Source organism: Streptantibioticus cattleyicolor NRRL 8057 = DSM 46488 (assembly GCF_000240165.1).
Lineage (GTDB): Bacteria > Actinomycetota > Actinomycetes > Streptomycetales > Streptomycetaceae > Streptantibioticus > Streptantibioticus cattleyicolor.
Window position 1 is genome coordinate 2,216,361 of sequence record NC_017586.1, and the last position, 452,871, is coordinate 2,669,231.

Annotated in this window: 424 protein-coding genes, 7 tRNA genes, 6 pseudogenes and 2 riboswitches (1 of these 439 cut by a window edge); of the genes and pseudogenes, 163 read left to right on the forward strand and 274 right to left on the reverse strand. The window is 72.9% G+C overall.

Annotated features, from left to right (window positions below; translation table 11 throughout):
- Both SCATT_RS09740 and SCATT_RS09745 read right to left on the reverse strand, forming a co-directional pair.
- Window positions 1–387, reverse strand: partial view of a hypothetical protein gene (locus SCATT_RS09740; protein WP_014142837.1) — the 5' portion only. The gene continues 198 nt to the left of window position 1, outside the view; 387 of the gene's 585 nt are visible here — the first part of the coding sequence; the start codon lies at window positions 385–387; its stop codon lies beyond the left edge, outside the window.
- Window positions 388–502: 115 nt separating this feature from the next.
- Window positions 503–1,348, reverse strand: a complete 846-nt coding sequence (locus SCATT_RS09745) for a MurR/RpiR family transcriptional regulator (RefSeq protein ID WP_041825054.1) — start codon at window positions 1,346–1,348, stop codon at window positions 503–505.
- Between the two features lie 282 nt (window positions 1,349–1,630).
- Here SCATT_RS09745 and SCATT_RS09750 point away from each other — a divergent pair, with 282 nt between their 5' ends.
- Both SCATT_RS09750 and SCATT_RS09755 read left to right on the forward strand, forming a co-directional pair.
- Window positions 1,631–3,052, forward strand: coding sequence for a purine-cytosine permease family protein (locus tag SCATT_RS09750; protein WP_014142839.1), 1,422 nt, complete (start codon window positions 1,631–1,633; stop codon window positions 3,050–3,052).
- Between the two features lie 94 nt (window positions 3,053–3,146).
- On the forward strand, window positions 3,147–3,536 hold the full coding sequence (locus SCATT_RS09755) for a hypothetical protein (protein WP_014142840.1): 390 nt from the start codon (window positions 3,147–3,149) through the stop codon (window positions 3,534–3,536).
- A gap of 73 nt (window positions 3,537–3,609) precedes the next feature.
- On the opposite strand, the gene SCATT_RS09760 is transcribed toward SCATT_RS09755, so the two are convergent.
- The 3 genes from SCATT_RS09760 to SCATT_RS09770 all read right to left on the reverse strand — a co-directional run bounded on the left by SCATT_RS09760 (window position 3,610) and on the right by SCATT_RS09770 (window position 9,104).
- Entirely contained in the window at window positions 3,610–5,772 is a 2,163-nt protein-coding gene (locus SCATT_RS09760) for an MMPL family transporter (protein ID WP_014142841.1), read from the reverse strand.
- 201 nt (window positions 5,773–5,973) lie between these two features.
- On the reverse strand, window positions 5,974–7,386 hold the full coding sequence (locus tag SCATT_RS09765; RefSeq protein WP_014142842.1) for an acyl-CoA synthetase: 1,413 nt from the start codon (window positions 7,384–7,386) through the stop codon (window positions 5,974–5,976).
- 332 nt (window positions 7,387–7,718) lie between these two features.
- Window positions 7,719–9,104, reverse strand: a complete 1,386-nt coding sequence (locus SCATT_RS09770; RefSeq protein ID WP_014142843.1) for a cystathionine beta-synthase — start codon at window positions 9,102–9,104, stop codon at window positions 7,719–7,721.
- Between the two features lie 182 nt (window positions 9,105–9,286).
- On the opposite strand from SCATT_RS09770, the gene SCATT_RS09775 reads away from it, so the two are divergent.
- The 3 genes from SCATT_RS09775 to SCATT_RS09785 all read left to right on the forward strand — a co-directional run bounded on the left by SCATT_RS09775 (window position 9,287) and on the right by SCATT_RS09785 (window position 12,770).
- A complete protein-coding gene (locus SCATT_RS09775; RefSeq protein WP_014142844.1) occupies window positions 9,287–10,333 on the forward strand; it encodes an SGNH/GDSL hydrolase family protein in 1,047 nt (348 codons plus the stop codon).
- 151 nt (window positions 10,334–10,484) lie between these two features.
- Window positions 10,485–11,705 carry an acetyl-CoA C-acetyltransferase gene (locus SCATT_RS09780; RefSeq protein ID WP_014142845.1) on the forward strand — a complete coding sequence of 407 codons (1,221 nt, stop codon included), beginning with the start codon at window positions 10,485–10,487 and terminating at the stop codon, window positions 11,703–11,705.
- 303 nt (window positions 11,706–12,008) lie between these two features.
- The gene (locus SCATT_RS09785) at window positions 12,009–12,770 is read left to right on the forward strand and encodes a hypothetical protein (protein ID WP_014142846.1); all 762 of its coding nucleotides are present in this window, start codon (window positions 12,009–12,011) and stop codon (window positions 12,768–12,770) included.
- Window positions 12,771–12,786: 16 nt separating this feature from the next.
- Here SCATT_RS09785 and SCATT_RS09790 read toward each other — a convergent pair whose 3' ends face one another.
- The gene (locus tag SCATT_RS09790; RefSeq protein ID WP_014142847.1) at window positions 12,787–13,110 is read right to left on the reverse strand and encodes a hypothetical protein; all 324 of its coding nucleotides are present in this window, start codon (window positions 13,108–13,110) and stop codon (window positions 12,787–12,789) included.
- A 109-nt stretch (window positions 13,111–13,219) separates the two neighbouring features.
- On the opposite strand from SCATT_RS09790, the gene SCATT_RS09795 reads away from it, so the two are divergent.
- Window positions 13,220–13,450, forward strand: a complete 231-nt coding sequence (locus SCATT_RS09795) for a DUF4287 domain-containing protein (protein ID WP_014142848.1) — start codon at window positions 13,220–13,222, stop codon at window positions 13,448–13,450.
- Window positions 13,451–13,610: 160 nt separating this feature from the next.
- Here SCATT_RS09795 and SCATT_RS09800 read toward each other — a convergent pair whose 3' ends face one another.
- Both SCATT_RS09800 and SCATT_RS09805 read right to left on the reverse strand, forming a co-directional pair.
- Complete coding sequence (locus tag SCATT_RS09800) at window positions 13,611–14,513, reverse strand: Bax inhibitor-1/YccA family protein (protein ID WP_014142849.1); 903 nt, start codon at window positions 14,511–14,513, stop codon at window positions 13,611–13,613.
- A 190-nt stretch (window positions 14,514–14,703) separates the two neighbouring features.
- A tRNA-Leu gene (locus SCATT_RS09805) sits at window positions 14,704–14,785 on the reverse strand.
- Window positions 14,786–15,193: 408 nt separating this feature from the next.
- Here SCATT_RS09805 and SCATT_RS09810 point away from each other — a divergent pair.
- Together SCATT_RS09810 and SCATT_RS09815 are read left to right on the forward strand one after the other, a co-directional pair.
- A complete protein-coding gene (locus SCATT_RS09810; RefSeq protein ID WP_014142851.1) occupies window positions 15,194–16,063 on the forward strand; it encodes an ABC transporter ATP-binding protein in 870 nt (289 codons plus the stop codon).
- Between the two features lie 53 nt (window positions 16,064–16,116).
- Window positions 16,117–18,666, forward strand: a complete 2,550-nt coding sequence (locus tag SCATT_RS09815; protein ID WP_014142852.1) for an ABC transporter permease — start codon at window positions 16,117–16,119, stop codon at window positions 18,664–18,666.
- Window positions 18,667–18,738: 72 nt separating this feature from the next.
- On the opposite strand, the gene SCATT_RS09820 is transcribed toward SCATT_RS09815, so the two are convergent.
- Both SCATT_RS09820 and SCATT_RS09825 read right to left on the reverse strand, forming a co-directional pair.
- On the reverse strand, window positions 18,739–20,064 hold the full coding sequence (locus tag SCATT_RS09820; protein ID WP_014142853.1) for an SAM-dependent methyltransferase: 1,326 nt from the start codon (window positions 20,062–20,064) through the stop codon (window positions 18,739–18,741).
- Between the two features lie 191 nt (window positions 20,065–20,255).
- Window positions 20,256–21,632 (reverse strand): NAD(P)/FAD-dependent oxidoreductase, encoded by a 1,377-nt coding sequence (locus tag SCATT_RS09825; RefSeq protein ID WP_014142854.1) that lies wholly within the window; start codon window positions 21,630–21,632, stop codon window positions 20,256–20,258.
- A gap of 406 nt (window positions 21,633–22,038) precedes the next feature.
- Between SCATT_RS09825 and SCATT_RS09830 the strand changes: the two genes are divergently transcribed.
- Together SCATT_RS09830 and SCATT_RS09835 are read left to right on the forward strand one after the other, a co-directional pair.
- The gene (locus tag SCATT_RS09830) at window positions 22,039–22,311 is read left to right on the forward strand and encodes a type II toxin-antitoxin system Phd/YefM family antitoxin (protein WP_014142855.1); all 273 of its coding nucleotides are present in this window, start codon (window positions 22,039–22,041) and stop codon (window positions 22,309–22,311) included.
- A 47-nt stretch (window positions 22,312–22,358) separates the two neighbouring features.
- Entirely contained in the window at window positions 22,359–22,577 is a 219-nt protein-coding gene (locus SCATT_RS09835; protein WP_042507563.1) for a type II toxin-antitoxin system RelE family toxin, read from the forward strand.
- A gap of 28 nt (window positions 22,578–22,605) precedes the next feature.
- On the opposite strand, the gene SCATT_RS09840 is transcribed toward SCATT_RS09835, so the two are convergent.
- The 15 genes from SCATT_RS09840 to SCATT_RS09910 form a co-directional block, all read right to left on the reverse strand.
- Complete coding sequence (locus tag SCATT_RS09840; RefSeq protein WP_014142857.1) at window positions 22,606–23,559, reverse strand: Ppx/GppA phosphatase family protein; 954 nt, start codon at window positions 23,557–23,559, stop codon at window positions 22,606–22,608.
- A complete protein-coding gene (locus SCATT_RS09845) occupies window positions 23,556–24,095 on the reverse strand; it encodes a DUF501 domain-containing protein (RefSeq protein WP_014142858.1) in 540 nt (179 codons plus the stop codon). Before SCATT_RS09845 ends, SCATT_RS09840 begins: the two co-directional genes overlap by 4 nt.
- Window positions 24,096–24,146: 51 nt before the next feature.
- Entirely contained in the window at window positions 24,147–24,617 is a 471-nt protein-coding gene (locus SCATT_RS09850; RefSeq protein WP_014142859.1) for an FtsB family cell division protein, read from the reverse strand.
- 118 nt (window positions 24,618–24,735) lie between these two features.
- Window positions 24,736–26,019: a phosphopyruvate hydratase gene (eno, locus tag SCATT_RS09855; RefSeq protein ID WP_014142860.1), complete on the reverse strand. Its 1,284-nt coding sequence runs from the start codon at window positions 26,017–26,019 to the stop codon at window positions 24,736–24,738.
- 218 nt (window positions 26,020–26,237) lie between these two features.
- A complete protein-coding gene (locus tag SCATT_RS09860; RefSeq protein WP_014142861.1) occupies window positions 26,238–26,912 on the reverse strand; it encodes a LysM peptidoglycan-binding domain-containing protein in 675 nt (224 codons plus the stop codon).
- Between the two features lie 5 nt (window positions 26,913–26,917).
- A riboswitch (cyclic di-AMP (ydaO/yuaA leader) is annotated at window positions 26,918–27,100 on the reverse strand.
- A 254-nt stretch (window positions 27,101–27,354) separates the two neighbouring features.
- Window positions 27,355–28,362 carry a LysM peptidoglycan-binding domain-containing protein gene (locus SCATT_RS09865; RefSeq protein WP_014142863.1) on the reverse strand — a complete coding sequence of 336 codons (1,008 nt, stop codon included), beginning with the start codon at window positions 28,360–28,362 and terminating at the stop codon, window positions 27,355–27,357.
- Window positions 28,363–28,472: 110 nt separating this feature from the next.
- The gene (locus SCATT_RS09870; RefSeq protein ID WP_014142864.1) at window positions 28,473–29,759 is read right to left on the reverse strand and encodes a cytochrome P450 family protein; all 1,287 of its coding nucleotides are present in this window, start codon (window positions 29,757–29,759) and stop codon (window positions 28,473–28,475) included.
- Window positions 29,760–29,801: 42 nt separating this feature from the next.
- A complete protein-coding gene (locus SCATT_RS09875) occupies window positions 29,802–30,497 on the reverse strand; it encodes an endonuclease V (protein ID WP_014142865.1) in 696 nt (231 codons plus the stop codon).
- A gap of 708 nt (window positions 30,498–31,205) precedes the next feature.
- Window positions 31,206–31,550 (reverse strand): DUF6479 family protein, encoded by a 345-nt coding sequence (locus SCATT_RS09880; protein ID WP_014142867.1) that lies wholly within the window; start codon window positions 31,548–31,550, stop codon window positions 31,206–31,208.
- A gap of 54 nt (window positions 31,551–31,604) precedes the next feature.
- Window positions 31,605–32,597, reverse strand: a complete 993-nt coding sequence (locus tag SCATT_RS09885; protein WP_014142868.1) for a nucleoside triphosphate pyrophosphohydrolase — start codon at window positions 32,595–32,597, stop codon at window positions 31,605–31,607.
- Between the two features lie 57 nt (window positions 32,598–32,654).
- Window positions 32,655–33,311: a SurA N-terminal domain-containing protein gene (locus SCATT_RS09890; RefSeq protein ID WP_014142869.1), complete on the reverse strand. Its 657-nt coding sequence runs from the start codon at window positions 33,309–33,311 to the stop codon at window positions 32,655–32,657.
- Window positions 33,312–33,476: 165 nt separating this feature from the next.
- Entirely contained in the window at window positions 33,477–37,079 is a 3,603-nt protein-coding gene (gene mfd, locus SCATT_RS09895) for a transcription-repair coupling factor (RefSeq protein WP_014142870.1), read from the reverse strand.
- A 270-nt stretch (window positions 37,080–37,349) separates the two neighbouring features.
- Complete coding sequence (locus tag SCATT_RS09900; RefSeq protein WP_014627782.1) at window positions 37,350–38,252, reverse strand: coiled-coil domain-containing protein; 903 nt, start codon at window positions 38,250–38,252, stop codon at window positions 37,350–37,352.
- An 85-nt stretch (window positions 38,253–38,337) separates the two neighbouring features.
- Window positions 38,338–40,482 (reverse strand): SUKH-4 family immunity protein, encoded by a 2,145-nt coding sequence (locus tag SCATT_RS09905; protein ID WP_014627783.1) that lies wholly within the window; start codon window positions 40,480–40,482, stop codon window positions 38,338–38,340.
- Between the two features lie 7 nt (window positions 40,483–40,489).
- Window positions 40,490–41,482: an SMI1/KNR4 family protein gene (locus tag SCATT_RS09910; protein ID WP_014142873.1), complete on the reverse strand. Its 993-nt coding sequence runs from the start codon at window positions 41,480–41,482 to the stop codon at window positions 40,490–40,492.
- A gap of 426 nt (window positions 41,483–41,908) precedes the next feature.
- Here SCATT_RS09910 and SCATT_RS09915 point away from each other — a divergent pair, with 426 nt between their 5' ends.
- Together SCATT_RS09915 and SCATT_RS09920 are read left to right on the forward strand one after the other, a co-directional pair.
- Window positions 41,909–42,445, forward strand: coding sequence for a YwqJ-related putative deaminase (locus SCATT_RS09915; protein ID WP_014142874.1), 537 nt, complete (start codon window positions 41,909–41,911; stop codon window positions 42,443–42,445).
- A gap of 7 nt (window positions 42,446–42,452) precedes the next feature.
- The gene (locus tag SCATT_RS09920; protein ID WP_014142875.1) at window positions 42,453–42,947 is read left to right on the forward strand and encodes an SUKH-3 domain-containing protein; all 495 of its coding nucleotides are present in this window, start codon (window positions 42,453–42,455) and stop codon (window positions 42,945–42,947) included.
- Between the two features lie 43 nt (window positions 42,948–42,990).
- Here the strand turns inward: SCATT_RS09920 and SCATT_RS09925 are convergent, their stop codons facing one another.
- The gene (locus tag SCATT_RS09925) at window positions 42,991–44,301 is read right to left on the reverse strand and encodes a sensor histidine kinase (protein ID WP_014142876.1); all 1,311 of its coding nucleotides are present in this window, start codon (window positions 44,299–44,301) and stop codon (window positions 42,991–42,993) included.
- Between the two features lie 764 nt (window positions 44,302–45,065).
- Between SCATT_RS09925 and ppc the strand changes: the two genes are divergently transcribed.
- Entirely contained in the window at window positions 45,066–47,897 is a 2,832-nt protein-coding gene (gene ppc / locus SCATT_RS09930) for a phosphoenolpyruvate carboxylase (RefSeq protein ID WP_014142877.1), read from the forward strand.
- Window positions 47,898–47,956: 59 nt separating this feature from the next.
- Here the strand turns inward: ppc and pth are convergent, their stop codons facing one another.
- The 6 genes from pth to SCATT_RS09960 all read right to left on the reverse strand — a co-directional run bounded on the left by pth (window position 47,957) and on the right by SCATT_RS09960 (window position 52,875).
- Window positions 47,957–48,544 carry an aminoacyl-tRNA hydrolase gene (gene pth / locus SCATT_RS09935; protein ID WP_014142878.1) on the reverse strand — a complete coding sequence of 196 codons (588 nt, stop codon included), beginning with the start codon at window positions 48,542–48,544 and terminating at the stop codon, window positions 47,957–47,959.
- Between the two features lie 77 nt (window positions 48,545–48,621).
- Window positions 48,622–49,209 carry a 50S ribosomal protein L25/general stress protein Ctc gene (locus SCATT_RS09940; RefSeq protein WP_014142879.1) on the reverse strand — a complete coding sequence of 196 codons (588 nt, stop codon included), beginning with the start codon at window positions 49,207–49,209 and terminating at the stop codon, window positions 48,622–48,624.
- Between the two features lie 193 nt (window positions 49,210–49,402).
- Window positions 49,403–50,383: a ribose-phosphate diphosphokinase gene (locus tag SCATT_RS09945; protein ID WP_014142880.1), complete on the reverse strand. Its 981-nt coding sequence runs from the start codon at window positions 50,381–50,383 to the stop codon at window positions 49,403–49,405.
- Between the two features lie 143 nt (window positions 50,384–50,526).
- The gene (gene glmU, locus SCATT_RS09950; protein ID WP_014627786.1) at window positions 50,527–51,969 is read right to left on the reverse strand and encodes a bifunctional UDP-N-acetylglucosamine diphosphorylase/glucosamine-1-phosphate N-acetyltransferase GlmU; all 1,443 of its coding nucleotides are present in this window, start codon (window positions 51,967–51,969) and stop codon (window positions 50,527–50,529) included.
- Window positions 51,970–52,093: 124 nt separating this feature from the next.
- Window positions 52,094–52,165 (reverse strand) — tRNA-Gln (locus SCATT_RS09955).
- Window positions 52,166–52,194: 29 nt separating this feature from the next.
- Window positions 52,195–52,875: a hypothetical protein gene (locus SCATT_RS09960; RefSeq protein WP_014627787.1), complete on the reverse strand. Its 681-nt coding sequence runs from the start codon at window positions 52,873–52,875 to the stop codon at window positions 52,195–52,197.
- Between the two features lie 274 nt (window positions 52,876–53,149).
- Between SCATT_RS09960 and SCATT_RS09965 the strand changes: the two genes are divergently transcribed.
- A complete protein-coding gene (locus SCATT_RS09965) occupies window positions 53,150–54,148 on the forward strand; it encodes an acyl-CoA desaturase (RefSeq protein WP_014142883.1) in 999 nt (332 codons plus the stop codon).
- Window positions 54,148–54,876, forward strand: coding sequence for a TetR/AcrR family transcriptional regulator (locus tag SCATT_RS09970; protein ID WP_078590872.1), 729 nt, complete (start codon window positions 54,148–54,150; stop codon window positions 54,874–54,876). Before SCATT_RS09965 ends, SCATT_RS09970 begins: the two co-directional genes overlap by 1 nt.
- A 70-nt stretch (window positions 54,877–54,946) precedes the next feature.
- On the opposite strand, the gene SCATT_RS09975 is transcribed toward SCATT_RS09970, so the two are convergent.
- Window positions 54,947–55,756: a trans-aconitate 2-methyltransferase gene (locus tag SCATT_RS09975; protein ID WP_014142885.1), complete on the reverse strand. Its 810-nt coding sequence runs from the start codon at window positions 55,754–55,756 to the stop codon at window positions 54,947–54,949.
- A gap of 180 nt (window positions 55,757–55,936) precedes the next feature.
- On the opposite strand from SCATT_RS09975, the gene SCATT_RS09980 reads away from it, so the two are divergent.
- Entirely contained in the window at window positions 55,937–56,434 is a 498-nt protein-coding gene (locus SCATT_RS09980; RefSeq protein WP_014142886.1) for a MarR family winged helix-turn-helix transcriptional regulator, read from the forward strand.
- A 21-nt stretch (window positions 56,435–56,455) separates the two neighbouring features.
- Here the strand turns inward: SCATT_RS09980 and SCATT_RS09985 are convergent, their stop codons facing one another.
- The 4 genes from SCATT_RS09985 to galT all read right to left on the reverse strand — a co-directional run bounded on the left by SCATT_RS09985 (window position 56,456) and on the right by galT (window position 61,076).
- A complete protein-coding gene (locus SCATT_RS09985; protein ID WP_014142887.1) occupies window positions 56,456–57,262 on the reverse strand; it encodes a response regulator transcription factor in 807 nt (268 codons plus the stop codon).
- A 448-nt stretch (window positions 57,263–57,710) separates the two neighbouring features.
- Window positions 57,711–58,853 (reverse strand): galactokinase, encoded by a 1,143-nt coding sequence (gene galK / locus SCATT_RS09990; RefSeq protein ID WP_014627789.1) that lies wholly within the window; start codon window positions 58,851–58,853, stop codon window positions 57,711–57,713.
- Entirely contained in the window at window positions 58,850–59,881 is a 1,032-nt protein-coding gene (gene galE / locus SCATT_RS09995) for a UDP-glucose 4-epimerase GalE (RefSeq protein WP_014142889.1), read from the reverse strand. The genes galK and galE overlap by 4 nt, the downstream gene beginning before the upstream one ends.
- Window positions 59,882–59,936: 55 nt before the next feature.
- Window positions 59,937–61,076, reverse strand: coding sequence for a galactose-1-phosphate uridylyltransferase (gene galT / locus SCATT_RS10000; protein ID WP_014142890.1), 1,140 nt, complete (start codon window positions 61,074–61,076; stop codon window positions 59,937–59,939).
- 243 nt (window positions 61,077–61,319) lie between these two features.
- Between galT and SCATT_RS10005 the strand changes: the two genes are divergently transcribed.
- Both SCATT_RS10005 and SCATT_RS10010 read left to right on the forward strand, forming a co-directional pair.
- A complete protein-coding gene (locus SCATT_RS10005) occupies window positions 61,320–63,011 on the forward strand; it encodes a sodium:solute symporter family protein (protein ID WP_014142891.1) in 1,692 nt (563 codons plus the stop codon).
- 25 nt (window positions 63,012–63,036) lie between these two features.
- A complete protein-coding gene (locus SCATT_RS10010) occupies window positions 63,037–63,342 on the forward strand; it encodes a hypothetical protein (RefSeq protein ID WP_014142892.1) in 306 nt (101 codons plus the stop codon).
- A gap of 37 nt (window positions 63,343–63,379) precedes the next feature.
- Here SCATT_RS10010 and SCATT_RS10015 read toward each other — a convergent pair whose 3' ends face one another.
- From SCATT_RS10015 to rsmI, 9 genes are all read right to left on the reverse strand, one after another.
- Complete coding sequence (locus SCATT_RS10015; protein WP_014142893.1) at window positions 63,380–64,069, reverse strand: helix-turn-helix transcriptional regulator; 690 nt, start codon at window positions 64,067–64,069, stop codon at window positions 63,380–63,382.
- 238 nt (window positions 64,070–64,307) lie between these two features.
- On the reverse strand, window positions 64,308–65,858 hold the full coding sequence (locus SCATT_RS10020) for an outer membrane protein assembly factor BamB family protein (RefSeq protein WP_106433115.1): 1,551 nt from the start codon (window positions 65,856–65,858) through the stop codon (window positions 64,308–64,310).
- A gap of 142 nt (window positions 65,859–66,000) precedes the next feature.
- Window positions 66,001–67,836, reverse strand: a complete 1,836-nt coding sequence (locus tag SCATT_RS10025) for an ABC-F family ATP-binding cassette domain-containing protein (protein ID WP_014142895.1) — start codon at window positions 67,834–67,836, stop codon at window positions 66,001–66,003.
- A gap of 201 nt (window positions 67,837–68,037) precedes the next feature.
- Complete coding sequence (locus tag SCATT_RS10030) at window positions 68,038–68,967, reverse strand: 4-(cytidine 5'-diphospho)-2-C-methyl-D-erythritol kinase (protein ID WP_014142896.1); 930 nt, start codon at window positions 68,965–68,967, stop codon at window positions 68,038–68,040.
- A 53-nt stretch (window positions 68,968–69,020) separates the two neighbouring features.
- Window positions 69,021–69,902: a 16S rRNA (adenine(1518)-N(6)/adenine(1519)-N(6))-dimethyltransferase RsmA gene (gene rsmA / locus SCATT_RS10035; protein ID WP_014142897.1), complete on the reverse strand. Its 882-nt coding sequence runs from the start codon at window positions 69,900–69,902 to the stop codon at window positions 69,021–69,023.
- Window positions 69,903–69,950: 48 nt separating this feature from the next.
- The gene (locus SCATT_RS10040; protein ID WP_014142898.1) at window positions 69,951–71,261 is read right to left on the reverse strand and encodes a resuscitation-promoting factor; all 1,311 of its coding nucleotides are present in this window, start codon (window positions 71,259–71,261) and stop codon (window positions 69,951–69,953) included.
- A gap of 157 nt (window positions 71,262–71,418) precedes the next feature.
- Window positions 71,419–72,282, reverse strand: a complete 864-nt coding sequence (locus SCATT_RS10045; protein ID WP_041824602.1) for a TatD family hydrolase — start codon at window positions 72,280–72,282, stop codon at window positions 71,419–71,421.
- Between the two features lie 281 nt (window positions 72,283–72,563).
- A complete protein-coding gene (locus SCATT_RS10050; protein WP_014142900.1) occupies window positions 72,564–73,040 on the reverse strand; it encodes a hypothetical protein in 477 nt (158 codons plus the stop codon).
- 235 nt (window positions 73,041–73,275) lie between these two features.
- Window positions 73,276–74,115, reverse strand: a complete 840-nt coding sequence (gene rsmI / locus SCATT_RS10055; RefSeq protein ID WP_014142901.1) for a 16S rRNA (cytidine(1402)-2'-O)-methyltransferase — start codon at window positions 74,113–74,115, stop codon at window positions 73,276–73,278.
- An 89-nt stretch (window positions 74,116–74,204) separates the two neighbouring features.
- On the opposite strand from rsmI, the gene SCATT_RS10060 reads away from it, so the two are divergent.
- Window positions 74,205–75,944 (forward strand): dolichyl-phosphate-mannose--protein mannosyltransferase, encoded by a 1,740-nt coding sequence (locus SCATT_RS10060; protein ID WP_014142902.1) that lies wholly within the window; start codon window positions 74,205–74,207, stop codon window positions 75,942–75,944.
- A 614-nt stretch (window positions 75,945–76,558) separates the two neighbouring features.
- Here the strand turns inward: SCATT_RS10060 and SCATT_RS10065 are convergent.
- Window positions 76,559–77,740 (reverse strand): serine hydrolase domain-containing protein, encoded by a 1,182-nt coding sequence (locus tag SCATT_RS10065; RefSeq protein WP_014142904.1) that lies wholly within the window; start codon window positions 77,738–77,740, stop codon window positions 76,559–76,561.
- 125 nt (window positions 77,741–77,865) lie between these two features.
- Between SCATT_RS10065 and SCATT_RS10070 the strand changes: the two genes are divergently transcribed.
- On the forward strand, window positions 77,866–81,375 hold the full coding sequence (locus SCATT_RS10070) for a S41 family peptidase (RefSeq protein WP_202446641.1): 3,510 nt from the start codon (window positions 77,866–77,868) through the stop codon (window positions 81,373–81,375).
- 9 nt (window positions 81,376–81,384) lie between these two features.
- Here SCATT_RS10070 and SCATT_RS10075 read toward each other — a convergent pair whose 3' ends face one another.
- The 6 genes from SCATT_RS10075 to SCATT_RS10100 all read right to left on the reverse strand — a co-directional run bounded on the left by SCATT_RS10075 (window position 81,385) and on the right by SCATT_RS10100 (window position 90,365).
- Entirely contained in the window at window positions 81,385–83,439 is a 2,055-nt protein-coding gene (locus tag SCATT_RS10075; RefSeq protein ID WP_014142906.1) for an AfsR/SARP family transcriptional regulator, read from the reverse strand.
- An 827-nt stretch (window positions 83,440–84,266) separates the two neighbouring features.
- On the reverse strand, window positions 84,267–84,470 hold the full coding sequence (locus SCATT_RS10080; RefSeq protein WP_014142907.1) for a hypothetical protein: 204 nt from the start codon (window positions 84,468–84,470) through the stop codon (window positions 84,267–84,269).
- A gap of 110 nt (window positions 84,471–84,580) precedes the next feature.
- Entirely contained in the window at window positions 84,581–85,480 is a 900-nt protein-coding gene (locus SCATT_RS10085; RefSeq protein ID WP_014142908.1) for an SDR family oxidoreductase, read from the reverse strand.
- On the reverse strand, window positions 85,477–86,418 hold the full coding sequence (locus SCATT_RS10090; protein ID WP_014142909.1) for an alpha/beta fold hydrolase: 942 nt from the start codon (window positions 86,416–86,418) through the stop codon (window positions 85,477–85,479). Before SCATT_RS10090 ends, SCATT_RS10085 begins: the two co-directional genes overlap by 4 nt.
- On the reverse strand, window positions 86,415–87,929 hold the full coding sequence (locus tag SCATT_RS10095; RefSeq protein ID WP_014142910.1) for a flavin-containing monooxygenase: 1,515 nt from the start codon (window positions 87,927–87,929) through the stop codon (window positions 86,415–86,417). Before SCATT_RS10095 ends, SCATT_RS10090 begins: the two co-directional genes overlap by 4 nt.
- Window positions 87,930–89,270: 1,341 nt before the next feature.
- On the reverse strand, window positions 89,271–90,365 hold the full coding sequence (locus SCATT_RS10100) for a hypothetical protein (RefSeq protein WP_014627795.1): 1,095 nt from the start codon (window positions 90,363–90,365) through the stop codon (window positions 89,271–89,273).
- 75 nt (window positions 90,366–90,440) lie between these two features.
- On the opposite strand from SCATT_RS10100, the gene SCATT_RS10105 reads away from it, so the two are divergent.
- The 3 genes from SCATT_RS10105 to SCATT_RS10115 all read left to right on the forward strand — a co-directional run bounded on the left by SCATT_RS10105 (window position 90,441) and on the right by SCATT_RS10115 (window position 93,008).
- A complete protein-coding gene (locus tag SCATT_RS10105) occupies window positions 90,441–90,992 on the forward strand; it encodes a flavoprotein (RefSeq protein ID WP_014142914.1) in 552 nt (183 codons plus the stop codon).
- A 364-nt stretch (window positions 90,993–91,356) separates the two neighbouring features.
- Window positions 91,357–91,914, forward strand: coding sequence for a class IV adenylate cyclase (cyaB, locus tag SCATT_RS10110; RefSeq protein WP_014142915.1), 558 nt, complete (start codon window positions 91,357–91,359; stop codon window positions 91,912–91,914).
- A 287-nt stretch (window positions 91,915–92,201) separates the two neighbouring features.
- A complete protein-coding gene (locus SCATT_RS10115) occupies window positions 92,202–93,008 on the forward strand; it encodes an SDR family oxidoreductase (protein WP_202446642.1) in 807 nt (268 codons plus the stop codon).
- A gap of 106 nt (window positions 93,009–93,114) precedes the next feature.
- Here SCATT_RS10115 and SCATT_RS10120 read toward each other — a convergent pair whose 3' ends face one another.
- Window positions 93,115–94,038 carry an NADP-dependent oxidoreductase gene (locus tag SCATT_RS10120; protein ID WP_173405630.1) on the reverse strand — a complete coding sequence of 308 codons (924 nt, stop codon included), beginning with the start codon at window positions 94,036–94,038 and terminating at the stop codon, window positions 93,115–93,117.
- A gap of 82 nt (window positions 94,039–94,120) precedes the next feature.
- Here SCATT_RS10120 and SCATT_RS10125 point away from each other — a divergent pair, with 82 nt between their 5' ends.
- Together SCATT_RS10125 and SCATT_RS10130 are read left to right on the forward strand one after the other, a co-directional pair.
- Complete coding sequence (locus tag SCATT_RS10125; protein WP_014142918.1) at window positions 94,121–94,690, forward strand: TetR/AcrR family transcriptional regulator; 570 nt, start codon at window positions 94,121–94,123, stop codon at window positions 94,688–94,690.
- Window positions 94,691–94,915: 225 nt separating this feature from the next.
- Window positions 94,916–95,668: a MerR family transcriptional regulator gene (locus tag SCATT_RS10130; protein ID WP_014142919.1), complete on the forward strand. Its 753-nt coding sequence runs from the start codon at window positions 94,916–94,918 to the stop codon at window positions 95,666–95,668.
- A 19-nt stretch (window positions 95,669–95,687) separates the two neighbouring features.
- Here SCATT_RS10130 and SCATT_RS10135 read toward each other — a convergent pair whose 3' ends face one another.
- Together SCATT_RS10135 and SCATT_RS10140 are read right to left on the reverse strand one after the other, a co-directional pair.
- Window positions 95,688–96,395 (reverse strand): GNAT family N-acetyltransferase, encoded by a 708-nt coding sequence (locus SCATT_RS10135; protein WP_042507632.1) that lies wholly within the window; start codon window positions 96,393–96,395, stop codon window positions 95,688–95,690.
- A 64-nt stretch (window positions 96,396–96,459) separates the two neighbouring features.
- On the reverse strand, window positions 96,460–97,656 hold the full coding sequence (locus SCATT_RS10140) for a MarP family serine protease (protein WP_014142921.1): 1,197 nt from the start codon (window positions 97,654–97,656) through the stop codon (window positions 96,460–96,462).
- Window positions 97,657–97,810: 154 nt separating this feature from the next.
- Between SCATT_RS10140 and SCATT_RS10145 the strand changes: the two genes are divergently transcribed.
- From SCATT_RS10145 to SCATT_RS10155, 3 genes are read left to right on the forward strand one after another with little or no spacing between them, the layout of a single operon-like run.
- The gene (locus SCATT_RS10145) at window positions 97,811–98,077 is read left to right on the forward strand and encodes a DUF2630 family protein (RefSeq protein WP_014142922.1); all 267 of its coding nucleotides are present in this window, start codon (window positions 97,811–97,813) and stop codon (window positions 98,075–98,077) included.
- A complete protein-coding gene (locus SCATT_RS10150; protein ID WP_014142923.1) occupies window positions 98,074–98,376 on the forward strand; it encodes a GNAT family N-acetyltransferase in 303 nt (100 codons plus the stop codon). Before SCATT_RS10145 ends, SCATT_RS10150 begins: the two co-directional genes overlap by 4 nt.
- Window positions 98,377–98,416: 40 nt before the next feature.
- Complete coding sequence (locus SCATT_RS10155; RefSeq protein ID WP_014142924.1) at window positions 98,417–98,932, forward strand: cupin domain-containing protein; 516 nt, start codon at window positions 98,417–98,419, stop codon at window positions 98,930–98,932.
- Here SCATT_RS10155 and SCATT_RS10160 read toward each other — a convergent pair.
- Window positions 98,910–99,767, reverse strand: coding sequence for an isocitrate lyase/PEP mutase family protein (locus tag SCATT_RS10160; RefSeq protein ID WP_014142925.1), 858 nt, complete (start codon window positions 99,765–99,767; stop codon window positions 98,910–98,912). The genes SCATT_RS10155 and SCATT_RS10160 overlap by 23 nt on opposite strands.
- Before the next feature lie 183 nt (window positions 99,768–99,950).
- Between SCATT_RS10160 and trxA the strand changes: the two genes are divergently transcribed.
- Complete coding sequence (gene trxA, locus SCATT_RS10165) at window positions 99,951–100,313, forward strand: thioredoxin (RefSeq protein WP_014142926.1); 363 nt, start codon at window positions 99,951–99,953, stop codon at window positions 100,311–100,313.
- A gap of 132 nt (window positions 100,314–100,445) precedes the next feature.
- Here trxA and SCATT_RS10170 read toward each other — a convergent pair whose 3' ends face one another.
- Window positions 100,446–101,039, reverse strand: a complete 594-nt coding sequence (locus tag SCATT_RS10170) for a TetR/AcrR family transcriptional regulator (RefSeq protein ID WP_014142927.1) — start codon at window positions 101,037–101,039, stop codon at window positions 100,446–100,448.
- Between the two features lie 523 nt (window positions 101,040–101,562).
- Between SCATT_RS10170 and SCATT_RS10175 the strand changes: the two genes are divergently transcribed.
- The gene (locus SCATT_RS10175) at window positions 101,563–102,465 is read left to right on the forward strand and encodes a TetR/AcrR family transcriptional regulator (RefSeq protein ID WP_014142929.1); all 903 of its coding nucleotides are present in this window, start codon (window positions 101,563–101,565) and stop codon (window positions 102,463–102,465) included.
- A 277-nt stretch (window positions 102,466–102,742) separates the two neighbouring features.
- Here the strand turns inward: SCATT_RS10175 and SCATT_RS10180 are convergent, their stop codons facing one another.
- Entirely contained in the window at window positions 102,743–103,540 is a 798-nt protein-coding gene (locus SCATT_RS10180) for a ScbR family autoregulator-binding transcription factor (RefSeq protein WP_014142931.1), read from the reverse strand.
- 291 nt (window positions 103,541–103,831) lie between these two features.
- Between SCATT_RS10180 and SCATT_RS10185 the strand changes: the two genes are divergently transcribed.
- From SCATT_RS10185 to SCATT_RS10195, 3 genes are all read left to right on the forward strand, one after another.
- Window positions 103,832–104,731 (forward strand): ScbA/BarX family gamma-butyrolactone biosynthesis protein, encoded by a 900-nt coding sequence (locus SCATT_RS10185; protein ID WP_231905231.1) that lies wholly within the window; start codon window positions 103,832–103,834, stop codon window positions 104,729–104,731.
- Between the two features lie 62 nt (window positions 104,732–104,793).
- Window positions 104,794–105,693 carry an NAD-dependent epimerase/dehydratase family protein gene (locus SCATT_RS10190; protein WP_014142933.1) on the forward strand — a complete coding sequence of 300 codons (900 nt, stop codon included), beginning with the start codon at window positions 104,794–104,796 and terminating at the stop codon, window positions 105,691–105,693.
- Between the two features lie 549 nt (window positions 105,694–106,242).
- Window positions 106,243–107,931, forward strand: coding sequence for a hypothetical protein (locus SCATT_RS10195; RefSeq protein WP_014142934.1), 1,689 nt, complete (start codon window positions 106,243–106,245; stop codon window positions 107,929–107,931).
- Here SCATT_RS10195 and SCATT_RS10200 read toward each other — a convergent pair.
- From SCATT_RS10200 to galU, 9 genes are all read right to left on the reverse strand, one after another.
- Entirely contained in the window at window positions 107,916–110,093 is a 2,178-nt protein-coding gene (locus SCATT_RS10200; RefSeq protein WP_014142935.1) for an NB-ARC domain-containing protein, read from the reverse strand. The genes SCATT_RS10195 and SCATT_RS10200 overlap by 16 nt on opposite strands.
- Window positions 110,090–110,533 (reverse strand): hypothetical protein, encoded by a 444-nt coding sequence (locus SCATT_RS10205; protein WP_014142936.1) that lies wholly within the window; start codon window positions 110,531–110,533, stop codon window positions 110,090–110,092. The genes SCATT_RS10200 and SCATT_RS10205 overlap by 4 nt, the downstream gene beginning before the upstream one ends.
- A gap of 193 nt (window positions 110,534–110,726) precedes the next feature.
- Window positions 110,727–110,800, reverse strand: a tRNA-Ala gene (locus SCATT_RS10210).
- Between the two features lie 75 nt (window positions 110,801–110,875).
- A complete protein-coding gene (gene sepX / locus SCATT_RS10215; protein ID WP_014142937.1) occupies window positions 110,876–111,952 on the reverse strand; it encodes a divisome protein SepX/GlpR in 1,077 nt (358 codons plus the stop codon).
- Between the two features lie 153 nt (window positions 111,953–112,105).
- Entirely contained in the window at window positions 112,106–112,672 is a 567-nt protein-coding gene (locus tag SCATT_RS10220) for a GNAT family N-acetyltransferase (protein ID WP_231905060.1), read from the reverse strand.
- 56 nt (window positions 112,673–112,728) lie between these two features.
- Entirely contained in the window at window positions 112,729–113,244 is a 516-nt protein-coding gene (locus SCATT_RS10225; protein WP_014142939.1) for a MogA/MoaB family molybdenum cofactor biosynthesis protein, read from the reverse strand.
- Complete coding sequence (moaC, locus tag SCATT_RS10230) at window positions 113,241–113,723, reverse strand: cyclic pyranopterin monophosphate synthase MoaC (RefSeq protein ID WP_014142940.1); 483 nt, start codon at window positions 113,721–113,723, stop codon at window positions 113,241–113,243. The genes SCATT_RS10225 and moaC overlap by 4 nt, the downstream gene beginning before the upstream one ends.
- A gap of 88 nt (window positions 113,724–113,811) precedes the next feature.
- The gene (locus tag SCATT_RS10235) at window positions 113,812–115,233 is read right to left on the reverse strand and encodes a molybdopterin molybdotransferase MoeA (RefSeq protein ID WP_014142941.1); all 1,422 of its coding nucleotides are present in this window, start codon (window positions 115,231–115,233) and stop codon (window positions 113,812–113,814) included.
- The gene (gene galU / locus SCATT_RS10240; protein ID WP_014142942.1) at window positions 115,230–116,141 is read right to left on the reverse strand and encodes a UTP--glucose-1-phosphate uridylyltransferase GalU; all 912 of its coding nucleotides are present in this window, start codon (window positions 116,139–116,141) and stop codon (window positions 115,230–115,232) included. Before galU ends, SCATT_RS10235 begins: the two co-directional genes overlap by 4 nt.
- A 93-nt stretch (window positions 116,142–116,234) precedes the next feature.
- On the opposite strand from galU, the gene SCATT_RS10245 reads away from it, so the two are divergent.
- Window positions 116,235–116,864, forward strand: a complete 630-nt coding sequence (locus SCATT_RS10245) for a 5-formyltetrahydrofolate cyclo-ligase (protein WP_014142943.1) — start codon at window positions 116,235–116,237, stop codon at window positions 116,862–116,864.
- A gap of 31 nt (window positions 116,865–116,895) precedes the next feature.
- On the opposite strand, the gene SCATT_RS10250 is transcribed toward SCATT_RS10245, so the two are convergent.
- A complete protein-coding gene (locus SCATT_RS10250; protein ID WP_014142944.1) occupies window positions 116,896–119,625 on the reverse strand; it encodes a penicillin acylase family protein in 2,730 nt (909 codons plus the stop codon).
- Between the two features lie 164 nt (window positions 119,626–119,789).
- On the opposite strand from SCATT_RS10250, the gene SCATT_RS10255 reads away from it, so the two are divergent.
- The 6 genes from SCATT_RS10255 (at window position 119,790) to mscL (ending at window position 125,493) form a co-directional block, all read left to right on the forward strand.
- Window positions 119,790–121,295 (forward strand): potassium/proton antiporter, encoded by a 1,506-nt coding sequence (locus tag SCATT_RS10255; protein ID WP_086010092.1) that lies wholly within the window; start codon window positions 119,790–119,792, stop codon window positions 121,293–121,295.
- 433 nt (window positions 121,296–121,728) lie between these two features.
- Window positions 121,729–122,910: an MFS transporter gene (locus SCATT_RS10260; RefSeq protein ID WP_042507634.1), complete on the forward strand. Its 1,182-nt coding sequence runs from the start codon at window positions 121,729–121,731 to the stop codon at window positions 122,908–122,910.
- A gap of 109 nt (window positions 122,911–123,019) precedes the next feature.
- The gene (locus SCATT_RS10265) at window positions 123,020–123,334 is read left to right on the forward strand and encodes an FmdB family zinc ribbon protein (protein WP_014142947.1); all 315 of its coding nucleotides are present in this window, start codon (window positions 123,020–123,022) and stop codon (window positions 123,332–123,334) included.
- Between the two features lie 61 nt (window positions 123,335–123,395).
- Entirely contained in the window at window positions 123,396–124,328 is a 933-nt protein-coding gene (locus SCATT_RS10270) for an S-methyl-5'-thioadenosine phosphorylase (RefSeq protein WP_014142948.1), read from the forward strand.
- Between the two features lie 214 nt (window positions 124,329–124,542).
- Complete coding sequence (locus tag SCATT_RS10275; protein ID WP_014142949.1) at window positions 124,543–124,830, forward strand: hypothetical protein; 288 nt, start codon at window positions 124,543–124,545, stop codon at window positions 124,828–124,830.
- A 96-nt stretch (window positions 124,831–124,926) separates the two neighbouring features.
- Window positions 124,927–125,493 (forward strand): large conductance mechanosensitive channel protein MscL, encoded by a 567-nt coding sequence (mscL, locus tag SCATT_RS10280; RefSeq protein WP_065762368.1) that lies wholly within the window; start codon window positions 124,927–124,929, stop codon window positions 125,491–125,493.
- A 13-nt stretch (window positions 125,494–125,506) separates the two neighbouring features.
- On the opposite strand, the gene SCATT_RS38950 is transcribed toward mscL, so the two are convergent.
- The 7 genes from SCATT_RS38950 to SCATT_RS10310 form a co-directional block, all read right to left on the reverse strand.
- On the reverse strand, window positions 125,507–125,668 hold the full coding sequence (locus SCATT_RS38950) for a hypothetical protein (protein WP_014142951.1): 162 nt from the start codon (window positions 125,666–125,668) through the stop codon (window positions 125,507–125,509).
- Between the two features lie 155 nt (window positions 125,669–125,823).
- On the reverse strand, window positions 125,824–126,804 hold the full coding sequence (locus tag SCATT_RS10285; protein WP_014142952.1) for a sigma-70 family RNA polymerase sigma factor: 981 nt from the start codon (window positions 126,802–126,804) through the stop codon (window positions 125,824–125,826).
- A 345-nt stretch (window positions 126,805–127,149) separates the two neighbouring features.
- Window positions 127,150–127,641, reverse strand: a complete 492-nt coding sequence (locus tag SCATT_RS10290) for a MarR family winged helix-turn-helix transcriptional regulator (RefSeq protein WP_014142953.1) — start codon at window positions 127,639–127,641, stop codon at window positions 127,150–127,152.
- Window positions 127,642–127,753: 112 nt separating this feature from the next.
- Window positions 127,754–129,298, reverse strand: coding sequence for an MFS transporter (locus tag SCATT_RS10295; protein ID WP_014142954.1), 1,545 nt, complete (start codon window positions 129,296–129,298; stop codon window positions 127,754–127,756).
- 227 nt (window positions 129,299–129,525) lie between these two features.
- On the reverse strand, window positions 129,526–130,200 hold the full coding sequence (locus SCATT_RS10300) for a TetR/AcrR family transcriptional regulator (RefSeq protein ID WP_014142955.1): 675 nt from the start codon (window positions 130,198–130,200) through the stop codon (window positions 129,526–129,528).
- A gap of 126 nt (window positions 130,201–130,326) precedes the next feature.
- On the reverse strand, window positions 130,327–131,502 hold the full coding sequence (locus tag SCATT_RS10305; protein ID WP_014142956.1) for an ABC transporter permease: 1,176 nt from the start codon (window positions 131,500–131,502) through the stop codon (window positions 130,327–130,329).
- A gap of 28 nt (window positions 131,503–131,530) precedes the next feature.
- A complete protein-coding gene (locus tag SCATT_RS10310; protein WP_014142957.1) occupies window positions 131,531–132,082 on the reverse strand; it encodes a DoxX family protein in 552 nt (183 codons plus the stop codon).
- Between the two features lie 216 nt (window positions 132,083–132,298).
- On the opposite strand from SCATT_RS10310, the gene SCATT_RS10315 reads away from it, so the two are divergent.
- The 8 genes from SCATT_RS10315 to SCATT_RS10350 all read left to right on the forward strand — a co-directional run bounded on the left by SCATT_RS10315 (window position 132,299) and on the right by SCATT_RS10350 (window position 140,153).
- Window positions 132,299–134,092, forward strand: a complete 1,794-nt coding sequence (locus SCATT_RS10315; protein WP_014142958.1) for an acyclic terpene utilization AtuA family protein — start codon at window positions 132,299–132,301, stop codon at window positions 134,090–134,092.
- A 139-nt stretch (window positions 134,093–134,231) separates the two neighbouring features.
- Window positions 134,232–134,405, forward strand: coding sequence for a hypothetical protein (locus SCATT_RS38955; RefSeq protein WP_014142959.1), 174 nt, complete (start codon window positions 134,232–134,234; stop codon window positions 134,403–134,405).
- Window positions 134,406–134,617: 212 nt separating this feature from the next.
- Window positions 134,618–135,979 carry an NAD(P)/FAD-dependent oxidoreductase gene (locus SCATT_RS10320; RefSeq protein WP_041824611.1) on the forward strand — a complete coding sequence of 454 codons (1,362 nt, stop codon included), beginning with the start codon at window positions 134,618–134,620 and terminating at the stop codon, window positions 135,977–135,979.
- A 136-nt stretch (window positions 135,980–136,115) separates the two neighbouring features.
- A tRNA-Arg gene (locus tag SCATT_RS10325) sits at window positions 136,116–136,188 on the forward strand.
- 490 nt (window positions 136,189–136,678) lie between these two features.
- Complete coding sequence (locus SCATT_RS10330; protein WP_014627808.1) at window positions 136,679–137,488, forward strand: MmyB family transcriptional regulator; 810 nt, start codon at window positions 136,679–136,681, stop codon at window positions 137,486–137,488.
- Between the two features lie 19 nt (window positions 137,489–137,507).
- Window positions 137,508–138,539 carry a beta-ketoacyl-[acyl-carrier-protein] synthase family protein gene (locus SCATT_RS10335; RefSeq protein WP_014142962.1) on the forward strand — a complete coding sequence of 344 codons (1,032 nt, stop codon included), beginning with the start codon at window positions 137,508–137,510 and terminating at the stop codon, window positions 138,537–138,539.
- A gap of 597 nt (window positions 138,540–139,136) precedes the next feature.
- Window positions 139,137–139,607, forward strand: coding sequence for a hypothetical protein (locus tag SCATT_RS10345; protein ID WP_014142964.1), 471 nt, complete (start codon window positions 139,137–139,139; stop codon window positions 139,605–139,607).
- A 99-nt stretch (window positions 139,608–139,706) separates the two neighbouring features.
- On the forward strand, window positions 139,707–140,153 hold the full coding sequence (locus SCATT_RS10350; RefSeq protein WP_014142965.1) for a hypothetical protein: 447 nt from the start codon (window positions 139,707–139,709) through the stop codon (window positions 140,151–140,153).
- Between the two features lie 215 nt (window positions 140,154–140,368).
- Here the strand turns inward: SCATT_RS10350 and SCATT_RS10355 are convergent, their stop codons facing one another.
- From SCATT_RS10355 to SCATT_RS10385, 7 genes are all read right to left on the reverse strand, one after another.
- A complete protein-coding gene (locus SCATT_RS10355) occupies window positions 140,369–141,097 on the reverse strand; it encodes a phytanoyl-CoA dioxygenase family protein (protein ID WP_014142966.1) in 729 nt (242 codons plus the stop codon).
- A complete protein-coding gene (locus SCATT_RS10360; RefSeq protein ID WP_014142967.1) occupies window positions 141,073–141,978 on the reverse strand; it encodes a nucleotidyltransferase family protein in 906 nt (301 codons plus the stop codon). The genes SCATT_RS10355 and SCATT_RS10360 overlap by 25 nt, the downstream gene beginning before the upstream one ends.
- A 63-nt stretch (window positions 141,979–142,041) precedes the next feature.
- Window positions 142,042–142,578, reverse strand: a complete 537-nt coding sequence (locus SCATT_RS10365; RefSeq protein WP_014142968.1) for an NUDIX hydrolase — start codon at window positions 142,576–142,578, stop codon at window positions 142,042–142,044.
- 63 nt (window positions 142,579–142,641) lie between these two features.
- Window positions 142,642–142,941: a hypothetical protein gene (locus SCATT_RS10370; protein ID WP_014142969.1), complete on the reverse strand. Its 300-nt coding sequence runs from the start codon at window positions 142,939–142,941 to the stop codon at window positions 142,642–142,644.
- Between the two features lie 169 nt (window positions 142,942–143,110).
- Window positions 143,111–144,025: an exonuclease/endonuclease/phosphatase family protein gene (locus SCATT_RS10375; RefSeq protein WP_014142970.1), complete on the reverse strand. Its 915-nt coding sequence runs from the start codon at window positions 144,023–144,025 to the stop codon at window positions 143,111–143,113.
- A gap of 29 nt (window positions 144,026–144,054) precedes the next feature.
- The gene (locus tag SCATT_RS10380; RefSeq protein ID WP_041824614.1) at window positions 144,055–144,546 is read right to left on the reverse strand and encodes a GntR family transcriptional regulator; all 492 of its coding nucleotides are present in this window, start codon (window positions 144,544–144,546) and stop codon (window positions 144,055–144,057) included.
- A 200-nt stretch (window positions 144,547–144,746) separates the two neighbouring features.
- Entirely contained in the window at window positions 144,747–144,986 is a 240-nt protein-coding gene (locus tag SCATT_RS10385) for a hypothetical protein (RefSeq protein ID WP_014142972.1), read from the reverse strand.
- A gap of 108 nt (window positions 144,987–145,094) precedes the next feature.
- On the opposite strand from SCATT_RS10385, the gene SCATT_RS10390 reads away from it, so the two are divergent.
- Window positions 145,095–145,859 (forward strand): GntR family transcriptional regulator, encoded by a 765-nt coding sequence (locus tag SCATT_RS10390; RefSeq protein WP_014142973.1) that lies wholly within the window; start codon window positions 145,095–145,097, stop codon window positions 145,857–145,859.
- Window positions 145,860–146,086: 227 nt separating this feature from the next.
- On the opposite strand, the gene SCATT_RS10395 is transcribed toward SCATT_RS10390, so the two are convergent.
- Both SCATT_RS10395 and SCATT_RS38520 read right to left on the reverse strand, forming a co-directional pair.
- Window positions 146,087–146,305 (reverse strand): hypothetical protein, encoded by a 219-nt coding sequence (locus SCATT_RS10395; protein WP_014142974.1) that lies wholly within the window; start codon window positions 146,303–146,305, stop codon window positions 146,087–146,089.
- Window positions 146,302–146,454, reverse strand: coding sequence for a hypothetical protein (locus SCATT_RS38520; RefSeq protein ID WP_157894823.1), 153 nt, complete (start codon window positions 146,452–146,454; stop codon window positions 146,302–146,304). Before SCATT_RS38520 ends, SCATT_RS10395 begins: the two co-directional genes overlap by 4 nt.
- Before the next feature lie 149 nt (window positions 146,455–146,603).
- Between SCATT_RS38520 and SCATT_RS40725 the strand changes: the two are divergent.
- From SCATT_RS40725 to SCATT_RS36250, 3 genes and pseudogenes are all read left to right on the forward strand, one after another.
- Window positions 146,604–146,777: pseudogene (locus SCATT_RS40725) on the forward strand (helix-turn-helix domain-containing protein); the annotation flags it as partial.
- A gap of 108 nt (window positions 146,778–146,885) precedes the next feature.
- Window positions 146,886–147,875: an XRE family transcriptional regulator gene (locus SCATT_RS10400; protein ID WP_231905062.1), complete on the forward strand. Its 990-nt coding sequence runs from the start codon at window positions 146,886–146,888 to the stop codon at window positions 147,873–147,875.
- A gap of 191 nt (window positions 147,876–148,066) precedes the next feature.
- Window positions 148,067–148,813, forward strand: a complete 747-nt coding sequence (locus SCATT_RS36250) for a GIY-YIG nuclease family protein (protein ID WP_014142976.1) — start codon at window positions 148,067–148,069, stop codon at window positions 148,811–148,813.
- Window positions 148,814–148,891: 78 nt separating this feature from the next.
- Here SCATT_RS36250 and SCATT_RS10410 read toward each other — a convergent pair whose 3' ends face one another.
- From SCATT_RS10410 to SCATT_RS10530, 26 genes are all read right to left on the reverse strand, one after another.
- Entirely contained in the window at window positions 148,892–149,230 is a 339-nt protein-coding gene (locus SCATT_RS10410; RefSeq protein WP_014142977.1) for a hypothetical protein, read from the reverse strand.
- Complete coding sequence (locus SCATT_RS10415; protein WP_014142978.1) at window positions 149,227–149,514, reverse strand: holin; 288 nt, start codon at window positions 149,512–149,514, stop codon at window positions 149,227–149,229. Before SCATT_RS10415 ends, SCATT_RS10410 begins: the two co-directional genes overlap by 4 nt.
- Window positions 149,514–150,395: a glycoside hydrolase domain-containing protein gene (locus SCATT_RS10420; protein WP_014627628.1), complete on the reverse strand. Its 882-nt coding sequence runs from the start codon at window positions 150,393–150,395 to the stop codon at window positions 149,514–149,516. The genes SCATT_RS10415 and SCATT_RS10420 overlap by 1 nt, the downstream gene beginning before the upstream one ends.
- On the reverse strand, window positions 150,392–150,553 hold the full coding sequence (locus SCATT_RS38525; RefSeq protein ID WP_014627627.1) for a hypothetical protein: 162 nt from the start codon (window positions 150,551–150,553) through the stop codon (window positions 150,392–150,394). The genes SCATT_RS10420 and SCATT_RS38525 overlap by 4 nt, the downstream gene beginning before the upstream one ends.
- Window positions 150,553–150,999: a hypothetical protein gene (locus SCATT_RS10425; protein ID WP_014142979.1), complete on the reverse strand. Its 447-nt coding sequence runs from the start codon at window positions 150,997–150,999 to the stop codon at window positions 150,553–150,555. The genes SCATT_RS38525 and SCATT_RS10425 overlap by 1 nt, the downstream gene beginning before the upstream one ends.
- Before the next feature lie 61 nt (window positions 151,000–151,060).
- The gene (locus SCATT_RS10430) at window positions 151,061–151,309 is read right to left on the reverse strand and encodes a hypothetical protein (protein ID WP_014142980.1); all 249 of its coding nucleotides are present in this window, start codon (window positions 151,307–151,309) and stop codon (window positions 151,061–151,063) included.
- 12 nt (window positions 151,310–151,321) lie between these two features.
- A complete protein-coding gene (locus SCATT_RS10435; protein WP_014142981.1) occupies window positions 151,322–151,855 on the reverse strand; it encodes a hypothetical protein in 534 nt (177 codons plus the stop codon).
- Between the two features lie 15 nt (window positions 151,856–151,870).
- Window positions 151,871–154,801, reverse strand: a complete 2,931-nt coding sequence (locus tag SCATT_RS10440; RefSeq protein ID WP_014142982.1) for a LamG domain-containing protein — start codon at window positions 154,799–154,801, stop codon at window positions 151,871–151,873.
- An 18-nt stretch (window positions 154,802–154,819) separates the two neighbouring features.
- Window positions 154,820–157,405 carry a phage tail tape measure protein gene (locus SCATT_RS10445; RefSeq protein WP_014142983.1) on the reverse strand — a complete coding sequence of 862 codons (2,586 nt, stop codon included), beginning with the start codon at window positions 157,403–157,405 and terminating at the stop codon, window positions 154,820–154,822.
- A gap of 25 nt (window positions 157,406–157,430) precedes the next feature.
- Entirely contained in the window at window positions 157,431–157,901 is a 471-nt protein-coding gene (locus tag SCATT_RS10450) for a hypothetical protein (protein WP_014142984.1), read from the reverse strand.
- Entirely contained in the window at window positions 157,894–158,094 is a 201-nt protein-coding gene (locus SCATT_RS10455; protein WP_014142985.1) for a hypothetical protein, read from the reverse strand. Before SCATT_RS10455 ends, SCATT_RS10450 begins: the two co-directional genes overlap by 8 nt.
- A gap of 2 nt (window positions 158,095–158,096) precedes the next feature.
- The gene (locus SCATT_RS10460) at window positions 158,097–158,543 is read right to left on the reverse strand and encodes a hypothetical protein (protein ID WP_014142986.1); all 447 of its coding nucleotides are present in this window, start codon (window positions 158,541–158,543) and stop codon (window positions 158,097–158,099) included.
- Entirely contained in the window at window positions 158,540–159,502 is a 963-nt protein-coding gene (locus SCATT_RS10465) for a phage tail tube protein (protein ID WP_014142987.1), read from the reverse strand. The genes SCATT_RS10460 and SCATT_RS10465 overlap by 4 nt, the downstream gene beginning before the upstream one ends.
- Window positions 159,489–159,677 carry a hypothetical protein gene (locus SCATT_RS10470; protein ID WP_014142988.1) on the reverse strand — a complete coding sequence of 63 codons (189 nt, stop codon included), beginning with the start codon at window positions 159,675–159,677 and terminating at the stop codon, window positions 159,489–159,491. The genes SCATT_RS10465 and SCATT_RS10470 overlap by 14 nt, the downstream gene beginning before the upstream one ends.
- A gap of 10 nt (window positions 159,678–159,687) precedes the next feature.
- On the reverse strand, window positions 159,688–160,170 hold the full coding sequence (locus SCATT_RS10475) for a hypothetical protein (protein WP_014142989.1): 483 nt from the start codon (window positions 160,168–160,170) through the stop codon (window positions 159,688–159,690).
- A complete protein-coding gene (locus SCATT_RS10480) occupies window positions 160,170–161,069 on the reverse strand; it encodes a hypothetical protein (protein WP_014142990.1) in 900 nt (299 codons plus the stop codon). Before SCATT_RS10480 ends, SCATT_RS10475 begins: the two co-directional genes overlap by 1 nt.
- 9 nt (window positions 161,070–161,078) lie before the next feature.
- Window positions 161,079–161,495, reverse strand: a complete 417-nt coding sequence (locus SCATT_RS10485; protein ID WP_231905063.1) for a hypothetical protein — start codon at window positions 161,493–161,495, stop codon at window positions 161,079–161,081.
- A 186-nt stretch (window positions 161,496–161,681) separates the two neighbouring features.
- Window positions 161,682–161,999: a hypothetical protein gene (locus SCATT_RS10490; protein ID WP_014142992.1), complete on the reverse strand. Its 318-nt coding sequence runs from the start codon at window positions 161,997–161,999 to the stop codon at window positions 161,682–161,684.
- 16 nt (window positions 162,000–162,015) lie between these two features.
- On the reverse strand, window positions 162,016–162,351 hold the full coding sequence (locus tag SCATT_RS10495; protein WP_014142993.1) for a hypothetical protein: 336 nt from the start codon (window positions 162,349–162,351) through the stop codon (window positions 162,016–162,018).
- Window positions 162,352–162,412: 61 nt separating this feature from the next.
- Complete coding sequence (locus SCATT_RS10500) at window positions 162,413–163,783, reverse strand: phage major capsid protein (RefSeq protein WP_014142994.1); 1,371 nt, start codon at window positions 163,781–163,783, stop codon at window positions 162,413–162,415.
- A gap of 166 nt (window positions 163,784–163,949) precedes the next feature.
- Window positions 163,950–164,849 carry an HK97 family phage prohead protease gene (locus tag SCATT_RS10505; protein ID WP_014142995.1) on the reverse strand — a complete coding sequence of 300 codons (900 nt, stop codon included), beginning with the start codon at window positions 164,847–164,849 and terminating at the stop codon, window positions 163,950–163,952.
- Entirely contained in the window at window positions 164,850–166,130 is a 1,281-nt protein-coding gene (locus SCATT_RS10510) for a phage portal protein (protein ID WP_014142996.1), read from the reverse strand. It abuts the gene before it with no gap.
- Entirely contained in the window at window positions 166,090–166,308 is a 219-nt protein-coding gene (locus SCATT_RS10515; protein ID WP_014142997.1) for a hypothetical protein, read from the reverse strand. The genes SCATT_RS10510 and SCATT_RS10515 overlap by 41 nt, the downstream gene beginning before the upstream one ends.
- Window positions 166,309–166,319: 11 nt before the next feature.
- Window positions 166,320–167,843, reverse strand: a complete 1,524-nt coding sequence (locus SCATT_RS10520; RefSeq protein WP_014142998.1) for a terminase large subunit domain-containing protein — start codon at window positions 167,841–167,843, stop codon at window positions 166,320–166,322.
- Window positions 167,828–168,148, reverse strand: a complete 321-nt coding sequence (locus tag SCATT_RS10525; protein WP_014142999.1) for a DUF6527 family protein — start codon at window positions 168,146–168,148, stop codon at window positions 167,828–167,830. The genes SCATT_RS10520 and SCATT_RS10525 overlap by 16 nt, the downstream gene beginning before the upstream one ends.
- Window positions 168,145–168,627, reverse strand: coding sequence for a phage terminase small subunit P27 family (locus SCATT_RS10530; protein ID WP_014143000.1), 483 nt, complete (start codon window positions 168,625–168,627; stop codon window positions 168,145–168,147). The genes SCATT_RS10525 and SCATT_RS10530 overlap by 4 nt, the downstream gene beginning before the upstream one ends.
- Window positions 168,628–168,896: 269 nt before the next feature.
- On the opposite strand from SCATT_RS10530, the gene SCATT_RS10535 reads away from it, so the two are divergent.
- Window positions 168,897–169,097, forward strand: a complete 201-nt coding sequence (locus SCATT_RS10535; RefSeq protein ID WP_014143001.1) for a hypothetical protein — start codon at window positions 168,897–168,899, stop codon at window positions 169,095–169,097.
- Here the strand turns inward: SCATT_RS10535 and SCATT_RS10540 are convergent.
- The 6 genes from SCATT_RS10540 to SCATT_RS10565 all read right to left on the reverse strand — a co-directional run bounded on the left by SCATT_RS10540 (window position 169,067) and on the right by SCATT_RS10565 (window position 171,799).
- Window positions 169,067–169,444, reverse strand: a complete 378-nt coding sequence (locus SCATT_RS10540; RefSeq protein WP_014143002.1) for an HNH endonuclease — start codon at window positions 169,442–169,444, stop codon at window positions 169,067–169,069. The genes SCATT_RS10535 and SCATT_RS10540 overlap by 31 nt on opposite strands.
- Entirely contained in the window at window positions 169,441–169,662 is a 222-nt protein-coding gene (locus SCATT_RS10545) for a helix-turn-helix domain-containing protein (RefSeq protein WP_014143003.1), read from the reverse strand. The genes SCATT_RS10540 and SCATT_RS10545 overlap by 4 nt, the downstream gene beginning before the upstream one ends.
- A 114-nt stretch (window positions 169,663–169,776) precedes the next feature.
- Window positions 169,777–170,169 (reverse strand): hypothetical protein, encoded by a 393-nt coding sequence (locus tag SCATT_RS10550; RefSeq protein WP_014143004.1) that lies wholly within the window; start codon window positions 170,167–170,169, stop codon window positions 169,777–169,779.
- A gap of 157 nt (window positions 170,170–170,326) precedes the next feature.
- The gene (locus tag SCATT_RS10555; RefSeq protein ID WP_014143005.1) at window positions 170,327–170,710 is read right to left on the reverse strand and encodes a hypothetical protein; all 384 of its coding nucleotides are present in this window, start codon (window positions 170,708–170,710) and stop codon (window positions 170,327–170,329) included.
- Window positions 170,711–170,886: 176 nt separating this feature from the next.
- On the reverse strand, window positions 170,887–171,273 hold the full coding sequence (locus SCATT_RS10560; protein ID WP_014143006.1) for a hypothetical protein: 387 nt from the start codon (window positions 171,271–171,273) through the stop codon (window positions 170,887–170,889).
- Window positions 171,274–171,433: 160 nt separating this feature from the next.
- On the reverse strand, window positions 171,434–171,799 hold the full coding sequence (locus SCATT_RS10565; RefSeq protein ID WP_014143007.1) for a hypothetical protein: 366 nt from the start codon (window positions 171,797–171,799) through the stop codon (window positions 171,434–171,436).
- A 220-nt stretch (window positions 171,800–172,019) separates the two neighbouring features.
- On the opposite strand from SCATT_RS10565, the gene SCATT_RS10570 reads away from it, so the two are divergent.
- Both SCATT_RS10570 and SCATT_RS10575 read left to right on the forward strand, forming a co-directional pair.
- Window positions 172,020–172,427, forward strand: a complete 408-nt coding sequence (locus tag SCATT_RS10570) for a hypothetical protein (protein WP_014627818.1) — start codon at window positions 172,020–172,022, stop codon at window positions 172,425–172,427.
- 154 nt (window positions 172,428–172,581) lie between these two features.
- Entirely contained in the window at window positions 172,582–172,971 is a 390-nt protein-coding gene (locus tag SCATT_RS10575; RefSeq protein WP_014143009.1) for a hypothetical protein, read from the forward strand.
- Between the two features lie 82 nt (window positions 172,972–173,053).
- Here the strand turns inward: SCATT_RS10575 and SCATT_RS10580 are convergent, their stop codons facing one another.
- The 8 genes from SCATT_RS10580 to SCATT_RS10615 form a co-directional block, all read right to left on the reverse strand.
- Window positions 173,054–173,248: a hypothetical protein gene (locus tag SCATT_RS10580; RefSeq protein ID WP_231905064.1), complete on the reverse strand. Its 195-nt coding sequence runs from the start codon at window positions 173,246–173,248 to the stop codon at window positions 173,054–173,056.
- 235 nt (window positions 173,249–173,483) lie between these two features.
- A complete protein-coding gene (locus tag SCATT_RS10585) occupies window positions 173,484–174,224 on the reverse strand; it encodes a hypothetical protein (RefSeq protein WP_014143011.1) in 741 nt (246 codons plus the stop codon).
- Entirely contained in the window at window positions 174,224–174,733 is a 510-nt protein-coding gene (locus SCATT_RS10590) for a hypothetical protein (protein ID WP_014143012.1), read from the reverse strand. The genes SCATT_RS10585 and SCATT_RS10590 overlap by 1 nt, the downstream gene beginning before the upstream one ends.
- On the reverse strand, window positions 174,730–175,218 hold the full coding sequence (locus SCATT_RS10595) for a hypothetical protein (protein WP_014143013.1): 489 nt from the start codon (window positions 175,216–175,218) through the stop codon (window positions 174,730–174,732). The genes SCATT_RS10590 and SCATT_RS10595 overlap by 4 nt, the downstream gene beginning before the upstream one ends.
- Window positions 175,211–175,420 carry a hypothetical protein gene (locus SCATT_RS10600; RefSeq protein WP_014143014.1) on the reverse strand — a complete coding sequence of 70 codons (210 nt, stop codon included), beginning with the start codon at window positions 175,418–175,420 and terminating at the stop codon, window positions 175,211–175,213. Before SCATT_RS10600 ends, SCATT_RS10595 begins: the two co-directional genes overlap by 8 nt.
- Window positions 175,417–176,430, reverse strand: a complete 1,014-nt coding sequence (locus SCATT_RS10605; protein ID WP_014143015.1) for a hypothetical protein — start codon at window positions 176,428–176,430, stop codon at window positions 175,417–175,419. The genes SCATT_RS10600 and SCATT_RS10605 overlap by 4 nt, the downstream gene beginning before the upstream one ends.
- Window positions 176,427–176,675, reverse strand: coding sequence for a type 2 periplasmic-binding domain-containing protein (locus tag SCATT_RS10610; RefSeq protein ID WP_014143016.1), 249 nt, complete (start codon window positions 176,673–176,675; stop codon window positions 176,427–176,429). The genes SCATT_RS10605 and SCATT_RS10610 overlap by 4 nt, the downstream gene beginning before the upstream one ends.
- A complete protein-coding gene (locus SCATT_RS10615; RefSeq protein ID WP_014143017.1) occupies window positions 176,672–177,007 on the reverse strand; it encodes a hypothetical protein in 336 nt (111 codons plus the stop codon). Before SCATT_RS10615 ends, SCATT_RS10610 begins: the two co-directional genes overlap by 4 nt.
- A 183-nt stretch (window positions 177,008–177,190) precedes the next feature.
- Between SCATT_RS10615 and SCATT_RS10620 the strand changes: the two genes are divergently transcribed.
- Window positions 177,191–177,430, forward strand: coding sequence for a hypothetical protein (locus SCATT_RS10620; RefSeq protein WP_014143018.1), 240 nt, complete (start codon window positions 177,191–177,193; stop codon window positions 177,428–177,430).
- Window positions 177,431–177,564: 134 nt separating this feature from the next.
- Window positions 177,565–177,816 (forward strand): helix-turn-helix transcriptional regulator, encoded by a 252-nt coding sequence (locus tag SCATT_RS10625; RefSeq protein WP_014143019.1) that lies wholly within the window; start codon window positions 177,565–177,567, stop codon window positions 177,814–177,816.
- Here SCATT_RS10625 and SCATT_RS10630 read toward each other — a convergent pair.
- From SCATT_RS10630 to SCATT_RS10750, 27 genes are all read right to left on the reverse strand, one after another.
- On the reverse strand, window positions 177,783–178,403 hold the full coding sequence (locus tag SCATT_RS10630; RefSeq protein WP_014143020.1) for a hypothetical protein: 621 nt from the start codon (window positions 178,401–178,403) through the stop codon (window positions 177,783–177,785). The genes SCATT_RS10625 and SCATT_RS10630 overlap by 34 nt on opposite strands.
- Entirely contained in the window at window positions 178,396–179,034 is a 639-nt protein-coding gene (locus tag SCATT_RS40585; protein ID WP_014627821.1) for a response regulator transcription factor, read from the reverse strand. Before SCATT_RS40585 ends, SCATT_RS10630 begins: the two co-directional genes overlap by 8 nt.
- Entirely contained in the window at window positions 179,031–179,618 is a 588-nt protein-coding gene (locus SCATT_RS37950; protein WP_014143022.1) for a zinc finger domain-containing protein, read from the reverse strand. Before SCATT_RS37950 ends, SCATT_RS40585 begins: the two co-directional genes overlap by 4 nt.
- Entirely contained in the window at window positions 179,615–180,499 is an 885-nt protein-coding gene (locus tag SCATT_RS10645) for a hypothetical protein (protein WP_014143023.1), read from the reverse strand. Before SCATT_RS10645 ends, SCATT_RS37950 begins: the two co-directional genes overlap by 4 nt.
- Window positions 180,500–180,511: 12 nt before the next feature.
- Complete coding sequence (locus SCATT_RS10650) at window positions 180,512–180,871, reverse strand: hypothetical protein (RefSeq protein WP_014143024.1); 360 nt, start codon at window positions 180,869–180,871, stop codon at window positions 180,512–180,514.
- On the reverse strand, window positions 180,868–181,047 hold the full coding sequence (locus SCATT_RS10655) for a hypothetical protein (protein WP_014143025.1): 180 nt from the start codon (window positions 181,045–181,047) through the stop codon (window positions 180,868–180,870). The genes SCATT_RS10650 and SCATT_RS10655 overlap by 4 nt, the downstream gene beginning before the upstream one ends.
- On the reverse strand, window positions 181,044–181,349 hold the full coding sequence (locus SCATT_RS10660; protein WP_014143026.1) for an Acb2/Tad1 domain-containing protein: 306 nt from the start codon (window positions 181,347–181,349) through the stop codon (window positions 181,044–181,046). Before SCATT_RS10660 ends, SCATT_RS10655 begins: the two co-directional genes overlap by 4 nt.
- A 9-nt stretch (window positions 181,350–181,358) precedes the next feature.
- Window positions 181,359–181,535 carry a helix-turn-helix domain-containing protein gene (locus tag SCATT_RS36255; RefSeq protein ID WP_014143027.1) on the reverse strand — a complete coding sequence of 59 codons (177 nt, stop codon included), beginning with the start codon at window positions 181,533–181,535 and terminating at the stop codon, window positions 181,359–181,361.
- Window positions 181,535–181,726: a hypothetical protein gene (locus SCATT_RS10665; RefSeq protein ID WP_014627822.1), complete on the reverse strand. Its 192-nt coding sequence runs from the start codon at window positions 181,724–181,726 to the stop codon at window positions 181,535–181,537. Before SCATT_RS10665 ends, SCATT_RS36255 begins: the two co-directional genes overlap by 1 nt.
- Window positions 181,726–181,953, reverse strand: coding sequence for a hypothetical protein (locus SCATT_RS10670; RefSeq protein ID WP_014143029.1), 228 nt, complete (start codon window positions 181,951–181,953; stop codon window positions 181,726–181,728). Before SCATT_RS10670 ends, SCATT_RS10665 begins: the two co-directional genes overlap by 1 nt.
- The gene (locus tag SCATT_RS10675; RefSeq protein ID WP_014143030.1) at window positions 181,950–182,489 is read right to left on the reverse strand and encodes a hypothetical protein; all 540 of its coding nucleotides are present in this window, start codon (window positions 182,487–182,489) and stop codon (window positions 181,950–181,952) included. Before SCATT_RS10675 ends, SCATT_RS10670 begins: the two co-directional genes overlap by 4 nt.
- On the reverse strand, window positions 182,486–182,842 hold the full coding sequence (locus SCATT_RS10680) for a restriction endonuclease (RefSeq protein ID WP_014627823.1): 357 nt from the start codon (window positions 182,840–182,842) through the stop codon (window positions 182,486–182,488). The genes SCATT_RS10675 and SCATT_RS10680 overlap by 4 nt, the downstream gene beginning before the upstream one ends.
- Window positions 182,839–183,255 (reverse strand): hypothetical protein, encoded by a 417-nt coding sequence (locus SCATT_RS10685; RefSeq protein ID WP_014143032.1) that lies wholly within the window; start codon window positions 183,253–183,255, stop codon window positions 182,839–182,841. The genes SCATT_RS10680 and SCATT_RS10685 overlap by 4 nt, the downstream gene beginning before the upstream one ends.
- Entirely contained in the window at window positions 183,252–183,455 is a 204-nt protein-coding gene (locus SCATT_RS10690; protein WP_014143033.1) for a hypothetical protein, read from the reverse strand. Before SCATT_RS10690 ends, SCATT_RS10685 begins: the two co-directional genes overlap by 4 nt.
- Before the next feature lie 70 nt (window positions 183,456–183,525).
- Entirely contained in the window at window positions 183,526–183,915 is a 390-nt protein-coding gene (locus tag SCATT_RS10695; protein WP_014143034.1) for a hypothetical protein, read from the reverse strand.
- Window positions 183,912–184,811 carry a hypothetical protein gene (locus tag SCATT_RS10700; RefSeq protein ID WP_014143035.1) on the reverse strand — a complete coding sequence of 300 codons (900 nt, stop codon included), beginning with the start codon at window positions 184,809–184,811 and terminating at the stop codon, window positions 183,912–183,914. Before SCATT_RS10700 ends, SCATT_RS10695 begins: the two co-directional genes overlap by 4 nt.
- Window positions 184,808–185,704 (reverse strand): PD-(D/E)XK nuclease-like domain-containing protein, encoded by an 897-nt coding sequence (locus SCATT_RS10705; RefSeq protein WP_014143036.1) that lies wholly within the window; start codon window positions 185,702–185,704, stop codon window positions 184,808–184,810. Before SCATT_RS10705 ends, SCATT_RS10700 begins: the two co-directional genes overlap by 4 nt.
- A complete protein-coding gene (locus tag SCATT_RS10710) occupies window positions 185,697–186,074 on the reverse strand; it encodes a Rossmann-fold NAD(P)-binding domain-containing protein (protein ID WP_014143037.1) in 378 nt (125 codons plus the stop codon). Before SCATT_RS10710 ends, SCATT_RS10705 begins: the two co-directional genes overlap by 8 nt.
- Entirely contained in the window at window positions 186,074–186,334 is a 261-nt protein-coding gene (locus tag SCATT_RS10715; protein ID WP_014143038.1) for a hypothetical protein, read from the reverse strand. The genes SCATT_RS10710 and SCATT_RS10715 overlap by 1 nt, the downstream gene beginning before the upstream one ends.
- Window positions 186,334–186,798 (reverse strand): hypothetical protein, encoded by a 465-nt coding sequence (locus SCATT_RS10720; RefSeq protein ID WP_014627826.1) that lies wholly within the window; start codon window positions 186,796–186,798, stop codon window positions 186,334–186,336. Before SCATT_RS10720 ends, SCATT_RS10715 begins: the two co-directional genes overlap by 1 nt.
- A complete protein-coding gene (locus tag SCATT_RS10725) occupies window positions 186,795–187,538 on the reverse strand; it encodes a hypothetical protein (RefSeq protein ID WP_014627827.1) in 744 nt (247 codons plus the stop codon). The genes SCATT_RS10720 and SCATT_RS10725 overlap by 4 nt, the downstream gene beginning before the upstream one ends.
- Window positions 187,531–187,944 (reverse strand): hypothetical protein, encoded by a 414-nt coding sequence (locus SCATT_RS10730; protein WP_014143041.1) that lies wholly within the window; start codon window positions 187,942–187,944, stop codon window positions 187,531–187,533. Before SCATT_RS10730 ends, SCATT_RS10725 begins: the two co-directional genes overlap by 8 nt.
- Entirely contained in the window at window positions 187,941–188,084 is a 144-nt protein-coding gene (locus SCATT_RS38530; RefSeq protein ID WP_157894825.1) for a hypothetical protein, read from the reverse strand. The genes SCATT_RS10730 and SCATT_RS38530 overlap by 4 nt, the downstream gene beginning before the upstream one ends.
- Window positions 188,084–188,506 (reverse strand): hypothetical protein, encoded by a 423-nt coding sequence (locus tag SCATT_RS10735; protein ID WP_014143042.1) that lies wholly within the window; start codon window positions 188,504–188,506, stop codon window positions 188,084–188,086. Before SCATT_RS10735 ends, SCATT_RS38530 begins: the two co-directional genes overlap by 1 nt.
- Window positions 188,503–188,841: a hypothetical protein gene (locus tag SCATT_RS10740; RefSeq protein ID WP_014143043.1), complete on the reverse strand. Its 339-nt coding sequence runs from the start codon at window positions 188,839–188,841 to the stop codon at window positions 188,503–188,505. The genes SCATT_RS10735 and SCATT_RS10740 overlap by 4 nt, the downstream gene beginning before the upstream one ends.
- An 89-nt stretch (window positions 188,842–188,930) precedes the next feature.
- Complete coding sequence (locus SCATT_RS10745) at window positions 188,931–189,185, reverse strand: hypothetical protein (RefSeq protein ID WP_014143044.1); 255 nt, start codon at window positions 189,183–189,185, stop codon at window positions 188,931–188,933.
- Window positions 189,182–189,397, reverse strand: a complete 216-nt coding sequence (locus SCATT_RS10750) for a helix-turn-helix domain-containing protein (protein WP_014143045.1) — start codon at window positions 189,395–189,397, stop codon at window positions 189,182–189,184. The genes SCATT_RS10745 and SCATT_RS10750 overlap by 4 nt, the downstream gene beginning before the upstream one ends.
- Before the next feature lie 207 nt (window positions 189,398–189,604).
- On the opposite strand from SCATT_RS10750, the gene SCATT_RS10755 reads away from it, so the two are divergent.
- The 4 genes from SCATT_RS10755 to SCATT_RS10765 all read left to right on the forward strand — a co-directional run bounded on the left by SCATT_RS10755 (window position 189,605) and on the right by SCATT_RS10765 (window position 191,904).
- Entirely contained in the window at window positions 189,605–190,111 is a 507-nt protein-coding gene (locus SCATT_RS10755) for a helix-turn-helix domain-containing protein (RefSeq protein WP_014143046.1), read from the forward strand.
- 152 nt (window positions 190,112–190,263) lie between these two features.
- Window positions 190,264–190,473, forward strand: coding sequence for a hypothetical protein (locus SCATT_RS38535; RefSeq protein WP_157894826.1), 210 nt, complete (start codon window positions 190,264–190,266; stop codon window positions 190,471–190,473).
- Between the two features lie 7 nt (window positions 190,474–190,480).
- Window positions 190,481–191,767, forward strand: coding sequence for a hypothetical protein (locus SCATT_RS10760; protein ID WP_014627829.1), 1,287 nt, complete (start codon window positions 190,481–190,483; stop codon window positions 191,765–191,767).
- A gap of 54 nt (window positions 191,768–191,821) precedes the next feature.
- Window positions 191,822–191,904 (forward strand) — tRNA-Arg (locus SCATT_RS10765).
- A 59-nt stretch (window positions 191,905–191,963) separates the two neighbouring features.
- Here SCATT_RS10765 and SCATT_RS10770 read toward each other — a convergent pair.
- Together SCATT_RS10770 and SCATT_RS10775 are read right to left on the reverse strand one after the other, a co-directional pair.
- Window positions 191,964–193,178: a helix-turn-helix domain-containing protein gene (locus tag SCATT_RS10770; protein WP_014627830.1), complete on the reverse strand. Its 1,215-nt coding sequence runs from the start codon at window positions 193,176–193,178 to the stop codon at window positions 191,964–191,966.
- A complete protein-coding gene (locus SCATT_RS10775) occupies window positions 193,168–193,482 on the reverse strand; it encodes a putative quinol monooxygenase (protein WP_014143049.1) in 315 nt (104 codons plus the stop codon). Before SCATT_RS10775 ends, SCATT_RS10770 begins: the two co-directional genes overlap by 11 nt.
- Before the next feature lie 212 nt (window positions 193,483–193,694).
- On the opposite strand from SCATT_RS10775, the gene SCATT_RS10780 reads away from it, so the two are divergent.
- The 4 genes from SCATT_RS10780 to SCATT_RS10785 all read left to right on the forward strand — a co-directional run bounded on the left by SCATT_RS10780 (window position 193,695) and on the right by SCATT_RS10785 (window position 197,742).
- Window positions 193,695–194,096, forward strand: a complete 402-nt coding sequence (locus SCATT_RS10780; RefSeq protein WP_014143050.1) for an ATP-binding protein — start codon at window positions 193,695–193,697, stop codon at window positions 194,094–194,096.
- 219 nt (window positions 194,097–194,315) lie between these two features.
- Window positions 194,316–194,486 carry a hypothetical protein gene (locus tag SCATT_RS38960; protein ID WP_014143051.1) on the forward strand — a complete coding sequence of 57 codons (171 nt, stop codon included), beginning with the start codon at window positions 194,316–194,318 and terminating at the stop codon, window positions 194,484–194,486.
- A gap of 1,099 nt (window positions 194,487–195,585) precedes the next feature.
- Window positions 195,586–195,663, forward strand: a tRNA-OTHER gene (locus SCATT_RS38540).
- Between the two features lie 717 nt (window positions 195,664–196,380).
- Window positions 196,381–197,742: a hypothetical protein gene (locus SCATT_RS10785; RefSeq protein ID WP_014143055.1), complete on the forward strand. Its 1,362-nt coding sequence runs from the start codon at window positions 196,381–196,383 to the stop codon at window positions 197,740–197,742.
- A gap of 182 nt (window positions 197,743–197,924) precedes the next feature.
- Here the strand turns inward: SCATT_RS10785 and SCATT_RS10790 are convergent, their stop codons facing one another.
- Window positions 197,925–198,695 carry an IS5/IS1182 family transposase gene (locus SCATT_RS10790; RefSeq protein ID WP_014626964.1) on the reverse strand — a complete coding sequence of 257 codons (771 nt, stop codon included), beginning with the start codon at window positions 198,693–198,695 and terminating at the stop codon, window positions 197,925–197,927.
- A 62-nt stretch (window positions 198,696–198,757) separates the two neighbouring features.
- On the opposite strand from SCATT_RS10790, the gene SCATT_RS10795 reads away from it, so the two are divergent.
- The gene (locus tag SCATT_RS10795; protein WP_014143057.1) at window positions 198,758–199,234 is read left to right on the forward strand and encodes a GNAT family N-acetyltransferase; all 477 of its coding nucleotides are present in this window, start codon (window positions 198,758–198,760) and stop codon (window positions 199,232–199,234) included.
- A gap of 284 nt (window positions 199,235–199,518) precedes the next feature.
- Window positions 199,519–201,231 (forward strand): DUF4041 domain-containing protein, encoded by a 1,713-nt coding sequence (locus tag SCATT_RS10800; protein ID WP_231905065.1) that lies wholly within the window; start codon window positions 199,519–199,521, stop codon window positions 201,229–201,231.
- A gap of 32 nt (window positions 201,232–201,263) precedes the next feature.
- Here the strand turns inward: SCATT_RS10800 and SCATT_RS10805 are convergent, their stop codons facing one another.
- From SCATT_RS10805 to SCATT_RS10830, 6 genes are all read right to left on the reverse strand, one after another.
- Window positions 201,264–201,698 (reverse strand): hypothetical protein, encoded by a 435-nt coding sequence (locus SCATT_RS10805; RefSeq protein WP_014143059.1) that lies wholly within the window; start codon window positions 201,696–201,698, stop codon window positions 201,264–201,266.
- 216 nt (window positions 201,699–201,914) lie between these two features.
- Entirely contained in the window at window positions 201,915–205,952 is a 4,038-nt protein-coding gene (locus SCATT_RS10810) for a type VII secretion protein EccC (RefSeq protein ID WP_014143060.1), read from the reverse strand.
- Window positions 205,953–206,339, reverse strand: a complete 387-nt coding sequence (locus SCATT_RS10815) for a YbaB/EbfC family nucleoid-associated protein (RefSeq protein WP_014143061.1) — start codon at window positions 206,337–206,339, stop codon at window positions 205,953–205,955.
- A gap of 112 nt (window positions 206,340–206,451) precedes the next feature.
- On the reverse strand, window positions 206,452–224,886 hold the full coding sequence (locus SCATT_RS10820) for a hypothetical protein (RefSeq protein WP_014143062.1): 18,435 nt from the start codon (window positions 224,884–224,886) through the stop codon (window positions 206,452–206,454).
- Between the two features lie 30 nt (window positions 224,887–224,916).
- The gene (locus SCATT_RS10825) at window positions 224,917–225,405 is read right to left on the reverse strand and encodes a WXG100 family type VII secretion target (RefSeq protein ID WP_014143063.1); all 489 of its coding nucleotides are present in this window, start codon (window positions 225,403–225,405) and stop codon (window positions 224,917–224,919) included.
- Window positions 225,402–225,764 carry a WXG100 family type VII secretion target gene (locus tag SCATT_RS10830; protein ID WP_014143064.1) on the reverse strand — a complete coding sequence of 121 codons (363 nt, stop codon included), beginning with the start codon at window positions 225,762–225,764 and terminating at the stop codon, window positions 225,402–225,404. Before SCATT_RS10830 ends, SCATT_RS10825 begins: the two co-directional genes overlap by 4 nt.
- 201 nt (window positions 225,765–225,965) lie before the next feature.
- Between SCATT_RS10830 and SCATT_RS10835 the strand changes: the two genes are divergently transcribed.
- Window positions 225,966–226,628 (forward strand): hypothetical protein, encoded by a 663-nt coding sequence (locus SCATT_RS10835; protein WP_014627835.1) that lies wholly within the window; start codon window positions 225,966–225,968, stop codon window positions 226,626–226,628.
- A gap of 56 nt (window positions 226,629–226,684) precedes the next feature.
- Here the strand turns inward: SCATT_RS10835 and SCATT_RS10840 are convergent, their stop codons facing one another.
- Window positions 226,685–227,383, reverse strand: coding sequence for an LbetaH domain-containing protein (locus SCATT_RS10840; RefSeq protein ID WP_014143066.1), 699 nt, complete (start codon window positions 227,381–227,383; stop codon window positions 226,685–226,687).
- Between the two features lie 86 nt (window positions 227,384–227,469).
- Between SCATT_RS10840 and SCATT_RS10845 the strand changes: the two genes are divergently transcribed.
- A complete protein-coding gene (locus SCATT_RS10845; RefSeq protein WP_014143067.1) occupies window positions 227,470–228,345 on the forward strand; it encodes a glycosyltransferase family 2 protein in 876 nt (291 codons plus the stop codon).
- On the opposite strand, the gene SCATT_RS40290 is transcribed toward SCATT_RS10845, so the two are convergent.
- Window positions 228,346–228,480 (reverse strand): hypothetical protein, encoded by a 135-nt coding sequence (locus SCATT_RS40290; protein WP_265736683.1) that lies wholly within the window; start codon window positions 228,478–228,480, stop codon window positions 228,346–228,348.
- A 7-nt stretch (window positions 228,481–228,487) separates the two neighbouring features.
- Between SCATT_RS40290 and SCATT_RS10850 the strand changes: the two genes are divergently transcribed.
- Complete coding sequence (locus tag SCATT_RS10850; RefSeq protein WP_231905066.1) at window positions 228,488–228,697, forward strand: hypothetical protein; 210 nt, start codon at window positions 228,488–228,490, stop codon at window positions 228,695–228,697.
- Window positions 228,698–228,714: 17 nt separating this feature from the next.
- Here the strand turns inward: SCATT_RS10850 and SCATT_RS10855 are convergent, their stop codons facing one another.
- Both SCATT_RS10855 and SCATT_RS40295 read right to left on the reverse strand, forming a co-directional pair.
- Complete coding sequence (locus tag SCATT_RS10855) at window positions 228,715–231,357, reverse strand: right-handed parallel beta-helix repeat-containing protein (RefSeq protein WP_014143069.1); 2,643 nt, start codon at window positions 231,355–231,357, stop codon at window positions 228,715–228,717.
- Window positions 231,354–232,370 (reverse strand): hypothetical protein, encoded by a 1,017-nt coding sequence (locus SCATT_RS40295; RefSeq protein ID WP_157894827.1) that lies wholly within the window; start codon window positions 232,368–232,370, stop codon window positions 231,354–231,356. The genes SCATT_RS10855 and SCATT_RS40295 overlap by 4 nt, the downstream gene beginning before the upstream one ends.
- A gap of 911 nt (window positions 232,371–233,281) precedes the next feature.
- Between SCATT_RS40295 and SCATT_RS10865 the strand changes: the two genes are divergently transcribed.
- Window positions 233,282–233,962: a response regulator transcription factor gene (locus tag SCATT_RS10865; protein WP_014143071.1), complete on the forward strand. Its 681-nt coding sequence runs from the start codon at window positions 233,282–233,284 to the stop codon at window positions 233,960–233,962.
- A gap of 23 nt (window positions 233,963–233,985) precedes the next feature.
- On the opposite strand, the gene SCATT_RS10870 is transcribed toward SCATT_RS10865, so the two are convergent.
- From SCATT_RS10870 to SCATT_RS10880, 3 genes are read right to left on the reverse strand one after another with little or no spacing between them, the layout of a single operon-like run.
- Window positions 233,986–235,374 (reverse strand): EsaB/YukD family protein, encoded by a 1,389-nt coding sequence (locus tag SCATT_RS10870; RefSeq protein WP_014143072.1) that lies wholly within the window; start codon window positions 235,372–235,374, stop codon window positions 233,986–233,988.
- A gap of 59 nt (window positions 235,375–235,433) precedes the next feature.
- The gene (locus SCATT_RS10875; protein WP_014143073.1) at window positions 235,434–235,775 is read right to left on the reverse strand and encodes a WXG100 family type VII secretion target; all 342 of its coding nucleotides are present in this window, start codon (window positions 235,773–235,775) and stop codon (window positions 235,434–235,436) included.
- Window positions 235,776–235,785: 10 nt separating this feature from the next.
- Window positions 235,786–236,142: a WXG100 family type VII secretion target gene (locus tag SCATT_RS10880; protein WP_014143074.1), complete on the reverse strand. Its 357-nt coding sequence runs from the start codon at window positions 236,140–236,142 to the stop codon at window positions 235,786–235,788.
- A gap of 126 nt (window positions 236,143–236,268) precedes the next feature.
- On the opposite strand from SCATT_RS10880, the gene recQ reads away from it, so the two are divergent.
- From recQ to SCATT_RS10895, 3 genes are all read left to right on the forward strand, one after another.
- On the forward strand, window positions 236,269–238,251 hold the full coding sequence (recQ, locus tag SCATT_RS10885; protein WP_078590689.1) for a DNA helicase RecQ: 1,983 nt from the start codon (window positions 236,269–236,271) through the stop codon (window positions 238,249–238,251).
- Between the two features lie 207 nt (window positions 238,252–238,458).
- Window positions 238,459–240,114, forward strand: coding sequence for a glucose-6-phosphate isomerase (pgi, locus tag SCATT_RS10890; RefSeq protein ID WP_014143076.1), 1,656 nt, complete (start codon window positions 238,459–238,461; stop codon window positions 240,112–240,114).
- Between the two features lie 60 nt (window positions 240,115–240,174).
- Entirely contained in the window at window positions 240,175–240,846 is a 672-nt protein-coding gene (locus SCATT_RS10895; RefSeq protein ID WP_014143077.1) for a rhomboid-like protein, read from the forward strand.
- Between the two features lie 37 nt (window positions 240,847–240,883).
- Here the strand turns inward: SCATT_RS10895 and SCATT_RS10900 are convergent, their stop codons facing one another.
- Window positions 240,884–243,031: a D-alanyl-D-alanine carboxypeptidase gene (locus tag SCATT_RS10900; protein ID WP_014143078.1), complete on the reverse strand. Its 2,148-nt coding sequence runs from the start codon at window positions 243,029–243,031 to the stop codon at window positions 240,884–240,886.
- A 277-nt stretch (window positions 243,032–243,308) separates the two neighbouring features.
- Here SCATT_RS10900 and SCATT_RS10905 point away from each other — a divergent pair, with 277 nt between their 5' ends.
- The 4 genes from SCATT_RS10905 to SCATT_RS10920 all read left to right on the forward strand — a co-directional run bounded on the left by SCATT_RS10905 (window position 243,309) and on the right by SCATT_RS10920 (window position 246,598).
- Window positions 243,309–244,004, forward strand: coding sequence for a GOLPH3/VPS74 family protein (locus tag SCATT_RS10905; RefSeq protein ID WP_014143079.1), 696 nt, complete (start codon window positions 243,309–243,311; stop codon window positions 244,002–244,004).
- A 201-nt stretch (window positions 244,005–244,205) separates the two neighbouring features.
- Entirely contained in the window at window positions 244,206–245,063 is an 858-nt protein-coding gene (locus SCATT_RS10910; RefSeq protein ID WP_014627841.1) for a helix-turn-helix domain-containing protein, read from the forward strand.
- A gap of 208 nt (window positions 245,064–245,271) precedes the next feature.
- A complete protein-coding gene (locus tag SCATT_RS10915) occupies window positions 245,272–245,481 on the forward strand; it encodes a DUF397 domain-containing protein (RefSeq protein ID WP_014143081.1) in 210 nt (69 codons plus the stop codon).
- A gap of 190 nt (window positions 245,482–245,671) precedes the next feature.
- Entirely contained in the window at window positions 245,672–246,598 is a 927-nt protein-coding gene (locus tag SCATT_RS10920; RefSeq protein WP_014143082.1) for a DUF72 domain-containing protein, read from the forward strand.
- Window positions 246,599–246,600: 2 nt separating this feature from the next.
- Here the strand turns inward: SCATT_RS10920 and SCATT_RS10925 are convergent, their stop codons facing one another.
- The 10 genes from SCATT_RS10925 to SCATT_RS10970 all read right to left on the reverse strand — a co-directional run bounded on the left by SCATT_RS10925 (window position 246,601) and on the right by SCATT_RS10970 (window position 259,721).
- A complete protein-coding gene (locus SCATT_RS10925) occupies window positions 246,601–247,704 on the reverse strand; it encodes an ADP-ribosylglycohydrolase family protein (protein WP_014143083.1) in 1,104 nt (367 codons plus the stop codon).
- Between the two features lie 62 nt (window positions 247,705–247,766).
- A complete protein-coding gene (locus SCATT_RS10930; RefSeq protein WP_014143084.1) occupies window positions 247,767–250,373 on the reverse strand; it encodes a bifunctional FO biosynthesis protein CofGH in 2,607 nt (868 codons plus the stop codon).
- A 160-nt stretch (window positions 250,374–250,533) separates the two neighbouring features.
- The gene (locus SCATT_RS10935; RefSeq protein ID WP_231905067.1) at window positions 250,534–251,235 is read right to left on the reverse strand and encodes a contact-dependent growth inhibition system immunity protein; all 702 of its coding nucleotides are present in this window, start codon (window positions 251,233–251,235) and stop codon (window positions 250,534–250,536) included.
- A gap of 8 nt (window positions 251,236–251,243) precedes the next feature.
- Window positions 251,244–252,077 carry a hypothetical protein gene (locus SCATT_RS10940; RefSeq protein ID WP_014143086.1) on the reverse strand — a complete coding sequence of 278 codons (834 nt, stop codon included), beginning with the start codon at window positions 252,075–252,077 and terminating at the stop codon, window positions 251,244–251,246.
- A 19-nt stretch (window positions 252,078–252,096) separates the two neighbouring features.
- A complete protein-coding gene (locus SCATT_RS10945) occupies window positions 252,097–253,437 on the reverse strand; it encodes a WXG100 family type VII secretion target (RefSeq protein WP_014143087.1) in 1,341 nt (446 codons plus the stop codon).
- A gap of 129 nt (window positions 253,438–253,566) precedes the next feature.
- A complete protein-coding gene (locus tag SCATT_RS10950; protein WP_014143088.1) occupies window positions 253,567–255,285 on the reverse strand; it encodes an N-acyl-D-amino-acid deacylase family protein in 1,719 nt (572 codons plus the stop codon).
- A gap of 121 nt (window positions 255,286–255,406) precedes the next feature.
- On the reverse strand, window positions 255,407–256,537 hold the full coding sequence (locus SCATT_RS10955) for an LLM class flavin-dependent oxidoreductase (RefSeq protein ID WP_173405707.1): 1,131 nt from the start codon (window positions 256,535–256,537) through the stop codon (window positions 255,407–255,409).
- Between the two features lie 107 nt (window positions 256,538–256,644).
- Entirely contained in the window at window positions 256,645–257,601 is a 957-nt protein-coding gene (locus SCATT_RS10960; RefSeq protein WP_014143090.1) for a TIGR03619 family F420-dependent LLM class oxidoreductase, read from the reverse strand.
- 75 nt (window positions 257,602–257,676) lie between these two features.
- The gene (locus SCATT_RS10965) at window positions 257,677–258,894 is read right to left on the reverse strand and encodes an amidohydrolase family protein (protein WP_014143091.1); all 1,218 of its coding nucleotides are present in this window, start codon (window positions 258,892–258,894) and stop codon (window positions 257,677–257,679) included.
- Between the two features lie 32 nt (window positions 258,895–258,926).
- Window positions 258,927–259,721: an AMP-binding protein gene (locus SCATT_RS10970; RefSeq protein WP_231905068.1), complete on the reverse strand. Its 795-nt coding sequence runs from the start codon at window positions 259,719–259,721 to the stop codon at window positions 258,927–258,929.
- A gap of 319 nt (window positions 259,722–260,040) precedes the next feature.
- Here SCATT_RS10970 and SCATT_RS10975 point away from each other — a divergent pair, with 319 nt between their 5' ends.
- The 3 genes from SCATT_RS10975 to SCATT_RS38965 all read left to right on the forward strand — a co-directional run bounded on the left by SCATT_RS10975 (window position 260,041) and on the right by SCATT_RS38965 (window position 263,734).
- The gene (locus SCATT_RS10975) at window positions 260,041–262,980 is read left to right on the forward strand and encodes an AfsR/SARP family transcriptional regulator (protein WP_014143094.1); all 2,940 of its coding nucleotides are present in this window, start codon (window positions 260,041–260,043) and stop codon (window positions 262,978–262,980) included.
- 173 nt (window positions 262,981–263,153) lie between these two features.
- Complete coding sequence (locus SCATT_RS10980) at window positions 263,154–263,348, forward strand: hypothetical protein (RefSeq protein WP_014143095.1); 195 nt, start codon at window positions 263,154–263,156, stop codon at window positions 263,346–263,348.
- A gap of 233 nt (window positions 263,349–263,581) precedes the next feature.
- A complete protein-coding gene (locus SCATT_RS38965) occupies window positions 263,582–263,734 on the forward strand; it encodes a hypothetical protein (RefSeq protein ID WP_014143096.1) in 153 nt (50 codons plus the stop codon).
- 74 nt (window positions 263,735–263,808) lie between these two features.
- On the opposite strand, the gene SCATT_RS10985 is transcribed toward SCATT_RS38965, so the two are convergent.
- Complete coding sequence (locus tag SCATT_RS10985; RefSeq protein ID WP_014143097.1) at window positions 263,809–265,398, reverse strand: FadD3 family acyl-CoA ligase; 1,590 nt, start codon at window positions 265,396–265,398, stop codon at window positions 263,809–263,811.
- A 131-nt stretch (window positions 265,399–265,529) separates the two neighbouring features.
- Between SCATT_RS10985 and SCATT_RS10990 the strand changes: the two genes are divergently transcribed.
- The 3 genes from SCATT_RS10990 to SCATT_RS11000 are packed head-to-tail and all read left to right on the forward strand — an operon-like array spanning window position 265,530 to window position 267,912.
- Entirely contained in the window at window positions 265,530–266,678 is a 1,149-nt protein-coding gene (locus tag SCATT_RS10990) for a lipid-transfer protein (protein WP_014143098.1), read from the forward strand.
- A gap of 11 nt (window positions 266,679–266,689) precedes the next feature.
- Window positions 266,690–267,145: a Zn-ribbon domain-containing OB-fold protein gene (locus SCATT_RS10995; protein ID WP_014627846.1), complete on the forward strand. Its 456-nt coding sequence runs from the start codon at window positions 266,690–266,692 to the stop codon at window positions 267,143–267,145.
- The gene (locus SCATT_RS11000) at window positions 267,142–267,912 is read left to right on the forward strand and encodes an enoyl-CoA hydratase/isomerase family protein (RefSeq protein ID WP_014143100.1); all 771 of its coding nucleotides are present in this window, start codon (window positions 267,142–267,144) and stop codon (window positions 267,910–267,912) included. The genes SCATT_RS10995 and SCATT_RS11000 overlap by 4 nt, the downstream gene beginning before the upstream one ends.
- Before the next feature lie 845 nt (window positions 267,913–268,757).
- On the opposite strand, the gene SCATT_RS11005 is transcribed toward SCATT_RS11000, so the two are convergent.
- Window positions 268,758–271,214, reverse strand: a complete 2,457-nt coding sequence (locus SCATT_RS11005; protein WP_014143102.1) for an outer membrane protein assembly factor BamB family protein — start codon at window positions 271,212–271,214, stop codon at window positions 268,758–268,760.
- 249 nt (window positions 271,215–271,463) lie between these two features.
- Window positions 271,464–272,258, reverse strand: a complete 795-nt coding sequence (locus SCATT_RS11010; RefSeq protein ID WP_014143103.1) for a VOC family protein — start codon at window positions 272,256–272,258, stop codon at window positions 271,464–271,466.
- Window positions 272,259–272,570: 312 nt separating this feature from the next.
- On the opposite strand from SCATT_RS11010, the gene SCATT_RS11015 reads away from it, so the two are divergent.
- Window positions 272,571–273,218 (forward strand): TetR family transcriptional regulator, encoded by a 648-nt coding sequence (locus SCATT_RS11015; protein WP_041824632.1) that lies wholly within the window; start codon window positions 272,571–272,573, stop codon window positions 273,216–273,218.
- 369 nt (window positions 273,219–273,587) lie between these two features.
- Here SCATT_RS11015 and SCATT_RS11020 read toward each other — a convergent pair whose 3' ends face one another.
- Both SCATT_RS11020 and SCATT_RS11025 read right to left on the reverse strand, forming a co-directional pair.
- Window positions 273,588–274,094, reverse strand: coding sequence for a nitroreductase family deazaflavin-dependent oxidoreductase (locus tag SCATT_RS11020; RefSeq protein WP_014143105.1), 507 nt, complete (start codon window positions 274,092–274,094; stop codon window positions 273,588–273,590).
- Window positions 274,091–275,407 (reverse strand): acyl-CoA dehydrogenase family protein, encoded by a 1,317-nt coding sequence (locus SCATT_RS11025; protein ID WP_014143106.1) that lies wholly within the window; start codon window positions 275,405–275,407, stop codon window positions 274,091–274,093. The genes SCATT_RS11020 and SCATT_RS11025 overlap by 4 nt, the downstream gene beginning before the upstream one ends.
- Window positions 275,408–275,522: 115 nt before the next feature.
- Between SCATT_RS11025 and SCATT_RS11030 the strand changes: the two genes are divergently transcribed.
- Window positions 275,523–276,737 carry a thiolase C-terminal domain-containing protein gene (locus SCATT_RS11030; protein ID WP_014143107.1) on the forward strand — a complete coding sequence of 405 codons (1,215 nt, stop codon included), beginning with the start codon at window positions 275,523–275,525 and terminating at the stop codon, window positions 276,735–276,737.
- A gap of 47 nt (window positions 276,738–276,784) precedes the next feature.
- Here SCATT_RS11030 and SCATT_RS11035 read toward each other — a convergent pair whose 3' ends face one another.
- The gene (locus SCATT_RS11035; protein WP_041825066.1) at window positions 276,785–277,396 is read right to left on the reverse strand and encodes a GNAT family N-acetyltransferase; all 612 of its coding nucleotides are present in this window, start codon (window positions 277,394–277,396) and stop codon (window positions 276,785–276,787) included.
- A gap of 619 nt (window positions 277,397–278,015) precedes the next feature.
- On the opposite strand from SCATT_RS11035, the gene SCATT_RS11040 reads away from it, so the two are divergent.
- Complete coding sequence (locus tag SCATT_RS11040) at window positions 278,016–278,660, forward strand: GntR family transcriptional regulator (protein WP_014143109.1); 645 nt, start codon at window positions 278,016–278,018, stop codon at window positions 278,658–278,660.
- A 1-nt stretch (window position 278,661) separates the two neighbouring features.
- Entirely contained in the window at window positions 278,662–279,168 is a 507-nt protein-coding gene (locus tag SCATT_RS11045; protein WP_014143110.1) for an OsmC family protein, read from the forward strand.
- Window positions 279,169–279,240: 72 nt separating this feature from the next.
- Here SCATT_RS11045 and SCATT_RS11050 read toward each other — a convergent pair whose 3' ends face one another.
- Window positions 279,241–279,669 carry a Zn-ribbon domain-containing OB-fold protein gene (locus SCATT_RS11050; protein WP_014143111.1) on the reverse strand — a complete coding sequence of 143 codons (429 nt, stop codon included), beginning with the start codon at window positions 279,667–279,669 and terminating at the stop codon, window positions 279,241–279,243.
- Between the two features lie 371 nt (window positions 279,670–280,040).
- Between SCATT_RS11050 and SCATT_RS11055 the strand changes: the two genes are divergently transcribed.
- From SCATT_RS11055 to SCATT_RS11065, 3 genes are all read left to right on the forward strand, one after another.
- Window positions 280,041–282,254 (forward strand): acetate--CoA ligase family protein, encoded by a 2,214-nt coding sequence (locus SCATT_RS11055; protein ID WP_014143112.1) that lies wholly within the window; start codon window positions 280,041–280,043, stop codon window positions 282,252–282,254.
- Between the two features lie 145 nt (window positions 282,255–282,399).
- A complete protein-coding gene (locus tag SCATT_RS11060) occupies window positions 282,400–283,221 on the forward strand; it encodes an enoyl-CoA hydratase/isomerase family protein (protein WP_014143113.1) in 822 nt (273 codons plus the stop codon).
- Window positions 283,222–283,313: 92 nt separating this feature from the next.
- The gene (locus SCATT_RS11065; protein ID WP_014627849.1) at window positions 283,314–283,949 is read left to right on the forward strand and encodes a flavin reductase family protein; all 636 of its coding nucleotides are present in this window, start codon (window positions 283,314–283,316) and stop codon (window positions 283,947–283,949) included.
- 19 nt (window positions 283,950–283,968) lie between these two features.
- On the opposite strand, the gene SCATT_RS11070 is transcribed toward SCATT_RS11065, so the two are convergent.
- Window positions 283,969–285,354 carry an MFS transporter gene (locus SCATT_RS11070; RefSeq protein WP_014143115.1) on the reverse strand — a complete coding sequence of 462 codons (1,386 nt, stop codon included), beginning with the start codon at window positions 285,352–285,354 and terminating at the stop codon, window positions 283,969–283,971.
- 71 nt (window positions 285,355–285,425) lie between these two features.
- On the opposite strand from SCATT_RS11070, the gene SCATT_RS11075 reads away from it, so the two are divergent.
- A complete protein-coding gene (locus SCATT_RS11075) occupies window positions 285,426–286,535 on the forward strand; it encodes a GlxA family transcriptional regulator (protein WP_014143116.1) in 1,110 nt (369 codons plus the stop codon).
- Window positions 286,536–286,551: 16 nt separating this feature from the next.
- Here the strand turns inward: SCATT_RS11075 and SCATT_RS11080 are convergent, their stop codons facing one another.
- The 4 genes from SCATT_RS11080 to SCATT_RS11095 are packed head-to-tail and all read right to left on the reverse strand — an operon-like array spanning window position 286,552 to window position 291,212.
- Entirely contained in the window at window positions 286,552–287,625 is a 1,074-nt protein-coding gene (locus tag SCATT_RS11080; RefSeq protein ID WP_014143117.1) for a Zn-dependent alcohol dehydrogenase, read from the reverse strand.
- 13 nt (window positions 287,626–287,638) lie between these two features.
- Complete coding sequence (locus SCATT_RS11085; protein ID WP_014143118.1) at window positions 287,639–289,150, reverse strand: aldehyde dehydrogenase family protein; 1,512 nt, start codon at window positions 289,148–289,150, stop codon at window positions 287,639–287,641.
- A complete protein-coding gene (locus tag SCATT_RS11090; protein WP_014143119.1) occupies window positions 289,147–290,298 on the reverse strand; it encodes an acyl-CoA dehydrogenase family protein in 1,152 nt (383 codons plus the stop codon). Before SCATT_RS11090 ends, SCATT_RS11085 begins: the two co-directional genes overlap by 4 nt.
- A gap of 11 nt (window positions 290,299–290,309) precedes the next feature.
- Window positions 290,310–291,212 carry an SDR family oxidoreductase gene (locus SCATT_RS11095; RefSeq protein WP_042507637.1) on the reverse strand — a complete coding sequence of 301 codons (903 nt, stop codon included), beginning with the start codon at window positions 291,210–291,212 and terminating at the stop codon, window positions 290,310–290,312.
- A 288-nt stretch (window positions 291,213–291,500) separates the two neighbouring features.
- On the opposite strand from SCATT_RS11095, the gene SCATT_RS11100 reads away from it, so the two are divergent.
- Window positions 291,501–292,427: a cyclase family protein gene (locus tag SCATT_RS11100; protein ID WP_014143121.1), complete on the forward strand. Its 927-nt coding sequence runs from the start codon at window positions 291,501–291,503 to the stop codon at window positions 292,425–292,427.
- A gap of 290 nt (window positions 292,428–292,717) precedes the next feature.
- On the opposite strand, the pseudogene SCATT_RS11105 reads toward SCATT_RS11100, so the two are convergent.
- The 4 genes and pseudogenes from SCATT_RS11105 to SCATT_RS11120 form a co-directional block, all read right to left on the reverse strand.
- A pseudogene (locus SCATT_RS11105) lies at window positions 292,718–293,119 on the reverse strand (ATP-binding protein); the annotation flags it as partial.
- 417 nt (window positions 293,120–293,536) lie between these two features.
- Window positions 293,537–294,559: an acyl-CoA dehydrogenase gene (locus tag SCATT_RS11110; protein WP_014143123.1), complete on the reverse strand. Its 1,023-nt coding sequence runs from the start codon at window positions 294,557–294,559 to the stop codon at window positions 293,537–293,539.
- Between the two features lie 4 nt (window positions 294,560–294,563).
- Complete coding sequence (locus tag SCATT_RS11115) at window positions 294,564–295,715, reverse strand: acyl-CoA dehydrogenase family protein (RefSeq protein ID WP_014143124.1); 1,152 nt, start codon at window positions 295,713–295,715, stop codon at window positions 294,564–294,566.
- A gap of 12 nt (window positions 295,716–295,727) precedes the next feature.
- On the reverse strand, window positions 295,728–297,110 hold the full coding sequence (locus SCATT_RS11120; protein ID WP_014143125.1) for an amidohydrolase family protein: 1,383 nt from the start codon (window positions 297,108–297,110) through the stop codon (window positions 295,728–295,730).
- Between the two features lie 116 nt (window positions 297,111–297,226).
- Here SCATT_RS11120 and SCATT_RS11125 point away from each other — a divergent pair, with 116 nt between their 5' ends.
- Entirely contained in the window at window positions 297,227–298,777 is a 1,551-nt protein-coding gene (locus SCATT_RS11125) for a class I adenylate-forming enzyme family protein (protein ID WP_014143126.1), read from the forward strand.
- 107 nt (window positions 298,778–298,884) lie between these two features.
- Here SCATT_RS11125 and mca read toward each other — a convergent pair whose 3' ends face one another.
- Together mca and SCATT_RS11135 are read right to left on the reverse strand one after the other, a co-directional pair.
- Window positions 298,885–299,724, reverse strand: coding sequence for a mycothiol conjugate amidase Mca (mca, locus tag SCATT_RS11130; RefSeq protein ID WP_014143127.1), 840 nt, complete (start codon window positions 299,722–299,724; stop codon window positions 298,885–298,887).
- A gap of 206 nt (window positions 299,725–299,930) precedes the next feature.
- Window positions 299,931–301,343: an MDR family MFS transporter gene (locus SCATT_RS11135; RefSeq protein WP_014143128.1), complete on the reverse strand. Its 1,413-nt coding sequence runs from the start codon at window positions 301,341–301,343 to the stop codon at window positions 299,931–299,933.
- A gap of 234 nt (window positions 301,344–301,577) precedes the next feature.
- Here SCATT_RS11135 and SCATT_RS11140 point away from each other — a divergent pair, with 234 nt between their 5' ends.
- On the forward strand, window positions 301,578–302,201 hold the full coding sequence (locus tag SCATT_RS11140) for a TetR/AcrR family transcriptional regulator (RefSeq protein ID WP_014143129.1): 624 nt from the start codon (window positions 301,578–301,580) through the stop codon (window positions 302,199–302,201).
- Window positions 302,202–302,432: 231 nt separating this feature from the next.
- Here the strand turns inward: SCATT_RS11140 and SCATT_RS11145 are convergent, their stop codons facing one another.
- Complete coding sequence (locus SCATT_RS11145; protein WP_014143130.1) at window positions 302,433–302,807, reverse strand: STAS domain-containing protein; 375 nt, start codon at window positions 302,805–302,807, stop codon at window positions 302,433–302,435.
- A gap of 287 nt (window positions 302,808–303,094) precedes the next feature.
- On the opposite strand from SCATT_RS11145, the gene SCATT_RS11150 reads away from it, so the two are divergent.
- Together SCATT_RS11150 and SCATT_RS11155 are read left to right on the forward strand one after the other, a co-directional pair.
- The gene (locus SCATT_RS11150) at window positions 303,095–303,676 is read left to right on the forward strand and encodes an RNA polymerase sigma factor (protein WP_014143131.1); all 582 of its coding nucleotides are present in this window, start codon (window positions 303,095–303,097) and stop codon (window positions 303,674–303,676) included.
- Complete coding sequence (locus tag SCATT_RS11155; RefSeq protein ID WP_014143132.1) at window positions 303,673–305,064, forward strand: maleylpyruvate isomerase family mycothiol-dependent enzyme; 1,392 nt, start codon at window positions 303,673–303,675, stop codon at window positions 305,062–305,064. The genes SCATT_RS11150 and SCATT_RS11155 overlap by 4 nt, the downstream gene beginning before the upstream one ends.
- A 299-nt stretch (window positions 305,065–305,363) precedes the next feature.
- Here SCATT_RS11155 and purU read toward each other — a convergent pair whose 3' ends face one another.
- Together purU and SCATT_RS11165 are read right to left on the reverse strand one after the other, a co-directional pair.
- A complete protein-coding gene (gene purU / locus SCATT_RS11160; protein ID WP_014143133.1) occupies window positions 305,364–306,233 on the reverse strand; it encodes a formyltetrahydrofolate deformylase in 870 nt (289 codons plus the stop codon).
- Between the two features lie 84 nt (window positions 306,234–306,317).
- The gene (locus tag SCATT_RS11165) at window positions 306,318–306,818 is read right to left on the reverse strand and encodes an SCO4402 family protein (protein WP_014627854.1); all 501 of its coding nucleotides are present in this window, start codon (window positions 306,816–306,818) and stop codon (window positions 306,318–306,320) included.
- A 148-nt stretch (window positions 306,819–306,966) separates the two neighbouring features.
- Here SCATT_RS11165 and SCATT_RS11170 point away from each other — a divergent pair, with 148 nt between their 5' ends.
- Window positions 306,967–308,208 (forward strand): ABC transporter substrate-binding protein, encoded by a 1,242-nt coding sequence (locus tag SCATT_RS11170; RefSeq protein ID WP_014143135.1) that lies wholly within the window; start codon window positions 306,967–306,969, stop codon window positions 308,206–308,208.
- Between the two features lie 73 nt (window positions 308,209–308,281).
- On the opposite strand, the gene SCATT_RS11175 is transcribed toward SCATT_RS11170, so the two are convergent.
- Together SCATT_RS11175 and SCATT_RS11180 are read right to left on the reverse strand one after the other, a co-directional pair.
- A complete protein-coding gene (locus tag SCATT_RS11175; protein WP_014143136.1) occupies window positions 308,282–309,865 on the reverse strand; it encodes a hypothetical protein in 1,584 nt (527 codons plus the stop codon).
- Window positions 309,866–310,172: 307 nt separating this feature from the next.
- Window positions 310,173–311,555: a hypothetical protein gene (locus SCATT_RS11180; protein WP_014143138.1), complete on the reverse strand. Its 1,383-nt coding sequence runs from the start codon at window positions 311,553–311,555 to the stop codon at window positions 310,173–310,175.
- Window positions 311,556–311,819: 264 nt separating this feature from the next.
- On the opposite strand from SCATT_RS11180, the gene SCATT_RS11185 reads away from it, so the two are divergent.
- From SCATT_RS11185 to SCATT_RS11195, 3 genes are all read left to right on the forward strand, one after another.
- Window positions 311,820–312,500, forward strand: coding sequence for a bifunctional DNA primase/polymerase (locus SCATT_RS11185; protein WP_014143139.1), 681 nt, complete (start codon window positions 311,820–311,822; stop codon window positions 312,498–312,500).
- 147 nt (window positions 312,501–312,647) lie between these two features.
- Window positions 312,648–313,454 (forward strand): ABC transporter ATP-binding protein, encoded by an 807-nt coding sequence (locus SCATT_RS11190; protein WP_014143140.1) that lies wholly within the window; start codon window positions 312,648–312,650, stop codon window positions 313,452–313,454.
- Window positions 313,451–315,109, forward strand: coding sequence for a hypothetical protein (locus SCATT_RS11195; protein ID WP_014143141.1), 1,659 nt, complete (start codon window positions 313,451–313,453; stop codon window positions 315,107–315,109). The genes SCATT_RS11190 and SCATT_RS11195 overlap by 4 nt, the downstream gene beginning before the upstream one ends.
- Window positions 315,110–315,375: 266 nt before the next feature.
- Here SCATT_RS11195 and SCATT_RS11200 read toward each other — a convergent pair whose 3' ends face one another.
- Window positions 315,376–316,068: a metal-dependent transcriptional regulator gene (locus tag SCATT_RS11200; protein ID WP_014143142.1), complete on the reverse strand. Its 693-nt coding sequence runs from the start codon at window positions 316,066–316,068 to the stop codon at window positions 315,376–315,378.
- Between the two features lie 139 nt (window positions 316,069–316,207).
- On the opposite strand from SCATT_RS11200, the gene SCATT_RS11205 reads away from it, so the two are divergent.
- Complete coding sequence (locus SCATT_RS11205) at window positions 316,208–316,999, forward strand: SIS domain-containing protein (protein WP_014143143.1); 792 nt, start codon at window positions 316,208–316,210, stop codon at window positions 316,997–316,999.
- 12 nt (window positions 317,000–317,011) lie between these two features.
- On the opposite strand, the gene SCATT_RS11210 is transcribed toward SCATT_RS11205, so the two are convergent.
- Entirely contained in the window at window positions 317,012–318,337 is a 1,326-nt protein-coding gene (locus SCATT_RS11210) for a PAS domain-containing protein (RefSeq protein WP_014627857.1), read from the reverse strand.
- A gap of 356 nt (window positions 318,338–318,693) precedes the next feature.
- Window positions 318,694–319,320, reverse strand: a complete 627-nt coding sequence (gene pdxH / locus SCATT_RS11215) for a pyridoxamine 5'-phosphate oxidase (protein WP_014143145.1) — start codon at window positions 319,318–319,320, stop codon at window positions 318,694–318,696.
- 439 nt (window positions 319,321–319,759) lie between these two features.
- On the opposite strand from pdxH, the gene SCATT_RS11220 reads away from it, so the two are divergent.
- On the forward strand, window positions 319,760–320,860 hold the full coding sequence (locus SCATT_RS11220) for a citrate synthase 2 (protein WP_014143146.1): 1,101 nt from the start codon (window positions 319,760–319,762) through the stop codon (window positions 320,858–320,860).
- A 55-nt stretch (window positions 320,861–320,915) separates the two neighbouring features.
- On the opposite strand, the gene SCATT_RS11225 is transcribed toward SCATT_RS11220, so the two are convergent.
- On the reverse strand, window positions 320,916–323,738 hold the full coding sequence (locus tag SCATT_RS11225; protein WP_014143147.1) for an FAD-binding and (Fe-S)-binding domain-containing protein: 2,823 nt from the start codon (window positions 323,736–323,738) through the stop codon (window positions 320,916–320,918).
- A gap of 85 nt (window positions 323,739–323,823) precedes the next feature.
- Here SCATT_RS11225 and serC point away from each other — a divergent pair, with 85 nt between their 5' ends.
- The gene (gene serC / locus SCATT_RS11230) at window positions 323,824–324,942 is read left to right on the forward strand and encodes a phosphoserine transaminase (protein WP_014143148.1); all 1,119 of its coding nucleotides are present in this window, start codon (window positions 323,824–323,826) and stop codon (window positions 324,940–324,942) included.
- Between the two features lie 59 nt (window positions 324,943–325,001).
- On the opposite strand, the gene SCATT_RS11235 is transcribed toward serC, so the two are convergent.
- Window positions 325,002–325,583, reverse strand: a complete 582-nt coding sequence (locus SCATT_RS11235; protein WP_231905069.1) for an ATP-binding protein — start codon at window positions 325,581–325,583, stop codon at window positions 325,002–325,004.
- A 241-nt stretch (window positions 325,584–325,824) separates the two neighbouring features.
- On the opposite strand from SCATT_RS11235, the gene SCATT_RS11240 reads away from it, so the two are divergent.
- The 5 genes from SCATT_RS11240 (at window position 325,825) to SCATT_RS11260 (ending at window position 329,709) form a co-directional block, all read left to right on the forward strand.
- Window positions 325,825–326,655: a helix-turn-helix domain-containing protein gene (locus tag SCATT_RS11240; protein ID WP_173405631.1), complete on the forward strand. Its 831-nt coding sequence runs from the start codon at window positions 325,825–325,827 to the stop codon at window positions 326,653–326,655.
- Window positions 326,656–326,657: 2 nt separating this feature from the next.
- Window positions 326,658–326,888 carry a DUF397 domain-containing protein gene (locus tag SCATT_RS11245; protein ID WP_014143151.1) on the forward strand — a complete coding sequence of 77 codons (231 nt, stop codon included), beginning with the start codon at window positions 326,658–326,660 and terminating at the stop codon, window positions 326,886–326,888.
- Between the two features lie 66 nt (window positions 326,889–326,954).
- Complete coding sequence (locus SCATT_RS11250; protein ID WP_014627862.1) at window positions 326,955–327,962, forward strand: tetratricopeptide repeat protein; 1,008 nt, start codon at window positions 326,955–326,957, stop codon at window positions 327,960–327,962.
- Between the two features lie 190 nt (window positions 327,963–328,152).
- Window positions 328,153–328,656, forward strand: coding sequence for an ATP-binding protein (locus tag SCATT_RS11255; RefSeq protein WP_322972952.1), 504 nt, complete (start codon window positions 328,153–328,155; stop codon window positions 328,654–328,656).
- A gap of 69 nt (window positions 328,657–328,725) precedes the next feature.
- Window positions 328,726–329,709 carry an aldo/keto reductase gene (locus SCATT_RS11260; RefSeq protein WP_041824640.1) on the forward strand — a complete coding sequence of 328 codons (984 nt, stop codon included), beginning with the start codon at window positions 328,726–328,728 and terminating at the stop codon, window positions 329,707–329,709.
- Window positions 329,710–329,844: 135 nt separating this feature from the next.
- Here SCATT_RS11260 and thpR read toward each other — a convergent pair whose 3' ends face one another.
- The 3 genes from thpR to SCATT_RS11275 form a co-directional block, all read right to left on the reverse strand.
- Entirely contained in the window at window positions 329,845–330,423 is a 579-nt protein-coding gene (gene thpR, locus SCATT_RS11265; protein WP_041825071.1) for an RNA 2',3'-cyclic phosphodiesterase, read from the reverse strand.
- Window positions 330,424–330,461: 38 nt separating this feature from the next.
- Window positions 330,462–331,820 (reverse strand): MFS transporter, encoded by a 1,359-nt coding sequence (locus SCATT_RS11270; protein ID WP_014143157.1) that lies wholly within the window; start codon window positions 331,818–331,820, stop codon window positions 330,462–330,464.
- Window positions 331,821–331,884: 64 nt separating this feature from the next.
- Entirely contained in the window at window positions 331,885–332,343 is a 459-nt protein-coding gene (locus SCATT_RS11275; protein WP_014143159.1) for a MarR family winged helix-turn-helix transcriptional regulator, read from the reverse strand.
- Between the two features lie 140 nt (window positions 332,344–332,483).
- Here SCATT_RS11275 and SCATT_RS11280 point away from each other — a divergent pair, with 140 nt between their 5' ends.
- The gene (locus SCATT_RS11280) at window positions 332,484–332,678 is read left to right on the forward strand and encodes a hypothetical protein (protein ID WP_014143160.1); all 195 of its coding nucleotides are present in this window, start codon (window positions 332,484–332,486) and stop codon (window positions 332,676–332,678) included.
- A 35-nt stretch (window positions 332,679–332,713) separates the two neighbouring features.
- Here SCATT_RS11280 and SCATT_RS11285 read toward each other — a convergent pair whose 3' ends face one another.
- A complete protein-coding gene (locus SCATT_RS11285) occupies window positions 332,714–334,171 on the reverse strand; it encodes an NCS2 family permease (protein WP_014143161.1) in 1,458 nt (485 codons plus the stop codon).
- Window positions 334,172–334,419: 248 nt separating this feature from the next.
- Here SCATT_RS11285 and SCATT_RS11290 point away from each other — a divergent pair, with 248 nt between their 5' ends.
- Window positions 334,420–334,674, forward strand: a complete 255-nt coding sequence (locus SCATT_RS11290; protein ID WP_014143162.1) for a DUF2530 domain-containing protein — start codon at window positions 334,420–334,422, stop codon at window positions 334,672–334,674.
- A gap of 727 nt (window positions 334,675–335,401) precedes the next feature.
- On the forward strand, window positions 335,402–337,705 hold the full coding sequence (locus SCATT_RS11295; protein ID WP_014143163.1) for an HAD-IC family P-type ATPase: 2,304 nt from the start codon (window positions 335,402–335,404) through the stop codon (window positions 337,703–337,705).
- Window positions 337,706–337,728: 23 nt separating this feature from the next.
- On the opposite strand, the gene SCATT_RS11300 is transcribed toward SCATT_RS11295, so the two are convergent.
- Both SCATT_RS11300 and SCATT_RS11305 read right to left on the reverse strand, forming a co-directional pair.
- Window positions 337,729–340,845 (reverse strand): sacsin N-terminal ATP-binding-like domain-containing protein, encoded by a 3,117-nt coding sequence (locus tag SCATT_RS11300; RefSeq protein ID WP_014143164.1) that lies wholly within the window; start codon window positions 340,843–340,845, stop codon window positions 337,729–337,731.
- 752 nt (window positions 340,846–341,597) lie between these two features.
- Complete coding sequence (locus SCATT_RS11305; RefSeq protein WP_014143166.1) at window positions 341,598–342,485, reverse strand: DUF3027 domain-containing protein; 888 nt, start codon at window positions 342,483–342,485, stop codon at window positions 341,598–341,600.
- Window positions 342,486–342,881: 396 nt separating this feature from the next.
- Between SCATT_RS11305 and SCATT_RS11310 the strand changes: the two genes are divergently transcribed.
- From SCATT_RS11310 to SCATT_RS11325, 4 genes are all read left to right on the forward strand, one after another.
- Window positions 342,882–344,255: an MFS transporter gene (locus tag SCATT_RS11310; RefSeq protein WP_202446650.1), complete on the forward strand. Its 1,374-nt coding sequence runs from the start codon at window positions 342,882–342,884 to the stop codon at window positions 344,253–344,255.
- Between the two features lie 164 nt (window positions 344,256–344,419).
- Window positions 344,420–344,887 carry a hypothetical protein gene (locus SCATT_RS11315; protein ID WP_014627869.1) on the forward strand — a complete coding sequence of 156 codons (468 nt, stop codon included), beginning with the start codon at window positions 344,420–344,422 and terminating at the stop codon, window positions 344,885–344,887.
- 14 nt (window positions 344,888–344,901) lie between these two features.
- Complete coding sequence (locus SCATT_RS11320; protein WP_014143169.1) at window positions 344,902–345,693, forward strand: futalosine hydrolase; 792 nt, start codon at window positions 344,902–344,904, stop codon at window positions 345,691–345,693.
- Entirely contained in the window at window positions 345,686–346,570 is an 885-nt protein-coding gene (locus SCATT_RS11325) for a 1,4-dihydroxy-6-naphthoate synthase (protein ID WP_014143170.1), read from the forward strand. Before SCATT_RS11320 ends, SCATT_RS11325 begins: the two co-directional genes overlap by 8 nt.
- A gap of 41 nt (window positions 346,571–346,611) precedes the next feature.
- Here the strand turns inward: SCATT_RS11325 and SCATT_RS40590 are convergent, their stop codons facing one another.
- On the reverse strand, window positions 346,612–346,995 hold the full coding sequence (locus SCATT_RS40590) for a cold-shock protein (protein WP_014143171.1): 384 nt from the start codon (window positions 346,993–346,995) through the stop codon (window positions 346,612–346,614).
- Window positions 346,996–347,202: 207 nt separating this feature from the next.
- Here SCATT_RS40590 and SCATT_RS11335 point away from each other — a divergent pair, with 207 nt between their 5' ends.
- Window positions 347,203–347,448 (forward strand): hypothetical protein, encoded by a 246-nt coding sequence (locus SCATT_RS11335; protein ID WP_014143172.1) that lies wholly within the window; start codon window positions 347,203–347,205, stop codon window positions 347,446–347,448.
- A 14-nt stretch (window positions 347,449–347,462) separates the two neighbouring features.
- On the opposite strand, the gene SCATT_RS11340 is transcribed toward SCATT_RS11335, so the two are convergent.
- Both SCATT_RS11340 and SCATT_RS11345 read right to left on the reverse strand, forming a co-directional pair.
- On the reverse strand, window positions 347,463–348,098 hold the full coding sequence (locus SCATT_RS11340; RefSeq protein WP_014627872.1) for an HAD family hydrolase: 636 nt from the start codon (window positions 348,096–348,098) through the stop codon (window positions 347,463–347,465).
- 70 nt (window positions 348,099–348,168) lie between these two features.
- Window positions 348,169–349,128, reverse strand: coding sequence for an HAAS signaling domain-containing protein (locus SCATT_RS11345; protein ID WP_014143174.1), 960 nt, complete (start codon window positions 349,126–349,128; stop codon window positions 348,169–348,171).
- A gap of 154 nt (window positions 349,129–349,282) precedes the next feature.
- Here SCATT_RS11345 and SCATT_RS11350 point away from each other — a divergent pair, with 154 nt between their 5' ends.
- Entirely contained in the window at window positions 349,283–351,826 is a 2,544-nt protein-coding gene (locus tag SCATT_RS11350; protein WP_014143175.1) for a helicase-associated domain-containing protein, read from the forward strand.
- Window positions 351,827–351,832: 6 nt separating this feature from the next.
- Here the strand turns inward: SCATT_RS11350 and SCATT_RS11355 are convergent, their stop codons facing one another.
- Entirely contained in the window at window positions 351,833–352,414 is a 582-nt protein-coding gene (locus SCATT_RS11355; RefSeq protein WP_014143176.1) for a Uma2 family endonuclease, read from the reverse strand.
- 123 nt (window positions 352,415–352,537) lie between these two features.
- Here SCATT_RS11355 and SCATT_RS11360 point away from each other — a divergent pair, with 123 nt between their 5' ends.
- Window positions 352,538–354,190, forward strand: coding sequence for a DNA repair helicase XPB (locus SCATT_RS11360; protein WP_014143177.1), 1,653 nt, complete (start codon window positions 352,538–352,540; stop codon window positions 354,188–354,190).
- Here SCATT_RS11360 and SCATT_RS11365 read toward each other — a convergent pair.
- Window positions 354,139–355,428 (reverse strand): glycosyltransferase 87 family protein, encoded by a 1,290-nt coding sequence (locus tag SCATT_RS11365; protein WP_014143178.1) that lies wholly within the window; start codon window positions 355,426–355,428, stop codon window positions 354,139–354,141. The two genes, SCATT_RS11360 and SCATT_RS11365, sit on opposite strands and share 52 nt — an antisense overlap.
- A gap of 115 nt (window positions 355,429–355,543) precedes the next feature.
- Window positions 355,544–355,795, reverse strand: a complete 252-nt coding sequence (locus SCATT_RS11370; RefSeq protein ID WP_014143179.1) for a hypothetical protein — start codon at window positions 355,793–355,795, stop codon at window positions 355,544–355,546.
- A 393-nt stretch (window positions 355,796–356,188) separates the two neighbouring features.
- Here SCATT_RS11370 and SCATT_RS11375 point away from each other — a divergent pair, with 393 nt between their 5' ends.
- On the forward strand, window positions 356,189–358,306 hold the full coding sequence (locus SCATT_RS11375) for a HelD family protein (protein WP_014143181.1): 2,118 nt from the start codon (window positions 356,189–356,191) through the stop codon (window positions 358,304–358,306).
- 60 nt (window positions 358,307–358,366) lie between these two features.
- On the opposite strand, the gene SCATT_RS11380 is transcribed toward SCATT_RS11375, so the two are convergent.
- A complete protein-coding gene (locus SCATT_RS11380) occupies window positions 358,367–359,089 on the reverse strand; it encodes a copper homeostasis protein CutC (RefSeq protein ID WP_041824644.1) in 723 nt (240 codons plus the stop codon).
- A gap of 69 nt (window positions 359,090–359,158) precedes the next feature.
- On the opposite strand from SCATT_RS11380, the gene SCATT_RS11385 reads away from it, so the two are divergent.
- Both SCATT_RS11385 and SCATT_RS35655 read left to right on the forward strand, forming a co-directional pair.
- Window positions 359,159–359,824 (forward strand): HD domain-containing protein, encoded by a 666-nt coding sequence (locus tag SCATT_RS11385; protein WP_014143183.1) that lies wholly within the window; start codon window positions 359,159–359,161, stop codon window positions 359,822–359,824.
- Window positions 359,825–360,471: 647 nt separating this feature from the next.
- The gene (locus tag SCATT_RS35655; protein ID WP_014143184.1) at window positions 360,472–361,647 is read left to right on the forward strand and encodes an alpha/beta hydrolase family protein; all 1,176 of its coding nucleotides are present in this window, start codon (window positions 360,472–360,474) and stop codon (window positions 361,645–361,647) included.
- 347 nt (window positions 361,648–361,994) lie between these two features.
- Here SCATT_RS35655 and SCATT_RS11395 read toward each other — a convergent pair whose 3' ends face one another.
- The 5 genes and pseudogenes from SCATT_RS11395 to SCATT_RS11405 all read right to left on the reverse strand — a co-directional run bounded on the left by SCATT_RS11395 (window position 361,995) and on the right by SCATT_RS11405 (window position 365,219).
- The gene (locus tag SCATT_RS11395) at window positions 361,995–362,468 is read right to left on the reverse strand and encodes a hypothetical protein (protein ID WP_014143185.1); all 474 of its coding nucleotides are present in this window, start codon (window positions 362,466–362,468) and stop codon (window positions 361,995–361,997) included.
- A gap of 18 nt (window positions 362,469–362,486) precedes the next feature.
- Window positions 362,487–363,563, reverse strand: coding sequence for a DNA-binding protein (locus SCATT_RS11400; protein ID WP_237694905.1), 1,077 nt, complete (start codon window positions 363,561–363,563; stop codon window positions 362,487–362,489).
- Window positions 363,564–363,572: 9 nt separating this feature from the next.
- A pseudogene (locus SCATT_RS40730) lies at window positions 363,573–363,710 on the reverse strand (helix-turn-helix domain-containing protein); the annotation flags it as partial.
- Between the two features lie 408 nt (window positions 363,711–364,118).
- Window positions 364,119–364,274 carry a hypothetical protein gene (locus SCATT_RS38545; protein ID WP_014627880.1) on the reverse strand — a complete coding sequence of 52 codons (156 nt, stop codon included), beginning with the start codon at window positions 364,272–364,274 and terminating at the stop codon, window positions 364,119–364,121.
- 612 nt (window positions 364,275–364,886) lie between these two features.
- Complete coding sequence (locus tag SCATT_RS11405; protein WP_014143188.1) at window positions 364,887–365,219, reverse strand: hypothetical protein; 333 nt, start codon at window positions 365,217–365,219, stop codon at window positions 364,887–364,889.
- A 59-nt stretch (window positions 365,220–365,278) separates the two neighbouring features.
- On the opposite strand from SCATT_RS11405, the gene SCATT_RS11410 reads away from it, so the two are divergent.
- Both SCATT_RS11410 and murQ read left to right on the forward strand, forming a co-directional pair.
- Complete coding sequence (locus tag SCATT_RS11410; protein WP_014627881.1) at window positions 365,279–366,199, forward strand: MurR/RpiR family transcriptional regulator; 921 nt, start codon at window positions 365,279–365,281, stop codon at window positions 366,197–366,199.
- 35 nt (window positions 366,200–366,234) lie between these two features.
- Window positions 366,235–367,200, forward strand: a complete 966-nt coding sequence (gene murQ, locus SCATT_RS11415) for an N-acetylmuramic acid 6-phosphate etherase (protein ID WP_014143190.1) — start codon at window positions 366,235–366,237, stop codon at window positions 367,198–367,200.
- 85 nt (window positions 367,201–367,285) lie between these two features.
- Here the strand turns inward: murQ and groL are convergent, their stop codons facing one another.
- From groL to thrC, 4 genes are all read right to left on the reverse strand, one after another.
- Window positions 367,286–368,920 carry a chaperonin GroEL gene (gene groL / locus SCATT_RS11420; protein ID WP_014143191.1) on the reverse strand — a complete coding sequence of 545 codons (1,635 nt, stop codon included), beginning with the start codon at window positions 368,918–368,920 and terminating at the stop codon, window positions 367,286–367,288.
- A 330-nt stretch (window positions 368,921–369,250) separates the two neighbouring features.
- Window positions 369,251–369,454, reverse strand: coding sequence for a cold-shock protein (locus SCATT_RS11425; protein WP_010035953.1), 204 nt, complete (start codon window positions 369,452–369,454; stop codon window positions 369,251–369,253).
- Between the two features lie 657 nt (window positions 369,455–370,111).
- A complete protein-coding gene (locus SCATT_RS11430) occupies window positions 370,112–370,390 on the reverse strand; it encodes a MoaD/ThiS family protein (protein WP_014143193.1) in 279 nt (92 codons plus the stop codon).
- Complete coding sequence (gene thrC / locus SCATT_RS11435) at window positions 370,387–371,667, reverse strand: threonine synthase (protein WP_014143194.1); 1,281 nt, start codon at window positions 371,665–371,667, stop codon at window positions 370,387–370,389. Before thrC ends, SCATT_RS11430 begins: the two co-directional genes overlap by 4 nt.
- A gap of 16 nt (window positions 371,668–371,683) precedes the next feature.
- Window positions 371,684–371,846, reverse strand: a riboswitch (SAM riboswitch).
- 213 nt (window positions 371,847–372,059) lie between these two features.
- Between thrC and SCATT_RS11440 the strand changes: the two genes are divergently transcribed.
- Together SCATT_RS11440 and SCATT_RS11445 are read left to right on the forward strand one after the other, a co-directional pair.
- Window positions 372,060–373,028: a glucosyl-3-phosphoglycerate synthase gene (locus SCATT_RS11440; protein ID WP_014143196.1), complete on the forward strand. Its 969-nt coding sequence runs from the start codon at window positions 372,060–372,062 to the stop codon at window positions 373,026–373,028.
- A gap of 131 nt (window positions 373,029–373,159) precedes the next feature.
- Window positions 373,160–374,611: an alpha,alpha-trehalose-phosphate synthase (UDP-forming) gene (locus tag SCATT_RS11445; protein ID WP_014143197.1), complete on the forward strand. Its 1,452-nt coding sequence runs from the start codon at window positions 373,160–373,162 to the stop codon at window positions 374,609–374,611.
- Window positions 374,612–374,617: 6 nt separating this feature from the next.
- Here SCATT_RS11445 and otsB read toward each other — a convergent pair whose 3' ends face one another.
- Genes otsB through SCATT_RS11460 form a run of 3 tightly spaced genes read right to left on the reverse strand, consistent with a single transcriptional unit; the run spans window position 374,618 to window position 377,144 of the window.
- Entirely contained in the window at window positions 374,618–375,478 is an 861-nt protein-coding gene (otsB, locus tag SCATT_RS11450) for a trehalose-phosphatase (protein ID WP_014143198.1), read from the reverse strand.
- A gap of 53 nt (window positions 375,479–375,531) precedes the next feature.
- On the reverse strand, window positions 375,532–375,840 hold the full coding sequence (locus SCATT_RS11455; protein WP_014143199.1) for a DUF3263 domain-containing protein: 309 nt from the start codon (window positions 375,838–375,840) through the stop codon (window positions 375,532–375,534).
- Between the two features lie 14 nt (window positions 375,841–375,854).
- Window positions 375,855–377,144 carry an ABC transporter substrate-binding protein gene (locus SCATT_RS11460; protein ID WP_014143200.1) on the reverse strand — a complete coding sequence of 430 codons (1,290 nt, stop codon included), beginning with the start codon at window positions 377,142–377,144 and terminating at the stop codon, window positions 375,855–375,857.
- An 864-nt stretch (window positions 377,145–378,008) separates the two neighbouring features.
- On the opposite strand from SCATT_RS11460, the gene SCATT_RS11465 reads away from it, so the two are divergent.
- The 4 genes from SCATT_RS11465 (at window position 378,009) to SCATT_RS11480 (ending at window position 382,045) form a co-directional block, all read left to right on the forward strand.
- A complete protein-coding gene (locus tag SCATT_RS11465) occupies window positions 378,009–378,941 on the forward strand; it encodes an ROK family protein (RefSeq protein ID WP_078590697.1) in 933 nt (310 codons plus the stop codon).
- On the forward strand, window positions 378,941–380,104 hold the full coding sequence (gene nagA / locus SCATT_RS11470; RefSeq protein ID WP_014143202.1) for an N-acetylglucosamine-6-phosphate deacetylase: 1,164 nt from the start codon (window positions 378,941–378,943) through the stop codon (window positions 380,102–380,104). Before SCATT_RS11465 ends, nagA begins: the two co-directional genes overlap by 1 nt.
- Window positions 380,105–380,231: 127 nt before the next feature.
- On the forward strand, window positions 380,232–381,164 hold the full coding sequence (locus SCATT_RS11475) for a 1-phosphofructokinase family hexose kinase (protein ID WP_014143203.1): 933 nt from the start codon (window positions 380,232–380,234) through the stop codon (window positions 381,162–381,164).
- Window positions 381,165–381,193: 29 nt separating this feature from the next.
- Window positions 381,194–382,045: a class II fructose-bisphosphate aldolase gene (locus SCATT_RS11480; RefSeq protein WP_014143204.1), complete on the forward strand. Its 852-nt coding sequence runs from the start codon at window positions 381,194–381,196 to the stop codon at window positions 382,043–382,045.
- 9 nt (window positions 382,046–382,054) lie between these two features.
- Here the strand turns inward: SCATT_RS11480 and SCATT_RS11485 are convergent, their stop codons facing one another.
- A complete protein-coding gene (locus SCATT_RS11485; protein WP_014143205.1) occupies window positions 382,055–382,930 on the reverse strand; it encodes a carbohydrate-binding protein in 876 nt (291 codons plus the stop codon).
- A gap of 123 nt (window positions 382,931–383,053) precedes the next feature.
- Window positions 383,054–384,691 carry a diguanylate cyclase CdgB gene (gene cdgB, locus SCATT_RS11490; RefSeq protein WP_014143206.1) on the reverse strand — a complete coding sequence of 546 codons (1,638 nt, stop codon included), beginning with the start codon at window positions 384,689–384,691 and terminating at the stop codon, window positions 383,054–383,056.
- Window positions 384,692–385,019: 328 nt separating this feature from the next.
- On the opposite strand from cdgB, the gene SCATT_RS11495 reads away from it, so the two are divergent.
- Complete coding sequence (locus tag SCATT_RS11495) at window positions 385,020–385,610, forward strand: flavin reductase family protein (protein WP_014143208.1); 591 nt, start codon at window positions 385,020–385,022, stop codon at window positions 385,608–385,610.
- A gap of 13 nt (window positions 385,611–385,623) precedes the next feature.
- Here the strand turns inward: SCATT_RS11495 and arfB are convergent, their stop codons facing one another.
- Window positions 385,624–386,052: an alternative ribosome rescue aminoacyl-tRNA hydrolase ArfB gene (arfB, locus tag SCATT_RS11500; RefSeq protein ID WP_014143209.1), complete on the reverse strand. Its 429-nt coding sequence runs from the start codon at window positions 386,050–386,052 to the stop codon at window positions 385,624–385,626.
- A gap of 153 nt (window positions 386,053–386,205) precedes the next feature.
- Between arfB and SCATT_RS11505 the strand changes: the two genes are divergently transcribed.
- From SCATT_RS11505 to SCATT_RS11520, 4 genes are all read left to right on the forward strand, one after another.
- Complete coding sequence (locus SCATT_RS11505; RefSeq protein WP_014143210.1) at window positions 386,206–386,781, forward strand: TerD family protein; 576 nt, start codon at window positions 386,206–386,208, stop codon at window positions 386,779–386,781.
- Window positions 386,782–386,883: 102 nt separating this feature from the next.
- Window positions 386,884–387,852: a zinc-binding dehydrogenase gene (locus tag SCATT_RS11510; RefSeq protein WP_014143211.1), complete on the forward strand. Its 969-nt coding sequence runs from the start codon at window positions 386,884–386,886 to the stop codon at window positions 387,850–387,852.
- Window positions 387,853–387,890: 38 nt separating this feature from the next.
- Window positions 387,891–388,379, forward strand: coding sequence for a hypothetical protein (locus SCATT_RS11515; RefSeq protein ID WP_014143212.1), 489 nt, complete (start codon window positions 387,891–387,893; stop codon window positions 388,377–388,379).
- A gap of 58 nt (window positions 388,380–388,437) precedes the next feature.
- Complete coding sequence (locus SCATT_RS11520; protein ID WP_014143213.1) at window positions 388,438–389,043, forward strand: lytic transglycosylase domain-containing protein; 606 nt, start codon at window positions 388,438–388,440, stop codon at window positions 389,041–389,043.
- A gap of 84 nt (window positions 389,044–389,127) precedes the next feature.
- Here SCATT_RS11520 and SCATT_RS11525 read toward each other — a convergent pair whose 3' ends face one another.
- Window positions 389,128–390,123: an alpha/beta hydrolase gene (locus SCATT_RS11525; RefSeq protein ID WP_014627887.1), complete on the reverse strand. Its 996-nt coding sequence runs from the start codon at window positions 390,121–390,123 to the stop codon at window positions 389,128–389,130.
- A gap of 218 nt (window positions 390,124–390,341) precedes the next feature.
- Entirely contained in the window at window positions 390,342–393,164 is a 2,823-nt protein-coding gene (locus tag SCATT_RS11530; protein WP_014143215.1) for a helix-turn-helix transcriptional regulator, read from the reverse strand.
- A gap of 139 nt (window positions 393,165–393,303) precedes the next feature.
- On the opposite strand from SCATT_RS11530, the gene SCATT_RS11535 reads away from it, so the two are divergent.
- The 6 genes from SCATT_RS11535 (at window position 393,304) to SCATT_RS11560 (ending at window position 399,233) form a co-directional block, all read left to right on the forward strand.
- A complete protein-coding gene (locus tag SCATT_RS11535; RefSeq protein ID WP_014143216.1) occupies window positions 393,304–393,669 on the forward strand; it encodes a nuclear transport factor 2 family protein in 366 nt (121 codons plus the stop codon).
- A 373-nt stretch (window positions 393,670–394,042) separates the two neighbouring features.
- Window positions 394,043–395,527 carry an MFS transporter gene (locus SCATT_RS11540; RefSeq protein WP_014143217.1) on the forward strand — a complete coding sequence of 495 codons (1,485 nt, stop codon included), beginning with the start codon at window positions 394,043–394,045 and terminating at the stop codon, window positions 395,525–395,527.
- A gap of 150 nt (window positions 395,528–395,677) precedes the next feature.
- Window positions 395,678–396,703, forward strand: a complete 1,026-nt coding sequence (gene mreB, locus SCATT_RS11545) for a rod shape-determining protein (RefSeq protein ID WP_014143218.1) — start codon at window positions 395,678–395,680, stop codon at window positions 396,701–396,703.
- Window positions 396,704–396,807: 104 nt separating this feature from the next.
- The gene (locus tag SCATT_RS11550; RefSeq protein ID WP_014143219.1) at window positions 396,808–397,302 is read left to right on the forward strand and encodes a hypothetical protein; all 495 of its coding nucleotides are present in this window, start codon (window positions 396,808–396,810) and stop codon (window positions 397,300–397,302) included.
- A 253-nt stretch (window positions 397,303–397,555) separates the two neighbouring features.
- Window positions 397,556–398,902 (forward strand): alpha/beta hydrolase, encoded by a 1,347-nt coding sequence (locus SCATT_RS11555; protein WP_014143220.1) that lies wholly within the window; start codon window positions 397,556–397,558, stop codon window positions 398,900–398,902.
- Window positions 398,903–398,990: 88 nt separating this feature from the next.
- On the forward strand, window positions 398,991–399,233 hold the full coding sequence (locus SCATT_RS11560) for a hypothetical protein (protein WP_014627889.1): 243 nt from the start codon (window positions 398,991–398,993) through the stop codon (window positions 399,231–399,233).
- 129 nt (window positions 399,234–399,362) lie between these two features.
- Here the strand turns inward: SCATT_RS11560 and SCATT_RS11565 are convergent, their stop codons facing one another.
- Window positions 399,363–399,671, reverse strand: coding sequence for a hypothetical protein (locus tag SCATT_RS11565; protein ID WP_014143222.1), 309 nt, complete (start codon window positions 399,669–399,671; stop codon window positions 399,363–399,365).
- Window positions 399,672–399,903: 232 nt separating this feature from the next.
- On the opposite strand from SCATT_RS11565, the gene rfbB reads away from it, so the two are divergent.
- Window positions 399,904–400,890 carry a dTDP-glucose 4,6-dehydratase gene (gene rfbB / locus SCATT_RS11570; RefSeq protein ID WP_014143223.1) on the forward strand — a complete coding sequence of 329 codons (987 nt, stop codon included), beginning with the start codon at window positions 399,904–399,906 and terminating at the stop codon, window positions 400,888–400,890.
- A gap of 80 nt (window positions 400,891–400,970) precedes the next feature.
- Here rfbB and SCATT_RS11575 read toward each other — a convergent pair.
- A tRNA-Thr gene (locus SCATT_RS11575) sits at window positions 400,971–401,044 on the reverse strand.
- Window positions 401,045–401,273: 229 nt separating this feature from the next.
- On the opposite strand from SCATT_RS11575, the gene SCATT_RS11580 reads away from it, so the two are divergent.
- From SCATT_RS11580 to SCATT_RS11590, 3 genes are all read left to right on the forward strand, one after another.
- Entirely contained in the window at window positions 401,274–402,389 is a 1,116-nt protein-coding gene (locus SCATT_RS11580) for an ABC transporter ATP-binding protein (protein ID WP_014143224.1), read from the forward strand.
- A 188-nt stretch (window positions 402,390–402,577) separates the two neighbouring features.
- Window positions 402,578–403,009 carry a hypothetical protein gene (locus SCATT_RS11585; RefSeq protein WP_014627891.1) on the forward strand — a complete coding sequence of 144 codons (432 nt, stop codon included), beginning with the start codon at window positions 402,578–402,580 and terminating at the stop codon, window positions 403,007–403,009.
- Window positions 403,010–403,142: 133 nt separating this feature from the next.
- The gene (locus tag SCATT_RS11590) at window positions 403,143–403,910 is read left to right on the forward strand and encodes a nucleotidyltransferase family protein (RefSeq protein WP_014143226.1); all 768 of its coding nucleotides are present in this window, start codon (window positions 403,143–403,145) and stop codon (window positions 403,908–403,910) included.
- A gap of 77 nt (window positions 403,911–403,987) precedes the next feature.
- On the opposite strand, the gene SCATT_RS11595 is transcribed toward SCATT_RS11590, so the two are convergent.
- From SCATT_RS11595 to SCATT_RS11625, 7 genes are all read right to left on the reverse strand, one after another.
- Window positions 403,988–405,748: a DoxX family protein gene (locus SCATT_RS11595; RefSeq protein WP_078590699.1), complete on the reverse strand. Its 1,761-nt coding sequence runs from the start codon at window positions 405,746–405,748 to the stop codon at window positions 403,988–403,990.
- 156 nt (window positions 405,749–405,904) lie between these two features.
- Entirely contained in the window at window positions 405,905–406,867 is a 963-nt protein-coding gene (rlmB, locus tag SCATT_RS11600; protein WP_014143228.1) for a 23S rRNA (guanosine(2251)-2'-O)-methyltransferase RlmB, read from the reverse strand.
- Window positions 406,868–406,948: 81 nt separating this feature from the next.
- The gene (gene cysS / locus SCATT_RS11605) at window positions 406,949–408,349 is read right to left on the reverse strand and encodes a cysteine--tRNA ligase (protein ID WP_014143229.1); all 1,401 of its coding nucleotides are present in this window, start codon (window positions 408,347–408,349) and stop codon (window positions 406,949–406,951) included.
- A gap of 125 nt (window positions 408,350–408,474) precedes the next feature.
- A complete protein-coding gene (locus tag SCATT_RS11610) occupies window positions 408,475–408,882 on the reverse strand; it encodes a PPOX class F420-dependent oxidoreductase (RefSeq protein ID WP_014143230.1) in 408 nt (135 codons plus the stop codon).
- Window positions 408,883–408,999: 117 nt separating this feature from the next.
- Entirely contained in the window at window positions 409,000–409,518 is a 519-nt protein-coding gene (ispF, locus tag SCATT_RS11615) for a 2-C-methyl-D-erythritol 2,4-cyclodiphosphate synthase (protein WP_014143231.1), read from the reverse strand.
- The gene (gene ispD / locus SCATT_RS11620) at window positions 409,508–410,260 is read right to left on the reverse strand and encodes a 2-C-methyl-D-erythritol 4-phosphate cytidylyltransferase (protein WP_042507639.1); all 753 of its coding nucleotides are present in this window, start codon (window positions 410,258–410,260) and stop codon (window positions 409,508–409,510) included. The genes ispF and ispD overlap by 11 nt, the downstream gene beginning before the upstream one ends.
- 404 nt (window positions 410,261–410,664) lie before the next feature.
- Window positions 410,665–411,147, reverse strand: coding sequence for a CarD family transcriptional regulator (locus SCATT_RS11625; RefSeq protein ID WP_014143233.1), 483 nt, complete (start codon window positions 411,145–411,147; stop codon window positions 410,665–410,667).
- 779 nt (window positions 411,148–411,926) lie between these two features.
- On the opposite strand from SCATT_RS11625, the gene SCATT_RS11630 reads away from it, so the two are divergent.
- On the forward strand, window positions 411,927–412,583 hold the full coding sequence (locus SCATT_RS11630; protein WP_014143234.1) for a hypothetical protein: 657 nt from the start codon (window positions 411,927–411,929) through the stop codon (window positions 412,581–412,583).
- 78 nt (window positions 412,584–412,661) lie between these two features.
- Here SCATT_RS11630 and SCATT_RS11635 read toward each other — a convergent pair whose 3' ends face one another.
- Both SCATT_RS11635 and SCATT_RS11640 read right to left on the reverse strand, forming a co-directional pair.
- Window positions 412,662–413,342, reverse strand: coding sequence for a response regulator transcription factor (locus tag SCATT_RS11635; RefSeq protein ID WP_014143235.1), 681 nt, complete (start codon window positions 413,340–413,342; stop codon window positions 412,662–412,664).
- Window positions 413,339–414,700: a sensor histidine kinase gene (locus SCATT_RS11640; protein ID WP_014143236.1), complete on the reverse strand. Its 1,362-nt coding sequence runs from the start codon at window positions 414,698–414,700 to the stop codon at window positions 413,339–413,341. Before SCATT_RS11640 ends, SCATT_RS11635 begins: the two co-directional genes overlap by 4 nt.
- A 236-nt stretch (window positions 414,701–414,936) precedes the next feature.
- On the opposite strand from SCATT_RS11640, the gene phoU reads away from it, so the two are divergent.
- The 5 genes from phoU to SCATT_RS35660 all read left to right on the forward strand — a co-directional run bounded on the left by phoU (window position 414,937) and on the right by SCATT_RS35660 (window position 418,279).
- Entirely contained in the window at window positions 414,937–415,620 is a 684-nt protein-coding gene (phoU, locus tag SCATT_RS11645; RefSeq protein ID WP_014143237.1) for a phosphate signaling complex protein PhoU, read from the forward strand.
- 350 nt (window positions 415,621–415,970) lie between these two features.
- Window positions 415,971–416,141, forward strand: coding sequence for a hypothetical protein (locus SCATT_RS38550; RefSeq protein ID WP_014143238.1), 171 nt, complete (start codon window positions 415,971–415,973; stop codon window positions 416,139–416,141).
- Window positions 416,142–416,404: 263 nt separating this feature from the next.
- Window positions 416,405–417,076: a hypothetical protein gene (locus tag SCATT_RS11650; RefSeq protein WP_014143239.1), complete on the forward strand. Its 672-nt coding sequence runs from the start codon at window positions 416,405–416,407 to the stop codon at window positions 417,074–417,076.
- Window positions 417,077–417,164: 88 nt separating this feature from the next.
- Window positions 417,165–417,686 (forward strand): DUF4760 domain-containing protein, encoded by a 522-nt coding sequence (locus SCATT_RS11655; protein ID WP_014143240.1) that lies wholly within the window; start codon window positions 417,165–417,167, stop codon window positions 417,684–417,686.
- A gap of 107 nt (window positions 417,687–417,793) precedes the next feature.
- Entirely contained in the window at window positions 417,794–418,279 is a 486-nt protein-coding gene (locus tag SCATT_RS35660) for a hypothetical protein (protein WP_014627899.1), read from the forward strand.
- Window positions 418,280–418,472: 193 nt separating this feature from the next.
- On the opposite strand, the gene SCATT_RS11665 is transcribed toward SCATT_RS35660, so the two are convergent.
- Window positions 418,473–419,237 carry a phosphoglyceromutase gene (locus tag SCATT_RS11665; protein WP_014143242.1) on the reverse strand — a complete coding sequence of 255 codons (765 nt, stop codon included), beginning with the start codon at window positions 419,235–419,237 and terminating at the stop codon, window positions 418,473–418,475.
- Window positions 419,238–419,350: 113 nt separating this feature from the next.
- Here SCATT_RS11665 and SCATT_RS11670 point away from each other — a divergent pair, with 113 nt between their 5' ends.
- Window positions 419,351–420,628, forward strand: coding sequence for an MDR family MFS transporter (locus SCATT_RS11670; RefSeq protein ID WP_014143243.1), 1,278 nt, complete (start codon window positions 419,351–419,353; stop codon window positions 420,626–420,628).
- A gap of 21 nt (window positions 420,629–420,649) precedes the next feature.
- Here SCATT_RS11670 and SCATT_RS11675 read toward each other — a convergent pair whose 3' ends face one another.
- Both SCATT_RS11675 and mshA read right to left on the reverse strand, forming a co-directional pair.
- Complete coding sequence (locus tag SCATT_RS11675; RefSeq protein ID WP_014143244.1) at window positions 420,650–421,132, reverse strand: type III secretion system chaperone family protein; 483 nt, start codon at window positions 421,130–421,132, stop codon at window positions 420,650–420,652.
- A gap of 46 nt (window positions 421,133–421,178) precedes the next feature.
- On the reverse strand, window positions 421,179–422,513 hold the full coding sequence (mshA, locus tag SCATT_RS11680) for a D-inositol-3-phosphate glycosyltransferase (RefSeq protein WP_014143245.1): 1,335 nt from the start codon (window positions 422,511–422,513) through the stop codon (window positions 421,179–421,181).
- Between the two features lie 488 nt (window positions 422,514–423,001).
- Here mshA and SCATT_RS11685 point away from each other — a divergent pair, with 488 nt between their 5' ends.
- The 3 genes from SCATT_RS11685 (at window position 423,002) to SCATT_RS11695 (ending at window position 426,703) form a co-directional block, all read left to right on the forward strand.
- Window positions 423,002–423,856 carry a hypothetical protein gene (locus SCATT_RS11685; protein WP_042507568.1) on the forward strand — a complete coding sequence of 285 codons (855 nt, stop codon included), beginning with the start codon at window positions 423,002–423,004 and terminating at the stop codon, window positions 423,854–423,856.
- A gap of 28 nt (window positions 423,857–423,884) precedes the next feature.
- Entirely contained in the window at window positions 423,885–424,931 is a 1,047-nt protein-coding gene (locus SCATT_RS40300; RefSeq protein WP_014627901.1) for a C40 family peptidase, read from the forward strand.
- A gap of 353 nt (window positions 424,932–425,284) precedes the next feature.
- A complete protein-coding gene (locus SCATT_RS11695; RefSeq protein WP_014143248.1) occupies window positions 425,285–426,703 on the forward strand; it encodes a PP2C family protein-serine/threonine phosphatase in 1,419 nt (472 codons plus the stop codon).
- A gap of 97 nt (window positions 426,704–426,800) precedes the next feature.
- Here SCATT_RS11695 and SCATT_RS11700 read toward each other — a convergent pair whose 3' ends face one another.
- The 3 genes from SCATT_RS11700 to SCATT_RS39465 all read right to left on the reverse strand — a co-directional run bounded on the left by SCATT_RS11700 (window position 426,801) and on the right by SCATT_RS39465 (window position 428,479).
- Window positions 426,801–427,157 carry a DUF2516 family protein gene (locus tag SCATT_RS11700; RefSeq protein WP_014143249.1) on the reverse strand — a complete coding sequence of 119 codons (357 nt, stop codon included), beginning with the start codon at window positions 427,155–427,157 and terminating at the stop codon, window positions 426,801–426,803.
- A 108-nt stretch (window positions 427,158–427,265) separates the two neighbouring features.
- The gene (locus SCATT_RS11705; protein ID WP_014143250.1) at window positions 427,266–427,829 is read right to left on the reverse strand and encodes a hypothetical protein; all 564 of its coding nucleotides are present in this window, start codon (window positions 427,827–427,829) and stop codon (window positions 427,266–427,268) included.
- A 62-nt stretch (window positions 427,830–427,891) separates the two neighbouring features.
- Window positions 427,892–428,479, reverse strand: a complete 588-nt coding sequence (locus SCATT_RS39465) for a helix-turn-helix domain-containing protein (protein ID WP_014627903.1) — start codon at window positions 428,477–428,479, stop codon at window positions 427,892–427,894.
- Window positions 428,480–428,815: 336 nt separating this feature from the next.
- On the opposite strand from SCATT_RS39465, the gene SCATT_RS11715 reads away from it, so the two are divergent.
- Window positions 428,816–429,682 carry a class I SAM-dependent methyltransferase gene (locus SCATT_RS11715; protein ID WP_173405710.1) on the forward strand — a complete coding sequence of 289 codons (867 nt, stop codon included), beginning with the start codon at window positions 428,816–428,818 and terminating at the stop codon, window positions 429,680–429,682.
- Window positions 429,683–429,719: 37 nt separating this feature from the next.
- Here SCATT_RS11715 and SCATT_RS11720 read toward each other — a convergent pair whose 3' ends face one another.
- The 3 genes from SCATT_RS11720 to SCATT_RS11730 are packed head-to-tail and all read right to left on the reverse strand — an operon-like array spanning window position 429,720 to window position 431,630.
- Window positions 429,720–430,139, reverse strand: a complete 420-nt coding sequence (locus tag SCATT_RS11720; protein ID WP_014143252.1) for an arsenate reductase ArsC — start codon at window positions 430,137–430,139, stop codon at window positions 429,720–429,722.
- Complete coding sequence (gene arsB / locus SCATT_RS11725; protein WP_014143253.1) at window positions 430,123–431,238, reverse strand: ACR3 family arsenite efflux transporter; 1,116 nt, start codon at window positions 431,236–431,238, stop codon at window positions 430,123–430,125. The genes SCATT_RS11720 and arsB overlap by 17 nt, the downstream gene beginning before the upstream one ends.
- A complete protein-coding gene (locus SCATT_RS11730; RefSeq protein ID WP_014143254.1) occupies window positions 431,235–431,630 on the reverse strand; it encodes an ArsR/SmtB family transcription factor in 396 nt (131 codons plus the stop codon). Before SCATT_RS11730 ends, arsB begins: the two co-directional genes overlap by 4 nt.
- An 80-nt stretch (window positions 431,631–431,710) precedes the next feature.
- Here SCATT_RS11730 and SCATT_RS11735 point away from each other — a divergent pair, with 80 nt between their 5' ends.
- The gene (locus SCATT_RS11735) at window positions 431,711–432,148 is read left to right on the forward strand and encodes an ArsI/CadI family heavy metal resistance metalloenzyme (protein ID WP_014143255.1); all 438 of its coding nucleotides are present in this window, start codon (window positions 431,711–431,713) and stop codon (window positions 432,146–432,148) included.
- Window positions 432,117–432,815: a TetR/AcrR family transcriptional regulator gene (locus SCATT_RS11740; protein WP_014143256.1), complete on the forward strand. Its 699-nt coding sequence runs from the start codon at window positions 432,117–432,119 to the stop codon at window positions 432,813–432,815. Before SCATT_RS11735 ends, SCATT_RS11740 begins: the two co-directional genes overlap by 32 nt.
- Window positions 432,816–432,836: 21 nt before the next feature.
- Here SCATT_RS11740 and SCATT_RS11745 read toward each other — a convergent pair whose 3' ends face one another.
- From SCATT_RS11745 to SCATT_RS40735, 6 genes and pseudogenes are all read right to left on the reverse strand, one after another.
- The gene (locus SCATT_RS11745; protein ID WP_231905070.1) at window positions 432,837–434,615 is read right to left on the reverse strand and encodes a DUF2079 domain-containing protein; all 1,779 of its coding nucleotides are present in this window, start codon (window positions 434,613–434,615) and stop codon (window positions 432,837–432,839) included.
- A 392-nt stretch (window positions 434,616–435,007) separates the two neighbouring features.
- The gene (locus SCATT_RS11750) at window positions 435,008–436,048 is read right to left on the reverse strand and encodes an aspartate-semialdehyde dehydrogenase (protein WP_014143258.1); all 1,041 of its coding nucleotides are present in this window, start codon (window positions 436,046–436,048) and stop codon (window positions 435,008–435,010) included.
- A 27-nt stretch (window positions 436,049–436,075) separates the two neighbouring features.
- Complete coding sequence (locus tag SCATT_RS11755; RefSeq protein ID WP_014143259.1) at window positions 436,076–437,032, reverse strand: dihydrodipicolinate synthase family protein; 957 nt, start codon at window positions 437,030–437,032, stop codon at window positions 436,076–436,078.
- Window positions 437,033–437,261: 229 nt separating this feature from the next.
- Window positions 437,262–438,014, reverse strand: a complete 753-nt coding sequence (locus SCATT_RS11760; protein WP_014143260.1) for an SDR family oxidoreductase — start codon at window positions 438,012–438,014, stop codon at window positions 437,262–437,264.
- Window positions 438,015–438,127: 113 nt separating this feature from the next.
- Window positions 438,128–438,511 carry a hypothetical protein gene (locus SCATT_RS39470; RefSeq protein WP_014143261.1) on the reverse strand — a complete coding sequence of 128 codons (384 nt, stop codon included), beginning with the start codon at window positions 438,509–438,511 and terminating at the stop codon, window positions 438,128–438,130.
- Window positions 438,512–438,572: 61 nt separating this feature from the next.
- Window positions 438,573–438,860, reverse strand: a pseudogene (locus SCATT_RS40735) (hypothetical protein); the annotation flags it as partial.
- Between the two features lie 123 nt (window positions 438,861–438,983).
- Here SCATT_RS40735 and SCATT_RS11770 point away from each other — a divergent pair.
- Together SCATT_RS11770 and SCATT_RS11775 are read left to right on the forward strand one after the other, a co-directional pair.
- Window positions 438,984–439,430 carry a LysR family transcriptional regulator gene (locus SCATT_RS11770; protein ID WP_014143263.1) on the forward strand — a complete coding sequence of 149 codons (447 nt, stop codon included), beginning with the start codon at window positions 438,984–438,986 and terminating at the stop codon, window positions 439,428–439,430.
- Between the two features lie 30 nt (window positions 439,431–439,460).
- Window positions 439,461–439,889: pseudogene (locus SCATT_RS11775) on the forward strand (LysR substrate-binding domain-containing protein); the annotation flags it as partial.
- An 18-nt stretch (window positions 439,890–439,907) separates the two neighbouring features.
- On the opposite strand, the gene SCATT_RS11780 reads toward SCATT_RS11775, so the two are convergent.
- Window positions 439,908–440,633, reverse strand: coding sequence for an SDR family oxidoreductase (locus SCATT_RS11780; protein WP_014143265.1), 726 nt, complete (start codon window positions 440,631–440,633; stop codon window positions 439,908–439,910).
- Window positions 440,634–440,731: 98 nt separating this feature from the next.
- Between SCATT_RS11780 and SCATT_RS11785 the strand changes: the two genes are divergently transcribed.
- Entirely contained in the window at window positions 440,732–441,637 is a 906-nt protein-coding gene (locus SCATT_RS11785) for a LysR family transcriptional regulator (RefSeq protein WP_014143266.1), read from the forward strand.
- A 60-nt stretch (window positions 441,638–441,697) separates the two neighbouring features.
- Window positions 441,698–441,979 carry a hypothetical protein gene (locus tag SCATT_RS11790; protein WP_014143267.1) on the forward strand — a complete coding sequence of 94 codons (282 nt, stop codon included), beginning with the start codon at window positions 441,698–441,700 and terminating at the stop codon, window positions 441,977–441,979.
- A gap of 192 nt (window positions 441,980–442,171) precedes the next feature.
- Here the strand turns inward: SCATT_RS11790 and SCATT_RS11795 are convergent, their stop codons facing one another.
- From SCATT_RS11795 to SCATT_RS11845, 9 genes and pseudogenes are all read right to left on the reverse strand, one after another.
- A complete protein-coding gene (locus SCATT_RS11795; protein WP_014143268.1) occupies window positions 442,172–442,714 on the reverse strand; it encodes a DUF3291 domain-containing protein in 543 nt (180 codons plus the stop codon).
- 271 nt (window positions 442,715–442,985) lie between these two features.
- Complete coding sequence (locus SCATT_RS35665) at window positions 442,986–443,495, reverse strand: hypothetical protein (RefSeq protein ID WP_231905071.1); 510 nt, start codon at window positions 443,493–443,495, stop codon at window positions 442,986–442,988.
- 971 nt (window positions 443,496–444,466) lie between these two features.
- Window positions 444,467–445,015 carry a hypothetical protein gene (locus SCATT_RS36310; RefSeq protein ID WP_014143273.1) on the reverse strand — a complete coding sequence of 183 codons (549 nt, stop codon included), beginning with the start codon at window positions 445,013–445,015 and terminating at the stop codon, window positions 444,467–444,469.
- Complete coding sequence (locus SCATT_RS11815) at window positions 444,997–446,499, reverse strand: WXG100 family type VII secretion target (protein WP_014143274.1); 1,503 nt, start codon at window positions 446,497–446,499, stop codon at window positions 444,997–444,999. Before SCATT_RS11815 ends, SCATT_RS36310 begins: the two co-directional genes overlap by 19 nt.
- A 713-nt stretch (window positions 446,500–447,212) precedes the next feature.
- Complete coding sequence (locus tag SCATT_RS11820; RefSeq protein WP_014142133.1) at window positions 447,213–448,280, reverse strand: IS3 family transposase; 1,068 nt, start codon at window positions 448,278–448,280, stop codon at window positions 447,213–447,215.
- Window positions 448,226–448,405 (reverse strand): annotated as a pseudogene (locus SCATT_RS39475) (transposase); the annotation flags it as partial. The pseudogene SCATT_RS39475 and the gene SCATT_RS11820, both read right to left, overlap by 55 nt.
- Before the next feature lie 280 nt (window positions 448,406–448,685).
- The gene (locus tag SCATT_RS38555; protein ID WP_014627918.1) at window positions 448,686–449,063 is read right to left on the reverse strand and encodes a hypothetical protein; all 378 of its coding nucleotides are present in this window, start codon (window positions 449,061–449,063) and stop codon (window positions 448,686–448,688) included.
- A 910-nt stretch (window positions 449,064–449,973) separates the two neighbouring features.
- Entirely contained in the window at window positions 449,974–450,225 is a 252-nt protein-coding gene (locus SCATT_RS11840) for a DUF397 domain-containing protein (protein ID WP_014143278.1), read from the reverse strand.
- Window positions 450,222–451,031, reverse strand: coding sequence for a helix-turn-helix domain-containing protein (locus SCATT_RS11845; RefSeq protein ID WP_014143279.1), 810 nt, complete (start codon window positions 451,029–451,031; stop codon window positions 450,222–450,224). The genes SCATT_RS11840 and SCATT_RS11845 overlap by 4 nt, the downstream gene beginning before the upstream one ends.
- Window positions 451,032–451,113: 82 nt before the next feature.
- On the opposite strand from SCATT_RS11845, the gene SCATT_RS11850 reads away from it, so the two are divergent.
- Complete coding sequence (locus tag SCATT_RS11850; RefSeq protein ID WP_014626964.1) at window positions 451,114–451,884, forward strand: IS5/IS1182 family transposase; 771 nt, start codon at window positions 451,114–451,116, stop codon at window positions 451,882–451,884.
- Window positions 451,885–452,000: 116 nt separating this feature from the next.
- Here SCATT_RS11850 and SCATT_RS11855 read toward each other — a convergent pair whose 3' ends face one another.
- Complete coding sequence (locus SCATT_RS11855; RefSeq protein WP_014143280.1) at window positions 452,001–452,669, reverse strand: hypothetical protein; 669 nt, start codon at window positions 452,667–452,669, stop codon at window positions 452,001–452,003.
- Between the last annotated feature and the right edge of the window lie 202 nt (window positions 452,670–452,871).

Consider the following 452,871-nt stretch of genomic DNA (forward strand, 5'->3'; position numbering starts at 1 on the left):
GGCTCCGGCACCGGCGAGCAGCAGGCCGCCGGCGCCGGGGGCGGCGGCCGAGGAGGCGAGCGCGGCGACGAAGGCGAGCAGCAGCCACCAGCGGCGCGGGCGCAGCCAGGCGCGGGCGGTGACCCGGCGGTCCTGGAGCACCACGGCGCGGTCGGCGCGGACGGCGTCGCCGGCCAGGGCGGTGTAGCGGCGGGCGCGGGCCAGGAAGGTCACGAGGGCGGCGGCCACGAAGAGCGCGACGCCGCCGAGGAGTCCGATCCGCGCCCCGGTGTACCCGGGGACGAAGGCGCCCCCGGCCGCCGCGACCAGCCCCGGCCACCAGCACCACTTCGCCGCCGTCCGCACCAGCACCGCCACCCTGGCCAGCCCGTATGCCCCGCGCCCCACGACCGTCCTCCCTCGCTCCAGCGGAACCCGACGTGTGTCCTACGGCTGGGCAGGGTAGTGCGGAATTCTCAAAATTGCCTGAGCCGGACGGGCCGTGTCGCGGGTGCCGGGGCGTTCAGTCGGCGAACAGGCCGCGGGCCGCCGCGCGGGCGTCGAACTCCTCCAGCCGGGCCTGCGCTCCGGGCAGGTGGTCGCACATCGCCTCCAGCAGCACCCGGCCCAGCAGCATAGGGGCGCAGGGGGTGTCGAAGACCAGCGCGGTGCCGACGGCGGCGGGCAGCAGCAGGTCGGAGTGTTTGGCCACCGGGGCGAAGGAGGAGTCGGCCACGGTGACCGTGGTCAGCCCGCACTCCTTGGCGTACTCCAGGGCCTCGACGACCTCGCGGGGGTGGCGGGGCAGCGCGAAGCAGAGCAGCGCGGTGGCGCCGGCGTGGACGGCGGCGTCGATCCGGTCGGTGAGCATGGTGCCGCTCTCGTCCAGCGGGCGCACGTCGGGGTGGACCTTGGCGGCGAAGTAGGCGAAGCCGCGGGCCTGGGCGGCGGCGGCGCGCAGCCCGAGCACCGGCAACGGGCGGGAGGCGGCGAGGAGTTCACCGGCCCGGGCCACCGGTTCGGGGTCGGCGAGGAGCGCGGCGAGGTGGCGGAGGTTCTCGATCTCGGCGTGCACGGCCTGCTGGTACTCGTTGCCGGTGTCGGCCTCGCGGTCGGCGGCGGGCGCCGGGGCGACCTCGCGCAGGTGGCGGCGGAGCGCCGGGTAGCCGTCGAAGCCGAGGGCTACCGCGAACCGGGTGACCGACGGCTGGCTGACCCCGGCGAGTTCGGCCACCTCCACGCTGGACAGGAAGGGGGCGTCGGCGGCCCGCCGTACCAGGCAGTGGGCGATCCGCCGCTGCGTGGGCGTCAGCCGGTGCCCGTCGAAGAGCCGCATCAGCCGCGCGGCTCCCCCGTCCTCGCTCCCCATCAGCGTCTCCCTCTTCCGCGTGCCCGCGTCGTCCAGCATGCCCGGCCCGCCGTCCGTCCCGGGCCGCGGGGCGCGTCGGCGGAAAGCCCATGATCGACGGTCCGGGCGGCCGGGCGGTAGCGGATTACCCGCCTCGCCCAGGTCACCGGTGCGCGGCCGATCCGCGCCGGAGTATTGACTTTCCATTCACTCACCCCTGACTCTGCATGACCATATGCAGTCCGGGCAAGGCACCGGGGGGCGCGCACCGGCTGACGACGGAACGAAAGGGGTCCGGCAGCGATGGAACGCCGCTCGATCGAGGTGGTCCCGGACGGTGAACGGCACGGCCGGCCGTTCAGCCAGTTCACCCTGTGGCTCAGCGCCAACCTCCAGATCACCGCCGTGGTGACCGGCGCGCTGGCGGTGGTCTTCGGCGCCGCCGCGCCGTGGGCGGTGGCCGGTCTGCTGATCGGTAACCTGCTCGGCGGCGCGGTGATGGCGCTGCACGCCGCCCAGGGTCCCCGGCTCGGACTGCCGCAGATGATCTCCTCCCGGGCCCAGTTCGGGGTGCGTGGCGCGATCGTGCCGCTGCTGCTGGTGGTCGTGATGTACGTGGGCTTCTTCGCCGCCGGGACGGTGCTCGCCGGTCAGGCGGTGGGCCATCTGACCGGGCTCGGCGACACCCCGGGCATCGTGCTCTTCGCGCTGGTCACGGCCGCCGCGGCGGTGGCCGGCTACCGGGTGGTGCACCTGCTGGGCCGGATCGCCGGGCTGATCGGCGCGGTGGCCTTCGTCTTCCTCGGCGCCCGGCTGCTGGAGCGCGCCGACCTGTCCGCGCTCTGGCACCACCACGCGTTCTCGCTGCCGCTCTTCCTGCTCGCGGTCTCGCTGTCGGCCTCCTGGCAGCTGGCGTTCGGCCCGTACGTCGCCGACTACTCGCGCTATCTGCCGCGCGACACGTCGGGGCGGTCGGTCTTCTGGTGGACGCTGGGCGGCACCACGCTGGGCTCGCAGTGGTCGATGACGTTCGGCGCGCTGGCCGCGGCCACCGCGGGGCCGGCCTTCACCGGCCACGAGGTGCCGTACGTGGTGGGGCTCGGCGGCGGCGGCGCGCTGATGACCGGGGTGCTCTACCTGGTGATCGCGCTCGGCAAGCTCACCATCAACGTGCTCAACACCTACGGCGGCTTCATGTCGCTGGCCACCGGGGTGAGCGCGCTGCGCCGCCGCCGGGAGCTGTCGGCCGGGACGAGGGTGGCCTACATCGCGGGCGTGATGGTGGCGGGCACGGTGGTGGCGCTGCTCGGCAAGGACTCCTTCCTCTCCTCCTTCAAGGACTTCCTGCTGTTCCTGCTGGCCTTCTTCACCCCGTGGTCGGCGATCAACCTGGCCGATTTCTACTGGGTCTCCAAGGAGCGCTACGACCTCGGCGCGCTCTTCGACCCGGCCGGCCGCTACGGTTCCTGGCGGTGGCGCACCATCGCCGTCTACGTGGTCGGGGTCGCCGCCCAACTGCCCTTCATCAGCTCCTCGTTCTACACCGGCCCGCTGGTCGCCCCGCTCGGCGGCGCGGACGTCTCGTGGCTGGTGGGGCTCGTCCTCACCGCGGCGCTCTACGTGGTCTGCGGGGCGGGGAGGGCGTCCGGGCGCAGCGGGGCGGAGCCGGCGGGGCCGCGCGGCGCCCGCGGGGAGCCGGGGCGGGACGTCAACGCGCGGGTTTAGCCTCCGCACGCCGATTACACTTTGCTATGAGCCTTCTACCGTAAGTAATTGAATGGCGCGCCGCGCCAGTTTCCTCGCGGAGAAGGAGAATCCCATGCGCCGTACGTTTTCCACGCTCGGCACCCTCGCCGCCGCCGCCACACTCGTGGTGACCATGCCCGCCGCCGCGCACGCGGCCCACGGCTCGCTCTTCGTCAACGGGGTGCAGTACGAGAACCCGCACAGCGGTTGCCATCACGTCCCGCACAGCGGCCCGGGCGTCTGGGTCGTCAACAACACCGACGAGGACGTCCTCGTGTACTCCTCCGCCGACTGCCGCGGTGCGGTCTCGCGGGTCTTCAGTCACGGGGACTTCGGTCCCGCCTGGGGCAGCGCCTTCTTCGTCCGTGGTGACCACGACGGCCACGGGCCGGGGCACGGCCACGGTCACGGGCACGACCACGGTCCCGGCTTCGACCTCGACGACGACGAGGACGCCTGGTAAGCCGGACCGGGAACGGTGACGGGCCGGACGCGGCTGCCACCGCGTCCGGCCCGCGACCCGGCGTGGCGTCAGGTCACCGCCTGCCGGAGGGGTCCAACTCGCGTACCCGTCCGGTCGGTTCACCGGGCGCTGCGCCACCGGTCCGCTCCGCGCGGTCGCCGTGCCCCGGCCACCAGGCGGCGTGGCCGATCAGCGCGGTCAGCGCGGGGGTGAAGAACATCGCCATGACGAACGCGGCGACCACGATGCCGAAGGAGACCGCGAAGCCCATCTCGCTCAGCAGCGAGTTGCCGGCCAGCAGCATCGTGGCGAAGGTGGCGGCCAGGATGAAGCCGGCCGCCGCCACCGTGGGACCGGCGTGGCGCACCGCCATGCCGGCCGCGTCGCGCGGCGAGCGCCCCTCGCGGGCCTCCTCGCGCAGCCGCGCCACCATCAGGATGTTGTAGTCGGTGCCGATGGCGACCACGAACAGGTACATGATCACCGGCAGCATGAACATCAGGCCGTCGTGCCCCTGCGCCTTCTGGAACAGCAGCACGGTGGAGCCCAGGGTGGCCCCGAAGCCCAGGCCCACCGAGGCGATCAGGTACCAGGGGGCGACGACGCTGCGCAGCAGCAGCCCCAGGATCACCATGATGAGCACGGCGGCCACTGGGAAGACCGTCCGGTAGTCGTGGTTGACCGCCGCGTCGATGTCCTTGTAGACCGCGGACATGCCGCCCACCAGCGCCTTGGTGCCCGGGGGCGCGGCGGCGTGGGCGACGGTGCGCACCTCGCCGACGGTGGTGAGCGCCTGGTCGCTGGCGGCGCCGGAGGTGAAGGTGGCGGTGACGTCGGCGGTGCGGCCGTCCTTGCTGAGGGCGGCGACCCGGGCGTCGGCGACCCCGTCCACGCCCTTAATCCTCGCGACGAACGCGGGCAGTTCGCTCTTGGCGAGCGGCTTGCCGTCGGTGCTCGTCAGGTAGACGCCGGTGGGTTCGGCGGCGCCGGCCGAGTAGGCGCTCTGCATCTCGCTCTGGACGACCATCGACTCCTTGGTCTTCGGCATGGAGCCGGAGGCCATGTCGAAGGTGGCCTTGAAGCCCAGGGTGCCCAGCGCCAGCACCGCCATGATCACCCCGGCGACGGCGGCGACCAGCGCGGGGCGGCGCCGCACCCCGCGGCCGAGGGCGGCGAACCGGGCGTTCTCGGGCTCCTCGCGCCACGCCTTCGACGGCCAGAAGACCTTGGGGCCGATCAGCGAGACCACCGCGGGGATCAGGGTGAGCCCGGCGATCAGGGTGGCGCCCACCGCGATGGCGAGCGCCGGACCCATCTGCTTGAGGAAGCCGAGGGTGGACAGCAGCAGCGCGAGGAAGGCGATGATGACCGCGCCGGCCGCGGAGGCGATCGCCTCGCCGACCCGGCCCACCGCGTTGATCATCGCCTCCTTGGGTTCGTCCCCGGCCCGCAGCCGTTCCCGGTAACGGAAGATCAGGAAGAGGAAGTAGTCGGTGCCGACGCCGAAGAGGACGACGATCAGGATCGCGGAGACCGAGGAGTTGGCCTGGAGGCCGAAGAGCTTGGTGGCGTAGGCGATCAGCCCGTTGGCCACCCCGGCGACCACCCCGATCAGCACCAGTGGCAGCACGGCCAGGATCGGCGCCCGGAAGATGATCAGCAGGGTGACCAGGATGATCACGAAGGTGCCGATGCCGATCAGCTGCTGACCGCGCTGGGAGGAGTCCTGCTGGTCCAGCGCCTGGGCGGCCGAACCGCCCAACTGGGCCTTCAGATGGGTGCCCTGGGCGAACGACTTGGCGTCCGCGCGGAGCTTCTTGGCCGCGTCGGCCTGCTTGGGCTGACCGGCGCCGCCCTTGTCCATCTGGACCAGGGCCATGGTGAACCTGCCGTCCTTCGACGGCGGTCCGGGGACGACCTTCTGCACCTGGGAGATGTGGCCGGCGGCGAGTTTCGCGGTGACCGACCGGGCGGCCTGGAGGTCGGCGGGGGTGAGCCGGCCTCCGTCGGCGCGCTCGTAGAGGACGAAGGCGGAGGGGGTGAAGGCGCTGGGGAACGCCTTCTGCTGAAGGTCCGACGCCTGGATCGACTCGTAGCTCTTGGGGAGGAAGCTACTCTCGTCGCTGCTCGACGGCAGGCTCGGCGCGGTGGCGACGATCGCGACGGCGGCTATGACCCACGCCACGATCGTCCATATCGGATGGCGGACGACTGCGCGTCCTATGCGGTGGAACATGCGGTGCTGCCTCCATGGCAGGACAATCACCGCCACCCTTCGGAGCGGAACCCGGGTATCGGCGACCCGGCCGGCGTTATCCGGCCGGCTGGTGGTTTGGCGGTTGCATCGTAGAAAGCTTAATTGCCGCCCGACAAGTTGGGTCGGCCACCCCCGCCAAGCCCCCGCCAGGGCCCTCACCTGCGACGCCGCGCCGCCCCGTCACACCGGCGGCAGCAGCTTCTTCTGCGGCTTGCCCATCGCGTTGCGCGGCAGCGACGGCAGGAAGACCACGATCCGCGGGCGCTTGTGCACCGACAGATGGCCCGCCACGAAGTCGATCAGCTCCCGCTCGCCGACCTCGCCCTCGGTCACCACGTAGGCGACGATCTGCTGGCCCAGGTCCGGGTGGGGGGCGCCGACCACCGCGGCCTCCCGCACCGCCGGGTGGTCCAGCAGCGCGTTCTCCACCTCGCCGGCGCCGATGCGGTAACCGCCGGACTTGATCAGGTCGGTGGAGGCCCGTCCGACGATGCGGTGCATGCCGTCGGCTCCGATCACCGCCATGTCGCCGGTGCGGAACCAGCCGTCGGCGGTGGTGGCCGCGGCCGTCGCCTCCGGGCGGCCCAGGTAGCCGGAGAAGAGCGTGGGCCCCGACACCTGCAACTCGCCCACGGTCGCCCCGTCGTAGGGCACCGGGGAGCCGTCCTCGCCCACCAGCCGGGTGGCGACCCCGGCCACCGGCAGCCCCACCGAACCGGGCCGGCGCTCCCCGTCCGCCCGGGTGCTCACCGTGATCAGCGTCTCGGTCATGCCGTACCGCTCCACCGGCGGCTTGCCGGTCAGCCGGGCCAGCTCGTGGAAGACCGGGGTGGGCAGCGGCGCGCTGCCGGAGACCAGCAGCCGGGCGCCGCCCAACTCCCGTGCCGCGGCGGCGTCCCGCACCACCCGGGTCCACACGGTGGGCACCCCGAAGTACACGGTGCCGCCCGCCCGCGCGTACCGCTCGGGGGTCGGGCGCCCGGTGTGCACCAGGCGGCTGCCGGTACGCAGCGCGCCGAGCACCCCGAGCACCAGGCCGTGCACATGGAACAGCGGCAGCCCGTGCACCAGGGTGTCCTCGGCGTTCCACGCCCACGCCTCGGCCAGCGCGTCGAGGCCGGCCGCCACCGCCCGCCGGGGGATGAGCACGCCCTTGGGGGCGCCGGTGGTGCCGGAGGTGTACAGGATCAGCGCCGGGTGGTCGGGCGAGGCGTCCACGGCGCGGAAGCCGGCCCGCTCGTCCGGGTCGACCGGCAGGTGCTCCGGCTCCCCGCCGGCCGCCGGGTGGTCCGCCCCGGCCCCGGTCAGCAGCAGCGCGGCGCCGGAGTCGCGCAGGATGTGGCCGCGTTCGGCGGGCCCCGCGTCCGGCGGTACCGGCACCACCGGCACCCCGGCCAGCAGCGCGCCGACCACCGCGACCACGGTCCGCGCGGTGGGCGTCGCGTGCACCGCGACCGCCGGCGCACCGGCCACCCGGGCGGCCACCGCACCGGCGGCGCCCAGCAGTTCCTCGTAGGAGAACGCCCGGCCGTCCACCACCACGGCGTCGCGGCGGTCGGGTCCCGGGGCGTGCAGCGCGGTCAGCAGGTCCATGGCGCCCGAACCTACCCGAGGGCGCCGCGCGAGGAGATGGGCGGGGACCGCCGCACCCCGGCACGGGCCGGGGGCGGGACGACGGCGGTCCCCGCGCGGGACGCGGGCCGGGTCAGGGCCGGTCGCCCGCGTCCTGGGCAACGTAGGAGGTCCGGGAGCCGCTCCGTCTTTCCCCGCTGCCGTATCGGTGTCGCCGGTGGTGTTCTCCCGCGACACCCACCAATGTGCCGGACGCGTGTTAAGCGCGTGCTGCGCCCACGTGACACCCGCGTACCGTTCGGGCGGACGGGACGCGTCGGCCGACGGCACCCCGAACGCCCGGGAAACAACGGCTACTTGGCGTCCTTGGCCAGGAACGCCAGCAGGTCCTGGCGGCTGACCACGCCGGTGGGCTTGCCCTCGACGAGCACGATGGCGGCGTCGGCCTGCTGGAGGACGGCCATCAGGTCGGCCACCGTCTCACCGGAGCCCACCTGCGGCAGCGGCGCGCACATGTGCTTCTCCAGCGGGTCGCCGAGCTGCGCGCGCTGGGTGAACAGGGCGTCCAGCAGCTCGCGTTCGACCACCGAGCCGACCACCTCGGCGGCCATCACGTCGGGGTGGCCGGCGCCCGGCTTGACGATCGGCATCTGCGAGACGCCGTACTCGCGCAGCACCTCGATGGCCTCGCCGACCGTCTCGTCCGGGTGCATGTGGACCAGCTCGGGGATGCCGCCGTTGCGGTGCCGCAGGACGTCGGCGACCCGGGCCTGCTGGCCGCCCTCCTCCAGGAAGCCGTAGTCGGCCATCCACTCGTCGTTGAAGATCTTGCTGAGGTAGCCGCGTCCGCTGTCCGGCAGCAGCACCACGACCACGTCGTCCGGGCCGAGCCGCTCGGCCACCCGCAGCGCGGCGACCACCGCCATCCCGCACGAGCCGCCGACCAGCAGCCCCTCCTCCTTCGCCAGCCGCCTGGTCATCTGGAAGGAGTCCTTGTCGGAGACGGCCACGATCTCGTCGGTGACGTTCCGGTCGTAGGCGGTCGGCCAGAAGTCCTCACCGACCCCCTCCACCAGGTACGGGCGCCCGGAGCCGCCGGAGTAGACCGAGCCCTCCGGGTCGGCGCCCACGACGGTGACCCGGCCGTCGGAGATCTCCTTGAGGTAGCGGCCGGTGCCGGAGATGGTGCCGCCGGTGCCGATGCCCGCCACGAAGTGGGTGATCCGGCCCTCGGTCTGCTGCCACAGCTCCGGGCCGGTGGAGTGGTAGTGGGAGAGCGGGTTGTTGGGGTTGCTGTACTGGTCCGGCTTCCAGGCCCCCGGGGTCTCCCGGACCAGCCGGTCGGAGACGTTGTAATAGGAGTCCGGGTGCTCGGGGTCGACCGCGGTCGGGCAGACCACGACCTCGGCGCCGTACGCCCGCAGCACGTTGATCTTGTCCGTGGACACCTTGTCCGGGCAGACGAAGATGCAGCGGTACCCCTTCTGCTGGGCCACGATCGCCAGCCCGACACCGGTGTTGCCCGAGGTCGGCTCGACGATGGTGCCGCCAGGCTTCAGCTCGCCCGACTTCTCGGCGGCCTCGATCATGCGCAGCGCGATGCGGTCCTTGACCGACCCGCCGGGGTTGAAGTACTCGACCTTCGCCAGCACCGTGGCCTGGATCCCGGCCGTGACGCTGTTGAGCCTCACCAGCGGGGTGTTGCCGACGAGACTGATCATCGAGTCGTGGAACTGCACGACGTCCTCCGGATGGTTCCGTATTGATGTCCGAAGCCTACGGCCGTCCGCCCCCTCACCGGGCCGACCGAGCCATCTTCACCTGACTGCGACACTCCGGGCACGTTGCGTGATGGCCGCCGCGGGGCAACAAGGAGGTAGTGGCGCGAAACGGGACGGTACGGGATGGAGCGGTGTTGCCGATGGCGAGGGCGGTGGTCGGGCGCCGGGTCGTGGCCGCGGCGGCGTACGGCGGGGGCGGGATCGGCGTGCTGAGCGTGGCGGCGCTCGGGCTGCTGCTGACCGAGGCGCGGCTGGCCCGGCGCACGGTCGGCCGGCCGGAGGGCACGGCCCCGGTCGCCGACGGGCGGTACGGCGCCGCGTTCGGCCGCGCGGAGGGCCCCGGCGCGCTGCGGCTGGGCTTCCTCGGCGACTCCACCGCGGCCGGCCTGGGGGTGCGCCGGGCCGACGAGACCCCCGGCGCGGTGCTCGCCTCCGCGCTCGCCGCGATCGCCGAACGCCCGGTGGACCTGGTCAACGTGGCCGAGACCGGCGCCTGTTCGGACCGGCTGCGCGACCAGGTGGACCAGCTGCTGGACGGGGACGGGCCGCCGCCGGACGCCTGCGTGATCATGGTCGGCGCCAACGACGTCACGCACCGGGTGCCCCCGTCGCGTTCGGTGGGCCATCTGGCCGAGGCGGTGCGCCGGTTGCGGGCGGCCGGGGCCGGGGTGGTGGTGGGCACCTGTCCGGACCTGGGCACCATCCAGCCGGTGCACCAGCCGCTGCGCTGGGTGGCGCGCCGGCTCAGCCGCCAGCTCGCGGCGGCGCAGACGATAGCGGTGGTCTCGCTGGGCGCCCGTACCGTCTCGCTGGGGCAGCTGCTGGGGCCGGAGTTCCAGGCCAACCCGCGCGAGATGTTCGGCCCGGACCGCTACCACCCGTCGGCCACCGGGTACGCCACCGCCGCGATGGCCGTATTGCCCACGCTCTGCGCGGTGCTCGGGCTGTGGCCGGACGACGAGGTGCCCGACACCTCGCGCGGCGAGGGCATCCTGCCGGTGGCCGCCGCCGCCGCGGCGGCGGCCGGCGAGGGCGGCACCGAGGTGGCCGCGGCCGGTCCGCCCGGGCGCCGCGGCCCGTGGGTGCTGCTGCGCCACCGGCGCCGCCGCCGGCTCCCCGAACCGCTCGCCCCGGACGGCCCCCAGCCCGAGCCGGGGAGCGCGCATACTGGTGGCGGGGCGGACTAAGCATCCGCTCAGAAAGAGTCGGGCGTCACAGTGCGCAGCCCGTGACGCCCTGCGTTACGTACGGGTAACTTCCCTCTGAGTCAGTGACCCGGGCCGTGGGCCGAGAGCGTGCGCGCCGGGTACGACGCCAGCCACGCCGAGGAGTGCCGCGATGCCCGAAGCCGTAATCGTCTCCGCCGCCCGTTCGCCGATCGGCCGCGCCTTCAAGGGGTCCCTGAAGGAGCTGCGCCCGGACGACCTGACGGCCACGATCGTCCAGGCCGCGCTGGCCAAGGTGCCGCAGCTCGACCCGCGGGAGATCGACGACCTGATGCTCGGCTGCGGCCTGCCCGGCGGCGAGCAGGGGCACAACCTGGGCCGGATCGTGGCGGTGCAGATGGGCATGGACCACCTGCCGGGCTGCACGATCACCCGCTACTGCTCGTCCTCGCTGCAGACCACCCGGATGGCACTGCACGCGATCAAGGCGGGCGAGGGCGACGTGTTCGTCTCGGCCGGCGTCGAGACCGTCTCGCGCAGCGTCAAGGGCACCTCCGACGGGCTGCCCGACACCCACAACCCGCTCTTCGCCGAGGCCGAGGCGCGTACCGCGGCCCGCGCCGAGAGCGAGGGCGCCGACTGGCACGACCCGCGCGAGGACGGGCTGCTGCCGGACGCGTACATCGCCATGGGGCAGACCGCGGAGAACCTCGCCCGGCTGAAGGGGATCACCCGCCGGGAGATGGACGAGTTCGGCGTGCGGTCGCAGAACCTGGCGGAGAAGGCGATCGCGGACGGCTTCTGGCAGCGCGAGATCACCCCGGTCACGCTGCCCGACGGCACCGTGATCGCCAAGGACGACGGCCCGCGGGCGGGTGTCACCCTGGAGGGCGTCGAGGGCCTCAAGCCGGTCTTCCGCCCCGACGGCCTGGTGACCGCCGGCAACTGCTGTCCGCTCAACGACGGCGCCGCCGCGCTGGTCATCATGTCCGACACCAAGGCCCGCGAGCTGGGCATCACCCCGCTGGCCCGGGTGGTCTCCACCGGCGTCTCCGGCCTCTCCCCGGAGATCATGGGGTACGGCCCGGTCGAGGCGACCAAGCAGGCGCTCGAGCGGGCCGGGATGACCATCGGTGACATCGACCTCGTCGAGATCAACGAGGCGTTCGCCGCCCAGGTCATCCCCTCCTACCGGGACCTCGGCATCGACCTCGACAAGCTCAACGTCAACGGCGGCGCCATCGCCGTCGGCCACCCCTTCGGCATGACCGGCGCCCGCATCACCACCACCCTGATCAACTCCCTCCAGTGGCACGACAAGCAGTTCGGCCTGGAGACGATGTGTGTGGGCGGGGGTCAGGGGATGGCGATGGTGATCGAGCGGCTGAGCTGAGGCATCGTTGATGAAGGTGCGCGGCTGAGCTGAGCCACGGGCTCCGCGAATCCGACGTGACCTGAATCGCAACCGAAGATCCCCCGGGCCGTGATCTGGCCTGGGGGATCTTCGTTGGCGCAGGTCAACGAGGGGGCGTGGGGGGCGGGTGGGGTTTATCGGGAACGCATATCGTGACATTCCGCACTGCGCGGGCCAAGGCTGTGGGTGCACAGTGTGGTGGGGAAAAGCCACCGGCCGTCTCGGCGCAGCGGAACGAGACGGATCCCGGGGACAGCCGGCCCGCCTGCCAGGAGAACGTCAGTGACCGCCATCATCCTCGTGCTGCTGCTCGTCACGGCCGTCGCCGTGAGCGTGTCGGCCGCCACCCTGCTCACCGCCCGGGACCTGCGGCGCCGGGTCGACGTGATCCGGGCCGAACTCGCCGCCCACCGGGCCGACACCGCCGTGGCCCAGGTGCCCGGCGCCCGGGCGGTCCCGCGGACCGAGGAGATCCGGACCGCCGTCGCCGAGGCGCTGGCCGACGAACGCGAACGCGAACTCGCCGAGGCGCGCGCCTTCTGGGCTGCCCAGGACGCCCGCGAGGCGGCCGAGTCCGCCGGCGTCTTCGACCCGCTGAGCGGTCTGGACCCGCTCGGCGACCTCCCCGAGCTGCCCGAGGACGACCTGCCGCCGTACCCGCCGCGCCCCTCGGAGCCCAGCGGGCCGGCCGGACTCGTCCGGCGCCACCCCTCCGACCCCGATTTCACGCCGTCCTCCGCGGTGGCCGACCCGCAGGAGACGGCGGCCCGGCTCGACGCCCTCGCCGAGGCGGCCACGCCGCTGGCCGACGTACGCCCCGGCCCGCTGGGCACGCTCGACCTGTACGTCTTCGCCGACGGCACCACGCTGTGCCTGACCCCGGGGCACCGGGAGACCGCCGACCGGCTCGCCGACGCGCTGGCGGCCGAGGAGCCCCCGGTGCTGGTCGGCGGCTCGGGCGTGCTCGGCGCGTACACGCTCACCTTCGCCTGCGGCGACCAGCGGGTCTACGTCCTGGCCGACCGAGTGGTCGCCTCCTCCTGACGGGTCGCGGGGCGGCTCACACCCCGGCGCGCCGCCGGGTCGCCGCGACCTTGCGCACCGCGTCGTCGAGGACGTCGGAGCGCTCGGGGCGGGCGGCGAGCGCCGCGGCCAGATCGTGGCCGGCCACCGCGAGCTGGTCGGCCACCGCGAAGATCCCGTCGTCCGGCATCACCCGGGGGGTCCGTCCGGGGTGCTCCAGCCGCTGCGCCTCGACGGCCAGTTCGCGCGCGAGGTCCAGCCCGGCCTGCGCGGCGTCGCCCCGCAACCGGGACTGGGGCAGGGCACGGAGCCGGTCGGCGAGGTGGTCCACGGCGGTCCGCAGGGAGGCGCTGTCGAGCATGAAAGGGACTTTATACGGGCACCCGGCCCCTACCGCACGTTCCCGGACGGTTGCCAACGCGCAACGGCTGCGGCACCGTGGGGTAACAGGACGCATCCCGGAGGCGCCGATGTCCCAGATCATCTCCGAAGAGACCCACCGGAACCTGCTCTCCCGCATCCCCGCCCGTACCGGCCGCGACATCAGCGAGTGGCTCCGCGCCCTCGACGAGGGGCCGTCGGTCAGTTTCGACGAGAAGATCAACTGGCTCCGCAGTCAGCACGAGGGGCTTTCCTACGGCCACGCCAAGGCGCTGGTGCACGAGTACGACCTGCGCCGGGCCGCCCGCAAGCTGCGTTGAGCCGGCCGGCCGTCCGTGGCGGGACGGCGTCCGTGGGACGGGCGCCGGGGCCGCCGTGGCGCGGCACACCGTTCGGGAGCAGCACGGCAGGGTGAGACGGCCACGGGCCCCGGGGCGCGAGGCGCCCTCCGGGGCCCGTGGTGCGTTCCGCGGCGTGCCGTCAGGCGTCGCGCAGGATGGCGACCAGCCGCAGCATCTCCAGGTAGATCCAGACCAGCGAGAGCGTCAGGCCGAAGGCGGCCAGCCAGGACTCCTGCTGCGGGGCGCCGTGCCGGATGCCGTCCTCGATCTGCTTGAAGTCCAGCGACAGGAAGAACGCGCCGAGCAGCACGCCGACCGCGCCGACCAGCAGCCCCAGGGCGCCGTGGCGCATCCCCAGCCCGTCGCCGCCGCCGAACGCGTAGGCGATCCCGTTGACCAGGAGCAGCAGCAGGAAGCCGATGGCCATCGCCATGCCGGCCTTGTAGTAGCGGTGGGTCACCCGGATCAGCCGGGTGCGGTAGGCGACGAGCATGCCGGCGAAGACGGCCGCGGTGCCCAGGACCGCCTGGAGCGGGGCGCCGGCCCACGCCTGGTTGAACATCCGGCTGATCACGCCGAGGAAGACGCCCTCGAAGAGCGCGTACCCCAGGATCAGCGCGGGCGCCGGGGTGCGCTTGAACGACTGGACCATGGCGAGCACGAAGGCGACCAGCGCGCTGCCGGTCGCCATCGTGTAGCCCTTGGCGTCCACCGGCAGCACGAACCAGGCGAGCACGGCGCCGAGGATCGCGGTGCCCAGCGTCAGGGCGGTGCGCACCACCACGTCGTCGATGGTCATCCGGCCGGTCAGGGCGGGGCCGGCGGCGGGCGCGCTGTACATCCGCCGCAGCTCGTCGGGGTCGAGATCACGCGGTGGGACGGTGCCCTGATGCGGCGCGCCGTACCCGTAGGGGGTGCCCTCGGGGCCGGCGGCACCCGGGTACGGGGCGCCCGACGGCGCCGCGGACTGGCCGAAACCGGCATAGCCGTTGGCATCGCGGCTGAACCCCCGCCGCGTGAAGATCGGGTTGCTGCTCCTCATCTCACTCCTCCAAGGCCGCACGGCACGGCTCCGCCCAAGAGTAATGGGCTGGCAAAGCGATAGCCTGCTACCCCAGGAGGATCTTCCCCGGGAGGAGGCCCCCATGCCGCCCTCGAAGACGGTTGAAGAATGGACTACGCTGGGAACAGCCCTCTTCCCGCGGGGAGTTGCCGCCGCGGGTGAAGGGAAGTGCCCGGAGCCGGACTCGAACCGGCACGACCCGAAGGCCAGTGAGGTTTAAGCTCACCGTGTCTGCATTCCACCATCCGGGCATGGCGGATCGCCCCGTCCGCATTCAGTCGGGTGGCCCACCAGGGCAGCAAGAGCCTAGCCCGATTCACCCCCCGAACAGGTGAAGAACCAGACAATGTTGTCTGATTTTATGAGTTCCTGACGGAGCATCAAAACCGGCCAGGCGCCCGGGGATTGGTCTTCACCGGCGCACATGGAACTTTCGCCGGACTTCCGCACGGTGCGGGCGGTGTGCCGGTTCGACGCGAACCCACCGCCCCGCCGTCTCAGGGTTTCCGCATTTCCGGCGTCATACCTGAGGATGAGCCGCCCGCCGCCCGTACCTCCTGCGGCTGTCCGCAGAACCGGGACGAGGGCTGATCCGGCGGCGGCGGGGCAGCGGAAGGATGGAAGGCGTCATCCCCCCATGCGAGACAGGAGTCGCACCCGTGACCACGACCGCCCCTTCCGGTTCCCCGGCCGACGACCGTTCCCCGGCATCCGGCTCCGTCGGCGGCCCGCTCGCGGTGGCCGCCCGCGCGACCGAGCTGACCAAGGTGTACGGCCAGGGCGAGACCCGGGTGGTCGCCCTCGACGGGGTCTCCACCGCGTTCCACCGCGGCCGGTTCACCGCCATCATGGGCCCCTCCGGCTCCGGCAAGTCGACCCTGATGCACTGCATGGCCGGGCTCGACACGGTCTCCGCCGGGTCGGCGCGGATAGGTGACACCGAACTGTCCTCGCTCAAGGACAAGCAGCTCACCCGGTTGCGCCGGGACAAGGTGGGCTTCATCTTCCAGGCGTTCAACCTGCTGCCCACGCTGACCGCGCTGGAGAACATCACGCTGCCGATGGACATCGCCGGCCGCAAGCCCGACAAGGCGTGGCTGGACCAGGTGATCCGCACCGTGGGCCTGTCCGGCCGCCTGTCCCACCGCCCCGCCCAGCTCTCCGGCGGCCAGCAGCAGCGCGTGGCGGTGGCCCGTGCCCTGGCCGCCCGTCCGGAGATCATCTTCGCCGACGAACCGACGGGTAACCTCGATTCCCGCTCCGGCGCCGAGGTCCTCGGCTTCCTGCGCAACTCGGTGCGCGAACTCGGCCAGACCGTCGTGATGGTCACCCACGACCCGGTGGCCGCCTCCTACGCGGACCGGGTGATCTTCCTCGCCGACGGCCGCATCGTGGACGAGATGCACGCGCCCACCGCCGAAGGCGTCCTGGAGCGGATGCGGCTCTTCCCGGCCGCCGGCCCGGCCGCCACCCCGGACCCCACGGGCGCCCCGGCCGCCCCGCGCGGCGCCGGCGCCCACGCCCGCTGACCGCGCCGCGCCCCCGGCCGTCCACCCGCTCCCGTACCCCCAGGACACCGACCATGCTCCGCACCGCCGTGCGCAACGTCCTCGCGCACAAGGCCAGACTCCTGATGACCGTCCTCGCCGTGCTGCTCGGCGTCGCGTTCGTCTCCGGCACCCTCGTCTTCACCGACACCCTCGGCACCGCCTACAAGAAGCAGGCGTCCAAGAGCTACGACGACGTGGCCGTCGCCATCACCAGCCACGGCGCGGACGGCCCGCCCGGCAAGGACGGCAAGCCGTCCGACCCCGGCCTGAGCGCCCGCACCCTGGACCGCATCGCCCACCTGCCCGGGGTGGCCTCCGCCACCGGCCGGGTCAACGGCTTCGCCGGGGTCGCCGACGCCAAGGGCAAGCTGATCGGCAACGGCTGGTCCAACACCGGCGCCAACTTCGCCCCCGGCAAGGACGGCAAGGACCCGCGCTACCACTTCACCACCGGCGCTCCCCCGGCCCGCACCGGCGAGGTGGCGCTCGACTCGGCCACCGCCGCCAAGGGCGGCTACCACGTGGGCGACCCGGCCCGGGTGGCCACCAACGGCCCGGTGAAGACCTACACCGTCACCGGGATCTTCACCACCGACGACGGCGCGGTCAGCGCCGGCGGCTCGCTGGTCCTCTTCGACACCGCCAGCGCGCAGCGGCTCTACCTGTCCCCCGGCTACTTCCAGGACATCACCGTCACCGCCGCCCCCGGCACCTCCGAACAGCGCGTGCTCGCCGAGGTGACCCCGCTGCTGCCCAAGGACTCCGCCGAGGCGCACACCGGCAAGCAACTCGCCGACGACCAGGCCAAGTCGATCGAGCGGGAGTTCAGCTCGCTCAGCACGATGCTGCTGGCCTTCGCCGGCATCGCGCTCTTCGTCGGGATCTTCCTGATCGCCAACACCTTCAGCATGCTGGTGGCGCAGCGCACCAAGGAGCTGGCGCTGCTGCGGGCGCTGGGCGCCGGGCGCGGCCAGGTGGAGCGTTCGGTGCTCGCCGAGGCGCTGATCGTGGGCGTGGTCGCCTCGGCCGCCGGCTTCGCGGCCGGGGTCGGCATCGCGGTCGCGCTGCGCTCGGCGATGGGCTCCTTCGGGGCCAAGGTGCCGGCCGGCCCGCTGATGGTGGCGCCGTCCACGGTGCTGACCGCGTTCCTGGTGGGTGTGCTGGTCACCGTGGTGGCGGCGCTGATCCCCGCGGTACGCGCCTCCCGGGTGCCGCCGGTGGCCGCGATGAGCAACGCCGAACTGCCCGCCAAGCGCAAGTCGTTGGTGGTCCGCAACGTCATCGGGGCGCTGGTCGCCGCGATCGGCGTGGGCCTGATCGCGCTGGGCGCCGCCACCGGCGGCAGCAGCGGGCGCTGGTCGATCGCGGGCGGCGGGTTCTTCCTGCTGATCGGCGTGATCATGCTGACCCCGCTGCTCTCCCAGCCGGTGCTGAGCGCGGTACGGCCGCTGCTGGCCAAGGTGTTCGGGGTCTCCGGCAACCTGGCCGCCCGCAACGCCCGCCGCAACCCGCGCCGTACCGCCGCCACCGCCTCCGCGCTGGCCATCGGGCTCACCCTGATCACCGGCCTGTCGGTGCTGGGCGTCTCGCTGGGCCGCTCGATCGACAAGTCGACGGTGGACAGCCTCAGCGCCGACTACATGGTCAAGATGGCCAACGGCATGCCGCTGGACGCCTCGGTGGCCGACGAGGTCGCCAAGGTGCCCGGGGTGACCGCCACCACCGCGCTGGAGGCCGCCTACTTCGACGTGGACGGCAAGTTCAGCGCGATCAGCGCCGCCGACCCCGGCACGCTGACCAAGACGGTGCGGATCGGCATGGTGACCGGCTCCGCCTCGGCGCTGGCCGACGGCAAGATCCTGGTCGAGGAGCGGACCGCGCACAACCGCGGCTGGAAGGTGGGCGACGCGGTCCAGGCCCGCTTCCCGGACGGCCGCCACGGCGAACTCACCGTCGGCGGCACCTTCCACGACAACCTGGTGCTCTCCCCGATCGTGCTCCCCGCGGGCATGCTCGCCCCGCACGTCGACAAGGCGGAGATCCCGCAGGTGCTGGTGAGGACCGCGGGCGGCGCCAGCGACCGGACCGCCCAGGCCATCACCGACGGCCTCGGTGACAACCCGTCCATCACCGTGATCGACCGCCAGGGCATCCGCGACAGCTACGGCGGCATGATCAACTCCATGCTGGAGATCATGTACGGGCTGCTGGGCATGTCGCTGGTGATCGCGGTCCTCGGGGTGGTCAACACGCTGGCCATGTCGGTCTTCGAACGCCGCCGCGAGCTGGGCATGCTGCGCGCGATCGGCCTGGACCGGCGCCAGGTGAAGAGCATGATCCGCCAGGAGGCGGTGGTGATCTCGCTGTTCGGCGCGGTCACCGGGGTCGTCCTCGGCCTCTTCCTGGCCTGGGCGATCGGCAGCACCCTCGCCGGCGACGTGCCCGGGTACGTGATGGTGCTGCCGTGGACCCGGATGCTGGTCTTCCTGGCGCTGGCCGCGCTGGTCGGGGTGCTCGCCGCGGTCTGGCCGGCCCGGCGGGCGGCCCGGCTGGACATCCTCCAGGCCATCAAGACCGAGTAGCGCCCGGCCCGCGGAGCCCCAGGGGTGCCCGTTCCCGGTGGAACGGGCACCCCTGACGGTTTCCCGGGACGGTCAGGCGCCGCCGCCCAGCCACGCGGTACGGGTGCCGGGCATCCCCGAGGCGCCGCCGGCCTCGGTGCGTACCGCGAGCACCTGGTTGACGCCGATCCGGTTGTGCTCGAAGGCGAGCGCGGAGGCCGCCATGTACAGCCGCCACACCCGCGCCCGGCCCGGGCCGGCCAGCCGTACCGCCTCCGGCCAGTGGCGCTCCAGGTTGGCCACCCAGGCGCGCAGGGTCAGGGCGTAGTGCTCGCGCAGCGCCTCGACGTCACGCACCTCGAACCCGGCGTCCTCCAGCAGCCCCACGGTGGTGCCGATCGGCGCGAGTTCGCCGTCGGGGAAGACGTAGCGGTCGATGAACTCGTCCACCCGGTAGGCGTCCTCGTGGACCAGCGGTCGGCGGGCGATCTGGTGGTTGAGCAGCCGGCCGCCCGGCCGCAGCAGCCCGTACAGGGTGGCGGCGTACGCCTTGTACTGCGCCGAGCCGACGTGTTCGGCCATGCCGATGGAGGAGATGGCGTCGAAGGGGCCGTCGTCGATCTCGCGGTAGTCCTGGACGCGGATCTCCACCCGGTCGGTGAGCCCGGCGTCGGCGACCCGCTTGCGGGCGTAGGCGGCCTGCTCGGTGGAGAGGGTGACCCCGACCGCCCGCACCCCGTACTCCTGGGCGGCGTGCAGCACCATCGAGCCCCAGCCGCAGCCCACGTCCAGCAGGCGCTGGTCGGCGGTGAGCGAGAGCTTGCGGCAGATCAGGTCGAGCTTGCCGCGCTGGGCGTCCTCCAGCGTGCCGTCCGGGTCGGCCCAGTAGGCGCAGGAGTAGACCATGGAGGGGCCGAGCACGCGCTCGTAGAAGTCGTTGCCCACGTCGTAGTGGTGGCTGATGGCCTGCCGGTCGCGGCGCAGGGTGTGGCGGGCGCCGCCGCGCCGCGGGGCCTCCTCGGCGGGGGGCGCCGGGGGCAGTCCGGGGCCGGCCAGGGCGATCGCCCGACGGGCCATCCGGCGCACCGAGGGGTCGGCCAGCGAGCGGACCGCGGACAGCTTGCCGAGGGTGCCGCGCGGGGCCTGTTCGCCGCGCTCCCAGATCATCCCGGAGAGCAGGTCCAGCGCCTGGTAGAGGTCGCCCTCGACCTCCAGGTCACCGGCCACCCAGGCGCGGGCCAGACCCAGCTCGCCCGGCTTCCACAGCAGCCGGCGCAGCGCGCGCCGGCTGCGGATCACCAGTGCCGGCGCCTCCGGCGGACCCGCCTCGCTGCCGTCCCAGGCGCGGACACGTACCGGGAGCCGCGCCCCCAGGGCCTCCTCGGCCAGCGTGACAAGCCGTCCGGCTGCGTCGGACATGTGCAAACCTCCGTGCTGGTGCGTCACCCGACAGGGCCTTGCAGCAGGAAGAACAGCGGAGAGAGGGGTTCGTAGTCCCGAAACAGCTAGCCAATACCACGTTCGGGCGGCGCGCGAACGCGCCGAGGGCGCCCGCCCCACGGATGGCGGACGCCCTCGGCGCTTCGAGTCTCCTCGCTGCTGACGCAGCGTCAGGAAGCCTTGGCCTTCTCCCCTTCGGCCGGCGCGGCGGCCTTGGCGGCGGCAGCGGCCGTCACCGGCGCGGCGGCCTCGTAGAACTCGCCGCGCGGGTTCTCCAGCGCGCCGAGCGCCACGACGTCGCGCTTGAGGAAGACCGCCAGCGTCCAGTCGGCGAGCACCCGGAACTTGCGGTTGAAGGTCGGCACCGCCATGCCGTGGTAGCCACGGTGGCAGTACCAGGCCAGCCGGCCCTTGAGCTTGATCTTGCCGAAGAGCAGGGCGACGCCCTTGTGGAGGCCGAGGCCGGCCACCGCGCCCATGTTCTTGTGCTTGTACTCGTGCTGCGGGAAGCCGCGCATGCCCGAGACCACGTTGTCGCCGAGCACCTTGGCCTGGCGCAGCGCGTGCTGGGCGTTGGGCGGGCACCAGGCGCCCTCACCGGCCGCCAGGTCGGGCACCTGGGCGTTGTCGCCGGCCGCCCAGACGTAGTCCATGCCCTTGACCTGGAGGGTGGGCAGGGTGTCGACGTGGCCGCGCGGACCGAGCGGCAGGCCGAAGTCGGCCAGCGCCGGGTTGGGCTTGACGCCCGCGGTCCACACGATGGTGGAGGCGTCGACCTCGAGCCCGTTGGCGAGCACCACGTGCTTGTCGACGCAGGACTTCATGGAGGTCTCGAGGTAGATCTCGATGCCCCGCTCACGCAGGTGCTCCAGGCCCCACTTGCCCAGCTCCGGACCGACCTCGGGCAGGATGCGGTTGGCCGCCTCGACGAGGATGAACCGCATGTCCTCGCGCTTGACGTTGGTGTAGTACTTGCACGCGTCGCGGGCCATGTCCTCGACCTCGCCGATGGTCTCCGCACCGGCGAAGCCGCCGCCCACGAAGACGAAGGTCAGCGCCTTGCGGCGGACCTCCTCATCGGTGGTGGAGTCGGCCAGGTCGAGCTGCTCCAGCACGTGGTTGCGCAGGTCCACGGCCTCTTCCACGCCCTTCATGCCGATGCCGTTCTCGGCCAGGCCGGGGATCGGGAAGGTACGGGAGACGGCGCCGAGCGCCACGACGAGGTAGTCGAAGGGCAGCTCGTAGGCCTCGCCGACCGGCGGCTCGATGACGGCCACCTTGCGGTCCTGGTCGACCGAGGTGACGCGGCCGGTCAGCACCTCGGCCTTGGGCAGCACGCGTCGCAGCGGGACCACGACGTGGCGCGGCGAGATGCTGCCGGCGGCAGTTTCGGGGAGGAAGGGCTGGTACGTCATGTATGAACGCGGGTCGACGACCGTGACGGTCGCCTCGGCGTACCGCATCTTCTTCAGAATGCGACGCGCCGCGTACAGGCCGACATATCCGCCGCCTACGACGAGGATCCGTGGACGCTCCGTGGTGCTCATGCAACGAGTATCCAGCACGCCCCGGGGCACCCTTCGTGAGCCCCTTCACAAGGTTCACCGGCCCCTCTGCTACACTGCGCGATTTCGTGATCGACGCCACAGTTCGATCAGGGAACCCATGATCCCCGCGAGGCGTTGAGCGCCCCCATGAGCAGCCACGATCCCCCGTCGGCGCCGACGCCCGCGATCCCCGCCCGCCGCGCCACGCGATCCCGCGCTCCGACCCACCCCCCGCCCGGACCCGGCAACCCCTAACCGGCAGCCCCGCAGGGCGACTTCTTCATGTGAAGAAATTCACGAAGTTTTCCCCGGGGAGGCCCGCCGAGGCGGCGTCGGAGGGCCCTGGAAGGTTGGATTCCGCCCGGTTCGGGGGGTGGGCCGGGGAGTCCACCGCGACACTGGCGTCATGTCCGAGAACACCGTGACGGTACGAGAAGCCCGCGCGCACCTCGCGGACCACGTCGACCGGGCCGAGGAAGGCACTCCGACGGTCATCACGCGCAACGGCGCTCCGGTGGCGGCGGTCGTTCCGATCGCGGACTTCGAAGCGCTGGAGGAAGCGGCCGACGTCCTGCTGGCACGCGAAGCGGAAGCGGTCCTGACCGAGGCGGGGCCGACCGTGACGATGACGGAGCTGCTGGCGGGCCTGTTCGCCGAGCGCGACGGTGACACCGCGTAACGTACGCTTTCCGCTTCGCCGCGGCGGCACGGCGGCAGCTCCGAGCCATCAGCCGGCCCGATGCCATGCGCATCCTGACCGCACTGACCGCGCTCGGCGACGATCCCTACCGCGAGGACGCCGACGTCAAGAAGCTCACCGGCCCGTCAGGGCTCTACCGGCTCCGAGTCGGCAACTACCGGGTCGCCTACCAGATCAACGACGGCGAACTCGTCATCCTCGTCGTCAAGTCGGGCGCCCGGCGGGACGTCCACCGCAACCTGTGACGTCCCGCCCCGGCACCGGATCCGGTCCTCAGCGGGAGTCGGTCGCCGCGTACCAGGCGATCCCGTCCAGGATGTCGTGCTCGCTCACCATGACCTCCGTCGCCCCGAGGCGTTCCATGATGGTCAGCAGGACCAGGGCGCCGGCGCCGATGACGTCGGTGCGGCCGGGGTGGAGGACGGGGATGGCGGCGCGTTGGGCGTGGGTGGTGGTCAGGAGGTGGTGGGTGACGGAGCGGACCTGGTCGAGGGTGAGGCGGGAGTGATGGATGGCGGTGGAGTCGTAGGCGGTCAGGCCGAGGGCGATGGCGGCGACGGTGGTGACCGAGCCGGCGAGGCCGACCAGGGTGCGGGCGCGCTCCAGGGGGACGGAGGCGGCCACCGTGTCGAGGGCGGACTCGACGTCGGCCCTTATCGCGGCGATCTGGGCGGGCGTGGGCGGATCGGTGACCCGGCCGTCGTGGACCAGGTGGCGTTCGGTCATCCGCACGCAGCCGACGTCCACCGAGCGGGCCGCCTCCACGGCGTCGGTCCCCACCACGAACTCGGTGGAGCCGCCGCCGATATCGACGACCAGGTAGGGCGGGGCCAGATCCTGACGACCCATCAGTTCCTTGGTGGCCCCGGTGAAGGAGAACGCGGCCTCCTGGTCGCCGGTGATCACCTCGGGTTCGACGCCCAGGATGCCGACCACGCCGCGGGTGAACTCCTCGCGGTTCTCGGCGTCCCGGGAGGCCGAGGTGGCCACGAAACGCACCCGTTCGGCGCCGAGGCCGGCGATGACGTCGGCGTAGCGGCGGCAGGCGGCGAAGGTGCGCTCCAGCGCCTCGGGGGCCAGCCGCCCGGTGCGGTCCACGTCCTGGCCGAGCCGGACGATCTCCATCCGGCGGTCGAGGTCGGTGATGGCCCCGGTGGCCAGGTCGGCGTCGGCGACCAGCAGCCGGATGGAGTTGGTGCCGCAGTCGACCGCGGCGACCCTGGTCACGCGTCCTCCCCGGCACCGTCGGACGGGCACCCCGCGCAGGGGCCCTTGCGCCACCATTCCGGCAGCATCGCGATCGCCTCGTCGCCCAGCGGGTTGACGCCGGGGCCGGCCGCCAGCGAGTGGGCGACCAGCACGTGCAGGCACTTGACCCGGTCGGGCATGCCGCCGGCGCTGGGGAAGCCGGCCAGCACCTCGACGGCGTCCCGGCGGGCGATGTAGTCCTCGTGGGCGGCGCGGTAGGCGGCGGCCAGCTCCGGGTCCTCGGCGAGCCGGGCCGTCATCTCCTTCATCACGCCGTCGGCCTCCAGGGTGCCGATGGCGGAGGCGGCCCGCGGGCAGGTCAGGTAGTACAGCGTCGGGAACGGCGTGCCGTCCGGCAGCCGGGGCGCGGTCTCCACCACGTCCGGCAGCCCGCACGGACAGCGGTGCGCGACGCTTCGCAGACCGCGCGGCACACGGCCGAGCTGCTCGCCGATGGCGGCGACGTCGGCCTCGGTGGGCGGGGACGGTTCGGTGCGGGGCGGAGGGTTTTCCATGGGGCTTTCTCGTCGGGGTGCGGGCGGGACGGGGGTGGGGCAACGCGCCGGTCAGCGGCGGGCGTCGGAGGAGTTCACCCCGTCCCACAGGTTGTCGTACCAGGGCCGGTCGGTCGCGCCGGACGGGTCCGAGCCGTGCCGGGCGGCGCCGTCCCCGGGCAGCCCGGGCAGCACGTAACCGGTCTCGCCGGGCATGACGTAGTGCAGGTGCTCACGCGCCTGGGACTTGACGAACTCCGGGTCCGACCAACGGGCCTTGGCCTCCCGCAGCCGGTCCACCTCGCGGCGCTGTGCCTCGGCCTGCCGACGCTGGTCGGCGATTTGGGCGCGCTGGGCGACGTACTGACGGGTCGGATAGGCGAGCGCCACCACCAGCGCGCACACGGTGAGCGCCAGCAGCGCGGCGCGGCCGGTGAGCTTGCCGCGCCTCGGCCGCCGGCCGGTGGCCCGGTAGACGCGGGCCTGTGCCTGCTGGCCCAGGGCCTTCAGCCTCGCCGCGGTGGAGAACCGATCCGCCGCCACGCCGTCTCCCCTCGCCGTTGGCCCCGCCGGGCTCGCTGGTGTCCCCGCACACGGTACGGGACCGGGTGCGGGGACCTGTGCAGCGGGACGCGCCGGATGACCGGGGCGCGGACGCCGGTTACTGGTTGCGGAAGCGCGGGAAGGCGCTGCGGCCGGCGTAGACCGCGGCGTCGTCCAGGATCTCCTCGATGCGCAGCAACTGGTTGTACTTGGCGACGCGGTCGGAACGGGCCGGGGCACCGGTCTTGATCTGGCCGCAGTTGGTGGCCACGGCCAGGTCGGCGATGGTGACGTCCTCGGTCTCGCCGGAGCGGTGCGACATCATGCACTTGTAGCCGCTGCGCTGGGCCAGCTCGACGGCGTCCAGCGTCTCGGTGAGCGAGCCGATCTGGTTGACCTTCACCAGCAGCGCGTTGGCGGTGTTGCTGTCGATGCCGCGCTGGAGGCGCTCGGGGTTGGTGACGAACAGGTCGTCACCGACGAGCTGGACCTTGTCGCCGAGCTGGTCGGTGATGGTCTTCCAGCCGTCCCAGTCCTCCTCGTGCAGCGGGTCCTCGATGGAGACCAGCGGGTAGGCGTCGACCAGCTCGCCGTAGTAGGCGCTCATCTCGGCGGCGGTGCGCTCCTTGCCCTCGAAGACGTAGACGCCCTCCTTGTAGAACTCGGAGGCGGCGACGTCCAGGGCGAGCGCGATGTCCTGGCCGGGCTGGAAGCCGGCCTTCTTGATGGCCTCCACGATCAGGTCGAGGGCGGCCCGGTTGGACTCCAGGTCGGGCGCGAAGCCGCCCTCGTCGCCGAGGCCGGTGGACAGGCCGCGCTCCTTGAGGACGCCCTTGAGCGCGTGGTACGTCTCGGCACCCCAGCGCAGCGCCTCGGAGAACGACTCGGCGCCGATCGGCGCGATCATGAACTCCTGGATGTCCACGTTGGAGTCGGCGTGGGCGCCGCCGTTGAGGATGTTCATCATCGGCACCGGCAGCACGTGCGCGTTGGGGCCGCCGATGTAGCGGAAGAGCGGCAGGTCGGACGCCTCGGAGGCGGCGTGCGCCACGGCCAGGGAGACGCCGAGGATGGCGTTGGCGCCCAGCGAGGACTTGTCGGGGGTGGCGTCCAGGTCGAGCATCGCCTGGTCGATCAGGCGCTGCTCGGTGGCGTCGTAGCCGACCAGCTCCGGACCGATCTGCTCGATGACGGCGAGGACGGCCTTCTCGACGCCCTTGCCCCCGTAGCGCGCCTTGTCACCGTCGCGGAGTTCGAGGGCCTCGAAGGCGCCGGTGGAGGCGCCGGACGGAACGGCGGCACGACCGGTGCTGCCGTCGTCGAGGCCGACCTCGACCTCGACGGTGGGGTTGCCTCGCGAGTCGAGGATTTCCCGGGCTACGACGACGTCGATGGACGGCACGAGCATCTCCTTTGGGATGTGTGTCTTGCTCTGCGCCATGAGCCTAACCGGCGCGGGGCCCGGCCCGGCCCGACGGTCCGGACGCCGGGCCGAAAATGCCCCGGCCGGACACGCTCGGGGGAAGGCGTGTCCGGCCGGGGAGACGGGGACGGGCGCTCGGCGCGCCCTGGCCCGGCGCGGGCCGCCCCCGTTACCGGGGGTGCCCGGGCCGGCCCTGGTCAGCGCAGGTGCAGGTGCTGACCGGGGAAGATGAGGTTGGCGTCCTTGACGACGTCCTTGTTGAGGTCGAAGAGCTTCTGCCAGCCACCGGCGACCTGGTGGTCGGCGGCGATCTTCGACAGGGTGTCGCCGGCCTGGACGGTGTACTCACCGGTGCCGCGCTGCACCGGGGCGGCCGGGGCGGCGTGCCGCGGGGCGTGGCGGTGCTGGGTGGGGGCCGGGGCGGCGGGCTTGGCCGGCTTGACGGCGTCGGTCTGCGCCGAGGCGGCGTTGCCGGAGCCGGCGGTGTCGACCGCCGGAGCGGGGCCGCCGGAGGTCAGCGGACCGGCGTAGGCGCACTGCCAGGCGCCCGGGCCCTGCATCTTCAGCAGCTGCTCGGCGACGGCGATCTGCTGGTCCTTGGTGGCGTAGTCGGCACGCGAGGCGTACTTCAGACCGCCGGCGGCGGCCCAGCTGGACGGCGAGAACTGCAGGCCGCCGTAGTGGCCGTTGCCACCGGTGTCGTGGTTGGACCAGTTGCCGCTGGACTCGCACTGGGCGACGCGGTCCCACACGGAGACCGAGGCGGCGGAGGCGGAGGTGGCGCTCAGCAGCGGAGCGGCGACGGCGGCGCCGGCGACACCGGCGAACGTGGCGATGCGAACGGCCTTGGAGGCACGACGGTGCTTGCCCATGGGGAAGTGATCCTCACCGACGCCTACGAGGTGAGCTGTCGGGTGCGGGCCGAGTGAGTGCCCGGTCGGTGCCGTGGTGGCACGCGACTTAACCCCAAGCCGGGCCGTGCGGCGGGGCGTTGGGCCCGTACCGTCCGGTCCGGCGGAGAACCTGGGTCCCCCGCTCCTGCCTACGGCGCTCTCGCGTCGACTGTTCCCGTCGGTGGGCGGCAGGACTCGGCGTTCCCGACCGACAGGGCTCGCGGTGGCGAGCGGTGAAGACCATAAGCACAGCCCCGCCGGGCCCGGCAACCACGGCCGGGTTCCCGGCCAGGGCCCCGGCTAGGACCGCGACGGGGACGAAAACGCAGGTCGACGGCGGTGCGCTCAAGATCGGCAACGGTCGGACGGGGGCGCCGGCCGGGAGAGTTATGTCACAGCCGGACGCCCCCTTACCCGGGGTTCAGTGACCGAGGGTGAGGTGCTGTCCGGGCAGGATCAGGTCGGGGTCGGAGCCCACCACGGACTTGTTGGCGTCGTACAGCGCCGGCCAGCCGCCCGTCACGGAGTGGTCGGTGGCGATCTGGGAGAGGTTGTCCCCGGGCCGGACGGTGTAGGCGGCGGACGTGTCGCCCTGCCGCGGCACGGTGGGGCGGGCGTGGGAGCCGCCGCGGGAGGTCTCGTCGTCGCCGCCGCGGTCACCGGTGGCGGGGGCGGAGGGGGTCTCCTGCGGGGCCTGCGCGGTGGTGTCGGGGACCGGGGGCTTGGCGTGGCGGCCGGTGGGGGTGGGGCTGCCGGAGGGGGTGGTGGTGGGGCTGCCGGCCGACGGGGTCGGGGAGGCGGAGGACGAGGCGGTGCCCGACGGGGTCGGGGAGGCCGACGGGGTGCCGGAGGGCGCGGTGGAGGCCGAGGCCGACGGTGTCGGGGAGGAGGCCGAGGAAGAGGAGGAGGGGGCGGACGGGCCGGTGTCCGGGCCGGTGTCCTGCGGGCCGTCGGAGGGGCGGGCCGGCGGGTCGTCGTGGGTGCGGGTGGTGCCGGAGGCGGTGCCGTCCCCGGTCTGCGGGACGCCGGGGTCGACGGCGGCGGGGGCGCCGCCCTGGGTCAGCCCCGCGTCGGCGGCGCAGTCCTGCCAGGCGGAGACGCCGCGGGCGGCGAGGATCTTCTCGGCCACGGCTATCTGCTGCTGCCGGCTGGCCAGGTCGGGCTGGGGCGCGTACGACAGGCCGCCGTACTGCTCCCACTCGGACTGGGTCAGCAGCAGCCCGCCGTAGTAGCCGTTGCCGGTGTCGGCGCTCCACGCGCCGCCGCTCTCGCACTGGGCGACCCGGTCCCAGGTGCCGGTGGACGCGGCCTGGGCGCCACCGGAGGCCAGCAGCGGCAGTGTCATCCCGGCCCCTGCGACCCCGGCGGCCACGACGATTCTGGGCGCCTGCCGCGGCTTTCGGTGCTGGCCGTTACCGGACCTGAGCATGGAGTGCCTTTCTCCGACGTCACGGACGACCGCAGAGCGTAGCGTCGTTCGGTGGCGGTTACGGGGGGATGTAGTGGAGATCACGCGACGGTCACGTTACTGACGAGTCGTCAGTTGACCTTGTTCGCACCGGTATCGGCCGAGCGGTCCGGCTCCGGGGTGAACGTCACCGGGAGTTCCCGCAGACCGCGCATGATCAGCCCGCCACGCCACCGCAACTCCCCTTCCGGCACCGCGAGTTGGAGGTCGGGCAGCCGGGTCAGCAGGGTGGCCAGCGCGGTCCTGCCCTCCAGCCGGGCCAGCGGGGCGCCCAGGCAGTAGTGGATGCCGTGGCCGAAGCCCAGGTGCGGGTTGTCCCGGCGGGCCAGGTCGAGGGTGTCGGGCCGGTCGAACCGCGCCGGGTCCCGGTCGGCGGCGGCCAGCACCACCAGCACCGGCTCCCCCGTGCCGATCCGCCGGCCGCCGATGGTCAGCGGCTCGGTGGCGAACCGCCAGGTCGCCAGCTCCACCGGCCCGTCGTACCGCAGCAGCTCCTCGACCCCGGTGTCCAGCACCGCCGTCTCCCCCGCCGCCAGCGCGTCGGTGAGCACCCGGCGCTGCCCCGGGTCGCGCAGCAGGGCGTAGGTGCCGTTGCCGATCAGGTTCACGGTGGTCTCGAAACCGGCGAACAGCAGGATGAACGCCATCGCGGCGGCCTCGTTCTCGGTCAGGTGCTCCCCGTGGTCACTGGCCCGGATCAGCCCCGAGATCAGGTCGTCGCCGAGCGCGGCCCGCTTGCGGTGGATGAGTTCCAGCAGGTAGGCGCGCATCCGTTTGACCGCCCGGGCGACCCCGCCGCGCGGCCCGCCGCCGTGCCGGATCATCGTCCCCGCCCAGTCCCGGAAATCGTCCTGGTCCTCGGCGGGCACCCCCAACAGGTCGCAGATGGCGTAGATCGGCAGCGGAAAGGCGAACTCGTGGATGAGGTCCGCCGACCCCCGCCCGGCGAAGCCGTCGATCAGCCGGTCGGTCAGCGCCTGCACCCGCGGCGCGAACTCCGCCACCCGCCGCGGCGTGAACGCCTTCGACACCAGCCGCCGCAACCGGGTGTGGTCGGGCGGATCGATGTTGAGCAGATGCGTCATGAGATCCGCGCTCCGCTCCCCCGGGATCCCAACCTTCCCCTTGGCGTGCGCCCGCTCGCTGTGGTGCACCGGGTTCTTCGACAGCCGGGCGTCCGCCAGCGCCTGCCGCGCGTCGGCGTACCGCGTCACCAGCCACGCGTTCACCCCACTGGGCAGCGTGGTCCGGTGCACCGGGGAGTTCTCCCGCAGCCACGCGTACGAGGGGTAGGGGTCGGCTGCGAACTCCCAGCTGAACAGGGACGGCGAAGGGGCGGCGGGCTCGTGGTCGTGCACGCCTCGACGGTAGCCGGTGGCCCGGCGCGCCCGGCGCCCGCGTCAGCGCCGCGGGGACCGGCCCAGCAGGGTGTCGCGGCTGAGGCGGTCGGCGCGGCGGGTGGTCTCGGGGAGGCGGTAGGAGGGGGCGAGGGCCAGCACGTGACGGCAGGCGGTGTCGAGGTCGATGCCGTGGCCCACGGAGACGTAGACGGGCTTGACGCCGTCCTGGGTGCGCAGCGCGCGGCCGACGGTCTCGCCGTCGTCCACGAGGTCGGCCTGCGCGCCGCGCCCGGACCCGAGGGCGGCCGGGTCGTAGCGGCCGACGAACGGGGTCTTGGCGACGCCGGCCGACGGGATGCCGGTGAGCAGCCCGAGGTGGCAGGCGAGTCCGAAACGGCGCGGGTGCGCCAGCCCGTGCCCGTCGCACAGCAGCAGCTCCGGGACCGACTCCAGGCGGTTCAACGCCTCGACGAGAACGGGGATTTCGCGGAAGGCGAACAGTCCCGGCACGTACGGGAAGGTGGCCACGCCCTGGGCCGTGGCCTGCTCGACGACGTCCAGCGTGGCGGTGTCCAGCACCACGACCCCGGCCGCGACGCGGTCCGACCCCTCGGCGTAGGCCACGTCCACCCCGGCGACCAGCCTCGGGCGGATCGGGCCCGGCCCGAGGCGGTCCACGTGGTCGCGGAGGCGTTCCTGGAGGCACAGGGCGTCGGCCTCGGTCCGAGGCCACGGCTCGTCAAGCGTGAAGCGCACACCCCATTCTGTCGCCCCCGCGGGTTCGCTCGCGCTGGCGGTCAGCCATTACCTCCCCGGGTTCCCCCGATCCCCCGTCTCGTCGTGGCTGACGTCACAGCTGTTTCCCCCCGCCCACCCGTGGCTGTGTTCGTACAGTGCGGGATGCGCACTGTCTGCCTGGGTTCCCGGGGGCCCTCCGGGGTGACTCCTCGCTCCACGCATCGTCTTCGGCTCTCCGCCGGTCCGCTGGGTCGCTGCGGGGACACCCCTGCACGCCCCCGTTCCGCATCGTTCCGCGCTGCGGCACGGGGTGGGTAAGAAAGGAGATCGGGGTCACCCCAACCTCCTCACTCACCCCCACCCGCGAAGAGAGGCACCCGCCAACGGACAGAAGGGGGTGTGCCGGGGGTGTCCCCGCAGCGACCCAGCGGGGCGGCCGAAAGCCGACAACGAAACCTGGAGCGAGGAGTCACCCCCGGCGCGCCCCCGACCCCGCACCGGCAATAGGCGAACCCACCCCGTGCCGAACCAAACCAAAAACCCACCCCCACCACCCACCAGACAGGGGCGAACGGGGGCCACCCCGGCAACCCGAACCGGGCGAACCGGCCACCACTGCATGGCCGGCCCAGCCGTGAGGGGCGGGGATACGGGGCCACCCCGGAAACCTGGAGCGGGCGAACCGGCCACCGCGTGATGGCCGGCCAAGCCGTGGGGGGCGGGGGGTTAGGTGCGGGGGCCGGGGTAGTCGCGGAATTCTTGGGGGCGGCGGCGACGGCCGTCGCGGGGGACCTCTTCGGCGGGCCGGGAGACGTCCTCGTACCCGCTCTCCACCTCGGGCGAGCGCTGCTCGACCGAGGTGGGCTCCCCGTACTGCTCACGCGTCCGCCACGCCGCCCCCCTCGGCTGCGGCGTCTGCGGCGGCACCGGCTCCTTCTCCCGCCTGCGACGCCCGTAGTGGAGCGCCAGGAAGCCCAGCGCGATGACGATGACGACGCCCACCACGAAGGGTCCGACGCCGACCAGCAGATCCTTGGTGACGGCTAGGTCCGTGCTCGGTGACCGCATCATGAGGCTCGGGTACCCGGCCGGCGGCGGATCACTCGGGCGGGGGCGGGCCCCCTGTCACTCGGGCCGGGCGGCGGCCTCCGCCGACCGGACCGCCGCGCGGTAGCGGCGGGCGGCGGCCCGCAGCGCGGACTCCGGGTCCACGCCCTGCCGTTCGGCGAGCGCGGCCAGGGCGAGCAGCCGGTCGCCGAGGTCGGCGTCGTCGGCGGGGGGCGGGGGCACGTCGAGGCCGGCGGCGCGTACCCGGCCGGCCAGTTTGGCCGCGAGGGCGAGGGCGGGCTGGTCGAGCGGGACGCCCTCGGTGACCGAGGAACGCCGTTTCTCGGCGGCCTTGGTGCGCAGCCAGTGCTCCTTGACCTCCTCCGGGGTGTGCGCGGTCTCGGTGCCGAAGACGTGCGGATGGCGGCGGATCAACTTGTCGACCAGCGCCCCGGCCACGTCGTCGATGGAGAACGGCTCCTCGGGGTCGTCCTGCGCGATGCGGGCGTGGAAGACCACCTGGAGCAGGACGTCGCCCAGTTCTTCCAGGTAGGCGGCGCGGTCGCCGTCCTCGATCGCCTCGACGAGTTCGTACGCCTCCTCGATGAGGTACTTCACCAGGCCCTCGCCGGTGCGGGTGCCGCTCCACGGGCATTCGGCGCGGATGCGGTCCATCACCTGGACGAGGTCGAGCAGCCGGGCCCCGGGCAGGTCGTAGGAGGCGGGGAGGAGTTCCAGGTCGGGCATGCGCAGCCGGCCGGAGCCGGCCAGCCGGGCCAGTTCGTCGGTGAGCGCGGGGTCGCCGTCGGCCGCCGGTATCACCAGCACCGTGCGGCCTCCGGCGGCGCGGTCCACCAGTTCGCGGCCGGAGGGCGCCGCGTGCTCCACGGTGATCCCGGCCTCCCGCAGATACGGCAGTTGCGGGTGGCCGGGGTCGGGGCACAGGACCTCGTCGGCCGAGCGCAGGGCCTGCCAGGCGGGCCAGGAGAGCAGTCCGGGGGCCACCCGGTGGCTGGTGGTGAGGAGCACCAGACGGCCGGGGCCGGCGGTGGGGGCAACGGTGTCGGTCACCCCTCGAACGTACCCCGGACCTGTGACAACGCCACGCGGCCGGCCCCCGGACCGGCGTCAGCCCTGGAGGCTCACCGATCCCGGGGCGGGGGTCAGCGCCTTGCGCACCCACGGTTCGGTGGCGGTGCCCAGCGACAGGGTCTGGGCGTGCCACGTCCCGTAGCGCGGGTTGACGTCGATGCCGAGCCGCGCGGAGGTCTTGGCCAGCGACTTGGTGAGCGCGGCCTGGCCGTCCGGGGAGTTGAGGTCGACGCCCTGCCGGTGGGCGAGGGCCTGCGCCTCGGCCTGGACCCGGTAGAAGTCGTCGATCTGGCCGGGGGCGACGGCGTACTGCTGGAGGAGTTGTTCGCGCAGCGCGGTCGGGCCGCCCGCCTGCTGTTCCGCGGTGGCCCGCAGTTCCTGGACCTGGCGCCGGGTGACGGTGATCCCGGCGTCGCGGGCGGCCCGGTCGAGCACCCGGTCGAAGAGCATGGAGCCGAGGGTGGCCCGGCTCAGGTCACCGGTGGCCTGCCCGAGCTGGGCGGTCCGGCCGGCGCCGCCCTCGGCGTCGCGTACCGCCTCGACCCGGGCCTGGAGGGCGGAGACCGGGATCTTCTCGCCGCCGACCACCGCAGCCGCACCCGGGTGCGCGGTGCCGCAGGAGGTGAGCAGCGGTGTGGCGGCCAGCAGCGCTGCGGCGGTCACGGAGAGCGTGGCGGTACGGCGGCGGACCATGGAGCCTCCCGGCGGTTGATCGAGCGGTACGTGCATCGACCTGGCGCTGATCGAGAATAAGGACTCGCGGCCTGTGATATCCACAACTCCGCGACACTCCGCACAACGACGTCCCGCCCGCCCGGTGTCGCCCGGCTCCGTGGGCGTACCGGGCGGGCGGCCGCGTCAGGTGCCGATCACCGAGGTCAGGAACTCCGCCGTCCACTGGAGCAGTTCCCGGCCGACCACCGGCTTGCCGCCGATCGTGCCGGTGGACGGACGCGGCACCAGCACCTGCTTGGCGGCGGGCTTGAGGACGCTGCGCGGGTGGAGCCGCTTGAGGCGCAGCTCCTGCGACTCGCGCAACTCCACCGGCCCGAAGCGGATGTTGGAGCCCTGCAGGGTGATGTCGGTGACCCCGACCCGGCGGGCCAGCAGCCGCAGGCCGGCCACGAGCAGCAGGTTCTCCACCGGCTCGGGCAACTTGCCGTACCGGTCGGCGAGTTCCTCCCGTACCGAGGCGATGTCCTCCTCGGAGTTGACGGCCGCGATGGCGCGGTAGGCCTGGAGGCGCAGCTGCTCGCCGGGGGCGTAGTCGTGCGGGACGTGGGCGTCGACCGGCAGCTCGATCTTGACCTCCAGCGGCGCCTCCTCCTCGGCGCCCGCCCCGGACTCCAGCGCCGCCCGGTAGTCGGCGACCGCCTCGCCGACCATGCGCACGTACAGGTCGAAGCCGACCCCGGCGATGTGGCCGGACTGCTCACCGCCGAGCAGGTTTCCGGCGCCGCGGATCTCCAGGTCCTTCATGGCCACGTACATGCCCGCGCCCATCTCGGTGTGCTGGGCGATGGTGGCCAGCCGCTCGTGGGCGGTCTCGGTGAGCGGCTTCTCCGGCGGGTACAGGAAGTAGGCGTAGCCGCGTTCCCGGCCCCGGCCGACCCGGCCGCGCAGCTGGTGGAGCTGGCTGAGGCCGAAGTTGTCGCCGCGTTCGACGATGAGCGTGTTGGCGTTGGAGATGTCGATGCCGGACTCCACGATCGTGGTGGAGACCAGCACGTCGAACTTCTTCTCCCAGAAGTCCACCACGACCTGTTCCAGCGCCGTTTCGGACATCTGGCCGTGCGCGGTGGCGATCCGCGCCTCGGGGACGATCTCCCGCAGCCGGGCGGCGGCCCGGTCGATGGACTCCACCCGGTTGTGGATGTAGAAGACCTGGCCCTCGCGGAGCAGTTCACGCCGGATGGCGGCGCCGATCTGCTTCTCCTCGTAGGGGCCGACGAAGGTGAGCACCGGGTGGCGCTCCTCCGGCGGGGTGGTGATGGTGGACATCTCGCGGATCCCGGTGACCGCCATCTCCAGGGTGCGCGGGATCGGGGTGGCCGACATGGTGAGCACGTCCACGTTGGCCCGCAGCTTCTTCAGCTGCTCCTTGTGCTCGACGCCGAAGCGCTGCTCCTCGTCGACGATGACCAGCCCGAGGTCCTTGAACCGGGTCTCGGAGGAGAACAGCCGGTGGGTGCCGATCACCAGGTCGACCGAGCCATCCCGCAGCCCTTCCAGCACGGCCTTGGCCTCGGTGTCGGTCTGGAACCGGGAGAGCGCCTTGACCACCACCGGGAACTGCGCGTACCGCTCGGTGAAGGTGGAGTAGTGCTGCTGCACCAGCAGCGTGGTGGGCACCAGCACGGCGGCCTGCTTGCCGTCCTGCACCGCCTTGAACGCCGCCCGCACCGCGATCTCGGTCTTGCCGTAGCCGACGTCGCCGCAGATCAGCCGGTCCATCGGGACCGACTTCTCCATGTCCTCCTTGACCTCGGCGATGGTGGTGAGCTGGTCGGGGGTCTCGGCGTACGGGAAGGCGTCCTCCAGCTCACGCTGCCAGGGGGTGTCCGGGCCGAAGGCGTGGCCGGGGGCGGCCATCCGCGCCGAGTACAGCTTGATCAGGTCGGCGGCGATCTCCTTGACCGCCTTCTTGGCGCGGGCCTTGGTCTTCGTCCAGTCGGCGCCGCCGAGCCGGTGCAGGGTGGGGGCCTCGCCGCCCACGTACTTGGTGATCTGCTCCAGCTGGTCGGTGGGGACGAAGAGCCGGTCGCCGGGCTGGCCGCGCTTGGCGGGGGCGTACTCCACCAGCAGGTATTCGCGGGTGGCGCCCTGCACGGTGCGCTGGACCATCTCCACGTACCGGCCCACGCCGTGCTGCTCGTGCACGATGTAGTCGCCGGGCTGGAGGGTGAGCGGGTCGATGGTCTTGCGGCGCCGGGACGGCATCCGGCCCATGTCCTTGCTGGCCGACTTCTGGCCGGACAGGTCGGTCTCGGTGAGGACGGCCAGCTTCAGGGCGGGGGCGACGAAGCCGTGTTCCACCGAGCCGCAGGCCACGTGGACCACGGAGGGCTCGGGGGCGGCGGTCAGCTCGACGTCGAGGCGGGCGGCGATGCCCTCGCCGCCGAGCACCTCGACGGTGCGGGAGGCCGGGCCGTGGCCCTCGGTGACGTAGACCGTGCGCCAGCCGTCGGCGAGCCAGCCCTTGGTGTCGGCGAGGGCGCGGGCGCTGTCGCCCCGGTAGGTCTCGGGGGCGTGCAGGCCCAGCCGCAGGGTGTCGCCGTCGTCCTCGTCGGCCTCGGCGTCGGCGGAGAACTGGCTCACCGACCACCACGGGGTGCCGGTCCCGCGGGCGTGGTCGCGTACGTCGGCCAGCGACCACAGGGAGGCGGCGCCCAGGTCGATCGGAGCCTCCCCGCCCGCCCGTCGCCCACCACCACCCTTGCCGGAACGGGCTTCGCCCGTGCTGGATGACATCGCGGTGGCCGCCCAGGACGCCTCCAGGAACTCGCGGCTGGTGGCCACCAGGTCGGCGGCGCGGGTACGGACCCGTTCCGGGTCGCAGGCGACGACCACGCTGCCGGCCGGCATCACGTCCAGCAGCAGCTCCATGTCGTCCACCAGGACCGGGGCGAGGGACTCCATGCCCTCGACGGCGATGCCCTCGGCGATCTTGCCGAGGAGTTCGCCGAGTTCGGGGTGGTCCTCGGCGAGCGCGGCGGCGCGGCGGCGCACCTCGTCGGTGAGCAGCAGCTCACGGCAGGGCGGCGCCCACAGGCCGTGTTCGGCCACCTCCAGGCTGCGCTGGTCGGCGACCTTGAAGTAGCGGATCTCCTCGACGTCGTCGCCCCAGAACTCCACCCGCAGCGGATGTTCCTCGGTGGGCGGGAAGACGTCCAGGATGCCGCCGCGCACCGCGAACTCGCCGCGCTTCTCCACCAGCTCCACGCGGGCGTACGCGGCGGCGGCCAGCGCGTCCACCACCTGCCCCAGGTCGGCCCGCTGCCCGCTGCGCAGGCTCACCGGGACCAGGTCGCCGAGCCCCTTGACCTGCGGCTGGAGCACCGAGCGGACCGGGGCGACGACCACCTTGACCGGGCCGGCCGCCGGGTCGTCCGCGCTGGGGTGGGCGAGCCTGCGCAGCACCGCGAGGCGGCGCCCGACGGTGTCGGAACGTGGTGAGAGGCGTTCGTGCGGCAGCGTCTCCCAGGCCGGGAACTCCACCACCGAGTCGGGCGGCAGCAACGAGCGCAGCGCGGCCGTCAGATCCTCGGCCTCGCGGCCGGTGGCGGTCACCGCGAGCAGCGGCCGGCCACTGCTCGCGGCGAGCGCGGCCAGCGCGAAGGGCTGCGCGCCCGGCGGCCCCACCAGGTCCAGACGGCTCCGGTTGCCGCCGCGCGCGGCCTCGGCCGCCTCGGCCAGCGCCGGATCCTCGATGACGACGTCAAGCAGACCGGACAGGCTCATGGATGCATTCCGTCCCGAAGATGTCCAAGGTGTCCCGAAGGCGGACAACGCGAATCGCCCGGCACGAACGCACGGGCCGGGTGTGGATTCCAGCCTACGGCCCCGTACCGACAACGGCCCCCGGGTCCGCCCCGCCCCCGCGGGTACCCGCCCACGGCTCGCGGATCACCCCCACCCGGCGGGGCGGACGGAAGCCGGCAACGGACACCCGCCGCGTCCTCGCTCCCCGCGCGGGGGCCGTGCGACGGGGGCCGGGGTGGGCGGCGGGGGCTACTCGTCGGGGTCGACGGTGCGGCCGGTGAGGGCGGCGAGGCTGGTGCGGACGTGGGCGAGGTGGGAGCGGATCTCGTCGCGCCGGGCCTCGTGCTCGCGGATCTCGCGTTCGCTCTCGCGGTTGACGCGTTCCTCCGCCGCCCGGGCGCGGGCGATCAGTTCGGCGGCGTGCGCGTCGGCCTCGGCCTGCCGCCGGTCGGCGGTGTCCTGGGCGTCGGTGAGGGCCTGCCGGGCCTCGGCGAGCACCTGGTCGGCGCGATCGGAGAGGTCGGCGACCCGGCGCTCGACGGCGGCCTCGGCCTCGGCGCGTTCCCGGTCGAAGGCGGCGTCCCGCTCGCGGTGCGCCCGTTCCTGCTGGGATATGAGCGCGGCGGCCTCCTCGCGCACCGCGGCGAAGGCCCGGTCGGCCTCCTCGCGCACCGCGGTGGCCTCCGCCTCGGCCTCGTGGCGCAGCCCGTCCGCCGCCGCGCCCGCCTCGGCGACGATGCGGGCGGCCTCGTCGTCCGCCTCGGCGCGCCGCTCCGCCGCCGCGCGACGGGCCCGTTCCCGGGTCTCGTGGCCCTCGCGCTCGGCGGTCGCGTACCACTCCTGCGCCTCGCCGTCGGTCCGCTCCCGCAGCCCGGCGGCCTCCTCCTGGGCGAGCCGGAAGATCTGCGCGGCGCGCGCGCCGAGGGTTTCGTACGTGGGCGGGGCCAGCGTCTCGACGGCGGCGCGCAGGGCGGCGGCCTCGGTCTCCAGCTGGCCCGCGAGCTCGGTCAGCGCCGCGACCCGCCGGTGCGCCGCGTCGATCTCCGCCCGCAACGCCGCCAGATAGGCGTCCACCTGCTCGGTACGGTAACCCCGGCCGCCCCGGGCGGTGTCGAAGCCGCTCATCCGCTGCCCCTCGTCTCGTTCGGTCAAACCCCCATCCGTCCTACCCAGGATCGGTCATGACCTGTCCGGACGCCGAGCGGGCCGCCCCGGGTGAGCGGGGCGGCCGGCCGGGTTACAGCAGCCCGTCCCACATCTGCTCCAGCAGCACCGCCCACCAGTGCTCCGGGGAGGCGAGCGCGGCCGGGTCGAGGGCGGCGAGCTGGGCCTGGAAGTCCACCGTCCACCGCCCCGCCTGCTCCGGGGTGAGCCCGACCCGCAGCCGCCACATCCGGCCCAGCAGCGCCAGGCACCGGGTGAAGTCCGGCAACGAGGAGTTGACGAACTGCGCCGGGGACGTCTGCGCCCCGGGGACGGCCTCCAGCGGCACCGCCATGATGTGCGCGGTGCCGTACTGCACGCACAGCTGGCGGCCGTAGTCGTTGCCGATCACCAGGTACGACGAGGCGTCCGGGGCGGACTGCGCCCCGCGCTCCGCCGCGACCTCGGCGAGCGTCGGCACCGGGCGGCCCGGCTGCGCCTGCGCCCAGAAGAACGGCCCGAAGTCCACCGGCAGCCCGGCCCACACCAACGTCTGGGCCACCACGTCCGGCACCCCGGCCCTGGCCACCGCGCGCTGGTCGAAGCGGAAGACGGCCTGCGGGCCGAACGCCTGCGCCAGCTCCTGCCCGATGGCGTCCAGCGGGATCGGCGGTACGCGCTGCACCTGGCCCGGCCCCGGCAGCGGTACGCGCTGCGGACGCGGACGCGCCGGGCCGTCGGCGACCTGCGCCAACTCGCCCTGGTGGGTGAGGAGATGGTGCACGCCCTGCTGGCGCGAGGCGTGGTCGCGGCCGTACGCGGCGGTGTGGCTCACCCGCACCTGCGGCCAGGTCTCCCGCACCATGCGGGCGCAGTAACCGCCCGGCAGGTCGCACGACTCCAGCTCGGTGTGGAGCTCCAGCACCTGCTGCGGCGGCACGTTCAACGTCCGCAGCTCGTGCAGGATCTGCCACTCCGGGTGCGGGGCGCCGGGCGCCGAACGCCGGATGACCTGCTGCTCCGAGCCGTCCGCCGCGCGGTACCGCAGCACCGCCATGTACCCCGGTCCCACCGTCGGCACCTGCTGCGGCGGCTGCGGGAATCCGTACCCGCCGCCGGTCGCGCCGGGCCCGGCGAGCATCGTGGCCGCCGCGTGCGGGCCGCCTCCGGCGGTACCGGAGGCACCCGGCGGGGGCGGCGGCGGAGGCGGCACGCCCGGTCCCCCCGCGGGCGGCGGGGGCGGCACCACCGGACCCGCCAGCATCGTCGCCGCCGCGTGCGGGTCACCACCGGCCGTACGCGACACACCCGCCGGAGGCTGCGGAGGCGCGGCGGGCGGACGCGGCGGCTGGACGGGCGCGTACCCGCCCTCCGGCAGCCGCAGCCAGCCGGGCGGCGGCGTGGCGTGCACGGACGGACCGCTGGGCGGCGGCAGATGGGCGGGCGGCCCGGCGGGGGACGGGGGCTGCGGGGCGGCGGGCGGCGGGCCGGCGACCGGGGACGACGGCGCGGCGGGCGGCGGGGAAGCGGGCGACGGCTCGGCGGACGGGAAGACGCGGTCGCGGCGCATCACCTCGGTCTCGGCCTCGGCCTCGGCGGCAGCCGATGAGGCGGCGGGCGAAGAGCCGGCAGGCGGCGAGGCGGCGACCGGCGGCGCGAGGACGGTGGCGGGGGGCGGGACCGAGGCGGCCTGACGGCCGTCCGTGGCGGCGGCCCCGGCCCAGCCGGGGTCGGCGGGTCCGGCGGGCCGCGACGAGGCGGCGGCGTCCTCGGCGGACTCCCCGCCCGAGGGCGCGTCCTCGGCGGCGGGCTCGGGGGAGGCGGCGGCCGGTTCCTCCTCGGGCTTGCGGCGGCCGTCGGGTATGCCCATCTTGTCCGCCGCGGCCTGGAGCCAGTCCGGCGGGGTGAGCAGGAAGGAGGTGACCTCCAGGTCGACGCGCTTGGGGGGCTCGGGGTCGGCCTCGGCCGGTACGGCACCGGCGGCGCCGTACGCCAGCGTGTACTCCTCGACGATCCGCTCCACCGGCAGCGCCGGCCACAGCGTCGTACCGCCGTCCTCGCGGGCGATGACCAGCCGCGAGCCGCCGCCGTCGGACGTCGGGCCGCCCTCGCGGTCCTCCGCCCACACCACGAAGCCCAGGTCGAACTCGTGCACGCGCACCTGACGCCGTTCGTAGCCGGGCACGTCGCCGTTGACCCATGTCTCGGCGCGTTCCAGCGCCTGCGCCTGCGTGATCACGCGCGGCTCACCCCTCCACCGGGACGGCGTGCGCGAAGCCGCCGTCGACCATCAAGTTCGCCACCGTCTCCAACTCCGGCGGATTTCCCGCGAGTCGCAGCAGGAAGGCGTCGAAATCGGCACCGCACGGCAGCAGCAGGCAGCCGACCCGCTGCTGCGGCGAATCCCACGCGTCGTCGGTGTCCCGCGCGTCGTCGTACGCGCAGAACCACACCGTCCCCACGTCGTCGCCCTTCACCTTCAGCGCCAGCAGGCCGCCTTGGACATACCCGATGCCCAGGTAGTCCTTGGTGAGGTGGTCGCGCAGGCACTTGTTGACGTACCGCAGGTCGTCCACCGCGGCCTCGTCGCGCACGGCGAAGAACGGCTGGTCGATCAGGAGGCCCAGCTCCGGGTCGAGGGCGGCGCCGACCGGGGCGGCGCCCCCCGCGGCCTTGAGGAACGTACGGTAGGCGCCGGGCAGCCGGTAGCCGAGGTCCTCCTCGATCTCCCGGATCCGCCGCTCGTCGGTGCCCTGCGGCCCCCCGTCGGCGGGCACCGCGAAGTGCGCCGGGCGGGACTCCTGCAACGGGCGGGTGCCGCGCTTGGCGTGGTCGGCGGCGGCCGTCGCCAGCCCCCCGTGGTGCCGCAGCAGCGCCTTCACCTCGGCCGGCACCAACTCCAGCCGGCGGGTGCCCACCACGTGGTGCCAGCTCCAGCCGTGCGGGGTGGCCACCGGGGAGAGCAGCCCGGTGAAGAGTTCGTGACCGGCGTGGTGGAGCGCGGCGTTGGCGGACACGTAGTCCGTCAGCCGCAACTCGTCCACCCCGAAGCCCTCCGGCGGCTCGGCGATCTCCGCGGCGGCCCGGGCGTACGGGGAGAAGTCCGGATACCCGTGCTCGTCCACCCGCACGCCCTGCGGGTAACGGGCCGCCCGGACCGGGTCCGGGAAGTGCACGACCTGCCCGGCGTAGGCCGCGTTCGGCGGGGCGGCCGTTGCCCCGAGCCGACCTGTCGTCATGGCGGATGCCCCCTGCTGGATCTGGCGGTAGCTGCGTTCGTCGGGGACATCGACGGCACCGCCGTCGCCACGCCGCGGGCCCCGAACCGGCCACCAGCCTATGGGGTGCCGCAACAGGCCGGACGCGGCAGATCCGGTTGCCCGGTACACCACGGTGATGCCGCTTCACGGTACGGCCGCCCACCCGGGCCGCGCCCGTCCCGACGCCCGTACGGTACCGGGCCCACGGGGCCGTCCGGCGCCCGTTCCACGGCCGTTGCGCAGGCGTTGCGAGGACGTCGCGGGGGCGGCCGGGGAGGCGACGGAATGCCCGGCAGATGGCGAAAAGCGCGTGCCGTACCCCCGCCCGCCTTCCGTACCACGCGTCACATTTGGCAGTCTGGCACCCGCGACGGGGGATGCACGGAGGGAAGCACGGCCTTGCACATGACACGAAAACCGCAGAACGGGCCCATATCCCGGCCACCGGCCGACGACCCGCGACTGCACTGGAGCAGCGGCGGCCAGACGGGCCGGCCGCTCGGCCCGGCGCCCCTGCTGCGCCACCGCCGCGACGGCATACTCCCCGCCGTCGCCGCCGCCCTCTCCGTCCGCGGCGAAACCCTGACCTGCACCGGCAGCAAGGGCGAGACCCCGCCCCAACTCCACCCGCTGGTCGCCGAGTTCCTCGACGCGCTGCCCGTCGCACAACGCGAACGCACCACCGGACGCTGCCCCGAGACCATCCTGGTCTCCCGCTACCTCGCCGACGTCGACGGCCGCCGCAGCAACCGCGCCGCCCGCAAACCGCTCAGCCAGGGCGAGGCCCGCAAGGCCCTCAAGCACGCCAAGGTCACCGCCCGCCGGATCCGCGAGGACGGCGACCCCGAACACGGCAGCTACGCGCCGCCGTGCCGGTCCTGCGCACCGCTGCTCGCGCACTTCGGCGTACGGGCCGTGGACCCGGCCGCGGAGAGGGTGTGACGCCACCGTGCCCTCCGCGAGCAGAACCACCACCCGCTTCCCCGTCGCCGTCGACGCGGCGCTGACCGGCGCGGGATGGCACCCCGGCCGCTGGGACATCAAGCGGGCCGAACAGTGGGCCGACGAACTGCGCGCCCACACCTCACCCGGCGGCCACCGGCACACCGTCTTCCCGGCGGCCGTCGAAGCCTGGGCCGAGTTCGGCGGGCTGACCGTCACCGCCGAGGACACCGAAGGCCAGGAGGTGGCCCCCAGCGGCCTCACCGTCGACCCGCTGCTCGGCCTCCACCTGGCCCGCACCCTCGCCGACCTCGGCCGCGCCCTCGACACCCAGGTCTGCCCGCTCGGCGCCCAGACCGACGGCCAGGCCCACCTCGCCATCGACGCCGAAGGACGCGTCTACGCCATCGACCACACCGGCGACTGGTACCTGGGCGACACCATCGACCAGGCGCTGACCACCCTGGTCACCGGGGTCCGCCCGGTACGGCTGACCCCCTGAACCGGCCGCCCTCCGGCGGGCCGCACCGCCGCGAGGGCACCGTTCACTCCGCCCGCGCCGGGATCACCGCCGAGACCCGGAAGCCGCCGGAACGGCTGGGACCCGCCACGAAACCACCGCCCAGCGCGGTGACCCGTTCCTTCATGCCGACCAGCCCGTTGCCGCCGCTGGGCAGCCCCGCCGAGGGCTCCCCGGCCGGCGGACCGTTCTCCACCAGCACCGCGATCTCCTCGGCACGGTAGGCCACCCGCACCAGCGTCTGCGCCCCGACGGCGTGCTTGTGGACGTTGGTCAGCGCCTCCTGGACGACCCGGTAGGCCGTCCGCTCCACCGGGGCCGCCAACGGCCTGCGATCCCCCTCCTCGGAGAGGCTCACCGCCATCCCCGCCGCCCGCGACTCCTCCACCAGCACACCGAGCTGCGCCAGCGACGGCTGCGGCCCGGACGGCTCCTGCCCCGCGCCGTCGTCCACGGTGCCGGGCCCGACCGGCGCCGCGGGCCCGGCCGGCTCCCCGGTCCGCAACACCCCCAGCATCTGCCGCAGCTCCCCCAACGCCTGCCGGCCCAGATCCCCCAGCAACTCGGCGCTCCTGACCGCGCGCTCCGGGTCACGGACGGCCACGGAACGCAACGCCGCGGCGTGCACCACCATCAGGCTCACCCGGTGCGCCACCACGTCGTGCATCTCCCGGGCGATCCGGGTCCGCTCCTCGATCCTGGCCCGCTCGGCCCGCTCCCCCGCCTTCTCCGCCAGCAGCGCCAGCTCCCGCTCCAGGTCGTCCGCGCGCTCCCGCAACGTCTCCACCAACCGCCGCCGCGCCCCCACGTACAGCCCCAGCAGCACCGGCGGCACCGTCAGCCCGATCGCCACCAGCACCAGGAACGCCATCCCCATCCAGGACGGCGTCGCGTACCCGCTGCGGCCCCCGTCGCGGTGCATCTCCACGAACGTGACCAGCAGCGTCCCCCCGATCGTCATCGACACCAGCGCGCCGACCACCCGCCGCGGCACGTCGGAGGCGGCCAGCGTGTACAACGACACCACCCCCAGCACCAGCCCCATCTGCGCCGGGGTCACCGCCAGCGAGATCAGCACCACCGCCACCGGCCAGCGCCGCCGCACCACCAGCGTCGCCCCCACCGCCAGCCCGAACACCACGCCCAGCACCGCCGGCAGCCCCCGGCCGGCCATGAAGAACGCGCCCTCGGCGGCGCACTCGGCGGCGGAGACCGCGGCGAGCGTCGCGTCCAACGCGAACGACCGCCGCCGGCCCCACCACCACGGCCCCGACCGCGCGGCCCCACCGCCGCCTCCGCCCGGCACCGCCACCCGCCTGCCCCCCGTCGTCGTCATACCGCCACCCTAAAACGCCGGTTCGCTCGCGCTGGCGGTCAGCGGGTTCGCTCGCGCTGGCGGTCAGCGGGTTCGCTCGCGCTGGCGGTCAGCCATTACGTGGTGGCCGGTTCGCCCGTTTCAGGGTGCCGGGTGGCCCCGTTCGCCCCTGTCCGGTGGGGGGTGGGGGTGGGTTTTGGTTTGGTTCGGCACCGGGGGCTTCGCCTACTGCCGGTACGGGGTCGGGGGCGCGCCGGGGGTGACTCCTCGCTCCAGGTTTCGTCGTCGGCTTTCCCCCGCCCCGCTGGGTCGCTGCGGGGACACCCCCGGCACACCCCCTTGTGCCGTCGTGCGGGTGCCTCTCTTCGCGGGTGGGGGTGAGTGAGGAGGTTGGGGTGACCCCGGTCTTTTTCTCACCCCCTCCGTGCCGCAGCGCGGAACGATGCGGAACGGGGGCGTGCAGGGGTGTCCCCGCAGCGACCCAGCAACCGGAGCCCAGCCTTGGCGGATACGGGGAGCGAGGAGTCACCCCGGAGGGCCCCCGGAAACCCAGGAAGACAGTGCACACCCCGCACTGTACGAACACAGCCACGGGTGGGCGGGGGGAAACATCCGTGACCTCAGCGACGACGAAAGGGAAACGGGCGAACCCCGAGGAGGTAATGGCTGACCGCCAGCGCGAGCGAACCCGCTGGGCGACGAGGCAGGCGGACGGACACATATCCTGGGGCCGTCGGACAGCGCGGTCCGCGTCATCAGCCGTTCCACCGCAAGGAGCCGCACCAGTGAGCAGCGCCGACAACTTCCCCTCCGCCACCGACCCCGCGACGTCCGGTCGCCCCGGCGGCCCCGCCGGCCAGAGCGTCCCCGCCGCGCCCGGCGAACCCACCCCGCCGAGCGAGCGCAGCGAAAACCGTGCCATGCGCGCCGACATCCGCCGCCTCGGCGAACTCCTCGGCGAAACCCTCGTCCGCCAGGAAGGCCACGACCTGCTGGACCTGGTCGAACGCGTCCGGGCGCTCACCCGCAGCGACGGCGAGGCCGCCGCGCGGCTGCTGGGCGAGACCGACCTGGCCACCGCCACCAAGCTGGTGCGGGCCTTCTCCACCTACTTCCACCTGGCCAACATCACCGAGCAGGTGCACCGCGGCCGGGAGCTGCGGGCCCGCCGGGCCAGTGAGGGCGGGCTCCTGACCCGTACCGCCGACCAGCTCAAGGACGCCGACCCCGAACACCTGCGGCAGACCGTGGCCCACCTCAACGTCCGCCCGGTCTTCACCGCCCACCCCACCGAGGCCGCCCGCCGCAGCGTCCTCAACAAGCTGCGGCGCATCGCCGAACTCCTCGACACCCCCACCGGGGCCGGCGACGGCGACCGGCGCCGGCGCGACCTGCGGCTCGCCGAGAACATCGACCTGCTGTGGCAGACCGACGAGCTGCGGGTCGCCCGTCCCGAACCCGCCGACGAGGCCCGCAACGCCATCTACTACCTCGACGAACTCCACCAGGGCGCCGCCGCCGACGTCCTGGAGGACCTCGCCGCCGAACTGGAACGCATCGGCTGCCCGCTGCCGCCCGGCACCCGCCCGCTCACCTTCGGCACCTGGATCGGCGGCGACCGCGACGGCAACCCCAACGTCACCCCCGCCGTCACCTGGGAGGTCCTCCTCCTCCAGCACGAGCACGGCATCAACGACGTGCTGGAGGTCGTCGACGTCCTGCGCGGCGCCCTGTCCAACTCCATCCGCAACAGCGGCGCCAGCCAGGAACTCCTCGACTCCCTCGCCGCCGACCTGGACAACCTCCCGGAGATCAGCCCCCGCTACAAGCGGCTCAACGCCGAGGAACCGTACCGGCTCAAGGCCACCTGCGTACGCCAGAAGCTCGTCAACACCCGCGAACGCCTCGCCGCCGGCACCCCGCACGTACCCGGCCGCGACTACCTGGGCACCGGCGAACTCCTGCGCGACCTCACCCTCCTCCAGGACTCGCTGCGCGCCAACCGCGGCACCCTGATCGCCGACGGCCGCCTGGACCGGGCGATCCGCACCATCACCGCGTTCGGCCTGCAACTGGCCACCATGGACGTCCGCGAACACGCCGAGGCCCACCACCACGCGCTCGGCCAGCTCTTCGACCGGCTCGGCGAGGAATCCTGGCGCTACGCCGACATGCCGCGCGAATACCGGCGCAAGCTGCTCGCCAAGGAACTGCGCTCCCGCCGCCCGCTGTCCGGCTCCCCCGCCCCGCTCGACGAACGCGGCGCCAAGACCCTGGGCGTCTTCCACACCATCCGCGACGCCTTCGCCCGGTTCGGCCCCGAGGTCGTGGAGTCCTACATCATCTCCATGTGCCAGGGCGCCGACGACGTCTTCGCCGCCGCCGTCCTCGCCCGCGAGGCCGGACTGGTCGACCTGCACGCCGGCATCGCCCAGATCGGCATCGTCCCGCTGCTGGAGACCACCGAGGAACTCCAGCAGGCCGACCGCATCCTCGACGAGATGCTCGCCGACCCCTCCTACCGCCGGCTCGTCTCACTGCGCGGCGACGTCCAGGAGGTCATGCTCGGCTACTCCGACTCCTCCAAGTTCGGCGGCATCACCACCTCGCAGTGGGAGATCCACCGCGCCCAGCGCCGGCTGCGCGACGTCGCCCACCGCTACGGGGTACGGCTGCGCCTCTTCCACGGCCGCGGCGGCACCGTCGGCCGGGGCGGCGGCCCCACCCACGAGGCCATCCTCTCCCAGCCGTGGGGCACCCTCGAAGGCGAGATCAAGGTCACCGAACAGGGCGAGGTCATCTCCGACAAGTACCTCATCCCCTCCCTCGCCCGGGAGAACCTGGAACTCACCGTGGCCGCCACCCTCCAGGCGTCCGCGCTGCACACCTCACCCCGCCAGCCGGAAGAGGCCCTCGCCCGCTGGGACGCCACCATGGAACAGGTCTCCCAGGCCGCCCACACCGCCTACCGCCGGCTCGTCGAGGACCCCGACCTGCCCGCCTACTTCTTCGCCTCCACCCCCGTCGACCAGCTCGCCGACCTCCACCTCGGCTCCCGCCCCTCCCGCCGCCCCGACTCCGGCGCCGGACTCGACGGACTGCGCGCCATCCCGTGGGTCTTCGGCTGGACCCAGTCCCGGCAGATCGTCCCCGGCTGGTACGGGGTCGGCTCCGGACTGAAGGCCGCCCGCGAGGCCGGACTCGACGACGTGCTCGACGAGATGCACACCAAGTGGCACTTCTTCCGCAACTTCCTGTCCAACGTCGAGATGACACTGGCCAAGACCGACCTGCGGATCGCCCGCCACTACGTCGACACCCTCGTCCCCGACCACCTGCGCCACGTCTTCGACACCATCGAGGCCGAACACGACCTGACCGTCCGCGAAGTACTGCGCATCACCGGCGAGGCCGAACTCCTCGACGCCAGCCCCGTACTCAAGCAGACCTTCCACGTCCGCGACGCCTACCTCGACCCGATCTCCTACCTCCAGGTCGCCCTGCTGCACCGGCAGCGCCAGGCCGCCGCCGAAGGCACCGAAGCCGACCCGCAGCTCGCCCGCGCCCTGCTGCTCACCGTCAACGGGGTCGCCGCCGGCCTGCGCAACACCGGCTGACCACCCGCACGACGGCGGCCGGGCGGTGGACCTCACCGCCCGGCCGCCGTCCCGCGCGATCAGCTGTTGTACGTGCTCTGCGCCCGCTCCAGGCCCTCCGCGATCAACGCCTCCACCGCGTCCGCCGCCCGGTCCACGAACCAGTCCAGCTCCTTGCGCTCGGCCGACGAGAAGTCCTTGAGCACGAAGGAGGCCACCTCCATCCGCCCCGGCGGCCGGCCGATACCGCACCGCACCCGCAGATACTCCGGCCCCAGCGCCTTGGTGATCGACTTCAGCCCGTTGTGGCCGTTGTCGCCGCCACCCCTCTTCAACCGCAGCGTCGCATACCCGATGTCCAGCTCGTCATGGACCGCGACGAGGTTGGCCACCGGCACCTTGTAGAAGTCCCGCAGCGCCGTCACCGGCCCGCCCGAGGTGTTCATGTACGTCATCGGCTTGGCCAGCACCACCCGCTGCCCGGCGATCCGCCCCTCCACCACCTGCGCCCGGCTCCTGTGGGACTTGAACCGCCCGCCGATCCGCTCCGCCAGCAGGTCCACCACCATGAACCCGATGTTGTGCCGGTTCCCGGCGTACTCCGGCCCGGGGTTGCCCAACCCCGCCACCAGCCACGGCCCCGCCGGGGCGCCTTCCGCTGCGCTCATGCTCATGCCGTCCATTCAAACGAACGCCGTCCCGCTCCGGAGCACGGAACGGGACGGCGAACGGGGAAAACTTCTCGTCAGCCCTCAGCGCCCTCGGCGCCCTCGCCCTCGGCGGCCGGAGCCTCGGCCTGGGCGGCGACGATCTGGAGGACCACCGCGTCCTCCTCGACGGCCAGCGTGGAACCCTTCGGCAGCGCGATGTCCTTGGCGTGCACCGCGTCACCCGCGGACAGACCCTGCACCGAGACGGTCACCGACTCCGGCAGGTGGGTGGCCTCCGCCTCGATCGGCAGCGCGTTGAGAATGTGCTCGATCAGGTTGCCGCCCGGCGCCAGGTCACCCTCGACGTGCACCGGAACCTCGACCGTGACCTTCTCGCCACGCTTGACCTGAAGCAGGTCCACGTGCTCCAGGAAGCCCTTGATCGGGTCCTTCTGCACGGCCTTGGGGATGACCAGCTCGGTCTTGCCCGCGACGTCCAGGCTGATCAGCACGTTGGAGTTCTTCAGCGCCAGCATCAGCTCGTGACCCGGCAGCGACACGTGCACCGGCTCGGCACCGTGACCGTAGATGACACCGGGGACCTTGCCCTCGCGGCGGATGCGGCGCGCGGCGCCCTTACCGAAGTCCGCACGCGCTTCAGCGGCGATCTTGACCTCAGCCATGTCAAGCCTCCTCGTGGATGAGACGGATGGAAAAACTGCCGCTCGGTCCACGACGGACCTGCCTCGAAAGCCGAAAGCGCGTCGATAACGGAGCACCACCACCGCCGGAACGACAGCGGCCTCCCTCGCCGAGCAACTCAAGGAGTCTACCCGGCGGGGAGGCCACCGCAGAAATCGGCCCGAGGCCGCAGGCTCAGTGCGCCACGCCGTCGAACAGGCTGGTCACCGAACCGTCCTCGAAGACCTCACGGATCGCGCTGGCGATCATCGGCGCCATCGACAGCACCGTGATCTTGTCCAGCTCCAGCTCACCCGGGGTCGGCAGGGTGTTGGTGAAGATGAACTCACTCACCTTCGAGTTCTTCAGCCGGTCCGCCGCCGGACCCGAGAGCACACCGTGCGTCGCCGCCACGATCACGTCCTCCGCACCGTTGGCGAAGAGCGCGTCGGCCGCCGCACAGATCGTGCCACCGGTGTCGATCATGTCGTCCACCAGCACACACACCCGGCCACGCACGTCACCCACGACCTCGTGCACCGTCACCTGGTTGGCCACGTCCGGGTCACGCCGCTTGTGCACGATCGCCAGCGGGGCACCGAGCCGGTCGCACCAGTTGTCGGCCACCCGCACCCGGCCCGCGTCCGGCGAGACGATCGTCAGCTTGGTGCGGTCCACCTTGGTGCCCACGTAGTCCGCCAGCACCGGCAGCGCGATCAGATGGTCCACCGGACCGTCGAAGAACCCCTGGATCTGCGAGGTGTGCAGATCCACCGCCAACAGCCGGTCGGCACCCGCCGTCTTGAACAGGTCCGCCATCAGCCGCGCCGAGATCGGCTCCCGGCCACGGTGCTTCTTGTCCTGCCGCGCGTAACCGTAGAACGGCACGATCACGGTGATGCGCTTCGCGGAGGCCCGCTTCAGCGCATCGATCATGATCAGCTGCTCCATGATCCACTTGTTGATCGGAGCGGTGTGGCTCTGGATGACGAAGGCGTCACAGCCCCGCGCCGACTCCTCGAACCGCACGTAGATCTCGCCGTTCGCGAAGTCGAAGGCCTTGGTCGGCACCAGCTCGACACCGAGCTGGTGCGCCACCTCCTCCGCCAGCTCGGGGTGGGCGCGGCCGGAGAAGAGCATCAACTTCTTCTCACCGGTCGTCTTGATCCCGGTCACTGCACCGTCTCCTTGATGACTTTCGACTGGTGTTCGACACAGCTTCGCCCAGAGGTCGGCGAGCTGGCGGAATTGTGTGCACCTCACACGGTACGCCCCGTCCAGGCGCACGGGTACCCGCGGGACGCCCGCGAGCGGGCCCGCTACTCGCCCTGCTCGGCGCGTTCGGCGGCCTGCGCGGCGGCACTCCCGGGACGCTTGCGGACCACCCAGCCCTCGATATTCCGCTGCTGGCCACGGGCGACGGCCAGCGAACCGGCCGGCACGTCCTTGGTGATCACCGAACCGGCCGCGGTGTAGACGCCGTCCCCGACTGTGACAGGAGCCACGAACATGTTGTCGGCGCCGGTACGGCAGTAGCTACCCACCGTGCTGTGGTGCTTGCGCTCACCGTCGTAGTTCACGAAGACACTGGCCGCGCCGATGTTGGTGTGCTCACCGATGGTGGCATCGCCCACGTAGCTCAGGTGCGGCACCTTGGAACCCTCGCCCACCTGCGCGTTCTTCATCTCCACATAGGTTCCCGCCTTGGCCTTGCGGCCCAGCCGCGTCCCCGGACGCAGATACGCGTACGGACCCACGCTCGCCTCCGGGCCGATCTCGGCACCCTCGGCCACCGAGAACGTCACCCGGGCACCCGCGCCCACCAGGGTGTCGGTGAGCGTGGAGTTGGGGCCCACCTCGGCACCGGACTCCAGCCGCGTGGTGCCGTGCAGCTGGGTGCCGGGGTGCACCACGGTGTCCGGCGCGAACTCCACGGTGGCGTCGACCCAGGTGGTCGCCGGGTCCACCACCGTGGTGCCGGCCAGCATCGCCGCGTGCAGCAGCCGCTCGTTGAGATCCCTGCGCGCCTGCGCCAGCTGCACCCGGTTGTTGATCCCGGCGATCTCCCGGTGGTCGGCGGCCATCGAGGCACCCACCCGGTGCCCGGCCAGCCGCAGGATCTCCAAGGTGTCGGTGAGGTACTCCTCACCCTGCGCGTTGTTGCGGGTGATCTTGCCCAGCGCCTCGGTGAGCAGCTTGGCGTCGTAGGCGAAGACACCGGAGTTGATCTCGGCGATGCGGCGCTGCTCGTCGGTGGCGTCCTTCTGCTCGACGATCGCGGAGACCGAGCCGTCGGCGGCGCGCACGATGCGGCCGTAACCGGTGGGGTCGGGCACCTCGGCGGTGAGCACGGTCACCGCGTTGCCGTCGCGTTCGTGGGCCGCGGCCAGCTCGCGCAGCGTCTCCGCGGTGAGCAGCGGGGTGTCGCCACAGGTGACCAGGACGGTGCCGGTGAGGTCGACGTCGTCGTCGGCGAGCGACTCCAGGGCGGTGCGCACGGCGTGCCCGGTGCCGGCCTGCTCCAGCTGTACGGCGGTACGCACCCGCGGGTCGAACGCGGCCAGGTGCGCGGTGACCTGGCCGCGGCCGTGGCCGACGACCACCACGAGGTGTTCCGGCTCCAGTTCGCGGGCGGCGGCGACGACGTGTCCGACGAGGGAACGACCGCAGATCTGGTGCAGGACCTTGGGGGTGGCCGACTTCATGCGGGTGCCCTCACCCGCGGCGAGGACGACGACGGCAGCCGGACGAATGGGGCTCACGTGGAGGCTCCTCGGCGCGTTCGGGGGTTCGGGCGATGGACACCCGCAGGATACCGAGGGGTAGGGGAGGTGACATGCGGGGCGGCCCTGACCGGGTGGCCAGGGCCGCGATTCGAACTTCAAGCTCCCCCGCCAGGACTCGAACCTGGAATTACCGGACCAAAACCGGCAGTGTTGCCAATTACACCACAGGGGATAGCAAATGCCGCCAAAACGGACATCCGCTCAGGGTTGCGACCCGGCTGCCACCACTATGCCGTACCACCAGCCCTCAATGCGACGGTACAGGTCAGCACTTCGCAACACCTTGACCGCAAGGCACCCGTGATAGCCCTCCCCCACGTTCTTCCGGACGGTCTTGGGGTTGTGTCTCTTCAGCGTCGTCTTCCCGAAGGAGTCCGGACCGCAGTCCACGACTTCACGCCAGAACCGCTCGGCTGTCGTGACGTCGGCACGCTCATGGATCATGAGCGCGAAACGCCAGCGGTCCCGGCCGACCCCCAGCAGCTCCAGCCACGCGAGGAAGACCCGGATCATGTCGGGGTCACTGTTGACGAAGATCACCCGCTCACTGGGGCGATGCGGTTTGCTCTTCGCACCTTCCGACCAGTACAGCCCCACCCCCACCAGGAACAGCTCACGGTCGGACATCCGGCCGATCTCCCCCGCCGCACGGAACTTCGCCCGCTGGCGCTCCAGCGCCCGTCGGCGGCGGACCGGCTCCCAGCGGGCCTCGGCCATGCGTCGGCAGTGCTCCCGCGACGCCGCCGGTCTCGGCAGGTCCCTCACCCACAGCGACACCGAACTCTTACTCACCCCCAGTTCGCTCACGATCTCGTCGTACGTCTTTCCCGCGGCGCGCAACTCGCGTGCTTTGCCTTGTAGTTCGCGTTTGGCCTGAACCATGCTCCGAGGATGCGCTCGAACTGTTGCGTTACTCCAGAGGTACGAGCGTCGATCACCTGAACGAGTGCTTCTGGTCGGGAGGGCGTGACCTTTCACCTGGACGGCCCGGAGGAACTTTTCCGGTGACGCCCTTGAAGCGGGGCGCGGGCGGGCAGATACCCCTGCGGCAGTCCCGCGCGCGGCGCTGGGCCGGGCGGGGTAAGGGCTGCCATACTTACGTTTCCGTAGGTTACGGTTCCGTAGCCGTAGCCGTTACGTACTCCGAGGGACGTCTATGACCACACAGCCGGACGTGATCACCGAGTCCCGGGAGCCCGGGGCCCGTCCAGCGCGGGAGGGCTCCGAGCTGCCGCTCGCCACGCTGGGCGGGGACAACAAGCGCTCCATCGAGCAGATCACCTTGGCGCTGTTCATCGGGGTGCCGTTCGCGGCGCTGGTGGCGGCGATCCCGATCGCCTGGGGCTGGGGGATGTCCTGGCTGGACCTCGGGCTGATGGTGGGGATGTACTTCCTGGGCTGCCACGGGATCACGGTGGGCTTCCACCGGTACTTCACGCACGGCTCGTTCAAGGCCAAGCGGCCGTTGCGGATCGCGCTGGCGATCGCCGGTTCGCTGGCGGTGGAGGGGCCGGTCGTGCGGTGGGTGGCCGACCACCGCAAGCACCACAAGTTCTCCGACGCCGAGGGCGACCCGCATTCGCCGTGGCGGTACGGCGAGACGGTCCCGGCGCTGCTGAAGGGGTTGTGGTGGGCCCACATGGGCTGGATGTTCGACGAGGAGCAGACGCCGCAGCACAAGTACGCGCCGGATCTGATCAAGGACCCGGCGATCCGCCGGATCTCGCGGCAGTTCGTGATGTGGACCGTCATCTCGCTGCTGTTCCCGGCGCTGGTCGGGGGGTTGGCGACGATGAGCTGGCAGGGCGCGTTGTCGGCGTTCTTCTGGGGCTCGCTGGTGCGGGTGGCGCTGCTGCACCACGTGACGTGGTCGATCAACTCGATCTGCCACGCGGTGGGCAAGCGTCCGTTCCGGTCGCGGGACCGGTCGGGGAACGTGTGGTGGCTGGCGGTGCTGTCGTGCGGTGAGTCCTGGCACAACCTGCATCACGCGGATCCGACGTCGGCGCGTCACGGGGTGCTGCGGGGTCAGGTGGATTCGAGTGCGCGGATCATCCGGTGGTTCGAGAAGCTGGGCTGGGCGAGCGATGTGCGCTGGCCGAGCCGGGAGCGGATCGCCGCCCGGCGTAAGGAAGATGTCGCCAAGGCGGCATGATGAGGGGCGTGGGGAACGACGGCAGTGCTGATGGCGCGGGTGCGACGAGGACCGTGGACGGGGGTTCCGGGCGCGGTTCGTCGTCGTCCGGCGCTGCGGCGGGCCGTCGTACCCGGCGCGTGCGGATGACGGGCAAGGAGCGGCGGGAGCAGCTGCTGGACGTGGGGCGGGCGCTCTTCGCCGAGCGGGGTTTCGAGGGCACGTCGGTGGAGGAGATCGCGCATCACGCGGGGGTTTCCAAGCCGGTGGTGTATGAGCACTTCGGTGGCAAGGAGGGGTTGTACGCGGTCGTGGTCGACCGGGAGATGCGGTCGTTGCTGGAGATGGTGACGAGTGCGTTGACCGGGGGTCATCCGCGGGAGCTGCTGGAGCAGGCGGCGTTCGCGTTGCTGGATTACATCGAGCAGTCGACGGACGGTTTCCGGATTCTGGTGCGTGATTCGCCGGTGGCGCAGTCGACGGGGACGTTCGCGTCGTTGATCAGTGATATCGCCACGCAGGTCGAGGACATTCTGGGGCTGGAGTTCAAGCAGCGGGGTTTCGATCCGAAGCTGGCGCCGATGTACGCGCAGGCGCTGGTGGGGATGGTGGCGTTGACGGGTCAGTGGTGGTTGGACGTGCGGTCGCCGCAGAAGGCGGATGTGGCGGCGCATCTGGTGAATCTGGCGTGGAACGGGTTGTCAGGGCTTGAGCCGAGGCCGCGGTTGATAGGGCATCGCAAGAGCTGACCGGTGGTGTGGTGGCCCCGGGGCCGGGACGGTTCGCCGTCGCGGTCCCGGGGTTTTGGTGTGGGTGGGGTCAGTGGCGTTTGGTGGCGACGGCGAAGACGCGGCGGAAGGGGAATACGGTGCCGCGGGGGCCGCCGGGGTATGCCTTGCGGAGGAGGTCGCGGTATTGGGCGAGGAATTCCTCGCGGGCGTCGGGGTCGTCGGCGAGTGCGGTGAGGATGGGGCGTAGCGCGGTGCCCTTGGTCCAGTCGAGCACCGGGTCGTCGCCGGGCAGGAGTTGGACGTAGGTGGTTTCCCAGGTGTCGACGGCGCAGTCGAGTCCGTCGAGGAGTTCGAGGTAGCCGGCGGGGTCGAGGATGTGGACGTAGTCGCGGCCGTGGCCGGTGAGGCGGTGGCGCCATTCGGGGCTTTCGCACAGTTCGGCGAGGAGGCCGTGGCTGGGGGCGGTGAAGTTGCCGGGGACCTGGAGGGCGAAGGTGCCGCCGGGGGCGAGGTGGTCGATCCAGCCGGGGATGAGGTCGGGGTGGTTGGGGACCCATTGGAGGGCGGCGTTGGAGACGATGAGGTGGTGGGTGGTGGTGGGGGTCCAGGTGGCGGCGTCGGCGTGGTGGAAGGTGAGGGTGCCGCCGCCGGGGGTGGGTCCGGCGTGGCGGGCGGCGGTGGCGAGCATGTCGGGGGAGTTGTCGTAGCCGGTGATGTCGGCGGTGGGCCAGCGGTCGGCGAGCAGGGCGGTGACGTTGCCGGGGCCGCAGCCGAGGTCGGCTATGCGGGGGCGGTCGGCGGGTAGGGCGGGGACGCGGGCGAGGAGGTCGTGGAAGGGGCGGGTGCGGGGGGTGGCGTGGCGGAGGTATTGCTGTGGATCCCAGGTCGGCTGTTGCATGCGGATCCCCTTTGCTGAGGTGCGTGCGCTTGTCCTGCGGGGTGTTGGGGTGGTGCGGGGGTGGGGCGTCGGGTGGTTGGGGCGTCCGGGGCCTCGTGGCCGAGATTGCCCATGCGTCCCGCCCTCCAATCTCTTGACATGAAGAGACTTCACGTCGACACAACCACTACACTGATCGGTATGGAGGACGAGGTCGACCGGTTGGTGGCTGCGTGGCGTCGCGAGCGCCCTGACCTCGACGTGGAGCCGCTGGAGGTGCTGAGCCGGGTGAGCCGGCTCGCCCGTCATCTGGACCGGGCGCGGCGGCTGGCCTTCTCCGAGCACGCGCTGGAGCCGTGGGAGTTCGACGTGCTGACCTCGTTGCGCCGGGCGGGGCTGCCGTATCAGCTGTCGCCGGGGCAGTTGCTGACCCAGACGTTGGTGACCTCCGGGACGATGACCAACCGTATCGACCGGTTGGCGAAGAAGGGGCTGGTGGAGCGGTTGCCGGACCCCAGTGACCGGCGTGGGGTGCTGGTGCGGCTGACGGACGAGGGGCGGGACCGGGCGGATCAGGCGCTGGCGGGGCTGCTGGCGCAGGAGCGGGCGATCCTGGCGGGGCTGTCGGCGCAGGAGCGGGCGGCGCTGGCGGCGTTGCTGCGGCGGTTGACGGCGCCGTTCGACAACGTTCCGGGCTGACCGGGTGCGCCGGTCGGCGGGTCAGGCGGGGGTGCCGGTGCGGGCGGGGGTGGGCGGGTCGGCGGGGCCGACGCCGGCCCGGCGGGCGAGGGCGACGGCGGCGAGGGTGGAGTGGACGCCGAGTTTGCCCAGGACGTTCTGCATGTGGGTGCGGACGGTGTGCGGGGAGAGGTAGAGGCGTTCGGCGACGGCTTTGCGGCCGAGGCCGGCGACCATGCAGCGCAGGACCTCGCGTTCGCGGGGGGTGAGCGATTCCACCAGGCGTTCGCTTTCGGTGCGGTGTCTGCGGGCGGCGGTGAGTTCCCGTAGGACGCCGGTGAGCAGGGCGGGGGGTACGTGGGTCTCGTCGCGCAGGACGCCGCGGATGACGGTGAGCAGGCGGGCGAGGGAGCTGTCCTTGGCGACCCAGCCGCCGGCGCCGGCCTGGAGGGCGCGGGCGGCGCGGTGGGCGTCGTCGCGGCCGGCGAGGACGATGCTGCGGGTGCCGGGGTGTTCGCTGCGGACCCGTTCGACCAGGGCTATGCCGTCGTCGGTGGTGCCGGGGGGTGCGGGGACGGGGTCGGGGCGGCGGGGGATGGCGTCGGGGGTGCGGGCGGTGGGGAGTTGGACGGGGGGCCGGGGTGCGGTGGGGCCGGTGCCGAGGTCGGCGTCGACGAGGAGGACGTCGTAGCGGCGGCCGTCGGCGGTGGCGCGTTCCAGGCAGCGGGTGGCGGCGGTGGCGCTGACGGCGGCGCAGACGTCGACGTCGGGTTCGGCGGCGAGGGCGGCGGCGAGTGATTCGGCGAAGATGCGGTGGTCGTCGACCACGAGTACGCGGATCCGGGCCACGTGATCACGCTCCCCCACTGGACGGATGACGGGTGGTGGCGGGCGTTTCCGCCCGGCAGCCGTGCGACCCGTGTCGCGCGGTGCGGGTACCCCTTCGTGCGTGCGGTACGCGCGGGGCGCCCCCTGGGCCGGTGCCGGCCTCCCCCGCCGGCGCCTTGGGAACGAGAGTAGGGGCAGGCGCTGACAGGGGGGACCGGATTGGCCAACTCGTGGCCGTGGGTGGGGTGTTGCGGCGGGGCTGGGTGGTGGTGGGCGCGGTGGCGGGGGTGGTGCGGGCGTCGGGTCCGGGGGCGGGGTGCGCCGGTGGGCGGCCCCCGCTCCCGGCGCGCGTGGTGCGCGCGCGCCGGGTGCCCACCACCGCACGCCGCGTGTGGTCACGTCCGCGCGCCCACAGTGGTGTGGGTACGCCGCAGTGGTGCGCAGGCGTCCCGGTGGTGGTGCGCGGTCGTCAGGAGATCCGGTGCGCGCCGGGGCCGGGGGTGGCGGTGAAGATCCGCGGGGGGCGGTGGCCGGCGGCGCGGAAGGCGGCGGTGAGCGCGTCGGAGACCTTCTGGGCCGCTTCCTCCTCGACCAGGGCGATGGCCGAGCCGCCGAATCCGCCGCCGGTCATCCGGGCGCCGAGGGCTCCGGTGTCGAGCGCGGTGGCGACGGCCAGGTCGAGTTCGGGGCAGGAGACGCGGAAGTCGTCGCGGAGCGAGGCGTGGCCGGCGGTGAGCAGGGGTCCGACGGAGCGCGGGTCGCCGGCTTCGAGGCGGGCGACGACCTGTTCGACGCGGTGGTTCTCGGTGACGACGTGGCGGACGAGGCGGCGGCTGTTCTCGTCGTCGAGCCGGGCCAGGGCCTCGTCGAGCCGGTCGTGGGCGATGTCGCGCAGGGCTTCGACGCCGAGGGCGGCGGCGGCCTCCTCGCAGCCGCGGCGGCGGTCGCCGTAGCCGCCTTCGCTGTGGTCGTGCTTGACCTGGGTGTCGATCACCAGCAGGCGCAGTCCGTGGGCGGCGAGGTCGAGCGGGATGTGCCGCTGGGACAGGTCGCGGGTGTCGAGGAAGAGGGCGTGGCCCTCGGTGCAGCAGGCGGAGGCGGTCTGGTCCATGATGCCGGTGGGGGCGCCGACGAAGACGTTCTCGGCGCGCTGGCACAGCCGGGCCAGGCGCCAGCGTTCCAGCCCGAGCCCGAACAGGTCGGACAGGGCGAGGGCGGTGACCACCTCCAGGGCGTGCGAGGAGGACAGGCCGGCGCCGATCGGGACGGTGCTGTCGTAGTGCAGGTCGGCGCCGGTGATCCGGTGGCCGGCGTCGCGCAGCGCCCAGGCGATGCCGGCCGGGTAGGCGGTCCAGCCGTGGGTGCCGCCGGGGCGCAGGTCGTCCAGGCGCAGTTCGACGGGGGCGCCGGACGCCTCGGCGGAGGAGTGGAGCCGCAGGACGCCGTCGTCGCGGCGGGACGCGGCGGCCACGGTGGTGCGGGTGAGGGCGAAGGGGAGGACGAACCCGTCGTTGTAGTCCGTGTGTTCGCCGATGAGGTTCACCCGTCCCGGGGCGGCCCATACACCCTCAGGGGTGAATCCGTAGAGCTGCTGGAACACGTCCGCTGTCACTGTGCGTTCTCCTGACACTTGCGCTGCTCGAACTCCCAGGCGTCGCGCACGATCGAGGCGAGATCGGTGCGTGACGGCTGCCAGCCGAGGAGCGTACGGGCGCGTTCCGCGGAGGCGACGAGCACGGCCGGGTCGCCGTCGCGTCGCGGGGCGGTGGTCTCGGGCACCGGGTGGCCGGTGACCTCGCGCACGGTCTCGACGACCTGGCGGACGGTGAAGCCGTTGCCGTTGCCGAGGTTGCACACCAGGTGGCGGCCGGGGCGGGCGGCGGTCAGCGCGAGGAGGTGGGCTTCGGCGAGGTCGGCGACGTGGATGTAGTCGCGTACGCAGGTGCCGTCGGGGGTGGGGTAGTCGTCGCCGAAGACGGCGATGGACTCGCGCCGTCCGGCGGCGACTTGGAGCACGAGGGGGATCAGATGGGTTTCGGGGTCGTGGCGTTCGCCGTGGACGGTGCCGTCCTGGGCGGTGTAGGCGCCTGCCACGTTGAAATAGCGCAGTGAGACCGCGGCCAGCCCGTGGGCGGCGCATTCGGCGGCGATCATGTGGTCGACGGCGAGTTTGGTGGCGCCGTAGGGGTTGGTGGGGGCGGTGGGGGTGTCCTCGGTGATGGGGACGGTGGCCGGTTCGCCGTAGGTGGCGGCGGTGGAGGAGAAGACCAGGGTGCGCACGCCGGTGCGGCGCATGGCGGCGAGGAGTTCGAGGGTGCCGCCGACGTTGTTGCGCCAGTACTTGTCGGGGTCGGTGACGGATTCGCCGACCTGGGAGGAGGCGGCGAAGTGGAGCACGGCGTCGTAGCCGCGCTCCAGCACCTCGGCGGCGTCCTGGATCCGCCCTTCGACGAAGTCGGCGCCGGCCGGCACGCCGGAGCGGTGGCCGGTGGACAGGTCGTCGAGGACGGTGACCCGGTGGCCGGCTTCCAGCAGGTGGGCGGCGACCACGCCGCCGACGTAGCCGGCGCCCCCGGTGACCAGGTAGGTGCCGGGCGGCTGGGCGGGTCCCGGGACGGTGGCGGGGCCGGGGATGCTCACTTCGGGTGCTGCCTTTCGGTCGCGGGCGGGGCGCCCCGCGCGGGGGCCGGGGTGGTCACGGCCGGGCCAGCGCGGTGCCGGGGTGGCCGGTGGTGGCGACCTGGCGCAGCCGCGCGGCGGCGGTCTCGGGCGGGACGTCGTTGATGAACACGCTCATGCCGGATTCCGAACCGGCGAGGAACTTCAGCTTTCCCTCGGTACGGCGGATGGTGAAGAGCTCCAGGTGGAGGGCGAAGTCGCGGCGCCGCGGGTGGTCGACGGGGGCCTGGTGCCAGGCGGCGATGTAGGGGGTGGGGGCCGGCCGGGGGGTGTCGGGGGTGGTGAAGAGGCGGTCGAAGCGGCGCAGGAGTTCGAGGTACACGTGGGGGAACTCGGCGCGGGCGGCGTCGTCGAGGGCGAGGAGGTCGGGCACCCGGCGGTTGGGGTAGAGGTGGACCTCGTAGGGCCAGTGGGCGGCGTGCGGGACGAAGGCGGTCCAGTGGTCGCCTTCGACGACCACGCGCTCGGCGGCGGCGCGTTCGGCGTCGAGGACGTCGTCGAAGAGGTTGCGGCCGGTGCGCCGGTGGTGGTCGGCGAGGCGGGCCAGCATGCGTTCGGTGCGGGGGGTGATGAAGGGGTAGGCGTAGATCTGGCCGTGGGAGTGGCTGAGGGTGACGCCGATCTCGGCGCCGCGGTTCTCGAAGCAGAAGACCTGGGCGACGCCGGGGAGTTGGGCGAGTTCGGCGGTGCGGTCGGTCCAGGCGTCGAGGACGAGGGCGGCCTGGCCGGGGGTGAGGTCGGCGAAGGAGGCGTGGTGGTCGGGGGTGAAGCAGACGACCTCGCAGCGTCCGGCGCCGGGGCGGCTGGTGAAGATCCCGTCGGGTCCGGTGGCGGCCTGGGGGCCGGGTCCGCCGGTGAGTGAGGGGAAGCGGTTCTCGAAGACGACGACGTCGTAGTCGGCGGCCGGGATCTCGGAGTGGCGGCCGGGTCCGGAGGGGCACAGCGGGCACTGGTCGGCGGGTGGGTGGTAGGTGCGGCCCTGCCGGTGGGAGGCGATGGCGACCCATTCGCCGAGCAGCGGGTCGTGGCGGATCTCGGAGGCGGTGGTGGTGGCGTCCAGTGGCCGCTGGTCCACCGCGTCCCGGACGCTGTCGTCGCGGGCGTCGTAGTAGATCAGTTCGCGACCGTCGGCGAGCCGGGTCGTCGTCTTCTTCACCCCGGAGGCTCCTCACGTACGTATGTCGTTCCACGCCATCCTAAACAGAAGCCAACACAAGACACCAGAAGCAAACAGACTCTCGCCGCGGCGCCGCCGGGAACATAAGGGGCGAACCACTCGGTTCGATCACGATCCAACAAAGAACTCCACCACCAGTGTTCATTTTCCAAACACAGAGGGTTACCTTCACCCCGTCCCGTCCGCGATATGTGCAATGACGCCCACTGAAGCGAGATCCCCATGTCCTACCTGGCCGCAGGGCTTCGGCTGCCCACCAACGGTCTCGACTACGCGATCCTGGTCATCTACTTCGTCGTGGTCCTCGGCATCGGATTCGCCGCGAAACGCAGCGTGCGGACCAGCCTGGACTTCTTCCTCTCCGGCAGATCGCTGCCGGCCTGGGTCACCGGGCTGGCGTTCGTGGCCGCCAACCTCGGTGCCACCGAGATCCTGGGCATGGCCGCCAACGGCGCGCAGTACGGCGCCTACACCGTGCACTGGTACTGGATCGGCGCCATCCCGGCCATGGTCTTCCTGGGCCTGGTGATGATGCCGTTCTACTACGGCTCCAAGGTCCGCTCGGTGCCGGAGTTCCTGCTGCACCGCTTCGGCCCCTCCTCGCACCTGCTCAGCTCGGTGATCTTCGCGGTCTCCTCGGTGCTGATCGCCGGGGTCAACCTGTACGCGATGGCGATCGTGCTCCAGGCGCTGCTGGGTTGGCCGCAGTGGGTGGCCATCGTGGTGGCCGGCGCGTTCGTGCTGGTCTACATCACCATCGGCGGGCTCTCCTCGGCGATCTACAACGAGGTGCTCCAGTTCTTCGTCATCCTCGCCGCGCTGATCCCGCTGACCATCGTCGGCCTCAAGCGGGTCGGCGGCTGGCACGGGCTGAGCCACTCGCTGACCGCCAGCCACGGCCAAGCCTTCCTGACCGCCTGGAAGGGCACCGGGATCGGCACCGCCAACCCGCTGGGCGCCAACTGGCTGACCATCGTGCTCGGTCTGGGCTTCGTGATGAGCTTCGGCTACTGGACGACCAACTTCGCCGAGGTGCAGCGCGCACTGTCGGCCAAGAACCTCTCGGCCGCCAAGCGCACCCCGCTGATCGCCGCCTTCCCCAAGCTGGCCATCCCCATGGTGGTCGTCCTGCCCGGGCTGATCGCCCTGGTCATGGAGCCGACGCTGGGCAAGTCCGCGAGCGGGCTGCAGTACAACGACGCGATCCCGGTGCTCATGCGCGACCTGCTGCCCAACGGCGTGCTGGGGATCGCGGTCACCGGTCTGCTGGCCGCGTTCATGGCGGGCATGGCGGCCAACGTCTCCTCGTTCAACACGGTGTTCACCAACGACATCTGGGCCGCCTACGTCAAGAAGGGCCGCCCGGACGCCTACTACCTCAGGACCGGCCGCGTCGTCACCGCGGTCGGGGTGCTGATCGGCATGGGGACCGCCTTCGTGGCCTCGTCGTTCAGCAACATCATGAACTACCTGCAGACCCTGTTCTCCTTCTTCAACGTGCCGCTGTTCTGCGTGTTCATCCTCGGCATGTTCTGGAAGCGGGCCACCGGGGCGGCCGGGTTCTGGGGGCTGCTGGCCGGCACCGTGGCGGCGATGGTCAACTACTTCTGGATCTACAAGCAGCACATCATCGCCATCCCCAGCGACCAGGGCGCCAACTTCGTCTCCTCGATGGTCGCCTTCGGGGCGGGCGCGGTGGTGATGGTGGTCGTCTCGCTGTTCACCAAGGCCAAGCCGGCGGTCGAGCTGGCCGGACTGGTCTACGGCACCCGGCCGGTGGACCGGGCCACCGGCGGCGAACTCGCCGAGGAACCGCTCGCCGCGGGCGACGACGCCTGGTACCGCAAGCCCGCGCTGCTCGGCTGGGGCGCCATCGTCCTCGCCGTCGTCTGCTACGTGCCCTTCTCCCTCTGACCACGCCGATCCGGAAAGCAGCACCATGAGCGACTACCAGCAGCAAGTCGAGGAACTGGAACGCAAGTCCGCCACCGCCGCCCGGCTGTTCGACGTACGCCGGATCATCGGCGGGCTCTTCGTGGTCTACGGGGTGATCGTCACCATCGCCGGCTTCACCGCCTCCGACGCCGACATCCACAAGGCCCAGGGCATCAACATCAACCTGTGGACGGGGGTGGGGATGCTCGTGCTGGGGCTGGCGTTCCTGCTGTGGCTGCGGCTGAGCCCGACCCCGCCGCCGCCCGCCGCCGAGGAGGCCGCCGCCGAGGACACCGACCCGCGCCCCTGACCCGTGGGCCGTGCCGTGGGCCCCGGCCCCGGCACGGCTACGGGGCCACCTCGCGGTGGCAGGCCGCCGACGCCCGGTCCAGCAGGCCGGTGCGGGCCGCCAGCGCCGCCGCCTCCAGGCGGGAGCCCACGCCGAGCTTCATCAGGACGCGCTGGACGTGGGTGCGGGCGGTGCTGGGGGCGATGGACATCCCGGCCGCGATCAGCCGGGTGTCCTCGCCCTCGGCGACCCGCACCAGGACCTCGACCTCGCGCGGGGTGAGCAGCCGCAGCAGCCGGCTGCCCTCGTCGTCCGGTTCGGCGACCGGGTGCAGCAGCTCGGCGAAGGCCAGCTGGAGCAGTTGCGGGGCGACCGCGGACTCCCCCGCCCGGGCCTTGGCCATCGCCCGCTCGACGCCCTCGATCCGTTCGTCGTGGCGTACGTACCCGGCGGCGCCGGCGGCGAAGGCGGCGGCGATGCCGCGCGGGCTCGGCACCGGCCCGAGGACGAGAACGGCGACGGCGGGCCGTTCCCGTCTGATGCGCAGCACCGGGTCGAAGGCGCCGGCCGCGGCGGGGGCGGCGGTGCCCAGCAGGCACACCTCCGGGGTGCGGGCCGCGACCAGGTCGGCCGCGGCGGCGGTGGGGGCACCCGCGGCGAGCACCCGGTGGCCGCGCAGCCGTAACGCGGAGGCGAGCGCCTCGGCGAGCAGCCGGTGGTCGTCGACCACCACGAGCCGTATGCCCATCGACCCTCCCCCTCGTCCCCCGGCGGCGCGGCCCGTGCCGTGCGCCCCGCCCCGCCCGCGACCGTGGCCGGCCGGCGACCGGCCCGGCCGGTGCCGCGTCGGTCGGTCCCCGGAAGCTACACGTTCGCCGTGCTCCGCGCGCCGGTATCCGGGGCGAAACCGCCCCGGGGGAACCGAAAACCCCACCCTCACTGGCCAATTCGCGTGGCCAAAGGCGACGCGGCGGGCTGACGGGCGGTCAGCGCAGCGTGGCCATCAGGTAGGGCAGGCGGGCGCCGGCGGCGATGCCCGCCAGCGCCAGCACCAGGGTGTCGTCGTGCCATCCCTCGGCCAGGTCCCAGGAGCCCTGGAACGGCTGCTCGCGCGAGGCGGTGGCGGCGGCGAAGGTGGTGTACGGGGTGGCCTTGCCGGTGCCGGTGTCGATCTTGAGGACGGTGCCGCCGCGGTCGGCCGGAGGGGTTTCGTAGGCGATGACCGAGGACCCCTCGACGGTGACCAGGTCCATCGGGCGCTCCTGCGACGAGGAGAGCCAGCGGCCGTCGCCGGTGGCCAGGTCGAAGGCGGCGATCTCGTTGGTGCGGGTGCCCTTGGCGTGGCCGGGGTGGTCCACGGTGGCCAGGTACAGGGTGCCGCCGTCGACGGCCACGTTGCGGCACGGGGTCATCCGGCCGCCGGCCGGGCAGCTGATGGCGTACCTGCCCAGGTCGCCGCTGCCGCGGCCGAGGGAGATCCGGCCGCCGAGCCGGCCGCCGTCGATGTCCCACAGGTCGGTCAGGCCGGTGTTGGCACTGAGGCCGATGACGACGGGCTTGGTGGAGACGACGTTGCGCACGTCGGTGCCGGCCGGGGCGTCCCAGGTCCAGACGGGCTTGCCGGAGGCCGGGTCGACCAGGGAGACGTGGTTGGGGTTGCCGCTGCCGGAGCACTGGTAGACCTCGATGAGCTGGGCGCCGCCGCCGAAGCCCTTGTCGTGGCAGGGGGAGCCCTCGCTGGAGTGCCACAGCTCGCGGCCGGTGCTCGCCTGGTAGGCCATGGTGGCCACGCTCGGGCCCCAGGTCACCGCGACGGTGTCGCCGCTGAGCGCCATGTCGGTGCTCTGGAAGGCATCGGTCGCCGGGAGGAGGGAGTCCGTCGGGGCGGGCAGCGGCTTGTGCCACAGCATCCGGCCGGCCCGGACGTCGACGACCATCACGTTCTCGCAGTGGGCGCCGTACTGCACGGCGACCCGGCCGGCCACCAGGTCGGTGGCGGAGACGCAGGTGGCGCCCTGCGGCGCGGCCACCGTCCAGCGCTGGGCGCCGGAGGCGAGGTCGTAGCCGGTGACCGCGTCGGGCGACTGCTTGACCACCTCGTCGCCGTCGAACCACAGCCCCGGCACCGGGGCGACGAGCCTGCCCTTGGGTATCGCCGGCGCCGGAACCGTCCAGCGCACCCGGCCGTCCGCCTGGTGCCCGGCGACCGGGGCGGGCAGCGGCCGGTCGTGGTGGCCGTGGTCGCCCGCGGCCCAGAACCACACCCCGCCGGCCACCACGAGCACGGCCGCCACGACCCCGGCGACCACCCCCGCGAGCCTCCCCCGCCGCCCGCCCCCGCCCGGCCCCGGCGGAACCGGCGGCACCGGCGGGACGGGGTACGGCTGCTGCGCCGGGTACGGCTGGCCGTACGGGGCCGCGCCGTACGGGCCGGGGGGCGGAACGGGGACCGAGGCGCCCGGCGGGACCGGCGGCGGGGGCCCGCCGTACGGGCCGGGGCGGACGGGGCCGCCGGGCGGCGGTGGCGGCTGCGACATGGCGGTTCCTCGGTCGAGATCGTGATCGGCGGCATTCTTTGTACCACCGGCCACCGGTCCCGCTCCGGCCACCGCCGTTCCACCCGCCAGGTCGCAATCCGACCGCGACGTCCCCGTGACGACGGCGGGGCGGTCCGCCGCCTCAGACCTCTTCGGCCAGCTCCAGCCAGCGCAGCTCCAACTCCTCGCGTTCGGCGGCGAGTTCACGCAGGCGGGCGTCGAGGCCGGCGATGCGCTCGAAGTCGGTGGCGTTCTCGGCCATTTCGGCGTGGAGCGCGGTCTCCTTCTCGGCGACGCGGTCGAGTTGGCGTTCGATCTTCTGGAGTTCCTTCTTGGCGGCGCGCTGGTCGGCCGCCGAGGACCTGGGCTTGTCCTTGGCGGTCCTGGCGGCGGCAGCGGCGGGGGTGGCCGCGGCGGCGAGGACGGCCTGGCGGCGTTCGAGGTACTCGTCCACCCCGCGCGGGAGCATCCGCAGCGTGCCGTCGCCGAGGAGGGCGAGGACCCGGTCGGTGGTGCGCTCGATGAAGTACCGGTCGTGGCTGATGACGATCATCGAGCCGGGCCAGCCGTCGAGGAGGTCCTCGAGCTGGGTGAGGGTCTCGATGTCGAGGTCGTTGGTGGGCTCGTCGAGGAAGAGGACGTTGGGCTCGTCCATCAGCAGCCGCAGGATCTGGAGCCGGCGGCGCTCACCGCCGGAGAGGTCGCCGACCGGGGTCCACTGCTTCTCCTTGCCGAAGCCGAACCGTTCGCACAGCTGGGAGGCGGTCATCTCGCGTCCCTTGCCGAGGTCGACGCGCTGCCGGATCGCCTCGACGGACTCCAGCACCCGCCAGTTCGGGTCGAGTTCGGCGACCTCCTGGGAGAGGTGGGCGAGGCGGACGGTCTTGCCGACGACGATCCGGCCGTGGCCGAGGCCGGCCGGGGCGGCGGCGGTGGCGTCGTCGGCGTCACGGGCGGCGGCGGCCTGGGCGAGGGTCCGCAGCAAGGTGGTCTTGCCCGCTCCGTTGACGCCGACCAGGCCGATCCGGTCGCCGGGGCCGAGCTGCCAGGTCAGATGGGTGAGCAGGGTGCGGTCGCCGGCCTTGACGGTGACGTCTTCCAGGTCGAAGACGGTCTTGCCGAGGCGGGAGCCGGCGAACCGCATCAGTTCGGCGGTGTCGCGCGGCGGCGGGACGTCGGCGATGAGTTCGTTGGCCGCCTCGATGCGGAACCGGGGCTTGCTGGTGCGGGCCGGGGCGCCGCGGCGCAGCCAGGCGAGTTCCTTGCGGGCCAGGTTCTGCCGCTTGGCCTCCTCGGTGGCGGCGCGGCGTTCGCGTTCGGCGCGGGCGAAGACGTAGTCGGAGTAGCCGCCCTCGTACTCGTGGACCGCGGCGCGCTGCACGTCCCACATGCGGGTGCAGACCTGGTCGAGGAACCAGCGGTCGTGGGTGACGCAGACCAGGGCGCAGCGGCGGGCCTGGAGGTGGGCGGCGAGCCAGGCGATGCCTTCGACGTCGAGGTGGTTGGTGGGCTCGTCCAGGACGATGAGGTCCGGTTCGGCGATGAGCAGTTTGGCCAGCGCGATGCGGCGGCGTTCACCGCCGGAGAGCGGGCCGATGACGGTGTCCAGGCCCTGCGCGAAGCCGGGCAGGTCCAGGCCGCCGAAGAGGCCGGTGAGCACGTCGCGGATCTTGGCGTTGCCGGCCCATTCGTGGTCGGCGAGGTCGCCGATGACCTCGTGCCGGACGGTGGCCCGCGGGTCGAGGGTGTCGGACTGGGTGAGGATGCCCAGGCGCAGGTCACCGGCGTGGGTGACGCGCCCGCTGTCGGGTTCCTCCAGTTTGGCGAGGATCCGGATGAGGGTGGTCTTGCCGTCGCCGTTGCGGCCGACGACGCCGATGCGGTCGCCTTCCGAGACGCCGAGGGACGTGCCGTCGAGAAGCGTCCGGGTGCCGTACACCTTGCTGACGGACTCGACGTTGACCAGGTTGACCGCCATTTTTCTCCATGCTCGCCGGATGGTCCGGTCCTACAGCCTAGTGCCGCATCAGCCAAGGTTCGTCCCGTCGCGACGCCCGGCACGGCACCTCGCGGCGTTGCCGGACCGACCGAGTAGGCCCACTACGAGGCCGATCCGGCGCCTTGCGATGCACCGCACCGGACGCCGCTCCTTACCGGACGAACCCTGGCTGACGCGGCACTAGTGCCGCCGGGTGGGCGGGGCGACGACGGTGGCTCCGGGGGCGGGGGCGGTGGTGGCCCGGGCGGTGCGGCAGGTGCCGGAGGCGGTGAGCGCCTTGCCGATCCGGGCCGCGGCGTCGGCGTCCTCGGCCAGGAAGGCGCAGGTGGGGCCGGAGCCGGAGACGAGGGCGGCGAGGGCGCCGGCCTCGGTGCCGGTGCGCAGGGTGTCGGCGAGGCAGGGGCGCAGCGACAGCGCGGCGGCCTGGAGGTCGTTGCCGACGGCGGCGGCGAGGGCGGCGGCGTCGCCGGTGCGCAACGCCGCCAGCAGGGCGGGGGACGCCTCGGGGGCGGGGACGGTGACGGCGGCGGCCTGGCGCAGCCGGTCGCATTCGCGGTAGACGGCCGGGGTGGACAGGCCGCCGTCGGCGACCGCGAAGACCCAGTGGAAGGTGCCGCCGACGGTGAGGGGTTCGAGGAGTTCGCCGCGTCCGCGGCCCAGGGCGGCGCCGCCGACCAGGCTGAAGGGGACGTCGCTGCCCAACTCGGCGCAGATGTCGAGGAGTTCGTCGCGGGTGGCGCCGGTGCCCCACAGCGTGTCGCAGGCCAGCAGGGCGCCGGCGGCGTCGGCGCTGCCGCCGGCCATGCCGCCGGCCACCGGGATGTCCTTGGCGATGTGCAGATGGACGTCGGCCCGGCGGCCGTGGCGGGCGGCGAGGGCCTCGGCGGCGCGGGCGGCGAGGTTGCCGGAGTCCAGCGGCACCTGGTCGGCGTCGGGGCCGGAGACGGTGATCCGCAGGGCGTCGGCCGGGGTGGCGGTGACCTCGTCGTACAGGCCGACCGCGAGGAAGACGTTGGCCAGGTCGTGGAAGCCGTCGGCGCGCAGCGGTCCCACGGCGAGCTGCGCGTTGACCTTGGCGGGAACGCGGACGGTGACGGGGGCGGTGGTCACGTCTCTCCTTGGACGGTCGGCGGGGTCGGTCGGCGGAACGGTCGCGGGGGCGGTCAGGAGGCGGCCGGCGGGCGGTGTTCGGCGACGGCGGCGAACTGCTCGACGGTGAGCGACTCGCCGCGGGCCTGCGGGGAGACGCCCGCCGCGGTGAGGGCGGCCTCGGCGGCGGCGGGCGATCCGGCCCAGCCGGCCAGGGCGGCCCGCAGGGTCTTGCGGCGTTGCGCGAAGGCGGCGTCGACCACGGCGAAGACCTGCGCGCGGGTGGCGGTGGTGACCACCGGTTCGGTGCGGCGGACCAGGGAGACCAGGCCGGAGTCGACGTTGGGGGCGGGCCAGAAGACGTTGCGGCCGATGGCGCCGGCCCGTTTGACGTGGGCGTACCAGGCGGCCTTGACCGAGGGGACGCCGTAGACCTTGGAGCCGGGGGCGGCGGCGAGGCGGTCGGCGACCTCGGACTGCACCATCACCAGGGTGCGTTCGATGCTGGGGAAGGTGGCGAGCATGTGGAGCAGCACGGGGACGGCGACGTTGTAGGGGAGGTTGGCCACCAGCGCGGTCGGCGGCGGGCCGGGGACCTCGCTGACCTGGAGGGCGTCGCGGTGGACGAGGTCGAAGCGGTCGGCGCGGCCGGGCAGGCGGGCGTGGACGGTGGCCGGCAGGGCGGCGGCGAGCACCGGGTCGATCTCGACCGCGACCAGCCGGTCGGCCGCCTCCAGCAGGGCCAGGGTGAGCGAGCCGAGGCCCGGCCCGACCTCGACCACCACGTCGTCCGGGCGCACCCCGGCGGTGCGCACGATGCGGCGTACGGTGTTGGCGTCGATGACGAAGTTCTGGCCGAGCTGCTTGGTGGGGCGTACGCCCAGGGCGGCGGCCAGTTCGCGGATGTCGGCGGGGCCCAGTAGCGGGCCGTGCTCGGTGGAGGGGGTGCTGCTCACCCCGTAAGCCTACGTAAGCGGCGGTGCGGTGGGCGCACCCGGCGCCGGTCAGTGGTGGAGCCTGCCGCCGCAGACCGGCCAGGCGGCGGCGCCGCGCTGGACGTAGAGCTTCTTGGCCCGGTAGGTCTGCTCGGTGGCGGGGGCGTCCTGGGGGCGGCCGGTGCCGCCGAGGGCGTGCCAGGTGCGGGAGTCGAACTGGTAGAGGCCGCCGTAGGTGCCGGAGGGGTCCACGGCGTCGGGGTGCCCGCCGGCCTCGCAGCGGGCCAGGCCCGACCAGTTGAGGTGGTCGGCGCCGGCCACCGAGGTGGGCAGCGGGCGGGTGCCGGCCCGTACGACACGGTCGACCGGGGGGCGCAGCAGCCGGAAGCCGACCAGCCGGGGGCGTTCGGCCACGCCGTTGACGGTGCGCTGGGTGTAGACGACCTCGCGCACCCCGGGGCGGCCGGGGGTGACCACGACGCGGGTGCCGGTGAACTCGTCGGGGTCGGGGTGGACGACGGTGCGGAAGGGGACCGGTTCCTCGCGGATGTGGGTGGTGCCGGTGATGCGCAGGACGGAGACGGTCTGGCCGTCGCGCGGGAAGCTGTCGGGGTCGACGGAGGTGGTGTCGTGCGGGCCGAAGGAGATGCCGGCCTGCCGGGCGGCCTCGCGGACGGTGCCGGCGTTGGTGCGGACGGTGTGCTCGCGGCCGTCGGCGAGGAAGGTCACGGTGCGTTCGGTGCGGACCTCCAGGCGCAGTCCGTGGCGGGCGATGGTGGCGGAGCGGGAGGCGGACAGGTGGGCGCCGTCGGCCCGCACGCCGAGCTGGCGCAGGGCTTCCTCGACGGTGCGGGCGGTGGTCCACAGGCGTTGCGGGGTGCCGTCGAGGGTGACGTCGAGCGGTCGGCCGTAGCGGACGGCGACGGTGTCCCCGTCGTGCAGGGCGGCGTGCCGGCCGGGGGCGACGAGGTCGTGGTCGCCGACGGGTACGTGTTCCTCGTCCAGCAGTTCGGGGACGTCGTCGGCGAAGGTGTGCAGGGTGCGGGGGACGCCGTCGACGGTGAGTTCGACGGTCTTGTCGGCGGCCAGGTAGGTGTAGCTGCCGCCGGCCAGGAAGGCGACGACGAGGGCGCGGGGCAGCAGTTGGCGCAGCGCGTCGGGGCGGTCGGCGGCGCGGGCGTGGCGGGCGGCGGCGCGGGAGCCGGGCGGCTGGGCGGGGACGCGGGGGCCGGGCGCGGGCGGGACGGGAGGCGGGGGCGCGGCGCGGCGGGGGCCGGCCCGTCGAGTGCCGGTGCCGGCGCCGCTCCAGGTGCCGGTGGCCCAGAACGGCACCGGCCAGGCGCTGGTGCCGCGGTGCGCGCCGGTCCGGCCGCCGGGCACGGGACCGGGCCGGGTCACGGGGCCGCCGCGGGCGCGATGGCTGCCCTGGGTAACGCTCACGACGCCTCCACGGGTCCGGCACGAGCGGTGCTCGGTGGGGGACCCTAGCGCGCGCGGTGGTCACTCTCCAAAGCGGTACGGTTACCCCGTGTCGTGATCAACGTGGTGGCGGGCAGCCGAAGGCCCGGGCGGTGTTGGCGGCGACGGCGGTGGCCAGTTCGTCCTCGTCCACGCCCTTGACAGCGGCCATCGCGCGCAGGGTGACGGGGATCAGGTAGGGGGCGTTGGGCCGGCCGCGGTAGGGGGCCGGGGTGAGGAAGGGGGCGTCGGTCTCGACCAGCAGCAGGTCGAGCGGGGCGACGGCGAGCGCGTCGCGCAGCGGCTGGGCCGACTTGAAGGTGACGTTCCCGGCGAAGGACATGTAGTACCCGGCCGCGGCGCACTCCTCGGCCATCGCGGCGTCGCCGGAGAAGCAGTGGAAGACCACGGTGCCGGGGGCGCCCTCCTCGCGCAGCACGCGCAGGACGTCCTGGTGGGCGTCGCGGTCGTGGATGACGAGCGCCTTGCCGACTTCCTTGGCGATGCGCAGGTGGCGGCGGAAGGAGTAGGTCTGGGCCTCGATGCCGTCGGCCCCGGTGCGGAAGTAGTCCAGGCCGGTCTCGCCGACCCCGCGTACCTGCGGCAGCGCGGCCAGCGCCGCGATCTCGTCCAGGGCCGCGTCGAGGGCGCCCGGCCCCTCCTCCCGGCGGATCCGGGGCGCCTCGTTGGGGTGGAGCGCGACGGTGGCGTGGACGTTCTCGTGGCGCCCGGCGACCTCCGCGGCCCAACGGGACCGCTCCAGGTCGCACCCGACCTGGACCACCGCGGTCACCCCCACCGCCGCCGCCTTGTCCAACGCCTCCTCGACCGTGCCGGACTGCATGTCCAAGTGCGTATGCGAATCCGCCACCGCGACCCTCAACCGCTCCGGAAGCGGTGGCGCCGCGGTCTTGTCGGTGGTCGAAGTCCCAGTTCCCGCCATGCGGCGAGTCTACGGGCGCCCCCAGGCACCGGGGCGGCCGGGGAGCGCGCCACCGGGCGCGGGGCCGCCCGGGCGCGGCAGCCCTCCGCAGGCGCGGGGAGGCCGCCGCGGGCACGGACCCCGCGACGGGGAGGGAAGGAGGGGCGACCGGGAAAGCGCACCTGAAGGCGCGACCGGAGAGGCAACCGGGAAAGCGCACCCGGAGGCGCGACCGGGAGAGGGCGCCGGGAGGGGCACCCGCAGGGGCGATCAGGAGGGGGCGCCGGGAGGGGGGCCGGGGGTCAGGCGGCGCGTTGGCTGGTGGGGTCGTCGTCGTCGCGGTGCTTGCGGTGGAAGACCGCGAGCAGGTCGGCGAACCAGTGGTGACGCCGCTTCTCCTCACGGAGCCGTTCCGCGCGGGCCTCGCGCGGGGCGCCGGGGAGGACGAGGGGGCCGGCGATGGGCACCGCCTCGCCGGGGTCGGGGCTGGGCACGTGGCCCCAGTGGGCGGAGGAGACGCGGCCGGAACGCATGATGCGCACCAGGTGGCCGCCGCAGTTCTTGCAGGTGGGACGGGTCAGCGGGGACGGAACCCGCTGGCGGCCGGCGTAGTAGACGACGTTGGTGTGACCGTGGTCGTCGACGTGGTGGGCTATCTCGTACGCCTGCTCCCAGCCGTACCCGCAGGTGAGGCAGGCGAAGGAATACGCCTCGTGCACCACTTCACCCGACGCGTGGCCGGCCGGGGGTGCGCCGGGGGTGCCTAGGGTCTCGCTCATGGCAGCTCCTGTTGCCCTCCGGACCGCATGTCCGGAGCGGGACTTCCCACTACCAGCGAACGCCTTCCCGGGCGGGGACGCAGTAGGGGTTCCCGTCTCTTGAGCCAGATTTGGAACGTTTGTGGTCCATCGCCGCGGTGCGGCCTACGGCCCTTTACCTGTCCACCGTAGACCTTTACCCGCGCTTGTGCCGACCATGGAAACCCGCCGGTCAACAGCGGGTTTCCGACCCCGTTCAGGCGCCGCGCTTGGCGGCCACCACCGCGTCGAAGACGTCCCGCTTGGGGACGTTGGCCTCCTCGGCCACCGCGGCGATGGCGGCCTTGCGGGCCTGGCCCGCCGACTCGCGCAGCGCCACCCGCCGGGCCAGTTCCTCCGGGCCGACGTCCTGCGGTCCCGGTTCCGGGGCGCCCTCGACGACCACCGTGATCTCGCCGCGGACCCCGCCCTCGGCCCACTCGGCCAGCTCCGCCAGCGGGCCGCGCCGGACCTCCTCGTAGGTCTTGGTCAGCTCGCGGCAGACCGCGGCCCGCCGGTCGGCGCCGAAGACCTCGGCCATCGCGGCGAGGGCGTCGGCGAGCCGGTGCGGCGCCTCGAAGTAGACCAGGGTGCGCCGCTCCCCCGCGACCTCCCGCAGCCGGGCCAGCCGCTCCCCCGCCTTGCGCGGCAGGAACCCCTCGAAGCAGAACCGGTCCACCGGCAGCCCGCTGACCGCCAGCGCGGTGAGCACCGCCGACGGGCCGGGGACCGCGGTCACCTCGATGCCCTGGGCCACGCAGGCGGCCACCAGCCGGTAACCGGGGTCGGAGACCGACGGCATGCCGGCGTCGGTGACCAGCACCACCCGTTCCCCACCGGCCAGCGCCGCCACCAGCTCCGGGGTGCGGGCGCTCTCGTTGCCCTCGAAGTACGACACGATCCGCCCGGCCGGGGCCACCCCCAGCGCGGCGGTGAGCCGGCGCAGCCGGCGGGTGTCCTCGGCGGCGATCACGTCGGCGGCGGCGAGTTCCGCGGCGAGCCGCGGCGGGGCGTCGGCGGGGTCGCCGATGGGGGTTCCTGCGAGTACGAGCGTCACCCTCCGATTGTCCCCCGCCCATCCGCCGGGGCTCCCCCCGCATGGTCCGGTGGGGCCTGATTCCCCAGGGGAATCCTTACGATGTCCCGGTGACCAGTGAGACCGCGACCGCGTCCGCCGCCGTGCCGCCGGGGGCGGCGAGCCGTCAGGGGCCGCCCGGCCGGGCGTCGGCGGACCGGCCGCCCACGCCCTGGCAGCAGCGGCTGCGCCGCTTCGGGTACGTCGAACCGCCGCGTGGCGACGCGCGGGAGCGGCTGGTCGTCCCGTTGCCCGAGCCGGGTGGCTGGTGGCGGCGGGTGCCGTGGCTGTCCGGCCGCTGCGCCGACCTGCTCGCCCGCTGGTCGGGCTGGGGCGGCCCGCTGCTGGTCGCACTCCTCGCCGGGGTGCTGCGCTTCTGGCACCTGGGCAGCCCGCGCGCGGTGATATTCGACGAGACGTACTACGCCAAGGACGCCTGGGCACTGCTGCGACACGGCTACGAGTCGAGCTGGCCGGACAACGCCAACCAGCTGATCCTGGCCCATCCGCAGAAGATCCCGCTGGGCCTCGACCCGTCGTACGTGGTCCATCCGCCGGTCGGCAAGTGGATCATCGCACTGGGCGAATGGGCCTTCGGGCTCAACCCGTTCGGCTGGCGTTTCATGGTGGCGCTGCTCGGGTCGCTGGCGGTGCTGATGGTCTGCCGGATCGGGCGGCGGCTGTTGCGTTCGACGGCGCTGGGGTGCCTGGCCGGGCTGCTGATGGCGGTGGACGGCCTGGAGTTCGTGATGAGCCGCGCCTCGCTGCTCGACCTCATCGTGATGTTCTTCGTGGTGGCCGCGTTCGGGGCGCTGCTGGTGGACCGGGACGCGGCCCGGGCCCGGCTGGCCGCCGCGCTGCCCGCCGACGGCCAGCCCGACGCGCGGGCCGGTGCGGCCACCCGGCTGGGGGCGCGGCCGTGGCGGATCGCGGCCGGGGTGCTGCTGGGGCTCGCCGGGGCGAGCAAGTGGAACGGCCTGGTGTACGTGGCCGCGTTCGGGGTGCTGACGCTGCTGTGGGACGCCGGGGCACGGCGCACCGCCGGTGCGTGGCGCCCGTACCGGGCGGTGGCGCGCCGCGACCTCGGCCCGGCCTTCCTGTCCCTGGTGCCGGTGGCGCTGCTGACCTATCTGGCGTCCTGGACCGGGTGGTTCGTCACCGACCGCGGCTACTTCCGGCACTGGGCCGACGGCCGGGGCGGTACGTGGTCGTGGATCCCGGCACCGCTGCGCAGCCTGTGGCACTACCAGTACCAGGTGTACGAGTTCAACGTGCACCTGACGCAGCCGCACACCTACCAGTCCAACCCGTGGAGCTGGCTGGTGCTGGGCCGGCCGGTCTCCTACTTCTACGAGTCGCCCAAGCCGGGCCAGGACGGCTGCCACGCGGCGGGCGGCTGCGCCCGCGAGGTCCTGGCGATCGGCACGCCACTGCTGTGGTGGACGGCGTGTTTCGCCCTGGCATACCTGCTGTACCGGTGGGCGTTGCGGCGGGACTGGCGGGCCGGCGCGGTCCTTTGCGGCGTCGCCGCGGGATATCTGCCCTGGTTCCTGTACCAGGAACGCACCATCTTCCTCTTCTACGCCGTCGTCTTCGTGCCCTTCCTCTGCCTCGCCGTGGCCATGATGCTCGGCGCCCTCCTCGGCCCCCGCGGCGCCCCCGAACGCCGCCGCATGTGGGGCGCCGTCGGCGCCGGCACCCTCGTCCTGCTCATCATCTGGAACTTCATCTACTTCTTCCCCCTCTACACCGGCATGACGATCCCCCTCGACGCCTGGCGCCACCGGATGTGGCTGGACACGTGGATCTAACGGTCCGCGGGTTCGCTCGCGCTGGCGGTCAGCCATTACTCCGTGGCCGGTTCGCCCGTTCCAGGTTTCCGGGGTGGCCCCCGTTCGCCCCTGCCCGGTGGGGGGTGGGGGTGGGTTTTGGTTTGGTTCGGCACCGGGGGCTTCGCCTATTGCCGGTACGGGGTCGGGGGCGCGCCGGGGGTGACTCCTCGCTCCCCGTATCCGCCACAGCTTGGCTCCGGCTACTGGGTCGCTGCGGGGACACCCCCGGCACACCCCCTTCTGTCCGGTTGGCGGGTGCCTCTCTTCGCGGAGGGAGGGTGAGATAGGAGGTTGGGGTCACCCCGATCTCCTTCTCACCCACCCCGTGCCGCAGCGCGGAACGCAACAGAACGGGGGCGTGCAGGGGTGTCCCCGCAGCGACCCAGCGGACCGGCCGAGAGCCGAAGACGATGCGTGGAGCGAGGAGTCACCCCGGAGGGCCCCCGGGAACCCAGGCAGACAGTGCGCACCCCGCACTATGCGATGACAGCCACGGGTGGGCGGGGGGAAACAATCCGTGACGCCAGCCACGACGAAACGGAAACGGGCGCACCCCGAGGAGGTAATGGCTGACGGCCGGCGCCAGCGAACCGTCAGGGCGTCGGGAGGGCGCGGCGGAGGGCTTGGAGGAGGGCGGCGGCGCGGGGGTCGGCGGTGACGGAGGGCTGCATCCCGTTGGTGACGTAGCCGAACCCCACCCCGTGGTCGGGGTCGGCGAAGCCGAGGGACCCACCCCGGCCGGGATGGCCGAACGAGGCCGGGCCGAGGAGCGGGCTGGCCGGGCCGTGGAGCATGAAGCCGTGGCCGAAACGGGTGTTGACCACGAGAACCCGGTCCGGCCCCTCGGATTCCGCACTGCGGGCGGCCGTCAGCGTGGCCGGGGCGAACAGCGGGCGGTGGCCGTCGACGGCGCCGATGAGCGCGGCGTAGAAGCGGGAGAGGGAGCGGGCGGTGCCGACCGTGTTGGAGGCGGGCAGTTCGGCGGCGAGGTAGTCGGGGGCGTTCTCGTCCAGCGGTGGGCGTATGGCGCCGAAGGCGCGGCGGGTGAGCGAGCCGGGGTCGGCGTAGGCGTCGGCGACCGCGCGCTTGGGGCGGGCGCGCAGACCCGCCCCGGCGGGCCGCGGCGGAGCCGGGATCTCGGCGATGCGGCCGACCCGGTGCGCCTGGTCGGCCGGCAGACCGCACCACAGGTCGAGCCCGAGCGGCCCGGCCACCTCCTGGGCGAACCAGCGGCCCAGGGTGCGTCCGGTGGCCCGGCGGACCAGTTCGCCCAGCAGCCAGCTGAAGGTCTGGGCGTGGTAGCCGTGGTCGGTGCCGGGTTCCCACTGCGGGCGCTGCGCGGCGATCGCGCGGGGCCCGGAGCCGCCGTCCAGGGCCTCCTCGACGGTGAGCGGGGTGTCCAGCGCGGGCAGGCCGGCCCGGTGGGTGAGCAGGTGGCGGACGAGGACGCGTTCCTTGCCGGCCGCCTTGAACTCGGGCCAGTAGGCGCCGACCGGCGCGTCGAGGTCGAGCTGGCCGCGCTGGTGGAGCAGGAGCAGGCAGGCGGCGGCCGGGCCCTTGCCGGCGGAGCGGACGACCTGGGCGGTGTCGGCCGTCCACGGCGGCCCGTCCGGGGCGGCGGCGTCGGCGGCTCCGGCCCACAGGTCGACCACGAGGCGTCCTTCGTGGTGCACCGCCACCGCCGCGCCGCGCTCACCTCGTTCGGTGAAGCCGCGCGCGAACGCCTCGCGGACCGGCTCGAAGCCGTCCGCCACCGTCCCGTGGACGTCCACCACTGCTGCCCGCTCCCGATCCGGCCGTGTACAGGTCTCCTCAATGGTGCACGCCCGCCGGAGCGGCCCCGACCCGGGGTACGGGCGGCGGCCCGCACGAGTTGCCCTCGGCAAATCTGGCCAGAAGCATGGATTCCGTGACCGAAGGCGCATATCTCCGCTTCCCCCATCTCCACGGCGGCCTGCTCTGCTTCGTCACCGAGGACGACCTGTGGCTGGCGCCGCTGGCCGGGCCCGGTGAGGAGCCGGGGCGGGCCTGGCGGGTCACCGCCGACCGGATCCGGCTGGGGCCGCCGCGCATCTCGCCGGACGGGTCGGCGATCGCGTACACCAGCTGGCGCAGCCTCGATCCGGAGGTGCACCTGGTGCCGGTGGCGGGCGGTCCGGCGCGGCGGCTGACGTACTGGGGCAGCCCGGACGCCCGGGTGTGTTCGTGGACGCCGGACGGCAGGGTGCTGGCGGTCTCCTCGCACGGGCAGCCGTTCTCGCACTACTCGTGGGCGTACGCGGTCACCCCGGACGGCTCCCCGGGCAAGCGGCTGCCGTGGGGGCGGGTCTCCGACATCGCGGTGGCCGACGTGGCGGGCGAGCACCGTACGTTGATCCTCAACGGCACGCCGCCGCACGAGCCGGCCGCGTGGAAGCGTTACCGGGGCGGGGCGACGGGCCGGCTGTGGCTGCACGGCGAGCGGTTGCTGCCGGGGCTCCGCGGCCACCTGGACTGCCCGATGTTCGTCGGTGAGCGGATCGCGTTCCTCTCCGACCACGAGGGCGTGGGCAACCTGTACTCGTGCCGGATGGACGGCTCGGATCTGCGCCGGCACACCGACCACGCGGAGTTCTACGCCCGCAACGCGGCCACCGACGGGCGGCGGGTGGTCTACCAGTGCGCGGGCGAGTTGTGGCTGGCGGAGGACCTGGCGGATCCGGCGGGGGTGCCGCGGCGGCTGGCGGTGCGGCTGGGCGGGCCGCGCAACGGCCGCCGCCCGTACCAGGTGCCGGCGGCGGCCAACCTGACCGGGCTGGCGTGCGACGCCACCGGCCGGGCCAGCGCGGTGTGCGTGCGCGGCAGCCTGTACTGGCTCACCCACCGCGACGGCCCGGCGCGGACCATCGCCGACCAGCCGGGGGCGCGGGTGCGGCTGCCGGTGATGCTGGGCGACACCGGCCGGGTGGCGTTCGTCACCGACGCCGGCGGGGAGGACGCGATCGAGATCGCCGAGCTGCCGGGGCGGGCGGCGCTGCGACTGGCGGCCGGGGCCGCCTCCCCGGGCGGCACCACCGAGGCGTCCGAGGAGGCGCCCCCCACGGGCGCCCCGGACCCCGGCCATCCGGTGCCCGAACCGGTCCGGGGGCGGCCCGGCGGGGAACCGGACAAAGGCGGCGGGGCGGCCGGCGGCGGTTTCGCCGAGGCGTTCCGGCCGCCGGTGGCCTCCGGCGGCACCCGGCTGGCCCAGGGTGAGCTGGGGCGGGTGCACGAGCTGGTCTCCTCGCCGGACGGCACCACGCTGGCGGTGGCGGCGCACGACGGCCGGCTGCTGCTGGTGGCCACCGGCGAGGAGACGACGGTGGCCGGTCCGGGCGAGGACACCGTGGAGATCGCCGGGGCGCCCGCGGGGACGGTGATCGAGCTGGTGCGGTCGGAGAACGGCCCGGTGCGGGACCTGGCGTTCTCGCCGGATTCGGGGTGGCTGGCCTGGTCCCATCCCGGGGTGGGGCGTTCGCTGCGGATGATCCGCATCGCGCGGATCAAGAATCCGTCCGATCCGCTGGTCGTCGAGGTGACCAACGGCCGGTTCGAGGACGAGCAGCCGGTGTTCACCCGGGACGGGCGGTATCTGGCGTTCCTGTCGTGGCGCGGTTTCGACCCGGTGTACGACGTGCACACCGGTGACCTGTCGTTCCCGCTGGGCTGCCGGCCGTACCTGGTGCCGTTGAACTCGGCGACCCCGTCGCCGTTCGCGCTGCCGGTGGAGGGGCGGCCGGTGGGGGGCGGGCTGGACCCGCTGGAGGGCGGGGGCGGGCCGGTGGTGGTGGAGGCCGAGGGGCTGCCGGAGCGGGTGACCCCGTTCCCGGTGCCGGCGTCGAAGTACTCGGCGCTGTCGCCGGTGCGCGGCGGGCTGGTGTGGCTGCGCTGGCCGATCTCGGGGGCGCTGGGCGAGACGTTCGCCAACCCGGCGGACCCCTCGCCGCGGCCGACGCTGGAGTTCTTCGACCTGTCGGTCTCCCGCCGCACCGAGCTGGTGCGCCACATGGACTGGTACGCGGTCAGCGGGGACGGCGGGCGGCTGGTGGTCTACGACGACGGGGAGCTGGCGGTGGTGCCGGCCGGCGAGCGGGCGGACGAGGAGTCCACGGTCGTGCTGGACATGCGGCGGATCCTGCACGAGGTGGACCCGGCGGCGGAGTGGCGGCAGGCGTTCGACGAGGCGGGGCGGATCGTCCGGGACTACTTCTGGTCGCCGGACATGTGCGGCATCGACTGGCCGGCGGTGCTGGACCAGTACCGGCCGCTGGTGGAACGGGTGGCCGCGCCGGAGGAGTTCGCCGATCTGCTGCGGGAGGTGCTGGGCGAGCTGGGCACCTCGCACGCGTACTGCGCGGCGGCCAGGCGCAGCGAGGGGCCGGCCCACTACCAGCGGCCGATCGGGCTGCTGGGGTGCAACTTCGAGCAGGATCCGGACGGTTCGTGGGTGGTGGGGCGGATCCTGCCGGGCGAGTCGTCCGACTCCCGGGCCCGGTCGCCGCTGGCCGGCACCGGGGTGCGGGAGGGTTCGGTGCTCACCCAGGTCGACGGCCGCCCGGTGGATCCGCACCGCGGGCCGTACCCGTTGCTGGCCGGGGCCGGGGGCACCACGGTGGAGCTGACCTTCACCCGGCCGCGGGACGCGGCGGGCGGCAACGGGCATCCGCGCCGGGTGGCCGTGGTGCCGCTGATCGACGACCGGCCGCTGCGCTACCAGGACTGGGTGGCCCGACGGCGGTCGGTGGTACGGGAGTTGAGCCAGGGGCGCTGCGGCTACCTGCACATCCCGGACATGGGCGGCTCGGGGTGGGCGCAGTTCAACCGGGACCTGCGGCTGGAGGTGACCCGGCCGGCGCTCATCGTGGACGTGCGCGGCAACGCCGGCGGCAACATCAGCGAGCTGGTGATCGAGAAGCTGACCCGCACCATCCTGGGGTGGGACCTGACCCGGGACGCCCAGCCGGTGTCGTACACCGCGAACGCGCCGCGCGGGCCGATCGTGGCGGTGGCCGACGACGCGACCTCCTCGGACGGCGACATGATCATCGCCGCGTTCCGGCTGCTGGGCCTGGGCCCGGTGATCGGCACCCGGACCTGGGGCGGGGTGGTGGGGATGACCGGGCGGCACCGGCTGATCGACGGGACGGTGATCACGGTGCCGATGAACGCGGCGTGGTTCGACGAGTACGGCTGGCGGGTGGAGAACGAGGGCGTGGAGCCGGATGTGGAGGCGTCGCGTACGCCGCTGGACTGGGCGGAGGGGCGTTCGTCGGTGCTGGCGGTGGCGGTGCGCACGGCGCTGGATCTGCTGCGGAGCCGTCCGCCGGCGACCCCGCCGGATCTGTCGGGGCGTCCGGACCGGCGGCGTCCGCCGTTGCCGCCGAGGGGCTGACGGCGGCGGTCACCCCGATCGTCCGGCATGGGCCGCGCGGGCCAGGGCGACGAGGTTGCCGGCCTCCGACTCCAGCCAGGCGCGGGCCTGTTGGGGGCCGGTGAACGGTTCGAGGCGCCGGTCGCGGGCAGGCGCGGGGGCGGGCAGGCAGCTGCGCACGGCGGTCGCGGTACGGGCGGCGTACCAGCACAGCAGCCGCAGCCGGGCGGCATGGAGTTCGGCCGGGTCCTCCTCGGCGAGGGCGCGGCCGGCCGCGTAGGGGCGCAGCAGTCCGGGCAGGCGCAGCCGGCCGGGGGCGTGTTCGACGGCGAGGTGGGCGGCGGTGAGTTGGCGGACCTGGTGGCCGGCCTGCTGGTGCGGCAGTCCGGCCAGGACGGCGGCGGCGCGGGTGTCGGTCTCGGGCAGGGGCGCGGTGCCCAGCAGCCGGAACAGGCGGCGGGCGGGGGGCGCGAGCTGCCGGTAGGCGCGGTCGAAGGCGGCGCGGACGGTGCCGGAGGCGAGCAGGGTGGCGCCCTCGCCGGCCCGCAGTTCGGCCGCGTAGGCGCCGAGCGAGGTGAAGCGGCGGGCGGCGAGGTCGGCGGCGGCCACGCAGAGGGTCAGCGGGAGGTGGCCGCAGAGTTCGGCGACCTCGGCGGCGGCCTCGGGTTCGGCGGCGACTGTCTCCCGGCCGGCGATGCGGGCCAGCAGTTCGGCCGCGGCGGCCGGGCCGAGCGGGTCGAGGGCGAGCCGGTGGGCGCCGTGGAAGGCGGTGAGTTCGGGCAGTTCGGTGCGGGCGGTGACGACGACCGCGCAGCCGGGGTCGCCCGGCAGCAGCGGCATGACCTGGGCGGCGTCGGTGGCGTCGTCGAGCACCAGCAGGACCCGGCGGCCGGCCAGCGCGGCGCGCAGCATCGCCGAGCGGGCGGCGGTGGTCGGCGGCACCGCGTCGAACCCGGCGCCGGTGCCGTGCAGGGCGTCGGCGAGCAGGTCGCCGGGGTCGCGCGGGGTACCGCAGGCGCCGGCCAGGGTCAGGAAGAGCTGGCCGTCGGGGAAGCGCGGGGCGAGCCGGTGGGCGGCGTGCACGGCGAGCGCGGTCTTGCCGGTGCCGGGGGCGCCGGTGAGCACCACCACGGGTACGCCGCCGGGGTGCGGTTGCCCGCTGAGCAACTGCGTGGCGCGGTCGACGAGTTCGTCGCGTCCGGTCAGTTCGGCGCAGGTGGCGGGGAGTTGGCGGGGGGCGGCCCAGTAGGTGCCGGGGGCGCAGGGGCCGGCCGGTAAAGCGGTGAGGGCGGGGGGCCGGCCGCCGCGGTTGGGGGGCCAGGCGATGTCGACGTCGGCGAGCAGGCAGGCGTGGGCCTCGCGCAGGTCGGGGCCGGGTTCGACGCCGAGTTCGGCGTAGAGCAGCCGGGCCACCGCGTGGTAGGCGGTGAGCGCCTCGGCGCGCCGTCCGCACCGGTACAGGGCGGTGATCAGCTGGCACCAGGGGCGTTCCCGCAGCGGGCGTTCGGCGGTGACGGCGCGCAGCCGGGCGAGGGCGGCGGCGGGTTCGCCGAGGACGAGTTCGATGTCGCACAGCCGCTCGGTGACCCGCAGGCGTTCGTCCTCCAGGGCCGGGGCCTCGTCGCGCTGGAGGACCTCGCACGGGACGTCCTGGAGGGCGGCGCCGCGCCACAGGTCGAGCGCGGCGGTGAAGTCCCGGACGGCCTGGGCGAGTTCACCACAGGCGGCGCGGCGTTCCCCGGCGGAGGCGAGGGCGCGGAACCGGTTGAGGTCCACGGCGTCGTCGGGGACGGTGAGCACGTAGCCGCCAGGGCTGGTGCGTATCAGGGTGTCGGCGCCGGTGGATTCCCGCAGCGCCCGCCGCAGCCGGGCGACGTACGCCTGGACGGTGTTGCGCGCTCCGCTCGGGGGTTCCCCGTCCCACACCCGCTTGATTAAACTCTCAACGGTCACCTCCTGGTTGGCCTGGAGGAGCATCAACGCGAGTACGGTCCGCTGCCGGCCGGCGGCGAGCGTGATCGCACGTCCCGCGTGCCGGATGTCCAAGGGCCCGAGCAGGCCGAAGTACACAGCGTCAGTCGTCATGTGAGTTCCCCACCGATGAGGTCGGCATCCGGCATCCATCCTGCCTTGTGTGGATGCGGTGAAAACCGCGAGTTTTGCGCCACACCTGGCGGGATATCGCCGCCTTGACCGTCCCCGCAGGTCACCCAGGGTGTCAGCGTCGCGTCAACGCGCAGTCATCCGCACGTCAGAGACGTACGGCACACTCACTTCCGTGACGAGCGCCGGGGAATCACACGCACGAAGGGTGGGTCGGCACGCGGCGCGTGGCGTGCCGGCCCCCCTGCGGTGCACGGTTCCGGCGACCGGCCGACGGCAGCACTTCCGCGCACGGGCTGCTGCCTCCCTGGCCTGTGGCGGGGTGACGGCCGGCCGGGCCGTGCCACCGGGTGGAGTCCGCTCCGCCTTGCGGGCGGCGTCTCGTCATCCACTGGGTCACCGGCTGTTGGCCCAGCGGTCACGCTGATTCCGGCAGGGCGGAATCAGCGGGCAGGGGAAAGGGAGAGGGGCGCGCCCGTGGGGGGACGCGCCCTTCTCCGCCCCCTTTTTTTGTGTTCGCTCGCCTCCGGGCGCTCTGCCCTTTTGTGTTCGCTCGCCTCCGGGCGCTCTTCTCCGATGCCGACACTCCTCAGGACTGCGCTCGCTCCTTCGTCGCTCCCTTGCCTTCGTCGCTTTCGGCATCGGCGCGCCCTTCGGCTCGCTCACCCGGCCGGGGACGGGGGCACCGGACAGCGGACGCGAGCAGCGGGCGCGAGGCGGCCGGAGGCGGGGGCACCGGACAGCGGACGCGAGGCGGCCGGGGACAGGGGCCGCACAACGGGACCGAGCTGAACCCGGGGGCCGGGGGCTCACATGTCGAGGTCGTCCTGGATGTCGTCGAAGGTCTGCTGGGGGTTGTCGACCCGGTCGCGGGCCTCGCCCTCGGCGCGCCGGCCGCGTTCTCCGGCGTCCTGGGCGTCGTCGCGCCCCCGCGACTTCCCTTGCTCCGCGCGGCGCTTCGCCTCGTCCTTGAGCTGTTGTGCCTTGTCCTTGAACTGGTCCTGGATGCCCATGATCACTCCTGGTCGGTGTGGGGGGAACGGGCCGCGTCCAGCGAAACACGTCCCCACCCACCCCGCATCCCGGAGCGTCACCGTCCGTCACGCCGGGCGATTCCCGCTGGTCAGCGGCGTGCGGCTGAGCGGGTGGCGGACTCGCGGAGCCGTTCGTCGGCGAGTCCTCCGGCGCCGACCAGGCCGCGCCGAGTGCCGGCGGTGGCCCGGAACCGGGGCTCGACGCGCCGTACCTCGCGCGGTCCGACGACGCCGATCAGGGACGGCAGGTAGCCGCGTACCGCCTGCATGCCGCGCAGCCACCACTGGGCGTACACATGGGCGGAGCGGCGCTGGACGCCGTCGGCGATGCGGGCGACGGCCGGCTCCAGCGGGTAGGTGCGGTTGGCCGGCCAGGGCAGCCGGGAGCGCAGTTCGCGCAGGACGTCGTCCTGGTCGGCGCCGCGCACCATGTCGGTGTCGGTCCAACTGAGGTAGGCGACGCCCACCTTGACGCCACGGTGGCCGACCTCGGCGCGCAGGCTGTGCGCGAACGCCTCGACGCCGGCCTTGCTGGCGCAGTAGGCGGCCATCATCGGGGCCGGGGTGAGCGCGGCGAGCGAGGCGATCTGGAGGTAGTAGCCGCGCGAGCGGATCAGGGCGGGCAGGAAGGCGCGGGCGGTGGCGACGCTGCCCAGCAGGTTGACCTCGATGACCCGGTCGAAGGCGGCCGGGTCGGCGTCGGTGAAGGGGCCGCCGGTGGCGATGCCGGCGTTGGCCACCACCACGTCGATACGCCCGTAGCGGTCGGCGATCTCCTCGGCGACCCGGGTCATCGCCGCCCCGTCGGTGACGTCGGCGGTCCAGTAGCCGGCGTCCAACTCGTCAGCGACCTTGGCGAGTTCGTCGGGTTCGAGGCCGACCAGGGCGAGTTGGGCGCCGCGCCGGCGCAGGTGGCGGGCGAGCAGGGCGCCCACGCCGCGGGCGGCGCCGGTGACCACGGCGACCTGTCCGTGCAACGTACCGTTCATGCCATTTCGCCCTCCTTGACCGGCTCGGGCCGCCGGATGAGATGGTCGTCCGCGAGGCGGCGGATCGCGTCGGCGACCGCGTCGGGGTCCTCGATGGGGGTCATGTGGCCGAGGCCGGGGAGTTCGGTCAGGCCCACGCAGTCGGGCAGCCGGGCGGCGAGGGCGCGGGCGTGCACCGGCGGGGTGAGCTTGTCGGCGGTGCCGACGAGGACGGCGGTGGGGGCGCGCAGCGCGGCCACCCCCGTGTCCAGGTCGAGCCGGGCGAGTACGCGCCCCCAGCCGGAGCGCGGCGCGGGCCGGCAGGCGTGCACGATGCGGGCGGTGGCGGCGACCTGCTCGTCGGTGGCGGCCGGGCTGATCACCCCGTACCGCAACGCGGCCCGGGTCAGCCGGGTCTGCGGGCCGAGCGGGAGGGCGGACTCCAGCAGGAAGCGGTGGAAGGCGTCGCGGACCCGGCGGTTGCGGACGCCCGGCGGCAGCACCAGCGCCTCGGTCAGCAGCCGTCCGCTGCCGGTGCTGGCCAGCAGGACGGCGGCGGTACGGTCCCGTACGGCGGGCCGGTCGGCGGCGGCCATCAGGGTCATGCCGCCCATGGAGTGGCCGGCCAGCACGGCCCGTTCGCCGTCGGGCAGGGCGTCGGTCACGACGGCGGTCAGGTCGTCGGCGAGGGCGGCGGTGGTGTAGCCGCCGCGTTGCGGCAGCGCGGAACGGCCGTGGCCACGCTGGTCGTAGGTGATCACCCGGAACGAGCCGGACAACCCCCGGATCACCGGCGCCCAGAAGTACGTCGAGCAGGTCCAGCCGTGGCTGAGGACCACGGCGGGGGCGCCGGCCGGGCCGTGCTCCTCGTAGTACAGCCGGGTGCCGTCGGCGGAGACCACGCTGTGGGTACGGCGCGGGGTGGGCGGTACGTAGCGGCCGGAGCGCAGCGCGGTCACGCGGTCACCTCCGCGGCGGCCGTTGCGGCGGCGGGGCCGGCGGGGCGGGGTACGAGGTCGTACTCGGCGAGGTCGACGCGGGCGGTGGCGCGGCGGAACTCGGCGGTGGTGCCCGGCCATACCGTGGTGTTGCGGCCGTTGACGTCCAGGTACCAGCTCACGCAGCCGCCGGTGTTCCACACGGTGCGGGCGAGCCGGCGCTGGAGCCCGGCGTTCCAGGCGCGGACGGCGGCGGGCTTGGCCACCAGGGCGGCGGCGCCGGTGCGGTCCAGGGTGCGCAGGTAGTCGGCGATGTACGCCAGGGTTGACTCGATCATCAGGATCATCGAGCTGTTGGCGAGGCCGGTGTTGGGGCCGATGACCATCAGCAGGTTGGGGAAGCCGTCCACGGTGCTGCCGCGCAGCGCCGCCATGCCGTCCTTCCAGTGCTCGGCCAGGGTGCGCCCGTCGGCGCCGGTGATGCGTTCGCCGATCGGCATGTCGGTGACGTGGAACCCGGTGCCGAAGACGATGGCGTCCACCTCGCGTTCGGTGCCGTCCGCGGTGACCACCGTGGAGCCGCGGACCTCGCGCAGCGCGCCGGCGACCACTTCGGCGTTGGGGGCGGCCAGCGCCGGGTAGTAGTCGTTGGAGAGCAGGATGCGCTTGCAGCCGATGGTGTAGTCCGGGATGAGCTTGGCCCGCAGCACCGGGTCCTTGACGGCCTTGCGCAGATGGGCCTTGGCGAGCTGCTCGGTGGCCTTCATCAGCTGGGGCCGCTTGACGAAGGCCCCGACCTGGAACTCCCGGATCAGCCAGAGCAGTCCGCGGCGGGCCTTGGCGGTGGCCGGGACGGTGTCGTGCAGCCACCGCTCGACGGCGTTGATCCCGCGGTCCATCCTCGGCAGCACCCACGGCGGGGTGCGCTGGATGACGGTGAGCCGGGCCACCTTCGGCTGGACGGCGGGGACGATCTGGATGGCGGAGGCGCCGGTGCCCACCATGGCGACCCGCTTGCCCGCCAGGTCGTAGTCGTGGTCCCAGCGGGCGGAGTGGAAGACCTTGCCGGGGAAGCCGTCGAGCCCCGGTATCTCGGGTATGCGCGGGTCGGACAGGGGCCCGGTCGCCGAGACGAGCACGTCGGCGGTGAGCTCCTCGCGGGCGGTGCGTATCTCCCAGCGCGCCCGCTCCCCGTCCCACCGGGCGGCCAGCACCTCGGAGTCGAACCTGATGTGCGGGCGCAGGCCGAAGGTGTCGGTGACCCGTTCCAGGTAGGCGCGGATGTGCGGCTGGCCGGAGAAGGTGCGGGGCCATTCGGCGTTGGGGGCGAAGGAGAACGAGTACAGGTGCGACGGCACGTCGCACGCGCAACCGGGATAACTGTTGTCCCGCCAGGTGCCGCCCACCGAGCCGGCCCGCTCCAGGATGACGAAGTCCGTGATCCCTTCCCGCCGCAGCCGCACGCCCATGCCCAGCCCGCCGAACCCGGTGCCGATCACCGCTACGCGGACGTGTTGGCGCTCGTCGCCCATGCGCTCTCCTCCAATCGTGCCAGCGATTACTGGCACGATTGCGAGCGTAAGCCAACCGCGTTACCGGCGGTAGGGGTCAGCCCCCACTTCCCGCTCCGCGCGGGGCGGTCAGCCATGACGTGGTGGCCGGATCCGCCGGATTCGGGTGCTCGGAAGCACCCCTTCGCCCCTGGCGGGTGGCTGCCCCCTCACGGGGCGGGGGGACGTGTACCCGGCGCCCTCCGAGGCCGGGGTTGCCGCCCCGCCGGCCCCTGCCCGGTGGGGGGTTGGGGTGGGTTTTGGTTTGGTTCGGCACCGGGTGGGTTCGCCTACTGCCGGTACGGGGTCGGGGGCGCGCCGGGGGTGACTCCTCGCTCCAGGTTTCGCTGTCGGCTTTCGGCCGCCCCGCTGGGTCGCTGCGGGGACACCCCCGGCACACCCCCTTCTGTCCGGTTGGCGGGTGCCTCTCTTCGCGGAGGGAGGGTGAGATAGGAGGTTGGGGTCACCCCGATCTCCTTTCTCACCCACCCCGTGCCGCAGCGCGGAACGCAACAGAACGGGGGCGTGCAGGGGTGTCCCCGCAGCGACCCAGCGGACCGGCCGAGAGCCGAAGACGATGCGTGGAGCGAGGAGTCACCCCGGAGGGCCCCCGGAAACCCAGGCAGACAGTGCGCACCCCGCACTATGCGATGACAGCCACGGGTGGGCGGGGGGAAACAATCCGTGACGCCAGCCACGACGAAACGGAAACGGGCGCACCCCGAGGAAGTGATGGCTCACCGCCAGCGCGAGCGAACCCGTACAGGGCTGATCTCCGTCCATACGACCTTTCCAACGCCATCACGTGCCATCACATCCCACTCGTCGGCAAGCGCAGCCACCAGCAGCAGCCCCCGTCCGTCGGACGAAGCCGCATCAGGCGTACGCAACTCGGGGCGTTTCATGGACGCGTCGTGGACCTCGATCCGGATGCCCGTGCCCGTTCGCAGAAAGCGGGTTTGATCTGACGTCCCGCCGCGACGTGCGCGTGGCGAACGGAATTGGTGAGCAGCTCCGACAGGACCAGGATCGCGGCTTCCGCGATGTCCTCAAGTCCCCAGTCGGCCAGGACCTCACCCAGCTCAGCGCGCGCCCGTGCGACTGAGCGCGGGTGCCGGGGCCAGCGTCGGCACGTGATTCGCCCTGTCGGCACCGGATCGGAGCCGAGACGGTCCACATCCCTGTTGCTCACGTTTCGCACGTCGTTGGTCACAAGACACACCCCGGGTCGGTCGTCGATGAACTGCCGCCGCAGCCAGGCTGACGACATGACGGGGCTCCGGCTTTCACACATGAGTGAAAGCCGGAGCCCCGAGCGAATGGCTACAACCCGACCCAGGCGGCCAGATGGTCAAGGGTGTCCGGAGTGCGTCGGGACAGACGGATCAGGCTCCTGATCGTTTCGCGAGCCCCTGGGTGGTACCGGGTCTGCTGCGGCGCAAGCCTACGAGCGGTGATCAGGGAATCCAACGCCGCTGCCGGATACTCGGTCTCCATCTGCGCGCGCGCCTTGTCCACGTGGAAGTGCGCGGCACGGGAGGTGGCCCAGCTCGTGGGGATCTCCACCTCAGCGGCGCGGGTAAGAGCCTCCCCGAAGTCGCGCATTTCGATGCTCGCGGAGACTCCGTGCACCAATACGTTGGTCGGCCCGAAGGACAACCACAGCACGTTATTGGCTTCGCCGGTTCGCTTGGCGTACTGCCTGGCCTCTGCCAGGTGACTGGTCACGAGCCCCGCGTCCTGGGCACGGGCAGCGATTATCGAAGCGCCCAGATGGAGCTGCCCGGCGACGGCGAAACGCTCACGGGCGGCGGGGGCCCGGTCCGCAAGCCCCTGTCCGGAGGCGATGAGCCGCTGACCGATCGTGTAGGCACCTTCTCGGAAATACACCAGAGCACGCATGTATTGCCGCACCGCAGCCAGTAGCGGATCCGATGCCCGCTCGGCAGCCCAGCCCATCCGGTCGAGGGCCACGGTGGACAGATCGTAGTACCCCAGCTTCACGGCCACATCGTGTGCGGTGCGGAACGTACTCTCCAACGCGGCCCACAGTTCGGAGGAACCTGCCAGGTGCGCTGCGGTGGTGATCTCGGCGATCGTGCCGGGGAGTTCCAACGCGGCGTCACGGAGCTTGGTGGCACGGACCAGAGAGCACAGCCGCTCGGCGGCATGGATGAGTTCGGCCGCCGAGCGAGGACGGATGCCCAGGTCGGCGCCCAAGTCGTAGAGGTCGAGCGCCTCGCGGATGGGACGGATCAGCTCAGCGAGACGATCTTGCTGAAGTTCCGAAACGTACGGTAAGGCTGGCTCGCTTGCGATGGTGAGCGATCCGGACGCCTGTGTGTTCGTCGCCGAGGAAAGGCATTGCCACTCCGTTCCGTGACTTCCTGGTTGAGACGCTACTCGGCGAACCGCCACCGGAATGCCGGATCACAGCCTGCCTTACGGCGAAGCCGGTTGCGGGTGGCGATCCGCACGCGGTGGACTGCGCCCATGACCACGAAACGTGTGCTGTATCTGCTTGGCAGCGCGGCTCCTCCCGTGCTCGATGTCGGGGGTGTCGTCGAGCGGGCTCAGGCGGCGGGCTGGGACGTGTGCCTGGGGTTGACGCCTACGGCAGCTCGCTGGCTCGCCGGGGAACTTGCCAGCTTGGAGGCGCGCACGGGGCACCCGGTGCGGAGCACGTACAAGCTCCCGCACGAGGCGGACGTGTGGCCGGCCGCCGATGTGGCCGTCGTGGCGCCGGCCACGTTCAACACGATCAACCAGTGGGCGTTGGGGATCACCGAGAAGTTCGTCGTGGGCTTCGCCGCCGAGGCCATCGGCAAGAAAATCCCCTTGGTGACCATGCCCTGCGTCAACGCCGCCTTCGCGGAGCACACGCAGTTCGCCCGCAGTCTCGACACCCTCCGCGCCATGGGCGTCCGGGTCCTCCACGGCCCGGACGGGTTCGTCCCCAACAAGCCCGGCGAAGGCCGCCCCGACCTGTACCCATGGCACCTCGCCCTGGAAGCCGCGGACCACGCCGCCCGAAACACCCCGTAGCCACCACCCAGGGCCACCCCGGCCCCCCACCCACCCCCGTGCCGCAGCGCGGAACGCAACAGAACGGGGGCGCGCAGGGGTGTCCCCGCAGCGACCCAGCAACCCGAGTGCAACTGTGGCGGATACGCGGAGCGAGGAGTCACCCCGGGAACCCAGGAAGACATTGCGCACCCCGCGCTATGCGAATACAGCCACGGGTGGGCAGGGGAAACAACTCAACGCAAGCCACGACGAGAGCGGAACCGGGCGCACCCCGAGGAGTTCGGGGCTGACGTCGGCTGGGAAATGTACCGGGGTCACCGGAGGGGTTTCGAAGCGGTGATCTCCGATGCCGAGCGGTCGGTGTGACGGGAGGGGAGCCGGGATGGCGATCGAGGCCGAGTTGAAGGTGGTCGTGCGGCAACCCGCCGAGGTGATGGCGGCGCTGGACGAGCGGGCTCGCGGTGTGGTCGAGGTCTACCAGGACACGTATTACGACGTGCCGGACGGCAGTCTCATGGCCGGTGATCGCGAACTCCGCGTCCGCACCGTCCACGGGCCCGAGAAAACCCGTTCCATCCTCACCTACAAAGAGCCCCGCGTCGACGATGCCTCGGGTTCGAAACCGGAGCACGAGACGGAGGTGAGCAACCCCGCTGCGGTGCACGCCATGTTCCGCGCACTCGGGTATGAACCGCGTATCGCATTCGAAAAGCATTGCCGCAACTACCGATTCACGGCCGCAGGACGCGAAATGCTGGCCACACTCGTGCGCGTGCCCGAACTTGACGGCACCTTCCTGGAGGTGGAGACACAGGCCGACCCCGACGATCTCGACGCAGCCTTGACGGCTGTACGGGCGATCCTGACGGACTTGGGCATCACTGACCAAGACCTCACCACCCAGCAGTACACCGACGCGGTGGCCGCCCAGCGACGATAGCGGCCCCGCCAAGATCACGGCCACCCGGAACTCCCCCTACCCACCCCCGTGCCGCAGCGCGGAATGATGCGGAACGGGGGCGTGCAGGGGTGTCCCCGCAGCGACCCAGTAACCGGAGCGCAACTGTGGCGGATACGGAGAGCGAGGAGTCACCCCGGAGGGCCCCCGGAAACCCAAGAAGACAGTGCGCACCCCGCGGCTGGACGAACACAGCCACGGGTGGGCGGGGGGAAACAGCTGTGACACCAGCCACGACGAAACGGAAACGGGCGAACCCCGAGGACGTAATGGCTGACCGCCAGCGCGAGCGGGACGTCAGGGGCGCAACGCGGCGATCGCCGCGTCGATCGCCGACAGGGCCGCGGCCCTGTCGAGCCCCGCCCTCGACACGCGGCATCGGCTTCGAGACGGCCCGCGAATTCCTCGCCGAGGGAGCGTCCGTCGCGATCACCGGCCGCTCCCGGGAACGACTCGACGAGGCCGCCCGGCAATTGGACGGCCCGCTGCTGACCGTCGTCAGCGACGCCGGCGACGTACCCGGCCAAGCGGCACTCGCCTCACGGCTTCAAGCGGAGTGGCCGAAGCTCGACATCCTGATGAGCAACGCTGCCGACATCACCCATCTCCCGATCGAGGAATGGACCGAGGAGGCATTCGACAGGCTGCTCGCGACCAACCTCAAATCCCCGTTCTTCCTGATCAAGTCCCTGCTGCCGCTCTTCTCGCGGCAATCCTCGATCATCCTCGTCGGTTCGGTCTCCGCGTTCATCGGACACGAGAACGCGACGGTATACGGTGCGGCCAAGGCCGGCCTGCTGTCCTATGCCCGCGGCCTGACCTACGAGTTGAAGGGCCGGGGCATCCGCGTCAACGGACTGAGCCCGGGGCCGACCGTCACCAACGCCTTCAAGCCGCTCGGCCCCGAGCGCCAAGCCGCCGTCTACGAGGGACTCCGGCGGACCGTTCCCCTCCACCGCCTGGGCACCGCCACCGAGTTGGCGAAGGCGGCCGTCTACCTCGCCTCCGACGAATCCGCCTACACCGCCGGCACCGTGCTGCGCGTCGACGGTGGCATCGGAGAACTCGCGTGCTAGGGTCCGTCCCCGATTCGACAGCAGGCAGGCCGGTGAAGACGGATCCTGGTTGGTGTGCGGTCCCGTCGCCCACGGCCCCGCGGGCGTCAGCCCATCTCGTGCCGGTTCACAGGGCGATCATGATTTTTCCGTGAACATGCCTCTCGGCCTGCGTCGTCACGGCTTCGCGGATCCGCTCGACCGGGAAGGTCGCCGCGATCGGCACCGTGATCTCGCCGGAATGGATCGCGTCGGCGATCCGTTCCAGGGAGCCCGGAGCCGCGTCGAGGGCGCCCACCTTGCGCACACCGGGCGGCGGGGCGGGGCCGTCGGCCACGACGGTGACCCGCTCGGGCGCCACGCCGAGCTTGAGCGCGGTCTCCGCCGCCTCCCTTCCGAACAGGTCGGTTGCGGCGGTGATCCCCTCGGGCGCCAGGGCCCGCACCCGGTCCGCCAGGCCAGGGCCGTACGCCACGGGTTCGGCGCCGAGCCCGCGCAGGAAGTCGAACGTGCGCTCGGAGGCGGTGCCGAGCACCCGGACGCCCGCGAGCTTCGCCAGCTGCACGGCGAAGACGCCCACGCCACCCGCGGCCCCGCCGATCAGGACGGTGTCCCCGGCACGGAGCCCGATCGCGGCGAGCGCGGCGGAGGCCGTCAGACCGGACACCGGAAGTGTGGCCGCCACCTCGTCGCCGACGCCCTCCGGGGTGGGCCACAGCGTTGCCGGGGGTGTCGTTCTGACCAGCACGAAATCGGCGACGGACCGGCCGATCGCGGCCCCGTACACCCGGTCACCGGCCGCGAACCCCGTGGCTTCGGCGCCCACCTCGTCCACCACTCCGGCGAAGTCGCTGCCGAACCCGGCCGGCAAGGTGATGCCGAACCGCGCCGCCATGTCGGGCTGCGTGGTGATCTGCCAATCCATCGGATTCAGCCCGGCGGCGGTGACCCGGACGCGAACCTCGTCCGGCGCCGCGTGCGGCTCGGGTATCTCCTCCAGTTCGAGTACTTCGGGACCGCCGAATCGCCGGTAACGCACAGCTCTACTCATCGAGGACCTCTCCCGGCCAGTGATGGGACTTGGTCTCATGACCCTACACCAGTGATGGGACCAAGTCCCGTACACTGCTCCCATGGCTCGCTGGCAACCCGACGCACCAGGACGACTCGCCGACGCCGCCCTCGACCTCTTCGAGGAGCACGGCTACGAGGACACGACCGTGATCGAGATCGCGGAGCGCGCGGGGCTCACCAAGAGCACGTTCTTCCGCTACTTCCCGGACAAGCGAGAGGTGCTCTTCGGCAGGGGCACGGTGACCGGTCTGCTCGTCGAAGGGATCGCCTCGGCGCCGCCGGGGGCCGGGCCGCTCGACACGGTGGCGGACGCCCTCGACGCGCTCGGCCGGACGTTCTTCACCGACGACCGCCGCGAGTTCAGCGGCCGACGCCAGGCCGTACTCAACGCCCACACGGAACTGCGTGAACGCGAAGCCCTGAAACGGATCGACCTCACCGCCTCGATGATCGAGGCCCTCGAACGCCGCGGAGTCCCGAGCCTGACCGCACGCGTGGCCGCGCAACTGGGCGCGCTCGTCTGGGAGATCGCCTACGACCAGTGGCTCGACCCCGACAACAGCGAGGGCTTCGGCCCGCTGGCACGGCAAGCGCTCGCCGCGGTACGCGCGGCCGAAGCCGAGTGTTAGGGCCCGCGTTCGAAGGTCCTTCTCCCCCACCCCCGTGCCGCAGCGCGGAACGAGGCCGGACGGGGGCGTGCAGGGGTGTCCCCGCAGCGACCCAGTAGCCGGGATACGGGGAGCGAGGAGTCACCCCGGAGGGCCCCGGAAACCCAGGAAGACAGTGCGCCCCCCGAGGAAGTAATGGCCGGCGCGAGCGACGGGGCCGAAGCGCAGGGGATCTAGGGTGGGGGCGTGGGGAACGAATACCGGATGGCCGACCTGGCCCGCGCCGCCGACATCAGCGTCCGCACCCTGCGCTTCTACCGCGAGCGCGGACTCCTGCCGCCCCCGCGCCGGGAGGGCCGCATCGCCTGGTACTCCGAGGCCCACCTCGCCCGGCTCCGCACGATCGCCGCGCTGCTGGAGCGCGGCCACACCCTCGGCGGCATCGCCGACCTCATCGCCGCCTGGGAGAACGGCCGTGACGTCGGCGAACTCCTCGGCTTGGAGGGCGCGTTGGCCACCCCGTGGTCGGAGGAGACCCCGGTCCGGCTGAGCCCGGAGGAGCTGGCCGACTCCTTCGGCGCCGAGGTCACCCCGGAGAACCTCGCCGCCGCGCTGGAGATCGGCTACATCGCGGTGGACGGCGAGACCGTCGTCCACGTCAGCCGCCGGCTGCTGGACGCCTCCGCGGCGCTGGTCCGCGAGGGCGTTCCGCTGGCCGCCGTCCTGGACGCCGGGCGCCAGGTGCGCGAGCACGTGGAGGCGCTGGCCGATCTGTTCACGGTGCTGGTGCGGGAGCACGTGGTGGACCGGGTGGCCCCCGGCGGCCCGGCGTTGTCGGCCGGTGAGGCGTCTCGGCTCACCGAGTCGCTGGACCGGCTGCGTCCGCTGGCCAAGGCCGTGGTGGACGCGGAGTTGTCGATGGCGATGGACCGCCGGGTGCGCGCGGAGCTGGACGCGTGGCTCCAGCGGGGCGGCACCGCGGACGGGGCTACCGCGTAGCGGGGCCTGGGCCGTGCCGTCAAAATCTCGCCTGCCCCGCGGGGTCTGGCACGCGCGCTCGCTGCGTTGTCGGTCGTCGGCGCAGCCCGCTGCGCTCTCCTCCCTCCGCCTTGCGATCACACGCTCCCCCAGAGCTTCGCCTGGGGGTACCCCCGACGCCGCGGGGCACCGCCCGCCGGGCGGCCGGCGACCTTTTGACGACGCGGCCCAGCTCCTTGTGCAGGACGCGGCAGGGGCGCCCGGCCTGCCGGTCGGCGCGGCGGTCGATCACCCGGTAGCCGCGGTGGGTCCAGAACCCCAGGGCGTGGTCGTTGCCGTCGAGTACCGCGAGGCGTACCCCGTCCCGGCCGGCCGCGCGCAGCCGGTCCTCGACGAGCCCGGCGGCCCGGCCGCCGTACCCCCGGCCGTGCAGGTCGCCGTGGACGACCAGCAGGCCGATCCACGGGTACGGGTCGAACGGGTCGGGGTGCTCATGGAGGAGGCAGACCAGGCCGGACAGCGGCGGGGTGGCGTCCTCGTCGGCGCGCACCAGCAGCACCTCGGCGGAGGGCTGGGCGAACTCGGCGACCAGCCCGGCCTCGACCTGTTCGGGGCGGATGGCGTCGGGGTCGGGGAAGTCGCCGGTGAGCCGGTGGAACGCGGCGTTGGAGGCGTGCAGCGCGGTGATCCCGGCGAGCGCCCCGGCCGGGAGCGCGCCGTCCACCGGTACGAGGGGTTCCAGTCGCATCGGCGTACCGTAGACCGCCCGGAACACCGGCCGCACCCGTCTTTTCAGTGCCGCCGTTCCGGGGTCACAGCGCGGCCCGGTCGCCGGTGTCCACGCTCGCGGTGGCGTCGGCGGCGCGGCGGGCGTCGGCGGCGACCTGGGCGGCGGTGAGGGCGTAGCCGGTGTCGGAGTCGGCGGTGGAGCGGGCGAAGACGACGCCGTAGACCCGGCCGTCGGTGGTCAGCAGCGGGCCGCCGGAGTTGCCGTGGCGGACGTCGGAGCGGAGCTGGTAGATGTCCCGGTCGGTGCTGTTGTCACCGTAGATGTCCTGGCCGCGGGCGGTGATGCGGCCGGCGACGGTGGCGGCGCGCAGGTCGAGTCCGCCGTTCTCGGGGTAGCCGGCGACGACGGCGGGGCCGCCGCGTGGGGCCTGGCCGGCGAAGCTCAGCGGGGGCGCGGGCAGGCCGGGCACGTCGAGGACGGCGACATCGGTGCCGGGGTCGAAGAGGACGACGCGGGCGGCGTACCGGGGGCCGACGCCGCCGATCTGGACTGTCGGGTGGCGTACGGCGGCAACCACGTGGGCGTTGGTCATGACGTGTTCGGAGGCGTAGACGAAGCCGCTGCCCTCCTGGCCGCGCAGGCCGTCGGAGGTGTCGGCGACGCCCTGGACCTTGACCACGCTGCCGCGGGCGGCGGCGGTGGCGGCGTGGGTGACGGCGTCGCCGGAGGGGGCGGGGACGTTGGCGGTGGGTTCGTTCTCGAAGGGGTTGAAGACCCGGGGGAACCCGGCGCCGGAGAGGGCGTCGTCGGCGCGGTTGAACCAGGCGGGGGTCTGCGCGGGCACCGCGCGGTCGACGGCGCCGAGCACCGCGGAGGAACGGATCTGCTGGGCGAGCGCGGGCAGCGGCGCGGTGACCAGGACGCCGGCCATCAGCCAGGTCACCGCCAGCAGCGCGGCGGCGCCGGCCGCGGCGCCGCCGACCCCGTCCACCCAGCGCACCGGCCCCCAGCTGAGCCCCTGCCGGACCTTCCAGGCCAGCTTCTCGGCGAGCCCGTGGCCGATCGCGGCGGGCACCAGCACCCCGAGGAGCGCCACCACCGTGGCGGTCACCGTGCCGGGGGTGACCAGGCGCAGCACGTACGGCAGCAGCCAGACGCCGACCACCGCGCCGCCGAGGAAGCCGGCGAACAGGATGACGCTCGCCACCAGGCCCCGCCGGTAGCCGGCGATGGCGTATCCGATCGTGGCGATGACCAGCACCAGATCCAACAGGTTCATATGGGAGAAAACGTCGGCGGGCCACCTGGTGGTTCCATCCGGCGGCGCGGGGTGACCGACGCGACGGCCGCCGGGGGCGGCGCCGGCGCTCGGCTCGCGGGGGCGGGCGGCCGTTCCTAGAGTCGGAGATATCGGGAGATACCGGAGGTGCGCCATGACGGAGCAGGGCGGCGGCCGGGCCGAGCAGCAGATCCTGGACCAAATCGGCGCGATGGTGGCCGACGAGCGGACGCTGCGGGAGCAGGCGGCCGACGGGACGATCGACGGTGAGACCGAGCGCCGCCGGCTGCGGGAGCTGGAACGCGCCCTCGACCAGTGCTGGGATCTGCTGCGGCAGCGCCGGGCCAGGGCGGACGCGGGCGACGATCCGGGGTGGGCCCGGGTGCGTCCGGCCGACCAGGTCGAGGGGTACGAGTCGTGAACCCGGTGGTCACCGACGTTCCGGCGGCCCACCGTTTCGAGGCCCGGGTCGGCGGTGACCTGGCGGGTTTCGCGTCCTACCTCCGTTCCGCCGGGCTGATCGCGTTCGTCCACACCGAGGTGGATCCGGCGTACGAGGGGCGGGGCGTCGGGTCGGCGCTGGTCCGTGGCGGGCTGGACACCGCGCGGGCGGCGGGGCTGCGGGTGGTGCCGGTCTGCCCGTTCGTCGCCTCGTGGATCGAGGGCCACCCCGGGTACCGGGAGCTGGTGTACGAGAACCGCAGCCGGGTGACCGACTGACACCCCGGTCGCCGGCGCCGTGCTACGGAGGGATCCGGCCATGTCGTTCCTACCCCGTGGGCCCGTGGTGGTGCGGGAGGCGGAGGCCGAGGTGACGGGGGCGGCGCCGGTCGCCGTCCGGCTGCTGGCCGACGCGAGCGCCACCGGGGGCGCGCTCAGCACCCAGCGGGTGACCCTGGGCCCGGGCGCCGAGGGCGCGGTGCCGCACTACCACCGGGGTTCGGCGGAGCTGTTCTTCGTGCTGGACGGGGCGTTGCGGGTGCTCACCGGCGAGGAGGTGGTGGCGGCGGGCCCCGGTGACGTGCTGGTGGTGCCGCCGCGGACGGCGCACGCGTTCGCGGCGGCGCCGGACGCCGGGGCGGACGTGCTGGTGGTGCTCGCCCCGGGCGTCGAGCGGTTCGGGTACTTCCGGCTGCTCGCCCAGGTCGCCGACGGCCGGGCGACCCGGGCCGAGCTGCTGGCGAGCCAGGACCGGTTCGACAACTACTTCCTGCACAGCGACGTGTGGCGGGCGGACCGGGAACGGTGCGGTGTCAGTTCCGGAAGAGGGCGTTGAGCTCCGGGTAGGCGAGCGCGTCGGCGACCGTGCCGCACGTGCCGTCCGTCAGCAGTTCGCGGACGGCGCGGCGGGTGAGGGCGTACACGGCCTCGGGGATGGCGCCGCCGATGCTGACGCGGGCGGCGCCGGCCGCGGCCAGTTCCGGCACGGACGGGTCGCCGGGGCCGGAGAGCACGTTGAGCGGGGCGTCGATGGCGTCGGCGAGGCGGCGTACCGTGGCCGGGTCGGTGGTGCCGGGGACGAAGATCCCGTCGGCGCCGGCGGCCAGGTAGGCGCGGGCGCGTTCGACGGTGGCGTCGAGGCGGCCGGCGGGGTCGCCGACGCGGCGCAGCATGACGTCGCAGCGTGCGTTGACGTACAGCGGGACGCCGGCGGCGTCGGCGGCCTGGCGGGCGGCGGTGATGCGTTCGGCCTGTTCGGCCACCGGCCGCAGGGGGTCGGCCGGGTCGCGGCGGGAGTCCTCGATGTTGACGCCGACGCCGCCGGCGGCGAGCACCGCGCGGACGGTCGCGGCCACCCCGGCCGGATCGGCGCCGTAGCCGTCCTCGATGTCCACCGTGACCGGCACCGAGACGACGGCGGTGATCCTGGCCACCACGTCGGCCACCAGGGCGGGGTCGACGTGGCCGCCGTCGGCCGCGCCGAGCGCCCAGGCGACGCCGGAGCTGGTGGTGGCGATCGCCGTGGCGCCGGCGTCCTCGATGATCCGGGCGCTGCCGGCGTCCCAGGCGTTGGGGAGCGCCAGCACGGAGCCGCCGGTGTGCAGGGAGTGGAAGAGGCGCGCGCGGTCGGCGAGGCCGGGGGGAACGGTGAGGGTGGAGGCATCGGTCATGTGGGCAGTCCATCACTTGCACACCGCACCGGTCCGGAGGTTTTACGACAAGGCCGTTCCGGGTCGGCGGTGGAATAGCCGGGGGCCGCGCCGTGTTGGGGGGTTTGACGCGGGTTCGGGCGATCTGGTCCGGGCCCGCCGGCCGACCGGCCCCCATGACGACCCGGAGGAAGAGGTACAGGTATGAGCACGGTGGAGCTCACCAAGGAGAACTTCGACGAGGTCGTCTCGGGGAACGACTTCGTGCTGATCGATTTCTGGGCGTCCTGGTGCGGGCCGTGCCGGCAGTTCGGGCCGGTCTTCGAGAAGGCGTCGGAGCGCCACCCCGATCTGGTCTTCGCCAAGGTGAATACCGAGGCGCAGCGGGAGCTGGCGGCGGCGTTCGAGATCACCTCGATCCCCACGCTGATGGTCATCCGCGACCGGATCGCCGTCTACGGCCAGCCCGGCGCGCTCCCGGAGGCGGCGCTGGAGGACATCATCGGGCAGGCCCGCGGGCTGGACATGGACGAGGTGCGCGCCTCGGTGGCCGAACAGTCGCGGTAGCGGCGGCGGTTCACGGCGACGGCGGCCCCTCGGGCGGGTGCAAGGGGCCGCCATGAAGGGCGGGTTTCGGCCAGATCGGACCGGCCCGTCCGGCGGTAACGGACCGGTGGCGCGGGCGGGTTGGGGCGGGGGCTACTCGGTGCCGGCGGACGGGTGGTGGGCGGCGGTGAGGAGTTCCTCGGCCACCTGGAGGAACGCCCGGCGCTTGTCGTCCGGGGTGTCGTCGCCGGTCATCCACTCCATCGCGGCGAAGGCGCCGAAGTGCACGGTGAACAGGGCGCTCATGCCGCGTGCGCGGTCCTCCAGCGGTCCGCCGGCGTCGGTGACCAGCTCGGTGAGGGCGGTGATGCGCTCGCGGAAGCTCTGGCCGATGCTGAGTTCGCGCAGGGTGGGCTGGTTCTCGTGGGCGAACCGGAAGAGCGGGGAGGCGGTCTGGAGGGCGGCGCTGTAGCGGCGCAGCAGTTCCAGCCGGGTGTCGAGGTCGGACGGCTGAGTGCGCCCCCAGGCGATCAGCTCGTCCAGCGGCCGGCCGAACTCCTGGAACAGGCCGATGACGATGTCTTCCTTGGTCTTGAAGTGGTAGTACAGCGCGGCCTTGGTGACGTCCAGCTTCTCGGCGATCTCGCGCAGCGAGGTCTTCTCGTAGCCGCGCTCCAGGAAGAGCTCCAGAGCGACGTCCTGAATGCGCTGCCGGGTGTCACCCCTGCGCGCCTGATGTGTGCCCATGACCGCTCTCCCGCACTCGTTCCTGGTCGTCCGTCTTTCACTCTACTGAGCTAGTCTGGCGGCAAGTAAGGACGAGTTGAAGATCGCCTCCCCCCTCCCACCTGGTACTTCCCGTAGGTCATTTCCCTGACGCCTACACACAAACCTACTTGCCGGTTTGGGAGAAGTCCGTGGTCAGGGCATGCGTCCCGGGCGGCCCGTCGGCCGTCGTAACCGGAATCCGGCCCGCCCGCCCGGGCCGCCGATGACCGAACGCCCGGTATCCCCCCGGCCACCAGCGCCCATCGACGCCGCGTGGAGCCGTGCGAGCATCCCATCGGCCCCGCCCCGCCGCGTACCCGGATGGTGCCCGACGCGCCGGGCACTGGACTAGACCTGACCCGATATCAACCGACAGCCTTGTTTGTTTTCGGCGCCGAGAGTGCAATGATGTCGTTCAACGCCCGGCCCGTCAGGGATGCCGGGAGTTACCCGTTCGCCAGAGCTTGCGCCCGTATGTAACGGAAAGGACAGGTGCCGGCCGATGCAGGTGCGTGCCGCGCAGACTCGCCGGGCCCTCTTGGTGGCCGCCGCGAAACTCATCGACGACCGCGGTATGAAGGGCACCGGCCTGCTCGACATCAGCCGGGCGGCCGGCGTGAGCAAGGGGGCGCTGTACTTCCACTTCGCCTCCAAGGACGACCTGGTCACCGCGTTGCGGGCGGAGGCACGGGATGTCGTGCTGACGCTCGCCGAGGAGCACATCGAGGGCCCCGCGCCGACCCTGGTCGGCACCGCCCGGTTCACCGGGGCGATGTCGGCCCGGATGCGGGAGGACCCGGTGCTGCGGGCCGGGCTGCGGCTGGAGTCGGAGAGCGCCGCGGAGAGTTCCCGGGCCGCCGACGAACCCGGTTCCGGTTCCTGCGCCCCCCGGCTGCGCGAGGCGTGGCTGACGGTGCTGCGCGGGCAGTTGGCCAAGGACGCCGAGGACGGACGGCTGCGTCCGGAGGTCGCCGACCGGGACGTGGCCAACCTGGTCGCTGCGGTGACCGCGGGCCTGGAGGCGCTCGGCCGCGAGGACGAGACCTGGTGGACCCAGGAGGTCACCAGCGGGATATGGCGGCTGCTGATGATGCTCGCCGCGCCGCGCGACGCCGATGCCGACGCCGCCGAGTGGGACGTCGACCCGGCCGCCACGGCATCCGCCGCCGAGTCGGACACCACGGCGGAGCCGACGCCCGGCGGGGACGTGACGTCCACCACCGGTGCGACTGCGGAACCGTCAATTCCGGCCAGTGCGGCACCCTTTGACGGGATGCCGGAGTTCCTTCGCGCCCCGGCGGCGGAGCACGCCCCGGTGCCCGGGCAGCGCGCGCACCGGCCGGACGTCTTCGAGGGGGCCTTGCGGGCGGGGGCACTGCGCGAGGGCGCGGTGCGCGAGGGATGAGGCCGCGAGCTTCCGGCGCCGGATGACGGCCGGCTCCGGAGCACGGCCCGGGCCCGAGGGGGGCCTGGGGTGGGAACGGCCCGAGGGGGCCGACGGGGGAAACGGGGGGTCGGCCACGTGGGTCGCGCCTGATGGGATGGGTGCGGCCGGTGCGGTGGGCGCCGCGCCGCATTGCGTGACCCACGTGGCCCTGCCCGCCCGCACCGTCGCGTGAACGGGTGGTATCACCCGACGGTGCGGGCCGGGCGCCGACCGCCGCGCCGGGCGGACGACGCCGCTACGGCAGCGCCCTGGCCCGCGCGACCGGGCCGGAGCGCCGCGGTTCCCGGACCGGCGGCCGGGTGTCCAACGCCTCGGTGGCCAGCACGTCGGCCTCCAGCGCTTCGTGGTCCAGCGTCCCGTGGTCCAACACCTCGTCCAGCGCCGGGAAGGCGGGGCCGGCGAGCGGACGGGCGGAGTAGGCGGCGGTGCCGCGTTCCGGGTCGGCCACCAGGTGCGGCAGCAGCCCGGGGATGGCCAGCGCGGGCAGGAGGTACTTCCACAACGCGGCCACCCGGTGCGGAAGATCCCGCCGCTTTCCGTAGACATGGGACAGAAGCTGTATTCCGGTGAAAGCGCCGACGATGAGATCGGTCACTTCGTCCGGATCGGCGCTCGCCAGCAACTCCCCTTTTTCCGCGGCCTGCCGCAGCAGGTGGCGAATGACCTCGCCCGGGCCCTGATAGGGCGTTATGCCGGGGCGCCGGTAGGACGCCTGCTCCACGCTGAGCCGCACGGCCGCCCGGGCCACCGCGTCATGGCGCAGCCGGTGCGCGTAGTCCATGGTCAGGTCGATGGTGGACTGGAGTCTCACCTTGTGCTGCGGCGGCACCAGCGCTTCGGCCTGGGCGGCCACCACGGCGTCGGCGATGGCCTCCTTGGAAGGGAAATGGAAGTAGAGCGCGCCCCGGGTGACCCCGCTTCTGGCAAGGATCTCGGTGGTGCTGGCTCCTTCGTAGCCGAGTTCGTCGAATACCGCTGCCGCCGCCTCCACGATCACGCGGCGGGTCCTGAGCGCCCTTGCCTGACGCGCCATTGCTTCTCCTGAACCCTGAGCTGGTCAGCTCTTTGAAAACCCTTGCTCCCACGACCCTTTGAAAACCAAACCGGCTTGTCTGTACCTTAACGACAAGCGGGTTCGCTGATCTTCCTGTCCGCCTCGGGATCAACGACCGTGCTGGTTGCCCTGCCGCCGTAGAGACAGGTATCTCGCATGCAGTCGTCGAGTGTCACCGCACCGCGTGTCTCCCCCCCGGCTCACGACCGTATCCGTGACATCGCTCCGTCGGCGTCCCTGGTGGCCGGGCTCCCGCGGCTCACCACCTGCGTGCCCCGCGAATACGTTCACCGTGCAGCGATCAACGAGGTCTTCCTCACCGGCTGGGAAACCGATGGGGCTGACGGTTTCATTGTCGGCGCCCAGTGGCCAAGGAGCCACGCCTTGTTCGCGCCGCGTTTCGGCCAACAAGATCCGCTGCTCATCGCCGAAACGATTCGGCAGGCGGGTTCGCTGCTCGCCCACGCCGAGTACGGTGTTCCGCTCGGCCATCAATTCCTTATGTGGGCGCTGTCGTTCAGCGCCGAACCCGGCGGACTCACGGCCGAACCGGTACCCACCGAACCGGTGCTGCGGATCACCTGCGCACCGGTCGTCCGCGGCGGTCAACTCGCCGCCATGCGCTATCACGCGACCGTGTGGCGTGGTGACGTGTGCGTCGCAAAGGGGCACGCCGCGTACAGCTGCACCTCGCCGGCGGTGTACCGGCGGCTGCGCGGCGGCCGGAGCTTCCCCCGCCACCTGGCGCTGCCCGCCCCGGTCGATCCCCGGGTCGTCGGCCGTACCGGCGTCCAGCACGTCGTGCTCGGCGTGCCCGGCCCCCGCCACCTGCCGCCGGGCACCCGGGCCTTCCCGCACGCCCGGCGGTGGCTGCTGCGCACCGACACCGCCCACCCGACGCTCTTCGACCACCCGGTGGACCACGTACCGGGCATGGTCCTCCTGGAGGCGGCGCGGCAGGCCGCCCACGCCGTCAGCCACCCCGCCCCGGTACTGATCACCGAGGCGTCCGCCGCCTTCACCCGGTACGCGGAGTTCGACCCGCCGTGCTGGATCGAAGCGGAACCAGGTGTACCGGACACGGACGGCACCACCGCCGTGGCGGTCACCGGTACCCAGCAGGGGGAAACCGTCTTCACCGCGACCGTGCGCACCACGCGAGCGCGCTGACCGCCCACCACCGTCCGTCCCGCCCACGCCGTCCCGACCGGACCCGACCAGAACGGGGAATCATGCCCGGCACCATCGTGATCACCGGAGCCAGCGGCTTCATCGGAAGCCGGGTCGCCGCCCACGCCCGGCACCTGCCCGAACAGCGGCTGCGCCTGGTGGCCCACCGCAAGCCCGTCGACGACGGCAGCCGTGCGCCGGCCGGGCCGGTGGAGACCGTGCCCGGCGACCTGTCCGACCCCGCGTCGCTGCGCGGGCTGTGCGAGGGCGCCGAGGTGCTGATCCACTGCGCCTCGCAGATCGGCGGCCCGGCCGAGCTGTGCCGGGCGGTCAACACCCTGGGCACCGAGGCACTGCTGGCCGAGGCGCGCCGCGGCGGGGTGCGCCGGGTGGTCTACCTGAGCACCGCCGCGGTCTACGGGCGCGGCCCGTTCCGCGCCGCCCGCCCCGAGGAACTGGCCATCGCCCCGGTGTCGGAGACCTCCCGTACCCGGGCGGCGGCCGAGGAAGCCGTCCTGTCGGCCGGCGGCACCGTACTGCGCCCGCACATCGTCCACGGCCCCGGCGACCGCTGGGTGGCGCCCCGGATGGCCGAACTGGTCAAGGCGGTCGACGGCCAGGTGGACGGCTGGCAGGCCCGGATGTCGGTGATCGACGCCGACACCCTGGCCCGCGCGCTGCTGGCCACCGCGCTCGCCCCCGCCGAGCGGCTGACCGCCCCGGTCTACCACGCCGCCCACCCCGAGCCGGAGCCGGTCGGCACCGTCCTGCGGGCGTTCGCCGAGGCGGCCTCGGTGCCGTGGCCGCACGAACGGATCGACTACGCGGAAGCGGCCCGCCGCCTCGCGGCCCAGGGACGCTCCACGCACGACCTCGACATGGTCGTCACCGACCACTGGTTCGCCGCCGACGCCCTCTGGCGCGACCTCGCCCTCCCCCCGGGCCCCGGTTTCACCCCCTGACCCCCGCCCCGGCACCGGCTCGTGCCGGGCTCCGCCGAGCGGCCCGGTCCGGCGCTCGCTGTCCGCGCCCCGCCCCCGGCACCGGGCCGGACGTGGCCGCCCGGTCCCGGTTCCGGGGCGACCCCGGCCACCGACTCCCCCGCCGACGGCCCGCCAGGGCCTCCCCGGCGCCCCCACCAACCCCTGCCCTCCCGCCACCCCCGCCGGTACCGTGGAGGCGTCGCCGATCACCGACGCGTCGGCCGGAAAGGATTGTGGCGCCGCGTGAAATGCGATAAAGCCACCATGGCCGCGAGCCGCGAGCCGCGAGCCGCGAGCCGCGAGCCGCGAGCCGCGAGCCGCGAGCCGCGAGCCGCGAGCCGCGAGCCGCGAGCCGCGAGCCGCGAGCCGCGAGCCGCGAGCCGCGAGCCGCGAGCCGCGAGCCGCGAGCCGCGAGCCGCGAGCCGCGAGCCGCGAGCCGCGAGCCGGGCGGGTGGGGCGTGTTGGTGAGCGGACGGGGGGAAGTCGTTCGGGGTGGCCGTGAGCGGTAGTGCGGGACGGCCGCCGCGGGTGCCGGTGGGCGCGGAGGCCCGGCGGTGGGGCACGTTCCGGGGCGGTCGGACGCTGGTGGTGGCCGCACGTACGGTGACCTCTACGGTACGGGTGCTGGAGACGCTGCCGGAGTTGCTGCGCGGGGACGCCCGGGTCACCGTGCTGTTCGCGTACGACCCCACCTCCGCGTTCAGCTCCGGGGTGCTCGATCTGCTGCGGGACGCGGGGTGCCGGGTGGTGCCGTGGGAGCAGCTCGGTGAGGTGGCGCCCGATCTGATCCTGTCGGCCAGCGAGAACATCGACGTACCCGAGGACCGCTGCCCGGTCCTCGTCCTGCCGCACGGGGTGGGCTTCCAGAAGCGCGTCCCCGACTCGCGCGCGCCGCGCACCCGGCTGTCCGGGATGGTGCCGGACGCGCTGCTGGAGGCGGGGCGGGCGTGGCTGGCCGTCTCCCATCCGGACCAGGAGGAGCAGCTGCTGGCCACGCATCCCAAGGTGTCCGGGCGCACCCTGCTGGTCGGCGATCCGTGTTTCGACCAGCTCGCCGCCGCGCTGCCGGACGCCGAGGCGTACCGGCGGGCGCTGGGCGTTGCCGACGGCCTCCGGCTGGTGGTGGTCAGCTCGACCTGGGGTCCGACGTCGTTGCTGGGCCGGCTGCCGGAGTTGCCGGGGCGGCTGCTGGCGGCGTTGCCGTACGACGAGTACCGGGTGGCGGCGGTCGTCCACCCCAACGTGTGGGCGTGGCATGGGGGTTGGCAGGTGCGGGCGCTCCAGGGGGACGCGCTCGCGGCCGGGCTGCTGCTGATGTCGCCGGTGCACGCGTGGCGGGCGGCGCTGGTGGCGGCGGACGTGGTGGTGGGCGACCACGGTTCGGTCACGCTGTACGGGGCGGCGCTGGGCAAGCCGGTGCTGCTGGCGGCGTTCGGCGAGGACGCGGTGGCGGGCACCGCGGCCGACGCGTTGCGGCGGACGGCCCCCGCCCTGGATCCCGGTGGCGACCTGTTCCGGCAGGTCGAGGAGGCCGTCGCGGACCACCCGCCGGAACGTTACGCCGCCGTCGCGGCGCGCGCGTCGGCCGTGCCGGGCCAGGCCCTGGTCCGGTTGCGCGCCGCGGTGTACGAGCTGCTGGGGCTGGACGAGCCGGCGGTGCCGCCGCCGTCACCGGGGCTGCCCGTGCCGGAGTCCGCGCCGGCCGTCGTCACGTCGTGGATCACCGAGTCGACCGCGCGGCGCCGGGACGGGCAGTGGACGGTCACCGTACGCCGGCGTCCCGCGGCCGTACGGCCCGGCGGTGAGGACCGCGACGACGCGGAAGGGCCCTTCCGCCATCTGGTGTGCGACACGGCGGAGCCGGACCGGCGGCTCACCGAGAGCGCGTCGGTGCTCTTCCACCGCCGCCCGGAGCGCACCGCGGTCGCCGCGCTCGGCCGGATCCGGGAGACCCTGGAGCGTTTCCCCGGCTGCCGGCTGGCCGTGGCGGCGGTGGCCGGCGGTGGCTGCCTGGCCGGGCTGCGGGACGGCCGGGTCGTGGAGGCCGTCCCCACCGGCCCGGCCGCCGACCCCGGGCTGCCGGCCGCGGTGGTCTACACCGCGCTGCGGGCCGGGATCCCGCTGGACGACGCGCTGGTCGGGCTGCGGGTGGGCGGGGCGCGGGAGGTGGACGTGGCGTTGCGGACGCGCCCGGCGGCCGGTCAGTCGCCGGGGTAGTCGTCGCCGGTCAGCCGGTCGAGCCGGGCGCGCAGGGCGGGGGCCTGGGGGCTGCCGCCCTCGTGGAGGATCTCGTGGGCGCGGCGGAGCGCGGCGAGCAGGGTCCGCCGGTCGCCGCCGGTGCGTTCGAGGAGGTCGGCCAGGGCGGTGAGGGCCTGCGCCTCGTAGTGGGTGGCGCGCTGTTCGCGCAGGGTGCGGGCGGCCTCGTCGAGGGCGCGGACGGCTTCGGCGGTCTCGCCGAGGTGGTCGTGGGCGGTCCCGATGGCGGCGGTGACCCGGGCCGCCATCCGCAGGTCGTCGCGGGCCAGGAGGCCGTCGCGGGCGGCGCGCAGGGTCTCCAGGGCGGTACGCGGGTCGCCGCCGGCGTCCTGCGCGCAGCCCAGGAAGTAACGGGCGATGGCGGCGCCGCGGGCCTGGCCGGCGCGGAGGTTGAGCTCCAGCGATTCCCGGTACGCGTCGACGGCCTTCGCGGGGTCGAAGCGGTCCCAGTAGCGTCCGGTGAACTCCCGTACCGAGGCGGCCAGTTCGGTGTTCCCGGCAGCGTCGGCGCAGGCGGTGGCGGTGCGGAGTTCGGCGCGGGCCCGGTCGTACTCGGCGAGGTCCATCAGCGGGCGGGAGAGCATGCTGCGCAGCCGGGCCTCGGCGGCCGGGGCGACGTCCTCGGCGGCGGCCCGGGCGCCCAGTTCGAGCGATTCGCGCCAGTCGCCGAGGTGGCGGTGGTGCAGGAAGAGCACGGTGAACGCCTCGGCGAGCTGCCACGTCACGGTGTGCAGTCCGTGGCGTGCCGTGGCCCGCAGCACCGCGAGGATGTTGGCGCGTTCCGCCTCCAGCCAGTCGAGCGGCGCCGGTCCGCCGGGCTCGGCGAACGGGTCGGGGGCGTCGCGCAGCAGGCCGTCGAGGTCGGCGACGCGCAGCCGGTCGGCCCGTACCGCCCGGTCGGCGAGGGCGGTGAGCGCCAGGTAGTGGGTGGCCACCCGGGCGGTCAGTTCCCGCTCGGCTTCGGGCGGCTCGTGCCGGCGGGCCTGCTCGCGGGCGTGCAGGCGGACGAGGTCGTGGAAGCGGTAGCGGCGGTCCGGGGTGGTCTCCAGCAGGCCGGCCTGGTGCACGGTGGCGAGCAGGGTCCCGGTGTCGTCCGGGGCCAGTCCGGCCGCCGCGGCGGCGGTGCCCAGATCGAAGGTGCGTCCGGGCAGCGAGCCCAGCAGCCGGTACAGGCGGGCGGCGTCGGCGGGCAGTTGCGCGTACGCGGTGGTCAGTACGGCGGACACCGAGTGGTCCCCGGGTAGCGACATGGCGGCCAACCTCCGGCGTTCGTCGGCGAGTTCGGCGGCGAGCGCGGTCGCGGTCAGGTGTGGCTCGGTCAGCAGCCGGGCGGCCACCACGTGCAGCGCCACCGGCAGGCCGGCGCACAGTTCCACCAGCCGTTCCAGGGCGGGGCGTTCGGCCTCGACGGCGTCGGGGCCGAGGCCGAGGCGGTCGGCGAGCACCCGCAGGCCGCTGTCGGGGTCGAGCGGCTCGACGGGCAGCGGCCGGGCGCCGTCCAGTGCGATCAGTTCGCCCAGCGTGCCGTGGCTGGTGACCAGGACGGCGCTGCCGGGTCCGGCCGGGATCAGCGCCCTGACCTGGGCGGGCTGGTCGACGTCGTCGAGGACGACCAGCAGCCGCCGGCCCCGGGAGCGCTGCCGGTACAGCTCGCTGCGGCCGGCCAGCGAGTCCGGCATGCAGGCGTCGCTGACGCCCAGCCCGGTCAGGAACGCGCGCAGCGCTTCGGAGACGTCGCCGCCGGCGCGGTCGCGCAGTTCGGCGAAGTCGGCGAAGAGCTGTCCGTCCGGGAAACGGTCGCGGGCCTCGTGGGCCCAGCGGCGGGCCGTCGCGGTCTTGCCGACCCCGGGCAGGCCACGCAGTACGCCCACCCCGACCAGGCCGGCCGCGCCGAGCCCGGCGGACCAGTGGTCCAGCGCGGCCAGGTCGGCGCGGCGGTTGACGAACCGGACGGTCAGCGGCGGCACCTGGTCGGGTCTGGCCCGGGGCCCGGGTGCGGGCGGCGGCTGGACGACGAAGGTGATCCCGCCGTGGATCTGGCCGGCCTGCACGTTGGGTCCGTGGACGACGTTGCCGGACTGCTCGTTGCGGGTGGGCGGAACGCCGTCGTGGCCGCCGGTCATCGGGCGTCCCGGCGGCCGGAGTCGGGCGGGGTGGTGCCGTGGAAGGTGAGGCCGGTGAAGTTCTGCCCCTGGATGACCGGGCCTTCGAAGACGCCGCCGTTGACGACGTTGTGCACGGTGGCGGAGGGTGGGCTGGCCCCGTACGGTTCGAGTTCGGCCAGGAGCCGGCGCAGTTCGTCGGCGGCGGCGGGGTCGGCCTGGAGCGCCCGGCGCAGCCGCAGCCGCCATTCGGCCTGGATGTCGGCGGCGGTGGCCTCGTCGGCGTCTTCCTCGGCGGCCATGAGTTCGGCCCGGGAGGTGTCCAGTTCCTCCTCCGCCGCCGTGGTGTCCCCGCCGCGCGCGAAGAACCCGGCCACCCGTTTCTTCGCCTGCCCCCAGGCATCCGTCACCATCAGACCCACCAGCGTCGACGCCGCCAGCGTCGCCAACTCGGCATCCACGCGACCCCCTCGCCCCGCAGCCCCGCGACGACCCGTCGGCCGCCGCTCACGCCTGCTCACGGTAGAGAGTCCGACGGTGCGTTGGGTAGGCCCCGCCACGGCGTGGCGCGGATTCGCCGGGGTGGGGTGCGGGTGGCCGGGAACGAGAAATCCCGCCCGATCGGAAGTGATCGGACGGGATCTTCTGATGCGGTGGACCTGAGGGGATTTGAACCCCTGACCCCCTCGATGCGAACGAGGTGCGCTACCGGACTGCGCTACAGGCCCTTGCAACGAGGAAAACTCTAGCATCTTCGCGGGGGTGGTCGTGACCGTCCCATGATCACGAAGGGGCGGGGCGGGTCACTCGTTGGCGGCGCGGGGGCGGTCGTGGGCGGGGGGTTCGGGGTCGGGGGCGGCCTTGGCGTACTGGTCGAACAGCGGGGTGCGGCCCCGGCGCGGGACGGGGCGGGGGCCGGGGCGCTCGGGTCCGTCGGCGGACGGGGACGCGGAGGTGCCGGAGCGGGCGGCGCTCCAGGTGTCCGGGTCGCCGAGGTCCACGCTGCCGGGGGTGCGCGGGGCCACCGGGGCGGTGACGTAGGTGGGCAGCGGCACCGGGACCGGTTCCCAGCCGTCGTCCGGGGTGGCCGTCGCGTGCTGCTGGTCGACCCATTCGGCGTGGTCGGTCTGCTCGACCAGCGCGCGGCGGTCGGCGGTGCGCGGAGACGGCTCGGCGGGCGGACGCGGGCGTTCCCGCTCCCGTTCCGGGGCGGGCACCGGGGCCGGGGCGGGCGGGGGCGCGGCGGCCTCGACGGGCTCGGGGCGCTCCAGGCGTTCCGGGCGCTCCCGGGGGCGTTCACGCAGCCGGCGGGCGGCCTCGGCGGCGCGCCGCTGGTCCATGGTGAACTCGAACCGGCGGCGTTCGGCGCGGCGCAGATGGGCGATGTAGAGGCTGAGCAGCACCCCGGGCACGGCGGGCGCCCACAGGTAGGCCATGCCGCCGACCCCGGCGACCACCGCGCCGGCGGTGAAGGCCAGGAAGAGCACGGTGGTGGTGCGGCGGCGGCGGGCGAGCAGCCGGGCGCGGGCGGCGGCGACCGCGGCGGCCGGACGGGGCGGCCGGACGCCCCGCGGCACCGGCTGGATCTCGGTGGCGGGCAGCGCCTGGGCGCGTACGTCGGCGGCGTGGGCGACGGTGTCGGCCTCGGCGGCGCGGTCGGCCCCGGCGGGGGCGTCGCCGTCGGCCGTGCGTGGCAGGCCGCGGGTCCTGGCGTACCGGCGTTCCATGGCCGCCCGGCCGGACAGCAGCCGGATGGCGGTGCTGAAGCGTTCCGTCGGACGCGCTTCGTTGAGCTCGTCCTGCCTACGGAGCCACATCGGCACCAAGTAGGCAGCCCAGGCCCCGACGATGACTGCGTAGATGAGGCCGCTGCTGCTCACGCCCAACACCGTAGGGGCCGCGGGGACGGGCCAACAGCAATTCGGCGCGGTGTGTCGCACGATCTGGCTGATATGCCGAACTTTTCTTCCGATAGTGGCGCCGTCAGGGCGGGGAATGCGCTCATTCAACCTGCAATAAATCGAACGTGTATTTCATTTATGGGGTACGTCGGGCCGGGGGCGGCCGCGGTGCCAACGGGTGACCATGCCCTCGGGGACCTCGTCGGCGGTGAGGGCGAAGACCAGATGGTCCCGCCAGGCGCCGTCGATGTGGAGATACCGCGGGCGCAGCCCCTCTTCCCGGAAGCCGAGCTTTTCCACCACGCGGCGGCTGGGCGCGTTCTCCGGGCGGATGCACACCTCGACGCGGTGCAGGCCGACGTTGCGGAAGCAGTGGTCGACGGCGAGGGCGACGGCGGTGGGCATGACGCCGCGGCCGGCCACCGCCTGGTCGACCCAGTAGCCGATGTGGGCGGAGCACATCGAGCCCCAGGTGATCCCGGCGACCGTCAACTGCCCGGCGAGGCGCCCCTCGTACTCCACGACGAACGGCAACATCCGCCCGGCGTGGGCCTCGTGGCGCAGGTGGCGGACCATCTGCCGGTAGGTGGGGCGCTGCACCATGTGGCCGGGGGGCGCGGGCGGCACGGTGGCCTCCCAGGGGCGCAGCCATTCGCGGTTGCGCCGGTTGACCTCACGCCAGGCGCGCTGGTCCCGCATCCGGATCGGACGCAGGGTCACCGCGCCGTCGGCGAGTTCGGCGGGCCAGAAACCGTTCAGCTCGGTCTCCCGGGTGTGGTGGGGTGATCACCGCCGCGCAGCTGGTCGACGGCGTGCGTCAGCAGCGGGGCGAGCACCGCGAGGCCGTCGCGTACGCCACCGGTCGAGCCGGGGAGGTTCACCACCAGGGTGCGCCCGGCGACGCCGGCGATGCCACGGGAGAGGACGGCGGTGGGCACCTTGTCCCGGCCGGCGGCGCGTATCGCTTCGGCGATACCGGGGATCTCGTAGTCGACCACGGCACGGGTGACCTCGGGGGTGAGGTCGGTGGGGGTGAGCCCGGTGCCGCCGGTGGTGACCACGACGTCGTACCCGGCGGCGACGGCCTCCCGCAGCGCGCTGCCCACCGGCGCCCCGTCCGGCACGACCCGGGGGCCGTCGACCGTGAAGCCCAGCTCGCACAGCGCGGCGACGATCAGCGGACCGCCGCGGTCGGCGTAGACCCCGGCGGCGGCCCGGTTGGACGCGGTGACCGCGAGCGCCCGGTATCCGGGGGCGTCCTCGGGGCTCATGGACGGCTCCAGTCGCCGGACTTGCCGCCGGTCTTGGACTCCACGCGGATGTCGCTGATCACGGCGGCCTTGTCGACCGCCTTGACCATGTCGACCACGGTGAGGGCGGCGACCGAGACGGCGGTGAGGGCCTCCATCTCGACGCCGGTGCGGTCGGTGGTGCGCACGGTGGCGGCGAGGTGGACGGCGTCGTCGGCGACGGTGAGGTCGACGGTGACGCCGGAGAGGGCGAGCGGGTGGCACAGCGGGATCAGCTCGGGGGTCCGCTTGGCGCCCATGATGCCGGCGATCCGGGCGGTGGCGAGGGCGTCGCCCTTGGGGACGCCCTCGCCGCGCAGCAGTTCCACGACGCGGGGTGAGACGAGCACCCGGCCGGTGGCCCGGGCGGTGCGCGCGGTGACGTCCTTGGCCGTGACGTCCACCATGCGGGCCGCGCCGGCCTCGTCGAGGTGGGTCAGGTGTTCCTGGGGGCTGCTCATGGCTCTCCTGGTCAGGTCCTGTCGCAGTCGCAACGGTACCGGCAGGTACGGACACCCCCGCGCGCGGACCGCGTACCCGACCGGTCCGTCAGCCCAGCGGCAGCACCTCCACCGGCTCGCCCGCGGCCACCTCCGTGACGTCCTCGGGGACCACGATGAGCGCGTTGGCGTGGGCGAGCGCCTTGACCAGGTGGGAGCCGGCGCCGCCGACCGGGGTGACCTGGTCGCCGTCGTAGTGTCCGCGCAGGAACTGGCGGCGGCCCCGGGGCGAGTGGGCGATGGGCTCGGCGCAGCGCGCGGTGACCGCTTCGCGGCGCACCGGCTCCAGCCCCATCAGGGTGCGGATGGCGGGGCGGACGAACAGTTCGAAGGAGACGTAGGAGCTGACCGGGTTGCCGGGGAGGGCGAACAGCGGGGTGCGGTCGGCGCCAACGAGGCCGAAACCCTGCGGTTTGCCGGGCTGCATGGCGAGTTTGCGGAACTCCATGGTGCCGGTGCGGGGGCGCTCGTCCGGGGTGGCGGAGGGCTCGGCGGCCCGGTCCGCGTTCTTCGCCGGCTCCTCGTCCTCGTCGTCGGAGTCGCCCCACTGCGTCGCCTCGACCGACGAGAGCGCCTCCTTGACCACGTCGTAGGCGCCGACGCTGACGCCGCCGCTGGTGACCACGATGTCGGCGCGGATGAGCTGGTCCTCGACGGTGGAGCGCAGCGTCGCGGGGTCGTCGGCGATGGCGCCCACCCGGTAGGCGATGGCGCCGGCCTCGCGGGCGGCGGCGGCCAGCGCGAAGCTGTTGGCGTCGTGGATCCGGCCGGGCCCGAGGGCTTCTCCGGGCTGGACGAGTTCGCTGCCGGTGGAGATGACGACGACCCGCGGCCGGGGCCGTACCAGGACGCGGCTGCGGCCGATGGCGGCGAGCAGGGCGATCTGCGGCGGGCCGAGCCGGGTGCCGGCGGCGAGCGCGAGTTCGCCGGCGGGTACGTCGCTGCCGCGCTGCCGTACGTGGGCGCCGGTGTCCGCCGGGCGGTAGACGTGGACCTGGCCGGTGGCGCCGGCCGGGTCGGCGCTGTGCGCGCGCATGGCGGTGACCGGGCCGGCGCCGAGGCCGCCGTCGGTCCACTCGACGGGGACGACGGCCTGGGCGCCGGGCGGCAGCGGGGCGCCGGTCATGATCCGGGCGGCCTCGCCGGGGCCGACGGCCGGCAGGTCGCCGTCGCCCGCCGCCACGTCGCCGATCACCTTGAGCACCACCGGGTCGTCGGCGGTGGCGTGGGCGACGTCGGCGGTGCGTACCGCGTAGCCGTCCATCGAGCTGTTGTCGAACGGGGGCAGCGCGACCGGGACGGTGACGTCCTCGACCAGGACGCAGCCCTGGGCGTCCAGCAGTTGGAGTTCGATCGGCTCCAGCGGCGTGAGGTGGCGCAGGACGTCGGCGAGGTGTTCGTCGACCGACCGGACACGGTCCTCGTCGGCCGGGCGGCCGGGCGCGCCCGCGGCGTTGTCAGGGCTGCTCACGGTTGCATTTCCTCCGTGACGTAACGGCGAAGCCAGGACCTGAAGTCGGGCCCCAGGTCTTCGCGTTCGCAGGCGAGTCGTACGATCGCACGAAGATAGTCGGCGCGGTCGCCGGTGTCATAGCGCCGCCCCGAGAAGAGCACCCCGTGCACCGGACCGCCGGGCACCTCGGAGTCGGCGAGCACCCGCAGGGCGTCGGTGAGCTGGATCTCGCCGCCGCGTCCGGGCGGGGTCTGGCGGAGCACGTCGAAGACGCCGGGGTCGAGGACGTAGCGGCCGATCACCGCGTAGGCGGAGGGGGCGTCGGCGGCGCTGGGCTTCTCCACCAGATCGGTCACCCGCACCACGTCCCCGTCGCCGGGCAGCTCCTCGACGGCCGCGCAGCCGTACAGGTGGATCTGGGCCGGATCGACCTCCATCAGCGCGACGACACTGCCGCCGTAACGTTCCTGTGCGTCGATCATGCGCTGGAGCAGCGGATCGCGGGGGTCGATCAGGTCGTCGCCGAGGAGGACGGCGAACGGCTGGTCGGCCACGTGCGGCTCGGCGCAGAGCACGGCGTGGCCGAGGCCCTTGGGCGCGCCCTGGCGGACGTAGTGCACGGTGGCCAGGTCGGTGGACTCCTGCACCCGGGCGAGCCGGGAGTCGTCGCCCTTGCGGGTGAGCGCCTCCTCCAGCTCGTAGTTGCGGTCGAAGTGGTCCTCCAGCGGGCGCTTGTTGCGGCCGGTGACCATCAGGACGTCGGTCAGCTTGGCTGCCACGGCCTCCTCGACGACGTACTGGATCGCCGGCTTGTCCACGACCGGCAGCATCTCCTTGGGGGTCGCCTTGGTGGCCGGCAGGAACCGGGTGCCGAGACCGGCGGCGGGGATGACAGCCTTGCTGATCCGGGGGCGCGCGAGTGTCATGTGCGCACGATAACCGCTGGCCGGGTGATCAACACCAAAAATCCGGCCGATATCCACAGGTAGCGGACGTGGGGAAAGGGACGGCGAGCGGTCGTGGACTCGAGCGTGGACGGTGCCGGAACACCGGGTGGCGGCGGCCCGGCGGCGGACAAGGGGGCGCTGCGCGCGCAGCTGCTGCGGCGCCGGCGCGCGCTGTCGGCGCGGGAACGTTCCGCCGCCGAGCGGGCACTGGCCGCGCGGGCGCTGACCCTGCCGGAGATCGCCACGGCCGGCACGGTGGCGGCCTACGTCTCGGTGGGCGGCGAGCCCGGTACCCGGCAGCTGCTGGAGACGCTGCGGGAACGCGGGACGCGGGTACTGCTGCCGGTACTGCTCGGCGACAACGACCTGGACTGGGCGGTGTACGAGGGCCCCGGGTCGCTGCTGCCGGCCGGACGCGGACTGCTGGAGCCGGCGCAGCCGCCGCTCGGCCCGGACGCGGTGCTCGCGGCCGACGTGGTGCTGCTGCCGGGGCTGGCGGTGGACGCGGGCGGGATGCGGCTCGGCCGCGGCGGGGGCAGCTACGACCGGGTGCTGGAACGGCTGGAGCGGGCCGGGGCGGAGCCGTTGCTGGTGGTGCTGCTCTACGCGCACGAGGTGGTCGAGCGGCTGCCGGCCGAGGCGCACGACCGTCCGGTGCACGCCGTGGTGACGCCGGAGGGGGCCGGACGGTTCACCGTCTGACCCCCTCCGCGACCGCACCGCGCGCCCTGCCCTACGGCGTCAGCGTCAGCTTGTCCTGGGCGGCCTTGTCCACCGCGCCGCCGCTGTAGGCCCAGGGCAGCAGCTGCCCGTCGACCCACATCGCGGTCTGGTCGGAGTAGTGGGCGTCGTAGGCGTGGCCGGAGGCGCCGGTGAGGTTGATCCAGCGGGACTTGTCGAAGTCGTCGAGGCTGACGATCATCCGCATCGACGGCACCCAGACGACGTCGTAGCCGGCCGCCGCGTTCCAGCCGGTGGCGTTCACCGCGGCCTCACCGCCGCCGAGTTGCCAGGGGCCGCGGTTGAGCAGCCACTTGACGATGGCCGGGCCCTGGGTGCCCAGGGTCTGGTTGCGCAGCGTCATCTTGTGCAGCCGGCCCCAGCTCCAGGTGTTGATGTCCTTGCCGAGCTTGGAGGTCAGCTCCCAGCGGGCGTCCTTCATGGCCTTGGCGAGCAGCTGGTCGCGGTCGGTGCCGTTCTTGGCGCCGGTGGTGGAGGTGTTCCACCACGGGTTGGTGGCGTCCGGCAGGATCGCGCGGACCACCTCGAACCAGCGGTCGCCGCCGTCCGGCTGCGCCTCGGCGGGGTCGCGCTGACCGCATTCGGTGACCAGCTTGGGGGTGCCCAGGTCGTCCACCGGGCCGGAGCCGCCGGCGGGCGGTACGCGCAGGCACTGGCCCTTGGGGCGGACCTCCTTGGGCAGCTTGTTGCCGAAGGCGAGTTTGAGGACGTTGCGCCACACGGCGTTGAAGTAGGCCGCCGCCGCGGAGTCGCCGTCCTGGTTGAAGTCCCAGCCCTCCAGCAGCTGCTGGGCCTGGCGGACGTAGGGGTCGGAGATGTCGACCTTGAGCAGGTAGGGCACGAGCAGCTTGGCGATCTCGCTGCTGTCGTCCATCTGCATGGACTGCATGTCGTCCATGGAGATCTTGCCGCCACCGGCGATCTTGGAGGCGATCAGGTCGTTGATGCGCTGGCTGCGGGTGCCGTAGCCCCAGTCGTCGGTGAGCAGGTAGGGGTACTTCTTGTCGGTGACGGCCTGGTTGGCGGTGACGATGTAGCCGCGCTTGGGGTTGTACTCCCAAGGGAGCGCGGCGGCCGGGATGTAGCCGGTCCAGCGGTAGTCGGGGTCCCAGCCGGGCACCGGGTAGCGGCCGTCGTCGGGGATGCCGCCGGTGACCTTGTGGCGGACCGGGATCATGCCGGGCGCCTGGTAGCCGATGTTGTTCCTGGTGTCGGCGTAGACGAGGTTCTGCGCGGGCACCGCGAAGTCCTGGGCGGCCTTGCGGAAGTGGGTGAAGTCGGTGGCCCGGTCGAGCTCGAAGACGGCCTCCATCGTCTTCCCCGGGGTCAGCGCGGTCCAGCGCAGCGCCACCGCGTAGCCGTCGCGGCGGTCGGGGGCGGTCTGGCCGACGGGGGCGTTCTGGCCCACCTCGGCCATCTCGTCGCTGCGGTCGGAGATCAGCGGCATGCCGTCCCTGGTCTCCCGCACGGTGATCACCCGGCTGCTGCCGCCGGCCACCTTGATGGTCTCCTGCCGGGTCCGGAACGGCACCTGCTTGCCGTCGTACAGGTAGCTGTCGGCGGTGACCTTCTCCAGGTACAGGTCGGTGACGTCGGCGCCCATGTTGGTCATGCCCCAGGCGATGTCCTGGTTGTGGCCGATGACCACGCCGGGCATGCCGGAGAAGGTGTAGCCGGAGACGTCGTAGGGGCAGGCGGCGTTCACGGTGCGGCAGTGCAGCCCCATCTGGTACCACAGCGACGGCATCTGGGGCGCCAGGTGCGGGTCGTTGGCGAGCATCGGCTTGCCGGTGGTGGTGTACGTGCCGGAAACCACCCAGGAGTTGGAGCCGATGCCGTTGCCGGAGGGGCCGAGGAGCGCGGGCAGCTGGTCGATGGTGCGGCTGAGCGCGGACAGCTGCGCGTTCGGGTAGCGCTGCGAGGTGGTCTGGCCGCCCCCGGTGGCGGTGCGGCCGGCCGGCACGTACTCGGAGCCGTCCGGGGTGACCGAACCGCCGCCGGTGATCGGGCGGTTGCGGCCGTACGGGTACTCGGGGTACAGCTGCGCTATCTGGGCCGGGGTCAACCGGCTGGTCATCAGGGCGCGGTCGATCTCGTCCTTGATGTTGCTCCGCAGGTCCCAGGCCATCGCCTTGAGCCAGGAGATCGAGTCGACCGGGGTCCACCGCTCCGGGGTGTAGCTGTGCGTCAGCCCCAGCACCGCGTACTCCACCGACAGGGCGGATCCGTGGTGGCCGGACAGGTAGGCGTTGACGCCGTCGGAGTAGGCCCGCAGGTACGCCTTGGCGGTGGGGGACAGCTGGGTGTCCCATTCCTGCTGGGCGACGCGGCGCCAGCCGAGGGTGCGGATGAACGCGTCGTTCTCCACCTGCCCGGAACCGAACATCTCGGACAACCGGCCCGCCGTCAGGTGGCGGCGCACGTCCATCTCCCAGAAGCGGTCCTGGGCCTGGACGTAGCCCTGGGCGCGGAAGAGGTCGGCGGCGTCGTCCGCGTAGATCTGCGGAATCCCGTGGTCGTCACGTTTGACCTGGACCGGCGCGGTGAGCCCGTTGAGCTTCAGGGTGCCGGTGGTCACCGGGAACGAGGCTCGGACCGTACTGACGCTCCAGTACGACCCGTAGCCGATGCCTGCCACGAGCAGGAGCACCACGAGGATCACGACGAGTCGTGCGCGGCGGCCCTTCTTCTTCGCGGGCGGGCCGGAGGGGTTGGCGGGCATCGCTGTCCTTCGCGGGGCAGGGTGGACCGAAGTGCTGGCAGCAACCATATGGGCAGCCACGGACCACGGGGGACGCGGACCCCGGAATTTCAAGTACAGGTAAAATGTTAGGCAGGGAAACGAACTCCCGTTCCGGCCCGCCCCCTTAACGGAAGGACCGCGCACTGTCTGTCGACCGCCTCAACCAGATCCTGCTGGTCTCCGCAGCGGTACTGCTGGTCGCCGTAGCGGCGGTCAGGGTGTCGTCCCGAAGCGGCCTGCCGAGCCTGCTGATCTATCTCGGCCTCGGTGTCGTGATGGGTCAGGACGGCATCGGGGTGCGGTTCAACGACGCCCAGCTGACACAGGTGTTGGGGTACGCGGCGCTGGTGGTGATCCTCGCCGAGGGCGGTCTGGGCACCAAGTGGAAAGAGATCAGACCGGCGGTGCCGGCCGCGGTGGCGCTCTCCACCGCGGGGGTGGCGATCAGCGTCGGGGTCACCGCCGCCGCCGCGCACTACCTGACGGGTCTCGACTGGCGGCCGTCGCTCATCATCGGCGCGGTGGTCTCCTCCACGGACGCCGCCGCGGTCTTCTCGGTGCTGCGCAAGGTGCCGCTGCCGGCCCGGCTCAACGGCGTCCTGGAGGCCGAGTCCGGCTTCAACGACGCCCCGGTGGTGATCCTGGTCGTCGCCTTCAGCTCGGCCGGCCCGGTGGACCACTGGTACGTGCTGATCGCCACGATCGCCGCGGAGCTGGCCATCGGCGCGGCGGTGGGCCTGGCCGTCGGCAAGCTGGGCGCGCTCGCGCTGCGCCATGTCGCGCTGCCCGCCTCCGGTCTGTATCCGATAGCGGTGATGGCGCTGGCGGTGCTGGCGTACGCCGGGGGCGCGCTGGCGCACGGCAGCGGCTTCCTCGCGGTCTACCTGGCGTCGCTGGTGCTGGGCAACGCCGCGCTGCCGCACCGGCCGGCCACCCGTGGCTTCGCCGAGGGGGTGGCGTGGCTGGCCCAGATCGGCATGTTCGTGCTGCTGGGGCTGCTGGTCAACCCGCGTGAGCTGGGCGAGGACCTGATCCCGGCGATCGTCATCGGGGTGGCGCTGACGCTGGTGGCCCGGCCGCTGTCGGTGACGGCGACGCTGGCGCCGCTGCGGATCCGGTGGCGGGAGCAGGTGCTGCTGTCCTGGGCCGGGCTGCGCGGGGCGGTGCCGATCGTGCTGGCCACCATCCCGGTGGTGCACCAGGTGGCGGACAGCCACCGGATCTTCAACATCGTCTTCGTGCTGGTGATCGTCTCCACCCTGGTGCAGGGGCCCACCCTGCCCTGGCTCGCCACCCGGCTGCGGCTGGGCACCCCGGAGGCCGCCGCCGACCTGGGCATAGAGTCCGCGCCGCTGGAACGGCTGCGCGGGCACCTGCTGTCGGTGTCGATACCGGAGCGCTCCCGGATGCACGGCGTGGAGGTGGGCGAGCTGCGGCTGCCGTCCGGCTCCGGGGTGACCCTGGTGGTGCGGGAGGGCAAGAGCTTCGTCCCCGGGCCGGAGACCGTGCTGCGGCGCGGTGACGAGCTGCTGGTGGTCGCCACCGACCAGGTCCGCGACGCGGCGGAACGGCGGCTGCGGGCGGTCGGCAGCGGCGGCAAGCTGGCCGGCTGGCTGGGCACCCCGGCGGAGGACCGGCGGCGGACGTGACGGCGGTTTCCGGCCAGATCCCCCGATCGCGTGGCCGGATCCGCACCCGCCCGCCGGGTGACCCGGGTCACCGGGGCTGACCACGGATTCTTTACCGTTACTATGGTCGGACGTTGTAAACCCCCAACTCTGCCTGACGCAGAGCTGGCGCGACCGTACGGCGGCCAGGGCCCCCGAGCCACCTCGCTCGGCGCGGGCCCGGTATCTACCGCGGGCACTGCGCGAGAGGACAGCTCTCGGCGCATCGCGCGTGGCACCACCACCCGATGCGCTACCAGGCGGCAGAAAGGCCCAGGCCGTGGCGTCCACGGTCACCGAGAACGAGCACGCGCGACCCGAACCGCCGGACCCCGCAGCGGGGCGGGGCGCCCAGCGGCGCCCCGAGGCCCGACCGCCCGGTGACGCCTCGCGGCGTCCCGGGTACGGGCAGCTCCTGCGCTCCCCGGGCGCCTGGACGTTCCTGCTCCCCGGCTTCGTCGCCCGTCAGCCGTTCGCGATGCTCACCATCGGCATCGTGCTGCTGGTGGAACACACCTCCGGCTCGTACGGCACGGCCGGCGCGGTCTCCGCGGTCACCGGTGTGTCGATGGCGCTCTTCGCACCGCAGAGCGGCAAGCTGGCCGACCGCTTCGGGCAGAGCGCGGTGCTGCTGCCGGGCGTGCTGGTGCACGCCGCCTCGGTGGCGCTGCTGATCGCCCTGGCGCTGGGGCACGCCCCGCTGTGGGCGCTGCTGGCCGCCGCGGTGCCCTCGGGCGCCTCGGTGCCGCAGGTCGGGCCGATGGTGCGGGCCCGCTGGGCGGACCGGCTGGGCGGCACCCCGCTGATGGCGACGGCCGCCGCGTTCGAGTCGGTGACGGACGAGTTCACCTTCGTGATCGGACCGGTGCTGGCGACCGCGCTGTGCACCTCGGTGCACCCGGCCGCCGGGCTGGTCGCCGAGGCGGGGCTGACGCTCCTGGGCGGCCTGTTCTTCGCCGCGCAGCGCCGTACCGCGCCCAAGCCCGGCCCGCGCGTCGCCGGGGAACGCGGCACCCGCGTCTCGGCGCTGTCGGTACCGGGGGTACGGGTGCTGGCCGGCGCGTTCCTGGGCATCGGCGCGGTCTTCGGCGGCATGCAGGTGTCGCTGACCGCGTTCACCCAGTCGATAGGCGAGCCGGGCATCAACGGGCTGCTGTACGGCACGTTCGCGGCCGGGAACATGCTCACCGGGGTGGTGTGCGGCGCGATCGCCTGGAAGTCGACGCCGCAGCGCCGGCTGCTGACCGCCTACCCGCTGCTGGCGCTGGCGTGCACCCCGCTGTGGGCGCTGCACTCGGTGCCGCTGCTGGGTGGTGCGGGGCTGCTGGTCGGGCTGTGCATCGCGCCGTCGCTGATCACCGGTTACACCCTGGTGGAGACGCTGGTGCCGGCCTCGGCGCGCACGGAGGCGTTCACCTGGCTGACCGGTGCGGTGGGGCTGGGGCAGGCCGCGGCCTCCACGGTGGCCGGTCAGCTCGCGGACCACCTCGGCCCGAGCACCGGTTTCCTGGTGCCGCTGGCCGGTACCGCGGTGGCCGCGCTGGTGCTGGTGGCGCTGCGCGGACGGCTGGCGGCGCGGGCGTCGGTCCAGGGGTGAGCGTGCGCCGGGCGGGCGAGTGATGCGGCTCTCGGTGGACTGACGGGCGGGAATGCTGCACTATGGAGCGTCGTTAGCACTCATCGAGTGAGAGTGCCAGGAGGAGCAAGTGCCGACCTACCAGTACCAGTGCACCGAGTGCGGCGAGGGCCTCGAGGCGGTGCAGAAGTTCAGCGACGACGCGCTCACCGAGTGCCCGAGCTGCCAGGGCCGCCTGCGCAAGGTCTTCTCCGCGGTGGGTGTCGTCTTCAAGGGTTCCGGCTTCTACCGGACCGACAGCCGCGGTTCCTCGTCCAGCAGCAGCCCGGCCGCCAAGTCCGGCTCCTCGAACGGCTCGGACGCCAAGTCCTCGTCCTCGTCGGGCTCGTCGTCCTCCGGGTCGTCGGGCTCGTCGTCGGCCGCGAGCACCAGCTCCGCCGCCTGACGCCCAAGGGTGCCGCTGCCGGCCCCCTGGCGCCGCGGGCGTGCCCCGTTAGGGTGTGGCCATGGCGGACAGCAGCGGCAACGTAGGTGACGGCGGCGCGGACCTCGGCGGGGTCCCCCACGGGGGGCCCGGCGACGGTTTCGCCCATCAGGCCGGGATCGGGGTCATCGGCGGCTCCGGTTTCTACGCGTTCCTCGACGACGTGACGGAGATCACGGTCGAGACGCCGTACGGCCCGCCGAGCGATTCGCTCTTCCTCGGTGAGGTGGCCGGCCGCCGGGTGGCCTTCCTCCCCCGGCACGGCCGCAAGCACCACCTGCCGCCGCACCGCATCAACTACCGCGCCAACCTGTGGGCGCTGCGGTCGGTCGGCGTGCGCCAGGTGCTCGGCCCCTGCGCGGTGGGCGGGCTGCGCCCGGAGTACGGGCCGGGCACGCTGCTCGTCCCGGACCAGATCGTGGACCGCACCAAGTCCCGCGTCCAGACCTACTACGACGGCGAGGCGCTGCCGGACGGCACCGTGCCCAACGTCGTCCACGTGGCCTTCGCCGACCCCTACTGCCCGGTGGGGCGGCGGACGGCGGTGGCCACCGCCCGGGCCGGCGGCTGGCCCGCGGTGGACGGCGGCACGCTGGTGGTCGTGGAGGGGCCGCGCTTCTCCACCCGCGCCGAATCCCGCTGGCACGCGGCGCAGGGCTGGTCGGTGGTGGGCATGACCGGTCACCCCGAAGCGGTCCTCGCCCGTGAACTCGGCCTGTGCTACACCTCCTTGACGCTCGTCACCGATCTGGACGCCGGTGCCGAGACCGGCGAGGGCGTCTCCCACGACGAGGTCCTCGCCGTCTTCGCGGCCAACGTCGACCGGCTGCGCACCGTGCTCTTCGACGTCGTCGCCGCGCTCCCCGCCACCGAGGCCCGCGACTGCCTGTGCGCGCACGCCCTCGACGGCCTCGACACCGGGCTGGACGCCCTGGTGGACCACCCGACGAGGTGACGGAGTTGTCCACAGCCTGTGGGTCGTCCACAGGCTTGCCCGCGATCGCGGAAACCACGGCATCGTAGGGGGCGTCCGTCCGGTCCGCCGGGCGGATCGGCCCGGGAACGCCCGGCCGGGTGGCGCCGTCCGACGCGGTGGTGCGGACGGGCCCCGGCACGGCCGGGAACGCCCGGGCCGCGGCATCCGACATCCGACGGAAGCGGTGGTCGTCATGGCTCGCCAGTTGTTTCCCGCCCAGCCCGCACGCCGTTTCGAGCGTGCCCTGCCGCCGTGCCAGGGGGTGCCGGAGCTGCCCCCGATCCGGGTGGCCGGCGGCGGTCCCGCGCACGCCCGGCGGTTCGTCCGCCGAAGGCGCCGGTCCCGCACGGCCGGTCTGGCGCTGACGGCCGCGGCGCTCGCCGCCGCGGCGACGGCGGCGACCACGGGTGGCGGCGCCTGCGCGGCCGGTGCCGCTCCCCCGCCGAGGCCGGGCGCGGGGTGTGCCGAGCCGCCGCGCTGAGCCGCTGCCCCCCCTTCCTCGTTCACCCGTGCGCACGGCCGATTGGACAGCCCCCGCCCGGGGTCCTCTAGGTTGCGGAGCCGTTCTGTCATCGGCATGAGTGAGGTCGGCGCCTTGAGCGACACGGCGAGTGAGAAGAAGCAGGGGCTGCTCAGCGGCTTCAAACAGTTCATGATGCGCGGCAACGTGGTCGATCTGGCCGTCGCGGTGGTCATCGGCGCGGCGTTCACCAACATCGTGAACTCCGTGGTCAACGGGGTGATCAACCCGGTGGTCGGCGCCTTCGGCACCAAGGACCTGGCGGGCTACACGCTGTGCATCAAGGCCCCGTGCACGGTGGACGCCACGGGCAAGGTGACGCAGGGGGTGGCCGTGGCGTGGGGCTCGGTGCTGGGCGCCGTGCTCAACTTCCTGATCACCGCGGCCGTCGTCTACTTCCTGATGGTGGTCCCGATGTCCCGCTTCCTCGCCCGGCGCACGGCCAAGCTCGCCCAGGACAAGGAGCCCGAACCGGCCGAGGAGACCCCCGACATCGTGCTCCTGCGGGAGATCCGCGACGCCCTCCGCGCCCAGTCCCCCGGGGCCTCCGTGGTCGCGCAGCGCTCCCGGTCCGACGCGGGATCGGGCCCGGGCCCGGGCTCCGGCTCCGGCGAGGAGGCGTAGCCGGGCGGCGGCCTCAGAGGTGGTGAGGGGGCTTCTCGTCCAGGAAGCGTGCCAGGTCGGCGGCGGAGGAGACGGTCGCGGGGCGGTCGCCCCAGCCCCGGTCGGTGTCGTCCGGCGACGGCTGGTCCAGGGGGTCGTCGAAGACGAGGCCGGTCGGCTCGGGAGGCGTGCTCATGCCTCAAGCGTACGGCCGCGCCGGGCCGCCTCCCGCGCCGGTGCGGGATGCGCGAGCCCCGGCGTGCTCAGGGCTCGCCGGGGCTTCGGGGCAGGGGACGGTGAGGGGTGGCGGATCGGGGGGCAAGGCGGCTCCTTGGTGCGAGGAGGACGGGGTCAGGCGGCCTCGTAGGCGAGACCGGTGTCGCGCGCCATGCGCTTGAGCTCGACCAGGGCGTGCTTCTCGATCTGGCGGATGCGTTCCCGGGTGAGGCCGTGCTGCTTGCCGACCTCGGTGAGGGTGCGTTCCTTGCCGTCCTCCATGCCGTAGCGGGCACGGATGATGGAGGCGGTGCGGCCGTCGAGGCGGCCGATCAGCTCCTCCAGCTCCTCGCGGCGCAGCATCACCAGCACCGAGTCCTCCGGTGAGGCCGCCGAGGTGTCCTCGACCAGGTCGCCGAACTGGGTCTCGCCCTCGTCGTCCACCGCCATGTTGAGACTGACCGGGTCGCGGGCCCAGTCGAGGACGTCGACGACGCGCTCGGGGCTGGCGCCGAGTTCGGCGGCGATCTCCGCGGGCTCCGGGTCGCGTCCGTGCTCGCGGTTGAACTCGCGCTGCACCCGGCGGATGCGGCCCAGCTCCTCCACGAGGTGCACCGGCAGGCGGATGGTGCGCGACTGGTCGGCTATCGACCGGGTGATCGCCTGGCGGATCCACCAGGTCGCGTAGGTGGAGAACTTGAAGCCCTTGGTGTAGTCGAACTTCTCCACCGCCCGGACCAGACCCGCGTTGCCCTCCTGGATCAGGTCGAGCAGCGGCAGGCCGCTGCGCGGGTAGCGCCGGGCGACGGCCACCACCAGGCGCAGGTTGGAGCGGATGAAGACGTCCTTGGCGCGCTCACCGGCGTCCACCAGGGCGCGCAGCTCCTCCTCGGTGGCCCCCTCGGCGCTCTTCCCCTCGTCCAGGAGGTGCTGGGCGTAGACCCCGGCCTCGATGACCCGGGAGAGCTCGACCTCCTGCGCCGCGTCGAGGAGCGGGGTCCGCGCGATCTCGTCGAGGTACATGCCGACCAGATCGCGGTCGGCCACCTCGCCGCCGGTGGCGCGAACGCTGCTGGGCCCGTCGGACTGACGGCGGGCGACGGCACGGGTTGCCATGCGTGCTCCCTCTGCGTGATGCGGTCACGTTCCTGTCGGGAGGCTGTCGCTCCCGGCCTGGACATCCGGTGTGTCCCGGACGGTGTCCCTCCCTCCGGCTCACTCCACGGGTGCCCACTCACCGGGAAACAACGACTGCAATCGGGACAGAATTCCCAAGTGGATCAACGAATTCGGCGATCATGCGGTACCCTGCGGGCCGCGCCGCGTCGGCCCCGTTCGGCCCGCGGACGTCGACCGTGGTATCCGCGCAGCTCAGAGGCGGTGCGACCCTGGTCGTCAAGGCTCCGGGGCGGGGGCCGCCACTGCTTCGGCGGCGCGTCCGCGTCCTCGATGAGATCTCCGTCACCGCAGCCAGGGCAGGTCGGGGCGGCCCTGCGGGGCGAGCCCTTCGGCGATCGTGCGCATGATCTCGCCGAGTTGTCCGACCTGTTCCTCGGTGAGCCGGTCGAACACGGCGGTGCGCACCGCCTCGACGTGGCCGGGGGCGGCCGTCCGGAGGGCCTTGAAGCCCTGCTCGGTGAGGACGGCCATCTGGCCGCGCCGGTCGGTGGCGCAGTCCTCGCGGCGTACCCAGCCGTCCTTCTCCAGGCGGGAGATCGCGTGCGAGAGGCGGCTGCGGGTGATCTTGGACCGTTCGGCGAGTTCGGTCATGCGCATCCGGCGGCCGGGGGTCTCGGAGAGCCACACCAGGAGGCTGTAGTAGGTGTGCGGCATGCCGGAGTCCCGTTGGAGCTGCCGGTCGATGTGGTCGGAGAGCAGTTGGGTGGCGGCCATGTAGGCACGCCAGGTCTTCTGCTGCCGCTCGTCCAGCCAACGAGGTTCCGTCGTCGCCATATGCCAAGACTACGGCTGCTTGAACCTTCAAAAACGAGCCGGGTCCCGCCCCCACCGGGGACGGGACCCGAACCTCAGCAGCCTCAGCGACCTCGACGGCCTCGGCGAGGCGTCAGTGCGCGATCACCGGGATCGGCACCTCGATCTCCTCGTCCTGCGTCCCGCCGGACGCCAGCGGGGCGGAGCCGCCCTGGTGACCGGCGTTGAGCAGCGCGAAGGCGATCGCGGAGGAGACCACCAGGATGCCCAGCGCCCACCAGATCGCCGTCGAGTAGCCGTGCACCATGGCGTCGAGCTTGAGCCGCGCGACCGCCTGCGGGGTGCGCACCCCGGCCACGTGGGCGGTGGCGTAGGCGGTGGTGGCGCTGGCCGCGATGGTGTTCAGCAGCGCGGTGCCGATCGAACCGCCCACCTGCTGCGAGGTGTTGACCATCGCCGAGGCGACACCGGCGTCCCGGGGCTGCACCCCGTAGGTCGCCAGGCTCATCGCGGGCATGAACGCGGTGCCCATGCCGAGCCCGAGCAGGACCAGGCCGGGCAGGACCACCGAGGCGTAGGCGCTGTCCACCGAGATCTGGGAGAGGATCAGCATGCCGAGCGCCGCCACCAGGAAGCCGGGGGCCATCAGGAAGCGCGGCGGGACGCGGGTCATCAGCCGGGTGCCGATCTGGGTGGACCCGGTGATCATGCCGGCCACCATCGGCAGGAAGGCGAGGCCGGTGGTGATCGGGGAGTAACCCTTGACGATCTGCAGGTAGTAGGTGAGGAAGAGGAAGAGGCCGAACATGGCGATCACGGCCAGGCCCAGCGAGAGGTAGACGCCCGCCCGGTTCCGTTCGGTGACCACGCGCAGCGGCAGCAGCGGGGCCTTGACGAACGACTCGACGACGACGAACGCGACGAGCAGCACGGCGGCGCCGACGAACAGGCCGATGGTCACCCCGGCGGACCAGCCGTCGCTCTCGGCGCGGGTGAAGCCGTAGACGAGGGCGACCAGGCCGGCGGTGGCGAGCAGGACGCCGGGGATGTCGAGCCGGCTGGGGTTGCGGCTGCCGACGGGCTCGTTGACGTTGGCGGCCGCGCCGAGGGCGGCGATCACGGCGAAGAAGATGTTGACGAAGAGCGCCCAGCGCCAGTTGAGGTACTCGGTGAGCACCCCGCCGAGGATCAGGCCGAGGGCGGCACCGCCACCGGCGATGGCGCCGAAGACACCGAACGCCTTGGCGCGCTCCTTGGCCTCGGTGAACGTCACGGCGAGCAGGGAGAGCGCGGCCGGGGCCAGCAGCGCGCCGAAGACACCCTGCAGGGCCCGGGCGCCGAGCAGCATGCCGGTGTTGACCGCGGCGCCGCCGAGCGCGGAGGCCCCGGCGAAGCCGATCAGGCCGACGATGAAGGCACGCTTGCGTCCGGCGAGGTCGGATATCCGGCCGCCGAACAGCAGCAGTCCGCCGAAGGCAAGGGTGTAGGCGGTGATGACCCACTGCCGGTTGCCGTCGGATATGCCGAGGTCGTGCTGGGCGGAGGGGAGCGCGATGTTCACGATCGTGCCATCGAGGACGACCATCAACTGCGCGATGGCGATGAAGACCAGCGCTTTCCAGCGCTTGGGGTCGAGCCCCGCGGCGGGGGCGGCGGTCGGGGAGGGCCGAGCAGGCATGAAGAGGTCCACCTAGTGATGCGGAGGGCAGGAGGGGATTACTTTGGGACGTTTGGTGATGCTATGCGGGATCAGTCGGGAACGCCCCTGATTTTCGGGGCGTTGCCGGTGCCGGGCGGGCGTCGTCAGCGCCGTCGGCGACAGCGCTGCCCGCTCCCGGCGGTGCCGTCGGGCATGGGCAGGGGTAGTGGTGAAGGCAAAGGTGAGTGTGGCGTGCGGGTGTGAACTCAGGATTTCTTCTGGAGGTCTTCCAGCGTCGCGGGGGAGCCGGTCAGGACGGATCGCGCGGGTGCGCGCAGGCCGTCGAGGAACAACTGCAGGTGCCGGTGGAGGAACTGGTCGAGTTCGCAGCGTCCGGTGCCCGGCAGCGGGCGGCTGAGCTGCGAGAGGGCGACCATCAGGTCACCCACGCCCACATCCGGGCGGAGCCGGCCGGAGGAGCGGGCGCGGTCCACCAGCGCGTCGACGGCCGCGGCCAAGTGGTCGCGGGCGGCGTCCAGTTCGGGGTCGCCGTCGTCGAAGGCACCGGTGAGCAAGGTACACAGGGCGCCGACCCGTTCCTCGGCCGCGTCGTGCACGAAACGGCAGAGGGCATCGAAGACGTCCGCCTCCTCGGCCAGTACGGCTTCGGCGCGTTCGGCCGTCCGGTACAGCACCGAGAGCGTCACGGTGCGGACCAGTTCGCGGCGGTCGGCGAAGTTCCGGTAGAGGGTGGCGTTGCCGACCCCGGCCCGGCGGGCCACCTCGTCCAGCGGGATGTCGGCTCCCTGCTCGACGAGTGCCTCGCGGGCGGCGGCGACGATCCGCTCCCGGTTGCGTGACGCGTCCGCCCGCAGCCGCGGTTCCCTGGAGCGGGTGCCGCCGACGGCCACGGCGCCCACCCGCTCGACGACCTTGCCCATCACGACCTCCCTTCCCCGAAGAACCACCGACCGCGCGGACGCGCCGGAACGCCGCCCGCGGAACCGGAAAACTTCTCCCCGCTTCCCCGGACACCTGGTGAAACGGGGAAGCCCTCCCCGGATATTTCAGCGCCGGCTGTGACGTGCGCCACGCGACCGGGGCCAGGCCGGGGCGGGCGCCGGGAGGACGCCCCGGCCGCGCAGCAGGAGGGCGCCGAGGAAGGCGGCGAGGACACCGCCGACCGTCCAGGCGGTCAGCACCCACCACGCGAGGCTCGTGCCGTGGCCGTGGAAGTAGGCGGTGTCGCGCACCAGCGTGGTGGCCGCCCCGGTGGGCAGCGCCTGGCCGATCGCGCTCCAGAACGGCGGCAGCAGCGGCGACGGGTAGACGCCGCCCGCGCTGGGGTTGCCCAGGATCACGAAGACCAGCAGGGCCAGCGCGATCCCGACCACCTGCCCGAAGACCACCTGCAACCCCATGCCCACGGCCGCCGCCGCCAGCACCGTGAGCGCCCCGATCCCCCACAGCTCGAAGAAGTGTCCGCCCAGCGCGTCGAAGACCGGGTCCACCACGATCACCCCGGCCAGCCCCGAGACGGCGGCGTACACCGCGAGGGCGCCCAGCCGGATGGTGACCCGGTGCAGGTTGGCCGGGCGCGTCCCGTAGGACATCCCGAGCGCGGCGGCGCCCAGGTATCCGCCCACGACCAACCCGATGACCAGGTAGAACGAGCTGAGGCCGCGCCCGTCGGCGGGGTTGGGCGGCCGGATGTCGACGATGCGCACGGCGCGTCCCTCGGCCCGTTCGGCCTGCTGGGCGATCTGGGCCGCGGTCTGCGCCACGGAGGGGCCGCCCGCGGAGGCCACGACGAGCTGGTCGGTGGGGGTGGCGGCGCCGGAGGGCGGGGTGACGAGGAAGGCGGCGTCCACCGTACGCCGCAGCACCTGCCGGCGGGCGGTGGCCGCGTCCGGTGCCGGGGTCGCCCGCACCGGGTCCCCCGGCAGCGCGTTGAGCCTCGCCACCACCTGCCCGGACACCTGGGCCGGGGCGACCACGGCCACCGGGATCCGGCGCGGGGTGGGCGAGTGGAAGGCGCCCAGGTACGAGACGACGAAGCCCAGCTCGACGAGGAACACCCCGAGCAGCAGGAACGCGGCGCGGAACGAGACGGCATCCTGCAACTCGCCGAGGAACCCGCCCCGGGCGGCACTGGACCCGTCCATCGCCCCGGACCCGTCGGCGCCGCCCGGCGGGGTGCCCTCGGGCTGCGGCGGGCCTTCCGGCGCGTTGCGTTCCGGCACGGTGGCGTCCCTTCTGGAGCGGGCGGGGTCAGGTCGCGGGCGGGGCGGGGGCTTCCTCGGGTTCGTGGGGCTGCCACTTGTGCACCACGACGCGGCGGTTGATCACGGCGGCGGTGACGGCGGCGGTCACCGTGAAGGCGGTGGCCAGTTGCCAGGTGCGGTTGAAGACGTTGCCCATGGAGTGGTCGAAGGAGCAGCGGCCGGGGCCGGCGATGCCCAGGCCGGCGGCGGCGCAACCGAGCACCGCGGGGTACTCGAAGCCGCCGGTCTGGAGGAAGAACCCGGCGGGCGCGTGGACCGCCGCGGCGGTCGCCATCGCCCCGGCCGCCATGGCGCCGCCGACCGGGGTCGCCAGCCCCAGCGCGAGCAGCGTGCCGCCGCCGGCCTCGCCGACGCCCGCCAGCACCGCACTGCGCCGGCCGGGGCGGAACCCCATGCCTTCCATCTGCGTGGCGGTGCTCTCCAGGCCACCGCCGCCGAACCAGCCGAAGAGCTTCTGGGCGCCGTGCGCGAAGAGCACCCCGCCCACCCCCAGACGCACGGCGAGCAGACCCAGGTCCTTGCGGCAGAGCAGGGACATGACGGTTCCTCCTGGCTGCGGTGCGGACGAGCTGCGGTGCCGGACGGGACCGCGGTGCTGCGGTGCCGCCCTGTCGCCAGTGTCGGCACCCCGGGTACCCCGCGCCGCCCCGGTTACGCCGTACGGGGCCGTACCCCCGCCGCCACGGGTCCGCGTACCCTGCCGTACCCGCGGGTAACCAGTTAGCGCATCCGCGGACCCCAGGGAGGGACGTCCATGACCACCCCGACGCCACCGGCACCCCGGCCGGACACGCTGCGCATCGCCAACTGCTCCGGTTTCTACGGCGACCGGCTCGCCGCGGCCCGGGAGATGGTGGAGGGCGGCCCGATCGACGTGCTCACCGGCGACTACCTCGCCGAACTCACCATGCTGCTGCTGTGGAAGGCCCGGCGGCGCGACCCCGGGGCCGGGTACGCGGTGTCGTTCCTGGCGCAGATGAACGACGTGCTCGCCACCTGCCTGCGGCGCGGCATCAAGGTGGTGGTCAACGCGGGCGGGCTCGACCCGGCCGGGCTCGCGCGCCGGCTGCGCGAACTAGCCGGGCTCGCCGGGCTCGACCCGGTCGTCGCCCATGTCGAGGGCGACGACCTGCTGCCCCGGCTGGCCGCCCTCCAGGCGGACGGGGAGACCTTCGCCCACCTCGGCACCGGGCAGCCGCTCGCCGCCGCCGGGGTCGAACCGGTCACCGCCAACGCCTACCTCGGCGGCTGGGGCATCGCGCGGGCGCTGCGGGCCGGCGCCGACGTGGTGATCTGCGGCCGGGTCGCCGACGCGGCGCTGGTGACCGGGCCGGCCGCGTGGGCGTTCGACTGGGCCCTGGACGACTGGGACCGGCTCGCCGGGGCGGTCACCGCCGGCCACGTCATCGAATGCGGCGCCCAGGCCACCGGCGGCAACTACGCCTTCTTCACCGAGATACCCGACCCCGTCCACCCCGGCTTCCCGATCGCCGAGATCTCCGCCGACGGCTCGTGCGTGATCACCAAGCACCCGGGCACCGCGGGCGTGGTCACCACCGGCACGGTCACCGCGCAACTGCTGTACGAGATCGCGCAGCCCGCCTACCTCAACCCCGACGTGATCGCCCGCTTCGACACCGTCCGCCTCACCCAGGAGGGCCCGGACCGGGTACGGATCAGCGGCGCCCGGGGCGAGCCGGCGCCGAGGACGCTCAAGGTGTGCCTCAACTACCGTGGCGGCCACCGCAATTCCGCCACCTTCGTGCTGACCGGCCTGGACATCCCGGCCAAGGCCGAGTTCGCCCTGGCCTCGGTACGGGACGCGGTGGGCGGCGACGAACGCTTCCGGCGCGTGGACACCCGCCTGGAGCCCGGCGCCCCGGGCACCGCGCGGCTCACCGTCACCTGGCTCGACCCGGACCCGGAGAAGGTCGGGCGCGCCCTGTTCACCGCGCTCGCCGGGACGGGGCTCGCCGGATACCCCGGCCTGTACCTGGAGCACGCCTCGCCGAAGCCCACCGAGTACGGCGTCCACTGGCCCGCGCTGGTGGACGCCGGGGCGGTCACGCAGGAGGTGGTGCTGGCGGACGGGACACGGCTGCCGGTGCCCCGTCCGCCGGCCGGCGGCCCGTACCGCGCCTCCCACCTGCGGCGCGCCCCGCGGGCCGGGACGACGCCCGTCCCGGCCGGTCCGCTCGTCCGGGTGCCGCTGGGCCGGCTCGTCGGCGCCCGCTCCGGCGACAAGGGCGGGGACGCCAACGTCGGGCTGTGGGCCCGGGACGACGCCGGGTACGCCTGGCTGCGTTCCTGGCTCACCACCGAACGGCTGCGTCAACTGCTGCCGGAAGCGGTTGACTTGGAGGTCAGCCGCTACGAGCTGGCCAACCTGCGGGCGGTCAACTTTGTGGTGCACGGTCTGCTCGGCGACGGCGTGGCCGCCTCCACCCGGCCGGATCCGCAGGCCAAGGCGCTGGGCGAGGAGTTGCGCGGACGCGAGGTGGAGGTGCCGGCGGCGCTGCTGGAGCCGGTGGCCGCGCCACGCGGCTGACCTGCGAACCGCGGCCCGCGGTGTGCTGATGCCCACACCTTCGCCACTTCGCCGATCTTCCACAGGTCCCCTGCGTACTGTGGTGATCGCCCGCCCGCGCCGGGCGGGCACCTGAAGTGTCGAGCGAAACGGAACGACCGTGGACAACGCCATACTGCACAAGGCGATCTTCCTGCTGCGTGACTGCCACGAGCCCGAGCAGCAGGTCGTCGAAAGCCTCAAGGACTACTTCCCGGCGCTCTCCCTGAGCGAGCGCGAGCGGTACACCGGCGAGGCGTGGGACCTGGTCCACGGGACGCATCCGGCGGTCTGAGGCGCGCCCGGCACGCCCGGGACGCGGCCCGGAAGGGACCGGAGGGGACGGCGGCACACTCGTCCGCCCCTCCTCCAGCCCCCTCCAACGGGCGCCGTCGCCCCCGTTACCCAAGGATGGTCTGGGCAGGAGTTCCTTCAGCGGCGCGCGGCGGACCGCACGTACGCGCGCGTGCGCCGCGGGCAACTCGCATCCGAGAAGGGACGGACACCGTGGCACGACCCAGGATTCTCGTTGTGGGCGCCGGCTTCGCCGGGGTCGAATGCGTACGCCGCCTGGAGCGCAAGCTGGTACCGGGCGAGGCGGAGATCGCGCTGGTCACGCCCTTCGCCTATCAGCTCTACCTGCCGTTGCTGCCGCAGGTGGCGGCCGGTGTGCTCTCCCCGCAGTCGGTCGCCGTCTCGCTGCGGCGCAGCGCCAAGCACCGTACCCGGATCGTCCCCGGCGGGGTGGTCGGGGTGGACACCAAGGCCAAGATCGCCGTCGTCCGCAAGATCACCGATGAGCTGGACTACGAACGTTACGACCACCTCGTCCTCGCCCCCGGCAGCATCACCCGTACCTTCGACATCCCCGGCCTGGTCGAACACGCGCGCGGGATGAAGACCCTCGCCGAGGCCGCCTACATCCGCGACCACGTGATCGCCCAGCTCGACCTGGCCGACGCCAGCCAGGACCCGGCGGAACGCGAGTCGCGCCTCCAGTTCGTGGTGGTCGGCGGCGGCTACGCGGGCACCGAGACGGCGGCCTGCCTGCAACGGCTGACCACCGCCGCGGTCAAGCGCTACCCGCGGCTGGACCCCCGGCTGATCCGCTGGCACCTGATCGACATCGCCCCCAAGCTCATGCCGGAACTGGGCGAACGCCTCGGCCAGAAGGCGCTGGAGATCCTGCGCGACCGCGGCATCGAGGTCTCGCTGGGCGTCTCGATCGCGGAGGCCGGTCCGGACAAGGTGACCTTCACCGACGGCCGCGTACTCCCCTGCCGCACCCTGATCTGGACCGCCGGCGTCGCCGCCAGCCCGCTCATCGGCACCCTGGGCGCCGAAACGGTCAAGGGACGCCTGGTGGTCACCCCCGAGATGTCGGTGCCGGGGCTGGACGGCGTCTTCGCGCTCGGCGACTCGGCCGCGGTGCCGGACCTGTCCAAGGGCGACAGCGCCATCTGCCCGCCCACCGCGCAGCACGCCCACCGCCAGGGCAAGGCCCTCGCCGACAACCTCATCCGCAAACTGCGCGGCCAGCCGCTCCAGCCCTACGTCCACAAGGACCTCGGCCTCGTGGTCGACCTCGGCGGCAGCGACGCCGTCTCCAAACCCCTCGGCGTCGAACTGCGCGGCCTCCCCGCCCAGGCCGTCGCCCGCGGCTACCACCTGATGGCCCTGCGCACCAACGTCGCCAAGACCCGCGTCCTCACCAACTGGACCCTCAACGCCGCCGCCGGCGACGACTTCGTCCGCATCGGCTTCCTCGCCCGCAAACCCGCCACGCTGCGCGACTTCGAGTACACGGACGCGTACTTGTCGCCGGAGCAGGTACGGGAGCATACGGAGTCGTTGGTGGCGAAGGGGTGAGTTTCGGGGGCCGGGCGCTTGGACGCCCGGCCCGTGGGTTGCCCCCTCCCCCGGCCTCCCGCCCCCACCCCCTCCCCGTCCGCTAGGCTGTCCCCGGAACTTCCCGGGACCGGAACTCCCGGGGGCCACCACGCCTGCCTCCATAGCTCAGGGGATAGAGCACCGCTCTCCTAAAGCGGGTGTCGCTGGTTCGAATCCAGCTGGGGGCACAGCGCCACCAGGCGGTTAGCGCACGGAAGCCCTGGTCAGAGCCAGCCTCTGGCCAGGGCTTCACTGTTGGGTACACGGTGGAACCACTTCGCCTACACCCTCCCTACGGCCTCGGTACGAGTGATCGTCTCCCAAATCCCTCCCAAATGATCATGAGGTTGGCGCAGGTCAGCACCCAGGCATGAGCGGACCGGAGACCGACGCAGGGGGGCCGACCGATACATAGCCCCGGCCCGCTCATGGGGTGTCGAACCTGCCATCACTCGCGCACGGAGCGTGGCGACGATGTCCAGGATGCAGGATGGACCGCCGGTTTCCCCTGGCATTTGACCGGAAGATTCTTACGGTGAATTCCCAGGCCAAGCGCTGCCAGGATGTCCCGGGTCGGCTACGTGGTTGGAGCACCCAATGGCGAAGAGCGCGCCGGAACGGGCACTTAAGGCGGTTTTCGAGCGACACAGAGCGAACCTCAACCCGGCACTGTACGGCGTGGAAGACGCACACGGCCGCGGCCGACGCGCCGCCGGGCTCGGGTGCAGCCAGGAAATGATCGACGCGATCCTCCACTGGTCCGCCGGCACCTATGAGCGCCTGGAGAACAACCGCTTCCACTCAGCACCGCCCGAGCAACTGCTCCGCCAGGTTGCCCAGTTGCTCGGATTCGATGACGACGAGTGGCGCCTGCTCTGGTACGTCACCCAGCGAACCGGCGCCCCCTCCCGCGCCGAGCCCCCGAGCGACCCGCCGCCCCTCTACCCGCAGCGGGAAGCCGCGCGGCGCGCCATCGACCGGTGGCAGCGCGCCGTCGACCAAGTCCGGGCATCGGCCTACGTGACCGACTGGCGCTGGAACGTCCTGGTGTTCAACCAGGAGTGGGCGAGGTCGTTCCCACGGTGCGTCGTACCACGCAACATTCTGAGATGGATGCTGCTCGCGGCGGAAGCCCGGGAGGTACTCGGAGACTGGGAGTCCTGCTGGCTGCCCGCCATCGTCCCCCAGCTCCTGGTCGCCCGCGCCAAACACCCCGACGACCCGGTGCTGGCGTCCATTGAGTACGACGTGCTCGCCGACCCGCTGCTCGCGGCGGCGCTCCACGAGTTCGGCCCCGTCTACGCCCACCCGAGCGGGGCCGTCCGGCCCGTCAACCACCCGGAAGACGGCCCCGGTTGGGTGGAGATGTGCCCATCGTCCCTCTCCTCCCCGGAGGCACAGCTGATGATCGTGATCTACAGCACCGAGCACCCGCTGTCGCCGTCGCGGAGCACCCAGACCCCCGAGGGGGACTCGACACCCCACTGACCCCACCAGAGAGGCGACCATGCACGCACACGTGACCCCACCGACCGTCCGCCTCGCAGACCACGCGATCACCATCGACGACCTGCGGAACGACCACCGCACCCACCTACCCGACCACCCCAAACTCCTGGCGCTGCTTCGCTACCTCGGCCAGACCGGCGTCGAAACGCTGTACTGGAGCCGTCCGATCGAGGAGGCGGCAGCCCCGGTCGGAGTTGAGGCCCGCACGCAGGCCGCGAACGCGGACGCCCGGCGCATGGCCGCCGAGGCGGCCACCGAGGCGATCGCCTCGGCCGGCCTCAGCCCCGGCGACATCGACGCCGTCATCACCAGCCACACCGTCTGGGCGCTACCCACGCTCGACGTCACCCTCGTCGGCGACGTCGGACTGCGGCCGGACGTCGCTCGGATCCCCATGGCCACCGTGGCGTGCGCCGGCGGCGTCCAGGGGCTCGTCCGGGCCACCGACCTCGTCCGCGCGCGGCCCGGCACTCGGGTCCTGGTCGTCGTGTCCGAGGTCCTGTCGACGAGCTACCACCGCAGCGAGACGACCCCTCAGCACGCCATCTACAAGGCGTTGTTCAGCGACTCGGCCGCCGCCTGCGTCGTCTCCGCCGATCCGCTCGCCCCGGGCTTCGCCATCGAGGAGACGTGGGAGTGGGTGATGCCGGACAGCGACGACCGGTACTGGGGACGGCTGGACGCCGCCGGCTTCCACTTCGAGAGCACGAAGATGGCACCGGCGGCGCCCCGGGACTCCATGCCGGACCTGGTGAAGTGGCTGGATGGATGGCGCCCGTCGTGGGTGGTCATCCACCCCGGAGGGCCGGGGATCATCGAGGACGTCGCCCGGGCCCTCGACCTCGACCCGGCGGTTGCGGCCCGCCACGCCTACGCGTCCCTGACCGAGAACGGCAACCTCGGTGGCGCCGGCGTCCTGGACGTGCTACGCCGCACCCACTCCACCCCGCCGCCAGCCGGTGCTGACGGTCTCATGGTCGGTTTCGGGCCCGGCTTCACGGTGACGGCCCTGCGCGGCACCTGGCGGTGACACTGCCCGCGACCGCGAAGGCCGGCACCAATCGGTGTCGGCCTTCGGTGGTGTCGTCCCCGAGCAGCCAGGCAGCGGGACACCATCGACAGTAGGCGGTGGCACCGACAAGGGGACTCCTCCGTACGGGAGATCACCCCTATTGCCTCACTCTGCTGGAGCCGAGGAGACTGGCCCGATGGCTACTGCTGACCGCATCCGGGACGCCGCCGAGCCTCTCGCGCACGCTCTCGTCGCCGTGCAGGACCTCGGCGTCCGGGTGCCGCCTGTAGACGTGCTGATCGCGTACCACTACCACGGCTGCGTGGTCCGTGTCGCCGACCGCAGCAGCGCCCACCGCCCCGCCGTCGAGGACGCGTTCCGCGCCGCGTTCGAGGCAGCCGGGTGGGGAGTTGGCCGTGCACGCCGGCAGCGGCCTGACCATGCAGCACCCAGGCGAGCGCACCCGGCTGTCGTACGACGGCGGTCGCGCGTAAGGGAAACCCCAGGCTCAACACACATGCGTGACGGGCCGCCCAGTGCGAACTGGTGTCTTCTCTCCGGCAGTTCTCGCATTCGCCACCCGAGCCGTGCTGGCACGCAGCTACGCTCACCGGCATGGTGATGCCCAATTCCCGGGTCATGATCGGCGCAGCTCAGGCGGCGTGGGACCAGGTGAGCGGTCTTCGCTCGGTAGACGATCCGAGCGGGGCGCATGAGGTGCCGGAGCTGAGCGAGCGCATCGCGGCGGCCACGGCAGGCGGCGCACTGCAACAGATCGGCGCCGGCCAGCCCGGCGGTGAACAGTTCAGCGAGCGGTTCATCGAGACGTTGATGCGCAAGATCGTTCAGCGGTGGGACGCGATTGTGGAGGCATCCGACCTGCCGATGGTGCGCCAGGTCGTGACGTGCGCTTTCGCGGGACACAACGCGGTGGCCTGGCGGGGTCAGGCCGGGCCGGTCCCCGATAGCGAGATGTGGGCGATGACGTGCGCGCTCACGGAGATCGCTGGCTTCGTGGACCGGGTGGACGGGCCGGGAGCGTGTGAGCGGGTGCTGCTGGACGGGCTCGCCAGCGGCCTCGAATGAACCGGCCCCTCTATCGGGCCACGCCCGAGGCACCCCCTCAGCCAACCCCGCACGGCGCCCCCGTGCCGCCACCCGGCCCGACTCCCGCAGGAGCCCCTGATGACCACCACCCCGACCCGGCCCGACATCGACACCGCCCTGGCCGGCCTCCGCACCGAACTCGGCCGCACCGACACCAAGGCGGGCTTGCTGCTCGCCCTCACCGGAGCCGCCCTGGCCGCCCTCGTCCCGGCCGCGGCCACCACGCACCTGCACACGCCGGCCCTGGCCACCGGCAGCGCAGCCGCCGCCGCGCTCCTGGCCGCCACCGCGCGCCTGCTCCTCGCGGTGCGCCCGAACTTGGCCGGCCCCGGCTGGCCCACCTGGCCGCCCCTGGCGGACGCTGAACTCGGCCGCCGCGTCGCCGCCGGGCCGCCGCTGGCCGAGGTGCGCGTCCTCGCTGCCACCGCCACCGCGAAAATGCGTCATATCCGCAGCGCCGTGCACTGGATCCTGGCCAGCCTGACCCTGCTCGCCACCACCGCTGTCCTCACCGCCGCGTCCTGACCGGCCGCCGGGTCGGACTTTCGACCGCGCCGACGCCGCGCGCCTGCTGTCGCTGCACGGCACGGCCCTGGCTGCCGGGGACGAGCAGGTGCTCGGCCTGACCGCCGATCTGCGCACGACGGTCTGACCAGCCGCACGGCGGAGACCTCGCGGCCCCCGCGTCCCACCGGGGCCGCCCGGTGCAGCGGCCCCGCGACCGGGGCCGCTGCGTGATGTCAGTTCGGCTGGTCGTTGCCCCGGTACAGGTGCGTGCCGGCCACGACGATCTGCCGGTCCAGGTCAGGATGGGCGTCCAGTTCATCGGCTGCGCGGTACCCGAGGACCACGCTGGTGCGGGTGGTGGAGCCGGTGTTGGGACCGGCGGTGTGGAAGGCGGTGCCGTCGAAGATGAAGATGCCGCCGGCGGGGACGGGCACGGGGACGGCCTGGTCGGTGAGGTCGGCGAGTTCGGGGTGCTCGTCCATCCAGGTGCCGCCGCCGTCGGGCTGGGGGACGCCGACGTAGGGGGCGCGGTGCGATCCGGGGACGATCCACGTGCAGCCGGTCTGCACGGTGGCCTCCTCCAGGTAGACGACGGCGGTGAGCAGGCCGCGGGTGGGCTGGAGGATGTCGCGGTGCAGCCGGTCCTTCTGGGCGCCGGGGGCGTTCAGGGAGCCCTGGTTGTGCCTGTTGAGGACGTAGACGAGGTTGGGGCCGAGGAGCGTGGTCAGCGGTCCGGTGAGGGCGGGGTGGGCGACGAGGCGGTGCATCAGGGCCGGGTCGTGCTGGTAGAGGCGGTAGACCTTGGTCTGCCCGGCGGGCAGGCGGGCGGCGCGGGCGCGGACCATCTCGGCGACGTCGTCGAGGAGGTCGCGGGGCAGGCCGGGGTCGGGCAGGCGCAGGTAGCCGAGGTCGCGGTAGTGGCGGGCCTGTTGCTCGGTCAGTGCTGGGTGGTGGGTGAGCACGGCTGGTCTCCGTTCGAGGTGCGGCCGAAAGCGGTCAGGCGGTCGGGGGTGCCGAGGTCGGGGGCCGGGGTGCGGATGTCGTAGGCGCCGACGGGATGGCCCTGGCTGATCGCCCAGGGCATGAACTGCCGGTACAGGTCCGCCTCGGCGGGGCGGGCGAGACGCCGCGCGTACTCCTCGAACTGGGCCCGGAACAGGGTGGGGGTGAGGATGACGGCGCCGGTGCTGGTGGCCTGCCGTAGGCCCTGGCGGCTGTGTGCGGGCAGCGTGGCGTCCACGCCCTCCAGCGCGTGGACGACGAACTCGCCGTCGGGGTCGAGGAAGAGCCGGCCGGCGTTCTGCGCGGAGTGGCCGGGAGCGGTGGTCACGGTCCACGTCACCGCTGCCCGGCGGGAGCGGTGCTCGGCGACGGCGGAGGGCAGCAGGGCGGTGGGGAAGAGGGTGTCTGCGGGCACTACTACCCCGACCGGGGTATCGGGCAGGTCGGCCAGGGCCGCGTAGGCGGCGCCGGCGGTTCCGAGCGGATGGTCCTCGCGGTGAAGGGTCAGCTGCACCTGCCGGGCCGAGTGGGTGAGGGCGTATGCCTCGACGGCGTCGGATCCGGTGGCGGGGTCGGTGCTGGTGAGTACGGCGATGCGGCGGAACCCGATGGTGGCGAGCTGGGCGAGGGCGTGGCCGAGCATCGGGGTGCGGCCTGTGGAGGTGTCGATGGGCACCAGCACCTTCGGGGTGCGGTGCAGTTCCGGGTCGGCCCCGGTGCGCAGCCGGGTGCCCCGGCCGCCGGCCAGGACCAGGGCGACGGCGCGCTCGGGGAGGGAGACGAGGGTGCTGGTGTAGTACCGGGTGGTGTCGGTGGTGTCGGTGGTGCTCCGTTCGGTCACGGGATCCTCCCGGGTGGCGGGCGGGCATGGGTGCCGGGCCCCGGCCCGCCCGCCGTCTCCCGGTTACAGGAGCTTCAGCAGGTCCAGGGCGAGGTAGGCCGCGGCGGTGTCGGTCATTTCCCCCGTGCGGAGTACGCGGGTGCGGAACTCCTCCAGGGTGAGGGTGACGACGTCGATGAACTCGGTGCGTTCTGGCGCCGGTTCGGTGGTCTTGATGCAATCAGTGGCGACGAAGGCGTACTTCTGGACGGTGGAGTAGGCGTCGTGCCAGTACGCCCCCGCCGGCCGGACTTTGCCGGAGTAGCCGGTCTCCTCCAGCAACTCCCGCGCGATGGCGTCCACCGCCTGCTCCCCGGGTTCGACGTAGCCGCCCGGGAGTTCGTACAGCACCCGGTCGGGGCCGGGCCGGTACTGGCGGGCGAGGATGACGCGCTGGTCGGGGGTGAGGGCGAGCACCGCGCCGGCCGGGCGCTCGCGCTTGAGGTAGAACTCCTCCTTCCTGCCGTCGGGCAGTTCGAAGCCGACGCGGTCAACGGCGCGGCCGAACTTGGTGAATACGGTGCTGCGTTCGATTTCGCGCCACGGTGTGGTGTCGGTCATGGCCGGGACTGTACGCCCCGACCGACGAGCGTCTTGCGGAGCGGCCGGGCAGGGCCGCCTCGGTCACCGCGCCTCTCCCCGGCGCCGGCCTGTGGCCCGGCGGTCGACCAGGGCGACGTAGCGCGGTGGCAGCGTCGTCGGGACCGGGACCGGGTTGCCGTCGCGGTCGGCCGGCAGGGTGTGCGCGCCGGTGGGGTGGCTGCTCAGCGGGATGATGCCGTGCTCGGCCATGTGCCCGGTGCAGGCGCGTATCGGCCGCGGCGGTCCGGTGCTGGCGTCGTGGACGCCCACCAGCACCAGTTCTTGGCCCGGGCGGGCCGGGGCCGGGCCGGCGGTGGCGGCGCACCAGGTGCAGAAGTCCATCGGGCATCTCCGTGGTCGGGGTTGGCCCCGCCCGTACGCTCCGGGGGTGCGTCGTGCGGGCGGGGCCGGCGCGGCGCCGGGAGCAGACGCCGCGGGTTTCGGGGGCCGCCTTCGCTCCGTGACCGCCCCGGGCCGGGGCAAAGGCGGGTCAACCGGCCGGCGGGGGCGCTCACCCGACGTCGAGTACGGGCCCGGCCAGGACGGCGATCAGTTCGGAGAGGCGTGCGCGCGCCACCACGATGTGGTGGTCGGATACTTCGGATGCGTCCACCACGTCGCAGCGTGTCCACACGCTCCGCAGGGGGCTGCTGGCCATGATCCAGTCCACCCGGGTTTTCGGGCCGTGGCTGCTGCTGGCGTTCATCGTCGCGCCGACGCGACGGCCCGAGCGTGCCGCGCACAGGCGGGCGACGTCGTCCAGCCCCGCCGTGACCAGACGGTCGTGCGGCTCCTGGTCGGGGCGCAGGCCGCCGAGCGCGGACCGGCGGCTGCGGTGTGCCCGGTGCGGCCGGTCCCGGACCTCATCCATGGGAGGCAGCGGCAGGTCGCCGGTGGCCAGTGCGCTGCCGCTGGGGTAGGAGTTGGCGTCCACTCCGAGCACCATCAGCCCCCGCCGGACCGACCCGTCCGGCATCGTGATCCGCTTCTTGTCGTTGAAGGTGGTCACCAGCCCGGCCTCGATCAGCCGCAGCTCCGGCGAGCAGTAGCTCAGGTGGCCTGCCACCAGGATTAGCGGCATCGACTCCGGGCCGGCCGCCCGCAGTTGCGCTGTCACCGCGGTGGGCGGCATGGTCATCAGCGGGTGCGGGGTGGGCCACTGCTCGACGGTCGTGAACACTCCGCCCCTGACGAACAGGCCCGTACAACTGCGCTCGCCGAGGAACGCGTCCATCTGCAACGCCTCGGCGGCCTCATTCAGCATCGCCCGGCCGTTCGCTCCGGCGCCGTTCATCTCCTGCCGGAACAGCACATCCGGCTTGATCTCGTTGATCAACTCGTAGGCGCGTTCTCGGCGTTTGCGGTCGCCGAAGCCGTTCTGCTCGAAATTGAACGAGGCGAAAACGATTTCGTTCTGTGAATCCATCACGATTTCTCTATTCGGTATGGTCCGGCTTAGGTGGCCGGTCGGCGTCCGGCTGCGGCGGGGGCAGGCCGGGCGGGCGGTGCGCCCGCGACGCACCAGCGCGTCCCGGACCGGGTCAACAGCCCCTCTTCCTCCAGATGGAGCAGCCCGGTCCTGACGGTCTGGTAGTGGGCCCCCAGCTCTGCGGCCAGCGCCCGGGCCGGGGGGATGCAGTCACCCGGCCGGTAGCGGCCGGCCGTGATGCGTTCCCGCACGACCGTTGCCGTCCGCACCCACTTCAGGTGCGGGCACTCGGCCCGCCGCCACGTGCGGCCCTGCTGCTTGGGCCGCACTCCGACACCGGGCCGCATTTCAAGGACACCCTGCTGCCGCAGGATCAAGACGGCCTCTTGGACAACCCATTCGCTTTCCCTGAACCGCACTTGCATGGACGTCCGGTTCAGGACGGCACCGACAGGCCAACTGCCGTCCTGAACCACCCGGCGGATGTGTTCGACCAGCCGGTCAATTCGCTCGGACATCACTCGTCTTTCGCATACTCGGCGCTGCTGAAAAGGTGCTGCCTTATGGCAGCGGGCAGGGATGAGGGCGGGCCGGCCGCCGCGTGCCCGAGCGCGGCGGCCGGGGTGCCCGGTGGGCACCGCTTCCTCCCAGGAGGTAGTCCCGGGGGCCACCGCGCACGGTCGCGGACAGCCCTCGCAGGACCGGGAAGAAGCCCCGGTCACGGGTGCCTCGTGATCTCGGCCCAGACGATCGACCCGGCCCTCGTCAGGGAGTGCCCGAAGCGGTCGGCGACGCCCAGGGTCTTCCGGATCGGGGACAGCGTCTCCGGTGTGATCTCGCCCGGCAGGGTCACCTCGATGCGGATCGCCTCGGCGCTCGCGGTGATCTCCGGCACCCGGCCGGTGGCGTCGGCCAGGGCGTCGCGGACCGTGCGAGCACGGGCATCGGGTGAGCGCACGGGTATCCCCAGGTGAGTAGGCGATCACGTAAAGTGAGGCTGCTTAAGCAGCTTCCACCTGATGCAGTAGCTTGTCAACGTCGAGACCACCACCGGCCGGAGACCCAGATGGCACGCGAGGCCCCATACCTCGAAGTGGCCGACGACCTGCGCCGCCGCATCAAGGCTGGCGAGTGGGCCGTGGGCGAGAAGCTGCCGAGCCGCGCTCAGCTGGCTGACGAATACGGCGTCGGCCGCAACGTCACCCAGCGAGCCGTCGACAGGTTGATCATTGAGGGGCTGCTGGAAGGCCGGGCCGGATCCGGCACCTACGTACGCCGACCGCGCGAGCGCATGCGCATGGTCCGCTCCCGCCACCGCGAGCGCCGCGGCGGCTCCCCGTTCCGCGCGGACATGCGCGAGCACGGCAAGCGCGGAAGCTGGGAAGCCCACAGCGCCGCGCGAACTCCTGCTCCGGAGCGCATCGCGGCCCGGCTCGCCATCGCGCCCGGCGACCTCACGGTGCACACCGCCTACGAGTTCCTGGCCGACGGCCAGCCCGTACAGCTCTCGGAGAGCTGGGAGCCGATGGCGATCACCGACGGCACGCCGATCGTGCTCCCCGAACTGGGCCCGCTCGCCGGGGCCGGCGTGGTCGAGCGCATGCGCACGATCGGGGTCATCATCGAGACCGCGGTCGAGGTGCCCAGGCCCGGCCGCGCGACGCAGCGCGAGGCGAACCTGCTCGGCATCGCACCGGGCGATCTGGTGATGCATATCGAGCGCACGTACTACGACACCGACGGCCGGCCGGTCGAGACAGCAGACATCACCGTGCCGGACGTGCGCTGGGAGGTCGCGTACGAGATCGGGATAGAAGCCGACCGCGACTGACGCCCCCGGAGGGCCCCGGTCGCAGGAGGTCTCGTCCTCACACCCCGGGACCCGCCCGTCCCGGCCGCGCCGCGCGGCGTCCGGCGCGATGGGCGCCGGCTCCGCGGCCCAGGCGCGCAGGGCCTCGGCGACACGGCGCACGAGCGCCAGGTCGGGCAGGACCGCCTTGGGCACCGGGGCGGTGCGGGCGGTGAGCGTGCCGCCGGGCATGCGCTGCTGACGGCCGGTCACCGCGCACCCCCGCGGACCGGTGTGAGCGCCGGCTGCACCTGGTGGATGTCGGCGCTCCACTCTGTCCCGCCCCCGATGGGCCGCAGGTACACCACGTCCGGCGGCCCGGGGAGCACGTACGGCTCACCGATCCCCGCGACGGTGCCGTGCCGGCCGGTGGCCGGGTCGTAGACCGGCACGCCCTGGCGGATCCACGGCGGCGTTCCCGCGCTCACCGCAGGGCCCCGTGCCGGGCGGCGTTCACCGGCATCTGCGACGGCCGGTGCGCGACGTGCGCGGGCGTGCCCGAGGGCGGCGGCTTCTCTTCCTCGTTCGTGCCGGAGTTCTCCGGGGCGGGGGTGGTGGCAGCGTGCTCGGTCGTCATGGCCGCTCCCGTGGGCCTGCTCGACGGTTACTGACACGACCTAGTGAACGCTTCGTCACTGGGGGTACGGATCTGCCTGACGATCTGCCATGCTGGCCCACAACTGTCAGATTGACATGGGGGGTTGAGCTGTGGTTCACAGCCCTCGGGTGAACGCCGGGTTGCTGATCAAATCCGCCCGCAAGGCCAAAGGGCTCACCCAGAAACAGCTCGCTGACCAGCTCAATGACGTCTCCGGGTGGCAGACGTGCACGGTCAATCACGTCTACCGGTGGGAGACCGGGCGCCGCAGTCCCCGCGAGTGGATGCCACACCTGATGACCGTGCTGGGACTACGGCTCGAACAGGGGAACACGTCGACGGCATGCACACTGGTGCACGGAAGCGCAACGCCGGGCATCATCAATCCACCCCCCAGTTCGGAGGACGACGTGGACCGACGCGAATTCACAGGCGCCACCCTCGGCGCGCTCGCTGCCGTGCCCCTTGCAGCCGCGGCCGGCCAAGCGGCGCCGCCCGGGCGCCGGTACGGCGTCGCCGACGTCGACCGCGCCCGACGCCAGCTTTCGGATCTGCGGCGCCTCGACGACTACACCGGAGGCGCCAGCACCTACCCCATCGCTCTGCGCGAGATGACCCGCGTCGACGAGATGCTGCGGGGCTCGTACAGCGACCGCGTAGGCACCGACCTCCTCTCCGTCCTCGCCGAGTTCGGCCAGTTCACGGCCTGGACGGCGTTCGACGCGGGGAAGCTGGAGGATGCCCGGCGCCACGCGCTGCGGGCGACGGCGGCGGCGAACCAGGCCGGGAACCGGCTCCTGGCCGCCTCCACTCTCTCCGAGCTGGCGTACATCACGGCCAGCAGTTCCACGCCGGGTGAGTCCGTCGCGATGGCCCGCGCGTCGTGGGCGAACGCCCCGCGCGACGCGCTGCCCGCGGCCCGCGTGGTGCTCGCCGACCGCATGGCGTTCGCGTGCGCGCGCACCGGCGACGCACGAGGCGTCGACCACGCCATCAGCCTGGCCGAGGATGCACACGACCATCGCGATGATCACGCCGAGCCGGAGCCGGACTGGCTGTACTGGATCAACCGCGACGAGAGCCGCATCATGGTCGGCCGCTGCTGGGCGGAGCTGCACCGGCCTGTTCAGGCCATCCCCGTGCTGGAGACGGTCACCGCACCGTACGACGACACCCACGCCCGCGAGGTCGCCATGCTGGAGTGCTGGCTGGCCGACTCCTACCTGGACGCCGGCGAGATCGACCGGGCCGCCGCCTCGACTTCCCGCGCGGTCGAACTCGCCGAGCGCACCGCCTCTCCGCGAACCGACCGCTGGGTCAACGGTCTGCTCCAGCGTCTGGCCGGCCACCGGGACGTCGCCCCCGTCCGGGAGGTGCTGGAGCGCACGGCCACCATCTGAGCAACAGCCGATCAGCGGCCCAGAGTAGGCTGACCGCTGCACGGCCCCCGCACCCACCCGCGGGGGCCGTCGCCTTTCCGGCCGGCTGGGCCGGGCGTCCTACACTCGGGCTTTCTGGTGGGGCACCGGGGCGATGAAGCCGATGTAATCCGAATGCCACGTATGTCAGTGCCTGGCGTCACGATGCGCCCATGACCGAACGAGGACCAGGAAGCACGGGGCGCGCCAACCTATGGCAGGAGATCAACGAGCGCCGCACAGCCTTGTACCGCTTTTACGGCGCTGATCGGCAGTTGCTTTACGTCGGAATCACCTGCAACGTCGAAGAGCGCTTCAAAGACCACGCACGAGACAAGAGGAAACCCTGGTGGCCGGAGGTCGCCGAGCACACGATCGAGTGGTTCGAAGACCGAGCGAAGGCGGCGCATGCCGAGACCCACGCCATCGTGACTGAAGTTCCGCAGTACAACATCGCCCATAGTGGGACGCACTATCGAATCAACTATAAGTTCAGTTGGCTGCAACGCCAACTGAATGAAGAAGAGAAACACATTCGGACTCCTCGGCATACCCCGCGATCCAAACGTGGCCAGAAAGCTCTCGCGGAGGCTCTAGAGCGGCAACAGATTGTCGACGAACACCGACCTGGCGCTCCGTTGAAATGGGACGGAAGAAACCTAACTTCCTACAGCCACAGACGCGATGGCGCCCCTCGCGATATTCGACAATACATGCAATGGTTTCGCGAACGGGACAGATACACCGTGATCTATACCGAACGATGGTCCGGATGCGGGTCATGGCCTGCCGAAGCTCTATGGTTGGAAACGCGACGAAGACAAGGAGAATGCCCCATCTGCGTGGGCGAGCAGGCTCCATGTCAAGTCATTCGCAGGATCGTCGAACGGTACAAGAACCAGCCGTATTTCCCGTTGTGAACGGGCAGCGACCGGCCGCCATCAACAGAGGAACAGGAAATGCCCCCGCCCGGTCCCGGAGGACCAGACGGGGGCGAATCAGGGCTCGTCAGGCGCGATGCGGGCGGTGCGCTGATCAACGCGGTCGACGGCGTCCCGAAGGCTGCTGCCGGAGTTCGGCCGGACCTCGTGCACGACCAGGCCGACGCGGTGTTCGATCCGGTCCAGCCGCTCCATGACGCCCGGCCGGGCGGGGACGCCCGGGCGCGGCGGAACGCCCTGCCAGTCGTCGATGAAGTCGTCGACCCGGTGCACGGTGCGCCGCACCGCGCGGACGACGCGCCACAGCAGCGCCAGGCCGCCGGCGATCGCCACGGCCGCAGCGCACCAGATCCCCGCGGCGTCCACGGCCGGGACACCCGTCGGCGGTTCGTTCACCCAGCCGCCTCCGGACCAGACGGCGCAGCCCGGATCGCCTCCGGACCGGCGGCGGCCCCCGACGGCGGGGCCGGCGGCAGCAGTGATGCGGTCCCGCTCGGTCCGAGCCCGAGCGCCAGCGCGCTCTTGATCACCGCGAACGCGGCCGGCAGCGCAGCCACCGCGGCGGCCCGCAGCGCGCCGAGCGACATCAGCCCGGTCGCGTCGGCCAGCAGCAGTCCGCAGACGGCCTGGACGTAGGTGGCGACGGTCCGCTCGCCGAGATCCAGCCAACGACGGTTCATCAGGCGCCTACCTTCTTGGCGATCGCGGCCAGCGTCGTCGCGAGCTTGTCCACCTTCTGCGACAGCTCGGCGACCTCGGCCCGGGTCGCCAGCGCGGCGGCGTTCGTCGCCCGCTCGTGCTCGCCGAGGCTGTGAGCGGCGCCGTCGACCAGCGACGGGATGGAGCGTTCGACGACGGCCTTGTGGATGTCGCCGACCTTTGCCCACAGGTCGGGGCCGGTGGAGGGGTTCTTGTAGGCGTTGACCGCGAGGGCGATCTTGTTGATGTCGTCGGTGGTGAGAGGCATGTCGTCCTCCGGGGATAGGCCGGGCATCCACTGCCCGAAGTCGCTGGTCATGGCGGTGTCGCGGTCGCATTCGACGCCGCCGATGGTCACCGTGTCGATGGGCTGCTGGATGTGGGCCCGCGGGTCCCACTGGCCGCCAGACCACGCCGACGCCTGCCAGGCCCAGCGGGCGGCGCCGCGGTCGAGGGCCCGCTTCACCGTGTAGTAGCCGCCGTACACACCCACCCGCGCCGCGCCGAGGACGGACGCAGCACCGAACAAGTAGGCGTTCACCGGGCCCTGCTGCTCGGGCGTGACGTCGAAGTCGGCGGCGAAGTAGATCGGCCGGTCCTCCGGCATGCCGCACTCTCTCGCCTGAGCCAGGGCAGCCTTGGCGTCGGCGATGCCGCCCGGGCGGCCGGAGAGCATGCGGTCGGCGGTGGTCTCCCACACCACACCGACCCAGATGCCCTCGGCAGCCAGGGACTTGGCCTCGGCCAGGGTGAGGTTCTTCGTCGGGTCGGCGGACAGGTACCGCATGGCGAAGCGAACGCCGGCGGCCCGTAGTTGTGCTGGGGCCGGGTGGCTCCAGGGGTAGTCGACTCCGGACGTCACGGCGAGCCCTCCTCGATGAGCTGTTGAACGGCGCGTTGCTGCTCGTGCAGGTGTCGCTTCACGCGGCGGTGGTGGAGCGCGGCGAGCGGCACCCACAGCACGTTCGCGGCCAAGTTCGGCCAGATCTGGAGCCAGGCCCACCACAGCCACCCAGCCATCAGCTGATCAGCCCCGGGACGTACAGCTGCGCCGTCCAGTCCGCATGGCTCGCGGTGTGGGCGCCGCCGTGCCCGCGGTGGTGGAAAGCGCACAGCCAGCGGAACTCACCCGGCGAACTCTCCAGCCACGCGGCGATCTCGTCCGGGGACGCGTCGGCGGCGATCTCCGGGAAGTCGCGGTGCAGAGCGCGCGGATCGGCGGCGTTGGCGACTGCGAACTCCAGCACGGCGTGATGCAGCTCCAGCAGCCCGGGCGAGCACGCGGCGGCGCCGGCGCGCTCGCCGACGTAGCAGGCTGCGGTGTCCTTGGTGTGGCGCCGGTACGCCTCGAACGCCGCGTAGTGCGGATCCGACTCACGCGGGGCGTGCTCGGGGAAGTGCATGGTGTACCGGTGTGTCTCCGCCTGGGCGTGAGCGGCCACCGGGGCCTGGTCGTGGGCGGGCATCGGGCCTCCGGGCATGAAGAAGGCCCCGGGGCACCGGGGCCGGGCTGAGCGAGTGCCTCGTTCAGCTGAAGACGGGCGGCGTGACGGTGAAATCGGCCGTCGAGGCCGTGTTGGCGGCCTGGAGCTTGGTGACGTTGATGCTCAGCGGCGTCTCCCCGGCGGGCCAGGACACGCCCTTGATGGCGGCGGTGAGCGCAAGGACGAAGGCGTCGTTGGCGCCGTTCTGCGCGGTGAAATTGAGCATGCCGCCGTCGGCCGGACCGGCGCTGATGCTGATCTGGTAGGTGGTGCTGTCGTTGGTCTGCGACATGAAGTGGCCCCATCAGGCGTGGAGGAACCGCAGTTTGAGCGTGGCGGCCCCGTTGCTGGTAGACACGGTCCCGAGCCCGGCCCCGGAGGACTGGTAGCCCACCAGGCCGATGCTCTGGTTCTGGGTGAGGGACAAGATGCCGCCGCAGATCGCCGAGACGTTCCCGCCGCCGGTCTGCGCCCACCGCTCGGTGTAGGTAATGGCGCCCAGGCCGACCAGGTCGGTGGTCACCCACGCGGCCCGGTTGCCGGCCGTCGCGCTGTTGAAGTGGACCACGCCCTCGACGTCGTACCAGCCGGACACCGGCACGACCCAGGCATGCGTGCTGGAGTTGAAGCCGCCGTAGGGGTCGAAGGAGGCCCCGGACAGGTTGACCAGAGTGTTCGTACCCGAGTTGATCGTCTGCGTGGCGCTGGCGTACAGGAACGCCGACGGTGGGTTGAGCAGAAACGTCAGCGGGTTGTAGACCTGCTGGGTCAGGTACGCCTGCGAGATGGCGAAGCCGGCCTGCGGGGTCGTGAGCTGAGGGAGAGGCTGGTTGGTCATCGGCGTCCTTGCTGATCAGAAACTGACCAGCGGGCTGGTGCCGCCGGTCTGGGACGAGCCGTCGAAGCAAGTGGGGTAGCGTCCGACCGGCGGGATGGCGAGGTTGCCGGGGTTGATGTCGCACAGGTAGTCGCCTGCGCTGTGGGGCTGGGTGGTGGCCGCGGTGAAGGTGATCTGCACCGTGCTGTAGCCGACGGCCACCGCCTGCACCGACTGGATGGTGACCGTCTCGGCGTTCGCCGTCCCGTAGCCCAGGGTCATCTGGTAGCCGGTGCCGGACGGGATGACGTACTGCGCGGCAATCGCGGCGTTCCCGCTGACCGGTCCGAGGGTGACCGTGGTGACGCCGGCTGCAACGCCGGCGGTGAGCGTCGCCCAGGCGGCGGAGATCACTCCGTACCGGTACTGGCTGGCCGGGGACATCTGAAGGTGCAGCTTGAGGTTGGCGCCGGTGTCGTCGCCGGACCATGCGACCTGCTCAAGGAAACAGTCGAGCGTCTTCGACGGAGCCAGCGCCGGACGCCGGTTGACCCTGACCATGTCGCCGAAGTTCAGCGTCGACAGGGCCGTCAGCACACTCGGGTTGGCCGCGAGGTCGATCGTCAGGCCCTGGAGCCGGGTGTGCGGGTCCTTGTACTGGCTGAGCAGGTACTGGGCGACCGCCATCCCGTTGGAGACGAAGTTGGGGGTGATGGTCCGCTGGAGACTCTGGGGGAAGTACGCGGCCTGGCTGGTCGCGTCGGACACCTCCTGGAGGGCGTTGGTGTTCGTCAGGTCCACCGACCCGTCGCAGGTGATCTGGATGTCGTTGTACAGGTGGGCGGGGTCCTGCTCGAACTCGACGTCGTCGAGGTAGGGGATCTCGCCGGCCGCCGTGTGCTCGCCGAAGGTGACGACGGGCTGGCTCTGGATCCACCGCCACAGTTGCCCGTACAGGACGGGCACGCCGGCGCGGTTGACGGTGAACTGGCCGACCTCGGTGTCGGCGCACTCCTGGATCACGTCCAGCGGTGAGCGGCCCTGGAAGCTGGTGCCGCCCAGGATGGCCTCGGCGGCGATGTAGGCGGAGTTGTAGACGGCGCCGGAGTGGAAGTTGGCCAGGGTGAGGACCCTGTTGAGCCTGGTTCCGTTGTTGTCGCCGGCCCAGCCGTTGGCGAACCCCAGGCACAGGTCGCCGCGCTGGGACTGGGTCAGTTCGGCGTTCCACTGGGCGACCCAGGCCAGGTCGCCCGCGAAGGGCTGGGTGTTGACGTTGCTGTCGGCGAGGAAGGTGCCGATGGCGTCGTGGTCGTAGGTGGTGGAGTGCATGTCCGACGTGGCCGTGTTGTGCCAGGTGATGTAGGAGTCGACCGCCACGGTCAGAGTCTTGCCGTCGGCACTGAGGCTGACGACGGCGCAGTGCCAGTTGCCGTCGCACACGAACTGCTGCGTGTTGGTGGTGGCGAGGCTGCTGCCGGTGCTGTTCTGCACATTTACGCCGACGTTGCCGGTGCTGTTGATGAAGCAGTAGACGCCGGACTTGTCGCCGGTGCCGGAGTAGAAGCCGGGCCCAGCGGCGCACCACAGGCTGGTGGCCGAGTAGGTGCCGCCGGTACCGGGGGTCACGGTGGTGCGGAAACAGATCATGCGCGTCCAGCCGCCGGAGGTGGGCAGCATGACCGTGCCGCCGCTGGGGGTACGCGGCTGGAGGTAGCTGGCGCCGGACGCGGAGCCGCCGCTGCTGGCCTGGGAGTTCGACAGGGTGATCACCGGGCCGGGCGTGTTCCACAGGGTGCCGACGCTGGAGGTGCTGGTGATCGACGTGCCGGTGGCGATGTTCGAGCCGACGATGTCCAGCACCGCGGCCGAGCCGCCCAGGTCCGGGAACGCCTTGCCTCCGGAGATGTCGGGGCTGGCGGTGGTGCTGGCCAGGTCGAACCAGTACTGCGGCGTGATCTGGCTGGCCACCCAGGCGGGCATGGCGTAGCCGAGGGTGAGCTGGGACAGCGGAGCCAGCGCGTCGACCGCTGTTACCTGGACGACGCCGTATTTACCGTTCTGCTCGTACTTCTGCGGCCACCGCTCGACGAATCCCTGCCACACCGAGGTGAACGGCCCGGGGTCGGCCCAAGGGGTGGGTGCGGCGGCCTGTTCCAGCTGCCAGCCGGTGACCTGAACGGTGGTGGCCGCCGTGGTGGCCGCGGTCGTGACCAGGGACACGATGGCGAACGCCGCGGTGGCCTGGGCGGCGCCGGAGACCGTGATCCGGGACCAGGAGGTCGTGACGGTCGCCGAGGCCGAGCTGGAGGTGAGCGCGTTGCCGTTCAGGTCGTAGAAGGCGATCTGCTGCTGGACGCCCAGGGACGACATGCCGCCGGCGGCCAGGGAGATGTCCACCCCGGCCGAGTACGCGGCACCCGGGGTGACGGTGACGGCCCACGAGGCGGTGGTCGCCCAGGACTGGGTGGCCCCGGCCAGCCCGAAAGCTGCCCCGGACGCAGCACCGTTGGGCACGGCCCAGGTGAGCGCCGTCGTCAGGCCCGACGGGGATGCGGCCAGGCCGGTGGTCATGCCGATCGTGCCGGTGCTCGCGGCCACAGCTCCGGTGCTGGTGCCGGTGGCGATGCCCTGGTAGAGCAGGTTGCGAGTCGGGCTGGTCTGGAGGACCAGCCGGCACCGCCGGTAGGGCACCACGTAGGGGTAGAAGAAACTCGACGTGTTGTCCGGGTCGAAGGCCCCGTCCACGTTGTCGAGGGAGAAGGACATCTGCCCGGACTGGACGGCATCGAGCTCGTACTGGCGCCCCGCCAGCTCGGCCTTCCACGAGCCACGCAGGCGGCTGCTCACGGTGTACCAGTGGTTCGGTGCCGTGCTGTTGCCGCCGGCGGTCCAGGCGATCTGGAGGATCACCCGCGGCCACGACGAGATCAGCGGGCCGTCGAGGGCGTACCCGGCCGGGGTTGTCACACAGTCCTCCGATGCTGGTCAGCCGCGGGCCAGGCTGAGGCCGTTGGTCAAGTTCCGGCGCTCGTACTGCATCGCCTTGCGCTGCATCTGCTTGTAGAGCACATCCGAGTCGAGCTGGACGATGGTGGTCACCTCGGCCACGGCCGGCTGACCGCCGTACCCAGCCGCCGCGTACCCGGCGGCCGGACCGCCCACCGCGGTGCCGATGCTGACGGTCTGCGCGGACAGACTGCCCGCCAGCGCGCCGACGGCCATGTGAGCCAGGTGCGCGTTGTCGGTGACGCCCTTGGCGATGCCCTCGGGGATCGCGGTGCCGACGTGGTCGGCGAACGCCCGGCTCGGCGAGTTGATGCCCAGGAAGCTCTTCGCGGCATCCAGGGCGTCCGAGGCGAGGTTCTTCAGGCTGTCGAAGAGCGCGCCGGCCGCGTTCTCCACGCCGTGGATGATGCCCCACACGATGTTGGAGCCGATGTCCCAGAAGCGCCCGATCCACCCGGATACCGCGTTCCACGCGCCCCGGATGCCGGTGCCGAGGGCGCTGCCGATCCGGCCGACGATGCTGGTGATCGTGTGCCACGCGTGCGTGATCGGGTCGATCATCGCCGACTTGATGCCGTCCCAGACCACTCCCGCGACGCGCTCGATGCCGTGCCAGGCGGTCGCCAGCCACCCGGACACCGTGTGCCAGATCGACACCAGCGCGTGCCAGACGTCCTCGATCGGCTGGACGATCGCAACACGGATACCGGTCCAGATCACGCCCGCGACCGTTTTGATCACGGCCCAGGCGCCCCGGAAGAAGGCGAGCAGCCCGTTCCAGACCGTGTGGGCGAACGCCTCGATCTGCTTGTGGAAGTGGTTCCAGATGGCGAGGATCAGCGCGATCGGTGGCGCGAAGATCACCAGCAGCAGCGGCCACCATCGCTTGAAGAAGCCCACGATGGCGTTCCACACCGTGGTGGTGACGGACTCGACCCAGCGCCAGGCCCGGACGATCGGGTCCGCCACCGCGTGCCAGGCCGACGACAGGAAGTTGGCGACCGCGTGCCACGCCGTGGACACCGCGCCGGCCACCGTGTGCCACACGGACACCGTTACTGAGGCCACCGTGTGCCACGCGGTCGCCAGCGCGTGACCGACCGTCTCCGCGATCGACTTGATCTCGTTCCAGACCTGGCGCCAGTGCAGCGCCAGCATCACGATCGCGGTCACCAGCGCCACGATTCCGACGATGATCCACACAACCGGGTTGGCCAGGGCGGCAGCCGTGAAGGTCCACATCGCCACCGCTGCTGCCGCCAATGCGACGACGAGCGCGCCCCCGATGACGATCGCCAGGCCCTTGGCCACCGTCGTGTGCCGCGTCAGCCAGCCCACCACCTGGGCGAACACGCCCATGAGCCTGGTGGCCACAGGAAGGAGGGCCTGGCCGATCTGGATGGTCAGCGCCTGCAATCCGGCCTTGGCCTCGGCGAGCTTCTGGTTCAGGGTCTTCTGAACGTCGGCCCAGCCCTCGATGTTCTTCCCGCCGGCCTTGACGTGCTCGGCGATGCCCTCGGTGTTCTTCTGGAAGTCCTTCATGTGCGGCCCGGTGAGCTCCAGCGCCGCCTGCATCGATTTCGTGCCGCCGACCATCGTGGCCAGCGCGCCGATGTACGTCTGCTGGGCCGGGGGCAGGTTCGCCAACGCCTTCTGGAAGGTGTTGGACTGCTTCGCGGCCTTGGCCAGGTGCTCGATCAGCACAGTGCCGGCGGGGCCCATCTTCCGCTGGATCGCGTCGGTGAGCATGGTCAGTGTCGAGGCCAGGCCGTGACTGCCCAGGTTCTGGCCCACCTTGACCGCGCTCAGGCCCAGCGACTGCATCTCCTGGGCAGCCCTGCCGGAGGGGTTGGACAGGGCGCCGATGGTCTGCCGCAGGTAGGTCGCCGCGACGGCGGCCGGGGTGCCCTGCGCGGTCATCGTCGCCATCGCGCCGAGCACTTCGTTCAGACCCACGTGCGCGGCGGCGGCGGTAGGCAGGATGTTCGCCATGGAACCGGCCAGCGCTTCCATGTTGGTCTTGCCCTCGGCCTCGGTACCGATCAGCGCGTTCGTCACGGCCGCGGCCTGCCCGGCGCCCATCTTGTAGGCGTTCATCGCGGTCGTGACGGCGTCGGTGACCGTTCCCAGGTCGGCCGCGCCAACCTTCGCGCCCATCGCGCTGTTCCGCAGCACGTTGAGGGCGTCCGCACCGTGGTAGCCGGCGGACTCCACGGTGTACAGACCGGTGGTCAGCTGCTGGGTGGACATCCCGACCTGCCCGGCCATCGCCAGGATGCCGTCGGAGACCATCTTCATGTTCCCGGCCGTCTCGCCGGCGCCGGTCCTCACCCGGGTCATCTGGGTCTGGAAGTCCGCCGCCATCTTCACCGCGCCGATGGCGGCCCCGGCCGCGGCCATGCCGATACCGGCGATGGCCGCCGACCCGAGTCGGCCGAACTTGGTGAAGCTGGTCTCGCCCTCGGCCGCGGTCGTGCCCAGCTCGGCCTTGACGTCCCGCATCGCCGTCTTGACACCGGTCGACCGGCCGAGGAACTCGATGAAGACGGGGGGCAGTCCGCCCACGGGCCACCCCCTCGGTATGCAGTTGTCAGGTCTTGGTGGCCCGGCCCCAGGCCGCCTCCCACATCTCCGGCATCCGCGGCTCTGCCTTCTTGATGCCGGGCGCCACGTATGGGTAGCGGCCTTCGGCGCGCTTCTTGTAGAGGTTGCGGACGCCGCCGCCGACCCCGACGCCGCCCTGGTAGCCCTCGGCGGTCCTCTTCGGCTTCCGCACCCCGCCGACGCCCTTGGAGAGCTTCCCGGTCAGCCGGCCGGGCCCGCCGCTCTTGGTGACGTGCGGCGGGTTCAGGTTGAGGCTGACGCTCTCACCGGTCCGGGCCGAACGGCCACGGTGATCCCACCGCGGCCGGCCACGCATCCCCGAGCGGATCATCTTCTTCGCCAGGTTCTGGCTCGCCTTCAGCGCTGCCACGGTGGCGGTGTCGACGTCACGGGACATGCGGTCCAGCGCGGCCTGGACCTCGCGCCACCCCTCGATCCGGACCTCGACGTCACCCACTGGCCGCCTCCCGCTCCTTGTTCGCGCGGGCCTCGGCGACCGCGTTGTCCACCGCGAGGATCCAGTCGAGGCGTTCGGCCGGCAGATCCATCCACGTGTCCGGCGGCCCCACCACCTGGCACAGCCGCCAGTCCCGGTACGCCTCCATCGGCAACTGGTGCGCCGGGTACTCGAAGCGGCCCTCCAGCGCCACTCTCAGGCGGTAGAGGGCACGGTAGGGCTGTCCTCCGCCTGCGACGCGGAGAAGTCCGGGCCGCCGTCGAGAGCGCCGGCCGCGCACAGCGCCTTGAGCCGGTCGTAGGTCGGGCCCGGCAGGTCCAGCAGCGCATCCGCGGTTACCTCGGGCCCGTACGACCAGCCGGCGACCCGGGCCAGGATCGCGCGGTCGTTCAGCTCGTCGAGCAGCCCCGCGGACTCGTCGCCCATCTGCGCGGCCACCTGCGCGGCTGCAGCCTCGTCCATCTCCCGTACGGCCTGGGCGCCTTTGGCCTGCGCGGCCTTGACGACCTCGGCGAACGCCGGGTCCTTCGCGAGCTTCATCTGGATCGCGCGGATCGGCCGCCGCAGCCGTTCCGAGATGTCGGCCGGGTCGCGCAGGTCGGCCCAGCCGCCGTCGGGCAGGTTCTCACGCTTGATCGTCACTTGTACGTCCCGGAGGGCATCGCGTTGGTCAGGGTGGCCTTGATCGGGCTGTAGCCGCCCGAGGCGCCGATGTCGCTGGTGTTGGCGTAGGTCTTCACCGTCACCGGAAGCTCGATGTAGTCCTTGCCGTAGTTCGGGGTGCCCTCGGAGTACACCGCGGTCGAGCAGTGCAGCTCCAGGCCGGTCGCGGTCGCCCCGGTGCCGGCGGTGAACGAGGTGTCCAGGGCCTGCGGGGTGGAGTTCTGGAAGATCTGCCGCTGGCTGGTGTCCTCCATGACCAGCGTCAGCTTGCCCTCGACGGCGACGTCGCCGGACCAGATGCGGTACGGGTTTTGCGAGCCGTTGGCGCCCCGGATCGCAGTCACGGTCCGCTTGATGGTCAGCTCGCCGTCGATCACGAAGGTCTGCACACCGGCGATCTTCGTGATCGTCGTCCAGTTCGCGACCGGCTTCACCGCGGTGTTGGAGACGGTCGGCGTGGCGCCGGGGACGTAGGTCCAGCCCGTCGCCTTGGCGCTGTACTCGAACAGCCCGTCCGCGTTCCACTTGAACTGCAACTCCGACAGCTGCTCGCCCGGGTACTGCCAGGTCCCCAACGGGTCGAAGATCGTGTACGTCTGGCCGGGCGGTTGGGTGTCGCCGGTGTTGAGCACGCTGAACGTGGTCGTGTACGGGGCCGAGGCGCCGGTGACTGCGACGTCGGGCAGCAGCGAGGCCAGCGGGAAGCCGATGCTGTCGGCGAACACGTCGCCGCCGAAGTCCAGCGTCGAGCCCTTCTGGCCCTGGACGATGCCGAAACTTTCGACGGCGGCGGCGCGCTGGCCCTTGTCGTCGATCAGCGTGATCTCGTCCTTGGGCGTCAGCGTCTTCCACGGGATCCACATCGTGGGCGCCGCGGCGGTGCCGGGTGTGGCCTCCTTCGCCACGCCGAACGCCGCGAGATGGCTAGGCTTCGGCATCGCCGACCTCCTTCTCCGGCGCGACGCCGGCCTTCTTCGTGGTCTTCACCGGCGCGGCCTGCCAGCGGCCGTCGTCCGGGTCCTCTTCGAGGTCGTAGGCGCGGCCCGGCTCCGGAGTGAGGCCGAGCCGCGGGTAGTACCGGCCCTCGTCGCCGGTGTACGTGAAAGCGGGCATGCCGCACTCCTCACAGGGTCTTCAGGCACTCGATGGCGATTTCGATGACGCAGTGGCGCCCCTTGTGCTCGTCGTCCCACCGCACTTCGTGGGTGACCCCGCCAGGGCGCCCCCGGTCGACCGCGCCGCCGAGCGACGGATCGGAGCGGACGACCGCCACCACCAGGTCGGCGAGCGAACGAGCCCGGGAGAAGACACCGGCCGGGTCGTCGCCGCCGCGATACACGTCGACCGTGATCGTGATGGTGTAGGTCTCCAGCAGCCAGTGCGAGCCGCCGGAGCCGACTGTCGCCTCGGGGCTGTAGGTCTGGTGGACGTCGCCGATCGAGATGATGTCGTCCGGCTGGTACGGGCCCGGCTCGTCGAGGCACACCAGCAGCTCGGAGGATGGCGAGGCCGGGTCGGCGGTCGTGTTCGCCTGGATCTGGGCGAGCAGGTAGGCGCGGGCCGCCGGGATCGACGAGGCCGGGATCTGGCCGACGGGCGTGGTCATCAGGCGATCCCCGGCGGACGGCGGTACGGCGCCCACAGCTCGACCACCCGGTCCGGGAGCGCGAACCCGGTCGGTACGGCGGTGTCGCCCTCCATCGCCGAGCCGCCGAACTTCGGCCGACCGCCCTGCTGGGTCATCTGCCACATGTGCCGGATCAGCTCCAGCGCGCCGAGCCGCACGGTGTACGGCACGCTGCCGGGCCGGCCGGCGGTGTACACGATCTTGACGTTCTTCGCACCGATCGCGAACATCGCGGCCTGGCCGCCGAAGGTGCGCCTGGTGATCTGGCCCGTGCTGTAGTCGACCGTGTAGGCGAAGGCGTTCATCTGGCTGCCGAGCTGCTGCTCGGTGAGTGGGAAGGCCGACAGGCCGTAATACTCGGTGGCCGACTGGATCGAGGCGAGCGGTAGCCAGTCCGGGACGATGGTGTTCACGCCACCGTCGAAGAACTGCGTGTGCTGCTCGGGCAACCAGGGTCCGCAGACGTCCCGGGCCTGGTCGGCGGCCATCAGGATGTAGCCCTGCAACTCGTCGTCCTGGGCCTGCGAGTTGAGGGGCATGTTCAGGTGCTTCTTTACCGACTCCAGGTCAACGAGCTGCTCGACGCCCATCGGCCGCACCGTGAACTGCCCCTCGGACGCCCAGCCAACGCCGGTCCCGGTCGCCGTCCACCGGTACAGCCAGATCCCGGCGGTGGCCACCGAAGGAACCACGGCCGCGTAGGTGCCGCCACCGGTCGACGACACGGCGGGCATCGTCACGGCCCCGGTCGGGTCCGTCACGGTGAGGGTAACCGTCAGGGTGCCGGTGGCCGCGCTGCCGGTGTCGTCCAGCACCGGGCCGGGCGTGGTCACGCCGACGTCCTGGCCGACGTAGTACAGCGTCTGGGTCTGCGCCATCGGCCCTCCTCAGCGGTAGCGGCGGTGCCGGCGGTGATGCGCGCCGCGGCGGTGGTGATGCGCCGCGCGGCGGTGGGCATGGTGCACGATGCGGTGCTGGTGATGCGCCAGGTGGTGGGCGGCCCGGCGGTGTAGCGCGTGGTGGTGGGCCGAGCGGTGGTGCCGGACGGCGTGCAGGTGGTGCTGGCGGTGCGTCCGCAGCGTGTGCCGGTGCGCGGCGCGGTGGCGGTGGCGCATCAGCCGCCGCGCGTGGTGCGTGGCGTGCCGCGGGTGGCCCGGGTGGTGCCGTACCGCGTGGAAGCCGCCATGCAGCCGGTGATGGACCGTGCGGAAGCCGTGCGCTCGGCGCCGCCGGTAGGTCGTCTTGCGGGCGTGCTTCAGGTGCCGGGCGTGCTTGAGGTGCTTGCCCTTCGGGTGGTGCTTCACGTGCGTGAGGTGGTGCCCGTGCACGTGGTGGTGCCGGGTGTGGTGGGCCTTCTTGTGGTGGTGGTTGTGCGCAGCGCGGCGGCGGAGCGTGTGCGCGTGCGCGGCGCCATGGTGAGACCGGCGGCGGTGGGCCCGATGCTGCGACCGAACCCTCCGCAGGTGCCGCGCGAGCTCCCCGGCCACGGGCTACTTCGCGGCCGGCGGGGTGGCAGTCTGCGGCGCGCCCGCAGTCTTGGCGGTCCGCTTGAAGTCGCCGAGGACTTCGTCCAGCCGCCGGCCCACCGCGTGGATGTCGGCGACGGCCGTGGTAGGCACTTCCTCGCCGTTCGAGGTCGTGATGGTCTTCGGGTCGACCAGGCCGCGCAGTTCGGCGATCGCCTTGCGGGCCTCGGGTGCGATGGCCTCCAGCTCGGCGCGGACCTGCTGCTCCAGGTCCTTCGCGCCGGTACGGACCGCGGTCTCCAGCTCGTCGAGCAGGCCCCGGGCGTAGTTGATCGGGTTCATGGGTGTGTGCCCTTTCTCAGGTAGCGGCGAGCACGGAGAACGTGAAGCTCGGCGTCGTGCCGGTGATCGCCCAGTTGAGCTGCATGTACAGGCCCTTGGCCTGCACCTGCTTGACGACGGTCCCGGCCGCGGTGATCGCCGCGAAGCTGTCCGGGCTGCCGTCCGGGGCACCGAAGTTGACACCGTCGTCGGACCAGGTGACCGACAGGGTCATCGACGGAGTGGTGCCCGACACCGCGGACACGTTGACCTCCAGGTCGACGACGGACGCGCCTGACAGCGGCAGCGCCCCGGAGTTCCCGGATGCGGTGCGCGCGACGGACGGAACGAGGGTGAACGGACCAGAGACCACAGCCGCTCCTTCGGGGGAAGCGTGGCGGGAGCCCCCCTCGTGCTCCCGCCACGCGAACGGATCAGAACGCCGGGGTCACGGCGCCGGTGCCCGTGATCGTGGCGATCGACTGCGGGTACCGGCCGGCCTGGAACGAGCCGTAGTTGTACAGACGGCACAGGACGGACATGTTGCCCGCGTAAGTCTGCTCGAACGTTTCCGCCCTCGGTGTGCCCTCCCACGCGTACACGTCGCTCATCCTGGCGACGATGATGACGTCCTGGTTGGTGCCGGCGCCCAGGTTGGTGGGCAGCTGCGGGTCGACGTACACGGGCAGGCCGAGCATCCGGCCGACGCGGCCCTGCGGGATCTGCGCGTCCGCGTTGGCGACCACGTTGAACGGGCCACCGGACTCCGGGACGACCAGCGGGCGGCCGTTGGCGTCGGACTGCGTCTCACACCAGGCCCAGCGCCGCGGATGCATGATGATCGCGTCCGGCGGCAGGAACCGCGTGGTGTGGATGGACTGGATCGCCGACCCGACCTTGGCATACAGGCCGCCCGCACCGCCCAGCGCCGGCGTGGACTGCGTCCACGTCACCGAGGTTGTGCCGGCCAGCGTGAGCACGCCGGTGACCTGGCCACTGGAGCCCGAGCCGTTGATCGCCTGCAACGACCACTTCGCGGCGTAGTCCGCGGCCAGGTCGGCGAGAATCAGATCGTCGATGTTGAGCGGTGACTGCTCAATCAGCTGAAGGGAAACAGTCTGGCCGCCAGCGATCGTGACGACCGAGCTGGCGATCGATCCGGTCGTCGCGTCGGTTTGCTGGATGCCGGTGTTCTGCCCGTTCATCGGCGCCACGGCGGTACCGCTGATCATCTTCGGGATGTTGATGCTGTCGGTGCCGCTGGGGACGTCGCCCATCACGCACAGGTCCACGGTGACGCGGCCCGGACGGACGTACCTGATCCATTCCTCTTCCAGCCACAGGGGCGGCACCCACTCACCGCCGGCGCTGTTGACGGTAGAGATGGCGCGCTGCTCGGCCACCACCTTGTTGTTGCGCTCCAGGCGCTCGACGGCCCCCCTGTCGCCCTTCTGACGGGCCAGCCACAAGTCCTTGAAGAAGCTGCGACCGCCCTGCCCGGAGCGGTAGATCTCCGGCTCGGTCACCACGGTGCCCAGGGCGGCGCGACGCTGCTCCGGCACCGGCGGGGCATACCGCTTGGCGACCTCGGCCGCGGCCTCGTCGGCGACGATCTGCGCGTCGAGTTCGGCGATCCGCTCGTCGATCGCGCGGATCTCGCTCTCGCCCTGCTCAAACTTCGTCCGCTCGTCCTCCGTCAGCGCGCTGCGCTTCTCAGAGTGGACGGTCTCCAGGATGCCGTCGAGGTTCGACCTCAGCTCGGCACGCTGCTCCTGGAGGCCCTTGATGATTGCCCGCTTGTCCACGGGTGGCCTCTCTTGATCGTTGGGGTGGCGTGCCTGCCGTTGTGACGGGTGGTGGCCCGGGTGGTGCCCCTTGGTGCGCGGGGTCCGGCGCGGGCTCCGGCGCGTGGCCGGGCAGGCGAATGACCCGGATGCCGCTGTGCGGCTCCGGGTGGTCTGTGGGGGGCAGTTACAGGGCGAGGAATCGGCGCCGGAACTCGTACAGTTCGGCGTCCGCCGAGCTCTCCTGCTCCTGCTCCGCGGCCTCCAGGGTCTCTCCGGCCGCGTCGAGGACCTCATCCGGGTTCGGCACGCCGAGGACTTCGGCCAGCAGCGGCTGGGCGACGTCGACCGCGCCGTCCGCTGCGGAGACGAGCTGGAGGACCTGGGCGAGAGTCTTGGCGACCTCGGGCGAGATGCCATCGGCGCGCAGCTGGCGCGCGCGTTCCATCGCCAGGGCCGGGAGGTCGCTTCGCGCGAGGTTCGCGGCCTGCCGCGCGCGGAGGTCGACCGTCCCGCCGGTGTACGGGTTCGCCCCGTAGTTCACGATCGACACGTCACCGTGGTCGATGGCGACCTCGAGGATGTCCCGCTGCTCGTAGTCCGGGGACCACTGCTGGCGCGTCACCCAAAAAGCAAACGACATCTCGTCCAGCTCGCCGCCCTCGATGCCGGAACGAACGATCTGCACGTCCGGCCGGGCCGGGTCCAGGGCTGCCTCGGTGTGCAGCCCGGTGTCGTCCTCCGACAGCCGCAGCGTGCCCGGCTTCGTGCGGGCCATGGTCGGACCACCGTGGTTCAGAAGGAAGGCCACGTCAGGCGACTCGCTGAGCGTCTTCTTGAAGGCGCCGGCGCGGACGACTTCCTGGAACGGGCCGAGCCAGTCCTGCATCTGGTACGCCCGCTCCGTCACGCTGGCGTACCCGGTGAACAGCAGCCGGGTCCCTCCGGTGCCGTCGGCTTTCTCGCGGATCTCGACGCCCTGGAACGGCATGTCGAGGGAGTGGATCTTGACGGCGTCCAGGTAGAGCGCGCGGGCTGCGCGGTCGACGCCGTCGAGGAACCGCTGCTCGTGCTGGCTGAGAGTCATCTACGGCTCCTGTCCTGACTCGGCGTCGCTCTTGGCGGAGTGCGCCCCTGGGTCGGCGGCATCGCCGCTCGTACTGGTCGTGGTCGCCGAGTTCAGCGGCGCGTCCAGGTCGTCGCCGCCTTCGACTGGCGCCAGGTTCTCCAGCGCCCGGATCTCGTTCTTCGTCATCACGCCGGCAGTGCGGGCCTGGGTGTAGACCGCGTACCGGCCGGCCGTGTCCGTGCGCAGCAGCGCGTCGACGTTGAAGCGGGCCACCTGCGGCCGTGGCAACATCGCGCTCCACGCGTCCTCGAAGCACCCTGTCCAGTCGGAGACCGTGTACCGCAGGAAACCCAAGCTCTGCTGCTCGATCCCCGTGCCCCAGCTGGTCGTGCGATCAACTTGGCCCAACATATGCGGAGGTACCCCGAACAGCATCGCTACGTCCAGATTCTGGGCCTGCCGTGTGCCCAGGAACTGCGCGTCTTCGGGGCTGACGGAGATCGGCCTCCACTCGGCGCCGCCGGAGAGGATGCCCACGGTATGGCTGTTCTGGAGACCGGCGTGGCTGGCAGTGAAGCTCTCCTTCAGCTGCCTCGCGCGTTCCTTGTCCAGGTCGCCCGGCACCTGCACGATGCCGGTCATGTGCGCGCCCTGGCCGAAGAACCGGCTGCCGAACTCCTCGGCCGCCAACCCCAGCGCGATTGCATTCCGGGCGTAGGTCAGGACACTCATCCCCGTCGCTGACTCCGGGTAGCTCATGCCCATCAGGTGCACGATGTCCTCGGCGTCGACCCGCTGCCGGTTGATCTGGTACACCCGCTGGCCGGAGCCCTCGGGATCCCACGTGCACCGCACACGGTCCGGGTGTAGCACCATCAGCCGTGTCGGCCGCCCCAGGTAGTCCCGGTCGAGGACCAGGCCGTAGCCGTTGCCGCGGAGCAGCAGCGAGACCATCAGCTGGTTGAACCCGACCCGCTTCGTGGGGTACGCGGAGTTGTTCGCGCCCCCGAACGGGTCCGCGATGATCGTCGGCGGCGGCTCCAGCGTCTTCCGCAGTGGCCCCTGCATCCGCACGGCGTCGAACGGCAGGTTCGCCACCACGTTGGACAAGATCCGCACGCATGCGGCGACCGCGAGCAGCTGCATCGCGGTGTCTTCGGTGACCGGGACACCGGCTGGTGTGTAGGCGGCCAGGGAACCGTTCGACGGGATCGCCCACGGGTCACCGGCGGACGACGAGGGGGCGTAGAACCGCTTCTCAGGCCGACGGGGTCTCATCGCCCTGCGCAGCAGGCTCATAGCCGATCACCCACCCCACCAGCAACAGGGCCAGGCCGAGCACGACCAGGCCGACGATCGGCTGCCACCACCACGCCGCGCCTTCCAGGCAGCCCAGACCGGCCACATCGACGATGTCTGACGCCGTGCTACGGGGAATCTGCGGGATCCGGGGCTTCGGCAGCTTCGGCAGGCGCATCCGGCCCCCTCTCACAAGTCGGCCCAGCTCCAGAACTGCGGCGTCGGTTCGGGCTCCGGTTCGTGGCAGGCGCGTTCGTGGGCCATCACCGCGGCGACGGCGAGGTCGATCTTTCGAGGGCTGTTCTTGGCGTCCTTGGCCAGCCGCGAGCCCCTGCTGTCGGTCTTCACCACGCAGTTCGCCAGGTGACGGGCCAGCCGCGGGTCACCGGAGTGCGTCAGCGACCGGTTCATCACGGCCTCGTAGAACCGGGTCGTCGCCGGGATCATCCGGGCCGGAGACTGGGGGAACTCGACGACGGGCAGGCCCTCGTCGTCAAGGATCTGGTACGTGCGGCCCCACCGGTACGGGTCGCACACGATCTCCCGCACGTTCCAGCGGCGGCACGCGCCCCGGATTGCGTTCTCGACCTCCAGGATGGGCACCGTCCAGTCGTGGCCGGCGTCCGACGGCTTCTCCCAGGACGCCACGACGTCCACGTGCGGCACCTCGCCGCAGGAGACGGCGATCAGGGCCGTGCTGTCGCCGTTGAACGAGCCGTCGAAGCCGAGGCATACCTCTTCGCCGTCCGGGATCGCGCCGAGCTCGCCGCGGCAGGCATCCCACGCGCCGGCCGGGAGCCACGTCTGCGCGGTGTTCACCCACTGGTTGAGGCGTTTCGTTCGGAACTCGGCCTCCGGCGTGCGCTTCACCGCGGCCTCGAAGTCCTCCGGGTCGATCAGATCCCCGAAGGCGGGGTTCGCCATCTCCCACGTGGTCCGTAGCCGGTGGTCCGCCTCGTCCGGTGCGCCCCACCAGGCCATGAAGAACGACGGGTCGACCTCTTCGCCCCGCGCGATCTTCTGCCCGTACTGGAACAGCCGGTAGCAGATGGAGTCCTTGCCGCTGGAGTCCGTCTTGACCCCGGCCGTGGTGATGCCGATGAGTAGCGGGTCGACGCGGGCGCCGGCCGCGAGCGCCATCACGTTGAACAACTCGTCGTTGGGCTGAACGTGCAGCTCATCGAAGAGGACGCGGGTGGGCGAGAGGCCCTCCTTGGTGAACGCCTCCGCCGACAGGCACCGGTACACCGAGCCGGTCGACGGTACTTCCAGGGCGTCCCTGTAGACCTTGATGGCCTCGGACAGATCCGGGCTGTTCTCCACCATCCGGCGCGCGTCGCCGAAGACGATCCGCGCCTGTTCCTTGTCGCCGGCGCACGAGTAGACCTCGGCGCCGGTGCCTTCGAACAGGCCGTCCAGCGCGATCCCCGCGCCGAGTCCACTCTTGCCGTTCTTCCGCGGCTCGCCGATCAGGGCCACACGGTGCCGGCGGCGGCCGTCCGCGCGGCGGGCGAAGACGTGGTCCAGCAGCCGCCGTTGCCAGTCCCGCAGCTCCAACAACGAGCCGGACGGCCCGGCGAAAGTGTCCCGGGTGACCGTGCACAGCGTCTCGATGAACTCCGCGACGTGCGCGCCGTCCCCGCGGCGGACGTCGGCGGCCGGGACCGGCGTCAGCCACCGCGGCGGCCACGGCTTCGCTACGCGGGAACCCACCGACCGCCCCTGATGAACCCGTGGTCACCGCATCCTCGGCACAGCAGGCTGGGGCTGAGCGTCAGCGGGTCCAGGGACTCCACGGTCCACACGGGCCGGGTGGGGTCGATCTGGCGCACGACGGGCCCATCGAAGGTTGCCGCGCTGCCGATGCAGGGGCTGCCGTCAGGCCACGGGTGGTCGATGACGACGCCCCAGAGGTTGACGTCCGGGAGGTCGGCGTACTGCGGGTTCAGTTCCCGATCGGGTGCCCAGCTCGTGAAGCTCGCGGTGTGGCCGTGGCCCAGGTCGAAGGACTCACTCATCCGGACCCCCTCTGCTGCCGCCGAGCGATCAGCTCGTCGAGTTTCGACGCCCGCCTCACCTCCGCGTAGCCGAGCCGGGCCCGGTCCGTCGGCGTGAAGCCGCACAAGCTCTCGTACTTCGTGATCTGCGACTCGACCGCTCGGATCTCCGACAGCAGCGGGTGCGCCCGCATCTGCCCCATCGACCCCGGCACCATGTAGCCGTCCGCAGCGACCTGGTCCCGCATCGCCTCCCGCTCGTCGTGCGCCTCACACAGCCGCGTGAGCACGTCCAGATCGGTCGTCGGCGACAGCCAAGCCTGCCCGGCAGTCCACAGCCGATCCCACGCGGTACGCCCGGCCTCGCCGAGCGTCCCCGGCGCGGCCGGGATCGCAGCGACTGCGGCCAGCTGGACCACCGGCTCCGGCAGTTGGCGCTTCCCCGGGTTGCCGGTGCGGCGCTTACGTTCCGTGGGCGTCGGCGGCCGTCCTGCCGGCATCTTGACCACCCCCGGAAACAGCGTTGATCAAAAACCGGCCCAATTTCGCGTCGGCGTTTGGGGGATTGGGGGCCGGGTCCCTAAACGATCAACCGCGCGAGATTTACCCACCCCCCGGTATGCGGCTACGCCACTGCCTGCGGTGACGCTGTGTGATGGCCGTCGCTGGTGGTGCGGGGTGCCGCGAATCCGTTCCCGGACGGGTGCCGGGTCGCTACCGTGGCGCTCTCGGCCGCTGTGGGAGCGGCCCGGCACTGTGGGGGTTGGCCATGGGGATGATGACCGAGGGGCAGATCAGGGATCAGCTGAAGAAGGGACAGAAGGAGACGGCCGAGCTGTTGGGCCGGTTGATCGCGGAGCAGCAGCAGACGAACCAGCTTCTTGGCGCGTTGCTTCAGGCTCTGTCGGCGCGGCCGGTTCCGCCGGTTGTGCCGCAGGCTCAGCCGCCGGTGACCTGGGGCCGGTCGTAGCCGTCCCGGTCGTGCTTGCGGGAGTTGCAGGCGCGGCATAGCACCTGGATGTTGTCGGCGGTGTTGGTGCCGCCCTGCTGTTTCGGGGTCTTGTGGTCGGCTGTGAGATCCGTGGCCGGGTGGGCGGGTACTGCCCACCCGGGGCACCAGTTGCCGTACGCGGTGCGGTGATTGCGGACGGCGGCGGCGGCCAGCTTGCGCCATGCGGTGTCGTACCCGCGTTGGGCGGCGGAACCCCGGCGTTGGTCGTGCTGGGCTTGCCAGGCAGCTTGGTGGTGGTCGCAGCGTGAAGCGTTGCGGGTGAGCGTGCCGCAGTCGAGGCAGGGGCGTGGTCGGCGCACGGTCACCGCTTCGGGGTCTTCGCCTGCCGGGTGGCCATGAGCGCGTCGAGGTCGGGGCGCGCGTACAGGTGGCGGGTGCGGTGTCCGTCGCCGGTGAGCGCCGGGCGCAGCAGTCCCCGGAGTTTCCACTGGCGGATGGTGACGGGCCGGACTCCGGCGTACTCGGCGGCTTGATCGGGATCGAGAAGATCGCTGCTGTACAGGTGCGTGAGCGGTGTGGCCATGTCCCCCCCTCGGGCATGCGAAAGCCCCCGCGCGGGCGGGGGCTTGGGAGTGTGGGCACACGTGTGGTGCTGCGCTCAGTGTTACAGCAGGTGAGCGCGGTTGGTCAACAATGATCACTCGGAGCGCTGGTAGGCGCGCCGCCCCTTGAGCGCGGCGGCGACGGTCTGGCCGTACCAGCGGTGCGCTCGGCCGGTGGTGTCGTCGGCGGGCGGCCAGTTGCCCCGTGATCGTTCGCTGTTGATCGTGCTGGGGGACGGTCCACCGGCGGCGTGGATCTCTTGGGCGGTGTACAGCCGAAGTGGATCAAGGGCGGGAGCCGGCCGCACGATGTGATCTTGAATGAAGCGGTCGACGTCGGCCGGGGCGTACTCGTTCCACCGGCCGCGCTTGCCGACGGGCGTGGGCCAGTCAGGGTGGCGTGACCATCCCTTCTGGACGGTGGTGAGGCTGCGTCCGGTGCGGGCGGCGATCTCCGGGAACGTCTCACCGCCGGGGGCGTCTACCATGGTGGTCCCAGTCCTTTCTGGGGTTGCTGGGGTTGACCGGCGGGGTTTTCCGGCGGGCACCTGCGTGGTGTCCGTGAGCTTACGGGCTCGGCCCCGCCGGTCGTCTGTCGGCCCACGCGGGTCCGCCCCCGGCTGGTGCCGGGGGCGGTGTGGAGCGCTACTCCTGGTCGTCCGTGGCCTCGTTTTCGCGGAGCCAGACCCCGAGCGCGTGCAGCGGAGCCTCGGCGTGGACCAAGGCGGCAACGATCTGGTGGAACCGGATCGGCAGGGGATCGTTGAGTTCCTGGTTGTACAGCTCGCTGGCGGTGAGCCAGTGGATGCATGCGGCGAACAGGTTCGCCTTCTGCTCTTCCGGCATCGGTTGGTCTTCGATGATCTTGACGAGTCGGCGGACTGCCGGTTCGCCGGTGGAGCGGGTGACCGTGCCCCGGGGGAGTTCGACGGGGACCGGCAGGCTCCGGCACGCCAGAGTCAGTCGCCAGTAGACGACGCCGAGGTGTCGGCCGAGTTCGTCCATGTCGTCAATGTCGGGCTCGTCCATTCCCTTGTTCCTTTCTCGGTTGGGGTTTCAGGTGGGGTTTCCGGCCCCTTCCTGACGTCTTCGACCTTACCTCATTGGGTAGTGATTCTCAAGAGATCATGGAAAGAAAAATGCCCGGCCGTTACGCCGGGCGAAGGGGCCCGCCCCCGGCTGGCTGCCGGGGGCGGCAGGGTGGGTTACTCCTGGCCGTCTTCGCTTTCGCGCTTGTTGGCCACGGCCCATTCAGCGAATTCGTTCACGTAGCGCTCCGCCCCGATGAGGCACGCCAGCACTTCGAGATTGCGGCCCTTGTGGGGTTCCTCCATGTGGAGGTGGAGGACATCGTGTGCGGCGAGCCAGAATGAGGCTGCCAGCACCAGGGATGATTCCGCCGCTTCCGGTATGGGCTGGTCATCGATGATGTCGAGCAGGCGCCGCACTGCATCCTCGGCGTCCGAGGCGAGGATGACCCCGTTGGGGAGTTCCACGGGGATGGGAAGCGCCCTGCAGGCGATCACCAGCTTGACGTACGCATTTGCGATCTCCGCCACCAGGTGGGCGAAGTTTTCGGACTCGTCTTCCATGTTTGTCCTTTCTGGGTTGGGGTTTCAGGTTGGGGTTTCCGGCCCCGCCCTGATGTCTTCGACTCTACCCCATGAAGTAGTGATTCTCAAGAGCCGAGTTGGCTTCTCTTATCAAAAAAAGGGGGGGCCGCCCCCGGAGAGCCGGGGGCGGCCACTTTGGCTACTCGTTGGACCGGTTTCCCATGGCCCATTCGGAGAACTCTGTGATTGCGCCCTCCCCTGCCATGAGGTTCGCCGCGATCTGGTACTGACGCGTTCCCTGCCAGTTCGCGGCGTTGAGCTGGTGAAGATCCTGGGCGCTGAGCCAGAACGCGCACGCCATGCTCAGGTGCGCCTTCTGCTCGTCCGGCATGGGTTGCTCGTCCAGGATGTCGAGCAGTCGTCGGATTGCCGCTTCTCCCGCACTGGTCTCGCGGGGGAGTTCGACGGGAATGGGGAGTATCCGGCACGCCAAGACGATGACAATGTAGAGGAGTGCGATCTGGCTCCCCATCGTCTCGTGCTCGTCGTTGTTCTCGTCTGCCATTGCGTTCCTTTCTGTGTGGGTGTCGGTCGGGGTTTCCGGCCCCTTGCGACGTTTACGACTCTACACCATTCGAGTAGTGGTTCTCAATAGGTGAGGTGAGGAAAGTTTCTGGACTTCTGGTGTTGCAAAACAGGAATCGAATGCTGTAGCTTAGGTGTTGCCGGGCCGGGGAGTGACAGCCCCACCGGCACCAGTTGAAAACTCCACAGAGAGGAACGTCATGGCAGACCATGACAGTCATCGAGAGCGGTGGAACGCCATCGCTGATGTGGCTCTCGGGGCACTCGAATACATTCGAGTGCTGCTCGGTGACCTGCCCGTCCCCGTGCTGATCCCCGAGATCAACCCGAAGAGGGAAGCGGAAGATCTGCCGCACCTGGTGATGAGCATCGACCGAGTCCGCAGCGTCATCCAAGACGAGCCGATCTCCGAGGCGCGGCAAAGCGCCTTCGACAGAATCATTCTCGACTGGCTCACCGCGTACGAAATGCTGGCGCTCACCAGGGTCGCGGGTCCCGCTCCCTGGCGCCTGGACTGCGCGGAATACGCGCTCTACCGAATCGCCGCCGCCGGTGGGCTGATCGAAACCGGCGAAATCGATGAAGAGGAAGAGGAAGACGACTCGTAACGCCACCGTCGCCCCCTGGCACCAGCCAGGGGGCACCCTCTTGGAGGGCGTCACGACAGTCAGCGCGCACACTGAAGGGCCGGTGCATCCCCGTACGGGGGTGACAGAGCACCGGCCCTCACCAGTTGAAACTCCCGAAAGGAGCGTCGCGGCCATGGTAGCGCGGCTCATCGTGCCGGAGATTGCCGAGCGGTACGGCCGGTCCGCCGATACCGTGTCGAAGCAGTGGTCGACGCGCGAGGAGTGGCCGCGCCCGGTCGGCAAGCGCGGCCGGTGGCTGGAGTACGACGCCCTCGAGGTGGCCGCGTTCGTCCGTGACCACGTGGAACGCGAGCTGGTCAGCCTCGATCCGCAACGGCTCTACACCGCGCAGGAGATCGAGGCGGCCACCGGGATCAAGGCGGCCACGATCCGCGCGGACCGGTCACGCGGCCGGTGGCCGGACCCCGATGACACCGAGCACGGCGCGCAGCGTTGGTCCGGGCGGGCCGTCAGCGCAGTGCTGGCCACCCGGCGCGGCTACCGGCGGCGCGGCGGCACCTGAGCGCCTGGCCGCCCCGGCCAACTTGACGAAAGCCCCGGCCGATGCTGGTCGGGGCTTCCTGCGATGCCGAGCTCAGGGCCGGTCAGGAGCGTTCGAAGCGGACCAGCTCGCCAGCCTCGACGATGGCGACAAGCCGCGCCCCGGGCAGCTGCTCCCGAGGGATGCCGGTGTCAGCGGTGATGCGCTCGACCGGCACCCGCTCGGGGTCGGCGTCAGCGCGGTGAGGGGTGGTCAGCTCCGCCTGGTCGCCGACCAGTAGCAGGACTCGGACAGGCATGCGTTCCATCGGGTCTCCATTATGAGGTAGCGGTTCAGGGACGCTCTCCAAGCGAGAGCGAGTTGGAGCCGGCCGGGACCTCGACCTCGACGGAGAGACGCTGAAGCTTCTGTCCGAAGGACACCGTACGGACATGGGCTCATCCTCTCGCGTAGCGGGCCGGTTCGGCAGGCACGCGGCCGGGTCTGTCCCGGCTCCCTTCGCTGCCCCCTGGTGGAGGCAGCGAGGGCAGCCGTCAGGCGGTCCGGTCGTGCTGCGGGTGGATCACCCGGACATGGGCGCGGCGAGGATTGCCGGGGTCGTCGGTGATGACGATGCGCGCGCCTCCCGGTCCCCTGCGGACGGTAGCCAGAGCCGTAGTCGAGGCTGTAGCCACCGATGTAGCTGGGGGCTGACCTGCAACTACAGCTTCGTCCGGGCCAGCGGTCCCGGCCGGGGAGGGCAGCGGGACGTCGTCGCGGTGGACGCCGACGGTGGGCCCCCGGCCGGGTGCCCGGACGGTGGGCCGTACGGGCACCCCTGCCGCGGCGCACAGGGCCCGGACGCGGGGGATGGTCCACCGGCCCTGGGGGTACTCCTCGGCCAGGCGCTCGACGAGGCTCACCAGGTGCACTCCGCGGTGCGGTCCGAGGGCGGCACGCAGGAGGGCCAGGAACTGCTCCGGGGAGATCCCGCCCGCCTCGTCGCCGTCCGCCGGTCCCGGGGCGGCCTCGGCCGGGGCCGCCGGGTGCCGGGGCCGGGCGGCGCGCGCGGCGGCGATGCACCACGCCGGGACGGCCAGCCACAGCAGGGCGGGCCGGGATCGGATCAGCCGTACGGCGGCGTACCCGGCGGCGAGCAGGACGAGCAGCCGGAGCGCCACGTGGGCCCGGGTCTCCCCCGCGCGCACCCAGGCGGCCAGGGCGCGGGCGCGGTTGGTGGCCAGGCGTCCGCTGCCGTCGTGGATCGCCGCGGCCCAGCGGTGCAGGCGCTCCATCACAGGACGGCTCCCCCGTTGAACCAGGCCAGCACGCTGTCGCCACCGGTGTTGACCACGGGCACGATGGTGGAGCCGATGAGCCCGGCGACGCCGGCCGACAAGGTCAGGGTGGCGCCGGCCCACCAGCCGCCGGCCAGTCGGCGCTTGAGGACCTTGGTGGCCGCCCTCCACGCCACGATGACACCGACCAAGAGCAGGAACGTGAGCAGCGCGCCGCCCGGGGTGAGGCCGCCGGCGGCCCCTCGGGCGACGGTGCCGGCCCCGGTGCCGGTCGCGCCGGGGACGATGTGGCCGCCGGCCGCGTTGTTCAGGCCGGCGGTCCAGCCGGCGGCGGCGCCGAGGAGGCCGCCGCAGATGGTGGACAGGGCGCCGAGTGCGAAGCCGCTGGCGAACGGCAGCAGGTGCTTCGGGTCGCGGCCGGGGCTCTTCCACCAGGACCAGGCGTTGACGCCGGTGATGGCCAGGCCGACGGCGAGGCCGCCGACGGTGAGGGCCGTGTGGCTCATCGGGTGACTCCGGTGAACAGGGTGACGATGTCGAACAGGTGGGCCATGTCGATGGTGCCGAGAACGGCGGCGCAGGACAGGGCGCGGGTGTACCAGCGGGGCCGCCACCGGTCGGCGGCGATGGCGACGGCCAGCGCGAGCCCGGCGAGCGTCCAGGCGGCGCCGGTGGATTGCTCGGCGCGGCACTCGCGGAGCAGGTGTCCCCACCCGGAGGCGAGGGACCAGCCGCCGAACACCGGTAGCAGCGCCAGCACGGTGCCGATGAGGTTGCGGCGGGGCTGGAGCCACTCCCACGACCATCTCCACCGTGGCGGAGCTGGTGGGGCGGGCGGGAGCGGCAGGTAGATCTCGCGGATCACGATGGTGCCGGGCGCCGGCGGTGGTGCGGTGGGTGTGCCTGGCGGGGGCGTGGCCGGTGGCGCGGCCGGGGTGGGCAGCGGCTGGCCGGCGGGGATGACCGCGGTCGGCCGGATGGGCTTACGCACGGAGTGCTCCGAGGATGACGGTGGCGGCGACGGCCAGGTAGGCGGCGGCGCACGCGGCGAGGGCGGCGCCGGCCGCGCCGCGGTGGCGGGTCGCCGCGGCGATGGCGTACGTGGTGGCGCCGACGGCGAAGAGCAGCAGCGCAGCGCAGGTTGCGGTGGTGCGCAGCGGTGGTGCGCTGCACGCGGCGATCAGGCGGCTCACGCGTATCCGCCTCCGCCCTGGCCGACGCCGTCGCGCGGCGGGGGTGATGCGGACTGCGGCTCCTTCTTGGCGCGGCCAGCCCGCCACAGGACCGTACGGACGTAGTTGGTCTTGACCGTCAGGCCGTGCCGGTCGCGAACCAGGTCCACGATGGCCCGGGGCTTCGCCTCATCGCCGAGAGCGGATGCGGCCTCCAGGATCGCGGTGCTCTTCTCGATCGCCGGGAGCTGGGGCGTACCGGCCCCGACCTGCGGCGCATCATCAGGTGCGCCGGGCGCATCATCGCGTTCTAGGTACACCTCGGGCGGTTCGGTGTTCAGGACGAGAGCGACCTGGATGCTGTCCACGATCACGCCGTACGTAACCAGCTGGGCGGCGAGTTCCTTCGCGTTCAGCTCCGGCCGGGCCTGGTGCGCCACACGGATCGCCTCGACCGGGTCGAGGCCGGCGAAGTGCCTCCGCAGGACCTCCGTGGCCGTGTGGCGCGGCGCATCGCCGGGCGCATCTGGTCGGTGCGCTGGTGCGCTGCCCTCGATATGGGCCAGCGCCCGGTCCTTGACGGCGGAGCTGGCCCGGCCGGGGGCGAGCAGCCAGGCCCAGCCGCCGAACACCGGCAGCCGGAACGGCTGCTCGCTGCGAGCCTCGGCGCGCGGTCCGGCCCAGGACAGCTCCGAGACGAGCAGCAGCGCGACGGTCGGCGCGGCGAACAGCGCGGTCGCCGGGAGGCCGCCGCGGATCAGGTCGGCGTGGAACCGGTTGAGGTAGACCGACACGGTGGCCATGCACAGGGCCGCGAGCCGGGCGCCGATGGCGGAGCGGCCGGCCGCGGCAGCAACGGACGCCAGGTGGAGGCAGGCGTAGGCGGCGCCGTCGTACACCGCGGGTGCGGCGACGGCGATGTACCAGGGCGCCCCGTAGTGGCGGGCGACCGCGGCCAGCGACCAGCCGGTGGTGGCGATGGCGGCCACCGAGATCAGGCCCACCGCGAAGGGCCAGGCGTGTCCCTTCATCGTCCCTCCGTCCAGGGGAACGGCGGCAGGGCCCGGGCGCGCTGGTAGACCTCGATCGCGGCGCCGTCGACGCTGCCCGGGTAGACCCGCGGTGCGATGAGGGAGGCGTACAGGCGCGCACCGTGGTGAACGCAGGCGCCGACCTCGGCGCCGTGCTGGTCGACGACGCGGACCGCGTCGTGCGGGCCCTCGCACGGGACCGGGTCGTCCTGGTGGGCAGCGGCGCAGCGGGCGGGGGCGCTCACCGCGCGGTCCCGGTGCCGCGGCAGTCCCGGCAGGTGCGCCAGGTGCAGCGCGTGACGCCCTCGGAGCTGGTGTCCTCGATGTGTCCGCCGTTGCCCTGGCAGGTGGGGCACGGGCGCTGCGCCGGGGTGGTGCAGCGGGGGCAGCGGTTGCCGAAGTACGGCCGGCCGCACAGGTCGCAGATCTCGCCGGGGCCGGCGGTGATGCGGCCGGTGACGCCGGCGGCGGTCGCGCGGAGGGTGATGGTGCGGGCGGCGGTGTGCTTGGTGGTGCCGACGGCGGCGAGTCGGCGGGTGCTGGGCCGGGGGGTGGGGTGGTCGATACGATCCGGCATGGATCGGCCCTTCTCTCTTCACGGGGTAGGGCGGGTCCGGCCCCGGCCCGGCGCTGCACACGCCATATGGGCCGGGGCCGACTTGTTGGTGCTGGATCGAGAGTAACGACTTCCTAGCCATATGGCTAGGAAGTCGGGAAAATGGTGCCCATGCCCGACGGCGGCGCAGGAGGAGGGCCGGACATGGTGTCGTTCCGCGAGCTGGCGAGACGACTGGTGGAGGACGGCGTGGTCTCCTCGATGAGCCATCAGCGTGTGTCGCAGCTGAGCAGGGAGGATCCCGGCTTCCCGCCGGTGGTGGAGATCGGCCGGTCGAAAGCGGTCGACTACGTCCTCGCGCGGCCGTACTTCCAGCAGCGGAAGTCCCGGCAGGGCCAGCGGACGGACATCAAGGGCCAGCAGCCCCAGCCGCCTGCCGAGTAGCCCGAGAGGCGACAGAGCCCGCCCGCAGCCGGCCGGGCGGGGCTCTGCGGTGCGGTGCCCGGACGGCCGCGGCTGCCGAGGAGTCAACAGGAAACCCCTACCGGCGGCCCCCGGGCGCCACGACACTGGGCGCCATGACGTGGACGCCGCCACTGACCGACCACCAGCTCGTCGTGCTCCGCCTCCTCGCGCGTGGCCACACGCACACCCAGATCGCTGGAATCCTCGGGGTGCGCCCGGAGACGGCGGGGACCATCATCAACGGCATGCGGCTGTCCCTGGGTGCCCGAACCCTGCCCCACGCGATCGCCCTCGGCTACGAGTTCGGCATCCTTCAGCCGGGCAGCGGGCACTACGCTGCCGACCGCTCCACCAACGGCAGTTGAAGGACTGCTGCGCGCGGATAGCTGGTCTGGCACCGCCCGCAGCGCTCGCCCGCCGTATCGAACACGAACGTCAAGCGTGCACCGCACGGACACCTCACCGAGATCCAGCGCGGATGCTCGATCCCCAGGACCCGTTCGCACCGGGCCCGCAGCGCGGCGACGTCGCGGGCGAAATCCTGGACAGCCGGGTGGGTCGAGCAAACCCAGCGGACCTGGCGGAGCAGGACGTCGACCGACTCGTTCACGGTCCGCTCGACGCTGCCGCGGGGCTGCGGCGGCGGCCACCCGAGGTGGTCGCGCAGGTCCCGTTCCCAATCCAGCAGCACGCCCTCGATGCCGCCCGGGCCGACGAGGTCGAGTACGTCCTCGCGGACCGGCATCGGCGCTGTCCGGGAGCCGGGCCGGCCGCCGTATCGCGGTGACCGGCCGGGCTCCAGGGCGCCGGTGAGGCCGCGGTACAGCGACGGGAGGGCGGCGAGGTTCTGGGCCAGGCGCTGCTCGCACGCGCGGTGGACCCGGGTACCGGCCCCGCTGGGCCGATCGCAGATCTCGCAGGCCAGGTGCTGGCCGGGGCCGGGGTCAGGCACAGGCGGCCTCCGTCGTCCGGTCGGTCAGGCTGAGCAGGCCGTGCTGGTAGCCGAGGGCGACGGCGTGGGCCCTGCTGCGGGCGCCCACCGTGGCGAACAGGTGTCGGCCGTGGGTCTTGACGGTGTCGAGGGACAGGTGCAGCTGGGCTGCGATCTCCTCGTTCCTCCTGCCGTGCGCCATGAGTTCCAGCACCTGGTGCTGGCGCAGGGTCAGGCGGATGTCGCCCGGGAGCGGCTCGGGGTGCAGGCCGGTGAGAACGCCGGCGCGGTAGCAGTGGCCGACGGTGCCGGCGGCGGAGTGCGTGCCGAGCCGGGTGGAGATGCGGTTGAGGTGGCTGCGGACGCACCCCGGGGCGATCTCGAGGTGGGCGGCGATCTCGATGGTGGAGTGGCCGCGGGCGAGGCCGGCGATGACCTGGATCTGGCGTGGGGTGAGAGGCAGGGGCATCGGGGTCTCCGGCTGGGGGTGCGCGGGTTGCGGGGTGATCTGGTAGCCGCTGGCGGTGAGGTAGGCGGTGACCTGGTCGGCGGCGTGGGCCAGATCGCGGCGGGTGGGGTCGGTGAGGATCCACCAGTCGGTGAGGGCGGCGTGGATGACGTCGCGGGCGGCGTCCGGGACGGCGGCGGTCACGCGCTGGCCTGCCCGGCTTCGGCGTGGGCGTGGGCGTCCCGGCGTGCCTGGTGGGCGACGGTGCGGGTGCGGCCCGTCGGGGTAATGCACGCGGTGCCGGGACGGGCCCGGCACCCGTCCTTGGGGCACGGCACGGACAGCTCCGGGGGCCGCGGCCGGATGCCGAGCTGAGCGCGGACCCAGTCCGGCATGTAGGGCCGGTCGGCGGGGGTCGCGGCGGCGATGGCCGGGACGGGCGCGGGCGGCTGGGTGCCGTGGGCGACGGCGATGCGCCCGTCGCGGAGGGCGCGCCGGTAGGCGACTTCGTCGACCGGGTCGACGGGTGGGGCCTGTTCGACGTGGCGGCCGAGGCGGGCGGCGGCGTCGGCCTTGTAGGCGGCGACGATGTCGGAGGGCAGGATCGGGTACGGGCTGCGCCGGTAGTGCTCCTGCGCGGCGCGCAGGGCGTACTCGCGGGGGACGTCGGCGAGGACGGCGGCCCACATGGCGGTCTTGCCGCGTAGCTCGTCGGGGTCCGGCGGCAGGATGCGGGGGTCGGCCAGGCTGATGGTCTTGAGCAGGCCGGGGATCTCGTCGGGGCTCATGAGGGTCCTCCGTTCGCGCGGAGTTCGTCGGCGATGCGGTCGAGCTCGTGGCGGGCAGCGCGGCGGGCGGCTGCGGCGCGGTCGAGCGGTGGCTGGTCGGCGCCGCCGGGCAGCGGGACGAGGAAGGCGCCCTGCATCTGCGGGGTGGGGCGTTCGCGTTCGGCCCACTCCTGCCAGCGCGCGCCCCAGTTCGCGGCCTGGCGCCGGTCGGCGTGCTGGCGGCGGACGAACTTGCGGGTGACCTCGGCGAGTTCGGCGCCGGTGAGCGCGGGGCGGCCAGCGGCGAGCCGGGCCTGTTGGGCGGCGGCGATGTCGTCGCGGCTGGGCTGCCAGCCGGTGGGGATCAGAGAGAGCGCCGGGCCGGGGTCGCCCCTACGGTCACTGTGCTCTCTCTGCGTACCACCTATGGGTGCGGGTCGGGTCGGGTCGGGAACGCGCGCGCGTGGGGCAGCGTCTCGTTCCGCGTCGTGAGACGCGTCGCGTGACGCGTCTGTAGACGCGTCTACACCAGTGGCCGGCTGGTCAGTCGAGGCAGGGGCCGGTGCGCCCTTCTGACGCTCACGCCACCGCTGTTGACGTGCGGCTTTGGCCTTGCGGTCAGCGCGGACCTGCTCGGCCGTCGGCTGGTACTCGTGGTAGTCGTGGATGCGCCATCCGTCCGGAAGCTCTTCCCACAGGCTACTTTCCACGAGCTCTTTCGCGTGCCTTCGTGCACTCCTCACGTCGGCTACGAGCCGCAATTCCGCCGTCTTCACGACGCCGTCGGTGAGATTTTCCGCAGACCAGCAGATCGCGGAGACGTAGAGCCGGAAGGCCGCGTCGGACAGCAGGCGGATCTTCCGGTTCGAGGGGAACCGGTCATCGAGGCGGACCCAGGGCATGCGGTGGTGCTCCTACACGTCGAGTGCGATCTGGCCGGGAGGACCGGCCAGGTGCTTGTGGCTGCTGCGGGGCCCGGCCGGTGGCCGGAGTGGTGCGGTGCACTGGTGGTCCAGCACGTGCGGGTGTGGGCAGTCGGGCGGGTGGCTGCGGTAGACCCAGCGCAGGTCGATCCCGGCGAAGGGGCCGTCGCGCAGGCACCAGGCGAGCCGGTCCGGCGTGGTGCGGCCGGCGGCCCGGGCCGTGGGCATCGGCTCGTCGTCGGCGACCACGGCGAGCGCGGCCCGGCGGCCGACGAGCTGGGTGATGACCGGCCGGCCGCAGCGGGGGCAGCGTGTGCGCCGCGCCCCGCTGCTGGACCGGCGGCCCGTCACGCGGTCGGCTGCCGCGGCTGGGGCAGGGCGTCGAGGGCATCGCCGATCGCGTCGGCCAGGCCCCGGCGCCGGGCGGCCAGGTCGGGCGCGCCGGACTGGACGGCGTCAGCTGCGGTCAGCAGCGCGTCGACCACCTCGGCGGCGCCCTCGATGCCGGGCAGATACAGCGCGATCACGACGTGCCCCTGCCGTGCACCGGGTGGCCGCACGTGCAGGCGTCGATGCGGTGGACACCGTCCGGGCCGCGGTGCTCGCCGGGCATCACGGCGCGGCGGTCGACGCCGCTGTGCGCGGCGGCCACGGCCTGCTCCAGTGCGGTCAGCGCGATGGACTGCTCGCGTGATCCGGGCACCAGCTCGTGGATGAGCAGACCGAACTCAGCGGCGGCGCTGCTCAACCGCGCCTTGACGGCGGTGCGTTCCGGGTCGGTGCGGGGCGCGGCGAACCTGAGCGCTATCTCCTGGCGGGTGATGGCCACAGGGGGCTCCTATCGGCAGTTGTAGATGGTCGACCGGCTGACGCCGTACTCGGCGGCCAGGGCGCGGGCCGTTTCGCCGGCGGCGAGGCGTCGGCGGATCTCGTCGCGCTGGGCCGGGGTGATGCGGCGATGGCGGTTGGGGTGGCGCGGGGGCTTGTTCCAGGCGCGCTGCGCGGGAGTGGGCATCAGGGGGCGTCCCACTCATTCGCCACGTGGAGTAGAACCTGGGCCGCGGCCTTCTTCGACAGGCCCTGAGCGGCAGCCTCGATGGTGACCGCGCCGGGCGTCTTGCCGGGGCGGATGATGACGAACGCGAGCGCGTCGCGGCCGTCGATGGCGACGATCCCCGTCTCGGGCTGTTGTGGGGTGCTGGACATCAGTTGGTACTCCTGGCGAGGCAACTGGTGGTGTGGATGCGGTGGATGGTGGCGGCGAAGGCGCGGACGGCGTCTCCGACGGCGCTGTCGGTGAACCCGCAGGCCGCGCAGCGGTAGTCGGCCGTGGGTGGCCGGGCCCAGTGCCCGTACTCCGGGGTCCACGGGCGCGTGTGCTGGCCCATGTCCACCGTGAGCCCGGGCAGCTCCGCCGGCGGCCACGGCGTCACGCCGCCAACGCCTTCCGGTTGCGCTTGCACGCTTGGCAGTAGTGGCGTCCGTCCGTGGTCAAGCGGCCGTGCTCGCCCTGGTCGTGGCCGTGCACGCACCGGTCCGGGCGTTGCTGGCCACCGGCGAGGTACCGCATCTGCTCACGGATCCGGGTGCGTCCTGCCGTGTCCTCGACGTGCTCGGGCGCCACGCAGTGCTCCACGCCGCACTCGGCGTAGACGTGGCCGTCGGGCTGGCGTCCGGTGCGCACCTGGTACGCGACCCGGGCCGCACTGTAGGTGCGCCCGCGGAAGACCAGGACCGGGGTACCGCCGTGCTGGCGCCGGCCGGTCCACTCCAGGTGGCCGCCATCGAGCGGCCGGGTGTGGGCGCCCCACTTCTCGGCGAGCGTCGTGGACGGTCGGGGTGTCTTGGGGATACCGAGGGCGGCACGGGCCCGGGCGACCGTTTCGGCCGCGCAGTGCAGTTCCGCGGCGATGGACCGATCGGAGCGGCCGTCACGGAGCAGGGCGGCAATGTCCGAGCGAATCTTCACAGGGGCACCCCCGCGAGTTCGTCGAGCTGGAGTTCGACCATGGGCTGACGCGCGCCGGGGATGGCCTTCCGGGCGGTGAGCCGCCAGTACCGGCGGCCACGGCTGAGTTGTTCGGCGAGCACCGGTACGGCCCCGGCGATCGCCGAGAGGTCCCACAGGGCGTTCCACTCCGCGGGCGGCAGGGCGCCGGAGCGCTTGCACTGGACGAAGAGGATCTGCCGGGGCTTGATGGCGACCAGGTCGACCTTGGACTTCGAGCCGGCGGTGCGCAGTACCTCGTAGCCCTGCTCGCGGAGTTCGCTGCGAACCCGATGTTCGAGGTCGCGGCCCCGGGCGTAGTTGGAGCGGGTCACAGCTTGCCCTCCCATGCGGCCAGGCGCTCGGCGAGCGCGTCGCGGTCGGCGGTGACCTCGGCGAGCCGGGCCAGCAGCCACGGGACATCGGCGCGGGCGTGCTCAATGAACTGGGCGTCGGGGTGGTCGATGTCCACCACGTCCTTGCGGCAGATGTCCGTCGACCAAGCGGCGACCTCGTACTCCGCCATCTCGTCGGCCGGGTACATCAGCCCCTCGGTGTCGAAGCGCGGCCGGGCGCCCTGCATGCCCCAGCGCACGAAGTCCATGACGGTCATGCCGCCGCGCTGCGGCGATTGGAGCCGCAGGTGCCGCGACGCGGTGTTGCCGCGCCAGCGCCACGGGCCAGGAAAGGCGGCCCGCTCGCGGGCGGTGATCTCGGCGATGCGCCCGGCCGGGTCGGCGGTGGTCACTGCTCGGCCTCGGACGGCGTGGTGTCCTGGGCGGGCGCGGGGCGGGCCTCCACGACGAGCATGACCCAGGTGACGGCCAGCGCGATCCACGGGATGGTGTCGGCCCACTGGCCGGTGACGATGTGGCCGGTGGCGTCGGCGGCGGCCAGGATCGCGCCGCCGATCAGGGCGGTGGCGCGGATGATGCGGTACACGGACACGGTGTTCTCCAGGTGGGTCACCCGGCGCGGCGGTGGGGTGGGCGCGCCGCGCCGGGGAGCAGGGGGTGGGTCAGGTGGTGCGGGGCGGCAGGCCGAGCGCGGCGCGGGCGGTGTCGGGGTAACCCATGGCGGCGAGCAGCTGCTCGCCGAGCCGATCGGCCGCGCGCTGCTGGCACTCCAGTTCGACGCGGTGCCCGGTGGCGCGGCGGCGGGCGGCGTGCCAGGCGAGCCGGTAGCGCTCGGCGCGCTGGTGCTCGGCGCGCAGGGCGTCCGCGGCGGCCTGGTGGCGCTCGGCGAGCACGGCGGCCTCGGCGGTGAGCCGCTGGTGCGCGTCGGCCAGGCGGGCAGCGCGGTCGGTGGCGAGCCGGGCGAGGTTGCGCCAGCTGTCCCGGTCGGTGGCCGACGTGGTGACCACGGCCGGGGGCGCCGGGGCCGGGCGGCGTCGGATGGTCCACTTCATCGTGCGGCCCCCGATCCGGGCTGGGCGACCTGCGGCCACTCGGCCGCCGGCGCGTGCCCGGCGGCCGGCTCGGTGGCGGCCTGAGGCGCCGTGGTGCTGGCGGTGATCTCGGCGGCGGTGACCTGACGCGCGGGGAACGCCTCCTCGACCGTCACCTCGCGGCGCTCGATCGACTGGAACAGGATCCCCAACTCGACCACGTCGTGCTCCGTCCACCGGCCCGACGGGCGTCCAACGCGCGTTTTCAGCTGCTCCCCGGTCACACCCAGGGTCTCGAACCTGGCAACGGCGTTTGCGATGCGCATCGGCAGTGGCACGCCACCGCCGTCCCGCAGCGTCCGGCGGCACGTCTCGATCGCGTCCTCAACGAACCAGTCCGGAAGCACAGCGAAGATTGCCTGCCTGACGCGCCGGGCGCCGTTGTTGGTGTTGTTCTCGTAGATGTCCCGTAGCTCGGTGAGCTTTTCCGGACCGCCGCGCTTGTCCCGCTTGTGCGGCACGATGAACGTCGTGGAGACGCGGCTGTTCTTCTCGACGTCCCAGGCGAACGCCTGCATCTCGGACTCGCCGTACTGGTCGTCCCGGCGCATCTCGATCAGCCCGTGCTGCATGTTGCCCCAGATCCGGGCCAACTCCCGGGCAAGGAAGACGGACGGCCCGGTGACCGTCGTCTTGCCCTTCGGGTAGCTGTAGAACGCCTTCTCCGCCAGCCGCGGGTTCCCGCACACCTGGCCCATCTCGGCGATGGCGCGCTGGACGTCACGCGGGCACTGCTGGGCGACGACGACGGCGGCCTGCACCTCGGCGGCGGCGCGGGACTGCTCGACGGCGGTCCCCTGCCCGATCCGGGCCGGGGCCGGCGCGGGCGTCATCCGTTCGATCTGCTGATGATTCACAGGTATTCCTCGGCTTCGGTCTTCTCCGCCCACGGCGGCAGGGACAGGTGGGCGACGTCGTCGCCGTAGCCGGGCCAGCGGCCGGTGCGCTGGCAGTCGGCGAAGGTCTCGATGGCGGCCCGGTTCTTCGCCCGGCCGATGCGCTCGGCCAGCATCGGCAGCTGCACCGTGCGCACCAGGTGCGGGGGCGCCTTGAGTTGGAACACGAACACGAACGCGGCGTCCTCACCGGCCAGTCCGGTGGCGCGCAGGCCGTCCAGGTACCAGGCGGCTTGCTGGTGGTAGCCGTGTGCGGCGATCGCCCGGGACAGGGCGTCGTCGTCCAGCGCGACGGCGGTCTTGTAGTCGGGCACGATCAGCCGGGCGCCCGGACGTTGGTACGGCAGCCAGTCCGGGCGCTCTCGCAGCATCACCCCGGTGGCCCGGTCGCGCCAGAACACGCTGACCTCCGGACGTCCGCTGCCGGGCGCGAACAGCACCCCGGCGACCGGGTGGCGCCGCAGCGCGGCGGCCATCGCCTGCACCAGGGCGTACTCGGCGGCCAGCAGCGGCACGGCCCCGGCGGCGCGGGCGGCGTCCCGCCGCGCGCGGGCGTCCCTGGTCCGCCAGTCCTCCGCGTCGACCACCACCAGGTCCGGCCCGACGCCGAGCACCAGGCGGTGTGCGGCCGTGCCCAGTTCGAAAGCAGTGCTCGGGGGCTGGGGGTGGTCCTGCTCGTAGCGGTACAGCGCCGGGCAGCCGGGCGGCAGGAGCCGCCGGGCGCCCGTCGAGGACAGCGCGGGGTCGCGGTGGTACGCCTCGATCGGCATGTCCGGGTAGACGCCCGGCTCGGTGACCGGGGCGCGGCCGGCGGCCGGGGCCGCGGGGGCCCCGGCCGACACGGTCTCACCCATCGGCGTCACCGCCGAAGCAGGTGCAGGTACCCGGCAACCGGGCGATCAGCATGCCGCCCCAGCCCTCCACGATCCTGCCCACCCGCGCGACCGTCCTGTACGCGAGGTAGCCCGCGGTCTCGCGGGTGACGGTCGCCCAGTCGGCCAGCCCGTTCAGGTCGTCCGCCGCGCACCACGCGCTGTCCGGCCGGTTCCACCCGCAGGCGACGACCAGCCCGCAGGCGGCGGCGATCACGTACGAGCGACGGGACGGATCCCAGTGGACGTACAGGCCGGGCGTGGGCGTCGGGATCGCGGCCACCGGCCGCCCGGCGCCGCTCGGGGTGGCGGTCACCAGCACGACGCGGCCCGACAGGTCCGGCGCGGCCATCACGCCTCACCGCCCCGGACGGGCAGCGCCCTGATCTCGGCCAGCGCCAGGCCGTACGCGGCGCACCAGCCCGCGCAGTACACGCGGGCAGGCTCCCGCGACCCCTCCACCGCGACGCGACGCATCCCCGGAGGGGTGGTGGCGGTCGCCTCGGCGCCGCACCCGTCGGTGGTGCACCTCGTCGGCTGGTCCACCGTGCGGCCCTTGGCGCCCTTCCCGGTGCGGCCCCGGTTCCAGCCGTACTGCGACGTGGTGGCCATCAGCGGTCACCGCCTGCTTCGGCGGCCCACCAGGCGTCGACAGCGGCCTGGGCCTCGGCGGCGCCCTCCCACAGGGGGGCCGTCGCCTCGGGCACCGGGCGGCCGGCCAGCAGCGCCTGGACCACGGTCACCACGGCGGCCGGGGCCGCCCACCGCGGCAGGCTGGGCAGGAACGCCGGCTCGCGCTCCAGGCGGCCGTGCGACTGCTGGGCAGCCCACTGCCAGGACTCGGCCGGGTGCTCCCACACCAGGGCGATGCCGTGCGGGTATTCGGCGGTGTTCACGGCGGGGTTCTGGCCGTTCCACACCATGACGGCGTCGAGCATGGTCGTCAGCCCGGCATCCGGGCCGTTGTCGTACGGGTTGATGTTGGCGGCCTCGGCCCCGGAATCGGTCGGGGCTAGCCCGGCGGCGGTGAGCGCGGTCAACACCGCGGCGATGTAGGGGATATGCGGAACCGTCATCGTGTGTCTCCCTCGCGTGTGCGGCAGATGGCGCACACATGGAAGGCGTCGGTGGATTCGTGGCAGCGGTCGACGCACGAGCGGCAGAACGGACTGTTGCCGGAGCGGGCGTGGCCGTCGTGCCGGGTGTCGGTCGGGTCGAACGCCCGTCGGCACCGGCCGCAGGCGGCAGGTTCCGGCTGGGTGGACTCGCCCGCGGGCGCCTGGCGGGGGCTGCGGGTGTCCTTCCCGACCGTGCTGGCCTCGGCGAGTGCGCGGCGCCCGGCGTCCGTGATGTGGTGGCCGACCACACCCCACGTGCGGGACGTGGCGTGTAACCGGCCGGCCCGGCGAGACACGGACCGCTCATACCAGCCCTCCACCGGCTCGATCAGGCCGAGCTGGGCAAGGACGGCGACCGTGCGACCGTGACCGAAGACGGAGCCGCCGCTCAGCGGATCCAGGGCGGTCGCCAGGGTCGCGCGCTGTGTCTCGGTCAGCTGGACCGGACGCGGCTGGACCGGTTCCGGCGCCGCGCCGACACGGAACGCGCGCCGGTCCGGTTCCGCGACAGCCTGGGCGGCAACCGCCTTCCCGGACGGGGTGAGCACGCCGCCGCGACCGTCAGTGTCTGCGAGGACGAGGCCGACCCGCACGAGCTTGGCCAGCGTGTCCCGGCGACTGGTGGCCACGATGCCGCCGATGTTGCACGCCAGGGTGAGGCGCTGGTGCTCGGTCAGACGGATCGTGAATTCAGCCACGGCGGTCACCGCCTTCAAGGCGGGCTGCGTCCACCGCATCGGCGATGGCCTCCGCCACCAGTTCGTTCAGCACCGCGATCCGCTTTCGCGCGATGGCGAGCTCCGCACGCAAACGGTCCACCTCGGCAGACCGCGGAGCGACCGGCTGCGGTGCGCTGACCTGCCCAGCGCCGGCCAGCTCGGCCACGACCGCCCGGCAGTTGCGCCAGGCGGTTGCGTACCAGGGGGCTTCGAGCGTGCCCCGCAGGTTGTCGGGCAGCGTCATCGCGGCGAGTCGGACGTCCACTTCCCGCAGCGCCGCGGTGCGCACCTCGGCGTCCCGCGCGGCCACCAGCTCCGGGCCCGCGCCCGGCCGCACCTCCGGGGACGCGGCCAGCGCGGACAACAGCTGCTCCAGGGCGCTCACCGGCGACCTCCCGGCCGGCCGCCGCGAGCGGCCCGCTCGCGGCGCTCCTCGAACACACCGAGGCCCCAGCACACTCCGGTCCAGGCGAGGCCGATCCCGGTCGCCCACAGCAGCCACGCGACCACCTGCGTCCCGGCCATCACTCGTCACCGTCCGCGAAGGCGGTGGCCACGGGCAGCGGCGTGACGACGTAGCCGGTCAACGTCTCCTCGTCGCCGACCTGCGCGACCATCTCGTGCGGGCTCTCCTGGTCCTCCTCGTCGGCGATCCAGTCGAGGACGGCGCGGGGCTGCTCGCGGCGGCCGTACGCCTCACAGTGGGCGCGGGCGGCCTCCGGGGTGGTGTACAGCCCGAGCGGGATGCCGTCGTACTCGGCGCGGTAGACGGTGAGCGGCGCCTGGGCGCGGGCCTCGGCGACCGACTCCGGGCACTGGAGCAACTGGGCGCTCCCCAGGGCGAAGACGACCGAGCTGACAAGGTCGTACGACGCGGCGGGGGTGAGGGCGGCGGCCTGGGCCACCCGGAGCGCGGCCCGCTCGGCGGCCGTAGGTGAGGGCGTCATGCCGTCACCGCCGGCCGGTCGGTTACCAGCGCCGCGGGGCAGCCGGTCGACAGGTCGAACCGCGCGTCGCGCCAGACGGCGTTCAGGGTGGCGCTGTACATGTCGGTGTCGCTGGTGCGGCTGTGGTACCCCAGCTCGGACAGGGTGCCGCCGAGCACCCGCTGGTAGGCGGGGAGGATGCTCGCCACCGTGACGTCGGTGGGGTGCAGGCTGCCGAGGACCGCGTGACCGTCGGGCGTGATGGTCCAGTACAGCCTGGGGAGTTCGGGGTGTTCGGCGAGCAGTTGGGCCAGCGCCAGGGCGACGCTGGTCTGCGGGTTACGCTGAGTGCTCACGGTGAGCCTCGGTTTCCTAGGTGATGAGGTGAGCCGGGGGTCGTCCCGTGCTTGGCCGTCCGGGGCGGCCCCATCAGATGGCCGGGGGGTTACTTCGTCAGCGGCGGCACGTCGAAGCGCTCGACCAGGACGCGGATGTCCGGGAGGCGGAATCCGATCCGGCCGCCGAGCTTGTTGTGGGGGATCTTCCGGGCGTACGCCCACTCGCGGAGCATCCGCGGAGTGGTCGGGAGCCGGAACTCGCTGACGGCCTCCTCCGGGGTGTAGTACCGGAGTTCGGCCGGGTCGACGGGCGGCGCCGGGGCGGCGACCCTGCGGGTCTTGGCGCCGGTCTTGGTGGTCACGTCGTCGTCTTCTCCTCGTGGGTGATTGCCTCCTGCGGCACGTCCAGCCCGGCTGCCACCCGCCTGACGGTCCCGTCGCTGGCCCCGGCCAGTCCCCGTTCGAGACGGCTGAGGTAGCCGCGATCAAGACCAGTCCGACGCGACAGCTCGCGCAGGCCCATGCCCTGGGCCCGGCGGATCGCCCGGATGGAGGTGCCGTGCGTTCTCACCACTCGAAGATAATCCGCAGCGGCTCAGTCTGCAAGCATTCTGAGCACATGCGGTGCTCGGAGTGCCCACAGCATGAGCTCCCGGGGGCGCACGGAGGGCGCGCACGCGACAGCCCGTGCAACCGTTCACGCTTGAGAAGTGAGCCAATCCGCAGGTCAGCGGCTCAATACACACTCCCCCGGTTGCATGGGATGCGGCATGATGTGCTCATGGACCAGGACTGGGACGCGCTGGGCCGACGCCTCGCTGCGGCACGGAGAGGGCTGCGGCCCAAGGTCAGCCAGAAGGAGCTGGCCGACCGCCTCGGTGTCAGCCGCAGCACGGTGCAAGCCATCGAGCGCGGCGCGTACCAGCGGGTCACGTTCGCCGTGCGCGACTACGCGCGCGCGGTGGGCTGGACCGACGAGTCCATCGAACGCGTCCTCGCCGGCGGCGAGCCGGACGCCGGCCCGGCCCTCAACGCCGCGCGAATGGGGTCCTCACCGGCGGCGGGCCAAGCGCTTCCGATCCCGCTTCGCGTGGAGGAGGAGTTGCGCGAGGGGCCGGTTTTGGACACGGCCGTGATGGAGCTCCCAGGCAGCCGGTCCCGTGTCGTCGTCGTGGTGATGGGGCCGCCGGACGCGGACCCGGAGGAGATCCGGCGCGACCTCCAGGTGTGGCGGCGTACGGAGGCCCAGTTCAAGGAGCTGGACGACTCCGACGACGTGAACCCTTAGTGGAGGCTATGAAGTTGGCGTAAAGCCTCGCATGGCGCGAGTGGGTGTGGTTGCATAGCCAGACCGAGGCGAGGGGGGCCACCGCTCACCTGGGGGGACCTATGGCGGTCCGTGTTGTGCGAGTGCGGCGGGCCTCGTTCATCCCACACAATGTGGGGATCTGGGCGGAGACTGATGAAAATGGCCGCCTATTACTTATTTTTCGTGGTGACCTGATCACCGAAGAATGCGCGCACGCACTGGAAACTGCACTGAACAACTCAGGCGCCTGGCCGATCGGTCAGGCCCCGGCAGCAGTGCTGCGATGGACGGTGCGTCAGGTCGCAAGCCGCTTCAAGCGGCGACTCTTCCGCATTTCGTGAGGACGGAATGGCGTACGCAGAAAAGAGAGTCAGTCAAGCCAAGGGCAAAAAAGGAAAAGTCACCTGGCGAGCCCGATACAAACGGCCTGATGGCACATGGGGTTCCGAACCAGGCTTCCCCACGAAGACGACCGCCGAAAACTGGGGTGAGGAACAGGAAGCAGCGATACGCGCCGGCCGCTGGATCGACCCGGAGCTGTCGCGTAAACACTTCGGTGTCTGGGCGAAAGAGTTCATGAAGGCTCGGCAAAAGCGGAGCCGGACAAACGACAAGCGCTGGGACCTGCTGAACGAGTACATCCTGCCGAAGTGGCAGCACGCGCCGCTCATCTCCATCACCTGGTTCGACGTCGACTCCTGGGCGCAGACACTCCCCTGCGAGGATGTCACCCGAGGGCATGCCGTCAGCCTCATGTCCACCATCATGACCGCGGCCGTAGATGCACAGCATCTGCTGGTGAATCCGCTGGCCGGCCGCCGCCGTTCCAAGGAGGTGCTCACGCTCGCCTCGGCGGAGGCGAAGCGGGAGGAGACCGCGGAGAAGTGGCACCGGCCCGAGGACGTCATTCTCGTCGCGGAGCGACTGGGGCCGGCCCGGGGGCTGATGGTCCTGACGGCGGGGTTCACCGGGATCAACTGGGGTGAAGGCCAAGGGCTGCACCGGTCCAAGACCCTGCTCATCCGGCGCGAACCGTACGACGGCGGCGTGTGGACGTGTCCGGTCCTGCGCATCGACCAGGAGGTCGCCGAGTCCACCCTGCGTGACGAAGACGGCAAGAAGCTCGGCGATGTCCTGGCACTGGAACCGGTGAAGACCAAGTACCGGATCCGGGATATCGACCTGCCCCCGTTCCTCGCGCTGTTGTGGCGCTACCACTACGACGACTGGCCGTTCGACTGGATGCTGTCCACGGCGAACGGGAAGTGGTGGCGCCGCAGTAACTGGGGGAAGGTCCTGCGGCCGGCCGCCGACGGCCGGCCCGAGCTCGACCGGTGTCAGGGCCGGAGTGCCCGCCCGAAGTGGGAGCCGATCGCGCCCGGCATGACGATGCGGAGCCTGCGGCACACGGCCGACACGTACCAGGAGCAGATCGGTGTGAAGGCACCGCTGGCGTACGAGCAAGCTGGTCACAAGCAGCCCGGTATCAAGGGCGTGTACCAGCACCCGACGCCGGAGATGCGCCAGGAACGCCTGGACGGCCTACAGGAGATTTTCGAGCGCGCCATGCGAAACTTGGGACTGAGGACGCTGTGGGGGCGGGTTGACCTGCGCAAAGGCTCTCCCTGGAGATGATCTCCCAAATCTCTCCCAAATGATCAACTCTGAGGGGTAGGGTATGGCGATCGCGCAGGTGAGAGCCATGGAGAGCACGGGAAACCTCCGCTCTCCTAAAGCGGGTGTCGCTGGTTCGAATCCAGCTGGGGGCACCAGCGACAACGCCCCGGACCGATCGCGGTCCGGGGCGTTTCTTCATCGCGGCAGACGGCGATCACAGCTCTGGTACACCCAGTTCGTCCGCCAGTGCCCGTAGCTGCTCGGAGGGTGGCCGGCTCATGGCCAGAAGGTCGGAGACGAGCTGCTTCACCCGTGGCATCGTGCGCAGCATCCCGGGGGACAGTTCCCGTGCTTCCAGGAGGGCGGACACGGCAGCCGCAACCTGACGGCGCTGAGCATGGGCCCCGGCGACGTCGACGCGGAACCGCGTCCGGCGCTCAGCGGAGAGCCGGAAGGCATCGACGGCCTCGGCGGCTCGCAGCGCGACCCCGGCGTCTCCGAGGTCGACGGCCACGGACACTTCGTGGAGGCCGACGTTGGTCGGGCCGAACTCGGTGTTGTAGTCGTTGCGCCCCTCCCCTACGCGCTCGGCCATCTCACGAGCCTGCCGCAGGTACGCGTAGGCGGCCTCCGCGTCGTTCATCCGGGCCGCCGCGACGGCTCGTTGGAGGGTCAGCGCTCCCCGTAGGGCCACCGCCTCGATCCGGTCGGCATCGGTCAACGACGACAGCGCGTCCACCGCGCTCCCGGACGCCTGGGCAGCCTGCCCGAAGCGACGGGCGCCCAGGAAGACGATCGAGAGACGGAACGCACCGGCCGCCATGAGCAGCGGGTCACCGGCCCGTTCCGCGGCGAGGACGGCACGGTCGGCGGCGACCCATGCCGCCTCCGGGTCTCCCATGGTCGCCAGGGCCGCGCTGCACGCGTGGTACATCGACGCCAGCAGGCGGAACGGCTCCGCTCCATCTTCCTCTCGGGCCGAGCTGGTCGCCGCCTCCACGTCGGGCACCAGACTTTCCAACAGCTCCGCGAGAGCCGCGTAGTTGCCCTCATGAGTCAACGTCCAGGCACAGTCCACCCGTTGCCGCAGCTCCGACAAGTCCGGGGGCTCATGGGGCCCAAGAAGTGCCTTCAAGGAGTGGGCGGTGCTGAGGACGAGTCGAAGGCGATCGGTCCCCGGTAGTTCTTCTTCCGAAGCCGAAGCGACGATCGGTGCCTCAGCTGCCAACTCGGCAACGGGGACGTCGAGGACGGCGGCCACCTTTTCCAGCACCATCATCCGGTCGATGCGTCGCACCCCACGCTCCACCTGGGAGACCCAGGCCTCGGAGCGGTCCAGCAACCGGGCGAACTCCTTCTGGGACAGCCCGCGCCGCTTGCGGTTGAAGGCAATCTTGCGGCCGAGTGCCTTCTCGTACTCAGTACTCAACGTCCACGCCCTTGCCTGAAACAAAGTCGAGGCGATCGACCTCGATGGCGGACAGATACTGCTCCCGCTCAGCGAGGAAGGCCCGCACATGCTCCTGTACTTCGTGGGCCTCGAAGGCGTTCTTGTCGCGGTACAGCTCGTAGAAGACGCGTTCCAGGGGACGGCCGTCAACTCGGTGCACCGCATAGATCACCGTTCCGGGCTCCTTGGCCCGAATCTGCTCGCCGGTCCGCGCGACCAAGGCGTCGAACGCCGCAGCCGCCGCTGCGTCCTTGCAGGTGAAGCGCACCATCAGGCCGAACACGCGGTTCCCCTCTCAGTCGGTTGCTCCGTCGGCACCGCACCACGGCGTGAACGCTATGCCGCCGACGATCCGGACGAAAAGTGCGATCCCGCACTTGCACTAACCGCACACAGGATACGGTACTGGTACTTAAAGTACGGCCTACTGGGGCGGAGCAGCATCCCAGCCTGGCTGGAGCTGGAAGCCGCAGGTCATCGACATGGAGGCGCCGCATGCTCACCCACCGACGCACCTTCCTGGGGCTGCCGGAAGAGATCGGCAACGCGCGCAGTTGGACCCGCGACACCCTGCGCGATATGCCCTGCGCGGACGATGCCGCGCTCATCGTGAGCGAGCTGGGCACCAACGCGTTGCGGCACACGGCCAGCGGGGGTGCGAACGGCGCCTTCCAGGTGACCTTGGCTCTCTCGGGGCGGGTGCTCGCGATCTCGGTGCTGGACGCCGGGGGCGTGAAGGAGACCCCCACGATCAGGCACTCCGGTCCGGGCGCCCAGGACGGCCGGGGCCTGGCCATGGTCTCCGCCCTGGCCACCCTGCTCGAAGTCCGCGGTGACCACCGGGGCCGCATCGTCACCGCCACGATGACGATCCCCTCCGGCGGCCCGTCATGCTGACCCCCAAGAAATCCCCGGCCACCCCGGGCTACTGGCGCGAATGCTGGACCCACAGCCCGTCAACCGGACGCTTCCATTCTGCTGGCCTCCTTCGACGCCCCCACCGCCACCCAAGCCCTCCGCTGGATCCGCGTCGCCATCCGCACGATCGCCTCCGCCCTCACCCCAGCCGAATTCGACCGCGCCTGGCACTGGCTGGCCGGCGGCTACCCGATCGAGTTGCAGGAACTGGCCCGCACGAACCCGTCCACCTTCGAAGTCCACCACGAGGACACGCACATCCAGTGGACGGCCAGCCCGGTGCTGTTCCTGACGCTGGCCCACCGAAACGTGACCAAACTGCCGCCGTGCGCCGACCAGTTCACCAGGCACCGCCCGAGCAGTGAGTAACAACCTTCTCTACGAGTCCAAGGCGCCGCGCAAGCGCGGCGCGCGCCCGCGCCGCACGCCCTCCGCCCCGCTCGGCGCCCGTCCCGGTCGGCGCCGCACAGTGGCAGCAGGCTATGACCCGGCACGGTCAGAGCATGCCTTCGGCGGGGGCGCGAGCGGCTCCGGGATGACAGCGGGGACCGCTGTGGTTACCGGAGCGAGCGGTGCTCCGTGATATGTGCCACACATTAAACCCTGTCATAACAATCCTAATCTGCGCAAGTTTCGCATTGCTGTGACGTCACAGATAAGCCGCAGTGTGATATAGGTCCAGGTTTCCGCAGCTCATCACTGTGGCCTTAGTTGCCACATGCCTCTTAAGGGTAGACAGAATTATGCTTGGGGGCCCTCCTTGCTCTACTTCGAGGGCCGGTTGGAGATTTGCCAGAACCCTGGGCCGGGGCGTCATCATGTTGGCCAAGCAGACGTAGAAAGACCCGTCGGCACCGCAACCAGGGCTGTGAATCCAAGAAGTGGTGCCGCCGGGCCGTTGATTGCCCTGGGAGGCAATGGCATGAGTGCGACTGTGCACAGACCCATCCTGTCAAACCCGCCGATCGCAGTAGGGGTTGTTGCTGTAGTTGTCATCCTTGTGATCTTGAGGGTTCCGGTTTCCCCGACTCACGCGATTCTGACTGACTTGGCGGCGCTCTTCGCCTTGGTGTGTGGCAGTTCCGCGAAGAGACGCCGTATGCGCCGCATCCGACAGTAGATGTGCTGTCCGGCAAGCCTGGAACCCCGTACGCCCCCCGCTCTGTCGCGAGCGGGGGGCGTTTCGATCGACGGACCTTGCAGAGTGGCTGAGGCCGATGGATGTGCAGCGAGGCATACGCGCGACTGATCAGTCGTGTCGCCCCCCCCGTCATGGCTGACTGCCGTCGGCTGAGGTCTAGGTGGGTGGCAGCGAACAGGAACCGCCGTAACCCACCCGTCGCTCGTAGCCTGCGGTAGGCGGGCCGTGCCCTGCGGGAATGGTCAGGCTGACATCCATCGCTGACATCAACGACCGCAGACAGCGGCGGATTCAGGCATACGGCGGCAACCCTCCGCCCGTCGGCGAGCCCCTGGGACCGGGCAACTTCCCGGTCATGGAACGATCCTAAAGCGGGTGTCGCTGGTTCGAATCCAGCTGGGGGCACAGCGCCATCAGGCGTTCAGCGCGCGGAAGCCCTGGTCAGAGCCAACCTCTGGTCAGGGCTTCGCTGTTTGGCCACACGGTGGGCCCACTTCGTCTACGCCCTCCCCACAGCCTCGGTACAAGTGGTCGTCTCCCAAGTCTCTCCTCGGTGATCACGGAGTCGGTGCAGGTCAGCACCCAGGCATGAGCGGACCGGGGACCGATGCAGGGGGGCCGACCGATACATAGCCCCGGCCCGCTCATGGGGGTGTCGCACCCGCCACCACTCGCGCGCAGGGCGTGTGACGCAGTCCAGGATGCAGGATCCACCGCCGGTTTCCCCTGGCAATTGACCGGAAGATTCTTGCGGTGAATTAGCAGGCCACGCCCTGCCAGGATGACCTGGGGCGGCTACGTGGCAGGAGCACCCATGTCGAAGAGCGCGCCGGAGCGGGCACTGCCATCCCGCCTGCCGTCGTTCCAGGCGAAGCCGAGCAGCCTTGACCCCGGGTGTCCAGGTCGTTCGTACAGTGGCGCGCTCAACCTGGGACCAGGGGCCAAGCCCGCGCCACTGCGTGCGGGACGACGGCAGAGGGGATGGCAGCGGAAACCGCTGTGGTTCCTGCCGAAGGCAACGTTCCGGGCGTGCCACCACCGCGCTCCGCAGGGGTACCCGATTGCTCAGCCCGCGTGCTTGTCGTAGGTGCTCGCTAGTCTTGCAGCTCCCTGCGAGAAGGGGTGGGCAAGTCCATGACAGCGTGGGTGCTGATCTGTAACCCCAGGAAGTACCGGCTTCAAGAAATGCTTGATGACGACCGGGAGTTGACGAGCTGGTCAGTCGGCCGACATCTACATGAGATGCGTGAAGGTGATCCCTTCGCACTGTGGGTGAGCGGCCCACGAGGAGGAGTCGTAGCAACTGGGCAGCTTACCGGCGGACCGTTCTGGCTCGATGAGGAAGGTGACGACGGCTACTGGACTGAAGCGCCAGGTCCGCGGCATGTTGCGCCACTCAACGTTGAGCAGTGGCTAAAGTCCTCCATCCCCCGGGAATGGTTCAGCAGCCACAGCGCATTTGCCGGAGCCACCGTGCTGACGCAACCGTTCGCCACCAACCCCCATCGGCTCACCGACCAACAATGGGAAGCGCTGGCCGCTGAGGTCGAGCAAGCGGTGACGCGCACACCAGAGGTTCAGCTCCCCGGGAACGATGACTGGGACCTGCGGCCAGGCGACGAGATTCGGCGCGTTGATCTACACACGCGATACGGAGGCAGCCGCCAGGGCAGGATCAGCCCGTCGAATACGACCAACAACGTCATCTTCTTCACGGACCCCCGCACGGGCGAGCAGCACGGTTACGAAGACGTCTGGGAGTCGGAGGACCGCTTCCGCTACACCGGTGAGGGGCAGGTCGGTGACCAGGTCTTCGCCCGGGGCAACAAGGCGATACGAGACCACCTACGAGACGGGCGCCACCTGCGCCTGTTCATCGGGAGTCGGGGAAAGGTTCGCTATGCCGGCGAATGGATCCTCGATCCGAACGGCCCCTACTCGTGGGGGCACGCCCCATCAACAGAGGGTGGCGGAGACCGCAAGGTCATCTACTTCCACATGATCCGCGTCGGCGCAGCAGTGACGGCTCCGGACGTGCCCGTGGGCACCGAATACTGGGTCGAGGATGAGAGCACAGTGCCGGCGCCGGCCGTGCCGAGTGCTCCGGACCCTGCGCTCATGGGTGAGATTCTGAGCAAGCATCGCCAGTTGCAGAACGCCCTCGCGCAGCAGGTTCGAGACCGCGGAATGAAGCCGCTATCGCCAACGCCTACCGACCCAGCGTTCGACCTGGCTTGGCAGGACGGGGACACTCTGACAGTCACGGAGGTGAAGTCCCTGCGGCTGCAGAACGAGTCGCACCAGTTGCGCACCGGGCTCGGCCAGCTACTCGACTACGTAGATCAGCTAAGTGCACGAGCGCCACAGGTGCGCGGAGTCCTGTGGGTAGAACGAGCACCCTCGGAAGACCGTTGGCTTGGGATCTGCGAACGCGCCGGCGTGGTTCTAGCGTGGCCCGGAGCTGATAGGAAAGCTTGGACGTAGCCACTGGAAACTGCTCGGTCGCGGAGCGGCCGACTCAGGGCCAACTGCCTGGCAATTTCGGTAAGCGCTGCTGTACAACCACCGAGCATCATCTGTGGTGGTCCTGGGCCGACCAGGTCGCGGCGCTAAGGGCTGTCCCGTAAATGATCTCTGACGGGTCTGGTGGCCTGCTGGTTTCTGCGTCACCCGGCAAGGACGAGGTTGTGCAGGCGGGCGATGCCGAGCATGGCGTGCTGGACGCCGTCGCCCTTCAGCCGGCAGTCGCGAAGGATCTTCCAGCCCTTCATCCGGGCGAAGACGTGCTCTACACGGGCGCGGACTTTGCGGTGGGAGGCGTTGTGCTCCTCCTTCCATTCCGGGAGTTCGGTCTGGCCCTTCTCGCGGCGGTGCGGGATGACCAGGCCGGTGCCCCGGTAGCCGCCATCTGCGATGACCGTGGTCTTGCCGACGGCGTCTTTCGCGCCGGACAGCTCCCACGCCTTGCAGTCGTTGCGGTTGCCTGCGACTGGTCGGCCGACCGCGACGACGAGCCGGGTGTCGGCGTCGATGACGACCTGGTGGTTGGTGGAGTACCGGTAGTTCTTGGACTGCTCGGCGATGGTGTGGTCACGGGTGGGAACGAGGGTGCCGTCCACGATGAGCACGGTGTCCTTGCGGAACCGCTTGCGCTGCTGGAGCGCGAGCGCGGGCCCGAGGTGGTCGATGATGCGGTCGGCCGCCGACTTGGACACCCCGAACAGCGGGGCCAGTTGGCGCAGGGTCAGGTTCGTCCGCCAGTACGCGGCGATCAGGAGCACGCGGTCCTCCAGCGGCAGGCTCCATGGCCGACCCTTGCGCACCGGGTCCACACCCTCACGCCGGAGCGCGGTGATCAGCTTGCCGAACTGGCGCGGGCTCAGCCCAGTGAACGGGGCTATCCAGGAGGGCTCAGACGCCGTGATCACACCAGACACAGCCAGATCATCTCACCCGTGACCAGCAGTTACGGGACAGCCCTTAGGAGCGGGCTCGGGGTGTGTTGCAGTACCACTGGCGTTGTTGGGCGGAGTGGCGGCCGGAGAGCTGGGAGTTGAACCTGGTGGCCGTGCGGGACGGCGTCGTCGTGGGGACCCAGGGCGTCAGCGGGCGGGAGTTCGGGGTCGGCCGGGAGGTGAGCACCGGGTCGTGGCTCGGGAGGGCCCATCACGGGCAGGGCCTGGGCACCGAGATGCGGGCCGCCGTCCTGTACCTGGCCTTCACCGGGCTCGGCGCGGAGCACGCCGTGTCCGGGGCGTACACGGACAACGCGGCCTCGCTCGGGGTGTCACGCAAACTGGGCTACCGGGACGACGGGATCGAACGTCACGTCGTACGCGGCAAGCCCGCGGTGCTGCGCCGGCTCCGGTTGACGGCCGAACGGTGGCGGGAGCACCACCGCGTGCCGGTCAGGATAGAAGGGCTGGCGGAGTGCCTGCCCGCGTTCGGGCTGGGCGACCACCGCTCCGGGGCGTGAGGCGCGGCGCCGGTCCTCTCTGGTGAGGCGCAACACCGACCACTCCTCGTCGATGAACTCGACGTCGTAAGCCGCGGCTTGGTGAGATTGCGGTGCGTTGTCTCGCGTGCACCTGGCCATTGCGGCCCCCTTTTGACGAACGGCACGGTCTGCGCACGTTCCCCTTCCGGGTTCACTCCGGCTGTGGCGCCCCACACCGTGGTTCCGGTATCGGCTTGGGCAACCGGGCTCTCCCGCGCTTCATGTCGGAGTAACCTCGGCTTCTGCTTCTCGGGGGAGGGACGATGCTGTATCGCTTCAATCCGCCGCCTGGATGGCCGGTTCCGGCTGAGGGGTGGGCGCCGTCGGTGGAGTGGCGGCCCGATCCGGCATGGCCGGCTGCTCCGGCCGGGTGGCAGTTGTGGATACCGGTTCCGGTGGCGGAGGACCTGCCCGGCTGGGCGGGCGGGATATCCAGCGGACCGACGGCGGCCAGCAGGCCGCCGACCGCCGCCGCGCACCCGGCGTCGCCCGCCCCTCGTCGCTTCGGGCTTTTCGGACGCCGCCGTAACGGTGGCACGGGTGAAGCGGACGAGTTGCGCGCGTGGATAGCGAAGACGCAGGGCATGGAAGCCGCGCAGGTGCTGGAGGCCATTCGGGAGGTGCGCGAGACGGCGTCGGCCGTACGTGCGGCGGCGCAGACCGAGGGGGACCGGATACGGCGGGCCGCGCAGGCGGAGGCAACGGCGCTGCGCGCAGGGGCGGAGGCGGACGCGGAGGCGCTGCGCCGGGAGGTCCAGCAGGAGGTGGGGGCCACGCGGGCGACAGCGGCCGCGGAGGCCAAGGAGACGTCCCGGAAGGCGCGGGAGGAGGCGAAGCAGGAGAAAGAAGAGGCCCGGAAGGCCGCGAAGGAGACACAGCTCGCCCGCAAGGAGGCCGAGAAGGTCCGACAGGAGACCCACCAGGCCGAGCGGCGCCTCGCCGAGCTGCGGGCTCAGGTCGTCACCACCGAGGAGAGGGCGCTGCTCCAACAGGTCGGCATCTACGCGTACCACCATCAGTTGCAGGATGCCGTGGCCTACCGCAGCCGACTCGACTCGTTGCAGTCCGAGATAAAGAACTTGGCCCGCACGGGCCAGGCGGTGCTCGCGGCAACCGACTGGACGGTCAACGGATCAGCGCGCGAGGGACGCAAAATGGTCCGCGACTTCTCCAAGCTCATGCTCAGGGCGTACAACGCGGAGGCGGACTACGCCGTGCGGACCATGCGGCCGCATCGCCTGAACTCACTGGTCGACCGCCTGTACAAGAGCCGTGAGACCATCGCCAAACTCGGCGCGACCATGCACATACGAATTTCCGACGCGTATCACAATGCCCGCGTGAGGGAATTGCAGCTCACTGCCGACTTCCTCCAGAAGAAGGATGAGGAGAAGGAGGCGCAGCGGGAGATCCGGGCGCGGGAGCGGGAGGAGGCGGCCGCGCAGCGCGAGCTGGAGCGGGAACGCGAGAAGCTGCAGAAGGAGCTGGGGCACTACCAGGCGGTCATCGAACGGCTCCGGCAGCGGGGGGACACGGTGGCCGCGGACGAGGTCCAAGGGAAGCTGACGGAGATCGAGGAAGCGCTCAGTTCGGTCGAGAGCCGGGCCGCCAATATTCGCGCCGGGTACGTCTACGTGATCTCCAACGTCGGGGCCTTCGGAGAACGCATGGTGAAGATTGGGATGACGCGCCGCCTGGAGCCACTGGAGCGCATCTACGAATTGAGTGGTGCCGCCGTACCGTTCCGGTTCGACGTGCACGCCCTGATCTTCAGCAAGGACGCGGTGGGACTCGAGGCGCAGCTGCACAAGGAATTCGCGGCACGCCGGGTGAATCGCGTCAACGCGCGCAAGGAATTCTTCCGGGTCACCCCGGCCGAGGTGCGTGAGGCGCTACGGCGCCATGCCGGAAACCTCCTCGTCGAGTTCCGGGAGGAGCCGCAGGCGCTGGAATGGCGGGCCAGCCAGGCCGCGTGAGCGTCACACACGAGGTTCGCGGTCGCTCCGGATCAGTCCACCAGCCCCCACGCCCGTTCGTTGAGCGATTGGTCGGCGAAGGAGAGGCGGCCGACGTGGCCGTGGAGGTGGCCGGCGTGGGGCTCGGTGAGGTCGAAGGAGGCGACGATGTCGGCGTGCCAGGTGGCGGCGTGGGCATCGAAGGAGTGGGGGGAGGTGGTGAGGCGGGCCCCGAGGGCGGTGGTGAGGAGCCAGCGGGCGGCCGACTGGATGGAGGGGCCGAAGGGGCCGGGGTCGAGGTGGGCGGTGGCGACGGCCCACAGGTCGGGGTCGGTGCCGGGGCGGCCGGGCACCGGAACGGTGGCCACCACCGCGGTCTCCCCCAGCGTGCCGGTCGTGGTGTACGCCAGCACGCAGCGCCGGTCCGGCCACTGGTAGGTCAGGCGGGTCACCGTCACGCGTCCGGTCCCGGTCAGTCGCAGCGCCACGGGCGGCTCCTCCGCGATCACGGTACCCGTGCGGACCCCGACGCCCCCGGCCCGACACGGACCCCGCCGCCCCGTACGCCGCCGGCTCGCCCTTACGGTCCGGCCCCGCCCGGCACCGGAGAGACGGCCCCGGGACGGCCTCGGTACGACCCCGGTACGGCCTCAGGCCCCGCCCGGCCCCGGCGAACGGCCCCCGTCCCGCACCCCCCGCACGGACTACTCCCCCACCTCCTCCCCCAACGCCACCTGCACCACCATCCGCGGCACCGTGCGGGAGACCAGGACGCCTCGGCCCGGGGGGCGGGGGGTGGCGCGTTCGGGGCCCAGGAGGGGGCCTTCGCGGGGGTCGCCGGAGAGGACGAGGCCGGCGGTGCCGAGTTCGCGGACGCGGCCGAGGAGGGGGTCGGTCAGCTGGGTGCGGGTGGAGCCGGCGACGCGGCGGGCGGCGACGAGGTGGAAGCCGATCTCGCGGGCCTGCGGAAGGTGGTCGGCGAGGACGGCGAGCGGGGCGGGGCGGCTCGCGGCCACCAGGTCGTAGTCGTCGACGACGACGTAAAGTTCCGGGCCGCTCCACCAGTCGCGGTCCCGTAGCCGACGGGCGGTGATGGTGGGCGGGGGCAGGCGTTCGGCGAGTTTGGCGGCGACCTGCTCGGCGTAGACCTTGGCGGCGCCCGCGTCGCCGGCGTAGGCGCCCACGTACTCGTCGGGGACCGCGCCGAGCAGGGTGCGCCGGTAGTCGACGACGACGAAGCGGACGTCCCGGGCCGGGCGGCGGGCGGCGAGGGCCGCCATCCACATGCGCAGGAACTCGGTCTTGCCGGCGCCGGAGTCGCCGTAGACGAGGAAGTGCGGGTCGTCGGCCTCCAGGTCGAGCGGGACGGGGGCGAGGTCGTCCTCGCCGAGGCCGATGGGCACGCCCCGGACGGCGTCGGGCAGTGGCGGCAGGTCGCGGGCGCGGATCCGTTCCGGGAGCATGCGGATGGGCGGGGCGGGGCGGCCCGGCCAGGAGGCGGCGATCTTGGCGATGGTCTCCTGCTGGGCGTCGGCGAGCCCTTCGGCGGTGTCGAGGCCGTCCAGCCGGGGCAGCGCGACGTGGAACTGGTGGCCGCCGGGGACCTGGCCGCGGCCGGGCGGGGCGCCGACGAAGCGGCGGGCGGCGCGGCGGTCGATCTCGGAGTCCGCGGGGTCGCCGAGGCGCAGTTCGAGGCGGCCGGAGATGGAGTCGCGCAGCGCCATCCGCAGTTCCGGCCAGCGGTTGGCGGTCAGGATCAGGTGGACGCCGACGCCGAGGCCGCGGCCGGCGATGTCGAGGACGAGGGCGTCGGCCTCCTCCAACTCGCCGCGCAGCGCGCCCCAGTTGTCGAGGACCAGGAAGACGTCGGCGGCGCGCAGGCCGGCCGGGAGTTCACCGGCCGCGCGGCGGCGGCGGAACTCGGCGGCCGAGTCGATGCCCAGTTCCCGGAAGCGGGTCTCCCGTTCCTCGATCAGCGCCCGGGTCTCGGCGAGGGCGCGGCGGACCCGGGGCAGATCGTGGCGGCCGGCGACGCCGCTGACGTGCGGGGCGTTCTCGTACGGCAGCAGGCCGCCGCCGCCGAAGTCGAGGCAGGTGAACTGCGCCTGGTCGGGGGTGTGGGTGAGCATCGCGGACAGCAGCAGGGTGCGCAGGAAGGTGCTCTTGCCGGACTGCGGGGCGCCGATGACGGCGAGGTGTCCGTGTTCGATGGCGAAGTCGGGGGCGAGCGGGTGCTGTTCCTGGCGGGCGGGGACGTCGATGACGCCGACGGGGAAGGCCAGTTCGCCGTTGCCGGGCCACCACTGGGCACGCAGGCCGGTGCCGGGGTCGGCGGCGACCGGGCCGGTGAGGGCGTCCAGCGGCAGGGCGGGCGGCAGCGGCGGCAGCCACACCTGGTGGGCCGGGCGGCCGGCCCGGCAGAGCCGTTCCACCAGCACCTGCATCTCGGTGGGTCCGGTGGCGGGCGCCGGCGGACGCGGGGCGGGCCGCTCGGGTTCGGCGTCCGGGTCGGGCGCGGTGCGCAGGGTGAACGGGACGGGGCCGGGCGGGGCGGCGGGGGTGTCGGCGGGGTCGTCGGGGCCGAGGTAGGGGCCGGAGACGTGGGCGACGCGCAGCCGTTCGTAGGTGCTGTCGGAGACCTTCAGGTAGGCGGAGCCGGGGATGGGCGGCAGCCGGTAGGCGTCGGGGGTGCCGATGACGGTGCGGGACTCGGCGGCGGAGAAGGTGCGCAGGCAGATCCGGTAGGAGAGGTTGGCGTCCAGGCCGCGCAGCTTGCCCTCCTCCAGTCGCTGGGTGGCGAGCAGCAGGTGGATGCCGAGGCTGCGGCCGACGCGGCCGATCTGGACGAACAGGTCGATGAAGTCGGGGCGGCGGGAGAGGAGTTCGCCGAACTCGTCGACGATGACCAGCAGGTAGGGCAGGGGTTCCAGGGGGCTGCCGTCGGGGGCGGTCTGCCCGGCGGCGCGGCGCAGTTGGTATGCGCGGACCGAGTCGATGTTGCCGGCCTCGCGCAGGATGCGTTGCCGTCGCTGCTGTTCGCCCTGGAGGGCGTCGCGGACCCGGTCGACCAGGGCGAGGTCGTCGACGAGGTTGGTGATCAGGCCGGCCACGTGCGGCAGTTCGGTGACGCCGGCGAAGGTTGCGCCGCCCTTGAAGTCGACCAGGACGAGGCTGAGCAGCTCCGGGGGGTGGGTGGCGGTCAGTCCGGAGACCAGGGTGCGCAGCAGTTCGCTCTTGCCGGAGCCGGTGGCGCCGACGACGAGGCCGTGCGGGCCCATGCCGCCGTGGGCGGCTTCCTTCAGGTCGAGCGGGAGGGGGCGCCCCTCGCCGTCGAAGCCGATCGGGGTGCGCAGTACGGCGTCGTCGTCCGGGGCGACCCACAGGTCCTCGGGGTCGAAGCCGGCCAGGTCGTCGATGGCGAGCAGGCCGGGCAGCGAGACGGTGCGGGCCAGGATCTCCTCGCCCTCCTCGGACAGCCGCAACGGGGCGAGGGCGCGGGCGACCGCTTCGCACAGGACCGGTTCCGGCTGGTCGGCGACGGCGTCGGTGACGACGGCGTGGGGCGGGGTGGCGGGGGCGCGGCGGGCCTCGATCTCCAGGCGTTCGTCGGCGCCGACGCGGATGCGGACGTCGGCGCGGGTGGGCTCGTCGGCCTCGCGCTGGACGACGCAGACGACGGTGGTGGCGGTGGACCGGCCGGCGGATTCCAGGAGTTCCTGGGCGGCGGCGGAACGGGCCCAGGCGCTGCGCGGGTCGTAGCGGTCGAGGACGACGAGGAGCCGGCGGCGGGTGTCGGCGCGGTCGCGGTCGGGCCCGTAGGGGCGGCGGGCCGCGTATCCCTCGCGGGCCGCGGTGATGTGCTGCTGGAGGTGGTCGGCGATGCCCTCGAAGTCCTCGGCGACCAGCGGGACGACCCCGGCGGGGCCGGTGGCGTCGGGTTCCTGGGTGTGCGGCAGCCATTTGGCCCACTCCCAGTCCGCGCCGTCCTCGCCGCCGGTGACCACGGCGATGGCCACGTCGTCGGGGGCGTGCAGGACGGCGGCCTGGGTGACCAGGGCGCGGGCCACCGCGGAGGCCCGCGCGGCGGGTCCGAGGACGCTGACCACGCCGGCCTCGGCGAGGTCGACGGTGGCGGGCTGGTGGCCGACGTCGGCGGTGGCGGCCACCAGGCGTTCGGCGGCGGCGCGGGCCCTGGGGTCGTACTCGACGGTGGGGTCGTTGCGGGTGGCCAGGCGGACCGGGGTGGCCAGCGGGGCGCGGCCGGCGCCGACGCGCAGCCGCAGGAAGTCGGGGTCGGCCGGGCGGCGTTCCCACACCCGGTGGCGGCGCTTGGCCATGGCCCACAGCCGGTACGGGGAGGGGTGTGCCCAGGCGGAGACGAGCCGTTGGTCGGCGGCGACCTGCCGGGCGGTGCGGCGGACCTCGACGAGGTGTTGCAGGTAGCGGTCGCGGGCGCGCAGCCGGGTCTTGCGCTGGGCGCCGCGCATCTGCATGCGCACGCCGACGGTGACGCCGACGGAGAGCAGGACGAAGGTGATGCCGAGCAGGATCAGCATCCTGCGGCCGGCCACGATCATGTAGGCGGCCATGGAGATGCTGGACAGCAGGGGCATCAGCAGCATCACCCAGGTGGTGCCGGAGTCCTTGCCGACCGGTTGCGGGGGTGCGGCGAGGACGACCGGCTCGGTGGGGAGTTCGGGTGGCTGGACGCGGGCCGGGCGGTGGAAGACGAGCCGTGACATCTAGGACCCCCGGGGGGCGTCGGCCGGCCGGCCGGGGCGGGCCCGGTCCAGTGAGCGGCGGACCCCGGCCATCAGGGCGTTGACCTGGTCGATGGTGGCGCGGGCGGCTTCGCCGCGGGCTTCGGCGGAGGCGCGGCCGGCGTCACGGACGGCGGCGACGATCAGCGAGGTGAGGGTGTCGGGGTCGTCGGGGTCGATGAGCGAGGGGTCGATGCGCAGGTCGGTCAGGGTGCCGTCGGCGCCGACCACGGCGGTGACCAGTCCGCCGCCGCCGTAGCCGGTGAATCTGGCGCCGGCCAGGTCGCGTTCGGCCCGCACGAGGCCGTTGCTCATCTCCTGGGCCCGCCTGGTCAGCGCGGTGAAGTCGGGCAGGCCCTCGTGCGGCATGGGCGGCAGCTCCTCGTGCGGCGGACACCGGTTCTCCCGGCCATCGTGGCGTGGCGGGCGCGGACCTTCCCAGGTCCCCGTTCGGGGACCCGGGGCGGGGACGGCGGCCGGTTCAGGTCTCGCAGTTGCGTACCGCGACGTCGTGGGCCTCGGGGCGGTCGCGGAGCGCCTGGGCGAGGGTGTCGGTGGGGGCGTGCAGCAGGCGGGGTGCGCCGGGGACGGGGGTGAGGCCGAGTCCGGTGAGGATGTCGGTGACGTCCGGCAGGGCGGTGGTGACAACGACGGTGCCGGCCCGTTGGTCGCCGGCGATCGTGACGGCGCGGCGCAGCAGGCTTTCGACGGTTTCGCGGGCGCGGTCGTCGTCGCCGGGGAGCAGATCGGTGAGGTGGACGACGGTGGGCGGTTCGCCGTCGCCGGTACCGGCGAGCAGGGTGGCGAGCGGGTGGGCGGGGGCCGCCGGGTCGAGGGCGAGGGTGCCGGCGCGGTAGCGGGCGTGGCCGAGTCCGCGTCCGGCGCGGGGGTCGCCCGGGGCCCATTCGACGGCGGTGAGCCGCCCGGAGAGCAGGCGGGAGCCGGGGGTCAGGGGCACGGGCGGGGTGGTCGCGGGGGCCTGGGCGGGGCGTCGCGCGGGTTCGCTGTCGAGGAAGGCGGGGGGCAGGGTGAGGCGGGTCTTCTTGGCCGGGTCGGTGAGGGTGTCCGCCGCGTCCGGGGAGGCCTGGCGCTTGCGGGAGACGGTCAGCGTGGTGCCGATGGCGTCGGCGAGCGAGGTCATCTCGTTCTCCGCCGGGTCGTCGTCCTCGCTCTCGCTGTCCGGCGCCGTCCCGGCGACGTCCTCCATCGGCGTGGGCCGGGGGGCCGACAGGCTGGGGACGAGGGCGGTGACCTGCTCCTCGGTGAGCGGGTCCTGGCCGGCCCGGGTGGTGAAGTCCCCGGAGGAGGAGAGCGGGAGCCCCAGGGTGTGCGGCTGGTCGGTGCCGAGTTGCTTCGTGACGCTCTCGGCGCGGGTGCTGCCGGTCTTGACCTCGCCGTACGTGGAGGGGCGCATCAGGTGGCGCAGCGCGACCGGGACGAGGCCGGCGTCCTCCAGCAGCGTCAGGCTGTCGAGGACGTGGTTGGCGTGCGGGGTGTAGAGGGCCTGTTCGCCGAGTTGGCCGTGGGCGACGCCGGTGAGCAGGTCGTGGTGGCGGAGGACCGGCGGGTCCAGGAAGTTCTGGATCGTCTGGTTGACGTCGGCGTCGCCGTTGCGCAGGTTGTGGCGGCTGTTGGAGAGCATCGAGGTGATGTCGGCGATCTTCGCGGTCACCTCGGTGAGCGAGCTGTCGGTCAGCGCCCGCTCGTACAGGGTGACGGGGTGGCCGGTGCGCGGGTCGCCGGTGACGCGGGCGCCGCCCACCTGGTCGCCGACGGACCGCAGTTCCCTGGCCGCCCTCTTGGCCACCGTGGTGGTGACGGCGGGGAAACGGGCGAGGGCCTGCCGCAGTTCGGTGTCGTACACCGGCCGGCGGTGGCGGCCCAACTCGGCCGCGAGCTGCCGGAGTCGCGCTGCGGGGATCTCCTCGTGGAGAGCAGGACCGGCGCCCGTCGTTCCGAGCCGGGTCATCAGGTCGTCGAGGAGTTCGGTCAGCTGTCTTCCCGGGTCGTGTCCGAGCCGGGTGAACTCGGCGCGGACGCGGCCCAGTCCGGCGGCGATGGCCAGGCGGGCGGTGCGGGACGTGGTGCTGCGGGCGTCGGCGGCGGACTCCAGGAGGGCCTGGACGTCGTGGAGTTGGCGTTCGGCGGTGAGCCCGGCGACCAGGGCCAGGTCGTTCAGCGCGTGGGTGCGTACGGCGTGGTGGAGGGCGTGGAACGCGTCGTGGACCGTGGGGAGGGTCGCCGGGTCGTCGGTGAGGGCGTGGACGCGCTGCCGCACCGTGTCCAGTTCGTCGCGGACGAGGGCGGCCAGGCGGGGCGGGAGGTGGCCGGTGATGCCGGTCAGGGCGGAGCGGGCCTGGTCGGCGTCGGTCACCGATTCGGCGGCCGTGAGCGCGGCGTGGAGGCCGGTGGCGCCGTAGAGGGCGGCGTAGTCCGGCTGCCCGGCCTGGAGCTGTTCCAGGTCGGCGCGGATCAGGGCGGTGGCGAGTCTGCCGACGGCCTTGAGGTTCTTCGCCTTGCGGTCGGCGTCGAAGCCGAGGGCTTCGGTGAACTCGGTGAAGACCTCGACCGCCCGTCGCCGTGCCGCGTCATCGAGGGTGCGGGCCGTGAAGACCGCGGCCGTGACGTATTTGTGCAGCATGGTGTCGGCGATGATGTGGTTGCGGTTCTGGCGGAGTTGGGCGAGTTCGGCGACCTTCTTCTTGGTGGCGGCGACGTTGCGGGCGGCCTTCTCGATGTGCGGGTCGGTGTGGACGGGGCCGGCGCGGTGGCCGGTGAGCAAGGCCGCGTAGACGGTGTCGGCCTGGTCGCGCCAGTCGTCGGGGATGGCGTCCCGCCACAGTGTGCCGCCGCTGCCGGGCACCGTGGCCGAGGACGACTTCAGCGTGGCCAGCAGCAGTGCCTTGCGCTGGTTGTGCGTCCGGACCTGGGCGGCGGTGTCGAAGTCCTTGAGGTCGGCCCGTTCGTAGCGGGCGAGTTCGGGACGGGCGGCTGTGAAGTCGGCGTCGTGGGCGCCGAGGAAGGCGGCGATGGCGTCGAGGGCGTCGTTCTTGTCGACCTGGTGGCCGCGGCGGGGGCCGAACCAGCCGGTGAGCATGGCGTCGAGGTCGCCCGAGGGCACCGGGGCGAAGGCGTGGCCGAGCTGGACGACGGCCAGGCGGGCGAAGTGCTCCCGCGGGGTGTTCGTCGTCAGGTCGAGGCCGGCCTCCTGGGCCACCGTGCGGAAGGCGTGGCGCTGGGCCGGGGTGAGCCCCAGGTCGTACACGAGGCCGGCCACGTCGTGGAGCAGGGCGACCGACAGCGGCCTGCCGTCACCGGGCGAGGCGCTGTCCTGGCGCAGGACGGCGTCCTCGGCGATCAGCGGGCGCCGAGGGTCGGACGGCGAGGTGGTCACGGCGAAGGGCACCACGGTCACCCTGGCCCCGGCGCGCAGCAGCCGCAGCGCCACGTCCGGGTCGCGGAGCAGGGCGGTCAGCCGCACCCCGGCCTCCTGCTTGGCCAGCAGCGGCCGGGCCACGGTGTCCGCCACGTCGAGCAGCAGCTCGGCGGCGGCCTTGCCGAAGCCGTTCCCGAGCCGGGCGCGCCAGTCGGCCATCAGGGCGTGGTCGGCGGCGAGGGCGTGGCGGTCGGCGGCGGGCAGTTGCGACAGCGCGGCCACGAGGTGCCCGAGGGTGCCCGTGCCGACCGGTGGCAGCGTGGCGGCCACCTGTGCCGTGCGCGCCGTGGTGCCCTCGGGGTGGTCGTGGACGGTCTCGGTGAACGCGGCGCGGTGCTCCGGCGGGTGGAGCACCAGGTTTTCCCGCATCACCGCGTCGATGCGGTCCAGGTAGCGCTGCCGCATGCCGTCGGCGGTGGGGAGGCGTCCCATGAAGCCGCCGTCGTCGGTCAGTTGACGCGTCGCGGGGCGGGCCTCGGGCGGTACGGGCCTGGGCTGGTCGGAGCGGAGTACGGATTCGGGGGTGCGGTATTCCTCGCGCAGGCCCAGCGAGTGGAACAGCTCGTGCAGCAGGGTGCCGTCGGTGGCCTTGTGGTACCACCGTTTCTGGTCGCTCTCGCGCCGTCCGCGCGGGTCGCGGCGGACGACCTCCACGACGTGGTGCGGGTTGCCGGCGGTGAACTCGACGCGCAGGTGGAACTGTTCGCCGCCGGGCAGCTTGTAGCGGCCGTTGACGGAGGTGTCGAGGAGGGCGAGGAGGCGCCGCTTGAGCCGGGTCACGCGGGTGTCGGTCACCCCGGCGCCGGGGCGCAGGTCGAGGCGGACGGTGAACTCGGCGACGCGGCGTCCCGGGGCCGGTTCCATCAGCCGCAGGTCGTAGCGGATGTCGGTGACCCAGGCCGGCAGCTGGCGGGGCGCGGGGCCGAGGAGGTTGGTACCGTCCGGGGCCCTTCCGGGGACCCAGACGTGGTTTCCGCGGATCTCGTAGCTCGCGGTGGCCAGTTGGGCGGGGTTGGTCAGTTCGCGGTGGGTGTCCCAGTCGGACGGTGCGAGCAGGTCGTGGTGGACCTCGGGCAGGTCGGTGACGTCGTCGGTGGCCGGCGGCGGTGCGGTGGTGGTCGCCGGGGGCGCGGAGGCGGCCTGGTGGAACTCGTCGTCGTATTCGCCGAGGTGGCCGGCGAGCGCGGACTCGTCGGTGTACCAGGAGTCGTCCATCGTCTCGGAGAGCGCCTGGTACAGCGCGGTGGCCACGCCGGGGACGAGTTGCTCGGCGGTGGAGCCCTCGCCGAGCTTGCGGTCGATCGCCTGGAGGAAGTCGCGCTGCGGGTAGCGGATCCGCAGCGCCGCGAGGGCGACCGTGAGCTGGCGCAGGGCGGTGGTCACGGTGACGTCCCCGGCGCCGGGGATCTCGCTGCGGCGGTTGCTCGTGCTGCCCGGGTCGGTGCTCCCCGTGGTCATCGGCATCAGGTCGAAGGCGCTGCCGACCGGCAGGTCCGCGAGGAGGCCGGTGAGGACCAGCAGGGCCGCGGTGAGGGTCTGCGGGCAGCGGGCGGTCTCGGCGACGACCGAGGCGAGGAAGATGACGTTCATCCTGCTCTGCCTGCCGCTGCCGACCGGCAGCTGACCGGCGTGGAGCTGCCTGGCCAGGTTGGCGAACTGGCCGAGGGTGAGCGGGTTGGCCGGGTAGTCGAACGCCTGGGCGTGCTGCGCGTCGATGGCGGTGACCCGGCCGGGGTCGGTGGCGGAGCGGGGGGTCAGCGTCTCGTCGAACGGCACGAGGTAGTTGTTGTGGCCGTGGTTGACCACGACCTGCTGCCCGTACAGGTCGAGTACGGTGCCGACGGCCCCGGCGGCGGTGCCGTCGGCGGCGGCCTGCCGGTAGGCGTCGACGCCGCGCAGGATGGTGTCGCGCAGGTGGGCGAGGCGGCTTCCGTTGCCGGTCGTGGTGGTGATGCGCCGCTCGACCTCCAGCAGCGCCTTGTAGAGCACCTCCTTGACCCCGGTGGAGGCGGCGTTGACCTCGGCGAGCAGGTGGTTGACGCTCAGCGAGGCCTGTTCCGGCGCGGCGGCGGGCTGCCAGGGGTCGTCCTGGGACGCCTCGGCCACGTGCAGTACGGGGACGGTGGACGCCGTGGGTTCCGTGGTGACGGCGTCGAGCAGCGCGGTCGCCGTGGCCTCGTCGATCTCCTCGAAGGCGGAGCCGGTGACCGGGGTGACCGGCAGGTGCAGCGTGGTGGCCGCCGTGTCGTCCAGGCGCAGCACGCCGGTCTGCCGGGGCGCGTGCAGGGTGCGGGTGCGGCCGGAGGGCCATTCGCGGGTGATCTCGTAGTCGACCCGGACCAGGACGAGGTGGGCGTCGCCGGACTGCTTGGCCTTGTCGCCCTTGGTCTCGGCCTCGATCGAGCGCTCCGCCGACCAGGGGAACTCCCAGGACCCGGTGGGCAGCGCGAACGGCGGGTTCCAGTTGTGGACCGAGCCGGCCTGGCCGCCGTCCGCGCCGGGTACGCCGCCCATGCGCACGGTCAGGTCGTTCTTGAAGACGCCCACGTCGAAGGCGTCGGTGTCGGACAGCTTCGTCTTCGTGCCGTGGGTCCTCTTCGGGGTGAGCGTGCCCTCGGCCGTGGTGGTGCCGAGCAGCCGGGGTTCGGCGATGCGCGGGCGGACGCGGATGCGGCCGAGGGGTCCGGGCAGGGCGGCCCGGAAGCCGGTGAGCGGGAAGGCGTACCCCTGGCCGGGGGTCTTCAGCACCCCGGCGGCCAGCAGCCGCGGGTCGAGGCGCTGCACGATCTCCGCGAAGAGCGCCAGGTCGTGACGGGCCTCGGGGACCAGCCTCAGCACGGTGTCCCGGACGTCCCCGGTGACCGGCAGCATCAACTCGGTGATCCCGTCGGGCAGTTCACGCCAGACGGGAGCGGTCTCGCGGGTGTCGCGGTAGGTGTGGGAGACGTCCGCCAGCAGCTTCTCGTCCGGGGCCGACAGGCGCACCGCGCGCGGGAGCACCGTGGCCTGGCCGCCGGAGGTCGTGGTGGCGTCCAGCAGCCGCAGCGCGCCGAGCGTCAGGTACACCGGCAGGCGTCCGGGGCCGCTGTGCACCAGCACGCTCACGCCGAGCCGCAGGTCGTAGTCGTACTCCTCGGTGCCGTCGGCCGCCGTGGTGCTCGCGGTGGTCTCGGTGGCGTGGGTGGAGGTGGTGGTGACGGCGTCCTTGCGGGTCCACTTGGCGTCCACGCCTTCGGTGACGGGCGGGACGAGGGTGGGTTCGCCGACGGTGAGGGCGAGGGAGTGCTCCCGGCCCTTGGTGGTCTCCAGGGTGTTCTCGGTGGTGTGCTTGGCGGCGGTCTCCCGCTCGGCGGACCAGGTGGCGGTCTCCTCGTCGGCGCCCGACCGCGCGGTGGGCGCGACCCGGCGGGGGTTGACCAGTTCGCCGTGGATGAGCACCTGGACCTGGCCGCGGCCGAACGCGTTGTCCGCCTCGTCGAAGAGCGACAGGCCGGGGCCCACCACCCGGCCGAGCAGCCCGCCCAGCGCCTCGGGGGTGCTGAACGCCGACAGCTGTTGCAGCAGCTTGTTGCGGATCCGCTGCCCCGAGAACGGCCACAGCCGCTCGGACGGCAACTGCTGGATCAGGCCGTGGACGTGGCCGACGATCGCCGGGGCGTCGACGTGGCTGACGGTGAGCGGGCCGAGGCCGAGGGGCAGATACGGCGGCGGTGTCCGGTCGGTGGCCCGCTGGACGGGCGCCGTGGCGTTCCCGGCCCGCGGGGTGAGGTAGCCCAGCCGGACCGCCTCGTCGCGGGGGACGACGAGGACGACGGTGTTGCTGGTGGTGATCTCCTTGGCGGCGGTGCCTCCGTCGCCGGCGCCGAGGACGTCCAGCACCATCGCGTGCGACGTGCTCACCCCGGCCAGCACGAACGAGGCGTCGAAGGCGACGAGGGCGACGGGCCCGGTGTAGGTCAGCGCCGGTTTGGCCGTCACGGAGGTCTCCTCCGTGACGGCCGACGCCGACTTGCCGGTCAGCGGCTTGCCGCTCCAGGCCGGCGTGAGGTTGAGCTGGTCCAGGCGGGTGCCGAACCCCAGCCCGGCGACGACCTCCCACGCCTGGGTGGCGGTGTCGCCGGCCTTGCCGGAGTTGGCGGCGGCCGTGGACTTCTTCAGGGTGAACTCGGCCTCGCCGATCACCCGCGGGTTGCTGAGCGCGCCGCCCAGCGTCAGATCGCCGAGTTCGTCGGCGAGCCATCCGTACCGGGACAGGCTCAGCCGGTAGCCGCCGGACAGGACGCGGCCGAGGTTGGCGCCGAACGCGGACGAGCCGAACGCGTCCACCAGTTGCTGCGCCTCAAGACCGCGCCGGGTGTCGTGCGCCGGGGTGAGCAGCGACTTCAGCTTGCCCTTGGTGGCCGGGTCGGTGGAGGTGGCGGTGAGGATCGCGGCGCCCTCGGTGGCGAGCACGTCGAGCACCGGGGAGACGTGGAAGACCCCGTAGACCTTGGGAAGTTCGGTCACGGTGACCACGCCGGGCCGGGCCGCCGGGAGCAGCGCGGTGTGGCCGGGGGCCAGGCTGCGGGAGCCGGTGACCTGCGGCTTCAGCGAGGTGTGCGGGGTGGTGGCGGTCGGTACGAGCGCGGACGGCAGCCGCAGGACGGCGTGCTGCCCCAGCACCCGGCCGGTGAGCGGCACCCCGTCGTCCACCCGGATGGTGAGCCGGTAGTGCACGGTGGCGCGGTACGTGCTGGTGCCGCCGCTGCCGGTCCAGGTGTAGCCGTGGTCGGCGCCGGTGGACAGCGCCGTGGACCGTTCCCGGGCGCGGCCGGACGCCTTGGTGCCGGCCTTGGGGTTGACCGAGCGCAGCGCCTGCCCGGTGCCCTGGCCGACGGCGGCCGACAGTTCGGCGTCGACGTCGAAGGAGGTCTTCAGGACCTTCTTGGTCTCCACCTTGACGGCCGAGGTGTCCCCCGCGGTCAGGTCGTGGTGGGCGGACTCGCCCTCGTACACCAGGTCACCGGCGAAGGTGCGGACGATCTCCACGGTGAGCAGATCGGGGTGGGACTGCTTGGAGCGCGCCGTGGTCTTCGCCAGGGTGAACGTCAGCCGCCCGGTGTCGCCCAGCTCCCGCATCCCCGCCGGGGAGAGCACGGAGTACAGGCCGGCCAGGTTGGCCGCGCGCAGCGGGAAGTCGCGGGCGAGCGATTCGCGGAACGCCCCGGCCGAGGTGCCCTCGGGGTGGAGTACGTACTCCGGGACCAGGCCGGCGATCCTGCCGATCAGCTCCTTGGCGCCGCCGGCGTACTCGGTCTGTCCGAGGGCGGCGAGCCCCTGGTCCAGCGTCGCGGGCTTGGACGCGCTCTTCACGGTGCCCTCGCTGGGCACCAGCACCAGCAGCCCGTTCTCGACCGTCACCGTGGCGTGCTTCGGGGCGCGGCCCCGGCGCACCACCGTCACCGTGTAGGTGACGTGGGCGGAACGCAGGTCGGCGGGGCCCTGGTAGCGGGTGCCGCGTTCCCGGGTCACCGCGTCGGTCACCGTGGTGCCGTGGGTGTCCTGGACCACGCCGGTGGCGGTGCCCTTGGCGTTGACGCTCCTGGTGTCGCCGTAGCCGGACGCGCCGGGGACCTTGCCGGCCAGGAAGCCGAACCCGAGGGACGCGGCGGCCTCGGCGTTGTGTCCGATCCCGGCGGCGTTCCTCAGCTCCCGCTTGGACTTGGTGCCCTGTTCCAAGGTGGCCTCGTCCAGCGAGGTGATCAGCTGGGCGTCATGGGCGCGGGCCACCAGCACGACGGCCGCCTCGTCACGGCCCCGCTTCAGCGGCAGCACCAGGCCGGTGTCGAACAACTGGTGCGAGGACGCCTGGAGGTTGGCCCGGTCGGCGAACTCGCGGATCTTCTCGTAGACGCCCGAGCCGACGACGCCGAACGTCTCCGGCAGCTCGCCCAGGATCGAGTCCAGCAGACCGCCCGCGGCCACGTGCACGGGCACGTGCGAGGCGGGCAGCGCGAAGGTGCCTTCGACCGGTTCGGACGTCACCGGGGTCGGGGTCAGCAACGCGTCCGGGAACTTGCGGGTCACCGTGGAGCGTTGCTCCACGGTTCGCGAGGCGGTCGTGCCACTCGCCCACCTGGCCGTGACGTGCCAGGTCGCCTGCTGGGTGAGGACGCGGCCGGTGCCGGTGAGTTCACCGGTGGCCTTCGTCTGCGTCTTGCGGCCGGCCGCCGACTCCCGGGCGGCCTTGCTGAACATGCCCTTCAACGTCAGGCTCACCGGCAGCGTGCGCAGCGGCGACCAGGTGCCGAGCCCGGGGAGGAACGCGAGCGGCTGGATCGGGACGTCGAGGCGTTCGGCCGCCTTGTCGGCCACCTCCAGGGCGGAGCCGACGCCGTCGCCGGGCTTGACGGAGACCTTCACCTCCTCGACCGCCTCGGTGCCCACCACCGGGTCGTCCAGCTCCAGCACCACACCGATCTCGACGGCCGCGTTCCCCTCGCCGACCGTCCGCGTCCAGCCGCCGCCGGTCAGGTCGGCGAAGATCTCCTTGACCCCGGCCTCGCCGAACTGGGCTTCGAACAGCTCGTGTTGGGAGGCGGGGACGTACGTGAGCACGGCGTCGCGGACGCCGTCGAGGCCGGTGACGGTGGCCACCTCGCCGAGCCGGACGGCCGACGGATGGGGCGGCGGGGTGCCGGTGGTCCGCTCCGGGACGGTCGCGTCGTAGTGGTCGGTGCCGTTGTAGTGGAGTTCCGCCAGCGGTCCGTGGTGGGGGCCGATGACGTGGGTGAAGGGTTCGCGGTCGGGCGGGCTCACCACGATGCGGAAGCGCACGCCCATCGCGTGGGCGACGAGACCGGGGAAGGTCTCCCCCTCGTCGCTGTTCCACGCCCACCGGCTCACCGCGTCGCGCAGGGCGGCGAACTCGGCCGGGGTCAGCGGCGCGGTGACGTCCTCCCCGAGGTGGTCGAGGTTGGCCGGGCGCAGCCGGTAGGGGCGGACCACCTCGTCCGGCAGCCCCGCCGGGCCCACCCGGTCGAGGTGGGCCAGCACCTGGTCGCGCAGGGCGGTGGCGGCGGCGTCCAGCTCGGGGCGGCGGGCCGGGTCCAGCATCAGCGCCGCCCGGCCGTGCTCGCGCGGCCACCCCGCCAGCGCCGGGTGGTCGCGCAGCGCCTCCGGCCACGCCTGGGGTTCCACGCCGACCAGCGCCGCGTACAGCAGGCAGCGGCCGTCCGCCGGGACGCGCACCGGCGGACGGTACGCCGGGGCCGGACGCGGCTGCCGCGCGCGGGCCCGCTCGATCGCCTGGTGGTCGAAGGAGGACGTCCTGAGGTGGTCGCGGGTGATGTCCTCGATCGTCTTCAGATAGCGGCCCCGCATCCCGTCGGCCCCGGGCCAGGCGCCCATGAAGCCGCCGTCGTCCTTGCCGGGACGGTGGCGGGTGCCGGACCGGAAGACGGAGGCGGCCTCGTAGTACTCCTCGCCGAGGCCGAGCGAGTGGAACAGCTCGTGCAGCACCGGCCCGGCGTCGTGCTGGTACCGGTAGAACCAGCGCCGCTGGTTCATCCGCGGCAGCCGCCGCCCGGCCGCCGAACGCGGCTGGAGGTCGAGGGTGACCACGTGGTGCGGGTCGTCGGCGGTGAACTCCACGGTGAGGTGGAACTGCGCGCCGCTGTCCGGCAGCCGGAAGCGGCCGTTGACGTGGGTGTCGACGTCGGAGCGCACCTGGGTGACGTAGGACGCCAACTGCTCGTCGGTGACGCCGTTCCCGGCGCGCAGGTCGATCCGCACGGTGTACTCGGCGACCCAGTGGCCGGGTACCGGTTCCATCATGCGCACGTCGTAGCGGATCTCGGTGATCCAGCCGGGCAGCTTGCCGGGCTGGGCCACGAGTCCGGTGGTGTGCCGGTCGTCGCGGGGTTCGAACCGTTCGACGGCCAGCCGGGACACCGGCGCGAGGTCGCGGACGTCGGCCCACCGGGCGGGGTCGAGGAGGTCGTCGTGGACCGGCGGCAGGTCGTCGGAGGTGAACAACGGCTTGCCGCCGACGGGCGGTTCGGGCGCGGTGGCCTGCTGCTGGTAGTCACGGTCGTGGTACCAGTCACCGCCGGGGCCCTTGCCCAGGGACCGGGTGAGCACCTTGTACAGGTCGGTGGCGACGGCGTCGATCAGCGCGCTCTCCGGGGTGCCCTGCGCGAGCCGTTCGGTGACCGCCCGGAGGTGGTCGCGGCCGGGGTGCAGGGTGCGCAACGCGGCCAGGGCGACGGTGAGTTGGCGTATGGCGGTGGTGGCCGTGACGTCACCGGCGCCGGGGATCGGGCTGCGCTGGTTGGCTGTGGTGCCGGGGTCGGTGCCGCCGGCGGTCATCGGCATCAGGTCGAAGACGCTGGTCACCGGGGTGTCGTCGAGCGCGCCGGAGAGCACCAGCAGGGCGGCGGTCAGGGTGTGCGGGCTGCGGGAGCTCTCGGCGACCACGGAGGCGAGGAAGATGACGTTGCGGGCGTGCTGCTGGGCGTCCGTGGCGGTGGGCAGCGCGCCACGGTAGAACTCCTTGGCCAGGTAGCCGAACTGGGCCATGGTGAGCGCGTTGGCCGGGTAGTCGAAGCCGGTCGCGTACTCCTCGTCGATGCCGGTGACCTGGTCGGGGTCGGTGGCCGAACGCGGGGTCCGCTGCGGGTCGAAGGGGAGCAGGTAGTTGTTGAAGCCGTGGTTGACCACGACCTGCTGCCCGGCGATCTCCACCACGGTGCCGACCACCCCCGGGGCGGCGTCGCTCGCCGCGCGGTAGACGGCCACCGCGTCGCGGACGGCGTCGCGCAGGAACGTGGCCCTGGCGTGCCTGCCGCCCTCGATCCGCTCCTCGACCTTGAGGAGCGCCTGGTAGATCACGCCCAGCGTGGCGGGGGGCGCCGCGGCGATGTCGTTACGGATCGCGGTGAGGCTGACCGGCGGGGTCTGGTGGTCGTAGGCGGCCGGCTCCCAGGTCTGCTCGTGGTCGTCGTCGTGGACCGGCGGCCCGGGGGCTTCGACGGCCGGGACGGTGGTGGGCGCGGCCTCGTCGTGCGCGAGGTCCCATTGCGCGGAGTAGGCCGTCTCCAGCCCGTGTGAGGTCTCGTAGCCGCGCATCCAGCGGGCGGTGAAGTCCTGGCGGATCCGCTCGACGTCCGTCTTGGGCAACCGGGGCCGCTCGGCGAGGAGTCGGGCGAAGGCGCGTTGTGCCTCCTGCCACGCCTGTTCGCGGGCGGGTTCCTCGGCGAAGCGGTCGGGCAGTTTCGTCAGCACCTGGACGACCCGCTGCTTGGCGGCCGTGACGGCGGACGTCACCTCGTCGGCGGGGTACCCCTTGGCGTGCAGCGGGGCGAGGGCGTCGCGCAGCGCGGTGGTGATCGGCTCGACGGAGGTCAGTCCGGCGCGCAAGCGGGCGGCGGGGGTGAGCGGACCGGTGGGGTGCGCCGGGTGCTGGGCCAGCACGGTCAGCGCGGTCTCCAGCAACTCGGCCTTGGCGTCGGCGAGTTGGGCCTCGGCGGCGATGCGGCCGGGGAGCTGCGGGACGAGCAGGTCCGCGCCGGCTCCGGCCTGGAGGTCGTCGGCGAGTCGCCGGTAGAGGTGGGTGATCTGGTCGCCGGTGAGCTGTGCGGTGCCGGTGTGGGTCCGCTGCCAGTGCGCCACGGCCGCCTGGGCGGCCTGTTCGACGGCGGCCAGGTCGCGGTCGGTCCGGCGGTGTCCGGCGATCCGGCCGCGCAGGTCGTCGGTGAGGGCGGTCAGTTCCCGCTGCCACCGGGCGCGTACGGTCCGCGCGGTGTCCTCGGGGCGGGAGCCGAGGCGGACCGTGGTGCGCCAGGTGTGGTGGTACGCCTCTTCGGCCTTGGTGAGGAACGTCTGCCGCAGCGGGGCCGCCCAGGACTCCTCGTCGGGGCCGGCGTGCCCGGAGATCAGCGCGGTGAAGTGCTCGTCGGCGGCGGCCCTGGCCCGGCGGGCGTCGGCCACGTGCTGGAAGACGGCGTCCAGGGAGCCGGTGATGCGGGCGAGCCCCCGGCGCAGCCCGGAGGACGTGTGGTCCTCCGCGGTGACGAGCTGCTCGATCCGCTCGTGGAGCAGGTCGTGGACGGTCTTCAGCTCCTGCGCGGTCATGCCCGCACCGCGCCAGTGGTCGGCCTTGGGCGCGGCGGCCAGCGCGACGGCGTGCCAGGCGTTGTGGAGGGTGACGGCCCGGGCGGCCCGGCGCGGCAGGTTCCTCAGCAGGTCCCGGTAGCCGGTGCGCCATTCGTCGTCCAGTCGTGCCCAGTCGGCCGCGGTGCGCGGGCGCCCGAGGTGGCCGGGGCGGTAGACGGTGTCGAAGCGGCCGGTGGCCTCGGTGCGGAAGTCGTTCCAGAGGGTGTCGACCTGGGACGGGGTGAGGTGGGTGGTCAGGCCGGCGTCGTCCAGGACCGTGCCGAAGTCGGCGGAGAGGTCGGGGCGGCGGCGGTCGACGCGGAGCTGGTCGTCCAGGTGCGCGGCGGCGGCGTCCAGCGCCTGGTGCTTGGCGTGGGACCACTCCTGCCCCTGCTTCACCTCCCGGGACGGGGGCGGTGTGTGGCTCTCGACGGTGACGGCCGCCTGGTGTGTCGTGGTGGCCGGTTCGTGGGCCTCGGTCAGCGGCGGGCCGTCGTGCGGGAGGGTGCCGCCGGCTACGGGGTGGTGCTCGGGGACGTCCTCGACGGTGACCGGGTGCTTCTCCGGCACCGGCACCGGCACCGTGCCGGCCGGGCGGGGGCGGGTCTGCTCGGCGTGCCGGCGCCCGCGTTCCACGCCCTCGGTGAAGGCGCCGCGGCCGGCCGTGCCGTGGTCGAGCCAGTGGTCGAGGTCGGCGGCGCCGATGCCTTCGTGGCGGGCCGCCAGGGTGATGTGGTCACGGCGGAACGCCTCGATCTCGGCGGTGAAGTCACCGCCGTCGGAGGAACGGCCGTGCAGGGTGTCGATGTCGAAGCCGGCCAGGGTGGCGTAGCGGGTGTCGAAGACCCGGCCGGCGGTCATGGCCGCCTCGTAGAGCGTTTCCTGCCGGCGGGCGTCGCGGGGCGCGTCGCGCAGCAGGGTGTCGGCGTCCTGGCGCCAGGCGCGGAAGCCGGGGTCGAGTTCGCCGCCGAGCAGGGGGCGGATGCCGGAGAGGACGTCGCCGAGGTGTTCGTCGGCCGACTTGACGAGTTTGGCGGTGCGTTCGCCGATGAAGTGTTCCTCGGCGTCGTCCAGGCCGGCCAGGTCCCAGGCGTGCCGGTCCACGGTGTGGCGCAGGTCCCGGATGTCGTCGGCCAGGTGGCGCTGGACGAGCAGCCGGGTGTCGAGGGCGTGCCGGGAGAACATGGCGTCGGCCCGGGTGGTCAGGCCGGAGGCGATCAGGTCGCCGGCGCCGTGCGGGTGTTGGCCGCTGTCGCGCAGCCGGGCGGCGTACTCGCCGACGAGGTCGTGGACGTCCTGGCGGAGCTTGTCCCGGGCGGCGGTGACCACGTGCTCGTCGTACCCCTTGGTACGGGCGGCGTCGCGCAGGGCTTGTTCGGCCCGGGGCAGGATGTCCTTCTCGAGGTGTTGGTGGGCGGTGACGAAGGAGAGCGTCTCGTGGAGCCTGCCCTCGTCCATGGTGCCGGACGCCCAGTGGGCCGGGTCGTCCTTGGCGACGACGGCGGCGTAGGTCTCGGCGAACCGGTGCTTCAGCGTGGCGTGCGGCCCGTCGGGGTGCGGCAGGCGGTCGTAGAAGTCGAGGGCGCGCTCGCGGGCGCGGGAGACGGCCTCGGCGCGGGCGTGGAGGTGGTCGAAGTGTCCGGCCAGGTTTGAGAGGCGTTCGTCGGTCCTCCGCCGCCACCGGTCGTACAGGTCACGGTAGTCGTCGGGGCGCAGGGTGCCCGGTTCCCGGCCGTGCACCAGGTCGTGGAAGTCGTCGCGCAGTTCCTTCTCCAGCTCGGCCAGGCCGGCTTCGCGTTCCTCCGGTGACAGCTTCGGCCCCTGACCGGCGCGCTCGCCCAGGAGTTGGGCCCGCGCCGAACTCGTGTGTGCCGCGGCGGCGTCGGCCTCCCACTTCGCGTAGGCGTCCCGGTAGCGGTCGGAAAGGTTCTCCAGGTCCCAGTTGCGGCGCTCGGCGATGGAGAGCACATGGTCGTAGTGGTCGAGCAGTTGGCGTTGGCCGTTGCGGAGCGTGCCGCCGTGCTGGGGGCCGGGGTGGCCGCGGTCGGCCGGGGACCAGTGGGCGGCGTCGAGCCGGCCGCCGGTGAGGACGGTGTCGTAGTGGCCGAGCCAGTCCTGCCGCAGCGCGTGCCGCAGGTCGTCCTGGACGGGGTGGGGCACGCCGGAGTCGGTGCCGTACAGATGGCGCGCGGTCTGCTCCGCCTCGTCGAGTGCCGTGGGCAGGTGTTGGGCGGCGGCGGTGAGCTTGGGAATGTCTTGCTTGACGGCGGTGAGCCGGGTGTCGAGGTCCTTCAGCGCGGTCTCGACGTTCTCCGGGGTGTAGCCGTGTTCCCGCAGCCAGCCCCGGGCGTCGGTAAGCGCCTCGCCGACGGCCTTGATCAGGTGGGCGTCGACCAGGGCACCGGCGTCGTTGCGGGACCGGCCGCCGGGGACACCGGCGTCCTTGGGCAGCACGGCGGAGGTGTGCCGCTCGGCCCGCGTCTCGAACGCCAGCCGCCGGCCGGCCGTCCGCTTGACGGCGTCGAGGTCCTTGCCGAACCCGCGGAAGCGGTCGGTACGCGAGGTGTCGAAGGGGTCGCCGAGTCTGCCGTGGAGGAGTTCGCGGGCGTCGTCGCGCATCGAGGCGAGCGCCGAGCGGCCGGGGCCGGTCCCGCCGAGGCGCGGCTCGTCGGCGAGGACGCCGCGCAGACGGGCGTGGGCGTCCAGTTCGTCGTGCATCCGCGCGCGCAGCTCGTCCCGGCGGCCGGTGAACGACTCGGTCAGCTCCCGCCAGGACCGCTCGGTCATGGCCGTCGCGCCGCGCCTGCCGCGTCCGGTGGTCTCCTGGACGGCCCTGGTCAGCGCCTCCCAGGCGGACCGCTTGTAGCGGTCGGCGGTCGGCGCGGTGTCCCGGGCGCCGAACTCCGGCCGCTCGCGCGTCCATTCCTCGGCCCAGGTGTCGATGTCCCCCGCCAGGTCGTCGTGGAGGGTACGGAGTCTGGCGTGGTCGGCGAGGCTTTGGTGGAGGCGTTCGGCGTCCTGGTCGAACGTCCACCGGTCGCTGCTGGTGGTGCGCCAGAACGGCTTCTCCTTGAGGCGTCCGTAGGTGGCCTCGTAGTGCTCGGTGATCTCCTTGCGCAGGTCCGGGGTGAGCTTGTCGATCCGCTCGTCGGAGAAGCCGTCGGAACGCAGCCGGCGCTGGATCCGGGCGACCCGGGCGTCGATGTCCTTGGGCGCGTTGGCGTGGTACTCGGCCCGGCCGGGGAAGGTCCGCCCGATCCTCCTCAGCTCCCGCTGGAACACCGCGTCGGCCCGGCGCACCCCGTCGGCGCCCTTGCCCGCCTGGCCCGCGTGGGCGTCCTCGTACGCCGTGCGGGCGTCCTTGGCGACCTGCTCCCACACCTCCTCGCGGGCCTCCCGGTCGAGGGCGGCCATCCGCTTCGACCGGCCGGCCATGTCGTCGAACCTGCGCCGCAGATCGGCCATGGACCGGTGGAAGTCCCGCTCGGAACGGGCCTTGGCGCCGTAGTGCTCGGTCAGCTCCGCCTTGCCCTTGTCGAGGGCGTGCCGGGTGGCGGGGTCGTGGGGGGCGGGTGTGGTGTCGTGCGGCGGTGCGGGGTGTCGCGGTTCGTGGACGGCGGTGGCGTCGTCGTGCGGGACGGGTTGCGCGTGCGTGTCCCGTGAGGTGTGGCCGCTCTCGCCGACGCCGTGCTGTTTGTCGGATACGGAGTCGTGGGCGCCGGCGTCGGAGTGGGTGAGCGCGGTGTCGTCCGTGGCGGTGGTCCGCGTGGTGTTGCGGGTGGACTCCTGGGTGGTGCCGGTGTGTTCGGTCTTGCCGGGGTCTTCGGTGGTCGGGGTGTCGGCGGTTTTGTCGACGGTTTTGTCAGCGGTTTTGTCGGCGGTTTTGTCGAGGGGCTTGCCGAGCGGTTTGGCGGGGGTCTTGTCGGGGGTTTTGTCGGCCGGGTTGGGCGGTGTCTTGTCCGGTGCCTTGTCGGGCGCGTTGAGCGGGGTCTTGTCGGTGTCGGAGGTGACGGGCTTGAGGGTGCTCTTGTCGGCCTCGGACGGTGTGGGGTCAGCCGTTGTCTTGTCGCCCTCGGACGGTGTCGGCCTGGCCGTGACCGTCTGCTTGGCGGGGTCGGCCGGGGGGCCGGTGTGTTCGGTGGTGGTGGTGTCGAGGGATCCGCGTTGGCCGGCGGTGGTGGCCTTGTCCTGGGCGGAGGTCCGGCCGGCCTGGTGGGTGGCGCCGGGGCCGGGTTCGGTGGAGTCGGCGGTGCGGGAGGGGTGGGTGGTGGCCGGAGTTTCGACGGGCGGGTTGGTGTCGCCGGTGCGGGTGTTGAGCGCGGGGTCGGGCTTCGGCTGACGGGTGACCGGGGCGGCGGGCGGCCGGTTGGTGGCCGTGACCCCGGTCGCCGGAGGCGGGGTGTCGACCTTGGCGGGGCCGGGGGTGACGGTCTCGGGCACACCGCCCGGGCCGGTCTTGCCGGGGAGGGTGCCGGGGGCGGGCTCGGAGAGGACGGGGCGGGTCGCGTCGACGTTGCCGGGCGTGCCGACGGAGCCGACCGGGGGGTGCTCGAAGGCGGCCGGGCCGGGCGGGGTGATCTCCGGTGCCGGGGTCGGGGTGCGGCCGGTTCCGGTGCCGGTCATCGGGGCCGGGGCGTCCGTCTTGACGCCGGAGCCGAAGTTCTTGTCGCCGAGCCAGTTCTTGGCCATCGAGGTGCCCTCGCCGACCAGGTGCAGCCCGGACATGGCGATCGGCATGCCGCCGGCCAGCCCGAGGTTGAGCGCCTCGCCCTTCCAGAAGTCCTTGTCCAGCTCGAACGGCACGTGGTAGACGGCGTCCGCGATGCCCTGGGCGGCGATGTCGAAGCCGAGCTGGAGGCCGACCTGGCTGAGGACCTCGCCGCCGATGGTCCCGGCGAACTGGGCGACCGCCTCCAGGCCGACCGAGACCAGCTCGCCGAGGGATTTGACGACCGAGCTGATCGCGGCACCGATCAGCTCGGCGAGCCCCTCCCCCAGGCCGGGGATCATCATCAGGCCCAGGCCGAAGATGTCCCCCAGCAGCATGGCCAGGTCCATCGCCGCCGCCTTGGCGGCCTCCTTCTGCTGGAGGCTCGCGATGTAGTCGCCATAGGCGTTGATCTTGTTGCCGATGTCCCGCGCCGCGTCCACGGCCGGCTGGAACTGCTTGTCGTGCAGGAGGTTCCAGGTCGCCTGCACCGCCGCGTTGGCGTCACCGGTCCAGGCGATGCCGTGCACCGCCCCGTCCATCGCGGTGAGCTGCTCCCACAGCGTGTCGCTCAGGTCGATCCAGGCGTTGCCCAGCTCGTAGATGCCGCTGACGTCGAAGTGGGATTCGTAAGGCAACGCTGTCGTCCTCGGGGCGGGCCGGGTGGCTCAGAAGTTCTCGCTGACCGAACTCTTCGTCGGGTCGTTCTCGTTGGTCCAGGTGTGGCTGTCGTACGGGCCGGGCTTGGGGGCGTTGGGGTCCGAGGTGCCGAGGCCGGAGGTGGAGAAGAGCTTGACGATGTCGTCCTCGGCGGACAGGTAGTTGGCGCCGGCGATCTGGAGCCCGCCGGCGACCCGGGTCAGCAGGCTGCTCTTCTCGCTCGCCTCGTCGCCGCTCTTGCCGTAGAGCGCGGTCAGGCAGGCGTCCAGGCGGTCGAAGAAGTCCTCGGCCTCCTGCTGGGTGCGGCCGGCCCAGCCGAGCTTGAGTTCCTTCAGGGTGGTGAAGATGGTGGTGACGTCGTCGCCGATGTCCTTGAGGTAGGTCTCCACCTCCTTGCCGAAGCTCCGGAGCAATGTGGCGTCCACCTGGATGACGGCGGAGGTCCTGGCGCCGCCCGCGGGGCCGGTGGCGTAGTCGTGCGGGGCGGGATCGATCACCGTCGCCCCCGGTGGTGGCCGCCGGTGTGGTTCCCGGTGTTGTGCTCGTTGTCGCCGATGTTGCGGGTGTTGGTCTCCTCCATGTCGAGGTACTGCTGGTGGGACGCCTTCATGCGGTGCGTCATCTCGTCCAGCAGGTTGTCGAGGTCGCCCATGATGGTGGTGAACTCGGCCTGGAGCTGGGCGAAGGAGTGGGCCGCGGGGCTGTGCCAGACGCTCTCCGCCTCGTTGAACGTCATGTTGATCAGGTTGACGTTGTTGCGGATCGAGGCCGCCCGGGCGCCCACGATCGTGATCGCGTCGCGCAACTGGGCGAGGTCGATCCTCAACTCTTCGAGGGTGATGGTGTTGCCGCTCAACCCGGCGCTCCTTCGCGATCGTGTCAGGGACCACCCGTGGCGGGAGCCTAGGGACGCGGCAGCGGTCCCGTCATTCCCCTCTTCGCGCCGGTGCCCCGTCCCCCGAACTGGGACATGGCGCACGCCACCGGACGCGGCGAGGATGAGCCCCGAGCCCTGCCCTCGGTGGCCGCGCGCCCCGCGCGGGAACGGAGCATCCCGGTGAGCCCGACACCCCACACCACACCGCACGACGCCAAACACGGCCCGCCGCGCGACGACAGCAAGGACGGCCCCGGCGCGGGCGGCGACGGGGACGGTGCGAAGGGCGACCCGCCACAACCCGTGGCCGACCCCGTCCTGGCGGTGATGTGGGGCGACGCCCCGGCGATCACCGGCGACCTCGGCCCCGCCCCGGCAGGCGGCTCCTCCTCCGCCTCGGCCCCCGACCACAACGCATTCAGCGTCGACCTCGGCGGCATCCGCGACGCCGAGAACACCATGCTCGGCGCCGAGCGCACCGCGATCTCCGCCTACGAGTCGGTACGCCAACGGGTGGCCAACGACATCAACGGCGGCGAGGTCTTCGGCCAGCAGGCCACCCAGGGCGGCGAGGAAGCACACGACGAGTTCTTCGCGCCCAGCCAGGGCACACGGCACGTGAACGCGGTCCCGCCCGGCCCCGACCAGCCGATCCGGGACGCGGCCAACGAGTACGCCGCGTACATGAACCCGGCGATGATGGCCGTCCTGCGCGAGATCGCGGACGCCATCGAGAACACCGGCCGCTTCGTCGCCATGCTCAACCGCGCCGGGCAGCTCTACGCCCACGCCGACCAGGAATCCTTCTTCCCCGACCCACCGCCCAACCCCCTGAAGAAATAGCCCCCCCGAACGCCCCCGCCGGGACCCGGCCCCCCTCGGGGCCCGGCGGGGGTTTCTCACGGGCTGCCGGGCGCGCGGCGCCGGCGTACGTGGACGTCGGCGGTGTGCGGGGCGGTGACGACGCTGTGGTCGGGGACGGCGCGTCCCGCCAGGGTGACGCCGCCGGCGACACGGCAGTCGCGGCCGAGAGCGACCCCGGGGCCCAGGCTGATGCCGTTGCCGGTCTGGACCCGGTCTCCGATGAGGGCGCCGAACCGCGGTGTGCCGCAGCGATGGAGCCCGCCGGGGGTGCGCAGGACGATCTCCCGCTCGGGGGCGCTCATGCGGGGGCTCCACATGCTGATGGCCGCGACCGTCAGGTTCGCGGACAGGTGGGCATCGGCTCCGACGAGGGTGCGGTTGATACCGATGCGGTGGCCGAGGATCGTCCGCTCGCCGAGGAACGACCAGGTGACCTCGCAGTTGAAGCCGACCGAGACCCCGGCGCACAGCACGGAGCCGGCGCGGACGGTGGAGAACTCCCACACGCGTACGTGCGGGCCGATGATCACGTCGTCGCCGATGACCGCGGTCGGGTGGATCCGGGCTGTGGGATGGATCCGCTGCGGAAGCCGGGCGAGGGCCTGGCGGTGCCAGTCGGCCCATGCTGCGAGGAAGCCGGCCAGCTCAGTTGTCTCCAGTTGCGCGTACGGGGTGTCGTCGAGCATCCCGTCGGTGGGGACGCCGAGGTAGTCGCCGAGGCGGATGGTGGACATGAAGGGGCCTTTCCGTGTGTGGTCGGTGGCCGGTGCCCAGGGCGGTTAGCATCACCGGCACCGGACCCGAGGAACGGAGTTCATCCGTGCGTCACCCGCGCGTTGGCGTCGCCGTCCTGACCATGGGCACGCGCCCCGCCGAGCTGGCCGCCCTGCTGGAGTCGGTCGCTCAGCAGGACACGGCAGCGGCGCGGGTGGTGGTGGTCGGCAACGGCTCACCGCTGCCGGCCCTCCCCGATCGGGTGACCGGCGTCGAGCTGCCGGAGAACCTGGGCGTCTCCGGCGGCCGTAACGCCGCTCTGGCCGCGCTGAGGGACTTCGGGGACGTCGATGTGGTGGTGGACCTCGATGACGACGGGCTGCTGATCAGCCCGGACGTCTTCACCCGACTCGTGGAGCTGTACGGGTCCGACCCGAGACTGGGCGTCGTGAGCTTCCGCATCGCCGACGAGCGGGGCCGCACCCAGCGCCGGCACGTTCCGCGCCTGCGCGCCGCGGATCCGATGCGCGGCGGGTTGGTGACGACGTTCCTCGGCGGCGGCCACGCGCTGTCGATGCGGATGCTGGAGGAGACCGGCGACTGGCCCGAGCCCTTCTTCTACGCCCATGAGGAGACCGATCTGGCCTGGCGCGCGTTGGACGCGGGCTGGAAGGTGCGGTACGAGCCGGAGTTGGTGCTGCGGCATCCGTGGACCTCGCCGACGCGGCATGCGGTCTTCCACCGCATGGTCGCCCGCAACCGGGTGTGGCTCGCCAAACGGCACCTCCCCGCCCCGCTCGTCCCCGTCTACCTGGGCCTGTGGATCGCGTTGACGGTGGCCCGCACCCGGTCGGCGACGGGCTTGCGGGCCTGGTTCGGCGGGTTCGCCGAGGGCCTGCGCACTCCGTGCCCGCCGCGTCGGCCGATGCGGTGGACCACGGTGTGGCGGATGACCCGCCTGGGCCGTCCGCCGATCGTCTGATCAGGCCGTCGCCGCCTCGCTCTCCGCCCTCAACCAGGCCGGGATCGCCTCGGGGGTGTGCTCCAGCCAGTTCGCGTACCGCGCCACCCCCTCCTCGACCGTCACGGCCGGTTGCCGGCCGAGCACCGATTCCATGCGGTGGGTGGCCGCGTATGGCGTACACGGCCATCGGCCGCAGCGGCGCGTACCCGCACCCGACCACTGCTACCGCGCGCTGCTGGCCGCCGAGAGAGCCGCGCCCCAGGAAGTCCGCCGCGAGTCCGTCCGCACGATGGCCGCCGGACTGATGCGGCACGACCGGACCCTGCCCGGGGTCCGCGCGTTCGTCCGGCGTGTCGGCGCTCTCGGCTGAACCGGGGCGGGGGTTTCTCACGGGCTGCCGGGCGGCTCCGGGACGTCCTGGGGGAGGAGGAGGACGAGGTCGCGGGTGGTGGGGTCGGGGAGGTCGCCGAGGCGGCGGGCGTGGCGTTCGGTCATGCGCTGGAAGAGTTGGCGGGCGCTGCGGCCGTTGCCGAAGCGTTCGTCGCGTTCGACGGTCAGGAAGTAGCCGGCCAGCGCGGTGCGGGTCTCCTCGGCGAGTTCGTAGCGGTGGCGGGTGGCCTGGGCGGCGACGATGCCGACGAGTTCGGCGGGTTCGTAGTCGTCGAAGTAGAGGGTGCGGGTGAAGCGGGAGGCGAGGCCGGGGTTGGCGTCGATGAAGCGGGACATGTCGTCGGGGTAGCCGGCGACGATGACGACCACGTCGTCGCGGTGGTCCTCCATCAGTTTGACCAGGGTGGAGATGGCCTCCTGGCCGAAGTCGGAGCTTTGACCGCGGGGCACCAGAGCGTAGGCCTCGTCGATGAAGAGCACGCCGCCCAGGGCCCGCCGGAAGACCGCGGTGGTCTTGGGCGCGGTGTGGCCGACGTACTCGCCGACGAGGGCGCCGCGGTCGGTCTCGACCAGGTGGCCGCTGCTGAGCAGTCCGAGGGCGGCGAGGATGCGGCCGTAGAGGCGGGCGACGGTGGTCTTGCCGGTGCCGCTGTTGCCGGCGAAGACCAGGTGGCGGCTGAGCGGGGGCGGCGGGAGTCCGGCCTCGGTGCGGCGGCGGACGAGTCGCATGAGGGTGACCAGGGTGCCGACGTCCTGTTTGACGCGGGCGAGGCCGACCAGGGCGTCGAGTTCGGCGAGCAGGTTGTCGAGGGTTTCCGGAACGCTTTCCGGGGCGCTCGCGGGAAGGGCGGCGGGGGCTGCGGTGGCACCCGCGGTGCCGCCCGCGGTGACGGGCACCGGGCCCGTTCCGGCGTCCGGGACGGTGCTGACCGCCACCCGTTCGATCCGGCAGTGCTCGAAGACCGGGGCGGCGTCGTCGGCGGCCTTGAGGTCCTCGTCGGTGTCGTGGATCCGGCAGCCGCGCAGCACCGGGTCGGCCCCGGCACCGGCGTAGACGGCAGGGTAGCCGGTGGCGGTCAGTTCGCACCCCTCCAGCAGCCCGTGGGCGCCGTCGGCGGCGTACAGGCCGTTCTTGCGGGTGCGGGCGATGCGCACGGCGTGGGCTCGGGGGCGGGCGCCGGTCCAGATCACCAGGCCGCTGCCCTCGGTGTCGTCGATGTGGCAGTCGTCGAGGAACGGGGCGCCGCGTTCGCCGACGAAGACGCCGGCCGAGCCGGTGCCGGCCACCCGGGTGGTGGTGACCAGGGCGGTGGTGTCGGCGGCCAGGTCGATGCCGGTGCCGGAGGCGCCTTCGATCCGGCAGTCCTCGATCAGCGGGCGGTGGGCGGTGTCCAGCCGGATCCCGGTGCCGGACTTGGCGATCACGGTGCGCCGGGCGGCGAGGTCGCCGCCGTCCACGCAGATGCCGCACTGCCCGGCGGCCTCGATACGGCTGTCCTCGACGGTGGCGTGGGCGTGGCCGGTGACCCGGACGCCGTGCTGCGGGGTGCCGCGCAGGTCGCAGTGGCGCACGACCGCCTCGGCGGTGCCGGACAGGTGGAGCGCGGTGAAGGCGGTCTCGGTGACGGAGACGTCGGTGAGGGTGAGGCGGGCGTCGTCGGTGAGGTGGACGCCGTTGCCGCGGCAGCGGGTGACGGTGCCGCCGCGGACGTCGGCGTGGGCCCGGCCGCCCAGCGCCAGGCCGGTGTCGGCGGCGTCGGAGACGGTGACGTGGTCGCCACGGAGCCGGGCCTGGCCGGTCAGGACGATCCCGGCGCCGGTGGTGCGGGTGACCTTGGCCCGGGCCAGCGTCAGCCGGGCGGATCCGGTGGCGGCGATGCCGGGGCCGGTGGTGCCGGTGATCTCGCAGCCGTGCAGCAGGACGCCGTCGGCGGCGGAGTCGGGCGAGCCGCTGCCCTGGGGGTCGTCGGGGTCCGGGGCGGTGTCGTCGTCGGCCAGGGGGCGGCCGGCGGTGTCGGTGAGGACGATCCCGGCCTCCCCGGCGCCGTCGACGCGGCAGGAGCGCAGCACCGGGCGGGCCGCCTCGGTGACCCGTACGCCGGATCCGGCGCAACCGATGAACTCGCAGTCCTGGTAGGCGCCTTGGGCGGTGCCGCGCAGCAGCAGGCCGTCGCCGCCGGCGCCGTCCACGCGTACGGCGGTGGCCCGGGGGCGGGCGCCGTGTTCGACGAGGATGCCGGGGCCGGGGGCGTCGCGGACCACGCAGTCGCGCAGGGTGGGGGCGGCGTCCCCGGCGATGTGCAGATGGCCGCCGGTGAACTCGCAGGTGTCGAGGTCGGCGGTGCCGCCGGTGACACTGACCGCGGGGGCGCCGGGGGCGGCGGCGCGGATGGTGACGTCCTTCAGCCGCGGGGCGCCGCCGGGCACGGTGAGGGTGGTGCCGCGGGTGGCGGCGAGGAGTACGGTGCCGGGGCCCTTCTCGGCCACCAGCACCACGTCCCGGTCGAGCACGACGTTCTCGGGGTAGGTGCCCGGGGTCACGGAGATGACGGCACCGGGCTCGGCGGCGCGGACCGCCGAGCCGATGGTGCGGTGGGCCCCCCAGCCCCGGGCGGCCACCCGTAGCGGACGGCCGCTCATGCCTGGGTGCAGGAGAGCCGGACGGGGGCGGCGGCGTGGTGCGCGTGCCGGGTGGCGGAGGTGTAGTCGACCCCGGTGTTGACCATGGTCAGCACGACCGTGCCGCTGGTGACCTCGAAGGCGTCCGGGGTGACCCAGCCGCCGCGGTTGGCCACCTGGGAGATCGTGAAGTCGCCGATGGGCTGGACGTCCCTGCCGAAGGTGTAGTCGTCGCCGTAGAGGAAGTAGTGGGTGGGGTTGCCGCCGACGTACTTGATGTCGGAGTTGTCGGGGACGTAGACGGAGACCCGGCACATCGCGGCGGACGGCTGGGAGCTGTAGCGGAAACGCCACAGCACGCCCTGCGAGTGGTCGTACGAGCCGTTGCTGCCGGACATCGGCTCGGCGAGGTACGTTCCGTCGCCGCAGCCGCCGTAGCCGCCGGTGCTCGACCTGAGCCAGCCGGAGGTGCCCTGGCCGAAGTCGGCGTCCTTGGCGTAGAAGTGGGTCGAGGAGTCCGTGCAGCCGTAGCCGGCGACGGCCGAGTAGGTGACCTGCTTGACCAGGCTGTCGTGGCGGACGGTGTTGGTGGCGCCGGAGCCGGCGGGGTCGTCGGGCGCGGTGGAGGTACCGGCGCCGGAACCGGCCCCGGGTGCGTGCTTGGCGTCCGAAGTGCCGCCTTGGGCAGGGGCGTTGGGGGTGGTCGCGCCGCCGCCGAAGTTCCCGAGGTCCTGAGTGCCGCCGGGCCGGCCGGGGTGGCCGGGGTGGCCGGGGGCGGTGGTGCCGGGGGCGCCGGGGCGTCCGGCGGGGGCGGAGGGGTTCGCCTTGGCGGCGGTGGCCTCGGTGTGCTTGGTGCCGTCGGCGGCGGCGCCCCGGGTGCCGAGGGCGCCGACGACCACGGCACCGAGGGCGACGGCGGCCACCACGCCCGCGGCGACGGCCAGCAGACGCTTGCCGGAACCCCCGCGGTCCCCCTCGCGCCGCACGCCCCCCACGAACGCCGCCACGAACCCGTGCCGGTCCTCGTCCGGCATGGGCCCGGCCCCGCTCCCCCCGGCGCCGCCCCCGGCGGTCGGGCGGGCGAAGATGCGCGGGCCGGGAGTGGAGTCGGAGCCCTCCGGCCGAGCGCCCGGGGTGGACGTGCCGCCGTCGCCGCCCGACGTGGGCGTACCGCCGTTACCGCCCCGGCCGCTCGGCGCCGGGGCGCCGCCCCGCCGGCCCGGGCCGTTGGCCCCGCCCTCACCGCCCGGTGCGGAGGCGCCGCTGGGACCACCCTGGACCGAGGTGCCGCCCTCGCGGGACGGGGACGGGGTACGGGCCGGGTCGGACGGTCCGCCCTTGCCGCCCGCTACGGGCGCACCGTCCCGCCAACTCCGCGCCACGTCAAGCGACTTGGTGCCCTCGGCCGGGACCCCGCCCCGTCCGCCCGGCGCGGACGCGTCGTTCGTGCCGTCCGACGCCGGCGTGCCGCTGTGGCCGTCCGGCACCGGAACGCCGCCACGCCCGGCCCTGCCGGCCTGTGCGGGGGGCCGGCCCGCGCCGCCCGGCGCGGGCACGTCGCTCGTGCCGCCCGGCGCCGCAGCGCCGTCCCGCCCTTCCTGGGCGGGGCTCCCGCCCGCGGCGGGGTGGGTCGTGTCGTTCGCCGGGGTCGGCCGCTCGGCCTCCTCGGGGGTTCCTTGCTGTGCCAACGCGCTCTCCCCATGTCACGTTCCGCCGAGGGTGTCGCCACGGCGTTGGAAACGCACTCAATGCCCGTTCCGGGAATTACCCGGAGAGGAAAAATTCATCACGCAACCATCTGGTGCGTGACGAGAAGTCAATTCTTCGGCAACAGTTGCGGATCAACCTCTCCGGCCTTGGACGGCGGGCCACTTGGCGGCTATACACATCATGCATACTGTTCGCCCACGGGGCAGGCGGTGTGGAGGGGAGAGGCAGAGCTGGTATGTCCGGAACCATCTCGTACATAGCGATCATCGAAGCGCAGAGCCTGGTGCGGCACGGTCTTGAGCGGGTGCTTTCCGCGGATCCGCGGCACGTGGTGGTGAGCGCGGTCACCGATCGCGGGGAGTTCCAGGGGGCCGGGGAGCGGCCGGACGTCATCCTGTACGGGCCGCCACGGGACTGCGCGGAGGAGCCGCGGGAGTCGGTGGCCGAACTGGCCGGGCACGGCAAGGTGCTGGTGATGCACGACTTCCCGGGGTCCTTTTCGGTGCTGGACACCATCCGGGCCGGTGCCCTGGGGTGCGTCACCAAGGAGATCTCGGTGCGTGAACTGCTCGTCGCGGTACGGACGGTGGGCGCGGGGGGCTACCACGTCTCGCCGGAGCTGGCGCCGCGGCTGCACGCCGAGCTGAACCGTCCGGCCCGCCCCGAGCCGCGCGTGCTGGCCCGCCGCGAGCTGGAGACGCTGCGCTGGCTCGCCGACGGCCTGACGCACGGTCAGATCGCGCGCCGGATGGGGCTCACCGAGGCGACCGTGAGCACCTACGTCAAGCGCATCCGCTCCAAGCTCGACGTCGGCAACAAGGCCGACCTGACCCGCACCGCCATCGAACTCGGCCTGCTGCGCTGCGGTGAGCGGCGCACCGCCGTACCCGCCCCGGTGTCCGGCACCGTGGGGTGAACGGCCCTGCCGCGGCGCCCCGTTCACAGGTGCGCCCCCACGCCGACCAGTTGTCCGAAGACGCCGAACCCGGCGAGCATCAGCGGCACGCTCAACGCGCCGACCACCGCGCCCAGGGTGCCGAACCACTCGGGCCGGGCGGAGGCGGGCGTCTCGCGGCGCATCGAACGGCGGAACCCGTAGGCGACCAGCACCAGGCCGACCGCCGACGCCACGGCCTGCCCCGGCCAGCCGGTTCCGGTCAGCCCGGGCAGCCCCACGGTGGCCAGCGTGAACACCCCCACCGCCCCGGCCAGCGCGACCGGGACGACTTCGACGACCACCTTGGCCGCACCGGCCCGCAGCAGCAGCGCCACGCTCAGGCAGCCCGCCATCCCCGCCGCGTACGGCGAGCGGGCGGCGGCCAGCAGCGCCAGCGAGACCGCCAGCGCCAGGGACAAGGCGGTGCCCCACACGGTGAGCAGCGCCATCGCGGTCCGTACCGCGGCCCCCACCTCGTCGTCGGCGCCGCCGTCCGTCCCGCTCCGTGAGCCGCGCCGGAAGGCCACCGCGACCATCCGGCCGACCATCGAGGGGGCCACGGTGAGCAGCGCGAACGCGAGGACGGCCACCACCGTGGCGCACTCGACGGCGTCCGCCCGCGCCACCGCCAGGGCACCCGCCGTCACGGCCGCCACGGCACCGCCGACGAGCACCGCGAAGGTGGTGACCCCGGACGCGGCGGCGTATCCGACGAACGCGCCGAGCAGCACGCCGACCGCGACGGCCGGCACGGTGGGCGTGGCCCCGCCGAGGCCGGCCACCGGGCCGTCGCCCCACTGCGCCACGGTCAGCCCCCAGGCCCCGGCGGCGAAGCACGGCACGGCGGTCAGCGCGAGCGCCACCCGCAGCGGGGCCGCCAGCGGCCAGCGCCGTTCCCGGGCGGTCCAGGCGAGGAACGGCAGCACCACGCCGGTGACCACGCCGGCCGCGCCGGTCAGCCGCGGGGTCACCCCGTGCCGCAGCGCGGGCACCAGCACGGCGGCGACCAGCCACACCACACCGGTGGCGAGCACCGCCGCGGTGCGGGCCGCGGCGTCCCACCGCCGGTCCAGCAGCCTGCCGGAGACCTCGGTGACCTGCTCGGCCACGTCCAGCACCGTGGGCTCGTCGTACTCGCCCTCCAGTACGTCGCGCAGGTGGAGCACCTGGCCGTCGACGACGCCCAGTTCGGCGAGGGAGCGTTCGGGGGCGAACGGCCCGGTGGCGGAGGCGGCCAGCGACCAGGCGGCGGGGAGGACGTCGTTCTCCTCCTGGGCGCACAACGCGGCCAGTTCGCCCACGTAGTCCATGATGGGGGCGTGGGCGGGGACCGCGAGGTCCACCTTGCGCCGTTCGCCGACCACGGTGATCCGGCAGTGATCGTCTGCCATGGCGGGCTGTCGTGTCCTCTCTTCTGCTCTTCTACGCTCGCGCCGCGGCCCGGCCCGGGTCAGCCGTGGTGGCCGCCGCCCGGTGCGCCGTGCGCCCAGGTGCGCATGTTGGCCCACTCGGCCTCGGAGTAGTTCTGGAAGTTGACGTTCATGGCCACCGCGATCTGGCCGAGCACCCCGTCCGGGCCGAACAGGCCCTCGGCGGCGGTGTTCCACTCCTGCTGGAGGCCCTCGTAGTAGGAGGACGCCTGGCTGTTGATCCAGGTCTCGGCGAGCGGCTGGAGCTTGACGATGAGCTGGTGCAGCTCGCCTGCGATCTCGCCGGCCATCTTGTCGATGGTGGGTCCGGCGGAGCCCAGCTCCGACCGGACCATGATGGGGTTGCTCTCGATGTCGGTCACGGCGGACTCCTCAGCTCAGCCTGGCCGGGGCGAGCTCGCCCTGGAGCTTGCGGATGCCGTCCAGGGCCGACTGCTCCGACTGCTCGTAGTTGACGTGCGTGCCACGCAGCCCCGAGGCGATGCCGGTGAGCGCCTGGTGGAGCATGTTGGCGTAGAGGTCGTACTCCTGCATGTAGATCTGGAACGTGTTGTGGGCCACGCCGTGCCAGACGTCCTCCAGGGACTGCACGTACGCCTTGAGCGCGTCGAGCTGTTCCTTGACCAGCTCGGCCGTGGTGTCGCAGGAGGTGGCCGCCTCGCGCACGTACTCGGGGGTGACCTGGAAGCCGGACATCCCGGTGCCGCCGGTCACGTCGTTCGTCGTCATCCGCTCGCCCTTTCGCCACCTGTCACGCGTGGCCAGCCTGGCAGGGGCGGCGAGTCGTCGGGCAGTCCCCTTTTCGGATGTCCCGCCCGCCCGCTCCGGCGTCCGGTGTCCGGGCGCACCCCTACCATGGGACGGGTGACTGGCGTGGCGAACGGACCCGGGGTGGCCGTGGGTGACGAGATGGCGACCGGGGGTGGCCGGGCCGCGGAGGTGCTGCGCCGCGTCTTCGGCTACGAGGCGTTCCGCGGCGAGCAGCAGGCGATCGTGGACCATGTGGTCGGCGGCGGCGACGCGCTGGTGCTGATGCCCACCGGCGGCGGCAAGTCGCTGTGCTACCAGATCCCGGCGCTGGTGCGGGACGGCGTGGGCGTGGTGATCTCCCCACTGATCGCGCTCATGCAGGACCAGGTGGACGCGCTGCGGGCGCTGGGGGTACGGGCCGGTTTCCTCAACTCCACGCAGGACCTGGACGAACGGCGGCTGGTGGAGGCCGAGTTCACCGCCGGTGAGCTGGATCTGCTCTACCTGGCGCCGGAGCGGCTGCGCAGCGAGTCGACGCTGCGGCTGCTGGACGGCGGCAAGGTGTCGCTCTTCGCCATCGACGAGGCGCACTGCGTGGCGCAGTGGGGCCACGACTTCCGCCGCGACTACCTGGAGCTGTCGCTGCTCCACCAGCGGTGGCCGGACGTCCCCCGGATCGCGCTGACCGCCACCGCCACCGACGCCACCCGCCGGGAGATCGCCACCCGGCTGGAGCTGACCGGCGCCCGGCACTTCGTGGCGAGCTTCGACCGCCCCAACATCCAGTACCGCATCACCGCCAAGAACGACCCCAAGCGCCAGTTGCTCGACCTGCTGCGCACCGAGCACCCCGGCGACGCGGGCATCGTCTACTGCCTCTCCCGCGCCTCGGTGGAGAAGACCGCCGAATACCTGGCGGGCAAGGGCGTCGAGGCGCTGCCGTACCACGCGGGGCTGGACGCGCGCACCCGCGCCGAGCACCAGTCGCGGTTCCTGCGCGAGGACGGCCTGGTGATGGTGGCCACCATCGCGTTCGGGATGGGCATCGACAAGCCCGACGTGCGTTTCGTGGCCCACCTCGACCTGCCCAAGTCGGTCGAGGGCTACTACCAGGAGACCGGCCGCGCCGGACGCGACGGGCTGCCCGCCACCGCCTGGCTGGCCTACGGCTATCAGGACGTGGTGCAGCAGCGCCGGATGATCGACACCTCCGAGGGCGACGACGCCCACCGCCGCCGGCTCGCCGCCCACCTCGACGCGATGCTGGCGCTGTGCGAGACGGTCCGCTGCCGCCGCGTGCAGCTGCTGGACTACTTCGGCCAGTCGTCCACCCCGTGCGGCAACTGCGACACGTGTCTGACCCCGCCGGAGTCGTGGGACGGCACGGTGGCCGCGCAGAAGCTGCTGTCGACGGTGTGGCGGTTGAAGCGGGAACGCAACGACGAGTTCGGGGTCGGCCACGTCGTCGACATCCTGCTCGGCCGCAAGACCGCCAAGGTGATCCAGAAGGACCACGACACCCTGAAGGTCTTCGGCGTCGGCGACGACCTCACCGAGGCGGAGTGGCGCAGCGTGGCCCGTCAGCTGCTGGCCCAGCGGCTGCTGGCGGTCAAGGGCGAGTACGGGGTGCTGACGCTGACCGAGGCCGGCGACGAGGTGCTCTTCCGGGGCCGGCAGGTGCCGTTGCGCCGTGATCCGCAGCGGGCGGCGAAGGCGGCGAAGGCGGAGCGCACCGCCAAGCAGCGCCGGGCCGCCTCCGTCGCCGAGGACCTGCCGCCGCAGGCCCAGGAGCTCTTCCAGGAGCTGCGCGCCTGGCGGGCGGCGGCCGCCAAGGAGCAGGGCGTCCCCGCCTACGTCATCTTCCACGACGCCACGCTGCGGGAGATCGCCGCCACCCGGCCGCAGTCCCTGGCCGCCCTCGGCGCGCTCAGCGGCATCGGCGAGAACAAGCTGGCCAAGTACGGGCAGCCCATCCTCGACCTGCTGGCCGGCGCCGGGGACGGCGGGGCCGGCGCGGAGGACGCCCCGCCGGCCGACGAGGACGTTCCGCCGCCCGACGAGGACGCGCAGGAGCCGCTCGACTGGTGAGGCGGCGGCAGATCCGGCGGCCGTGCGGTGTTGGTGCTGGTGTGCCGTCCGGGGCCGGGGTGACCGGTGACGTCCCGGTGTCCGGCGCACGACGGTGATCGGGTGCCGGTTCCGTCCCGTTTCGTCGCGGGACGTAGGGTGACACCTGACGGCCTCCGCACAACCTCACCGGCCCCGATCGGCCGGTCGAACCACGAGGAGCGAACGATGTCCGAGACGACTGCCGACCTCACCCGGCCGGACCGGCTGCCGCAGTGGGAGGCGCTCGGCAAACACCGCCGGGAACTCGGCGGGACCCATCTGCGGAAGCTGTTCGCCGCCGACCCCGACCGGGGTTCGCGCTACACCCTCGACGTCGGCGACCTGCACATCGACTACTCCAAGAACCTGGTGACCGACGAGACGCTGGCGCTGCTGCGGGAGCTGGCCGAGGCCCGCGGGGTGGCCGCGCTGCGGGACGCGATGTTCCACGGCGAGAAGATCAACATCACCGAGGACCGGGCCGTGCTCCACACCGCGCTGCGTTCCCCGCACGACGTGGTCGTCGAGGTGGACGGCCACAACGTGGTGCCCAAGGTGCACTCGGTGCTCAACAAGATGTGCGTCTTCGCCGAGCGGGTCCGCGGCGGCGACTGGACCGGCCACACCGGCAAGCGCATCCGCAACGTCGTCAACATCGGCATCGGCGGCTCCGACCTGGGCCCGGCCATGGCCTACGAGGTGCTGCGCCCGTACACCCGGCGGGACATGACGTTCCGTTTCGTCTCCAACGTCGACGGCGCCGACCTGCACGAGGCGGTGCGCGACCTGGACGCCGAGGAGACGCTGTTCATCATCGCCTCCAAGACGTTCACCACCGTGGAGACCATCACCAACGCCACGGCCGCCCGCCGTTGGCTGCTGGAACGGCTCGGCGGCGACCAGGCGGCGGTGGCCAAGCACTTCGTGGCGCTCTCCACCAACGCCGAGAAGGTCACCGAGTTCGGCATCGACCCGGACAACATGTTCGAGTTCTGGGACTGGGTCGGCGGCCGTTACTCCTACGACTCGGCCATCGGCCTCTCCCTGATGATCGCCATCGGCCCGGACCACTTCCGGGAGATGCTGGCCGGCTTCCACCTGGTCGACGAGCACTTCCGCACCGCGCCGCCGGAGGAGAACGCGCCGCTGCTGCTGGGCCTGCTCGGCGTCTGGTACGGCAACTTCTGGGACGCCCAGTCGCACGCCGTCCTCCCCTACAGCCACTACCTGTCCCGCTTCACCGCCTACCTCCAGCAGCTCGACATGGAGTCCAACGGCAAGTCGGTGGACCGCCAGGGCAACCCGGTGGAGTGGCAGACCGGTCCGGTGGTGTGGGGCACCCCGGGCACCAACGGGCAGCACGCGTACTACCAGTTGCTGCACCAGGGCACCAAGATGATCCCGGCGGACTTCATCGGCTTCGCCGAGCCGGTGGCCGAACTCGGCGAGCTGGCCGGCCAGCACGACCTGCTGATGGCCAACTTCTTCGCGCAGACGCAGGCGCTGGCGTTCGGCAAGACCCCGGAGGAGGTGGCCGCCGAGGGCGTGCCGGCCGACCTGGTGGCGCACAAGACGTTCCGCGGCAACCACCCGACCACCACCATCCTGGCCAAGGAGCTGACCCCCTCGGTCCTCGGCCAGCTCGTCGCCCTCTACGAGCACAAGGTGTTCGTGCAGGGCGCGATCTGGGACATCGACTCCTTCGACCAGTGGGGCGTGGAGCTGGGCAAGGTGCTCGCCAAGCGCCTGGAGCCGGTGCTGACCGACGGCACCGGCGGCGAGGCGCTGGACAGCTCGACGGCGGCGCTGGTGCGCCGTTACCGCACGCTGCGCGGACGCTGAGCGCGTCCCGGCGGCCCGGCTCCGGCACGACGGGGGCCGGGCCGCCGGATAATCCCGGGTATGACCGGGTCGATCCTGCGCCGCGCGCCGGGGGCGGCATGGCGCTATCTGCGGGCCGCCCCGGGCACCTTCGTCTGGCTGGCGGTCCTGCTGGCCACCACACGTCTGGTGCACCACTTCCCGCCGGGCTTCCGGGACCGTTTCCTGGAGCACCGCTCCACCAACGTCCACAACCTGTGGAGAACCCCGGTGCGGGTGCTGGTGGCCAGCGCGCTCTACCTGGACGGCGGCGGCTGGCCGCTGTACTTCGTGCTCTACAACCTCTTCCACGTCCCGGTGGAGCGCTGGCTGGGCACCTGGCGCTGGCTCGGCGTCGCCGCCGTCGCCCACGTGGGGGCCACCTACCTCAGCGAGGGTCTGGTACTGCTGGCCGTCCGCACCGGGTACGCGCCCCACTCGGCGCTCTTCACCCGGGACATCGGCGTCAGCTACGCGCTCGCCGGGGTGCAGGGCGCGCTCACCCACCGGCTGCCGCGCCCGTGGCGGTACGGATACCTGGCGTGCCTGCTGGGGGTGTACGGCTTCGCGCTCGCCGCCGACCGCACCTTCACAGGCGTCGGCCATCTGACCGCGGCGCTGCTGGGGCTGGCCTGCGTCCCGGCGGCCCGGTGGTCGGCACGGCGGTACGGAACGCGACGGCCGCGGTCCGACGATCGGACCGCGGCCGGCTGAGGCGGGCCGGACCGGGTCGCCCCGGTCCGGCGGGCCGTCAGAAGTTGCCCAGCTTGTCGAAGAACCCGGGCGCGTTCAGGGCCGACTGGAGGACGGCGGGCACCTGGGTGGCGGCCGGGCCCGCGCCGAAGCTCAGCGTGCCGATGGCGGTGCCGGCCTTGGCCTGGTGCGGTACGCCCTTACCGTTCGCGGTGAGCGACAGCTTGGCCCGCATCCCCGGCCAGCCGACCGCCGACAGGTCGCCGCCGGCCACCACCGCCGTCCGGCCGCCGAGGCCGTCGTCCACGTACCCGACGACCTGGCCCTTCTTGATCACCTGGGCGGAGGTGAGACCGCTCTGGACCTGGGTGATGACCTTCTCGCTGGCCGCGATGGCCTTCTGGAGGCTGGCGTCCGGCGAGTAGCCGCTCTGCTGGCCCATCACCGCGCCGAGGATCAGCTGCGGCTTGCCGTCGATGGTGCGCCGCGCGGCCCACAGCAGGTTGCCGCCGGCCGGGGTGCTGGAGCCGGTCTTGATGCCCAGCATGCCGGTGATCTTGGTGAGCAGGCTGTTGTTGTTGTAGATCCGCCCCGGCAGCCCCGGGATGTCCGCCTGCGGCATCGCCACCACGTCACGGAAGACCGCGTCGCCCATGACCGCCTGGGCCAGCTTGATCTGGTCCAGCGCGGTGCTGCGGGTGCCGGCGTCCAGGCCGCTGGGGTCGGTGTAGGTGGTGTCGGCCATGCCGAGCTGCTTGGCGGTGTCGTTCATCTTCTTCACGAACGCCGCGTCCGTCCCGGAGTCCCAACGGCCCAGCAGCCGCGCGACGTTGTTCCCGGACGGGATCATCAGCATCTCGAGCATCTGGTGCTCGGTGAACTGCTGGCCCTTGTGCACCGGCACCCGGGACTCGTCGGCGTTGTGCGCCTCCTTGTCCGCCTGGTCGTCCACGGTGATCTTCGGGCCGGGCTGGTCGCCCTTGAGCGGGTGGTCGCGGAGCACCAGGTAGGCGGTCATGGTCTTGGCCATGCTGGCGGTCGGCGCGGGCTTCTGGGCGCCGTACGTGCCCACCACACCGAGGCCCGCCACCGCCACCGCCGCCTGACCCTCGCTCGGCCACGGAGGCGTGAACGGGCCGCCCTGGATCGTGTACGACGGCGTGGCGGTCAGCTTCAGCTCCGGCGTCGGCAACGGGCGCACGGCCTGCACCACGCAGAAGACGATCACCAGCAGGGCGACCAGCGGCGTCCAGATCTTCACCCGCCGAACGACCGTACGCAGCAACGTTTCCGGCGGCGGCGGGGTGTTGGTCAGCTCCGCGAGGAGCTTCAGCGGATCCGGGGGCAACGGCTGCTGCCGGGTGCGCTCGCGTTCCTCCGGCGCGGTCGCCGTGCCGGAGGACTTCTCCGAGGCCGCCGCGGCCTCCGCCGTCGCCTTGCCCCACGGCGCGGGAGCCGCCCCGAACCCGGCCGACTTGTCCGACGAGGAGCCGGTCTTGGCGGGGGTCTCCGTCTTGGCGGCGGGAGTCTCCGCCTTGGGGGCGGGGGCTTCCGCCTTGGCGGACGCGGCCGGCGCGGGGGCGGCCGGCTTGCCCTCGGGGGTGGCCGGCTTGGCCGCCGGGGCCTCCGTCTTCGCCGGAACGTCCGCCGTCGCCGGGGCCTCCGGCTTGGCGGGCGCGGACGACTCGGAGGCAGCCGCCTTGCCCCAGGGTGCCGGGGCCTTCCCGAACCCGGCCGGCTTGTCCGACGAGGGGTCGGGCTCGGCGGGGGTCTCCGACGCGTCCGCCTTGTCCGCCGGGGCCTCGGGCTTGCTCGACGCGGCCGGTTCGTCCGCCGGGGTGGCGGGCTTCGCGGAGGCGTCCGCGGTCTCGTCCCCGTCCTCGTCCTCGTCCTTGGCCGGCTCCGGGGCCGAAGGCTTCCCGGTGTCGTCGGCGGCGTCCTCGGCCGGGGCCGGATCCGCCGACGGCTCGGGGGCGTCGGCGGCGGACTTCGTGGCGGGCACGTCCGGCGACGTAGCCTCCTCGGGGGCGGCCGTACGCCCTTCGCCGGACGCCGCTACGCCGTCCGGCGTAGATTCGTCCGCCGTCGCCACTGCCGACACCTTGCGGGTGACCTCCAGGCGCGGATCGCTCGTGAGCCCCGCCCGTGCCGTCGTCTCCCCCAACGACTCCTGGTGCCCCGCCTTGCCGGGGGAATCACCCGCCACCCAAACCTCCCGTACACATCAGGCAGGGCGCCGTACCGTGGCGCCCCGCGTGTTTGCCCGTACACCAGTGTCCCCTGTGGCGGCCGTGCGACCGGCTCCAGACCCGCCGACGGCGCCACCCGGGCTTCGCCGGCCGCGCCGCGCCCCTCCGGTACCGCCGCCCACCCGCTAGACGAGAACGACATACCTACCGGTTCCCGCCGATATGGAAAAGGCACTCTCGACACATCGCTGTGGCAGGCGTCACCCTGTCATTCATCCACGCGGGGAGGCATGGATGGGCAGGAGCCGCAGAACGATTCCGGAGGAGCTATTGCTGCTCGCCCTGGACCCGGCCACCGGGACCACGGCACAGCCGCAGTCGCTCGACCTTGGTCTTGCCGGAGCGCAGCTCGTGGAGCTGGCGCTGGCGGGACGGATAGCCCCGGACGGGGATCGTATCGCCGTGGTGCATCCACGGCCGACAGGAGATCCGACCCTGGACAGCGCGCTGGAGCTGCTGCGCCGGCGCGGCAGCCCGGTACGGGCGGTCCACTGGATCGGCGGGCCCCGGCTGGGGCTGCGCCAGACGTACCTCGCGCACCTCGAACGGTGCCACATGGTGCACGCCGTACCCGGGCAGATGTGCGGGGTGCTGCCGACCACCCGGTACCAGGCGACCGACAGCGCGGTCAGCCGGGAGATCCGGGCCCGGCTCGACAGCGCGATCCGCACCGGCGTGCCGCCGGACCCCCGGACCGCGGCACTGGCCGCGCTGGCCCACGCCGTGGGGCTCGGCAAGCACCTCTACCCCGGCAACGAGGGCCGCTCGTCGCGGTCCCGGCTGCGCGATCTGATCAGGTACGACCCAATGGGCGGCCTGGTGGCGCACGCCGTGATGGACGTGCAGAACGGGGTCGCGGTCCCACCGCGCCGTCCGCCCGCCCAGGCGCGCGGCGCCGGCCGGGGAATGGCCAGGGCCGGGCTGCGCTGAGCGCCCCGGGACCGTACGCACCGCGGGGCCCGGAAAAGACGTCGTACCCGGAGCGGGGCGGCGGACCGGTCACGTACCGGTCCGCCGCCCCGCGCGGCGATTGCGGCCATTCGCCAGCGCGGCGATGACGGATAGTGGCACGCTGCTGACCGGCAGTACACCGGTAGTACAAGAGCAGTCCCTGTTCGGAGGTGCGGTGCGGTGGCGTCCAACGTCAATCCCACGGTCAGGCGGCGCCGACTGGGGTCGGAACTGCGGAAGTTGCGCGAGCAGAAGGGGATGACGGCGGAGGAGGTGGCGGCCCGGCTGCTGGTCTCCCAGTCCAAGATCAGCCGGCTGGAGAACGGCCGCCGCAGCATCAGCCAGCGGGACGTGCGCGACCTGTGCGGGGTCTACGGGGTCGAGGACCTGCGCATCGTCGAGTCGCTGATGCAGATGGCCAAGGAGTCGCGGCAGCAGGGCTGGTGGCACGCGTTCGGCGACGTGCCGTACAGCATCTACATCGGGCTGGAGACCGACGCGGCGTCACTGCGGGTGTACGAGCCGCAGATCGTGCCTGGGCTGCTCCAGACGAAGGGGTACGCCGAGGCGGTGATCGCCGGCAGCCTGCCGGAGGCCGGCCGCGAGCAGGTCGACAAGCGGGTGCACGTCCGGCTGCGGCGGCAGGACCGGATCCTCGACGAGTCGGGGCCGCTGCGGCTGTGGGCGGTGGTCGACGAGGCGGCGCTGCGCCGGGTGGTGGGCAACCACGCCGTGATGCGCGAGCAACTGGCGCATCTGCTGGAGCTGGGCGCGCTGCCCAACGTCACCGTGCAGCTGCTGCCGTTCGCTGCGGGCGCCCATCCGGGGCTCAACGGGCAGTTCACCATCCTGGAGTTCGCCGACGCCACCGACGCCAGCGTGGTCTACCTGGAGGGCGTCACCAGCGACCTGTACCTGGAGAAGGACACCGACGTCCACACCTACAGCATGATGTACGAGCATCTGCGGGCCCAGGCGCTCAGCGCCGAGCAGACCCGGCAGTTCATCGCCGAGGTGGCCGACGGCTACACCGACTGAGCCGACCCGCACCGAACGGCCGGGCATGGTACGCCTGGGTCGGGTGGGCGTGCAGGGCTGATAGCGAATATGCCATCCGTACGAGTGAACGAGCCCACGGCGTCACGCGGGTGCCGAGTAGCGTCGAATCCGTCTTCTGGGGCAGGCGATGGCACGCGGCGCGTCCATGGCCTGCGCACTTGCCCTACGCACAGACCGGAGCCGAAACATGGGAATCAAGCTGGGCAGCACGCACGCGTGGACCAAGTCGTCGCACTCGGGCGGCAACGGCGCCTGCGTCGAGGTGGCCTCCCCCGCGACGCACACGGTGGCGGTACGCGACTCCAAGGACCCGCAGGGCCCTTCGCTCGCCTTCTCCCCCGCGTCGTGGTCGGCGTTCGTCACCGCCGTTGAGGCCGGGGACTTCGACCGCGGCTGATCCGACCCGCCCGCGTCACCGCGGGCACCGTACGTCCGCCGGAGCCCTCTCGACTGGTCCGCCGTCCCGGCCGAGGGGGCTCGCCGGTGTCCGGGGCCGCGATAACCGTGGTCATCGACGGGCGGCAGCGGGCCGGCCAACCCGCCTCGGCACCGGGCACGTTCCGGCGTCCGGCGGGTAGCCGAGCGCCATGGACGACATCCTCGTGGGAACCTGCTCGTGGACCGACCCGGCGCTGACGGCCAGCGGCTGGTACCCGCCGTCCGCCCGGGATCCGGAGAGCCGGCTGCGCCACTACGCCGCCCGCTTCCCGGTCGTCGAGGTGGACGCCACGTACTACGCGCTGCCGAGCGTCCGCAACAGCCGGTTGTGGGTGGCGCGCACACCCGCCGGGTTCGTCTTCGACGTCAAGGCCTTCTCGCTGCTGACCGGGCATCCGACCCGGGTCGCGGCGCTGCCGCCCGCGTTGCGTCCGCCGGGCGCGGCGCCGGACCGCCGGCTGCGTCCGCAGGAGGTTCCGGCGGCGGTGACCGGGGAGTTGTGGCAGCGGTACCTGGGCGCGCTGGAGCCGTTGCGGGAGGCCGGGCGGCTCGGCGCGCTGCTGTTGCAGTTCCCGCCGTGGCTGGCGCCCGGGCCGCGCGCGGAGGCGTTCCTGGCCCGGTGCCGACAGCGGACCGAGGGGTGGCCGGTGGCCGTGGAGTTCCGGCACCGCGACTGGTGGGCGCCGCAACACCGGGAAAACACCGCCGAGTTGCTGGCCGGGGCGGGGATGACCGCGGTGGCCGTGGACACCGTGCAGGGGCTGCCCGACTCGTTGCCGCCGGCCGCCGTGGTCACCCGGCCGGAGCTGGCCGTGGTCCGCTTCCACGGCCGCAGCCCGGCCTGGGCGCACGGCGGCAAGGAGGACCGGTTCCGGCACGAGTACACCCGGGCCGAACTCGCCTCCTGGCTGCCCGCGGTACACCGGCTCGCCGACCGGGCCGACCAGGTCCACGTGCTCTTCAACAACTGCTGCGGGGACGCCGCGGTCCGCTCGGCGGCGCTGATGGAGGCGCTGCTGGCCGGGCGGGTGGCGCCGCCGTCCGGGGCGGCCGTGGAAGCCGCCACCAGGCGGTGAGCTCAGGCGCCGGGGTAGCGGTCCAGCCACGCCTGGACGGCCATCCCCGGCCCGTGCAGCGCCGACGCCTGGGTCATCTCCATGGCGAAGTCGTCGGCGAGTTGCAGGATCGCGCCGCGCCCCTCCAGCGCCACCAGCCACGCCGGGGGGAGCGCCGTCTCACCGTGCTGCACGCCCAGCAGGTTGCCGCAGATCGAGCCGGTGGAGTCGCTGTCGCCGGAGTGGTTGACGGCGAGCAGCAGCCCGTGCCGGACGTCCTCGGCCACCAGCGCGCAGTACACGCCGATGGCCAGCGCCTCCTCGGCCGTCCACCCCTGCCCCAGCGACTCCACCCGCTCCGGCCCCGGCAGGCCCTGCCGTACCGCGCCCAGCGCCCGTTGCAGCGCCTCGGTGGTCTCCTCGTGCCCGGGGTGGGCGGTCAGCTGGGCGAGGGCGCGCTGCACGGCGGCGTCCAGCGGCTCGCCCTTGGCCAGCGCGTGCACGATCAGCGCGAAGGCGCCGGCCGCGAGGTACGCGGTGGGGTGGCCGTGGGTCTGCGCGGCGCACTCCACGGCGAGTTGGAAGACGAGTTCCGGCTCCCACCCGACCAGCAGCCCGAACGGGGCGGAACGCATCACCGTGCCGCACCCCTTGGAGCCGGGGTTCTTCGGCTCGGCGAGGGTGCCCATCCGGTCGTCGCCGAGGCCGGACAGGCAGGCCATGCCCGGTGCCCGGCGCGAGTAGAGCCACTCCTCGCGGGCGAGCCACCCCATGTCCTTGCGGCGCTCGTCCGGCCCCCAGTCGTGCTGGGTGGCCGCCCAGCGCAGATAGGCGCGGTGCACGTCGGTCGGCGGGTGCCAGGCACCGGTGTCCCGGCGCACGTGCGCCCGGATCAACCCGTCCACCGTGAACAGCGTCATCTGGGTGTCGTCGGTGATCGCCCCCCGGCGGCCGAAGGCGGGTACGTAGTCGGTGACGCCCTGGTCTCCGTGGTTGGCCCGGATCGACTCCAGCGAGTCGAACTCCACGCCGGCCCCGAGCGCGTCGCCGATCGCACCGCCCAGCAGGCAGCCGCGGACCCGGCTGCGGAAGTCCTGCTGCTGCGCCCGCCCCCATATCTCGCTCACCTGTTCCACTCCCTCCGGTCGGCGCAGCACTGTAATGGACACCTGTGGCGGGCGGGTGCGGCTCAGGCGTCGGCCGGGCCGAGCACCGGGAGCAGTTCGGGCAGGTGTCCGTCGGACGCCCGCCCCGCCTCCCGTCGTTCGTCGGGCACCGGACCGTAGAGCGTGTCGCGCTGCCGGGACGGGCGCCCCGCCGCCTCGGCGATCGCCTCCAGGTCGCGGATGGAGCGGTACGAGCCGTAACCCGAGCCCGCCATCCGGGAGATGGTCTCCTCCATCAACGTGCCGCCCAGGTCGTTGGCGCCCGACCGCAGCATCTCGGCGGCGCCCTCGGTGCCCAGTTTCACCCAGCTCGTCTGGATGTTGGGGATGTGCGGGTGAAGCAGCAGCCGGGCCATCGCGGTGACCGCGCGGTTGTCCCGCATGGTCGGCCCGGGGCGGGCGATCCCGGCCAGGTAGACCGGGGCGTTGGTGTGGACGAACGGCAGCGTGACGAACTCGGTGAAGCCACCGGTGCGTTGCTGGATCCCGGCCAGCAGCCGAAGGTGGCCCAGCCAGTGCCGGGGCTGGTCCACATGGCCGTACATCATGGTCGAGGAGGAGCGGATGCCCAGCTCGTGGGCGGTGGTGACGACCTCGACCCAGGTGGCGGCGGGCAGCTTGCCCTTGGTGAGCACCCAGCGCACCTCGTCGTCGAGGATCTCGGCGGCGGTGCCCGGGATGGTGTCGAGGCCGGCCTCCTTGGCGGCGGTCAGCCAGTCGCGGATGGACATCCCGGTGCGGGAGGCGCCGTTGACCACCTCCATCGGGGAGAAGGCGTGCACGTGCATCCCCGGCACCCGCTCCTTGACCGCCCGCGCGATGTCGAAGTACGCGGTGCCCGGCAGGTCCGGGTGGATGCCGCCCTGCATGCACACCTCGGTGGCGCCCACCTCCCACGCCTGCTGCGCCCGGTCGGCGACCTGCTCCAGGGAGAGGGTGTAGGCGTCGGCGTCGGTGCGGCGCTGGGCGAAGGCGCAGAACCGGCAGCCGGTGTAGCAGACGTTGGTGAAGTTGATGTTGCGGGTGACGATGTAGGTGACCTCGTCGCCGACGGCCGAGGCGCGTACGTCGTCGGCGATCCGGCAGAGCGCGTCCAGCGCCGGGCCGTCGGCGTGGAAGAGGGTGAGCGCCTCGGCGTCGGTGAGCCTGGCCGGGTCGTCGGCGGCGGTGGCGAGCGCGGCGCGCACGTCGCCGTCGATGCGTTCCGGGACGAGGCCGGGCGCGGCCTGTTCGCGCAGCGCCTCCCAGTCGCCGTAGACCTCGTCGAAGTCGGCGCGGCGGTCGCCGGTGCGGCCCTCGGTGTCGATGGTGCGGTGCAGATCGGTGCGGCCGGAGCCGGCCGTGAAGGTTTCCTCCGGCTCCTGCCAGGGCAGGCCGCGCGGAACGGCGTCCTCGACGGCGAGCCCGGTCCCCGGCTCGGCGAGCGCGGCGATGTGCGGCAGCACCCGCGGGTCGAGCCACGGCTCCCCGCGCCGGACGAACTCCGGGTACACGGTGAGCCGCTCGCGCATGGCGAACCCGGCCCCGGCGGTCAGCGCGCGCAGTTCGTCGATGTGCGGCCACGGGTGCTCGGGGCTGACGTGGTCCGGGGTGAGCGGGGAGACGCCGCCCCAGTCGTCGATGCCGGCCGCGATCATCCGGGCGTACTCGCCGTCCACCAGGTTGGGCGGCGCCTGGATCCGGGCGGCCGGCCCCAGGATGAGCCGGGCCACCGCGATCGCGGCCACCAGGTCGTCCAGCTCGGCGTCGGGCATGCCGCGCATCGGGGTGTCCGGCTTGGCGCGGAAGTTCTGGACGATGACCTCCTGCACGCCGTGGTAGCGCCGGGCCACGGTGCGGATGGCGAAGAGCGACTCGGCGCGCTCGGCGTAGGTCTCGCCGATGCCGATCAGGATGCCGGTGGTGAACGGGACGTTGGAGCGCCCCGCGTCCTCCAGCACCCGCAGCCGTACGGCCGGCTCCTTGTCGGGGGAGCCGTGGTGCGGGCCGCCGGGCTCGGCCCACAGCCGGGTCGCCGTGGTCTCCAGCATCATCCCCATCGACCCGGCGACCGGCTTGAGGCGCTGAAGGTCGGTCCAGGTCAGCGCGCCGGGGTTGAGGTGGGGCAGCAGCCCGGTCTCCTCCAGGATCCGGATCGACATCGCGCGCACGTAGGCGACGGTGTCGTCGTACCCGTGCGCGTCCAGCCACTCGCGGGCCTGCGGCCACCGCTCCTCGGGCCGGTCGCCGAGGGTGATCAGGGCTTCCTTGCACCCCAGTTCGGCGCCCTGCCGCGCCACCGCCAGCACCTCGTCCGGCGACATGAACATCCCGTGCCCGGCCCGCCGCAACTTCCCCGGCACGGTGGCGAACGTGCAGTAATGGCACTTGTCCCGGCACAACTTGGTCAGCGGGATGAACACGTTGCGGGAGTACGTGATCACCCCGGGGCGTCCGGCGGACTCCAGCCCCGCGTCGCGCACCCGCGCCGCGATCGCCGACAGCTCCCGCAACTCCTCCCCCCGCGCCCGCAACAGCACCGCCGCCTCCGTCACGTCCAACGCGACCCCGCTCCGCGCCCTCCCGAGCGCACGGCGCATCGCGTTGGCGGTCGGTTTCGGCTCCTCCGGACGCGGCAGACCAGTGCTCATCCCCCGAGCATACGAGCGCCCACCGACAGCGCCAGTACGCACACGGCTGCGCCGTTGATCACAGGTGGGGGCGGGAATAGGTCGGGGCGGACGAATGGTTGACGCGGCGCCCTCCCGCCCGCCCGCCCGCTCGGTCCGGTCCGCCTGCGGCGGGGGACGGTCACCTGGCGTCCAGGTACCCCGTCATGCGCTCCTCGATGCGGGCGAGCCACTGGGACCAGGTCATGCCCTTCGGGGGGTACCCGTGAAAGCCGAGATTCTGGAAAGCACCTTCAAGCTGTTTTTCGGTACGCGCGACGGAACGTACACCTTCAATGTCCGCGACAACAGCCCGGGCTGTCTCGGCATCGACGTACTTCAAGTACTCGGAGATCACCGCCTCATGGTCGGCGTGGTCGTCCTGCCAGTACATGTAGAAATTTCCGCCGAGGAGACTTTTGAGCTCGGGAAACCGCTGCTCCCACTCCCACCACGTCTCGGGGACCGACGGTTCGATCCGCTCTCCACCGGCAACGAACGCTCGAAGATGCGGCAGCATGCGCCCGAGGTACACGTCCAGACTCGCGCCGTCGGACGCCTGAAGACGATCAGGCGTGATGCCGGAATCGGCAAGCTGGAGCAGAATCTCTTCGGTAGGGCCACAACTGAGCAGCTTTTCGATCTCCGAAATCACCCTCGGCACCCGCCCTGGGTGACGGGTCGCTGCCCGCAGGTAGCCGCGCATGGCGAGGGACGGACGGTCCCCGCTGTCGACGTCCGCAGGCGTATTCCCGCAGTCCGCGCTGCCCCGCGCCACAGTGTAGGAGTTCAGCAGACGCGGTAGTTCCTGGAACCATCGCTCATCGCTGTCGAACGACTCCATGTCACCGGTCATGGCTTGCCGAAGACCGCCAGCGGACCGTAACCGGCCTCATGGACGCTGTCGAAGGCCCGGGCGAGACGAGCCACGATGTCTTCCTGATCGGTTGCCGTGAACTCATCGAGGGAGAACGTGAACTCCGTGGTCTCGTCGTCGCGCTTACGAACGTAAGCGGTAACGGGACGCTCGTCAGCGGCGGTCCAGCACTTCAGAAGTACCGTGTTGCCGTCAAGGTCGAGCACCAGCTCGTCGACCAAGTCCCGGATGTCGGCACCGACGATGTCGACCATGCGCTCACCGGGGCTGCACTCACTGATCGCGTACTGTCCGCTGCTCGGGCGGAGGACGGGAAGGCCGGCATCGGTCAATGCCTTGAGTACCGCGTTGCAGCTGTCGTTGTCGAGCACGGGGACGCACCACGTGATGAACCCCCCCGTCGGCCCGACGTGGGTTTCCGGGCAGCGAGGAGGAAGAAAGAGGTCCAGGGCTTCCTCTCGTCGGCTCACGGACACCTCAGGCGCCTGGTAGCCGTTCTTTCGTACGTGCGCCAGAAAGTCGTCCGGCAAGGCGAGATGATATCTGCGGAGATAGTGGACGAAGTCGATCGGCCACACCCAGACACCGTCCGTGATCAGCGATCCAGCACCCACGATGAGCTCATCGTGAGAGATGACGTCGAGCTCCGCGCCCTGCGTGATGAAGATCTCGGAGCAGGACTCGAGGTAGGCGAGAATCTGCTCCTCGTCGTCGGCCGGCGGCCCCTCGATCGCGTCGCGGATCGACGGCAGAGGTCCCAGATGCTCACGGCCTTTCATTTCCTTGTAAAAGCCGACCAGCTTCGTCATCGTCTCTCCTGCACCGTCCCTACGGCCGTCCTGTCGGGCGGAAGGTGATCCATTGACCTCCGCGGTCGATGACCGGTTTCTGCCCGGGACCGAGTCCGGGGTCCGTCCCGATCCTATCGGACGGGGCCCGGACGGGTACCCCGAGATCGTTCGCCAACTGCTGTCCGAGCGGCAGGTGACCCGGCTTGGCTCTACCTGAATAACAGGAAATGAGTCGAACCGGTCCACCGTCGTAGTTCGGGTTGTTGAGGATGGCCTCCTTGATATGCGCAGGGGAAACATGGTCGTCCATGAGCACCTTCCCTGCCGCGTTCACCCGGCCAGCGATGTAATAGCCCTCATCCGTACCATGGACGATGACGTCATGGAACCTGGGGATCCTGGCTATGTTGACGGTATTGTTCAGCGTTTTCGGATCGTAGCCGATCGTGGTGCTGTTCTTCCCGAAGTAAACTGGATCTCCCGTCATGAGCTCGAAGTCACCGGGTATTGCCGGCGGAGCGGCAATCTTCGAGTCCTCGCTCCAGAACAATTTCCAGGCCCGACGTTTGCCCATGTCGTCGAGGAGCCCGGACCGTCCCAGCGCCGGGACCATACGCGGGCCGATGCCCTCAAGGGCACTCTGCACGCCCTTGCCGAATCCGCCGCCGATGATGCCCAGCAGGGCGCCGATCTCGACGTCCTGCTCCAGGGTGTCGGCGTGGCGGAGGCGGTCGGGGTTGACGATCGCGTCGTAGCCGAGGGTGGTTGCCGCGCCGCCGGCGGCCATTTTGGCGATGGGGGTGAGGGCCTTCATGGCGCGGCCGAGGGTGCCGAGGGATTCGAGGATGGCTTCGGCGGCGCGGTCGACGGTGCGGGCGGCTTCGGCGATGCGGGCGATCAACGCGGTGATCCTGACGGCGCGTTCGCCCGCGGCGAGGTTGGAGGCGACCTCGGCCAGCGGCCCGGTCAGCAGGGACAGCGGCAGCGCCGCCACCTCGAACTCCAGGATCTCCGCGCAGAGTTTGCCGATCTCGGAGATCATCTCGTGCGCCTGGTCGGCGAACCTGTTCAGCTGGTCGTGGCCGTCATGGCACGCCTTCGCCGTCTTCTCGCACTGCTCGCGCACCTCCACCGCCCGGGCGTGGAACGCCTCGGCCGCCTTCCCCTCCCAGCGCAGGCCGCCCAGGGCCTGGCCCACATGCCAGTGCGCGTCGTCCAGCGCGTCGCCGAGCGCCTTCCAGTGGCGGGCCACCTCGCGGATCCCGTCCGGGTCGACGGCCGGGTTGGTGATGCCGATGAATTCGAGCACATCGGCCATGGAGTGCCCGATGGACTCGTTGATCTTGTTGATCCAGTGCAACGGGTTGAGGTCGACCACGCCGTCACCCCGCCGACGCGTACGTGTGCCGCTGATCCGCCATGCGTTCTGTGTCCCCCTGTCCTTCGGTGGTTCATGAAGGCCGGGGCCAGTCTAGGGACCGCCACTGACAGGGCGACGGGGAGGTGGCTACGTGGTGGTGTCCCGTCCTGATCGCAGCACGCGGCCGGGGAGGGCGCCGGTGGGGGTGTCGTGGCGCAGCGTCTCGACGCCGCAGACGCGGACGGCGACGACGCCGAGGGCCTTGGAGTCCAGGCGGGGGCTGTCGCCGGGGAGGTCGTGGACGAGGGTGGCGGGGGCGGCGTCGACGCGGTCGGGGTCGAGGAGGACGAGGTCGGCGTGGTGGCCGACGGCGATCCGGCCGCGGTCGCGCAGGCCGAAGAGGCGGGCGGGGGCGTCGGTGAGCATCGACACGGCGCGTTCGAGGGGGACGAGGCGGCGTCCGCGCAGGCAGTCGCCGAGGAACCGGGTGGTGTAGGGGGCGCCGCACATGCGGTCCAGGTGGGCCCCGGCGTCCGAGCCGCCGAGCAGGACGTCCTCGTGGTCCCAGACGCGGCGGCGCAGTTCCCAGCTGGCCGGGTCGTTGTCGGTGGGCATCGGCCACAGCACGGTACGCAGCCGGTCGGCGGCGCAGATGTCCACCAGGGCGGCGAAGGGTTCCTGGCCGCGTTCGGCGGCGATGTCGGCGACGCGGCGGCCGGTGAGTCCGGCGTTGGCCGGGGAGTAGGTGTCGCCGATGACGTAGCGGCCGAAGTCGGTCAGCCGCCGGAAGACCCCGGCCTCGGGGCTGGTGGCGTGACGGACCAGGGCGGCCTGGACGGAAGGGTCGCGCAGCCGCGCGATCCGGGCGTCGACGGGGAGGGAGAGCACCTCACCCCAGCCGGGCACGAGGTTGAGGGCGCAGAAGGTGCCCAGGGACATGTTCATCGGGGCGAGGACGGGCATGGTGAGGGCGACGACCCGGCCGCCTCGGGCGCGGGCGGCGGTGGAGGCGGCGAGCTGGCGGGGGACGCGGTCGGGGACGGCGGAGTCGACGGTGAGGACGTTCCAGTTGAGCGGGCGTCCGGCGGTGGCGCTCATGGTGGCGAGCAGGTCGATCTCCTCGTCGCTGAAGCGGTCGAGGCAGCCGCTGACGATGGCCTCGATCTGGGTGCCGGGGTGGTCCCCGACGGCCCGGCACAGGGTGAGGAGTTCGGCGCGGTCGGCGTGGCGGGAGGCGACCGGGGCGCCGTCGCCGTCGGAGTGGGTGGACGACCGCGTGGTGGACAGCCCCCAGGCGCCGGCCGCCAGCGACTCGTGCAGCAGGCGGGTCATCTCGTCCAGTCGCCGCGCGTCGGGCCGGCCGCCCACGGCGTCGGCGCCCATCACGTACCGGCGCAGCGCGCAGTGGCCCACCATGAAGCCGGCGTTGACCGCGATGCGGCCGTCGAGCGCGTCGAGGTAGTCGGCGAAGGAGTGCCAGCGCCAGTCGGCGCCCTGTTCCAGCGCGGCCAGGGACATCCCCTCGACCTTGCACATCATGCGGCGGGTGTAGTCGGCGTCGGCGGGGCGCAGCGGGGCGAGGGAGAAGCCGCAGTTGCCGCCGACGACGGTGGTGACGCCGTGGTTCATGGAGGGGGTGGCGAGCGGGTCCCAGCACAGTTGGGCGTCGTAGTGGGTGTGCGGGTCGATGAAGCCGGGGGTGAGGACGAGTCCGGTGGCGTCCTCGGTGGTGCGGGCGGGTTCGGTGGTGGTGCCGGGCGGGGTGACGCAGGCGATGCGGCCGTCGCGCAGTCCGACGTCGGCGACGCGGCCGGGGGCGCCGGTGCCGTCCACCACGGTGGCGCCCTGGATCAGATGGTCGAGCACGGGTCTTCCTCTCGCACGGGTGCGGGCGCCCGGTCCGGGGGCGCGCGGCCGGCCGCGGTCGGGCGCCCCCGGGCCGGGCGGGCAGCGGCGGTCCGGGATTCCGCCGCGTCCGTGGGCGGCGCTACCGCGCCCGGGCGGTCTGCCGGAACCGGGTCGTGCGGTGCACCGGATCGGTGTCGATCTTGGGGACGACGTGTTCGCCGATGAGCCGGATCGTGGTGAGCGTGTCCTGGTAGGGGACGCCGACGGGCAGCCCGAAGCAGAGCTGGTCGGCGCCGGCCGCCTCCCAGCGTTTGCACTGGGCGAGCACCTCGTCGGGGTCGCCGCAGATCAGCAGTTCCTCGGCGATGAGCAGGTCGATGAGTTCCGGGGTGTAGTCCGGGAGCAGTTCGGGCCAGCGCGGGATGCCGTCGGGGCGGGGGAAGGTGTCGTGGTAGCGGAAGAGCAGCGACTGGAGGTAGTTGAGGTTGCCCTCGACGGCGATGCGGCGGGCCTGTTCGCCCGTTTCGGCGCAGATGGCGGTGGTGGTGACCATGACGTTGTCGTTGACGTAGCCGCCGACCGGTTCGGCGTCGCGGACGGCGGTCTTGTAGGAGTCGACCACCCATTCCATGTCGGAGACCTTCTGGACGCTGAAGCCGAGCACCCCGAGGCCCTTGCGGGCGGCCATGGCGTAGGAGGCGGGGGAGCCGGCCGCGTACCACATGGCGGGGTGGGAGCCGCCGTACGGTTTGGGGAGGACCTTGCGCGGCGGCAGCGACCAGTGTTCGCCCTGGAAGCCGGGGTAGGTGTCGTTGAGCCACATGCGGGGGAACTCCGCGATGGTCTCCTCCCAGATGGCCTTGGTGTGGTTCATGTCGGTGATGCCGGGGAGGAAGCCGAGGATCTCGTGGCTGCCGGCGCCGCGTCCGGTGCCGAACTCGAACCGGCCGCCGGTGAGGTGGTCGAGCATGGCGGCCTTCTCGGCGACCTTCACCGGGTGGTTGACCTGCGGCAGCGGGTTGAAGATGCCGGAGCCGAGGTGGATCCGGGATGTGGCGTGGGCCAGGTAGCCGAGGTAGACGTCGTTGGCGGACAGGTGGGAGTACTCCTCCAGGAAGTGGTGCTCGCTGGCCCAGGCGTACTTGAAGCCGCAGGCGTCGGCCTGGATCACGTACTCGGTCTCCTCCAGCAGCGCGTGGTGTTCGGCCTCCGGGTCGGCCGAGGCCCGGTGCGCGGGCACATATCCCTGTACGAAGATCCCGAATTCCACGTCGGCCCCCAGCACATATCTGACGGTACGTCAGTTCAATGAGTGCGACTGTCGCAGCAAGCGCCAAAGGCGTCAATAGCTGACGGAGCGTCAGCCCGGTCGGACGGTCACCGCGCCGGGGCCTCGTCCAGCAGGGGCGCGACCTCGGAGGCGAAGGCGGCCATCTGGACGAGGAGTTCGCAGATGTCACGGCTGCGGAAGCGCACCTGGATCTGGCCGACGCCCATCGCGGGGTAGGCGCGCAGCGACTCGGCGAGGCGTTCGGGCGGGCCGGACAGGGTGCGGCGGCCGACGTGCCAGGCGGGGACGCCGACGTAGAGGGGCTCGGTGATGGCACCGATGTCCAGCGGCTCTCGGTCGCCGCGCAGCCGGCGCAGGGTGGCGATGTGCCCGGCCAGGGCGTCGCGCGGGTCGCCCTGCGGCAGCCAGCCGTCCCCGCGCCGGGCGGCCCGGCGCAGCGCGGCCGGCGAGGAGCCGCCCACCCACAGCGGCGGACGGGGCCGCTGGACGGGCCGGGGGCGCTGGCCCAGGTCCTGGAAGGCGAAGCGTTCGCCGCAGAAGTCGGGGAACTCCGCGTCGGTGCCGAGCGCCGACTTCAGCGCGTCGACGGTCTCGTCCAGCACGGCGCCGCGGCCGGTGAAGTCCGCGCCGAGCGCCGCGAACTCCTCGGGGACGTGGCCCGCCCCGACGCCCAGGATCAGCCGGCCGTCGCTGAGGTGGTCCACGGTGGCGTACTGCTTGGCGGTGATCAGCGGATGGCGCAGCGCGGCCACCGCCACGTGGCTGAGCAGCCGTATCCGGTCGGTGACGGCAGCCACGTAGGACAAGGTGGCCACCGGGTCGTACCAGGTGGTGCTCATGGTGTCGGCGAGCCGGCGGGGGACGGCCACGTGGTCGCAGCAGCCGAGGTAGAAGAAGCCGAGCCGGTCGGCGGCGCGGGCCACCGCCAGCAGGTCGCGTGGCCCGGCCTCGGTCTCCCACGGTTCGGCGTACAGCGTGCTGAGCGACTGCACCGGCAACTGCATGCCGTACACCAGCCGGTCCTGCGGCAGGACGCGCACCATCGGGCCTCCCTGGGGCGGATGACCTCATGGTGGAGTCTGACGCAGCGTCATACAAGGTGGCTGCCGGGCGGTGGCTCAGCCGGCCCACAGCCCGTCCGGGGTGAGCCCGAGCAGATCGACGGCGTTGCCGCGGACGACGCGTTCGACCACGTCGGGGGCGAGGTGGCCCATCTGCGCCTCGGCGATCTCCCGTGACCGCGGCCAGGTGGAGTCGGAGTGCGGGTAGTCGGTCTCGTACAGGACGTTGCCGACGCCGATGGCGTCCAGGTTGCGCAGCCCGAAGGCGTCGTCGAAGAAGCAGCCGTAGACGTGGTCGGCGAAGAGTTCGGAGGGCGGTCGGCGCACCTTCCCGGCCACCCCGGCCCAGCCCCGGTTCTCCCGCCAGACCGTATCGGCGCGCTCCAGGACGTACGGGATCCAGCCGATCTGGCCCTCGGCGTACATGATCCGCAGGGCGGGGAAGCGGTCGAGGACGCCGGACATCAGCCAGTCGACCAGGGAGAAGCAGCAGTTGGCGAAGGTGAGCGTGGAGCCGACGGCGGGCGGCGCGTCGGCGGAGGTGGACGGCATCTTCGAGGAGGAGCCGATGTGCATGGCGATCACCGTGCCGGTCTCGGCGCAGGCGGCCAGGAACGGGTCCCAGGCGCCGGTGTGCACCGACGGCAGCCCGAGGTGGGGCGGTATCTCGCTGAAGCAGACGGCCCGAACCCCGCGCGCGGCGTTGCGGCGCACCTCGGCCGCGGCGAGCCCGGCGTCCCACAGCGGGATCAGGGTGAGCGGGATGAGCCGGCCGCCCGCCTGCGGTCCGCACCACTCCTCGACCATCCAGTCGTTGTAGGCGCGCACGCACAGCAGCGCCAGTTCGCGGTCGCGGGCCTCGGTGAACGTCTGGCCGCAGAAGCGCGGGAAGGTGGGGAAGCAGAGCGCGGAGCGGACGTGGCCGGTGTCCATGTCCGCGAGGCGGTCGGGGACGCGGAAGGAGCCGGGGCGCATCTGGTCATAGGTGATGCCCTCCAGGCGGATCTCGTCGCGGTCGCAGCCGACGGCGGTGTCCAGGCGGGTCAGCGGCCGGCGCAGGTCCTCGTAGACCCACCAGTCGGCGAGCGGGCCGTCGCCCCCCGGCGTCCCCATCCGGGGGGCGAACCGGCCGCCGGTGAACGTCATCTCCTCGATCGGCGCCCGCACCACCCGCGGCCCGGCCTCCCGGTACCTGGCCGGAAGCCGGTCCTGCCAGACGTGTGCGGGTTCGACGGTGTGGTCGTCCACCGAAACGATCTGCGGAAACGTCTCCATGGCTCCACGGTACGCCCAGATCTGACGTACCGTCAGCTCTCGTGGCCGTCGCGGTCGCGGGAGGACTCCCACACCGCGCGGCCCTCGTGGACCGGGAGCAGCAGCCGCCACACCGCGTCGTCCATGCCGTGCACCGAGGCGATCCACCCCAGGTCGGCGTCGGGCACCCCGATACGGCAGGCGTCGTGGAGTTCCTGGAGGACGCCGAGCAGGTCGCCGTGGCTGAACGCGGGCTCCATCCGGCCGCCGCCCCGGTCGCCGGGCGGGCCGGGGACGAAGCGGCGGTACGCCTCCGCGTCGCGCAGCACGCCGACCGGCCGCCAGCCCGCCGCGAGCCGGCGCACCGGGGTTCCGGCCACCAGGTCGCCGTCGGCCTCCAGCACGGGCACCCGGTCCCGGTCCACCGGAAGCGCCGACCACCCGTCGCCGGCGGTGAGGACGGCCGCCGGGGCGACCCGGTCGACGGCGGCGACGATGCCGTCCCGTACGTTTTCGGCCAGCCGGCGACCGCCCGCGCCCCGGCCGCGGGGTGGCGCCGGCTCCGCCGCGGGCGGCAGATACGGCACCGCGACCATGCCGGCGTACAGGCAGCCGTAGAACGCCCCGGCCAGATCGGGTCCTTGGCGGTAGGCGAGAATCACCCGGCTGCCCGGCGGCAGGACGCCGCCGAGGCCGGCCGCCACCGCGCGGGCGCGGCGGTCGAGTTCGGCGTAGGTACAGGCCGCGGTGGCCGCGAACGGGGCGCCGGGCAGCGCGCCGTACGGTACGCCGTGCGGCAGCCGGGCGGCCCTGATCCGCAGCGTCCGCCCCGGAGTGGCCCCTGTCACCACCGCGTTCGTCCTCGCTTCCGGCGGCACCTCGACCGGACTTCGCAGCACCGACAGACGAGGCTTCGGCGGCGTACACCAGGAGCACATGACAGCTCCGTCACTCCTCTCCCTCATGGGCGACACAGACGGAATCTCAAATTCCGATCAATTAGCGTTGAATGGCCTACAACCGCCCGCCAGGGCGTGACCGAGCCCGGTACGACAGGGCAGACTGGCCGTCACGCGGCTGTACTCATCACACGCGGAGATGGTCCCGGCTCGCGATGAACGATCGATATACGGCCTGTCGCGACCGGCGCGGAATGGGAGTCTCGTGATGGATCGCGGAACGGGGCCGGGATTGCGCTTCGCGCTGCTCGGTCCGGTACGAGCTTGGCACGGCGACGAGCCGCTGCCACCCGGTTCACCGCAGCAACGCGCCCTGCTCGCCGCGCTCCTGCTGCGAGGCGGCCGGACCGCGACGGCCGACGAACTGATCGACGCGCTGTGGGGCGAGGAGCCCCCGGACAGCGCGCTGGCCGCGCTGCGCACCTACGCCTTCCGGCTGCGCAAGATCCTCGGACCGCAGGCGCTGGTCTCCGAGGCCGGCGGCTACGCGCTGCGGGCCGCGCCGGGCAGCCTGGACACCGCGGTGGCCGAGGGGTACGCCGCCGAGGCGGAGAAGGCCAGAGCCGGCGGGGATCCGGCGCGGGCCCGGGAGCTGCTGGCCGACGCCCTCGGGCTGTTCGAGGGCGAACCGCTGGCCGGTCTGCCCGGCCCGTACGCCGAGACCCAGCGCACCCGCCTGTCCGAGTGGCGCCTGACGCTGCTGGAGACCCGTCTCGAACTCGACCTGGAGCTGTCCTGCCACGCGGAGGCGGTCTCCGAGCTGACCGCGCTCTCCGCCGAGCACCCACTGCGCGAAGGGCTGCGGGCGCTGCTGATGCTGGCGCTGTACCGGGCCGGACGCCAGGCCGAGGCGCTGGGCGTCTACGCCGACACCCGGCGGCTGCTCGCCGAGGAGCTGGGGGTCGACCCCGGCCCCCAGCTCACCGAACTGCACCAGCGCATCCTGGAGGCCGATCCGGAGCTGGCCGCTCCGCCCGCCCTGGCCGGGGACCGCGCCTCGGCCCCGGCGGTCCCGGTCCGCCCGGCCCAACTCCCGGCCGCCGTATCCGACTTCACCGGGCGTGACGCCTTCGTCCGGGAACTCGTGGCGGAGCTTGCCGCGACGGAACGGGGTGTCATGGCCCTGTCCGCCGTGGCCGGGATCGGGGGCGTCGGCAAGACCACGCTCGCCGTCCATGTCGCCCACGCCGCCCGCAGCACCTTCCCCGACGGCCAGCTCTACGTCGACCTCCAGGGCCAGGGCGCCCGGCCGGCCGAACCGGAGACCGTGCTCGCCTCCTTCCTGCGCTCGCTGGGCACACCGGATGCGGCCATCCCGGACGGGCTGGAGGACCGCGCCGCGCTCTACCGCTCCGTCCTCGACGGCCGCCGCGTGCTCGCCCTGCTGGACAACGCCCGCGACGCGGCCCAGGTGCGCCCGCTGCTCCCCGGCACCCCCGGCAGCGCGGTGCTGATCACCAGCCGGGTGCGGATGGTGGACCTGGCCGGGGCCCACCTGGTCGACCTGGACGTGATGAGCCCCGAGGAGGCGCTCCAGCTCTTCACCAAGATCGTCGGCAGGGAACGGGTGCTGGCCGAACGGCAGGCGGCGCTGGACGTGGTGGCCGCCTGCGGGTTCCTGCCGCTGGCCATCCGGATCGCCGCCGCCCGGCTGGCCACCCGGCGCACCTGGACGGTCTCGGTGCTCGCCCGCAAGCTCAGCGACGAACGGCGCCGGCTGGACGAGCTGAAGGCCGGCGACCTCGCCGTCGAGGCCACCTTCGAACTGGGCTACAGCCACCTGGGCCCGGCCCAGGCCCGCGCCTTCCGGCTGCTCGCCCTCCCCGACGGCCCCGACATCTCGCTCACCGCCGCCGCTGCCGTCCTCGACCTCGATCCGTACGAGACCGAGAACCTGCTGGAGTCGCTGGTCGACATCAGCCTGCTGGAGTCCGCGGCCCCGGCCCGCTACCGCTTCCACGACCTGCTCCGCCTCTACGCCCGCGAGTGCGCCGAACGCGACGAGTCCGCCGCCGACCGCGAGGCGGCCCTGTCCCGCCTGCTCGACTTCTACCTCTCCTCCGCCGCCCGCGCCTACGGCCTGGAGAACCCCGGCGACCGCGCCCTGGACCACCTCGCCCCCACCACCCGCCCCGGCCTCACCTTCCACGACCGCACCGAGGCCCTGGAATGGCTCTTCGAAGAAGCCCCCGGCCTCCTGGCCGGCGTCCAGCAGGTGACGAGGCAGGGCTGCCCGGACGCCCTGCGGCGCGCGGTGGACCTGCTCTTCGCGTGCCAGGACCTGATGGAGTCGGGGGTGTACGCCCACGAATACGGCCATGCGACCCGGTCGCTGGTGGCCGCCGCCGCGGCCTGCGACGAGACGCTGGTGGAGGGGCGGGCCCGGGTCCTGCTGGGGCGCATCCTGAGCTGGTCCAGCAACCGCTTCTTCGACGCGGACCAGGAGGCCAAGCACGCCCATGTCCTGGGCCTCGCCGCCAAGGACGCGCTGACCTGCAGCTACGCGCCCAACCTGCGCGGTCTCATCGCCGCCGACCAGCGGCGCTTCGAGGAGTGCGCCGCGTACTACGAGCACGCCCTGGAGGCGTTCCGGCTCGACGGCAACCGGCACGGCGAGGCGGCCGTGCTGCGCAACCTCTCCTCGGTCTTCATCGAACTGGGCGACCGCAAGGGCGCGTTGGCGGTCGCCGAGGAGTCGGTGGCGCTCAACCAGGCCCTGGGGTCCGGCTTCCGGCTCGGCAACGCGCTCTACAAGCTCGGGCTGGCACTCGCCGCCAACGACAGACTGGACGAGGCGTTGCTGCGGCTGTCGGAGGCGCGTTCGGCCTACCAGGAGTCGCGGCAAGGGCTCTGGGAGGGCATGACCCTCTTCCGGATGGCCGAGGTGCACATGACGGCGGGCCGCCACCGCCAGGCCGCCTCCCTCGCCGACCAGGCGCTCGCCCTGATGAGCGACGACAGCGGTGAGCGGCGCAAGGCCAACGTCCTGACCCTGCTGGGCCAGGCCCTGGTCGCCAGCGGCAACTTCGACCGCGCACGCGCCTGCTGGCGGGACGCGCTGGCCATCTACACCAACCTCGAGTGTGGCGAGGCGGCCGACGTACGGGCGCTCCTCGGCGAGGCGCCGAACCCGGCCGTGGCCGGCTGACCCGCTCGTCCCACCGGAAAACCGCAGGCCACAGCGGTAACCGACCGCGTTTATCGGTTGCTTATCCGCGGATGCCAGGATTCCATCACAACGAGCCGCCCGCCTGGTGACGCACGGGGGTCGCCACCAGGCGGGCACCACACTCGGAAGCGACACCCAACGGGAGAACTCGCATGACCACAAACCTTCCCGGACCGGGCATCAAGCGCCCGGACCCCGGCATCGGTACGGCGACCGGCACGGGGGACATCAAGGACATCCAAGCCGTCCTTGACGAGCAGGAGCCGTTGCAGGTCAGCGACGAAGGGAACCCGCTGCCCAAGGGCGGCAAGCCGATCATCAAGCCCGACAACTGGTCGAATCCGTGACGGTTCCCACCCGCTGGGAACGGGGGTAACGGGGGAATTACGGGGGAAACGGGGAAAACCGGGGGGTTTCCCCGTGGGGGTTGCCCCGGGGTCACCCGGGGACGCCCTGACGGCGTCTCGCACAGGGCACCACAGCAATGGCGGAAGGCCGACCGTGGCGCGGAGGGGGCGCCACGGTCGGCTTTCTGCCGTCCCCGGGCCCCATTCATCAACGACAGGAACTGGAGCAGCACATGAAGGTGATACGCAGAGCCGTCGTCGCGGTGGCGGGTGTCGCCGCGGCGCTCGCGGCGGTACTGGCGCCCGCGGCCGTCGCGAGCGCCAACACTCCGGACAACTGGGGGAACCCGGGCTACGTCCAGCCCGCCAACTGGAGCACCACGTAAGCCTTCCGGCGGTTACCCAAGGCGGCGGCAGCCCGAGGCGGGTGCCGCCGCCCGTGGCGGAACGCGGCCCGGGGTCACCCCCGCAGCGCCCGCTTCAGCACCTTCCCACTCGCGTTCCTCGGCAACTCCGCCACGAACTCCACCGCCCTGGGCACCTTGAAGTTGGCCATCTCGCGGCGGCTCCAGGAGATGAGGGCGTCGGCGGTGAGGGCGGTGTCGGGGCGGCGGACGACGAAGGCCTTGCCGACCTCGCCGAGGCGGGGGTCGGGGACGCCGATGACGGCGGCGTCGGCGACGTCGGGGTGGCGGCGCAGGACGCGCTCTATCTCCGCCGGGTAGGCGTTGAAACCCCCCACGATGAACATGTCCTTGACGCGGTCGGTGATACGGAGGTTTCCGGCCTCGTCCAGGGAGCCGATGTCGCCGGTGTGGAGCCAGCCGTCGGGGTCGACGGCGCCGGCGGTGGCGACCGGGTCCTCGAAGTAGCCGGACATCACGTGGTAACCGCGGACCAGCACCTCCCCGTCGGCGGCGATGCGCACCTCGGTGCCGGGCAGCGGGCGCCCGCAGGTGGCGGCGACCACCTCGGGCGGGTCGGTGGGGCGGCACATACTGACGGTGCCGGTGGCCTCGGTCAGCCCGTAGGCCGTCAGCACGGTGGCGACGCCCAGTTCGCCGCGGAGGCGTTCCACCAGCTCCAGCGGGACGACGGCGGCGCCGGTGACCACGACGCGCAGCGCCGACAGGTCGTGGGCGCCCCGGTCGGGGTGGTCGAGCAGGGAGGTCAGCACGGTCGGCGGGCCGGGCAGCACGGTGATGTGCTCGGCGGCGAGGTTGGCCAGCACCACCGCCGGGTCGAAGACCGGCTGCGGCACGATCGTCGCCCCGCGCAGCAGACAGGCGACGATGCCCGCCTTGTAGCCGAAGGTGTGGAAGAACGGGTTGACGACGAGGTAGCGGTCGCCCTCGGTGAGGCCGGCCAGCCGGCTCCACACCCCGTAGACACGCAGCGTCTGGGCGTGGCTGACCACGGCGCCCTTGGGGTGGCCGGTGGTGCCGGAGGTGAAGATGATGTCGGAGGGGTCGCCGGGGCGTATCTCGCCGATCCGCCGCCGTACGGCCGCGTCGCCCACCCCGTCGCCCGCCGCGAGGAACTGCGGCCAGGTACGGAAGTCGGCCGGGGCGTCGTCGGCGAGGACCACCACGTCCCGTAGGTAGGGCAGCCCGGGCAGCGGGCCGGTGGGTACCGGTCCGGGACCGCCGGAACCGTTCGTGCCCCCGGCCGCCCGGCGCAGCGCCGCCACGTACGAGGTGCCCAGGAAGGTGCCGGTCACGAAGAGCAGCCGGGCGCGGGTACGGCGCAGTACGTAGGCCGCCTCGGCGCCCTTGAAACGGGTGTTGAGCGGCACCAGGACGCCGCCCGCGCTGAGCGCGCCGAGGGCGGCGACCACCCAGTCCGCGGTGTTGGGGGCCCAGACGGCGACCCGGTCACCGGGTTCGACGCCGTGCGCCAGGCAGGCCGCGGCGGCCCGTGCGACGCCCTTCGCGAGCTGGGCGAAGGTCAGCCTCGTCCGCCCCTCGACCACCGCCTCGCGCTCTCCGTACCGCCGCGCGGCCTGTGTCACCAGTGCGGGGATGCTGCCGAATTCCAGGTCTGCGCGCATCGGTCACCTCCGGATCACATCCAGTGGTACTCAGTAGCCGAACGGGTTGCTGACGCGATAGCTGACGTAGCGTCAGATTCGTTGGTAGCCTGACGTGCGGGTCACGCCAGGGTACGAGGAGGTGGGCGTCGGTGGCAGCCCTCAAGGACGCGGCGGCGATCGTCGGCATAGGCCGGACCGCCTTCGCCAAACGGCTCGAACCGTCCGAACGCCACCTCGCCTGCCGGGCGATTCTGGCCGCCCTCGACGACGCCGGGATCGCCCCGGCCGAGGTCGACGCCTTCGCCTCGTACACCATGGAGGAGACCGACGAGGTGGAGGTCGCCAAAGCCATCGGCGCCGGCGACGTGACCTTCTTCAGCAAGGTCGGCTACGGCGGCGGCGGTTCGTGCGCCACGGTGGCCCACCTCGCCGCGGCCGTCGCCACCGGCCAGGCGACCGTGGGCGTCGCCTGGCGCTCCCGCAAACGCGGTTCCGGGCCGCGTCCGTGGACCGAGACCCGGGTCCAACTGCCCACCCCCGCCCAGTGGACGCGCCCGTTCGGCCTGCTGCGCCCCGCCGACGAGATCGCCATGCTGGCCCGCCGCTACATGCACGAGTACGGCGTCACCCGCGACCACCTGTTCAACGTGGCCCTCGCCTGCCGCAACCGGGCCAACCAGAACCCGGCCGCCGTGATGTACGAACGCCCGCTGACCCGCGAGATGTACATGACCGCCCGCTGGATCAGCGAGCCGCTGTGCCTCTACGACAACTGCCTGGAGACCGACGGCGCCCTCGCCTGCGTGGTGGTCGCCGCGGAACGGGCCCGGGACTGCCGACAGCGCCCGGTCTACGTGCACGCCGCGGCCCAGGGGCTGCCCGCCCAGCACCACGGCATGGTCAACTACTGGTGCGACGACCCGCTGACCGGCCCCGCCTGGACCGCCGCCCGCCACCTGTGGAAATCCTCCGACATCACCCCCGAGGACATCGACGTCGCCCAGATCTACGACGCCTTCACCGCGCTGATCCCGCTGTCGCTGGAGGGCTACGGCTTCTGCGGACGCGGCGAGGGCGGCGCGTTCACCGAGGGCGGCGCGCTGGAGATCGGCGGCCGGCTCCCCCTCAACACCGCCGGCGGCGGCCTGTCCGAGGCGTACGTGCACGGCTTCAACCTGATCAACGAGGGGGTCAGGCAACTGCGCGGCACCTCCACCGCCCAGGTGGCCGGCGCACGCACCTGCCTGGTCACGGCGGGTGAGGGGGTTCCCACATCGGCACTGGTGCTGAGGGGTTGAGGAACGTGACGGTGGACGCGACCGGAGAACCGCTGCTCCCGCAACCGGACGACGACGGCGCGCCGTTCTGGCGCTACGCGGCCCGCGGCGAACTGCGCGTGCAGGCCTGCGCCGACTGCGGGCGGCTGCGCTTCCCGCCCCGGCCGTGCTGCCCGCACTGCCAGAGCTTCGCCGACGAATGGCGCCGGATGTCCGGCCGCGGTCGCGTGTGGTCCTACGTCGTCCCGCACCCGCCGCTGCTGCCCGCCTACGCCGCCCAGGCGCCCTACAACGTGATCGTCGTGGAACTCGCCGACGACCCCCGGATCCGGCTCGTCGGCAACCTCGTCACCTCCCCCGACGCACGGCTGAATTCACTCGACCCAGTACGTTTGCGCATCGGGGCGGCGGTAAGAGTCTGCTTCCACCGCGCCGTCCACCGCACCGGCGGCCTCACCGTGCCGCGCTGGCTGCTGGAGCGGCCATGACCGTGCGCTGCGAGGTACGCGGCGACGGCATCGCCGTGATCACCCTGGACCGCCCCGAACGCCACAACGCGATCGACCTGGAGACCGCGGAACGGCTCGGCGCGACCTGGGACCGCCTGCGGTACGACGACTCCGTGCGGGTCGCCGTACTGACCGGCGCCGGCGACGCCGCCTTCTGCACCGGCCTCGACCGCTCCGCCGGCATCCCGCAACCCGCCTCCCCCTACAGCGTCGACGACCCCCTGCTGCGCATCGGCCCCAAATCCCGCGACCTGTGGAAGCCGGTGATCGCCGCGGTCAACGGGATGGCCTGCGGCGGGGCGTTCTACCTGCTCGCCGAGTGCGAGTTCCTCATCGCGGCGGAACACGCGACGTTCTTCGACCCGCACACCACGTACGGGATGGTCAGCGCCTACGAGTCCATCGGCATGGCGCAGCGGATGCCGTACGGGGAGGTGGCGCGGATGGCCCTGATGGGCACCGCGGAACGGCTCGGCGCCCGCCGCGCCCACGACGTCGGCCTCGTCTCGCAGGTCGTCCCGGTCGGCCACGACCTGCTCACGGCGGCCCTCGACGCCGCCACGGAGATCGCCGGCCACCCCACGGAGGCCGTCCAAGGCACGGTACGGGCGCTCTGGGCCGCCCGGGAACTCTCCCGCGCCCACGCCCTCTCCTCCGCCGCCTCCCTCATCGCCCTGGGCAACGCCCCCGCGGAAACACAACGGGCCCGCTTCGCGGGGAGGGGGAGGGGGTTCCGTATCCGCTGACGGTCCGCTCGCGCTGGCGGTCAGCCATGAATTCCTCGGGGCACCCCCGCTCCCCCGCACAGGGCGTTCCCTCCAGCCCCGGACTCCCGGGGCACCCCCCGTTCCCCCGCACAGGGCGTTCCCTCCAGCCCCGGACTGCCCGGGCTGCGCCCGGTCCCCGTCTGGTCGTGGCTGCCGCCGGCCAATGCTTCCTGGGGGCGCGCCCGATTCCGCTTCGTCGTGGCTGAGGTCACGGATTGTTTCCCCCCGCCCACCCGTGGCTGTACTCGTACAGTGCGGGATGCGCACTGTCTGCCTGGGGTCCGGGGACCCTCCGGGGTGACTCCTCGCTCCACGCATCGTCTTCGGCTCTCCGCCGCCCCGCTGGGTCGCTGCGGGGACACCCCTGCACGCCCCCGTCCGGTCTCGTTCCACGCTGCGGCACGGGGGGGGTGAGAAAGGAGATCGGGGTCACCCCAACCTCCTCACTCACCCCCACCCGCGAAGAGAGGCACACGCACGACGGCACAAGGGGGTGGGCCGGGGGTGTCCCCGCAGCGACCCAGCGGACCGGGCGCAACCTTGGAACGAAACCTGGAGCGAGGAGTCACCCCCGGCGCGCCCCCGACCCCCAACGCACCGAAGGCGAACCGGCCCGGTGCCGAACCAAACCAAAAACCCACCCCAACCCCCCACCGGGCGGAGGTGAAGGGGTGCGCCCAGCCGTGGGCAAGGGGGATCCGGGGATACCCCCGGCCACCACGGGGGCGCCGGGGGAACCCCGGCAACCTGGAGCGGGCGAACCGGGCCACGGAGTAATGGCTGACCGCCAGCGCGAGCGAACCCGCTGACCGCCAGCGCGAGCATCAGCGTTTGGGGGCCACCCCCGTACCCTTCGCCGCGTCGAGCGCGTAAACGCACCGGTCCTTGCTGCACGCGAAGACCACACCGTCACGCACGACAGGCGTACCGGTGATCTCCCCGCCGGTCTCGAGCTTCCAGCGAAGTTGGCCGCCGGAGGCGTCCACCGTGTAGAGGCAGTGGTCCATGGAGCCGAAGTGGATGCGGCCGTCGGCGGCGACGGGGGCGCCGACGATGTCGCCCTGGGTGGCGAAGCGCCACTTGGGGGCGCCGGAGACGGCGTCGAGGGTGTAGAGGCCGCCGCCGCTGCCGAGGTGGACGAGGCCGTCCGAGACGAGGACGGGCTCCACGGACTGCCGGGCCTCGGTGGCCACGTGCCAGCGCCGCCCACCGGTGCGCGGGTCGATCGCGTGGACGGTGCCCAGGTAGTCGACGGCGAAGACGCTGCCGCCCGCCACGGTCACGGGGGCGAACATGACCGCCGGGGCGTCGAACCGCCAGCGTTCCGCGCCGGTCGCCGCGTCGAGGGAGAGCACCCGGGTGCCGGCGACCACGTACACCGAACCCTCGGCGGCCACCGGCCGCACCGGCATGCCGTCGTCCACGGGGGCGCTCCAACGGACGGTGCCGGAGTGCGGGTCGAGGGCGTGGAGCCGGCCGCCGCCGCGGTAGTAGACCCTGCCGTCGACCACCGCGGGCCCGGACTCGGGGGTCTCGAAGTCGGCCTGGGCACCGGCGCGTTCCCAGCGCAGCTCGCCACTGGCGGCGTCCCAGCCCTGCACCCCGCCGCCGCGGGTACCGGTGACCACCGTGCCGGGGGCGACCCCGATCGTGTAGACCCAGCCGTCCACGGCGAGCCGCCAGCGTTCGCCGCCGTCGGCCGCGTCGAGGGCGTACAGGCTGGGCCCGTCGGAGGCGTGGACGCGGCCGTCGGCCACGGCCATCGTCCAGGCGACATCCCGGGTCTTGAACTGCCGCTGCCCGGTGGCCACGTCGAGCGCGTGGATCTCGAACGACGTGACGTACAGCCGGTTCCCGGCCACCACGGGGGTGCCCCAGACGTCGTTGGACATCCGGAACCGCCACGGCCGCCAGCGCGGATCCGGCTCCGCGCGGGTGGCGGACGGGGCCGAGGGGGCCGGCTGGACGGGCTGCACCACCTGCACCGGCGGCCCGGACGGCGCCGGCGGCGGGACCACCGGCGGGGCCGACGGGGGCGGCGGCACCGCGCCGGGGGCCGAGGACGCCGACGGACGGCCGGGACCGGTCATCCCCGTCACCCCCTGGCCGCGCGCGCTCCAGCCCAGCCCCGGCACCGGGCCCACCGCCTGCGTGCCGCGCAACTCCTTGCCGTCGGCCACCCGCGGGCCGGGCCCGATCGGCACCGAACCGGCCAGCTTCACCGGTCCCGCGGCACCGCCGCCGACGGCCACCGCCGGCCGCGGGTCGCTCCGCTCCGCCACCGCGTGGCGCCCCCCGCCGGCCGGAGCGCCCACCGGCTCCGCGGACGGCGGCGGAGGCGGCAGGGGCGGCGGAGGCGGGGCGGCGGCAGCCGCGGCGGCCCGGCGCCGGCCGCCGCGCTCCTCGATCATCGCCACCGCGTTCGCCGGCAGCCAGGCCGAGGCCGATCCGCTGTCGTCCCCTCCGGAGGCGAACAGGTGCGGGGCGAGCTGCGCCTGGAGGTCCGCCGGGGTCGGACGGCGGTCGGCCTCCTTGCGCATGCAGGACTCGATCAGTGGCCGCAGCTCGTCCGGGAGCCCCGACATGTCGGGGGCCTCACGCAGCAGCATGAAGACCGTCTCCACCGGGTTGCCGCCGTGGAACGGCGGGTGGCCGGTGGCGGCGAAGAGCAGCGTGGAGCCCAGCGAGAAGATGTCGCTGGCGCCGGTGACGCTCCGTGAGTCGCGTGCCTGCTCCGGTGACATGTAGGCGGGGGTGCCCACGGCGACGTTGGTCATGGTCAGCCGGGTGCTGGAGACACCGCTGGCGATGCCGAAGTCGATGACACGGGGGCCGTCCTCGACCACGAGCACGTTGGACGGTTTCAGGTCCCGGTGGACCAGCCCGGCGCCGTGGATGGACTGGAGCGCCTCGGCGATCCCGGCCGCCAGCCAGCGCACCGCCGGCGCGGGCAGCGGACCGCTCTCGTTGACTATCTCCTCCAGCGAGGGCGCCGGGACGTAGGCGGTGGCGAGCCAGGGCACCGCGGCCCGGGGGTCGGCGTCGACCACGGCGGCCGTGTAGAAACCGCTGACCGCGCGGGCCGCCTCCACCTCACGGGTGAAGCGGACCCGGAACAGCTGGTCCTCGGCGAGTTCGGCACGCACCGTCTTGATCGCCACGCGTCGCCCGGACGCCGAGCGCGCGAGATAGACCAGCCCCATGCCGCCGGCCCCGAGCCGCCCGAGGACCTCGAACGGGCCGATCCGTCTCGGGTCGTGCTGCGAAAGCTGTTCCACCACTGCCGTGCCACCTCCCCGTCCCCCGAAATTCTCGCAGCCCCGACCGGCGTCCTGCGGTCAACCGTTCCGAGGCACGAGCACTGATTCTTCCCTGGGAAGTGGCCCGGTTGCGAACCCGGGGCGGTTTTGAGCGTGCCGCGCCGGATTCCGCCCTGTTCCGCCCGTCGATTGCCCTCGCTCTTCCGAGCGCCGGCCGTCGTACCTCCTTTCCGTCGTCGTTTTCCTTCCGGTCGTCTCTTCCAGGGCCGGTTACAGCGGGCGCTCACCCACCGTCGTCGAGGGGTCGATCAGGGTGAAGGAGGCGCCCTGGTCGTCGCTGACGCCCGCCAGGCGTCCGAAGGGGCTGTCGTGCGGCCCGAAGTGGACGGTGCCGCCGAGCCGGCGGACGGTGGCGACCGCCTCGTCGCAGTCGGGGACGGCCAGGTAGACCGCGAAGTGCGCAGGGACGTCGGCCGGGACGTCGGCGCCCATCTGGTGACGTCCCGCCACGACGTCCCCTTCCGAGTCGCCCACCGCCCAGACCTGGTAGTCGAAGTCGCCCCCGGCCTGGCCTATCTGCTTGGTCCGGTAGCCGAAAAGCGCCTGGTAGAAGGGGTCGACCCGGTCGCTGTCGCGGGTGCGCAGCTCCGTCCAGCAGAAGGAGCCGGGCTCGCCCTTGGCGCCGAAGCCCTGGTGGGCGCCGCCCTGCCAGACGCCGAAGACGGCGCCGCCCGGGTCGGCGGCCACGAGCATGGTGCCCAGATCACGCACCGCCATGGGCTCGACGAAGACCTGGCCGCCCGCCTCGCGGATCCTGGCGGCCGTCGCGGCGGCGTCGGAGGAGGCGAGGTAGACGGTCCACACCGTGGGCATGGCGGCGTCGTGCTTGGGCATCAGCCCGGCGACCCGCTCACCGTCACGGAGCGCGTTGGTGTAGTGGCCGAAGTCGGGGCCGGTGTCCTCGAACGTCCACCCCAGCAACTCCCCGTAGAAGTGCTTGCCGGCCTCCAGGTCCGGGAGCATCACATCCACCCAGCAGGGCGCCCCGTCGGCGTATGTCCCCATGACCGTTGTCCTTCCTCGTCGAAGGTTTCCTCGTTGCCACGCTAACTCTCCGTCACGACTTTCGCCCGGGCTGCGCGGCACGTTCACTCGAACGTATGAACAAGTTTTCGAACGACGGCTCGCCGTCCCCCGGCGTCCCCGGCCCCGCCACCCCGCCCACTCCCCCACGGCGGCGACGGCGCACCCGTCGCAGCCACCCGCGCGGAACCGCGCGCAACCGTCCTGACCTGCCGCTTCACCACACCCGACGGTCACCGCCCCATTTGCAGGCGGCCGAATCGCGCGCTGATCACCCGCCGGTAAACTGACGGCATGACAGGACAAGTTCGAACCGTGGACGGCCGGGTCGCCGGGCGCCGCGGGCAGGCGACTCGGCAGAAGCTGCTCGACTGCCTCAGCGAGATGCTCAGCACCTCGCCCTACCGGGACGTCAAGGTCATCGACGTGGCCCGGATGGCGGGGACCTCTCCGGCGACGTTCTACCAGTACTTCCCCGACGTCGAGGGCGCCGTCCTCGAACTCGCCGAGGAAATGGCCAAGGAGGGCGCGACGCTGACCGATCTGGTCGCCGGTCGCAGCTGGGCGGGCAAGGCCGCCTGGTCTGCCGCCGAGGACCTGGTCGACGGCTTCCTCTCCTTCTGGCGCCGCAACGACGCCATTCTGCGCGTCGTCGATCTGGGGGCGGCCGAAGGGGACAAGCGGTTCTACAAGATCCGCATGAAGATCCTCAACGCCGTCACCAACTCCCTGACGGACTCGATCAAGGAGCTTCAGGACAAGGGCAGGATCGACAAGTCGGTGAGCCCCGCCGCGGTGGCCGGTTCGCTGGTCGCCATGCTGGCCGCCGTCGCCGCCCACCAGAAGGGCTTCACCAGCTGGGGCGTGAAGCAGGCGGAGCTGAAGCCGAACCTCGCGCTCCTGGTCCACCTGGGCGTGACGGGCAAGAAGCCGACCAAGTAGCCGCCGAACGCCGCGGGGCCGTGATCGGGCCCGCGCGGATGCCGGTCGGGGCTGCCGCCGCACCCGTTCCACCGGTCCTCGCCGTCCCGGCCGAACGGAACGCGCCGCAGCGCCCGACGTGACGGGGGGATTCGGCCGCCGCGCGACGGTGGCCCGTCCTCCGCCCGCAATCCCCAGCCGTCCTGCGAATGTCCTGCCAATGACGCGGGCGCCGGCCCGGCCCCTTGAAGGAGGTGGCCGCGGCGGCGCCCGCGTCCGCGTGTCCGGTGCGGCCGGGACGTGGCGGATCGTTTCCTCAGCCGCCCTTTGCCCAGCTGCCGTTTTCTCAGCTCCGTCTTCTCAGCTGCCGTTCCCTGAGCCGCCGCATCCTCAGCTGCCGTCGTCGGGGACCAGCCGGAACAGCCTGATCTCGCGGTCGACCCGGGCCGCGTACGCCGCGTACGGCGGCCAGAAGCGCACCACGGCCTGCCAGGCGCGGTCCCGTTCCGGGCCGGTCAGGAGGGTGGCGGTGACCGGGGTCTCGCGCCCGCGCCGGCTGATCCGGGCCTGCGGGTGACGCAGCAGGTTGGCGGTCCAGGCGGGGTGGTGTTCGCGGCCGAAGTTGCTGCCGACCACGACGAACGTCCCGCCGGCCTCGGGCATGCAGGCCAGCGGTGTGGTGCGCGGCAGGCCGGTCCGGGCGCCGGTGGTGGTCAGCACCAGGCTGGGCATGGCGCGGGCGCTGAGCATCACCTTACCGCGGGTCAGGCGGTGAACCGTTTTGTCGAGCAACGGGACGATGTGGGGCGCGACCGCGGCGAACCCCCTGGTGGAGGAGATCTTCTGCACCCACTGCCGGGTGTTCCGCCGCGTACCGCCGCGTTCCGCCGCCGTCATGCCCGGCTCCCGGCGAGAGGGCCGGGCGCGGCCGGGGACGTGGCGGCGGGGGCGCCGGGCGGTCGGGGGCTGAAGAGCCCGGCGCGGCTCGCGGCCCAGGCCCGGAGCCGGTGTGCCGGGCCGAAGAGCAGTTCGTCACCGGCGGCCCGTTTGACGTACAGATGCGCGTGGTGTTCCCAGGTGAAGCCGAGCCCGCCGTGGAACTGAACGGCCTCGGAGGCGGCGTGCCGCAGGGCGTCCAGGGCTTCGGCGAGGGCGAGCGGGGCGGCCACCGCGATGCCCTCGGTGCCGTCCGGGGCGGCGCCGGGCCCGGTTTCCGTTCCGACCGCCCACGCCGCGTAGTAGGCCGCCGAACGGGCCGCCTCCACGCGTACGTACACGTCCGCCAGGCGGTGCTTGACGGCCTGGAACGAGCCGATGGGGCGCCCGAACTGCTCCCTGACCCGAACGTGGTCGACGGTACTGGCGAGTACGGCGGAGGCGGCGCCGACGGCTTCGGCGGCGAGCACGGTGGCGGCGAGTTCCCCCGTACGGGTGAGCGCCGTCAAGGTTTGGGAAGCGGGCGGCGTAGAAGCGTGCGGGTGAGCGACGGAAAAGCCGGTGGCGGTGTCGCCCAGTGGCTCGGCGGGTACGTCACGCAGTTCGATCCGGGCCTGCGGGCGGGTCTCGTCGAGCGTCATCAGCCGGGTGCGGCGCAGGCCGGGCGCGGTGGCGTCGACGAGGAAGAGGGCGGTGCGGCTGCGGGCGAAGCCGCCGGTGTGCGCGGCGACGAGCAGCAGTCCGGCGTGGTGGCCGTCGAGCACCTGCCCGGCCTGCCCGTACAGCCGCCATCCGGTGCCGTCCGGGCGGGCCTGGACGCCGCCGGCCCGGCCGTCACCGGCCCACGGGACGTCGTTGGGGCCGGTCAGGGCGAGCGCGGTGGCGAGCGGGGCGGGGGTGGCGAGCGTCGCGGTCAGCTCACCGGAAGCGATCTTGGGCAGGTACGCGCGGCGCTGCGACGCACTGCCCAGCGAGGCGATGAGCGGCGCGGCCAGCACGCATCCGGCGAACAGCGGGGAGGGCAGCAACACCCGCCCGGTCTCCTCGCAGGCCAGCGCGAGTTCGGTGGGGCCGCAACCGGTGCCGCCGAGGTCCCGGGGCAGCGCCAGGCCGGGCAGCCCGAGGTCACCGGCGAGCCGTTCCCACAGCCGCCGGTCGTAACCGGCCTCGGTCCCGACGGCCACCTTGACCTCGTCCGGGCCGCAATGTTTGAGCAGCACATCGCGCAGAGTGCGCCGGATCTGGTCCTGCTCCTCGGTGAACGCGGTGTCCATCGGCGGCTCCTCGCCCTCGCATATCTGACGAGCCGTCATATTAGAGAAGCCGCTCCCACAAGCCCAGAGGGCGGAACGGCGACGCGCCACGCAATCTGATGTACCGTCAGCTTCCATGCCGAAACCCATACCCGCCGCCATCCCCCGGGCCGCCGCACGCCGTCGCCCCACCGGCGCGCGCGAGGTCGCCGTGGTGGGCGTCGCCCTCGCCGACTGCGGACGGGTCGACGCCTCGACCCCGTACGCACTGCACGCCCAGGCGGCCCGCCGCGCGCTGGCCGACTCCGGGCTGGACCGCTCGGCGGTCGACGGCCTGGCCTCGGCGGGCCTGGGCACCCTCGCCCCCGCCGAGGTCGCCGAATACCTCGGGCTGCGTCCCACCTGGGTGGAGTCCACCTCGGTCGGCGGCGCGACCTGGGAGGTGATGGCCGCGCACGCCGCCGACGCGATCGCCGCCGGGCACGCCGACACCGTGCTGCTCGTCTACGGCTCGACCGCGCGCGCCGACCTCAAGGCCGGGCGGCGCACCGCGACCCTGTCGTTCGGCACGCGGGGCCCGCTCCAGTTCGAGGCGCCCTACGGGCACACCCTGATCGCCAAGTACGCCATGGCCGCCCGCCGCCACATGCACACCTACGGCACCACGATCGAGCAGCTGGCCGAGGTCGCCGTGCAGGCCAGGGCCAACGCGGCGCGCAACCCGGAGGCGATGTACCGCGCACCGGTCACGGTCGAGGACGTCCTCGCCGGGCCGCTGATCGCCGACCCGTTCACCAAACTGCACTGCTGCGTCCGCTCGGACGGCGGCTGCGCGGTGCTGCTGGCCGCCGCCGACCGCGTCCCGGACTGCGCCAAGCCGCCGGTGTGGATCCTGGGCACCGGGGAGTACGTCTCCCACACCACCATGTCGCAGTGGCCGGACTTCACGGTCTCACCCGCCGCCGTCTCGGGACAACTGGCCTTCCAACGGGCCGGAATCACCCCGGGGGACGTCGACATCGCGGAGATCTACGACGCGTTCACCTACATGACCCTGGTCACGCTGGAAGACCTCGGCTTCTGCGCCAAGGGCGAGGGCGGCGGCTTCGTCGAGGAAGGACGGCTGCGGTACGACGGCGCACTGCCGGTCAACACCGACGGCGGCGGGCTTTCCGCCTGCCATCCGGGGATGCGCGGACTGTTCCTGCTGGTCGAGGCGGTACGGCAGTTGCGCGGCGAGGCCGGCGGCCACCAGGTACGCAAGGCGGGCGGCGGGCTGCCGGAGGTCGCGGTGGCCTCCGGTACCGGCGGGTGGTTCTGCTCGTCGGGGACGGTGGTGCTGGGGCGGTGAGGGGGCACGGCGACCGTCCTCGCGCCCGCGCGCACGGCGTCCGGTTCTCACGCCTCCGCGCGCGGGGTCCGTTCTCGCGCCTCCTCGCGCGGGGCGCGCCATATCGCCTCGGGGTCGGGCGCCCGGTCGGACGCGATACGGGCGTGCAGATGCATGTCGCGGGGGACGCCGGTCAGGTCGACGCGCCCGCCGCGCAGTACGCCCTCGCAAAGGTAGCCGCACCGGCGCGCGACGGCGCAGGAGGCGTCGTTGCCGACGTCGTGCACCAGGTCCAGCCGGTGCAGCCGCAGGTCACGGAAACACCAGCGGCTGACGGTCTCCAGCGCCCGGGTGGCCAGCCCGTGCCCACGGTGTTCGCGGATCGTCCAGTAACCGATCCGCCCGCTGCGCATCCGCGCGTCCGGCATGGCCACTCCGATGTAGCCGCGCACCTCCCCGTCGGCCACGACCGCGTACGAGGCCATGTCGCCGCGCCGCCAGCCCTGTGCCCGGGCGCGTATGAAACGCAGGGCCGCGGCTTCGTCGCGTACCGGTTCCGCCGGGGTGTTCCAACGGCTGAAATCGGGGTCGCTCAGCCCCCGCAAGGCCGCCGCCACGTCGCCCTCCTCCCACGGCCGGAGGGTCAGTCCGAACGCCGAGAGTTCAACCGGTGTCAGCATCCGATCATTGAACACCCGAGCGGTGAACACGATCACTCGTGAGCGTCGGGGGGCGGCCGGCTTGCCGGCCACGGGGACGGCCGACGAGCCACGGGTGCGGTGGGCGGCGGGTCGCCGGGACGTGAGCGGGCGGGCCGCCGGGTGGGCCGGGGCGGCGGGCCACGGGACGGTGAGCCACTGGGCGCGCCCGCACGGGGGCGGCGGGCCACCGGGCGGGGCCGGATGGTGGGCCCCCGGGGCCACCGGGCGGGGCCGGGACGGTGAGCGACCGGGCGGCGCCGGGCACCAGGACGGCGGGCCACCAAGGCAACAGGCATCAGGGATGCCGAACCCCTGGGACAGCGGACCACCGAGCGGACCAGGACGGCAGACCACCGAGCCACCAGGCACCAGGCACCAGGACATCGGGCACCAAGCACCAAGACGCCAAGCCGCCAAACGGGACCAGGACAGCGAACCGCCAAGGCACCGGACACCAAGACACTGCCCCACCGAAACAGCACCCCCGGAACAATCGGCACCGTCGTGACCCTGGTCGCCGGAAAATACCTCGCCCACATCGCATCCGGCGTATACATTGCATCCACCAGCACGGAACGATCTTGGGGGCAGTCACGCCGTGGAGCCGGAATCCACCTACGACAAGGTCCGGGCGCTGATCGTGGCGGGAGACTACCTGCCTGGTCAGCGCCTTACCGAACAGGAGTTGTCGGTCCGGCTGGCGGTCAGCCGGACCCCGGTCCGCGAGGCGTTGCACAAGCTGGAGAGCGACGGCCTGGTGCACGGCGGGCGGCGCGGGGTGACGGTGGCCGCGCTGGGCGGCAAGGCGCTGCGGGACGCGTACCAGCTCCGCGCGGCCCTGGAGGCGCTGACCGCGGAGCTGGCGGCGCGCCGGCAGGCAGCGGGCGAGATCCCGCCCGCCGCGCTGGTGCGGCTCGTCGAGTACGCGGACCGGGCGGATCGGGCGACCCGGGACGGCGACCTGGCCACCGCCGTGCGGCTCAACCGCGCCTTCCACCGCCACGTCGCCGTCCTCGCCGACAACACACCGGCCCTCACCACGCTCGACCGGATCTGGGACCAGATCGTCGTCTCCACCCGGGACTCCCTGGCCGCCCCCAGCCGCCCCGCCGAGGTCGACGCCGAACACCGGCGGCTGATCGAGGCGATCACGGGCAGCGCCCCGCGCCCGGCCGCCGAGGCCGCCCGGCAGCACGTCCTGCGCACCCTCTCCGTGCGATCCGACCATCTCGAAGGAGTCTGACGTGGGCAAGGAACACAGCTACGCGGTAACCGTCCGCTGGACCGGCAACACCGGTACGGGGACGTCCGGTTACCGCGCCTACGGCCGGGGGCACGACGTCGTCGCGGAGGGCAAGCCCGACATCCACGCCACGGCCGACCCGGCGTTCGGCGGCGTCCCGGAGCGCTGGAACCCCGAAGACCTGCTGGTCGCCTCGCTCTCCCAGTGCCACATGTTGACGTACCTGGCGCTGTGCGCCTGCCATGGTGTGGTGGTCACCGGCTACGAGGACACCGCGCACGGCCGGATGCGCGAGACGCCCGGCCACAGCGGGCACTTCACCGAGGTCGTGCTCAACCCCCTGGTGACCGTGGCCGACCCGGTGATGACCGAACGCGCCGTCGCGCTCCACCACGACGCCCACGCGGCGTGCTTCATCGCCAACTCGGTCAACTTCCCGGTGCGTCACGAGCCGACGGTGCGCGTCGCGGCGGACGAGGTGACGGATCAGGCCGCGTCGCACGGCTGAGCCCGCTCACGCCCGTGTGGCCCCGTGGCCCGTCGACGGTGGCGGGCCGCCCAGGAACCGTGCCGCGCCCCCTCAGGCCGCCTCCGGTTCGAACACCGGGGCCACCACCCCCTCCGCCGCGTCCGGCGGCTCGCACGGACGGAACGCCACCCGCAACGCCATCCCGATCCGGAGCCGTTCCGGCGCGCACCCGGTGATCCCGGTCATCATCCGGGGCCCTTCGGCGAGGTCCACCACGGCCGCGACGTACGGCAGCCCGGAACGGAACGGCGGCAGGTCGTTGACGTGCACCACCGACCATGTGTAGAGCGTGGCCCGGCCGCTCGCCTCCTCCCACACCACGTCCTCGCTCCAGCATTCCGGGCAGAACTCCCTCGGGTAGTGGTGCGCCGCGCCGCAGGCCCGGCACCTGCGGATCAGGAGCCGCCCACGAGCCGCCGCCCGCCAGTAGGGCCTGGTGAATTCATCGATCTCCGGTAGATCGGGACGGGTTTCGGTCATCGGCGTCTCCCGGGGCGGCATCACTTATCTGACGTAACGTCAGTTCAGTCGATCGCACACCCCGGCCGCAAGAGGACGGCCTTCCGTGCGGTAGCACCGCGCCCGGGGTGGGTATGGGACCGTTGCGAACAATCCGGAACCGGCGGGCCGACCGGCAGCCCCCGCACCCCCTCCGCCGGTCGGTCCGCCGCCGGTTCCGGAAGCCGTGCCGCCGCCCGCGTCCGCTCTCCCCCGCGCCGCCCGCACCGGCACACCGCACCGACTCCTTCCGCCCTGTTCCTGACAGTGCACCACCTCGCTAATCTGACAGTACGTCAGCTAAAGCCCTGACGGTCCGGCGGCGTTGGCTACCACCAGGAGCGGGCGAGACCATGCTTGGATCCACCCACGGCACCCTCAGCACCGACCCGCGCACGGCTCGCGCCGTGGCCTGCGGCGAGCGTCCGGGCACCGTCGTGCACGGGACGGCCGACCTCGACGTCAGCGGCCGGCCGCTGCGGGCGTCCGTGCCCGACCTGGACCGGTTCTTCCGCCCCGAGTCGGTGGCCGTGATCGGCGCCACCGACGCCGAGGGCAAGCCCGGCACCGGCATCACCCGCCAGCTGGCCGCCTGGGCCGAACGGGTCGGTGCCCGGCTGCTGCCGGTGAACCCGGGGCGCGAGACCGTCTTCGGCCTGCGCTGCCATCACGACGTCGGCAGCCTGCCGCACCCGGTGGACCTCGCCGTCGTCCTGGTCGGGGACCCCCTTCCGGTGATCGAGGAACTGGCGGAGGCGAAGGCCCGGTTCGCCGTGGTCTTCGCCTCCGGTTTCGCGGAGACCGGGGCGGCCGGCGCGGCGGCCCAGCGGCGGCTCGCGGAGGCGGTCTCCCGGTCCGGGCTGCGGCTGCTCGGACCCAACACCAACCTCAACGCCTTCGAGACCTTCCGCGACGACCTCCAGGGCTCGGCCATCGCGCTGATCACCCAGTCAGGCCACCAGGGCCGGCCGGTCTTCGCGCTCCAGGAACTCGGGATCAGGCTCAGCCACTGGGCCCCGACCGGCAACGAGGCCGACCTGGAGACCGCCGACTTCATCGGCTATTTCGCCGAGCGGCCCGGGACCGGAGCGATCGCGGCGTATGTGGAAGGGCTCAAGGACGGGCGTTCGTTCACCCTGGCCGCCGACCGCGCCGCCCGCAACAAGGTGCCGCTGGTCGTGGTCAAGGTGGGCCGGACCGAGACCGGGGCCCGCACCGCCGCCTCCCACACCGGGAAGCTGACCGGGTCGGACGCGGTGACCGACGCCGTCTTCCGGCAGTTCGGCGTGGTCCGGGTGGACGCGCTCGACCAGTTGCAGGACACCGCGGCGCTGCTCGCCCGGGCCCGTCCGCCGCTGGCCGAGGGTGTCGCCGTCTACTCGATATCCGGCGGCACCGGAGCCCACTTCGCCGACCTGGCCACCGCCGCCGGCCTCCCACTGCCCGTGCTCGGCGCCGACAAGCAGGCCGAACTCCACCAGTGGATCCCCGGCTACCTCAACGTCTCCAACCCGATCGACAACGGCGGCCACCCGGTCGGTGACTGGCGGGGCCGCAAGATCATCGACGCCATCCTGGCCGACCCGGCGATCGGGGTGCTCGTCTGCCCGATCACCGGCCCGTTCCCGCCGATGAGCGACAAGCTGGCGCAGGACCTGGTGGACGCGGCGGAGCGGACCGAGAAGCTGGTGTGCGTGGTGTGGGGCTCGCCGGTGGGCACCGAGGACGCCTACCGCACCACCTTGCTGGGCTCCTCGCGGGTGGCCACGTTCCGTACGTTCGGCAACTGCGTGGGCGCGGTCAAGGCGTACCTGGACCACCACCGGTTCACGGCCGCCTACCGTTCCCCGTTCGAGGACGCGCCGCGCACCCCGTCGCCGTCGGCGCGCAAGGCGCGGGCGCTGCTCGCCCCGGGGCGGCGGCTCAGCGAGCACGCGGCCAAGCAGCTGCTGCGGGCGTACGGGATCCGGGTGCCCCGTGAGCAGTTGGTGAGCAGCGCGGCCGGGGCGGTGCGGGCCGCCGGGCTGGTGGGCTACCCGGTGGTGATGAAGGCCAGCGGCGACCGGCTCGCGCACAAGAGCGAGCTGGGGCTGGTGCAGGTCGGGCTCACCTCGGCCAGCCAGGTGCGGGACGCCTACCGGCAGCTGACCGACATCGCCAGGTACGAGGGGATCGCGCTGGACGGCGTGCTCGTGTGCCAGATGGTCGACCGCGGTGTGGAGATGGTGGTCGGCATGGCGCACGACGAGTTGTTCGGGCCGACGGTGACCGTGGGGCTCGGCGGCGTGCTGGTGGAGGTGTTGCGCGACACCTCGGTGCGCGTGCCGCCGTTCGGCGAGGACGAGGCCCGCGCGATGCTGCGTGAGCTGCGCGGCGCGCCCCTGCTGGACGGGGTGCGCGGCGCCCCGCCCGCCGACACCGACGCGCTCGTGGACGTGGTGCTCCGCACTCAGCGCATGGCGCTCGAACTCGGCGATCTGCTCGGCGAGTTGGACATCAACCCGTTGATGGTGCTGCCGCGCGGACAGGGCGCGGTGGCGCTGGACGCGCTCGCGGTGTGCCGCTGAGGGGTCGAACGGCCCCGCCCGGCCTGGCCGCGTTCCGCGCGCGGCCGGGCCTCCCGTGCCCCTCGGACCGTCCGCCCGCCCGATCGCGTACCCCCGCCGGAACCCGCCCGCCGCCCGGAGTCTCCGGGCCGATCGAAGGAACCTCATGGCCGACTCCCCCCGTGAAGACCGTGTCGCTCCACTTGTACTCCACGCCACTGACAACGGGGTGTCGTGGATCACGTTGAACCGGCCGGAGGCGATGAACGCGGTCGCGCCGGAGCAGCGGGAGCGGGTGATCGAGCTGCTGGCGGCGGCGTCGGCCGAGCCACGGGTGCGGGCGGTGGTGCTCACCGGCACCGGGCGGGCGTTCTGCGCCGGGGCCGATCTGCGCCGGGGCCAGGGTGGCGAGCCGACGGAGCCGGTGGCCGGGGACGCGGCCCGGACGATCCGGCGGGGCGCGCAGGCGTTGATCGCGGCGGTGCTGGACTGCGAGAAGCCGGTGATCGCGGCCGTCAACGGGGTGGCGGCGGGGATCGGGGCCCATCTGGCGTTCGCCTGCGACCTGGTGATCGCGGCGGAGGACGCCCGGTTCATCGAGGTGTTCGTGCGCCGCGGGCTGGTGCCGGACGGGGGCGGAACGTATCTGCTGCCGCGTCTGGTCGGAGCGGCGCGGGCCAAGGAGTTGATGTTCTTCGGCGACGATCTCTCCGCGGCCGGTGCCGAACGGCTCGGGCTGGTCAACCGGGTCGTTTCCCCGCAGGACTTGGAGAAAACCACTCGTTCGTGGGCCGAACGGCTCGCTGCCGGACCGACCCGCGCGCTGGCGCTGACCAAGCAACTCGTCAACGCGTCCCTGGACGCCGACCGTGCCACCGCCTTCGCGGCCGAGGCGGCGGCCCAGGAGATCAACATGACCACGGCAGACGCCCGGGAAGGGGTACGTGCCTTCGCCGAGCGCCGTGAGCCGGTCTTCCGCGGGCGGTGACGGCGGTGCCGGGGCCGCGTACCGGTGCGGGGCGCCACGGGTCCGTCCGCACCCTTCCGTACTGACGACGCATCAGTTTCAATGGACTTGTGATGGGTCACGCAGGGATGGCGGTGGCCGCCGTCCGTTATCTCCGGTCGGTGGGGGCCGCGACGTCCGCGGGGCCCGCCGGTGGTTCCCCGGCCAGGCCCGTGCTGCGGGCCGTGGGCGCCCCCGAGGGTTCGCCGGAGCGGATGGATCCGGCGGAGTTCCGGCGGGTGCTGGGGCACTTCGCGACCGGGGTCACCGTCGTGACCGCGCCGGCGGCGGCCGGTGAGGAGCGGCCGGCCGGGTTCGCCTGCCAGTCCTTCGCCTCGCTCTCCCTGGATCCGCCGCTGGTCGCGTTCATGGTCTCGCGTACCTCCACGACGTGGCCGCGGATCGCCAACGCCGGGGTCTTCTGCGTCAACATCCTCGGCGCCGGCCAGGACGCGCAGTGCCGGGCGTTCGCGGTGAGCGGTGCGGACAAGTTCGCGGGGGTCGAGTGGTCGCCGGCGCCGGCCACCGGGTCGCCGCTGCTGGCCGGGGTGGCGGCGTGGGTGGACTGCACCGTCCACACCGTGCACACCGGTGGCGACCACCTGGTGGTGATCGGCAGGGTGGACGATCTCGGCACGGCCGACGAGCCGGTGGCGCCGCTGCTGTTCCACCGGGGCCGATTCGGCCGCTTTACCGCCGTGGACGGTTGAAACCTCGCCGACCCGGATTTTACCCCGCGACCAGCGCCGGGTTCAGCCGGGCGCGCTTCCGGCGGATCACCAGTGCCATCAGCGCGGCGACGGCGCACAGCGCGCCCGAGGTGTACCAGGCCAGGTCGTAGCTGCCGAAGGTGTCCCGGACGAGTCCGGCGAGGAAGGCCACGAAGGCGGCGCCGACCTGGTGGGAGGCGAGCACCCAGCCGAAGACGACGGGCGCCTCGTCCCCGTAGTGCTCACGGCAGAGCGCCAGCGTGGGGGGCACCGTGGCGACCCAGTCGAGGCCGTAGAAGACGATGAAGAAGAGCATCGGCGGGTGGACGGTGGCCGCGAAGAGCATCGGCAGGAAGATCAGCGACAGTCCGCGCAGCCCGTAGTAGACGGCGAGCAGCCGGCGCGCGTCGAACCGGTCGGTGAACCAGCCGGAGGCGATGGTGCCCGCGATGTCGAACACCCCGATGACGGCCAGCAGGCTCGCGGCGGCCGTGGTCGGCATGCCGTGGTCGTGGGCGGCGGGTACGAAGTGGGTGCCCACCAGGCCGTTGGTGGAGGCGCCGCAGATCGCGAAGGTGCCGGCGAGCAGCCAGAACGGTTTGGTGCGGGCGGCCGAGAAGAGCGCCCCCAGCGCGCGCCGGGCGGCGCCGGGGCGGCGGGGCGGGGCGGGTACAGGTTCGGCCGGGTCGGCGCCGTACGGCTGGAGCCCCAGGTCCTGGGGGTTGTCGCGGAGCAGCCAGACGACCAGCGGGACGACGGCGAGGGCGGCGAGGGCGACCATGAGCGCGGCGGTCCGCCAGCCGTGGGCGTTCACGACGGTCGACACCAGCGGCAGGAAGACCAGTTGACCGGCCGCGCCGCCCGCGGTCAGGATGCCGGACACCAGGCCACGGCGGTGGACGAACCACCGTCCGGTGATGGTGCCGACGAACGCCAGGGCCATCGAGCCGGTGCCGAGGCCGACGAGCACGCCCCAGCAGAGCATCAGTTGCCAGCTCGCCGTCATGAACACGGTCAGTCCGCTGCCCGCGCTCACCAGGACCAGGGCGGCGGTGACCACCTTGCGGATGCCGAAACGATCCATCAGCGCGGCGGCGAACGGTGATGTCAGGCCGTACAGAGCCATGTTGACCGAGACGGCGGCGCTGATGGTGGCGTGCGACCAGCCGAACTCCGCGTGCAGCGGGTCGATCAGCACACTGGGCACGGCGCGGAACGCGGCGGCTCCGACCAGGGTGAGGAAGGCGACGGCCGCGATCCACCAGGCCCGGTGGATGCGCCCGCCACGGCGCGGTCCCGGCCCCGTCTGCGGAAGGATCGTTTCCTCGGGCGCGTTGGCACCGGTGGTGCCGGGGTCGTGGATCGCATCGGGTTCGCGTATCGAGTCTGAAGTTGATCGCGTCACGACCGATATCTTTCGGTGCCGGTTGTGATCGATCGAGTGGCCTGAAAGCCATGATGTGCAAGGATCGGGCCATGACCGTCATCGACGCGCAGTCCATGACCGGAACCGTCGCCCCGGGCCCCGCGCCCGCCTCCGACGGCGCCACGACGCACACCCCACGTTCGAGTGGTTTGGACTGGGAACGGCCGCAAAGACTCGCCGACGGAACGCCCGTGCACCGCGTGGCCGTACTGGTGCAGGACGGGGTCATCCCGTTCGAACTCGGCATCCCCGCCCGCATCCTCGGCGGCTCCCGCACCGAGCACGGCGAGGACCTCTACAGCGTGCGGACGTGCGCGCCCCGGCCCGGTCCGGTCCACACCGACGCCGACTTCACCATCGACGTCCGCTACGGCCTCGAATCGCTGGCCCTGGCCGACACCGTGGTGGTCCCCTCCGCCCACGAGGCGGGGCCGGTGTACGAGGAGGGGCGGCTGACCCGCGAGTTGAGGGACGCCCTGGCGGCGATCCGGCCCGGCACCCGCATGGTGTCCATCTGCACCGGCAGTTACGTGCTCGCCGCCGCCGGGCTGCTCGACGGCCGTCCGGCCACCACCCACTGGAAGCGCACCGACCACTTCCAGCGGCTCTTCCCCCGGGTACGCGTCGACCCCGACGTGCTCTTCGTGGACGACGGCGACGTGCTGACCTCGGCCGGCGTCGCGGCCGGGGTGGACCTGTGCCTGCACCTGGTCCGGCGGGACCACGGCGCGTCCGTCGCCAACTCCATCGCCCGGCGCACCGTCGTACCGCCGCACCGGGACGGCGGGCAGGCGCAGTACGTGCTGCGCCCGGTGCCGGACGCGCAGGTGGCGACCACGGCGACCGCCCGGGAGTGGGCCCAGGACCACCTGGAGGAGCCCATCACGCTGCGCGACCTGGCCGACCAGGAGTCGATGAGCGTACGGACGTTCACCCGGCGCTTCCGCGAGGAGACCGGGGTCAGCCCGGGGCAGTGGCTCACCCGGCAACGTGTCGAGCGCGCACGGCAGTTGCTGGAGTCCACGGAGCTTACGGTGGACCAGGTGGCGCGCAGCGCCGGTTTCGGCACGGCCGCCTCGCTGCGCCAGCATCTTCAGGCGGCGCTGGGGGTGTCGCCGACCGCGTACCGGCGCACCTTCCGCACGCCCGCTGCCGGGTGAGACCGGCTGCCGTCGTTCAGGGACCGAAAGTGAGAACGGCCCGCAGCACGCGTCCGTTCCGGGCGTCGGCCACGGCCTTGGCGAAGTCCTCGATCGGGTAGGTGGTGCCGACCAACTCGTCCAAGTACAACCGCCCTTGGCGGTACAGCTCGGCGTAGAGCGGTATGTCGCGCTGCGGGCGGGACGTACCGTAGCGGCAGCCGAGGATCGATTTGTCGAGATAGAGCCCGGACAACCGGATGGACGCCTCGGCCTCGGGCGGGGCGACCCCGAGCAGGACGGCCTGGCCGTGCCGGTCGAGGAGGTCGACGGCCTGACGGACCAGGGCGGGCCGGCCGACGCATTCGAAGGTGTGGTCGGCGCCGCCCGGCAGCAGGCGGCGCACCGCGGCGACGGTGTCCTCGACGGCCGAGGCGTCGACGAAGTCGGTGGCGCCGAACCGCCGGGCCGGCCCCTGTCTGGCCGGGTCGGCGTCGACGGCGACGATGCGGCCGGCCCCGGCGATCCGGGCGCCCTGGACGACGTTGAGGCCGACGCCGCCGGTGCCGATCACGACGACGCTCTCGCCCCGGTCGACCCTGGCCCGGTTGAGGACCGCGCCGACGCCGGTCAGTACGGCGCAGCCGATCAGGGCGGCCGAGGTGAACGGCACGTCGGCGGGGATCGGCACGGCCTGCACGGCGGTGACCACGGTGCGTTCCGCGAACGCCGAGTTGGCCGCGAAGTTGTACAGCGCGGTTCCGTCCAGGGTGAACGGCCGCGCGGGGCGTCCGATCGCCTTGCGGCACATCGTGGGGCGTCCCCGGTCGCAGTCGGCGCAGGTACCGCAGTTGGCCAGGGTCGACAGGGCCACGTGGTCGCCCGGGGCCACATGGCCGACACCGGGGCCCACGGCCTCGACGACGCCGGCCCCCTCATGGCCGAGGACCACCGGCAGCGGAAACGGAATGGTGCCGTCCATCACCGACAGGTCGCTGTGGCACAGCCCCGCGGCCCTGATCCGCACGGCCACCTCGCCCGGCCCCGGGTCGCGTACCCGCAGGCCGGTGACGACCCGGGGGGCCGTGCCGTCGAAGATGACGCCTCTCATGAGCACCGCTCCTTCAGGACGGCCAGACCACCGACTGGAGTTCGCTGTACGCGTGCAGCCCGAAGGAGCCGCCGTCGCGTCCGACGCCGCTGTCCTTGAAGCCGCCGAAAGGGGTCTCCGGGTGGCGCTGGACGGTGTTGATGCCGACGTTTCCGCTGCGCAGCCGGGCCGCCAGCGCCCAGGCCCGGCCCGCGTCCCGGGAGAAGACGTAGTCGTACAGGCCGTACGGGGTGCCGTTGGCGACAGCGACGGCCTCGTCCTCGGTGTCGAACGGGATGGCCACGACGACCGGGCCGAAGATCTCCTCCTGGGCGACGGTCATCTCCAGTGAGGCGTCGGTGATCAGCGTGGGCGCCACGTAGTAACCGGGCGTCACGGCGGGGCGGGTACCGCCGGTGACGACGCGGGCGCCCTGGTCGCGGGCGCCGGCGACGTACGCCTCGACGCGGTCGCGCTGGGCTGCGCTGATCAACGGGCCGACGATCGTGGAGTTATCCACAGGGTCCCCGATTGTCAGTGACTCCGCGTAATGTTGGAGACTGGTGACGACCTTCTCGTACAGCGCGCGATGGACGAGCACGCGGGTCGGTGCCGTGCAGATCTGTCCGCTGTGGAAGGACCAGGTCGAACCGACCGCGCCGATGGCCGACTTCAGGCCCACTTCCGGCACATCCTCCATGACGATCGCCGCGCCCTTGCCGCCCAGCTCCATCAGGGTGCGCTTCATCGTCCGTCCCGCCGTCACGGCTATCGCCTTACCCACGGAGGTGGAACCGGTGAAACTGATCATGTCGACCCCCGGGTGTGCGACCAGGGCCTCCCCGGTCGCCGCGCCGGCCCCGGTCACCACGTTGAACACGCCGTCGGGGAGCCCGGCCTCCTTCAGCAGTTCGCCGAGGAGCAGGCAGCTCAGCGGGTCCTGCGGAGCCGGCTTGGCCACCACGGTGTTGCCCATGGCCAGTGCGGGCGCGGCCTTCCCGGCGAGGTTGACCAGGGGGAAGTTGTAGGAGGTGACGCAGGCGACCACGCCCACCGGACGCCGCACCGCCGCCGCGCCGATCAGGCCCCCGGGCGCCAGCGGGGACGCCTTGACCGGCACGGGGGCCAGCGGAACGGTGTCCGGCTCGGTGGCGCCCCGGGCGTAGCGCCGGAAGCGTTCCGCCGCCGTCGGCACCTGCATGGTGGCGGCGACCCGGATCGTGGCGCCGGTCTCCGCCTGCACCAACGGGACGAGTCCGGCGGCCCGTTCGGCAAGCAGCTCGGCCGCCCTGGCGAGCACGGCCGCCCGCCGCTCCGGTGCGGTACGGCTCCAGGCCGGCCAGGCGTCGCGGGCCGCCCGCACGGCGGCGTCGACGTCGCCCTCGGTCGCCTGCGGGGCGTGGCCGACGACCCGTTCGGTGGCGGGGTCGACGACGGGGTAGTGGCCGCCGCCGGGGCGCTGCCAGGAGCCGTCGATCCAGTGTCCGTGGATCCGGGCGGCGGCCTCGGCGGCCGTCGGGTTCGCGGGTGCGGGACGGCCGGTCACGGGCGCGGTTCCCGGGGGAGGCCGAGGACACGCTCGGCGATGATGTTCCGCTGGATCTCGCCGGTGCCGCCGTAGATGGTGTCGGCACGGCTGAAGAGGAAGAGGTGGTGCACAGGGTCGATCGGGTACGGGGTGTCGGCGGACCACGGGGCGCCGGCCGTGGCGGCGGGGGTGCCGTGGACGGTGAGGGCCAGTTCGCCGAGGCGCCGGTGCCATTGGGACCACAGGAGTTTGGACAGGCTCGGGGCGCCGGGGTCGGTGGTGCCGAGGGTGCGCAGGGCGTTCCAGCGCATGGTGCGCAGTTCGGCCCACTGGCGGACGAGCCGGTCGCGGATCACCGGGTCGTCGGCGGTGCCGGTCGCCACGGCGGTGGCGACCAGGCCGGCGAGTTCGCGGGCGAAGCCGATCTGCTGGACGAGCGTGGAGACGCCGCGTTCGAAGCCGAGGAGGGACATGGCGACGCGCCAGCCGTCGCCGTCGGCGCCGACGCGATGTTCGGCGGCGGCGTGGGCGCCGTCGAAGAAGACCTCGTTGAAGTCGCTGGTGCCGGTCATCTGCCGGATCGGCCGGACCTCGATCCGGCCCGGCTGGTCCATGGGAACGAGGAGGAAGGAGAGTCCGTGGTGGCGGGTGGTGTCCGCCCGGGTGCGCGCGAGGAGGAAGCACCAGTGCGCGTCCCGGGCGAGCGAGGTCCAGATCTTCTGGCCGGTGATGCGATAGGTGGCGCCGTCGAGGACGGCGGTGGTGCGCACGTTCGCGAGGTCGGATCCGGCGCCGGGTTCGCTGTAGCCCTGGCACCACAGTTCCTCGCCGCGGGCGACGGGCGGCAGGAAGCGGTCGCGCTGGGCGGGCGTGCCGTGTGCGAGCAGGGTGGGGGCCAGCAGGTTCTCGCCGATGTGGCCGGACCGGGGCGGCGCTCCGGCCCGCGCGTACTCCTCGCCCCAGACGACCTGTTGGGTCAGGGACGCCGTCCGGTTGCCGTAGGCGCCGTGAGTGGTGTCCCAGCCGAGCCCGATCCAGCCGTCGGCACCGAGCCGGCGTTCCCACCCGGGCCCTCCGCCGGGCGGTGCGTCGGGTACGTGCGTGTCGAGCCAGGCGCGCGCCTCGGCACGGAACGTCTCGTCGTCGGGCCCGAAGCTGAAGTCCATGGGGCACCTCGTCAGGAGTGGCGGGCGACGCCGGAGGCGTCCGGGACGGAGGCGTCCCCCGGGGCGGACGGGGCCGGGCCGTTCCGGGCCGGGGCGGGGCGCGTCGCGGGCGGCCGGGTCAGCAGCGGCATCGGGTCGGTGCCGACGGTGCCGGGGAGGAGGTCGGCGATACGGCGCGGGGTCCAGGGGCCCTCGGCGTAGGCGGCGCGGAGTTCCCGGGGCTGGGCCCAGACGGCGATCTTGGGGCCGGCCACGGTGTAGACCTGGCCGGTGACGTCCCGGGCGCGGTCGCTGAGGAGGTAGACGACAAGGGCGGCGACGTCCTCGGGTTCGCCGATCTCGGCGAGGGCCGTGGGGACCTTGGCGGACATCCGGGTCCGGGCGACGGGGGCGACGCAGTTGGCGGTCACCCCGTACTTGTGCAGGCCGAGCGCGGCGCTGCGGACCAGGGAGATGATGCCGCCCTTGGCCGCGGAGTAGTTGGCCTGGGAGACGCTGCCCTGGTGGTTACCGCTGGTGAAGCCGATCAGGGTGCCCGAGCGCTGTTGGCGCATGGCGGCGGAGGCGGCGCGGAAGACGGTGAAGGTGCCTTTGAGGTGGGTGGCGAGGACCGGGTCCCACTCCTCCTCGGTCATGTTGAAGAGCATGCGTTCGCGCAGGATGCCGGCGACGCAGACGACGCCGTCGACGCGGCCGTAGGTGTCGAGGGCCGTGGTGACGACGCGGGCGCCGCCGGCCATGGTGGACACGTCGTCCGCGAGGGCGACCGCCCGGCCGCCGGCTGCCTCGATCTCCTCGGCCACGGCGGTGGCCACCTCGCTGGTGGGGGCGGCGCCGTCCACCGCGACGCCGTAGTCGTTGACCACGACCCGGGCGCCCTCGGCGGCGCAGGCCAGCGCCACCGCCCGGCCGATGCCGCGGCCGGCGCCGGTGACGGCGACGACCTTGCCGTCGAGGAACCCCTCGCCCCGGCCGCCTTGGCTCCCGCCGCCGTCGCCCGGGACGCCGTCGCCCGGGACGCCGTCGCCCGTGGTGCCGCCGTGCGGGGCGCTGCCGTGCCCGGTGTCGTTCCGTGGTTCCGCGTCGTCACGCCCGAAGTCGCCCACGCCGGCCCCTTCCACCGTTTCTGACGGGTCGTTAGATTCTAGGAGTACCGATGAGCCGGAGCACAAGTCCCGCGTACGTATCGGACGGAGGGCGCGGTGGCGTTGCCGGAGGAGTTCTGGGAGATCGCGCGGCAGGTCAACAACTGGGGGCGGTGGGGCGCCGAGGACGAGTTGGGGACGCTCAACTTCGTGACCGACGAGGTGGTCCGGGCGGCGGTGGCCACCGTGCGCGGCGGGCGGCGGATCCCGTTGGCGTTGCCGCTGCGCCCGGACGGCGTGCAGACCGGCGCCGTCCCCGGCCGGGTCAACCCGCTGCGCACGATGGTGGCGCTCAACCGGGAGATGTTCGGCCCCGGCACCGTGGCGATCAGCGACGACGTGGTCACCATGGGCCTTCAGGCGGCCACGCACTGGGACGGCCTGGCGCACGTCTCGCACTCGGGGCGGCTCTACAACGGCCGCCCGGCGCACACCGTGACCGCCCACGACGGGGCGTCCCGCACCGGGCTGGAGAAGATCACCTCGCTGGTCTCCCGGGGCGTACTGCTGGACGTGGCACGGGCCCTCGGCGTCGAGCGACTGCCCGCCGGCCACCCGGTGGGCCCGGCGGACCTGGACGCGGCGGAGGAGCTGGCGGGGGTGACGGTGGGCCGCGGGGACGTGGTGCTGGTACGCACCGGACAGATGCGCCACTACCTGGCGGGCGACCGCGCGGCGTACGGGTTTCCGTCACCGGGGCTGTCGTTGCGCGCGCCGGGGTGGTTCCACGCCCGGGACGTGGCGGCGGTGGCCGACGACACGTTGACGTTCGAGGTGTTCCCGCCGGAGGTCGACGGGCTGTGGCTGCCGGTGCACGCGCTCCACCTGGTGGAGATGGGCATGCTCCAGGGGCAGAACTGGAACCTGGAGGGGTTGTCGGCGGCGTGCGCGGCGGACGGGCGCTACGCGTTCCTGCTGGCGGCCACCCCGGAGCCGTTCACCGGGGCGGTCGGCAGCCCGGTGGCGCCGGTGGCGATCAAGTAGCCGGCGCGGTCGCGGGGGCCGATCCCCGTTCCGCCGCCGAAGCCGGCCGAGGCGGACGGGGCCGCGGCTCCCGTTCCGAACGCCGGGCCGGAGCCGAGTCCGCCGCCGGAGCCGAGCCCCTGGCCGGAACCGAGGGCGGCGCCGGCGCCGAGGGTCCGGCCGTGACCGAGGCCCTGGCCGGAGCCGAGGGCCTGGCCGTTGCCGAGCGGGCGGCTGTGGCCGAGCGGGGGGCGGGTGCCGAAACCTTGGGCGCCGTCGGCGGAGGCGTCCCGGTCGGTGTCACCGCACGGCCCGCGGTCCACCTCGCACCAGATGTGCTTGCCGGAGCCCTCGCGCTGCCAGCCCCACCGGTCGGCGAGGCCGTCGACGAGTTCCAGGCCGCGCCCGCCGGTGTCGTCACCGCGGGCGTGCCGGGGCGCCGGGGGGCGGTCGCTGGCGTCGGCCACCTCGACCCGTACCGTGCCGGCGTCGTCGCCGTCGGAGTCCGGCAGGCAGATCCGCAGCACGGCCGGGGAACCGGTGTGCACCACGGCGTTGGTGACGAGTTCGGAGATCAGCAGGAGCAGCGTCTCGGCCATCGGTTCATCGGCCGCTATCCCCGAGCCCAGCAGCCGGGAGCGGGCCCACCGGCGGGCCCGGCCCACCTCGGCGGGGTCCGGGAGGACATTGGTCTGCACCTGAAGCACCTGCACCGCTCACACCATCCGAACCGGCGGACACATCGCCTCGCGCCTCCACGTCGTCACGTTCTGTGACGACACCGATGGAGAGCATGATTGACCCTCAGCCACCGCAACAAGGGCTTCCGGCACTTTACCACGCGAAGGAGTGGGCCTGCCGCGCCGCGCGCGACGCTCGTCACGGAGGGTGGCCGCGCGTCGGATCCGGCCCGCCGAGCCCCGTCCGACCTGCCCGGACAGCGCGCCGGAAGGTCGCGGGCGAGCAGCGCGAACCGTCGCACCCGGCGTCGCACGGACACCGCCACGCCTGTCGCGCCTTCGGACCACTCGCACCCGATGGAGGTTACCCGAGGCGGGCGCCGACTCCAGGCCGTGACGAGTCACACCTAGGACACAACCCGGTATCGGCGGCACCCGGCGCATCGGCCGTCACGCTTCCCGGCGTCCGCGGGGATCATGGATGTCCGGTGGCCGCCGGGGGCTCCGGCCGGGGTCCGTGGCGGGTGTCGGCAGCGCGTCGGCGAGGGCTTCCTCGGCCGCGGCCCGGTCCAGGTAGCGCCCGGCCCGCAGCCACGCCCGTTTCAGGTGGAGGTGGACGTCGGACTCCCAGGTGAACCCCGTTCCGCCGAAGACCTGGAGGCAGTCGCGGGCGTTGTCCACCGCGGCCTCGTCGGCGAGGAGCTTGGCCGCCGCGGTCTCGGCGGGGTCGCCGGTCACCGCGGCGGCGTAGACGGCGGTGCGGGCCAGTTCGGCGCGGACCAGCATCCGCGCGCACAGGTGCTTGACCGCCTGGAACGCGCCGATCGGGCGGCCGAACTGGCGTCGGGACCGGGCGTGTTCCACCGCCAGCTCCACCGTCCGCGCGGCGCTTCCGCTCTGCTCGGCCGCCGTGAGCACCACCGCGTCCCGCCACAGCGCCGCCGGATCGGCCGCCCCCCGCCCCGAACCCGACTCCGACTCCGACTCCGGCCTCGACTCCGGCCACGACCAGCCGGACGGCAACCGCCACAGCTCGGTGAGCGGATCCACCGAGGCCATCCGCTCGGCGGGCAGCGCGTCCGGCGCGCACACCAGCGCACGGCGTCCGTCGGCCACCAGTACGGCGTCGGCGCCGGCCAGGTGGTCGACCAGCGCCCCGTCGCACCCGGCGACCACCGCCTCGCCCCGCTCCGCCGCCGCGACCAGTCCGTAGGTGGCGGCGAGATGGGTGGACACCAGCGGCCCCGGCAGCAGCGCCCGGCCGGCCTCCTCGAAGACCACCGCCGCCTCGGGGGCGCCCATCCCGTCCAGCCGCAGCCGGAAGAGCCCGGCGGCGGCCAGCTCCGGCCACACCCCGGGGTCGGCCCCCTCGTCCACGGCCGCCCGCAGCCGGTCCCGGGGGAACCGCCGTGCGACCAGCTCGCGCATGCCCGCGCGCAGCGCCCGCTGCTCCTCGGTCAGCCGGAAGTCCACCCGGTCACGGCTCCTTCGGCAGGCCGAGTATCCGCTCGGCGACGATGTTCCGCTGGATCTGCGAGGTGCCGGCGGCGATGGTGTACGACAGGGAGGACAGGCGGCCGGCGGTCCACTCGTGGCCGGCGTCGAGCGCGTCCGCGGCCCCCAGCACCTCGGCGGCGGTCTCGTAGAGCCGCTGTCTGGCGTGCGAGTACCGCAGCTTGAACACCGAGGCGCCGGTACCGGGGACGCCCCGGCCCCCGGTGCCCGCCGCGTGCTGGGCCGCGCTGACGTTCCACTGGGTGAGCCGCCACAGCGCCGAGAACTCCGCCGCCAGCCGGCCGAGCCCGCGCCGCAGCACCGCGTCGTCCCAGCGTCCGGTGGCCCGGGCGTGGGCGGCGACGCGGTCGAGCAGCCGGCGGCAGGCCACCACCTCGCCGGCGAAGGCGGTGCCGCGTTCGAAGGAGAGGGTGACAACGGTGACGCGCCAGCCGTCGTTCTCCGCCCCGACCCGGTTGGCCACCGGTACGCGGACCTCGTCCAGGAAGACCTCGGCGAACTCCGGGGTGCCGGCCAGGGTGCGCAGCGGGCGGACGGTGACGCCGTCGGCGGCCATGGGCATGGCGAGCCAGGTGATGCCGTGGTGGCGGGGGGCGTCGGGGTCGGTGCGCACGAGCAGTTCGCACCAGTCGGCGATCTCGGCGTGGGAGGTCCAGATCTTGTTGCCGGTGACCACGTAGGCGTCGCCGTCGCGGACCGCGCGGGTGCGCAGGGAGGCCAGGTCGGAGCCGGCCTCGGGTTCGCTGAACCCCTGGCACCACACCTCCTCACCGCGCAGGATCGGGGCGAGCCAGCGGTCCCGCTGGGCGGCGGTGCCCTCGGCGGCGATGGTGGGGCCGGCGTGCAGCAGGCCGACGAAGTTGGCGCCGACGTAGGGCGCGCCGGCCCGTTCGGTCTCCTCCAGGAAGATCAGCCGCCGGGTGGGCGAGGCCGTCCAGTGCACGTCGGCGTACCCGGCGTCGTACAGCATCCGCTGCCAGCCGCAGTCGTACGCGCGGCGGGCCGGCCAGTCGTCGGGGCGCGGGCGGGGCGGCAGCGTGGGCAGCGCGTCGGCGAGCCAGTCGCGCAGTGCGGCGCGGTACGCCTCGTCCTTCGGCGAGTACGTCAGCTCCATGGGGCGGCTCCGTCAGACGAGGTCCAGGCCGAGCATGCGGATGGCGTTGCCGCGCATGAGTTTGTGGACGGTCACCGGGTCCAGGCCGGCCACGTGGTCGAGGGCGACCTGCTTGGTGTGCGGGAACGTGGAGTCCACGTGCGGGTAGTCGGTCTCGAAGGTGGCGTTGTCCCGCCCCACCGCGTCCAGCGACGCGATGCCGTGCTTGTCGCGGAAGAAGCAGCAGAAGACCTGCCGGTAGTAGTAGGTGGACGGCGGCTGCGGGATCGCCCCGGCCACCCCGCCCCAGGCGCGGTGCTCGCGCCATACGTCGTCGGCGCGTTCCAGGGCGTACGGGACCCACCCCATCTGGCCCTCGCTGTAGGCGAGTTTGAGCCCGGGGAAGCGCACCAGCACGCCGCTGAAGAGGAAGTCGGTCAAGGAGGCCATCGCGTTGTTGAAGCTCAGCGTGGCCTGCACGGCGGGCGGGGCGTCCGGGGAGGCGGCGGGCATCTGCGAGGACGAGCCGATGTGCATGTTGACCACCGTCCCGGTCTCCTCGCACTCCGCGAAGAACGGGTCCCAGTGGCCGCTGTGGATGCTGGGCAGTCCGAGGTGGGTGGGGATCTCGCTGAAGCTGACTGCCCGTACGCCGCGCGCCGCGTTGCGCCGTACCTCGGCCACGGCCAGGCCGATGTCCCACAGCGGGATCAGGCACAGCGGGACGAGCCGTCCGCCGCTGTCGCCGCACCACTCCTCGACCATCCAGTCGTTGTACGCGCGGACGCACGCCAGCGCGACCTCCTTGTCGTGCGCCTCGGCGAAGGTCTGGCCGCAGAAACGGGGGAAGGTGGGGAAGCACAAGGACGCCTCGACGTGGTTGAGGTCCATGTCCTTGAGCCGCTCGGCCGGGTCCCAGCAGCCACGGCGCATCTGGTCGCGGGTGATGCCCTCCAGCGTCATCTCGTCCCGGTCGAACCCGACGGCGGCGATGTTGCGCTTGTACGGGAACTTCAGGTCCTCGTAGATCCACCAGTCGGTGGGCGGTCCGTCCGGGTCCATGGTGATCTGGTAACGGCCGCCCACGTAGGCGAGTTCACCGATGCCGGCGGTGAGCGGCTGGGGTCCGAGTTCCCGGTACCTGGCGGGCAGCCACCGCTCGAAGAGGTGGGCGGGTTCGATGACGTGGTCGTCGACGCTGACGATCCGCGGCAGGTCGGGGGTGAGGGCCGGCTCGGGGCCGGGGCCGGGGCCGGGGCCGGGATACGTGGTGGTGCGGGAGGCGGGCTCGGCACGGGGGTATGCGGCGGCGCGGGAGGCGGGCTCGGCGCCGGGGGGCGTGGCGGGGCGGGCGGGGTCCCCGGCGCGGGGGGCCGCACCGGCGCCGGTGGGGATCTCGGGATCGACGGCGGCCATGGTGACCTCCCCTGCCCGCCGGAGCCGCCGGGCTCCGACCACTGGTACCTGAGATGGCGTCAGGTCTACGGTATACCTGACGGTTCGTCAGATTCATAGTCGGAAAGGGTGCCGCCATGGCCGCAACGGGACCCGTCCGGCCGCCGGGCCGGAGCGCCGCCACCGCCTACCGGCTCGGCCGGGCCGTGACCGTGTGGGAGCTGGCCGTACGCCGGGCGGAGCTGACCCCGGCGGCACCGGCGCTGCTCGACGAGGCGGACCGGCGGGTCTCCTTCTCCGGTCTGGTCACGCGTGCCGAACGCGTCGCCGCCGGACTGCACGCACTCGGCGTGCGCCCGGCGACGACGGTGGCCTGGCAACTCCCCACCCGCATCGGCTCCGTGGTGCTCTCCCTGGCGCTGGCCCGGCTCGGCGCGGTGCAGACCCCGGTCATCCCCGGCTACCGGGACCGCGAGGTGGCCCATGCGCTCGGCGCCACCGACGCCCGTTTCCTCGTCACGCCGGGGGTCTGGCAGGGACACGATTACGCGGCGATGGCCGAACGGACCGCCCGGACGCTGCCCCGGCCGCCGGTGACGCTCACGGTCGGGGACGGTCTGCCCGACGCCGACCCCGCGCCGCTGCCCCCTCCCCCGGCCGAGGGGGACGCCGTGCGCTGGATCTACTGGACCTCCGGCACGTCCGCGGCGCCCAAGGGCGTGCTCCACACCGATCGCTCGCTGATCGCCGGCGGATCGTGCCTGGCCCACGCGCTGGCCCCGCGCCCGGACGACGTGGGCTCGATCGCCTTCCCCTACGCGCACGTCGGCGGCGTCGACTACCTGGTGATGCTGCTGCTGTACGGGTTCCCGGCGCTGCTGGTCGAACGGTTCACGCTGCCCGGGGTGCTCGACGCCTACCGGCGCCACCGGGTGACCATCGCCGGGGGCAGCACCGCGTTCTACGCCCTCTTCCTCGCCGAGCAGCGCAAACAGCCAGGCCGCCGGCTCCTCCCGGCGCTGCGGCTGCTGTGCGGCGGGGGCGCCGCGCTGCCGCCCGAGCTGTACTACGAGGTCACCCGGGAACTCGGCTGCGCCCTCACCCACGGCTACGGCATGACCGAGGCACCGATGATCACCATGGGCTCGCCCACGGACAGCGACGAGAACCTGGCCACCACCGAGGGCCGGCCGCCCTCGGCCATGGAGATCCGGGTGGTGGACGGCGAGATCAGGCTGCGCGGCGAGGCGGTGTGCGCCGGCTACCTCGACCCGCGGCAGACCGCCGAGGCGTTCGACGCGGACGGCTTCCTGCGCACCGGCGACCTGGGCTACCTCACCCCCACCGGCCACCTGGTCCTCACCGGCCGCCGCAAGGACGTGATCATCCGCAAGGGCGAGAACATCTCCGCCCGGGAGATCGAGGAACTCCTCTACGCCCACCCCGCGATACACGACGCCGCCGTCATCGGCCTGCCCGACCCCGAACGCGGGGAACGCGTCTGCGCCGTCCTCGAACAGCCCCCCGGCGCCCCCGCGCTCACCCTCACCGAGGTGACCGGCTTCCTGCGCGCCGCCGGCCTGGCCCGGCACAAGCTCCCCGAACAGCTGGAGATCACCGACGCGCTGCCGCGCAACGCGACGCTGGGCAAGGTGCTCAAGGGCGAGCTGCGGCAACGGTACGGCTGAAAGGCCGTCGCCGCCGTCTTCCCGGCGGCCACGTCCGGGGCCGTGACGCTCCCTGGACCCACCCGATCCGCGTCGCGGCCTCGCCCCGTCCTCCGGCGCCGACGGACTCACCCGGCCGAGGCGTCCGCCGGTATGCCCGCGAACAGGTCGTCCTCGACGCGGCCGTCCGCCGGAGCCGTCACGGCCGGCCGGACACGGGCCAGCGAGTAGTCCTCGGTGGGCCACACCTCACGCTCCAGGTCTCGGGGGTGGGCGAAGAAGGGGTTGGCCGGGTCGGCCTGGGTCGCGTGGGCGCGGAACGCCCGGTCGCGTACGTCGAACCAGTCGGCGCACTCGACGCGCGTGGTGACCGGCAACTCCGGCGCCCAGTCGGGCCAGCCGTCCAGCACCTCGCCCATCCCCGACTCGATGCCCCGGCTCGTCATGGCCGCGTGGAGCGTCTCGAACCACCGCTTGCTGAACGCGACTTGGTAGTAGAGCTTCAGCGGCTCCCACGGTCCGCCCGGATCGTCGAAGGCGGCGACGGCCACCTCGTGGGTCCGGATGTGGTCGGGGTGGGGGTAGCCGCCGGACGGGTCGTAGGTGACGACCACGTGCGGCCGGAACTCCTGGACCACCTCGCGGAGCCGGGCGGCGGCCTCGGCCACCGGGACCCGGGCGAAGCAGTCCGGCGGCAGCTCCTTCCCCGGCCCCGGCAGCCCCGAGTCGCGGTACCCCAGGAAACGGTGGCCCACCCCGAGGATCCCGGCCGCCGCGGCCATCTCACGGCGCCGGATCCCCGGGAGGTCGGCGCGCACCTCGGGCCGGTCGAGCGCGGGGTTGAGCACGTCCCCCCGCTCACCTCCGGTGCAGGTGACGACCAGCACGTCCACCCCTCGGGCCGCGTAACCGGCCAGCGTGGCGGCGCCCTTGCTGGACTCGTCGTCGGGGTGGGCGTGCACGGCCATGAGTCGAAGCGTCACGGGGGATTCCTTCCTGTCGGTGGGGGTGGTGGGTCGGTGGGGCGTGGGGTGGTGTGCCGGCCGCTCGGGAAGCCGGCCGGCGGGAGGGCGTGCGGGGGGCCACGCACCCGGGACCCGTGCCCGCGCGCGGGGTGGGACGGAAGGCACGCGAACCGGGGACGGAGCCCGCCGCCACGGGGCGGGACCTCGGCTCAGCGCCCGGGTATGGCGCGGCGGGGGTAGAAGAGCGCGGGCACCAGGGCCAGGAGGGAGAAGCCCAGGGCCCAGCCGAACGCCTGGCCGTAGGCCACGGCCGGGGCCGCGGGGTGGTGGGCGAGGGATCGCTGGAGCACGACGGTGAGCGCGGCGGTGCCCAGCGAACCACCCACCCGGTTGAGGACGTTGACGGACCCGGCGGCCCGGGGTGCCTCCTCGCGGGAGACCGAGCCGTAGACCGCGGACATCCCGGGGATCATCGCCACGCCCAGTCCCGCGCCGCGCACCACCAGCGCCACGGTGAGCAGCGCGTCGCCGGGGGCGTGGGCGAGGAAGGCGAAGGGCAGGGAGCCGGCCAGGGCGAGCAGCAGTCCGGCGAGCATCAGGGGGCGGGGGCCGAGCCGGTCGGTGAGGCGGCCGGCGATCAGTGAGGCCGCCGCGGTGCCGAGCGCCTGCGGGGCCAGCAGCAGACCGGCGGTCATCGCGTCGGCGCCGCGCACGCTCTGGAAGTACAGCGGAAGCAGCAGCATCGCGCTGTAGAGCGAACCGCCGAGCAGGAAGGAGGAGGCGGTGGCCGCCGCGAAGCCCCGACGGGCGAACATCCGCACGTCCAGCAGCGGCACCGGCCGGACCCGGGAGGCGGCCTCGCGCGCACCGGCACCGGCGTCCGCGACCGCACCCGCCACCACGACGCCGCCCCGGGTCCGCACCAGCGCATGCGCCACGTATCCGGCGAGCAGCACCAGCCCCGCCGCCAGGACGGACCAGCGCTGCGCCGAGCAGCCGTAGACCACGGCGGCGAGACCCGGAGGCAGCAGGAGCAGCCCCTTGACGTCGAGCCGGGCCTGGTGCTCGGCGGCCGGGGCGCCGGCGGGGAGCGCCTTGCGGGCGGCGAGCAGGGTGAGGATGCCCAGCGGCACGTTGACCAGGAACATCCAGCGCCAGCCGAGGTCCTGCACGAGCAGGCCGCCGAGGACGGGGCCGGCCACCGGGGCGAGGGTGACCGGCACGACGCTGACGCTCATCACCCGGCCGAGCCGTTCGGGGCCGGCGGCCTGCGCCATCATCGCCTGGCCGACCGGCTGGATCAGGGCGCCGCCCAGACCTTGGAGGACCCGGCAGGCGACCAGCACCGGCACCGACCAAGCGGCGCCGCACAGCGCCGACCCGGCGGTGAACAGGGCTGTCGACGCCAGCCATACCGTCTTGGCGCCCCATCGTCCGGTGGCCCATCCGGTGAGCGGCATGACCACGGCGACCGCCAGCAGGTAGCCGGTGGAGACCCACTGGACCTCGGCGAGCGAGCCGCCCAGGTCGTGGGCGACGGCGGCGGTGCCCACGCTGACGATCGTCGTGTCGAGCAGCACGAGCACCGGGCCGAGCAGCAGGACCATGGCGATCCGCCACACCGACCGGTCGATCCCGGGCGGCCCGCCGGATCCCGGGGCGGAACGCGGGTCCCGTCCAGTGGCGGAAGACGTGGTCGGCGCCCCGGCGGAACCGGCGCCACGGGAAGCGGGGACAGGGGCGGGGTTAGCAGGCTTCGTCGCACTTTTTTGCATGGACATAAATTTAGGCTCGACCTATCAACCGGGTCAAGAGATTTTTAGGTCCGACCTAGAAAGTGCGGCTACCCTGGGAACATGGCACAGCTGCGCGAGCTCAAGAAGAGGCAGACCCGCACGACGATCTCCCACGTCGCCACCCGGATGTTCATGGAGCGCGGCTTCGAGCGGACCACGATCGCCGAGATCGCGCAGGCCGCCGGGGTCTCCAAGATGACGGTCACCAACTACTTCCCGCGCAAGGAGGACCTCTTCTTCGACGCCTACGACGAGGTGGTCAACGGCCCCTCGCGCACGGTGGCCGGACGGGCCGAGGGCGAGTCCGCGCTGACCGCGCTGCGCCGCGCCTACCTCGACGGCATCGAGCGGCGCGACCCGCTCTACGGCAACTACGGACCGGACTTCGTCCGGCTCATCGACGAAAGCCCGGCGCTCCAGGCCCGGTTGCGGGAGATATACGACCAGCAGGAGGAGGCGCTGGCCGCCACGCTCGCAGAGGAGGCGGGGGAAGGTGCCAGTTGGCTGGAGATACGGCTGGCCGCGGCCCAACTCGCGGGCGTGCAGCGGGTGTTGTTCAACGAGGCACACCGCCGCCTGCTGGCCGGCGACTCGGAGGAGGAGTTCTACCGCGGTCTGGCCGAGGCGGCCCGGCGGGCCTACGCCATGCTGGAGCCGGTGCTCGGCGGTTACGCGGTGCGCTGATCAGCCGGTCCGCCGCAACGCCCCCGGCCCGTCCGGGGCGGCGGCCATGACGCCGCCGGCACCACCGCACCGGGGCAACGCCGGCACCCCGCTGTAACGTCCGCACCGCGCCGCACGCCGAACACGCGCCGGACCGCGCTCCCGCGCCCCCAACCGCACCCCCGCGCGCCCGCCGTCCCCGGCCGAACCCCGGCCACGTCCCCTGGCCACAGGCCCCACGCGGCTCACGCCTCACGCCGTCAGCGGCCTCGCCCCGTCGTCCACCGCCGCGTCCAGGTCGGGGAAGACCTCGAAGAGCCGCCGTACGCCGAGGGCGGCGAGGACGCGGTTGACGTGGGAGCCGTCGACCGCCCCCTCGGCGGGGAGTATGAGCCGCAGGCGGCCGGTGCACGAACGCATCAGGCGGCGGGCGGCGATCAGTACGCCGACGCCGCTGGAGTCGCAGAACCGGACGGCGGACAGGTCGAGCACCACGCTGCGGCGGCCGTCGGCGACCGCGTCGTGCACCTGCTGCCGGACCGCGGGCGAGGTCACCAGGTCCATGTCGCCCGCCACACGCAGCACGGTCCAGCCGTCCCGCTGCTGTGCCTTCACCCTCAACGCCACTGGCTCGCTGCCCTTTCGTCGGCAGAGTCGTACGGTCGCACCGTCGTCACCGTTCGCCGTCCCTTCGACGATATGCCCAGCGGGGATGCGTTCCCCGCGCCGCGGCGGTCACACCCGGGTAACACATCACCATCGGTGATCACTTCAGTAACACTTCGCTCACACACCGTGCCCTTCCGGTGTCGAACGGTGGTCGTTTGCCGCAAAGGCGCTCTCGTTGTCAGACCCTCCCGTTACATTCGAGAGGACGGCGGGGTGAGGAGAGCCGCGAGAGGGGGGACTGCCGGATGGCGACGCCCGCACCACCACGCTGGGACCGCAAGATGCAGCAACGCCTCGCCCGTGGCGAGGAAGCCGCCCTGGGCGAGTTGTACGACCGGTTCGCCTCGTTGGTGCACGCCATAGCGCACCGGGTGATGGACGACGACACGGCGGCGGACCAGATCACCCGGGAGGTCTTCGGCTACGTCTGGGAGCACCCGGAGGCGTACGACCCGAAGAACGGCAACCTGCGTTCGTGGATAGCCGCGGTCGCGCAACGCCAGTCCGTGCACCGGCTGCGCAGCAGCGCGGTGGAACGGACGGTGGCCGGTGAGGGGTGCGCGGCCGGGCAGTTCGAGGACCGGGTGCGGGAGGCGAGCACCGCGGCCCGGGCGGACTTCATCCGCGAGTCGATGCCCGCCTCGATCCGCGCCACGCTCGACCTGGCCTACATCAAGCGCCGGGACTACCGGCAGGCCGCGGCGGAGCTGGGGCTCACCGAGGACGAGGCCCGGCGAAGACTCCGGCTCGGCCTGCAGATGCTCTCCACCGCGATCGAGCAGCCGTCGCTCCCCCGGCCGCCGGCCGGCCCTGGCAGCGCGTCGTGACCGGCCCGGTGAACGACGGTCCGCTGCCGGACGACGGCCGCGACGGCGGTGCCGGTGACGGCGGACCGGTCGGCGGACGGACGGGCGGCGGACGGACCGGCGGCGGACGGAGCGGTTCCGCGCGCGACGACCGGGCGGGCGACGGCTGCGCCGGAGGCGGTGGGGTTCCGCCCCGCGGTATGCCGGTGCCCCGGGTGCCGCCGCCCAGGGCGGCGGCCGAGGACGGTCCGCTGCCGGTGGTGCCGCCGACCGCGCCCGGCGCCTCCGGCCCCACCGTCAACCCCCGTGAGGCGCCCGTGCGGTACGACCACCGCACCTTGAAGTCCTTACTCGGCGCGTGGGCGTTGTCGGCGTGCCCGGCCGAGGAGAGCGCGGCGGTGGAGGCGCATCTGACCGACTGCGCGTCCTGCGCCGACGAGGCGTTGCGGCTGCGCGAGGCGGTGGCGCTGCTGCGCCCGGAGGACTCGCTCGACCTGGACCCGATGCTGCGCACCCGGGTGCTGGAGAACTGCCTGGGCCGGCGCCCCGCCCGGATACCGATACCGGAGTGGGCCGGCCCGTACGACACGGAGACCGCCCGGCTCGACGCGCTCCTGCGCGATCTGGGCGAGTCCGACTGGCGGGCGCCGGTGAAGCTGGAGTGGTACGCCGGGTCGCGGACGGTCTCGGTGGCGCAGGTCATCGGCCACCTCACCGCGGTGGACAGCCTGTTGGCGGCCTCGCTGGGGATGGCCACGCCGCTGGGCGCCGACGCCCCGCGCGACCCGGCCGGGCGCACCGAGGCGTACTGGAGCCGGTGCGACGACCGGACTCCGGAGGCGACGGTCCGGGAGACCTGGCGGGAGCAGGGGCGTTCGCTGGTGCGCACGGTCTCCTTCGCGGGCCTGGGCACCGCCGGGCTGGAGGTGGGGTACGGCACGTTCGCGCTGCCGCTGCGGGACGCCTTCCTCGACCGGGCGATGGAGTGCTGGATCCACGCCGAGGACGTCGCGGAGGCGGTCGCCTACCCCTACGATCCGCCCGCGCCGCGCCATCTGCACCGGATGGTCGACCTGGCGGTACGGATGCTGCCGCTGGCACTCGCCGGACTACGCCGGGCGGGGCTCGCCCGGTCGCCCGCCCGGCTGGTCGAGGCAGGGGCGCCCTGCCGCACCCTCCACCTCGACCTGGAGGGCAAGGGCGGCGGCCACTGGTACATCCCACTGGACTCCCCGGCCGCCACCGCCTCACCCGACGAGACGGTGGCCGAAGTGGCCCTGGAAAGCACCGAGTTCTGCCGCCTCGCGGCCGGCCACCGGACACCGGAAGACCTCGCGGTCGGCCAGTACGGCGACCGCGAGGTGGTCAGGGACGTCCTGATCGCCGCAGCGCGCATGTCACGCCTGTGACCGTTCCGTCCGTCCGGCCTGGCCGGGCGGACGGCGACGGCACCGCCCCGGGCCCCGGCCAGCCGGACGCGGCCGGGCCGGATCAGGCCTACGGACAGAGACGACGGAACCGGGCCGACCCCGACCGGACGCGGGGGAGCCGGGGCGGAAGGACGGCCACCAACCGGCCAGCCACGACGGCCGAATCGGGCGCACGCCCGACGGCCAGCCGGACGCGGGCGGGCCGGGCCAGGGCAGGCCGAACGACTACGCACGGCGGCCGAATCAGACGCACGCGCGCCGGCCAGGCGAACCCTCCCTCAGGCGAAGACCACGGTCCGGCTGCCGTTGAGGAGTACGCGGTGTTCGCTGTGCCACTGCACGGCGCGGGCGAGGGCCTGGCATTCGACGTCCCGGCCGATGGCGACGAGTTGGGCGGGGGTGACGCCGTGGCCCACTCGTTCGACCTCCTGCTCGATGATGGGGCCCTCGTCGAGGTCGGCGGTGACGTAGTGGGCGGTGGCGCCGATCAGTTTCACGCCGCGGGCGTGTGCCTGGTGGTAGGGCTTGGCGCCCTTGAAGCTCGGCAGGAAGGAGTGGTGGATGTTGATGATGCGGCCGGGCAGCCGCTTGCACAGGTCGTCGGAGATGACCTGCATGTAGCGGGCGAGCACGACCAGGTCCACGCGCTCGGAATCGATCAGGGAGAGCAGCCGGGCCTCGGCCTCCGGCTTGTTCTCCTTGGTCACCGGGATGTGATGGAAGGGGACGTTGTAGGAGCCGGCCAGTTCCTCGAAGTCGCGGTGGTTGGAGACCACGGCGGCGATCTCGATCGGGAGCGCGCCGATGCGGGCGCGGAAGAGCAGGTCGTTCAGGCAGTGCCCGAACTTGCTGACCATGATCAGCACCCGCATCTTCTCCTCGGCGGGGTGGATGCGCCAGTCCATCTGGAAGCTGTCGGCGATGGCGGCGAAGCTGGCCCGCAGCTTCTCCACGGTGACCGGGGGCTCGGCGGAGAAGGCGACGCGCATGAAGAACAGTCCGGTGTCCTGGTCGCCGAACTGCTGGCTGTCCACGATGTTGCAACCTGTCATGAACAGGTAGCTGGAGACGGCGTGCACGATGCCCTGCTTGTCGGGGCAGGAGAGCGTCAGGACGTACTGCGGGTCGGACTGCTGTGCTTCACTCACCGCAATAGCGTCGCACATCCGCCCGGCCGTCCGGCGCCCCGTCCGGCCAACGAGACCCCGGGGCGCGGGCGGGGCGGGGGCGCCTCACCTGGTCCTGGTGTATATCGCCAGCACGTCCAGCGAGCGCGGCGGCGCGTCGGGGTCGTCCCCGTCGTTGCCGGCGAGCAGCGCGTGGGCCTCACGGGCCGCACGGACGGCGTCGGGCCAGGCGGGGTGGTCGAGGTAGGCGCGTACCGGGGCGTCGGCGCCCACGTCGTGCAGGATCCGCAGCACCCGCAGCACCGCGGCGTCCACCAGCGCCGCCTCCTGGGCGTCGCGGAAGATCGTGCCCACGTACTTCTCGGCCGACCAGTTGTCCAGCCAGGTGTCCTCCACCAGCCGGTAGACGGCGTCGGTCACGTCACCGTAACCGGGGCGGCCGGCCACCCAGCACTCGTGCTGGAAGACCGGGTCGCCGAGCATGTGCAGCGCGGAGCGCACGTTGCTACGCCAGCGCCACCAGGGCATGTCGTTGAGCCGCATACGCCCCATCGTGGAGGAGCGGGCGCCCCGCCGGGAAGACTTCTCCGAACCTTGCACGGTCACCGATCGTACGTTCATCTGCCCGATCGGCCCGCGTCAGGGCCGGTCGGGACATGATCGCCAGGTGCCCACGGGCAATTCACCCGGTGGCCACCGACCGTTACGCCATGGTCACACGGAAGTTGTCGCGGCCGGAGAAAAGTACCGGTTCATGACCGGTACACGACGCGCCGGGGCCGTGGCGACGGCCACGGTCCTGATCGGCGGCTGGCTGCTCGGCGGCTGCGGTCTGTCCTCCGCGACGGCGGGGGGAACGCGGGACCCCATCGTGGTGATGACGTGGGCACCGCAGAACACCAACTCCACCAACATGCCGGGCATGCCGGCCACCGCCGAGGCGTACGCGCGGATGGTCAACGCCCGCGGCGGCCTGGGCGGGCACCGGCTCCAGGTCCTCACCTGCGACGAGCACAACGACACCGTGCGCGCCGAACGCTGCGCGCAACAGGCGGTGGACGCGCACGCGGTGGCCGTGATCGGCTCCTACAGCCAGTACGGGCAGAGCTACATGGCCTCGCTGGAGACCGCGGGCATCCCCTACCTGGGCGGGTACGGGATCGCCCAGGAGGAGTTCACCAGCCCGCTGTCGTACCCGGTCAACGGCGGCGGGCCGGCGCTGCTGGCGGGCAACGGGCAGCAGCTGGCGTCCGGTTGCCGCACGACGGCGCTGGTGCGTCCGGACACCACGACGGGCGACCAGTACCCGGAGTTCCTGGACGCCGGGCTCACCGCCGCCCACCGGCCGCCCGCCGACGACGTGCGGGCGCCGGACGACGCCACCGACTACACGGCGGCGGCCGAGCGGGCGGTGGGCGGCGGCGGACCCGGACGCTGTGTGACCGCGGTGCTCGGCGACCGCACCGCCACCTTCTTCGACTCCTTCCGGCGGCTGGGGATCGGTGGCATCCGCACCGCCTCGGTGCTCGGCAGCGTCAAGCAGTCGCTGCTGGACAGCACCGGTGGGACGGACAGCCCGCTGGAGGGCGCCTACGCCACCAGCTGGTACCCGCCGGCCGCCGACCCGCGCTGGAACCCGATGCGGGACGCCATCGCCCGCTTCGCCTTCGACGACAACCGGATCGACGTGGCCGACCCGGGCGCGGAGACCACCTGGATCGCGTACACCGTCTTCGCCGACGTGGTCCGCGCCCTCGGCGACTCGCCGGTGACCGCGGCGACCGTGCGCCGCGCCCTGGACCACACCGAGGGGCTCACCACCGGCGGGCTGACCCCGCCGCTGGGCTGGCGGTACGGCGACATGCTGGCGGTGCGCGACTATCCGCGCATGGTCAACGCGTCCGTCACCTTCCAGGTGGTGCGCGGCGGCCGACTCCAGGCGGTGGGCAAGGGCGGCTTCGTGGACATGCGCGGAATCCTGGAGGGCGCCTCCTGACCCGGCCCGCCCCACGCCGACGCCCGGCCGACGTCCCCGTCCCGGCCGCCCCGCGCCGGGCGGCCGGGGCGGGTCACAGCTGGGTGAACTCCCGCTGGGTGAGCCCGTAACGGGAGGCGATCGGGTTCCACAGCCCGGCCGCGCGCTTCTTGGCCGCGGTGGCGTCGCCGCTGGAGGCGTTGGCCTGCTGCGCCTGGCCGGTGATCCTGGCGTGGCCCTTGTGGCAGCCCTTCTTGTCGGCGGCCACCTGGTCGGCCCAGGCCGCGTAGTGGTTGTCGGCGGCGGCCGAGGCCTTCCACGCCGCGGTGAGCTGGGCGGTGAGCTGGTCGTGGCCGGGGAGCCTGCCGAGGTCGAGCCCGCCGAGCTTGGCCACCAGGTCGTCGCGTTGTCCGGCGGCCGAGCGCAGATCGGCGGCGGCCTTGTGCAGGTCGCCGCAGTTCTTGATGGTCTCCACGGCGTTGATCACGGTGGCCCGGCTGCTGTTGCTGGTGGCCAGCAGGGCGTCGAGCCGCTTGGCCTGGTCGGCCGCCGGGTCGGCGGAATCGCCGGTGGCGCCGGAGGAGGCGGCCGGCGCGGTGGCCCCGGCCTTCTGCGGCTGGTCGTTCCCGCCGCCGCTGAGCGCGGCGCCGGTGGCGATGCCGACCGCCGCGAGGACGGCGATCCCGGCGCCGATCAGCACCGGCCGCGACGGCTTGCGGCGCCCGCCCGCCGGGGCGGGGACGTCGGCCGGGCCGGCCCCGGCGCCGGTGCCGCCGGCCGGACGGTACCCGGGCGGCACCGGAGGCTGCCCGAACGGCTGGGCGGGGCGCGGCGGTTGGACCCCGGCCCCCTGCGTCGGGGCGCCGAAGCCGGGGCGGGGGCGCTCGGGCCGGGGCACGGTGGGACGGTACGGCGCCCGGTCGGCGGGGGGCGCGACGCCGTCCTGGCGGTACAGGTAGTCGTAGTCGTCCTGGCCCTGCGGAGGGCCCGCGGCGGGCGGCGGCGGACCGGCCGGAGCGGACGCGGCGGGCTGCCACGGGTCGTCGGTCGTCAGCGGCAGTTGCCGGGTGGCGTCGTGGGTGCCGTCGGGCAGCGGCGCGGGGACGACCTGGGTCGGCTGGTCGACCGGGTCGCCGAGGTCGGCGGAGGGCACCGGGCCCTGGGGGACGCCGGGGCGCACGGCGAACGGCACGCTGGGCACCGTCGGCGGGCCGGCCGGCAGCGGCGGGACGGGCGCCTCGAACCGCTGCTCGGGCGGGAGCGGACGGCTCAACAGCCGCCGGGTGGCGTCCGCTTGGTCGCCGGCGTCCTGGAACGGCGGGATGAACTGGGTCTTCTCGGAGTCGGCGGAGGGCGGCGGCGGGGTGCCGTAAGGGGTCAGCACCCGGGTGGCGTCGGCGTCGGCGGGCCCCTGCGCCGGTATGCCCGGCTGCGTCGGCGCCCCGTGGCCCGGCGGGAACGGAGGCTGCCCCGGGGGCGCGGCGGGCGGCGGGGCGTCGCCCCACGGCCGGCCCGCGGCGGGCTGCACGACCGGGGCCGGCTGCTCCCAGGAGTCGCCCTGCGCGGGCAGCACGACGCCTTCGCGGGCGTCCCGGGCCGCCGGTACGTGCGGCTCGCGCGGGATCGGCAGCGGTCGGTACGTGCCGTCCGGCACCTCGTCTCCCCGTCCGCTCTGCATCTGACGGAACTCCTGCCTGCTTCGTGTGCCCGGAAGGACCCTCCTCCGGGTCCCCCGAATTGGACCTACGGAACGTCGGCTCACGCTACCGGGTGAATTCCGCTCCGGACCACGTACCCGTTGCGGCGACCGGTCGGCAGGCAGACGACGGCCGGTCGGAAGGTCCGGAGCATCCCGGAATCCCCGAGGTGTCCGCGCAGGCCACGGCGGGTGTGTCGGTCACGTAACAATTCGGCCGCGCGGCGCCCGGGCGTCCGTTTCCGCCCGATCCGCGGCGCCGGTCCGCCGGCACCCCGCCGCCGTCGCGTCAGGCGGCCGCCTCCCGTTCCTCCAGCCGCGCCGTGAACTCCCGTACCGCGGGCTCCTGGGCGAACGGCTCCAGGCGGCGCCGGAAGTCGTCCAGGTATTCCGCGCCGCGGTTGGAGCGCACCCCGGCCAGCAGGTCGACCGCCCGCGTCGCGGTGGCGCACCCCTGCTCCACCTCGCGGGCCTGCACCTGCGCCGAGGCCAGCAGCAGCAGCCCGATCGCGCGGCGGCGCACTCGGCCCGGCGGATGGCCGGCCAGCGCCTCCTCGGCCCGCCGCGCGGCGGGGCCGGGCTGCTCCAGGTCCCGGTGGCAGTGGGCGAGTTCGTCGGCGAGGTACGCCTGGTCGAAGTGGGCGATCCAGTCGGGGTCCTCCTCGGGGGTGGCGCGGGAGAGCGCCTCGACCGCCCGGCCCGCCACCGCCTCGCAGGCGCGGGCGTCGCCCAGCAGCGCGTGGCCGCGTGCCTCGGCCGCGTAGAACATCGCCTGCGCGGTCGGGGTGACCTGGCCGCGGGCGCCCTCCTGGGCGGCCCTGGCCAGTTGGGCGATCTCCCGGGGGTTGCCGAGCGAGGCGGCCAGGTGGCTCATGCCGGCCGCCAGGACGTAGCCGCCGTAACCGCGGTCGCCGGCCGCCTGGGCCAGCCGCAGCGCCTGGATGTAGTAGCGCTGGGCGAGGCCGGGCTGGCCGGTGTCGACCGCCATGTACCCGGCGAGTTCGGTCAGCCGGGAGACCGCGGCGAACAACTGCCGCCCGGTGGACTCCCGGTAGGAACCGGCCAGCAACCCGGAGACCACGCTGTTGAGGTAGTGGACGACCACCGGGCGCACGTGGCCGCTGCCGAACCGGTGGTCGAGGTCGACCAGGGCGCGGGTGGTGGCGCGGACCGCCTCGACGTCGGCGGTGCCGACCCGGGGGCCGCCGGTGCGGCCGACGGACGGGTCCGGGCCGGTGATCAGCCAGTCGCGGCTCGGTTCGACCAGCGCGGAGGCGGCCACCGTGGATCCGGTGAGGAAGTCGCGGCGGCCCACGTCGCTGCGCCACAGCTCGCACGCCTGCTCGACGGCGCCGAGCACGGTGGGCGCGAAGTGCAGGCCCACGCCGGAGGCGAGGTTGCGGCCGTTGGCCATGCCGATCTCGTCGATGGTGACGGTGCGGCCGAGCTTGCGGCCGAGCGCCTCGGCGATCACGGCCGGGGCGCGCCCCCTGGGCTGCTGGCCCCGGAGCCAGCGGGCCACGGAGGTCTTGTCGTACCGCAGGTCGAGGCCGTGCTCCGCGCCACACATGTTGACGCGGCGGGCCAGGCCCGCGTTGGAGCAGGCGGCTTCCTGGATCAGCGCCTGCAGCCGTTCGTTCGGCTGACGCGCCACAAGCGGTCGGGCGGCCATCGTCGTCCCCCTCTTCGCGGTACACGACTGGTGCACGATCTCTGCCCAGACAACGGGGCCGGATATTCCATGTCTTGGCAGGCAATCAATACTTTTTCGGCACGTGACGGCCTAAGCTCCGCAACATGCCGAAGAGCACCTACCCACCCCGGTAGCCGGACCCTCTCGCGCGCCCCCGCCCATGCACCCATGCGCCCCGCATGACGCGTCGAGCGCGCGAAACACCGGCCGTAACCCTTGTCCGCCAAGGCAGTTGGGCAGCGCGTGAATGACACCCGGGTCGCCGACACCCTCCCGCCCGCCCAACGACTCGCCTCCAGCAGCCAGTTGCTCGACGCGGCGGTGCGTTACGCGGAGGGACGGCACTGGGAGGTCTGCCCCGGCGCGTGGCTGGTGGAGGCGGACGGCGTGACGCGCTGCTCGTGCGGCGACCCGGGCTGCTCCGAGCCGGGCGCCCACCCCACCCGCCCCGACTGGCCCGGTCAGGCCACCGGGAACCCGGACGCGGTGCGGCGGCTGTGGAGCGGGCAGCTGCAGGCGTCGGTGCTCCTGCCCACCGGGCGCACCTTCGACGCGGTCGACGTGCCGGAGGCCGCCGGATGCCTGGCGCTGGCCCGGCTGGAGCGGATGGAACTGCCGCTGGGCCCGGTGCTCTTCACCCCGACCCGCCGGCTGGTCTTCCTCGTGCTGCCCGGCGCCAAGGCCAAGCTGCCCGATCTGCTGCGCGCCCTCGGCCGCCGCCCCGGCACGCTCGACCTGCGGGTGCACGGGGACGGCGACTACCTGGCCGCGCCGCCGACCCGGCTGGGCGGTGCCGGGCCGGTGCGCTGGGCCCGCCGGCCCAACGCGCTCAACCGCTGGCTGCCCGATGTGGAAGAGATGCTGAGCCCACTGGCGTACGCCTGCGGCCGGGAGGCGGCGGCCCGCCGCGAACGCCCGGCCTGACCCCGCGCACCGGGCCGTTTGGCCCCCCGTTCACCGCCGCCCCTATGGTGGATCCCCGGCATCGGCAGGACGCCGACCACGTCCGCGATGCCGTGGCGTACAGGGCCGCTGACGGCGGCCCGCGACAAACGGGGAAGGCGGCGCACCGTGCCGGAAGAGACGGAAGAACAGCACGCACCGGCCGAGGGGGACCCGGCGGCGGTACGGGTCCGGGGGCTGTGGAAACGATTCGGCAACCAGGTCGCGGTCGCCGGGATCGACCTGGAACTGCCCGCCGGCCACTTCATCGGCCTGGTCGGCCCCAACGGCGCCGGCAAGACCACCACGCTGTCCATGGTGACCGGACTGCTGCGCCCCGACGACGGCGTGGTGGAGGTGGCCGGGCACGACGTGTGGCGTGACCCGGTCGAGGTCAAGAAGCGGATCGGGGTGCTCCCGGAGGGGCTGCGCCTGTTCGAGCGCCTCAGCGGGCGGGAACTCCTCGCCTACACCGGCCGGTTGCGCGGCCTGCCCGGCCCCGAGGTCGACCGCCGCGCCGACCAGCTCCTCGACGTGCTCGACCTGGCCGGGGCCCGCCACAAGCTCGTGGTGGACTACTCGACCGGCATGCGCAAGAAGATCGGGCTGGCCGCGGCGCTGCTGCACAACCCCGAAGTCCTCTTCCTGGACGAGCCGTTCGAGGGCGTGGACCCCGTCTCGGCGCAGACCATCCGCGGGGTGCTGGAGCGCTACACCGGCTCCGGGGCGACGGTGATCTTCTCCAGCCATGTGATGGAGCTGGTGGAGTCGTTGTGCGACTGGGTGGCGGTGATGGCCGCGGGCCGGATCGTGCGGCAGGGGCCGCTGGCCGAGGTGCGCGGCTCGGCGGCCTCGTTGCAGGACGCCTTCCTGTCGCTGGTCGGGGCGCGCGGCGCGACGGCCGGTTCGCTCGACTGGCTGGGCGGGGCCCGGTGAGCGCGCTCGTCGAACCGCCGGTGACCGCCGTGCCCGCCGGCGGCGGACGGGCGCCGGGCGCGGCGCTGGTGCTGATCCGGCTCAAGCTCACGCTGCTGCGCAACGGACTGCGCCGCTCCCCCGGCCGCGCCGCCGGGTACGTCATCGGCTCGGTGCTGGCGCTGGTGCCCGCGGTGGGCGTGCTGCTGGGCATGATCGCGCTGCGGGCGGCGCACCCGGCGCACACCGCCCCGGTCGGCTGCGCGCTGCTGGTGGTCCTCGCGCTGTGCTGGGCGTTCGTGCCGCTGTTCTTCTTCGGCGGGGACGAGACGCTGGACCCGACGCGGCTGGTGATGCTGCCGTTGCGGCCGTGGCCGATGGTGGGCGGGCTGCTGGCGGCCTCGCTGGTGGGCGTGGGTCCGCTGTTCACGCTGATCACGGTGGCGGGCGCGATGCTGGCGGTGACCATGACGGCGGCGGCGGTGCCGGTCGCGGTGGTCGCCGCCGCGTTGACGCTGCTGCTCTGCGTGACGCTGGCGCGTTCGGTGGCCGCCGCCAACACCCGTCTGCTGACCAGCCGCAAGGGGCGCGACCTGGCGCTGATGAGCGGTCTGATCGTGGCGGTCGGGATCCAGCTGGCCAACCTGGCGGTGCAGAAGCTGACCACCCCGCAGGGGGTGCGCTTCCTCGATCCGCTGGCCCATGTGCTGCGCTGGGTGCCGCCGGGTTCGGCGGTGGACGCGGTGCACGCCGCGAGCGCCGGGCAGTGGGGCCGGGCGGCGGTCGGGCTGGCGCTCACCGCCGCCGCGACGGGGCTGCTGCTGTGGTGGTGGGGGCGGAGCCTGACCCGGCTGATGACCGCCCCGGACGCCTCCACGGTGCCGGCCGCGGCGAGCGGCCCGGACGCCGAACGGCGCTCCGCGCGGGCGGGTTCGGGCGGCCGGCTGGTCTCCGGGCGCACCGGCACCGTGATGGAGCGCCAGTTCCGCTATGCCTGGCGTGATCCGCGGACCAAGGCGGCGTGGGCGACCTCGCTGGGCATCGGGCTGCTGATGCCGGTGGTGTGGGCGGCGCAGGGCACCGGGTCGATGTACTCGGTGTGCATGTCCTCCGGGCTGCTCGGGATGCAGGTCTACAACCAGTTCGGGATGGACGGTTCGGCGTTCTGGCTGGTGTCGCAGACGATCGGCTCGCGGGCGGCGGCCGAGGCCGAACTGCGCGGCCGGGCGCTGGCGATCGCGGTGGTCGCCGTGCCGTACACCTGCGTGGCCGCGGTGCTGACGGCGGCGATGCTGCACGGCTGGGCGACGCTGCCGGAGAGCGTCGGGCTGGCGCTGGCGCTGCTGGGCTCGCTGCTCGGGCTGGGGGCGCCGACCTCGGTGCGCTTCCCGTACGCGGTGCCGCAGAACAACTCGTTCCAGAGCGCGGTGCCGGGGCAGACCAGCCTGGTGCTGAGCAACCTGCTGGCCGGCACGGTGGCCGCGGCGCTGGTGACCGCCCCGGTGCTCGGCCTGCTCATCGGCCTCCACCTGGCCGGGCTGCACGGGCTGCTGTGGCTGGTGCTGCCGGTGGGCGCGGGGTACGGGGCCGTGGTGGCGGTGCTCGGGATCCGGGTGGCGGCCACCTGGCTGCCGCGGCGGCTGCCGGAGATCCTCACAGCGGTCAGCAAGGCCTGACCGCCCCCGAGGTCGAACACCCCTGCGAGAAACCGGCGACGGCGATTCAACACCGCCCTTTCGAGTGACACCGGTGACGTGTTGTGACCGTCCGTGGCGGGGAGTCATGAGGGCGGGGAGACAGTTCCCGGCAGGCGGGGGAAGGACCCGGAAAGCTCGGGGTTCCGGGTACAGGCGCCCGCCGGGACGAAAAGGGGAGGAAGGGCCCCGGCACCGTCAGGTGCCGGGGCCCCTGCCGTCCCGGCCGACGCCTTCCGCGCCGAGGGCTACTTCTTGGCCACGAAGACGTGGCCGGCCACGTCGAGGCTGAGTTCGGCGGCCTCGCCGCCGCTGCCGACCAGGACGCCGCCGGGCGAACCGGTGACGCTGACCACGGAGCCGGGCTGCACCCCGGCCCGCCGCAGCGTGTACATCAGCTGGGCGTCGGTCTGGATGGGCTCGCCGATCCGGCGGACCACCACCGTCTTGGCCTCGTCGGCGGGGCTCAGCTCGGTGAGGCTGACCGTGCCCTCGTCCTGGAAGCCGCCGCCCTGCTGCTCGCCCAGCTCCTCCAGACCGGGGATGGGGTTGCCGTACGGCGACTCGGTGGGGTGGCGCAGCAGCTCCAGCACACGGCGCTCGACGGCCTCGCTCATCACGTGCTCCCAGCGGCACGCCTCGGCGTGCACCTGCTCCCACTCCAGGCCGATCACGTCGACCAGCAGGCATTCGGCGAGCCGGTGCTTGCGCATCACCCGGGTGGCGAGCCGGCGGCCCTCCTCGGTCAGCTCCAGGTGACGGTCGCCGGCCACCTGCACCAGCCCGTCACGTTCCATCCGCGCCACGGTCTGGCTCACCGTCGGACCGCTCTGGTCGAGCCGCTCGGCGATACGGGCGCGCATGGGGACCACACCCTCCTCCTCCAGCTCCAGGATGGTGCGGAGATACATCTCCGTGGTGTCGATGAGGTGTCCCGACATACGTGCCCCTCAATAGGTCGTGCGGTGGCCCTGCTGCCAATTCTGACGCATGCCACCGACAACGGGGCCGGACCGGTGTTGACAGCCCGCACCGCCAGGGCCCACCGTGATCGGCGACATCCGAGCGAAGGAACCGGGCATGGCGGCTGCTGCACACTCCGGGGAAACGGCCCCGGAACCCACGATCGGCCTCGCCAGGGAGTACTTCGACGCGGCCATCGCGCTGCTGGCCCGGGCGCGGGACGAAGAGGCCGGGACGGTGACCCGCGCCGGGGCCATGGTCGCCGAGACGGTGGCGGCGGGCGGCCGGATCTTCGTCTTCGGCGCCGGACACTCCTCGCTCCCCGCCCAGGACGTGGTCTACCGGGCCGGCGGCCTCGCCGTGGTCAACCTCCTCGCGGTGCCCGGCGCGGTGGGGGTGGACGTCAGCCCGGCCACCCTGGGCAGCGCGCTGGAACGGGTGGACGGGCTCGCCTCGGCGGTCCTCGACACCAGCCCGGCCGCCGCCGGCGACCTGCTGTTCGTCATCTCGCTCTCCGGGCGCAACGCGCTCCCGGTGGAGATGGCGCTGGGCGCCCGCTCCCGTGGCCTGCGGGTCGTCGGGGTCACCTCGCTGGACTACCCGCGGCGGACCACCTCCCGGCACGCCTCGGGGACGTTCCTGAAGGACCACTGCGACCTGGTGCTCGACAACAAGATCGCGGTGGGGGACGCGGAGCTGACCGCCGAGGACGTCCCGGCGCCGTTCGCCCCGGCCTCCACCGTGGTCACCAGCGCGCTGATGCAGGCGGTGATGGCCGCCGCCGTCGGCGCCCTCGCCGACCGCGGCGTCACCCCGCCGCTGCTGCGCTCGGGCAACGTGGACGGCGGCCACGACTGGAACGGCCGGGTGATGGCCGAGTACCGCGACCGGATCTTCTACCGGCACTGACGTCCCGCCGGGTCACGGCGGCGGCAGCAGGTCCAGCGCCGCCGCCACCCGGGCCGCCACCTCCTCCGCGTAGGCCGCGTCCTCGTGGTCGAAGACCGGCCGTCCGGCGCCGCGCAGGAACGTCACCACGCCCAGCGTCCGTCCCCGGCTGCGCAGCACCGAGCAGAGCGCGCCGAGCGTGCCCCGGGGCCAGCGGTGCCGGGCGGCCTGCTCCGGGGTGAGGTCACGGGCGCGTACCGAGCCGGTGCGTTCCACCGCCTGGAGAGCGGGGTGGCCCGGCGGATAGCCGACCGGGACGCCGGCCGGGCCCACCGGCAGGCAGGGGCCGGGGCCGCCCGGCGTGCCGGCCGCGCGCACCGGCCGCCCCCGCGCGTCCAGCAGGTCGAGCAGCACGTGATCGGCGAAGCCGGCCAGCGCGAAGTCCAGGTATCCGACGGCCGCGTCCATCGGGTCGGCGCACTCGATGGCCACCCGCGCCGCCCGCCGCAGCTGCTGGGTACGGAAACGCAGCCGGGACGCCTCGCGCTCGGCGAGCTTGGCCTCGGTGACGTCCTCGAAGAGCCAGCCCACCCCCAGCGGCGCCGGCTCCTCGCCCAGCGGTGAGCCCAGCCGTACGAACCCGCTGCGCCAGCAGCGCCGCGGGGCGCGGTCGGCCTCCCCGGACCCGGTGCGCAGCCGTACCCATAAATCGGCGGGCGGCGGCGGGGTGCCGGCGGAGAGAACGTGGTCGAGGGCGCCCTCGATCTCCTCGACGCCCTGGTCGAGGACCTCGCCGAGCGGGCGGCCGAGCAGCACCTCCTTGGGGGTGCGCAGGGCGCGGGCGGCGTAGTCGTTGACCACGGCCGGCCGCAGGTCCGCGTCGATCAGCACCACGCCCCAGACGGCCTCCTGGAAGAGGGCGTCGCTGAGCGCCATCGAACGTTCCAGGTCGATCTGGGCGTGGATCTCGGAGAAGGCGCAGTAGACCCCGGCCGGCCGCCCGTCCGGGCCGGGCACGGCGCAGGTCTGGGCGCGCACCAGGATGCGTCCGCCGTCCTTGGTGAGCAGCGGGAACTCGTGGACCTGGCGGCCGGGGGCGGCCATCACGGCGAGCAGCCGGGCCATCAGCGCCTCGCCCTCGCCGCCGCGTACCGCCCATCCGGCGAGTCCGCGGCGGCCCACGGCGTCCTGGGCGCTCCAGCCGAGCAGCCGGGTGGCCTCGCCGTTCCAGTGGGTGACGACGCCGTCGCTGTCGAAGGCGCACAGCGCGGCGTCCATGCCGTCGAGCAACGCGGCGAGGAGCCGCTGATCACCGACGTTCAGCGGCTTCGCGGGGGAAGGCGCATCGGGAGACTGCACATTTTCCCATTCAACTCCCTTGTGACGCAGCCCACACGAAGTTCCGGAAAATTGGTTGGACGGGGATCAGGGGGCGTTCTTAGGCTGGGGGTACACAAGAAGGGAGGTGGTCCGACGAATGAATGCATATCGGACGTGTGAGGTGGCTGCGGGCTAACGCCGCGCGCCTCGTCCGCTGATGCGTACGTGTGTGCATGGCGGGCCGCAATCCAACGCAGTCACCCGACCCGTGGGCTACCGGACTCGTCCGGCCGGTCTCGGAACGACAGTTCCGAGCAGCAGCCCGCGGGTCGTCTGCCTTTTTGTGTTCGCTCACCCTCCGGAGCCGGGGGTACCGTGATCCGTCCCTCGGAGGCTCACGGGCACAGCCGTTCCACCAGCCAGCCGTCGTCGCCCTTGGGGCGGTAGACGAGGCGGTCGTGGAGGCGGTTGTCGCGGCCCTGCCAGAACTCGATGGTGTCGACGGCGACCCGGAAGCCGCCCCAGAACGGGGGCGCCGGGACGGAGCCGGGCTCGGGGTAGCGGGCGGCGAGGTCGCGGTAGCGGCGTTCCAGCTCCTCGCGGCCGGCGATCGGGGCGGACTGTTCGCTGGCCCAGGCGCCGAGTTGGGAGCCGTGCGGGCGGCTGCGGAAGTAGGCGACCGTCTCCTCCCGGCCCACCCGGGTCACCGGACCGCAGACGATGACCTGGCGGGCGATCGGGTGCCAGGGGAAGAGCAGCGAGGCGTAGGGGTTGGCGGCCAGCTGGCGGCCCTTGCGGGACTCGTAGTTGGTGAAGAAGACGAAGCCCCGGTTGTCGTACCCCTTGAGCAGCACCGTGCGGGAGCTGGGCCGGCCCTCGGCGTCGGCGGTGGAGACCACCATCGCGTTGGGCTCGGCGAGCCCGGCGTGCACGGCCTCGGCGAACCAGCGGGCGAACTGGGTGAACGGGTCGTCGGCCAGCTCCGACTCGACGAGGCCGTTGGCACGGTAGGCCGCGCGCATGGCCGCGAGGTCGGGGTGGCCGTCTGCGGGAAGCTCTGGTTGCGGGTCACGGCTGGGCACCCGATCATCTTGCAGCACCGGGTACCCGGTTCGCCGGCGACCGCCGGCGGCCCGGTGTGAGACCCGCCACGATGCCCGCCGCCGTCCCGGTTCGCCGCATATCCTCCGTGCGCCACGAAAAACGACGTCCGGCCCCCTGTGACCTCTCGACGTCAAGAGATATTGTGCTACCCCCGGGTACGGCCGCCACCTCGTCGGCACACGGCCCGGGCCGCGTCCCGCACCGCCCCGGTTCCGCCCCGCGGGGTGACCGGCGGTCGAGCGGGGGCAGGACCGAGATGTTCCGGCACGGGTACGTACGCCATCCCGTCCGCGCATCCGACCAAGGGACCTGGCTCACCGGCCACCCGTACCCGACCACGTTCGAAGGAGCCGCCTGATGTCCGATTTCGTACCCGGGCTTGAGGGAATCGTCGCGTTCGAAACGGAGATCGCCGAGCCGGACAAGGAAGGCGGTTCCCTGCGCTACCGGGGCGTCGACATCGAGGACCTGGTGGGGCAGGTGTCGTTCGGCAACGTCTGGGGGCTGCTGGTCGACGGCAAGTTCAACCCCGGGCTGCCGCCGGCCGAGCCGTTCCCGATCCCGGTGCACTCCGGTGACATCCGGGTGGACGTGCAGTCGGCGCTGGCGATGCTGGCGCCGGTGTGGGGGCTGAAGCCGCTGCTGGACATCGACGCCTCCCAGGCCCGCGACGACCTGGCGCGGGCCGCGGTGATGGCGCTCAGCTACGTCGCCCAGTCGGCGCGTGGCCAGGGGCTGCCGATGGTGCCGCAGCGCGAGATCGACAAGGCGGAGACCATCGTCGAGCGCTTCATGATCCGCTGGCGCGGCGAGCCCGACCCCAAGCACGTCAAGGCCGTTGACGCCTACTGGACCTCGGCCGCCGAGCACGGCATGAACGCCTCCACGTTCACCGCCCGGGTGATCGCCTCCACCGGCGCCGACGTGGCCGCCGCGCTCTCCGGCGCGGTGGGCGCCATGTCCGGCCCGCTGCACGGCGGCGCCCCCTCCCGGGTGCTCGGGATGATCGAGGAGATCGAGCGCACCGGCGACGCGACGGCGTACGTGAAGAAGACGCTGGACAAGGGCGAGCGGCTGATGGGCTTCGGCCACCGGGTCTACCGGGCCGAGGACCCGCGCGCCCGGGTGCTGCGGCGTACCGCCAAGGAGCTGGGCGCGCCGCGTTACGAGGTGGCCGAGGCGCTGGAGAAGGCGGCGCTGGAGGAGCTGCACAACCGCCGCCCGGACCGGGTGCTCGCCACCAACGTGGAGTTCTGGGCGGCCATCATGCTCGACTTCGCCGAGGTGCCGGCGCACATGTTCACCTCGATGTTCACCTGCGCCCGCACGGCCGGCTGGTCGGCGCACATCCTGGAGCAGAAGCGCACCGGGCGGCTGGTGCGCCCCTCCGCCCGTTACATGGGTCCGGGCCCGCGCAACCCGCGCGAGGTCGAGGGCTGGGACGCCATCGGCAAGTGACGTCCGCGCCACGGCGGCCCGCCTCCGGGGCAACGGGGGCGGGCCGCCGCCGCGTTCACGCCGTGCCGGGCAGCGCCTCGGCGAGCACCTCCGCGAGGTGACGCCCCGTCACCCCGCCGAGCTGGGCGAGCTGGGTGCGGCAGGAGAAGCCGTCGGCGAGGACGACCGCGCCGGGCGGGGCGGAACGCACCGCGGGGAGGAGCTGTTCCTCGGCCAGGGCGCGGGAGACCTCGAAGTGGCCGCGTACGAAGCCGAAGTCACCGGCGAGTCCGCAGCAGCCGCCGGTCAGCTCACCGGTGAGCCCGGCGAGTTCACGCAGCCGACGCTCGGCCGCGTCGCCGAGGACGGCGTGCTGGTGGCAGTGGGTCTGCCCGGTCACCGGACGGTCGACACGCGGCGGACGCCAGTCGGGGGCGTACTCGGCGAGCGCCTGGGCGAAGGTGCGCACCACACCGGCCAGCCGCCGGGCGTCGGCGGTGCCGAGGAGTTCGGGCAGGTCGCTGCGGAGCGCGGCGGTGCAGCTCGGTTCGAGGCCGACGACGGGGAGCCCGGCGTCGAGCGCGGGGCGCAGCACGTCCAGCGCGCGGCCCATCACCGCGCGGGCCCGGTCGAGCTGCCCGGTGGTGACCCAGGTGAGCCCGCAGCACACCGGGGCGGGCGGCACCACGACCCGCAGCCCGGCGGCGCGCAGCACCCGTACCGCGGCCCGGCCCGCCTCGGGGCGCAGGTACGTGGTGAAGGTGTCGGGCCACAGCACCACGGCGGGGCCGGCGGCCGGATCGTCCCCGGCCCGGCCGTCCGCCCGCCACCAGCGGGTGAACGGCTCGGTGGCCAGCGGCGGGATCGCGCGTTCCGGGGTGATCCCGCCGAGCCGTTTGGCCACCGCCGCCAGCGGGGTGCGGGCGAGCGCGTTGAGCACCGGCGGCAGCCGCAGCGCGGCGGCGGCACGCAGCCACCGGGGCAGCGCGCCCATGGTGTGGTGCGCGACCGGACGCGGCCGGCCCGCGTAGTGGTGGTACAGGAACTCCGCCTTGTAGGTGGCCATGTCCACCCCGACCGGGCAGTCCGAACGGCACCCCTTGCAGGCCAGGCAGAGGTCGAGCGCGTCCCGCACCTCGGGTGAGCGCCAGCCGCCGGTGACCACCTCGCCGGCGAGCATCTCGTGCAGCAGCCGGGCGCGGCCCCGGGTGGAGTGGCGTTCCTCGCCGGTGACCCGGAAGGACGGGCACATCACCTGCGCCGACACCTCGGTGGAGCGGCACTTGGCGACCCCGACGCAGCGGCGCACCGCGGCCGTGAAGTCGCCGCCGTCCTGCGGGTATCCGAAGGCCACGTCCACCGGGCGGCGCGGCAGCACGGCGAACCGCAGGTTCTCGTCGAGCCGCGCGGGGCGGGCCAGGATGCCGGGGTTGAGGCCGCCGGCCGGGTCCCACAGGTCCTTGAACCGGTGGAAGAGGGCGACCAGTTCACCGCCGTACATCGCCGGGAGGAGTTCGGCGCGGGCCTGGCCGTCGCCGTGTTCGCCGGACAGGGAGCCGCCGTGGGCGACCACGAGCGCGGCGAGGTCGGTGGAGAAGTCCCGGTAGCGGGCGACGCCGTCCGGGGTGAGCAGGTCGAAGTCGACGCGGACGTGGACGCAGCCCTCGCCGAAGTGGCCGTAGGGCACGCCGCGCAGCCCGTACCGGGACAGCAGGGCGCGGAACTCCCGCAGGTAGCCGCCGAGCCGGGCGGGCGGGACGGCGCAGTCCTCCCAGCCGGGCCACGCCTCGGTGCCGTCGGGCATCCGGGTGGCGGTGCCGGCCGCGTCCTCGCGCAGCCGCCACAGCGCGCGCCGCGCGGCCGGGTCGGTGACCACCTCGCTCGCGGCGGCGCCGGAGGCGGCGCACACCAGGCGGGCGGTGTGCGCCGCCTCGGCCGGGGTCGCCCCGCCGGTCTCCACGAAGAGCCAGGCGGTGCCGTCCGGCAGGGTGCGCGCGGCGGTTCCGGCCAGGTCGGCGGCCATGCCCTCGACGGTGAGCGGGGAGAGCGGCAGCAGCGCGGGGACGGCGTCGGCGGCGGCGCCCTCGTCGGGGTAGCCGAGCACCGCCAGCGCGCGGGCCGCGGGCGACGCCACCAGCCGCACGGTGGCCTCGGTCACCACCGCGAGGGTGCCCTCGCTGCCGGTGAGGGCGCGGGCGACGTCGGTACCGCGTTCGGGCAGCAGCGCGTCGAGGGCGTAGCCGGAGATGCGCCGGGGCAGGTCGGGGTAGCCGGTGCGCAGCAGGGCGAGGTGGCCGCCGGTCAGCTCGGCGATCCCGGCGCGCAGCCGGGGCGGCAGCCCGTCGGTGCCCCGGCCGGCCCGCAGGCGTTCGCCGCCGTAGGTGAGGGCGTCCAGCGCCAGGACGTTGTCGGCGGTGGTGCCCCAGGCCACCGAGTGGGCGCCGCAGGCGTTGTTGCCGATCATGCCGCCGAGGGTGCAGCGGCTGTGGGTGGACGGGTCGGGGCCGAAGGTGAGCCCGTGCCGGGCGGCGAGCCCCCGCAGCGTGTCGAGGACCACGCCGGGCTGGACGACGGCGGTACGGGCCTCGGGGTCGAGCGCGGTCACCCGGTTCATGTGCCGGGTGAAGTCGAGGACCACCCCGGTGCCGGTGGCCTGGCCGGCGATGGAGGTGGCACCGCCCCGGGGCACCACCGGCACGCCGTGGCCGGCGCAGACCGCGAGCGCGGCGGCCACGTCACCGGCGTCGCGCGGGGCCACCACCACCCGCGGCACCCGACGGTAGTTGGAGGCGTCCATCGTGGTCAGCGCCCGGCTCGCCGGGTCGGCCGCGACCTCCCCGCGCACCGCCCGCCGCAACGCCCGTTCCAGTTCCGCACGCTCGTCCGTGGCCTTCTCCATGGCGGTAGAGATCCCCCGGGACGCCGCGTCTCACCCGCTGGACCGGCGTCGGAAAACCCGTGGCGGACCAATTACGCTTCCGCTCGTGGCCGACATCCAGATTCCCGCAGATCTCAAGCCCGCCGACGGTCGCTTCGGCTCGGGTCCGTCCAAGGTGCGCACCGAGGCGCTGACCGCGCTGGCCGCCACCGGTACCTCGCTGCTCGGCACCTCGCACCGCCAGGCGCCGGTGAAGAACCTCGTCGGATCGGTCCGCGAGGGCGTCCGCGAGCTGTTCTCGCTGCCCGACGGGTACGAGGTCGTGCTCGGCAACGGCGGTTCCACCGCGTTCTGGGACATCGCCACCCACGGGCTGATCCGGTCGAAGTCGCAGCACCTGTCCTTCGGCGAGTTCTCCTCGAAGTTCGCCAAGGCCGCCAAGGCGGCGCCGTGGCTGGCCGAGCCGACGGTGATCTCCGCCGACCCCGGTGACCACCCGGTCCCGGCGGCCGAGTCCGGGGTGGACGTGTACGCGTTCACCCACAACGAGACCTCCACCGGTGTCGCCGCCCCGATCCGGCGGGTGGCCGGCGCCGACGAGGGCGCCCTGGTGCTGGTGGACGCCACCTCCGGCGCGGGCGGCCTGCCGGTCGACATCACGGAGACCGACGTCTACTACTTCGCGCCGCAGAAGTCGTTCGCCGCCGACGGCGGACTGTGGCTCGCCGTCCTCTCCCCCGCCGCCCTGGAACGCGCCGCCGAGATCGCCGGCTCCGACCGCCACATCCCGGCCTTCTTCGACCTGCCGACCGCGATCGACAACTCGCGCAAGAACCAGACGTACAACACCCCCGCGCTGGCCACCCTCTTCCTCCTCGACCAGCAACTGAAGTGGATCAACGGCCAGGGCGGCCTCGACTGGGCCGTCCGGCGCACCGCCGACTCCTCCTCCCGCCTGTACGGCTGGGCCGAGAAGTCCGCCCACGCCACCCCGTTCGTCACCGACCCGGCCAAGCGCTCCCAGGTCGTCGGCACCATCGACTTCGCCGACTCCGTCGACGCCACCGCCGTCGCCAAGGCCCTGCGCGCCAACGGCATCGTCGACACCGAGCCCTACCGCAAACTCGGCCGCAACCAACTGCGCGTCGCCATGTTCCCGGCCGTCGACCCCTCGGACGTCGAGGCGCTGACGGCCTGCGTGGACTACGTGATCGAGCGGCTGTAGCCCGTCGGACGCCCCGGGCCGCCCGAGGGGTGGGCCCGGGGATGTCGGGCCGTGTGCGGTCAGAGGTCGTCCGCGTCGCAGGCCATGCCCCGCAGCGTCTCCTCGATCTCCTCGTCGGTCAGCGCGGGGCCGTCGAAGGCGGGGATGTCGAGGCCGCCCATGGGATCCGTACGGAACGGGTGGACCGGCCGCCCGGGGTCGCCCGCTTCCGCGCCGGTCGGCGCCGCCGGATCGCGGACGGACGAGGGAGCCGGAACGGCCGCCGTGATCTCGGCCCACACCAGCTTCCCCCACCGCCTCACATCGGTGCCCCAGCGCTCGGACAGCGGGGCGACCATGGCCAGGCCGCGGCCGTGCTCGTCGTCCGCGGAGGCGGCCCGCGGCACGGGCAGACGGCGGTCGGTGTCGCTCACGGTCACCCGCTCCCGCTGATCCCCCAGCCGGGTCGCCGTCACCCGGAGGCGACGGCTCCGAGCATGCGTGACGGCGTTGCCGACCAGCTCGGACACGACCACTTCGCCGACGTCGGCGAGACCCCCCATCCCCCAGGCCGACAACGCCGCGCCGACCAGTATCCGCGCGCGGCGAGCGCTGGCCGCCTCACACGGCAGGGTCTGGCTGAAGCCGGTAGCCGGGGACATGGTCATGGGGACCTCGCAGTCGGTCGCGCCTGTCGGGGCCCAAACAGCGTGCGCCAAGCGGAAGTTACCGCGCAATCAAGACCGAAAATCCCGCAAGAGATGGCATATGTGATGGAGTTCGCTATCAGCCATGCAATCGTGACTTCGGGGTGCCACACTCTGACCCGCAACCTGTCGCAGTGAGCTCGACCGCCCAGGAGGTGGACTCGTGGCAGCACCAACCGGACCTACCGTCCGGCGGATGCAACTCGGCTGGGAACTCAAACGCTTGCGCGAAAGATGCGGATTCACCCTCGCGGAAGCGGTATCCGGGTTGACGTTCTCCGTCTCCAAACTCCACCGCGTGGAGAACGGCTTGACGGCGCTGCCCAAGGTCGCCGACCTCCGTATGCTTCTGGAGCGCTACGGCGTGGACGACGAGGAAGACATCGCCTTCCTGGTCGAAACGCACCGCGACTCGCTCAATCGCGGGTGGTGGGCGCAGTATCGATCAACGATGCCGTCGGGCATGGCCATGTACGTCGGCCTGGAAAGCGGCGCCCACTCGATCCGCGCGTGGCAACCCAGCGTTGTGCTGGGGCTGCTGCAAACCGAGCGCTACGCGAGGGAATTGTTCACCACCGCGAAACCGGTCCACGAGACGACGACCGAGTTCGTGGAACGCGGCATCCAACTCCGCATTGAGCGCAAGCAGATCCTCACCCGCCGAGAGAAACCGACCAAGCTGTGGGCCATCCTCGACGAGGCCGTACTGCGACGTGTCGTAGGCGGTCATGACGTGATGCGGGAGCAGTACGAGGAAATCATCAGGCTTGCCGCCCTCGACCACGTGACCGTGCAGATCCTTCCGCTGGACGCCGTCACGTACCGCTCCGCCAGCAACTTCACGCTCCTGGAGTTCACGACACCGCTACCCACCGTCGTCCAGTCCGACGGCCTGGACGGATCCAACGTCAACGACAAAGATGTCACCGTCTGGGCCTTCTCACGACAGTTCGACGCCCTGCGGGCCGGCGCTCTGGCGCCGAGCGAGACCCCGAAGTTCCTGCACCGACTAGCCCGGGAGATGTGATCATGACCCATCGCACGGCACTCGAAGCCATCCCCGAAAGCTCGTGGTTCAAGTCCTCGTACAGCGAAAACAACGGCACCGCGTGCGTCGAGGTAGCCGACCTCACCGCCACCCCCCACGCATCCGTCGCCATCCGTGACTCCAAGGATCCCGACGGGCCCGCCCTCCTCGTCCCGCCGGAGGCGTTCGCCGCGTTCGTCGCCGACGTGCGGGCCGGGGTGTTCGGGGGCTGAGCCTGGCGGCGAGCCCGCACCGGTCGGCGATACGTGGCCTCGGCCACACTGCTCGGGAGGATCGACGTGGAGCGACGGCAGTTCCTGACCGCGACCGCTGCCGTCGGCCTGGCAGCGCTCGACCTCACCGACGCCGAAGCGATCACCCGACGTGTCAAGCGCCCGGGCCCGGTCAGGGTGGGCATGGGTGAAGTGGCCGCGATCCATTCCATGACCACGGCGCTGGGCGACGCCGCCTCCGAACTCGGCGGCGGCCACGCACGCCACCTGGCCGTGCGCTACCTCATCGACGACGTCAAGCCCTGGCTAGACGGCGCGTACACCGAGAAGACCGGCCGCGAACTGTTCGCCGCGACCTCTCAACTCCTCCAGCTCATCGGGTGGATGGCGCGCGATGCCGGGGAACAGGGCCTCGCGCAGCGCTATCACGTCCACTCGTTCAAGCTGGCCGCGGAGGCCGGAGAGAACGAGCTCGCGGCCACCGCGCTGCGGGGGCTGGCGGACCAGGCCATCGACCTCGGGCACGTCCCCGCCGCCGTCCGGCTCGCCGAGGCGTGCGAGCATCAGGGCCGCAAGCTGACCAACCCCAAGGCGCTGGCGTACTACCGGAACACCTACGCCCGCGCCGCCGCGGCCGACGGCGACAGCACCATCGCCGCGGCGATGCTGACCGCCTCCCAGGCCGCGATCGAACACGCGCCCGCCAAGCCCGGCGCGTCGTGGGCCTCGCATTACAGCCCCGGCCGGTGGGCGCACGAGTCTGGCATGATCCACGCCTCGCTCGGCGACCTGCCGGCCGCCGAGGAGCATCTGCACCTCGCCCTCGACATTCACGGGCTCGACCGCAAGCGCACCCGCGCGATCGTGCTGGCCGACCTCGGTCAGGTACAGCTCAAGCGGGGCGACACCGAGACGGCTCTCGCGACCTGGCACGAGTTCGTGGACTGTGCCGAGGGCGTGCAGTCGGTCCGGATCAACGACGCGGTCGGCAACATTACGGCCCGCCTGCCCCATCTCCCCGACACCGGCGCCGCCCAGGAGTTGAAGGAACGGCTCGCCGGTCGAGCCACGTAGCCTGCCGGTCGCCTCCAGCGACGGTGATCCCCGCGCTCCGGGAGGAGTTGGAGGTATCCGTGCCCGAGGACCGCGGCCCGGGGCGGGCCGTCGAAGGCAGGGATGTCGAGGCCGCCCAGGGGCCGTCACACCTTCGCGTGAACGGGGTAATCGCGCGGCTACTTATCGCTACCCTACCGCCACGTCGGTGATGTCTCCTGAGGTGTTCGGGCCGGTAGCCACTGGTGGCTGGGACTGCGCGAGTTTTCGCATCACGGACGTGGCTGCCGCCCGGTCCTGTCGGCGTAAAGCCCGGTGGATGCTGGAGCAGTGGGGGTTGGCGTCCATCCCCGACCTGGCGGCCGATGTCGAGGTCATCGTCTCGGAGTTGGTGACCAACGTCCGTCGGCACGCGGCGGACGCGTATCCCTGGGGGCGGCTCACCCTGGGGCACACGGGCGAACGGCTGGAGCTCTCCGTGCATGGCCGCAACGGCGACCGCCACGGACCGTACACGGCCATGCGTCATCAGGTGTCCGGCGAAGCGGAGTCCGGACGGGGGCTGTCCATAGTGCGTGAGCTGGCCGCCGCACACCGCGGTGATGTCTTCATCAGGCCGGACTGGGACGGAGCGGGCAAGTTCGTGCGGGTGTCCTTGCCGTTGCCGAACGGCGTGCGGTCCACCATCGCGTCACGTTGCCCGTTCCTGCCGTGAGATGGCGATCCGGATCGCCCGGAAGGCACCCTTGATTCGAGCGCACTCCAACGGCTTGGCTTGACGGCCATGGAGTATACGCAGCTCGGACGTACCGGATTGAAGGTCTCCCGACTGGTGCTGGGCACCATGAACTTCGGCCCGCTGACCGAGGAGGCGGAGAGCCACGCGATCATGGACGCCGCCCTGGAGGCGGGGGTCAACTTCTTCGACACCGCCAACGTCTACGGATGGGGCGAGAACAAGGGGCGCACGGAGGAGATCATCGGGTCGTGGTTCGCCAAGGGCGGCGGACGGCGGGAGAAGACCGTGCTGGCCACCAAGGTCTACGGGCAGATGGGCGAGTGGCCCAACGAGGGCAGGCTCTCCGCCCTCCACATCCGCCGCGCCGCCGAGGCGAGCCTGAGGCGGCTCGGCACCGACCACATCGACCTGTACCAGTTCCACCACGTGGACCGCGGGACCCCGTGGGACGAGATCTGGCAGGCGATCGACGTCCTCGTCCAGCAGGGCAAGGTGCTCTACGCGGGGTCGTCCAACTTCGCCGGTTGGCACATCGCGCGGGCCAACGAGGCCGCGGCGCGGCGGGGCTCGCTGGGGCTCGTCTCCGAGCAGTGCCTGTACAACCTGGTGGAGCGGCGCGCCGAGATGGAGGTGGTCCCGGCGGCGCAGGAGTACGGGCTCGGGGTGATCCCGTGGTCGCCGCTGCACGGCGGGCTGCTGGGCGGGGCCATCCGCAAGGAGCGGGAGCGGGCCGGGGGACGTTCCGCCCAGGGGCGCTCGGCGGACGCGCTGAAGAACGCGTCCCGGCGCGAGCAGATCCAGGCGTACGAGGACCTGTGCGCAGAGCACGGCCACGAGCCCGGCGAGGTGGCGCTGGCCTGGCTGCTCACCCGGCCCGGGGTCACCGGGCCGATCGTGGGACCGCGGACCGCCGGACAGCTGGAGTCGGCGCTGCGGGCGGTCGAGCTGAAGCCGGCGCCGGAGTTCCTGACCGCGCTGGAGGAGGTCTTCCCGGGCCCGGGCCCGTCCCCGGAGGCGTTCGCCTGGTGACCGCCACGGCGCGGGCCGGGGTGCCTCACTTCATGGCGGCGGCCACCACCACGACCGCCAGCAGCAGTACCAACGCGGCGGTCATCACTCGGGTACGGGTCTTGGGATCCACCCCATGAGCGTAACCGGAAGGGGTCAGTGACCCAGCGGCCAGGTCCCCAGGGTCTGGTAGCGCGGCCGGGGTCCAGGGGCGCCGGGGGCGGCGGACGCGGGGGCCGGGAGGTTGCTGCGGATCAGGGCGATCTCCCGGGCCGTCCAGTCGCGGCCGGCGAAGTCGGCGAGCGGTTCGGCGAACGGGCGCAGCCTGGTGTGGCCGCGGTTGCGGGCCAGGGTCAGGTGGGCGGTGAAGCGGCGCTCCTCGTCCAGGGCGATGCCGGCGTGGCGGGCGGCGGCGTTCACCGAGGCGGCCAGGCGGCCCAGCTCGGGGGTGTGGCCGGTGACGCCGGCCCACAGCACGCGGTCGCCGAAGCGTCCGCCGCCGGCCAGCCGCAGTCGGGCCGGCGGGTGTCGGCGGGCTGCCCTGGCGAGGCGTTCGCGCAGGTCGGGCAGGGTGTCCTCGGCCACCTCGCCGAGGAAGGCGAGCGTCAGGTGCCACTGCTCGGGGCCGGTCCAGCGCAACGCGTCGGCGCCGGGGAGGGCGCGCAGGCCGTCGACCACGTCGCCCAGTTCACGCAGCGCCTCGTCCGGCGGGGCCACCGCCACGAAGAGTCTCATCGACTCCAGTGTGCCGTCCCCGGCCGGGGGGGAGGACGTCACGCAGCGACCGTGACGTCCTCGGCGGTCCGGCCGCCGTCCCGGGGTACGAACCGTACGTGCGGGCGGCCGGAGCGCAGCCCGACCTTGAGCCGCAGCCCGCCGACCCGGGCGAGCATCACGGCGATGAAGACCGCGGCGCCCGCGGAGACCAGGCCGCCGCTGAGGAAGCCGATCCGGGGGCCGTAGGTGTCGGTGACCCAGCCGACCAGCGGACCGCCCAGCGGGGTGCCGCCGGTGAAGACCATCATGAACAAGCTCATCACCCGGCCGCGCATCGCCGGATCGGTGCCGAGCTGCACCGAGGAGTTGGCCGTGGTGTTGACGGTGATGCCGAAGACGCCGATCACCACCAGCAGCCCGGTGAAGATCCACAGCGAGGGCGACAGAGCGGCCACCATCTCCAGCAGGCCGAACGCCATCGCCGCGAAGAGCAGCATCCGCATCCGGGTGGTGGCCCGGCGGGCGGCGAGCAGCGCGCCGATCAGCGAGCCGATCGCCATGGCGCTGTTGAAGAGCCCGTAGGTGCCGGCGCCGGAGCGGAAGACGCCCTGCGCGAAGGCGGAGAGCCAGATGGCGAAGTTGAAGCCGAAGGTGCCGATGAAGCCGACCAGCACGATCGTCCACATCAGGTCGGGTCGCCCGGCCACGTACCGCAGGCCCTCCCGTAGCTGGCCCTTGCCGCGCGGGGCCCGCTGGACCTCGTGGAGCTCGGCGGGGCGCATCAGCAGCAGGCCGATCAGCGGGGCGCCGAACGACAGCCCGTTGATCAGGAAGGCCCAGCCGCTGCCGACCGCGGTGATCAGCGCGCCGGCGACGGCGGGGCCGATGAGGCGGGCGGTCTGGAAGTTCGCCGAGTTGAGGCTGACCGCGTTGCGGACGTCCTGGGGGCCGACCATCTCGACCACGAAGGACTGGCGGGTGGGGTTGTCGACCACGGTCACCACGCCGAGCAGGAACGCGATGGCGTACACGTGCCAGACCTGGACGTGGCCGCTGAGGGTGAGCGCGGCCAGCAGCAGGCCGAGCAGGCCCATGGTGGACTGCGTGACCAGCAGCAGGCGGCGCTTGGGGTAGCGGTCGGCGATGACGCCGCCGTAGAGCCCGAAGAGCAGCATCGGCAGGAACTGCATGGCGGTGGTGACGCCCACCGCGGTGGAGGAGCCGGTGAGGCTGAGCACCAGCCAGTCCTGCGCGATGCGGGACATCCAGGTGCCGGTGTTGGATATCACGGCACCGGTGGCGAAGAGCCGGTAGTTGCGGACCTTGAGCGAGCTGAAGGTGGAGCGCTTGGCCGTGGTCGTCGGGGTGGTGGGGTTCGATCCGGGTGCGGGGTCTGCTCCGGGGGCCGAACTCAAGGGGGTCTCTCCTTAACTGGCGGGGGCGCCGGGTGTGCGGTTGCCGTTCGTGGTGCGGGCCGGGCTAGAGGTGGGCCAGCTTCTCCAGGGTGGGGGCCGCGTCACGCAGCACGGCCCACTCCTCGTCGGTGAGGCCCTCGGCGAGGCCGGCCAGCCACGCGTTGCGCCGGCGGCGGCTCTCGGCGAGCATCGCCTCGGCCGCCTCGGTGCTGCTGACCATGACCTGCCGGCGGTCCTCCGGGTGGGGTTCGCGGCGGACCAGCCCCTTGGCCTCCAGCATCGCCACGATGCGGGTCATCGACGGCGGCTGGACGTGCTCCTTGCGGGCCAGTTCCCCCGGCGTCGCCGAACCGCAGCGCACCAGCAGGCCCAGGACCGACATCTCGGTGAAGCTGAGCGACTCATCGGGCGCCCCCTGGCCCACCACATGGGGCACGCCGCGCCGCATCCGGCGGGAGAGCCGCAGGATGGCGGAGCGGAGGGAGTTCACCGCGGCGAGGTCGTCCTCGGACAGTTCGGTCACGATCTTTAGCTTACCTCATTACTTTGCCTAACGAAAATGACCTGATCGGGCCAAACGCCAAGCCGACCAATGTCACCCGTACGAGTGAGTTCGACCACGAAATGGACGCTTTCCCCCGTGCCGCTCGGGACCGTAGCCCCATGGGAGCACGCGCGGAGGCGACGAAGGTGCTGAGCCTGCGGCTGGACGGCGAGCTGTTCGACCGGCTCGTCCGGCACGCCGCCAAACGCGGAATGAGCGTCCAGGACTATGTCGTCCGGACGCTCATCCGCGATGACTTCGACGAGCGGTTCAAGTCCGCGGTCGAGGAGACGGAACGGTTCTACGCGGGCTGACGGCCGCGTACCCCGCCCGGCCAGGTGGAACGCCGTCAGGTCAGGTGGAGCGGCGGCATCAGGTAGTAGAAGGCGAAGACCGCCGAGACCACGTAGAGGGCGACCGGCACCTCACGGCCGCGGCCGGCCACCAGGCGCAGCACGCAGAAGCTGATGAAGCCCATGCCGATGCCGTTGGTGATCGAGTAGGTGAACGGCATCATCAGCATCGTCACGAACGCCGGGATGGCGATGGTGAAGTCGCTCCAGTCGATGTCCCGGACGCTGCCCGCCAGGATCAGGAAGCCCACCGCGATCAGCGCCGGGGTGGCCGCCTGCGCCGGGACCATGGTGGCCAGCGGGGTCAGGAAGAGCGAGAGCGCGAACATCAGGCCGGTGACCACGCTGGCCAGGCCGGTACGGGCGCCCTCGCCGACGCCGGTGGTCGACTCCACGAAGCAGGTGTTGGCCGAGCTGGAGGTGGCGCCGCCGAGCGCGGTGGCGATCCCGTCCACCATCAGCACCCGGTTCATGCCCGGCAGGTCGCCCTTTTCGGTGAGCAGGTGCGCCTCGTCGCTGACGCCGAGGATGGTGCCCATCGCGTCGAAGAAGCCGGACAGCAGCACGGTGAAGACGAAGAGCACGCCGGTGACGATGCCCACCTCGTGGAAACCGCCGAACAGGCTCACCTTGCCGACCAGCCCGAAGTCGGGGGTGGAGACCGGGTTGCCGGGCCACTTGGGGACGGTCAGCCCCCAGGAGGCCGCCGGGACCTTGGCCACCAGGTCCAGGATCACCGCGAGGACGGTCATGGCCACGATGCTGATCAGGATGGCGCCGGGCACCTTGCGGACGATCAGCCCCAAGGTGATCAGCACCCCGAGCACGAAGACCAGCACCGGCCAGCCGTTGAGGTGGCCGGTGGCCCCGAGCTGCAACGGAACGGTGGTGTGCGCGGCGTCCGGGACGCGGCTGACGAAGCCGGAGTCGACCAGGCCGATCATGAAGATGAACAGGCCGATGCCGATGGCGATGGCCTTCCGCAGGCCGAGCGGCACCGCGCTCATCACCCGTTCCCGCAGCCCGGTCGCGACCAGCAGCATGATCGCCAGACCGGCGAGCACCACCATGCCCATCGCGTCCGGCCAGGACATCCTGGGCGCGAGCTGGAGGGCGACCACGCTGTTGATGCCGAGCCCGGCGGCGAGCGCGATCGGCACGTTGCCGATCACCCCCATCAGCAACGTGGTGAGCGCCGCGGTCAGCACGGTGGCGGTCACCAACTGCCCCCCGGCCAGGTGGTGACCGTACTTGTCCACACCGCTGCCGAGGATGATCGGGTTCAGCACGATGATGTACGCCATCGCGAAGAACGTCGCCAGACCACCACGGATCTCACGGGAAACGCTCGACCCCCGCTCGGAGATCTTGAAGAAACGGTCCAGCCCGTTCCGGGCGGGTTGCGGGGCCTGCGGCTGGGCGGAGCCGACCGGGGCGGTGGCCGAGCTGGGCATGCGAATCCTTGGGTTCCTCGGGGAAGGGAGGCGGGATTTGTAGCTTCATACGAGCCAAACCAGCCGTAGGCCGGTTGTTTCAGTATGAACCGATGAGGGGATTTAGTGCTATCTCCGCGCGTAGACACAACCCCCACGGTCGCCGCGCCCCGGGTGGCGGCGACCGGTGGCTACGCGGGTTGACCACCGGTCGACGCGTGGAGTCGGGGCGTACGAAGGCGCCCCGCCACGCCCCTTAGGCTGGCCCCATGAAGTCGAAGTGGACGCCTCAGCACGAGACGCCTGAGCCGTTGGAAGCGAACGATGTCGCGATCGTCACCGGCGGCACGATCGTCTGGTTCGTCCTCTTCCTGGTCCAGCTCCCGTTCTACGGGTGGTTCGCGGACCGGGGGCACGCGTGGTGGATCTGGAGTTGCCTGGCGGGGGCGGGGCTCGGGGTGATCGGTATCTGGTACGTACGCCGTCGGCGCGCCGCGATCCAAAGGCACCGCGACCGCGCGTGAGGGTTCGCTCGCGCTGGCGGTCAGCCATTACCTCCTCAGGGTGCCCCCGGTCCCGCTCTCGTCGTGGCTGACGTCACGGATTGTTTCCCCCCGCCCACCCGTGGCTGTACTCGTCTAGCGCGGGATGCGCGCTGTCTGGCTGGGGTCCGGGAGCCCTCCGGGGTGACTCCTCGCTCCACGTTTCGTCGTCGGCTCTCCGCCGGTCCGCCGGGGCGCTGCGGGGACACCCCTGCACGCCCCCGTTCTGCTGCGTTCCGCGCTGCGGCACGGAGGGGGTGAGAAGGAGATCGGGGTGACCCCAACCTCCTCACTCACCCTCTCCCGTGAAGAGAGGCACCCGCACGACGGCCGGAGGGGGTGTGCCGGGGGTGTCCCCGCAGCGACCCAGCGGGGCGGGCGCAACCTTGGAGCGAAACCTGGAGCGAGGAGTCACCCCCGGCGCGCCCCCGACCCCGCACCGGCAGTAGGCGAAGCCACCGTGCCGAACCAGACCAAAACCCCACCCCACCCACCCGGCGGGCGTCGCGGTGCGGGGGTGGACGCGGCGGGGTGAGGATGAGGCGTGGAGCGAGGAGAGACCCCGCGGCGGGGACGGAGCCGGTGCGAAGGCGGCCACGGTGTCGCCGGATCGGGGGAACCGTCAGCCACGGATTCGCCGGCCCGACCGCGTAGCGAACCGGCAACCACGGAAACCCCGGGGCTGTCTCCGGAGGAGGTGGCCGCACGGGTGGCTCGGGGGGACGTCAACGACGTTCCGGCGAGGTCGTCGCGGTCGGTGCGGGAGATCGTCCGGGCCAACGTGTTGACCCGGTTCAACGCCATCCTGGGGGTCCTCTTCCTGATCGTGCTGGTGGTCGGGCCGGTGCAGGACGGTCTGTTCGGCGTCGTGATCGTGGCGAACACCGCCATCGGGATCGTGCAGGAGGTGCGGGCCAAGCGGACGCTGGACGGGCTGGCGGTGGTCGGGGAGGCGCGGCCGGTGGTGCGGCGGGACGGGGTGGCCCGGCCGGTGGCGGCGTCGGCGATCGTGCTGGACGACGTGATCGAGCTGGGCCCGGGCGACAAGTGCGTGGTGGACGGACGGGTCACGGCGGCGGACGGGCTGGAGATCGACGAGTCGCTGCTGACCGGCGAGGCTGACCCGGTGCACAAGCGGCCCGGGGACCCGGTGCTGTCGGGGAGTTTCGTGGTGGCCGGCAGCGGGGCGTTCACCGCGACCCGGGTCGGCCGCGAGGCGTACGCGGCCCAACTGGCCGAGGAGGCGAGCCGGTTCACCCTGGTGCGCTCCGAACTGCGGTCGGGGATCAGCGAGATCCTGCGGTACGTGACGTGGATGATGGTCCCGGTGGCCGTCGGGCTGGTGGCGAGCCAGTTGTACGTGCAGCGTCACGACTGGCGGGAGGCGGTGCGCCGGATGGTCGGCGGCATCGTGCCGATGGTGCCGGAGGGCCTGGTGCTGCTGACGTCGGTGGCGTTCGCCATCGGGGTGGTGCGGCTGGGCCGGCGGCGGTGCCTGGTGCAGGAGCTGCCGGCGATCGAGGGGCTGGCCCGGGTGGACACGGTGTGCCTGGACAAGACCGGCACGCTGACCGAGGGCGGCATGGCACTCACCGAGGTGCGGACGGTGGACGACGCGGTGGCCGACGCGGACGTACGGGAGGTGCTCGCGGCGCTGGGCCGGGCCGAGCCGCGGCCCAACGCCAGCCTCCGGGCGATCGTCGACGGGTGCCCGGACGGTTCCGGGCGGCTGCGGCCGGCGGACGCGTTGCCGTTCTCCTCGGCCCGCAAGTACAGCGGTGCGCGGCTGTCCGGGCCGGACGGCGGGGACGGCGCGACCTGGCTGCTGGGCGCCCCCGACGTCCTGTTGCCGCCGGGCGATCCCCGGCTCGCCGAGGCCGACGCGCTCGGGGCGCGCGGGCTGCGGGTGCTGCTGCTCGCCCGCAGCGGACGGGCCCCGCACGACCCGCGGGTGACGCAGGGGGCGCGGCCGGCCGCGTTGGTGGTGCTGGAGCAGCGGCTGCGCGGCGACGCGGCGGAGACGCTCGCGTACTTCGCCCGGCAGCGGGTCGCCGCCAAGGTGATCTCGGGCGACAACGCGGTCTCCGTGGGCGCCGTCGCCGCCCGGCTGGGGCTGGCGGGGGCCGACGAGCCGGTGGACGCCCGGGGGTTGCCCGGCACCCCGGACGCGATGGCCCCGGCGGTCGAACGCGGCACGGTCTTCGGCCGGGTCACCCCGCGGCAGAAGCACGACATGGTCACCGCGCTGCGTTCGCGCGGCCACGTGGTGGCGATGACCGGGGACGGCGTCAACGACGTGCTGGCGCTGAAGGAGGCCGACATCGGGGTGGCGATGGGGTCGGGGAGCGCGGCGACCCGCGCGGTGGCGCAGATCGTGCTGCTCGACGACGGGTTCTCGGCGCTGCCGTCGGTGGTCGCCGAGGGCCGCCGGGTGATCGGCAACATCACCCGGGTCTCCCGGCTGTTCCTCACCAAGACGGTCTACTCGGTGCTGCTGGCGCTGCTGGTGGTGGTCTCGCGGGTGCCGTACCCGTTCCTGCCGCGCCATCTGACGCTGCTGAGCACGCTGACGATCGGGGTGCCCTCGTTCTTCCTGGCGCTGGCGCCGGGCGACGAGCGGGCCCGGCCGCGGTTCGTGCGCCGGGTGATGCGGTTCGCGCTGCCGGCCGGGGTGGTGGCGGGTGCGGCGGCGTTCGCGTCGTACGTGATGGCGCGGGCGGTCTACGGCGGGGCGGCGGGGACGCGGGAGGCGCAGACCAGCGCGGCGACGCTGACGCTCTTCGTGGTGTCGATGTGGGTGCTGACGATCGTGGCGCGGCCGTGGACGTGGTGGCGGGTGCTGCTGGTGGCGGCAATGGCGGCCGGGTTCGTGGTGGTGCTGGCCGTGCCGGTGCTGCAACGGTTCTTCGCGCTGCGGCTGGTGGGGGCCGAGGCGCCGTGGGGCGCGGCGGGCATCGGCGCGGTGGCGTGCCTGGTGGTCGAGGCGGTGTGGCGGCGGAACGGGGAGGGGTGACCGGCGTTCCGCCGCCGGACCGGTCAGTCGAACCAGCGGGCGGTGGCCAGTTCCTCGGCGCGGGAGGGGTCCTCCAGCAGCGCGGCCACCTCGAAGCGGCGCTGCCACTCCCCCGCCGCCCAGGCGAGCCCGGCGGCCACGCCCTCCAGGGTGGCGGCGTGCAGCACGCCGTCGGCGTAGCGCCAGTCGACCTCGACGCCGTCGGCGACGAGCAGTTCCTCGTGCTCGACGTAGGAGTCCGGTGCGCCCGGCAGCAGTTCGCGTACCTCGGCGGGGACCTCGTGCGGCTCGCCGGCCGAGACGACCGGGGCCGGGACCGCCTCGCCGAGCCTGGGTACCTGGAACAGCTCGGCCAGTTCGACGGCGTACCCGGGGCCGGCCGGCAGCAGCGCCCGGCCGGCCGCGAGCGGCAGCAGGTCGGGGGCGTCGGCGACCAGCGCGTCGGCCGCGTCCACCACCCGTACCTCGCCGTCGACCACGGCCCGCAGCCGTTCGGGCAGGGTCACCTCGGCCGGGTCGAGGGCGGCCAGTTCGGCGTAGAGCGCGCGCAGTTGGGCCGGGGTGACGGGGCGGTCGGGGTCGGCGAGGCGGGTGAGGAGTTCGGCGGCGCCGCCGGGTTCGGCCAGCAGAGCGGGCACCGAGGTGCGTACCCCGAGGGCGCGCAGCACCTCGTCGTCGACGGAGGCGGTCTCGGCGTCGTCGTACAACCCGGCGAGCAGCGGGTCGCCGCCGGCCGCGCGCAGGCCCACCGGGCGGCGGCCGTCGAGCACCGGGTGGTCGCGCAGCCACCAGGCCGCGTAGGGGCGGACGTTGCGGGTGGTGCCGTCCGGCAGCAGTACCCGCACCGGCGCGGTGATCGCCTCGCGCAGCGGCGGCCGCGCGAGCAGGGCGAGCGCGCGCGGCCAGGCGTCGTCGTCCACCAGGTCGAGGTCGCGGACGGCGACGAGTTCGGTGGCCACCGGCGGTACGTCGGTGGGCGGCAGCTGGTCGAGGACGTCCTCGCACCACACGTCGACGGCGTCGAGCAGGCCGGGGTCGTCGGGTTCGGCCCAGTCGGTGTCGCGCGGTTCGAGGTCGTCGGGGTCGAGGACGACGTCGGTGGCGCGGACCAGGGCGAAGGTGGCGAGCACGCCGACCGCGGTGAGCGGCTGTCCGCCCCAGCGTTCGGCGAGTTCCGGGTCGCAGCAGGCGAGTTCACCGGGACGGATGACCTGCTCGAAGTCGCTTCCGGGGAGGACGAGTTCGCTGGCCGGGGTGGGTTCGCCCTCGTCGTCGGGGAGGGCGAGGGCGCCGAGCCAGGGTTCCTCGCCGGGGGTGAGGGCGGCGTCGCGGACCAGGGTGAGGACGAGTTCGGCGAGTTCCTCGGGGTCGAGGGTGGTGCCGTCCTCGTCCCAGATCTCCTGGGCGTCCATGGAGGCGGCGACGGCAGCGCGGACCTGCGGGGTGGTGAGCACGGCGCGCGGGGTGGCCGGGGTGGCGCCGAGCTTCTCCAGCAGCGGATGGGCGGCGTCGGGGTGGGCCACCTTCAGGCCGAGCCGGGCGAGCCCGGGCGGCAGCGGGCCGTCGGCGGTGGGCAGCAGGATGTGCCGGGGGCCGACGACCGTGCGGTTGTCGGTGAGCGGCACGGGCAGGCCGCTGAGGCGGTCGGGGTCGGTGCCGGCGAGGGCGTCGTAGAGCCGGTGCCACCAGTCGGCGGGGCGTTCGGCGCCGGCCAGCCGGTCCACGATGTCGCCGAGCGGCACCCTGGCCACCCCGAGGGCACGCAGTTCGGCCCGGCGTTCCAGCCCGGCGGGGAGCAGGGCCGGGAAGACCTCGCTGAGCACGGTGACGGCGGCGGCGGAGGCGCCCTCGACGAGTTCGGCGCGGTCCGGGCGCAGCGGGCCGCCGTCCTCGTCCTCCTCGGCGGCGGCGCCGGCCCGGGGCAGGAACGCGGTGCGGGGCAGCTCCTCCAGCACCCGGTGGCGCAGGTCGGCGTCGAGCCGGCCGGCGCCCAGCGGGCCGGGCACCAGGTCGATGACGCCGGTGGTCACCGGGCGCCAGTCGCGCAGCAGGGTGACGTAGGCGTCGGCGGCGCGGGCGGTGAGGAAGTCGGCGAGCGGCCCGGGGGCGACGTGCCGGCGGGTCGGGTCGAGCGGGTACGAGGCGATGAGCAGCGCGGGGAGCCCCAGCGGCTCGTCGGTCGGGGTGGGCGCGTGCACCACGGACGCGGTACGGGGACGGGCCGGCGCCCCGTCGGTGCCGACCGGCACCGCCCAGGTGACCGACCAGCCGGGCCGCAGCCGTTCCTCGACCGGGCGGTCGGCGAGCAGCGCCGGGTCGAGCACGCCGCCGTCGCCCACCACCCGCCAGCGGGTGAACTGCCCGGCGCTGTCCTCCACCACGACGTCGCCCTCCAGGAGCTGACGCCTCGTCAGAATCCGGACGGTATCGGCGGTTTCCACCACGACCTCGGCGAGCCCCGGCAGCGTCAGCAGCAGGGCGTCGTCCACCCCGGCGAGGAGCCGGTGCGCGAGATCCTCGGCGGCGCCGTCGCGCAACGGCAGCACCACGACGGTGTCGTACCCCTCGGGGGCGGCGCCCTCGGCGGGGAACGGCAGGCGCAGCAGCGGTACGTGGCCGTCGCGGCGGCGCAGCTCGTCGGCGAGCTCGGGGGCGTCGGCCGCGGTCTCCTCGGCCGCCGCCCGCGCCTCCGCCAGCGACCAGCGCACGCCGCCGGTGCGGCCGATGACGGCGGGTTCGTCGCTGACCGCGAGGACGGCGGAGAAGCCGACGCCGAAGCGGCCGACGGCGGCTTCGGCGGCGTCGTCGCGCTTGGCGGAGGCGCGCAGCGTCGACAACGACTCGACGCCCGCGGCGTCCAGCGGGGCGCCGGTGTTGGCGGCGGCGAGGACGCCCTCGCGGAGCGTCAGACGCAGCCGGCCGGTGGTCCCCGCCCGCACCGCCGCGTCGGCGGCGTTCTGCGCCAGCTCCACGACGAGCCGGTCCCGGTAACCGCCGAGGGCGAGGTCCTCCTCGGCGTTGGCGTCCTCCCGGAACCGCGCCGCCGACGCCTTCCAGGCATCGAGCACCCCCCTGCGCAACCGGCCCGTTGCGAACGGATCCGCCCCGTCCTGCGGCTCCTGAACGATCGGCTTGCCCACGTCGGTCCTTCCGGGTGGAGACTGTTTTCGGATGAGGCGCATTGTGGCGGTTCGCTCGCGCCGGCGGTCAACCACGGACTCCTCCGGGTGCGCCCGTCCCCCTATCGTCGCGGCTGCCACCGGCCATCACGTCCTCGGGGTAACCGCGTTCCCCTTTCATCGCGACTGACGCCGGCCACGACGTCCTCGGGGTGCGCCCATTTCCGTTTCGTCGTGGCTGAGGTCACAGATTGTTTCCCCCCGCCCACCCGTGGCTGTATTCGCATAGCGCGGGATGCGCACTGTCTTCCTGGGTTCCCGGGGGCCCTCCGGGGTGACTCCTCGCTCCGCGTATCCCCCACAGTTGCGCTCCGGCTACTGGGTCGCTGCGGGGACACCCCTGCACGCCCCCGTCCGGTCTCGTTCCGCGCTGCGGCACGGAGGGGGTGAGAAAAAGACCGGGGTGACCCCAACCTCCTTACTCACCCCCACCCGCGAAGAGAGGCACCCGCACGACGGCACAAGGGGGTGTGCCGGGGGTGTCCCCGCAGCGACCCAACGGGGCGGGCGCAACCTTGGAACGAAACCTGGAGCGAGGAGTCACCCCGGCGCGCCCCCGACCCCGCACCGGCAATAGGCGAACCCACCCCGTGCCGAACCAAACCAAAACCCCACCAACCACCCACCGGACAGGGGCGAAGGGGCCACCCCGGAACCCCGAACCGGGCGAACCGGCCACCACGTAATGGCTGACCGCCAGCGCGAGCGCAGACTCAGGAGTGGCCGAACTCTTCCACGGGGGTGGTTTCCTCGACGGAGCCGCCGGGGCGGTCGGCGTGGAGGTGGAAGGGCTCGATGGTGGCCTCGTCGAGGACGGGCGGCGCCGGACGCGGCGCCTTCGGCATGACGGCCGCCTCCGAGTGCCCCCCACACCCGTACGCCAGCGAGACCACCCGCCCGTCCGCCGGCGAGAACTCGTTGGCGCAGATACCGAACGCCTGCCGCGGCGAGCCCGCGACCGGCAGCAGGAACCCGCAGCTCACGCAGTGCGCGGGGGCCGCCTGGGCCATGGCGGTGCGGGGGCCGAACGCCTCTTCCCAGCGGTCGGCGGCGAGCCCGAGCCCGTACCGGGAGAGCACCCGGGCGCGGCGCAGGCCGAGTTCCTCGGCGAGCGCGGTGAGCGAGCCGCGTCCGGGGGCGGGAGCGGCGGGGGTGGCGGTGACCTCCGTGTCCTCGGCCTCGGCGAGGTCGGCGGCGAGCACGGAGTTCGGCGGGACCTCCTCGTCGCCGAGCCAGCCGGGCTCCAGGCGCGGGTCCTCCGCCTCGGTGGGCAGCAGGTCGCCGGGGCCGAGGTCGCCGGGGCGCAGCCGTTCGCTCCACGGCACCCACTCGGGGGCGAGGAGGGCGTCGGCGTCCGGGAGCAGGACGGTCTCGTCGAGGGTGACGACCTTGGCGCGCGCGGCGCGGGCCACGGTGACCGCCCAGCGCCAGCCGCGGTAGGCGGGGGCGGCACAGGCGAAGGAGTGCGTGACGACCCGGTCCCCCTCGGCCACGGCACCCAGGTACGCACCGACGGCGTCCGCCCCGGCGATCTCCTCGGCCGCCGCCTGGGCGAGCGCGACCGCCTCGGCGCACAGGCGGTCCGGTGTCCGGCTTCGCATCGCAGCACTCACAAGAATCGATTCTCTCCTACGCCGTCTCACGACCGCGCCGACCTGCGGTCGAGCCGGACGGAGCGGACCTGCGGACCGCGTCGACGTCCTGCCCGTTCGTGCTCGGGCGCACCTGGCCTGTTCGTCTCCATTTTGCTGGATCGGCCGGTAGCGCGCGTCAAGGCACATGCCATGGGGCGGCGCGTGACGCACGCTACCCGTCCGCGCTCCCCTCGGGAAGTCGGGGGTGTGCCCGGCGGGTGCGGCGCGCCGTACCAGAACCCCTGGGAAACCGGGGTAAACCGGGCGGACGGCTCGGAAAATCCCTTGCGGCGCGGCGGGAAATCACGCCGCCCGGCGTGGCCCCGTACGAACGCGCGAAGGTTCCCGGCGGAAGCGGGAAGGATGAGTCGCGTGGGAGGCCGTCGGATGTCCGGGTCGGTGCGCCGGGCCGGGCGCGCGGTGGCCCGCGCGGCGGGGCGGGCCGGGGGCGCGGTGCGGGGGGTGATCCGCCGGCTGACCCACGCGCAGGGCGCCGGCGAGTCGGGGCTGGGGCGGCTGATCGAGATGCACGCGGTCAACCAGGCCGGCGACATGCTGGTCACGGTGGCGCTGGCGAGCACGGTGTTCTTCTCGGTGCCCACCGGTCAGGCGCGTGGCCGGGTGGCGTTGTACCTGCTGGTGACGATGGCACCGTTCGCGGTGCTGGCGCCGGTGCTCGGCCCGGTGCTGGACCGGGTGCCGCACGGGCGCCGGGTGGCGATGGCGGTGTCGATGGTGGCCCGCGCGGTGCTCGCCTGGGCGATGGCCTCGGTGGTCTCCGCCGCCGGGATCGGGCTGTACCCGGCGGCGCTGGGCGTCCTGGTGGCCGCCAAGGCGATGGGCGTGGTGCGCAGCGCCGCCGTACCGAGGCTGCTGCCCCCGCGGATCTCGCTGGTGCGGGCGAACTCCCGGATCACCCTGTCGGGGCTGCTCGCCGGGGCGGTGGCCACCCCAACGGGTGCCCTGCTCCACCTCGCCGGGCCGGCCTGGCCGCTGTACGCGGCGTTCGGCGTCTACTCGGCCGGGGCCTTCCTGTGCCTGTCGCTGCCGCCCCGCGTCGACTCCCCGGCCGGGGAGACGACGGGGGCGGACCCGCCGTCCGGGGCAGGTGTCACCCGGACGGCCGGGTGGCCTTGGCCGCCCGGAGGACGGCGGGGCGTCGGTCCGCTGGCGGCCGGCGGCGCGGTGCTGCCCGCGCTGCGCGCCAACTGCGCGCTCAAGGCGCTGACCGGGCTGCTCACCCTCTTCCTCGCCTTCGTGCTGCGGGAGCATCCGCTGGACGGGCTCGGCGCGGCGTTCTCCCTCGGCCTGCTCGCGGTCGCGGCGGGCGGCGGCAACGCGCTCGGCAACGTCCTCGGCGCGTGGCTGCGCGCCCGTACCCCGGAACGGATCGTCACCGTGGTCCTGGCGTCGGCGCTGGCCGTCACCGCCCTGGCCGCGGCCGGCTACGGCGCGGTGACGGTCACCCTGGCCGCCACCGTCGCCGGGCTGACGCAGGCGATGGGCAAACTCGCCCTCGACGCGCTGATCCAACGGGACGTGCCGGAGGCGGTGCGCACCTCCGCGTTCGCCCGTTCCGAGACCGCGCTCCAACTCGCCTGGGTCTTCGGCGGCGCCCTCGGCATCGTCCTCCCGCTGAACGGCACCGTGGGCCTCGCGGTGGGCGCCGCCCTGGTGGCCCTCGGCGCGGTGGTCTCGCTGCCCGGCCTGCTGACCGCGGGCCGCCGCGCCGCATGAACCCCGGGGTCGCCCCGGATCACGCGATCGGGCCCGGGCCCGGGCTCCGGACGGCCGCGTGGCGGCCCGGGGCCACGCGCCCGACCCGCGGGGCCCGCGGGTCGGGCGCGGCACGCCGCACCCCCGCGCGGCGCGGAGCGGACCGCCCGGTAGCCTTCAGGACCATGACCATTCGCCGCAGTGCCGCCGCCGTGGGTGCGGTCGCCGTCGGGCTCCTCGCCCTCTCCGCCTGCTCCAAGCCGACCCCGCTGGCGACCGTCACCGCGGGCTCGTCCTCCGTCCAGTCGGAGGCCGTCTGCTACAACGACGGCAAGCCGCTGTCCCAGAACGACCTGAAGTCGTGCCTGGCCAAGACGCCGTCGGAGACGATCAAGGTCAAGTCGACCGACAAGCTGCACGTCGGGGTGGACCCGGCGATCGCCGACAAGGGGTGGGCGCTGCTGACCGGCAGTGTGCAGCGCACCAACGTGCTGACCAGGCAGACGTACTACAGCCTGCCGGACGCCGGCGCGCTCTTCACCGACAACCAGACCGGGCAGCGCAGCAAGTCGGTCGAGCTGGCCGTGGTCGAGGTCGCCCCGGGCGGTGGCACCACGGGTCTGTGGAAGGTCAAGCTGGAGCTGACGGACTGACGGGCGGCCCGGGCATGTCATCGGCCTCCGCGTCACCGCCGCCCCCGGCCGGGCCGCGGCTGCTGGTGGTGACGGCGGTGGACGCCGAACGCGACGCCGCCGCGCGTGGCCTCGCGCCGTCGGGCACGGCCAACGCGGGTACCCAGGTGCCGTTGGCGGGCGGGCGTTCGCTGCTGCGCATCCCGCTGGGCGACGGCCGGGCGCGGGGCGGCGCCGACGTGCTGGCCGCCGGGGTCGGCCCGGCGGCAGCCGCCGCGGCCACCGCCACAGCGCTCGCGGTCGCGGCGACCGGGGGCGAGGGGTACCGGCTGGTGGTCTCGGCCGGGATCGGCGGCGGGTTCGCGCCGGACGCCCCGGTGGGCTCCCTGGTGGTGGCGGACGCGCTGGTCGCCGCCGACCTGGGCGCCGAGACGCCGGACGGCTTCGTGCCCGTCACCGAGCTGGGCTTCGGCACCGTACGGCACACGGCGCCGGCCCGGCTGTCGCGGGCGTGGGCGGCGGCCTGCGACGCGGCGTACGGGACGGTGCTCACCGCGTCCACGGTGACCGGCAGCGCCGACAGCGCCCGGCGGCTGAAGGAACGTCACCCCACCGCGCTGGTCGAGGCGATGGAGGGGTTCGGGGTGGCCGAGGCCGCCGTGGCACACGGGCTGCCGGTGCTGGAGGTGCGGGCGGTCTCCAACCCGGTGGGCCCCCGCGACCGGGCGGCCTGGCAGATCGGCCGGGCGCTGGCGCGACTGGAGGAGGGCCTGCGCGCGCTGGTGCCGGTTCTCGAAGCACATCAGGAGGCTGGATTCGATGACTGAGGCCACCGGCCCGGCGGCCGGCGCCGACGACCCGCTGCGGATCGCCTACTCGCCCTGTCCCAACGACACGTTCGTCTTCCACGCCTGGGCGCACGGGCTGCTGCCGGGGGCGCCGGCGCTCGATGTGACCTTCGCCGACATCGACATCACCAACGGCATGGCCGAACGCGGTGAGTTCGACGTCCTCAAGGTCTCCTACGCGGTGCTGCCGTGGGTGCTGGACAAGTACGCGCTGCTGCCGTGCGGCGGCGCGCTGGGCCGTGGCTGCGGGCCGCTGGTGCTCACCCGCGACGGCGGTACGGCGGCCGGGCTGGCCGGCCGTACGGTGGCGGTGCCCAGTGAACGGTCCACCGCCTACCTGCTGTTCCGTCTGTGGGCGGCCACCGAGGTACCCGGCGGGGTCGGGCACATCGAGGTGCTGCCGTTCCACGAGATCATGCCGGCCGTGCGGGACGGGCGGGTGGACGCCGGACTCGTCATCCACGAGGCCCGGTTCACGTACCAGAACTACGGGCTGACCGGCCTCGCCGACATGGGCGAGCACTGGGAGGCCACCACCGGGCTGCCGATCCCGCTCGGCGCGATCATCGCCCGGCGGTCGCTGGGCGAGGACACGTTGCGCACCCTCGCCGACGCCGCCCGCGCCTCGGTACGGGCCGCCTGGGACGACCCGGTCGCCTCCCGGGGGTACGTGCTGGAGCACGCGCAGGAGATGGACGAGGCGGTGGCCGACCAGCACATCGGGCTGTACGTCAACGAGTTCACCGAGGACCTGGGCGAGGACGGCTACGCGGCGGTACGCGGGCTACTGACCCGCGCGGCGGCCGAGGGGCTGGTGCCGCCCCTCGGCCCGGACGCGCTGCGCTTCCCCGGGTAGTGGTCACCGTGCCGGAGCCGGGCGGCGCGCCGTCCTCCCCGTCAGACGTCGAGCTGGTCGGCGACGGCGCGCAGCACGCCGGCGATCTTGCGGCCGTGGGCCTTCTCCGGGTACCGGCCGCGTTGCAGGGAGCGGGCCACGTCCTCCAGCAGCGTGGTCACGTCCTGCACGATCGGCAGCAGTTCGTCGGGCTTGCGGCGCTGGGCCGCGGCCACCGACGGGGTCGGATCCAGCACGGTGACGGAGAGCGCCTGATCGCCGCGCTGGCCGGCGACGACACCGAACTCGACCCGCTGGCCGGGCTTGAGGGAATCCATCCCGGCGGGGAGAACGGACGAGTGCACGAAGACGTCACCGCCGTCGTCGCGGGAGAGGAAGCCGAAGCCCTTCTCGCTGTTGAACCACTTGACCTTGCCGGTTGGCACGTCCGACCTCGTCCTCGTCACTAAGAAAATCCGTGAGCACCGCTGGCCACGTACCGGAGCCGCTCCGGCACGCACCGGAATCGCTCCGGACAGCAGCGCAGCGGGCCCCCTGAAGACCCGCCTGTCACCAGGCTAATGGTCCGGGCGGCGGTGACAAGACGCCCAGGCCGATCCGGCAACCCCTCCCCAGCGGCCTACCCTGGTGCGGTGAGCAATGAAACCCGCAGGCCCGGCGACCTGCTCGTGAGGACCGGGGCCATCGTCTTCATCATCGGCGCCGTGGCCACTGCCGTGACCATCACCCCGCTGTTCATCGGCGGTCATCCGCTGCCGACCGCCGCCTATCTCGTCTCGATGCTGATGGGCGTCGGGATGGCGCTGGCCCTCGTCGGGCTGTTGCGGGCGGCGTTGGCGCAGCGCCGGGCGACCCGGGAGGCCGCCGCGGCGCGGTAGCCGGCCGGCCCCGGTCAGGCCGCGCCGGCCTCGACGTACCCGGCGAGCCAGGCCGGGAACTCGGTGAGGTCGGCGAGGATCACGTCGGCGCCGGCGGCGCGCAGTTCCGCCGCGTCGCACGGCCCGGTGGCGACGGCGACGGAGAGCGCGCCGGCGGTCCGGGCGCCGCGGACGTCGCCGACGTGGTCGCCCACGTAGACGGCGGCGCCGTGCGCGCGCAGCGCCTCCCCCTTGGCCTCGGCCCACAGCCGCCCGATCAGGGCGTCGGGGCGGATGCCGAGGTGGTCGAGGTGGAGCTGCGCGTTGGGCTGGTGCTTGGCGGTGACCACCACGGTCCGCCCGCCGGCCTGCCGTACCGCCGCGATGGCCTCGGCGGCGCCCGGCATGGCCGGGGTCGACTCGATGGCGTGCGTCACGTACAACTCCCGGTACCGGTCGGCCACCGCCGGGATCTCCTCGGGCGGGAACCAGTTGGCCAACTCGTCGTCGAGCGGCGGCCCGAGCCGGGTGACCGCGAGCGCCGCGTCGATGTACGTCCCCGTCAGCCGCGACAGCTCCTCGTAGGTGGCCTTGATGCCCGGCCGGCTGTCGATCAGGGTCATGTCCAGGTCGAATCCGACCGTCAGAGGGTGCGTGGCCATGGCAGCCATTGTGTCTCCCGCCCGCGCCGGGCCGGCCCCGGCCCGGGCCCCGGGGAGGCGTGCGCCACACCGGCCGGGGTCAGGTCGCGCGGCGGGAGCTTCGGGCGCTGCGCCACAGGAGGAAGGCGGCGGTGGCGAGGGCGGCGATCCGGATCACCACGGGCAAGTCGCCGGTGATCACGGGGGCGAGGCCGCCGTGCGGGATGGGGGCGCCCCAGCGGCCGGTGACGCGTCCCCAGAGCCAGACGCCGGTGCCGAGGGCGACGAGGCCGGGGACGCCGAGGGCGGCGAACTTGGCCTCGATACGGGTCAGGCCGCGCGTGGTGTAGGCGAGGAGCCAGCCGATGGCCAGGGCGAACCAGTTGCCGGTCACGGTGCCGGCCACGAGGGCGAGGGCGGCGAGGAGTTCGAGCGGGCCGACGGGCAGGCCGCGGCGGCGGGCGGCGGGGACACCGGAGGGCTCCGCGGCCCGCCGCGGCCACCAGCGGCGACGCGCCCTGCCCGGCGCCTCGGCGGCCTCCTCGGTCCGCTCCACGCCCTCGCCGGGACGGTCCCGGGTCCGCCCGGCGCCGTCGTCCTCGTCGTCGTCCTCGATCCCGGGGAGCAGGCCGCCGGTCCAACCGGCCAGGATCTCGTTGGTGCGGGCGCCGGAGGCCACCGGGTCCAGCGGCGGCGGCCCCTGCCACCACGCGTCGCCGGCCGCCTCCGCCGTCGAGGGCGTCGGAGGCTTCGGAGGCGTCGGAGGCTTCGTGGCTGCCGGAGGCGCCGTGGGCACCGAGGGCATCGGGGGCGGCTCCGGCGCGGGGCGTTCCCGGGGGCGTTCGGCCGCCGCTGCCGCCACCACCTCGTCCGGGCTGCCGAGGCGGTCGAGGACGCGGCGGACGGTGGAGGGGCTGTCGGCGGCGCCCCGGTCGCGTTCGATGTCCTGGCGCAGCCGGGCGACGAGTTCGGCCCGGGCGCGGGCGGGCAGCGCGGTCTGCGCCAGGTCGCCGACCCGGCTCAGGTAGTCGAAGACCAGCCGGTCGCTGTCGTTGCCCATCCGCGCACCACCATCAGTGAACCCGCCGTCCGTCTGAACCCGGCCCGGCCGCCGCCGTGTTGACCGTACCCCCCCGGCGCGCGGAGCGGCGAGCGCGCGGGCCCGGCGTCACGGGGCGGGCGGGATCGCGACCACAGGGCCTAGTGTGGGACGGATGACCACCCAGCGGAACCGGGAGGCGTTCGTGGGCAACGGCAACGGATCGACGGCCGCCACCGGTGGCGGCCCGGCGCCGCGTACCCTCGCCGAGGACCTGCGCGGGCGCGACGACGAGGCGCTGGCCGCGCTGTTGCGGGCCCGGCCCGACCTGGTCACCCCGGTGCCGGGCGACATGACGCAGTTGGCCACCCGGGCCGGTACCCGGGCCTCGGTGGTGCGCGCCCTGGAACACCTCGACCGTTTCGCCCAGCAGACCGCCGAGGCGCTGGCGGTCGCCCCCGACCCGTGCCCGTACGGCACGTTGCTGACGCTGATGGCGGGCGAGGAGGGCGATCCGGCGGTGGCCGAGGCGTTGCCGGCGGCGGTGGCCCAGTTGCGGGGGCGGGCGCTGGTGTGGGGCGGCGACGACCGGTTGCGGCTGGTGCGGGCGGCCCACGACGTGCTGGCGCCGGGCCCGGGGGCGGTGTCGCCGACCGGGCTGGGCCCGACGGTCGCGGAGGCCACCGCGGGGATGTCGCCGGGCCGGCTCCAGCAGTTGCTGGCCGACGCCGGGCTGCCGGCGACGCACGACCCGGTGAGCGCGGTCGCCGCCCTCACCGCGCTCTTCGCGGACCCGGCGGGGCTCGCGGCGCTGCTCGCCGGGGCGCCGGAGGGCACCGAGGCGGTGCTGGAGAAGCTGGTGTGGGGGCCGCCGTACGGGGAGGTGGCGCAGGCGGCGGAAGCGGTGCGGGCGGCCGACGCCCGGACGCCGGTGCAGTGGCTGCTCGCCCGTGGCCTGCTGCTGCCCGCGGGCGGCCACACCGTGGTGCTCCCCCGCGAGGTGGCGCTGCGGCTGCGCGGCGGACGGGCGCACCGTACGCCGGAGCCGGTGCCACCGGCCGTGGCGGCGGTGGCCACGCACGGCGAGGCGGGGGTGGACGCGGCGGCGGCAGGAGCGGCGTTCACCGCGGTGCGGGTCGTCGAGGAGCTGCTGGCCGGCTGGGAGACCGGCGGGCCGCAGGTGCTGCGGGCGGGGGGCCTGAGCGTGCGCGACCTGAAGCGGACCGCCGCCGCGCTGGAGACCGGTGAACGCGCCGCCGCCTTCTGGCTGGAGACCGCGTACGCCGCCGGGCTGCTCGCCTCCGACGGCGAGGTGGACGAGGCGTACGCGCCCACCCCCCGGTACGACGAGTGGCTGCGGCTGCCCACCGCCGAACGCTGGGCGGAGCTGGCCACCGCGTGGCTGGCGGCGACCCGTACCCCGGGGCTGGTCGGCGGGCGGGACGCCAAGGGGCGCACGCTGGCCGCGCTCGGCCCGGACCTGGACCGTACGGCGGCGCCGGAGGTACGGCGGCGGACGCTGGAGCTGCTGGCCGGGCTGCCGGCGGGCGGGGTGCCGGATGCGGCGGCCGTGCGGGCGCGGCTGGACTGGGAACGTCCGCCGGCCGCGCCGCGTACCGGCCAGTCCCGGGCGCGCGGGGCCGCCGGGGAGGCGGCGGCGCCGTCGGCCCGGGCCCGGCTGGCGGAGTGGACGCTGGAGGAGGCCGAATGGCTCGGGGTCACCGGGCGCGGCGCGCTCGCCGGGCACGGGCGGGCGCTGCTCGGCCCGGCGGCGGTCGCGGAGGCGGCGGGCCGGCTCGCCCCGCTGCTGCCGGAACCGCTGGACCACGTGCTGCTCCAGGCCGACCTGACGGCGGTGGCGCCCGGTCCGCTGCGCCGTCCGCTGGCGGAGGTGCTGGGGGTGCTGGCGGACGTGGAGTCCAAGGGCGGTGCGACGGTGTACCGGTTCACCCCGGGGTCGGTGCGGCGGGCGCTGGACGCCGGGCACACCGCGGCCGATCTGCACGCGTTCCTGACGGCGCACTCGCGGACCCCGGTGCCCCAGCCGCTGGCGTACCTGCTGGACGACGTGGCGCGGCGGCACGGCCGGCTGCGGGTGGGCGCGGCGTCGTCGTACGTACGCTGCGACGACGACGCGCTCCTGGCCGAGCTGCTGGCCGACCGGCGGACGGCGGGGCTGGGGCTGCGCCGGCTGGCGCCGACCGTGCTGGCCGCCGAGTGCGCCCCGGACACGCTGCTGGAACGGCTGCGATCGATGGGGCTGGCCCCAGCCGCGGAGTCGGCCACCGGGGACGTGCTGGTGACCCGGCCGGACGCCCGGCGCACCCCGCCGCGCGCCGCCCCGGTGCCGGTGCCGGAGGGGCCGCCGGTGCCGGACCGTACGCTGCTGGGCGCCGCCGTCAAGGCGATCCGGGCCGGCGACCGGGCGGCCACCGCGCCCCGCAAGCCCGCCGACACCCCGCCCCACCGCGCCTCCGGCCCGCCCCGCACCACCTCCGCGGAGACCCTCGCCACCGTCCAGGCCGCCGTCCTGACCGGCGAACCCCTGTGGATCGGCTACGTCAACGCCGACGGCGCCGCCAGCCAACGCGTCATCGAACCCGTCCGCGTCGAGGGCGGCTTCGTCACCGCCTACGACCACACCTCCGACGAGGTCCGCACCTACGCCCTGCACCGCATCACGGGCGTGGCGGAACTGGCGGAGGAGGGCGCGGGGTAGCCGCGTTCAGCGCTTCTGCCGCACCAGCGTGCCGGGGTCGATCTCCACCGGGAACGGCGTGCCGATCCGCGTCACGGCACCGTCCTCGGCCACCACGCGGTTCACGTAGCGGCCGTCCTCCAGCTCGGCCGCGATCAGCGTCGGGGAGGGCTCCAGCTCCAGCCGCCACAGGTGCTCGATGCCCGCCTCGGCGTAGTACGGCGGCTTGAGCAGCCGGTCGACCCGGCGGCCGTTGGAGGAGGGCGAGACGATCTCGACCACGAGCAGCGCCGACTCGGCGTCGAAGGTCACCGGGTCCTTGTCGGCGGCCTCGGCGCCCACCACGACGATGTCCGGGATGAACAGGCCGTCGGGCAGGATCAGGTTGACCGCTTCCATGACCTCGAAGGGCGCGCCCGCGGCTTGGACGGCGGAGTCCAGCGACTGGGCCAAGCGGGACAAGGCACGCTGGTGCCCGACCCCCGGCCTCGGCGAGAGCATGAGCGCCTCACCGATCAGTTCCCGCCGCTGACCACGGTCCTCCCCCAACGCCAGGACGTCCTCCGACGTCCACGGCCCGTAGCGCTCCTCGTGTGCCGCGACGCCCACCCTGCCGCCTCCCTCGTCACGAGCGGTCACGGTCAGTGTGACACCCGCCACCGACAACCGCCCCCGCTTCCCCGCCGATGAGGGACACTGGGTGTTTGGCCCGCACGGAAGGGATGGACGCGCGTGAACGGACCCCTCATCGTCCAGAGCGACAAGACGCTGCTGCTGGAGGTCGACCATCCGCGGGCGGACGAGTGCCGGCGGGCGATCGCGCCGTTCGCGGAGTTGGAGCGGGCGCCGGAGCACATCCATACGTACCGGGTGACGCCGCTGGGGCTGTGGAACGCGCGGGCGGCCGGGCATGACGCGGAGCAGGTGGTGGACGCGCTGGTGAGCTTCTCGCGCTACCCGGTGCCGCACGCGCTGCTGGTGGACATCGCCGAGACGATGGACCGGTACGGCAGGCTCACCCTCACCAAGGACCCGGCGCACGGGCTGGTGCTGGCCACCACCGACCGGGCGGTGCTGGAGGAGGTGCTTCGGTCGAAGAAGATCCAGCCGCTGGTGGGCGCCCGGATCGACCAGGACACGGTGGCCGTGCACCCCTCCGAGCGCGGCCAGATCAAGCAGACGTTGCTGAAGCTGGGGTGGCCGGCCGAGGACCTGGCCGGGTACGTGGACGGTGAGGCCCACTCGATCGAGCTGGAGCAGGACGGCTGGAGCCTGCGCCCGTACCAGCGGCAGGCGGTGGAGAGCTTCTGGCACGGCGGCTCCGGGGTGGTCGTGCTGCCGTGCGGCGCGGGCAAGACGCTGGTCGGGGCGGGCGCGATGGCCACCGCCAAGTCGACGACGCTGATCCTGGTCACCAACACCGTCTCCGCCCGGCAGTGGAAGCACGAGCTGGTCAGGCGCACCTCGCTGACCGAGGACGAGATCGGCGAGTACAGCGGGACACGCAAGGAGATCCGTCCGGTCACCATCGCCACGTACCAGGTGCTGACCACCAAGCGGAAGGGCGTCTACCCGCACCTGGAGCTGTTCGACTCGCGGGACTGGGGGCTGATCGTCTACGACGAGGTGCACCTGCTGCCGGCGCCGGTGTTCAAGTTCACCGCCGACCTCCAGGCGCGGCGGCGGCTGGGGCTGACGGCGACGCTGGTGCGCGAGGACGGCCGGGAGTCGGACGTGTTCTCGCTGATCGGCCCGAAACGGTTCGACGCACCGTGGAAGGAGATCGAGGCGCAGGGGTACATCGCGCCGGCCGACTGCGTCGAGGTGCGGGTCAACCTCACCGACGCCGAGCGGCTGGCGTACGCCACCGCCGAGACCGAGGAGAAGTACCGTTACTGCGCCACCACGGAGACCAAGCGCAGGGTCACCGAGGCGCTGGTGCGGCGGCACAAGGGGCAGCAGACGCTGGTGATCGGCCAGTACATCGACCAGCTCGACGAGCTGGGCGAGCACCTGGACGCCCCGGTGATCAAGGGTGAGACCAGCAACGCGCAGCGGGAGAAGCTCTTCGACGCGTTCCGCTCCGGCGAGCTGAGCGTGCTGGTGGTGTCGAAGGTGGCCAACTTCTCCATCGACCTGCCGGAGGCGACCGTGGCCATCCAGGTGTCGGGGACGTTCGGTTCCCGCCAGGAGGAGGCGCAGCGGCTCGGGCGGGTGCTGCGGCCCAAGGCCGACGGGCACGAGGCGCGGTTCTACTCGGTGGTCGCCCGGGACACCGTCGACCAGGACTTCGCCGCCCACCGCCAGCGGTTCCTGGCCGAGCAGGGGTACGCCTACCGGATCGTGGACGCCGACGACCTGCTGGCCGGGGACGAGGTGGGCTGACCCGGCGGCGTCCGGCGGCGTCCGCGTACCCGGAGGTACGCGGACGCGAGGAACGCCAGTCCCAGCAGCGGGTAGGCGGAGGCCAACGGCTGCTGCCACCACGGCAGGTGGAGGACGTAGCCGCCGGGCCGGTGCACGATCCACATGGTGCGCGCGGTGAAGGCCACGGCGACCGCGGCCACCGCCGCCCACCGCCAGGGCCGGCGGCGCGCCTCGGCGGCGAGTACGGCGAGCATCGGCACGCAGTACACCCAGTGGTGCGACCAGCTGATCGGGCAGATCAGCAGCGCGGTGACCGCGGCGCACAGCACCCCCCAGGTCTCCAGGCCGCGCCGGGAGGCGAGGACGGCGACGGCGAGGCCGGCGACGGCGGTGAGCGCGTCGGCGACGAGCCAGACCGTGCCGGGGGCGGGGGTGTGCAGCAGCCGGGCGAGGAGCCCCTGGAGGGACTGGTTGTCGACGATCCAGACCTTGCCGACCCGTTCGGTCTGGAAGATCCGGTGGGTCCAGAAGTCGCGGCTGGCGTCGGGGAGGACCAGCCAGCCCAGCAGTACCGTTCCGGCGAACGAGGCCGCCGCGGTGGCCGCCGCACGTACCCGTCCGGACAGCAGCAGGTAGACGGCGAAGAGCCCGGGGGTCAGCTTGATGCCGGCCGCGATGCCGATGGCGATGCCCTTGCCGCGGGCGCCGTCCGGCCGGCCGAGGTCCCACAGCACCAGGCAGGCGAGGGCAAGGTTGACCTGGCCGAAGGCGAGCGTCTGGAAGACCGGTTCGAGCCATATGCCGAGGGCGACGGCGAGGATGATGCCGACCGGGCGCAGCGCGGCGCGGCGCGGCCAGCCGGCGAACCGGAACGACAGGTGGGCCAGGAGCCCCAGCAGCACCGCGTTGGCCTCGGTGACCGCGAGCCGCAGCACGTCCAGCGGCGGCCAGGCGGTCGGGATGAACAGGATCGCGGCGAACGGCGGGTAGGTGGCGGGCAGCCGCCACTCGGTGACCCGCAGGTCGTACAGGCCGTGGCCGCCGGCCGCGGCCTGGCCCTCGGCCCGGTAGACCAGCGCGTCGGCGAGCTGGAAGCGCATCGTCAGGCAGACCCCGGCGTACGCGGCGAGCGAGGCCGCCAGCACCACGGTGGCCAGCAGCAGCGGCCGGCGCGGCGCGGCGGCGAGCGCCACGCGCAGCGTCGACTGACGCTCGGCGGTGTTGCCGCCGTCGCCCACGGCTGTTGTGAAGGTCACGGCTCCACCCCTTTGGATCACCATCCGTCCCCGGCGGCGACCCTACCCGGCGGTGGCGTCGCCCCCCATGGAGCGGGCCGGCGGACGGGGTCGTGCCGACGGTGCGCGGGCCCGGTCAGCGCCGGCCGCCGCCGTCGCGGGCGGCCGGGACGCGGGGCGCCTCGGGCTGCCGGGCCGCGTCGGAGGCGTCGGCGCCGAGGACGACGACGCGGAAGGCGGTGTCGGCGAAGACGGCGATGGCGCGCATGGTGCTGCCGAGCAGGTGCCGGGGGTGGCCGCGCCGGTCGCGGGCCGCGGGGCCGGTGGCGGCGGCCGGGTCGCCGATGGCGGTGCTGCCCCGGAGCGGGGGAAGTGTCGTGGTTGCCATGTCTCCACGGTAGGTTTTCACCCCGCTGGCGCACATCGGGCCGCAGGATGACCAGGCGGTCACCGCGGGTGGTCCCCCGGGCGGGCCGGGCTCCGACCGCAGAGGTAGCGGTCCCCTAGGGGGCGGGCGGGGCGGCCCCGGGGCCGTGGGCGGGGCGCCGGGAAAAGCGTTGGCGCGATCATCGGGGCGGGCGTAGGATCGCGCGTCTTGCCGCCCGCGCGGCGCCGCCCGTGTCCACCGAGCCGGGCCGTCGCGGGGACGCCGTCCGGACGGAAACCGGTCGGCACGTGTCGCCAAGCCGCTCAGGTCGCACGGCGGCCCCGCCGTGCGCGCCAACGCGCCGGACGGGCCCCGCCGCGCGCCGCCCTGCGTACCGCCGGAGGCATCGTCACCGTGTCCACCACACACCAGTCATCCCCGACCCCGCCGTCCTCGTCCGAGGAGGCGTCCGGCCCGGACGGACCGCTCGGCCGGGAGCAGGCCCATCTGGCCGCGTCCCGAGCCGCGTTGCGGGCGATGCGGGCCGACGCCGAGGCGCTCGACATCGCCGACGTGGCGGCGAACTGGGTCAACGCCGAGGTGCTGCGCGGCCAGCTCGACGCGCGGATCGAGGCGCTGGCCGACCTGGCGGACACCCCGCTGTTCTTCGGCCGCCTCGACTACCTCACGGCCCCCGGGCTGGAGCGCACGGCGGACGGGACGGACGGCGGCGAGGACGAGCACCGGTTCTACATCGGCCGCCGGCACGTCCACGACGCCCAGGGCGACCCGATGGTGATCGACTGGCGGGCGCCGGTCTCCCAGCCGTTCTACCGGGCCTCCCGGGCCGATCCGCAGGACGTGGCGCTGCGCCGCCGGTTCGGCTACACCGGCGGCGCGCTGACCGCGTACGAGGACGAGCACCTGTCCGACCCCGACGAGGCCGACACCGGCAGCGCGCTGCTGCAACGGGAGATCGAACGGCCCCGCGTCGGCCCGATGCGGGACATCGTGGCCACCATCCAGCCCGAACAGGACGAGATCGTCCGCTCCGGTGTGGGCGGCACCATCTGCGTCCAGGGCGCCCCGGGCACCGGGAAGACCGCGGTGGGCCTGCACCGGGTCGCCTATCTGCTCTACGCGCACCGGGAGCGCCTCGCCCGCACCGGCACCCTGGTCGTCGGCCCCAACCGCTCGTTCCTGCACTACATCGAGCAGGTGCTGCCCGCGCTCGGCGAGTTGCACGTGAAACAGACCACGGTGGACGACCTGGTGGCGCACGTCCCCGTCAAGGGCACCGACACCGCCGCCGCGGCCCGGCTCAAGGGCGACGCGCGGATGGCCGAGGTGCTGCGGCGCGCGGTGCGCGACGGCGTACGGATGCCCACCGAGCCGCTGGTGGTGGTCCGCGGCTCCCGCCGCTGGCGCGTCCCGGCGTACGAACTCGAAGAGCTGGTCCGCGAGTTGACGGCGCGCGACATGCGGTACGGGGCGGCGGCCGAGGCGCTGCCGCAGCGCATCGCGCACGCGGTGCTGGTGCGGATGGAGGCGGCCGGGGAGGCCCCCGACGACCGGGTGCAGGACGCGGTGGCCCGTTCCCAGCCGGTGAAGGCGGCGGCGAAGGCGATGTGGCCGCCGGTGGACCCGGTGAAGCTGGTGCTGCGGCTGCTGTCGGAGCCGGAGTTCCTGGCGCGCTGCGCGGACGGGGTGCTCACCGACGACGAGCAGAAGGAGATCCTGTGGGCGAAGCCGGCCCGCGGGGTGAAGTCGGCGCTCTGGACGGCGGCGGACGCGGTGCTGGTGGACGAGGCGATGGACCTGGTGCACCGCACGCCATCGCTGGGCCACGTGGTGCTGGACGAGGCGCAGGACCTGTCGCCCATGCAGTACCGGGCGGTGGGGCGGCGCTGCACCACCGGTTCGGCCACGGTCCTGGGCGACCTGGCGCAGGGCACCACGCCGTGGGCCACCGCGAGCTGGCCGGAGGCCCTGTCCCACCTGGGCAAGCCGGAGGCGCGGGTGGAGGAGCTGACCCGGGGCTTCCGGGTGCCGCGCCAGGTGATCGCCTACGCCTCCCGGCTGCTCCCCACCATCGCCCCCGGCCTCGCCCCGGCGACCTCGGTGCGGGAGTCCGCCGGTGACCTGGTGGTGCGGCGGGTGGCGCCCGAGGAGCTGGACGACGCGGTGGTCGCCGCGTGCCGCCGGGCGCTGGAACGGGAGGGTTCCATCGGCCTGATCGCCGCCGACCCCCGGATCCCCGAACTGACCCGTACCCTGTCCGCGGCCGGCCTCGCCCACCTCGCCCCCGGCGCGGAGACCTCGGCCGACGCCCGGCTCACCCTCGTCCCCGCGAGCCTCGCCAAGGGCCTGGAGTACGACTACGTCGTCCTCGACGAACCCGCCGCCCTCGTCGACGCCGAGCCCGACGCCCGCACCGGCCTGCGCCGCCTGTACGTGGCGCTGACGCGTGCGGTCACCGGGCTGGAGGTGGTGCACGCGGCGGAGCTGCCGGAGGAGTTGGGCGCGGCGTAGTCGGCAACGCCGCGCCCGGCGGGGTCGGCCGCGCGGTGCCGTTCCGTGCCGGCCTCCGGGTCAGACCGGTTCGGCCAGGGCGGGGGTGTCGAGGGCGGTGCGCCAGGCGCGGACGGCGGCGGGGTCCACGGGGGCGTCCCAGCCGCCGGGGCGTACCGCGCCGCCGACGTGGAAGGCGTCGATCCCGGCCGCGCGCAGGGCGGGCAGGTGGTCGGCGCGCAGGCCGCCGCCGACGAGGATGCGCGGGCCGTAGCCGGGCTCGGCCGCGGCGCCCCGGGCGGCCTCGGCCACCAGCACCGGCAGCCCCTCGTCGACGCCGGCCGGGTGGCCGGCCGTGAGGTAGGTGTCGAGCCCCGGCAGTCCGGCGAGCCGGGCGCGCAGCGCCGCGCGGTCGGCGCAGTGGTCGATCGCGCGGTGGAACGTCCAGCGGCAGCCGTCCAGGACGCCGAGGAGGGCGCGCAGCGCCGCCAGGTCGGGGGCGCCGTCACCGGTGAGGAAGCCGAGGACGAACTCCTCGGCGCCCTCGGCGCGCAGCGCCTGCGCGGCGGAGCAGAGCGCGTCGACGTCGGCCGCGTCACCGGCCGTGAACCCGTCCGAGGCGCGCAGCATCACGCGCAACGGGATCCGCACCGCGGCGCGCACCGCGGCGAACGTCGCCCGGCCCGGGGTGAGGCCGTCGGCGGCCATGTCGGTGACCAGTTCGAGGCGGTCCGCCCCTCCGGCCTCGGCGGCGATCGCGTCGTCGGCCCCGAGAGCGATCACTTCGAAGATTGGTCTAGACATGTACAGTACCCTGCCATACCGCGCCCGGCTCCCGCCACGCCCTCCCCCGTTTTGGTCACAATGGCCGCCATGCCGAGCCTGCCTCCCTCGCCGTCCCCGTCCTCGTCCCCGTCCGGTCTGCTCGACCGGTGGTGCGTCCTCCTGCGCCGGGCCGGCGCCACCGCGGATCCGGTGCCGTACGGGGAGAACCTGATCGCCCGCTGGTCCGAACCGCACCGGCGCCACCACACCACCGACCACCTGCGGACCGTCCTCGACCACGCCGAGGAACTGGCCGCGCACGCCACCGACCCGGACGCGGTGCTGCTGGCCGGCTGGTTCCACGACGCGGTGTACCGGCCGGAACGCTCCGAGAACGAGGAACGCAGCGCGGCGCTGGCCGAACGGGCGCTGCGCGAGGCGGGCCTGGCGGGTCCGCTCACCGCGGAGGTCGCCCGGCTCGTCCGGCTCACCGCCGACCACGACCCCGCGCCCGGCGACCGCAACGGTGAACTCCTCACCGACGCCGACCTCGCCGACCTCGCCGGCTCCCCCGAGCGCTACGCCGCCTACGCCTCTTCCGTCCGGGACGAGTACGCCTTCGTCCCGGACGAGGAGTTCCGCGCCGCGCGGGCCGAGGTGCTGCGTCAACTCCTGTCGCGGCCACGGGTGTTCCGTACTCCGTACGGTGCCGTGCACTGGGAGCGTGCGGCGCGGCACAACGTGGGGACGGAGCTTGCCCTGTTGTCACCGTGACGCCCCGCCCGCGCGGGTTCGCTCGCGCCGGCGGCCAGCCATTACGTGGTGTCCGGTTCGCCCGTTTCAGGGTGCCGGGGTGGCCTCCGGCGGCCCCTGCCCGGTGGGTGGTTGGTGGGTTTTTGGTTTGGTTCGGCACCGGGTGGGTTCGCCTATTGCCGGTACGGGGTCGGGGGCGCGCCGGGGGTGACTCCTCGCTCCAGGTATCCGCCACAGCTTGGCTCCGGCTACTGGGTCGCTGCGGGGACACCCCCGGCACACCCCCTTCTGTCCGTTCGCGGGTGCCTCTCTTCGCGGGGGGAGGGGATGTGGGGGTTGGGGTGGCCCCGATCTTTTCGTTGCCGAGTGCGGGGCGCAGCGCGGAACGGGGGTTGGGGCGTTGTTGCGGCCCAGGCGGCGGAGCTGGCCGCCGAGCAGGTGGCACCACCCAAGGCGACCGGTTACCGGACCCGGCTCGCGGACGGCCGGTCATGACCGCAGGCCGGGTGGTGCGCGCCGCCGAGGCCGGGCTGCGGTTCCTGCCGATGCTGGATCGGCTACAACGGCATCGACTCCGGCTTCCAGGGCACACCGGCGGAGATCGCGAGCTACCTCGGGCTCATCGCGCTGCTCACCCTCACCATCATCCTGCTCGCCCGGCGCGACCGATGAGCCGACGCCGCCGGGCACGGCGGATCCTCAAGTCGGTCGCGTTACTCGCCGCCTTGGCCGCCCTGGCGGTGGCCACCTCGATCGGCCTGCTCTACGACGAGCACCGCACGGCGCTCACCCTGCCCGCGCCCACCGGGCCGTACCCGGTCGGACGCACCACGTACGACTGGGTGGACCACTCCCGCACCGACCCCCTCGCCCCCGACGGCCGACCGCGTGAACTCCCGGTCTGGATCTGGTACCCGGCCGCGCCCGCCGGGGCCTCCCGCCCGGCCGACTACCTGCCCCCACCCTGGCGGACCGCCCTCACCCGGTACCAGGGCCCGGTGATGCGCACCCTGTTCACCCGCGACCTGTCACTGGTCCACGCCCACAGCACACAGAACGCGCCGGTCGCGCCCGGCCGTTCCCCCTACCCCGTCGTCCTCCTGCGATCCGGCATCGGCGCCCTGGCCACCGACTACACCACCCTCGCCGAGGACCTGGCCAGCCACGGCTACGTCGTGGTGGGGATGGACGCGCCGTACAGCACCACCGTGGTCGTCCTCCCGAACGGCCAGGTGGTGACCAGGACGACCGTCGGCAACCCCAAACTCATCGCCCTGTGGTCCGCCGACACCTCCTTCGTCCTCGACCAACTCACCCGGCTCGACAACGCCGATCCGCCCGGGCCCTTCACCCACCGCCTCGACCCCAACGCGGTAGGCATCCTCGGGCGCTCCTTCGGCGGAGCGACCGCGGCCCAGTTCTGCCACGACGACACCCGCTGCCGCGCGGGCATCGACCTCGACGGCACACTCCACGGCACCGTCCTCCACGACGGCCTCCGCCAACCCTTCCTCTTCCTCACCGCCGCCGACCACGGCGACCCCACCACCCCCGCCAACCGCGCCGCACTGGCCGACATCCGTTCCGTCTACCGCACCCCCGCCAACCACCGCTTCCGGCTCACCATCCAAGGCACCGGCCACTTCAACTTCAGCGACCAATCCCTCCTCAAAGACCCCACCCTCTCCCGCCTGGCCCACCTGACCGGCCCCCTCTCCCCCCGCCACGCCCTCACCACCGCCCTCCTCCTGCGCTTCTTCGACACCTACCTACGCCACCACCCCGCCCACTTCCCCGGAGACCTCACAGCCCTCCACCCCGCAATACACCCGGTCCACCCCTGAAACCCCGCTCACCCCGATCTCCTCACCCACCCCCGTGCCGCAGCGCGGAACGAAACCGGACGGGGGCGCGCAGGGGTGTCCCCGCAGCGACCCAGCAGCCGGAGCGCAACCGTGGCGGATACGCGGAGCGAGGAGACACCCCGGAGGGCCCCCGGAAACCCAGGCAGACAGAGCGCACCCCGCACTGTACGAACACAGCCACGGGTGGGCGGGGGGAAACAGTCTGTGACGCCAGCCACGACGAGACGGGGGACCGGGGGCACCCCGAGGAGGCCGGGGCCGAGGGGGAACGCCCTGTGCGGGGGAACGGGCGTACCCCGAGGAGTCCGACGCCAGCGCGAGCGAACCTATCGGGTCGCGCCCTCGGGCCACACCACCCTCACCGGAACGCCCACCCGTCCCGCATGGGCCACCACGTCGGCCGTCCCTCCGTACCCCCGGGCCGGGAGGCCGTCCCACACGGCCACGAGTTCGTCCACCAGGCCCACGAGCATCTCGCTGCCCCGCATGTGCGCGACGGGATCGGATGCGACGAGCCCCGTTTCATGCACCCGCGACGCAGCCCGCAACAACGCGTCGTACGTCGCGTGATGCCAGCCCGGAAGCGACTCCCGGTACTCACGCGCGGGTACCACCACCTCGACGCGCCCGCCGCGTTCCAGCACCGCCTGCGCGAACCACGCGTCCGGCCCGTCGGCGATACAGGAGACCCCCACCAAGTCCGCAGCGGGATACCCCCGGACGACGTCTCCGATGGCCACCACGACCGCCTTCGCCACCCCCTCCGGCAGCCCCCGATGCCCGGTGATCCCGACCCGCATGCCGTACCGTCCTCGCTCTCACATGTACACGTCGTGCAGTCGGTCGTCGAACTCCCGGACGATCCTGGGCGGCGTAGCGGACGAGTACGCGCGGCGGAAGCCACGCGCCCGCTCCACCACGCGCCCGGAGCGGTACCGCAGTCCCGTCTCGACGGCCTGCGTGGCGAGCGTGTAGGCCGCTTCCACGTGCCCGGCCACGAAATGCCCTGTCGCCACGTCGAGTTGGGCCAGGGCACGTTGCTTGGCGTGAGCGGTCGGCATCACGGCCGCACCGTCGTCGCGCGCGCCGAAGACCCACGACGCGAGCCTGAGCCGGGCCCCGCAGGAGATCCGGCAGATGTCCACCTTCCGCTCGTCGAAGGCGAACACCCACGGCCATGGCGGCGCATCCTGCCCTGGCATACGTCTCGCCGCCGCGCGGCTACGCGTCAGGGCCCGGTCGCACAGCCGCTCGTCCCCGGCGGTCGCATACGCCTGGGCCTCCACCGCGCTCAGCCACGCGTCCGCCACCACGGGGGCGTTCGCGCCGAGTTGCTGTCGTGCCGAACGGATCAGGCGCAACGCCTGGGCAGCGTTGCCGGTGTCCGCTTCCATCTGAGCCAGACTGCCGATCTGGTAGGCGGCGAGCAGCGGATCACCGGACCGCCGGGCCGCTTTGATCGCCGCGCCGTACCAGGTGCGCGCCGAGCCGTGATCAGCCATGTCCCAACTGAGCCAGCCCGCCAGTCCCGCCGCCTCACTGCCCGCCGCGGCCAAGCGAACCCGCCGTTCCCCTCCCTCCGCCTCCCTCGCGGCGGCCTGAACCAGCCGGAGATGTGCCAGTACGACATCCGACAACTGACGGGACGGCATCGTCCCGTCCAACCGGCGAAGCGCCGTCGTCGTCGCCCGGAGCATGGCCCCGCGGTCGTCGTCCGCATCCGCCGCTGCGGGCAGTACGGCAAGAGCCGGCGCCACCACCACTGCTGCGGCCCCTGCCAGAAGTCCTCGACGTTCCACCGGATCGCTTCCGTCCTTCCCCGCTGCCGTGTCGGCGAGGCCGACCAAGCCGGGTGGAATGCCCAGGTAAGCGGCGGCTCTCGCCAGGATCTCCATGGTGTACGGGCCTCGCCCCCGCGATTCGAGTCTCGAAACAGCCGACTGCGTGAGCCCGCAGGCCCCGCCCAACTGCGCTTGACTGATCCGCCGCTCAACACGAGCCAACCGGATCACCCGCCCGTAATCCCCCCGCACCCGACGCATCGAGGATCGCTCGCTTCGACCAGTTCATTCGTCCCGCTCTCCGGACGGTAGGTCAACGTCCACGGCGACTCGCACCCCTATGCGCCGCGCGCATACGAACACCCATCACTCGCATCAAGTGTGGCCCAGGTCACCCGCATCCCGCTTCAGTCCTCGCGAAGAGCACTGCCACGAGTGAGGGAGGCCGTACCGGCGATGAACACCGCCGCCACCGAACCGATGACTTCCCGGCAACGGCAATCGCCGACCGGGACGCTTCCGCAACCAGGCATCGTGCCGTACATCACCCGATGGAGCGCGGAGCAACCCCCGCCCACCCGCGTCATCGCCAAGGGCAGGCGCCTCGCCTACGCGGACGAGCGGCCGTACGACCGCGACACATCCGGAGTGTTGTGGACGCGCGTTCCCTCACTGCCGGGCAAGGGGAAGCCGCGACTTGGCGCGGTACATGCCTTGCGGCAGCGGCGCGCCATGGAGGAATTGCTGTGCCAGGTGTGTGCCGAGCCCTCCGACCGCAACCAGGACGGCGTGCTCTGGCTGCTCGGCGAAGACCTGGCGGCCCACTCGGCCCACGATCGCTTCGGGCTCACCACGACGCATCCTCCGGTATGCGCGCCCTGCGCTCCACGATCGGTACGCGCCTGCCCTCACCTGCGACAAAGGCACGTGACACTCCGCGTCCGCTCCTGCGAACCCGTTGGCGTGCGGGGCGCGCTCTACCGCCCCGGCTTTCCCGACCCTGCCTTCGTCGATGTGGCAGGCGTGGCATTCACCGACCCCCGCATCCACTGGATCCGAGCCGGTCAACTGATCACGGCCCTCCGCGACTTCACAGTGCAGGAGCTGCCCCCCCGACCACAACACCGTTTGAACACCGATCACCCCGATCTCCCCTCTCACCCACCCCCGTCCCGCAGCGCGGAACGCAACAGAACGGGGGCGCGCAGGGGTGTCCCCGCAGCGACCCAACGCACCGGCGGAAAGCCGACAACGAAACGGGGAGCGAGGAGACACCCCGGAGGGCCCCCGGACCCCAGGCAGACAGAGCGCATCCCGCACTGTACGAGTACAGCCACGGGTGGGCGGGCGGGAAAAAGTCCGTGACGCCAGCCACGGCGAAGCGGAATCGGGCGCACCCCGAGGAGGTAATGGCTGACCGCCAGCGCGAGCGAACCGTCAGTGGAGCGCACCCACCGCCGCCGCCACGCCGTGGTTCTCGCAGACCCAACGCGGATCCTCCCCCAACTCCGGCTCCACGGAGAGGAGTTCGTGGCACGAGGAACAGCACGGCCACCGGGTGCCGTGCTGTTCGAGCAGCGCTTCCTGGACGTCCTGCGCCACCAGCCCGCAGACGAAGGCGACGCCCTGCGGCCACTGCTCGGCCCACCAGCGCCGGTGGGCGACGGCGTCCTCGACCAGGGAGACGGCGGCGGCGTCGGCGATGCCGTGGGCGGCCAGGTCGGCGAGGACGTGGGCCCGGGCGGCGTGCAGGGCGGGTTCGAGGTCCATGGTCCCATTCTGCCGCGCGCGCCCTTGACGCTCCGTAGCGGTGAAACTACTTTTCAGTTGTGACGCGGAACGCGAAGGTAACTTCCGGGGCTTCCGGGACCGACGGCCGCCCGCTGGCGGCCAAGGTCCGTAACCTCGCCCCCACCATGACCCGTTCCATGCAGCGGGTCGCCGAGGCGGTGGCGCGGGATCCGGCGGGGTGCGCGCAGCTGACGGTGACCGCGCTGGCGCAGCGCACCGGCACCAGCGAGGCGACCGTGGTGCGCACCGCGCGGATCCTCGGCTACCCCGGCTACCGGGATCTGCGGCTCGCCCTGGCCGCGTTCGCCGCACGGCAGGCGGCCGGGGCGCCGCCCGCGGTGACGGCGGACATCGCGGTGGACGACCCGCTGGCCGACGTGGTCGCCAAGCTCGCCCGGGACGAGCAGGAGACGCTGGCCGACACCGCGGCCGGGCTCGACGTCGGCCAGCTGGAGGCGGCGGTCGCCGCGCTCGCCGCGGCCCGCCGGGTGGACGTCTACGGGATAGGCGCCTCCGCCCTGGTCGGCCAGGACCTGGCGCAGAAGCTGCTGCGGATCGGGGTGATCGCGCACGCCCACAACGATCCGCATCTGGCGGTCACCAACGCCGTGCAACTGCGCCAGGGCGACGTCGCCCTGGCGATCACCCACTCCGGGAACACCGTCGACGTCATAGAACCGCTGCGCGTCGCCTTCGACCACGGCGCCACCACGGTGGCGATCACCGGCCGTCCGGACGGCGCCGTGGCGCGGTACGCCGACCACGTGCTGACCACGTCCAGATCCCGGGAGAGCGAGCTGCGGCCGGCCGCGATGGCCAGCCGGACGAGTCAACTGCTCGTGGTGGACTGCCTGTTCATCGGGATCGCGCAGCGTACCTACGAGCGGGCCGCGCCCGCGCTCTCCGCGTCGTACGAGGCGCTCGCGCACCGGCACACCGCGCGCGGCGCCCGCCCCTGACCCCGCCACCACCACCGCCGAGGAAGCCTGGCCGCATGCCCACCGACACCCGTTACCAGCAGCTGCGCCGCCAGCTGGAGAGCCTCACCACGGAGGCGTTCCGGCCCGAGCTGGCCGAGATCGACCGGCTGCCCACCGTCGAGCTCGCGCGGTTGATGAACGCCGAGGACGCCACCGTTCCGGCGGCGGTCGCCGGTCAACTGCCGCGGATCGCCGAGGCGATCGACGGCATCGCGGAGCGGATGGCGGCCGGCGGGCGGCTGGTGTACGCGGGGGCGGGCACCGCCGGACGGCTCGGGGTGCTGGACGCCAGCGAGTGCCCGCCGACGTTCAACACCTGCCCCGGGCAGGTCGTCGGGGTGATCGCGGGCGGCCCGGGGGCCATGACGGAGGCGGTCGAGGGCGCCGAGGACAGCGCGCGGCTGGCCGCCGAGGACCTGGACGCGATCGGGGTCGGGGAGGCCGACTGCGTGGTCGGCGTCTCGGCCTCCGGCCGCACCCCGTACGCGGTCGGCGCGGTCGAACACGCCGGGCGGCGCGGCGCGTTGACGGTCGCGGTGGTCTGCAACACCGGCTCCCCGCTGGCCGCCGCCGCACGGCACGCCATCGAGGTGGTGACCGGCCCCGAGCTGCTGACCGGCTCCACCCGGCTGAAGGCGGGCACCGCGCAGAAACTGGTGCTCAACATGGTCTCGACCATCACCATGATCCGGCTGGGCAAGACCTACGGGAACCTGATGGTGGACGTGCGCGCCTCCAACGACAAGCTGCGCGCCCGCTCCCGGCGGATCGTCGCGCTGGCCACCGGCGCGCCGGACGAGGAGATCGAGGCGGCGCTGACGGCCACCGGCGGCGAGGTGAAGGACGCCATCCTGGTCCTCCTCGGCGGCGTCCAGGCGCAGGAGGCCCGGCACCTGCTGGCCGCCTCCGGCGGACGGCTGCGGGACGCGCTCCTGGCCGCCCCGGCCGAGGACACCCCCGGCCGGCACCCCGGGGCGTGAGAACGCCCGAGGGCGGCACCCCCTGCGGGGTGCCGCCCTCGGTACCGGTCCGGGCAGAACCGGAAGGGCTTCGATCCGGGACGGATCAGAAGTCCATGCCACCGCCCATGCCGGCGGCAGCGGCGTCCGCACCGGCGGCGGCCTTCTCCGGCTTGTCGGCCACGACGGCCTCGGTGGTCAGGAACAGGCCCGCGATGGACGCGGCGTTCTGCAGCGCCGAGCGGGTCACCTTGGCCGGGTCGATGATGCCCTCGCCGACCAGGTCGACGTACTCACCGGTGGCGGCGTTGAGGCCGTGGCCGGTGGGCAGGTTGCGCACCTTCTCCGCGACGACGCCGCCCTCGAGGCCGGCGTTGACGGCGATCTGCTTGAGCGGGGCCTCCAGCGCGGTCTTCACGATCGCGGCACCGGTGGCCTCGTCGCCGGCCAGCTCCAGCTCCAGCTTCTCGAAGACGCTGGACGCCTGGAGCAGGGCCACGCCACCACCGGCGACGATGCCCTCCTCGACGGCGGCCTTGGCGTTGCGCACCGCGTCCTCGATGCGGTGCTTGCGCTCCTTGAGCTCCACCTCGGTGGCGGCACCGGCCTTGATGACGGCCACGCCGCCGGCCAGCTTGGCGAGGCGCTCCTGGAGCTTCTCGCGGTCGTAGTCGGAGTCCGACTGCTCGATCTCGGCGCGGATCTGGTTGACCCGGCCGGCGACCTGGTCGCTGTCACCGGCACCGTCGACGATGGTGGTCTCGTCCTTGGTGATGACGACCTTGCGGGCGCGGCCGAGCAGGTCCAGGCCGGCGTTCTCCAGCTTGAGGCCGACCTCCTCGGAGATGACCGTGCCACCGGTGAGGATGGCGATGTCGCCGAGCATGGCCTTGCGGCGGTCGCCGAACCCCGGGGCCTTGACGGCGACGGACTTGAAGGTGCCGCGGATCTTGTTGACCACCAGGGTGGACAGGGCCTCGCCCTCGACGTCCTCAGCGATGATCAGCAGCGGCTTGCCCGACTGCATGACCTTCTCCAGCAGCGGGAGGAGGTCCTTCACCGCGGAGACCTTGGAGTTGACGATCAGGATGTAGGGGTCCTCGAGGACGGCCTCCATCCGCTCCATGTCGGTGGCGAAGTACGCCGAGATGTAGCCCTTGTCGAAGCGCATACCCTCGGTGAGCTCGAGCTCCAGGCCGAAGGTGTTGGACTCCTCGACGGTGATGACGCCTTCCTTGCCGACCTTGTCCATGGCCTCGGCGATCAGCTCGCCGATCTGGGTGTCGGCGGCGGAGATGGAGGCGGTGGAGGCGATCTGCTCCTTGGTCTCCACGTCCTTGGCCTGCTCCAGCAGCTGGGCGGAGACGGCCTCGACGGCCTTCTCGATGCCACGCTTGAGGGCCATCGGGTTGGCGCCGGCGGCGACGTTGCGCAGACCCTCGCGGACCAGCGCCTGGGCCAGGACGGTCGCGGTCGTCGTGCCGTCACCGGCGACGTCGTCCGTCTTCTTCGCGACCTCCTTGACCAGCTCGGCGCCGATCTTCTCGTAGGGGTCTTCGAGCTCGATCTCCTTGGCGATGGAGACACCATCGTTGGTGATCGTGGGGGCGCCCCACTTCTTCTCAAGGACGACGTTGCGGCCCTTGGGGCCGAGGGTCACCTTTACGGCGTCGGCGAGCTGGTTCATACCGCGCTCAAGGCCGCGCCGCGCCTCCTCGTCGAACGCGATGATCTTGGCCATGTGAAGTGGTCCTCCCGGACGTCGGGGGTACCCCGTGCACCGTGGTGCCCGGGGGCGGATTGCTCCGGACCGCGCTGGCGCCCGCGACGGACGATCCGCCCGTCCGCCGGTTCCTTCCCGACGGCCGTACGGACCTCACCGACCCGGTCCTTCTGTCACTCTCAACGTCAGAGTGCTAACGCCAATGATTAGCACTCCGACCAGTCGAGTGCAAGCGAACGGCGAAGGGTCCGCGCCCCGGTGTGGGGCGCGGACCCTTCGCCTCGCTACGTCGGTGTGGTGGTCCGCCGGTGCCGCCGCGGCCTGGCCGGTGCCGTGAGGCTCAGCCGCTTAGGCGGAGACGCGGACCATGTCGGCCTGCGGCCCCTTCTGGCCCTGCGAGATCTCGAACTCGACCCGCTGGCCTTCCTCGAGGGTGCGGTAGCCGTCCATCTGGATCGCGCTGTAGTGCACGAAGACGTCCGCACCACCGTCGACCGCGATGAAGCCGTACCCCTTCTCCGCGTTGAACCACTTGACGGTGCCCTGAGCCATCCCTAACTCCCCTATTACTGGCCCTTGCACAGGACCGCACTTCGCGGACCCGGGTCAGACCTCACCCCCGGGAACCGCCCGCCGTGCGGCAGGGGAAACCCAGGAGGCGTGCGCCGGAACGCGTCGACCGCGGCTGAATGTATCTGCACGGACGCCCTGCGCAACAGGTCAATTGGACGAGAATTCTGCACACAGCCGATCGCCCTTTTACGGGAATACATAAAGAATTCAGGGCAACTCGGACCGGGCATAGCCGACCAACACGACAATTGGCGCCCAGATTTCGAGCACAACTTGTCGTGTTCTTCACGGACCGGCGGCCGGTACCCCACGGAGGGCGTGCGACACGATCCGGCCCAGCAACTGCGGGCGTACTCGGAGGCGTAGCTCTTGTGGTGCGGCGGTGCTGACTGCGCTGGCGCCCGGCCCTCCGCGGCGGAACACCGGGAATGACCGGAAACAGGGTTTGGACACCCCGGAGCGATGCACTTGAACGATCTACCACCGCTTCGACGGTTACTCTACCGCGCCCGGGAGCATGCGCATGCCCCGCCTGCCGCAATGGCAAACGGGGCATTCGCAAGTGGCCGGAATTATTCGCCGTCCGGCCCCGATCCGTGGCCGGTGCACGGCCGGGAACCGGGGAGAGCGGGGTGGTCAGCAGCCGCCGGCCACCGCCGGGATGATCGACACGCCGGCGCCGTCCGGGGTGGCGGTGGCCAGCCCCTCGGCGAACCGGACGTCGTCGTCGTTGACGTAGACGTTGACGAAGCGGCGCAGCTTGCCCTCGTCGTCCAGGACCCGGGCGGCGATCCCCGGGTGGTTGCGCTCCAGGGAGGCGATCACCTCGGAGAGCGTGCCGCCCTCGGCCGTCACCTCGGCCTGCCCGCCGGTGTAGGTACGGAGAATGGTCGGGATGCGGACATTCACACTCATGCGAGGCCAGCCTCTCGGAACGAGTCAAGGGTGGGGCGGATGATCGCGGTGGGACCGGTGGTGGGGGCCACCGCGTCCAGGGTCTTCAGTCCGTCGCCGGTGTTGATGGCGACGGTCTCGGCGGCCGGGTCGAGCTGACCGGTCTCGATCAGCTTCTTGAGCACGCCGATGGTCACGCCGCCGGCGGTCTCGGCGAAGATGCCCTCGGTGCGGGCGAGCAGCTTGATGGCGTCGACCACCTGCTCGTCGTCGACCTCCTCGACCGCGCCGCCGGTGCGCCGGGCGATGTCGAGCACGTAGGGGCCGTCCGCCGGGTTGCCGATGGCCAGCGACTTGGCGATGGTGTCCGGCTTGACCGGCCGCACCACGTCGTGGCCGGCCTTGAAGGCGGCGGCCACCGGGTTGCACCCGGCGGCCTGGGCGCCGTAGATCCGGTAGGGCTTCTCCTCGACCAGGCCCAGCTTGATCAGCTCCTGGAGCCCCTTGTCGATCTTGGTGAGCTGGGAGCCGGAGGCGATGGGGATGACGATGTTGTCCGGCAGCCGCCAGCCGAGCTGCTCGCAGATCTCGTACGCCAGCGTCTTGGAGCCCTCGCCGTAGTAGGGGCGCAGGTTGACGTTGGTGAAGCCCCAGCCCTCGCCGATCGGGTCGCCGATCAGCTCGCTGCAGAAGCGGTTGACGTCGTCGTAGGTGCCCTCGATGCCGACCAGGTCGCCGCCGTAGACCGCGGCCATGACGACCTTGCCGGACTCCAGGTCGTGCGGGATGAAGACGCAGGACTTGAAGCCCGCGCGCACCGCGGCGGCCCCGACGGCGCCGGCCAGGTTGCCGGTGGAGGAGCAGGAGAGCGTGGTGAGGCCGAAGTTGCGGGCGGCCTCGACGGCGATGGCGACCACCCGGTCCTTGAACGAGTGGGTGGGGTTGCCGGAGTCGTCCTTGATGTGCAGGCCGCCGGTGACGCCGAGTTCGCGGGCGAGCCGGTCGGCCTTGACCAGCTTGGTGAAGCCGGGGTCCAGGTTGGGTTTGGTGGCCACGTCGGCCGGGACGGGCAGCAGCGGGGCGTAGCGCCAGATGCTGTGCGGTCCGGCCTCGATGCGCGCCCGCAGCCCCTCGGGGTCGGCGGGGAACTCGTACGCCACTTCCAGCGGTCCGAAACAGACCGCGCAGGCGAAGACCGGTCCGAGCGGGACGCGCTCGCCGCACTCGCGGCAGGACAAGGCTACGGCGTTGCCGAAGTCGGTCGAGCGGGTGGCGGGTGCGACGGTTTCAACAGCCATGTGGCGAGGCCCTCTCTCCTCATCTTCCCCACGGCGCTTCTCGCCGCAGGCCGGAATTGGCACCGTCCCCACCGTGGCCTCGCTGGTCGTACGCGCCGCGGAGGCGGCGGACGGGCGAGAGCGGCGGGAGGGTTGCCGGGACGTCAACGGGCCGTTCCCTCAGTCCCTCTGGATGAGCTCTGTATGGCGCCGGGCCGGACGGCGAACCGCCGTGGACCAGTGCGTTTTTTGGCGCGACGACCCCGGCATGCGGTGGTCGCCCGCGTTGTTCAAGACTGTATCCGACGGCCAGGACGGTTGAGATAGTCGTCCGAACCGCGAGATGGCTGTGACCTCGGCCACTCGCCGCGGACACGCGGTCCGCGGCGGACGCGACACAGGGAGACGCACAGGTGCTGGAAGAGGTGGAGCGCTGGCTGGAACAGCGGTCCTGGACCGCGGCCGACCGGCCGCTCGACCTGCTGCTCGCGGCGAAGCGGGCGGCCGGGCCGGCCGGGACGGTCAGCGTGGTGCTCCCCGCGCTCGACGAGGAGGCCACCGTCGGCGCGATCGTCGAGGAGATCCGCGGCGCGCTGATGACCGAGGCGGTGCCGCTGGTCGACGAGTTGGTGGTGATGGACTCCGGCTCCACCGACGCCACCGCCGAGGTGGCCGCCGCGGCCGGCGCCCGGGTGGTGCACCGCGACGACGTGCTGCCCAGGGTCCCGGCGGTGCCCGGCAAGGGCGAGGTGCTGTGGCGGTCGCTGCTGGTCACCCGGGGGGAGATCGTCTGCTTCGTCGACGCCGACCTGCGCGACTTCGACGCGCGCTTCGTCTACGGGATCGTCGGCCCGCTGCTGACCGATCCCGGCATCGCTTTGGTGAAGGCGATGTACGACCGTCCGCTGGAGACCGGCGGGGCGGTGGTCGCGCACGGCGGCGGACGCGTCACCGAGCTGGTCGCCCGGCCGCTGCTCAACCTGCACTGGCCGCGGCTGGCCGGGTTCGTCCAGCCGCTGGGCGGCGAGTACGCGGGCCGCCGGTCGCTGCTGGAACGGCTGCCGTTCCCGGTCGGCTACGGGGTGGAGCTGGGCATGCTGGTGGACGCCCTGGAACTGGTGGGGCTGGACGCGCTGGCCCAGGTGGACGTGGGCGTCCGCCGCCACCGCCACCAGGACGGGCCGGCGCTGGGCCGGATGGCGGCCACCATCTACCGCACCGCCCACGTACGGCTGGCCCGCGGACCGCTGGTGCGTCCGGTGCTGACCCAGTTCGACCGCGCCCCGCACGGCGGCTTCGAGCCACGGGTGCACGAGGTGCCCGTGGAGGAACGGCCGCCGATGATCACGGTGCCGGAATACCTCCGGCGCAGGGCGGCCTGAGCGCGCCGGAACCGACCGCCGGGTACCCGCCGCGAGGTGGCCGATTCACCTCACCGGGGTGATCCCGGCAAGACGTGCCCGGGCCGGGCGGTGGGCGTTTACCCGGCGCGGAGCGGGGCTAGGCTCGCGGCATGGTCGCAACGCATTCCGCACGGATCCTGGTCGCGTCCAACCGCGGGCCGGTGTCGTACACACGGGACGAGGACGGCTCGCTGCGCCACAAGCGCGGCGGGGGCGGACTGGTCTCCGGGCTGAGCGCCATAGGGCCGGGTGCGGACGCGGTGTGGGTGTGCGCGGCGATGTCCGACGGCGACCGGGCGGCGGTGGCGGCCACCGGCGGCGCCCTCGACCCGGCCGACACCGGCGGACAGCGGGTGCGCATGCTCGACATCGCCCCGGAGGTGTTCCGGGACGCCTACAACGGCATCGCCAACTCGGTGCTGTGGTTCGTCCACCACCTGCTCTACCAGACGCCGCTGGAGCCCGCCTTCGACCGGGGGTTCCGCGAGCAGTGGGCGTCGTACGAGCGGTACAACGCGGCGTTCGCCGAGGCGCTGGCCGAGGAGGCCGCCGAGGGCGCGGTGGTGCTGGTGCAGGACTACCACCTGACGCTCGCCCCGAGCCTGCTGCGCCGGCTCCGGCCGGATCTGCGCATCGGCCACTTCTCGCACACCCCGTGGGCGCCGCCGGACTACTTCCGGCTGCTCCCCGACGACGTCGCCGCCGACGTGCTGCGCGGCGTCCTCGGTGCCGACCGGGCCGGTTTCCTCACCCGGCGCTGGGCCGAGGCGTTCGCCGCCTGCTGCGAGCAGGTGCTGGGCGCGCGGGTGGCACGCGACGGGGACGAGCTGACCGTCACCCACGACGGGCGCACCACCCGGATCGGGGTGCACGGCCTCGGCGCGGACGCCGACTTCCTGCGCGAGCGGGCGCACCGTCCGGACGTGGACGAACGCCTGGCGGAGCTGCGGCGGCAGGTCGGGCCGGACCGGCGCACCGTGGTGCGGGTGGACCGCACCGAGCTGTCGAAGAACATCGTGCGCGGGCTGCTGGCCTACCGGGAGCTGCTGGCCACCCGCCCGCAGTGGCGCGGCCGGGTGGTGCACGTGGCCTTCGCCTACCCGTCCCGCCACGACCTGGCCGTCTACCGCGAGTACACCGCGGCGGTGCGGAAGCTGGCCGACGAGATCAACGCCGAGTACGCCACGGACGACTGGCAGCCGTTGATCCTGCACGTCAAGGACGACTTCGCGCGGTCGCTCGCCGCCTACCGGCTGGCCGACGTGGCCCTGGTCAACCCGATCCGCGACGGGATGAACCTGGTGGCCAAGGAGGTCCCGGTGGTCTCCGAGAACGGCTGCGCCCTGGTGCTCTCCCGGGAGGCCGGCGCCCACGCAGAACTCGCCGAGGACGCGATCACCGTCAACCCGTACGACGTCCAGGCCACCGCCGAGGCGCTGCACGAGGCGCTCTCCATGGCCGACGACGAACGCGCGGAGCGCAGCAAGCGCCTGGCCGCCGCGGCCACCGCCCTGCCGCCGCACCGCTGGTTCCTCGACCAGCTCGCCGCGCTGGGCGGCTGAGCCGGGTCAGCCCTCCAGCGCGTCGGCGAGGGATTCGAGGAGGCGGACCATGCCGGCCGGGCCGTCGACCACCAGGTCGGCGCGTTCGGCCAGGGCGGTGACCTCGGAGCTGCCGCTGCACACCAGGACGCCGGGGACGCCTTCGGCACGCAGCCGGTCGACGGCGTCGAAGGCGGCGAGGTCGCCGAGGTCGTCGCCGCCGTAGAGGACGGCGCTCGCGTCGGCGGCGCGGACGTGGTCGGCGAGGGCGACGCCCTTGTCCATGCCGGGCGGGCGCAGTTCCAGCACCATGCGGCCGGGTTCGACGATCAGGCCGTGGCGGGTGGCGAGTTCGGTGAGGGGGCCGCGCAGGGACTCCAGGGCGGCTTCGGGGTCGTCGGTGCGCCGGGTGTGGACGGCGACCGCCCGGCCGCCCTTGTGCTCGATGTGGGCGGTCTCCACCCAGGTGTGCCGCCAGGCGCCGAGGTTGTCGAGAAAACCGGGGAGTTCGGCGCGGACCGCGAGGACCCCGGGGTCGTCGGCGGGGGCGCGCAGCTCACCGGTGGCCGCCTCCCAGCGTTCGGCGCCGTAGTGGCCGAGCACGGTGAGGTGTTCGAGCCCCTTGACGCCGGCGAAGCCGCCGTAGCGTACGGCGACCCCGGCCGGACGGCCGGTGATCACGACGACCGAGCCGACCCGTGGAGCGAGCCGGGCCAGTGCGGGGACGGCGCCCGGGTGGGCGCGGGCCTGCTCGGGGTCGGCCACGATGGGGGCCAGCGTGCCGTCGAAGTCGAGGGCCACCACGGCCCGTTCCGGCTCGGCCAGCAGCGCCTCGTACCCGGCCTTGCCCGCGGGGGTGGTGGCGGTGGGAAGGGAATGGCTGCCCATGGGACGACCCTATCGGGCGGCGGGGCGTGGCGTACGGCGGTCCGCCGGGTGCGTCAGCGGTTGCGGCGGCGGGCGGCGCGGGCGGCGCGCAGCCGTTTGACGGTGGCCGGGGCGTGGGCCATCGCCCGCGGGTCGTCGAGCAGGGCGTTGAGCAGCTGGTAGTAGCGGGTGGACGACATCCCCAGGCGTTCGCGGACGGCGCGTTCCCGGGCCCCGACGGAGGGCCAGGAGGCGGCGGCGACGGCGAGGACGGCGCGGGAGCGTTCGTCGAGCGCCGGCTCCGGGCCGGGCGCGTCGTCGGCGCCGGGCGGCCCCGTGGGGGGCCGCTCGTCGTCGGGGTGGGGTGCCGCGCCGTCCGTCATGGTCCGTTCCGCCGTTACTGCCTGGCCTTGGCGCTGTTGTCCGCCGCTTCGGCGGTGCGCTGGAGGGAGGTGAGCACGCCGGTGGGGTCGTGGGTGGCGGCGCGGCCGATGACCTGCTTCAGACGCGCGTTGACCGGGCCCCACGAGGTCTTGTTGTCCGGGTAGAACTGGGCGCTGGGCAGCTCGTCGATGAACGGCCACAGCTGCTTGACCGAGGTGTCCGAGCGCATCGCGTCGGAGGCGGAGACGGTCACCGGCAGCAGGTCGTACTGCTTGAGGAACTGCAGCGTGTTCTGCTGGCCGTAGGCGAACTGGAGGAACTTGCCGATCTGCTGGCGGTGGCCGTGCTGCTTGAAGGCCATCATCCAGTCGGCGACGCCCACCGTGGAGCCGAGCGGGCCGTTCTTGCCGGGGATCTTGGCGATGCCGAAGTCGACGTGGGCCTTGGCGGCCTGCTGGAGCAGGGTGGGGTGGCCGTTGAGCATGCCGACCTGCCCCTTGCAGAAGGCGTCGAAGACGTCCTGGCGGTTGGTGACCGCGGGGTCGGTGCCGGTGAGCCCGGGGTCCACCAGGTTGGACTTGATCCACTTGAACGTGTCGATGTTCTGCGGGGAGTCGATGGTGTAGCTGCCGAGCTGGTCGGTGTAGCCGCTGCCGCCGCCGAGCATCCATATCAGGGTCTCCGCGGCCGGCTCCTCCGGGCCGAACGGCAGCCCGAACGGGTCCTTCACACCGACCGACTTGAGCTTGGCGGCGTCCGCCTTCAGCTCGTCCCACGAGGTGGGCGGCTTCGCTGAGCCGTCGGGGTTGACGATGCCGGCCTTGCGGAAGAGCGCCTTGTTGTAGAAGAGCATGCGGGTGCTGGAGACGAACGGCATGCCGTACTGGGTGCGGTTGACCTCGCCGGCGCTCTCCATCGAGGTGATGAAGTCGGCCTGGGCGGGGATGGAGAGCAGGTCGTCGACGCTGTAGAGCTGGTTCTTCGCCGCGTAGTCGGCGTAGGCGCCGATCTGGGCGATGTCGGGGGCGTTGCCCGCCGCCACCATGTCGGCGACCTTCTTGTCGACGTCGTTCCAGCTGTAGACCTTGACGTCCACCTTGATGCCGGGGTTCTTCTTCTGGAACTCCGAGGCGACGCCGTCCCAGTACGCCTGGGAGGAGTTGGCGGCGCTGTCGCCGTAGTCCGCCGCGACCATGGTGATGGTGGTGGGGCCACCTACCCCGGCGCCGGTACCGCACGCCGAGAGCGTGAAGGCCGCCGCGAGGCCCGCTCCCGCCAGACCCAGGATCCGCCGCCGATGCACCTGACTTACCGCCTTCTCCACTGTCCCCGGACGCCCCCGGAAAACCTCCGGAACGGCGAGTTTCCCCGTCGCCGGCCTCAAGGTCTACACCACGTGTGGTATCGCTTCGGCAACGGGGGCGTGTCCTACGGTATTACGACTCACGTCGCCGTCAGCCCCGGACTCCTCGGGGTGCGCACCGTTCCCCGTCTCGTCGTGGCTGGCGTCACGGATGTTTCCCCCCGCCCACCCGTGGCTGTACGCGTATAGCGCGGGGGGCGCACTGTCTGCCTGGGTTTCCGGGGGCCCTCCGGGGTGACTCCTCGCTCCACGTATCGTCTTCGGCTCTCCGCCGCCCCGCTGGGTCGCTGCGGGGACACCCCTGCACGCCCCCGTCCGGTCTCGTTCCGCGCTGCGGCACGGGGTGGGTGAGAAGGAGATCGGGGTGACCCCAACCTCCTTACTCACCCCTTCCCGCGAAGAGAGGCACCCGCCAACCGGACAGAAGGGGGTGTGCCGGGGGTGTCCCCGCAGCGACCCAGCGGACCGGCCGCAACCTTGGAACGAAACCTGGAGCGAGGAGTCACCCCCGGCGCGCCCCCGACCCCGCACCGGCAGTAGGCGAAGCCCACCCGTGCCGAACCGAACCAAAACCCCACCAACCACCCACCGGGCGGAGGTGAAGGGGTGCGCCCAGCCGTGGGTCACGGGGATCCGGGGGTACCCCCGCCATCACGGGGCCGCCGGGGCAACCCCGGAAACCTGAAACGGGCGGACCCGACCACGGAGTAATGGCTGACCGCCAGCGCGAGCGAACCCGCTGGCCACCAGCGTGAGCGAACCGGTGGACTAGACCTTTCCTTTCCGCCGCGTCAGACTGTCCCCGTGAGACACGTCATCGCCCTCGATGTTGGCGGCACCGGCATGAAGGGCGCCCTGGTCGGTCCGGACGGCGAGCCGTTGCACGAGGAGCGGCGGCCGACGGAGCGGGGGCGCGGGCCGGGGGCCGTGGTGGACTCGGTGCTGGAGTTCGCCGCCGCGCTGCGGGAGCGCGGGATGCGCGACCACGGGGAGCCGGCCGCCGCGGCCGGGGTCGCGGTGCCGGGGGTGGTGGACGACGCCGCCGGGGTCGCGGTGTACTCCGCGAACATCGGCTGGCGTGACGTGCCGATGCGCGCGCTCCTCGCCGAGCGGCTCGGCGGCGTTCCCGTCGCCCTCGGCCACGACCTGCGCTGCGGCGGCCTCGCCGAGGGCCGGCTGGGCGCCGGGCGCGGCCAGGACCGTTTCCTGTTCCTGGCGCTCGGCACCGGTATCGCCGCCGCGATCGGCATCGACGGCCGGATCGAGGCCGGCGCCCACGGCTACGCGGGCGAGATCGGCCACATCGTGGTCCGTCCGGGCGGGCGTGGCTGCCCGTGCGGCCAGAACGGGTGCCTGGAGACGGAGTCCTCCGCGTCCGCGGTCGCCCGCGACTGGGCCGAGGCCAGTGGTGACCCCGAGGCCACCGCGGCGGGGTGCGCGCACGCCGTCGCGGAGGGCGATCCGCGCGCGCTGGCGGTGTGGCGCAACGCCGTGGACACGCTGGCCGCGGGTCTGGTGACCGGGCTGACCCTGCTGGACCCGCGGGTGATCGTGATCGGCGGCGGGCTGGCCGAGGCCGGGGAGACGCTCTTCGGCCCGTTGCGGACGGCGGTCGCGGAGCGGGTGACGTTCCAGAAGCTGCCCCTGATCGTTCCGGCGGCCCTCGGGGACGCTGCCGGGTGCCTGGGCGCGGGGCTCCTCGCCTGGGACCGACTCTCCATGGAGGTAACCGCCTGATGTCCGCTGAGCCCAACACTTCCGGCCGCGAGGTGCTGACCGGCGCCCGCGTGGTGCTGCCCACCGGGGTCGCCGAGGTGCCGCTGGCGATCGAGGGCGGCCGGATCGCCGGATCCGGCGCGGCGGCCGGGGTCGGCTCGGTCGACCTTTCCGGCCACTGGATCGTGCCGGGCTTCGTCGACGTGCACGTACACGGCGGCGGCGGGGCCTCGTTCTCCTCCGGTACCGCCGAGGAGGCGCTGACCGCGATCGCCACGCACCGCGCGCACGGCACCACCACCATGGTGGCCTCCACCGTCACCGGTGCCCTGGACGACCTGGCCCGCCAGGTGGACGTCCTGGCGGCCCTGACCGAGCAGGGCGAGCTGGCCGGGGTGCACTTCGAGGGGCCGTTCATCTCGCCGCACCGGTGCGGGGCGCACCAGCCGTCGCTGCTGCGCGACCCGGACCCGGCGGACGTACGCAAGCTGCTGGACGCGGCGCGCGGCAGCGCCCGGATGATGACGCTGGCGCCGGAGCTGCCGGGCGGCCTCGACTCGGTGCGCCTCCTCGTCGAGCACGGGGTGATCGCGGCGGTGGGCCACACCGACGCGGCCTACGAGGCGACGCTGGAGGCGGTGGAGGCGGGGGCCACCGTGGCCACCCACCTGTTCAACGCGATGCCGGCGCTGCACCACCGGACGCCGGGGCCGATCGCGGCGCTGCTGGAGGACGAGCGGGTCACCGTCGAGCTGATCAACGACGGTACGCATCTGCACCCGGCCATGCTGGAGCTGGCGTTCCGGGCCGCGGGGGCCGGGCGGGTGGCGTTCATCACCGACGCGATGGGCGCGGCCGGGATGAGCGACGGGCGGTATCCGCTGGGCCCGATGGAGGTCGAGGTCAAGGACGGGGTGGCGCGGCTGGTGGAGGGCGGTTCGATCGCCGGTTCCACGCTGACGCTGGACACCGCGTTCCGGCGGGCGGTGACCGTGGACCGGCTGCCGGTGGAGCAGGTGGTCGAGGCGATCTCGGTCAACCCGGCACGGCTGCTGGGGGTCTACGACCGGGTGGGTTCGCTGGAGCCGGGCAAGGACGCCGATCTGGTGGTCCTCGACGAGACGTTCGAACTGGCGGGTGTGATGCGCAAGGGCGAGTGGCTCGTTCGTCCGGCGGGCAGATAGTCAGCAGAGGCGTAACCAGGTAAACGTAAATACGACAAAGCTGTACGGCGGCCGGTCCAGCCCTGGGCCGACCGCCCAACTTTTGGCATGATCGCTCGCGAATCGGCTTCGGAGAGGGGTGTTCGCGGTGATCCTCACGGTCACGCTCAACGCTGCCCTCGATGTGACGTACCAGGTGTCCCGGCTGGTCCCGCACACCACGCACCGGGTGGGCGAGGTCGTCGAGCGGCCCGGCGGCAAGGGGCTCAACGTCTCGTGCGTGCTGGCCGCGCTGGGCGTGCCGACCACCGTCACCGGGCTGGTCGGCGGACGTACCGGTGCCGCGTTGCGGGCCCGGCTGGCGCAGGCCGCGCCGCACGCCACCGACGCGCTGGTGCCGGTGGCCGGTACGACCCGGCGCACGGTCGCCGTGGTGGACGCCTCGACCGGGGACACCACGATGTTCAACGAGCCGGGGCCGGCCGTCTCCACCGAGGAGTGGCTGCGTTTCTTCGACGTCTACCGCGAGCTGCTGGACGGTGCGCGGGCGGTGGCGTTGTGCGGGTCCTTGCCGCCGGGGCTGCCGGTGGGCAGTTACGCGGACCTGGTGCGGGCGGCGCGGGCGGCCGGGGTGCCGGTGCTGCTGGACACCAGCGGGGAGCCGCTGCGCCGGGGCATCGCGGCCCGGCCGGACCTGGTCAAGCCCAACGCCGAGGAGCTGGCGCAGCTGACCGGGATGGCCGATCCGACCCGGGCGGCGCACGAGGCGCGGCGGCGCGGCGGCCGGGCGGTGGTCGCCTCCAGCGGTCCGGGCGGGCTGCTGGCGGTGACCGGGCAGGGCGTCTGGCGGGCGGTGCCGCCGGAGCGGCTGGCGGGCAATCCGACCGGCGCCGGTGACTCGGCGGTGGCCGGGCTGCTGTCGGCGCTGGTGGAGGGTGCCCCCTGGCCGCAGCGGCTGGCGCGCGCGGTGGCGCTGTCGGCGGCGACGGTACGGGCGGCGACGGCCGGGTCGTTCGACCGGGCCACCTATGAGGCGCTGTTGCCGCGGGTCGTGGTGACCGAAGAGAACAAGGCAGCCTGAACCACCGCCGTCGCTCCGAGGGGGCCGCCATGCCGCTCGTCACCACCGCCGAACTCGTCCGGGAGGCCCGCGCGGCCGGGCACGGGGTCGCCGCGTTCAACGTGATCACGCTGGAGCACGCGGAGGCGGTCGCGGCGGGCGCGGAGGCGGCGGGGCGGCCGGCGGTGGTGCAGATCAGCCAGAACGCGGTGCGGTTCCACGGCGGGCGGCTCGCCCCGGTCGCGGCGGCGACGGCCGAGGTGTGTCGCGCGTCGTCGGCCCGGCTCGCCCTCCACCTCGACCACGTGGACAGCGTGGAGCTGCTGCACGCGGCCCACCGTTGCGGGTTCTCCTCGGTGATGTTCGACGCGTCGAAGCTGCCGTACGCCGACAACGTGAAGGCGACGGCGCGGGCGGTGCGCTGGGGGCACGAGCGGGAGATCTGGGTCGAGGCGGAGCTGGGCGCGGTCGGCGGCAAGGCGGGGGACGCGCACACCCCCGGGGTGCGGACCGATCCGGTGGAGGCGGCCGGGTTCACGGCGGCGACCGGGGTGGACGCGCTGGCGGTGGCGGTGGGCAGTTCGCACGCGATGACCGAGCGCACCGCGACGCTGGACGTGGAGCTGATCGCCCGGCTGCGTCAGGCGGTGCCGGTGCCGCTGGTGCTGCACGGTTCGTCGGGGGTGCCGGACGGGCAGCTGCGGCGGGCGGTGGCGGCCGGGATGGTGAAGGTCAACGTCGGTACGGCGTTGAACGTCGCGTTCACCGGGCGGGTACGGGAGCTGCTGGCGGCGGACCAGGCGGTGGTGGACCCGCGGCGTTATCTGCGCGGGGCGCGGGAGGCGATGGCCGCGACCGTCGCCCGGTTCCTGGCGGTCGTGGGCGACGGCGCGGCGGGGTGACCGGCCGCGTCAGCCGCGGCTGAGCCAGAGCTGGTCGAGGTCGAAGGCGCACTGGTTCCCCTGCTGGCAGGAGATCACCACGGTGTTGGCGCCCTTGTTGAGCTGGACCAGGGACCAGGTGTGCGTCCACGCCTGGGCCGGGTCGGACTGCTTGGTGAAGTTGTCGAGGTTTATCGGCCGGGACTGGGCCTGGCCGTTGACGGTGAGGGTGGCGGTCGCGGGGGCGCCGGCGTTGCCGTAGCCGAGGTTGAGCTTGTACTGGCCGGCGTCGGGCGCGGTGAGCGTCCAGGTGGCGGAGGCGCCGACCTTGTTCATGGTCACGTAGGAGCCGTTGGGGCCCTTGGCGCCCTTGTCGGTGGTGGCCACGGTGGCGCCGCCGTTCAGGGTGAGGCTGGCGCCGTTCTGCTTGGGCAGGTCGGCGGGCGGGGTGGAGGCGGCGGAGGGCGACTGGGACTGGGCGGTGGTCGGCGGGGCGCTGGTGCCGCCGTTGGCGTCGGTCTTGCCGTTCTTGTCGTCGCTGCTGGTGGTGGCCATCACCACGCCGATGGCGATGGCGACCACGGCGACCACGCCGATCGCGCCGTAGAGCAGTCCGCGGCGGCCGGAGCCGCGGGGGGCGCCGCCGTGGCCCTGCGGCCGGCCCTGGGGCTGCCCCGGCGGGGGCTGGGCGCCGTACGGCTGCTGGGGCTGCTGGGCCGGGTGGCCGTAGCCGCCCTGGGGGTGCCCGGGGCGCCGTTCGCCGACCCGGCTGACCTGGTGGTACGAGGTACGCGGCACGCCGGTGGTGGGCCGGTCCGCCGGGGCGCTGCCGTTCTCCCCGCGGTACAGGTAGGCGAACGGGTCGTCGTTCTCGGGCTCTGGCGTGCCGTTGTTGCCGGCCGTCATCCGCTGCTCACTCCCCACTGCGTCCGGTCGGCGCGGACCGGACATGACTGGACGCGCGCGAGCCTACCCCGATCCGGTGACCCGACGCGTCGCGGCGGGTGGTACGGGGCCGGGCCGGCGGGGTCAGCCGGCCCGGCGGTGGGTCTTGGCGCGGGAGCGTTTCTCGACGTACATCCGCTGGTCGGCGGAGTGCAGCACCTCTTCCACGGTCATCCCGCAGCCGGCCCAGCCGATGCCGAAGCTGGCGCCGACCCGGACCGCGCGGCCGTCCACCCGGATCGGCGGGAGGATGGCGTTGCGCAGCCGTACCGCCAGGTCCTGGGCGCCGTCGCGGTCGAGGCCGTCGGCGAGCACCACGAATTCGTCGCCGCCGAGCCGGGCGACGGTGTCGCCGTCGCGGACCACGCTGGTGAGCCGCCGGGCGACCTCGATGAGCACGGCGTCGCCGGTGTGGTGGCCGAACCGGTCGTTGATCGACTTGAAGCCGTCGAGGTCGCAGAAGAGCACGGCGATCCCCTTGCCGCCGCCGGACGGGTCGGTCTCGTCGGGCTCGTAGGCGTGCACGTGGTGGTCGAGCGGGGCCAGCGGCGGGGCGGGCGGCGGGAAGGGGTAGCCGAAGTCGTCGGCGTCGGGGAAGTAGGCGGTGGCGTCGGCGGTGCGGCCGTCCGGGAGCTGCGGGGTGGCGCAGAGCCGGGCGCTGAGCCGGGCGCGCAGTTCGGCGCTGTTGGGCAGGCCGGTGAGGGAGTCGTGGCTGGCGCGGTGGGCGAGGGCGAGTTCGTGGCGCTTGCGTTCCTCGATGTCCTCGACGTGGGTGAGCAGGAAGCGCGGTCCGTCGGTGGTGTCGGCGACCACCGAGTTGCGCAGGCTGACCCACAGGTAGCTGCCGTCGCGGCGGGCGAGGCGCAGTTCGGCCCGGCCGCCCTCGGCGGAGGTGCGCAGCAGCACCCCGTGGTCCTCGGGGTGGACGAGGTCGCTGAAGGAGTAGCGGCGCATCATGGAGGCGGGGCGGCCCAGCATGCGGCACAGGGCGTCGTTGGCCCGCAGCAGCTTGCCGTGCTCCTCGCCGCCCATCTCGGCGATGGCCATGCCGCTGGGGGCGTACTCGAAGGCCTGCCGGAAGCTCTCCTCGCTGGCCCGCAGCGCCTGCTGCTCGCGTTCGAGGCGGACCAGGGCGCGCTGCATGTTGGCGCGCAGCCGGGCGTTGCTGATGGCGATGGCGGCCTGCGAGGAGTACATCTGGAGCGCCTCGCGGGCCCAGGCGCCGGGCCGGCGGCCGTTGCGCGGCTGGTCGATGGAGATCACGCCGAGCAGTTCGCCGCCGCCGGCCACCGGGGCGTACATCGGGGCGAGCAGCCGGTCGTCGGGGTGCCATTCGTCGCACGAGGTGGGTTCGGGGCCGTCGTGGCGCCACACCGGCACGTCGTCACCGTCGAGTTCGCGCCCCTCGTCGTGCGGGATGAACCGCAGGGTGCCCCAGCGGTGGCCCATGGCCAGCCGCCGCTCCCAGGAGGCGCGGGAGCCGACCCGGCCGGCCAGCAGGGCCTCGGCGCCCGGGCTGCCGGCGACCGCGGCGACCACGAGATCGCCGTCCGGGCGCACCAGATTGACCGCGGCCAGTTCGTAGCCCAGACCGCCGACCACGCCGTCGGCGACCGCTTGCAGGGTGTCGGCCAGACTGCGCGCGGTGTTGAGATCCGCCACCACCTGGTGGAGCTGCCGTAGCGTCGCCAGACGGACGTACGGCTCCGACTCGGTGTCCATGTCGTTCTCCCCCGAGCCCTCGTCGGTTGACTCCTGAGTGTCTCTTCGAGTCCTTCGAGATTTCGTGTCGTCCGATTGCCACGGCAACTGAATCACAGGGAGCAGCCCGACCGGTACACAGGGTCAACAATTACGTCTCCTTGTGACTGACCTCACATGGGCCACAAAGAAGTCCCCTACGCACAGTGGTTTCGTACGGAAAGCTTCTGCTCGGTCGGTTCCGCCCCGGCGCGGACGGGTGCGCCGGGGCGCCGTTCCGTGGTCCTAGGACCCGTCTCGGCCCCGGGCCCCATGCGCGCGGTGCGCCGGGGTGGCTACGGTGCCGTGCATGGCCCCCGTTGAGCAGACCGCCGTCTCCGTCCCGCATGCTGGTGTGGTGCGACCGGAACCCGAAACCAGCAGTGAGGCCGAGCGGCGGGCGAGCCCGGAGGAGTTCCGGGCGGCGCTGGCCCGGCTGGCGGCCGGGGTCAGCCTGGTCACCGCGCACGACCCGGAGGAGGGGGCGCGCGGCGAGGACGTGGGGATGACCGCCACCGCGTTCATATCGGTCTCGCTGGAGCCGCCGCTGGTGCTGGTCAGCCTGCGTGAGGACTCCCGGATGGACGAGCTGCTCTCCCGCCGGGACCACTGGGCGGTCTCGGTGCTCAGCGAGAGCCAGCGGCACATCGCCGGGCGGTTCGCGATGCGCGGCCGCATCAGCGACCGGCTGCTCTTCGAGGACGTCGCCTACCGGCGCGGCGCGGCCACCGGCGCCCCGCTGCTCGGCGGCGCGCTGGCCACCTTGGAGTGCCGCACCACGCAGCGGGTGCCGGCCGGTGACCACACGCTGGTGATCGGGCTGGTGCTGGACGCGCGGACGCCGAGCGCGAGCGGCCGTCCGCTGACGTACTTCCGGGGGCGTTACCACCAGTTGGGGTGAGGCCGGGTCCGGCTCACTCCCAACGGCGCGGATCCCGGCCGCGTTTGGCCTCGGAGCGGGCGCGCTTGTCGCGCAGGCGGCGCTCGTTGATGCCCTTGGGTATGCGGGTGGGCCGGCGGGGCCTGGGCGGGGGCGCGGTGGCCTCGGCGAGCAGGGCGGTCAGCCGGGCGGCGGCGGCCTCCCGGTTGCGCCACTGCGAGCGGTGCTCCTGGGCGCGGACGACGAGGGTGCCGCCGACCAGCCGGCCGGCCAGCCGGTCGAGCGCGCGCTCCTTCCACACCGGCGGCAGCGAGGCCGTGCCGGCCAGGTCGAAGCGGAGCTCCACCGAGGTGTCGGTGGTGTTGACGTGCTGGCCACCGGGGCCGGACGAGCGGGAGAAACGCCACGTCAGCTCGGCCTCCGGGATGGCGACCGAGCCGCGGACGGGAAGGGGTCCGGACATACCCCCATGATCCCGCGTGCCGGGCGGCCCGTCACACCGTTTTGCCCGGGGCCGCCCGGGGTGCGGAACCATCCGGCCGGCCGGGGGCGTTGAACGGTTACCCGGGCCGCCGAGGCGCCGGTCCGGGCACCGAGCGAACCGGAGGAACGTCCCATGCCTGTAAGCCTGTCCAAGGGCGGCAACATCTCGCTGACCAAGGAGGCCCCCGGCCTGACCGCGGTCACCGTCGGCCTGGGCTGGGACGTGCGCACCACCACCGGCACCGACTTCGACCTCGACGCCAGCGCGATCGCGGTCGACGCCACCGGGCGGGTCCACTCCGACCAGCACTTCGTCTTCTTCAACAACCGCTCCACGCCGGACCGCACCATCGTGCACAGCGGCGACAACCTCACCGGCGCCGGCGACGGCGACGACGAGGAGATCAAGGTCGACCTGGCCGGGCTGCCGGCCGCCGTGGCCAAGGTGGTCTTCCCGGTCTCCATCTACGACGCCGGCTCCCGCGGGCAGAACTTCGGCCAGGTCCGCAACGCCTACATACGCGTGGTCAACCAGGCCGACGGCGCCGAGATCGCCCGCTACGACCTCAGCGAGGACGCCGCCACCGAGACCGCGATGGTCTTCGGCGAGCTGTACCGCAACGGCGCCGAGTGGAAGTTCCGCGCCGTCGGCCAGGGTTACGCCTCAGGGCTCGCCGGGATCGCCCAGGACTTCGGGGTCAACGTGTGACGTCCGCCGCCGGGCGCCCGGTTGACCTCAAGCGCGGTTGAGGTCGCAGGGTTGTCCACGGACGGCCGGGAAGCGCCCGGCCCGCGGTGATCTGGAGTCCTTGTGCACGCGATCGTCCTGCACCGGTTCGGCCCGGCCGGCAACCTTCGTCACGAGCGGGTCGAGGACCCGGAGCCCGGCACCGGCCAGGTGCGTATCGCGGTGCGGGCGGCCGGGGTGCACCTGGTGGACACCCGGCTGCGGGAGGGGGTGGCCGGCGGTCCGCTGCCGTTGCCCGAGCTGCCGACCGTGCCCGGCCGCGAGGTGGCCGGGGTGGTGGACGCGGTCGGCCCGGACACCGATCCGGGGTGGGTCGGCCGCCGGGTGGTGGCCCACCTCGGCGCGGTCCCCGGCGGCTACGCCGAGCTGGCGGTGACCGGTACGGAACGGCTGCACGCCGTCCCGGACGGGCTCGACGAGGCGGCGGCGGTCGCCATGATCGGCACCGGCCGCACGGCCATGGGGCTGCTGCGCCCGGCCCGGCTGACCGCCGGGGACGTGGTGCTGGTCACCGCCGCGGCGGGCGGCATCGGCACCCTGCTGACGCAGTCCGCGCTGCGGCGCGGCGCCACCGTGGTCGGCCTGGCCGGCGGCGCGGCCAAGACGGCCCGGGTGCGGGAGCTGGGGGCGGCGGCGGTGGACTACCGGGAGCCCGGCTGGCCGCGGCGGGTACGGGAGGTGCTGGACGGGCGGACGGCGAGCGTGGTCTTCGACGCGGTGGGCGGCGCCACCGGCCGGGCCGCGGTGGAGCTGCTGGGCGAGGGCGGCCGGCACATCCCGTACGGCTGGTTCGACGAGGGGCCGGTGGCGCTCGGCGAGGAGGAGCTGGCGCGGCGCGGTATCACCTCGTACTCCCCGCTCGGTGCCCCGATGATGGCCGTCCTGCGCGAGCTGGAGGAGGAGGCGCTGGCCGAGGCCGCGGCGGGCCGGCTGGTGCCCGCGGTGCGGTCGTTCCCGCTGGCCGAGGCCGCCGAGGCACACCGCGCGCTGGAGTCCCGGGCAACGATGGGCAAGGTGGTGCTGTGTCCGTAAGGGCAGGGCGGGGTCCCTGCAGGCTCTAGGATTCCGGCGTGATCGACCTCGGCTACGCCTTGTCCCGGCGCTTTCCGGATCCTCCGCAGACCGATTACCGGCAGGCGGACGTCCGGGCGCTGCGCCATGACCTGTTCTGCGGTGATGTGTACATCGCCGAGGGTGAGCGGGAGTTGTCCACAGCCTGGGGATGGGTCCCGGTGCTGGACTTCGCGTGGGCGCTGTGCGACATCGTCGAGCGGCTCGACCAGGATCCGATGGGCAGCCGGGCGTCGCGTCCGCAGCGGGCGGAGCTGGACTTCACGCAGTCCACCGAGCGGCTGCGGTTCACCCGGCGCTTCGGCTGGGTGGAGATCACCGCGGACTGGGCGGAGGACGAGTCGGCGCTCACCGTCCCCCACGCCGAACTGCGCCGGGAGGCACGGGACTTCCTGCACGACGTGGTCGCGGACCTGGCCGACATGCACGACGGGGTGTCGGACAATCCGGTCATCTGGAACCTGATGGCCAGGTTTCCCCGTGTATAGAGGGGACGCTCCCGCACCTTCGGGGGCAACATCGACATCCCACAACGGTGGCGCATACATGGATACAGAACCGGACCACTCCGGCAGGAAGCGCCGCGGGTGCCTGGTACGGGCGGTCGTCGCCGCCGTCGTGGTGATCGCCGCCGCCCTCGGGGTCACCTGGCTGCTGACCAGGCCGCCCGCGCTGCCGGTGATCCCGGCGCAGTACCTGCCCACGATCCGGTCGGCCGCCGCCCGCTGCCCGGAGATCAGCGTTCCGCTGCTGGCCGCGCAGATCGACGCGGAGAGCCACTGGAACCCGCAGGCCGACTCCGGCAAGGCGCAGGGGATAGCGCAGTTCGACCCCGACACCTGGGCGGAGTGGGGGCGCGACCACGACGGGGACGGCAAGGCCGACGTGTGGGACCCCAAGGACGCCATACCGTCCCAGGCGGACTACATGTGCGAGCTGTACAAGGAGGTCCGCCACATCCCGGGCGACCCCACCCAGCTCGCGCTGGCCGCCTACAACGCCGGCCCCAACGCGGTTTTCCAGGCGAACGGCATCCCGCAGATCGACGAGACCGTCACCTACGTGCAGCGGATCGAGAAGCTGGTGCCGCAGTACGCGCAGACCTACGCCAAGCAGATCGGCGCCTCGGCGAGCCCGTCGGCGAGCCGCTGAGCCCGGCCGGGCGGGCCGGTACGACGACGGGCGGAGGGCGCCTCACGCGCCCTCCGCCCGTCGTCGTTCACGACCGCGCCGGTGTCACACCGACGGTCCCTGCATGTGCTCGCTGATCCACTGTATGGTGCCTTCGTCCATGCCCCGGGTGTAGCTGCGGGCGTTGTGCTCGCCGCCGGAGATGACCTGGAGGCGGCAGTTGACCGCGCCGTGGCAGTAGTCCTTGATGAAGGACTTGACCTTCACCATGTCGCTGCGTTCGGTGGTGCCGACCTGGAAGCCCAGGTAGACCTTGGGGCCGCCCTTCCTGGTGATCTGCTTGGCCAGCCACTCGGGGTTGTTGGCCCGCATCGCCGCCTGGTTGCCGTGCCACAGCGGGGAGTCGGGGACGATGTCGGGGCCGGAGGGGATGGCCGCCTTGAAGGTCTCGGGGTACTGCAGCACGCTCTTCAGGCCGCAGAAGCCGCCCGACGAGGAGCCCATGAAGCCCCAGCCGTTGCGGGTCTTGAGGGTGCGGAAGTTCTGCCGGACGAAGTCGGGGACGTCCTTCGTCAGCCAGGTGCCCATCTTCTGCGACCCGGGGATGTCACTGCAGTCGTGGTACTGCTGGTCCGGGTTGAGCACCGGCATGACCAGGATGAACGGGAGCGCCTTGCCCTCCTGCGTCCACCGGTAGAAGTCCTCCTGGAGCTTGAGGTCGGCGCCGAACCAGTAGTTGTTCGGGTAGCCGATCCCGCCGGGGAGCGCGATGATCACCGGGAACCCCTTGTTGGCGTTCTCCGGCTTGAAGTACGCGGGCGGTGCCCACACCCAGATCTTGCCGGTGAACCCGGACTTCGCGCCGGCGTAGGTGGTCACCGCGATCTTGGTGTTCTCCGCGGCGGTCACCGTGCGCTGCACCTTGAACGAGGCGGCCGGCCCGGTGGGCATCTGGGCCAGCCCGGCTGGATCGGCCTTGGGCGCGGTGGAACCGGTAGGGGCAGTGCTGGGACCGAACGAGACCGGGTCTCCTTCGTCGCTGCAGCCCGCGACGAGGCCCAGCGATACAAGGGCTACGGCCGCGGTCAGCCAGCGTTTCATCAAGGATCGCTCCACCGAATTGTGCTTCCTGTCGGGACATGGCTGGTCATTACCACCAGTGAGATGCAAAAAAGCGCAGCGCGGATCCGTCCGTCGCCATGAAATACGTCATAGCCGCGTAACAGCGGCCGGACAGGGGGGTGACAGGTGAACACCGGTTGCCCGGTGTTCAACGCGGCGTTGACCGGCCGTCGTCGCAGCGTGACGAAGGCGCCCGCTCAGCCGTCCAGCGCGGCCAGTTCGCCGCGTGAGGTGACGCCCAGCTTGGGATACGCCTTGTACAGGTGGTAGCCGACGGTGCGGGGGCTGAGGAAGAGCTGCGCGGCGATGTCGCGGTTGGACATCCCCTGCGCCGCCAGCCGCACGATCTGGAGTTCCTGCGGGGTCAGCCGGGACAGGACGCCGGGGCCGCCGGCCCGGGGCGCCGCCTCCCCGGTGGCGCCCAGCTCGGTGCGGGCCCGGTCGGCCCAGGGCACGGCACCCAGCCGTTCGAACGCCTCCAGCGCGGCGCGCAGCTGGGTACGGGCCTCCGCCTTGCGTTTGCCGCGGCGCAGCCACTCCCCGTACAGCAGGGCCGTCCTGGCCTGCTCGAAGGGGCGTTCCGCGGTGCTGTGCAGGGCGAGGGCGGCCGGGTAGTGGGTGCCGGGGTCGTCGCCGAGCAGGGCGCGGCAGCGCAGTACCAGCGCCTCGGTCCACGGCTGTCCGGTCCGCCGTGACCAGCGGTGGAACCATGCGAAGGCGTCGGTGGCCCGGTCGGGGCGGCCGAGCCGGACGGCCGCCTCCACCAGGTCGGGCACGGCGCGGGTGGCGGAGACGGTGTGGCGCAGCGGTCCGCCGGTGAAGGCGGCGAGCCGTTCCACCGCCTCCTCGGCGCGGCCGAGGCCCAGGTCGAGCACCCCGTAGGCCCACTGCACCCAGGCGGCGCCGGGGGGCGGGGCGGCACCGGCGGCGTCGGAGCCCGATCCGGTGAGCGCGCGGTCGCCGTGCGCCCGGCAGCTCTCCTCGTCGCCGTCGAGGGCGGCGCGGTAGGCGAGGAAGCCGGTGAGCTGGCTGGTCCACTGGTGCTGGCCGGTCTCCTCGGCGATGCGCAGCGCCTCGCCGGCGGTGGCCCGGGCGTCGCGGTGGCGGCCGTGGAAGAGTTCGGCCTCGGCCAGGAAGAAGAGCACGGTGGGCAGTTGGCCGAAGGCGCCGCCGGCCCGGCATTCGGCGGCCAGGGCGGTGGCGAGCCGGTGGGTGTCGGCGTCCTGGCCGGCCACCAGGGAGACCCCGCAGACCTGTACCACGTCCCACGGCACCCAGGCGCCGTTGCGGCGGGCGTCCTCCACCGCCTTGTCGACGGTTCGCAGGGCGCCGTCGGGGACGTCGTCCCCCGGGTCGTCGGAGGCGAGCACCGGGCGGACGGCGCGGACCAGGTACCGGGTGAGCGGCGCCAGCGGGTCGTCGTCCGGCAGGGCGAGGCCGGTGAGCGCGCCGACGACCTCGTACAGCGGCTCGCCGCCGAGGTACCAGGCGGCGTGGAACGCCTGGAGCAGCATGCGGGCGGCCAGCCGCGGGTCGTCGTCCGCGGTGCGCCGGGCCTCCTCGGCGAGGAGGCGGTGGGCGGCGGGGAAGTCGCCCTGCCAGAAGCGCGCGGTGGCCCGCACCGCGTTCAGCCTGCGCAGCCAGCCGACGCCGTCGGGGCCGTAGGCGTCGGGGTGAGCGGTGATCCGGGCGGCGGTGCGTTCGGCGGCGGCGTCGGCGCGGTCGGGGTGGCCGGCCTCGATGGCGGCCTCGCAGGCGAGGACGTGGCGCCGGACGGCGGCGCGGGGGTCGGGGGTGAGCCGGGCGGCGCGTTCGATGGCGTCGGCCGCGGCGGCGTGGCCACCGCGTTCGTGGGCGCGGACGGCGGCCTTCTCCAGGGCCGCGGCGATCGTCTCGTCGGGTCCGTCGGCGGCGATCGCCAGGTGCCAGGCGCGGCGGTCGGCGGTCTCCTCGGGGTCGCCGCCGGCCGTGGCGAGGGCGTCGGCGAGGGCGCGGTGGACGGCGAGGCGGTGGGCGAGCGGGGCGCGCTGGTGGACGGCGGCGCGCAGCAGCGGGTGGCGGAAGGCGATCGCGGGGGCGGCGAACTCCCGTTCCACCAGCCGTACCAGGCCGCTGTCCTGGGCGGGCTGGAGGTCGGCGATGGCGGCGCCGAGGGTGGCGGCGGCGCGTTCGACCACGTCGAGCCGGCCACCGCGTTCGGCGGCGGCGACCAGCAGCAGCGTCTGGGTGGCCGGGGGCAGCCTGCTGACCTGGCCGTGGAAGGCGACCTGGAGGCGGGTGGTCAGCGGCAGGGCGCCGGGGTGCGGGCCGGTGCCCTCGCCGGCCAGCGCGGCGGGCAGTTCGGTCAGGGCGAGCGGGTTGCCGTGGGCCTCGGCGAGGACCCGGCCGCGTACGGCGGGGGCGAGGCCGGCCGCGTGGGCGTCCAGCAGTTGGCCGCAGGCCCGGTCGTCGAGGCCGGTCAGGGGCAGTTCGGGCAGGCCGGGGGCGTCGAAGGCGCCTTCGCCGTCGCGGGCGGCGAGGATCAGCGCGACGGGTTCGGCCTTCAGCCGCCGGGCGGCGAGCAGCAGGGCGTCGGCGGAGGCCCGGTCGAGCCACTGGGCGTCGTCCACCACGCACAACAGGGGCCGCTCGTCGGCGAGTTCGGAGAGCAGCGAGAGGACGGCGAGCCCGGTCAGCAGCCGGTCGGCGGGGCGGCCGGGGGTGACGGGGGCGAGGCCGAAGGCGCCCTCCAGCGCGTCGCGCTGGGGCCCGGGCAGGGCGGGGAGCCGGTGGAGACCGGGGGCGAGCAGCAAGTGGAGGGCGGCGAAGGGGAGTTCGGCCTCGTACTCCACGCCGGTAGCGCGCAGGACGCGCATGCTGTGGCCTTCGGCGGTGGCGGCGGCGTGGTCGAGCAGGGCGCTCTTGCCGATGCCGGGTTCGCCGCGCAGCACCAGGACGCCACTGGTGCCCGCGCGGGCGTCGTCGAGGAGCCGGTCGAGGGCCGCCCGCTCCCCCTCCCGCCCGTACAGCGTCGTCGGCATGGCGTGCAGCCTACCTATGCCACTCCCCGCGGCGGCGACCGATTACCTAACGGCGACGGATTCCCAGGTCACGCCGGCTCCCTACCGTTGTGGACATCAGCAAGCGCAACGAACCGCAACACAACGGGAGTTGAACGACATGAGCGACATCCAGCACCTCGTCGAGCGCTACCTCGCCACCTGGAACGAGCGCGACGCCACCGCCCGCCGGGCCGCCGTCGACGCCCTGTGGGCCGAACACGGCCGCTACACCGACCCCCTCGCCGACGCCGAGGGCCGCGACGCCATCGACGCCACCATCGCCGCCGTCCAGGCGCAGTTCCCCGACTTCGTCTTCCGCCCCGGCGGCCCCGTCGACGCCCACCACAACCTCGCCCGCTTCACCTGGGAACTGGGCCCCGCCGACGGCGAACCCCTGGTCGTCGGCTTCGACGTGGCCGTCCTCGACGATTCCGGCCGCATCGAGTCGGTCCACGGCTTCCTGGACAAGGTCCCCTCGGCGTGACGGCCTCCCGGCCGGGGGTGTCGGGGGCCTCCGTGCGCTTCCGGTACGGGGGTTGACGCCCCTGGCGGGGCGTGTGGGGCTGCGCCCCGGGCGGGGCCGGCGCGGGAACGCCGGGTGTCCGGCGGAGCCGGTACGGGAGTTGAGCCCCGGGGCGGATCGGGAACGCCGGTCCCGGCGACACCGGGGTAACGCGAGTTGCGCCCCGGGGCGGGGCCGGCGCGGGGCCGGCACGGGAAGTCGCCCCGCGCGGGAAAAGGGCGCGGCGGGGCCGTTGTGTCGGCACGGCTCGGGTCGGGCGTCGGGGAGGCGTCGGCGGGTGGGCGCGTGGCCATTGGTCAGTTGCTCTGAGACACGTATCTGGAGGAGAACGGGCATGTCGGTGACCGCAGTCGGTCCGGTCGGGGCGCGGGGCGCCGTTGGTGGGGAGGTGGGCCGGCCGGGGGCGTTGAGTTTGGCGGTGTTGCTGGCGGCGACGTTCATGACGTCGTTGGACGTGTTCATCGTGAATGTGGCGATCCCGGCGGTGCAGAGTGATCTGCGGGCGAGTACGGCGGCGATGCAGTGGGTGGTCGCGGGGTTCGGGCTGGCGTTGGCGGCGTGTCTGGTGACGGCCGGCCGGCTGGGCGACATGGTGGGGCGGCGGCGGGTGTTCGCGATGGGGCTGGCGTTGTTCACGCTGACCTCGGTGGCCTGCGGGGTCGCGCCGAGCGCGGGGACGCTGATCGCCGCCCGGGTCGCGCAGGGCGCCGCCGCCGCGCTGATGGGCCCGCAGGTGCTGGCGATCCTGCGGACCGCGTACTCCGGCGCCGCGCAGGCGCGGGCGTTCAGCGCGTACGGGCTCGTCATGGGCGTCGGCGCGGTCTTCGGGCAGCTCATCGGGGGCGCGCTGATCAAGGCGGACGTGTTCGGGCTGGACTGGCGGGCGTGCTTCCTGATCAACCTGCCGGTCGGGGCGGTGACGTTGCCGCTGGTGCCGCGGGCGCTGGCCGAGTCGCGGGCGGCGGGGCGGCCCCGGCTGGACCTGACCGGCGCCACGCTCTCCGCGCTGGGCCTGGCGGCGCTGGTGCTGCCGCTGATCCAGGGCCGGGCGCAGGGGTGGCCGGGGTGGACGTGGGCGTGCCTGGCCGCCTCCGTGGTGCTCTTCGCGGTCTTCGGCGTCCACCAGAAGCGGCTGGCGGCGCGCGGCGGGGACCCGGTGGTCGACCTCGCGGTGTTCAAGGGCGGCCCGGCGGCGGCCGGTTTCCTCGCCCAGTTGGTGTTCTGGAGCGGCCAGGGTTCGTTCTTCCTGGTCCTCGCCCTCTACCTCCAGCAGGGCCGGGGGCTGACCCCGCTGGCCTCCGGGGTGGTCTTCCTCGCCATCGGCGTCAGCTATCTGCTCACCTCGACCACCGCGCACCGCTTCGCCGCCCGGCTGGGCAGCCGTACGGTGCCGGCCGGGGCGCTGGTGATGGCCGCTGGGCTGGCGCTGCTGTGGGTCACCGCCGCGCGGCTCGGCGCGGACGGCAGCGTGTGGTGGCTGGCGGTCGGGCTCTTCGTGGACGGCCTGGGCATGGGGATGGTCATCGCCCCGCTCACCTCGCAGGTGCTGGAACGGGTGTCGGCGCCGCTGGTCGGGTCGGCCTCCGGGGTGATCGCCACGTTGCAGCAGGTCGGCGGGGCGCTCGGGGTGGCGCTGATCGGCATCGTGTTCTACGCGGGGCTGGGGGCGCCCGTCGGCGGGGATGCCGGGCGGAGCGCTTTCGGGCACGCCTTCGGTTGCGCGATGGCGGCGCTGACCGCACTGGAGGTGGTGCTGGCGCTGCTGATGCCGCTGACGACCCGTCGGGTTCCGGTGCTCGTCACGGCTGACGCGGTGTGAGCCCGGGCAGGGCCGGTGGGGTGTCCGTCACGGCGACGGGCGCCCCGGTTGCCGTACCGCCCTCCCCCTACCGGCGCACCCTGGCGGGCGGCTGACGACCGGTGAGCTGACGATGACCCCACATCGAACCGCCTACCGGGAGGACCGCCCGTGAACGCCAGCCTCGACCACTTGCGCCGCTGCACCGTCGCCGTCGACCTCGGCGCGTCGAGGACGAGGGTCTACCTCAAGGGGACCGGGATCGTGGTCGACGAGCCCAGCGTCGTCGCCGTCGACTGCCGTACCGGTTCCCTCGTCGCCGTCGGCACCGTCGCCGACCTGATGACCGGACGCACCCCCGAGCACATCCGGGTGCTGCGCCCCATCTCCAACGGCACCGTGGTGGACATCGGCCTGGCCCAGCGCATGCTGCGCAACCTGATGGACGACCGGCTGCGCAAGACGCTGCGCCGCAAGCCGGTGCTGCGGGCCGCGGCCTGCGTCCCGTACGGCAGCGAACCGGTCTCCCGGCGCGCCGCGGTCGAGACGCTCACCGGCTTCGGGGCACGTCGGGTGGAACTGGTGGACTCCCTGGTCGCGGCGGCCATCGGCTGCGGGCTGCCGGTCGAGCACCCGGAGGCGACCTGCGTGGTGCTGTGCGGGGCCAGCACGACGCAGGTCGCGGTGTTGTCGCTGGGGTCGATCGTGACCGCCGAGACGATCCCGGTGGGCGGCGAGGTGATCGACCGGGCGATCGTGCTGCACCTGCGCCACCAGCACGCGCTGATGCTGCCCAGCCAGGGGGTCCGCCCGCTGCACGCCATCTTCGGCACCGCCGACGCCGGGCCGGCCAGCACCCAGGTGTACGGGACGGACGCGGCCAGCGGCATGGCCCGTTCGGTGGAGGTGGACGCCGAGGCGGTGCGGCTGGCCATCCGCAGCCCGCTGTACGCGGTGCTGGACGCGGTCCGCGCGGTGCTGCGCCGCTGCCCGCCCGACCTCGTCGCCGACCTCGTCGAACGCGGGATCACCCTGGCCGGCGGCGGCGCGGCACTGCCCGGCCTGCGCAGCATGCTCCACGAGACCACCCACATGCCGGTGCACGTCGCCGACCACCCCGGCGGCTGCGTCGTGCGCGGCCTGGGCGCCATGATCGAGGGCCAGGTGCGCCCGATGGCGATGGAGACGGTGCGCTGACCGGCGGGGACGACTCCGGTGCGCCCGGGGACGGGTCGGCGGACGGCTCCGGTGCCGGGGGCGTTCCGCCGGGCGGGCCCGGTGGGGTCGATCTCGGACCGGGGATGGCCATCGAGCGGGCCACCGCCGCCGAACGCCTCAAGGAACGCATCTACGCCACCCTCACCATGCTGGCCGTGGTGATCGGGCTCGCCGAGTCGACGCCGCCGGGCACCCACTCCGACGCCGCGTGGACGATCGGCGGCACGGCCGTGGGCGTCTGGCTGGCCACGCTCGTCGCCGACCAGCAGTCCCATCGCGTCGTCCACCACCGGCTCGCCCGGGGCGAGGAACTGCGCCGGATGCTGTACACCAGCGCCCCGCTGCTGCTCAGCGGCGTCGGCCCGCTGCTGTTCACCGCGTTGTCCGCGCTGGGTGCGATACGGCTGCGTCCCGCCCTGTTCACCGCGGTCGTCGTCGACCTCGCGGAGCTGTTCGGGTGGGGCGTGATCAGCGGTGTGCGGATGGGCGGCACCGCCGCGGCGGCGGTCGTCGCGGGGCTGGCGGACGTGGTGGTGGGCGCCGGGATCGTCGCGGTGAAGGTGTGGACGACGCACTGAGGGGGCGCGCGGTGGCGCGTGATCCGGCGTTCCGCACTCCCCCGGACTCACTCGTACGGGGTCACTCTCACGAGGGTCACTCCCAGGAGCGAGGGGCTGGCCCCACCCTTAGGTCACCGGGTCGCCGGATGGTCCGCGGGCGGCGGGCGGGAAACGCTGGAAGCGGAACGTGGCCGGGCGCGTCGGGACGTACGTCGGCGCCGGTCCGGTACGCGTTCGCCGAACCGCCGTCACGACCCTGGGAGCCGCGCCCATGCCCGTCATCCGTCCGCCGCACCCGCACCGTCCGCGCCGTCCGCGCCGTCCGCGCCGGATCGCCGTCCGGCTGGCGGCGGCGATGCTCGCGGTCTGCGCGCCGGCCGTCGCGTTCGGCGGCGGACGGGCCGACGCGCGTCCCGCCGGGGCCACGGTCGCGGCCGGGGCCGCCGCGCCGGTGCGGCTGACGCTGCCCGCCCCGACCGGCCCGCACCAGGTCGGCACCGTCTCCCTGCACCTGGTCGACCGCGCCCGCCGGGACCCGTGGGTGGCCACCGTCCCGTACCGGGAGCTCATGGTCGACGTGCGGTATCCGGCCGCCGACGCCGACCGGTATCCGCGCGCCCCGCAGTTCTCGCCCGCCGAGGCCGCCGCGTTCGACGCGCTCAACAACTTCGAGGGCAAGGTGCCGCGCGGCCGGGTCGACTGGGCGGCCACCCTCACCCACGCCCACCAGGGGGCCCCGGTCGACCGGGGGGCCGGGCGGCTGCCGGTGGTGGTCTACTCGCCGGGCTCGGGCGACCCGCGCGCGTTCGGCGCCACCCTCGCCGACGACCTCGCCTCGCACGGCTTCGTCGTCGTCACCGTGGACAACACCTACGAGGCGCCCGGCGTGCGCTTCCCCGACGGCCGGCTCGCCCGCTCGGTGCTGCCGCGCGAGATGGCCGGGGCCACGCCGGCCCGGGTGGCCGCGCTGATGCGGAAGGTGATGGCGGTGCGGGTGGCCGACACCCGTTTCGTCCTCGACGAGATCGACGCCCTCGCGGCCGGCCGCGACCCCGACGCGGACCACCGCGGGCTCCCGGCGGGCCTGGCCGGCGGCCTCGACGCGCACCGCGTCGGCATGTACGGCCACTCGGCCGGCGGTTTCACGGCCGCCGAGACGATGCGCGTCGACCACCGGGTGAGCGCCGGCGCCGACCTGGACGGGGTCCTCGGCTTCGTCCCCGGCGACCACGACCCGGCCAACCCCGCCCCCGTCGCCCGCCAGGGCCTCGACCGGGCGTTCCTGCTGATGGGCAAGGCCGGCAACGACCGGCACACCGTCCCCTCCTGGGACCTGCTCGCCCGGCGCAGCACCGGCTGGCACGGCAGCGTGACGCCAGCCCGCTCGGCACACGCCTCGTTCTCCGACGCCGAGGCGTTCGTCCCGCAGCTCACCGGCCCCCTCCACCTGTCCGCAACCACCGTCCACCGGCTCATCGGCGACGCCGACCCCGCCCAGGTGATCTCCGGCGAGCGCCGCTACCTCACCGCCTTCTTCGACCAGTGGCTGCGCGGCGGGAACAGCCACGGTCTGCTCGACGGCTCCCGGGTGCCCGCGGGCTTCGCCTACGTACGGTGACCCGGCCGGCCCGGTTCCGCCGTACGGCCGCACTGCGATGGCGGAACCGGTCCCCCGCGCGCGATCATTGGAACCGGAGGCGATCGACGTGGCCACCAGAATCCGACTCCACGGCGGCCCCGGGGACCAGCTCGTACTGGGCGTGACCCTGGGCGCATGCGGCCGGCCCCCCGAAGGCATCCTCTACGACCCCGACACCATCACCGTCCAGGACGCCACCGCCCACCGCTCCTGGCCCCCCTCCGCCGCCTACTACCGCCGCACGGAATCCGTCTCGGCGGAGCCGTGGGACTACGAGTACGAAAGCGAGATGACGGCCCCCCTGGAGTAGCACGCCCCCGTCCGCGGCTACCGCCGTTTTCGCGGGGGCAGCGGTGGCGCACGGCCGTGCTGGTCCCGGCCCCCCGTCCCGATGACCTCGTTGATCTCGCCGATCCGCGCAACGGGGTCCAGGTCGCCGTCACCCCCTGCCCCGCGCCTCACCCGCCAGCAACTCGTCCACCCTGCGCAGCACGTCCGCGATCGTCGTCAGCGCGGTCGCCTCGTCGCCCCACTCGGTGTGCAGGCCGTCCGCGAACTGCGCGAGCTGCCGCATCGACTGCTCGACCGTGTGCTTGGCCTTGCCCGCCTCCGGCAGATGCCCGAAGGCGTCCAGCTTGCCCATGCCGGTGCGGAAGTCGGCCACGGCGCCCGGAAGATGGGCCACCGCCGCCCGTAAGCTCCGGGCCGCCGACCCCATCGACGCGTACTCGTTCCTCAGATCCGCCATCGTCCTCCCCCTTCCGCCGGCCTTGAACGGATGCAAAGGGAAGTCTAGGAGCCGGCACCGACATCACCTCGACGGCCGACAACCGCCGTGTCCGGGGCAGCACAATAGAATCCGGGGCCGGACGGATCGAGGTACCGCTGACGGGCCGCGGCGTCGAGGTGACGCCCGGGCCCGCCGTGCCCCGTGCCCACCGGCTCGTTCGCGGCGACCACAGCAAGGCGCAGAACTCCACATGAACGACGACACCACCAGGATCCTCGTCACCGGCGGCGCGGGGTTCATCGGCTCCGCCTACGTCCGCGCGCTGCTGCGCGGCCCGCGGGCGGAGAACGTCACGATCACCGTCCTGGACCGGCTGACCTACGCCGGAAACCCGGCCAACCTGGCCGCCGTACGGGACCACCCGGGGTTCGCCTTCGTCCACGGTGACGTCTGCGACGCCGGGCTGGTCGACGAACTGGCCGCCACGCACGACGAGATGGTGCACTTCGCGGCCGAGTCCCACGTGGACCGCTCGATCGAGGACGCGGCCGACTCCACCCGCACCAACGTGCTGGGCACGCAGACCCTGCTGGCCGCCGCGGTCCGCCGGGGTGTCGGCCGGTTCGTCCACGTCTCCACCGACGAGGTCTACGGATCGGTCGCCGAGGGCTCCTGGCCGGAGAGCTCCCCGGTGCGCCCCAACTCCCCCTACGCGGCGTCCAAGGCCGCCGGCGACCTGATGGCCCTGGCGTACCACCGCACGCACGGCCTCGACGTGCGGGTGACGCGCGGCTCCAACACCTACGGGCCGTACCAGTACCCCGAGAAGATCATCCCGCGCTTCGTCACCGACCTGCTCCAGGGCCGCCCCGTCCCGCTGTACGGGGACGGGCGCAACGTACGGGACTGGCTGCACGTCGACGACCACGTGCTCGGCGTCGAACTGGTCCGCCGGCACGGGCGGCCGGGCGAGGTGTACAACATCGGCGGCGGCAACGAGCTGACCAACCGCGAGCTGACCGGGCTGCTGCTGGCGGCGTGCGGCACCGGCTGGGAGATGGTCCGCGAGGTGGCCGACCGCAAGGGCCACGACCTGCGGTACTCCGTCGACTGCAGCAAGATCCGCGACGAGCTGGGCTACCGGCCACGCCACGACTTCCACGCCGGGCTCGCCGCCACCGTCGCCTGGTACCGCGACAACCGCGACTGGTGGGAACCCTCGGTCTGGCGGCCGTGACCGCCACGCCGCCGCGAACGCCACGGCCACCTGGTACGACATGCGAACGCCCCCGGAAGAACCCCGGGGGCGGAACGCAGAGCCCCCTGTCGGGTTCGAACCGACGACCCCCGCTTTACAAGAGCGGTGCTCTGGCCAGCTGAGCTAAGGAGGCGTGGGCCCGGCGCGGGGCGCGGGGCCATGAGCAGGGTACCAAGGACGAGGGTGGGGCCGTCGCGGAAATTGCGGGTCGGGGTGCTGACAAGGGCAGGTGGCGGGGGGTAGCGTCGCGGACAGTCCGCGCTGGTGGACTAGACCTGCCCTCGCGGGGCCGTGGGCCTCGCGGGGAAGACTCCTTTACTCGGATCGTCCGGCACGTTCCTGCCGGTGAACGGAGCACTTCAATGGCCACTGTCACCTACGACAAGGCGACCCGTGTCTATCCCAACGCGGAGCGGCCCGCCGTGGACGGGCTGGACATCGAGATCGCCGACGGCGAGTTCCTGGTCCTGGTGGGGCCGTCCGGTTGCGGCAAGTCCACCTCGCTGCGGATGCTGGCCGGCCTGGAGGACGTCAACCAGGGCGCCATCCGGATCGGCGACCGGGACGTGACGCACCTGCCGCCGAAGGACCGGGACATCGCGATGGTGTTCCAGAACTACGCGCTCTACCCGCACATGACGGTGGCCGACAACATGGGCTTCGCGCTGAAGATCGCGAAGGTGAGCAAGGCGGAGATCCGCAAGCGGGTCGAGGAGGCGGCGAAGATCCTCGACCTCACCGAGTACCTGGACCGCAAGCCCAAGGCGCTCTCCGGCGGTCAGCGGCAGCGGGTGGCGATGGGGCGGGCCATCGTGCGTGAGCCGCAGGTGTTCCTGATGGACGAGCCGCTGTCCAACCTCGACGCCAAGCTGCGGGTGCAGACCCGTACCCAGATCGCGCAGCTCCAGCGCCGGCTGGGCACCACCACGGTCTACGTCACCCACGACCAGACCGAGGCGATGACCATGGGCGACCGGGTGGCCGTGCTCAAGGACGGGCTGCTCCAGCAGGTGGACTCGCCGCGCCACATGTACGACCGGCCGGCCAACCTCTTCGTCGCCGGGTTCATCGGCTCGCCGGCCATGAACCTGGTCGAGGTGGCGATCACCGACGGTGGCGTGAAGTTCGGCAACAGCGTGGTGCCGGTGAGCCGGGAGGCGATCACCGCCGCCACCGACCGGGGCGACCGGACGGTGACGGTGGGCGTCCGCCCCGAGCACTTCGACCTGGCCGAGACCCAGTCCGCGGCGGGCGACGCCGAGCCGGCCGGGGTCGCGGTCACCGTGAACGTGGTCGAGGAGCTGGGCGCGGACGGGTACGTGTACGGCACCGCGGAGATCGGCGGCGAGCAGAAGGACATCGTGGTCCGGGTCGGCGGACGCCAGGTGCCGCTCAAGGGCGACGTGCTCCACGTGGTGCCGCGGGCGGGCGAGACCCACGTCTTCTCCACCTCCACCGGTGAGCGGCTGAGCGACTGACCCCGCTGAGCCGGTGAGGGGTCGCTGATCTGCGGACCCAGGGGCGCCCGTGTCGACATGTCGATGCGGGCGCCCTTCTCCGTACCCGCCCGCACCCGTCAACCACTTTCACCCTTCCCAGCGACATTGCTCACTCGAACGAGTTACCAAATGTCGCCAAATCACTACCCGCCGCTACCATCGCGGTCGTGAACCAGGCAGCCCGCCGTATCGGCAAGACTCTCGCTCTCGTGCTCCCGGTCGTCCTCGTCCTGTCCGGGACCCTCGCCGTCACCCGCGTTCCGTGGGCCCCGTCGGCCTCGGAGGCGCAGGTGCTCACCGCGTCCTCCAAGCGCGACATGTCCGAGACCTCGATGGCGCCGCAGGACGTGCTGCGGCGGCAGCTCGTGGCCGAGGTGCAGCAGCGCAACCCCGGTGCCGCCCTCACCGACCTCCAGGTGGCGATGGCCAAGCGGCCGTCGCTGGCCGGCTACTGCTCCGCCATCGCCCGGGCCCTCGGCCGTGCCGCGGTCACCAAGTACTCCCGTGGTGGCAACGCCGCCGCCGTGCGGCGCGCCCAGGCGTGGTCCCGGCCGGTCTGCGACACCTCGTTCGCGGCGGGCGTGGCCGACATGCGCTGAGCCGACGCCTCCCCCCGACCCCGACCCGTCCCCCGCCGGCGCCACCCTCCCGGGGGACGACTCACCCGAACGCCTCACCTGCCGTCAACGCGCCGTCTCCCCGCCGTTACGAACCCGTCGTATCGTGCGCACCATGACGACAGGCGACAACTCCGGCCCCTCGCGGGCCACCGCCCCGGTGACGCAGGCCGTCGTCCTCGCGGGCGGCCAGGGCTCCCGGCTGCGGCCGTACACCGACGACCGGCCCAAGCCCATGGTCGAGATCCCCGGCACCGGGGTCCCCATCATCGGGCACCAACTCGACTGGCTCGCGGCGGAAGGCGTCACCGACGTCGTCGTCTCCTGCGGCCACCTCGCCGACGTCCTCCAGGACTGGCTGAAGACGGCCGAGCTGCCGTTGTCGGTGAGCACCGTGGTGGAGACCGAACCGCTCGGCCGCGGCGGCGGGTTGAAGTACGCCGCCGCCGCGCTCCCTCGGCCGGACGAGCCGTGGTACGCGGCCAACGGGGACATCTGGACGCGCTTCTCACTGCGCGCGATGGCCGACTTCCACGCCGAGCGCGGTGCCCTCGCCACGCTCGCGCTGGCCCGGCCCAACATCCCATGGGGCGCGGTGGAGACCGACGAGTTCGGCCACGTCCTCGACTTCATCGAGTCGCCGCCGTCGCCGTACCTCATCAACGCCGGACTCTACGTGTTCGCACCGGAGTTCACCGCGCTGCTGCCGGATCGCGGGGACCACGAGCGCACCACCTTCCCGCGGCTGGCCCGGGACCGCCGGCTCGCCGGTTTCCCCATCCCCCAGGGCGCCTACTGGCGGGCGATCGACACCGCCAAGGACCTCACCGAGGCCGCCAGGGAACTCGCCGGAGCCCGGGGCCTCGCCGACCCGGTCGGCTGACACCACCCGCACCACGGAACGACGAACGGTGGCCGTACCCCAACTCGCGGGGGTACGGCCACCGTTCCGCCGTCCGGTCAGGCGAGGCCGGGCGGGGTCGCGCGGTGGGCGCCGGGCATGCCGAGCAGCCACCCCGACGACGACTTGCTGCCGAGCAGGCCGCCCAGGGAGCCGCCGGTGGACGAACCGCTGCCGGACGGGCCGGGGTTGGCCGGGTTGACGCTGTGCGGCGCCGGGGCGGCCGGTCGCGAGGCCGGGGCGGGGCGGCCCGCGGTGCCCTGGTGGCTGGGGGCGTGGTGCCCGGTGCCGTAGCCGCCGGGGGCGCCCACGACGCCGCCCGGCCGGACGGAACCGGGCGCGCCGGCGGTCGCCGAGGTGTGCGGACGGGCGCCCGGGGACGATCCGGGGCGCGCGGACCTCCCCGTCGCGCCGGGGAGCCGCTGGTGGCGCGGGCCGAGGTGCCCGGTGCCGCCGATCTGCGGCAGCGGGGAGCCCGGCAGGTTGTTGGTGGGCAGGTCGGACGGCGGGGCCGGGGTGTCGAGGTGGGTCTTGGAGGAGCGCACGGCGCTGCCGAAGAGGGCGCCGACCAGGAGCGCGCCCCCGGCGACCAGGGTGGCCAGCACGACCCCGCGGCGCAGCACGTACCGGCGCAGCTCCCACAGCGGGGCCCGGGGCCCGAGGCGTCGCCACGCCTCGCCGGCCAGCTTGGCGTCCACGGAGTAGACCGGGGCGCCGGCGATGAGCAGCGGGCTCCAGGCGGCGAGGTAGATGAAGTCGGGCGCGTCGTAGACCGGTACCGTCTGCCAGCTCACGGTGACCAGCAGCGCCACCGACAGCAGCGCGCCCACCCCGGCGGCCACCCGCTGCCACAACCCCATGACGGTGAGCACACCCACGGTGACCTGGAGGAACGCCACCGTGAGCCCGGCCCCGACCGGGTGCGCCAGGGCCGTCGCGCGCAACGGCTCGGCGACCGACCAGGGGTGGAGCGCGGCCAGCCAGTGGACCATCGAGCCGCGCTTGCCGCCGTCGAAGTAGACCGGGTCGCAGAGCTTGCCCAGGCCCGCGTAGACGGAGATGCAGCCGAGGAAGACGCGCAACGGGAGGAGGACGACGCCGAGGTTCATCCGGCGGCCGGGGTACCAGGCGTGGCGCACCGGTTCGCCGCGTCGGCGTCCGCGCCGCGCCCCGGGGTCCCCGTACTCGTCCTCGTACACGTCCGCGTCGTCGGGGCCGCCGGGGTGCCTCGGGTACGACTCGGAGGGGGCGGGACGGCTCTGGCCGGGCAGGCCGTGGGGGGGCCGGTAGGCGATCTCCGAGGTGTCCTCGTCGTCGGCCGGGCGGCGGACCCGGCGGGCGCCGGCCAGCGGCGGGAGCGGACCGCCGACGACGGGCAGCCGCGGCGCGACGACGGCGGGGCGCACCGGCGGCAGGCCGTCGTCCGGCTCCTCGGCCGGGCGGCCCTCACGCAGGCGTTCGTCGACCCGGGGCAGGAGCTGGGTGGAGCCCGCGCTCCGGACGGCCTGGAGGAGCTGGGTGGCGGCCGGGTCGCCGGGGTCGGTGTGGCCGGTCCACACGACGGGTGCGGCGCGCCGCCGCGGCAGCCGGGCCTCGGCGGCCGACCGGACGGAGGTCGGGATGACCGGCAGCGGGGCGGTGTCCGCCACGTCGTGGCGCGGCCCGGGCGCGTTTGCGCCCAGCTTCACCCGGAAACTGGCATGGTTGACGATGACCTGGGCGGGATCGCTGGGGACCCGCACCGTGTTGAGCACGTCCTCGTCGAACCCGGGCGACCGTCCCCCCGTGGATGAGCGGGGTGTTCTGGTGTCCACACTCATCTAACCGAGTGACGGGCGGTTAGGACACTGCCTGACGCCGGTGTGAATGTCGGAGGCCCGTCAAGATCGCCAAGCCTCGCCGGAACCGCCCGCCGCCGGTCGCCGTCGGCGCCGGAACGTTCCGGCGCCGACGACCGTCAAGGCCGCGGTACGGGCTCAGCGGCGCGCGCGGCGGCGGGCCGCCTCGTACAGCACGACACCGGCCGCCACGCCCGCGTTGAGGGATTCCGCGCCGCCCGGCATCGGGATGCGCACGCGCAGGTCGCAGGTCTCGCCGACGAGGCGGGAGAGGCCCTTGCCCTCGCTGCCGACCACGACGACCACCGGGCCGTCGAGGACTTCGAGGTCGGTGAGGTCGACCTCGCCGTCGGCGGCGAGGCCGACGACGGTCAGCCCGGCCTTCTGGTACGCCTCCAGGGCGCGGGTGAGGTTGGTGGCGCGGGCCACCGGGACCTGGGCGGCGGTGCCGGCCGAGGTCTTCCACGCACCCGCGGTCATCCCCGCCGCGCGCCGCTCCGGGATCACCACGCCGTGCCCCCCGAAGGCGGCGACGGAACGGACCACGGCACCGAGGTTGCGCGGGTCGGTGACCCCGTCCAGGGCGACGATCAGCGGGGCGTCGGCCTGCTCGGCGGCGGCCTCGGTCAGCTCGTCGGGGTGGGCGTAGTCGTACGGCGGGATCTGCAGGGCGAGGCCCTGGTGGTTGAGGCCGCCGGTCATCCGGTCCAGCTCGACGCGCGGCGCCTCCATCAGCGGCACGCCGCGTTCGGTGGCGAGCTTGACGGCCTCGCGGACCCGGTCGTCGTTGTCGATGTACTGCTGCACGTACAACGCGGTGACCGGGATCTCCGCGCGCAGCGCCTCGACCACCGGGTTACGCCCCGCCACCAGCTCGGAGGCGGACTTGCCGCCCCGGCCGCCGGCGGCGCGGCGCTGCGCGGAGGCGGCCCGCTTGGCCTTGGCCTGGGCGACGCGCTGCTTGGGGTGGCCCTTGCGCATCTCGGCGGGCGGGGTCGGCCCCTTGCCCTCCAGGGCACGGCGCCGCTGGCCGCCGCTGCCGACCTGGGCGCCCTTCTTGGACGTGGTGCGGCGGTTCCGCCGCTGGCTGTTCCCGGCCATGGGGCACCTTCACTTCTTCCTGAACGAACAAAACGTTTGTGGCGGCCCGTCGGTACGGGCCGCGGGGGCGGACGCGGCCGGTCAGCCTCGTCCGCGCAGCGACCAGCGGGGACCGGAGGGGGTGTCCTCGATCTCCAGGCCGGCCTGCTGGAGCTGGTCGCGGATGGCGTCGGCGGTGCCGTAGTCCTTCCGGGCCCGGGCGGCCTGCCGCTGTTCGAGCACGAGGCCGACCAGGGAGTCGACGACGCCGTGCAGGTCGTCGCCGCGTTCGGAGCCGGCCCAGTGCGGGTCGAGCGGGTCGAGGCCGAGGACGGAGAGCATGGCGCGGACCTCGGCGAGGCGGGCGACCGCGGACTCCTTGTCGTCCGCGGTGAGCGCGGAGTTCCCCTGCCGCACCGTGGTGTGGACCACGGCGAGCGCCTGGGGCACCGACAGGTCGTCGTCCATCGCCTCGGCGAACGCGGGCGGCACCTCGGCGGCGGGCTCGACGGTCTCGCCGGCCTTCTCGGTGACCCGCTGGACGAACCCCTCGATGCGGGCGAACGCGGACTCCGCCTCGCGCAGCGCGTCCTCGCTGTACTCGATGGTGGAGCGGTAGTGGGCGCTGCCCAGGTAGTACCGCAGGACGACGGGGCGCCAGTTCCTGACCATCTCGGAGACGAGCACCGAGTTGCCGAGCGACTTGCTCATCTTCTCGCCGCTCATGGTGACCCAGGCGTTGTGCACCCAGTAGCGGGCGAAGTCGTCACCGTAGGCGACGGCCTGGGCGATCTCGTTCTCGTGGTGCGGGAAGACCAGGTCGATGCCGCCGCCGTGGATGTCGAAGGCGGTGCCCAGGTACTTGTGGGCCATCGCCGAGCACTCCAGGTGCCAGCCGGGCCGGCCGCGGCCCCACGGGGTCTCCCAGCTCGGCTCGCCGGGCTTGGCCGCCTTCCACATGGCGAAGTCACGCGGGTCGCGCTTGCCGGTCTCGCCCTCGCCGGAGGGCTGGAGCAGGTTGTCCAGCTCCTGGTTGGACAGCTCCAGGTAGCCGGGGAACGAGCGGACGTCGAAGTACACGTTGCCGTCGGCGGCGTAGGCGTGGCCGCGTTCGATCAGGCCGCGCATCATCTCGATCATCTCCGGCACGTGGCCGGTGGCCCGGGGCTCGTAGCTGGGCGGCAGGCAGCCGAGCGCGTCGTAGCCGGCGTTGAAGGCGCGCTCGTTGCTGTAGCCGATCGCCCACCAGGGGCGGTGCTGCTCGGCGGACTTGGCGATGATCTTGTCGTCGATGTCGGTGACGTTGCGGACGAAGGTGACGTCGTACCCGCGGTACGCGAACCACCGGCGCATGATGTCGAAGTTGAGCCCCGACCGGATGTGTCCGATGTGCGGGGCCGCCTGCACGGTGGCGCCGCACAGGTAGATCGAGACACAGCCCGGCACGAGCGGGGTGAAGTCACGTACCTGGCGGGCCTTGGTGTCGTACAGGCGAATAGTCACGGCATCCAGGGTAGTGGCCGCGGCGGGGTGCCCAGCGCCGATTCCGGCCGGGCTGCCCGAAAATCAGTTGCGCTGGGCGGTCCCGCCGGGCCGACCCGCGCCCCCGGCGGGGCCGTCGCGCGGGGTCAGCCCAGCGAGCCGACGACCTTGCGGGGGGCGATGCGGACGACCACGCGCTCGGCGTCGTCGACGGAGGCGGGGTTGAAGTCGCGGTAGTCCTTGCCGGTGTATTTGCGGGACAGCTCGTCGATGAGTTCCTGGCCGCCTTCGGTGGTGAGTTCGGCGGTGCCGCGGATCTCGGCGTAGGTGTAGGGGGCGTCGGCGGGCTGGACGACGACGGTGACGCGCGGGTCGCGGCGCAGGTTGCGTTCCTTGCGGCGGCCGACCGTGGTGGAGAAGAGCAGGTCGTCGCCGTCGCGCTTGACCCAGACCGGGGAGACCTGCGGGCTGCCGTCGGGCTGGATGGTGGCCACGGTGATGAAGACCGGGCTGTCGAGGAGCTTCTTGAGGGCGTCGGGGAGCGTGGCGGCCATGGACGGTCCTTCCGGTGCGTACGGGTGACGGGCGGCGCGCTGGGCCGCGTGGGCGGCCTGGCGGTACCCGTACCCGTACCCGTCGCGGGACACGCCCGCGGCCCACCCGGACGGCGGTCAGGACGCCGGAACGGGCGGCAGCTCGTGGACGAGGGCGGTGGCGACGGCGGCGAGCCCCTCGGCGCGGCCGGTGAGCCCGAGGCCGTCGGTGGTGGTGCCGGAGACGGAGACGGGGGCGCCGACGGCGGCCGAGAGCGCGGCCTGGGCCTCGTCCCGGCGCTTGCCGATCTTCGGACGGACGCCGATCACCTGGACGGCGACGTTGCCGATGCCGAACCCGGCCGCGCGCACGATGCGGGCGGCCTCGGTGAGCAGGGCGGTCCCGGAGGCGCCGGCCCACTCGGGGCGGTCGGTGCCGAAGTGGGCGCCGAGGTCGCCGAGGCCGGCGGCGGAGAAGAGGGCGTCGCAGGCGGCGTGGGCGGCCACGTCACCGTCGGAGTGGCCGGCCAGGCCGTACCCGGCGTCCTCCCACAGCAGCCCGGCCACCCACAGCGCCCGGCCCTCCTCGAAGGCGTGCACGTCGGTGCCGACGCCGATCCGCGGCAGCGGGAACCGCAGGGGTGCGTCAGTAGACATCGGCGGCCCTCCGGCGGGCGAGTACGGCTTCGGCGAGCACCAGGTCGAGCGGCCGGGTGACCTTGAACGCCTCCTCGTGGCCGGGGACCACGACCACCGGCAGGCCGAGCTGTTCGACCATCCCGGCGTCGTCGGTGGCGCCCTCGCCCTCGGCGGTGATCGTCCGGTGGGCCTCGGCGAGCACGTCGCGGCGGAAGCCCTGGGGGGTCTGGACGGCGCGCAGCCGGGCGCGTTCCGGGGTGGCGACCACCGGCTCGGGGTCGCCGGCGGCGCCGGGGACGACCTCCTTGACGGTGTCGGCCAGCGGCAGCGCGGGGACGACGGCGGGGGCGCCGGCGCGTACCGCGGCGGCCACCGCGTCCACCGTCTCCACCGGCACCAGCGGCCGGGCCGCGTCGTGCACCAGGACCACGCCGAAGTCGTCGGGGACGGCGGCGAGCCCGAGGCGGACGGACTCCTGGCGGGAGTCGCCGCCGGCCACCACCGTTATCTCCTTGGACTCCGGCAGGCCGTTGCTGTCGAGCAGGGCGCGCACCTCGGCGACGCCGTCGGCCGGGGCGACCACGACGACGAGGGAGACGGCCCGGGCCTGGATCAGGGCGCGGACGGCGTGCACCAGGATCGGTACGCCGCCCAGGGCGCGCAGCGCCTTGGGCGCGCCGGGGCCGAGCCGGACACCGCGTCCGGCGGCGGGGATGACGGCCGCGACCGCCGGTGTCGCGGGCGTGGGCGAGGTAGTCAGGTTTGTGTCCTTGGCCGAATTGGGTATCGCCTCAAAAGTGCCGGGCACCTCGTCACCGCGGCCCCTTCCGTGACACCGCGGTGGCAACTCCCCGCTGGGCGGGGCGGGCTGCCCGGGCCCGGCGCGCCGTTTCCGCGTACGCGAGCGATGCCGACGACGGCCGGTGTTCTCCGGCGCGACGCACGGCGCCGGTGACGCGTACGGCCCGCATCGGCATGATACGGGCCGTCGTGGGGCCGGACACGCCGCGGTGCCCGGTGGTCACCGGGCACCGCGGCATCGTTCACGTGGTCCGACGGCACGTGTCACGTCGTCGGAGGCGTCACGTCACTGCGTCACGTCGTGCGGCGGGGTGCGCACGGCGCGGCGTGTGGCGCCCGCCCCGGGCACCACGGTCGCCCGGGTCAGGACGCCAGGACCTCGTCGAGAAGGGCCTCCGCCTTGTCCTCGTTGGTGTTCTCGGCGAGCGCGAGTTCGCTGACGAGGATCTGCCGGGCCTTGGCGAGCATGCGCTTCTCGCCGGCCGACAGACCGCGTTCACGCTCACGGCGCCACAGGTCGCGGACGACTTCGGCGACCTTGATGACGTCGCCGGAGGCGAGCTTTTCCAGATTTGCCTTGTACCGGCGGGACCAGTTGGTCGGCTCCTCGGTGTACGGCGCGCGCAGCACCTCGAAGACCCGGTCCAGCCCCTCCTGACCGACAACGTCGCGTACGCCGACGAACTCCGCATTGTCCGCGGGCACGCGCACCGTCAAGTCGCCCTGGGCGACCTTGAGCACCAAGTAGGTCTTGTCCACGCCTTTGATCTGGCGAGTTTCGATGGCCTCGATCAGCGCGGCCCCGTGATGGGGATAGACCACGGTGTCGCCAACCTTGAACGTCATGTGACAGGTACCCCTTCCGTGGCTATCCAGGGTAACACGGGAACGGCCTCATCTGAATGGCGTTTTCGCAGGTCAGGGCATATCTCGGGGCTTGACAAGTGCGGCCGGATCGTGCTGGAGGGGGCGTCCGGCGCCAGGTATCCGCAGGTCGGAGCGGCTGTACGGGCACCGTGGAACACCGCTGTCACACGGCCGGGGGACGCTCTCGAAGGGGCGATTCATCCTGATTCGTCCGCCTCGCGAGTGTGGTCTTCCGCTACTCCGTTCGGAGAAGGGGCGGCGGGTTCACGTCGTTCCGCGCGCGCTTGGCGGCGCTTCGCACCCGCCGCCGCAGTTCGTCCCGGACAAGCGCCGGAGATCACTCGCGGCGTTCGCACGAAAACACGAATTACCCACCGCAAGAGTGATCCACATTTGGACACTTCTTGAATAACGGTGAACGAACGGCGAGGGGGGCGCAAGCGGTCTCCGATAATCGATCTTGAGCTGTACGCGCCACACCATTCGCGGCGGGTAATCACCGTCCGGCCGGCCGCCCGGTGGCCGGACGTGCCGACGGCCCGGCCCGGCGGAGCCGTCCACGAGGGTGGCACGGCCGCGTCAGGGGCCGCGCGAGTGAGGCGGGAGGCGCGAAGGGGTGGCCGGGTGCGGGCGCGTCAGGAGGGGTCGGTAACCTAAGCGCGCTGGAAGATCCTTAGTGCGGCTTTACACGGCGCCACCCGGGCACCGAGGCCGGCCGCCGCAACTAGCCCGCCACTCGTCAAGGAGATGCCGCCGCCGTGAGCCGCAGCCTTCGACGCGGCGCCCTCGCCGCCGTTCTCGCTCTCTCCGTCGTCCCGTTCGCCGCCGCCTGCGGGGCAGGTGACGACTCGCAGACCCTCCAGGTCCAGCCGAACGTCGTCTCGACCTCGGTCGGCGACATCCAGATCCAGAACGCGAACATCATCACCGAGCCGAACGGGAAGGGACCGGCCACGGTCACCGCCCGGGTCTTCAACAACAGCGCCTCGCCGCAGCAGCTCACCTCGATCAGCGTCGACGGTGTCAGCACCCCGGTGAAGCTGACCGGCCCGGACGGCAAGACCGGCCCGCTGACCGTTCCGGCCAACGGCGCGATCACGCTGGGCGGTGCGGGCAACCCCTCCGCCGTCCTCTCCGACAGCGCCGGTCTGTCCCAGGGCGACTTCCACAAGACCACCTTCTCGCTGAGCAGCACCGGTCAGGTGTCGCTCTCGCCGCTGGTGGTGCCGGCCACGCACTACTTCCAGACGTACGGCGCCAGTGTGGAGGCCACCCCGGCCCCCGGCGGCAGCGCCTCCGCCCCGGCCGGCAAGCCGTCGGGCTCCCCCTCGGGCAAGCCGGGCACCCCGGCCGGACACGGCGAGCACGGCCACGTGCAGCCGTCGTCCTCCGCCAAGGAGACCGTCAAGCCGTAACGGCCTCGTACCGCGCATAGGCGTCAGGGGCGCCCACCGGCCGGTGGGCGCCCCTGACGCCTGTGCGCGCCGGGCCGATCAGGGCTCGAACTTGTAGCCCAGGCCGCGGACGGTCACCAGGTAGCGGGGGGCGCCGGGGTCGGGCTCGATCTTGGCGCGCAGCCGCTTGACGTGGACGTCGAGGGTCTTGGTGTCGCCCACGTAGTCGGCGCCCCAGACCCGGTCGATCAGCTGCATGCGGGTGAGGACGCGGCCGGCGTTGCGCAGCAGCATCTCCAGGAGGTCGAATTCCTTCAGCGGCAGGTCGACCTTGCCGCCGCCGACGGTGACCACGTGGCGGTCGACGTCCATGCGGACCGGTCCGGCCTCCAGCGCGGCGGGGGCGACCTCCTCGGGCTCGCCGCGGCGGCGCAGCACCGCGCGGATGCGGGCGACGAGTTCGCGGGAGGAGAAGGGCTTGGTGACGTAGTCGTCGGCCCCTATCTCCAGGCCGACGACCTTGTCGATCTCGCTGTCCTTGGCGGTGACCATGATCACCGGCACGTTGGACCGGCTGCGGAGCTGGCGGCACACCTCGGTGCCGGGGAGCCCGGGCAGCATCAGGTCGAGCAGCACCAGGTCGGCGCCGTTGCGCTCGAACTCCTCCAGCCCGTCGGGCCCGGTGGCCGCGACGGCGACCTCGAAGCCCTCCTTGCGAAGCATGTACGACAGAGCGTCGCTGAACGATTCCTCGTCCTCGACAACGAGCACTCGGGTCACGGAAGGACCTCCGGGGCGGGGTGGATTCTGCGGGGGATTCTTCGGCTGTGGGGGGTGGTGTGCTGCCGCCGGGTCTCGGCGGCGCGCTGGTGGGAGGCGGGGGTGGCGTCGGTCTCCGCCGCCGTGGCGGGCGCGACGGGGTCGTGATGCCGGCCGGTGTCCTCGGGCCGGCCGGCGTCCTGGTCGTGGCCGGCGTCCTGGTTCTGGCCGGCGCCGGCGGCTTCGGGCAGGCGCAGGGTGAAGGTGGAACCCTGTCCCTCGGCGCTCCAGACGGTCACCTCGCCGCCGTGCGAGGCGGCGACGTGCTTGACGATGGACAGTCCGAGTCCGGTGCCGCCGGTGGCGCGGGAACGGGCCGGGTCGACCCGGTAGAAGCGCTCGAAGATGCGCTCCCGGTCGGCCGGGGAGATGCCCATGCCCTGGTCGGTGACGGAGATCTCCACCATGTTGCCGCCCGGGGCGTTGACCTTGCGGCCGGCGATGCCGACGCGGGTGTGGGCGGGGCTGTAGTTGACCGCGTTCTCCACCAGGTTGCCCAGGGCGGCGGCGAGCTGGCCGCGGTGGCCCCAGACGTACAGGTCGGGGGCGTCCACGGTGGCCATGGTGATCTGCTTGGCGTTGGCCGGGTGGCGGCAGCGGTCGACCGCCTCGGCCACCAGCTCGTCCACGGCGACCGGCTCGGCGTCCTCCAGCGGGTCGTCGTTCTGCACCCGGGACAGGTCGATGATCTCCTGGACGAGGCTGGTCAGCCGGGTCGCCTCGATCTGCATCCGGCCGGCGAACCGGGCCACCGCCTCGGGGTCGTCGGCGGCGTCCATGACCGCCTCGGAGAGCAGCGACAGGGCGCCCACCGGGGTCTTCAGCTCGTGGCTGACGTTGGCGACGAAGTCCCGGCGCACCGCTTCGATGCGGCGGGCCTCGGTGAGGTCCTCGACGAGCAGCAGCACCAGCCGGGAGCCGAGCGGGGCGACGCGCGCGGAGACGGCGAGCGCCTCGCCGCGTCCGCTGCGACGCGGCAGGTCGAGTTCGACCTGCCGTATCTCGCCGTCCCGCCGGGTCTCCCGGGCCATCTGGAGCATCTGGTCGACGGCGAGGCGTCCGCCGCGGACCAGCCCGAGGGCGTACGCGGCCGAGCTGGCCTTGACCACGGTGTCGCCCTCGTCGAGCACGACGGCGGAGGAGCGCAGCACCGACAGGACGATGTCCACGCCGGGCGGCAGCACCGCGTCGGTGTGCAGGGAGGTGCGGGTGGGACGTGCCTGTTCCCGCTCGCTCCAGCGGAAGGCGAGCACCGCGACCGCGCCGGTGCACACACCGCCGATCGCGCTGGCTGCGGCGAGCGCCGCGTTGACGTCCATGGCGTCAAGGTTAGGCAGGCGTTCGGTGTGCTCCACAGCCATCCGGGGGTGGACTCGAACACTCGTTGCCAAGAGTTCACCGTGGTGTCGGTGGTGGTTCACCCCCGATGTCCGGCCGGGTCGCGTGTTCCACGCACGGTGGGGTCAGCGGCCCGCAGGTGGCGGGAAGCTTGTCCCGTTCCGCCGTTCCGCCGTTGGGAGGCGGCACGGCCGCGGCCACGGAGAGGACTGGATCAATGCGTGACGCCTACCACGAGGAGCTCGACTCGATCGGTGAGGGGCTGGTCGAGATGGCCAGGCTCGTCGGCTCCGCGATCGGTCGCGCCACGACCGCGTTGCTCGACGCCGACCTGAAGCTGGCCGAGAGCGTGATCGCCGCCGACGAGAAGGTGGACGATCTCCAGCGCGACCTGGAGAACCGGGCGATCGCGCTGCTCGCCCGCCAGCAGCCGGTCGCCACCGATCTGCGCATCGTGGTGACGAGCCTGCGGATGAGCGCCGACCTGGAGCGCTCCGGCGACCTGGCCCGGCACGTGGCCAAGCTGGCCCGGCTGCGCTACCCGGTCTCCGCGGTCCCGCGGAACCTGCACAGCACGGTGCTGGAGATGGGCCAGCTCGCGCAGCGGCTGATGGCCAAGGCCGGCGAGGTGATCACCTCCAAGGACGTGGACGCCGCGCTCCAGCTGGAGGCGGACGACGACCGCATGGACGAGCTCCACCGCACCCTCTTCCAGCACCTGCTGGACGACCGCTGGCAGCACGGCATCGAGACCGCGGTCGACGTCACGCTCTGCGGCCGGTACTACGAACGCTTCGCCGACCACGCCGTCTCGGTCGCCAAGCGGGTGGTGTACCTGGTCACCGGCGAGCACGCGGACGAGCTGGCGCCGGCGGGGCAGGGGGCGGCGGAGGAGGGGTGAGGGTCCCGTCAGGGGCTTCCCCCTCCGGGGGACGGGACGCCCGGGCGGCCCGGGATGCCGGACGGGGCCCGGGCCACCGGGGCGGGATGCTTCGGGGGCCCGGGGTTGCGGAGCCACTGGGACGGTGTGCCGGGGTCTGCCGGGCGTCCGGGGTGGAGCGAGCGCCTGGCGGCGCCGGGGGTGGGGGCCCAGAGGGGACGAGCGCCTCGGGCGCCCGGTACGCCGTCGTGCGCCCTTGATGCGCCCCGGCGGGCGGCGGTTGACTGCCCCTGGCAGGCGGCTGTGCAGGCCGCTCGTCATGGCGTTCGCCCAAGCGTGCGCCAAGCGCCGAAGCGCCAAGGAGGGCATCGATGACGGACACGCCCACTTCGCCGACCCGCCACGAGCAGTCGTTCACCGACTCCGACCCGAGCCCCGACCGGATCCCCCTGCCGCTGCTGGCCGCCTGCGGGTGCGGGGCCGGCTGCGGCTGCGGCTGCCAGTCGGGCGGTGCGTGCCAGTGCGGAGGATGCTGCGGCTGACCCCGCGGTCCCCCGCGTGACGGAAGGGCTCCGGCATGGCGCCGGGGCCCTTTCGCCACGCGGGGAGGCGGGGATGTCGGCGGACTCGTGTCGATTGTCGTGACGTGTTCGGCGTCGTGCCACGGGGCTGTAACAGGCGATGACTTGCGCCGCTGTACATGCCAAGGTCGTTTCAGCCGCAGGTGGTCGCCCTCGTCAGGGGGGTGGGAACGGACTCATGGCCACCGGATCGGGCGACACGTCGAATGCGAAAGAGGGACACCATGCGTACCAGGACCGCTCGTTGGGGCCTGTCGACTGCCGTGCTCGTCGCCGCGGGGATGGCACTGACCGCGTGCGGACCCAACGACCCGACCGCCGCCGCGCCCGGCTCCTCCGCCGGTTCGTCCGCCGCCACCAGCTCCGCACAGGCCGGCGCGCAGACCCCCGGCAAGAGCGGTAACGGCTCCTCCCACGCCTCGTCGTCCGGCACCGCCAAGAAGCCCGGGGTGCGCTGCACCGACCAGATCAACTACGCGGGCGACTCGAGGTCCAACGCCGAGATCAACAGCATCGGCGAGCAGACCGGCCACTGCCCGGCGGTCTCCACCTCCGGCAGCGGCGGTGGTAGCGGCTCCGCCGACGCGGGCGCACACAGCGTCTACGTGGGCAAGCTGAGCTACCTCGCCCCCGGCAAGCTGCTCGTCAAGCCCGACACCGGCGGCCTGGACCAGGCGTTCTTCGTCTCCAACGCCACCGACATCCGCGGCGCGGCGGCGATCTGCGCCGACAACAACGAGGGCCACGTGACCATGGACAGCAACGGCTACGGCACCTCGAAGTGCACCGAGGAGCAGCTGGAGACGGCCGCGAAGACCGGCGCCGTGACCGTCCGCGTCACCATGAACCCCCACTCCGCCGGCGCCGAGTCGGTCGTGGAGAAGTACCACCAGTAAGCCCCCAGCGGCAGCGAAGAGCCCCCTCCCGACGGACGTGTCCGCGGGCAAGGGGGCTTGTTCGTGGGTGCCCTCAGGGTATTCGTCCATGACGGCGTTCGAGCGATGGTCCCTGGTAGCCGCGTTCGGCTCTTTGGGCGTGGGTGTGGTCGGCTTCGTCGCCCTGGCGTGGCAGCTGTTGATGCTGGCTCGCAGCACCAAGCAGGATCACGACAGGCGCCGTAAGCAGGCGACCATGGAGTTCCTCGCGGACAACATGAACCAGCGCAAGTCGCTGTTCGACGAGGGCATACCCCCGGAGCGCGATCACGCGGCCATCGAGGCGCTGATCGACCGCTCGATGTCGGGCGACGAGCGAGCGACGAAGCTGATCACGTCCTACCTCACGACCTTCAACCTCCTTGGCGCGGGCACGCGTTCGGACGCCTTCGATCGGCAACTGATCGACGACGCGTGGGGCGGCCTCATCATCTCCGTCTGGAACAACTACCGGCCCTGGGCCGAGGCGCAGCGGCAGGAACACGGTGAACCCCGCCTCTGGCGAAACCTGGAGTGGCTGGCGGGCCACATGACACCCCGCAGGGTCCTCCGGGACGGCGACGGCGACTGAGACGACGCCGTCGCGGCAAGAAGCCCCCTGCTCGCGGAGAAACCGCGGGTAGGTTGGCCTCCACCTCGGGTTGGGTGCGGGTTGGGTGCGCGTGTCAGGATGCCTGCGTGCGTGATTGGCAGTCGAGACAGTTGCATGCGCTGATGCGCTCCCTGTCCGGGCATGTCCGGGTCTACGGGCGTGTTCAAGCGGCGTCTGCCGCAACGGTCGAGGGACAGGTCTTCGCGCTGGCGAGGCAGGCGGACGCGGACTGGGGACACCTGGGCCCGAAGGGTTCGAGAAGTCTCCAGTCTCCGGACGAGGTGGCCGCTGCCCTGCACCCCGTTGATCCAGACACCGCTGTCGACCTGTTGGCCATGCTGTCTTCGCAGGATCTCGCGTACCGCGTGAGGCATCGTGATCCCGACCATGCCCGACGTGCTGCGGCCCAAGTCGCAGAACTGCTCGGGTACGGCACCAAGTGGTGGACGAACACCGAATATTCGGATGGTAGCCGGGGCTGGGACCCCGTGACGCGGTGCACCTTCGACGGCGTGGTCAGCGGAGTCGGCGCCGAGTACGTCATCTCTCTGCTCCAGGTCGCCGAGGACTGACCGTCGGTCCTCCAACCCGCCACGCCTGGATTCCTCATGCGTGCGGTGCGGTGATGGATCACGAAGGCCCGTCGTCCACCGCTCGCCAGAGCTTCCGGATCGGCCACGTAGCCCCCGCGCCCGACGACCCAGCGCAGCGAAAAGCCCCCTCCCGGCGGACGGACCGCGGGACAGGGGGCTTGTTCGCGGGGGCCTACTTCTTCTTCCCCTGGTTCTTCACGGCCTCGATCGCGGCCTTGGCGGCTTCGGGGTCGAGGTAGGTGCCGCCGGGGGTGAGGGGGTGGAAGTCGGCGTCGAGTTCGTAGGAGAGGGGGATGCCGGTGGGGATGTTGAGGCCGGCGATGTCGGCGTCGGAAATGCCGTCGAGGTGCTTGACGAGGGCGCGCAGGGAGTTGCCGTGGGCGGCGACGAGGACGGTGCGGCCGGCCAGGAGGTCGGGGACGATGCCGTCGTACCAGTACGGCAGCATGCGGCCGACGACGTCCTTGAGGCACTCGGTGCGGGGGCGCAGCTCACTGGGGATGGTGGCGTAGCGCGGGTCGTCGCTCTGGGAGAACTCGGCGCCGTCCGCCAGCGGGGGCGGCGGGGTGTCGTAGGAGCGGCGCCACAGCATGAACTGCTCCTCACCGAACTCGGCGAGGGTCTGCGCCTTGTCCTTGCCCTGGAGGGCGCCGTAGTGGCGCTCGTTGAGGCGCCAGGAGCGGTGCACCGGGATCCAGTGGCGGTCGCACGCCTCCAGGGCGATCTGGGCGGTGCGGATGGCGCGCTTCTGGAGCGAGGTGTGGACGACGTCGGGGAGGAGGCCGGCGTCCTTGAGCAGCTCGCCGCCGCGGAGCGCCTCCTTCTCGCCCTTCTCGTTCAGATTGACGTCCACCCAGCCGGTGAACAGGTTCTTCGCGTTCCACTCGCTCTCGCCGTGGCGGAGCAGGATCAGTCGGTACGGAGCAGCAGCAGCCATGGAAGTGAGCCTAATCGAAAAGCGCTGGTGCCACGGCGTCCGCCGTCAGTAAGCTGCGCTCAGCGGGTTTGCCTATTACAAATCGGTCGTTGCCAGCAACCAGGGGGAGAACCGTGCTCACCGCACCCAGACGCGCCATCGCCGAAACGGTATCCGGTCTGCCCCGGGCCTTCTGGTGGTTGTGGACGAGCACGCTGATCAACCGCCTCGGCGGCTTCGTGGTGACCTACCTGGCGCTCTACCTCACCGTGCAGCGCGGTTTCTCCGCCTCGTACGCGGGGCTGGTCGCCGCGTTGTACGGGCTCGGCGGCACCGTGGGGGCGCTGGTGGGCGGGGTGCTCAGCGACCGGATCGGGCGGCGGTCCACGATGCTGACGGCGCAGCTCGGGGCGGCGGCCACCACGGCGGTGCTGGGGCTGGTGACGCACCCGGTGGCGATCGCGGCGGCGGCCTGCGCGGTCGGGGTGACCTCCAACGCCTCCCGGCCCGCGGTGCAGGCGGTGATGGCCGACGTCGTCCCGGACCGGGACCGGGTGCGGGCGTTCTCGCTCAACTACTGGGCGATCAACATCGGTTTCGGGGTGTCGGCGGCGGTGGCCGGGGTGATCGCCGCCCACGGCTATCTGCTGCTCTTCCTGGGGGACGCGGCCACCACGCTGTTGTGCGCGCTGGTGGTCTTCACCCGCATACCGGAGACCCGGCCGGCGGCGGCCGTGGCGGCGAAGGACAAGCCGGCCGGGGAACGTCCGGCCGGTCTGTCCCGGGTGCTGCGCGACGGCCGTTTCATGGCCGTGGTCGGCCTCACCTTCCTGCTGGGCACCGTCACCCAGCAGGGGTCCAACACGCTCGCCGTGGCGATGGGCCGCTCGGGGCTGACGTCGGCCGAGTACGGCCTGGTGATCGGGGTCAACGGGCTGCTGATCGTGGTGCTCCAGATCCCGTTGACCCGGCTGATGCAGGGGCGGGACCGGGGGACGCTGCTTTTGGTGGCGTCGGTGCTGCTCGGCGGCGGGTTCGGGCTGACGTTCTTCGCCACGGCGCCCTGGTTCTACGCGCTGACCGTGGTGGTGTGGACGCTCGGCGAGATCGCCCACGCGCCCACCTCGATGTCGGTGGTGGCCGAGCTGTCGCCCGTCGAGGCGCGCGGGCGCTACCAGGGGATGTACTCGCTGGCGTGGTCGGCGGCGACGTTCGCGGGGCCGCTGGCGGGCGGGGTGGCGCTGGACCGGTGGGGGGCGGCGATGTGGCCGGCGTGCGCGGTGATCGGGGTGGTCGTCGGTGTGGGGTACCGGGTGCTGCTGCGTGGGCGGCGGGCCGCGGTGCGGGAGGGGGCGGTGGCCGCCGCCCAGGTGAGCCCCGGTGCCGCGACGGGTGACGCCGCGCCCCGTTGACCGGCGGTTCCCCGGTGCGGCTCAGGCGTCGCGGGTCAGGTGCGTGAACGCTTCGAGGTTGCGGGTGGACTCGCCGCGGGAGACCCGCCAGGCGTACTCCTTGCGGATTGCCGAGGCGAAGCCCAGTTCCAGCAGGGTGTTGAAGCTGCTGTCGGCGTTCTCCACGACCGCGCCGAGCAGCCGGTCGACCTCCTCGGGGGTGACCGCGGCCAGCGGCAGCCGCCCGGCCAGGTAGACGTCGCCGAGCTGATCGATGGCGTAACTCACGCCGTACGTACGGGTGTTGCGCTCCAGCAGCCAGCGGTAGAACGCCTCGTGGTTCTCGTCCGGCCGGCGCACCACGAAGGCGTTCACCGACAGGGTGTGCCGCCCGACCACGAACGAGCACGTGGTCGAGAGCTTGCGCGTCCCCGGCAGCTGGACGACGTACGTTCCGTCGCCCGGGTTCTCCCAGCTGAGCCCGGCGGCCTCGAAGGCTTCGGTGATCGCGGCATGAGGGTCCATGTGCCGATCGTAAGTCCGCTCGCGCGAGCCCGTGGGTCCGTACCGGTCAGGCGGTGACCAGGCCCCGCCGCCGTACGGCCGCCGCGTACACCTCCGCCGTGGCCGCCGCCACCGAGCCCCAGCCGAAGCCCTGGGCGTGCGCGTGGGCGCCGGCGCCGAGACGTTCGCCGAGGCCGGGTTCGTCCACGAAGCGGCGCAGCGCGCGGGCGTAGTCGGCCGGGTCGTGACCGGGGACGAGGACCCCGCTGTGCCCGTCGCGCACCGCCACCGGAAGCCCGCCGACGGCCGCCGCGACCACCGGCGTCGCGCACGCCTGCGCCTCGATGGCCACCAGCCCGAACGACTCGTTGTACGACGGCATCACCAGCACGCTCGCCGCGCGGTACCAGTCGGCGAGGGTGTCCTGGTCGACCGGGGGACGGAACCGTACGACGTCGGCGATGCCGAGCCGCGCGGCCAGCTTCTGCAGCCCCTCCGGCTTGGCCAGGCCGCTGCCGCTCGGCCCGCCGACCACCGGCACCACCAGCCGCTCGCGCAGCTTCGGGTCGTCCGCGAGCAGCAGCGCGACCGCGCGCAGCAGGATGTCGGGGGCCTTCAGCGGCTGTATGCGCCCGGCGAAGAGCGGGATCACCGCGTGCTGCGGCAGGCCGAGACGGGCCCGGGCGGCGGCGCGGCCGTCGGCCGGACGGAACCGGTCGAGGTTGACCCCGGGGTGGACGACGGCGACCTTGGAGCGGGGGGCGTCGTAGTGGCGGACGAGTTCGGCGGCCTCGTCGTCGGTGTTGGCGATCAGCCGGTCGGCCGCCTCGACGATCTGCGTCTCGCCGATGACCCGGGCCGCGGGCTCGGGCGTGTCGCCCTCGGCGAGCGCGGCGTTCTTGACCTTGGCCATGGTGTGCATGGCGTGCACCAGGGGGACGCCCCAGCGCTGGGCGGCGAGCCAGCCGACGTGGCCGGAGAGCCAGTAGTGGGAGTGCACCAGGTCGTAGTGGCCGGGCCGTTGGGACGCCTCGGCCTGCATCACGCCGTGGGTGAAGGCGCACAGCTGGGCCGGGAGGTCCTCCTTGGCGAGCCCTTCGTAGGGGCCGGCGTCCACGTGCCGGACGATCACCCCGGGGGCCAGTTCGACCCGTGGCGGCAGGCCGCCGGTGGTGGCCCGGGTGAAGATCTCGACCTCGATGCCGGTCTCGGCGAGGCGCTTGGCCAGCTCCACGATGTAGACGTTCATGCCGCCGGCGTCACCGGTGCCGGGCTGGTGCAACGGCGAGGTGTGGACGCTGAGCATGGCCACCCGGCGGACGCCGCCGCCCCGGCGCAGCCGCCTGGGGGTCCCGTGGCCGCGGACCCGTCTCCCGCCCAGGCGGGACACGTACTGGCTCACCGCGCTGCCTCCTTCTTCGCTCGGCTGTGCCGTCTCCGCGTGCGTTCCTCGGCGCCTCCGCGCGCGTCGCCGTGCCGTGCGCGTCCGCGATGCCGCGTGCGCCCACCCTGCTCAGGCGTGCGAGTGCCCCGTTCCCCTGTGTGCAACCGGGGAGGGTGGCGGGGCATTTCCGCTTTGCCAAAGCGTTATCCCCCCGCGGGACGGAGCATGGCCCCCGGGGCTACGCCGCCGCGCCCGGATCCCCGGGGCTCCGCCCGGGAGGGGGGGTGCGGGGCTGCGCCCCGACGACGGGCGGGGCGGAGGCCGGGCGGCCGGAGCCGTGTGCTGGCGGGATGCCGGGGGTTGCGCGGCCGCGTGCTGGCGAGGGGGCGCGGGGCCACGCCACGGGGTGGCACGAGCCGGAGCCGGGGCGGCGGGCCGCCGGGGAACGGGGCGGGCAACGGCGCCCTTCGTCTCGGGGGAGGGCGGGGGGATTTACAGTTCATCGCATGTCCGTCCGTGTTCCGCCGCAGCGTCGTCCCGTGGGGAGTGTGACGCGCGGCACGACCAATCCGAATCGGCTGCGGCGGATGGATCGCTGGATCGTGGCCGCGTACGGCGGGCGGTTGCGGGGGGCGGCCGATCCGGTGGCGGTGGATCTGGGGTACGGCGCGGCGCCGTGGACGGCGGTGGAGTTGCTGGGGCGGTTGCGGACCGTCCGGGCGGACGCCGAGGTGGTCGGGGTGGAGATAGACCCGGCACGGGTGGCCGCCGCCGCCCCGTACGCCCGGGCGGGGCTGACGTTCGCGCACGGCGGGTTCGAGGTGCCGTTGCCGCGGGGGCGCCGGCCGGCGCTGATCCGGGCCGCGAACGTGTTGCGCCAGTACGACGAGGGCCAGGTCGCCGAGGTGTGGGCGCGGTTGCGGGAGCGGCTGGCGCCGGGCGGGGTGCTGGTCGAGGGGACGTGCGACGAGATAGGCCGGCGTCACGTGTGGGTGGCGATCGGTCCGGAGGGGCCGCGCACGGTGACGTTCGCCACTCGGCTCGGTTCGCTGGTCCGCCCGTCCGACCTGGCCGAGCGGCTGCCGAAGGCGCTGATCCACCGGAACGTCCCGGGAGAGCCGATCCACGCGTTCCTGGCCGGTTTCGATCACGCCTGGTCGGCGGCGGCGCCGTTCGCCGCGTTGGGGGCGCGGCAGCGCTGGATCCGTTCCGTCCAGGCGTTGCGGGCGGCCGGCTGGCCGGTCACCGACGGGCCGGCGCGGTGGCGGCAGGGCGAGGTGACGGTGCGGTGGGACGCGGTGGCGCCGGGCGCGCGGGGCTGTCGTTTTCCGGGGGTTGGTGGGACCATCCGCGTCATGTGACGACCCGTCAGCTCTTGCGGAGGTGGGCGTGGTGCGGGTGCGGGGTGCGGTGGTGGCGTCCACGACGGTGCTGGCCTGCGTGGCCGGGCTCGCGGCGGGACCGGGGCAGGGGCAGGCGCTGGCCGCGCGGCCACGGACGATCGCCGACGTCCGCGCCGCCACCGACCGGCTGTACCGGCAGGCGGAGGTGGCCACCGAGGCGTACGACGCGGCGACCGAGCAGGTGGAACGGCAGCAACGGGACCTGGTGGCACTCGCCCGCGCGGTGGTCGCCGCGCAGGCGGACGCCGACCGGCTCACCCGGCGCCTCGGCGCGCTGGCCGCGGCCCGTTACCGTGCCGGGGCCGGACTCCCCGCCGGGGCCGGGCTGTTGCTCGCCACCGACCCGGAATCGTTCCTGGACGCGGCGGGCGTGGCCGAGCAGGGCGCCCGCGCCACCGAGGCGGCCGTGCTCCAACTGAGGCGGAAACAGCGCGACTTGGCGGCGTACGCCCATGCCGCGACGACGGGCTGGGAGCGGTTGACCGCGCAGCGACGCCGCCGGGCCGACGCCAGGCGCGAGGTGGAGTCACGGCTGCGGCAGGCCGAGGCGCTGCTGGCCACGTTGCGGGCGCGGGACCGGCAACGGCTGCGGGAGGCGGAGGACGAGGCGGCGTACCAGGCGCAGACGGCGTGGCTGCGCGGCGCCGCCGGGGCCCGGCCGGACCTGGACGCGGGAGGGGCCGGCGCCCTCGCCGCCCGCGCGGTGGCCTTCGCCACGGCGCAGCTCGGCAAGGCGTACCAGTGGGGGGCGCAGGGACCGGACAGCTACGACTGCTCCGGGCTCACCGAGATGGCCTGGGCCGCGGCCGGGGTCACCATCCCGCGGACGTCCCAGGAGCAGTGGGCCGGCCTGCCGCACGTCCCGCTCGACCGGCTGCGCCCCGGCGACCTCGTCATCTACTACCCGGACGCCGGCCACGTCGCCCTCTACGTCGGCGGCGGCGCCGTCATCCAGGCCCCCCGCCCCGGCCGCCCCGTCTCCCTGGCCGGCGCCGGCTCCATGCCGATCCTGGGGGCGGTCCGCCCTGGTTGAGGGGTGCGCCGGGGGCGGCCCCGGGAGGTGCAGGCCGGGGTGCGGGGACGCCGCCGGGGCGGGAGACGCGTCGGGCGGCCCCGGGCGCGTGAGGGGGGTCACTCGGGGGGCTCCCGGAGGGCTCCGGGGGGCGTGATCTGCGTCATGTCCAGATCAGCATGGGTACCCAAAAATCCCCTTGTCACGAGCGCATATGCCACGGGCCTGGTGCCAAGTGGCTCTCCCGCGCTTCGGGGAAGTGCCGCTATGGTCGCCTGGCAGTGCCGGTGTGGGACCGCGGAGGGGTCCGGTGGCCGGCCGGGCGGCGCCGTCACGGTGACCGCCACGCCCTCGGGGGAGGGAAGGAAGCAGTCATGTCCGCTACCGGGCGGTCCACCGACCGGCAGTCAGACCACGTCCAGGCGGTCGCGTCCGACCAGCGCGCCGCCGTCCGTACGGCACCGGTGCCGACACAGACCCAGGCACCGGCATCGGCCGGCGTCACCGCGGTGATCCCGGACGCGGACCGGGGCACCCGCGCGGTGACCGACCACGCCGGGGGCTGGGCCATGCCCCGGCCCGCCACGCCCGGCCTGCCCGCGCAGCGCGGGGCCGCCGTGCCGTTCACGCTGCTGGTGATCGGCGAGGATCCCACGAGTTCGTTCGCCGAACCGCAGTTGCAGGACGCGGCCGGCAACCGGGTCCGCATCCGGCGCGCCCGCAACCTCACCGAGGCCGACCGCCTGCTCACCGACGACGTGACCTGCGTCCTGCTCGACCTGGACCTCGACCACCCGGGCCCGGACGACCTCGCCGTGCTGCGCGAGGTGCTGCGCATGGCCCCGAACACCGCCGTGCTCGCGCTGGCCGGAGGCGAGGCCGACGCCGAGCTGGCCGCCGAGGCGGTACGCGTCGGCGCCCAGGACTACCTCTTCCGCGACGAACTGGACAGCTCGCTGCTCAACCGGGCCATGCGCTACGCCGTGGAACGCAAACGCGCCGACCGCGCCCAGCGCCAGCTCACCGAGACCCGGCTGCGCCACCAGGAGAACGCCCGGCTCGAACGCGGCCTGCTGCCCACCCCGCTGCTCGACGGCGCCGACGATCTGCGGTTCGCCGCCCGCTACCGTCCCGGCCGCAGCCGCGCGTTGCTCGGCGGTGACTTCTACGACGTCGTCCGCACCCCGGACGGCACCGTGCACGCGATGATCGGCGACGTGTGCGGACACGGCCCGGACGAGGCCGCGCTCGGCGTCGAACTGCGCATCGCCTGGCGGGCGTTGACGCTGGCCGGGCTCAGCGGCGACCGGCTGCTCGGCACGTTGCAGCAGGTGCTGGAGAACGAACGGGCCGACGAGGAGATCTTCGCGACCCTGTGTGCCCTGGACATCACCCCCGACGGACGTCACGCCGATCTGTATCTGGCCGGCCACCCGGCGCCGTTGCTGCTGCGCCCGGACCGGCCGTGCGAGCTGGTGCGGTACGAGCCCGGCGGGCCGGCGCTCGGGCTGCTGCCGCAGGCGGAATGGGGCTGCGGGCGGATCGGGCTGGGCGAGCGCTGGAGCCTGCTGCTCTACACCGACGGGCTGATCGAGGGCCGCGTCGGCCAGGGCACCGCCCGGCTCGGCACCGAGGGCATGATCGAGCTGATCGACGACGGCCTCGGCGCCGGGCTGCGCGGCGAGGAACTGCTGGACTCCGCGGTGACCGAGGTGCGCAGGCTCAACGGCGGCGAGCTGACGGACGACGTGGCCGTGGTGCTCCTGGAGCGCACGGCGCCCGCCCCCGCCTGACCCCGCACAGCCCGTCCCCGCGGCGCCATCGGCCCCCGCGCCCCGAGCGGCCTTGTCAGCCACGGCGGCGTCAGCGGCCTCAGTGGCCTCAGTGGCCTCAGCGGCGGAACGGACCGTACGGGCCGTCGCTGCTGCTCCCCCGCCGGTAACCGCCGCCACGGCCGGAGACCTGCCGGAGGGCGGGGCGTACGTCCACCATGTACACGATGGTGGCGACCAGCCCGATCACCGGCAGGAACGACAGCAGCGGGAATATGCCCATGACCAGGGCGGAGAGCCCCAGGATGACCAGCCAGAACGGCTTGGTCTTCTTGTCCGCCGCCCGGTACGCGTCCTCGCGGTGCACCGCCGCGTCGACGAAGGCCACCACACTGAAGACGAGCAGGGCCACGGACACCCAGCCGAGAATGTTGTAGAACCCCGCGATCAGCACGCCGTCCTCCACGTCGTCCATCGTGCCGGAGACCCCCGTCACCGCCACCGTAATGCGTCAACGAGCCGGGCACCCCGTCTGTGCCCGGCTCGCGGTATGACTTATTCCCGCCGGACCCGGCGGGGGATCTCACTCGGCGGCGGGGGACTTCTTCGCCGGGGCGGACTTGCGGCCGGTGGCGGGCTTGCGGGCCGCGGAACCGTTTCCGCCGGAGGCGGAGGCCGGCTCGTCGGCGGCCGGGTCGGAGGCGGGCTCCGGCTCGATCGCGACCGCGATGTCCTCGACCTGCTCGGCGGCCTCGCCGCGCCAGCCGCGGACGGCCTCGCGGCCCCGGTCGACCAGCCCGTTGTAGGTCTCGCCGGCCTTGACGGCGTACTCGGCGGCGCGGCCGACCTGCTGGAGGGCGAAGCCCTGCGCGGTGTCGCGGAACTTGCGCAGGTCGAGTTCGACGCCGCCGATCGCCTCGGTGATCTTCGCCTGGATCTCCTTGGCCTGCTTGGTCACCCGCTCCTGGACGACCTTGGGGTCGGCGGTCTTGAGCTTGTTGAGCCGCTCGGGGGCCTGGTCGCGCCACTTCTCCACCAGCGGCTGCACCTCGCGGAGCTTCTCCGCCGCGAGATCGACGGTGCCGGCCGCCGCGTACAGCGGGGTGGCGTCGGTCAGGGCCTTGCGTACGTTGTCGGTGATCGCCATGAGGGTCCTCCGGTACGGAAAATGGCGTTACGGGTGGTCTGTGGGGTGACGCGGGACCGCGTTCACCGGGGGTCGGAGCCGGGGGCGCCCTTCGCGGGTATCGCGCGCCGCACCCGGTTGCGCGCGGCGACCGTCTCGGCCACCGCGTCCGCCACGGCGTCGGCGACCTTGGCGGCGGCCTTCTTGGCGGACGTCCTGCGCGGGGTGGTGTTCTCCGGCGCGGGCGCCTTCTCCGGTGAGGCGGCCTCGTCCGGCGCCGGGGCGGGCCCGGCCTCCTCGGCGGCGCCGGGAACCGACGCGCCCTCGGCCCCGTTCTCCTTGCGGAACGACTCGTAGATCTGGAGCAGCACCTGCTTCTGCCGCTCGTTGATCGACGCGTCGGTGAGGATGGCGGTGCGTACCTGGATGCCGTCCGGGTCCCGTTCGTCCAGGATCCCCGCCTGGACGTAGAGCGTCTCGGCGGAGATCCGCAGCGCCTTGGCGAGCTGCTGCAGGATGTCGGCGCTCGGCTTGCGCAGCCCGCGCTCGATCTGGCTCAGGTACGGGTTGGACACCCCGGCCGCGTCCGCGAGCTGACGCAGCGACAACTGCGCGTTGCGGCGCTGCTCGCGCAGGTACTCGCCGAGGCTTCCGACATTCAGTGACGCCATGCCCCGACGGTGCCACGCCCTGCTAACTTTTGCAAGCACCCCGCTTGCAACCGTGTCGTTCCGGCCACGGCGACCGTGTGGTGACGCGCGGCGACAACGGTCACCACGGCCGGGGCGTATCGATGAGCCGAGCCCCCGCTCCGCACGGCTCGCCGCTTCACGCCTGTCATGGTCGGCTTCGACAGGAAGGCCGAGCCGGGGGTGGGGGTGGCCCTGGGGTTGGTCGATGTCGAATGGGCTGACGGTGACGGAGGACCGCGCCGGTCCCCGCCGAGTGCGGTGCACCGGGTGGGCCGCCGGACAGGCACGTGATCTCGTGAAGGGCGGTGGGTGGACGTGGCTGCCGACTGGGAATGGGACGACACGTTGTTCTCGGGCACAGCCGCCTACTACCGGCGTGGACGGCTCCCTTACGCCCCCGGGCTGACGGACGTGCTCGCCGAGGTTCTGACGCTTGACGGGCGAGGCCGTCTCATCGACGTGGGGTGCGGACCGGGCATCCTCGCCCTGAGTCTGGCGCACTTGTTCGGCGAGATCGTCGGCGTCGATCCGGACAGCGGAATGATCGCCGAAGCCACTCGTGAAGCCGCCGAGCGCGGAGTGGCCGGGAAGGCGCAGTGGGTTCAGGCCCGGGCCGAGGATCTGCCGGCGGGTCTTGGAACGTTCACCGTCGCGATCTTCGCCCAGTCCTTCCACTGGATGGATCGCGACCTGGTGGCGGCGACCACCCGGGAGATGCTCCAGCCCGGCGGGGCGCTGGTGCACGTCTCCGACGTGAAGACGCAGCCCCGAACCGTCGGCGGTCTTCCCCATCCGGCGGTGCCCTACGCGGCGATCGAGGATCTGGTCAGGCACTACCTCGGACCGGTCCGACGGGCCGGCCGGGGCTTGCTGCCGCGGGGAACGCCCGGCGGTGAGGCCGCGGTGCTCGCCCGGGCGGGGTTCGCCGGTCCTCAGCGCCATGTCGTTCCCGGTGGGCAGGCGCTGGAACGCACGGGGGACGACGTCGTCGCGGGGGTGTTCTCGATGTCGTTCTCGGCTCCGCATCTCTTCGGCACGCGCCGCGTCGAATTCGAGGCAGACCTGCGCCGATTGCTGCGGGAGGTCTCCCCGGCGGACCGGTTCTCCGAACGTCAGCCGGGCACCGAGGTCTTCGTCTGGTGGAACGACCCCGCCGAACCGGCGCCTCCGCCGGCCACGTGACCCTTCCGCGGAGGACAACTCAGGGCGGCGGCAGTTGTCACGCTCGGGGTTCGACACCGATTTCCGTGAGCAGGCCGCGGACGCGGTGTTCGATCTCGTCGCGGATCGGGCGGACGGCGTCGACGCCCTGGCCGGCGGGGTCGTCGAGTTTCCAGTCGAGGTAGCGCTTGCCGGGGAAGACGGGGCAGGCGTCCCCGCAGCCCATGGTGATCACCACGTCCGAGGACTCGGCTGCCTCCGTCGTGAGGATCTTCGGGGTCTCGGTGGAGATGTCGATGCCGACCTCCGCCATGGCTTCCACGACGGCCGGGTTGACCGTCCGGGCGGGGGAGGATCCGGCGGAGCGGACCTCGATGCGCCCCTTGCCGAGGTGCGTGAGGAAGGCGGCGCCCATCTGGGAGCGCCCGGCGTTGTGGACGCACACGAACAGCACCGAGGGCTTACGGGTTTCGGACACGGGCGGGACCTTCCGGGATGGCGGCCGTCAGGCCGGTTGTCGGTGAGGGGAAGAAGCGGCGTGCGGCGAGCGCGACGTGGACGAGGCCGATGAGGACGGGCACTTCGATCAGCGGTCCGACGACTCCGGCGAGGGCCTGTCCGGAGGAGGCGCCGAAGGTGGCGATGGCGACCGCGATGGCCAGTTCGAAGTTGTTCCCCGCCGCGGTGAACGCCAGTGTCGTCGTCCGCGGGTAGTCCAGGCCGGCCGCGCGGCCGAGCGCCATCGATCCGGCCCACATGAGGGCGAAGTAGACCAGCAGCGGCAGCGCGATCCGGGCGACGTCGAGCGGCTGCGAGGTGATGGCGTCGCCCTGGAGGGCGAAGAGCACGACGATGGTGAACAGCAGCCCGTACAGGGCGAACGGGCCGATGCGGGGGATCAGTTTCGTCTCGTACCAGGTGCGGCCCTTGGCCTTCTCGCCGAGGCGGCGGGTGAGGTATCCGGCGGCGAGCGGGATGCCCAGGAAGATCAGGACACTGCGGGCGATCTCCCACACGGAGATGTGCAGGCCGGTGGTCTCCAGTCCGAGCCAGCCGGGCAGGACGGAGAGATAGAACCAGCCCAGCGCGGAGAACGCGAGCACCTGGAAGACGGAGTTGAGGGCGACGAGGACAGCGGCGGCTTCCCGGTCTCCGCAGGCCAGGTCGTTCCAGACGATCACCATGGCGATGCACCGGGCCAGGCCGACGATGATCAGGCCGGTGCGGTACTCGGGCAGGTCCGGCAGGAACAGCCAGGCCAGGGCGAACATCACGGCCGGGCCGAGCACCCAGTTCAGCACCAGCGACGGAACCAGGAGGCGGCGGTCGCGGGTGACGGCATCGAGGCGGTCGTAGCGGACCTTGGCCAGCACCGGATACATCATCACCAGCAGCCCGAGCGCGATCGGCAACGAGACCTCGGTGACCGTCACCTTTGCGAGCGCCTCCCCGAGCCCCGGGACGAGGCGGCCCAGACCGAGGCCGGCGCCCATCGCGGCGAGGATCCACACGACCAGGTAGCGGTCGAGGAAGGACAGCCGCCCCGCCACCGGCCCCGCCGTGGTCCCGGCGGTCACGCGGGGGCCTCGACGGGCTCGGGAAGGGGCTGCCCGGCGGGGCGGGTGAGGATCCCGGCGAGCCGGTCGGTCATCTCCGGCAGCAGCCGGTAGTACACCCACGTCCCGCGCCGCTCGGAGGCGATCAGCCCGGCCTCGCGCAGGAGCTTGAGATGGTGGGAGATCGTCGGCTGCGACAGGTCGAACGCCGGAGTCAGGTCGCACACGCACACCTCGCCGCCCGCCCGGGAGGCGATCATCGACAGCAGCCGCAGCCGCACCGGATCACCCAGGGCCTTGAAGACCCTCGCCAGCTCCACAGCCTGATCCTCGGCCAGCGGCGCGGTCAGCAGCCCGGGGCAGCAGCCGTCCGGGCCGTCCTGCCCGAGCACCACAAACTCTTGATTCGACATGCCTCTATGTTGACGTTCTTCGATGCACCGCGCAAGCTTGCATCGAAGTCAATCGATACAAGCTGATCGAGGAGATCGTCATGTCCCGAGTCCAGCTCGCCCTCAACGTCGCCGACCTCGAAGGATCGGTGGCCTTCTACGCCAAGCTCTTCGGCACCGAACCGGCCAAACGCCGCCCCGGCTACGCGAACTTCGCCATCACCGAGCCCCCGCTCAAGCTCGTCCTCATCGAAGGCGAGCCCGGCCAGGACACCCGCCTGGACCACCTCGGCGTCGAAGTGACCACCACCGACCAGGTCACCGCCGCTACCGAACGCCTCAGGGAAGCCGGTCTGGCCACCTTCGAGGAGAACGACACCTCCTGCTGCTACGCGCTCCAGGACAAGGTCTGGGTCCACGGCCCCGGCCGCGAGCCCTGGGAGGTCTACGTCGTCAAGGCCGAAGCCGACGCCCTCGGCAAGGGACCGGCCCCGGCCGAAGGATGCTGTGCCGAGGATCAGCCGACACGGAAGTGGTGACAACTCGGCTGCGAAAAGAGGGTGCGGGATCACGGGCGGCGGAGGAGACGAGGACGGGAGGACGGCAGAGGGCACACAGCGCCGGGAGCGCGCGGACGCGGCGCGCAACCGCCGGGCGATCCTGCGCGCCGCCGAGGACCTGCTCGCGCGATACCGGCCCGAGCAGGTCTCCATGGAGCGGATCGCGGCGGCGGCCGGGGTCGGCAAGGGCACGCTCTTCCACCGGTTCGGCAGCCGCATGGGGCTGATGACGGCGCTGATGGAGGAACGCGCCCTGGCGCTGCGCGACCAGGTGGAGACGGGTCCGCCGCCGCTGGGTCCGGGCGCCCCGCCCCGGGAACGGCTGCTGGCCTTCCTCGACGCGGTCTGCGACGTGGTGGCCCGCAACAAGGGGCTGCTGGCGGCGCTCGGCCACGCCGCCGGCACGCACCGGCCGCAGCGGCCCGAGGGGGAACCGGACCACCCCGTCTACGACGCGTGGCACGGCCACGTCAGCGCGCTGATCGAGCGGGAACGCCCCGATCTGGACGCACCGATGGTCGCCCACATGCTGCTCGCCGCCTTCGCCAGCCCTTATCTGATGGGCTCGTTGGAGCGCGGCGAGAGCGAACGGGTGGCCGTAACGCTGCGCCGGCTCGCCGTGGCGGTGCTGGACGCCGCGCCCTGACCGCGTCCGCCGGGGCGGCGTTCAGCCGTGGAAGATGTTCCACCCGCCCCGGGCCGGGGGACGTTCACGCAGCGGGCGGGCGGGGGCGCCGGGCGGACGGACGCCGGGGACGGCCTGGACGGGACCGGTGCGGTGGAGGAGGACGACGCCGTCGCGTTGCCATATCCGCTGGTAGCCGTGGGCCAGGAGCAGGGCGACGTGGGCGCGTTGGCCGGCGGTGGAGTCGAAGGGGTAGGTGAGTTCGTCGGTGCGCAGCAGGACGTAGTCGGCGCCGCGGGGTACGGGGTCGGCGATGACGACGCGGGCGCGGGCGGTGAGGCGGGGGGCGACGTTGTTGTCGGCCGCGATGAAGGCGCCGGAGGGCACGCGGGCGGCGGCGTCGGCGAGGGCGCGGGCGCGCGGGGAGGGCGTCCAGGCGCCGGGGGAGACCAGCCCGGCGAGCCCGGTGGGCAGCGCGGCGGCCAGGCACAGCACGGCGGCGGCCGGGGCCCAGCGGCGTACCGCCCGGCGTTCCGGACGTTCCCGGCGCCTCCGGCGTTCCCCGCGGTGCAGGCGTCCCGCGGTCTCCACCGCCGCGACCAGCAACACCGGCCAGACGAAGGCGTCGTAGTGGTAGAGCACCGGCCAGTGGTTGGGGTTGTCCGACAACACGCGTTCGGCGATGAGCGGGAGGGCGCACCAGGCGGTGGCCGAACCGAGCGGCAGCAGCAACAGCGTGCCGAACAGCCAGGCCACCAGGGCGAGTTTGACCGGCGGATCGGCGGCGACGGTCAGCGGCAGCCAGGGGTGGGCCGCCACGTGGGCCACCGCGGCGCCGGCGTCCGGGCCGAGCCGGTCGTAACTCCAGTAGTACCCGGGCACCCCGCCCATCGCGGGCAGCACCCAGCCGATCGCGGCCAGCGAAGCCGCCGGACCCAGCAGGGCCAGCGCCGCCCCGGTCGCCGTCGTGGCGCGGTCGCGGGCGCGCCGGCCGCGCACGGCGAGGACGACACCGTAGACGCCGACCACGAACCCCAGGTCCTCCTTGGTGCAGCACAGCAGCGCCGCGCAGAGCAGGACACCACGATGGCGGCGGGCGAGCCCACGCTCGAACATCAGCAGCAACAGCGGTACGGCGAAGGCGACTTCGTGGAATCCGCGCCGGGACGCGGTGAGCAGCGGCCAGGCCAGCGCGTGGACGAGTCCGGCCAGGTCGGCGGCGTACCGGCGGGTGCGGGGCGAGGAACCGGCGAAACACCGGTCGGCGACGCGCCGCACGATCGGCACCCCGCAGGCGAAGAGCGCCGCCTGGACCACCAGCAGGGTGCGCGGGTCGTCCCAGAGCCGGTACAACGGCGCGAGCAGCGCGAGGATCGGCGAGAAGTGGTCACCGAGGAGGGAGAAGCCGGGCGGGAAACCGTGGTGGACGTTCTTGATCGGCGAGCGCGGCAGCCCGAAGTGGGCGTAACCGCGCACACCCTGATCGAAGATGCCCAGGTCGAAGCCGCCGAGCTTGACGACGGTCCATTGCTGGAGGCCGAGGGCGAGACAGACGGCGAAGCACAGGACCGTCAGCGCGAGACCGCGCGCCCCGGCCCCGCGCCACCATCCCCCGCCACCACGCGTTCTCCCCTCCGGGGAGGTACGAGGACCGGGCGGGCCCTCCTCCGGACCCGTACGGGGACCGGGCAGACCCTCCGCCGGACCCGCGCCCCGGCCGGGCGCCGCCTCGACCGCTCCCGTCCGCGCGCCGGGGATCCGCCAGCGCGTCCCCGTGCCCGGATCCGATCGCCGCTCGCCTTCGGCCGCGTCCTTCCGCACACCGGGAACCCGCCACCACGTCCCCGTGCCGGAGGCCGACTGCGGCTCCCCCTCAGCCGCACCTCTCCGCGCGCGCATCCGCAGCCACGTCCCCGCACCGGAGCCAGTCCGGGCGCCCGGAACCCGCCACCACGTTCCCGCACCGGAGCCAGCCCGCGCACCGGAACCCGTCCCCGCACCGGAGGTCTTCCGGGGCTCGCTCGCTTCCGAGCCGTTCCGCCGCTCCCCCGCGCCCAACGCCGGCAAGCCGGTCCCCCTATCTCCGCGGCCTTCCGCACGGCCGTGGTCGCCGTCGGCCGGATCCGTGAGCGCTGACGGTAGCCGACGGCGCCGTTCCCGGCGCGCGCCTTGGGGGGACGCGCCGGGGGCGGCGGTGGGCGGGGGCCGCCGGGTCAGGAGAGTTCGGCGGCGACCAGTTCGGCGATCTGGACGGCGTTGAGGGCCGCGCCCTTGCGGAGGTTGTCGCCGGCGCAGAAGAGGGAGAGGCCGTTGGCGACGGTCTCGTCCCGGCGGATGCGGCCGACGTAGGTGGGGTCCTGGCCGGCGGCCTGCTGGGGGGTGGGGATGTCGCTGAGGGCGACGCCGGGGGCGCCGGCCAGCAGCTCGTGGGCGCGCTCGGGGGTGATCGGCCGGCTGAAGCGGGCGTTGATCTGGAGCGAGTGGCCGGTGAAGACCGGCACCCGCACGCAGGTGCCGGAGACCAGCAGGTCGGGGATGCCGAGGATCTTGCGGCTCTCGTTGCGGAGCTTCTGCTCCTCGTCGGTCTCGCCGGAGCCGTCGTCGACGAGCGAGCCGGCCAGCGGCAGCACGTTGAAGGCGATGGGGCGGGCGTAGACCTTGGGGTCGGGGAAGGCGATGGCGTCGCCGTCGAAGGTCAGCTCCTTGGCGCGGTCGCCGGCCGCGGCGGCCTGCTCCGCGAGTTCGCCGACGCCGGCCAGGCCGCTGCCGGAGACCGCCTGGTAGGTGGCGACGACCAGGGAGACCAGGCCGGCCTCCTCGTGCAGCGGGCGCAGCACGGGCATGGCGGCCATGGTGGTGCAGTTGGGGTTGGCGATGATGCCCTTGGGGCGGTCGGCCACGTCCTGCGGGTTGACCTCGGAGACCACCAGCGGGACCTCGGGGTCGAGGCGCCAGGCGGAGGAGTTGTCGACCACGACGGCGCCGGCTTCGGCGACGCGGGGGGCGAGCACCTTGGAGGCCGTCTTGCCCGCGGAGAACAGGACGATGTCCAGGCCGCGGTAGTCGGCGGTGTCCGCGTCCTCGACCACGACCTCGCCGTCCCGCCACGGCAGCGTGCGACCGGCCGAGCGGGCGGAGGCGAAGAGCCGCAGCTCGTCCACCGGCAGGCCGAGGCCCTCCGCCGCGCGTTCGGCGAGTATGCGCCGCATGACCCCGCCGACCTGACCGGTCGCTCCGACGATTCCGACCTTCATTCGCTTCACCCTCGGTCTCTCTCGCTTTCAGGCTCTGGTCAAGGATGCCAAAGCCGGGCTCCCGGCGCGGTCGGCCAGGATGTGGACATGACGTGCGGCGGCCTCCACCGCCGCGGGGCTCGCGGGCAGCAGCGGCAGCCGTACGGCCGCCGTGGGGATGCGTCCCTGGGCGTGGAGGACGCCCTTGACCACCGTGGGGTTGGGCTCCGCGAAGGCGGCGGTGGCCAGCCCGGTGAGGACGCCGCCGAGGGCCCGGGCGTGGGCCATGTCACCGTCGCGCCAGGCGGTCAGCAGGCGGACGTAGGACTCGGTGGCCAGGTGCGCGGAGGCGAGGATGCCGCCGGCGGCGCCGAGCGCGAGGAGCGCGGGAGCGAAGGCGTCGTCGCCGGCGAGCACGGCGAACCCGGGCGGCGGGTCGGCCAGCAGCGCGACCGTGTCGGCGTCCACGGCGCCCACCGCCTGCTTGATCCCGGCGACACCGGGGAGCGCGGCGAGCCGCCGTATCGTGGCCTGCCCGACGGTGCGGCCGGTGCGGTAGGGGATGTTGTAGACGATCACCGGAACGTCCGGCGCGGCGGCGGTGACGTGGGCGTAGTGGGCGACGACGCCGTCCTCGGTGGGCCGGGTGAAGTAGGGGACGGGCACCAGCGCGGCGCACGGTGACGGCAGCGCGGCCAGGGCGCGTATCTCCTCGGCGGCGGCCCGGGTGTCGTTGGTGGTGACGCCGACGGTCAGCCGGGCCGAGCGCTCCCGGCAGACCCGGGCGGCCGTATCGGTCACCAGCCGGCGCTCCGCCGGGTCGAGCGCGGCGGGCTCGCCGGTGGTGCCGAGGGCGACGAGCCCGGTGGCGCCCCGGTCGAGGAGGTCGTGGGCGAGCGACTCCAGGGCACCGGCGTCCACCGAGCCGTCCGCGGCGAACGGCGTGACCAGCGGCACATGGATGCCGCCGGGAAAGCCTGGGAAGGTGGCGTCTGCTGTCGTCATGACACCACCATCACCCAGCGTGACCACTCAGGTCCAGTTAAATATTCTGCGGGTCAACGTGAAGCGATGCTCATCGATGAGCGTCACTCATCCGTCCCGCGAACGATCGGGTTCAGCGCACCCGGAACGCGTCCAGGTGGTCGGCGACCCACTGGGCGTACGAGCGGGCCGGGCGTCCGGTGATCCGTTCCACGTCCGAGGTGACCTCGGCGGCGGCGGGCCGGGCGCTCTACTCCAGCACGGCCTCGGCGACCGGACGCGGCACGCCCTGCTCCTCGGTCATCACGCGCAGCGCCTCCTCGTGGCTCAGCTCCTCGTAGCGCAGTTCGCGGCCGAGCGCGGTGCCGATGGCGCGCACCAGGTCGGAGCGCTTGAGCGAGGCGGGCCCGGTGACGACCGGGGTGGTGCCGAGCAGGCCGCCGGAGGTGTCGGTGAGGGCGACGGCGGAGACGGCGGCGATGTCCGCCTCGTGCACCGGCGACACCTCGGCCGCGTCGGACGGGCCGCGCACCACGTCACCGTGGCGCAACTGCTCGGCGAACTCCAGGGTGTTGGTGGCGAACATCCCCGCCCGGACGAAGACCCACGGCAGCCCGGAGTCGCGGATCGCCCGTTCCACGGTGACGTGCATCTTCGAGATGAAGTTGGACTCGTCGGCCTCGGTGTCGGTGACCGAGGAGGACGACAGGAGCACGAGGCGGCCGACGCGGGCCTCGACGGCGGCGCGCACCAGCGCGTGGGCGGCCTCCGGGCCGGTGGCGGCGAGGTTGAGGTGGAGCGCGTCGGCCCCGTCGAGCAGCGGCCCGAGCCCGCTGCCGGACGCGACGGCCCCGGCGAGGTCGGCCCGTACGACCTGGGCCCCCTCGGGGAGGGCGGCCCGCTCCGGGTTACGGGTCAGGGCGCGTACGGCGGCACCCCGGTCGAGCAGCTGGCCGACCAGCGGACGGCCGACGTTTCCGGTGGCTCCGATGACGACGATCACGGTGACTCCTCGGTATCGAACGACCTACTACGGGGGTGAGTTGATACCGGCGGGGTCCAGGTTCGCCAGCGATTTCGCGCGCCCTTCCGGCTGGCCGGCCGGGGTCCCCGCCGTCAGGCGCCGGTCAACGCCGACGGGGCGGCGTCCGTATCCCGGAGGGAGGCCGACAGGGCGCGGGCCTGGTGTTCGGTCATGCGGGGCGTCTCGTACGGGACGGCGTTGACCCAGCGCTGGGTCAGCCGGGCGACGCGTTCGCCGTACCGCTCGGCGGTGATCAGGTCACCGCGGTATCCGGCGTGTTCCGGACCCTGGTCGGCGTGACTCTGGCTCATCAGGCCGAGCCAGGAACCGAGCCGGTTCACGTCGTCGCGGGAGCCGCCGCTCCAGTTGTTGCCCGGCATGTCGCCCACACCGATCCACCGCATGCCCAACCGCGCGACGAAAACGCCCAGTTGCTCCAGCACCGTCAGCTTGTCGCCGCTCTGCGAGGCGGACATGGTGAACCCTGCGGCCAGCTTGTCCTTCCACGCCTGCGTGGTGAACGGGGTGAACGCGCTCCATGAACGCCTTGAACACCGCCGACACGCTGCCCATCAGCGTCGGGCAGCCGAGGACGATCGCGTCGGAGCGGTCGAGCAGCGCCAGCACCTCCGCGTCGTGCCAGCGGCCCGCGGTGACGTCCTCGGCCCGGATCTCGACGAGATGCGCCCGGGTGCCCGGCACCCGCCGCGCCCCGGCGGCGAGGTGTTCGGCCAGCACCCGGATGTGCCCGTGCACCGCGTGGAAGAACACCGTCACCGTGGTCACCGGTACGTCCTGCGCACGGTCGACGTCCTCGACCGTCATCGCTGCTCACCACTCCCGTTCGTGGGGGAATCCCGCGTACCCGGCCATCACGGCCCGCGTACGGCACGGCATCAACGCCGGACTTCGGCACGCAGCGACCGGTGACGCCGTTGGCCTGACCCCGTGGAGAGGATCGAACTCGAAGCGTTCGTCGCGGTCGCGGAAGAGCTCCACTTCGGCCGTGCCGCCGCGCGTCTGCACCGGGGGCAGCCCACCGTCAGCGACGCGGTGCGGCGGCTGGAGAGCAGCCTGGGCGGGCGGCTGTTCCACCGCACCAGCCGCCGGGTGTCACTGACGGATCTCGGCGAGGCGCTGCTGCCCGACGCCCACGCCGCCCTTGCCCAGCTGCGCCGTTTCCAGCAGCGCGGACGTTCCCTGGCCGCCGGGGACAGGGCCCGTACCACCCTCGTCGTCGCCCACGCCGAATACACCGGCCATCAGCTGCTGTTGCGCTGCCTGCCGCAGCTGCGCGAACGGTTCCCGGACGTGACGATCGTGCCGGAGGCCATGCCGACCACGGCCCAGCTGCCCGCTTTGCGGGCGGAGACGATCGGGCTGGGCATCGGCTGAGCGACCGACGGCGTCACCGGGGTACGGGCTCGGGTGCTGTCGGCCGAGCGGTTCATGGCGCTCGTCCCCGCGGCCCATCCGCTCGCCGGACGCGCCGAGTTGAGCGCGTCCGAACTGTCCGCCACCGGCCTGCTCACCTGGCCGCACCAGATCAACAGCGGTCTGTGCGACCGCCTGCTCGCCGCCTTCCACATCGGCGGGGCCGACCTGCGCATCATCAGGACCGCCGACAGCGTGCACGCCATCGCCGCCCACGTCGCCGCGGGCACGGGCGTCGGCATCACTGTCGGCTCCGCGCTCGACCAACAGCCGCCCGGCCTGCGCGTCATCCCGATCACCGGCCCGTCGACCACCGTCGACCAGGTCGTCCTCACCCCCGCCGAGCCGTCGCGGACCGCCGTGGCCCTGCGCGATCTGTTGTTGGAGGCCTCGGCGGAGGCGTCTTCCACCGGTCGCTGAGACGACCGGGACTCCGGGTCACCATGGCACCTCGCCCTCGTCGTCGAAGAAGCCGCCGGTCGGGCCGTCGTCGGGCAGGGTCGCCAGCCGGATGCCGATCGCCGCGCCCTGCTCCGGGGTGCGGACGCCGCGGAAGCCGTTGAGGTCGGTGGCGCAGTACCCGGGGCAGGCGGCGTTGATCAGGATGCCGGTGCCGCGCAGTTCCTTGGCGTACTGGACGGTGACGGCGTTGAGGAACGTCTTGGACGGCGCGTAGGCGACGGCGATCGGGCCCGTTTCGGCGCCGGGGGTGGACTGACGGGTCAGCGAGCCGACACCGCTGGACATGTTCACGATCCGTGGCGACGGCGAACGGCGGAGCAGCGGCAGCATCGCGTTGGTGACGCGGATGACGCCGATCACGTTGGTCTCCACGGCCGCCCGCACCACCGCGGGGCCGGCGGTGGTGGGCATCTGGGCCGAACCACCCGTGATAGCAGCGTTGTTGACGAGTACGTCGAGGTGTCCGGCGCGCTCCTCGATCAGCGCGGCGGCGTCGGCCACGCTCGCGTCGTCGGTCACGTCGAGCGGTACGCCGAACGCGTCGGCGCCGGCCGCCCGCAGCTTCGCCACGGCGGTCCCGCGCCGTTCCTCGTCCCGGGCGCCGACCCCGACCCGCCAGCCGAGGGCGCCGAGGCCGGCGGCGATCTCGTATCCGATGCCCTTGTTCGCGCCGGTCACCAGCGCGATGGTCTGTTCGCTCATACGGATCATCCTGGTCGGGCCCGGTGGAGGACGGCCAACACCGATCGGGTGGGCATCGATACCGCACGGGTATCGATGCGGGCTCGTACGATGTGGGCGTGGAGACCCGGGAGTTGCGGTACTTCGTCGCCGTCGCCGAGGAGTTGCACTTCGGGCGGGCCGCGCTACGGCTCGGGATCGCGCAGCCCCCGTTGTCGCGGGCGATCAGCCGGCTCGAACGGCGCCTGGGCGTCACGCTGCTGGAACGCACCAGTCGCGCGGTCGCCCTGACCGAGGCGGGGGCGGTGCTCCTCGCGGAGGCCCGGGCGGCGCTCGACGCGGTGGAGGCCGCCGAACGCCGTACCCGCCGCGCCGCGCACCCCACGAACGGCGTGGTCCTCGCCACGAAGGCCGGCGCCTCCGGCGACCTGCTGGCGGAACTCCTCGACGTCTACGCCGCCGAGCCCGACGCGGTCACCGTCGACCTGCTCCTGTGCGGGATCGGCGAGCAGGAACGCATGCTGCGCGACGGCCGGGCCGACGTGGCCCTGCTGCACCTGCCGTACGACGGCACCGCCGGATTCGACACCGAGGAACTACGCGTGGAGCGGCAGGTGGTGGTGCTTCCGGCCGGGCATCCCCTGACCGGACGCGACCACGTACGGATGGCCGAGGTCACCGATCTTCCCGGCCTGCCGGTACCGCGATGGCCCGGCCGTGACGGTACGTACCCGGACGGCCCCGGCCCGAAGGCCCGGGACCATACGCAACTGTTCCAGCTCATCGCGCTCGGCCGCGCCTGCTGGATCGCGCCGGAATCGTGCCGCACCCAGCTGCGCGAGGGGCTGGCCGCCCTCCCGGTCGTGGACGCGCCGCCCGTCACGACGGTGCTGGCATGGCCGCCGCAGAGCCGGTCGAGGGGGGTGGCGGGGTTGGTGAGGGTGGGGGTGCGGGAGTTCCGCGCGGGGCGCGGGGAGTTCTCGCAGGCACGAGGTACGACGACGGCGCGGTCCGGCGCGCGGTAAGAGTCCGGGCGCTGCCGTAAACGCATAGCTGTCGGACCACACCACTGCGACCATGCGACGGTGAACGCAGCACTTCCCGACGGGTGGACGATCGAGCGCGTGCGCTCCGTGTCAGGCGACCGCGAAGCGGCCGTACTCTCCCTCGACCGACTCGTTGTTGTCGAGGACTACGTCCGTGCCGACCGCACCCCCCTCCAGCCCGACGTCATCCTCTCCTTCCACAACCTGTGCCTCGTGCGAGACGAGGGCGACTGGTTCATAGGGCATCTCGGCGATGACGGCTCGGTGATCTGTTGGGCCTCCTACGGCTCCGGTTTGGAGGAAGCCATTCGGGGGTTGTGAACCAGGCTTCAACGGCAGAGGTGGGAGCTTCGCACGGCGCACGGGCGCGGGCCGGCCCTGCCCTCGTGCCCGACCGGTGGAGCGACCGCTGATCACCGTGTGCCCTCCGAGAACGAGGATGGCCGGGCTTGGTGGCGCAGCAACACGGCACCAGCGGGACCGTGTTCGAGTTCCAGATCGTGCGCGACCGGATCAGGCGTATCCGTTCCCTTTGAGCCTGGCCGGGGTCGCGTCCGGGGCGAACGCGTGGTGGAAGGTGAAGGCGTGCGGTGCGGGGTCGTGGTCATGGAGGTGTTGCAGCCTGGACACCCCGTCCCGCCAGGTGGGTATTGCGTCGTCGGAGACCCACCAGGCCACGTAGTTCGGGTGCCCCGTCCTTTCGAACCAGTCGTAACGCCTGTTCAGCGCCGCACGGTGCAGACCGGTGTAGATGGCGTCGAAGGCGGGACGCAGGCCGGTCCAGAGCGAGAGGGTCGCGGCCAGGGCGGTGGTTTCCCGCGTACGGCCCTTGCCGTACCAGGTCGGTACGGTGAACTCTCCCCACGCACCCCAGTCCGCCCCGAAGAGCACGCCCCGCTCCGCGTCCGCCGCTTCGGCATGCGCGAGGTACCCGGAGCGCTGACCGATCTCCCGGTAGACGGCCTCACCGATGTCGTAGAACTCGTCCGTGAGAGGTGCGGGATCGGCGAGAGGTGACTTCAGGACGCTGAATGTGTACAGCGCGAGATGGGGCATGCGTCTCTCCCTGGTTCGGTGGCTTACGCACGGGGATGAGGGTCCACGGGGCGCGACCAACTCGTCCCGCCGCGGGCGGGCGATCGCCGAGGACCAGGTGAAGGTAGCGGCCTGTGCGGGTCCTGTCGAAGTTGCGTTTTCCCTGTCCAAGTGGCCTCGCGGGGCGGCGGGCTGGCAGCGCTCCGCTTCGGCGATCGGTTCACCCGCCGTGCCCGTCCGCACCGCCTGTGTGCGGGTAACGCGTCCGCGCCCCGGGGGTCTCCTCCGGCGGTCAGCTTTCTTCGCGGTCCAAGGCGTCGAGGGTGGCGGGGTCGAGGGAGACGACCGGGTCGGGTGAGAGGTGTTGGGGCCAGGGCTTCAGGCGGACCGATCGGTGGCCGAAGTTGAAGAACCGGGCTTCGTCCGCGACGACTTCGCCACCGCGCTCGTACATCACCAGCAGCGGCTCGAACGGGTCGTTCGGGTAGGGCAGTTGGCCCTTGTGGACGTCACGCAGGGTGGCCCAACGCAGAATCGCGCGGAGGGCGTCCTCCGTGGAAATGCCGCCAACATTTTCCTCGATGTACCGCTCCAGCCTGGCGGCGAGATCGGGATTCGTGCGCACCGACGGCGCGATGCGTCCGGCGATGTCGAAGAAGGGCCATCTGTCGGTGCCACCCAACTCATTCACCCAGAGGGCAGCACGCCGAAGGTATTCACGCATCAATTTCGCGCGCGACACATTGTGCTGGATCGAGTTCTTACTGTCTCGCCAATCAATGACAAACAGACGTTCCAGCATCGCCTCAGCCAACTTGCCCCCCATTTCGTAGCCGCTTACGTAGGATGCCGGGCCACCGCCGGGTGAGATGACCGTGTGGCCCGCGATTGACGACGGCTCCGGCGGAGCCTCCTAATCCATCGGCCGCGCTTCGGGGATCCAGGCACTGTCGTCACCGTCGACATCGGGCGCCAGCCCGGCTTGGATCCTCATGCCTGCGAGAGCCCGCGTGAACACCGGCGGCCGTTGCCTCAGTTCGTGGGTGGCGTACTCGAAAGGTGCGACCGCGCGCTCTTCGCCGTCGTACCCCCGCACCCGCAAGACGGGTACGTCCCGTCCGGACGATGCCTCGGCAACGTCCCACCGAGCCCGTCCGGTATGCAGGGATGGCCTCGCTCAGGAACGCTGCCGTGCTGGTTGTCAACCAGATCCAGTCGTCCTCCTCAAGTTCGTCGAACGGCAGGGACTCGACGAATTGGTCCAGATACGGCAGAAGGCGCGGTGGATCAGCCTCCACAACGGTGCGATCGACCTCCAGCGCATCGGCGAAGGCGAGAAGACACTCGCGACTCTCCGATGCCCATTTTTCCAGCCTCCGCCGTTCCCGCTCCTCGTCCACCTGGCGCTCTCGTACTCGCTCCCCGCTCTACGACACCCCTACCGCTGAGAGCGGATCAACCGAAGTATCGGTGAGCGGTCCGCGGCGGCTCCTCGTCGCGCCACGACCTGAAAATGGAAGCCGCGACGACAACGAACTGTTCCACGCTTGAGGGAACGGCGTTCTCCACATACCCCACGCTCCGACTCAGGCGCATCTCCCCCTTGGGCCGGCCGTCGGCGTCACAAGGACGGATGGTTGCGGAGTCGCGATCCAAAACGACATATCCCGCAGCGTCGTAGGTCGCTTGCCAGGAATAGATGGCTGTTCCGACGTCCAGGTGTGTCCGGCGAATCTCAACAGCATATCCCATGGCACTTTCCCTGCGGCGGGATCAACTCTCTTCGGCATCCAGGGCGTCGAGGGTGGCGGGGTCGAGGGAGACGATGGGGTCGGGTGAGAGGTGTTCCTGCCAGGTCAGCGCGCGTACTACACGAGTACCGAAATTGAAGGACCGCGTCTCATCGGGCACGATTTCGCCACCGCGTTCGTACATGAGAATGAGCGGTTCAAAGGGGTCTGCGAGACGAGGCAGATGGTCTCCTTGAACGTCGCGCAAAGTTGCCCAACGCAGCGCCCAACGGCAGGCGTTCTCCGTGGAGAAGCCTCCGACGTTCTCTTCAAGATACCTCTCAAGCCTGTCGGCTTGGTCAGGATCCGCACGGACCGCAGGAGCGACACGACCGGCAATGTCGAAGAAGGGCCACCTGTCGGCGCCGCCCAACTCGTTCGCCCAGGTTGCGGCACGCCGCAGATACTCTGCCATCAGTGCCGTACGCGACGCCTCGTGACGGTTGAACCCTTCCATGTTCGACCATTTGATGGCAAACAGTCGCTTCAGTATGGTTTCAGCACAGTTGCCACTCATGCCGATTTCCACCATTTCAAGATAGAGTCGACCACTACGTCAAGGTTGGACAGATCGTCCGTCACTGGAGCACTGGGCGGCTCGATTCCAAGCAGTTTCCAATGCTTCAAGGTGCCCTCAAGTGTAACTGGCCAGCCGTTGAGAGACAGGGGAGACAGTTCGTGAGCCCCCACGTTCCCCCGGGAGTTCACGGGCTGAGCAACCCAACGACTCGGGTCGTCCGAGCTGTACGGTACCCCCGCCTCCATCAGGCGACCTTCGACATACTCATGGGCAATCAGCCCCCGAACCATCCCGATCGTGTTCGGCCGGACGTTCCAATTCCTTGCCTTGAGCCAGACGCTCGCCAACTCGTCGTAGGCATTGAAGTAGACGTTCCGCACCGTCTTGCCGGGGCCGAACTGGACGTCGTGTTTTTTGAGGAAGAGGTTTTCCTTGGCTCTGGTCACGATTTCGGGGGCGATGCCGCAGTTTTCGGCGATGCGCTCGACGTCGTCGGTCATGGCGCGGATGCGGTCGTATTTTTCCAGAGCGTCCGGGTCGCTCCGCGATTCGTACTCGGCGAGGAGGTCCGGCGGGTTTTCGGGAGGAACGGGTTCGGGGGTGAGGGGCGGTTCGGAGCCGGGCTCGGGTGGGAGGTTTTCCTCTCGCATGAGAGCGCCGAGGCGGGAGATTGCGACGTCTTCGCCGCCGAGTTCTCCTAATAATCCGGCGTCTGATAACGCGGGGACCATGCGGGGGCCGAGGCCCTTCAGCATGCCCTGGATGCCCTTGCCGAATCCGCCGCCGATGATGCCGAGCAGGGCGCCGATCTCGACGTCCTGCTCCAGGGTGTCGGCGTGGCGGAGGCGGTCGGGGTTGACGATGGCGTCGTAGCCGAGGGTGGTTGCCGCGCCGCCGGCGGCCATTTTGGCGATGGGGGTGAGGGCTTTCAAGGCGCGGCCGAGGGTGCCGAGGGATTCGAGGACGGCTTCGGCGGCGCGGTCGACGGTGCGGGCGGCTTCGGCGATGCGGGCGATCAACGCGGTGATCTTGACGGCGCGTTCGCCCGCCGCGAGGTTGGAGGCGACCTCGGCCAGCGGGCCGGTCAGCAGCGACAGCGGCAGCGCGGCGAGTTCGAACTCCAGGATCTCCGCGCACAGCTTGCCGATCTCGGAGATCAACTCGTGTGCCTGGTCGGCGAACCTGTTCAGCTGGTCGTGACCGTCATGGCACGCCTTCGCCGTCTTCTCGCACTGGTCGCGAACCTCCACCGCCCGGGCGTGGAAGGCGTCGGCCGCCCTGCCCTCCCAACGGAGATCGCCCAGGGCTTGGCCCACGTGCCAGTGGGCGTCGTCCAGCGCGTCCCCGAGCGCCTTCCAGTGACGGGCCACCTCGCGGATCCCGTCGGGATCCACCGCAGGGTTGGTGATGCCGATGAACTCCAGCACATCGGCCATGGAGTGCCCGATGGACTCGTTGATCTTGTTGATCCAGTGCAACGGGTTCAGGTCGACCACCGCAGCTACTCCTTGCCCCACGCCTCACCGCGAGCGAGTCGTCCACTCTGCGCAGCACGTCCGCGATCGTCGTCAGCGCGGTCGTTTCGTCGCCCCCGCTTGGCCGGCCCCGCGAGATGGGCCATCGCCGCCCGTATGCCCCGGGCCGCCGACTCCATCGACGCGTACTCGTTCTTCGGATCCGCCATCGTCCTACCCCTCACGAGTTTGATCGCGGTCTGACAACCGAGTGTAGTGAGGTGCCTACGGGAAGGCGGGGCTGGGGGCGAGCGGGAACGTCTCAGGGCGTACCGGCACCGGTACCGGCGAGGCGGATCACTCGAACGGGGGACGTGACGAGGCGCATGGTTTCGGACGGCGCCAGAGGGACGGGAATGGCGGCTCCGCGCACGGCGGCGGACACCGGTACCGCCGGTTTGCGTTCGGCCAGGCGGGGCCGGGACCTCGACGAGACGGCGCCGCCGACCACAGCGACTTGGTGGCGGGACTGGAGCAAGCAGCAACCATCTGCCGTTGCGTCGGCCCAGAGTTGAGTACGCATACTCATGCGCACCGCCGCCGGGCTCGGCAGCCTGCGACCATGACGAAGCCCCATTCGGAGCCGGAGCGCTGGCGCCCCTGGTCGCACCGAACGCACCGGGGCGTGGACCTCGCCATCGCGATTCCGCTGTTTGTGAGCTGCCCCGACTTTCGTAGAGTCCGCGATCGTGTGATCAAGCGGTCTGTGGGACTTGCTCCGGTCTCGCCCAGTACGCCTGTTCGTACTCGTCGGGTGGCAGGTAGCCGAGGGCGGAGTGGAGTCGTTCACCGTTGTACCACGCGACCCACTGGAAGACGGCCCGCTCGACTTCGTCGAAGTCCCGCCACGGGCCCTGATGCTCGATCAGTTCGGCCTTGAATGTGCCATTCAAGGCCTCGGCCATCGCGTTGTCGTACGAATCGGCGACGGAGCCCACGGACGCGGAGGCGCCGGCCTCGGCCAATCGCTCCGTATAGCGAATGGACACGTATTGCGACCCGCGGTCGCTGTGATGAATGAGGCCGGCGTCCTTCTTGATCTGCTGCCGCCACAGCGCCATCTCCAGTGCGTCCAGCGGCAGGTCCGTGCGCATGTGGGTGGCGGCCTGCCAGCCCACGATCCGGCGGGAGTACGCGTCCAGGACGAACGCCACGTAGACCCAGCCCGACCACGTGCGGATGTAGGTCAGGTCCGCCAACCACAGCTGGTTCGGCCGCTCGGCGGTGAACCGCCGGTTGACCAGATCCGGCGGACGCGGCGCGGTCGGCTCGGGGACCGTGGTGCGACGACGTTGCCCGCGGATGACGCCCTCGATCCCGAGCTCCCGCATCAGCCGCTCGACCGTGCAGCGGGCCACCGCGTGGCCGGCGCGGACCAGCGCGCGGGTGACCCGGCGGGCGCCGTAGGTGCGGCCGGAGTCCTCCCACGCGGCTGTGACCAGCGGAATCAGCTCTTCATCACGCAACCGGCGGGCGGACTTCGGTCGCGTCTTGCGCGCGAAGTACGTCGAGGGAGACAAGCCCAGCACCCGGCAGACGGGATCGACCCCGAGGCCCTTGTCTCGCAGGTGGTCGATCACCTGCTCGGCCTCGTCCGGGGACGGTCGATCTCCTGGGCAAAAAACACGCTGGCGGCCTTGAGAATCTCGTTGGCCCGCCTCAACTCGGCATTCTCTTTCCGGAGTTGCTTCAGCTCCTCCAGCTCGGAGCTGGTCAGGCGGTCGTCGCGCTCGCCGGCGTCGGCCTCGGCCTGGCGAACCCATGACCGCAGGGCCTCCTTGTGGATGCCGAGGTCGCGGGCGACATGCGTCACTGGGCGGCCGGTCGAGCGGACCTCGCGGACGGCGCGCTCGCGGAGTTCATCGGGGTACTTACGTGGTGCTGGCACTGCAGGTGGTTCTCCTTACGCCTGGATCGTAACCCAGGCTTCAAGGACTCCACGAAGATCAGTGCAGCTCACGCACCCCAGATAACCGCAGCGGTCGGGGAATCACACCCGAAGAGGTGACCCGCGCAAGCGCATGGTTCCAGGCGCCCCAAGACGGACGGGGACGGGCGGGGCCTCGGGGCGACGGTCGCTTCGAACGCGCGCGGCGGGCGGCGCCGCCAGCGCGGCGGGGGCTGCGGGGAAGTCACCCGAACGAGTGAGCCAGAGCACGCATGGTTTTTCACGTTGCCAGAGGGACGGGGACGCTCGCGCAGCGGTGGCAGTGGTGGGCGGAGGAGTTTCGGGGCAGGGGGTCGCGGCAGGAGGTGCATTCGGGGAGGGGGCCGGAGGGGTGGTGGGGGCGGGGAGGTTGGGGCGGAAGAGGGGGTTCGGTGCGGAGGCGGTGGGTGAGGAGGGCGGCCGGGGAGTGGATGAGGGGTGGGAGGGACGCCGTCAGGGCGGTGTGGAGGGCGGTATCCGGGAGGCCCGACGCGAGCCATCGCGCGGCCAACGGGGTCAGACGGGCGACGTCGAGGACGCTGAGGCTGAGGCGGGGGTCGTGGCTGCCCAGGTCGGTCAGCAGCGCGGCGGCGCGGACGCGTTCCGGCGGCATGGTCACGTCACGCTTCCGGACCCGGACCCGGGTCCGGCCCCCGCTCACGCTCCCGCTCCCGCTCCGGGACGACACCGTGGCGGAGCCGTCCGCCGGGGCGATCGGGCGGCCCCTCCCCCGCGACGCCCCGCCGCCCCGTTCGCCCCCACGCGTACGGCCCCGCGCGCCGAGCGACGTCCCGACGACAGCCACGTCAACTCCCCCGGGCGACAAGGGGACCCGCACGACGCGGCTCGCACGAGCCGACCTCCTCGCGGCGCGCTCACCGGTACGGGAACCTCCGGACGCCACGGGCTCCGGGCCACGGGCGACCCGGCGGCCGGCGGGCGGGCCGACGCGCTCGCCGGGGGATGCCGCGCGCTCTCGGCTACGGGGACGAACGCCTCGCTCCACGTGGTTGGGGGTGTTCCCCAACGTCTTCTCCACCTTGGTGGATCCGCCGACGGCCCGAGACGCCGGAGCGCCGAGTGTCGGGATACGGGAGGTCGGGGCGGTGCCGTGGAAGGCAGCGTCGATGACCGTCGGGTCGGTCAACGGAACGTTGCTCACCAGGACTTGGGTCGTCCAGCGGCCGGAGGCGAGGTCCTGACGGCGGCGGGTGTGGACGTAGCCTTCCGCTTCGAGTTGGCGGCGGGCGTTGCGGATGGTGGTGCGGCCCTCGGGCATTTTGGCGGCGAGGGAGGTGAGGGTTTCGCGGGAGCCGTCCGGCAGGGAGAGGGCCCATTGGAGGAGGCGGACGGCGCAGCCGGTCAGGCGGGGGTGGCGGATGAGGTCGTTGGGCGTCTGCGAAAAGAAGCGGGCAGGCGCGATAGCATGCTTCAACATCCCAGGTGCTCCTCTTCAGCACTTGGCGGTGCAGGCCCTCAGGTGGTGTTGCAGCACCTCTGAGGGCCGTTTGCGGTCTGTGAACGAACGGTTACTCTACCGGCGCGGTCGCGGCGAACGAGACGAAGGCGGACCAGGCGTCCGGGGAGAAGGACAGCGTCGGGCCGGACTTGTCCTTGGAGTCCCGCACGTGAACGGTGGACGGGCACGCCGCCACCTCGACGCAGTTGCCGCCCTGGTCACCGCTGTAGCTCGACTTGCGCCAGGCAAGGGCTACTTCGACGCAGTTGCCGCCCTGGCTGCCGCTGTAGCTGGACTTGAACCACGCCAGTTCCGTGCTCATAGTTCCTTCGCCACCTGTTCGATCAGACGCCTGGACTCTTCGGGGCTGGAAGCCTGTGCGCGGATGATCCCATAGCGCGCGGTCAGGTCGCTGACGATCTCCGGATCTTCGAACACCCGGCTGCCATGCTGGCCCTCCACATACGCCAGGTTGCGGCGGTCGTCGGTCTCCAACAGTACGAACGGCCCGTTGAGCCCCGCGTGCGTGTCGCGTTCCAACCGCATGAGCTGGATCTCGACGTTACGCTGCTCCGATACCTCCAACAACCGCTTCAACTGGGCTCGTTGCACCGCCAGCCCGCCGATCGGCCGCAGGATGGTAGCCATCTCCAGGACGAAGCTCAGCACCGGCGCAGGCCTTCGGTCGAAGATCACGTGACGCGCCAGTCGGCCCGCGACCCGTTCCTCGATCTGCTTGTCGTCCAGCGCCGGGCAATGCGCCGAGAAGACCGCCCGCATGTACTCCTCGGTTTGCAGCAAGCCCGGGATCACATGGTTCTCGTACGTATGGAGAGCGCGCGCCTTCTTCTCCAACTCCAAGAACTCCAGGAACCACTTCGGGTACGTCTCCCGCGACAGATGCTGCGCCATCTCCATCAGGAGATCTTCCGCCCCGAACACCTTCCCCGCCTTGAGGATGAACGCCTCGCTCGGCATCCGGTCCCCCGTCTCGATGGCCGCGACCAGCGACTTCGAGTAGTTGGTGAGCGCGCCGAGTTGTTCCAGGGACAAGCCCGCGCGCAGGCGCAAATACCGTACGCACGAGCCGAACATGCGCAGGTTGCTCGACCCTTGATTGTTGATCATGCCGACCGCACCTCCCCTTTTCGCGTGCGGTCAGGCTAAGGGCTGTCCCGTAACTGCTGGTCACGGGTGAGATGATCTGGCTGTGTCTGGTGTGATCACGGCGTCTGAGCCCTCCTGGATAGCCCCGTTCACTGGGCTGAGCCCGCGCCAGTTCGGCAAGCTGATCACCGCGCTCCGGCGTGAGGGTGTGGACCCGGTGCGCAAGGGTCGGCCATGGAGCCTGCCGCTGGAGGACCGCGTGCTCCTGATCGCCGCGTACTGGCGGACGAACCTGACCCTGCGCCAACTGGCCCCGCTGTTCGGGGTGTCCAAGTCGGCGGCCGACCGCATCATCGACCACCTCGGGCCCGCGCTCGCGCTCCAGCAGCGCAAGCGGTTCCGCAAGGACACCGTGCTCATCGTGGACGGCACCCTCGTTCCCACCCGTGACCACACCATCGCCGAGCAGTCCAAGAACTACCGGTACTCCACCAACCACCAGGTCGTCATCGACGCCGACACCCGGCTCGTCGTCGCGGTCGGCCGACCAGTCGCAGGCAACCGCAACGACTGCAAGGCGTGGGAGCTGTCCGGCGCGAAAGACGCCGTCGGCAAGACCACGGTCATCGCAGATGGCGGCTACCGGGGCACCGGCCTGGTCATCCCGCACCGCCGCGAGAAGGGCCAGACCGAACTCCCGGAATGGAAGGAGGAGCACAACGCCTCCCACCGCAAAGTCCGCGCCCGTGTAGAGCACGTCTTCGCCCGGATGAAGGGCTGGAAGATCCTTCGCGACTGCCGGCTGAAGGGCGACGGCGTCCAGCACGCCATGCTCGGCATCGCCCGCCTGCACAACCTCGTCCTTGCCGGGTGACGCAGAAACCAGCAGGCCACCAGACCCGTCAGAGATCATTTACGGGACAGCCCTTAGTGAGCGTCCTCGAATGCGGCGTGCGAATCGGCGAATCTCCACCCGTGACGGTGAATGCCCTACATGTGGGCGCTGATCACACCGCCGTTGCTGAGGACGACGTACGCGCCGTTGGCGTCGAGGCCGACGTCGTGCTGGTCGGTCTCCAGCGTGGCGTCCACCGAGCCGTCGTTGCCGATGATCTGCGCGCGGTAGCGGAGTTCGCCGACCTTGGTGACCTTGGCCTTCCAGCCGCCCGCGAGGTCGAAGGTGCCCGGTCCCTGGTGGCCGCCGCCCATCCAGGCGTGGACCTGGCCGTCCAGGGTGAGCACGACGAACATGTCGTTGGCGTCGAGTCCGGCGTCGTGCTGGTTGGTCTCCAGGGTGGCCAGGACGGAGCCGTTGTTGACGATCTTGGCGCGGTAGTGCTGGGAGCCGAGCCGGTAGATCTCGGCCTTGCTGCCGTCCGGCAGGGTCTGGGTACGGGTCGGGGACGTCGTCCCACCGTTGGTGGACGCGGTGCCCGCCGTGGTGGAGTGGTGGGTGCCGGAGGTCCCGCCCTGAGCGCTTGAACCGGTGCTGCCCGTACCGGAGGTGGACGTGGAGGCGGAGGCGTTCCCGGACCCGGCGGCGTTGCTCGATCCGGCGGGGTCGTTCGGGCCGCAGGCGGTCAGCGAGAACGCCGCGGCGGCGGCGATCGCGAGCAGACCGGCGGAACGGACGGTACGGCGAGCGCGGCGCGTGGTCATGGTGGAGCCCCCACGGGATGTCGGGATGCGGCGCCGCCGTCCGCTTCCGCGGGCGGCCGGCCGGATCAGCTGTTGGTTACATCCATGAGATGGCTCTGCGGGCGGCAATGGTTCTTGGGGTTCTGTCCGCCTTCGGTAACAAGGGATTCCGCTTCCGTAACAGCGAGGGGGCGGCCCGCGCCGTCGCGTTCCCGTACGCGAC

Bases quoted from the DNA above. Each gene is read 5' to 3' on its own strand.
- ispF (WP_014143231.1), bottom strand. From the start codon at position 409,518: ATGTCTACTGACGCACCCCTGCGGTTCCCGCTGCCGCGGATCGGCGTC.
- SCATT_RS11030 (WP_014143107.1), top strand. From the start codon at position 275,523: ATGCCGAAACCCATACCCGCCGCCATCCCCCGGGCCGCCGCACGCCGT.
- SCATT_RS11170 (WP_014143135.1), top strand. From the start codon at position 306,967: ATGACCGGTACACGACGCGCCGGGGCCGTGGCGACGGCCACGGTCCTG.
- SCATT_RS11280 (WP_014143160.1), top strand. From the start codon at position 332,484: ATGGGAGCACGCGCGGAGGCGACGAAGGTGCTGAGCCTGCGGCTGGAC.
- SCATT_RS10015 (WP_014142893.1), bottom strand. From the start codon at position 64,069: ATGGGCATACGGCTCGTGGTGGTCGACGACCACCGGCTGCTCGCCGAG.
- trxA (WP_014142926.1), top strand. From the start codon at position 99,951: ATGAGCACGGTGGAGCTCACCAAGGAGAACTTCGACGAGGTCGTCTCG.
- SCATT_RS10370 (WP_014142969.1), bottom strand. From the start codon at position 142,941: ATGGACTTCTGCACCTGGTGCGCCGCCACCGCCGGCCCGGCCCCGGCC.
- SCATT_RS38550 (WP_014143238.1), top strand. From the start codon at position 415,971: ATGACGGACACGCCCACTTCGCCGACCCGCCACGAGCAGTCGTTCACC.
- SCATT_RS11315 (WP_014627869.1), top strand. From the start codon at position 344,420: ATGACCATTCGCCGCAGTGCCGCCGCCGTGGGTGCGGTCGCCGTCGGG.
- SCATT_RS11370 (WP_014143179.1), bottom strand. From the start codon at position 355,795: ATGGCAACCACGACACTTCCCCCGCTCCGGGGCAGCACCGCCATCGGC.
- SCATT_RS09765 (WP_014142842.1), bottom strand. From the start codon at position 7,386: ATGGACCTGCTGACCGCGCTGCACGCCCCGGGACCCGACCGCCGCGAC.
- SCATT_RS09780 (WP_014142845.1), top strand. From the start codon at position 10,485: ATGCCCGAAGCCGTAATCGTCTCCGCCGCCCGTTCGCCGATCGGCCGC.
- SCATT_RS11705 (WP_014143250.1), bottom strand. From the start codon at position 427,829: ATGGCGATCACCGACAACGTACGCAAGGCCCTGACCGACGCCACCCCG.
- SCATT_RS10525 (WP_014142999.1), bottom strand. From the start codon at position 168,148: ATGAGTGAGTCCTTCGACCTGGGCCACGGCCACACCGCGAGCTTCACG.
- SCATT_RS11855 (WP_014143280.1), bottom strand. From the start codon at position 452,669: ATGACCACGCGCCGCGCTCGCCGTACCGTCCGTTCCGCCGGTCTGCTC.
- SCATT_RS11080 (WP_014143117.1), bottom strand. From the start codon at position 287,625: ATGAGAGGCGTCATCTTCGACGGCACGGCCCCCCGGGTCGTCACCGGC.
- SCATT_RS36310 (WP_014143273.1), bottom strand. From the start codon at position 445,015: ATGGTGGAAATCGGCATGAGTGGCAACTGTGCTGAAACCATACTGAAG.
- SCATT_RS11285 (WP_014143161.1), bottom strand. From the start codon at position 334,171: ATGCCCAGCTCGGCCACCGCCCCGGTCGGCTCCGCCCAGCCGCAGGCC.
- SCATT_RS11320 (WP_014143169.1), top strand. From the start codon at position 344,902: ATGTCATCGGCCTCCGCGTCACCGCCGCCCCCGGCCGGGCCGCGGCTG.
- SCATT_RS10375 (WP_014142970.1), bottom strand. From the start codon at position 144,025: ATGGATTCACAGAACGAAATCGTTTTCGCCTCGTTCAATTTCGAGCAG.
- SCATT_RS11205 (WP_014143143.1), top strand. From the start codon at position 316,208: ATGGCGGCTGCTGCACACTCCGGGGAAACGGCCCCGGAACCCACGATC.
- SCATT_RS10535 (WP_014143001.1), top strand. From the start codon at position 168,897: ATGGGGATGATGACCGAGGGGCAGATCAGGGATCAGCTGAAGAAGGGA.
- SCATT_RS10560 (WP_014143006.1), bottom strand. From the start codon at position 171,273: ATGGAAGACGAGTCCGAAAACTTCGCCCACCTGGTGGCGGAGATCGCA.
- SCATT_RS10755 (WP_014143046.1), top strand. From the start codon at position 189,605: ATGGACCAGGACTGGGACGCGCTGGGCCGACGCCTCGCTGCGGCACGG.
- SCATT_RS11540 (WP_014143217.1), top strand. From the start codon at position 394,043: ATGTCGGTGACCGCAGTCGGTCCGGTCGGGGCGCGGGGCGCCGTTGGT.
- SCATT_RS11650 (WP_014143239.1), top strand. From the start codon at position 416,405: ATGCGTACCAGGACCGCTCGTTGGGGCCTGTCGACTGCCGTGCTCGTC.
- SCATT_RS11150 (WP_014143131.1), top strand. From the start codon at position 303,095: ATGGCGACGCCCGCACCACCACGCTGGGACCGCAAGATGCAGCAACGC.
- pgi (WP_014143076.1), top strand. From the start codon at position 238,459: ATGTCCGAGACGACTGCCGACCTCACCCGGCCGGACCGGCTGCCGCAG.
- SCATT_RS11505 (WP_014143210.1), top strand. From the start codon at position 386,206: ATGCCTGTAAGCCTGTCCAAGGGCGGCAACATCTCGCTGACCAAGGAG.
- SCATT_RS09820 (WP_014142853.1), bottom strand. From the start codon at position 20,064: ATGTCCGACGCAGCCGGACGGCTTGTCACGCTGGCCGAGGAGGCCCTG.
- SCATT_RS10915 (WP_014143081.1), top strand. From the start codon at position 245,272: ATGGGAATCAAGCTGGGCAGCACGCACGCGTGGACCAAGTCGTCGCAC.
- SCATT_RS11700 (WP_014143249.1), bottom strand. From the start codon at position 427,157: ATGGACGACGTGGAGGACGGCGTGCTGATCGCGGGGTTCTACAACATT.
- groL (WP_014143191.1), bottom strand. From the start codon at position 368,920: ATGGCCAAGATCATCGCGTTCGACGAGGAGGCGCGGCGCGGCCTTGAG.
- SCATT_RS10075 (WP_014142906.1), bottom strand. From the start codon at position 83,439: ATGACGACTGACGCTGTGTACTTCGGCCTGCTCGGGCCCTTGGACATC.
- SCATT_RS10175 (WP_014142929.1), top strand. From the start codon at position 101,563: ATGCAGGTGCGTGCCGCGCAGACTCGCCGGGCCCTCTTGGTGGCCGCC.
- SCATT_RS09975 (WP_014142885.1), bottom strand. From the start codon at position 55,756: ATGCAACAGCCGACCTGGGATCCACAGCAATACCTCCGCCACGCCACC.
- SCATT_RS11555 (WP_014143220.1), top strand. From the start codon at position 397,556: ATGCCCGTCATCCGTCCGCCGCACCCGCACCGTCCGCGCCGTCCGCGC.
- SCATT_RS11730 (WP_014143254.1), bottom strand. From the start codon at position 431,630: ATGTCGAATCAAGAGTTTGTGGTGCTCGGGCAGGACGGCCCGGACGGC.
- SCATT_RS11240 (WP_173405631.1), top strand. From the start codon at position 325,825: ATGCAACTCGGCTGGGAACTCAAACGCTTGCGCGAAAGATGCGGATTC.
- SCATT_RS10555 (WP_014143005.1), bottom strand. From the start codon at position 170,710: ATGGACGAGCCCGACATTGACGACATGGACGAACTCGGCCGACACCTC.
- SCATT_RS10345 (WP_014142964.1), top strand. From the start codon at position 139,137: ATGGTGATGCCCAATTCCCGGGTCATGATCGGCGCAGCTCAGGCGGCG.
- SCATT_RS11025 (WP_014143106.1), bottom strand. From the start codon at position 275,407: ATGGACACCGCGTTCACCGAGGAGCAGGACCAGATCCGGCGCACTCTG.
- SCATT_RS11455 (WP_014143199.1), bottom strand. From the start codon at position 375,840: ATGACGGACGGCGCGGCACCCCACCCCGACGACGAGCGGCCCCCCACG.
- SCATT_RS11665 (WP_014143242.1), bottom strand. From the start codon at position 419,237: ATGGCTGCTGCTGCTCCGTACCGACTGATCCTGCTCCGCCACGGCGAG.
- SCATT_RS11345 (WP_014143174.1), bottom strand. From the start codon at position 349,128: ATGGGCAACGACAGCGACCGGCTGGTCTTCGACTACCTGAGCCGGGTC.
- SCATT_RS11840 (WP_014143278.1), bottom strand. From the start codon at position 450,225: ATGAGCACGGAACTGGCGTGGTTCAAGTCCAGCTACAGCGGCAGCCAG.
- SCATT_RS11000 (WP_014143100.1), top strand. From the start codon at position 267,142: ATGACCGTGCGCTGCGAGGTACGCGGCGACGGCATCGCCGTGATCACC.
- SCATT_RS10180 (WP_014142931.1), bottom strand. From the start codon at position 103,540: ATGGCGCGTCAGGCAAGGGCGCTCAGGACCCGCCGCGTGATCGTGGAG.
- SCATT_RS10105 (WP_014142914.1), top strand. From the start codon at position 90,441: ATGACCACGAAACGTGTGCTGTATCTGCTTGGCAGCGCGGCTCCTCCC.
- SCATT_RS11430 (WP_014143193.1), bottom strand. From the start codon at position 370,390: ATGAGTGTGAATGTCCGCATCCCGACCATTCTCCGTACCTACACCGGC.
- SCATT_RS09845 (WP_014142858.1), bottom strand. From the start codon at position 24,095: ATGGAAAACCCTCCGCCCCGCACCGAACCGTCCCCGCCCACCGAGGCC.
- SCATT_RS11395 (WP_014143185.1), bottom strand. From the start codon at position 362,468: ATGCGGGTCGGGATCACCGGGCATCGGGGGCTGCCGGAGGGGGTGGCG.
- SCATT_RS10605 (WP_014143015.1), bottom strand. From the start codon at position 176,430: ATGAAGGGACACGCCTGGCCCTTCGCGGTGGGCCTGATCTCGGTGGCC.
- SCATT_RS09830 (WP_014142855.1), top strand. From the start codon at position 22,039: ATGTCCGAGAACACCGTGACGGTACGAGAAGCCCGCGCGCACCTCGCG.
- SCATT_RS09760 (WP_014142841.1), bottom strand. From the start codon at position 5,772: ATGTTCCACCGCATAGGACGCGCAGTCGTCCGCCATCCGATATGGACG.
- rfbB (WP_014143223.1), top strand. From the start codon at position 399,904: ATGAACGACGACACCACCAGGATCCTCGTCACCGGCGGCGCGGGGTTC.
- SCATT_RS11610 (WP_014143230.1), bottom strand. From the start codon at position 408,882: ATGGCCGCCACGCTCCCCGACGCCCTCAAGAAGCTCCTCGACAGCCCG.
- thpR (WP_041825071.1), bottom strand. From the start codon at position 330,423: ATGAGACTCTTCGTGGCGGTGGCCCCGCCGGACGAGGCGCTGCGTGAA.
- SCATT_RS10985 (WP_014143097.1), bottom strand. From the start codon at position 265,398: ATGCGCGCAGACCTGGAATTCGGCAGCATCCCCGCACTGGTGACACAG.
- SCATT_RS10160 (WP_014142925.1), bottom strand. From the start codon at position 99,767: ATGACCGATGCCTCCACCCTCACCGTTCCCCCCGGCCTCGCCGACCGC.
- mscL (WP_065762368.1), top strand. From the start codon at position 124,927: ATGAGTGAGGTCGGCGCCTTGAGCGACACGGCGAGTGAGAAGAAGCAG.
- SCATT_RS10045 (WP_041824602.1), bottom strand. From the start codon at position 72,282: ATGGCGGGAACTGGGACTTCGACCACCGACAAGACCGCGGCGCCACCG.
- SCATT_RS11625 (WP_014143233.1), bottom strand. From the start codon at position 411,147: ATGACGTTCAAGGTTGGCGACACCGTGGTCTATCCCCATCACGGGGCC.
- SCATT_RS11640 (WP_014143236.1), bottom strand. From the start codon at position 414,700: ATGGACGTCAACGCGGCGCTCGCCGCAGCCAGCGCGATCGGCGGTGTG.
- otsB (WP_014143198.1), bottom strand. From the start codon at position 375,478: ATGGGCAGCCATTCCCTTCCCACCGCCACCACCCCCGCGGGCAAGGCC.
- SCATT_RS10025 (WP_014142895.1), bottom strand. From the start codon at position 67,836: ATGGCGGTCAACCTGGTCAACGTCGAGTCCGTCAGCAAGGTGTACGGC.
- SCATT_RS11010 (WP_014143103.1), bottom strand. From the start codon at position 272,258: ATGGGGACATACGCCGACGGGGCGCCCTGCTGGGTGGATGTGATGCTC.
- SCATT_RS11535 (WP_014143216.1), top strand. From the start codon at position 393,304: ATGAGCGACATCCAGCACCTCGTCGAGCGCTACCTCGCCACCTGGAAC.
- SCATT_RS11685 (WP_042507568.1), top strand. From the start codon at position 423,002: ATGTCCGTCCGTGTTCCGCCGCAGCGTCGTCCCGTGGGGAGTGTGACG.
- SCATT_RS10020 (WP_106433115.1), bottom strand. From the start codon at position 65,858: ATGTCGCAGCCGCCACCGCCGCCCGGCGGCCCCGTCCGCCCCGGCCCG.
- SCATT_RS10705 (WP_014143036.1), bottom strand. From the start codon at position 185,704: ATGGGTGAGACCGTGTCGGCCGGGGCCCCCGCGGCCCCGGCCGCCGGC.
- SCATT_RS10505 (WP_014142995.1), bottom strand. From the start codon at position 164,849: ATGACTCTCAGCCAGCACGAGCAGCGGTTCCTCGACGGCGTCGACCGC.
- SCATT_RS10565 (WP_014143007.1), bottom strand. From the start codon at position 171,799: ATGGCAGACGAGAACAACGACGAGCACGAGACGATGGGGAGCCAGATC.
- SCATT_RS10625 (WP_014143019.1), top strand. From the start codon at position 177,565: ATGACGTGGACGCCGCCACTGACCGACCACCAGCTCGTCGTGCTCCGC.
- SCATT_RS10155 (WP_014142924.1), top strand. From the start codon at position 98,417: ATGTCGTTCCTACCCCGTGGGCCCGTGGTGGTGCGGGAGGCGGAGGCC.
- cyaB (WP_014142915.1), top strand. From the start codon at position 91,357: ATGGCGATCGAGGCCGAGTTGAAGGTGGTCGTGCGGCAACCCGCCGAG.
- SCATT_RS10085 (WP_014142908.1), bottom strand. From the start codon at position 85,480: ATGAACGGTACGTTGCACGGACAGGTCGCCGTGGTCACCGGCGCCGCC.
- SCATT_RS10475 (WP_014142989.1), bottom strand. From the start codon at position 160,170: ATGACCACGCCCGTCGGCCAGATCCCGGCCTCGTCGATCCCGGCGGCC.
- SCATT_RS10080 (WP_014142907.1), bottom strand. From the start codon at position 84,470: ATGGGCATCCAGGACCAGTTCAAGGACAAGGCACAACAGCTCAAGGAC.
- SCATT_RS09755 (WP_014142840.1), top strand. From the start codon at position 3,147: ATGCGCCGTACGTTTTCCACGCTCGGCACCCTCGCCGCCGCCGCCACA.
- SCATT_RS11780 (WP_014143265.1), bottom strand. From the start codon at position 440,633: ATGAGCGAACAGACCATCGCGCTGGTGACCGGCGCGAACAAGGGCATC.
- SCATT_RS10580 (WP_231905064.1), bottom strand. From the start codon at position 173,248: ATGCCTGTCCGAGTCCTGCTACTGGTCGGCGACCAGGCGGAGCTGACC.
- SCATT_RS10120 (WP_173405630.1), bottom strand. From the start codon at position 94,038: ATGAGTAGAGCTGTGCGTTACCGGCGATTCGGCGGTCCCGAAGTACTC.
- SCATT_RS39465 (WP_014627903.1), bottom strand. From the start codon at position 428,479: ATGGCGTCACTGAATGTCGGAAGCCTCGGCGAGTACCTGCGCGAGCAG.
- SCATT_RS10620 (WP_014143018.1), top strand. From the start codon at position 177,191: ATGGTGTCGTTCCGCGAGCTGGCGAGACGACTGGTGGAGGACGGCGTG.
- SCATT_RS11580 (WP_014143224.1), top strand. From the start codon at position 401,274: ATGGCCACTGTCACCTACGACAAGGCGACCCGTGTCTATCCCAACGCG.
- SCATT_RS10870 (WP_014143072.1), bottom strand. From the start codon at position 235,374: ATGGCAGACGATCACTGCCGGATCACCGTGGTCGGCGAACGGCGCAAG.
- pth (WP_014142878.1), bottom strand. From the start codon at position 48,544: ATGAGCGCAGCGGAAGGCGCCCCGGCGGGGCCGTGGCTGGTGGCGGGG.
- SCATT_RS11525 (WP_014627887.1), bottom strand. From the start codon at position 390,123: ATGAAACGCTGGCTGACCGCGGCCGTAGCCCTTGTATCGCTGGGCCTC.
- SCATT_RS09890 (WP_014142869.1), bottom strand. From the start codon at position 33,311: ATGGTCCGCCGCCGTACCGCCACGCTCTCCGTGACCGCCGCAGCGCTG.
- SCATT_RS11245 (WP_014143151.1), top strand. From the start codon at position 326,658: ATGACCCATCGCACGGCACTCGAAGCCATCCCCGAAAGCTCGTGGTTC.
- SCATT_RS10070 (WP_202446641.1), top strand. From the start codon at position 77,866: ATGGATTCCGTGACCGAAGGCGCATATCTCCGCTTCCCCCATCTCCAC.
- SCATT_RS11405 (WP_014143188.1), bottom strand. From the start codon at position 365,219: ATGGACCTCGAACCCGCCCTGCACGCCGCCCGGGCCCACGTCCTCGCC.
- SCATT_RS09750 (WP_014142839.1), top strand. From the start codon at position 1,631: ATGGAACGCCGCTCGATCGAGGTGGTCCCGGACGGTGAACGGCACGGC.
- SCATT_RS10760 (WP_014627829.1), top strand. From the start codon at position 190,481: ATGGCGTACGCAGAAAAGAGAGTCAGTCAAGCCAAGGGCAAAAAAGGA.
- SCATT_RS39470 (WP_014143261.1), bottom strand. From the start codon at position 438,511: ATGTCCGCCTCGCAGAGCGGCGACAAGCTGACGGTGCTGGAGCAACTG.
- SCATT_RS11235 (WP_231905069.1), bottom strand. From the start codon at position 325,583: ATGTCCCCGGCTACCGGCTTCAGCCAGACCCTGCCGTGTGAGGCGGCC.
- SCATT_RS11015 (WP_041824632.1), top strand. From the start codon at position 272,571: ATGACAGGACAAGTTCGAACCGTGGACGGCCGGGTCGCCGGGCGCCGC.
- SCATT_RS37950 (WP_014143022.1), bottom strand. From the start codon at position 179,618: ATGAGCCCCGACGAGATCCCCGGCCTGCTCAAGACCATCAGCCTGGCC.
- SCATT_RS10200 (WP_014142935.1), bottom strand. From the start codon at position 110,093: ATGACCGGCGGCCACGACGGCGTTCCGCCCACCCGCAACGAGCAGTCC.
- SCATT_RS11755 (WP_014143259.1), bottom strand. From the start codon at position 437,032: ATGACGACAGCAGACGCCACCTTCCCAGGCTTTCCCGGCGGCATCCAT.
- SCATT_RS10840 (WP_014143066.1), bottom strand. From the start codon at position 227,383: ATGTCCACCATCCGCCTCGGCGACTACCTCGGCGTCCCCACCGACGGG.
- rlmB (WP_014143228.1), bottom strand. From the start codon at position 406,867: ATGGCCGGGAACAGCCAGCGGCGGAACCGCCGCACCACGTCCAAGAAG.
- SCATT_RS11425 (WP_010035953.1), bottom strand. From the start codon at position 369,454: ATGGCTCAGGGCACCGTCAAGTGGTTCAACGCGGAGAAGGGGTACGGC.
- SCATT_RS10115 (WP_202446642.1), top strand. From the start codon at position 92,202: ATGGCTGACCGCCAGCGCGAGCGGGACGTCAGGGGCGCAACGCGGCGA.
- phoU (WP_014143237.1), top strand. From the start codon at position 414,937: ATGCGTGACGCCTACCACGAGGAGCTCGACTCGATCGGTGAGGGGCTG.
- SCATT_RS11695 (WP_014143248.1), top strand. From the start codon at position 425,285: ATGTCCGCTACCGGGCGGTCCACCGACCGGCAGTCAGACCACGTCCAG.
- SCATT_RS09970 (WP_078590872.1), top strand. From the start codon at position 54,148: ATGAGGGGCGTGGGGAACGACGGCAGTGCTGATGGCGCGGGTGCGACG.
- SCATT_RS10940 (WP_014143086.1), bottom strand. From the start codon at position 252,077: ATGACGAAGCTGGTCGGCTTTTACAAGGAAATGAAAGGCCGTGAGCAT.
- SCATT_RS11225 (WP_014143147.1), bottom strand. From the start codon at position 323,738: ATGGAGAAGGCCACGGACGAGCGTGCGGAACTGGAACGGGCGTTGCGG.
- SCATT_RS10290 (WP_014142953.1), bottom strand. From the start codon at position 127,641: ATGGCGACGACGGAACCTCGTTGGCTGGACGAGCGGCAGCAGAAGACC.
- SCATT_RS11735 (WP_014143255.1), top strand. From the start codon at position 431,711: ATGTCCCGAGTCCAGCTCGCCCTCAACGTCGCCGACCTCGAAGGATCG.
- cdgB (WP_014143206.1), bottom strand. From the start codon at position 384,691: ATGGACACCGAGTCGGAGCCGTACGTCCGTCTGGCGACGCTACGGCAG.
- SCATT_RS10145 (WP_014142922.1), top strand. From the start codon at position 97,811: ATGACGGAGCAGGGCGGCGGCCGGGCCGAGCAGCAGATCCTGGACCAA.
- SCATT_RS11590 (WP_014143226.1), top strand. From the start codon at position 403,143: ATGACGACAGGCGACAACTCCGGCCCCTCGCGGGCCACCGCCCCGGTG.
- SCATT_RS10415 (WP_014142978.1), bottom strand. From the start codon at position 149,514: ATGAACCGTCGTTGGCTGGATCTCGGCGAGCGGACCGTCGCCACCTAC.
- SCATT_RS10365 (WP_014142968.1), bottom strand. From the start codon at position 142,578: ATGACCGACACCACACCGTGGCGCGAAATCGAACGCAGCACCGTATTC.
- SCATT_RS10465 (WP_014142987.1), bottom strand. From the start codon at position 159,502: ATGCCGAAGCCTAGCCATCTCGCGGCGTTCGGCGTGGCGAAGGAGGCC.
- SCATT_RS11520 (WP_014143213.1), top strand. From the start codon at position 388,438: ATGGATACAGAACCGGACCACTCCGGCAGGAAGCGCCGCGGGTGCCTG.
- SCATT_RS10615 (WP_014143017.1), bottom strand. From the start codon at position 177,007: ATGCCGGATCGTATCGACCACCCCACCCCCCGGCCCAGCACCCGCCGA.
- SCATT_RS09880 (WP_014142867.1), bottom strand. From the start codon at position 31,550: ATGATGCGGTCACCGAGCACGGACCTAGCCGTCACCAAGGATCTGCTG.
- SCATT_RS10435 (WP_014142981.1), bottom strand. From the start codon at position 151,855: ATGACCAACCAGCCTCTCCCTCAGCTCACGACCCCGCAGGCCGGCTTC.
- galU (WP_014142942.1), bottom strand. From the start codon at position 116,141: ATGACACTCGCGCGCCCCCGGATCAGCAAGGCTGTCATCCCCGCCGCC.
- SCATT_RS10800 (WP_231905065.1), top strand. From the start codon at position 199,519: ATGCTGTATCGCTTCAATCCGCCGCCTGGATGGCCGGTTCCGGCTGAG.
- SCATT_RS10530 (WP_014143000.1), bottom strand. From the start codon at position 168,627: ATGCCGGCAGGACGGCCGCCGACGCCCACGGAACGTAAGCGCCGCACC.
- SCATT_RS11795 (WP_014143268.1), bottom strand. From the start codon at position 442,714: ATGCCCCATCTCGCGCTGTACACATTCAGCGTCCTGAAGTCACCTCTC.
- SCATT_RS10490 (WP_014142992.1), bottom strand. From the start codon at position 161,999: ATGAACCCGATCAACTACGCCCGGGGCCTGCTCGACGAGCTGGAGACC.
- SCATT_RS11115 (WP_014143124.1), bottom strand. From the start codon at position 295,715: ATGGAGCTGACGTACTCGCCGAAGGACGAGGCGTACCGCGCCGCACTG.
- SCATT_RS10665 (WP_014627822.1), bottom strand. From the start codon at position 181,726: ATGTCCAGCACCCCACAACAGCCCGAGACGGGGATCGTCGCCATCGAC.
- SCATT_RS10735 (WP_014143042.1), bottom strand. From the start codon at position 188,506: ATGACGCCCTCACCTACGGCCGCCGAGCGGGCCGCGCTCCGGGTGGCC.
- SCATT_RS10720 (WP_014627826.1), bottom strand. From the start codon at position 186,798: ATGACGGTTCCGCATATCCCCTACATCGCCGCGGTGTTGACCGCGCTC.
- SCATT_RS10550 (WP_014143004.1), bottom strand. From the start codon at position 170,169: ATGGTAGACGCCCCCGGCGGTGAGACGTTCCCGGAGATCGCCGCCCGC.
- SCATT_RS11530 (WP_014143215.1), bottom strand. From the start codon at position 393,164: ATGCCGACGACGCTGTACGGGCGGGAGGGGGAGCGGGCGGCCCTCGAC.
- SCATT_RS10855 (WP_014143069.1), bottom strand. From the start codon at position 231,357: ATGAGCGGCCGTCCGCTACGGGTGGCCGCCCGGGGCTGGGGGGCCCAC.
- SCATT_RS09865 (WP_014142863.1), bottom strand. From the start codon at position 28,362: ATGCTCAGGTCCGGTAACGGCCAGCACCGAAAGCCGCGGCAGGCGCCC.
- SCATT_RS10585 (WP_014143011.1), bottom strand. From the start codon at position 174,224: ATGGAGCGCCTGCACCGCTGGGCCGCGGCGATCCACGACGGCAGCGGA.
- SCATT_RS10425 (WP_014142979.1), bottom strand. From the start codon at position 150,999: ATGCCCGCCCACGACCAGGCCCCGGTGGCCGCTCACGCCCAGGCGGAG.
- SCATT_RS11675 (WP_014143244.1), bottom strand. From the start codon at position 421,132: ATGGACCCTCATGCCGCGATCACCGAAGCCTTCGAGGCCGCCGGGCTC.
- SCATT_RS11090 (WP_014143119.1), bottom strand. From the start codon at position 290,298: ATGGACTTCAGCTTCGGGCCCGACGACGAGACGTTCCGTGCCGAGGCG.
- SCATT_RS09795 (WP_014142848.1), top strand. From the start codon at position 13,220: ATGTCCCAGATCATCTCCGAAGAGACCCACCGGAACCTGCTCTCCCGC.
- SCATT_RS10350 (WP_014142965.1), top strand. From the start codon at position 139,707: ATGACCACCACCCCGACCCGGCCCGACATCGACACCGCCCTGGCCGGC.
- SCATT_RS10190 (WP_014142933.1), top strand. From the start codon at position 104,794: ATGCCCGGCACCATCGTGATCACCGGAGCCAGCGGCTTCATCGGAAGC.
- SCATT_RS10975 (WP_014143094.1), top strand. From the start codon at position 260,041: ATGGATCGCGGAACGGGGCCGGGATTGCGCTTCGCGCTGCTCGGTCCG.
- SCATT_RS09965 (WP_014142883.1), top strand. From the start codon at position 53,150: ATGACCACACAGCCGGACGTGATCACCGAGTCCCGGGAGCCCGGGGCC.
- SCATT_RS10295 (WP_014142954.1), bottom strand. From the start codon at position 129,298: ATGCCTGCTCGGCCCTCCCCGACCGCCGCCCCCGCCGCGGGGCTCGAC.
- SCATT_RS10965 (WP_014143091.1), bottom strand. From the start codon at position 258,894: ATGGAGACGTTTCCGCAGATCGTTTCGGTGGACGACCACACCGTCGAA.
- SCATT_RS40290 (WP_265736683.1), bottom strand. From the start codon at position 228,480: ATGGAATCGGTGCTCGGCCGGCAACCGGCCGTGACGGTCGAGGAGGGG.
- SCATT_RS10545 (WP_014143003.1), bottom strand. From the start codon at position 169,662: ATGGCCACACCGCTCACGCACCTGTACAGCAGCGATCTTCTCGATCCC.
- SCATT_RS38530 (WP_157894825.1), bottom strand. From the start codon at position 188,084: ATGGCCGGGACGCAGGTGGTCGCGTGGCTGCTGTGGGCGACCGGGATC.
- SCATT_RS10050 (WP_014142900.1), bottom strand. From the start codon at position 73,040: ATGAGCGAGACCCTAGGCACCCCCGGCGCACCCCCGGCCGGCCACGCG.
- SCATT_RS11310 (WP_202446650.1), top strand. From the start codon at position 342,882: ATGAGTCGCGTGGGAGGCCGTCGGATGTCCGGGTCGGTGCGCCGGGCC.
- SCATT_RS10300 (WP_014142955.1), bottom strand. From the start codon at position 130,200: ATGGGCAAGGTCGTCGAGCGGGTGGGCGCCGTGGCCGTCGGCGGCACC.
- SCATT_RS11750 (WP_014143258.1), bottom strand. From the start codon at position 436,048: ATGAAGGTCGGAATCGTCGGAGCGACCGGTCAGGTCGGCGGGGTCATG.
- pdxH (WP_014143145.1), bottom strand. From the start codon at position 319,320: ATGCGCGCGGCCTACCGTGCCAACGGCCTCGTCGAGTCGGAGCTGGCC.
- SCATT_RS10135 (WP_042507632.1), bottom strand. From the start codon at position 96,395: ATGCGACTGGAACCCCTCGTACCGGTGGACGGCGCGCTCCCGGCCGGG.
- SCATT_RS10905 (WP_014143079.1), top strand. From the start codon at position 243,309: ATGGGCAGGAGCCGCAGAACGATTCCGGAGGAGCTATTGCTGCTCGCC.
- SCATT_RS10715 (WP_014143038.1), bottom strand. From the start codon at position 186,334: ATGGCCACCACGTCGCAGTACGGCTGGAACCGGGGCCGCACCGGGAAG.
- SCATT_RS10310 (WP_014142957.1), bottom strand. From the start codon at position 132,082: ATGTCCCTGCTCTGCCGCAAGGACCTGGGTCTGCTCGCCGTGCGTCTG.
- SCATT_RS11060 (WP_014143113.1), top strand. From the start codon at position 282,400: ATGGCCGACTCCCCCCGTGAAGACCGTGTCGCTCCACTTGTACTCCAC.
- SCATT_RS11050 (WP_014143111.1), bottom strand. From the start codon at position 279,669: ATGACCGAAACCCGTCCCGATCTACCGGAGATCGATGAATTCACCAGG.
- SCATT_RS10515 (WP_014142997.1), bottom strand. From the start codon at position 166,308: ATGCGCCTGCCGAAGCTGCCGAAGCCCCGGATCCCGCAGATTCCCCGT.
- SCATT_RS10275 (WP_014142949.1), top strand. From the start codon at position 124,543: ATGGCTCGCCAGTTGTTTCCCGCCCAGCCCGCACGCCGTTTCGAGCGT.
- SCATT_RS11175 (WP_014143136.1), bottom strand. From the start codon at position 309,865: ATGCAGAGCGGACGGGGAGACGAGGTGCCGGACGGCACGTACCGACCG.
- SCATT_RS10710 (WP_014143037.1), bottom strand. From the start codon at position 186,074: ATGGCCGCGCCGGACCTGTCGGGCCGCGTCGTGCTGGTGACCGCCACC.
- SCATT_RS11820 (WP_014142133.1), bottom strand. From the start codon at position 448,280: ATGGGTTCGCCAGGCCGAGGCCGACGCCGGCGAGCGCGACGACCGCCT.
- SCATT_RS11845 (WP_014143279.1), bottom strand. From the start codon at position 451,031: ATGATCAACAATCAAGGGTCGAGCAACCTGCGCATGTTCGGCTCGTGC.
- SCATT_RS10930 (WP_014143084.1), bottom strand. From the start codon at position 250,373: ATGAGCACTGGTCTGCCGCGTCCGGAGGAGCCGAAACCGACCGCCAAC.
- SCATT_RS10010 (WP_014142892.1), top strand. From the start codon at position 63,037: ATGAGCGACTACCAGCAGCAAGTCGAGGAACTGGAACGCAAGTCCGCC.
- SCATT_RS09910 (WP_014142873.1), bottom strand. From the start codon at position 41,482: ATGACGACAGGTCGGCTCGGGGCAACGGCCGCCCCGCCGAACGCGGCC.
- SCATT_RS10590 (WP_014143012.1), bottom strand. From the start codon at position 174,733: ATGAGCCACACGGCCCTCACCGTCGGCGGCCTCGCCGTCGGCCTGGCC.
- SCATT_RS11035 (WP_041825066.1), bottom strand. From the start codon at position 277,396: ATGCTGACACCGGTTGAACTCTCGGCGTTCGGACTGACCCTCCGGCCG.
- SCATT_RS09925 (WP_014142876.1), bottom strand. From the start codon at position 44,301: ATGACGACGACGGGGGGCAGGCGGGTGGCGGTGCCGGGCGGAGGCGGC.
- SCATT_RS11055 (WP_014143112.1), top strand. From the start codon at position 280,041: ATGCTTGGATCCACCCACGGCACCCTCAGCACCGACCCGCGCACGGCT.
- SCATT_RS36250 (WP_014142976.1), top strand. From the start codon at position 148,067: ATGACCGAACGAGGACCAGGAAGCACGGGGCGCGCCAACCTATGGCAG.
- SCATT_RS11655 (WP_014143240.1), top strand. From the start codon at position 417,165: ATGACGGCGTTCGAGCGATGGTCCCTGGTAGCCGCGTTCGGCTCTTTG.
- arfB (WP_014143209.1), bottom strand. From the start codon at position 386,052: ATGTCCGGACCCCTTCCCGTCCGCGGCTCGGTCGCCATCCCGGAGGCC.
- SCATT_RS35655 (WP_014143184.1), top strand. From the start codon at position 360,472: ATGAGCCGACGCCGCCGGGCACGGCGGATCCTCAAGTCGGTCGCGTTA.
- SCATT_RS11445 (WP_014143197.1), top strand. From the start codon at position 373,160: ATGGTCGCAACGCATTCCGCACGGATCCTGGTCGCGTCCAACCGCGGG.
- SCATT_RS10285 (WP_014142952.1), bottom strand. From the start codon at position 126,804: ATGGCAACCCGTGCCGTCGCCCGCCGTCAGTCCGACGGGCCCAGCAGC.
- SCATT_RS11565 (WP_014143222.1), bottom strand. From the start codon at position 399,671: ATGGCGGATCTGAGGAACGAGTACGCGTCGATGGGGTCGGCGGCCCGG.
- SCATT_RS11400 (WP_237694905.1), bottom strand. From the start codon at position 363,563: ATGGAGATCCTGGCGAGAGCCGCCGCTTACCTGGGCATTCCACCCGGC.
- SCATT_RS09825 (WP_014142854.1), bottom strand. From the start codon at position 21,632: ATGAGCACCACGGAGCGTCCACGGATCCTCGTCGTAGGCGGCGGATAT.
- SCATT_RS11220 (WP_014143146.1), top strand. From the start codon at position 319,760: ATGTCCGATTTCGTACCCGGGCTTGAGGGAATCGTCGCGTTCGAAACG.
- SCATT_RS10575 (WP_014143009.1), top strand. From the start codon at position 172,582: ATGGTAGCGCGGCTCATCGTGCCGGAGATTGCCGAGCGGTACGGCCGG.
- SCATT_RS09860 (WP_014142861.1), bottom strand. From the start codon at position 26,912: ATGGGCAAGCACCGTCGTGCCTCCAAGGCCGTTCGCATCGCCACGTTC.
- SCATT_RS11495 (WP_014143208.1), top strand. From the start codon at position 385,020: ATGGCCCCCGTTGAGCAGACCGCCGTCTCCGTCCCGCATGCTGGTGTG.
- SCATT_RS38520 (WP_157894823.1), bottom strand. From the start codon at position 146,454: ATGACGACCGAGCACGCTGCCACCACCCCCGCCCCGGAGAACTCCGGC.
- SCATT_RS10125 (WP_014142918.1), top strand. From the start codon at position 94,121: ATGGCTCGCTGGCAACCCGACGCACCAGGACGACTCGCCGACGCCGCC.
- SCATT_RS11350 (WP_014143175.1), top strand. From the start codon at position 349,283: ATGACCACCCAGCGGAACCGGGAGGCGTTCGTGGGCAACGGCAACGGA.
- SCATT_RS11485 (WP_014143205.1), bottom strand. From the start codon at position 382,930: ATGACGGCCGGCAACAACGGCACGCCAGAGCCCGAGAACGACGACCCG.
- SCATT_RS10335 (WP_014142962.1), top strand. From the start codon at position 137,508: ATGCACGCACACGTGACCCCACCGACCGTCCGCCTCGCAGACCACGCG.
- SCATT_RS10960 (WP_014143090.1), bottom strand. From the start codon at position 257,601: ATGGTGCGCGTCCTGCCGCAGGACCGGCTGGTGTACGGCATGCAGTTG.
- SCATT_RS10810 (WP_014143060.1), bottom strand. From the start codon at position 205,952: ATGTCACGGCTCGTCTTCCACCGCCCGGCCCGCGTCCAGCCACCCGAA.
- SCATT_RS10470 (WP_014142988.1), bottom strand. From the start codon at position 159,677: ATGCCCGCTTTCACGTACACCGGCGACGAGGGCCGGTACTACCCGCGG.
- SCATT_RS38950 (WP_014142951.1), bottom strand. From the start codon at position 125,668: ATGAGCACGCCTCCCGAGCCGACCGGCCTCGTCTTCGACGACCCCCTG.
- SCATT_RS10695 (WP_014143034.1), bottom strand. From the start codon at position 183,915: ATGAAGTGGACCATCCGACGCCGCCCGGCCCCGGCGCCCCCGGCCGTG.
- SCATT_RS10815 (WP_014143061.1), bottom strand. From the start codon at position 206,339: ATGCCGCACGAGGGCCTGCCCGACTTCACCGCGCTGACCAGGCGGGCC.
- SCATT_RS11480 (WP_014143204.1), top strand. From the start codon at position 381,194: ATGCCGCTCGTCACCACCGCCGAACTCGTCCGGGAGGCCCGCGCGGCC.
- thrC (WP_014143194.1), bottom strand. From the start codon at position 371,667: ATGGCTGTTGAAACCGTCGCACCCGCCACCCGCTCGACCGACTTCGGC.
- SCATT_RS10225 (WP_014142939.1), bottom strand. From the start codon at position 113,244: ATGAGCCCCGAGGACGCCCCCGGATACCGGGCGCTCGCGGTCACCGCG.
- SCATT_RS11550 (WP_014143219.1), top strand. From the start codon at position 396,808: ATGGCCATCGAGCGGGCCACCGCCGCCGAACGCCTCAAGGAACGCATC.
- SCATT_RS36255 (WP_014143027.1), bottom strand. From the start codon at position 181,535: ATGCCCACTCCCGCGCAGCGCGCCTGGAACAAGCCCCCGCGCCACCCC.
- SCATT_RS11290 (WP_014143162.1), top strand. From the start codon at position 334,420: ATGAAGTCGAAGTGGACGCCTCAGCACGAGACGCCTGAGCCGTTGGAA.
- SCATT_RS10270 (WP_014142948.1), top strand. From the start codon at position 123,396: ATGGCGGACAGCAGCGGCAACGTAGGTGACGGCGGCGCGGACCTCGGC.
- recQ (WP_078590689.1), top strand. From the start codon at position 236,269: ATGGGACGGGTGACTGGCGTGGCGAACGGACCCGGGGTGGCCGTGGGT.
- SCATT_RS10390 (WP_014142973.1), top strand. From the start codon at position 145,095: ATGGCACGCGAGGCCCCATACCTCGAAGTGGCCGACGACCTGCGCCGC.
- SCATT_RS10510 (WP_014142996.1), bottom strand. From the start codon at position 166,130: ATGAGCCTGCTGCGCAGGGCGATGAGACCCCGTCGGCCTGAGAAGCGG.
- SCATT_RS10920 (WP_014143082.1), top strand. From the start codon at position 245,672: ATGGACGACATCCTCGTGGGAACCTGCTCGTGGACCGACCCGGCGCTG.
- SCATT_RS11180 (WP_014143138.1), bottom strand. From the start codon at position 311,555: ATGGCCGCCCGACCGCTTGTGGCGCGTCAGCCGAACGAACGGCTGCAG.
- SCATT_RS11380 (WP_041824644.1), bottom strand. From the start codon at position 359,089: ATGTCTAGACCAATCTTCGAAGTGATCGCTCTCGGGGCCGACGACGCG.
- SCATT_RS11325 (WP_014143170.1), top strand. From the start codon at position 345,686: ATGACTGAGGCCACCGGCCCGGCGGCCGGCGCCGACGACCCGCTGCGG.
- SCATT_RS10220 (WP_231905060.1), bottom strand. From the start codon at position 112,672: ATGCGGGACCAGCGCGCCTGGCGTGAGGTCAACCGGCGCAACCGCGAA.
- SCATT_RS11140 (WP_014143129.1), top strand. From the start codon at position 301,578: ATGGCACAGCTGCGCGAGCTCAAGAAGAGGCAGACCCGCACGACGATC.
- SCATT_RS10380 (WP_041824614.1), bottom strand. From the start codon at position 144,546: ATGTCCGAGCGAATTGACCGGCTGGTCGAACACATCCGCCGGGTGGTT.
- SCATT_RS09775 (WP_014142844.1), top strand. From the start codon at position 9,287: ATGGCGAGGGCGGTGGTCGGGCGCCGGGTCGTGGCCGCGGCGGCGTAC.
- SCATT_RS10935 (WP_231905067.1), bottom strand. From the start codon at position 251,235: ATGGAGTCGTTCGACAGCGATGAGCGATGGTTCCAGGAACTACCGCGT.
- mfd (WP_014142870.1), bottom strand. From the start codon at position 37,079: ATGAGCCTGTCCGGTCTGCTTGACGTCGTCATCGAGGATCCGGCGCTG.
- nagA (WP_014143202.1), top strand. From the start codon at position 378,941: ATGTCCGCTGAGCCCAACACTTCCGGCCGCGAGGTGCTGACCGGCGCC.
- SCATT_RS10570 (WP_014627818.1), top strand. From the start codon at position 172,020: ATGGCAGACCATGACAGTCATCGAGAGCGGTGGAACGCCATCGCTGAT.
- SCATT_RS10880 (WP_014143074.1), bottom strand. From the start codon at position 236,142: ATGACGACGAACGACGTGACCGGCGGCACCGGGATGTCCGGCTTCCAG.
- SCATT_RS11120 (WP_014143125.1), bottom strand. From the start codon at position 297,110: ATGGCCGCCGTCGATCCCGAGATCCCCACCGGCGCCGGTGCGGCCCCC.
- SCATT_RS11020 (WP_014143105.1), bottom strand. From the start codon at position 274,094: ATGACGGCGGCGGAACGCGGCGGTACGCGGCGGAACACCCGGCAGTGG.
- SCATT_RS10645 (WP_014143023.1), bottom strand. From the start codon at position 180,499: ATGCCCTGGGTCCGCCTCGATGACCGGTTCCCCTCGAACCGGAAGATC.
- murQ (WP_014143190.1), top strand. From the start codon at position 366,235: ATGCCCACCGACACCCGTTACCAGCAGCTGCGCCGCCAGCTGGAGAGC.
- SCATT_RS10980 (WP_014143095.1), top strand. From the start codon at position 263,154: ATGACCACAAACCTTCCCGGACCGGGCATCAAGCGCCCGGACCCCGGC.
- SCATT_RS09790 (WP_014142847.1), bottom strand. From the start codon at position 13,110: ATGCTCGACAGCGCCTCCCTGCGGACCGCCGTGGACCACCTCGCCGAC.
- SCATT_RS09940 (WP_014142879.1), bottom strand. From the start codon at position 49,209: ATGGCTGAGGTCAAGATCGCCGCTGAAGCGCGTGCGGACTTCGGTAAG.
- SCATT_RS09815 (WP_014142852.1), top strand. From the start codon at position 16,117: ATGCTCCGCACCGCCGTGCGCAACGTCCTCGCGCACAAGGCCAGACTC.
- SCATT_RS10315 (WP_014142958.1), top strand. From the start codon at position 132,299: ATGACCACCCCGACGCCACCGGCACCCCGGCCGGACACGCTGCGCATC.
- SCATT_RS09960 (WP_014627787.1), bottom strand. From the start codon at position 52,875: ATGGTTCAGGCCAAACGCGAACTACAAGGCAAAGCACGCGAGTTGCGC.
- SCATT_RS10865 (WP_014143071.1), top strand. From the start codon at position 233,282: ATGTCCGGAACCATCTCGTACATAGCGATCATCGAAGCGCAGAGCCTG.
- SCATT_RS10140 (WP_014142921.1), bottom strand. From the start codon at position 97,656: ATGAACCTGTTGGATCTGGTGCTGGTCATCGCCACGATCGGATACGCC.
- SCATT_RS09915 (WP_014142874.1), top strand. From the start codon at position 41,909: ATGACACGAAAACCGCAGAACGGGCCCATATCCCGGCCACCGGCCGAC.
- SCATT_RS11200 (WP_014143142.1), bottom strand. From the start codon at position 316,068: ATGTCGGGACACCTCATCGACACCACGGAGATGTATCTCCGCACCATC.
- SCATT_RS11260 (WP_041824640.1), top strand. From the start codon at position 328,726: ATGGAGTATACGCAGCTCGGACGTACCGGATTGAAGGTCTCCCGACTG.
- SCATT_RS38965 (WP_014143096.1), top strand. From the start codon at position 263,582: ATGAAGGTGATACGCAGAGCCGTCGTCGCGGTGGCGGGTGTCGCCGCG.
- SCATT_RS40295 (WP_157894827.1), bottom strand. From the start codon at position 232,370: ATGCCGGACGAGGACCGGCACGGGTTCGTGGCGGCGTTCGTGGGGGGC.
- SCATT_RS11255 (WP_322972952.1), top strand. From the start codon at position 328,153: ATGTCTCCTGAGGTGTTCGGGCCGGTAGCCACTGGTGGCTGGGACTGC.
- SCATT_RS10005 (WP_014142891.1), top strand. From the start codon at position 61,320: ATGTCCTACCTGGCCGCAGGGCTTCGGCTGCCCACCAACGGTCTCGAC.
- SCATT_RS11305 (WP_014143166.1), bottom strand. From the start codon at position 342,485: ATGCGAAGCCGGACACCGGACCGCCTGTGCGCCGAGGCGGTCGCGCTC.
- SCATT_RS11125 (WP_014143126.1), top strand. From the start codon at position 297,227: ATGGCCGCAACGGGACCCGTCCGGCCGCCGGGCCGGAGCGCCGCCACC.
- SCATT_RS10480 (WP_014142990.1), bottom strand. From the start codon at position 161,069: ATGGCGCAGACCCAGACGCTGTACTACGTCGGCCAGGACGTCGGCGTG.
- SCATT_RS10250 (WP_014142944.1), bottom strand. From the start codon at position 119,625: ATGCCCGCCAACCCCTCCGGCCCGCCCGCGAAGAAGAAGGGCCGCCGC.
- SCATT_RS11595 (WP_078590699.1), bottom strand. From the start codon at position 405,748: ATGAGTGTGGACACCAGAACACCCCGCTCATCCACGGGGGGACGGTCG.
- SCATT_RS10895 (WP_014143077.1), top strand. From the start codon at position 240,175: ATGACCGGGTCGATCCTGCGCCGCGCGCCGGGGGCGGCATGGCGCTAT.
- SCATT_RS11075 (WP_014143116.1), top strand. From the start codon at position 285,426: ATGACCGTCATCGACGCGCAGTCCATGACCGGAACCGTCGCCCCGGGC.
- SCATT_RS09745 (WP_041825054.1), bottom strand. From the start codon at position 1,348: ATGGGGAGCGAGGACGGGGGAGCCGCGCGGCTGATGCGGCTCTTCGAC.
- SCATT_RS35665 (WP_231905071.1), bottom strand. From the start codon at position 443,495: ATGCTGGAACGTCTGTTTGTCATTGATTGGCGAGACAGTAAGAACTCG.
- mca (WP_014143127.1), bottom strand. From the start codon at position 299,724: ATGGCCGTGCACGCCCACCCCGACGACGAGTCCAGCAAGGGCGCCGCC.
- SCATT_RS38525 (WP_014627627.1), bottom strand. From the start codon at position 150,553: ATGGCTGGGTGGCTGTGGTGGGCCTGGCTCCAGATCTGGCCGAACTTG.
- SCATT_RS11385 (WP_014143183.1), top strand. From the start codon at position 359,159: ATGCCGAGCCTGCCTCCCTCGCCGTCCCCGTCCTCGTCCCCGTCCGGT.
- SCATT_RS11340 (WP_014627872.1), bottom strand. From the start codon at position 348,098: ATGGCTGCCATGGCCACGCACCCTCTGACGGTCGGATTCGACCTGGAC.
- SCATT_RS10430 (WP_014142980.1), bottom strand. From the start codon at position 151,309: ATGTCGCAGACCAACGACAGCACCACCTACCAGATCAGCATCAGCGCC.
- SCATT_RS10170 (WP_014142927.1), bottom strand. From the start codon at position 101,039: ATGGGCACACATCAGGCGCGCAGGGGTGACACCCGGCAGCGCATTCAG.
- SCATT_RS09800 (WP_014142849.1), bottom strand. From the start codon at position 14,513: ATGAGGAGCAGCAACCCGATCTTCACGCGGCGGGGGTTCAGCCGCGAT.
- SCATT_RS10780 (WP_014143050.1), top strand. From the start codon at position 193,695: ATGCTCACCCACCGACGCACCTTCCTGGGGCTGCCGGAAGAGATCGGC.
- SCATT_RS10095 (WP_014142910.1), bottom strand. From the start codon at position 87,929: ATGGGCGACGAGCGCCAACACGTCCGCGTAGCGGTGATCGGCACCGGG.
- moaC (WP_014142940.1), bottom strand. From the start codon at position 113,723: ATGAGCAGCCCCCAGGAACACCTGACCCACCTCGACGAGGCCGGCGCG.
- SCATT_RS09980 (WP_014142886.1), top strand. From the start codon at position 55,937: ATGGAGGACGAGGTCGACCGGTTGGTGGCTGCGTGGCGTCGCGAGCGC.
- SCATT_RS11065 (WP_014627849.1), top strand. From the start codon at position 283,314: ATGGGTCACGCAGGGATGGCGGTGGCCGCCGTCCGTTATCTCCGGTCG.